Source organism: Pseudomonas sp. NC02 (genome assembly GCF_002874965.1).
Lineage (GTDB): Bacteria > Pseudomonadota > Gammaproteobacteria > Pseudomonadales > Pseudomonadaceae > Aquipseudomonas.
The window spans coordinates 3,820,086-4,279,066 of sequence record NZ_CP025624.1; the positions used below are offsets into that span (position 1 = coordinate 3,820,086).

The 458,981-nt window shown below is 61.7% G+C and carries 414 protein-coding genes, 2 pseudogenes and 3 riboswitches (1 of these 419 only partly in view); of the genes and pseudogenes, 170 read left to right on the forward strand and 246 right to left on the reverse strand.

From position 1 onward, the window contains the following. A protein-coding gene (locus tag C0058_RS18040; protein ID WP_102369240.1) for a hypothetical protein crosses the window boundary here: on the reverse strand, window positions 1-1,456 show its 5' portion. 575 nt of this gene lie to the left of the window's left edge; only the first 1,456 of its 2,031 coding nucleotides appear in the window; the start codon lies at window positions 1,454-1,456; its stop codon lies beyond the left edge, outside the window. Window positions 1,457-1,600: 144 nt separating this feature from the next. Beyond that, window positions 1,601-3,592: a hypothetical protein gene (locus C0058_RS18045; protein ID WP_102369241.1), complete on the reverse strand. Its 1,992-nt coding sequence runs from the start codon at window positions 3,590-3,592 to the stop codon at window positions 1,601-1,603. Between the two features lie 277 nt (window positions 3,593-3,869). Between C0058_RS18045 and C0058_RS18050 the strand changes: the two genes are divergently transcribed. From C0058_RS18050 to C0058_RS18070, 5 genes are all read left to right on the forward strand, one after another. Next, complete coding sequence (locus C0058_RS18050; RefSeq protein WP_003214073.1) at window positions 3,870-4,928, forward strand: LacI family DNA-binding transcriptional regulator; 1,059 nt, start codon at window positions 3,870-3,872, stop codon at window positions 4,926-4,928. A gap of 88 nt (window positions 4,929-5,016) precedes the next feature. Further along, window positions 5,017-5,799 carry a sugar phosphate isomerase/epimerase gene (locus C0058_RS18055; RefSeq protein WP_102369242.1) on the forward strand — a complete coding sequence of 261 codons (783 nt, stop codon included), beginning with the start codon at window positions 5,017-5,019 and terminating at the stop codon, window positions 5,797-5,799. Then, window positions 5,792-6,736 (forward strand): sugar kinase, encoded by a 945-nt coding sequence (locus C0058_RS18060; protein WP_102369243.1) that lies wholly within the window; start codon window positions 5,792-5,794, stop codon window positions 6,734-6,736. Before C0058_RS18055 ends, C0058_RS18060 begins: the two co-directional genes overlap by 8 nt. Window positions 6,737-6,791: 55 nt before the next feature. Beyond that, on the forward strand, window positions 6,792-8,087 hold the full coding sequence (locus C0058_RS18065) for an MFS transporter (RefSeq protein ID WP_102369244.1): 1,296 nt from the start codon (window positions 6,792-6,794) through the stop codon (window positions 8,085-8,087). Continuing rightward, on the forward strand, window positions 8,087-9,064 hold the full coding sequence (locus tag C0058_RS18070; protein WP_102369245.1) for a D-glycerate dehydrogenase: 978 nt from the start codon (window positions 8,087-8,089) through the stop codon (window positions 9,062-9,064). Before C0058_RS18065 ends, C0058_RS18070 begins: the two co-directional genes overlap by 1 nt. A 163-nt stretch (window positions 9,065-9,227) precedes the next feature. Here the strand turns inward: C0058_RS18070 and C0058_RS18080 are convergent, their stop codons facing one another. Next, on the reverse strand, window positions 9,228-10,853 hold the full coding sequence (locus C0058_RS18080) for a methyl-accepting chemotaxis protein (protein ID WP_102369247.1): 1,626 nt from the start codon (window positions 10,851-10,853) through the stop codon (window positions 9,228-9,230). A 234-nt stretch (window positions 10,854-11,087) separates the two neighbouring features. Here C0058_RS18080 and C0058_RS18085 point away from each other — a divergent pair, with 234 nt between their 5' ends. The 4 genes from C0058_RS18085 to C0058_RS32665 all read left to right on the forward strand — a co-directional run bounded on the left by C0058_RS18085 (window position 11,088) and on the right by C0058_RS32665 (window position 14,117). Continuing rightward, window positions 11,088-12,515: a nucleobase:cation symporter-2 family protein gene (locus C0058_RS18085; RefSeq protein ID WP_102369248.1), complete on the forward strand. Its 1,428-nt coding sequence runs from the start codon at window positions 11,088-11,090 to the stop codon at window positions 12,513-12,515. Between the two features lie 13 nt (window positions 12,516-12,528). Continuing rightward, the gene (locus C0058_RS18090; RefSeq protein ID WP_003214086.1) at window positions 12,529-12,990 is read left to right on the forward strand and encodes an LEA type 2 family protein; all 462 of its coding nucleotides are present in this window, start codon (window positions 12,529-12,531) and stop codon (window positions 12,988-12,990) included. Between the two features lie 4 nt (window positions 12,991-12,994). After that, on the forward strand, window positions 12,995-13,546 hold the full coding sequence (locus C0058_RS18095; RefSeq protein WP_087694381.1) for a GNAT family N-acetyltransferase: 552 nt from the start codon (window positions 12,995-12,997) through the stop codon (window positions 13,544-13,546). A gap of 325 nt (window positions 13,547-13,871) precedes the next feature. Continuing rightward, a complete protein-coding gene (locus tag C0058_RS32665) occupies window positions 13,872-14,117 on the forward strand; it encodes a hypothetical protein (protein ID WP_158660299.1) in 246 nt (81 codons plus the stop codon). Between the two features lie 255 nt (window positions 14,118-14,372). Here the strand turns inward: C0058_RS32665 and C0058_RS18110 are convergent, their stop codons facing one another. Then, a complete protein-coding gene (locus C0058_RS18110; RefSeq protein WP_102369249.1) occupies window positions 14,373-15,299 on the reverse strand; it encodes a carbon-nitrogen hydrolase family protein in 927 nt (308 codons plus the stop codon). Window positions 15,300-15,408: 109 nt separating this feature from the next. Then, window positions 15,409-16,293, reverse strand: coding sequence for a LysR family transcriptional regulator (locus tag C0058_RS18115; RefSeq protein ID WP_102369250.1), 885 nt, complete (start codon window positions 16,291-16,293; stop codon window positions 15,409-15,411). Between the two features lie 119 nt (window positions 16,294-16,412). Here C0058_RS18115 and C0058_RS18120 point away from each other — a divergent pair, with 119 nt between their 5' ends. The 3 genes from C0058_RS18120 (at window position 16,413) to C0058_RS18130 (ending at window position 20,130) form a co-directional block, all read left to right on the forward strand. After that, the gene (locus C0058_RS18120) at window positions 16,413-17,801 is read left to right on the forward strand and encodes a M20 family metallopeptidase (RefSeq protein WP_087694379.1); all 1,389 of its coding nucleotides are present in this window, start codon (window positions 16,413-16,415) and stop codon (window positions 17,799-17,801) included. Between the two features lie 66 nt (window positions 17,802-17,867). Beyond that, a complete protein-coding gene (locus C0058_RS18125) occupies window positions 17,868-19,157 on the forward strand; it encodes an MFS transporter (RefSeq protein WP_102369251.1) in 1,290 nt (429 codons plus the stop codon). A gap of 55 nt (window positions 19,158-19,212) precedes the next feature. Continuing rightward, window positions 19,213-20,130, forward strand: coding sequence for a LysR substrate-binding domain-containing protein (locus C0058_RS18130; RefSeq protein WP_087694394.1), 918 nt, complete (start codon window positions 19,213-19,215; stop codon window positions 20,128-20,130). On the opposite strand, the gene C0058_RS18135 is transcribed toward C0058_RS18130, so the two are convergent. Beyond that, window positions 20,105-20,356 carry a hypothetical protein gene (locus C0058_RS18135; RefSeq protein ID WP_003217960.1) on the reverse strand — a complete coding sequence of 84 codons (252 nt, stop codon included), beginning with the start codon at window positions 20,354-20,356 and terminating at the stop codon, window positions 20,105-20,107. The two genes, C0058_RS18130 and C0058_RS18135, sit on opposite strands and share 26 nt — an antisense overlap. 175 nt (window positions 20,357-20,531) lie before the next feature. On the opposite strand from C0058_RS18135, the gene C0058_RS18140 reads away from it, so the two are divergent. Beyond that, entirely contained in the window at window positions 20,532-20,852 is a 321-nt protein-coding gene (locus tag C0058_RS18140; protein ID WP_003217958.1) for a YqjD family protein, read from the forward strand. 40 nt (window positions 20,853-20,892) lie between these two features. Here C0058_RS18140 and C0058_RS18145 read toward each other — a convergent pair whose 3' ends face one another. Further along, window positions 20,893-21,930 carry an Ldh family oxidoreductase gene (locus C0058_RS18145; RefSeq protein ID WP_102369252.1) on the reverse strand — a complete coding sequence of 346 codons (1,038 nt, stop codon included), beginning with the start codon at window positions 21,928-21,930 and terminating at the stop codon, window positions 20,893-20,895. A 170-nt stretch (window positions 21,931-22,100) separates the two neighbouring features. On the opposite strand from C0058_RS18145, the gene C0058_RS18150 reads away from it, so the two are divergent. Then, window positions 22,101-27,215: a dermonecrotic toxin domain-containing protein gene (locus C0058_RS18150; protein WP_102369253.1), complete on the forward strand. Its 5,115-nt coding sequence runs from the start codon at window positions 22,101-22,103 to the stop codon at window positions 27,213-27,215. Between the two features lie 41 nt (window positions 27,216-27,256). Here C0058_RS18150 and C0058_RS18155 read toward each other — a convergent pair whose 3' ends face one another. Then, window positions 27,257-27,526 (reverse strand): PepSY domain-containing protein, encoded by a 270-nt coding sequence (locus C0058_RS18155; protein WP_087694375.1) that lies wholly within the window; start codon window positions 27,524-27,526, stop codon window positions 27,257-27,259. A 152-nt stretch (window positions 27,527-27,678) separates the two neighbouring features. On the opposite strand from C0058_RS18155, the gene C0058_RS18160 reads away from it, so the two are divergent. From C0058_RS18160 to C0058_RS18190, 7 genes are all read left to right on the forward strand, one after another. Beyond that, entirely contained in the window at window positions 27,679-28,674 is a 996-nt protein-coding gene (locus C0058_RS18160) for a FecR family protein (RefSeq protein WP_087694374.1), read from the forward strand. Window positions 28,675-28,991: 317 nt separating this feature from the next. After that, a complete protein-coding gene (locus tag C0058_RS18165; protein ID WP_003217947.1) occupies window positions 28,992-29,438 on the forward strand; it encodes a hypothetical protein in 447 nt (148 codons plus the stop codon). Between the two features lies 1 nt (window position 29,439). After that, on the forward strand, window positions 29,440-29,997 hold the full coding sequence (locus C0058_RS18170; RefSeq protein ID WP_102369254.1) for an adhesin: 558 nt from the start codon (window positions 29,440-29,442) through the stop codon (window positions 29,995-29,997). Between the two features lie 79 nt (window positions 29,998-30,076). After that, a complete protein-coding gene (locus C0058_RS18175; protein ID WP_008432027.1) occupies window positions 30,077-30,772 on the forward strand; it encodes a hypothetical protein in 696 nt (231 codons plus the stop codon). Between the two features lie 61 nt (window positions 30,773-30,833). Next, window positions 30,834-31,514, forward strand: coding sequence for a C39 family peptidase (locus C0058_RS18180; RefSeq protein ID WP_003217941.1), 681 nt, complete (start codon window positions 30,834-30,836; stop codon window positions 31,512-31,514). A gap of 37 nt (window positions 31,515-31,551) precedes the next feature. Further along, window positions 31,552-32,301, forward strand: a complete 750-nt coding sequence (locus tag C0058_RS18185; RefSeq protein WP_003217939.1) for a hypothetical protein — start codon at window positions 31,552-31,554, stop codon at window positions 32,299-32,301. Window positions 32,302-32,350: 49 nt separating this feature from the next. Further along, window positions 32,351-33,664 (forward strand): autotransporter domain-containing protein, encoded by a 1,314-nt coding sequence (locus C0058_RS18190; protein ID WP_043224814.1) that lies wholly within the window; start codon window positions 32,351-32,353, stop codon window positions 33,662-33,664. A gap of 65 nt (window positions 33,665-33,729) precedes the next feature. On the opposite strand, the gene C0058_RS18195 is transcribed toward C0058_RS18190, so the two are convergent. Further along, window positions 33,730-35,058, reverse strand: a complete 1,329-nt coding sequence (locus tag C0058_RS18195) for a sigma-54 dependent transcriptional regulator (RefSeq protein WP_102369255.1) — start codon at window positions 35,056-35,058, stop codon at window positions 33,730-33,732. A 343-nt stretch (window positions 35,059-35,401) separates the two neighbouring features. Here C0058_RS18195 and C0058_RS18200 point away from each other — a divergent pair, with 343 nt between their 5' ends. After that, entirely contained in the window at window positions 35,402-35,662 is a 261-nt protein-coding gene (locus tag C0058_RS18200) for a hypothetical protein (RefSeq protein WP_003217933.1), read from the forward strand. A gap of 137 nt (window positions 35,663-35,799) precedes the next feature. On the opposite strand, the gene C0058_RS18205 is transcribed toward C0058_RS18200, so the two are convergent. Genes C0058_RS18205 through gnd form a run of 3 tightly spaced genes read right to left on the reverse strand, consistent with a single transcriptional unit; the run spans window position 35,800 to window position 39,148 of the window. After that, window positions 35,800-36,624, reverse strand: coding sequence for an HAD family hydrolase (locus tag C0058_RS18205; protein WP_003217930.1), 825 nt, complete (start codon window positions 36,622-36,624; stop codon window positions 35,800-35,802). Further along, complete coding sequence (zwf, locus tag C0058_RS18210) at window positions 36,621-38,144, reverse strand: glucose-6-phosphate dehydrogenase (RefSeq protein WP_003217928.1); 1,524 nt, start codon at window positions 38,142-38,144, stop codon at window positions 36,621-36,623. The genes C0058_RS18205 and zwf overlap by 4 nt, the downstream gene beginning before the upstream one ends. Beyond that, complete coding sequence (gnd, locus tag C0058_RS18215) at window positions 38,141-39,148, reverse strand: phosphogluconate dehydrogenase (NAD(+)-dependent, decarboxylating) (protein ID WP_256579633.1); 1,008 nt, start codon at window positions 39,146-39,148, stop codon at window positions 38,141-38,143. The genes zwf and gnd overlap by 4 nt, the downstream gene beginning before the upstream one ends. A gap of 244 nt (window positions 39,149-39,392) precedes the next feature. Between gnd and C0058_RS32670 the strand changes: the two genes are divergently transcribed. The 4 genes from C0058_RS32670 (at window position 39,393) to C0058_RS18230 (ending at window position 44,234) form a co-directional block, all read left to right on the forward strand. Beyond that, a complete protein-coding gene (locus C0058_RS32670; RefSeq protein WP_158660300.1) occupies window positions 39,393-39,569 on the forward strand; it encodes a DUF6026 family protein in 177 nt (58 codons plus the stop codon). Window positions 39,570-39,723: 154 nt separating this feature from the next. Then, a complete protein-coding gene (locus C0058_RS18220; RefSeq protein ID WP_102369256.1) occupies window positions 39,724-41,463 on the forward strand; it encodes a phosphoethanolamine transferase CptA in 1,740 nt (579 codons plus the stop codon). A 155-nt stretch (window positions 41,464-41,618) separates the two neighbouring features. Continuing rightward, window positions 41,619-43,868, forward strand: coding sequence for a TonB-dependent siderophore receptor (locus C0058_RS18225; RefSeq protein ID WP_102369257.1), 2,250 nt, complete (start codon window positions 41,619-41,621; stop codon window positions 43,866-43,868). Window positions 43,869-44,018: 150 nt separating this feature from the next. Continuing rightward, window positions 44,019-44,234 (forward strand): hypothetical protein, encoded by a 216-nt coding sequence (locus C0058_RS18230; RefSeq protein ID WP_003217916.1) that lies wholly within the window; start codon window positions 44,019-44,021, stop codon window positions 44,232-44,234. Between the two features lie 98 nt (window positions 44,235-44,332). Here the strand turns inward: C0058_RS18230 and C0058_RS18235 are convergent, their stop codons facing one another. The 4 genes from C0058_RS18235 to C0058_RS18250 all read right to left on the reverse strand — a co-directional run bounded on the left by C0058_RS18235 (window position 44,333) and on the right by C0058_RS18250 (window position 47,182). Then, complete coding sequence (locus C0058_RS18235) at window positions 44,333-44,824, reverse strand: GNAT family N-acetyltransferase (protein ID WP_008432012.1); 492 nt, start codon at window positions 44,822-44,824, stop codon at window positions 44,333-44,335. 91 nt (window positions 44,825-44,915) lie between these two features. Then, window positions 44,916-46,049 (reverse strand): cell division protein ZapE, encoded by a 1,134-nt coding sequence (gene zapE, locus C0058_RS18240; RefSeq protein WP_102369258.1) that lies wholly within the window; start codon window positions 46,047-46,049, stop codon window positions 44,916-44,918. Between the two features lie 22 nt (window positions 46,050-46,071). After that, window positions 46,072-46,413: a nuclear transport factor 2 family protein gene (locus C0058_RS18245; RefSeq protein WP_008432007.1), complete on the reverse strand. Its 342-nt coding sequence runs from the start codon at window positions 46,411-46,413 to the stop codon at window positions 46,072-46,074. A 52-nt stretch (window positions 46,414-46,465) separates the two neighbouring features. Continuing rightward, the gene (locus tag C0058_RS18250) at window positions 46,466-47,182 is read right to left on the reverse strand and encodes a YafY family protein (protein WP_032898885.1); all 717 of its coding nucleotides are present in this window, start codon (window positions 47,180-47,182) and stop codon (window positions 46,466-46,468) included. Window positions 47,183-47,364: 182 nt separating this feature from the next. Between C0058_RS18250 and C0058_RS18255 the strand changes: the two genes are divergently transcribed. Next, window positions 47,365-48,420, forward strand: coding sequence for an aldo/keto reductase (locus C0058_RS18255; RefSeq protein ID WP_102369259.1), 1,056 nt, complete (start codon window positions 47,365-47,367; stop codon window positions 48,418-48,420). A 121-nt stretch (window positions 48,421-48,541) separates the two neighbouring features. Here the strand turns inward: C0058_RS18255 and pepN are convergent, their stop codons facing one another. From pepN to C0058_RS18285, 6 genes are read right to left on the reverse strand one after another with little or no spacing between them, the layout of a single operon-like run. Next, the gene (gene pepN / locus C0058_RS18260) at window positions 48,542-51,199 is read right to left on the reverse strand and encodes an aminopeptidase N (RefSeq protein ID WP_102369260.1); all 2,658 of its coding nucleotides are present in this window, start codon (window positions 51,197-51,199) and stop codon (window positions 48,542-48,544) included. 13 nt (window positions 51,200-51,212) lie between these two features. Then, complete coding sequence (locus C0058_RS18265; protein ID WP_003217902.1) at window positions 51,213-52,043, reverse strand: DUF2797 domain-containing protein; 831 nt, start codon at window positions 52,041-52,043, stop codon at window positions 51,213-51,215. Then, window positions 52,040-52,300 (reverse strand): YeaC family protein, encoded by a 261-nt coding sequence (locus C0058_RS18270; RefSeq protein WP_003217900.1) that lies wholly within the window; start codon window positions 52,298-52,300, stop codon window positions 52,040-52,042. Before C0058_RS18270 ends, C0058_RS18265 begins: the two co-directional genes overlap by 4 nt. Before the next feature lie 15 nt (window positions 52,301-52,315). Beyond that, window positions 52,316-53,191, reverse strand: coding sequence for a rhomboid family intramembrane serine protease (locus C0058_RS18275; protein ID WP_008431996.1), 876 nt, complete (start codon window positions 53,189-53,191; stop codon window positions 52,316-52,318). After that, window positions 53,188-54,162 (reverse strand): metallophosphoesterase, encoded by a 975-nt coding sequence (locus C0058_RS18280; RefSeq protein ID WP_161635726.1) that lies wholly within the window; start codon window positions 54,160-54,162, stop codon window positions 53,188-53,190. The genes C0058_RS18275 and C0058_RS18280 overlap by 4 nt, the downstream gene beginning before the upstream one ends. After that, window positions 54,159-55,049 (reverse strand): NAD(+) kinase, encoded by an 891-nt coding sequence (locus tag C0058_RS18285; RefSeq protein ID WP_003217892.1) that lies wholly within the window; start codon window positions 55,047-55,049, stop codon window positions 54,159-54,161. The genes C0058_RS18280 and C0058_RS18285 overlap by 4 nt, the downstream gene beginning before the upstream one ends. A gap of 143 nt (window positions 55,050-55,192) precedes the next feature. Here C0058_RS18285 and C0058_RS18290 point away from each other — a divergent pair, with 143 nt between their 5' ends. Then, complete coding sequence (locus C0058_RS18290; RefSeq protein ID WP_008431991.1) at window positions 55,193-56,179, forward strand: DUF1853 family protein; 987 nt, start codon at window positions 55,193-55,195, stop codon at window positions 56,177-56,179. On the opposite strand, the gene C0058_RS18295 is transcribed toward C0058_RS18290, so the two are convergent. The 5 genes from C0058_RS18295 to C0058_RS18315 all read right to left on the reverse strand — a co-directional run bounded on the left by C0058_RS18295 (window position 56,136) and on the right by C0058_RS18315 (window position 63,438). Beyond that, entirely contained in the window at window positions 56,136-56,738 is a 603-nt protein-coding gene (locus C0058_RS18295; protein ID WP_032898884.1) for a VWA domain-containing protein, read from the reverse strand. The two genes, C0058_RS18290 and C0058_RS18295, sit on opposite strands and share 44 nt — an antisense overlap. Window positions 56,739-56,791: 53 nt before the next feature. Further along, the gene (locus tag C0058_RS18300) at window positions 56,792-57,790 is read right to left on the reverse strand and encodes an ATP-binding protein (RefSeq protein WP_102369261.1); all 999 of its coding nucleotides are present in this window, start codon (window positions 57,788-57,790) and stop codon (window positions 56,792-56,794) included. Next, the gene (cobN, locus tag C0058_RS18305) at window positions 57,790-61,563 is read right to left on the reverse strand and encodes a cobaltochelatase subunit CobN (protein WP_102369262.1); all 3,774 of its coding nucleotides are present in this window, start codon (window positions 61,561-61,563) and stop codon (window positions 57,790-57,792) included. Before cobN ends, C0058_RS18300 begins: the two co-directional genes overlap by 1 nt. A gap of 3 nt (window positions 61,564-61,566) precedes the next feature. Continuing rightward, a complete protein-coding gene (gene cobW, locus C0058_RS18310; protein ID WP_003217887.1) occupies window positions 61,567-62,628 on the reverse strand; it encodes a cobalamin biosynthesis protein CobW in 1,062 nt (353 codons plus the stop codon). Between the two features lie 92 nt (window positions 62,629-62,720). Further along, window positions 62,721-62,923, reverse strand: a riboswitch (cobalamin riboswitch). Further along, a complete protein-coding gene (locus C0058_RS18315; protein ID WP_102369263.1) occupies window positions 62,920-63,438 on the reverse strand; it encodes a helix-turn-helix domain-containing protein in 519 nt (172 codons plus the stop codon). Its footprint overlaps the riboswitch before it by 4 nt. A 113-nt stretch (window positions 63,439-63,551) precedes the next feature. On the opposite strand from C0058_RS18315, the gene fabF reads away from it, so the two are divergent. The 5 genes from fabF to cobM all read left to right on the forward strand — a co-directional run bounded on the left by fabF (window position 63,552) and on the right by cobM (window position 67,287). Then, a complete protein-coding gene (gene fabF, locus C0058_RS18320) occupies window positions 63,552-64,820 on the forward strand; it encodes a beta-ketoacyl-ACP synthase II (RefSeq protein ID WP_087694357.1) in 1,269 nt (422 codons plus the stop codon). 36 nt (window positions 64,821-64,856) lie between these two features. Beyond that, window positions 64,857-65,073, forward strand: a riboswitch (cobalamin riboswitch). Window positions 65,074-65,169: 96 nt separating this feature from the next. Continuing rightward, window positions 65,170-65,358 (forward strand): CbtB-domain containing protein, encoded by a 189-nt coding sequence (locus C0058_RS18325; protein ID WP_003217883.1) that lies wholly within the window; start codon window positions 65,170-65,172, stop codon window positions 65,356-65,358. Between the two features lie 11 nt (window positions 65,359-65,369). Then, a complete protein-coding gene (locus C0058_RS18330; RefSeq protein ID WP_008431977.1) occupies window positions 65,370-66,068 on the forward strand; it encodes a CbtA family protein in 699 nt (232 codons plus the stop codon). Continuing rightward, window positions 66,065-66,457 carry a cobalamin biosynthesis protein gene (locus C0058_RS18335; RefSeq protein ID WP_003217881.1) on the forward strand — a complete coding sequence of 131 codons (393 nt, stop codon included), beginning with the start codon at window positions 66,065-66,067 and terminating at the stop codon, window positions 66,455-66,457. The genes C0058_RS18330 and C0058_RS18335 overlap by 4 nt, the downstream gene beginning before the upstream one ends. An 83-nt stretch (window positions 66,458-66,540) precedes the next feature. Beyond that, on the forward strand, window positions 66,541-67,287 hold the full coding sequence (gene cobM, locus C0058_RS18340; RefSeq protein WP_008431975.1) for a precorrin-4 C(11)-methyltransferase: 747 nt from the start codon (window positions 66,541-66,543) through the stop codon (window positions 67,285-67,287). A gap of 901 nt (window positions 67,288-68,188) precedes the next feature. Here the strand turns inward: cobM and nfuA are convergent. The 3 genes from nfuA to C0058_RS18360 all read right to left on the reverse strand — a co-directional run bounded on the left by nfuA (window position 68,189) and on the right by C0058_RS18360 (window position 72,228). Beyond that, on the reverse strand, window positions 68,189-68,773 hold the full coding sequence (gene nfuA, locus C0058_RS18350) for a Fe-S biogenesis protein NfuA (protein ID WP_003210817.1): 585 nt from the start codon (window positions 68,771-68,773) through the stop codon (window positions 68,189-68,191). 59 nt (window positions 68,774-68,832) lie between these two features. Further along, complete coding sequence (locus C0058_RS18355) at window positions 68,833-69,855, reverse strand: acyltransferase (RefSeq protein ID WP_003210814.1); 1,023 nt, start codon at window positions 69,853-69,855, stop codon at window positions 68,833-68,835. 81 nt (window positions 69,856-69,936) lie between these two features. Beyond that, on the reverse strand, window positions 69,937-72,228 hold the full coding sequence (locus C0058_RS18360) for a fatty acid cis/trans isomerase (protein ID WP_102369264.1): 2,292 nt from the start codon (window positions 72,226-72,228) through the stop codon (window positions 69,937-69,939). A 164-nt stretch (window positions 72,229-72,392) separates the two neighbouring features. On the opposite strand from C0058_RS18360, the gene metH reads away from it, so the two are divergent. After that, on the forward strand, window positions 72,393-76,103 hold the full coding sequence (gene metH, locus C0058_RS18365; protein WP_102369265.1) for a methionine synthase: 3,711 nt from the start codon (window positions 72,393-72,395) through the stop codon (window positions 76,101-76,103). Window positions 76,104-76,148: 45 nt separating this feature from the next. On the opposite strand, the gene C0058_RS18370 is transcribed toward metH, so the two are convergent. Both C0058_RS18370 and C0058_RS18375 read right to left on the reverse strand, forming a co-directional pair. Then, window positions 76,149-82,733, reverse strand: a complete 6,585-nt coding sequence (locus C0058_RS18370) for an NEL-type E3 ubiquitin ligase domain-containing protein (RefSeq protein WP_102369266.1) — start codon at window positions 82,731-82,733, stop codon at window positions 76,149-76,151. A 161-nt stretch (window positions 82,734-82,894) separates the two neighbouring features. Further along, window positions 82,895-89,527, reverse strand: a complete 6,633-nt coding sequence (locus tag C0058_RS18375) for an NEL-type E3 ubiquitin ligase domain-containing protein (protein WP_256579490.1) — start codon at window positions 89,525-89,527, stop codon at window positions 82,895-82,897. Window positions 89,528-89,668: 141 nt separating this feature from the next. Between C0058_RS18375 and C0058_RS18380 the strand changes: the two genes are divergently transcribed. Continuing rightward, the gene (locus tag C0058_RS18380; RefSeq protein WP_008432997.1) at window positions 89,669-89,884 is read left to right on the forward strand and encodes a DUF2970 domain-containing protein; all 216 of its coding nucleotides are present in this window, start codon (window positions 89,669-89,671) and stop codon (window positions 89,882-89,884) included. A 6-nt stretch (window positions 89,885-89,890) separates the two neighbouring features. Here C0058_RS18380 and C0058_RS18385 read toward each other — a convergent pair whose 3' ends face one another. After that, a complete protein-coding gene (locus C0058_RS18385; protein ID WP_102369267.1) occupies window positions 89,891-90,970 on the reverse strand; it encodes an ABC transporter substrate-binding protein in 1,080 nt (359 codons plus the stop codon). 449 nt (window positions 90,971-91,419) lie between these two features. Here C0058_RS18385 and C0058_RS18395 point away from each other — a divergent pair, with 449 nt between their 5' ends. Beyond that, complete coding sequence (locus C0058_RS18395) at window positions 91,420-93,078, forward strand: nitrite/sulfite reductase (RefSeq protein ID WP_003210800.1); 1,659 nt, start codon at window positions 91,420-91,422, stop codon at window positions 93,076-93,078. Then, window positions 93,062-93,556, forward strand: a complete 495-nt coding sequence (locus C0058_RS18400; protein WP_003210798.1) for a DUF934 domain-containing protein — start codon at window positions 93,062-93,064, stop codon at window positions 93,554-93,556. Before C0058_RS18395 ends, C0058_RS18400 begins: the two co-directional genes overlap by 17 nt. A 44-nt stretch (window positions 93,557-93,600) precedes the next feature. Here C0058_RS18400 and C0058_RS18405 read toward each other — a convergent pair whose 3' ends face one another. Continuing rightward, on the reverse strand, window positions 93,601-95,247 hold the full coding sequence (locus tag C0058_RS18405; protein WP_102369269.1) for a SulP family inorganic anion transporter: 1,647 nt from the start codon (window positions 95,245-95,247) through the stop codon (window positions 93,601-93,603). Window positions 95,248-95,327: 80 nt separating this feature from the next. Continuing rightward, window positions 95,328-96,605, reverse strand: coding sequence for a serine/threonine transporter (locus tag C0058_RS18410; RefSeq protein ID WP_102369270.1), 1,278 nt, complete (start codon window positions 96,603-96,605; stop codon window positions 95,328-95,330). Between the two features lie 252 nt (window positions 96,606-96,857). On the opposite strand from C0058_RS18410, the gene C0058_RS18415 reads away from it, so the two are divergent. The 3 genes from C0058_RS18415 to C0058_RS18425 all read left to right on the forward strand — a co-directional run bounded on the left by C0058_RS18415 (window position 96,858) and on the right by C0058_RS18425 (window position 98,641). Beyond that, a complete protein-coding gene (locus tag C0058_RS18415; protein WP_102369271.1) occupies window positions 96,858-97,241 on the forward strand; it encodes a tautomerase family protein in 384 nt (127 codons plus the stop codon). A 52-nt stretch (window positions 97,242-97,293) separates the two neighbouring features. Continuing rightward, on the forward strand, window positions 97,294-97,890 hold the full coding sequence (locus tag C0058_RS18420; protein WP_102369272.1) for a TetR/AcrR family transcriptional regulator: 597 nt from the start codon (window positions 97,294-97,296) through the stop codon (window positions 97,888-97,890). A gap of 214 nt (window positions 97,891-98,104) precedes the next feature. Further along, complete coding sequence (locus tag C0058_RS18425; RefSeq protein WP_102369273.1) at window positions 98,105-98,641, forward strand: cysteine hydrolase family protein; 537 nt, start codon at window positions 98,105-98,107, stop codon at window positions 98,639-98,641. 15 nt (window positions 98,642-98,656) lie between these two features. Here the strand turns inward: C0058_RS18425 and C0058_RS18430 are convergent, their stop codons facing one another. Next, entirely contained in the window at window positions 98,657-98,983 is a 327-nt protein-coding gene (locus tag C0058_RS18430; RefSeq protein ID WP_003210784.1) for a hypothetical protein, read from the reverse strand. After that, entirely contained in the window at window positions 98,980-99,465 is a 486-nt protein-coding gene (locus tag C0058_RS32675; protein ID WP_158660301.1) for a hypothetical protein, read from the reverse strand. The genes C0058_RS18430 and C0058_RS32675 overlap by 4 nt, the downstream gene beginning before the upstream one ends. A gap of 29 nt (window positions 99,466-99,494) precedes the next feature. Between C0058_RS32675 and C0058_RS18435 the strand changes: the two genes are divergently transcribed. The 6 genes from C0058_RS18435 to C0058_RS18460 all read left to right on the forward strand — a co-directional run bounded on the left by C0058_RS18435 (window position 99,495) and on the right by C0058_RS18460 (window position 106,355). Next, a complete protein-coding gene (locus C0058_RS18435) occupies window positions 99,495-100,445 on the forward strand; it encodes a 2-hydroxyacid dehydrogenase (protein ID WP_102369274.1) in 951 nt (316 codons plus the stop codon). Between the two features lie 90 nt (window positions 100,446-100,535). Further along, window positions 100,536-102,392 (forward strand): pilus assembly protein TadG-related protein, encoded by a 1,857-nt coding sequence (locus tag C0058_RS18440; protein ID WP_087692886.1) that lies wholly within the window; start codon window positions 100,536-100,538, stop codon window positions 102,390-102,392. A gap of 130 nt (window positions 102,393-102,522) precedes the next feature. After that, the gene (locus C0058_RS18445; protein WP_102369275.1) at window positions 102,523-103,590 is read left to right on the forward strand and encodes a phosphotransferase family protein; all 1,068 of its coding nucleotides are present in this window, start codon (window positions 102,523-102,525) and stop codon (window positions 103,588-103,590) included. A 19-nt stretch (window positions 103,591-103,609) separates the two neighbouring features. Beyond that, entirely contained in the window at window positions 103,610-104,377 is a 768-nt protein-coding gene (locus tag C0058_RS18450) for an SDR family oxidoreductase (RefSeq protein WP_003210776.1), read from the forward strand. A gap of 59 nt (window positions 104,378-104,436) precedes the next feature. Beyond that, window positions 104,437-105,870, forward strand: a complete 1,434-nt coding sequence (locus C0058_RS18455) for a PLP-dependent aminotransferase family protein (protein WP_102369276.1) — start codon at window positions 104,437-104,439, stop codon at window positions 105,868-105,870. A gap of 83 nt (window positions 105,871-105,953) precedes the next feature. Next, entirely contained in the window at window positions 105,954-106,355 is a 402-nt protein-coding gene (locus C0058_RS18460; RefSeq protein WP_003210770.1) for a cupin domain-containing protein, read from the forward strand. A 134-nt stretch (window positions 106,356-106,489) separates the two neighbouring features. Here C0058_RS18460 and C0058_RS18465 read toward each other — a convergent pair whose 3' ends face one another. Further along, entirely contained in the window at window positions 106,490-107,119 is a 630-nt protein-coding gene (locus C0058_RS18465) for a DNA-3-methyladenine glycosylase I (RefSeq protein WP_102369277.1), read from the reverse strand. A 232-nt stretch (window positions 107,120-107,351) separates the two neighbouring features. Between C0058_RS18465 and C0058_RS18470 the strand changes: the two genes are divergently transcribed. The 3 genes from C0058_RS18470 (at window position 107,352) to C0058_RS18480 (ending at window position 110,216) form a co-directional block, all read left to right on the forward strand. Next, window positions 107,352-108,662 carry a C4-dicarboxylate transporter DctA gene (locus C0058_RS18470; RefSeq protein WP_008433031.1) on the forward strand — a complete coding sequence of 437 codons (1,311 nt, stop codon included), beginning with the start codon at window positions 107,352-107,354 and terminating at the stop codon, window positions 108,660-108,662. A 145-nt stretch (window positions 108,663-108,807) separates the two neighbouring features. Beyond that, the gene (locus C0058_RS18475) at window positions 108,808-109,512 is read left to right on the forward strand and encodes a FadR/GntR family transcriptional regulator (protein WP_102369278.1); all 705 of its coding nucleotides are present in this window, start codon (window positions 108,808-108,810) and stop codon (window positions 109,510-109,512) included. A gap of 17 nt (window positions 109,513-109,529) precedes the next feature. Further along, window positions 109,530-110,216, forward strand: a complete 687-nt coding sequence (locus C0058_RS18480; protein WP_102369279.1) for a GntR family transcriptional regulator — start codon at window positions 109,530-109,532, stop codon at window positions 110,214-110,216. Between the two features lie 196 nt (window positions 110,217-110,412). Here C0058_RS18480 and C0058_RS18485 read toward each other — a convergent pair whose 3' ends face one another. Continuing rightward, complete coding sequence (locus C0058_RS18485; protein WP_003212956.1) at window positions 110,413-115,272, reverse strand: NAD-glutamate dehydrogenase; 4,860 nt, start codon at window positions 115,270-115,272, stop codon at window positions 110,413-110,415. 468 nt (window positions 115,273-115,740) lie between these two features. Between C0058_RS18485 and C0058_RS18490 the strand changes: the two genes are divergently transcribed. The 7 genes from C0058_RS18490 (at window position 115,741) to C0058_RS18520 (ending at window position 123,253) form a co-directional block, all read left to right on the forward strand. Then, the gene (locus tag C0058_RS18490) at window positions 115,741-116,097 is read left to right on the forward strand and encodes a hypothetical protein (RefSeq protein ID WP_003212949.1); all 357 of its coding nucleotides are present in this window, start codon (window positions 115,741-115,743) and stop codon (window positions 116,095-116,097) included. A gap of 310 nt (window positions 116,098-116,407) precedes the next feature. Next, window positions 116,408-117,367 (forward strand): MoxR family ATPase, encoded by a 960-nt coding sequence (locus C0058_RS18495; RefSeq protein ID WP_003218556.1) that lies wholly within the window; start codon window positions 116,408-116,410, stop codon window positions 117,365-117,367. Window positions 117,368-117,372: 5 nt separating this feature from the next. After that, window positions 117,373-118,305, forward strand: coding sequence for a DUF58 domain-containing protein (locus tag C0058_RS18500; RefSeq protein WP_003218540.1), 933 nt, complete (start codon window positions 117,373-117,375; stop codon window positions 118,303-118,305). Continuing rightward, entirely contained in the window at window positions 118,302-118,796 is a 495-nt protein-coding gene (locus tag C0058_RS18505; protein ID WP_003218539.1) for a DUF4381 domain-containing protein, read from the forward strand. Before C0058_RS18500 ends, C0058_RS18505 begins: the two co-directional genes overlap by 4 nt. Continuing rightward, window positions 118,789-119,877 (forward strand): VWA domain-containing protein, encoded by a 1,089-nt coding sequence (locus C0058_RS18510; protein WP_102369280.1) that lies wholly within the window; start codon window positions 118,789-118,791, stop codon window positions 119,875-119,877. Before C0058_RS18505 ends, C0058_RS18510 begins: the two co-directional genes overlap by 8 nt. Then, window positions 119,874-121,616, forward strand: a complete 1,743-nt coding sequence (locus C0058_RS18515; RefSeq protein WP_102369281.1) for a tetratricopeptide repeat protein — start codon at window positions 119,874-119,876, stop codon at window positions 121,614-121,616. The genes C0058_RS18510 and C0058_RS18515 overlap by 4 nt, the downstream gene beginning before the upstream one ends. Beyond that, window positions 121,613-123,253 carry a BatD family protein gene (locus C0058_RS18520; protein ID WP_087694059.1) on the forward strand — a complete coding sequence of 547 codons (1,641 nt, stop codon included), beginning with the start codon at window positions 121,613-121,615 and terminating at the stop codon, window positions 123,251-123,253. The genes C0058_RS18515 and C0058_RS18520 overlap by 4 nt, the downstream gene beginning before the upstream one ends. Window positions 123,254-123,393: 140 nt before the next feature. On the opposite strand, the gene C0058_RS18525 is transcribed toward C0058_RS18520, so the two are convergent. The 6 genes from C0058_RS18525 to C0058_RS18550 are packed head-to-tail and all read right to left on the reverse strand — an operon-like array spanning window position 123,394 to window position 129,320. Further along, a complete protein-coding gene (locus C0058_RS18525; RefSeq protein WP_003218534.1) occupies window positions 123,394-125,136 on the reverse strand; it encodes an ABC transporter substrate-binding protein in 1,743 nt (580 codons plus the stop codon). Window positions 125,137-125,171: 35 nt separating this feature from the next. Next, a complete protein-coding gene (locus tag C0058_RS18530) occupies window positions 125,172-125,444 on the reverse strand; it encodes a DUF2160 domain-containing protein (protein ID WP_003218532.1) in 273 nt (90 codons plus the stop codon). 10 nt (window positions 125,445-125,454) lie between these two features. Then, window positions 125,455-126,255, reverse strand: a complete 801-nt coding sequence (locus tag C0058_RS18535) for a carbohydrate ABC transporter permease (RefSeq protein WP_008433050.1) — start codon at window positions 126,253-126,255, stop codon at window positions 125,455-125,457. A 10-nt stretch (window positions 126,256-126,265) separates the two neighbouring features. Further along, complete coding sequence (locus C0058_RS18540) at window positions 126,266-127,132, reverse strand: carbohydrate ABC transporter permease (protein WP_003218527.1); 867 nt, start codon at window positions 127,130-127,132, stop codon at window positions 126,266-126,268. Continuing rightward, window positions 127,129-128,226, reverse strand: a complete 1,098-nt coding sequence (locus tag C0058_RS18545) for an ABC transporter ATP-binding protein (RefSeq protein ID WP_102369282.1) — start codon at window positions 128,224-128,226, stop codon at window positions 127,129-127,131. The genes C0058_RS18540 and C0058_RS18545 overlap by 4 nt, the downstream gene beginning before the upstream one ends. Further along, window positions 128,226-129,320, reverse strand: coding sequence for an ABC transporter ATP-binding protein (locus C0058_RS18550; RefSeq protein WP_003218524.1), 1,095 nt, complete (start codon window positions 129,318-129,320; stop codon window positions 128,226-128,228). Before C0058_RS18550 ends, C0058_RS18545 begins: the two co-directional genes overlap by 1 nt. Window positions 129,321-129,557: 237 nt before the next feature. Between C0058_RS18550 and C0058_RS18555 the strand changes: the two genes are divergently transcribed. After that, the gene (locus tag C0058_RS18555; RefSeq protein WP_003218521.1) at window positions 129,558-131,384 is read left to right on the forward strand and encodes a sigma-54-dependent Fis family transcriptional regulator; all 1,827 of its coding nucleotides are present in this window, start codon (window positions 129,558-129,560) and stop codon (window positions 131,382-131,384) included. A 134-nt stretch (window positions 131,385-131,518) separates the two neighbouring features. Here the strand turns inward: C0058_RS18555 and C0058_RS18560 are convergent, their stop codons facing one another. The 7 genes from C0058_RS18560 to C0058_RS18590 form a co-directional block, all read right to left on the reverse strand. After that, a complete protein-coding gene (locus tag C0058_RS18560) occupies window positions 131,519-133,051 on the reverse strand; it encodes a sodium:solute symporter (RefSeq protein WP_102369283.1) in 1,533 nt (510 codons plus the stop codon). Beyond that, window positions 133,048-133,302 carry a hypothetical protein gene (locus C0058_RS18565; protein ID WP_003218518.1) on the reverse strand — a complete coding sequence of 85 codons (255 nt, stop codon included), beginning with the start codon at window positions 133,300-133,302 and terminating at the stop codon, window positions 133,048-133,050. The genes C0058_RS18560 and C0058_RS18565 overlap by 4 nt, the downstream gene beginning before the upstream one ends. Before the next feature lie 130 nt (window positions 133,303-133,432). Further along, on the reverse strand, window positions 133,433-134,368 hold the full coding sequence (locus C0058_RS18570; RefSeq protein ID WP_102369284.1) for a choline kinase family protein: 936 nt from the start codon (window positions 134,366-134,368) through the stop codon (window positions 133,433-133,435). Beyond that, window positions 134,365-135,321, reverse strand: a complete 957-nt coding sequence (locus tag C0058_RS18575; RefSeq protein WP_102369285.1) for an aminoglycoside phosphotransferase family protein — start codon at window positions 135,319-135,321, stop codon at window positions 134,365-134,367. Before C0058_RS18575 ends, C0058_RS18570 begins: the two co-directional genes overlap by 4 nt. A gap of 8 nt (window positions 135,322-135,329) precedes the next feature. Further along, window positions 135,330-136,610 carry a M20 family metallo-hydrolase gene (locus C0058_RS18580; protein WP_102369286.1) on the reverse strand — a complete coding sequence of 427 codons (1,281 nt, stop codon included), beginning with the start codon at window positions 136,608-136,610 and terminating at the stop codon, window positions 135,330-135,332. After that, window positions 136,588-137,346, reverse strand: a complete 759-nt coding sequence (locus C0058_RS18585) for a DeoR/GlpR family DNA-binding transcription regulator (RefSeq protein WP_008433061.1) — start codon at window positions 137,344-137,346, stop codon at window positions 136,588-136,590. Before C0058_RS18585 ends, C0058_RS18580 begins: the two co-directional genes overlap by 23 nt. Before the next feature lie 212 nt (window positions 137,347-137,558). Continuing rightward, the gene (locus C0058_RS18590; RefSeq protein WP_102370280.1) at window positions 137,559-138,962 is read right to left on the reverse strand and encodes an amidase; all 1,404 of its coding nucleotides are present in this window, start codon (window positions 138,960-138,962) and stop codon (window positions 137,559-137,561) included. Window positions 138,963-139,327: 365 nt separating this feature from the next. On the opposite strand from C0058_RS18590, the gene C0058_RS18595 reads away from it, so the two are divergent. Further along, on the forward strand, window positions 139,328-143,977 hold the full coding sequence (locus tag C0058_RS18595) for an RHS repeat-associated core domain-containing protein (protein WP_102369287.1): 4,650 nt from the start codon (window positions 139,328-139,330) through the stop codon (window positions 143,975-143,977). Next, window positions 143,974-144,384, forward strand: a complete 411-nt coding sequence (locus tag C0058_RS18600) for a hypothetical protein (RefSeq protein WP_102369288.1) — start codon at window positions 143,974-143,976, stop codon at window positions 144,382-144,384. The genes C0058_RS18595 and C0058_RS18600 overlap by 4 nt, the downstream gene beginning before the upstream one ends. 88 nt (window positions 144,385-144,472) lie before the next feature. On the opposite strand, the gene C0058_RS18605 is transcribed toward C0058_RS18600, so the two are convergent. Beyond that, a complete protein-coding gene (locus C0058_RS18605; RefSeq protein WP_003214721.1) occupies window positions 144,473-144,910 on the reverse strand; it encodes a DUF3995 domain-containing protein in 438 nt (145 codons plus the stop codon). A 93-nt stretch (window positions 144,911-145,003) separates the two neighbouring features. Between C0058_RS18605 and C0058_RS18610 the strand changes: the two genes are divergently transcribed. Continuing rightward, window positions 145,004-145,393 carry a DUF2946 domain-containing protein gene (locus C0058_RS18610; protein ID WP_003214719.1) on the forward strand — a complete coding sequence of 130 codons (390 nt, stop codon included), beginning with the start codon at window positions 145,004-145,006 and terminating at the stop codon, window positions 145,391-145,393. 95 nt (window positions 145,394-145,488) lie between these two features. Further along, window positions 145,489-147,615 carry a TonB-dependent siderophore receptor gene (locus tag C0058_RS18615; RefSeq protein ID WP_102369289.1) on the forward strand — a complete coding sequence of 709 codons (2,127 nt, stop codon included), beginning with the start codon at window positions 145,489-145,491 and terminating at the stop codon, window positions 147,613-147,615. A gap of 156 nt (window positions 147,616-147,771) precedes the next feature. Here the strand turns inward: C0058_RS18615 and C0058_RS18620 are convergent, their stop codons facing one another. The 3 genes from C0058_RS18620 to C0058_RS18630 form a co-directional block, all read right to left on the reverse strand. Then, entirely contained in the window at window positions 147,772-148,788 is a 1,017-nt protein-coding gene (locus C0058_RS18620; protein ID WP_008437166.1) for an ABC transporter substrate-binding protein, read from the reverse strand. Between the two features lie 123 nt (window positions 148,789-148,911). Next, window positions 148,912-149,109 (reverse strand): hypothetical protein, encoded by a 198-nt coding sequence (locus C0058_RS18625; protein WP_008437165.1) that lies wholly within the window; start codon window positions 149,107-149,109, stop codon window positions 148,912-148,914. After that, the gene (locus C0058_RS18630; protein ID WP_003214715.1) at window positions 149,109-149,558 is read right to left on the reverse strand and encodes a hypothetical protein; all 450 of its coding nucleotides are present in this window, start codon (window positions 149,556-149,558) and stop codon (window positions 149,109-149,111) included. Before C0058_RS18630 ends, C0058_RS18625 begins: the two co-directional genes overlap by 1 nt. Before the next feature lie 415 nt (window positions 149,559-149,973). Here C0058_RS18630 and C0058_RS18635 point away from each other — a divergent pair, with 415 nt between their 5' ends. From C0058_RS18635 to C0058_RS18645, 3 genes are all read left to right on the forward strand, one after another. Next, window positions 149,974-150,228, forward strand: coding sequence for a hypothetical protein (locus C0058_RS18635; protein ID WP_083853233.1), 255 nt, complete (start codon window positions 149,974-149,976; stop codon window positions 150,226-150,228). A gap of 141 nt (window positions 150,229-150,369) precedes the next feature. Then, complete coding sequence (locus C0058_RS18640) at window positions 150,370-150,600, forward strand: hypothetical protein (RefSeq protein WP_003214713.1); 231 nt, start codon at window positions 150,370-150,372, stop codon at window positions 150,598-150,600. A gap of 83 nt (window positions 150,601-150,683) precedes the next feature. Continuing rightward, a complete protein-coding gene (locus C0058_RS18645) occupies window positions 150,684-150,920 on the forward strand; it encodes a DUF2789 domain-containing protein (protein WP_087694069.1) in 237 nt (78 codons plus the stop codon). A 4-nt stretch (window positions 150,921-150,924) separates the two neighbouring features. Here the strand turns inward: C0058_RS18645 and C0058_RS18650 are convergent, their stop codons facing one another. The 16 genes and pseudogenes from C0058_RS18650 to iolC all read right to left on the reverse strand — a co-directional run bounded on the left by C0058_RS18650 (window position 150,925) and on the right by iolC (window position 169,201). After that, window positions 150,925-151,128 carry a hypothetical protein gene (locus C0058_RS18650; protein WP_003214710.1) on the reverse strand — a complete coding sequence of 68 codons (204 nt, stop codon included), beginning with the start codon at window positions 151,126-151,128 and terminating at the stop codon, window positions 150,925-150,927. Window positions 151,129-151,252: 124 nt separating this feature from the next. Beyond that, the gene (locus C0058_RS18655; RefSeq protein WP_371318872.1) at window positions 151,253-152,923 is read right to left on the reverse strand and encodes a methyl-accepting chemotaxis protein; all 1,671 of its coding nucleotides are present in this window, start codon (window positions 152,921-152,923) and stop codon (window positions 151,253-151,255) included. Window positions 152,924-152,983: 60 nt separating this feature from the next. Continuing rightward, window positions 152,984-153,070, reverse strand: a pseudogene (locus C0058_RS33080) (outer membrane lipoprotein carrier protein LolA); the annotation flags it as partial. Window positions 153,071-153,092: 22 nt separating this feature from the next. Then, the gene (locus tag C0058_RS18660) at window positions 153,093-153,497 is read right to left on the reverse strand and encodes a TraR/DksA C4-type zinc finger protein (protein WP_003214706.1); all 405 of its coding nucleotides are present in this window, start codon (window positions 153,495-153,497) and stop codon (window positions 153,093-153,095) included. A gap of 402 nt (window positions 153,498-153,899) precedes the next feature. Then, window positions 153,900-154,937: an ABC transporter permease gene (locus C0058_RS18665; protein WP_003214704.1), complete on the reverse strand. Its 1,038-nt coding sequence runs from the start codon at window positions 154,935-154,937 to the stop codon at window positions 153,900-153,902. 59 nt (window positions 154,938-154,996) lie between these two features. Beyond that, window positions 154,997-156,550 carry a sugar ABC transporter ATP-binding protein gene (locus tag C0058_RS18670; protein WP_087694121.1) on the reverse strand — a complete coding sequence of 518 codons (1,554 nt, stop codon included), beginning with the start codon at window positions 156,548-156,550 and terminating at the stop codon, window positions 154,997-154,999. A gap of 63 nt (window positions 156,551-156,613) precedes the next feature. Next, window positions 156,614-157,549: a sugar ABC transporter substrate-binding protein gene (locus C0058_RS18675; protein ID WP_003214701.1), complete on the reverse strand. Its 936-nt coding sequence runs from the start codon at window positions 157,547-157,549 to the stop codon at window positions 156,614-156,616. Window positions 157,550-157,914: 365 nt separating this feature from the next. Then, entirely contained in the window at window positions 157,915-158,955 is a 1,041-nt protein-coding gene (locus C0058_RS18685) for a Gfo/Idh/MocA family oxidoreductase (protein ID WP_102369291.1), read from the reverse strand. Window positions 158,956-159,068: 113 nt separating this feature from the next. Then, window positions 159,069-159,929, reverse strand: a complete 861-nt coding sequence (locus tag C0058_RS18690) for a sugar phosphate isomerase/epimerase family protein (RefSeq protein ID WP_003214697.1) — start codon at window positions 159,927-159,929, stop codon at window positions 159,069-159,071. A gap of 160 nt (window positions 159,930-160,089) precedes the next feature. After that, on the reverse strand, window positions 160,090-161,100 hold the full coding sequence (locus tag C0058_RS18695) for a Gfo/Idh/MocA family protein (RefSeq protein ID WP_008437157.1): 1,011 nt from the start codon (window positions 161,098-161,100) through the stop codon (window positions 160,090-160,092). A gap of 19 nt (window positions 161,101-161,119) precedes the next feature. After that, window positions 161,120-163,051 carry a 3D-(3,5/4)-trihydroxycyclohexane-1,2-dione acylhydrolase (decyclizing) gene (gene iolD / locus C0058_RS18700; protein ID WP_102369292.1) on the reverse strand — a complete coding sequence of 644 codons (1,932 nt, stop codon included), beginning with the start codon at window positions 163,049-163,051 and terminating at the stop codon, window positions 161,120-161,122. Window positions 163,052-163,061: 10 nt separating this feature from the next. Continuing rightward, window positions 163,062-163,877 (reverse strand): TIM barrel protein, encoded by an 816-nt coding sequence (locus C0058_RS18705; protein ID WP_102369293.1) that lies wholly within the window; start codon window positions 163,875-163,877, stop codon window positions 163,062-163,064. A 29-nt stretch (window positions 163,878-163,906) separates the two neighbouring features. Continuing rightward, the gene (locus C0058_RS18710) at window positions 163,907-165,409 is read right to left on the reverse strand and encodes a CoA-acylating methylmalonate-semialdehyde dehydrogenase (protein WP_102369294.1); all 1,503 of its coding nucleotides are present in this window, start codon (window positions 165,407-165,409) and stop codon (window positions 163,907-163,909) included. Window positions 165,410-165,431: 22 nt separating this feature from the next. Further along, window positions 165,432-166,226 carry a 5-deoxy-glucuronate isomerase gene (iolB, locus tag C0058_RS18715; protein WP_003214687.1) on the reverse strand — a complete coding sequence of 265 codons (795 nt, stop codon included), beginning with the start codon at window positions 166,224-166,226 and terminating at the stop codon, window positions 165,432-165,434. After that, the gene (gene iolE, locus C0058_RS18720; protein ID WP_003214685.1) at window positions 166,223-167,116 is read right to left on the reverse strand and encodes a myo-inosose-2 dehydratase; all 894 of its coding nucleotides are present in this window, start codon (window positions 167,114-167,116) and stop codon (window positions 166,223-166,225) included. Before iolE ends, iolB begins: the two co-directional genes overlap by 4 nt. Window positions 167,117-167,263: 147 nt before the next feature. Continuing rightward, window positions 167,264-169,201: a 5-dehydro-2-deoxygluconokinase gene (gene iolC, locus C0058_RS18725; protein WP_102369295.1), complete on the reverse strand. Its 1,938-nt coding sequence runs from the start codon at window positions 169,199-169,201 to the stop codon at window positions 167,264-167,266. Window positions 169,202-169,504: 303 nt separating this feature from the next. Here iolC and C0058_RS18730 point away from each other — a divergent pair, with 303 nt between their 5' ends. Continuing rightward, window positions 169,505-170,401 carry a MurR/RpiR family transcriptional regulator gene (locus tag C0058_RS18730; protein WP_003214679.1) on the forward strand — a complete coding sequence of 299 codons (897 nt, stop codon included), beginning with the start codon at window positions 169,505-169,507 and terminating at the stop codon, window positions 170,399-170,401. A gap of 142 nt (window positions 170,402-170,543) precedes the next feature. Here C0058_RS18730 and C0058_RS18735 read toward each other — a convergent pair whose 3' ends face one another. The 12 genes from C0058_RS18735 to C0058_RS18785 form a co-directional block, all read right to left on the reverse strand. After that, window positions 170,544-172,247, reverse strand: a complete 1,704-nt coding sequence (locus tag C0058_RS18735) for an AMP-binding protein (RefSeq protein WP_102369296.1) — start codon at window positions 172,245-172,247, stop codon at window positions 170,544-170,546. Between the two features lie 31 nt (window positions 172,248-172,278). Continuing rightward, window positions 172,279-173,577, reverse strand: coding sequence for an acetyl-CoA C-acetyltransferase (locus tag C0058_RS18740; protein WP_102369297.1), 1,299 nt, complete (start codon window positions 173,575-173,577; stop codon window positions 172,279-172,281). Beyond that, window positions 173,574-174,464: a MaoC/PaaZ C-terminal domain-containing protein gene (locus C0058_RS18745; RefSeq protein WP_087694128.1), complete on the reverse strand. Its 891-nt coding sequence runs from the start codon at window positions 174,462-174,464 to the stop codon at window positions 173,574-173,576. The genes C0058_RS18740 and C0058_RS18745 overlap by 4 nt, the downstream gene beginning before the upstream one ends. Window positions 174,465-174,466: 2 nt before the next feature. Then, complete coding sequence (locus C0058_RS18750; RefSeq protein WP_102369298.1) at window positions 174,467-175,810, reverse strand: 3-oxoacyl-ACP reductase; 1,344 nt, start codon at window positions 175,808-175,810, stop codon at window positions 174,467-174,469. Between the two features lie 159 nt (window positions 175,811-175,969). Continuing rightward, window positions 175,970-178,507: an acyl-CoA dehydrogenase gene (locus tag C0058_RS18755; RefSeq protein ID WP_102369299.1), complete on the reverse strand. Its 2,538-nt coding sequence runs from the start codon at window positions 178,505-178,507 to the stop codon at window positions 175,970-175,972. Between the two features lie 262 nt (window positions 178,508-178,769). Continuing rightward, window positions 178,770-180,212 (reverse strand): outer membrane protein transport protein, encoded by a 1,443-nt coding sequence (locus C0058_RS18760; RefSeq protein ID WP_008437147.1) that lies wholly within the window; start codon window positions 180,210-180,212, stop codon window positions 178,770-178,772. A 107-nt stretch (window positions 180,213-180,319) separates the two neighbouring features. Next, window positions 180,320-180,814, reverse strand: coding sequence for a protein activator (locus tag C0058_RS32680; protein WP_146013732.1), 495 nt, complete (start codon window positions 180,812-180,814; stop codon window positions 180,320-180,322). 103 nt (window positions 180,815-180,917) lie between these two features. Beyond that, window positions 180,918-181,433, reverse strand: a complete 516-nt coding sequence (gene praB, locus C0058_RS18765) for an alkane oxidation protein activator PraB (RefSeq protein WP_087694131.1) — start codon at window positions 181,431-181,433, stop codon at window positions 180,918-180,920. A 148-nt stretch (window positions 181,434-181,581) separates the two neighbouring features. Further along, complete coding sequence (gene praB, locus C0058_RS18770) at window positions 181,582-182,097, reverse strand: alkane oxidation protein activator PraB (protein ID WP_008437145.1); 516 nt, start codon at window positions 182,095-182,097, stop codon at window positions 181,582-181,584. 131 nt (window positions 182,098-182,228) lie between these two features. Continuing rightward, complete coding sequence (gene praA / locus C0058_RS18775) at window positions 182,229-182,723, reverse strand: alkane oxidation protein activator PraA (RefSeq protein WP_102369300.1); 495 nt, start codon at window positions 182,721-182,723, stop codon at window positions 182,229-182,231. A 146-nt stretch (window positions 182,724-182,869) separates the two neighbouring features. Further along, on the reverse strand, window positions 182,870-184,150 hold the full coding sequence (locus C0058_RS18780; RefSeq protein WP_102369301.1) for an alkane 1-monooxygenase: 1,281 nt from the start codon (window positions 184,148-184,150) through the stop codon (window positions 182,870-182,872). Window positions 184,151-184,468: 318 nt separating this feature from the next. Beyond that, a complete protein-coding gene (locus C0058_RS18785; protein ID WP_102369302.1) occupies window positions 184,469-185,467 on the reverse strand; it encodes an alpha/beta fold hydrolase in 999 nt (332 codons plus the stop codon). A 303-nt stretch (window positions 185,468-185,770) separates the two neighbouring features. Between C0058_RS18785 and C0058_RS18790 the strand changes: the two genes are divergently transcribed. From C0058_RS18790 to C0058_RS18800, 3 genes are read left to right on the forward strand one after another with little or no spacing between them, the layout of a single operon-like run. After that, window positions 185,771-187,306 (forward strand): NAD(P)/FAD-dependent oxidoreductase, encoded by a 1,536-nt coding sequence (locus tag C0058_RS18790; protein WP_102369303.1) that lies wholly within the window; start codon window positions 185,771-185,773, stop codon window positions 187,304-187,306. Beyond that, on the forward strand, window positions 187,303-188,202 hold the full coding sequence (locus tag C0058_RS18795) for an SDR family oxidoreductase (RefSeq protein ID WP_003214652.1): 900 nt from the start codon (window positions 187,303-187,305) through the stop codon (window positions 188,200-188,202). Before C0058_RS18790 ends, C0058_RS18795 begins: the two co-directional genes overlap by 4 nt. Before the next feature lie 15 nt (window positions 188,203-188,217). Continuing rightward, window positions 188,218-189,060 carry a metal-dependent hydrolase gene (locus tag C0058_RS18800; protein WP_003214649.1) on the forward strand — a complete coding sequence of 281 codons (843 nt, stop codon included), beginning with the start codon at window positions 188,218-188,220 and terminating at the stop codon, window positions 189,058-189,060. 6 nt (window positions 189,061-189,066) lie between these two features. Here the strand turns inward: C0058_RS18800 and C0058_RS18805 are convergent, their stop codons facing one another. Both C0058_RS18805 and C0058_RS18810 read right to left on the reverse strand, forming a co-directional pair. Beyond that, window positions 189,067-189,705: a ribonuclease T2 gene (locus tag C0058_RS18805; protein WP_003214647.1), complete on the reverse strand. Its 639-nt coding sequence runs from the start codon at window positions 189,703-189,705 to the stop codon at window positions 189,067-189,069. 36 nt (window positions 189,706-189,741) lie between these two features. Further along, window positions 189,742-190,722, reverse strand: a complete 981-nt coding sequence (locus C0058_RS18810; RefSeq protein WP_102369304.1) for a Gfo/Idh/MocA family protein — start codon at window positions 190,720-190,722, stop codon at window positions 189,742-189,744. Between the two features lie 141 nt (window positions 190,723-190,863). On the opposite strand from C0058_RS18810, the gene C0058_RS18815 reads away from it, so the two are divergent. Further along, window positions 190,864-191,226 carry an NUDIX hydrolase gene (locus tag C0058_RS18815; RefSeq protein ID WP_102369305.1) on the forward strand — a complete coding sequence of 121 codons (363 nt, stop codon included), beginning with the start codon at window positions 190,864-190,866 and terminating at the stop codon, window positions 191,224-191,226. On the opposite strand, the gene C0058_RS18820 is transcribed toward C0058_RS18815, so the two are convergent. From C0058_RS18820 to C0058_RS18865, 9 genes are all read right to left on the reverse strand, one after another. Further along, a complete protein-coding gene (locus C0058_RS18820) occupies window positions 191,223-191,936 on the reverse strand; it encodes a transporter substrate-binding domain-containing protein (RefSeq protein WP_003214641.1) in 714 nt (237 codons plus the stop codon). The genes C0058_RS18815 and C0058_RS18820 overlap by 4 nt on opposite strands. Then, entirely contained in the window at window positions 191,929-194,580 is a 2,652-nt protein-coding gene (gene acnA / locus C0058_RS18825; RefSeq protein ID WP_102369306.1) for an aconitate hydratase AcnA, read from the reverse strand. Before acnA ends, C0058_RS18820 begins: the two co-directional genes overlap by 8 nt. Beyond that, window positions 194,577-195,770 carry an ornithine--oxo-acid transaminase gene (gene rocD, locus C0058_RS18830; RefSeq protein WP_087694138.1) on the reverse strand — a complete coding sequence of 398 codons (1,194 nt, stop codon included), beginning with the start codon at window positions 195,768-195,770 and terminating at the stop codon, window positions 194,577-194,579. The genes acnA and rocD overlap by 4 nt, the downstream gene beginning before the upstream one ends. A 166-nt stretch (window positions 195,771-195,936) precedes the next feature. Continuing rightward, window positions 195,937-197,055 carry a succinylglutamate desuccinylase/aspartoacylase family protein gene (locus C0058_RS18840; protein ID WP_102369307.1) on the reverse strand — a complete coding sequence of 373 codons (1,119 nt, stop codon included), beginning with the start codon at window positions 197,053-197,055 and terminating at the stop codon, window positions 195,937-195,939. Window positions 197,056-197,262: 207 nt separating this feature from the next. After that, window positions 197,263-198,516: an OprD family porin gene (locus C0058_RS18845; protein ID WP_008437109.1), complete on the reverse strand. Its 1,254-nt coding sequence runs from the start codon at window positions 198,514-198,516 to the stop codon at window positions 197,263-197,265. Window positions 198,517-198,628: 112 nt separating this feature from the next. Further along, complete coding sequence (locus tag C0058_RS18850) at window positions 198,629-200,272, reverse strand: ABC transporter ATP-binding protein (RefSeq protein WP_102369308.1); 1,644 nt, start codon at window positions 200,270-200,272, stop codon at window positions 198,629-198,631. Further along, window positions 200,269-201,147 (reverse strand): ABC transporter permease, encoded by an 879-nt coding sequence (locus C0058_RS18855; protein WP_168197512.1) that lies wholly within the window; start codon window positions 201,145-201,147, stop codon window positions 200,269-200,271. Before C0058_RS18855 ends, C0058_RS18850 begins: the two co-directional genes overlap by 4 nt. Then, complete coding sequence (locus C0058_RS18860; RefSeq protein ID WP_003208135.1) at window positions 201,144-202,085, reverse strand: ABC transporter permease; 942 nt, start codon at window positions 202,083-202,085, stop codon at window positions 201,144-201,146. The genes C0058_RS18855 and C0058_RS18860 overlap by 4 nt, the downstream gene beginning before the upstream one ends. Window positions 202,086-202,087: 2 nt before the next feature. Further along, window positions 202,088-203,647, reverse strand: coding sequence for an ABC transporter substrate-binding protein (locus C0058_RS18865; RefSeq protein ID WP_008437103.1), 1,560 nt, complete (start codon window positions 203,645-203,647; stop codon window positions 202,088-202,090). A gap of 389 nt (window positions 203,648-204,036) precedes the next feature. On the opposite strand from C0058_RS18865, the gene C0058_RS18870 reads away from it, so the two are divergent. Together C0058_RS18870 and C0058_RS18875 are read left to right on the forward strand one after the other, a co-directional pair. Further along, the gene (locus tag C0058_RS18870; protein WP_003208132.1) at window positions 204,037-204,951 is read left to right on the forward strand and encodes a LysR substrate-binding domain-containing protein; all 915 of its coding nucleotides are present in this window, start codon (window positions 204,037-204,039) and stop codon (window positions 204,949-204,951) included. Between the two features lie 25 nt (window positions 204,952-204,976). Next, window positions 204,977-206,407: a serine hydrolase gene (locus tag C0058_RS18875; RefSeq protein WP_102369310.1), complete on the forward strand. Its 1,431-nt coding sequence runs from the start codon at window positions 204,977-204,979 to the stop codon at window positions 206,405-206,407. On the opposite strand, the gene nadE is transcribed toward C0058_RS18875, so the two are convergent. Genes nadE through C0058_RS18890 form a run of 3 tightly spaced genes read right to left on the reverse strand, consistent with a single transcriptional unit; the run spans window position 206,387 to window position 209,025 of the window. Continuing rightward, window positions 206,387-207,202 carry an ammonia-dependent NAD(+) synthetase gene (gene nadE / locus C0058_RS18880; RefSeq protein WP_087694155.1) on the reverse strand — a complete coding sequence of 272 codons (816 nt, stop codon included), beginning with the start codon at window positions 207,200-207,202 and terminating at the stop codon, window positions 206,387-206,389. The genes C0058_RS18875 and nadE overlap by 21 nt on opposite strands. Window position 207,203: 1 nt before the next feature. Continuing rightward, window positions 207,204-208,430, reverse strand: a complete 1,227-nt coding sequence (pncB, locus tag C0058_RS18885; protein ID WP_003208126.1) for a nicotinate phosphoribosyltransferase — start codon at window positions 208,428-208,430, stop codon at window positions 207,204-207,206. A gap of 10 nt (window positions 208,431-208,440) precedes the next feature. After that, window positions 208,441-209,025 carry an isochorismatase family protein gene (locus tag C0058_RS18890; protein WP_371857025.1) on the reverse strand — a complete coding sequence of 195 codons (585 nt, stop codon included), beginning with the start codon at window positions 209,023-209,025 and terminating at the stop codon, window positions 208,441-208,443. A 210-nt stretch (window positions 209,026-209,235) separates the two neighbouring features. Here C0058_RS18890 and C0058_RS18895 point away from each other — a divergent pair, with 210 nt between their 5' ends. Continuing rightward, window positions 209,236-209,943, forward strand: a complete 708-nt coding sequence (locus C0058_RS18895; protein ID WP_008437074.1) for an NUDIX hydrolase — start codon at window positions 209,236-209,238, stop codon at window positions 209,941-209,943. A 162-nt stretch (window positions 209,944-210,105) separates the two neighbouring features. On the opposite strand, the gene C0058_RS18900 is transcribed toward C0058_RS18895, so the two are convergent. Next, entirely contained in the window at window positions 210,106-210,879 is a 774-nt protein-coding gene (locus tag C0058_RS18900) for an L-iditol 2-dehydrogenase (protein WP_003208119.1), read from the reverse strand. A gap of 22 nt (window positions 210,880-210,901) precedes the next feature. Next, window positions 210,902-212,161, reverse strand: a complete 1,260-nt coding sequence (locus C0058_RS18905) for a sugar ABC transporter substrate-binding protein (protein ID WP_371857026.1) — start codon at window positions 212,159-212,161, stop codon at window positions 210,902-210,904. 266 nt (window positions 212,162-212,427) lie between these two features. On the opposite strand from C0058_RS18905, the gene C0058_RS18910 reads away from it, so the two are divergent. Then, on the forward strand, window positions 212,428-213,375 hold the full coding sequence (locus C0058_RS18910; RefSeq protein ID WP_102369312.1) for an AraC family transcriptional regulator: 948 nt from the start codon (window positions 212,428-212,430) through the stop codon (window positions 213,373-213,375). Here C0058_RS18910 and C0058_RS18915 read toward each other — a convergent pair. Further along, a complete protein-coding gene (locus tag C0058_RS18915) occupies window positions 213,345-214,154 on the reverse strand; it encodes an aminoglycoside phosphotransferase family protein (RefSeq protein WP_008437070.1) in 810 nt (269 codons plus the stop codon). The genes C0058_RS18910 and C0058_RS18915 overlap by 31 nt on opposite strands. A 223-nt stretch (window positions 214,155-214,377) precedes the next feature. On the opposite strand from C0058_RS18915, the gene C0058_RS18920 reads away from it, so the two are divergent. Further along, window positions 214,378-215,334 carry a nucleoside-specific channel-forming protein Tsx gene (locus C0058_RS18920; protein WP_032899590.1) on the forward strand — a complete coding sequence of 319 codons (957 nt, stop codon included), beginning with the start codon at window positions 214,378-214,380 and terminating at the stop codon, window positions 215,332-215,334. A 20-nt stretch (window positions 215,335-215,354) separates the two neighbouring features. Continuing rightward, window positions 215,355-216,392 (forward strand): purine nucleoside permease, encoded by a 1,038-nt coding sequence (locus C0058_RS18925; RefSeq protein ID WP_102369313.1) that lies wholly within the window; start codon window positions 215,355-215,357, stop codon window positions 216,390-216,392. Window positions 216,393-216,534: 142 nt separating this feature from the next. On the opposite strand, the gene C0058_RS18930 is transcribed toward C0058_RS18925, so the two are convergent. The 3 genes from C0058_RS18930 to C0058_RS18940 form a co-directional block, all read right to left on the reverse strand. Next, window positions 216,535-217,494, reverse strand: coding sequence for a zinc-binding alcohol dehydrogenase family protein (locus C0058_RS18930; protein WP_102369314.1), 960 nt, complete (start codon window positions 217,492-217,494; stop codon window positions 216,535-216,537). 30 nt (window positions 217,495-217,524) lie between these two features. Further along, on the reverse strand, window positions 217,525-217,698 hold the full coding sequence (locus tag C0058_RS18935) for a DUF1427 family protein (RefSeq protein ID WP_003208108.1): 174 nt from the start codon (window positions 217,696-217,698) through the stop codon (window positions 217,525-217,527). 89 nt (window positions 217,699-217,787) lie between these two features. After that, window positions 217,788-218,552: a helix-turn-helix domain-containing protein gene (locus tag C0058_RS18940; RefSeq protein ID WP_102369315.1), complete on the reverse strand. Its 765-nt coding sequence runs from the start codon at window positions 218,550-218,552 to the stop codon at window positions 217,788-217,790. Between the two features lie 116 nt (window positions 218,553-218,668). On the opposite strand from C0058_RS18940, the gene C0058_RS18945 reads away from it, so the two are divergent. After that, entirely contained in the window at window positions 218,669-218,911 is a 243-nt protein-coding gene (locus C0058_RS18945; RefSeq protein WP_003208104.1) for a DUF6555 family protein, read from the forward strand. Window positions 218,912-219,028: 117 nt separating this feature from the next. Here C0058_RS18945 and C0058_RS18950 read toward each other — a convergent pair whose 3' ends face one another. The 3 genes from C0058_RS18950 to C0058_RS18960 all read right to left on the reverse strand — a co-directional run bounded on the left by C0058_RS18950 (window position 219,029) and on the right by C0058_RS18960 (window position 220,237). Continuing rightward, window positions 219,029-219,199 carry a metallothionein gene (locus C0058_RS18950; protein WP_008437063.1) on the reverse strand — a complete coding sequence of 57 codons (171 nt, stop codon included), beginning with the start codon at window positions 219,197-219,199 and terminating at the stop codon, window positions 219,029-219,031. A 92-nt stretch (window positions 219,200-219,291) separates the two neighbouring features. Continuing rightward, complete coding sequence (locus tag C0058_RS18955; protein WP_003208100.1) at window positions 219,292-219,747, reverse strand: DMT family transporter; 456 nt, start codon at window positions 219,745-219,747, stop codon at window positions 219,292-219,294. 4 nt (window positions 219,748-219,751) lie between these two features. Next, window positions 219,752-220,237 carry a DMT family transporter gene (locus C0058_RS18960; RefSeq protein WP_008437061.1) on the reverse strand — a complete coding sequence of 162 codons (486 nt, stop codon included), beginning with the start codon at window positions 220,235-220,237 and terminating at the stop codon, window positions 219,752-219,754. Window positions 220,238-220,355: 118 nt separating this feature from the next. On the opposite strand from C0058_RS18960, the gene C0058_RS18965 reads away from it, so the two are divergent. The 3 genes from C0058_RS18965 to C0058_RS18975 all read left to right on the forward strand — a co-directional run bounded on the left by C0058_RS18965 (window position 220,356) and on the right by C0058_RS18975 (window position 222,172). Beyond that, complete coding sequence (locus C0058_RS18965; RefSeq protein ID WP_023658922.1) at window positions 220,356-221,288, forward strand: LysR family transcriptional regulator; 933 nt, start codon at window positions 220,356-220,358, stop codon at window positions 221,286-221,288. A gap of 138 nt (window positions 221,289-221,426) precedes the next feature. Beyond that, window positions 221,427-221,798 (forward strand): type II toxin-antitoxin system Phd/YefM family antitoxin, encoded by a 372-nt coding sequence (locus C0058_RS33090; protein ID WP_256579492.1) that lies wholly within the window; start codon window positions 221,427-221,429, stop codon window positions 221,796-221,798. Next, window positions 221,795-222,172 carry a type II toxin-antitoxin system VapC family toxin gene (locus tag C0058_RS18975; RefSeq protein WP_003208092.1) on the forward strand — a complete coding sequence of 126 codons (378 nt, stop codon included), beginning with the start codon at window positions 221,795-221,797 and terminating at the stop codon, window positions 222,170-222,172. The genes C0058_RS33090 and C0058_RS18975 overlap by 4 nt, the downstream gene beginning before the upstream one ends. Window positions 222,173-222,182: 10 nt before the next feature. Here the strand turns inward: C0058_RS18975 and C0058_RS18980 are convergent, their stop codons facing one another. Together C0058_RS18980 and C0058_RS18985 are read right to left on the reverse strand one after the other, a co-directional pair. Beyond that, window positions 222,183-223,502: an Nramp family divalent metal transporter gene (locus C0058_RS18980; protein WP_087694160.1), complete on the reverse strand. Its 1,320-nt coding sequence runs from the start codon at window positions 223,500-223,502 to the stop codon at window positions 222,183-222,185. A gap of 41 nt (window positions 223,503-223,543) precedes the next feature. Then, entirely contained in the window at window positions 223,544-225,097 is a 1,554-nt protein-coding gene (locus C0058_RS18985) for a DUF726 domain-containing protein (protein ID WP_008437056.1), read from the reverse strand. Between the two features lie 181 nt (window positions 225,098-225,278). Between C0058_RS18985 and C0058_RS18990 the strand changes: the two genes are divergently transcribed. Continuing rightward, complete coding sequence (locus tag C0058_RS18990) at window positions 225,279-225,680, forward strand: RidA family protein (protein WP_003208087.1); 402 nt, start codon at window positions 225,279-225,281, stop codon at window positions 225,678-225,680. On the opposite strand, the gene C0058_RS18995 is transcribed toward C0058_RS18990, so the two are convergent. The 3 genes from C0058_RS18995 to C0058_RS19005 form a co-directional block, all read right to left on the reverse strand. Further along, window positions 225,670-226,566, reverse strand: coding sequence for a LysR family transcriptional regulator (locus C0058_RS18995; protein ID WP_256579493.1), 897 nt, complete (start codon window positions 226,564-226,566; stop codon window positions 225,670-225,672). The genes C0058_RS18990 and C0058_RS18995 overlap by 11 nt on opposite strands. A 118-nt stretch (window positions 226,567-226,684) precedes the next feature. Beyond that, a complete protein-coding gene (locus C0058_RS19000) occupies window positions 226,685-226,990 on the reverse strand; it encodes an XRE family transcriptional regulator (protein ID WP_003208085.1) in 306 nt (101 codons plus the stop codon). After that, window positions 226,983-227,348 (reverse strand): type II toxin-antitoxin system RelE/ParE family toxin, encoded by a 366-nt coding sequence (locus tag C0058_RS19005; RefSeq protein WP_102369316.1) that lies wholly within the window; start codon window positions 227,346-227,348, stop codon window positions 226,983-226,985. Before C0058_RS19005 ends, C0058_RS19000 begins: the two co-directional genes overlap by 8 nt. 359 nt (window positions 227,349-227,707) lie before the next feature. Here C0058_RS19005 and C0058_RS19010 point away from each other — a divergent pair, with 359 nt between their 5' ends. Both C0058_RS19010 and C0058_RS19015 read left to right on the forward strand, forming a co-directional pair. Then, window positions 227,708-229,516, forward strand: a complete 1,809-nt coding sequence (locus C0058_RS19010; protein ID WP_102369317.1) for a monovalent cation:proton antiporter-2 (CPA2) family protein — start codon at window positions 227,708-227,710, stop codon at window positions 229,514-229,516. 72 nt (window positions 229,517-229,588) lie between these two features. Continuing rightward, the gene (locus C0058_RS19015; protein ID WP_003208079.1) at window positions 229,589-230,167 is read left to right on the forward strand and encodes a hypothetical protein; all 579 of its coding nucleotides are present in this window, start codon (window positions 229,589-229,591) and stop codon (window positions 230,165-230,167) included. A 144-nt stretch (window positions 230,168-230,311) separates the two neighbouring features. Here the strand turns inward: C0058_RS19015 and C0058_RS19020 are convergent, their stop codons facing one another. From C0058_RS19020 to C0058_RS19030, 3 genes are read right to left on the reverse strand one after another with little or no spacing between them, the layout of a single operon-like run. Beyond that, on the reverse strand, window positions 230,312-231,031 hold the full coding sequence (locus C0058_RS19020; protein ID WP_102370283.1) for an alpha/beta hydrolase: 720 nt from the start codon (window positions 231,029-231,031) through the stop codon (window positions 230,312-230,314). A 12-nt stretch (window positions 231,032-231,043) separates the two neighbouring features. Then, on the reverse strand, window positions 231,044-231,799 hold the full coding sequence (cobF, locus tag C0058_RS19025) for a precorrin-6A synthase (deacetylating) (RefSeq protein WP_102369318.1): 756 nt from the start codon (window positions 231,797-231,799) through the stop codon (window positions 231,044-231,046). Between the two features lie 58 nt (window positions 231,800-231,857). Further along, complete coding sequence (locus C0058_RS19030; protein ID WP_102369319.1) at window positions 231,858-232,421, reverse strand: histidine phosphatase family protein; 564 nt, start codon at window positions 232,419-232,421, stop codon at window positions 231,858-231,860. Window positions 232,422-232,457: 36 nt separating this feature from the next. Beyond that, window positions 232,458-232,588: riboswitch (cobalamin riboswitch) on the forward strand. A 31-nt stretch (window positions 232,589-232,619) separates the two neighbouring features. Here C0058_RS19030 and C0058_RS19035 point away from each other — a divergent pair. Next, on the forward strand, window positions 232,620-232,832 hold the full coding sequence (locus tag C0058_RS19035; protein WP_003208073.1) for a CbtB domain-containing protein: 213 nt from the start codon (window positions 232,620-232,622) through the stop codon (window positions 232,830-232,832). A 15-nt stretch (window positions 232,833-232,847) separates the two neighbouring features. Continuing rightward, on the forward strand, window positions 232,848-233,576 hold the full coding sequence (locus tag C0058_RS19040; protein ID WP_032899583.1) for a CbtA family protein: 729 nt from the start codon (window positions 232,848-232,850) through the stop codon (window positions 233,574-233,576). A 40-nt stretch (window positions 233,577-233,616) separates the two neighbouring features. On the opposite strand, the gene C0058_RS19045 is transcribed toward C0058_RS19040, so the two are convergent. Continuing rightward, window positions 233,617-234,171 (reverse strand): DUF4865 family protein, encoded by a 555-nt coding sequence (locus C0058_RS19045; RefSeq protein ID WP_087694166.1) that lies wholly within the window; start codon window positions 234,169-234,171, stop codon window positions 233,617-233,619. Between the two features lie 92 nt (window positions 234,172-234,263). Here C0058_RS19045 and C0058_RS19050 point away from each other — a divergent pair, with 92 nt between their 5' ends. Beyond that, window positions 234,264-235,130 (forward strand): LysR family transcriptional regulator, encoded by an 867-nt coding sequence (locus tag C0058_RS19050; RefSeq protein WP_087694167.1) that lies wholly within the window; start codon window positions 234,264-234,266, stop codon window positions 235,128-235,130. Here the strand turns inward: C0058_RS19050 and C0058_RS19055 are convergent. Further along, window positions 235,108-237,201 carry an EAL domain-containing protein gene (locus tag C0058_RS19055; protein WP_102369320.1) on the reverse strand — a complete coding sequence of 698 codons (2,094 nt, stop codon included), beginning with the start codon at window positions 237,199-237,201 and terminating at the stop codon, window positions 235,108-235,110. The two genes, C0058_RS19050 and C0058_RS19055, sit on opposite strands and share 23 nt — an antisense overlap. 254 nt (window positions 237,202-237,455) lie before the next feature. Here C0058_RS19055 and C0058_RS19060 point away from each other — a divergent pair, with 254 nt between their 5' ends. Then, a complete protein-coding gene (locus C0058_RS19060; RefSeq protein ID WP_371857027.1) occupies window positions 237,456-238,751 on the forward strand; it encodes a serine hydrolase domain-containing protein in 1,296 nt (431 codons plus the stop codon). A gap of 27 nt (window positions 238,752-238,778) precedes the next feature. Further along, a complete protein-coding gene (locus tag C0058_RS19065) occupies window positions 238,779-239,108 on the forward strand; it encodes a DUF6388 family protein (RefSeq protein ID WP_087694170.1) in 330 nt (109 codons plus the stop codon). Here the strand turns inward: C0058_RS19065 and C0058_RS19070 are convergent. Genes C0058_RS19070 through tssA form a run of 16 tightly spaced genes read right to left on the reverse strand, consistent with a single transcriptional unit; the run spans window position 239,105 to window position 259,009 of the window. Continuing rightward, entirely contained in the window at window positions 239,105-239,983 is an 879-nt protein-coding gene (locus C0058_RS19070; protein ID WP_087694171.1) for a serine/threonine-protein kinase, read from the reverse strand. The genes C0058_RS19065 and C0058_RS19070 overlap by 4 nt on opposite strands. Further along, a complete protein-coding gene (locus C0058_RS19075) occupies window positions 239,971-240,708 on the reverse strand; it encodes a PP2C family serine/threonine-protein phosphatase (RefSeq protein WP_083853231.1) in 738 nt (245 codons plus the stop codon). Before C0058_RS19075 ends, C0058_RS19070 begins: the two co-directional genes overlap by 13 nt. Next, window positions 240,705-244,091, reverse strand: coding sequence for a type VI secretion system membrane subunit TssM (tssM, locus tag C0058_RS19080; protein ID WP_102369322.1), 3,387 nt, complete (start codon window positions 244,089-244,091; stop codon window positions 240,705-240,707). The genes C0058_RS19075 and tssM overlap by 4 nt, the downstream gene beginning before the upstream one ends. A gap of 15 nt (window positions 244,092-244,106) precedes the next feature. After that, entirely contained in the window at window positions 244,107-244,967 is an 861-nt protein-coding gene (gene icmH, locus C0058_RS19085; protein ID WP_102369323.1) for a type IVB secretion system protein IcmH/DotU, read from the reverse strand. A gap of 4 nt (window positions 244,968-244,971) precedes the next feature. Then, window positions 244,972-246,300, reverse strand: coding sequence for a type VI secretion system baseplate subunit TssK (tssK, locus tag C0058_RS19090; RefSeq protein ID WP_102369324.1), 1,329 nt, complete (start codon window positions 246,298-246,300; stop codon window positions 244,972-244,974). 1 nt (window position 246,301) lies between these two features. Continuing rightward, entirely contained in the window at window positions 246,302-246,784 is a 483-nt protein-coding gene (gene tssJ / locus C0058_RS19095) for a type VI secretion system lipoprotein TssJ (protein WP_023658927.1), read from the reverse strand. 5 nt (window positions 246,785-246,789) lie between these two features. Beyond that, a complete protein-coding gene (gene tagH / locus C0058_RS19100; RefSeq protein ID WP_102369325.1) occupies window positions 246,790-247,971 on the reverse strand; it encodes a type VI secretion system-associated FHA domain protein TagH in 1,182 nt (393 codons plus the stop codon). A gap of 18 nt (window positions 247,972-247,989) precedes the next feature. Further along, complete coding sequence (locus C0058_RS19105; RefSeq protein WP_003208049.1) at window positions 247,990-248,121, reverse strand: hypothetical protein; 132 nt, start codon at window positions 248,119-248,121, stop codon at window positions 247,990-247,992. 33 nt (window positions 248,122-248,154) lie between these two features. Then, entirely contained in the window at window positions 248,155-249,687 is a 1,533-nt protein-coding gene (locus C0058_RS19110) for a sigma-54-dependent Fis family transcriptional regulator (protein WP_102369326.1), read from the reverse strand. Then, entirely contained in the window at window positions 249,687-252,251 is a 2,565-nt protein-coding gene (tssH, locus tag C0058_RS19115; RefSeq protein WP_102369327.1) for a type VI secretion system ATPase TssH, read from the reverse strand. Before tssH ends, C0058_RS19110 begins: the two co-directional genes overlap by 1 nt. Before the next feature lie 12 nt (window positions 252,252-252,263). After that, a complete protein-coding gene (tssG, locus tag C0058_RS19120; protein ID WP_087694180.1) occupies window positions 252,264-253,271 on the reverse strand; it encodes a type VI secretion system baseplate subunit TssG in 1,008 nt (335 codons plus the stop codon). Then, window positions 253,235-255,010: a type VI secretion system baseplate subunit TssF gene (gene tssF, locus C0058_RS19125; protein WP_102369328.1), complete on the reverse strand. Its 1,776-nt coding sequence runs from the start codon at window positions 255,008-255,010 to the stop codon at window positions 253,235-253,237. The genes tssG and tssF overlap by 37 nt, the downstream gene beginning before the upstream one ends. Beyond that, window positions 255,000-255,425, reverse strand: coding sequence for a type VI secretion system baseplate subunit TssE (gene tssE / locus C0058_RS19130; protein ID WP_102369329.1), 426 nt, complete (start codon window positions 255,423-255,425; stop codon window positions 255,000-255,002). The genes tssF and tssE overlap by 11 nt, the downstream gene beginning before the upstream one ends. Further along, window positions 255,422-256,897 carry a type VI secretion system contractile sheath large subunit gene (gene tssC, locus C0058_RS19135; protein ID WP_102369330.1) on the reverse strand — a complete coding sequence of 492 codons (1,476 nt, stop codon included), beginning with the start codon at window positions 256,895-256,897 and terminating at the stop codon, window positions 255,422-255,424. Before tssC ends, tssE begins: the two co-directional genes overlap by 4 nt. A gap of 28 nt (window positions 256,898-256,925) precedes the next feature. Then, entirely contained in the window at window positions 256,926-257,423 is a 498-nt protein-coding gene (tssB, locus tag C0058_RS19140; protein WP_102369331.1) for a type VI secretion system contractile sheath small subunit, read from the reverse strand. Window positions 257,424-257,455: 32 nt separating this feature from the next. After that, complete coding sequence (tssA, locus tag C0058_RS19145; RefSeq protein ID WP_102369332.1) at window positions 257,456-259,009, reverse strand: type VI secretion system protein TssA; 1,554 nt, start codon at window positions 259,007-259,009, stop codon at window positions 257,456-257,458. Window positions 259,010-259,485: 476 nt separating this feature from the next. Here tssA and C0058_RS19150 point away from each other — a divergent pair, with 476 nt between their 5' ends. Further along, a complete protein-coding gene (locus C0058_RS19150; protein ID WP_003208034.1) occupies window positions 259,486-260,001 on the forward strand; it encodes an Hcp family type VI secretion system effector in 516 nt (171 codons plus the stop codon). Between the two features lie 55 nt (window positions 260,002-260,056). Here C0058_RS19150 and C0058_RS19155 read toward each other — a convergent pair whose 3' ends face one another. Next, window positions 260,057-260,878, reverse strand: coding sequence for an aldo/keto reductase (locus tag C0058_RS19155; RefSeq protein WP_003208032.1), 822 nt, complete (start codon window positions 260,876-260,878; stop codon window positions 260,057-260,059). Between the two features lie 108 nt (window positions 260,879-260,986). Here C0058_RS19155 and C0058_RS19160 point away from each other — a divergent pair, with 108 nt between their 5' ends. The 15 genes and pseudogenes from C0058_RS19160 to C0058_RS19230 form a co-directional block, all read left to right on the forward strand. Further along, complete coding sequence (locus C0058_RS19160) at window positions 260,987-261,481, forward strand: DUF1543 domain-containing protein (RefSeq protein WP_003208031.1); 495 nt, start codon at window positions 260,987-260,989, stop codon at window positions 261,479-261,481. 104 nt (window positions 261,482-261,585) lie between these two features. After that, a complete protein-coding gene (locus C0058_RS19165) occupies window positions 261,586-262,686 on the forward strand; it encodes a polyamine ABC transporter substrate-binding protein (RefSeq protein WP_102369333.1) in 1,101 nt (366 codons plus the stop codon). A gap of 25 nt (window positions 262,687-262,711) precedes the next feature. Further along, window positions 262,712-264,130, forward strand: a complete 1,419-nt coding sequence (locus C0058_RS19170) for an aminotransferase (RefSeq protein WP_102369334.1) — start codon at window positions 262,712-262,714, stop codon at window positions 264,128-264,130. Between the two features lie 56 nt (window positions 264,131-264,186). Beyond that, the gene (locus tag C0058_RS19175) at window positions 264,187-265,044 is read left to right on the forward strand and encodes a response regulator transcription factor (RefSeq protein ID WP_102370284.1); all 858 of its coding nucleotides are present in this window, start codon (window positions 264,187-264,189) and stop codon (window positions 265,042-265,044) included. A gap of 88 nt (window positions 265,045-265,132) precedes the next feature. Beyond that, complete coding sequence (locus tag C0058_RS19180; RefSeq protein ID WP_003208024.1) at window positions 265,133-265,414, forward strand: peptidylprolyl isomerase; 282 nt, start codon at window positions 265,133-265,135, stop codon at window positions 265,412-265,414. Between the two features lie 140 nt (window positions 265,415-265,554). Further along, window positions 265,555-267,414 carry an extracellular solute-binding protein gene (locus C0058_RS19185; RefSeq protein WP_003208022.1) on the forward strand — a complete coding sequence of 620 codons (1,860 nt, stop codon included), beginning with the start codon at window positions 265,555-265,557 and terminating at the stop codon, window positions 267,412-267,414. Next, complete coding sequence (locus tag C0058_RS19190) at window positions 267,414-268,475, forward strand: microcin C ABC transporter permease YejB (protein WP_102369335.1); 1,062 nt, start codon at window positions 267,414-267,416, stop codon at window positions 268,473-268,475. Before C0058_RS19185 ends, C0058_RS19190 begins: the two co-directional genes overlap by 1 nt. Further along, window positions 268,475-269,497, forward strand: coding sequence for an ABC transporter permease (locus C0058_RS19195; protein ID WP_003208019.1), 1,023 nt, complete (start codon window positions 268,475-268,477; stop codon window positions 269,495-269,497). The genes C0058_RS19190 and C0058_RS19195 overlap by 1 nt, the downstream gene beginning before the upstream one ends. Before the next feature lie 11 nt (window positions 269,498-269,508). After that, complete coding sequence (locus C0058_RS19200) at window positions 269,509-271,080, forward strand: ABC transporter ATP-binding protein (RefSeq protein ID WP_102369336.1); 1,572 nt, start codon at window positions 269,509-269,511, stop codon at window positions 271,078-271,080. Beyond that, window positions 271,077-272,474, forward strand: a complete 1,398-nt coding sequence (locus C0058_RS19205; RefSeq protein WP_003208015.1) for a sigma-54-dependent Fis family transcriptional regulator — start codon at window positions 271,077-271,079, stop codon at window positions 272,472-272,474. The genes C0058_RS19200 and C0058_RS19205 overlap by 4 nt, the downstream gene beginning before the upstream one ends. 296 nt (window positions 272,475-272,770) lie before the next feature. Next, window positions 272,771-274,162 carry a GntP family permease gene (locus C0058_RS19210; protein ID WP_102369337.1) on the forward strand — a complete coding sequence of 464 codons (1,392 nt, stop codon included), beginning with the start codon at window positions 272,771-272,773 and terminating at the stop codon, window positions 274,160-274,162. A gap of 7 nt (window positions 274,163-274,169) precedes the next feature. Continuing rightward, window positions 274,170-274,943 (forward strand): 3-hydroxybutyrate dehydrogenase, encoded by a 774-nt coding sequence (locus C0058_RS19215; RefSeq protein WP_102369338.1) that lies wholly within the window; start codon window positions 274,170-274,172, stop codon window positions 274,941-274,943. Between the two features lie 169 nt (window positions 274,944-275,112). After that, window positions 275,113-277,071: an acetoacetate--CoA ligase gene (locus C0058_RS19220; RefSeq protein WP_102369339.1), complete on the forward strand. Its 1,959-nt coding sequence runs from the start codon at window positions 275,113-275,115 to the stop codon at window positions 277,069-277,071. A gap of 135 nt (window positions 277,072-277,206) precedes the next feature. Continuing rightward, window positions 277,207-279,744: a PAS domain-containing protein gene (locus C0058_RS19225; protein ID WP_023658930.1), complete on the forward strand. Its 2,538-nt coding sequence runs from the start codon at window positions 277,207-277,209 to the stop codon at window positions 279,742-279,744. Window positions 279,745-279,771: 27 nt separating this feature from the next. Further along, a pseudogene (locus C0058_RS19230) lies at window positions 279,772-280,062 on the forward strand (peptidylprolyl isomerase); the annotation flags it as partial. Between the two features lie 116 nt (window positions 280,063-280,178). Here the strand turns inward: C0058_RS19230 and C0058_RS19235 are convergent. The 8 genes from C0058_RS19235 to C0058_RS19270 all read right to left on the reverse strand — a co-directional run bounded on the left by C0058_RS19235 (window position 280,179) and on the right by C0058_RS19270 (window position 286,799). Next, entirely contained in the window at window positions 280,179-281,087 is a 909-nt protein-coding gene (locus tag C0058_RS19235; protein ID WP_102369340.1) for a sugar kinase, read from the reverse strand. A gap of 129 nt (window positions 281,088-281,216) precedes the next feature. Continuing rightward, the gene (locus C0058_RS19240; RefSeq protein WP_102369341.1) at window positions 281,217-282,425 is read right to left on the reverse strand and encodes an amino acid deaminase; all 1,209 of its coding nucleotides are present in this window, start codon (window positions 282,423-282,425) and stop codon (window positions 281,217-281,219) included. 9 nt (window positions 282,426-282,434) lie between these two features. Next, window positions 282,435-283,199: an IclR family transcriptional regulator gene (locus tag C0058_RS19245; protein WP_003208002.1), complete on the reverse strand. Its 765-nt coding sequence runs from the start codon at window positions 283,197-283,199 to the stop codon at window positions 282,435-282,437. A gap of 169 nt (window positions 283,200-283,368) precedes the next feature. Continuing rightward, window positions 283,369-283,758: a RidA family protein gene (locus tag C0058_RS19250; RefSeq protein WP_003208000.1), complete on the reverse strand. Its 390-nt coding sequence runs from the start codon at window positions 283,756-283,758 to the stop codon at window positions 283,369-283,371. Between the two features lie 23 nt (window positions 283,759-283,781). Further along, window positions 283,782-284,567 carry an amino acid ABC transporter ATP-binding protein gene (locus C0058_RS19255; RefSeq protein ID WP_003207998.1) on the reverse strand — a complete coding sequence of 262 codons (786 nt, stop codon included), beginning with the start codon at window positions 284,565-284,567 and terminating at the stop codon, window positions 283,782-283,784. Next, on the reverse strand, window positions 284,564-285,226 hold the full coding sequence (locus tag C0058_RS19260) for an amino acid ABC transporter permease (RefSeq protein WP_003207996.1): 663 nt from the start codon (window positions 285,224-285,226) through the stop codon (window positions 284,564-284,566). Before C0058_RS19260 ends, C0058_RS19255 begins: the two co-directional genes overlap by 4 nt. A gap of 9 nt (window positions 285,227-285,235) precedes the next feature. Then, window positions 285,236-285,898, reverse strand: coding sequence for an amino acid ABC transporter permease (locus C0058_RS19265; protein WP_003207993.1), 663 nt, complete (start codon window positions 285,896-285,898; stop codon window positions 285,236-285,238). A 52-nt stretch (window positions 285,899-285,950) separates the two neighbouring features. Continuing rightward, window positions 285,951-286,799, reverse strand: a complete 849-nt coding sequence (locus C0058_RS19270) for a transporter substrate-binding domain-containing protein (protein WP_003207992.1) — start codon at window positions 286,797-286,799, stop codon at window positions 285,951-285,953. A gap of 335 nt (window positions 286,800-287,134) precedes the next feature. Between C0058_RS19270 and C0058_RS19275 the strand changes: the two genes are divergently transcribed. Then, window positions 287,135-287,371, forward strand: coding sequence for a hypothetical protein (locus tag C0058_RS19275; RefSeq protein WP_003207990.1), 237 nt, complete (start codon window positions 287,135-287,137; stop codon window positions 287,369-287,371). A gap of 147 nt (window positions 287,372-287,518) precedes the next feature. Beyond that, window positions 287,519-287,896: a co-chaperone YbbN gene (locus C0058_RS19280; RefSeq protein ID WP_102369342.1), complete on the forward strand. Its 378-nt coding sequence runs from the start codon at window positions 287,519-287,521 to the stop codon at window positions 287,894-287,896. On the opposite strand, the gene C0058_RS19285 is transcribed toward C0058_RS19280, so the two are convergent. The 8 genes from C0058_RS19285 to C0058_RS19320 all read right to left on the reverse strand — a co-directional run bounded on the left by C0058_RS19285 (window position 287,832) and on the right by C0058_RS19320 (window position 294,711). Then, window positions 287,832-288,674, reverse strand: a complete 843-nt coding sequence (locus C0058_RS19285) for a PhzF family phenazine biosynthesis protein (RefSeq protein ID WP_102369343.1) — start codon at window positions 288,672-288,674, stop codon at window positions 287,832-287,834. The genes C0058_RS19280 and C0058_RS19285 overlap by 65 nt on opposite strands. A gap of 79 nt (window positions 288,675-288,753) precedes the next feature. Further along, window positions 288,754-290,307 (reverse strand): TerC family protein, encoded by a 1,554-nt coding sequence (locus C0058_RS19290; protein WP_102369344.1) that lies wholly within the window; start codon window positions 290,305-290,307, stop codon window positions 288,754-288,756. 435 nt (window positions 290,308-290,742) lie between these two features. Next, window positions 290,743-291,213 carry a hypothetical protein gene (locus C0058_RS19295; protein WP_087694195.1) on the reverse strand — a complete coding sequence of 157 codons (471 nt, stop codon included), beginning with the start codon at window positions 291,211-291,213 and terminating at the stop codon, window positions 290,743-290,745. Window positions 291,214-291,231: 18 nt separating this feature from the next. Next, a complete protein-coding gene (locus C0058_RS19300) occupies window positions 291,232-291,660 on the reverse strand; it encodes a hypothetical protein (RefSeq protein ID WP_087694196.1) in 429 nt (142 codons plus the stop codon). Then, window positions 291,657-291,860: a toxin-antitoxin system YwqK family antitoxin gene (locus tag C0058_RS19305; protein ID WP_371132908.1), complete on the reverse strand. Its 204-nt coding sequence runs from the start codon at window positions 291,858-291,860 to the stop codon at window positions 291,657-291,659. The genes C0058_RS19300 and C0058_RS19305 overlap by 4 nt, the downstream gene beginning before the upstream one ends. Window positions 291,861-292,052: 192 nt before the next feature. Next, window positions 292,053-292,421: a lysozyme inhibitor LprI family protein gene (locus C0058_RS19310; protein WP_102369345.1), complete on the reverse strand. Its 369-nt coding sequence runs from the start codon at window positions 292,419-292,421 to the stop codon at window positions 292,053-292,055. A 12-nt stretch (window positions 292,422-292,433) separates the two neighbouring features. Beyond that, on the reverse strand, window positions 292,434-293,624 hold the full coding sequence (locus C0058_RS19315) for a sugar transporter (RefSeq protein WP_008436945.1): 1,191 nt from the start codon (window positions 293,622-293,624) through the stop codon (window positions 292,434-292,436). 88 nt (window positions 293,625-293,712) lie between these two features. Beyond that, window positions 293,713-294,711, reverse strand: a complete 999-nt coding sequence (locus C0058_RS19320; RefSeq protein ID WP_087694198.1) for a bile acid:sodium symporter family protein — start codon at window positions 294,709-294,711, stop codon at window positions 293,713-293,715. Window positions 294,712-294,796: 85 nt separating this feature from the next. Between C0058_RS19320 and C0058_RS19325 the strand changes: the two genes are divergently transcribed. Beyond that, window positions 294,797-295,585 (forward strand): helix-turn-helix domain-containing protein, encoded by a 789-nt coding sequence (locus C0058_RS19325; protein WP_003207977.1) that lies wholly within the window; start codon window positions 294,797-294,799, stop codon window positions 295,583-295,585. Between the two features lie 98 nt (window positions 295,586-295,683). On the opposite strand, the gene C0058_RS19330 is transcribed toward C0058_RS19325, so the two are convergent. From C0058_RS19330 to C0058_RS19360, 7 genes are all read right to left on the reverse strand, one after another. Next, window positions 295,684-296,919 carry a Zn-dependent hydrolase gene (locus C0058_RS19330; protein WP_102369346.1) on the reverse strand — a complete coding sequence of 412 codons (1,236 nt, stop codon included), beginning with the start codon at window positions 296,917-296,919 and terminating at the stop codon, window positions 295,684-295,686. After that, window positions 296,916-297,407 carry an L-2-amino-thiazoline-4-carboxylic acid hydrolase gene (locus C0058_RS19335; protein ID WP_010173377.1) on the reverse strand — a complete coding sequence of 164 codons (492 nt, stop codon included), beginning with the start codon at window positions 297,405-297,407 and terminating at the stop codon, window positions 296,916-296,918. The genes C0058_RS19330 and C0058_RS19335 overlap by 4 nt, the downstream gene beginning before the upstream one ends. Before the next feature lie 114 nt (window positions 297,408-297,521). Then, complete coding sequence (locus C0058_RS19340; RefSeq protein ID WP_102369347.1) at window positions 297,522-298,661, reverse strand: branched-chain amino acid ABC transporter substrate-binding protein; 1,140 nt, start codon at window positions 298,659-298,661, stop codon at window positions 297,522-297,524. A gap of 66 nt (window positions 298,662-298,727) precedes the next feature. Beyond that, window positions 298,728-299,444: an ABC transporter ATP-binding protein gene (locus C0058_RS19345; protein WP_008436935.1), complete on the reverse strand. Its 717-nt coding sequence runs from the start codon at window positions 299,442-299,444 to the stop codon at window positions 298,728-298,730. Continuing rightward, the gene (locus tag C0058_RS19350; protein WP_102369348.1) at window positions 299,437-300,210 is read right to left on the reverse strand and encodes an ABC transporter ATP-binding protein; all 774 of its coding nucleotides are present in this window, start codon (window positions 300,208-300,210) and stop codon (window positions 299,437-299,439) included. Before C0058_RS19350 ends, C0058_RS19345 begins: the two co-directional genes overlap by 8 nt. After that, complete coding sequence (locus C0058_RS19355; protein WP_102369349.1) at window positions 300,207-301,292, reverse strand: ABC transporter ATP-binding protein; 1,086 nt, start codon at window positions 301,290-301,292, stop codon at window positions 300,207-300,209. Before C0058_RS19355 ends, C0058_RS19350 begins: the two co-directional genes overlap by 4 nt. Then, window positions 301,289-302,236 (reverse strand): branched-chain amino acid ABC transporter permease, encoded by a 948-nt coding sequence (locus C0058_RS19360; protein WP_008436930.1) that lies wholly within the window; start codon window positions 302,234-302,236, stop codon window positions 301,289-301,291. The genes C0058_RS19355 and C0058_RS19360 overlap by 4 nt, the downstream gene beginning before the upstream one ends. A 172-nt stretch (window positions 302,237-302,408) precedes the next feature. Between C0058_RS19360 and C0058_RS19365 the strand changes: the two genes are divergently transcribed. Next, window positions 302,409-303,308: a LysR substrate-binding domain-containing protein gene (locus tag C0058_RS19365; protein WP_102369350.1), complete on the forward strand. Its 900-nt coding sequence runs from the start codon at window positions 302,409-302,411 to the stop codon at window positions 303,306-303,308. A 137-nt stretch (window positions 303,309-303,445) separates the two neighbouring features. On the opposite strand, the gene C0058_RS19370 is transcribed toward C0058_RS19365, so the two are convergent. Further along, window positions 303,446-304,447 (reverse strand): ABC transporter substrate-binding protein, encoded by a 1,002-nt coding sequence (locus C0058_RS19370; protein WP_102369351.1) that lies wholly within the window; start codon window positions 304,445-304,447, stop codon window positions 303,446-303,448. Between the two features lie 157 nt (window positions 304,448-304,604). Here C0058_RS19370 and C0058_RS19375 point away from each other — a divergent pair, with 157 nt between their 5' ends. Continuing rightward, a complete protein-coding gene (locus C0058_RS19375; RefSeq protein ID WP_102369352.1) occupies window positions 304,605-305,501 on the forward strand; it encodes a LysR family transcriptional regulator in 897 nt (298 codons plus the stop codon). Here the strand turns inward: C0058_RS19375 and C0058_RS19380 are convergent, their stop codons facing one another. Further along, complete coding sequence (locus C0058_RS19380) at window positions 305,502-305,894, reverse strand: RidA family protein (protein WP_102369353.1); 393 nt, start codon at window positions 305,892-305,894, stop codon at window positions 305,502-305,504. Window positions 305,895-306,042: 148 nt separating this feature from the next. On the opposite strand from C0058_RS19380, the gene C0058_RS19385 reads away from it, so the two are divergent. Further along, window positions 306,043-306,474, forward strand: a complete 432-nt coding sequence (locus C0058_RS19385; RefSeq protein WP_087694212.1) for a hypothetical protein — start codon at window positions 306,043-306,045, stop codon at window positions 306,472-306,474. 16 nt (window positions 306,475-306,490) lie between these two features. Here C0058_RS19385 and C0058_RS19390 read toward each other — a convergent pair whose 3' ends face one another. Continuing rightward, window positions 306,491-306,889, reverse strand: coding sequence for a VOC family protein (locus C0058_RS19390; protein WP_102369354.1), 399 nt, complete (start codon window positions 306,887-306,889; stop codon window positions 306,491-306,493). 16 nt (window positions 306,890-306,905) lie between these two features. Then, window positions 306,906-307,649: an SDR family NAD(P)-dependent oxidoreductase gene (locus C0058_RS19395; RefSeq protein WP_102369355.1), complete on the reverse strand. Its 744-nt coding sequence runs from the start codon at window positions 307,647-307,649 to the stop codon at window positions 306,906-306,908. Window positions 307,650-307,788: 139 nt separating this feature from the next. On the opposite strand from C0058_RS19395, the gene C0058_RS19400 reads away from it, so the two are divergent. Beyond that, window positions 307,789-308,685, forward strand: coding sequence for an AraC family transcriptional regulator (locus C0058_RS19400; protein WP_174717787.1), 897 nt, complete (start codon window positions 307,789-307,791; stop codon window positions 308,683-308,685). 50 nt (window positions 308,686-308,735) lie between these two features. Next, entirely contained in the window at window positions 308,736-310,052 is a 1,317-nt protein-coding gene (gene potE / locus C0058_RS19405; protein ID WP_102369356.1) for a putrescine-ornithine antiporter, read from the forward strand. 656 nt (window positions 310,053-310,708) lie between these two features. Here the strand turns inward: potE and C0058_RS19410 are convergent. The 11 genes from C0058_RS19410 to C0058_RS19465 all read right to left on the reverse strand — a co-directional run bounded on the left by C0058_RS19410 (window position 310,709) and on the right by C0058_RS19465 (window position 321,791). Further along, window positions 310,709-311,686 carry a LysR family transcriptional regulator gene (locus C0058_RS19410; protein ID WP_003211527.1) on the reverse strand — a complete coding sequence of 326 codons (978 nt, stop codon included), beginning with the start codon at window positions 311,684-311,686 and terminating at the stop codon, window positions 310,709-310,711. A 51-nt stretch (window positions 311,687-311,737) separates the two neighbouring features. Next, window positions 311,738-312,673: a peptidylprolyl isomerase gene (locus C0058_RS19415; protein ID WP_102369357.1), complete on the reverse strand. Its 936-nt coding sequence runs from the start codon at window positions 312,671-312,673 to the stop codon at window positions 311,738-311,740. Continuing rightward, window positions 312,670-313,158: a YbjN domain-containing protein gene (locus C0058_RS19420; protein ID WP_008430320.1), complete on the reverse strand. Its 489-nt coding sequence runs from the start codon at window positions 313,156-313,158 to the stop codon at window positions 312,670-312,672. Before C0058_RS19420 ends, C0058_RS19415 begins: the two co-directional genes overlap by 4 nt. 20 nt (window positions 313,159-313,178) lie before the next feature. After that, the gene (locus C0058_RS19425; protein ID WP_008430322.1) at window positions 313,179-313,805 is read right to left on the reverse strand and encodes a hypothetical protein; all 627 of its coding nucleotides are present in this window, start codon (window positions 313,803-313,805) and stop codon (window positions 313,179-313,181) included. A 17-nt stretch (window positions 313,806-313,822) separates the two neighbouring features. Then, window positions 313,823-315,520 (reverse strand): putative porin, encoded by a 1,698-nt coding sequence (locus C0058_RS19430; RefSeq protein ID WP_102369358.1) that lies wholly within the window; start codon window positions 315,518-315,520, stop codon window positions 313,823-313,825. Between the two features lie 41 nt (window positions 315,521-315,561). Then, window positions 315,562-316,269, reverse strand: coding sequence for an energy transducer TonB (locus C0058_RS19435; protein ID WP_102369359.1), 708 nt, complete (start codon window positions 316,267-316,269; stop codon window positions 315,562-315,564). Between the two features lie 3 nt (window positions 316,270-316,272). Further along, a complete protein-coding gene (locus C0058_RS19440) occupies window positions 316,273-316,698 on the reverse strand; it encodes a biopolymer transporter ExbD (RefSeq protein WP_003211540.1) in 426 nt (141 codons plus the stop codon). 11 nt (window positions 316,699-316,709) lie between these two features. Further along, a complete protein-coding gene (locus C0058_RS19445; RefSeq protein WP_008430331.1) occupies window positions 316,710-318,509 on the reverse strand; it encodes a DUF2341 domain-containing protein in 1,800 nt (599 codons plus the stop codon). Between the two features lie 24 nt (window positions 318,510-318,533). Further along, window positions 318,534-320,132 (reverse strand): ShlB/FhaC/HecB family hemolysin secretion/activation protein, encoded by a 1,599-nt coding sequence (locus C0058_RS19450; protein ID WP_102369360.1) that lies wholly within the window; start codon window positions 320,130-320,132, stop codon window positions 318,534-318,536. 60 nt (window positions 320,133-320,192) lie between these two features. Beyond that, window positions 320,193-320,786 carry a transposase gene (locus C0058_RS19455; protein WP_087694077.1) on the reverse strand — a complete coding sequence of 198 codons (594 nt, stop codon included), beginning with the start codon at window positions 320,784-320,786 and terminating at the stop codon, window positions 320,193-320,195. A gap of 519 nt (window positions 320,787-321,305) precedes the next feature. Further along, window positions 321,306-321,791, reverse strand: a complete 486-nt coding sequence (locus C0058_RS19465; protein ID WP_023658935.1) for an Lrp/AsnC family transcriptional regulator — start codon at window positions 321,789-321,791, stop codon at window positions 321,306-321,308. 138 nt (window positions 321,792-321,929) lie between these two features. Between C0058_RS19465 and C0058_RS19470 the strand changes: the two genes are divergently transcribed. The 4 genes from C0058_RS19470 to dkgB all read left to right on the forward strand — a co-directional run bounded on the left by C0058_RS19470 (window position 321,930) and on the right by dkgB (window position 328,261). Next, entirely contained in the window at window positions 321,930-323,756 is a 1,827-nt protein-coding gene (locus C0058_RS19470; RefSeq protein WP_102369362.1) for a tyrosinase family protein, read from the forward strand. Beyond that, window positions 323,753-325,489, forward strand: coding sequence for a hypothetical protein (locus C0058_RS19475; protein WP_102369363.1), 1,737 nt, complete (start codon window positions 323,753-323,755; stop codon window positions 325,487-325,489). Before C0058_RS19470 ends, C0058_RS19475 begins: the two co-directional genes overlap by 4 nt. A gap of 65 nt (window positions 325,490-325,554) precedes the next feature. After that, window positions 325,555-327,165, forward strand: a complete 1,611-nt coding sequence (locus C0058_RS19480; RefSeq protein WP_102369364.1) for a hypothetical protein — start codon at window positions 325,555-325,557, stop codon at window positions 327,163-327,165. A gap of 292 nt (window positions 327,166-327,457) precedes the next feature. Then, complete coding sequence (gene dkgB, locus C0058_RS19485; protein WP_102369365.1) at window positions 327,458-328,261, forward strand: 2,5-didehydrogluconate reductase DkgB; 804 nt, start codon at window positions 327,458-327,460, stop codon at window positions 328,259-328,261. On the opposite strand, the gene C0058_RS19490 is transcribed toward dkgB, so the two are convergent. The 6 genes from C0058_RS19490 to C0058_RS19520 all read right to left on the reverse strand — a co-directional run bounded on the left by C0058_RS19490 (window position 328,258) and on the right by C0058_RS19520 (window position 335,639). Further along, the gene (locus C0058_RS19490; protein WP_003211555.1) at window positions 328,258-328,689 is read right to left on the reverse strand and encodes a hypothetical protein; all 432 of its coding nucleotides are present in this window, start codon (window positions 328,687-328,689) and stop codon (window positions 328,258-328,260) included. The two genes, dkgB and C0058_RS19490, sit on opposite strands and share 4 nt — an antisense overlap. 135 nt (window positions 328,690-328,824) lie before the next feature. Beyond that, window positions 328,825-332,460, reverse strand: coding sequence for a transporter substrate-binding domain-containing protein (locus C0058_RS19495; protein ID WP_102369366.1), 3,636 nt, complete (start codon window positions 332,458-332,460; stop codon window positions 328,825-328,827). Between the two features lies 1 nt (window position 332,461). Further along, window positions 332,462-333,088, reverse strand: a complete 627-nt coding sequence (locus C0058_RS19500) for a response regulator transcription factor (protein ID WP_003211560.1) — start codon at window positions 333,086-333,088, stop codon at window positions 332,462-332,464. 293 nt (window positions 333,089-333,381) lie between these two features. After that, a complete protein-coding gene (locus tag C0058_RS19505; RefSeq protein WP_003211562.1) occupies window positions 333,382-334,098 on the reverse strand; it encodes an MgtC/SapB family protein in 717 nt (238 codons plus the stop codon). 584 nt (window positions 334,099-334,682) lie between these two features. Continuing rightward, complete coding sequence (locus C0058_RS19515; protein ID WP_102369368.1) at window positions 334,683-335,285, reverse strand: GNAT family N-acetyltransferase; 603 nt, start codon at window positions 335,283-335,285, stop codon at window positions 334,683-334,685. Window positions 335,286-335,297: 12 nt separating this feature from the next. Then, the gene (locus C0058_RS19520) at window positions 335,298-335,639 is read right to left on the reverse strand and encodes an FKBP-type peptidyl-prolyl cis-trans isomerase (protein ID WP_003211564.1); all 342 of its coding nucleotides are present in this window, start codon (window positions 335,637-335,639) and stop codon (window positions 335,298-335,300) included. A 234-nt stretch (window positions 335,640-335,873) separates the two neighbouring features. Here C0058_RS19520 and C0058_RS19525 point away from each other — a divergent pair, with 234 nt between their 5' ends. The 3 genes from C0058_RS19525 (at window position 335,874) to C0058_RS19535 (ending at window position 340,038) form a co-directional block, all read left to right on the forward strand. Continuing rightward, window positions 335,874-337,838: an FAD-dependent oxidoreductase gene (locus C0058_RS19525; protein ID WP_102369369.1), complete on the forward strand. Its 1,965-nt coding sequence runs from the start codon at window positions 335,874-335,876 to the stop codon at window positions 337,836-337,838. 134 nt (window positions 337,839-337,972) lie between these two features. Beyond that, on the forward strand, window positions 337,973-338,860 hold the full coding sequence (locus tag C0058_RS19530) for a nitrilase family protein (RefSeq protein WP_032899456.1): 888 nt from the start codon (window positions 337,973-337,975) through the stop codon (window positions 338,858-338,860). Between the two features lie 14 nt (window positions 338,861-338,874). Continuing rightward, a complete protein-coding gene (locus C0058_RS19535) occupies window positions 338,875-340,038 on the forward strand; it encodes a hypothetical protein (protein WP_032899458.1) in 1,164 nt (387 codons plus the stop codon). A 39-nt stretch (window positions 340,039-340,077) separates the two neighbouring features. Here the strand turns inward: C0058_RS19535 and C0058_RS19540 are convergent, their stop codons facing one another. The 8 genes from C0058_RS19540 to C0058_RS19575 form a co-directional block, all read right to left on the reverse strand. Further along, window positions 340,078-340,698 carry a hypothetical protein gene (locus C0058_RS19540; RefSeq protein WP_023658938.1) on the reverse strand — a complete coding sequence of 207 codons (621 nt, stop codon included), beginning with the start codon at window positions 340,696-340,698 and terminating at the stop codon, window positions 340,078-340,080. 232 nt (window positions 340,699-340,930) lie between these two features. Continuing rightward, entirely contained in the window at window positions 340,931-341,386 is a 456-nt protein-coding gene (locus tag C0058_RS19545) for a RidA family protein (RefSeq protein WP_102369370.1), read from the reverse strand. Continuing rightward, window positions 341,383-342,267 carry a PhzF family phenazine biosynthesis protein gene (locus C0058_RS19550; protein WP_102369371.1) on the reverse strand — a complete coding sequence of 295 codons (885 nt, stop codon included), beginning with the start codon at window positions 342,265-342,267 and terminating at the stop codon, window positions 341,383-341,385. The genes C0058_RS19545 and C0058_RS19550 overlap by 4 nt, the downstream gene beginning before the upstream one ends. Further along, a complete protein-coding gene (locus C0058_RS19555; RefSeq protein WP_102369372.1) occupies window positions 342,264-343,304 on the reverse strand; it encodes an ABC transporter substrate-binding protein in 1,041 nt (346 codons plus the stop codon). Before C0058_RS19555 ends, C0058_RS19550 begins: the two co-directional genes overlap by 4 nt. A gap of 25 nt (window positions 343,305-343,329) precedes the next feature. Further along, complete coding sequence (locus tag C0058_RS19560; RefSeq protein WP_008435867.1) at window positions 343,330-344,094, reverse strand: ABC transporter permease; 765 nt, start codon at window positions 344,092-344,094, stop codon at window positions 343,330-343,332. After that, window positions 344,091-344,909, reverse strand: a complete 819-nt coding sequence (locus tag C0058_RS19565; RefSeq protein WP_003211576.1) for an ABC transporter ATP-binding protein — start codon at window positions 344,907-344,909, stop codon at window positions 344,091-344,093. Before C0058_RS19565 ends, C0058_RS19560 begins: the two co-directional genes overlap by 4 nt. 133 nt (window positions 344,910-345,042) lie before the next feature. Then, the gene (locus C0058_RS19570) at window positions 345,043-345,846 is read right to left on the reverse strand and encodes an AraC family transcriptional regulator (RefSeq protein WP_003211578.1); all 804 of its coding nucleotides are present in this window, start codon (window positions 345,844-345,846) and stop codon (window positions 345,043-345,045) included. A 193-nt stretch (window positions 345,847-346,039) separates the two neighbouring features. Further along, window positions 346,040-347,008 (reverse strand): hypothetical protein, encoded by a 969-nt coding sequence (locus tag C0058_RS19575; RefSeq protein ID WP_102369373.1) that lies wholly within the window; start codon window positions 347,006-347,008, stop codon window positions 346,040-346,042. A gap of 175 nt (window positions 347,009-347,183) precedes the next feature. Here C0058_RS19575 and C0058_RS19580 point away from each other — a divergent pair, with 175 nt between their 5' ends. The 3 genes from C0058_RS19580 to C0058_RS19590 all read left to right on the forward strand — a co-directional run bounded on the left by C0058_RS19580 (window position 347,184) and on the right by C0058_RS19590 (window position 349,345). After that, window positions 347,184-348,680 carry a PAS domain S-box protein gene (locus C0058_RS19580; protein ID WP_003211582.1) on the forward strand — a complete coding sequence of 499 codons (1,497 nt, stop codon included), beginning with the start codon at window positions 347,184-347,186 and terminating at the stop codon, window positions 348,678-348,680. Between the two features lie 132 nt (window positions 348,681-348,812). After that, window positions 348,813-349,064, forward strand: a complete 252-nt coding sequence (locus C0058_RS19585; protein ID WP_003211583.1) for a CsbD family protein — start codon at window positions 348,813-348,815, stop codon at window positions 349,062-349,064. An 11-nt stretch (window positions 349,065-349,075) separates the two neighbouring features. After that, on the forward strand, window positions 349,076-349,345 hold the full coding sequence (locus C0058_RS19590; RefSeq protein ID WP_003211585.1) for a DUF1652 domain-containing protein: 270 nt from the start codon (window positions 349,076-349,078) through the stop codon (window positions 349,343-349,345). Window positions 349,346-349,435: 90 nt separating this feature from the next. Here the strand turns inward: C0058_RS19590 and C0058_RS19600 are convergent, their stop codons facing one another. Then, entirely contained in the window at window positions 349,436-350,629 is a 1,194-nt protein-coding gene (locus C0058_RS19600; protein WP_102369374.1) for an MFS transporter, read from the reverse strand. Window positions 350,630-350,782: 153 nt separating this feature from the next. Further along, window positions 350,783-351,091 (reverse strand): RcnB family protein, encoded by a 309-nt coding sequence (locus C0058_RS19605; protein ID WP_003211589.1) that lies wholly within the window; start codon window positions 351,089-351,091, stop codon window positions 350,783-350,785. A 160-nt stretch (window positions 351,092-351,251) separates the two neighbouring features. On the opposite strand from C0058_RS19605, the gene C0058_RS19610 reads away from it, so the two are divergent. Next, complete coding sequence (locus tag C0058_RS19610) at window positions 351,252-351,602, forward strand: LemA family protein (protein ID WP_003211591.1); 351 nt, start codon at window positions 351,252-351,254, stop codon at window positions 351,600-351,602. Between the two features lie 11 nt (window positions 351,603-351,613). On the opposite strand, the gene C0058_RS19615 is transcribed toward C0058_RS19610, so the two are convergent. Then, window positions 351,614-351,997, reverse strand: a complete 384-nt coding sequence (locus C0058_RS19615) for a DUF4440 domain-containing protein (RefSeq protein ID WP_102369375.1) — start codon at window positions 351,995-351,997, stop codon at window positions 351,614-351,616. Between the two features lie 66 nt (window positions 351,998-352,063). Here C0058_RS19615 and C0058_RS19620 point away from each other — a divergent pair, with 66 nt between their 5' ends. The 4 genes from C0058_RS19620 (at window position 352,064) to C0058_RS19635 (ending at window position 357,137) form a co-directional block, all read left to right on the forward strand. Next, window positions 352,064-352,621, forward strand: coding sequence for a helix-turn-helix domain-containing protein (locus C0058_RS19620; protein WP_003211595.1), 558 nt, complete (start codon window positions 352,064-352,066; stop codon window positions 352,619-352,621). Window positions 352,622-352,632: 11 nt separating this feature from the next. Beyond that, window positions 352,633-353,979 (forward strand): glutamine synthetase family protein, encoded by a 1,347-nt coding sequence (locus C0058_RS19625; RefSeq protein ID WP_087694088.1) that lies wholly within the window; start codon window positions 352,633-352,635, stop codon window positions 353,977-353,979. Window positions 353,980-354,029: 50 nt separating this feature from the next. Beyond that, the gene (locus tag C0058_RS19630; protein ID WP_008435876.1) at window positions 354,030-355,127 is read left to right on the forward strand and encodes a DNA alkylation repair protein; all 1,098 of its coding nucleotides are present in this window, start codon (window positions 354,030-354,032) and stop codon (window positions 355,125-355,127) included. A 150-nt stretch (window positions 355,128-355,277) separates the two neighbouring features. Beyond that, window positions 355,278-357,137 carry a DUF3857 domain-containing transglutaminase family protein gene (locus C0058_RS19635; protein WP_008435877.1) on the forward strand — a complete coding sequence of 620 codons (1,860 nt, stop codon included), beginning with the start codon at window positions 355,278-355,280 and terminating at the stop codon, window positions 357,135-357,137. Here the strand turns inward: C0058_RS19635 and C0058_RS19640 are convergent. Then, a complete protein-coding gene (locus tag C0058_RS19640; RefSeq protein ID WP_003211603.1) occupies window positions 357,134-358,024 on the reverse strand; it encodes a LysR family transcriptional regulator in 891 nt (296 codons plus the stop codon). The genes C0058_RS19635 and C0058_RS19640 overlap by 4 nt on opposite strands. Window positions 358,025-358,153: 129 nt before the next feature. Here C0058_RS19640 and C0058_RS19645 point away from each other — a divergent pair, with 129 nt between their 5' ends. From C0058_RS19645 to C0058_RS19675, 6 genes are all read left to right on the forward strand, one after another. Then, window positions 358,154-359,797: a GMC family oxidoreductase gene (locus tag C0058_RS19645; RefSeq protein ID WP_102369376.1), complete on the forward strand. Its 1,644-nt coding sequence runs from the start codon at window positions 358,154-358,156 to the stop codon at window positions 359,795-359,797. 158 nt (window positions 359,798-359,955) lie between these two features. Further along, window positions 359,956-361,578, forward strand: a complete 1,623-nt coding sequence (locus C0058_RS19650; protein WP_008435879.1) for an MFS transporter — start codon at window positions 359,956-359,958, stop codon at window positions 361,576-361,578. Window positions 361,579-361,813: 235 nt separating this feature from the next. Continuing rightward, entirely contained in the window at window positions 361,814-363,763 is a 1,950-nt protein-coding gene (locus C0058_RS19660; protein ID WP_102369378.1) for a DNA topoisomerase III, read from the forward strand. 135 nt (window positions 363,764-363,898) lie between these two features. Beyond that, a complete protein-coding gene (locus C0058_RS19665; RefSeq protein WP_003211614.1) occupies window positions 363,899-364,339 on the forward strand; it encodes a CBS domain-containing protein in 441 nt (146 codons plus the stop codon). Between the two features lie 14 nt (window positions 364,340-364,353). Continuing rightward, window positions 364,354-365,202 carry an NAD-dependent protein deacetylase gene (locus tag C0058_RS19670; protein ID WP_102369379.1) on the forward strand — a complete coding sequence of 283 codons (849 nt, stop codon included), beginning with the start codon at window positions 364,354-364,356 and terminating at the stop codon, window positions 365,200-365,202. A gap of 626 nt (window positions 365,203-365,828) precedes the next feature. After that, window positions 365,829-366,158, forward strand: a complete 330-nt coding sequence (locus tag C0058_RS19675) for a hypothetical protein (RefSeq protein WP_102369380.1) — start codon at window positions 365,829-365,831, stop codon at window positions 366,156-366,158. Window positions 366,159-366,222: 64 nt separating this feature from the next. On the opposite strand, the gene C0058_RS19680 is transcribed toward C0058_RS19675, so the two are convergent. Further along, on the reverse strand, window positions 366,223-367,131 hold the full coding sequence (locus C0058_RS19680; protein ID WP_102369381.1) for a LysR family transcriptional regulator: 909 nt from the start codon (window positions 367,129-367,131) through the stop codon (window positions 366,223-366,225). A 133-nt stretch (window positions 367,132-367,264) separates the two neighbouring features. On the opposite strand from C0058_RS19680, the gene C0058_RS19685 reads away from it, so the two are divergent. The 3 genes from C0058_RS19685 to C0058_RS19695 are packed head-to-tail and all read left to right on the forward strand — an operon-like array spanning window position 367,265 to window position 369,847. Beyond that, window positions 367,265-367,963, forward strand: a complete 699-nt coding sequence (locus C0058_RS19685; RefSeq protein ID WP_008435892.1) for a CoA transferase subunit A — start codon at window positions 367,265-367,267, stop codon at window positions 367,961-367,963. Window positions 367,964-367,994: 31 nt separating this feature from the next. After that, window positions 367,995-368,654 (forward strand): CoA transferase subunit B, encoded by a 660-nt coding sequence (locus C0058_RS19690; protein ID WP_003211625.1) that lies wholly within the window; start codon window positions 367,995-367,997, stop codon window positions 368,652-368,654. 11 nt (window positions 368,655-368,665) lie between these two features. Then, the gene (locus C0058_RS19695; RefSeq protein ID WP_003211627.1) at window positions 368,666-369,847 is read left to right on the forward strand and encodes an acetyl-CoA C-acetyltransferase; all 1,182 of its coding nucleotides are present in this window, start codon (window positions 368,666-368,668) and stop codon (window positions 369,845-369,847) included. A gap of 60 nt (window positions 369,848-369,907) precedes the next feature. Here the strand turns inward: C0058_RS19695 and C0058_RS19700 are convergent, their stop codons facing one another. Then, window positions 369,908-370,327 (reverse strand): PaaI family thioesterase, encoded by a 420-nt coding sequence (locus C0058_RS19700; protein ID WP_003211628.1) that lies wholly within the window; start codon window positions 370,325-370,327, stop codon window positions 369,908-369,910. 93 nt (window positions 370,328-370,420) lie between these two features. Then, entirely contained in the window at window positions 370,421-371,506 is a 1,086-nt protein-coding gene (locus C0058_RS19705) for a DUF1615 domain-containing protein (protein WP_102369382.1), read from the reverse strand. Between the two features lie 146 nt (window positions 371,507-371,652). Here C0058_RS19705 and C0058_RS19710 point away from each other — a divergent pair, with 146 nt between their 5' ends. Beyond that, window positions 371,653-372,267 (forward strand): LysE family translocator, encoded by a 615-nt coding sequence (locus C0058_RS19710; protein ID WP_102369383.1) that lies wholly within the window; start codon window positions 371,653-371,655, stop codon window positions 372,265-372,267. Between the two features lie 124 nt (window positions 372,268-372,391). Here the strand turns inward: C0058_RS19710 and hemB are convergent, their stop codons facing one another. From hemB to C0058_RS19725, 3 genes are all read right to left on the reverse strand, one after another. After that, window positions 372,392-373,366 (reverse strand): porphobilinogen synthase, encoded by a 975-nt coding sequence (gene hemB, locus C0058_RS19715; RefSeq protein ID WP_102369384.1) that lies wholly within the window; start codon window positions 373,364-373,366, stop codon window positions 372,392-372,394. 123 nt (window positions 373,367-373,489) lie between these two features. After that, window positions 373,490-374,332 carry a PhzF family phenazine biosynthesis protein gene (locus C0058_RS19720; RefSeq protein ID WP_102369385.1) on the reverse strand — a complete coding sequence of 281 codons (843 nt, stop codon included), beginning with the start codon at window positions 374,330-374,332 and terminating at the stop codon, window positions 373,490-373,492. Between the two features lie 8 nt (window positions 374,333-374,340). Then, complete coding sequence (locus C0058_RS19725) at window positions 374,341-375,039, reverse strand: glutathione S-transferase N-terminal domain-containing protein (protein ID WP_087694098.1); 699 nt, start codon at window positions 375,037-375,039, stop codon at window positions 374,341-374,343. Between the two features lie 217 nt (window positions 375,040-375,256). On the opposite strand from C0058_RS19725, the gene C0058_RS19730 reads away from it, so the two are divergent. Together C0058_RS19730 and C0058_RS19735 are read left to right on the forward strand one after the other, a co-directional pair. Beyond that, on the forward strand, window positions 375,257-375,958 hold the full coding sequence (locus C0058_RS19730; protein ID WP_008435916.1) for a hypothetical protein: 702 nt from the start codon (window positions 375,257-375,259) through the stop codon (window positions 375,956-375,958). A gap of 211 nt (window positions 375,959-376,169) precedes the next feature. Then, window positions 376,170-377,225, forward strand: a complete 1,056-nt coding sequence (locus C0058_RS19735) for a permease (protein ID WP_003211251.1) — start codon at window positions 376,170-376,172, stop codon at window positions 377,223-377,225. A 65-nt stretch (window positions 377,226-377,290) separates the two neighbouring features. Here C0058_RS19735 and mnmH read toward each other — a convergent pair whose 3' ends face one another. The 4 genes from mnmH to C0058_RS19755 all read right to left on the reverse strand — a co-directional run bounded on the left by mnmH (window position 377,291) and on the right by C0058_RS19755 (window position 380,551). Then, window positions 377,291-378,394, reverse strand: coding sequence for a tRNA 2-selenouridine(34) synthase MnmH (mnmH, locus tag C0058_RS19740; protein ID WP_102369386.1), 1,104 nt, complete (start codon window positions 378,392-378,394; stop codon window positions 377,291-377,293). Then, window positions 378,394-379,428 (reverse strand): selenide, water dikinase SelD, encoded by a 1,035-nt coding sequence (gene selD, locus C0058_RS19745; RefSeq protein WP_003211248.1) that lies wholly within the window; start codon window positions 379,426-379,428, stop codon window positions 378,394-378,396. The genes mnmH and selD overlap by 1 nt, the downstream gene beginning before the upstream one ends. 84 nt (window positions 379,429-379,512) lie before the next feature. Beyond that, a complete protein-coding gene (locus C0058_RS19750; RefSeq protein ID WP_003211245.1) occupies window positions 379,513-380,259 on the reverse strand; it encodes a TerC family protein in 747 nt (248 codons plus the stop codon). A 28-nt stretch (window positions 380,260-380,287) separates the two neighbouring features. Beyond that, the gene (locus C0058_RS19755) at window positions 380,288-380,551 is read right to left on the reverse strand and encodes a hypothetical protein (RefSeq protein WP_023658942.1); all 264 of its coding nucleotides are present in this window, start codon (window positions 380,549-380,551) and stop codon (window positions 380,288-380,290) included. Between the two features lie 134 nt (window positions 380,552-380,685). On the opposite strand from C0058_RS19755, the gene nhaR reads away from it, so the two are divergent. Continuing rightward, complete coding sequence (gene nhaR / locus C0058_RS19760; RefSeq protein ID WP_003211241.1) at window positions 380,686-381,588, forward strand: transcriptional activator NhaR; 903 nt, start codon at window positions 380,686-380,688, stop codon at window positions 381,586-381,588. Between the two features lie 4 nt (window positions 381,589-381,592). Here the strand turns inward: nhaR and C0058_RS19765 are convergent, their stop codons facing one another. Beyond that, complete coding sequence (locus C0058_RS19765; RefSeq protein WP_102369387.1) at window positions 381,593-382,747, reverse strand: MFS transporter; 1,155 nt, start codon at window positions 382,745-382,747, stop codon at window positions 381,593-381,595. A gap of 214 nt (window positions 382,748-382,961) precedes the next feature. On the opposite strand from C0058_RS19765, the gene sstT reads away from it, so the two are divergent. After that, window positions 382,962-384,182 (forward strand): serine/threonine transporter SstT, encoded by a 1,221-nt coding sequence (gene sstT / locus C0058_RS19775; RefSeq protein WP_003211235.1) that lies wholly within the window; start codon window positions 382,962-382,964, stop codon window positions 384,180-384,182. A gap of 69 nt (window positions 384,183-384,251) precedes the next feature. Here sstT and C0058_RS19780 read toward each other — a convergent pair whose 3' ends face one another. After that, entirely contained in the window at window positions 384,252-384,761 is a 510-nt protein-coding gene (locus C0058_RS19780; RefSeq protein ID WP_003211233.1) for a DUF1993 family protein, read from the reverse strand. 126 nt (window positions 384,762-384,887) lie between these two features. On the opposite strand from C0058_RS19780, the gene C0058_RS19785 reads away from it, so the two are divergent. Next, window positions 384,888-385,535 (forward strand): YceH family protein, encoded by a 648-nt coding sequence (locus tag C0058_RS19785; RefSeq protein WP_003211232.1) that lies wholly within the window; start codon window positions 384,888-384,890, stop codon window positions 385,533-385,535. 201 nt (window positions 385,536-385,736) lie between these two features. Here the strand turns inward: C0058_RS19785 and C0058_RS19790 are convergent, their stop codons facing one another. Further along, a complete protein-coding gene (locus tag C0058_RS19790) occupies window positions 385,737-386,555 on the reverse strand; it encodes a shikimate 5-dehydrogenase (protein ID WP_003211230.1) in 819 nt (272 codons plus the stop codon). Window positions 386,556-386,796: 241 nt separating this feature from the next. Here C0058_RS19790 and C0058_RS19795 point away from each other — a divergent pair, with 241 nt between their 5' ends. The 3 genes from C0058_RS19795 to C0058_RS19805 all read left to right on the forward strand — a co-directional run bounded on the left by C0058_RS19795 (window position 386,797) and on the right by C0058_RS19805 (window position 387,860). Next, window positions 386,797-387,150 carry a hypothetical protein gene (locus C0058_RS19795; RefSeq protein WP_008435927.1) on the forward strand — a complete coding sequence of 118 codons (354 nt, stop codon included), beginning with the start codon at window positions 386,797-386,799 and terminating at the stop codon, window positions 387,148-387,150. A gap of 232 nt (window positions 387,151-387,382) precedes the next feature. After that, entirely contained in the window at window positions 387,383-387,577 is a 195-nt protein-coding gene (locus C0058_RS19800) for a hypothetical protein (RefSeq protein WP_003211226.1), read from the forward strand. Window positions 387,578-387,680: 103 nt separating this feature from the next. Next, window positions 387,681-387,860: a hypothetical protein gene (locus C0058_RS19805; RefSeq protein WP_003211225.1), complete on the forward strand. Its 180-nt coding sequence runs from the start codon at window positions 387,681-387,683 to the stop codon at window positions 387,858-387,860. Here the strand turns inward: C0058_RS19805 and C0058_RS19810 are convergent. After that, window positions 387,857-388,918, reverse strand: a complete 1,062-nt coding sequence (locus C0058_RS19810; RefSeq protein ID WP_003211223.1) for an AI-2E family transporter — start codon at window positions 388,916-388,918, stop codon at window positions 387,857-387,859. The two genes, C0058_RS19805 and C0058_RS19810, sit on opposite strands and share 4 nt — an antisense overlap. Before the next feature lie 149 nt (window positions 388,919-389,067). Between C0058_RS19810 and yegQ the strand changes: the two genes are divergently transcribed. From yegQ to C0058_RS19830, 4 genes are all read left to right on the forward strand, one after another. Beyond that, window positions 389,068-390,387: a tRNA 5-hydroxyuridine modification protein YegQ gene (gene yegQ / locus C0058_RS19815; RefSeq protein WP_102369389.1), complete on the forward strand. Its 1,320-nt coding sequence runs from the start codon at window positions 389,068-389,070 to the stop codon at window positions 390,385-390,387. A gap of 227 nt (window positions 390,388-390,614) precedes the next feature. Further along, window positions 390,615-391,856, forward strand: coding sequence for an exonuclease SbcCD subunit D C-terminal domain-containing protein (locus C0058_RS19820; RefSeq protein WP_102369390.1), 1,242 nt, complete (start codon window positions 390,615-390,617; stop codon window positions 391,854-391,856). Next, window positions 391,853-395,491, forward strand: a complete 3,639-nt coding sequence (locus tag C0058_RS19825; protein WP_102369391.1) for an AAA family ATPase — start codon at window positions 391,853-391,855, stop codon at window positions 395,489-395,491. The genes C0058_RS19820 and C0058_RS19825 overlap by 4 nt, the downstream gene beginning before the upstream one ends. Beyond that, window positions 395,488-396,081 carry a glutathione S-transferase gene (locus C0058_RS19830; RefSeq protein WP_102369392.1) on the forward strand — a complete coding sequence of 198 codons (594 nt, stop codon included), beginning with the start codon at window positions 395,488-395,490 and terminating at the stop codon, window positions 396,079-396,081. The genes C0058_RS19825 and C0058_RS19830 overlap by 4 nt, the downstream gene beginning before the upstream one ends. Before the next feature lie 131 nt (window positions 396,082-396,212). Here the strand turns inward: C0058_RS19830 and C0058_RS19835 are convergent, their stop codons facing one another. The 5 genes from C0058_RS19835 to C0058_RS19855 form a co-directional block, all read right to left on the reverse strand. After that, window positions 396,213-396,392, reverse strand: a complete 180-nt coding sequence (locus C0058_RS19835; protein WP_003211212.1) for a hypothetical protein — start codon at window positions 396,390-396,392, stop codon at window positions 396,213-396,215. A gap of 156 nt (window positions 396,393-396,548) precedes the next feature. Continuing rightward, complete coding sequence (locus C0058_RS19840; RefSeq protein WP_008435939.1) at window positions 396,549-397,724, reverse strand: lactonase family protein; 1,176 nt, start codon at window positions 397,722-397,724, stop codon at window positions 396,549-396,551. Then, window positions 397,711-398,007, reverse strand: coding sequence for a DUF5629 family protein (locus tag C0058_RS19845; RefSeq protein ID WP_102369393.1), 297 nt, complete (start codon window positions 398,005-398,007; stop codon window positions 397,711-397,713). Before C0058_RS19845 ends, C0058_RS19840 begins: the two co-directional genes overlap by 14 nt. A gap of 118 nt (window positions 398,008-398,125) precedes the next feature. Beyond that, on the reverse strand, window positions 398,126-400,501 hold the full coding sequence (locus C0058_RS19850) for an RND family transporter (RefSeq protein ID WP_003211205.1): 2,376 nt from the start codon (window positions 400,499-400,501) through the stop codon (window positions 398,126-398,128). 15 nt (window positions 400,502-400,516) lie between these two features. Continuing rightward, a complete protein-coding gene (locus C0058_RS19855; protein WP_003211203.1) occupies window positions 400,517-401,557 on the reverse strand; it encodes a YCF48-related protein in 1,041 nt (346 codons plus the stop codon). Window positions 401,558-401,985: 428 nt separating this feature from the next. Between C0058_RS19855 and C0058_RS19860 the strand changes: the two genes are divergently transcribed. After that, entirely contained in the window at window positions 401,986-403,101 is a 1,116-nt protein-coding gene (locus C0058_RS19860) for a Gfo/Idh/MocA family protein (RefSeq protein WP_102369394.1), read from the forward strand. 102 nt (window positions 403,102-403,203) lie between these two features. Here the strand turns inward: C0058_RS19860 and C0058_RS19865 are convergent, their stop codons facing one another. The 5 genes from C0058_RS19865 to C0058_RS19885 form a co-directional block, all read right to left on the reverse strand. After that, the gene (locus C0058_RS19865) at window positions 403,204-406,317 is read right to left on the reverse strand and encodes an efflux RND transporter permease subunit (RefSeq protein WP_102369395.1); all 3,114 of its coding nucleotides are present in this window, start codon (window positions 406,315-406,317) and stop codon (window positions 403,204-403,206) included. After that, window positions 406,314-407,585, reverse strand: a complete 1,272-nt coding sequence (locus C0058_RS19870; RefSeq protein ID WP_102369396.1) for an efflux RND transporter periplasmic adaptor subunit — start codon at window positions 407,583-407,585, stop codon at window positions 406,314-406,316. The genes C0058_RS19865 and C0058_RS19870 overlap by 4 nt, the downstream gene beginning before the upstream one ends. Further along, window positions 407,578-408,816 carry a TolC family protein gene (locus C0058_RS19875; RefSeq protein ID WP_102369397.1) on the reverse strand — a complete coding sequence of 413 codons (1,239 nt, stop codon included), beginning with the start codon at window positions 408,814-408,816 and terminating at the stop codon, window positions 407,578-407,580. The genes C0058_RS19870 and C0058_RS19875 overlap by 8 nt, the downstream gene beginning before the upstream one ends. A gap of 96 nt (window positions 408,817-408,912) precedes the next feature. Further along, window positions 408,913-409,257, reverse strand: a complete 345-nt coding sequence (locus C0058_RS19880; RefSeq protein ID WP_102369398.1) for a hypothetical protein — start codon at window positions 409,255-409,257, stop codon at window positions 408,913-408,915. Window positions 409,258-409,554: 297 nt separating this feature from the next. After that, the gene (locus tag C0058_RS19885; RefSeq protein WP_003219728.1) at window positions 409,555-410,460 is read right to left on the reverse strand and encodes a hypothetical protein; all 906 of its coding nucleotides are present in this window, start codon (window positions 410,458-410,460) and stop codon (window positions 409,555-409,557) included. Between the two features lie 368 nt (window positions 410,461-410,828). On the opposite strand from C0058_RS19885, the gene C0058_RS19890 reads away from it, so the two are divergent. Both C0058_RS19890 and C0058_RS19895 read left to right on the forward strand, forming a co-directional pair. Further along, entirely contained in the window at window positions 410,829-411,512 is a 684-nt protein-coding gene (locus C0058_RS19890) for a response regulator transcription factor (protein ID WP_003219726.1), read from the forward strand. After that, window positions 411,490-412,887, forward strand: a complete 1,398-nt coding sequence (locus C0058_RS19895) for a cell wall metabolism sensor histidine kinase WalK (protein ID WP_102369399.1) — start codon at window positions 411,490-411,492, stop codon at window positions 412,885-412,887. Before C0058_RS19890 ends, C0058_RS19895 begins: the two co-directional genes overlap by 23 nt. Window positions 412,888-413,013: 126 nt before the next feature. Here C0058_RS19895 and C0058_RS19900 read toward each other — a convergent pair whose 3' ends face one another. The 3 genes from C0058_RS19900 to C0058_RS19910 are packed head-to-tail and all read right to left on the reverse strand — an operon-like array spanning window position 413,014 to window position 415,278. Further along, window positions 413,014-413,430, reverse strand: coding sequence for an SRPBCC family protein (locus tag C0058_RS19900; RefSeq protein ID WP_102369400.1), 417 nt, complete (start codon window positions 413,428-413,430; stop codon window positions 413,014-413,016). A gap of 29 nt (window positions 413,431-413,459) precedes the next feature. After that, window positions 413,460-414,257, reverse strand: a complete 798-nt coding sequence (locus C0058_RS19905) for an SDR family NAD(P)-dependent oxidoreductase (protein ID WP_003219722.1) — start codon at window positions 414,255-414,257, stop codon at window positions 413,460-413,462. A 16-nt stretch (window positions 414,258-414,273) separates the two neighbouring features. After that, the gene (locus tag C0058_RS19910) at window positions 414,274-415,278 is read right to left on the reverse strand and encodes an aldo/keto reductase (protein WP_102369401.1); all 1,005 of its coding nucleotides are present in this window, start codon (window positions 415,276-415,278) and stop codon (window positions 414,274-414,276) included. A 118-nt stretch (window positions 415,279-415,396) separates the two neighbouring features. Here C0058_RS19910 and C0058_RS19915 point away from each other — a divergent pair, with 118 nt between their 5' ends. Continuing rightward, the gene (locus C0058_RS19915; protein ID WP_102369402.1) at window positions 415,397-416,362 is read left to right on the forward strand and encodes a LysR substrate-binding domain-containing protein; all 966 of its coding nucleotides are present in this window, start codon (window positions 415,397-415,399) and stop codon (window positions 416,360-416,362) included. A 154-nt stretch (window positions 416,363-416,516) separates the two neighbouring features. Here the strand turns inward: C0058_RS19915 and C0058_RS19920 are convergent, their stop codons facing one another. The 4 genes from C0058_RS19920 to C0058_RS19935 are packed head-to-tail and all read right to left on the reverse strand — an operon-like array spanning window position 416,517 to window position 418,367. Further along, the gene (locus C0058_RS19920) at window positions 416,517-416,993 is read right to left on the reverse strand and encodes a periplasmic heavy metal sensor (RefSeq protein ID WP_008435977.1); all 477 of its coding nucleotides are present in this window, start codon (window positions 416,991-416,993) and stop codon (window positions 416,517-416,519) included. Continuing rightward, entirely contained in the window at window positions 416,990-417,421 is a 432-nt protein-coding gene (locus C0058_RS19925) for a hypothetical protein (RefSeq protein WP_003219715.1), read from the reverse strand. Before C0058_RS19925 ends, C0058_RS19920 begins: the two co-directional genes overlap by 4 nt. Continuing rightward, the gene (locus C0058_RS19930; protein ID WP_087694119.1) at window positions 417,418-417,999 is read right to left on the reverse strand and encodes an RNA polymerase sigma factor; all 582 of its coding nucleotides are present in this window, start codon (window positions 417,997-417,999) and stop codon (window positions 417,418-417,420) included. Before C0058_RS19930 ends, C0058_RS19925 begins: the two co-directional genes overlap by 4 nt. A gap of 47 nt (window positions 418,000-418,046) precedes the next feature. Continuing rightward, a complete protein-coding gene (locus tag C0058_RS19935; protein ID WP_003219711.1) occupies window positions 418,047-418,367 on the reverse strand; it encodes a YXWGXW repeat-containing protein in 321 nt (106 codons plus the stop codon). A 270-nt stretch (window positions 418,368-418,637) separates the two neighbouring features. Here C0058_RS19935 and C0058_RS32815 point away from each other — a divergent pair, with 270 nt between their 5' ends. Further along, a complete protein-coding gene (locus C0058_RS32815; protein WP_166742173.1) occupies window positions 418,638-418,781 on the forward strand; it encodes a hypothetical protein in 144 nt (47 codons plus the stop codon). Between the two features lie 4 nt (window positions 418,782-418,785). Here the strand turns inward: C0058_RS32815 and C0058_RS19945 are convergent, their stop codons facing one another. Further along, window positions 418,786-419,034 carry a DUF1652 domain-containing protein gene (locus tag C0058_RS19945; RefSeq protein ID WP_008435982.1) on the reverse strand — a complete coding sequence of 83 codons (249 nt, stop codon included), beginning with the start codon at window positions 419,032-419,034 and terminating at the stop codon, window positions 418,786-418,788. A 244-nt stretch (window positions 419,035-419,278) separates the two neighbouring features. Here C0058_RS19945 and C0058_RS19950 point away from each other — a divergent pair, with 244 nt between their 5' ends. Continuing rightward, a complete protein-coding gene (locus tag C0058_RS19950; RefSeq protein WP_102369404.1) occupies window positions 419,279-420,223 on the forward strand; it encodes a sensor domain-containing diguanylate cyclase in 945 nt (314 codons plus the stop codon). A 287-nt stretch (window positions 420,224-420,510) separates the two neighbouring features. Here the strand turns inward: C0058_RS19950 and C0058_RS19955 are convergent, their stop codons facing one another. The 4 genes from C0058_RS19955 to C0058_RS19970 form a co-directional block, all read right to left on the reverse strand. After that, entirely contained in the window at window positions 420,511-420,771 is a 261-nt protein-coding gene (locus C0058_RS19955; protein WP_003219703.1) for a hypothetical protein, read from the reverse strand. A gap of 4 nt (window positions 420,772-420,775) precedes the next feature. Beyond that, entirely contained in the window at window positions 420,776-421,222 is a 447-nt protein-coding gene (locus tag C0058_RS19960) for a GNAT family N-acetyltransferase (RefSeq protein ID WP_003219700.1), read from the reverse strand. A gap of 91 nt (window positions 421,223-421,313) precedes the next feature. After that, on the reverse strand, window positions 421,314-422,213 hold the full coding sequence (locus C0058_RS19965) for an AraC family transcriptional regulator (RefSeq protein WP_087693025.1): 900 nt from the start codon (window positions 422,211-422,213) through the stop codon (window positions 421,314-421,316). Window positions 422,214-422,249: 36 nt separating this feature from the next. Then, entirely contained in the window at window positions 422,250-422,945 is a 696-nt protein-coding gene (locus tag C0058_RS19970) for a fumarylacetoacetate hydrolase family protein (RefSeq protein WP_102369405.1), read from the reverse strand. Window positions 422,946-423,117: 172 nt separating this feature from the next. On the opposite strand from C0058_RS19970, the gene C0058_RS19975 reads away from it, so the two are divergent. Next, a complete protein-coding gene (locus tag C0058_RS19975; RefSeq protein WP_003219697.1) occupies window positions 423,118-423,669 on the forward strand; it encodes a DUF4262 domain-containing protein in 552 nt (183 codons plus the stop codon). Window positions 423,670-423,672: 3 nt separating this feature from the next. On the opposite strand, the gene C0058_RS19980 is transcribed toward C0058_RS19975, so the two are convergent. After that, window positions 423,673-424,002, reverse strand: a complete 330-nt coding sequence (locus C0058_RS19980; protein ID WP_174717799.1) for a hypothetical protein — start codon at window positions 424,000-424,002, stop codon at window positions 423,673-423,675. Between the two features lie 213 nt (window positions 424,003-424,215). Here C0058_RS19980 and C0058_RS19985 point away from each other — a divergent pair, with 213 nt between their 5' ends. After that, window positions 424,216-424,761 (forward strand): hypothetical protein, encoded by a 546-nt coding sequence (locus C0058_RS19985; RefSeq protein ID WP_102369406.1) that lies wholly within the window; start codon window positions 424,216-424,218, stop codon window positions 424,759-424,761. A gap of 62 nt (window positions 424,762-424,823) precedes the next feature. Here C0058_RS19985 and C0058_RS19990 read toward each other — a convergent pair whose 3' ends face one another. The 3 genes from C0058_RS19990 to C0058_RS20000 all read right to left on the reverse strand — a co-directional run bounded on the left by C0058_RS19990 (window position 424,824) and on the right by C0058_RS20000 (window position 426,414). Next, complete coding sequence (locus tag C0058_RS19990) at window positions 424,824-425,462, reverse strand: hypothetical protein (RefSeq protein ID WP_102369407.1); 639 nt, start codon at window positions 425,460-425,462, stop codon at window positions 424,824-424,826. 117 nt (window positions 425,463-425,579) lie between these two features. Continuing rightward, entirely contained in the window at window positions 425,580-425,900 is a 321-nt protein-coding gene (locus C0058_RS19995) for a multidrug efflux SMR transporter (RefSeq protein ID WP_087693029.1), read from the reverse strand. A 67-nt stretch (window positions 425,901-425,967) separates the two neighbouring features. Beyond that, on the reverse strand, window positions 425,968-426,414 hold the full coding sequence (locus tag C0058_RS20000) for a carboxymuconolactone decarboxylase family protein (RefSeq protein ID WP_029615984.1): 447 nt from the start codon (window positions 426,412-426,414) through the stop codon (window positions 425,968-425,970). 195 nt (window positions 426,415-426,609) lie between these two features. Between C0058_RS20000 and C0058_RS20005 the strand changes: the two genes are divergently transcribed. The 3 genes from C0058_RS20005 (at window position 426,610) to C0058_RS20015 (ending at window position 429,319) form a co-directional block, all read left to right on the forward strand. Beyond that, window positions 426,610-427,212, forward strand: a complete 603-nt coding sequence (locus C0058_RS20005) for an FMN-dependent NADH-azoreductase (protein WP_102369408.1) — start codon at window positions 426,610-426,612, stop codon at window positions 427,210-427,212. A 17-nt stretch (window positions 427,213-427,229) separates the two neighbouring features. Continuing rightward, a complete protein-coding gene (locus C0058_RS20010) occupies window positions 427,230-428,642 on the forward strand; it encodes a PLP-dependent aminotransferase family protein (RefSeq protein ID WP_102369409.1) in 1,413 nt (470 codons plus the stop codon). A 77-nt stretch (window positions 428,643-428,719) separates the two neighbouring features. Continuing rightward, complete coding sequence (locus C0058_RS20015) at window positions 428,720-429,319, forward strand: TIGR00730 family Rossman fold protein (RefSeq protein WP_168197513.1); 600 nt, start codon at window positions 428,720-428,722, stop codon at window positions 429,317-429,319. 55 nt (window positions 429,320-429,374) lie between these two features. Here the strand turns inward: C0058_RS20015 and C0058_RS20020 are convergent, their stop codons facing one another. The 3 genes from C0058_RS20020 to C0058_RS20030 all read right to left on the reverse strand — a co-directional run bounded on the left by C0058_RS20020 (window position 429,375) and on the right by C0058_RS20030 (window position 433,440). Continuing rightward, window positions 429,375-431,864 carry a TonB-dependent siderophore receptor gene (locus tag C0058_RS20020; protein ID WP_102369411.1) on the reverse strand — a complete coding sequence of 830 codons (2,490 nt, stop codon included), beginning with the start codon at window positions 431,862-431,864 and terminating at the stop codon, window positions 429,375-429,377. An 89-nt stretch (window positions 431,865-431,953) separates the two neighbouring features. Beyond that, entirely contained in the window at window positions 431,954-432,898 is a 945-nt protein-coding gene (locus tag C0058_RS20025; protein WP_102369412.1) for a FecR family protein, read from the reverse strand. Further along, window positions 432,895-433,440, reverse strand: coding sequence for a sigma-70 family RNA polymerase sigma factor (locus C0058_RS20030; RefSeq protein ID WP_003219688.1), 546 nt, complete (start codon window positions 433,438-433,440; stop codon window positions 432,895-432,897). Before C0058_RS20030 ends, C0058_RS20025 begins: the two co-directional genes overlap by 4 nt. Window positions 433,441-433,614: 174 nt before the next feature. Here C0058_RS20030 and C0058_RS20035 point away from each other — a divergent pair, with 174 nt between their 5' ends. Then, entirely contained in the window at window positions 433,615-433,926 is a 312-nt protein-coding gene (locus C0058_RS20035) for a hypothetical protein (RefSeq protein ID WP_008435994.1), read from the forward strand. Window positions 433,927-433,977: 51 nt separating this feature from the next. Here C0058_RS20035 and C0058_RS20040 read toward each other — a convergent pair whose 3' ends face one another. Beyond that, window positions 433,978-436,125 carry a TonB-dependent receptor domain-containing protein gene (locus C0058_RS20040; RefSeq protein WP_102369413.1) on the reverse strand — a complete coding sequence of 716 codons (2,148 nt, stop codon included), beginning with the start codon at window positions 436,123-436,125 and terminating at the stop codon, window positions 433,978-433,980. Between the two features lie 216 nt (window positions 436,126-436,341). Between C0058_RS20040 and C0058_RS32820 the strand changes: the two genes are divergently transcribed. Genes C0058_RS32820 through C0058_RS32900 form a run of 3 tightly spaced genes read left to right on the forward strand, consistent with a single transcriptional unit; the run spans window position 436,342 to window position 437,725 of the window. Further along, window positions 436,342-436,500, forward strand: a complete 159-nt coding sequence (locus tag C0058_RS32820) for a hypothetical protein (RefSeq protein ID WP_003219684.1) — start codon at window positions 436,342-436,344, stop codon at window positions 436,498-436,500. A gap of 4 nt (window positions 436,501-436,504) precedes the next feature. Further along, window positions 436,505-437,143 (forward strand): helix-turn-helix domain-containing protein, encoded by a 639-nt coding sequence (locus C0058_RS20045; RefSeq protein ID WP_008436005.1) that lies wholly within the window; start codon window positions 436,505-436,507, stop codon window positions 437,141-437,143. A 60-nt stretch (window positions 437,144-437,203) separates the two neighbouring features. After that, window positions 437,204-437,725, forward strand: a complete 522-nt coding sequence (locus tag C0058_RS32900) for a hypothetical protein (protein ID WP_043225000.1) — start codon at window positions 437,204-437,206, stop codon at window positions 437,723-437,725. Window positions 437,726-437,987: 262 nt separating this feature from the next. Here the strand turns inward: C0058_RS32900 and C0058_RS20055 are convergent, their stop codons facing one another. Further along, window positions 437,988-439,316 carry an LLM class flavin-dependent oxidoreductase gene (locus C0058_RS20055; RefSeq protein WP_102369414.1) on the reverse strand — a complete coding sequence of 443 codons (1,329 nt, stop codon included), beginning with the start codon at window positions 439,314-439,316 and terminating at the stop codon, window positions 437,988-437,990. Window positions 439,317-439,390: 74 nt separating this feature from the next. Further along, window positions 439,391-439,915: a MarR family winged helix-turn-helix transcriptional regulator gene (locus tag C0058_RS20060; protein WP_003219677.1), complete on the reverse strand. Its 525-nt coding sequence runs from the start codon at window positions 439,913-439,915 to the stop codon at window positions 439,391-439,393. A gap of 120 nt (window positions 439,916-440,035) precedes the next feature. Between C0058_RS20060 and C0058_RS20065 the strand changes: the two genes are divergently transcribed. Next, on the forward strand, window positions 440,036-440,836 hold the full coding sequence (locus C0058_RS20065) for an SDR family oxidoreductase (protein WP_102369415.1): 801 nt from the start codon (window positions 440,036-440,038) through the stop codon (window positions 440,834-440,836). Window positions 440,837-440,850: 14 nt separating this feature from the next. Here C0058_RS20065 and C0058_RS20070 read toward each other — a convergent pair whose 3' ends face one another. Both C0058_RS20070 and C0058_RS20075 read right to left on the reverse strand, forming a co-directional pair. Continuing rightward, window positions 440,851-441,105, reverse strand: a complete 255-nt coding sequence (locus tag C0058_RS20070) for a hypothetical protein (protein WP_102369416.1) — start codon at window positions 441,103-441,105, stop codon at window positions 440,851-440,853. A gap of 86 nt (window positions 441,106-441,191) precedes the next feature. Then, entirely contained in the window at window positions 441,192-441,497 is a 306-nt protein-coding gene (locus C0058_RS20075) for a putative quinol monooxygenase (RefSeq protein WP_003219672.1), read from the reverse strand. A 152-nt stretch (window positions 441,498-441,649) separates the two neighbouring features. On the opposite strand from C0058_RS20075, the gene C0058_RS20080 reads away from it, so the two are divergent. Further along, window positions 441,650-443,365 carry an amidase gene (locus C0058_RS20080; protein ID WP_102369417.1) on the forward strand — a complete coding sequence of 572 codons (1,716 nt, stop codon included), beginning with the start codon at window positions 441,650-441,652 and terminating at the stop codon, window positions 443,363-443,365. Here C0058_RS20080 and C0058_RS20085 read toward each other — a convergent pair. The 3 genes from C0058_RS20085 to C0058_RS20095 all read right to left on the reverse strand — a co-directional run bounded on the left by C0058_RS20085 (window position 443,356) and on the right by C0058_RS20095 (window position 447,187). Continuing rightward, window positions 443,356-443,631, reverse strand: coding sequence for a hypothetical protein (locus tag C0058_RS20085; RefSeq protein ID WP_008436022.1), 276 nt, complete (start codon window positions 443,629-443,631; stop codon window positions 443,356-443,358). The genes C0058_RS20080 and C0058_RS20085 overlap by 10 nt on opposite strands. Window positions 443,632-443,770: 139 nt before the next feature. Next, entirely contained in the window at window positions 443,771-445,921 is a 2,151-nt protein-coding gene (locus C0058_RS20090; RefSeq protein WP_102369418.1) for a phosphocholine-specific phospholipase C, read from the reverse strand. Window positions 445,922-445,975: 54 nt separating this feature from the next. After that, window positions 445,976-447,187 (reverse strand): DNA-binding transcriptional regulator, encoded by a 1,212-nt coding sequence (locus C0058_RS20095; protein WP_003219663.1) that lies wholly within the window; start codon window positions 447,185-447,187, stop codon window positions 445,976-445,978. Window positions 447,188-447,340: 153 nt separating this feature from the next. Between C0058_RS20095 and xylA the strand changes: the two genes are divergently transcribed. The 5 genes from xylA to C0058_RS20120 all read left to right on the forward strand — a co-directional run bounded on the left by xylA (window position 447,341) and on the right by C0058_RS20120 (window position 452,752). Next, window positions 447,341-448,657: a xylose isomerase gene (xylA, locus tag C0058_RS20100; protein ID WP_102369419.1), complete on the forward strand. Its 1,317-nt coding sequence runs from the start codon at window positions 447,341-447,343 to the stop codon at window positions 448,655-448,657. Between the two features lie 57 nt (window positions 448,658-448,714). Then, entirely contained in the window at window positions 448,715-449,716 is a 1,002-nt protein-coding gene (xylF, locus tag C0058_RS20105; RefSeq protein WP_003219660.1) for a D-xylose ABC transporter substrate-binding protein, read from the forward strand. 68 nt (window positions 449,717-449,784) lie between these two features. Continuing rightward, complete coding sequence (xylG, locus tag C0058_RS20110; protein ID WP_102369420.1) at window positions 449,785-451,344, forward strand: D-xylose ABC transporter ATP-binding protein; 1,560 nt, start codon at window positions 449,785-449,787, stop codon at window positions 451,342-451,344. Then, window positions 451,345-452,481 carry a sugar ABC transporter permease gene (locus tag C0058_RS20115; RefSeq protein ID WP_003219656.1) on the forward strand — a complete coding sequence of 379 codons (1,137 nt, stop codon included), beginning with the start codon at window positions 451,345-451,347 and terminating at the stop codon, window positions 452,479-452,481. Between the two features lie 91 nt (window positions 452,482-452,572). Continuing rightward, the gene (locus C0058_RS20120; RefSeq protein WP_032899468.1) at window positions 452,573-452,752 is read left to right on the forward strand and encodes a hypothetical protein; all 180 of its coding nucleotides are present in this window, start codon (window positions 452,573-452,575) and stop codon (window positions 452,750-452,752) included. A 41-nt stretch (window positions 452,753-452,793) separates the two neighbouring features. On the opposite strand, the gene C0058_RS20125 is transcribed toward C0058_RS20120, so the two are convergent. The 5 genes from C0058_RS20125 to C0058_RS20145 form a co-directional block, all read right to left on the reverse strand. Further along, entirely contained in the window at window positions 452,794-454,380 is a 1,587-nt protein-coding gene (locus C0058_RS20125) for a GMC family oxidoreductase (RefSeq protein ID WP_102369421.1), read from the reverse strand. A 49-nt stretch (window positions 454,381-454,429) separates the two neighbouring features. Beyond that, window positions 454,430-455,311: a sugar phosphate isomerase/epimerase gene (locus tag C0058_RS20130; protein ID WP_102369422.1), complete on the reverse strand. Its 882-nt coding sequence runs from the start codon at window positions 455,309-455,311 to the stop codon at window positions 454,430-454,432. Further along, window positions 455,295-456,335, reverse strand: a complete 1,041-nt coding sequence (locus C0058_RS20135; protein ID WP_102369423.1) for a glycoside hydrolase family 3 N-terminal domain-containing protein — start codon at window positions 456,333-456,335, stop codon at window positions 455,295-455,297. The genes C0058_RS20130 and C0058_RS20135 overlap by 17 nt, the downstream gene beginning before the upstream one ends. Beyond that, window positions 456,322-457,353 carry a glycoside hydrolase family 3 N-terminal domain-containing protein gene (locus C0058_RS20140; RefSeq protein ID WP_102369424.1) on the reverse strand — a complete coding sequence of 344 codons (1,032 nt, stop codon included), beginning with the start codon at window positions 457,351-457,353 and terminating at the stop codon, window positions 456,322-456,324. Before C0058_RS20140 ends, C0058_RS20135 begins: the two co-directional genes overlap by 14 nt. Window positions 457,354-457,417: 64 nt before the next feature. Beyond that, window positions 457,418-458,584 carry a Gfo/Idh/MocA family protein gene (locus C0058_RS20145; protein ID WP_102369425.1) on the reverse strand — a complete coding sequence of 389 codons (1,167 nt, stop codon included), beginning with the start codon at window positions 458,582-458,584 and terminating at the stop codon, window positions 457,418-457,420. Window positions 458,585-458,981 lie beyond the last annotated feature (397 nt).

Below are 458,981 nucleotides of genomic sequence, written 5' to 3' on the forward strand. Positions count from 1 at the left end.
AGCTCCACGGGATTGAGAGCGGAATCACCTGGCCAGCCGAGGCGCCGGTCACCGGTTGGGTAGCAACGAGTTCGCCCGAATAGTAAAGGCGGATCGTAAAGTCGCTGGCATCCGGTGTGGGTGCCGTACTCCATAACGTTACCCGAGCAATTGCAGGCCGGTTGGCGTGGTCGCGCTCCAGTTCGTCGTCGGGGCCCTCGGTACCGGTTGCGTCCACCCCGTTCACGACTACGGGCAGCAGGTCATCGTTGATCGGGTCCGGGCCAATGGGAGTGGGGCCGACAACAAACAGGTCCAGGTTGACGGTGGTGGTCGGTGTCGCCGGGTTGTTGACAGACCGCCGCCGCACCACATAGGAAACCGTCAACGGCAATAGCCCTCGAGTGGCGCCATACAGGATTTCCAGCACCCTGTACGGAACGTAAACCTCCGCCGGGAAACGGCTGTTGCCCAGTGGCTGGGCCTCCAAGGGAACGGTGGTGATGCTTGTCCTCAATGTGACGAGGAATTCATCTCCATCGACGCCGCGCAGAAAGTTCGTATATTCAGGAATACGCACGATCATGCCGCCGTCCAGCGCAACGTCTGCCCGATCAATCAATACATCGCCGGGGGGTGAGGTTCGGTCAACCAGGGGGGCCAGCAGGTTCTCGGGCGCTGGAAACAGGCCCACGTCCATCTCGTAGGCAGTCGAAAGCCGCGCCCAATTCCCTGCCGCGTCGAACAACTCATACCGCAAATTGCGCAGGCCATCCGGATTGGCGTCAACCACGGATAATGGCAATGGAAAGCTCAGGTCCGCAGGCAGATTCCAGCGTGGCGAAGGATCGGGCGGGTTGGGTGCATAGGGCGTATCGGAGCCATTATAGTAAAGATACGCCCAATCGCCGTCTGCCCGACCATGCGCCACATAATCCGGGATCGTAAACATTGCAGACTCATTGGGCTTGCTTTCAAAGTAGTCGCGGTCGGCAGGTGTCGGCAGGTCGGCAGGCGGAATCGGCGCCGGCGGTGCATCGGGGGAAATGGCATACGGTGGTGTCAGGTCAACGACAACGGTCTGCGGATCTGATTCGGAATAGTTGTCAACGCCACGTACTTCAATTCCGTACTTGATTTGGTACCGCCCCGCGGGCCGCCGACCTTGAGCAATGTTCACCACTGTCTCAGGCCCTGGGGCAGCAACGGTGAACCTATAAATGGGCTCGCCCCACTCGGTGTCATCGAAATTTTTCCACCAAACACTGACAAGATCGTCAAGAAACGGATGGGTATCGGCGTCAGGCCATAGTGGAATAGAGAAATTCAAATTCTCACGCAGGTTGTACTCCCGTGAAAGCAATCCAGGGTAGCCAGGCACCTCACCTTCAAGAATACCATCAGGCAAGGCGTCAGTCGTATTGGCACTTCGATTCTTTGCATAGTTACGGATAAAGTCGAGCGTGTCCTTTTTCATTACGTGTCTCCAGATATTAAGACGAATTACATCTCACCCACACTTCCCTACCATTGACGTAGCCGTTCGCGTCGCGAGACAAAGCGCTTGCACGCCTATCACACGCCGACTATTCCCTGCACAACAACAAATACACCCAGTCCTTTAATCTTTGACCAACGTTGCCTTTCCATCACTAGTGCAACTAATGACATCCCCGGGTTTACAAAACCCACCCGTTGGAAAGGTCAGGTCGACACGGATATGTCCGCTCCCCTTGACGTCTGGCCGGGAGTCACCCACCTTGCCCAGGTTGCGCCACACTTCGAAACTGGCCACAGCTGAACCGTATTCGCGCATAGGCTCCAAGGTCCGGTCGAACGGTTCCACCACAACTTTAATACCGTTATCAATATGGGGTTGCAGCACTTGGATGGTTTCTTCGTATTCAGTGCCAGCAATAGGATCAACCCAGTTATTACGCGCATAGCCTTGCCAGTGAAAACGCACCTCGTCGTTAAGTTGCAGGCCGATATTGCCCGGAATCAACCAATGCACGCCATATAAAGGCGAAGGCGAAGAACAACAGGTCACATACTCGCTAGTCAGGGTGTGCTGAACTTGCGGAGGAGTAAAATCAATCAGCGCCGTCACATCGACATACACAAAAGTTGGCGGCGACTGTTGTTCGTTGACCCCATTACTGGTGAGGTAATGGACCGGCAGACGTGGATTGACCGTCCCCTCGATCAGATTCCAGGGAATATCGGTAAACCACACCAACTGCCCTCCTACCTCCCCCAACTGCACGGGATGGCTGGCCACCGGGCCAACACCGTTCCAGAACAGACTGAGCAATTGACCCGCAACCGGATCTGCAAACAAAGGAACATATGCCTGGGCAGCCAGCCCACGATCCAGATGATTGAGCTGATTGGGAGTCTTGGAGCCGCGCCCTATCACCGTGACGCTGGCCAGGGTCGGGTTAAGCAATGCGGGCGCATTGGGATGGTCCTGGCCGGCAATCGTCAGGTCGACATTGAACCGTTCCGATAAGGAACGAAATGGAGGCAGGGCTCCGCGAATGATTTCGTAGCGCACCACCGCCGCTTCGGGAACCAGTACAGGCGCAGGCCCCCTGAGGGTCAGCCATGGAATTTCCACATCACAAGGGAAGCTCAGTATCGGCTGCGGGACTGTCGGACGGGCATTCCAATAGGCGATTACCTGGTCCCCCGGCGCCCAATCGTCGTAGGCGGGGTCAATGCGCATGAACACGCCACGACGTGCATCATCGCGCTTGATCAGGCTGTCGTCGTATGCCGGTGGCCGAATTTGCGGACGCGGCAAGTTGCTCGGCAACGGCGTCAGTGCCAGCTGAAACAGCAGTCCGGCACTCTGGCTGCTGAAATTGCCTGCCTCGTCAAAAATGCGGTAGAAAATATAGGCGTCACCGTTGTTCAACCTGCGAAAAATATCGGGGTCCACGTAAGCAACCAGCGGGTCTGAGGCTAACGCGATCACGTACTCGGCGTCCGCCGCGCTTAGCGGCGGGTTATCCCGGTTGGACAGGTAGAATTCAATCCGGTCCCTGTCCGCGCGCACGGTGTAGAACGGAATATTGAACGCCACCGGCACGTTATCGAGCAGGTATTGCTCATCGACGTTCGGGGTCGGGGCAACTACAAAATCCACAGTATCCAGAGGGTTCAGTAACTCAGGCGAGTCCAGATCGATGGTGAGTGTTCTCCTGGGATTCAGCACACTGACGCCGCCAAAGGAGTCCTGAACCGTGTAGTAGAGTTGCGCGGTGCCGGAGCCCTCATCAGTCAATCGTGACAGGGGCACCTCCAGTGAGATCACCGCTGGCAAAGGGGGTGGCGGGCCAAACACCTGCCGCGAATCAACCACCTCATCGACACCCGCCCACACCCAGCGGAGGCGCACGATGTGCGGCTCATCCAGCAGCGGCTCGGGTCGCGGGTTCCACATCGGAATGTTGACCTGCAGCGGGCCCTGCAGGCGCGAGCGCGGGATCACGCCCCGGGGGTCACCACTGTCGACGCCGGGTATGTCCATCGGGTCCAGCAACACAGTGCCCCCGTCGTCCGCGCCCAAGGGTTTGATCAGGTAAGTGGATTCAGAGACGTCAGACATGGGTTTAATCCTCAACACGGTGGACAGTGGCCTGCCGGCAGGCGGCGTGTGTATACCAAGTGGCGTTGAGAGAATTAAGCGCCCGATTCCTCCGGCCGGATACTGTCAGAATTAACAGGTAGCCCCCTCCATTCGTCGCTTTTTGCTCGGCCTTGCTGCCAGGGCGGTTACTGAGCAGCGCTTGACGAAATTTCCTACTTGGTGTTTCCTGAAACCGGTTTCAGCAATTGGTTTCGCCTTGGAACCCAGATAAATCCAATAAGAAAGGCCCGCCGCCGTGACTACTTTTTCCGCCGCCCAACGCAGCCGCGTGACCATGCTGGACGTCGCCGAGCGCGCCGGTGTGTCCAAGGCCAGCGTGTCGCGCTTTATCGGCGACGACCGTGCCCTGCTCTCCGATGCCATCGCCCTGCGCATCGAGCAGGCCATCGATGAGCTGGGCTATCGCCCCAACCAGATGGCCCGCGGCCTGAAACGCGGGCGCACCCGCCTGATCGGCATGCTGGTAGCCGATATCCGCAACCCCTATTCGATTGCCGTAATGCATGGCGTGGAAACCGCCTGCCGCCAGCACGGCTACAGCCTGGTGGTGTGCAACACCGACCGCGATGACGAGCAGGAGCGCCAGCACCTGGCGGCCCTGCGTGCCTACAACATCGAAGGGCTGATCGTGAATACCCTCGGCCATCACCTGGACCAATTGCTGGAACTGCAACGGGAAATGCCCCTGGTGCTGGTGGACCGCAAGGTCGAACCGCTGCACAGCGACCTGGTAGGGCTGGACAACCCGGTGGCGGTGCGCATGGCCGTGGAGCATCTGGAACAACAAGGCTATCGCGACCTGCTGTTGGTGACTGAAGCCACCGACGGCACCAGCTCGCGGCTTGAGCGCCTGGACAGTTTCAAGGCGGAGATGACCAACCGTCCGACGTTGACCGGCGCCGTACTCGAGTTGGACGGCGAACTGGAACAGCGTCTGCAAAAGTTTCTAGGCAAATCCGGCCCCAAGGCGTTGTTCTGCGCCAACGGAATCGCGGCACTGGCGTGTACCCGTGCGTTGAAAAATCTAGGCTGCGACCTGTTTGATGACGTGGGCCTGATCGCCCTGGATGACCTCGACTGGTACCCGCTGGTGGGCAACGGCATCACCGCCCTCGCCCAGCCCACCGAGGCCATCGGCGCCAGTGCGTTTGACTGTTTACTCAAGCGCTTGCGCGGCGATAGCCAGCCCCCACGCACCCTGGACTTCTTGCCACAACTGATTATCCGGGGCTCGACCCAATCCCTTGTGGGAGCTGGCTTGCCTGCGATAACGGTTTCTCCGGCGAAGCAGTAGGCGGCTGACCGCCGCCATCGCAGGCAAGCCAGCTCCCACACGTTTATTTTGCGAATAAAAATGAAACCGGTTTCAGAGGTCCACAACAATGCATAAATACCCCGTCTCCATCAGCCTTTCCAGTTACGGCGCCGACCTGGTCCGCCAGCAAGGCCAGTTGAGTTTCGTCGAGGTGCTGGCTGCCGCCGGCGCGCAACGCATCGAATGGCGCGAAGAGCTGCTGACCACCGAACAACCCCATGAGCTGGCGCAAGCTGCAGCCGATCAAGGCCTGGAGTGCGTGTTCTCATCGCCCCTGGAACTCTGGGTGGCCGGTCGCTCGCAGCCCAATGCCGAACTGGCCGCCACCCTCAACCGCGCCCAGGCATTCGGCGCCCGCTGGCTGAAAGTCTCCCTGGGCTATTTCACCGACACCAACGACCTCGACAGTTTGAGCGCCCTGCTCAACCGGCATCCGGTCAAGCTGCTGGTGGAAAACGACCAGACCCTGCACGGCGGGCGCATCGAGCCGATGCAGCGCTTTTTCAACGAAGTCGAGCGGTTCGCGGTGCCGGTGAAAATGACCTTCGATATCGGCAACTGGCAATGGCAAGACCAATCGGCGACCACCGCTGCACGCCTGCTGGGCCGCCACGTGGATTACCTGCACTGCAAGGCCGTGGCCCGCCGCGCCGACGGCAAGCTGGTGGCCCTGCCGCCGGGCGCCGCCGACCTGCATCTGTGGGAACAACTGCTCAAGCACATGACTCAAGGTATTACCCGGGCCGTGGAATTTCCGCTGCAAGGCAATGACCTGGTGCAGGTCACCGCCCAGCAGGTCGCCGCCCTCGCCGTCCTCGGCCAGCCCCGCGTGGAGAACGCACATGTCTGAGATCGATATCCTGTCGTTTGGTGAAACCATGGCGATGTTTGTCGCCGAACAGACCGGCGACCTGGCCCAGGTTGCCCAGTTTCACAAGCGCATTGCCGGCGCCGACAGCAACGTCGCCATCGGCCTGTCACGCCTGGGCTTCAACGTCGCATGGCTGAGCCGCGTGGGTGCCGATTCCCTCGGGCGCTTCGTGGTGGACACCTTGCAGAACGAAGGCCTGGACTGCACTCAGGTGGCGGTGGACCCGCTGCACCCCACGGGCTTTCAACTCAAGTCCCGCGAGGAAGCCGGCGATGATCCGCAGGTGGAGTACTTCCGCCGTGGCTCGGCCGCCAGCCATTTGTCGGTCGAGGCGATCAAGCCTGAGCTGTTGCAAGCCCGGCACCTGCACGCCACCGGCATTCCGCCGGCGCTGTCGGACGCCACCCGCGACCTGTCGCGCCAGTTGATGACGCAAATGCGCGAGGCCGGGCGCAGCGTGTCCTTCGACCCGAACCTGCGCCCGTCCCTGTGGGCGAACGAGCAACGCATGATCAGCGAAATCAACGCCCTCGCCTGCCTGGCGGACTGGGTGTTGCCGGGCTTGAGCGAAGGCCGCTTGCTCACCGGTTTTGAAGACCCGGCCGACATCGCCGCGTTTTACCTGGACCAGGGCGTGGAAGCCGTGGCCATCAAGCTCGGGCCCCACGGCGCGTATTACCGCACCCAGCTGGACCAGGGGTTTGTCGCCGCCGTGCCAGTGGCCAAGGTGGTCGACACGGTCGGCGCCGGCGATGGATTTGCCGTGGGCATGATCAGCGCGCTCCTGGAAAACCTGAGCTTCAGCGAAGCCGTGCAGCGCGGCAACTGGATCGGCAGCCGCGCGGTGCAGAGCCGTGGCGACATGGAAGGCTTGCCGTTCAGGACCGATCTGCCCCACACCCAGAAAGCCGGTTAATCAGCATCACCGAGTTACCTGTTGCCACAACTACAACAAGCTCAGGAGCAACCTTATGGACCCGTTGAAACTCGCCACCCGCCGTTGGTGGTACATCATGCCCATCGTGTTTATCACCTACAGCCTGGCGTACCTGGACCGCGCCAACTACGGCTTTGCCGCCGCCTCCGGGATGGCCGAAGACCTGATGATCACCCCGGGCATGTCGTCATTGCTCGGCGCGCTGTTCTTCCTCGGCTACTTTTTCTTCCAGGTGCCCGGTGCGATCTACGCGCAGAAACGCAGCGTGAAGAAGCTGATTTTCGTCAGCCTGATCCTGTGGGGCGGCCTGGCCACCCTGACCGGCATGGTGTCCAACGCCTACATGCTGATCGTGATCCGCTTCATGCTCGGGGTGGTCGAAGCCGCCGTGATGCCGGCGATGCTGGTGTACCTGTGCCACTGGTTCACCCGCGCGGAACGCTCGCGAGCCAACACCTTCCTGATCCTCGGCAACCCGGTGACCATGATGTGGATGTCGGTGGTCTCGGGCTACCTGGTGCAGCATTTCAGCTGGCGCTGGATGTTTATCATCGAAGGTTTGCCGGCGGTGCTGTGGGCGTTTATCTGGTGGAAGCTGGCGGATGAAAAACCCGCAGACGCCAAATGGCTGAGCGCCCAGCATAAAAAAGACCTGGAAACAGCCCTCGCCGAAGAACAAGTGGGCATCAAGGCGGTAAAGAACTACGCCGAGGCCTTTCGCTCACCCAAGGTGATCATCCTGGCGCTGCAGTTTTTCTGCTGGAGCATTGGCGTGTATGGCTTCGTGCTGTGGCTGCCGTCGATCCTCAAGGCCGGCCTGAAAATGGACATGGTCGAGGCCGGCTGGCTGTCGGCGCTGCCGTACCTGGCGGCGGTGATCGGCATGCTGGCGGTGTCCTGGGGCTCGGACAAACTGCAAAAACGTAAACGTTTTGTGTGGCCACCGTTGCTGATCGCCTCCATCGCGTTTTATGCGTCCTACGTGCTCGGCGCCGAACACTTCTGGTGGTCGTACACCCTGCTGGTGATCGCCGGGGCCTGTATGTACGCGCCGTACGGGCCGTTTTTCGCAATCGTCCCCGAGATCCTTCCGGCCAACGTCGCCGGCGGCGCCATGGCGCTGATCAACAGCATGGGCGCCCTCGGTTCGTTCGGCGGTTCGTACCTGGTGGGCTACCTCAACAGCAGCACCGGATCGCCCGGCGCCTCGTACTTGCTGATGAGTGGTGCGCTGCTGGTGTCGGTGGTGTTGACGATCTTTCTCAAGCCCGGCGCCAGCGACCGCGAGCGCGCCCCGCTGCACTCCCTTGAATTGAAGGTAAAGACCTGATGAAAAAGTCTGTCGTGCTCTACAAGAAACTCTCTGCACCGCTGATGGCCCGCCTGCATGAACAGGCCGAGGTCACGCTTATTGAATCGCTGGATGAAAGCGGCCTGGCCAAACTGCGTGAAGCCTTGCCGACGGCCCAGGGGTTGCTGGGTGCCAGCCTGCGCCTGGATGCCAAACTGCTGGATCTGGCGCCAAACCTTGAGGCCGTGGCCAGCGTGTCGGTCGGTGTCGACAACTACGACATCGACTACCTGACCGGGCGCGGCATCCTGCTCAGCAATACCCCCGACGTGCTGACCGAAACCACCGCCGATACCGGCTTCGCCCTGATCCTGGCGACCGCCCGGCGAGTGGTGGAGCTGTCCAATATGGTGCGCGCCGGCAACTGGAACCAGAACATCGGCCCGCTGCATTTCGGCAGCGATGTACACGGCAAGACGCTTGGCATTATCGGCATGGGCCGAATTGGCGAAGCCTTGGCCCAGCGTGGGCACTTCGGGTTCGGCATGCCGGTGATCTACCACAGCCACTCGCCAAAACCTGCAGTGGAGCAACGTTTTGACGCGCAATACCGCAGCCTGCCGGACCTGCTCCGGGAAGCCGACTTTGTGTGCCTGACCTTGCCGCTGACGGCTGAAACCGAAGGTTTGATTGGCGCTGAAGAGTTCGCACTGATGGGCCCGGAGACGATCTTTATCAACATCTCCCGAGGCAAGGTGGTGGACGAGCCGGCGCTGATTGAGGCGTTGCAACAGCGCACGATTCGTGCGGCGGGGCTGGATGTGTTTGTGCGGGAGCCACTGCAGCATGACTCGCCGTTGTTGCGTTTGAACAATGTGGTGGCGACGCCGCATATCGGTTCAGCGACTCATGAGACGCGGGAGGCGATGGCCAAGTGTGCGGTGGACAATCTGCTGGCGGCGCTGGCGGGTGAGAAGCCGAAGAACCTGGTGAATCCGGCGGCCTGGAAACACTGATTCCTGAAACACCACAGCACCCAATGTGGGAGCGGCGGTGCGACGATTCGACTTGCTCGCGAAGGCGGTGTGTCAGCCACCGAATGCATCAACTGATACACCGCTTTCGCGAGCAAGTCGAATCGTCGCACCGCCGCTCCCACATTTTTGATCGCATTTCAGATTAAATGACGAACCTGGCCACCATCCCGTTCAAATCCACTGCCAGGCGCGACAGTTCGTGACTGGCGGCTGAGGTCTGATTGGCACCCGCCGCCGACTGCGTCGCCAGGTCGCGGATGTTCACCAGGTTGCGATCCACTTCGCGGGACACCTGAGCCTGTTCTTCCGACGCACTGGCGATCACCAGGTTGCGCTCGTTGATCAGGCTGATGGACTGGGTGATCTGCTCCAGGGCCACACCGGCAGCCCGCGCCATTTCCAGGGTGCTTTGGGTGCGCTGGTTGCTCTGCTGCATGGACTGCACCGCTTCACCCGTACCGCTCTGGATGCCGGCGACCATTTTCTCGATTTCCTGGGTCGACTGCGCCGTGCGATGGGCCAGGGCCCGCACTTCGTCCGCCACCACCGCAAAACCACGCCCGGCTTCACCGGCACGCGCCGCTTCAATCGCCGCGTTGAGTGCCAGCAGGTTGGTCTGCTCGGCAATCGCGCGAATCACATCCAGTACCTTGCCAATATCACGGCCCTGGGTGGCCAGGCCTTCGATCAGCACCGAGGTGTTTTGCACGTCTTGGGTCATGGTCTGGATCGCGCCGACGGTTTCCACCACTCGGTCGCGCCCTTCCCGCGCAGCCTGGTTAGACTGGCTGGAGGCCTCGGAGGTGGACACCGCGTTGCGCGCCACTTCTTCCACGGCGGCCGTCATTTCGTTGACCGCGGTGGCGGCCTGGTCGATTTCGTTGTTTTGCTGTTGCAGGCCTTTGGAGGCTTCTTCGGTGACGGCGCTGAGCTCTTCAGCGGCGGAGGCCAACTGCGTGGCTGAGCCGGCGATGTGCTGGATGGTCTGGCGCAGGTTGTTCTGCATCGCGGCCAAGGCGCCGAGCAGGCGGGCCGGTTCGTCCTTGCCGTCGACTTCGATGGGTTTGCTCAGGTTGCCGCCGGCGATGGACTCGGCAGCACTGACCGCCTTTTGCAGCGGAGCGACAATGCTGCGGGTCAGCAGCCAGGCCAGCAACACCGTCATCAAGGCTGCCAGCACGGCGACGATGATGATCCCGGTCACAGCCTGAGAATAACTGCCTTCGGCGGCGACGTTGGCCTGATCGGCCCCGGCGCTGTTGATGGCGATCAGTTTATTCAACTGCTCGCCCATCAGGTCGGTGCCGTCCTTGATCCGGGTATTGATCAGGGTACGCATCTCCTCGACCTTGTTTTGCTGCGACAGCGACATCATCTCGGCCTGGGCGGTCAGGTAGCTGTCGAGGGTCGCGGAAAAGGCTTTGTAGACGCTGGCCTCTTCGCCCTCGGCAGGCAAGGCCGAATAGGCGGCCTGGGCCACCTTGACCTTGTCCACCAGAATGGCCGAGCGCTCCTTGGCGTCCTGCACGGCGGCCGGCTCGCGGTTGATCAGAATGCGGAAGGACAGGATGCGCAGGCGCAACACGTTTTCGGTAATGTTGCCAAGGTACTTTACGCTGGGTAACTGGTTGGTTCCCATGTCGACCGAGGCCTGGCGGATCAGCGTCATGCGGTTGACCGCAAACACCCCCAGGATAACCACAAGCAACGCAATGAACGCAAAACCAAGGAAAGCTCGGGGGGCAATATTCAGGTTACGGAGGGACATAGGTGCGCTCTCAGAAGTAGTGGCTGCGCGCGTCCCTGCCGCGACACGGTCAGTCAGCGTCAACGCGCTGCTCTGACCTTACGGCGCCACTGTTTTAATAGGTATGTGGTGCCTACAACGTTATCGGCCGGCTTGAGGATTTAATGGGGGATGTTTCGAAATATTTTTTCACACTTCTGACAACTGGCACTTTCTGGCATCCTGCGCCTCCTTTTTCCTACCCGGGCCCGTATTTTGTCTGACACTCAAACCCCTCGCCCCCGTTATAAATCCGACCTGATCTACGGCCTCGAGGACCGTCCGCACTTCAGCGCGGCGATATTTGCCGCCCTGCAGCACGTGCTGGCCAGCTTTGTCGGGATCATCACCCCGACGCTGATCGTCGGCGGCGTGCTGGGCCTGGAAAGCGAAGTGCCGTACCTGGTCAGCATGGCGTTGTTTGTGTCCGGGCTCGGCACCTTTGTGCAGGCCCGCAAGTTCGGCCCGGTGGGTTCGGGCCTGCTGTGCCTGCAAGGCACCAGTTTTTCGTTTATCAGCGTGATCCTCAGTGCCGGCTTCATGGTCAAGGCCCGGGGCGGCGGCACCGATGAGATCCTGTCGACGATCTTCGGCATCTGCTTTTTCGCGGCGTTTATCGAAGTGGTGCTCAGCCAGTTCATCGGCAAGCTGCGCAAGCTGATCACCCCGGTGGTCACCGGCACCATCATTACCTTGATGGGTTTGTCGCTGATCAAGGTGGCCGTCACCGACATGGCCGGCGGTTATGGCGCCAGTGACCTGGGCGCCGCCGGCAACATGGGCCTGGCGGCCCTGGTGCTGCTGACCATCGTGGTGCTCAACCGCTTCAACAACCCGTTCCTGCGCCTGGGTTCGATCGTGATCGGCCTGACCCTGGGTTTTGTGGTGGCCTGGTGGATGGGCCGCGTCGACCTGGGCGCCCTGCCCCAGTTGCCACTGATCAGCGTACCGGTGCCGTTCAAGTACGGTTTTTCGTTCGACTGGGTGGCGTTTATCCCGGTGGCGGTGATCTTCCTGATTTCGCCACTGGAAGCCGCCGGTGACCTGACCGCCAACTCGATGATCTCGCAACAGCCGGTCAAGGGTCCGCTGTACATCAAGCGCATCAAGTCCGGCCTGCTGGCCGACGGCCTCAACTCGGTGATGGCGGCCACCTTCAACAGCTTGCCGATGGTGACCTTCGCCCAGAACAACGGGGTGATCCAGTTGACCGGCGTGGCCAGCCGTTATGTGGCGTACTTCATTGCCGGGCTGCTGGTGCTGCTGGGGCTGTTCCCGATGATCGGCGCGGTGTTGCAACTGATGCCCAAGCCGGTACTCGGTGGCGCCACGCTGATCATGTTCGGCACCGTGGCCGTGGCCGGGATCAAGATCCTCGCCGAAGCCGGGCTGCACCGGCGCAATGTGCTGATCGTGGCGATCTCCCTGGGCATGGGCCTGGGTGTGGCGGCAGTGCCGGAAGTACTGCGCGAGCTGCCCAAGGCACTGCACAACATCTTCGAGTCGCCAATCACCGTGGGGGCGTTCTGCGCTATCGTGCTGAACATCTTCCTGCCTGAGGAGTTCATAGAGTTGGAAGAAGATGAATTTGATCCGGAAGCCTCCACCCTCAAAGTGATGCAGGACCCGGACGTCACGAAATAGGAGAACCCGTTTTATGCGCAAGCTCATGGTTTTGTCACTGCTGCTACTCACCCTGAGCGCGTGCGCGCTGTTTCCCAATCGCGACCCGGTGAACATCAACGTGGTGGGCATCGAGCCGCTGCAGAGCCAGGACCTGGAAGTGCGTTTCGCGGTGAAGCTGCGGATACAAAATCCGAATGAAACCGCCATCGACTACAGCGGCGTGGCCCTGGACCTGGAGGTCAATGGCCGGCCGCTGGCGTCCGGGGTGAGTGACCAGGGTGGCTCGATCCCACGCTTTTCGGAGACGGTGCTGACGGTGCCGGTGAGCGTTTCGGCGTTTTCCGTGTTGCGCCAGACCCTTGGCTTGAGCCAGACCCAGAGTTTGAATAACCTGCCGTACGTGTTGCGCGGGAAACTCGCAGGTGGCCTGTTTGGCACCATGCGTTTTGTGGATCGCGGGACCCTGGACTTTCCCAACACTGCCACTTGGTAACGACATGGATGCGCAACCTACGCTGTATACCGAACGGCTGATCCTGCGGCCGTTGACGCTGGAGGATGCCGAGGGTGTCCAGCAGCAATTTCCGCATTGGGAAGTGGTGCGTTACCTGAATGCCCTGGTGCCCTGGCCGTACCCGGCGGATGGTGCGCGCAGCTATCTGGAGCAGGTTGCATTGCCGGCGATGGCCCGGGGTGAGGAGTGGCATTGGTCGATCCGCCTGAAAAGCGCGCCTGGGGTGTTGATTGGTAATGTCAGCCTGATGGATGAGGTGGACAACAACCGCGGCTTTTGGCTGGCGCCGCAGTGGCAGGGCCAGGGGTTGATGGCCGAGGCCAGTGCGGCGGTGACTGAGTATTGGTTTGAGGTGCTGGAGCGGCCTGTGATGCGGGTGCCCAAAGCGGCGCCGAACGTGGCGTCTCGCAGGATTTCCGAGCGGACGGGGATGCGGTTGGTCAGGACCGATGAGGGGCAGTTTGTCGCTGGGAGTTTGCCCAAGGATATCTGGGAGATTACCCGGGAGGAATGGCTGGGGAGTCGGCGGGGCTGAGGTGGGTTTTGGGTGTATATCCGTTATTTGGGTAACGGCTGATATGGGTTCCGCTCTTACAGCGGCTCACTTTTGAAAAGCGCAAAAGTAAGCAAAACGCTCTTGCCCCACCACTCGGCACCTCGCTAATGCTCGGTGTGCCCTCACTCCGGCTTTGGACCGTGGGCCGCCGTCATGGGCCATCCTTGGCCCAGGACGGCTAACCCGGCGTCCTGCCGGGTTACCCACGCTCCAAAGCCTGCGTTCGGCCAGCGTGGTTTAACGGGGCGCCCAAGATCAAGATCAAAAGCAGATCAAAAGCACAGCGGCCTCCCGGCCGGCTTGAGTGTTAAAAGCAAAAGCAAAAACCAGAGCGAAAACAGATCTGCTTTTCTGTGGGAGCGGGCTTGCTCGCGAAAAACCTGAGAGCGCCGCGTTGAATCAGGATGCCAGCGTCATCGTTAACGACCTTCGCGAGCAAGCCCGCTCCCACATTTGGACCGTGCCCGCTTTAGCTTTTGATTTGCTCTTCAACACTCAAGCCGGCCGGGAGGCCGCTGTGCTTTTGCTTTTGCTTTTGATTTTGATCTGACTGCCCCAATAAGCCCGAGGCCGAACGCAGGTATTGCGGAGCGGGTAAACCGGCAGGACGCCGGTTTAGCCGCGCCGGGCCATGGATGGCCCGTCGCGGCGGCCCGCGGAGCAATGCCGGAGTGAGGGAACACCGAGCCTAGGCGAGGTGCCGACAGGCGGGGCAGAGCCCTTTGCTTACTTTGGGGCTTTTCCAAAGTGAGCCGCTGTAAGAGCGGAACCATAAGCCGCCGTTACCGAAGAAACGGATATGTACTCAGTCAACAATAAACCGCACCCCCGCCCTAACCCGCTCATCCACGGTCAATTCGAAAATATCCGGCCGGGCATAATGCCCAACCACATCATAGTCATACCGCGCCCGCACCAAATCATCCGTATCAATCCGCGCCACCAGCAACCCCGCCCCACCGAGCAATGGCCCGGCAAGAACGTCCCCCATGGGCCCGACAATCACACTGCCCCCCGCGATCAGAGGCCGATCCACCGGCCAGTTCGCCACCTCCACGCCCAACGCCTGGGGTGACGCCTGCACCTGACACGCACTCACCACAAAACACCGCCCCTCATGGGCAATATGCCGCATGCTCACCTGCCACATTTCCCGCTCATCCACCGTCGGCGCGCACCACACTTCCACACCCTTGGCGTACATCGCGGTGCGCAACAACGGCATCATGTTCTCCCAGCACACGGCGCCGCCGATGCGCCCTACCGCGGCATCAACCACCGGCAACGTCGAACCATCACCCTTGCCCCAGATCAGCCGCTCAGTGCCGGTAGGCATCAATTTGCGATGCCTGGCCACCAACCCGCCCACCGGCTCGAAATACAGCACCGTGCAATACAACGTGCTGCCACTGCGCTCAATCACACCCAACACCAGGCTCGCCCCGGTGCGCGCCGACAAGCCGGCCAGCGCTTCGGTCTCCACACCCGGCACATCAATCGCATTGGCAAAATACCGCGCAAAGGCCTCGCGCCCTTCAGGCAGGCGATACCCCAGCTGGGTGCCGAAGCCTTCACCTTTGGGATAACCCCCGAGCAACGCTTCCGCCATCACCACCAGTTGCGCACCGCTGCGCAGGATTTCGTCCTCGTAGGACAGGATCTGTTCCAGGGTCTCAGCCTTGCCACCCGGCAAGGAACCGATTTGCAGCGCAGCCACGGTAGAAACAGGCATCACGATCACTCCGTATCAATGGGGGTTGCCCATTCTCCGGCCAGCGGCAATCATGAATAAAGCCCGCTTCGCTGCTAACTGATATGAGCCATATGAATATCATCATCCATCAGTCAGCGTCCTTCAGGAATCCGACAAGACTCTCGATAAACCGCTCCAGCGCCGCCGGCAAAGCACGCTTGGGCATGGTCAGGACTTGAATTGCCCGGTCTGAAAACTGCGGGTTCGACAGCGCAGCCGAGGTCAGCTCGTCGCTCCCATTCGCCCGATGACTGATCGCCCCACCAAACGCGATGGTGTCCGTGTTGCGAACGAATTCATGGATGGCGCCCGAATAATTGCAGGTCATTACGTGATTGAACGTCAGCCCTTCCATCTGGCAAACCAGGTCGAACAATTGCCGCTGGGTAGAGCCTTTTGGCGTCAGCGCCAACGGGTAAGCGGACAGCGATCGAAGGGACAGTTGCCTGACCGCCGCCAGTGGATGCCCCACCCGCATCACCGCGCGGATCGGCGAGCGACTGGAATGCCGCACTTCAACCCCTTCGACAGGCTCGGTACTGAATACCAACCCCACATCGGCTTCGCCGCGTCTCACTTTATCCGCGCATTCGTGAGGCGACATCACTTCCAGCACATACTGGAAAACGGGATTTTGCTGATAATGCCGGATCAGCACCTGAGGCAGGAAATAACGGGACAGCCCCTCGGTGGACACCAGCCGAACCACTTTCGCGCCCGGATAATCGCCCGCCCGTAGCTCCGAGAGCAGGCTTTGCTCCTCCAGCAAGGCACGCCGTGCGTGATCGGCCAAGGCATTGCCGGCCGCTGTGGGCTGCATGCCCCTTGGCCGGCGCTCGAACAATGGAACCCCGATGGTTTCTTCCAACAGGGAGATCTGGCGACTGACCGCACTGGGCGCGATGTGCAAGCGTTCGCCGGCAGCAGCCAGTGATCCTGTATCGAATACGGCCAGGAAATAACGATAATCCACAGTTTGATTCCTTTACCCAGGGATCTATTTATTAGAAGGCAAACGTCAAAAAACAGCAATATACACACCGATGCATGACTTCTATATTGGATTGAACCTCAGCCCGCACCGGAACTGCCATGTCCAAGCAACAAGCGCTCGCGAATGTTCGCCAGTACCTGGCCGAAGGCCATTTTGAAGCCGATCTGCGTCGCAGGATTGCCATTCGCAGCGAAAGCCAGAACCCCGGCCAGGCGCACGAACTGACGCGGTACCTGCAACAGGAAATACAACCAGCGCTGATCGCAATGGGTTTTGAATGCCAGATGCTCGATAACCCGTCGGGCGCCGGCCCGTTGCTGTTCGCCTCACGCCACGAAGGGGCTGATTTGCCTACGGTATTAACGTATGGACATGGCGACGTAGTGCTCGGGTATGACGAGCAATGGCGCGAGGGCCTCAGCCCTTGGGCGTTGAGCGTGGAAGGTGATCGTTGGTATGGCCGAGGCACCGCGGACAACAAGGGCCAGCACAGCGTCAACCTGACTGCCCTCGAGCACGTCATCAAGCAACGTGAGGGGCGCTTGGGCTTTAACGTCAAAGTGCTGTTCGAAACCGGCGAAGAATGCGGTTCTCCCGGGCTGCGGGAGATTTGCACTCTGCACCGGGAGCTGTTGCAAGCCGATGTGTTCATCGCCTCCGACGGGCCGCGCTTGAACGACAGTCGCCCGACAATATTCCTCGGTTCCAGAGGTTCCGCGTTGTTTTCCCTGGAAGTCAACGCACGCGACAAGGGCCTTCACTCCGGTAACTGGGGCGGTGTGATGTCCAACCCCGCCGTAGTATTGGCCAATGCGCTAGCCAGCCTGGTGGACAAGGACGGTCGTATTCGCTGCCGAACGCTGGTGCCTGACGCCATACCCGACTCCGTACGCGAAGCCATCCGCGACTTGGACATCCATCCGCGCTCCCTGGGCCGGGAACTGGATGTTGATTGGGGCGAGCCTGGCCTGACCCTGGGTGAACGACTCTTCGGCTGGAACACGGTGGAGATCCTTGCGTTTATCGCAGGCAATCCGACCAAACCGGTCAACGCCATTCCACCCCGCGCCACCGCGCATTGCCAGTTGCGATTTGTGGTCGGCACTGACTGGCAGAATCTGCAAAAGCTGCTGCGCCAACACCTGGATGCCGAGGGGTTTCAACAGGTCGATATCGTGATTGACCGTTGCACACCGGCCAGTCGCCTGGACCCTGACAACCCTTGGGTACGCTTCGCCAAACAGTCGATCGCCGATGCCACCCACCGGCCCGTTGCCGTGTTACCGAACCTTGCAGGCACCCTGCCCAACGATATTTTCGCGGACATATTGGGTTTGCCCACCTTGTGGATACCGCACTCCTACCCCGGGTGTTCACAACATGCGCCGGATGAGCATCTGTTGGGCTCGGTAGTCCTCGAAGGGCTGCAAATCATGACCTCGCTGTTCTGGGACCTGGGTCACCTCGCCCCCTTCAAACCACAATAAAAAATCGGGGTCCGCCGACCCTTTTTATCTGCCGCTCACCCCCCTATAAAATCAGGAGCGTCAAGAATGACAGCGTTATCGTCCCCCACCGTTTCACCCACGATCGCAAAGGCCACGCCCCTCTGGAAACCCATTGGCGCGGCCTTGATCGGTAATACGCTTGAATGGTTCGACCTGTCGGTGTACGCCTATTTTGCGCTGACCATCAGCAAGGTATTTTTCCCGGCCGCCGACCCGGCCGTGTCGCTGTTCCTGGCCTTCGCGACCTTCGGCCTTTCATTTCTTATCCGGCCACTGGGCGCTGCCGTGCTCGGTTCCTATGCCGACCGGCAGGGACGCAAGAAGGCGTTGACGCTGTCCATCATGCTGATGCTGATAGGGACGGCGATGATTGCCGTGATGCCCAGCTATGCAACTATCGGGATTATTGCGCCGATCGGTATTCTGTTCGCCCGCCTGCTCCAGGGTTTCTCCGCCGGTGGTGAGTTCGGCAGCTCCACCGCGTTCATGATGGAGCATGCACCGCAGAAGACCCGTAACTTTGTCGCGAGCCTGCAGTTTGCAAGCCAGGGCTTTGGCGTGGTCATCGCCTCATTGTTCGGCTACTTCCTGACCATCAGCCTGAATGATCAACAGATGTTCGACTGGGGTTGGCGCGTGCCGTTTTTCTTCGGGCTGATCCTCGCCCCGGTGGGCCTGTACATCCGCCGCACGGTGGATGAGTCGCCCGATTTCAAGGAAAGCCAGCCGGGCTCACGGCCGTTGCGGGAAGTGCTGCTCTCGCAGAAGACCTTGTTGCTGGTGGCGATGGGCGTGCTGATCGTGTCGACGGCGTCCAACTTCATGATCAAGTACATGCCGTCTTATGCCTCGACCACCTTGGACATTCCCCAGTCCACAGGCTTCCTGGCCACGCTGACGGGCGGGATCATCCTGACCGTGGTGACGCCGGTTGTAGGGTTCATCACCGGTTATGTCAGCCGGATCAAAATCATGTTGTGGGCCTCGAGCATCTACATCCTCGTAATCTTTCCGGCATTCGCCTGGCTCAACAGAGTACCGAGCGCCACCTCGTTGTTGCTGGTGGTGTCGATGATGGCGTTGATCAAGGCCGTCTACTTCGCCCCACTGGCATCACTTATGGCCGATGTATTTCCCGTACGCACCCGGGTGACCGGCATGTCACTCAGCTACAACCTGGCCGTGACGATATTCGGTGGCTTTGCACCGGTGATTGCAACCGGGTTGATCGCGCTGACCGGCTCGCAGCTGGCGCCGAGCTTTTACCTGATAGCGGCGGCTGCCCTCAGCATTGGCGCGCTCGTGGTGGCAAAGAGAACATTGCGCCTGGTGTAGCACCTGGCGGGACGTTATATATTCAGGGCATATCCAGTCACATGATATGAGCCTGATGAATATCGCCAACGTCGATCTCAACCTGCTGAAAACCTTCGAGGCCCTGCACGACGAATCCAGTGCCAGCCGTGCCGCCCTGCGTCTTGGCGTCACGCAGTCGGCGATCAGTGCAGCCCTGCGCCGCTTGCGCGATGTGTACGGCGATCAGTTGTTCGTGCGTACCGGCCGGGGCCTGGCGCCCACCTTGCGGGCCAATCAGTTGAAGCCGGTGATCAGCGAAGCCCTGGATCGCTGCCGCCAGAGCCTGGCGATGGTGGATCCCCTGGGCAATCACTATCAGGGCCGTTCGGTGGTGGTGGGGTTATCGGATGATTTCGAAATCGCCTACGGCCGGCGGCTGATTGAAGAGATTGCCCGGCGTGCGCCAAAGCTGCGGTTGATGTTCCGCCAGACCCACAGCCAGATCGTTGCCGACGCCCTGCTCGACCGCAGCCTGGACCTGGCAATCACCGCCGGCGGGTTTGCCGAGCGCCGGTTGAGCCGGCAGGTATTGGGGGAAGGCCATTACGCGTGCCTGGTGGACCCCGACAGCCTGGCGCCGGGACAACAGGCCATCGACCTCGACGAGTTCGTCAGGCGCGAGCATGTGCTGGTGTCATCCGGCGGGTTTATCGGGATCACCGACGAGGGCCTGGCCGCGCAGGGGCTGAGCCGCCACGTAGGTGCCTCGACCACACACTTCGCGGCGCTGCCGTTCCTGCTCAAGGGCAGCCAGGCGGTGGCGACCATCCCCGGCCATGCGGCCCAGGCCATCGCGCAGATGACCGGACTGAGGGAGCTGCCTTGCCCGCTGGCGCTGCCGCGTTACCCGGTGGAGCTGGGCTGGCGCACCCAGGCGCAACTGGATCCGTTGCTGCTCAAGGTGCGCGAGGCAATCGAGGCTTGTTTTACTTCGCCGCCATCAGGCGATTGACTTCACTGCGCACCATGTTCGAGAACTCCGGCGGTGACATGCCGTCCAGTTCTGCACGCACCCATTCGGCCCATTTGCCCTTGCGCTTGGCGCGTTCGCCAAACAGGCGGGCGGCCTCGCCCTTGGCCTTGCCCAGGTTGCTTTGCCAGAGGTCGTAGAGACGGGACTTTTCATCTTCCAGCGCGGCGCGCTCGGCGAGGGGCTTGTTGGCCAGATTGAAGCTCATGTTGAATTACCTGCTGCACAAATAGGTGACATCTTACACTGTAGGTTGAAATTTCCTGGCCTGGATTTCTCCTAAGCTGACCACAGGAAAAAAACTGCAACTTTTGCCCGCTTCAAACACTCCATTCTTCATCAAGCGCATTCGTTGCCACATTCACCCGCAAGGAGTTAACCCAATGGCTCGCAAATCTGCCGCCCAAGCCGTCGAAGACCAAATCAAGGACCAAGCCTTCAGTGAGCTGACCGCACTGATCGAAGAATCGGACAAGCTGCTCAAAAGCAGCGCGTCACTGGTGGGGGAAGAAGGTGAAACCCTGCGTGAACAGGTCGCCATCAAGCTCAAGCAGGCGCTGGACTCGGTGTCCAACGTGCGCGAGCGCAGCAAGCCGGTGGTGGATGCCACCGAAACCTATATCGGTGGCCACCCATGGCAGACCGTGGCGATTTCCGCCGGGTTTGGCCTGGTAGTCGGCCTGTTGCTGGGCCGCCGCAACTGATCTGATGCAACGGCTGCGCCCTCCCCGGGCGCAGCTCGCTTCAGGCCTGTGCCAACACCCGCAACCGACTCAATTCCTGCGTTTCGATCTCGATCCCGCCTGCCTGCGACTTCGCCCGTGTGCGATGGCGCCGATCCCCCGGCAAACGCCGCAACCCTGCCGCATGCATCTGTCGCACCAGCTCCTGGCTGCGCTCGGCGAAGCTCTGCCCGGCGGTCTTGCTCGGGTCGATCACGATCAGCAGTTGGCCGGTCCATGGGGTGCGGGCGCCGGGGTGATCGGACCAGTTGAACTCAAACGAGAAGTTACCGCCCGTGAGGGCCGCGGCCAGCAGCTCGACCATCATCGACAGGGCCGACCCCTTGTGCCCGCCAAACGGCAGCAGTGCGCCGCCTTCGAGGATCGCCTTGGGGTCCTGGGTCGGCTGGCCGAGGCTGTCCACGCCCATGCCCGGCGGCAGGCGCTCGCCCTTGCGCGCGGCAATCTGCACGTCGCCATGGGCGATAGCGCTGGTGGCCAGGTCAAACACGATCGGCAGGCCATCGGCGCGGGGCGCGGCGAAGGCAATGGGGTTGGTGCCGAACAGCGGGCGGTCGGCGCCGTGGGGCACCACGCAGGTCATGCTGTTGACCACGCTCAAGGCCACCAGGCCTTCTTCGGCGAAGGGCTCGACATCCGGCCAAAGCGCCGCGAAGTGGTGGGAGTTATGGATCGCCAGCAAGGCAATCCCGGCACTGCGGGCCTTTTCCACCAACAACGGGCGGGCGGCTTGCAGTGCGGGCTGGGCGAAGCCGTTGCCGGCATCCACCCGCACAAATCCGCTGGCCACATCCTCGACCACCGGCACCGCCTTGCCGTTGACCCAGCCACTGGCCAGGGTCGAGACGTAACCGGGGATACGGAATACACCGTGGCTGTGGGCACCGTCGCGCTCGGCGCTGGCGCAGTTCTCGGCCAGCACCTGGGCCACATCGGCCGACGTACCGTGGCGGACAAACACCTGGCGCAGCAGGTCGGTCAATTGCGCATAACTGAGTCGCTCTGATGAAGACTCGACATCCAAAGGCGATGCAGACATCTGAAGCTCCCGTTTAATTATTGGAATGGGCGACAGCGTACAAGAATCGGTCCGTCGATTAGACAGGGTTTGCCCCATGGCTGTCGACAGGGAGCGCCAGACATATCTAGCCCCTCGTGGCGCCAGGCCTGGATAGGTTGCAGGCACGCAACTCTTCAAGGATCAGGATGATGAGCCACACCCCTCTCCCGTATTTTTTCCCCGAAGCCATGCGCGTGGGCTGGAGGGCGCTGGACCGTGAGCGCCAGCTGAACATCGACAGCAGGGACATCGAGTTTCTCGGCAAGGTGTTTTTTGCCAGCGATGCAGGCCGTCGCCAACAGTCGCCGCCAATGATCGCGCAGCGCATCTGGTTGAATAAAAGCACTGCCAATGCCGTCGAACTGGCCGGCAGCTTCATGATGAGTTCAACCAGCGCCTACCCACATGCCTGGCTCTACACCCCGTACGGCGGCCTGGAAAAATTCGACAGCCCCGCCCACTTGCTGACAGCACTGACCGAGCGCTTGAAAACCCCGGACAGCGCCACGCAACTGCTGTACTTCCTGCCCTTGCAGCAACAACCATCGCCGCTACTCGACAACCGACTGGTGCTGACACCGGAGGCCATGCTCGGCGACGTATTGGGTGAACAGGAAAAAACCCTCAGGCGCTATCAGGAGAATAATCGCCAGGCGCTGCTGGCGGCGTTGAAACAGTTGCCCGCCCTCGGCGCCCTGCTTTCAAAACTGCTCGAAAGCGTCTGCCGCCCACTGTTCCCCGGGCTCAGCCCCGGCGAAGCCCACGTGAGTTTTTTCGCCAAAGAGCCCGTTGGGCACACGGTGCCTCGCTGGCTCGACTCGCTGCAACTCAATGACGCGGTGCTGTTGTACTACCGTGAACAAGCCTGGCCCGCCGGGCAAACCCGGGAGTTTTTCCACCCCAAGCGGCCTGCCGACGCCAAGGCCCGCGACACGCAGCGTTGGGAAACCGCGATCAAACAAGCCGCCGGCCAACTGATCCCGTTCCTGCACAGTGCACTGGAGACGTTCTGGAACAGCGAGATCGCACCGGGCGTGTCGCGTCGGGCCTGGTTCGCCCGGGCCATGGCCGCCAATGCGCAACTGGATCTGCTGTTCAAGCGCCAGCAATCCATCATCAGTCCGGAGCAAAGCCGCGCATTGGCAGCGCTGTACTCTTCCCGGGGTAACGAGGCCCCCCCGAACAGCCAGACGCTGCGCGTCGAGAACGTACAGATCTGGGAGCAGCCGAGCAACGCCGTCGAGTTGGCCAGCACCTTGATGATCGGCAATTCGCAGACCTTTCTCTACACCCCCGAGAAGGGCCTGCAGGTGCTCGGGACCTACGACGACCTGATGGACACCCTCAAGGCCATGGTCAAGGCGCCAGGCTATGAAGACGACCTCTACAACCTGATGTCCCTGGAGGAGCGGGCGCTGTTTGTAGGGTTCAAGACGCCGCAGTTTTCCGGTACTCCCATCGCCGGCAATCTGTTTGAGCAGGTGCTCGAAACCATCATCGGCAAGCAGCAACAGAACCTACGCTACGCACTCGACCTGTACCGACGCACCCGCGCCGGCATTGACCCCTCTGCCTTGCTCGACTACGCGCTGGATGTGCGGTACATGATCGACAGCCACCTCCCGGGCCTGGATACCGCGGGACGCTGGACGCCTCATTCGGTACTGGCCGACCCGACTCGCCCGGTGTCGCTGGCCGCCGAACGTGCCGCCCTGCTGCAAAAGCAGATGACCGATATCCAGGACACGCTGGCAACCCAGGTGCGAGCGCAACCCACATTGGCCAACACCGTCAATCAGGCGCTCACCGCCGAGTTCAACCGCCGCGGCTTGGCTGGCCACGATCCCGGCAAGATCTACGTCAATCGCTACGCCGCCAGCGCAAGCGCGACACCCGCCACTGCGCCCCTGGAAAGCCAGAGCCTGCGCAGTTACTTTCTTGCGCGCCTGATACACAAGCGCGGGCCGATTCCGCAAACGCCGCACTATGGCCTTTACGCCAGCCAGGGCGATGGGGCTGTCACACCGCTGGGCGGCCTGGACATAGCGCAAGCCAACGCGGCGCTCGATGCCGCACTGGTCAAGTTTCATCACTCCAACATTGCCGATATTCCCCGCGAATACCTGGAACAGCTCAAGGCGCCGATGGCCCATGCCATGGCGGTGGCGATCCAGGGCGAAGCCAGGCTCAGGCGCCTCAACAACAGCCTGGACGCGCGTGATGAGGCGATCGTGCAAACGGTGTTTGATCTTCAACACCCTGATCGCCGCCGGCGCCAGGGCCTGGGTGGATTCATCCCGGATGCCTATGCGTTGACCGTCGAACCTGAGGGCCTGACGCAACGGGTGCCCCTGGCGCATTGCTTGATGCTCACCGAACGCGGCGGCCTGGCCCCGTCCCACTCAGGCCGGGCCGTGCTGTGGACGCCGGCGCGCGGCCTGGAGAGTTTCGCCAACGTCAGCCAATTGCAGACAGAACTGCAACGACGACTGGCCGCCCCGGACCTTCGCAGGCAGCTACTGGCCAATCTCGACCCGCGCTATCTCAAACCGCACCAGGCCTGCGCACTCGGTCAGTTCATGCTGATCAACGGCGCAGTCGCACAGCACTGCCAGCAGTCCTGGATTGATCATTACAGGGCACAACGGGCTCACTGCCTCACCCTGACGCTCTCAGGGGACGCCTTGCTGAAGCGTCTCGGGGGGCTGGAAAAGGCCTTGCCGGCCAACGACCTGAGCCATGCCTCACAAATCGCCCAGACCTTCATGGCACAACAATCACTGCCCGCCTGGCTGGGGATGGCGTCTGTCAGCCAACAGCGTCGCCATGTCGAAATCCTTGAGCAATACCGCCACAGCCTCACGGACGACAAGGACTACCTTGACGATTTCCTGCCGCTGCCAGCGTATCTCGGCAGCAAGCTCATCGACTTGTTGCAGCCCTATGACGTGCGCCCGCAAGACGTCTACATCCTGCCCAAGCTGGTATTGGCCGGCCAGCGGCAGAACCTGGTGGACTACGCCCTCAATCACGTCAGCCAGCAAGCTGCTGCATTCGATGTCGAGTCCACAGCCGCCGGCCTGACACCTGCTGTGGTGCGCCAGATCCTCGCGCGCCTGCCCCTCAAGCAGGACCACCAGGCTTGCCTAGTCGAAAAACTCACCCCGGGCAAGCCGGGCGCAGACGTGCGGGAGCGCCGGTTTATTCGGCAACTGCCCTGGCAACTGTTGCAAAATGCCCACGCGCTGAGGCTGCAGGAACTGTTATCACCCGCGGGCCTGAGCCTGGTCGAACAGGTCCTCGACATGCCGGACGCGCTCGCCCGCGCAGCGGTCGAGGGCGCGACCTCGACAGTGCGTCCGCTGGAGTTGATCGCCACGGCGGGGGCCCGGTCCATCAAGGCCCTTGGGGTCTACTTGATCAGTGCCGTCGAAAGCACTCCGCTGGTGATGTATGCGCCCTATGGGCCGCAACAGGCGTTCCAGGAGTTCGACAACGAGGCCGATTTGATTCGCCGGCTCAACCTGCCCGGCCCCTTGCAGGACTGGGTGATCGGTCGCCTGCCAGAGGCTGAGCAAGCCACGTATAGACACCTCTGGGCCAGCACGGTCGGGGGAACCTCGGAAATCACCCTGGGGGCCAATCCGATCAAGGGCCACGCGCTCAAGCAGTTGTACCGCGACAACATCGGATTGATCTCGAACCTGTTTGAACAGCAATCCCAGGCCAACGGCCGGTCAGCCTGGGACACCCTCAAAGCCTTGTTCAGCAGCGGACTGCAGCACGCGCAGGCGTTGCTGCCGGGCAAACTGATGGTGCCGCTGGTGATCTGGCAAAGCTACAAACTGTTCCAGGCCTCTGCCGAAGACTTGCAGCAACACCGCTGGCGCGAGGCGCTGCAAACCTTCATCGGCGGTGTCGCGCAAATGGCTTCGATCCGCGCATTGATGGATGAACCCTCGACACCAGGCCCCGCCCCCGCGCAACCCGCGCCGACGCAAACGGCCAGTGCCTGGCACGACATCGACGTCACCGCCCGGGCCCGAACCCGGCTGCAAGCGTACGAAACCTGCGACATCAGCCTGGAGGGCCTGACGGCAGGCAACACGGGCGTCTACACAGCGACGGACAACCGGCATTACCTGCCGTGCGCAGGCAAGGTCTACCGCGCCAGGCAGGTCGAAGGCCATTGGCGGCTTTTCAGTGCACGGTCCAAAGGACCGTTTGTGCGCCTGGATGCCAACCGCAAATGGACCCTGGACCCGGGCGCATCGGTTCGCCGCCACGGCCCCGGATGGAGTGCAATGATGGACCGCCGTGAGGTGCGGACAGCCGTGGACCAGGTGATGAACGTCGAGGCCCGCGGCCTGGCCGAGATTCGGCGTGTGTCGCCCTCCAGGGCCCAGGCGATCGTCGAGGCACTGGACCTGGCAACCTTCTACCTGCACAACTGCCAGCAGAACCTGAAGCTGCTCGACCACCAGTATCCGCCCGTGACCCGGGTGCATCGCTTCATCAACCGCTTCTTCGGCATCCCGATAGACGCCGACACCGGCCCGGCCAAATTTCCGCCAATCCTCGCGCAAAAACTCATGGACACGGTGACCGCCCTCCTCGATGAGGCGCTGGAGCCGACACTCTACTCGCTCAATTCCCGGCGTTTCGTCTCCGGTGCGCATATTGCCGAACCCGAACGGCACTGGGCGTTTACCATCGACGGCGACCCGGATCGACGCATCTACCTCACTGAAAACTTCTTCAACCCGCCTACGGCCGATTTCGAAGGGCGCCTGATCAATCACTTCGACCAAAGAGCCCATGCCCGCGCGACCACCTTGATTCATGAGTTGACTCATATCGTGAGCAATACCGCCGACGTCGCCTACCTCAATTCCACATCACCTTTTTCCGACCTGATTGAAGTACAGACCCAAGCCGGTCGCGATCTTCAGGACTGGCTGCGCAACGTGCAGGAGAATGCGTACTCGATCAACACGCCAGTGGGGCAGTTGTTCAAATCATCGGACGCGTGGGGGGCTACCGGGTCTGATCTGGGGACCGACCCGGAAGATGACTACATCAAGCAGCAGATTCTTGCCACGACCGGAGGCGTGGACTTGAGCAATGCGCGGGGAATTTTCAAAACCAACCTGACGCGGCGGTTCAACACACAGATGGATAACGCCGACTCACTGACCTTGCTGATCACCACCCTGGGGCGCCAGTTGGACCCCGTGCCTTCGATTGCCGAAGCCACACCGTAACAGACAGGGTGCGGACCGAACGCCCGCACCCGTCAGTTCATTCAGTCTTTCTGATCGCGCAACACATTGCCCGACTCACCGTCGATGCGGAACTCATAGACCACGCCATCGGCCTTGCGCCCCTCACCTTCCCAGTAGCCATCGTTATCTGCTTCGATCTTGTAGATCTCGACGTAGCCGGCCTTGCCCTTGGCGGTCTCGATGGCTTTCTCAATGGTGATCCAGCCTGCGCCCGGTTTGTCCGCCAGGGCGGCTCCAGCACTGAGCAAGGCGGTGGTTGCGACAACGGCGGCTAAGGTTTTCTTAAGCATTTTCGTGCTCCATTAGGGAATGAGTGTTACCTGTCCTGAATTTTTTAGGGCCCTGCAGACGAGAATTAGTTCCAATTGATGTGCATTCGCCATGATGGCTGTTCTCGCCGTCCTGCTGTGGAGGTTAGAATGTCGGAAATCAGGATGAGTTAATGACAGATAAGTCCCTATCAGAAGCCGAATACGACGCCATCACCGATGCCGCTGCGCACTGGTGCATGCGTCTGCACGCTGGCGATTGCACGACGGCGGAGCGTCAGGCCTTCGAGCAGTGGCACGATGCGCATCCACTGCATGCCTTCGAATACGCCGCGATGCTGGAAATCTGGGACGTTGCCGATCACTTGCCCCGCAGCGAGCCGGCCCCCGTCGTGGCGCGACGACAACCTCGCAGCCGTTTGAGGAACTACGCGGTAGCGGCGGCGATATGCCTGGTGGCCTTGCCACTGGCGGCCTTTACCGGCTGGGAAGCGGGCTGGCTGCCCAGTTCGTACAACCATTACGAAGCTGAAAACAGCTTGCGCCAGGTCACCCTTGACGACGGCAGCCAGGTTGAACTGAACCTGGGCACCGAACTGGTCTACAGCAATTTCAAGGATCAGCGTCGGGTTACCCTGAAAAAAGGCGAGGCGTTTTTCAAGGTCAGCCATGACGCGCAACATCCGTTTATCGTCCACGCCGGGGACGGCCAGGTTCGAGTGACCGGCACTCAGTTCAATGTCTGGAAATACGAAGACCATGTGCGGGTCATGCTGCTGCAAGGCTCGGTGCTGGTGAGCAGCGACGACGCCCACAGCGGCCTGCGCCTGTCACCCGGGATGCAGGCCAGCTACAACCGTGGCGATGCCAGCCCCCAGGCCCAGCCAATTGCCCCGGGCGACACGGCCCTGGCCTGGCGTGAAGGCAAGCTGATCCTCGACAACCTGGCCCTGGCCGACGCATTGCCGTTGATCAACCGCTACCTGAGCAAACCGGTGATGCTGGCCGACGCCGGCACCGGCGCGATCCGCATTGGTGGCATCTACAACATCAACGAGGTGTCCAACCTCGTCCCCTCCCTGCCCAAGGTCCTGCCGGTCTACCTGACCCAGAACCAGGACGGCAACCCTGTACTCAATTCGATTCCGCGCAAGACCCCAAAGAGCTGAGCCAGGGTCATGGGCTGCGCCCTCCTCCCGGATCCCGCCTGCGTCAAATCGTCCATTTTTGAAACACTTGCACCGGCTGAGCTGACAGCCGGCTGCGGAGTGCCGGGTTTACGGCGCGCAGTGTTTCATCCCTGAGACACCTGCCAGGCGGGCTGGACAGGGGCCTGTCGTCTCACAATTGAAACACATCCCCTGCGCGTTCTTTCTCCCGCGCTCATAACCCCATGAATGTCATCACAAATTCAAAAGCGGCACAGCTCCTGCTCTCTTCCTGACAGCGCTGTTTAGGGTCAGCGCCAAGAATAAGGAATGCCGTCGTGAAGACACTTAATCCAGGCTCATTGAGCCTTCTGCTGATCAGCTGTGTACTGAGTACCAGCGTGAGCCTCCCGGTGCTCGCGGCAGGCGACGGTGTGATCGTGATTCAGCGCACCGTCCAGGGCCACATGGCTGGCCGCACCGCTGGCGTCGATCCCAACCCGGTCACCGTCAATGCCAATTCTTCTCCACAGATCCTGCGGGCCACCAGCGAGCTGAGCGACAACGACTACGCCAACATCAGCAGCGGCTCCAGCATCACTCGCGCCATCCTGCCTGGCGGCAACCTTCCCGGCTTGACCAACAACGGGGGTGGCGTAGGCCTTGGTGGCGGCGCAGCGGCCGGCCATGGTGGCGGCTCCAGCCTCTCGGGGCAGATCAACGGCTCAATCTCCCGCGGCATGGCGCCTTTGAACAATATCGGCAGCCTGATGGGAGGCCAGTGAGATGAACCATTCCTGGTTGTTCCTGGCGATCCTGGGCTGCTCGGCGGCCATGGCTGACAACAGCGCAGTGATCGACAACTCCGGCAAGCAATACAACGGCATCGTCTCGATCAACCAGGCGGCCGGCAGTCAGCAACAACAGCTCAACAGCCGCGCGATTTCGGCGGGCAGCAACTCCCAGGCGGGCGGCGCCCTCAGCCAGACCATCGGCGGCGCACCGGCCGATCGCTCCCAGAACGCCAGGGTGGCGATCCAGGGCAGCTCTTTCAGCAATGGCAGCGGTGTACTGGGCGTCAACCAGTCGGCCGGGGCCAGCAACCAGATGATCAATGCGGTGCGGATCAGCGTGAATGCTGGCCCGCAAAGCATCGACGACAGCGTCATGTCGCAACAGAACGTGGCGCTGTCACCAAACTCAGGGTTCACCTCTACCACTGGCAGCCGCCAGGTCGTCACAAGCGACCAGGCCTTCACCGGCAGCCGTGGAGTGGTACAGGTGAATCAGAGTGCCGGGGTGGGGAACCGCATGGCTAACGCCCTGAACGTACAGATCCAATGATTCATTGGAGCTCGAAGCTGGACCGTACCAACACTTAACCAACTAATTAGAAGCAAGGGGAAATACCATGAAAACTACAATGGCTCTTAAACCACTGGCCTTCGCTCTCGCTGCAATCATGGCTGCCGCCGCACATGCCAACCCACCTACTCATCAGCCTACCGCTGCAGTAGCCGCCGTTTCCGATGCGCAATCGAGCAACCACAATGGCGTGCTCAACCTGGGCACCCAGAACAACGCGTCGGCCAACAACTCGTTGAACGGCAGCAGCGGCAACGCCCAGGCCAACATCGCAGCCGGTGATGGCAACCAACAAGACAACCAGACCGCCATTGCGGCCGGTGATGCAGATGCCGTGTTTGCCCAAGCTACCATTACCCAAGACAACCGCAACAACGTCTCGGTGCAAGTGGCTACCCACAACAACGCTTCGCTCAACAACTCGGCCAACGGCAGCTCCGGCAACCTGGGTGTGAGCGTTGCCGCGGGTAACTTCAACCAACAGAAAAACCAACTGGCAATTGCTTCTGCCAGTGGTGCCGCCGCCGCTGCCTCGAGCAACACCACTCAAACCAGCGTCGACAACACCTTCCTCAATACCGTGGCCACTCAGTCTGGCCCATGGGGCAGCCACACTTACCTGCCTGTCGTGAACAACGCCAGCGCCAACAACTCGCTTAATGGCTCTTCGGGCAACCTGGGCGCCAACATTGCTGCAGGCGTGGGCAATCAGCAGGGCAACACCACTGTGATTTCCTCCGGCGTACGTTTCTGATGCAACAGGGCCTTGGCGACAAGGCCCCTTTTTATTCCAGTGTCCTCCAGGCCATTCGATCATGCGGATCATCGCCCTCACCCTCCTGTTATTGCTCACCGGCCCGACTTGGGCGGGGCAAATGGCGATTGCTGCCATGCCCGGCGGTGGCGTGATCTTCAAGAAGGTCGAGAGCATCCGTGAACGCAAGTTCGCCAACCTGGTGGAACAGAAAACCGATTTCAGCTGCGGTGCCGCCGCCCTGGCCACCATCCTGCGCCAGGCCTACTGGATGGATGTGGATGAAGACCACATCATCAAGGGCATGCTGGTCAACGCCGATCAGGACCTGGTGCGTACCCAGGGCTTTTCGATGTTGGACATGAAGCGCTACCTGGAAAGCATCGGGATGCGCGCCCGGGGTTACCGGATCAATGCAGACACCCTGCTCACGGTGAAGATCCCGGTGGTGGTGTTGCTGGAGATTCGCGGCTACAAGCACTTCGTGGTGATGCAGCGCGCCGACAAGGACTGGGTGTACATCGGCGACCCGGTACTGGGCCATAAACGCTATGCCCGCGACGACTTCGTCAAAGGCTGGAATGGCATCGTCTTCGCGGTATTGGGCGAAGGTTATGACAAGACCAACGTGCTGCTCGACCCGCCCACCCCACTGACGGCGAAAAACAGAATCAATGAGTTCAGTCCGGTGCGGGACAGTGAATTGATGGACTTCGGTTTTATCCAGAGCGACTTCTTCTAGAAGCGCAATAAGGGGCAGGACGCTCCAGGAGCAAACGATGAACACTTACCGTTGGCTGACGGTCATGTGCCTGGCAGCCTCAATGCCCGCTTATGCGTCATCGGTGTTCAAACCGATTGAAATAAAGGACTCGGAACTGGCTGACCTGCGTGGTCGCTACGTGATGCCGGGGCGGATCATCAGTTTTGGCATCGTGATGAGCAGTACCTGGACCAATGCCGCCGGCGACAGCGTGACCGGCTCGGCCAGCATGAACGTCAACGCGTCGACCGTCACCCCGCAGTTTTATGTGCAGGTAACCGACAGCCCCACCAAAGTCTCGCCCAACCAGCCGAATGGCACCGGCACGGTGGTCGGTGGTGCCGGCCTGGGCAGCGGCCAGGGCGTGACCCAAAGCGTGCGCGCCGCCGGCGATGGCAACACCGCCAGCAATAACGTGAATATCAATGTGAACCAGAATGGCTTGTCGCCGGCCAATGTCGTCCAGTCCGGACAAGCCCTGGTGGCTGGCCAGTCGGTCACCGGCAGCACGGGTGCCGGCCAGGTCACGGTGTCGGCCGCCAATGGCGGGCTGCAAATGGCGATCCTGGCCAACAACAATCAGGGCAATTCGTTGCAGCAGATCGGCGCCGGGAATGTCCTGCAAGGCACGGTTTTGCAGGGTAACAGCAACTTCGTCAGCAACATGACCCAACTCAATGTGGTGCTGGGCAACAACGGTTTGAACAATTTGGGGCAGAACCTCAACCTGAATCAGCTCAGGGGCCTACGCCCTAACGGTTATTGAACTACGCTGTGCCTCGACACTTGCGCATTAGAAAGGGACGGCTTATTCCATGCATCGATCGCTATCGTTACGTGCCGTAATTTGTTTAAGCACGCTCCTGCCCGCATCCATGTTGTATGCCGCGCCGGACACCGACATAGACACATTGAAAAAGGAATTGCTGGAGCTCAAGCAACGCTACGAAGTGCAGCAAAAAGCACTGGCAGTGCTGGAGCAACGGGTACGCCAGGTGGAAGAACAACCGGTGGCGCCGCCGCCCAAACGCCTGGCCAAATCCCCGGCAGACTTCCAGAAAGGCGGCACCACGGTGGCCGGCAACACGCCGGGAGTCGGCGCGGCTGCGGCCTCGGGCGGTGCAGCCGGTGGCGCGTCCTACGGCCAGTCCCTCAAGGATGATTCGGCCCCGGCGCAGAGCGTGAGCAACTTGTATAACGAGGCCAGCGGGTTCTTTGGCAACGGCAAGTTCAGCTTTGAAACCGGCGTCACCTATTCCCGCTACGATGCCCGCCAGTTGACCCTCAACGGCTTCCTGGCGCTGGACTCGATCTTCCTCGGCAACATCAACCTGGACCGGATCAAGTCGGATAACTGGACCGTCGACCTCACGGGCCGCTACAACCTCGACAACCGCTGGCAGTTCGATATAAACGTGCCGGTGGTGTACCGCGAGTCGACCTATCAGTCCGGTGGTGCCAACGGTGGCAGCGGCACCGCGACCTCGGAACAATCGGTCACGCGTGACCCGACTATCGGCGACGTCAACTTCGGGATTGCCTACAAATTCCTCGACGAGAGCGTCAACCTGCCGGATGCCGTGGTGTCGGTGCGGGTCAAGGCGCCCACCGGCGAAGATCCGTTTGGGATCAAGCTGGTCCAGTCATCCAGCAACACCAACCTCTTCGTGCCGGAAAGCCTGCCCACCGGCAACGGTGTGTGGTCGATCACGCCGGGTATCTCGCTGGTCAAGACCTTCGACCCGGCGGTATTGTTTGGCTCGCTGTCGTACACCCACAACTTCGAAGACTCGTTCAGCGATATCAGCTCCCAGGTCGGCCAGAAGACCCCGGGGAAAGTGCAGTTGGGCGACAGCTTCCAGATCGGCGCTGGCGTGGCGTTTGCGCTGAACGAGAAGATGAGTATGTCGTTCTCGGTGTCCGACCTGGTGCAACGCAAGAGCAAGCTCAAGCCGGATGGCGGCGACTGGCAGTCGGTGGTTTCCAGCGATGCCAACGCGGGTTACTTCAACGTGGGCATGACGATTGCGGCAAGCGACAACCTGACCATCGTGCCGAACCTGGCCATCGGGATCACGCCGGATGCGCCTTCGTTCAGCTTCAGCCTGAAGTTCCCGTACTACTTTTAAGGCGTGACAACGGGAAAAGCCCCGCAACGATAAGGGTCGTTGCGGGGCTTTTCGGTTTACCCGCCCTAGCGGATCTGGTGTTTGTGCAGCAACCGGTAGAACGTCGGCCGGGAAACCCCCAGCACACGCGCCGCGACACTCAGGTTGTCGCTGTGCCGGTTGAGCACATCGCACAGTGCCTGGCGTTCGGCACGGTGCTTGTAATCCTCCAGTGTAGCCATCGGCAGCGCGATTGCCTGCTGGCTCTGCAATCCCAGATCAACGGCTTCGATTTGCCGCCCTTCCGCCAGTACCAGGCCTCGCCGCACGCGGTTGGCCAACTCGCGCACATTGCCCGGCCAACCGTGCTCGCCCATGGCCACCAGTGCGTCTTCACTGAAGCTGCGGGGACGGCGGCCGGTTTCCTGGCTGTAGAAGTGTGAAAAATGGTTGGCCAGCATCGCCACGTCACCGTGGCGCTCGCGCAACGGCGCGGTGACCACTTGCAGGACGTTGAGCCGGTAATACAAGTCTTCGCGAAAAGTACCCTTTGCCACCGCGGCTTCCAGGTCGACGTGGGTGGCCGCCAACACGCGTACATCCACCGCAATCGGCTGGCTGCCGCCGACTCGCTCGATCTGTTTTTCCTGGAGAAAACGCAGCAGGTTGGCTTGCAGCTCCATGGGCAAGTCGCCGATTTCATCGAGAAACAAGGTGCCGCCGTGCGCCGCCTCGATCCGCCCCACCTTGCGCTGATGGGCGCCGGTGAAGGCGCCCTTCTCATGGCCGAACAGTTCGGACTGGATCAGGTGTTCGGGAATCGCCCCGCAATTGATCGCCACAAACGGCTTGGCATGGCGCTGGGATTGGCGATGCAAGGTACGCGCGACCAATTCCTTGCCGGTGCCGCTGTCGCCACGGATCAACACCGGGGACTCAGTGGGCGCCAGCTTGGCGAGCAGCTTGCGCAGTTCCCGGATGGGACGGCTGTCCCCCAGCAACTCGTGTTCCGGCTGGCCCGCAGGCGCGTTGTTGCCCTTGCCCCGCAGGCGCGCCATGCCGAAGGCGCGGCCCAGGGTGACCTGCACCCGTGACACATCAAACGGCAAGGTATGGAAGTCGAAGAACCACTCACAGACAAAATCGCCGACATTCTGCAGGCGCAGCACTTCCTGGTTAAGCACCGCAATCCACTCGGTGCCGCTGCGGCTGATCAGTTCCTTGACCGCTTCGGGTCGCTCCAGGTGAAACGGCTGCAGGCGCAACAAACCCACGTCACAGGAGCGCTCACCCACCGACTCGAGGGCGCAGCTGTCCACGTCCCACCCCGCTGCGCGCAAACCGGGCAATAGCCGGTGGCAGTCATCACAGGGATCGACCACAAGCAGGCGGCGCGGGGCAGGTGTAACAACCATGACTATTCCTTGGCGTCAAAATCGTTAAAGTTATTTAAAAACAGCCATTTGCAAAGTCTGTTGGTAACCCTAGCAAGATCTTGACGCGGCCTTTGTACCGATTCGCTATAAGTTGCGAACGAACCGGGTCTTTTGCGTCAGTCGGGTGCGGTCAATTGCCGCGGCGTAACTTTCATGAGGCTTTCAAAATAGCCCCTTACATGACTTTAATCAGGGAAAGTTAAAAAATCTTCTTCTAACATGTGACCCGCACCCGGTGATCGTGCATCAGTACAAGTAACCAGTCGTTAGGCACGCCCAACCAACGGCTTCCACTTGAATGGGCATTTAGAGAGAAGACCCCATGAACGCCCCGCTCCGCATCAACGAAGCTCTTTTGATCGCAGACCGCGCCTTCCAGCCCTTTCAATGTGTGGCCTGGCACGACGGCAACGGCGCCCTGAGCCTGAGCGTCATCGACCGCACCAATACCCGCATCGGTAGCAAGCAGCTGTCTTCCAGCACTTATACCGACCCGGCACAGCTTGAGAACTTGCTGTTGCAGGCCCGTGCCGAACTCGACAAAGATGGCTACCAGTTGCAATCCTGGGCAATGCCCAAGTAACTGAAGCGTGCGTGAGACGGCACCCGAAAGTGTGCCGCCCGGCTGCGCAATATATTGACCCGCACTAACTCAAGTGGACAGTCAGCCATGCAAGTTGCAACTTTGCATAGCTGACTACTTATTAGTGTGGTTACCGATCAATAGGCCGAGAGAATAAACCGCTCGATGGCTTCCGCCGCACCGTCATCGACATTGCTGCCGGTCACGACGCTGGCCTGGCGCTTGACCACCTCTTCTGCCTGGCCCATGGCAATCGACAACCCCGCCACATGAAACATCGCCGGGTCATTGCCGCCATCACCGATGGCGGCTGTCTGTTGCAGTGGCACACCGAGGTGCGCCGCAAGGGTTCTCAACGCTTCACCCTTGTTGGCCTTCATGGCGGTGACATCCAGGAACACCGGCTGCGAACGCGACACCTGGGCCAATCCCTCGACCCTGGGCTGCAACTGCGCCTCAAGCTCCATCAGCAGCTGGGTATTGGTACTGGCCGCAACAATCTTGTCGACCCGATCCAGATACGGCTCGAAGCTCTCCACCACGATCGCCCCATAGCCCAGGCCGTGCTCCTCGCGAACCGCCATCGGTCCGCCGGGATCGCGACGCAGCCAGTCGCCGTCGGCAAACAGCCAGACTTCAACGTCCGGCTGCGGCGTAAACAAGGCCAACGCCACCAGCGCCGCTTCTGCCGGCAAGTGATGCGCCACCAGAATACTGCCGTCGGGATTGACCAGCGTGCCGCCGTTGAAGCCGGCAATCGGCACATCGATGCCCAGCGCTTCGACCTGCTGACGCATGGCCTTGGGCGGTCGCCCGCTGGCCAGGCTGAAAAACACCCCGGCCGCGCGCAAGGCGCGAACCGTATCAATGGTGCGCTGGCTGAGGCTGTGATCCGGATGCAGCAACGTGCCATCCATATCACTCAACACAAAACGGATGGGTTGACTCGGCAAGTCACTCATCCGAGGCTGTGCCAGGTACGGCCATCGCGGGCCAGCAAAGCATCAGCCGCCGCCGGGCCGTCCTCACCCGCCTTGTAAGCCTGGATGCCGTCATCCTGCTTCCACGCATCGAGAAAAGGCTGCACCGCACGCCAGCCGTTCTCGATGTTGTCGGCGCGCTGGAACAAGGTCTGGTCGCCGGTCATGCAGTCGTAGATCAGGGTTTCGTAACCTGTCGACGGCTGCATCTCGAAGAAGTCCTTGTAGGCAAACCCCAGTTCCACGTTGGCCATGTCCAGGGTCGGCCCGGGCTTTTTCGCCAGCAGGTCGAACCACATGCCTTCATTCGGCTGGATCTGGATCTTCAGGTACGTCGGCTTGAGTTCATCGACCTCGGTATCACGGAACTGCGCGTAAGGCGCCGGCTTGAAGCAGATGATGATCTCGGTGTCGCGGATGCTCATGCGCTTGCCGGTGCGCAGGTAAAACGGCACGCCCACCCAACGCCAGTTGTCGATCAACACCTTGAGGGCAACGAAGGTCTCGGTGCTGCTGTCTGGCGCAACGTTGGCCTCTTCGCGGTAACCCGGCAGCTGCTTGCCGCCGACTTCACCCGAGGTGTACTGGCCACGCACCGAGTTGGCCCGTGCGTCTTCCAGCGACCAGGGCCGGATGGCCCCGATCACCTTGGCCTTCTCGCCCCGCACTGCGTCGGCGCCAAAGGCAGCCGGCGGTTCCATGGCGACCATCGCCAGCAACTGGAACAGGTGATTGGGCACCATGTCCCGCAGGGTGCCGGTGTGTTCGAAGAAACTGCCACGGGTTTCCACGCCGACGGTTTCGGCGGCGGTGATTTGTACGTGGTCAATGTAGTGGTTGTTCCAGAACGCCTCGAACAGCACATTGGAAAAACGGCTGATGAGGATGTTCTGGACGGTTTCCTTGCCCAGGTAATGGTCGATGCGGTAGATCTGCTTTTCGCTCATCACCTTGAGCAGGCAGGCGTTCAGCGCTTCGGCGGTGGCGAGGTCGGAGCCGAACGGCTTTTCGATCACCACCCGGCGGAACGCCTCTGGGGTTTCTTCCAGCAAGCCGGCCGCGCCGAGGCGCTGCACCACTTCGGCGAAGAAACGCGGCGCAGTGGCGAGGTAAAACACCGCGTTGCCAGTACCGCTGTCGGCAATCTTCTTGCCGATATCGGCGTAGGTGCCGTCGTCGAGGAAATCACCCTCGACGTAGCTGATGCCTTTGGCCAACTGTTCCCACAATGCAGGGTCCAGGGCGTTCTCGGCATTGCCCTTGACCTTGCTGGCGGCCTCGGTGCGAATGAAGTCCTCGAGCTTCTTAGCGAAATCGGCGTCGCTGATGGCGTTGTGATCAACGCCGACAATGCGCAAGCCATCGCCCAGCAGCCCGTCGCGACTGAGGTTGTACAGCGCCGGCATCAGCAGGCGCTTGACCAGGTCACCGTGGGCACCAAACAGAAACAGTGTGGTGGGCGGAGCGGGTTCGGCCTTGGGTTTCTTGCCGTTGGCGGTCATTTTTTGGGAGTCTCCACATGGCCGCCAAAGCCGAAGCGCATGGCAGAAAGCATTTTGTCACCGTAGGTACTTTGCTGGCGGGAGCGGAAGCGTGCGAACAGCGAGTTCGACAGCACCGGAACCGGTACCGATTGTTCCATGGCGGCCTCGATGGTCCAGCGGCCTTCGCCACTGTCGGCGACCGAGCCGGAATACCCGTCGAGCTTCGGATCGGTGGCCAGGGCGTCGGCGGTCAGGTCCAGCAGCCAGGACGACACCACGCTGCCGCGGCGCCAGACTTCGGCGATATCGGCAACATTCAGGTCGAAGCGCTGGTCTTGCGGCAGGTTCTCCGAATTCTTGGTCTTGAGGATGTCGAAACCTTCGGCGAAGGCCTGCATCATCCCGTACTCGATGCCGTTGTGGATCATCTTGACGAAGTGCCCGGAACCGGCAGGCCCTGCGTGGATATAGCCGCGCTCGGCACGGCTGTCCGCTGCGGCGGAACGGTCCTTGGTACGCGGGATGGTGCCCAGGCCCGGTGCCAGGCTTTCGAAGATCGGGTCCAGCAGCTTAACGGTCTCGGCGTCGCCGCCGATCATCATGCAGTAGCCGCGCTCCAGGCCCCAGACGCCGCCGGAGGTGCCGACGTCGACATAGTGCAGGCCTTTTTCCGACAGGGCCTTGGCCCGACGGATGTCATCCTTATAGAAGGTGTTGCCGCCGTCGATGATCACATCACCGTCTTCAAGCAGTTGGCTTAGTTCTTCAATGGTGTTCTCGGTCGGGTCGCCTGCCGGCAGCATCACCCAGATCGCCCGGGGCTTTTGCAGCCCGGCCACCAGGCCTGCCAGGTCAGCAACGCCCGTGGCGCCCTCGCCTGCCAGACCTTTTACGAATGCTTCATTGCGGTCGTAAACCACGGTGGTATGCCCATTGAGCATCAGGCGCCGCGCAATGTTGCCACCCATGCGGCCTAGTCCAATAATCCCCAGTTGCATGTGCTGATGCTCCTTACTACGAATAAATGTGTGTCACAGTTTATAGCGCAATGAGGCTAATGAGGGTTAGTCCAGAGCGGATTGGCATAGTTTCATGACAAAAAGTGGCCATCCTTTCGCCTTCAGTGGGCTAAAAGTCACAACGACCATCAAAAATAAAAAAGTTCCCTTCGTTAAAAAAAGAATTCAGAATTGCCCCGACTGTTGCCGAGAGCCTCGATTCAAGCGCTCTGGCACCGCGATAGACCGGCTATTTGCGAGGTAAGCAATGAGCACTGCACACATGACCCGTCCGCCACAGACCCTCTACGTCACCATTCGCCGCGATGAATTGCGCCAGTTGAAAAACGAGCGCGACCAACTGCAGCAGGAAGTCATGCGTCTGCGCTCGCACCTGCAGGGCCAGCTCAATCAGCCGTCCGGCACCCAGCCCGTACTTTGCTGAACGTGGGCTGAACGAACCGTTCAGGAATAACTCACGAAGTTTTCACATCCCCCTCCCGATACTCCCGCCGAATAGGGCCGCGCTACGTGCGCAGGCCCTCTGTTTGCGTGCATCCCTGCGCGTTGACACTGAAATTATCGGGTTGGAGCGCTGGATGGCGATGTTCAAACGCAGCACTACGTCTGCGAAAGGTTTTGATTGGGCCGGCCTCGGCTGGATGTTTCTGTTCTTCTGGTATTTCTCGGGCATTACCCAACTGCTGATCCAACTGACCGGCACCTCCGGCTTCAGTGGTTTCCGCCAGGCATTCTTCATGAGCGCCCTGTGGCTGGCGCCGATGCTGTTGTTCCCGCGTCGCGCGCGCCTGGTGGCGGGGTTGATTGGCGTGGTGCTGTGGGCCTGTTCCATGGCCAGCCTGGGTTATTTCTTCATCTACCAGCAGGAATTCTCTCAAAGCGTCATCTTCATCATGTTCGAGTCGAACATCTCTGAAGCCGGCGAATACGCCACCCAATACTTTGCCTGGTGGATCGTGCTGGCGTTCATTGCCCACACCGCCATGGCCGTTTTCCTGTGGACCCGCGTACGCCCGGTTTACCTGCCACGTGGCCAGGCCATGCTGGCGGCTGCCGCAATCGTGATTGCCATCGTCGGCTACCCGCTGGTCAAGCAGATCGCCAAGAGCGAGACCATGGAACTGGCCATCGACCGCTTCGAAACCCGTATCGAGCCGGCAGTGCCATGGCAGATGATCGTCGCCTACCGCCGCTACACCGAACAACTGGATAACATGCAAGGCATGCTGACCAGCGCCAGCAAGATCCCGCCCCTGACCAACCTCAAGGACAGCATGGCCGGCCAGCCGTCGACCCTGGTGCTGGTGATCGGTGAGTCCACCAACCGCCAGCGCATGAGCCTGTATGGCTACCCGCGCAACACCACGCCGGAACTGGACAAGCTGCGGGACCAACTGGCGGTGTTCGACAACGTCATTACCCCGCGCCCGTACACCATCGAGGCGCTGCAACAGGTGCTGACCTTCGCCGACGAAGAAAACCCGGACCTGTACCTCAAGACCCCCTCCATCGTCAGCGTGATGAAGCAGGCCGGCTACAAGACCTTCTGGATCACCAACCAGCAGACCATGACCAAGCGCAACACCATGCTCACGACCTTCTCCGAACAGGCCGACGAGCAGGTGTACCTGAACAACAACCGCAACCAGAATGCGCGCCAGTATGACGGCGACGTGCTGGAGCCTTTTGCCAAGGCCATGTCCGACACCGCCGAACGCAAATTCATCGTGGTGCACCTGCTGGGTACCCACATGAGCTACCAGTACCGCTACCCGCCGACCTTCGACAAGTTCACCGACCGCCAGGGCGTGCCTGAGGGGGTCAGCGACGCACAGTTGCCGACCTACAACAGCTACGACAATGCGGTGCTTTACAACGATTTCGTGGTGTCGAGCCTGATCAAGGACTACGCCAAGACCGATCCGAACGGTTTCCTGCTGTACCTTTCCGACCACGGCGAAGACGTGTTCGATTCGGCCGGCCACAACACCCTGGGCCGCAACGAAGGCAAGCCGACAGCACCGATGTACACCATTCCGTTCATGGCCTACGCATCACCCAAGTGGCGTGAAAGCCATGACTGGAGTTTTGCCGGTGACTTGCAGCGCCCTTACACCAGCTCGCAGCTGATCCATACCTGGGCCGACATGGCCGGGTTGAGCTTCGACGAACTGGACCACAGCAAGAGCCTGGTCAGTGACAGCTTCAAGCCTCGGCCACGGCTGATTGGCGACCCGTATGCACGCCAGCAAAAACCGCTGATTGATTTCAGCCTGATCAAGCCCAAGCCAGACGCCGCCAGCGTGGTCGTCAAGTAGCTTGAATCGCCCGGGTTTCATCCGCGCAATGCGGTGAAACCCGATTTGGCTGCAACGTTAAGATAATAATTATTCTCGTTTAGCGCTAAAGTTCCCCGCCTCCTTTCGTCTTTGAGCCAATGGCATTTTTCATAGACGACAAGGAGTTCGCCGCGATGTTCGCGCCTATTACCCGTTACATGACCTTGACCCTGGGCCTCTTCAGCGTGGTGCTGAGCCCGGACCTGCTGGCCGAAAACGACCCCGACCAGGAATCCCAAGCGCCGGCCAAAGCCCTGGAACTGGGCAGCACCAGCATCACCGCCGAAGGCCTTGGCGCCAACACCGAACACACCGGTGCCTACACCACAGGCTCAATGGGCACCGCCACCCGGCTGAACCTGTCCATCAAGGAAACCCCGCAGTCGGTCTCGGTGATCACCCGCCAGCAGATGGACGACTTCAACCTCAACACCCTGACCGAAGTGATGCGCCAGACCACCGGCGTGGTGGTGCAGCACCTGGACTCCGACCGGGTCGGCTATTCATCGCGCGGCTACGGCATCACCAACTTCCAGATTGACGGCATGCTCAACACCTTCGGCCGCATGAAGTCCGATGCCGACACCATCATCTACGACCGGGTCGAAGTGGTCCGCGGCGCCACCGGCCTGACCACCGGCGCCGGCGACCCCTCGGCCACGGTCAACATGGTGCGCAAACGCCCGACCGCACAGTGGCAGGCCAAGACAGGCGTCAGTGGCGGCTCCCACGACAATTACTACAGCTACCTGGACGTTGGCGGCCCCCTGGCATTTGACGGGCGCCTGCGCGGCCGTACGGTGCTTGCCTACCGGGACAGCCAGTCCTACCGCGACAACTACGCGCTGCAACGGGAAGTCGGCTACGGCATCCTCGAAGGCGACCTGACCGACGACACGGTGCTGGCGGTGGGCTTCGATTACCAGAACAAGCATGTGCAGGGCACCGCGTGGGGCACCTTGCCCTACTGGAACAGCGACGGCAGCAAAGCCAGGCTGCCCCGCTCCGCCAACATCGCGGCCCACTGGAGTTCCTGGCCGCTGAAAGATGAAACCACCTTCGCTACCCTCGACCACCGCCTGGCGGGTGACTGGCACCTGAAGGCCGCCTATACCCACCGTGAAAGCGACACCGACGGCAAGGTCTATTACGGCGGCTCAGGCTTCCCGAATGCCGACCGCAGCGGCATGACCGCCTGGACCAGCCACATGCTCGGCACCTCGAAAATGGACGTGGTCGACTTGAACCTGTCCGGGTCCTATGCCCTGCTGGGTCGTGAGCACGAATTGATGGTGGGTTACGGCGAGTCCGAGCAGCGTGACGCTTCGCCACACCTGCGCAGCGGTGCGGTGCCGAAGGACTACACCAGCATCGACGATTGGAAACACATGGGCGGGATCGGCAAATTCCCCGACACCAACACCGGCCTCAAGGGCGAACAAGGCAGCACCCGCCAAAAGGCCGGCTACCTGGCCACCCGCCTGAGCCTGACCGATCGCCTGCATGCGGTATTGGGCAGCCGCTACGGCAGCTGGGAGATCGAGAGCACCACCTACAACTACAACAGGGACACTGACCAGTTCCTCGGTACGTCAAAATCCAGCCAGACCCACAACGACATGTGGACACCCTACGCCGGCCTGCTCTACGACCTGACCCCGGAGTACACCGTCTACGCCAGCTACACCGATATCTTCAACCCGCAGGAAGAACGCACCGCCGGCAAGCAATACCTGGAGCCGGTGGTAGGCAGCAACTATGAAGTGGGCATCAAGGGCAGCCTGCTGGAAGAGCGCCTGAACCTGGCGGCCGCGTACTTCTGGAGCAAACAGGACAACGTCGCGGAACTGGACAGTTTGACCCCACCGGATCCGGAGACCGGTGAGCAGTTCTTCACATCCGGCGGCAAAGGCAACAAGGTTCAGGGTTTCGAGGTAGAGGTGTCCGGAGAGGTGCGCCCCGACTGGAACCTGACCGCCGGATACACCTACACCCACTCCCTGAACGGGGACAAGCAGCGCAATAACACCCACCTGCCGCTGAACCTGCTGCGCGTGTCCACGGCCTACCGCCTGCCCGGCGAATGGCACGCGCTGACGGTCGGCGGCGCGGTGAATTGGCAAAGCGACTTCTACGACTTCGCCTATCGCCCGGTTGGCCGGGACACCAATGGAGCCCTGATCAGGGAGCGCACCCGGATCACCCAGCAGGCCTATACCGTGGTCAACCTGATGTCGCGCTATGAGTTCGATGACCACTTGTCGGCGTCACTTAATATCAACAACCTATTTGATAAAAAATATTACGAGCGCGTCGGCTTCTATAACGGCGTGTATTGGGGAGACCCGCGCTCTATCAGCGTTGCACTGGACTGGAAGCTCTGAATTCATCGCTGCTAAAGATTGGAAGTTAACGAAATCGTTAACTTTCGGTCAGCGCGAGGTTAACCCTTACTTAATATCATTGGCCCACAGTCTCCCCATCCCGCCGCTGATGACAACGCGCGGACCCAACACACTTACTGAGACACTGCCATGAAATTTTCGACTGTTATCCTTGCCGGCCTGATGACCATGACTTCCGTAGCCGCCTTTGCAGAAGGCGGCTCAGAGCGTTCGAAGGAGTTCTACAACAACTTCACCTTCGTTCAGGAACAGACTCACGGTGCTGCCCAGCAAACCGCAATGGCTGACGGCAAGACCGAAAAGCCGGCAACGGCCGACCAAACTACCAACACACCGAACAGCTGATTTACCCGCAATACCTGTGCTATTCCGCTCTGATAGCCAAGGTCAATTTGGCGCCACTTGCTGGCGCCTTTTTTTGCCTTTAATTAAATAAACATTAATTAAAGCGGCTTGCTCCAGAACAACATCCGGCCATGTTGCGGATCAAATACCGAATCATCAAACCCAAACTTTCGATACGCCGACTGCGCCACGGCGTTGCCTTCAAGCACCTCGAGGGTGATCTTGCAGCAACCGCGCTGGCGAGCAATTTCCTCGACCTTTTGCAGCATCTTCTGACTCAGCCCCAGGCCACGGAATTGATCCATCACCACCACGTCGTGCACGTTGACCAGCGGGCGGCAGGCAAAGGTGGAAAACCCTTCAAAGCAGTTCACCAGGCCGGCGGGCGTACCGCCGACAAAGGCCAGCACACTGAACGCGTGGGCACGCTTGGCCAGCTCTGCCGGCAGTTGCTGCAAGCGGTCGGCCGGCAGGCTGTGGCCACCGCCCATGGGGTCTTCGGCGTAATGATTGAGCACCAGGCCAATGGCCTCGGCGTGTACCGGATTGGTGTAGCTGGCTTGCAGCACCAGGATGTCTGCGCTGTCCATTTCCTTCCTCGTTGACGGTGCGACAGGGACTCGGTCCCCATAAAAGGGCTCGATTGTAAGCGTGGTGCAGGCATTAGATGAAGGAGATTAACTACATTTGCCCGCGTGAAAGCGCGCCAGGCTCGCCAAACCGTGCCAGTTGCATCTCCTGCAGGCGGCTCAGGGTGCGGCGAAATGGAAACTCCAGGTAACCCTCGGTGTAGAGGCTTTCCAGCGGCACCCGGGCCTCGATGTACAGCGGCACCTTGCGGTCGTAGCACTCGTCCACCAGCGCGATGAAACGCCGGACGCTGTCGTCATGCACCGACAGTTCCGGCAGTTCCCGGTCCCCGGCGTCCACCCGTTCGGCAGCGTCTTCGGTGCCACGGGCGATTCGTCCCGGGCGCTTTTGCGCGCTGAGGTTGGGCACCTCGCCGAGCAAAATGGCCTTGAACCGATCACACAGCAGCATGAAATCCATCGCCGCCAACGGCTGTTCACACAGATCGGCGTAGCGACACCACAGCACGGTTTCACCGGACTGCACTGCCACGATGGAACGGTAGCCGACCGCAACCGGGTCGCTGCTCACTGCCTGTCCGGCGCTCAACTGGCGAAACACCTCGGCCAACGCGTCGTGCTGGTCGACCCAGTAACGCTGCAGTGCGGTGCCCGGGTGCAGACGATGATCCTCCCCGCCATCGACTGCCACCACTCGCATATGCTGTTTGATCGCTTCGATTCCCGGCAGGAAACGATCCCGGTTGAAACCGTCGGCGTACAGCTGGTCCGGTGGCTGGTTGGACGTGCAGACCATCACCACGCCTTCCTCGAACATCACCTGGAACAGCCGTCCGAGGATAATGGCGTCACCAATGTCGTTGACGAACAACTCATCGAAACACAGCACCCGCACTTCCCGGCTCAGTTCGCGGGCCAGGGCCTGCAAGGGATCGTGGGTGCCCGTGAGCTGGAATGAACGCTGGTGCACCCAGCCCATGAAGTGATGAAAATGCTGGCGCCGCGCTGGCACTCCCAGGCTTTGGTAGAACTGGTCCATCAGCCAGGTCTTGCCCCGGCCGACCGGGCCCCACAGGTACACCCCGGTGATGGGCCCATGGCCGTGGTGCAAGGCCTGATGGCAGTCCTGCAGGGCTTGCACCGCCTCGCGCTGGGCGTCGTCGGGGACAAAACCCTGTTCGGTGATGGCGTGCTGATAGGCGGCAAGTGGCGAGTCGAAAGTCATGCCCGGCAGTATGCCATGACGGCTACAGGGAAATATCCAATCGGGCAATCTTGCCGTGTTCATTGAGGCGGAAGGTATAGCGCAGCTCCAGCGGGCTGCCGGGAAAGCTGCCGGTGATCAGGTTGCTGACCAGCACCTTGCCCGTGCGGTGCTGCACATTCAGCACCTGGACCCTGGGCTGGTAACGGCGCCCGGTGTCTTCCATCCAGCGGGCGATGGCGGCTGTACCTACCCGGTGCTCGCCTTCGTCGAACACGTTGGCATCTTCGGCGAAACAGTCGGCCACCAGCGAGGTGTCGCCGGCATTCGCCGCAGCAATGTAGGTTGCAATAGCCGGGGCCAGTTCAGGGGTGGGTTGGGACATGGTGACAGCTCCTTTTTAGTGATTTATGGAGCCATGCTAAAGCAGCGTTGTGTCAGTTCTTGTCAGGAGTGAACGGCCCGGATTCGTTCTGTTCCATCAGCTTGCGCCAGCCCCGCAGCCAGTCGCTGCGGCGCCCCGGATAACGTTCTCCTTGCAGGCGCGCGGCGGCCACTCGGTCGGTGCGGAAGGTGCGATAGGCCCCACGCAATTCACACCACGCGACGATCACCCGCACTTCGTTGAGAAAACCCAGGGCCAGGGGCCAGATCAGGCGCTGGCTGGCGGTCTGGCTGGCATCGGCGTAGTCGATGTGCAGCTTGGCCTGGCCGCGAATGGCCTCGCGGAACACATTCAACGGCACGCGGTTTTCCGGGTAGCCGAAGCCTGGCGGGCCCGGCAGCACCGTCGGATTGCGCAAGGCTTCCTGGGCAGCCGGGTCAAGCACGTCGGCGATCTTTGCAAGCGCATTGGCCGCCGCCTGGCTCAGTACGTCATCACCGCGCTGGTCGACATACCGCAAGCCCAGCACGATGGCTTCGGTCTCGTCGGCATTGAGCATCAGCGGCGGCAGAAACAGGCCCGCACGCAGCACATAGCCCACGCCCGCCTCGCCGTAGATCGGTGCGCCCAACGCGGTCAGTTCGGCGATATCGCGGTACAGCGTGCGCTCGGAAATCTCCAGTTCTGCCGCCAGCACGGCGGCCGTCACCGGGCGCTTTTTGCCCCGCAGGACTTGCAACAAGGTCAACAAACGACTGGTACGCGACACGTTGATCATGCTCGAAAAAGAAAGGTGGTGCAGCTTAGCAGAGGCCTCCGTCAGAAAGTGTCAGGAGCAGGCCCCCTTCCCTTCAGCCGCCAAAAAAGCCCCTTGACGAAATATATGACTAGCATCATATTTAATAGATGTTGCGAAACATTTAAACCAACCACAGCGTCAGGAGTTTCGGTATGCGCAATAAAGTCTTTGGCCGTCGCAGCGGCCTGCGGGTTTCAGAGCTGGCCCTGGGTACCGCCAATTTCGGCACAGGCTGGGGCCACGGCGCCGAGCGCGAAGAGTCCAAGCGAATCTACGACGGCTATCTGGAGGCCGGCGGAAACTTCCTCGATACCGCCAACGGCTACCAGTTCGGCCAATCGGAAGTACTGCTCGGCGAGTTCATTGCCTCGGAACGCGACCGCCTGGTGATCGCCAGCAAATACACCCTGCGCACCCAGCCTCAAGACGAAGGCACCCTCAAGCTTGGCAACAACCGCAAGAACATGGTGCGCGCCGTCGAAGAAAGCCTGAAACGCTTGAACACCGACCACATCGACCTGTTCTGGGCGCATATCAGCGACAACGTCACGCCGATGGAAGAGATCCTGCGGGGTTTTGATGACCTGGTGCGTGCCGGCAAGATCCACTACGCCGGGCTGTCCAACTTCCCCGCCTGGCGCATTGCCCGCGCCGACCTGCTCGCTGAAGTGCGCGGCTTTGCACCCCTGGTAGCGATCCAGACCGAATACAGCCTGGCCGAACGCACCGCTGACCGCGAGCTGCTGCCCATGGCCGAGGCCCTGGGCCTGGCCGCGACTTTATGGTCACCGCTGGGGGGTGGTTTTCTGACCGGGAAGTACCGCAACAGCCAGGACGATACCCGCGCCAGCAAGCTGGGGATTTTGGTCCACGCTGAAAAAAGCGCACGGGAAACCGCAGTGCTCGACACCCTGCTGGCGGTTGCCGGTGAACTGGACGCCACGCCGACTCACATCGCCATCGCCTGGCTGCGGGAAAAGGCCCGTCGTTCTACCACCGCGCTGATCCCGATCCTGGGGCCGCGTACCCGCGAACAACTGGACGGCACCCTGGGTGCGTTGAGTGTGCAACTCTCGGCTGAGCAAGTGGCCCGCCTGGATGCTGCCAGCGCGATACCGCTGGGCGTGCCCCACGAGATGATCGCGGAGCGCTTCCCACGTTATACGGACGATGATGCACAAGACCTGCGCTGGCCGCCGGTTATCTAAGACCCGTTGTGGCGAGGGAGCTTGCTCCCGCTGGGCTGCGTAGCGGCCCCAAAATCTTGGGAGCGCTGCGCACTCCAGCGGGAGCAAGCTCCCTCGCCACAGATGCAGTACTCAGCCTCAGTTAAGCGAGGCTTTTGCTCACCACTTCAAACACATCGCTGGACAGCTCGCCCGAAGCGCGAATCCGCTCCAGCTCGCCTTTCATCAGCGCCTGCCGCGCGCTGTCGTACTTGCGCCAGCGGGTCAACGGCGCCAATTGCCGCGAAGCAATCTGGGGGTTGAAGCCATTCAACTGGATCACCAGGTCCGCCAGGAACCGATAGCCCGAACCATCCGCCGCGTGGAAGTTGATCAGGTTCTGCCCGGCAAACGCGCCCACCAGTGCCCGCACCTTGTTCGGGTTCTTGATGTTGAACGCAGGGTGCTGCATCAACGTCTTGACCCGCTCCAGCGCGCCCGGCAAACCATTGCCCGCCTGCACGCTGAACCACTGGTCCATGACCAGCGGGTTGTCCTTGAAGTTCTCGGCAAACACCGCCAGCGCCTTGGCTTTCTCTTCTTCGAACGGCGAGTTGACCAGCACCGCCAGGGCCGTCAGGCGCTCGGTCATGTTGTCGCACGCGTCGAACTGTTCAAGGGTCGCCGCCAGCACTTCCGGCTTGCCGCTGAGCATCAGGTACGACAGCGCAATGTTCTGCAAGGCGCGACGGGCAAAGTGTTCCGCCTCGGCCACGTACGGGGTTTTCTTCGACAGGTCGCGATTGGCCTGGTAACGCAGCCACAGGCCCTCGAACAGGTTGTCGGCCAACTGCTTGCGAGCAAACTCGCGGGCCGCGTGGATGGCGTCGACATCCGCCACGTCGCTGATTTCGGTCAGGTAGGCTTCGCTCGGCAGCGAGAGCATCTCGGCGACCATCGCCTGGTCCAGGCTTTCGTCGCTCAATACGCTGCGCAGTGCAGTGATCAGGCGTTGATCCAGCACCAGCGCCTTGCCCTGCTGATGTTGGGCGATCAGCTCCTGCAACACCTGCACCGACAGCTGCTGGCCGGCGTCCCAGCGATTGAAGCCATCGCTGTCGTGCTGCATCAGGAACATCAGTTGGTCGCGGTTATACGGGAAGCTCAGCTTCACCGGCGCCGAGAAGCCGCGCAGCAGCGACGGCAGCGGGTGCTCGGCGATGTCGACAAAGGTGAAGGTCTGTTCGGCTTCGGTCACCGAGATCACGCGGGACGTGGCGCCGGCAGCGGTTTCACCGGCCAGGCGCAAGGCGATGCCCGCGCCCTTCCCGTCCAGCAGGCCCAGCTCAACCGGAATCACGAACGGCAGTTTTTCCACCTTGTCCGGGGTTTCCGGGCAGCTTTGACGGAAGGTCAGGCTGTAGGTTTTAGCCACCGGGTCGTAGGACTCGCTCACCGCCAGGCGTGGCGTACCGGCCTGGCTGTACCAGCGCTTGAACTGGGTCAGGTCAGCGCCGTTGGCGTCTTCCATGGCCTTGATGAAGTCATCGCAGGTCACAGCCTGGCCGTCGTGGCGTTCGAAGTACAGGTCGCTGCCTTTGCGGAACCCTTCGGCGCCGAGCAAGGTTTGGATCATACGGACGACTTCCGAGCCCTTTTCGTACACGGTCAGGGTGTAGAAGTTGGAGATCTCGATAAAGCCGTCCGGACGTACCGCGTGGGCCATGGGACCGGCATCTTCGGCGAACTGGTGAGTGCGCAGATAAGCCACGTCCTGGATGCGCTTGACGGTGGCCGAATTCATGTCGGCAGAGAACTGCGAATCACGGAACACCGTGAAGCCTTCCTTCAGCGACAGCTGGAACCAGTCGCGGCAAGTCACGCGGTTGCCCGACCAGTTGTGGAAGTATTCGTGGGCAACGATCGCCTCGACTCGCTGGTGCGCGGCGTCGGTGGCGGTTTCGGCACGGGCCAGCACGGCGCTGGAGTTGAAGATGTTGAGGCCCTTGTTTTCCATGGCGCCCATGTTGAAGTCGTTGACCGCGACGATCATGAAGATGTCGAGATCGTACTCACGGCCATAGACTTCCTCGTCCCAGCGCATGGATTTCTTCAGGCTGTTCATGGCGTGCTGGCACTTGTCGATGTTTTCCGGCTCGACATAGATACGCAGCGCCACGGTGCGCTCGGTCATGGTGGTGAAGGTGTCTTCGACACACCACAAATCACCGGCCACCAGTGCAAACAGGTACGCCGGCTTCTTGAACGGATCTTCCCAGGTCGCCCAGTGCCGGCCGTCTTCGCCAGGGCCGGAAGCAATCGGGTTGCCGTTGGACAGCAACACCGGGTAGCTGTGTTGCTCGGCGATCACCGTGGTGGTGAACACGCTCATCACGTCCGGACGGTCGAGGTAATAGGTGATCTTGCGGAAACCCTCGGCCTCGCACTGGGTGCAGAACATGCCGCCGGATTTGTACAGGCCTTCCAGGGCGGTATTGGTTTCCGGGTGGATCTTCACCGTGGTGTCGAGGGTGAAGGTCGCGCTGGTGGGGTGCACGGTCAGGTGGCTGTCGCTCAACTGGTAGTCGGCGTCGGTCAGTTCCTGGTCGGCCAGGTTCACCGACAGCAGCTCCAGCTGCTGCCCGTCCAGCACCAGCGGCGGCAAGCCGGCGCCGCGCTCGGGGTTGCGGCGCATCACCAGCTGCGCGTGGACCAGGCTATGGTCCTCGAACAACTCGAAGGTCAGGTGCGTCTCGTCGATCAGGTAGTCCGGCGCCTGATAGTCCTTCAGGTAAATCATCTTCGGCTGTTCGGTGCGCATGTCTGTCGTCCTTCTACTGATGCACGGCGAGCTGGTAGGCCGTGTATTTACGAATATTGATCACGCCGGTATCGAAGATCAGGTATTGGCCCTTGATCCCCATCAGCGTGCCTTCGGCAATCGGGTTCTTGTCCAGGTTGAAGCTGACGATCTTGGTCGGATACTGCTCGATCGGGTAGCGGATTTCGATCGGTTCGATGTCGGTCACCGGTTGGATGGCCTGCAGGCCAAAGCGTTCCTGCAAACCGAGCATGCCTTCGGCACAGCTGGCGAACAGTTCGTCACGCACCTGCGCAAGGTCGACGGCCTGCGCGTCGCCCTTGAGCAGCGCGCGCCAGTTGGTCTTGTCGGCCACCTGGCTGCGGAACAGGTCCTCGACGAAGCCCGACTGCTGGCGCGTGGCAACGCGCATGATCGGCAGCGCCTGGCTGGCGCCCTGGTCGAGCCAGCGGGTCGGCAGCTGGCTGGCGCGGGTGATGCCGACCTTGATCCCCGACGAGTTCGCCAGGTACACCACGTGGTCGGTCATGCAGAATTTTTCACCCCAGGCCGGATCGCGGCAGGTGCCGGCGTCGTAATGGCAGCGCTCGGGGCTCATGATGCACAGGTCGCACTGGGCCAGTTTGGTCATGCACGGGTAGCAGTAACCCTGGCTGAAACTGGTCTTGGTCTTGCGACCGCAATGGGTGCAATGGATCGCACCGAGGTATTCCAGGCGCACGGTAGTGCCGATCAATGGATTGACCGGCACCTCGGTGTCGCCCAGGCGAAACGCGTATTGAACGGTCGGCTCACCCAGCTGCGCCGACATCTTGCTGACTGCACCACGGCCAATCTCAATCAATGGATGGCATCCGACTTGAACAGGATGTTCGGCACCGGCGCCGACTTGGAGGCGCATTCCTGCGGGCCCATGTAGCCGGTGCGCTGGTCTTCCGGCAGGTTCTGCAGCTCCCAGGCGATCACCGCCTGCAACGACAATTCACGCTGCTCGGCGGTGAGCTTGCGGCCATCGGACCATTTGCCGATTTCCACGGCGAGCTTGAGGCTCTCGTAGATGTCCGGGGTGATGTTTTCGATCATTTCGACAAAAGAGGACATAAGACTCTTCCTTAACTAAATAGGAGACATTTTGCGGCGGCTGTACAAGCCACCCAACAAACCGGTCAGGCAACCCATCACCAGGCCACCCACGTGGGCCGCGTTGGCGATTTCGCCGAAGCCGATCATCGAGACCAGGCCCGACAGGCACAGCACCAGCCACACCAGCATCATCACCAACACCCCGCGAGGCAGGCGATACACCGGATTCGGCGACACCCACTGATAGATCCAGCAATGCCCGAGCAAGCCATACAGCACGCCGGACAACCCGCCAAACAGGCCGGGACCACCAAAATAGTATTGAGCGTAGTTCGACACCAGGCTGAACAGCAGGGTCAGGCCCAGCAGGTTGATACTGCCCTGGCGCAACTCGATGCGTCGCCCCAGTTCCCAGTACCACATGCCATTCATGGCCAGGTGCAGGATGCCGAAGTGGATCAACATCGGCGTGACGAGGCGCCACCACTGTCCCGACGCCAGGCTGTCGGTCAATGGCGTGAAACGGATGTACTCGCCTGCCACGCTGAACGGCAGGAACGTCAGCCAGCTCATGGCTTGCAGGTTATCCCCCAGCAACGTAACGGCGCCGACGATGATGCTCAGCAGCAACACCAACGCGGTCACCGGGCTGTGGCGAAGCTGCTGGGCAAACCCGGGACGCCTGGTCGACGTCGCCTGCTCGGGAATGTCCAGTTGCTGGTCCGGGTCACCGGCCGGAAAGCGCTGGTACAGGACCTTCACGTCTTCACTGATGGAGTCAGGCACCCACAGCACCTGCTCCCCGGCTTCTTCGCTGACGCGATGGGGCACTTGCATGCGTTGCAGAAGCTTGACGAAACCACTCAAATCCACCGCCAGCGGCAGGCGTAATACAGCAACGGTACTCATGAAATAACCTCAGGGCGCTCGACATCGACCCAAACAAATTTACGCGGGTCCAGGCGGGTTTCCTGATCCAGCCGGTACGCCACCAGCTTGCCGTACAGCACCGCGCTGTAGTCCAGGCAGGCCAGGTTCGGGCGGATCGGCGCCGGTTTGCCGCTGCGCCAGTAGTGGCCGACGAACAGCAATGGCTCGTCGACGCCGTAGCGCAGCAGGGAATTCTTTTCAGTGGACGACAGCGGCGTGGCGGCCACAGGTTCCGGCAGCGCATCGGGCTGGAACACGATATCGCCGTAGGTCTTCGGGTCGTCTTCCCAGAACTTGGTACGGAAGAACGAGCGCGTCAGGCCGTCGCCGCCGGTCAGGGTCAAGCCGTCCGGCAGGCGCATGTCGGTACCGCGCAACAGGCGGTCGAAGGCATTGCTGGCGAAACTGCCGGGCACGGCGGCGGCTTGCAGGAAGTGTTCGTCGATGCAGCCATCCGGGAAATGCGCGCGCAGGGGCTCGATAAAGCCGTTGTCCCAGCAAGCGTGCACTACGCGGAATCGCCCGGCGTCGACAAACAGCGGCATGTCATAGAACCAGCCGAGGAAATCGTGCCAGTCTGCCGGGTGCTGTTCGAACTGGGTCAGGGTCTCGTGGATCAACCGCGCGTGGCGTGGCGTGTGCTCGCGCACAAACTGCTTGCCGCTGCCTGGGGCGGCGGGCGTGCTCCAGCCCAGCGCGTTGAACTCATGGTTGCCCATGATGCACAGTGCCTGGCCGGCCTCGGTCATGTCGTGGACGATATGCAGCGCCTCGCGAATGCGCGGGCCACGGTCGATGATATCGCCGAGGAACACGGCCATTCGCGACGGATGCCGCCAGGTACCGCCCTGCTTGTGGTAACCCAATCGGTCGAGCAAGTGCTCAAGGGTATGAGCGCAACCGTGCACGTCACCAATCAGGTCGTAGCTACGCGCGGGATCGAGCATCAGTCGCCTCCACCCCCCAAGCGGCTGCCCCAGCCCAGCTTGGTCCGGCACACTTCGTAGTAGTTGTGGTCCAGCGGGTGGATCAACCGCAACTTCTGTGCCTTTTTGCTCACGGTGATGGTGTCACCGGGGGCGCAGGTGAAATGGTTCTGCCCGTCGCAGGAGACTTGCGGGTAGATCTGCATGTCTTTTGACACCACGATTTTCAGCTCACTGTTGCCATCGACCACGATAGGCCTGCTGGACAACATATGGGGATACATCGGCACGATCACAATGGCATCCAGCTTGGGATGCATGATCGGCCCACCGGCCGACAGCGCGTAGGCCGTGGACCCGGTCGGCGTGGCGACGATCAGGCCGTCGGCCTTCTGGCTGCACACGAACTGGCCGTCGATGTACAACTCGAACTCGATCATCCGCGTCGACTTGCCGGGGTGCAGCACCACATCGTTGAGGGCGTCGCCCTGGCCGATGGCTTCGCCGTGGCGGCGCACTTCGGCTTGCAGCAGGAAGCGGTTTTCCACCAGGTAATGGCCGTCCAGCACCTTGGCCACTTCGACTTCCAGCTCGTCGGGGCGAATATCGGTGAGGAACCCCAGGCTTCCACGGTTGATCCCCAGCACCGGCACGTTATGCCGCGCCAGCGCCCGGGCGGCGCCCAGCAGGCTGCCGTCGCCGCCCACCACGATCACCATGTCGCAGACTTCACCGAGCATCTTGCGCGACGAGGTCTGCAGGCCATGGCCCGGGAGGATTTCAGCGATGGTGTCTTCGAGGATCACGTGCAGGTGGCGCTCGAGCAGAAACTTTTTCAGTCGGCGGACGGTGTCCAGCACCTGGGTACTGCCCAGGCGACCGATAATGCCGATATTGCGAAATTGCTCCATGGGGCTCCTGCGGGGTTCGGGTTCTGCAAAAAAGAACGATTATGGGCGAAAGCCGGCGTTACACAAAATCCTTTGTCGCCGCAAACCCCAGACGACAACGGTTCTCAGCCCCCTTCCCGGCTGTAAAAGGCTATGCTCGGACCATGACCCTGTTCCCTGATTTGCAGCACCTGCCCCGCCAACTGCGTCACCCCGAGGTGCGCGATCTCGCGTGGGTGATGCTCGCCCCGCCGATGCTCGCGCAAACGCCGTGGCCACAACGCCACCCGCTGACCGGCAGCGACTGGGTGCAGGCCCCGCATTTGCTGGAGCAGTGGCTGCGCCAGCTGGACCAGGACAGCAGTGCCTTGCTGCATTGGCTGAGCCAGGCACGCACCCGCCGGCTGGGGTTGTATTACGAACGGCTGTGGCAATTCGCCGTGCAGCATGCGCCGGGCGTGGAGCTGCTGGCGGCCAACCTGCCGATCCGCCAGGCCGGGCATACCCTGGGCGAGCTGGACATGCTGCTGCGCGACCGTGACGGTGTGCATCATCTGGAACTGGCGATCAAACTCTACCTCGGGCCCCAGGACGGTAATGGCCGGGACACCGCGCAATGGCTCGGCCCCGGCTGTCATGACCGGCTCGACCGCAAGCTGGCGCACCTGGCCCAGCACCAACTGCCGATTTCCGCCCGGCCGGAGAGCCGCGAAGTCCTGGCCGCGCTCGATATCCAGGCTTTTGATGCCCATCTGTGGCTGGGCGGGTATCTGCTCTACCCATGGCCGGGCATGGCGCAGGCCCCCCAGGGCGCGCATCCCCAACACCTGAATGGCCGCTGGCTGCATCAGCGCGATTGGTCGAGGTTTATCGAGCAAAGCCCGGCAGGACGCTGGCAACCGCTGCCCCGCCACGCATGGCTGGCGCCGGCGCACTACCCGGCAGACGAAGCCTGGGACGCGGCCCGGATGCAGCACTGGCTAACCGAACTGGACCCCATGGCGCCCGCGCAGTTGCTGGTGCGCCTGGTGGAAAACAGCGAAGGCGAATGGGAAGAAGCCGAACGGTTGTTTCTGGTGGCGGATCTTTGGCCGAACGTGCCGGCGCTTACAGGTTATCGATATGCCGATAGTCAATCTGTAACCCCATAGCCAGCTGCTTTGAACGGCCCAACCGAATCGGGCCGCGCTCGATGTCCACCAGCAAACCCGGGCAGTCCAGCGGCGGCAAACCCGCCACATCCTTCAGCCGCCCATCGGTGATCACCAGCAACCGCTGCTGCTCCACCGGGTAACGCTTGCGACGAGCCGCCAACCAGTGCCCCGCTTCGTTCAGCGCTGCCAACAATGGCGTGCCACCGCCTGCACCGAGGCCATCAAGCCAATGACCAAGCCCTTTTGCCGCCTTTAATCCCTGCACCTGCCACTTTGGCGATTGCCCGCTCGCGGTGAGCAACGCCATGCGCGCCCGCTGTCGATAGGCATCGTCGAACAGTTGGGCCAGTAATCCCTTGGCATCGCTAAGCGCCTGATGCCGCCGGGTGGAGGCCGAAGCATCGACAATCACCAGCCACAGCTCATGGGGCGTACGGCTACGCAGTTGATACAGCAAATCTTCGCGGCGTTGCGGCCGCCCGCCGAGCAAGGTACCCGGCCAGTTGATCGAACCTTCGGCCGCGCTGCGCGCCTGGCCTCGCCGGCCCTTGTTCAGTCGACCCGCCTTGGGCCGTGCATCCGCCCCCGCGTCAGGTTTGGGGCGGATGCCTAGGGCTTTTTTGGCCAGGTGGGCACATCACGGCGAGCACCTATCGGCAAGGCGGGTGCGGGCATGTCGCCCCATTGGCCCTGGCCTTCAGGTGCATCATTGGGCTTGGGTGATTGACCGCCAGCGGGCGGCGTTGCAGGCGGGGATTGCTCCTGACGACGATGGCGCAGGGCAAATTCCGCGACCGCTTCGATATCTTCTTCGCTGATAGCCGTCGCGCCCCGCCAGGCCGTATGGGCACGTGCGCCACGCAGCCAGACCAGGTCGGCGCGCAAGCCATCGACGCCGGCGGCAAAGCAGCGCTCGGTAATCTGCGCCAGCGCCTGGTCATCCAACGGGATGCTATCCAGCAATGCGCGGGCCCGGGTGCAACGCTCACGCAACGCGGCCTGCCGGTCGGCCCATTGCCCGCAGAAACCCTGAGGGTCGCTGTCGAAATCCAGGCGGCGACGGATGATCTGCCCGCGTTCGGCCGGCTGGGTGTGCCCGCTCAGCGCCACGTTGAAACCAAACCGGTCGAGCAATTGCGGGCGCAGCTCGCCCTCTTCCGGGTTCATGGTGCCGATCAGTACAAAACGCGCCGAATGCCGGTGGGAAATCCCGTCGCGCTCGATCAGGTTGGTGCCGCTGGCGGCCACGTCCAGCAGCAGGTCCACCAGGTGGTCGGGCAGCAGGTTGACTTCATCGACATAGAGCACGCCGCCGTCGGCCTTGGCCAGCACGCCGGGGGAAAACTGTGCGCGGCCCTCACTGAGTGCCGCGTCCAGATCGAGTGTGCCCACCAGCCGCTCCTCGGTGGCGCCCAACGGCAGCGTGACGAACTGGCCGCTGGCGAGCAGGTCCGCCAGGCCACGGGCCAGGGTGGACTTGGCCATGCCGCGCGGGCCTTCGATCAGCACACCGCCGATTTTCGGGTCGATGGCGGTCAGGCACAGGGCCAGTTTCAAGTCGTCGGCGCCGACCACGGCGGACAGCGGGAAATGTGGAATGTCGGTCATCAACTGCCTTCTTCTATATCCAACAACAGGTTTTCCAACGCCTCGCGGTACGCCCCAGGCTCCTGCCACATGCCGCGTTGCTGGGCTTCGAGCATGCGTTCGGTCATGTCCCGCAGGGCATCCGGGTTGTGCTGCTGCACAAAGGCGCGGGTGTCCGGGTCCAGCAAGTAGGCATCCGCCAGCAACGCGTATTGATGATCGTCGATCAACGCCGTCGTAGCGTCGAACGCGAACAGATTATCCACGGTGGCCGCCATCTCGAACGCGCCTTTATAGCCGTGGCGCTTCACCCCTTCGATCCACTTCGGGTTGGCCGCCCGGGCACGAATCACCCGGTTCAACTCTTCCTTCAACGTGCGGATCTTCGGCAGGTCCGGCTGACTGTGGTCACCATGATAGCTGGCAGCCTTGTCGCCGCTCAGGGTTTCCACGGCGGCGAGCATGCCGCCCTGGAATTGGTAGTAATCATTGGAGTCCAGCAGGTCATGCTCGCGGTTGTCCTGGTTTTGCAACACCGCCTGCACCTGGCTCAAACGCTGGGCAAACTGTTCGCGGGCGGCGGTGCCTTCGTCGGAGCCGCCATAGGCGTAGCCGCCCCAGTTCAGGTAAACCTCCGCCAGGTCTTCGCGGCTCTGCCACAAGCGCCCATCAATCGCGCCCTGCACGCCGGCACCATAGGCACCGGGCTTGGCACCGAAGATCCGCCAACCAGCCTGCTTCGCCGCCGCGTCCTCGTCCAGGCCCGACAGGCGCAAGGCCTCGCGCTCACTGCGCACCTTGGCCGCCAGAGGGTTCAGGTCGTCGGGTTCGTCCAGCGCCGCCACGGCTTGCACCGCCGCATCGAACAGGCGGATCAGGTTGGCGAATGCATCGCGGAAGAATCCCGACACGCGCAAGGTCACATCCACCCGTGGCCGGTCCAGCAGGCTGATGGGCAGGATTTCAAAGTCATCCACCCGCTGGCTGCCCGTGGCCCACACCGGGCGCACGCCCATCAGCGCCATGGCCTGGGCAATGTCGTCGCCGCCGGTGCGCATGGTGGCAGTGCCCCACACCGACAGGCCGAGTTGGCGCAAGTGGTCGCCATGGTCTTGCAGGTGACGCTCAAGGATCAGGTTCGCCGACTGGAAGCCGATGCGCCAGGCAGTGGTGGTGGGCAGGTTGCGCACATCCACCGAGAAAAAGTTGCGACCGGTGGGCAACACGTCCAGGCGGCCCCGGCTCGGCGCGCCGCTGGGCCCGGCCGGGACGAAGCGCCCGTTCAAGGCATCCAGCAACCCGCGCATTTCCGCCGGGCCGCAGGCATCCAGGCGTGGCGCGACGACGATGCGCAAGCTCTCGATCACCGCCTTGACGTCTTCCCAGCCGGGCTCTTCAAGCTGCTCCACGGCACCTTCCAGCGCCTGCTCGATCAAGCGCGCGGCATACAGCTCCAGGCGTTCACGGGTGTCGCCGGCGGTGCGCCACAACTGCGCGTCGATCTTCTGCAACACCACTGGCCGGCGCCCCGTCCACGGCTCGGCCAGGGCGCAGTCCAGCGGATCGAAGCCCAGGTCGAAGGCCTTGGCCAATACCCGCAGCAGGCTCGATTGCGGCCCGCGCCCATCGCCACGCGGAATACGCAACAACGCCAGCAAGGTGTCGATGCGCAAGCGGCCCTCGGGTGACTCGCCGAAAATGTGCAGGCCATCGCGAATCTGCGACTCCTTCAAGTCACACAGGTAGGTGTCCAGGCGCGGCAGCCAGATCGCCGCATCGGCGTCGCTGTCGAGGTTTTCGTCCAGGGCCAGTTCCTGGTCGATGCGGGTTTCGCGCACCAGCTTGAGGATGTCCTTTTGCAGCTCGCGGGCACGCCGTGGGTCGAGCAGTTGTGCCTCGTAATACTCGTCGGCCAGCAACTCCAGGTCGCGCAGCGGCCCATAGGTTTCGGCGCGGGTCAGCGGCGGCATCAGGTGGTCGATGATCACGGCCTGGGTGCGGCGCTTGGCCTGGGCGCCCTCGCCCGGGTCATTGACGATAAACGGGTAGATATTCGGCAGCGGCCCCAGTAGTGCGTCGGGCCAGCAGTTCTCGGAAAGCCCGACGCCCTTGCCCGGCAGCCATTCCAGGTTGCCGTGCTTGCCAACGTGGATCACGCCGTGGGCGCCGTAGGTGTGGCGCAACCAGAAGTAGAACGCCAGGTAACCGTGGGGCGGCACCAGGTCCGGGTCGTGATAGACCGCACTCGCGTCCACCTGGTAACCCCGGGCCGGCTGGATGCCGACGAAGGTCAGGCTCAAACGCAGGCCCGCGATCATCATGCGCCCGTCGCGGAACATCGGATCGCTATGAGGTGTACCCCAGCGTGCCAACACGGCCTGGCGATTGGACTCGGGCAAGCGGTTGAACATAGCCTCGTAGTCATCCAGCGCCAGGCTCTGATGACACGGACGCAAGTCGAGGCTGTCCAGGTCGTTGCTGACGCCGCCCAAGAGCGCCTGGATCAGTGCCGTTCCGCTTTCCGGCAGCTCGTCCGGCAGCGGATAACCTTGGATTTTGAGTGCCCGCAGGATATTCAGCGCGGCGGCTGGGGTGTCTAGACCCACGCCGTTGCCGATACGTCCGTCCCGGGTCGGGTAGTTGGCGAGGATCAGCGCGATACGCTTTTCGCCATTCGGCACGCGCGCCAGTTCGACCCAGCGCCGCGCCAGTTCGGCGACAAAGTCCATGCGCTCCGGCTGTGCGCGATAGCACACCACATCCGACTGGCTGCGCTCACTGCGCCAGGCCAGGTCCTTGAAGCTGATGGGCCGGCTGATGATGCGCCCGTCCAGTTCCGGCAACGCGATGTGCATCGCCAGGTCACGTGGGCCGAGGCCTTGCTCGCTGGCCTGCCAGCCGGGCTCGTTGTCCTGGGCGCAAATCGCCTGGATCACCGGAATATTGCGGCGAAACGGCCGCAGGTGCGGCGCTTCGGGGCTGGACTGGGCAAAACCGGTGGTGTTCAGAATCACCGAGGCGTGCACCTCGTCCAGCAAATCCTCGACCACGGTCAGGCAGCCGGGCTCTTTCAAACTGGCCACCGCCATCGGCAGCGGGTTGAGACCCGCGGCCTGCAAGCGCTGGCAAAAAACATCGATAAAGCCGGTGTTGGCCGCCTGCAAATGGGAGCGGTAGAACAGCACCGCCGCCACGGGAAAATCAGCTTGCCAGTCAGCCTGCCAATCGTTGAGGCGGGCATTGGCTTTATGCGGGTGATAAATCGCCGTGCGTGGCAGGGTTTGCGGCTCGCTCCAGGCGTAATCGCGGCCAAGGTAGCCGGCGGCCAGGCAACGATAGAAATCCAGCGCATTCCCCAAACCACCCTGGCGCAGGAAGTGCCAGAGCCGGTCACGCTCCTCGGCGCCCACGGTGCTGAGGCCACTGAGTTCCGGGTCCGGGCGATCATCCCCCGGCACCAGGATCAGCTGCACGCCGCGCTCGGCCAACTCCACCAGGCGCTCGATACCGTAGCGCCAATAACCGATGCCGCCGTGCAGCGAAATCAGGATGACCTTGGCGTGGCGCAGCACCTCATCCACATACAGGTCGACCGAAGCATGGTTCTGCACCTGCATCGGGTTGGCCAGGCGCAGGCTCGGGTAATCCTCGGGCAACTGCTGGGCCGCTTCGGCCAGCAGCGCCAGGCTGGAATCACCGCTGCACAGGATCACCAGCTCGGCGGGGGTTTGCCCAAGGTCGGCGATGTTGTCATCCGAAACGAAACCGCCGGGCTGGGTCCTGAGCAGATGCATGGTTTAAACGCTGAGGGCAGCGCGCAGTTGCGCTTCGAGCAAGGCGGCGTCGAGTTCCTGGCCGATCAGCACCAGGTGCGTGGCGCGCGGCTCATCGGCGCGCCAGGCGCGGTCGAAGTGCTTGTCGAAACGCGTGCCCACGCCCTGGATCAGCAGGCGCATCGGTTTGTTCGGGATCGCCGCGAAGCCCTTGACCCGCAGGATGCCGTGCTTGACCACCAGTTGGGTCAGGGCGTCCAGCAGCAGGCTTTCGTCGGCCTGGGGCAGTTCGATGGAGATGGAGTCGAAGGCATCGTGGTCGTGGTCGTCTTCACCTTCGTGGTGATGATCGTGATGGCTGTGGCGGCCATCGATGTGTTCTTCCGAGCCCGCGCCCAGGCCGATCAATACGTCCAGCGGCAGGCGACCGCTGCTGGCTTCGATGATTTTTACCGCCGGCGGCAGTTCTTCTGCCACTTCCAGGCGCACACGGGCCAGGTCTTCAGGGCTGATCAGGTCGGACTTGTTGAGGATCACCAGGTCGGCGCTGGCCAGTTGGTCAGCGAACAGCTCGTGCAGGGGGGATTCGTGGTCCAGGTTCGGGTCGAGCTTGCGCTGGGCGTCAACCTGGTCCGGGAAGGCGGCGAACGTGCCGGCGGCCACGGCCGGGCTGTCGACCACGGTGATCACGGCGTCAACGGTGCAGGCGCTGCGGATTTCCGGCCACTGGAACGCCTGGACCAAGGGTTTTGGCAGGGCCAGGCCCGAGGTTTCGATGAGGATATGGTCGAGGTCGCCGCGACGGGCCACCAGTTCGCGCATCACCGGGAAGAACTCTTCCTGGACCGTGCAGCACAGGCAGCCATTGGCCAATTCGTAGACGCGGCCGTTCGCCTCTTCTTCGGTACAGCCGATGGAGCATTGCTTGAGGATTTCACCGTCAATGCCCAGCTCGCCGAACTCGTTGACGATCACCGCGATGCGGCGCCCCTGGGCGTTATCCAGCATGTGGCGCAGCAAGGTGGTCTTGCCCGAGCCGAGGAAGCCGGTAACGATGGTGACGGGGAGTTTGGCCAGTGTTTTCATCGGATGCCCTTTGGGGCGGGCATACGGGACGAGTGGCCCTGCGCGGGTGCGCAGGAGCAGAATTCGCCACCGGATCACCCCGCCCGGTTGAAGTAGAAAATCGGTTGCGAGGCAGGTCTCCTGGCTTGGGGCTTGCCGGCGGTGATGCCGGCGCTGGCTGCGCCTTCCCGCCTTGTTCAGGCAGTGGCGTGGCAGTCAGATAAACCCTTTACAGTTGCGGGGGCAGCCGCGGCATTGACCGCGTTCCCTTCTTAGCTTCGGCCTGGGCCGAAGAACCTCGAAGGTGCAAGGCTACGCAGTGCGCGGGGACGGGTCAATGTCCGAGCGTTTGGCGCGAAGCAGCGCCAGGCGCTCCAGCATGCCTTCGCTCGCCGCCGGCCCGGCCTGGACGCTGCATTGCTCGACGGACACGCGTGCACCGTCGGCGTCCACCACCGCCACTTCCACCGGGCGCCGGGTTTTCCGGTCGACCAATTGCAGGCTTTCACCTTCGTTGGCGAAATGGCGGTTGCCCCAGCCGATGAACGCCATGATCACCACCCGGAAATCCTCGCCAACCGGCGTCGGTACGTACTCGAAACGGGGCGGCCGCTCGCTGTATTGCCGGCGCTCCAGCAGCCCCGCCTCGACCAGGCTGTTGAGCCGGCGGGTGAGCATATTCGGAGCGATTCCCAGGCTCTGGGAAAACTCGTCAAAACGCCGCAAACCTTGCAGCGCGTCGCGCATGATCAGGATGCTCCACCACTCGCCTACCCGTTCCACTCCACGGGCTACCGGGCATTCGGCATTCACCAGCGACTTACGTTGCATTGCAGTTCCTCTGTGGGGCGGCTACGGAAATTTCAGCTATCGGATGTTACTTTCATAATGATAGTTTCGTCCATGCATTGCTACCAACCTGAAATTTGCGGAGCTAAGCGATCATGAGTAAGCGAATTGTTGTGACCGGCATGGGTGCAGTGACACCGCTGGCAACCGGCGTGGAACAGACCTGGAAGCGCCTGCTGGCCGGTGAATCCGGGATTCGCAGGCTACCCGAGGCATTGATCGGCGACCTGGCAATCAGCATCGGCGGCCAAGTGTTGGACCGCATCCAGGACCCTGAAGCCGGCTTTGACCCGGACACTGTCATCCCGGCCAAGGAACAACGCAAGATGGACCGGTTCATCGTGTTTGCCCTGGCCGCCGCGCAAGAGGCCCTGGCCCAGGCAGGCTGGAGTCCGCAGACGCCATCGCAGCAGGAACGTACGGCGACAATCATCGCCTCCGGCGTGGGTGGTTTTCCCGCGATTGCCGAGGCCGTTCGTACGGCTGACAGCAAAGGGCCTCGCCGCCTGTCGCCGTTCACGATCCCGTCATTCCTCGGCAACATGGCGGCCGGGCACGTGTCGATCCAGCATCAACTGAAAGGTCCGCTGGGCTCCCCCGTCACTGCCTGCGCCGCCGGCGTACAGGCGATTGGTGATGCTGCGCGAATGATCCGTGCCGGCGAAATCGACATCGCCGTGTGTGGCGGCGCCGAAGCCTGTATCCACCGAGTCAGCCTCGGCGGTTTTGCTGCGGCGCGTGCGCTGTCCAGCGATTACAACGACACGCCGGCATTGGCTTCCCGCCCGTTTGATCAAGGCCGCGACGGGTTTGTGATGGGCGAAGGTGCCGGGCTGTTGGTGATCGAGGAACTGGAGCATGCATTGGCTCGTGGGGCGACGCCTATCGCAGAGCTGGTGGGCTACGGCACCAGCGCCGACGCCTATCACATGACCTCGGGCCCGGAAGATGGCTCGGGTGCACGCAGGGCAATGGAACTGGCGATCGCGCAGGCAGGGATCAGCGCCGCACAGATCCAGCATTTGAACGCCCATGCCACGTCGACCCCCGTAGGCGACAACGGCGAACTGGCAGCGATCAATACGCTGTTCGGTGCAAATGCCAGCGTCGCGATCAGCGCCACCAAGTCGGCGACCGGCCATCTGTTGGGCGCCGCGGGCGGGATCGAGGCGATCTTCACCGTGCTCGCCCTGCGCGACCAGATTGCCCCGGCGACCCTCAACCTGGATAACCCGGACCCCGCCGCCGATGGGCTGGATATGGTCCGGGGCCAAGCTCGGTCGTTGCCGATTGAATACGCGATTTCCAATGGGTTTGGATTCGGCGGCGTGAATGCCAGCGTGCTGTTCAAACGCTGGCAATAACCCGGCGATTTGACGCCCATCGCCCGCCCATGCTCTCCTACACATCTTGTTTCGGGTGCCCTTCACAGGGTGAAACGGGAAACCGGTGAGTCATGTTCCTTTACTCAAGGGCGTGACGAGTCCGGTGCTGCCCCCGCAACGGTAAGCGAGTGAAGCATCAAAACCACTGTGCCTCTACGGCATGGGAAGGTGATGCTTTCAAGGCCCAGGCCCCTCGCAAGCCCGGAGACCGGCCCGAAAAAATCAGATAACAAACCCGCGGTGGGCGGGCGCTGTTCAGAACCCTGCGTGCCTGGCTCGCGGGGTTTTCATGCGCTCGTGTCACCCTGAAACCCTGAAGGGACGCGCCATGTCGATCATCAGCAGCACCGCCTCTACCGCCAGCACCACCGCCACCCTTAGCCAACGCCTGACTGCCGCCATCGGCGCGTCGATCCTCGGCGCGTGCCTGGTGTATTTCGCCGGTTTCTCGCACATCGAAGCGGTGCACAACGCCGCCCACGATACCCGCCACAGCGCTGCGTTCCCGTGCCACTGAGACCTGCCGACATGATCAAGCGTATTGCCCAAACCGCAGGTTTCACCGGCCTCCTGGCCGCCTTGCTGCTGACCTTGCTGCAAAGCTTCTGGGTTGCCCCGCTGATCCTGCAGGCGGAAACCTTCGAAAACGCCCCGGCCGCGACCGAAGTGCATGAACATGCCGAAGCCACGGCCCACACCCACGACGCTGAAGCCTGGGAGCCGGAAGATGGCTGGCAGCGTGTGCTGTCGACTACGGGCGGTAACCTGGTGGTCGCCGTAGGTTTTGCCCTGATGCTTGCCGGCCTGTACACCCTGCGTGCACCGACCCGTACGGCCCAAGGCCTGCTATGGGGCCTGGCCGGTTACGCCACCTTTGTGTTGGCGCCGACCCTGGGCTTGCCGCCTGAATTGCCGGGGACTGCGGCGGCAGACCTGGCGCAACGGCAAATCTGGTGGATCGGCACTGCCGCCTCTACCGCTGCCGGTATCGCGCTGATCGTGTTCGGTCGTAACTGGCTGCTGAAAATCCTGGGCGTGGCGATCCTGGCTGTGCCCCATGTGATTGGCGCACCACAGCCGGAAGTCCACTCGATGCTGGCGCCGGAGGCTCTGGAAGCTCAATTCAAGATCGCCTCGCAGTTGACCAACGTTGCCTTCTGGCTGGCGCTGGGCTTGATCAGTGCCTGGCTGTTTCGCCGTAACCGTGATGGTCAGTATTCGGCATGATCCTGGCGGTTGGCCTGGGGTGTCAGCGGGGTTGTTCTGTCGACATCCTGCGTGAACTGTTCAACGCCGCCCTCGCCGAGGGTGGCATTGAGCGTCAGCGCATCACTGCGTTGGCCAGTCTTGATCGCAAGCGGGATGAGCCGGGGTTGCTGGCACTGGCTCAGGTTCTGGATTTGCCGTTGGTATTTTTCAGTGCGGAGCAATTGGCGCCCTATGAAGATCGACTGAGCCATAAGTCCGAGACGGTTTTTGCTCATACCGGCTGCTACGGCATTGCTGAAAGTGCCGCCCTGGCCCTGGCAGAACAGCTGTCTCAAAGCCCTGCCACCCTGCTGATCACCCGCAAAAAAACCGCCCAGGCCACCTTTGCATTGGCTTGCGCCGGCTGAATTCCCGATAATCGTCAGCTTTGATCATGAGCAATCTTCATCTGGAGGGCTGCTCGCGTGCTTTTTTTCACAGGAATGAATCCATGACTGTCTTTTTCATCGGCGCAGGCCCAGGCGATCCGGAATTGATCACGGTCAAGGGGCAGCGGCTGATTCGCAGTTGCCCGGTGATCATCTATGCCGGTTCGCTGGTGCCGGCGGCGGTGCTTGAGGGGCATCAGGCGGAGTTGGTGGTCAACAGTGCGGAGCTGCATCTGGAGCAGATCATTGGGCTGATCAAGACGGCCCATGAGAAAGGCCAGGATGTGGCGCGGGTGCATTCCGGGGATCCGAGTTTGTACGGGGCGATTGGGGAGCAGATTCGGCTTTTGCGGGAGCTTGGGATTGGGTTTCAGATCATTCCCGGAGTGACGGCGGTGGCGGCGTGTGCGGCGTTGTTGGAGGCTGAGCTGACGTTGCCGGACATTGCGCAGAGTGTGATTTTGACGCGGTATGCGGATAAGACGGCGATGCCTGAGGGTGAGGTGTTCAGTAGCCTGGCGCAGCATGGGACGACCATGGCGATTCACCTGGGGGTGAATCATCTGGAGAAGATCGTGGCTGAGTTGGTGCCTCACTATGGGGAGGATTGTCCGATTGCGGTGGTGCATCGGGCGACCTGGCCGGATCAGGATTGGGCCATTGGTACGCTGGCGGATATTGCCGGGAAGGTGGCAGCCAAGGGGTTTCGGCGTACGGCGTTGATTCTGGTGGGTCGGGTTTTGGCCAGTGACAGTTTTGGTGAGTCGTCGTTGTATCGCGCGGGGCACGCGCATTTGTATCGGCCCTGAGGGGGGATGGGGTACATATCCGTTATTTAGGTAACGGCGGCTTATGGTTCCGCTCTTACAGCGGCTCACTTTTGAACAGCGCAAAAGTAAGCAAAACGCTCTTGCCCCACCACTCGGCACCTCGCCTAGGCTCGGTGTGCCCTCACTCCGGCTTTGGACCGTGGGCCGCCGTCATGGGCCATCCTTGGCCCAGGACGGCTAACCTGGCGTCCTGCCAGGTTACCCACGCTCCAAAGCCTGCGTTCGGCCAGCGTGGTTTAACGGGGCGCCCAAGATCAAGATCAAAAGCAGATCAAGAGCACAGCGGCCTACCGGCCGGCTTGAGTGTTGAAGAGCAAAAGCCAAATCAAAAGCTAAAGCGGGCACGGTCCAAATGTGGGAGCGGGCTTGCTCGCGAAGGTCGTTAACGATGACGCGGGCATTCTGAATGAACGCGGCGCTCTCAGGTTTTTCGCGAGCAAGCCCGCTCCCACAGAAAAGCAGATCTGCTTTCGCTCTGGTCTTTGCTTTTAACACTCAAGCCGGCCGGTAGGCCGCTGTGTTCTTGCTTTTGATTTTGATCTGCGGGCCCCGTCAACCACGATGGCCGCAAGTAGGCACGGTGGAGCGGGTAAATCGGCAGGGATGCCGATTTAGCCGCGCCGGGCCATGGATGGCCCGTCGCGGCGGCCCGCGGAGCCGGGCCGGAGTGCGGGCATGCCGAGCCTAGGCGAGGCACCGAGTGGTGGGGCAAAGACCTTTTGGTTACTTTTGGGGCGTTTGCCAAAAGTGACCCGCTGTAAGAGCGGAACCATAAGCGGCCGTTACCGCAGCAACGGATATGTACACAACATACCTAACCCAAACCATAAAAAAACGGCGCTCACGGGGCGCCGTTTTTCACATCCGCAGCGAACACCTTTTAGTAGTAGGCGTTTTCTTTCTGCGTATGGTCAGTCACATCCCGCACACCCTTGAGCTCCGGAACCCGCTCAAGCAGCGTACGCTCAATACCCTCACGCAAGGTCACGTCCGCCTGGCCGCAGCCCTGGCAACCGCCACCAAACTTCAACACAGCAATACCATCATCAACCACGTCAATCAGACTCACCTGACCACCGTGGCTGGCCAACCCAGGGTTAATCTCGGTCTGCAGGTAATAGTTGATGCGCTCGTTAATCGGGCTATCCGCATTAACATTCGGCACCTTGGCGTTCGGCGCCTTGATGGTCAGTTGGCCGCCCATGCGATCCGTGGCGTAATCAACCACCGCATCGTCAAGGAACGCTTCACTGAACGCATCGATATACGCGGTGAAGCTTTTCAGCCCCAATGCCGTATCTTCAGGTTTTTCTTCTCCCGGCTTGCAGTAGGCAATGCACGTCTCAGCGTACTGGGTGCCGGGCTGGGTGATAAAGACGCGGATGCCAATGCCCGGGGTGTTCTGCTTCGACAGCAGATCAGCCAGGTAATCGTGGGCGGCGTCGGTAATGGTTATGGCGGTCATGGAAACTCCTCGCAGGCTTGCCGGCAGTTTACGCCAAATTATTACCGAGGTACAAAGTCCTAGTATTTTTGTCGGGAAAGAACCAACCGTTCGTCGCCATCGAACCAGCCTTTGAGCCGACGATAACTGCCCTTTTCCAGCCAGTGGTAGCTGGCCAGCGACCCAAGGGCGATCAGCACCACGCACACGCCGAGCATCACGTAGGCGTTAACCCCATAACGCTGGGCGACAAAACCACCCGCCGACAGCACCAGCACGTGCATCAGATAGACCGAGTAGGAACAATCCCCCATCACCTTGAGCAGCCGGCTGCGCTCGAAATAGCGTTCCATCGAGATACAGGCCACCACCAGCACCGCACTCGGCAAGCCCCAGGTCAGGGCCCGCGGCGATGCCGGCCAGTGATAGATCGCCAGCAATGCCCCCGCAATCCCCAGCAATGGAAGCCACAGCCCGGGGCGAATCCAGCCCTTGCGGTAGAGCATGCCGATGCCTATCCCCAGCAGGAACTCATACACAATGTCCGAACGATAGAATTCGCTGATCCAGCCGAAAGAAGTCCACGCCTGGCACACCGCGAACAACAACGCGCCCACCACCAGCACCCGCCACTGCCGGCGAAACAGCAACGCCCAGGCAAACAGCACGTAGAAGAGCATCTCGTAGTTCAGGGTCCAGCCGACATTCAAGGTCGGATACACCCCATAACCACCGGGATTTTCCGAAGGTATGAACAGCAAGGACATCAACACATGGGCCGCATCGACGCTCTGGTCCGGCAACACCGGCCGCGCAAACACCACCAGCAGCGCCATCAACAGCGTGTAGAACCAGTAGGCCGGGACGATTCGCAGCAGGCGATACAGCAGGAATCGCCAGGGCGGCAGCTGTTTGTTCTCGGTGGAGAGGAAGATCACCAGGCCGCTGATCACAAAAAACACATCCACGCCCGCCGCACCTTTGTCGACAAACAGGTGGCCCAGCGCCGAATCGGCCTTAAAGCCAAAGAAAATCTGCATGAAGTGATGACCCACCACGGTCCAGGCCGCCAGGGCGCGCAGTGCCTGTACTGAAATCAACATCGTCGACCCACTCTCCCAACCCTCGACACCGGTTATTCAGGTGCCTATGGCTTGGGACAGCCGTCGACGGTCAAAGGTCGATCAAAGATTCTCGTAGCGGTTCATGTCCAGCACGCCCTCTTCCACCGGCGTGGTTTCGCGGATGTACTGCGACAGGTCGTGGAAGTACTGCCAGAACTGCGGGTGACTGCGGCGGATGCCCCAGCGATCGACAATCTTCTCGAAGCGATTGGCGTCCTTGGCATTCTCCATGGCAGCGACAAACTCCGGCACTTGCTGCGCCGGAATGTTGAACATGAAGTTCGGGTAGCTGCTCAGCACCCCGGGATAGATGGTCACGGTGTCCAGGCCCGGCTGATAGCGATAAGCCTCACCGAGCATAAAGGCCACGTTGCTGTGGGCGCGGTTGCGCAACAGGCTGTACATCTCACGTTTGCCGCTGCGGGTTTCGATGCGCAGCATGGTCGCTTCCGGCAACAGGTCGATCACCTTGAGCCCCGCCGCCGGGCGGTTGGTCAGGCGGCTCAGGGCCTGTTCGGCGTCCTGCAACGCAGGGTCAATGCCCGGACGCGAGCAATAGGCGCTGACGCAACGGTTGATCGGGTCCGGGCTGGCGTTCAGGTCGCCGTAGCGGGCCAGCAACTGGTTGGCGAAGTCGCGCTTGGGGTCCTTTTCATCGAGCTTGAGGCCCGTGGGCTTGTCATCGTCGATGGCTTCATAGTCCAGCCACAGCTTGACCTTGCCGCTGTTCTGGTACCAATCGTCAAGGAAGTCATCCCGCGAGTCCGCCGGCATCAGGCGCAGGAAGTTCTGCTCGGCACCGTTGCGGATCAGGTCGAAATACAGGCGCGTCTGGGCCTGATGGGAAACGTTGCCGAACACATCGAAATTCACCGCCAACTGGTAGTAGGTGCGCTCCAGCAGCGGATAGTCGAACAGCCACAGGGTTTGCGGCACTTCGCCAATCAAGCCCTTGGTCACCGAGGCGCTGTCGAAGTGACGGAAGATGCTCAACAAGGCGTTGTCGTTGCCCGCCCACAGGCTCGACCAGCTCGGCGGCGGCAGGTCGGCATAGCTGTCCCGGCGCAACGCTTCGTACTCGTTGCGCTTGTCGCGGTATTTGAGCCAGAGGCTGAGCACGCTGCCCACATCGTCAATCTGCCCCGGCATCGCCAGCAACGGCGTGGCCTGGCCGCGGTAGCGGGCATCGGTGATATACAGGTCGTGGTCGGGGTCCTGGAACAGGGTCCAGAAGTTGTCGCGGATCACGTCCGTGGCGATCTGGCCCCGGCATACCGGCCCGCGAATAAAGGTGCGCACGAAGTATTCGGCGTTATCCAGCATGAACTGGTAGCGCGCCTTGGCCGGAATCGCCTCGAAGGTCTCGAACGGGTTTGCGCGCCGGCCCGGCCCGTAGCCCGGCAAGGCTTGCACCTGCCAGTCATCGGTATAGAACAGCGACTTGATCCAGGCCATCTTCTCGGCGCTGAACGGATAGGTGATGTGAGTCTTGTGCACGATCACCCCCTGCACCGGCCACAGGCGGTAGTACACCTGGGTGCCCGGGTCGTCGTTGGGGCGGCGGGTGTTGATCAGGTCGATCGGCTGCCCGCTCGGGGTGCGCGAGCGTACCCACTGGAAGAAATGCCCCGGCTCGCCGCCTTCAAAGTAGATGTGGGCAAGGAACAGGTGCTCGAACAACCAGCGCGCCACCAGGCTTTCCCGGGCCCCGGGCTGGTTGAACAGGTTTTCCCATTGCTGCACTTGCAAGGCTTCCTTGGCACTCGGGGCCAGGCCTTGTTCGTCGATCGGTGCGCCGGAGGCCAGCCAGCGTTGCAGGGTCTGGTACTGCTGGTCGGTCAGGCCGGTGACGGCCAGGGGCATGCCTTCCTTCGGGTGGTTACCTGCGTAGGCGTTGAACTCCCCCGGCATCGGGCAGGTGTTTTCGCGGCTCAGGCCCAGCACGATGTCGTCGGGCAGCTTGGCGTTGGGCGCAAGCGGCGCGTTATGCCCCAGCTCCAGCATGCGGGCCATCAGTGCGGCCTGGCTGCCCTGGGCGTCGAGTACCGAGTAGAAATCCTTTTGCTGCCAGGCGGCTTTGCCGAAGGCGTCATAGAACAAACGGGTGGGCTGGCTGGCCTGGCTGCGCTCGCCGTCGTACACCGGCACCTTGGTCGCGCCACGTGCGGCGCCTTCGGCACTGCCCAGGTTGAGCTGGCAGGCCGAGTCGTAGCAGGCGTGGCAGGCCACGCATTTCTCGGTGAAGATCGGCTGGATGTCACGGGTATAAGAGATCGCCGGGGCGGGACCTTCTGCCTGTGCGGTAAGGGCGAACAGCGCAAACGCGGCGCTGACGATGAGGCGAAGTGACATGTTTCCGGTCCCGATTCAATGCGTGCAGTGAAAAACCCGTCGATTCTACCGATGTAACGCCCCCGCCAACATGAGCGATATTCATGCAAACCCAGCACATGCTCTAAAAGCGCACAGGTTTGTTATGATCTTCGCCCTCCGTAATACCTGACCAGAGTAGTCCCATGCCCGATCGTAGCGCTCGTCTGCAAGCCCTCCACCAAGCCCTCAAGGAACGCATCCTGATCCTCGACGGCGGCATGGGCACGATGATCCAGAGCTATAAACTGGAAGAGCAGGACTACCGTGGCAAACGCTTCGCCGACTGGCCGAGCGACGTCAAGGGCAATAACGACCTGCTGGTGATCACCCGTCCGGACGTGATCGGCGGCATCGAAAAAGCCTACCTGGATGCCGGCGCCGACATCCTGGAAACCAACACCTTCAACGCCACGCGCATTTCCATGGCCGACTACGGCATGGAAGACCTCGCCTACGAACTAAACGTAGAAGGCGCGCGCCTGGCGCGCAAGATCGCCGACGCCAAGACCCTGGAAAACCCGGCCAAGCCGCGCTTCGTCGCCGGCGTGCTCGGTCCGACCAGCCGTACCTGCTCGCTGTCGCCCGACGTAAACAACCCCGGCTACCGCAACGTGACCTTCGATGAGCTGGTGGAAAACTACACCGAAGCCACCAAAGGCCTGATCGAAGGCGGCGCCGACCTGATCCTGATCGAAACCATTTTCGACACCCTCAACGCCAAGGCCGCGATCTTCGCCGTACAGGGCGTGTTCGAAGAATTGAACGTCGAACTGCCGATCATGATCTCCGGCACCATCACCGACGCCTCCGGCCGCACCCTGTCGGGCCAGACCACCGAAGCCTTCTGGAACTCGGTCAGCCACGCCAAGCCGCTGTCCGTGGGCCTGAACTGCGCACTGGGGGCGAGCGAGCTGCGTCCGTACCTGGAAGAGCTGTCGAACAAGGCCAACACCCACGTTTCCGCGCACCCGAACGCCGGCCTGCCCAACGAATTCGGCGAGTACGACGAACTGCCGTCGGAAACCGCCAAGGTCATCGAGGAATTCGCCCAGAGCGGCTTCCTGAACATCGTCGGTGGTTGCTGCGGTACCACCCCGGGCCATATTGAAGCCATCGCCAAGGCCGTGGCCGGTTACGCACCGCGCCCGATCCCGGACATTCCGAAGGCCTGCCGCCTGTCGGGCCTGGAACCGTTCACCATTGATCGCAACTCGTTGTTCGTCAACGTCGGCGAGCGCACCAACATCACCGGTTCCGCCCGCTTCGCCCGCTTGATCCGTGAAGACAACTACACCGAAGCCCTGGAAGTCGCCCTGCAGCAGGTGGAAGCCGGCGCCCAGGTGATCGACATCAACATGGACGAAGGCATGCTGGATTCGAAGAAGGCCATGGTGACCTTCCTCAACCTGATTGCCGGCGAGCCGGACATCTCCCGCGTGCCGATCATGATCGACTCCTCCAAGTGGGAAGTGATCGAGGCCGGCCTGAAGTGCATACAGGGCAAGGGCATCGTCAACTCCATCAGCATGAAGGAAGGCGTGGAACAGTTCATTCACCACGCCAGGCTGTGCAAGCGCTACGGCGCGGCGGTAGTGGTGATGGCGTTCGACGAAGCCGGCCAGGCCGACACCGAAGCGCGCAAGAAAGAAATCTGCAAGCGCTCCTACGACATCCTGGTGAATGAAGTCGGCTTCCCGCCGGAAGACATCATCTTCGACCCGAACATCTTCGCGGTCGCCACCGGTATCGAGGAACACAACAACTACGCCGTCGATTTCATCAACGCCTGTGCCTACATCCGCGACGAGCTGCCGTATGCGCTGACCTCGGGCGGCGTGTCCAACGTGTCGTTCTCGTTCCGTGGCAACAACCCGGTGCGTGAAGCGATCCACTCGGTGTTCCTGCTGTATGCGATCCGCAACGGCCTGACGATGGGTATCGTCAACGCCGGCCAGCTGGAGATCTACGACCAGATCCCGGCCGAGCTGCGTGACGCGGTGGAAGACGTGGTGCTCAACCGCACCCCGGAAGGCACCGACGCCCTCCTCGCCATTGCCGACAAGTACAAGGGCGACGGCAGCGTCAAGGAAGCCGAGACCGAAGAATGGCGTGGCTGGGAAGTCAACAAGCGCCTGGAACACGCGCTGGTCAAGGGCATCACCACCCACATTGTCGAAGACACCGAAGAATCCCGGCAGTCGTTCGCGCGCCCGATCGAAGTGATCGAAGGCCCGCTGATGTCCGGCATGAACATCGTCGGCGACCTGTTCGGCGCCGGCAAAATGTTCCTGCCCCAGGTGGTGAAGTCCGCCCGGGTGATGAAGCAGGCCGTGGCCCACTTGATCCCGTTCATCGAGCTGGAAAAAGGCGACAAGCCGGAAGCCAAGGGCAAGATCCTGATGGCCACGGTGAAGGGCGACGTGCACGACATCGGCAAGAACATCGTCGGCGTGGTGCTGGGTTGCAACGGCTATGACATCGTCGACCTGGGCGTGATGGTCCCGGCCGAGAAAATCCTGCAGGTGGCCAAGGAACAGAAGTGCGACATCATCGGCCTGTCCGGGCTGATCACCCCGTCCCTGGACGAGATGGTGCACGTCGCCCGCGAGATGCAGCGCCAGGATTTCCACCTGCCGCTGATGATCGGTGGCGCCACCACTTCCAAGGCCCACACGGCCGTGAAGATCGAGCCCAAATACAGCAACGACGCGGTGATCTACGTCACCGACGCCTCCCGCGCCGTGGGCGTGGCGACGCAGTTGCTGTCCAAGGAATTGAAGCCGGCGTTCGTCGAGAAAACCCGCCTGGAATACATCGATGTGCGCGAGCGTACGTCCAACCGCAGCGCGCGCACCGAGCGCCTGAGCTACCCGGCCGCCATCGCCAAGAAGCCGCAATTCGACTGGAGCAGCTACACGCCGGTCAAGCCGACGTTTACCGGTGCCCGCGTGTTGGACAATATCGACCTCAACGTCCTGGCCGAGTACATCGACTGGACACCGTTCTTCATCTCCTGGGACCTGGCCGGCAAGTTCCCGCGCATCCTCACCGATGAAGTGGTGGGTGAAGCGGCGACGGCGCTGTACGCCGACGCACAGGAAATGCTCAAGAAGCTGATCGACGGAAAACTCATCAGCGCCCGCGCGGTGTTCGGTTTCTGGCCGACCAACCAGGTGCAGGACGATGACCTGGAAGTCTACGGCGACGATGGTCAGCCGATTGCCAGGCTGCACCACCTGCGCCAGCAGATCATCAAGACCGACGGCAAGCCGAACTTCTCCCTGGCCGACTTCGTCGCGCCCAAGGACAGCGGCGTAACCGACTACATCGGTGGCTTTATCACCACCGCTGGCATCGGCGCTGAAGAAGTGGCGAAGGCCTACCAGGACGCCGGCGACGACTACAACTCGATCATGGTCAAGGCCCTGGCCGACCGCCTGGCCGAAGCCTGCGCCGAATGGCTGCACCAGCAAGTACGTAAGGAACACTGGGGCTACGCCAAGGACGAAGTGCTGGATAACGACGCGCTGATCAAGGAGCTGTACAGCGGCATCCGCCCTGCCCCGGGTTACCCGGCGTGCCCGGATCACACCGAGAAAGCCCAGTTGTTCCAACTGCTGGACCCTGAAGCCCGCGAGATGCACGCGGGTCGCAGCGGCGTGTTCCTGACCGAGCACTACGCGATGTTCCCGGCAGCAGCCGTCAGCGGCTGGTACTTCGCTCACCCGCAGGCGCAGTACTTTGCGGTGGGCAAGATCGACAAGGACCAGGTCGCCAGCTACACCGCCCGCAAGGAGCAGGACCTGAGCGTGACCGAACGCTGGCTGGCGCCGAACCTGGGTTACGACAACTAAGTCGTGATGCGCTGACCCGGGCGTCCAGCCGGCTGGGCGCCCGGGTCAGATCCCCAGGTCCCTCCTCGCCCGCCCCGAAAGCCTGAGCGCCAGTGCCTGTTGCTCGGCAAGGTTTTCGGTGTCCAAGGCTGCGACTTCGCTCAAGTATTGGGCGCTGAGGTCCGGGTGAAGCTCCTCGAGGGCATCTACCTTGACCTGATGCGCCTGGGCCAACACCGAAAACTCTTCCGGGTACAGCTTCTGCAAGTAGCTGACCCAGTACGGGCGTTTGACCAGCTCTTGCATAAACACCGGGGTGCTCTCTCTGGCCATAATGGCGGTATACGCCTGATCGATATTGGCCTGGGTGACCCGGGACAGGTTGCGGTACAGCATGGTGGACGGTTGGTGAGGCAGATCCAGGCGCTCGGCCAGGCCGATGCGGTAGGCCAGGCGAATTTCCGCCGGGTCGATGCCAGGGCTGCGGTTGATCGCTTCGCCAGCAATGCGCTCCGCTTCATCGAGACGGATCATGCGCCGGGCCAGGTTGAACAGCGTGGTGCCTTCCTGCCCGGGCGCAAGGGCCCTCAGGGCCTTGAACTCATACACGCTGACTTCAAGATCACTGAACAGGAGGATCCAGCCGTCACCACAGGTAGCCCTTACCCGCATCGCCTGGGCCTGGCCAAATAGTTGTTCGCGCAAGTGCGGGTATTGCTCCGCCGCCTCAAGCACCGCCCACACCCGGCGAGTCAGGTCGGCGCGGTCGTGCAAGAAATCCTGGGCGTTCTTCAACTGGGAAATGATGTAGAAAAAATCCTCGCTGTTTTCGGCCTGCTTGAGCACGCTCCATACCCGGTGGCGGGCCGAATCGGCGGCAATACCCGAGAACCATTGGGCCTTTTGTTGTTCCGGGGTCAAGAGTTCAGGGTGGATGTCCGACCCGGAGCTGCTATCGGTACTGTGGTACCCCTCCAGTGCGTCTTCCAGTTCCTCGGCGGAAAATCCCAGGCCACAATCGGTCTGCTGCTGGTAGACGCGCAAGCGTGCAAGATCTTCCTCAAACAGCAGGTTATCGGACAGGTCCGTGCCCCACATCAGAGCGCTGTGCTGGGGCAGCAACGCGTCTTCAGGGATGGTTTCGATACGGTTGCTGCGCAGGTCCAGGTGGCGCAACTGCGCAGCCTGGAGGACACCCTGCGGCCACGCCAGAAGGTTATTGCCACGCAGTTCCAATGACTGCAATTGAGGCAGGCTGCTGATGTCCAAAGAATCGAGGACGTTCTCACTCAGGTCCAGGCGCTCCAGCGCGGTCAGCCGATTGAGCTGGCCCTGCAGCTCGCTGCGATAGCGCAGTTCGTTATGGCTCAGGCGCAGCTCGGTGAGTATCGAGCATTCGCCGACGGCGTCGGGCAGGCTCATCAGGCCATTATTGTTGAGAGTCAGGGTACGCAGCTTGGGAAACGCCCGCAGGAACGCATTGGAGCCCTGCTCAGTAAGCTTGACTGCGTTGAGGTTCAACACCCTCACATGGGCCAACGGCTCGGGTAACGCCGGCAGGTCACCCAGATACAGGTCGTTCAATTGAAGGACCTCGCGCCCGTCGCCCGGCGCAACCTCGGGGTGCGCCCGCAACGTATGGCGCCAGCTGTCGATGAGCCTGTCGGCCGCGCGACGACGGTCCACCGCGCTGACCCAGCCGCCCCCCTGGCGATAACCGCGAATATCGATCCAGTCGTTTAACACCCGCACCATACCCCGGTAGCCCGTGCGCCACCGAACCAGGCATGCCTCGACCTCCAGTGCACCCAGGCCACTGGCAAGCAGTTCGTCAATGCGCCGTACTGCATCGCGCGTGGACAACGCCGGGTCTATTTGTTGCAGACGCTGCGCAGGTGTCTGCCGAACTTCACTGTTGGGCACCTCTACCTCCAGCGCGAGGAGCAGATCGGGACTGTCCGTGACCTCCAGGGGAAAGTATTCCGGATCGCCCCCCGTTCTGCCCTCCGCCAGCCCTTCGCGGGGAATGCCCAAGGGTTTATCCAGGTAAAAGCTCGGGCCAAAAACCGGCAGCATGGCCGGTGCGACGTTCAACGGATTGTCCTGGTAGGTACGCAGGGCAAAACGCTGTATGTCGGCACAAGCCGGCAAGGTCAGGCGACAGCCACGCACGTTGCTGCTGAGCATCAGCAGGTCATGGCCGGTCAGTGCAGCCTGGGGGATCGTGGTAATAGCGCTGTAGCTCAGATCCACTTGACGCAGTTCGGGCAATGCCAGCCAACCTGTCGGCCAGCCGGTGGTCGCGGTGTGGCTCAGGTTCAGGCTGCGCAGCTGGTTGAGCCCGCTGACATCCAGGGTACCCACACGGTTGTAATCCAGGTTCAACCCTCGAAGCGTGACCAGGGCGCTGAGGCGCTGCTGTATCGCCTCAGTGATCGTCAACTGGTTGTGCGCCAGGTCCAGCTGTTTGAGAGACCTCAACTGCGTCAGGGACGCCGGCAGGTCCATCAGGTTGCTGCGGCTCAGGTCCAGGCCGTGGATTTGGGTGAACTGGGGGAGGAAATCGTTCAATGCCGCCACTGAAACCCGGGTGCCTGCGAGGTTCAAGCGCTGCACGTGGGCAAAAGCTGCGGCCGGCATCAGCGGCAAATCCCCCAGTACCGTACCCGACAGGTCCAGCATGACCCCCTCGGAGGCGGCTGGCGAAGAAGGCCCGGCCACCTCACGGGGGGAGGCAAAACGTCGGTCGAGGCCATCGCGCCAGTAAGCCATGAGCTTGTCTGCCGCACGTTGACGATTGAGCGGGTCCACCGGTCGCCGGTCGACCTCCACTTCCCTGCCCTGCCACTCTTCCAGCGCCTGCTGCAAGGTTGCATGTTCATCCAGCAAGGCGTGCACACGGGTCAACTTGGCGTCACTGGTCAACCGATGGCGCCGCAGGTACGCCAAGGCACTGGGCGCAAACGCCGGGTCGCTGTCTTTCAGGCGTCGCAACGCGCCTTCACAATAAGCGTCCACCATCAGCACTTCATCCACCAAATGCCCCGGGTGGTTTTTCACGTGCTGATACACCGGCATGAACGCACGCCGCTCAAACGCTGCCCAGTTGAGGGTAAGGCCACGCCACAGGCGCTCGTGGCCCTCAAGCATTGCCGCCGGCATGGTATTTATCCCGGTCGCCAACAGGTCGAGCGTCTCCAGTTTGTCCAACGTCAGAACACCTACCGGCCACTCTTTCAGGGCGCCCGCCACCCGCAAGGCAAGCAGCTGTTTCAAGCCGCTGACATCCAATGCCTCCAGCGCGCCCGTCAGGGCCAACCGGCGCAACTGGCTTAACGTGTTAAGGCGTTGCAAAAAGACCGGCGAGTAGGTCAGGCCCCAGCCGTCGATCGACAACTCTTCAAGCTTGGGAAACAGCCCAAGGCCCGTGGCAATCGCTTCGACATGGGCGGGCTCGGTGAACACATTCAGGACTTCGGCGTTGGGGAACTGCTGCGCAAGCCTGACGCCCTGCGTGTCCGCCAAGGTTTCACCGCTTACACCCAACCCTCGCACATGGGAAAAATCAGCATCCAGCGCCGGCAAGTTACCGGCCTTGCCCAGTGACAGATAGGCATGGGGTTTCAAGCCCCGGTACGCGCCTTCGCGCCAGCAATTGATCAGGGTGTCGGCCGTATGTTGTGCCCCCGCCTGAGCACTGTTTTGCGTCACCCACTGATCCAGGGTCATGCGTAACCGGGTCAGTTCGCGCTCGCGGTTGCCTATCAACTCATAGATCTGTGGAGGACGCTGGCCGGCCTGCAACAGGCTTTGCACAAACAGCTGGGCCGCCTCATCGCTGAGGTTGGGGTAAACATCGCGAACCCTGGCCGCCAGGGCGGCATTGGGTGCCTGGGCCGTACCCCGGCCGCTCAGGGCATAACCTAATGACCCGCTCGCCTGACGCAACGCCGGGCGAGCCATGGGCGCGCGTATCTTCAGCACGGCGGCCATTTCGAGGCGGTGTGCCGTGGCATACCGCGCCAGGGCTTGCTGCAAATCGACATCCGCGCTGGCCAGCGGCAAACCCAGTGACTGGCGCAGGGTTACGGGCAAGGCATGGACGATTGATGGGTAGAAATTACGACTCCCGGGGACCGGACTGTTAAGAGGAGCCCCCTGCAGGTCGCACGCCAGGAATGTCTCGCCTTTTTTGACCAGGTAACGGCGCACTGCCGCGTCTTCAGGCCCAACCTCAGCCAGCAAGCGCCCACTGGGGTTGTCGGCGCGCAGTTCCAGGCGCAGCGTGGGAGACCAGCCCGGCAGTTGCTGCAAGCAATGCAACGCCAGCCGGTCACTGTCCAGGCTGGCGAGCGCCGGCAGGTACAAGCCGGTCAACGCACTGCTCAGGCGACGTTGCTGTAGCGCACGCCGCGCCAGGTTATCCAGGCGCGGCGCAACACCGGTTCGGCCGAGTATCTGCAGGCGTTCCTTATCGCTGGCCGTACTGATAATTTCGTTGATCGCGCCTCGGGACAAAGAAGCAAAGCGGCGCTGCAACACTGCGCCCTCGGGGGACAGGAGTACAGCCTGTGGCGGCGCGCCGCGAAACAACTGCAACGTATCGGCCAGCACGGCAGGCATCGGCAAACCATCTATGTGGACCTTGCGCAACAGGTCATCACTGATGCCGCTGATGTCGCCAAGGGCGCTCAACGTTGCATCGCTGATTCCCTGGGTTTCATGACCCAGGCGCCTCAGCAAGGTCAGGCGGTCCCATTCCAGTGGGCGTTCATGGGTATGGCGCCAGGCACCCGCCTGGTTGTGTTCAAGGATCGGCTGGTACGCGGCGGGATTGTTCGGATGCTGGATCCGCCATTTTCGAGTCCGCGCATCAAAAGCCTTTTCATAAAGGCTTTCACCCAGGCGCACATACATTTTGCCGTCCTGCGCGTACTGACCCTGGGCATTGGGCTTGAGTGATGCATCCAGAACGGTATGACTGCGGTAGGCCGCAAGGTCAGGTTTCCACAGGCGCCTTTCGCCGTTCGGCAACTTCACCGGCACCAGCCCATCGACCCATTTCGACACCTGGATAGCGGGCGCCCGGCCAGCGAGGGCTGCCGCCCCGCCCAGGGTGGCCATGAACCCGAGATTCAGCGCCACCGACTCCAGGTGCTCCCACGCCGCATCCATATCGCCCTCCTGCCAGGATTCGATGCCGTGATAGACCTCCAGGCCCAACTGAATCGCCGTGACCGCCAACAACAGCTCCCCCAGGCCGGGCACCATGAATGCGGCCACATTCAATGTGTTCAAGCCCATGCTCAACCAGTGTGCATGGCGTGCCTGTGCGGCCTTTCGGTCAGCCTCCGCAGTGGGCACCGCCAGGGTTCTGGCATTGTCCTTGAGGCGCTGTACATGGCTCTCGTAGAGCGCGCCGAACAACTCCCCCTCGATCAACCGTTCTCGCCGGTTCAAGTTGATTTGCTCGTCGTAGACCTGCTCCTTGTAGCCTCGCGGGTTCCAGGTGAAGGTGTAGAGTTTTTCCTTGAGGCGCTCAAGGAACTGCGGCGCCTGTTGCTGAGGTACCAGGCTGGCAAACAACTGCTGATAGGCAGGTGAGCGCAGGTTCACCGCCAGTTCCTTGTCGAACGCCTGCATAGACGGGTATTCCTTGAGCGGGCACTGCGGCGCGCCCGGAATCCAGGCCACCACCCGCGTATCAGGCGCCACGGGAAGCAGCCCGCTCACACCTGCCCCAGGAAACAAGGGCGGGATCACGGACCGGGTCGGTGCGACACCCGGCCCGATCAGCAGCACCTCCCCCAGCTCGCAGCCCAGGATCGACAGTTGACCGAAACGTACGACCTCGCCATCCAGCAGCGGTCGCGAAGTACCTGCCAGCACTTCACGCAACATGAGAAACACCGCCGGACCGATGTCGCCCTGCGCCCATGCGGCATACAGGCGTACCGTCAGCAGGTCTTTTTGCGCGCGAATCATCTGCTCCCGCACCACGGCCCGAGTGGCAGCGGCATCGAACACCTGCGCCAGATGGGCCTGGTATTGCTGCCCCAGGTCCAGGGTGCGGCACAGGGTGGAAAAGGTTTGTGGAGTCATCGACAGGGTTTCGCTGTAGCGATAACGCGCCGCACGCGAGCCATCCGCCCGCGCCTCGCCGTAGTACTCGGTCAGCAGCGCACCTTCCGGCGCCAGGGCGCTGGTCTGTTCGAGGGCGATATCGGTGAAGTCTTCATCGCCCTCGAAGTTCAGCAGCGCTGCCTGCAACAACGAATGCTGCTGCGGGGCCTGGCGATACCGCAGGTAATGCAGCTGGTTTTTGTTGACGTCCGGGGCCTCGCCCATCGCCTCGCGCAACGCCGCTTCCAGCTTGGGCTGGGCGAATTCGACAATGCCTTGCAGCGCGCCAAGGCCCTTGGCCAAGGCTTCGCGGGACTGACGGCTGGCCTTGCGACTGTCATCGAGTGCCTTGTTCAATGCGGGCGAGAGCGGAACCTTGGTGGCAGGCCGCTCCCTGCCGGGCAACAGTCCATGTTTGAGCCGGCGCACATCGACGGCGGCCATGTGGGCGACCCACGCGGGCAGGCGTTCCGTGATCAGGGCGGTGTGCAAGCTTTCGTCCGCGAGGGCGTTAGGTGGAGTAGACATGTGCGGCTTCCTGAGAACGCTTTAGGGAGGCCCAGTACAGCGAACAGGCGAGCGCCTTCGCAGGTAGATAATTGTTTTTGTGCACCTTGGCGCCGAACCTGGGTTACGACCACTGAGGCGCGGCAGGCCCGTTTCCGGACCTGCCGCCGGGGCACAGGCTGTTATAGCCTCAGTGCTGCTCTCTCCCGCCCGGACAGGCGAATCAGCAGGGCCTGGCGTTGCTCAGTCCTTTGCTTGGCCAATACCACGGCTTCTGCCTCGTACTGCGCGCCAAACGCCGGATAGCGATCCTCCAGGGCTTCAGCCTCGCGGGCCTGGGTCTGGGCCAGCGTCGTAAAGTCAGCTGCGTATTGCTTCTGCACGTAGTCGACCCAGTACTGGCGCGTGACCAGATCGGCCGTGAACGCCTCGGTCGCCTCCCGGGCGATGATGCTGGCGTAGGCCTGGTCGATATCGGCCTGTTTCACTTGGGAAAGGTTGCGGTACAGCATGCCGGACGGCTGGCGCGGCAACTCCAGGCGTTGGGCCAGGCCGATGCGGTAGGCCAGGCGAATTTCCGCCGGGTCAACACTGGGCTTTAGGCTGACCACGCGGCTGGCGGTGGCTTCAGTCTGTTCCAGGCGGATCATGCTTCTGGCCAGCTTGAACAGCGCCGCGCCTTCTTTTCCGGGTTCCACGGTTTCCAGGGCCTTGAACTCATAGACACTGACTTCAAGGTCGCTGAACAGCAGGATCCAACCGTCACCGCAAGTCGCGTTGATCCGCATGCCGCGAGCCTTGCCGAACAGTTGCTCGCGCAACGCCGGACGTTGCTCGGCGGCCTCCAGCACCTCCCATACCCGGCGCGTCAACTCAGGGCGGTCGGTGATGAAGTCCTGGGCGTTTTTCAGCTGGGAAATGATGTAGAAGAAATCCTCACTGTCGTCAGCGCTCTTGAGCGACTCCCAGACTGCGTGTTTGCTGGAGTCGGCCGCCACGCCAGCAAACCACTGGGCCTTCTGTGCTGCGGGCGTCAGCAGCTCCGGATGCAGCTCACCGCTCAGATCCGCTTCCTCGTGACTGGTACTGAGGAGGAAGCCATCGAGCTCGCGATCAATTTGCTCCCGGGTATAGCCCAGGCCGAACCCCGTTTCCTCGAGGAAGTCGCTCAGGCGCTCGAACACGCGTTCTTCCAGCCCGTTGTCCGTCAGGTTGGTGTTGCTCATCAGGAGGTTGTGGCGAGGTAACAGGGCATCGTCCGGGATGGTCTCGATCTGGTTATTGCTGAGGTCGAGGGTGCGCAGTCGCGGCAGTTCCAATGCCCCGGCCGGCCATTCCTCCAGGACGTTGTTGTGCAGGTCCAGGTTTGTCAGCCCGCGCAGGCCGCTGACATCCAGGCTGGCCAGGGTGTTTTCGCCAAGGTCGAGCCATTCCAGCGCACTTAACGGGCCGAGCAGTGCCTGTAGCTCCACAGCGTCGCGCAAATCATTGTAGGTGGCTTCGAGATGAGTCAGCGCCGTGTATTGGTTGATCACCTCGGGCAGGTGCGCCAGGCCATTCTTGTTGAGCACAAGCCGGCGCAGGTGGGGGAAACTGCCCAGGAACCCATTGGACCCCTGCTCCGTCAGCTTCACCTCGGTGAGGTCGAGCACGCTGACGTGGCTCATTGAAGCCGGCAACGTCGGCAGGTCGCCCAGATACAACCCGGACAGGTCCAGTACCTCGCGCCCGTCCACCGGCGGCACCTCGGGCCGGGCACGCAGGTTGTGGCGCCAGCTTTCAAGGAGCCGGCCGGCGGCACGACGACGGTCGAGGGCACTGACCCAGCCGCCCCCCTCGCGATAACCCTCGATGTCGATCCAACTGTTCAACACCCGGCTCAAGCGTTGATGCTCGGCGCGCAACTGCACCAGGCGTGTGTCGACGCCGGTGGCGCCCAGGCCGGCGGCCAGCCATTCATCAATGCGCGCCACCGCCTGGGCACTGCTCAAGGCAGGATCCAGTTGTTGCAGGCGCGCCGCCGGAGTGAGGCGTGCTTGCGCGTCGACGTTCTCGACGTGCAGGGGCAACAGCAACTGGCCGGGGTCGTCGGTGACCCTGACCGGGAAATACTCCGGATCGCCGCCGGTCCGGCCGATGCGCAGCTGTTCCTGGGGAATGCCCAGCGGCTTGTGCAGGTAGATTTCCGGCCCCACCAACGGCAGTAATTCCACATCAAGGCCCAATGGATTTTCCCGCAGGGTGCGTTGCGCAAAGGCCAGGATGTCGGCGCAGGCCCGGGCAGTCAGTCGGCAACCCCGCAGGTTGCTCTTGAGCATCAGCGTGTCGTGGCCGGTGAGCGCCTGGGCGGGCACCCGGGTGATAGCGCTGTGGCTCAGGTCCAGGCTTTCCAGGACTGGCAAGTCCAGGACACCCTCAGGCCATTCGGTGATTCCAGTGCGGCTGAGGTTCAAGTGGCGCAAGGCGTTGAGGCCACGCAGATCCAGGCTCGCGACACGGTTGTATTGCAAGTCCAGGGTTTCAAGAGCCGTCAGGCGGCTCAAGCGTTGCTGGATGGACGGGATGATGCTCAGTTGGTTGTGGGAAAGATCCAACTGGCGCAGGGCGGTGAAGTTGTCCAGGGCCGACGGCAGCTGTGCCAGGTTGCTGGCACTGAGGTTCAAGTCTTCAATGGCGTTGAATGCGCCGAGAAAGTCATTCAGCGCCTCAATCGAAACCCGGGTGCCGCTCAGGTTGACCTGTTTGACATGGGCGAACGCGGCCGCCGGCAACCCGGGCAAGTCGCCCAGCACGCCCCCCGACAGGTTCAGTGTGGCGGTCGGCAGGTTGGAGCGCGCCGACATGCCCGACGGCGCAAGCCGCGGCCCCAGGCCTTCACGCCAACTGTCCAGGAGCCGCTCGGCGGCGCGCTGGCGGTAAAAGACATCCACCTGCCGGCGGTCAACCCGCAACTCCCTGGCCGCCCACTCCTCCAGGTCCCGGCTCAGGGCGAGCTGTTCGTCGAGTACCTGGTGAGTGCGAGCCAGTATCTGTTCAGTGGTCAGACCCTGCTGCCGGAACTGAGAGACAACGTCTATGCCAAACCCCCAGTGCACATTTTTCAAGCGGTCCATCACGCCTTCACAGTAACCCTGCACCAGGGCTTGCTCATTGAGCAGGTGAGCCGGATTGCCCCGCACATGTTCATACACCGCCATGAATTCCCGGCGGTCAAACGCGGCCCACCGCAGGTTCAGGCCGCGCCACAATCGTTCATGCCCGATGAGCATCGACGGGGGTACCGAACGGATGTTTGTTCGCCACAGGTCGAGCCTCTCAAGGTGCTCAAGTGACGTCACCCCCTGTGGCCACTCCTGCACCGAGCCCTCCATGCGCAACGAGCGCAGGTGCGTGAGGGGGCTGACGTCCAGGTTTTGCGAAAGCCCCGCGACGGACAGGTTGCGCAAGCGCTCCATTGCCCCCAGGCGTTGAATGAAGGGGACCGAATAGGCCACGTCCCGACCATTCAACGTCAGTTGGTTGAGATCGACGAAGCGGTTCAGCCCGTCGACCAGTCCGGTGCCCGGCGTTGCGTCAAAAAACACCTCAAGGTGTCGCACCCGGGAAAACTGATCGGCCAGGCGCACGCCCTGATCACCCAACAAAAGCTCGGCATGTGCGCTCAGCGCCTGCACATGGGAAAAGTCTGCACTCAGGCGCGGAAGGTCCGTCACGCTGCCCAACGACAGAATGCTCTGGGGCGGCCGCTCGCGGTAAATGCCCTGGCGCCAGCAACCGATGATGTCAGCCGCTACCCGTTGTTGCTGGCTGGCCCCGCCCGCCTGCCCGGCAGCAGCGGCGGTCCATTGATCAAGTTCTGCCTGCAACAGGTCGAACTCACGCTGGCGGTTTCCCAATAGGGTGAAGATCTGTTGGACGCTTTCACCGGCCTGCAATCGGCTCAGGACAAAATCGCTGGCCTGCCCGGCGTTGAGGTTCGGATAGAGCGCCTGCACCCTCGCCGTCAGCGATACATCCACTCCAAAGCCTTTGCCCCGACCGCTCAACGGGTAACCCAGGACGCCCCCCGCCCCCGTCAACACGGGTCGCGAACGCGGTGCGCGCAGGCCGAGCACATTGGACATTTGGCTACGGCGGCGGGTGGCATAACTGGCCACCGCCTGTTGCAGTTCCCGGTCCAGGGTCGCCACGGGCATGTCCAGGCCAGGTCGGGCCGCAGCGGGGATCGCATGCACGACGGACTGGAAGAAATTACGCCGCCCGGTGGTCCGGCTGTTCAGCGCGACACCGCGCTCGTCGTAGGCCTGGAAGGCTTCGCCCTGCTTGACCAGGTATCTGCGCAGCGGCGCATCTTGCGGGCCAATGCTGTTCAGTAACGGTCCTTCGACAGCCTGAAAGCGCACTTCCAGGCGCAGATTGGTGGGCCAGCCCGGCAAGTGTTGCAGGCAATGCAGGGCCAGGCGGTCAGTGTCGGCACCGGCGTCGGCCTGACGATGCAGCCCCGCCAGGGCACGGCTCAGGCGGCCTTGTTGGACTGCGCGGCGAGCGGCATTGTCCAGGCGCGCCGAGGCTCCACGCTGACTGCGCAGTTGCAAGCGCTCCTGTTCGCTGGCGGTATCAAGAATTTCCTGGATGGCTCGCCTCGACAATCCAGGGAAGCGCCGTTGCAGCACCGCCTCTTCGCCAGCCAGCGGCGCCGTATCCGCCACTGGCTGGCTGCGGAACTGCTCCAGGGTATCGGCCAGCACGGCGGGCAGCGGCCTGCCTTCGATATACGCCTTGCGCAACACGTCATCCTGGACCCCACTGATATCCCCAATAATGCCCAGTGTCGTATCAGAGAATTCTTCAGTGGCGGGCCCCAGTCGTCGCAACAGGGTCAGGCGGTCCCATTTGAAGGGCTGCTCATGCACATGCCGCCAGGCACCGGCGTTGTTGTGTTCAAGGATCGGTTGGTAAGCCTCGGGATTTTCCGGGTGTTTGATCCGCCACTTGCGGATTCGGCTGTCGAAGACCTTTTCATGCAGGTTTTCGCCGATACGCACATAAATCTTGCCGCCTGTCTCGTACTGGCCCCGGGCATTGGGCTTGACAGCCGGGGCCAGCACCACCTCGCTGCGGTACGGCGCCAGGTCCGGTTTCCACAGCCGAGCCTCACCACTGGGCAGTTTGACCGGTACCAGGCCATCCACCCAGCGGGACACCTGGATTTTCGGCGCGCGACCGGCCAGGGCCGTCGAACCGCCGAGGGCGGCCATGAAGGCCATGTTCAGCGCCACCGACTCCAGATGTCCCCAGGCGGCATCCATGTCCCCTTCCTTCCACGCCTCGATGCCATGGTAGACCTCCAGGCCCAGCTGCACAGCCGTAACCGCCAGCATCACCTCCCCCAGGCCGGGCACGACAAAGGCCGCCACGTTCAGCACATTCAAGCCAATACTCAGCCAATGTTCGTGGCGTTCCTGGGCAGCCTTGCGATCCGCCTCGGCGGTGGGTACGGCGAGCGTTCTGGCGTTATCTTTCAGGCGTTGCAGGTGGTTGTCATAGAGTGCTCCGAACAGCTCGCCACTGATCAGGCTTTCGCGGCGCGCCAGGTTGATGTTCGGGTCGTAGATCTGCTCCATGTAGCCTCTGGAATTCCACTCGAAGGTAAAGAGCTTGGTCTTCAGTCGTTGCAGGAAAGCCGGGGCTTCGTCTTGCGGCACCAGGCTGGCAAACAGCCGCTGATACTCCGGGGAGCGCAGGTTGATCGCCAGTTCCGCCTCGAACGCCTTTATCGACGGGTATTCCTTGAGCGGGTACAACGGCGCACCGGGGATCCACGCCACCAGCCGCTGGTCGGCCGCGGCCGGCACCAGCAACTCCCCTAGCGAGGCGCCGGGCACCAGCACAGTGCCCCAGCCCAACGGCTGCCGGGCATCTGCCATCGCGCCGACGCCCGGCCCGATCAGTACGACTTCACCCACCTTGCAGCCGAGAATCGCCAATTGGCTGCAGGCAACGGGCTTGCCATCCAACTGCGGCCGTTCGGTACCGGCCAGCAAGGCGTTGAGCATGGCATAGGCACTGTCGCTGACTTCGTTCTTCATCCGCGCCGTGTGCAGCCTGACGGCCAGCAGTTTCTTGTGCGCGTCGATCATTTGCTCGCGCACCACGGCCTTGGTGCCCGCCTCCTCGAACACTTGTTGCAAATGCGCCTGGTATTGCCGGCCCAGGTCCAGCGTGCGGCAGAGCGCAGCAAACTGGTCCGGGGTGACGGCGAGCTTTTCGCGGTAGCGATAGCGGGCCCGGCGTGAATGGTCGTTCAGAATTTCGCCGTAGTACTCGGTGAACAACGCCCCTTCGGGGGCCAGCGCGCTGGTTTGCTCAAGGGCGATATCGGCAAAGTCTTCATTGCCTTCAAAGTTGAGCAATGCCGCCTGCAACAGCGAATGCTGTTGCGGCACCTGACGGTAACGCAGGTAGTGCAACTGGTGCTTGTGGACGTCCGGTACCTCACCGAACCGTTTGCGCCAGGCGTCTTCCAGCAGCGGCTGGGCGAACTCGGTGATGCCCTTGAGGCCGTCGAGAGTCTTGGCCAGCCGCTCGTGGGCGCGGCGACTGGCCAACTGGCTATCGGCGAATGCCTGGCGCAACCCCTGGGGCGCGTTACTGAGCCAGGCAGGTGGTGCATCCTCGGGGACGCGCCCGGGCAGCAGGCCCGGCTTCAAGCGTCGGATGTCCGCAGCCGCGCTGCGGGCAATCCAGCCGGGCAAGCTGTTCTTGATCAATGCGGTGTGTAGCCCCTGCTCTGTCGGGGCGGGTAAGGTTGGCATGCGCTCGTTCCTGATGACTCTGTTAAGGAGTCCCAGTACAGCGAACGGGCCAACCGCCAGGGCGGTAGATAGCTACAGCCGGTGTTTTGCGGGAACTTGGCTATCCTCATCCATGGGTTTGATCCCTACCGCGAGGCCTTTATGGACGATTCCAACAACAAGCCACCGACTTTCTGGCAGATGCTTCACAGCGTGATGGCAGCCGCCTTCGGGGTGCAAAGCGGGAAGAATCGCGCCCGCGACTTTACCCATGGCAAGCCCAGCCACTTTGTCATCCTGGGTATTGTGTTTACCGCCGTGTTTGCCCTGACCCTGTTTGGCATCGTCAAGCTGGTGCTGCACCTGGCCGGTGTTTGAAGCCGGTCAATGCATCAGCAGTTGCAGGCTGAACGGGTAGCGATAGGTGGCTGGCTTGCCCTGGGCTGACAGTGCTCGAAAGTCGACGCCGTAGTCCTCGCGCCCCTGCATCTCTAAAAGGCGCGTGGCGTGTGGCGGATCAATCAATCGAAAGAGCCCAAGCTTGCGCTCACGCCCACCGTACTGCGCCATGCCCAGGCCACGGGCATCGTCATGCAGCACCACCATCGCCCAGCCGCCAAGGGTGAAATGCCCGGCCACCAGCACACTCAGGCGCCCGTCAAGGCGCGCCTGCAACACTTCGGGCGAACTGTTGACCGCGCTGAACAACACGTCCCTGCCCGGCGTGCGCCCGCTGCCTTTGAGTGCATCCATTGCCCCCAGCGCCATTTCATCGCTGGCCGCCCACACCAGCGCGGTCTGCGGGTAGCGTTTGAATAACTGCGTGGCCTGGTCGAAAGCGCGCTGGCGACTCCACTCGCCATACACCAACTGGCGCAGGCGCACCTGCGGATGATCCGCCAGGGCGCGCTGCAAGCCTTGCTCGCGCAGTTGCGCGGCGGGAGTGGTCTTGGCCCCGGAGAACGCGATCAGGTCGAGGGTCTGGCCGGGGGCGACAGGCCCATGCAGGCGCAACAACTGGGTGAGCATCAAGTAGCCCGCCTGTTCGTCGTCGGCGACCATGCTGCCGATCCAGTCAGGGTATTTGCCGGCGTCCAGCAGTTGAGTCTGGTCCGCGGTCAGCGCGTTGTTGACGATCAGCAGCTTGACCCCGCTGCCCTGGGCCAGGCGCAAGATCTGCGGGGCAATGTACTGCTCGTTGACCAGCACCAGGTAGTCCGGGCGCTCGGCGCCTTGCAGGGCTTCACGGGCCTGCAACAGCGTGGTCTCGGGGTTGCGCTCGGAATAGCGCACACGCAAATCCAGGCCGAGGTCCCTGGCGGCGGCCTGCATGAATTGCGCGTAGCTGACCCAGAAGGTCTCGGTCGAATTGCCAGGGTTGAGAAACACCACCGACGTCGCCTGGGCGATGGCCCAGAACGGCATGCTCAGCACCAGCAAGCACTTGCAGAGAACCTTCAACATCGTTGCCTGAGCCCTTCGGAATGACGGCCCATGATAATGGCATCAGGCCGGTCAATCTCGGCTAATTGCCGATTGTCGACAACAAGGCTCGATAACGCCCTTTTATTGATGGCTGACCCAGAACACGGCAGTGGAAACCACCAGGATAATCAAGAACAGAATGGCCCACGCATCGACACTGCTGTCACTTTTGCGCGCTTTGGTCGGATTGCTCATAGCATCGCCTCTTGTCGGTTTTATAGGTGATTGCACAAAGACACGAGCACAGTAAAGTTCATGATTGCCCGCATGACAAATGTGGGTATCGCGATAACCGTTCTCATTAGGCCATTTGGTTATTTGCATATACTCAAACATCACTTTTGCGCATAAACGCAAACTGGTATCGTGCGCCGGCTCCGTTGGGAGTGCGCGGCCGTGCGCGCAGATTTGCCGAGAACAGGACCTATATGTACGTATACGACGAATACGATCAGCGCATCATCGAGGACCGCGTCAAGCAGTTCCGTGATCAGACCCGACGCTATCTGGCAGGTGAACTGAGCGAAGAAGAGTTCCGCCCTCTGCGCCTGCAAAATGGCCTTTATGTTCAGCGCTTTGCGCCGATGCTGCGGGTTGCCGTGCCTTATGGCCAACTGACTTCCCGTCAGACGCGCATGATGGCCAAGATTGCCCGCGACTTCGACAAGGGCTATGCCCACATCAGTACTCGCCAGAACGTTCAGTTCAACTGGCCGGCCCTGGAAGACGTGCCGGACATCCTGGCTGAATTGGCCACCGTGCAGATGCACGCCATTCAGACCAGCGGTAACTGCCTGCGCAACGTGACCACCGACCAGTTCGCCGGCGTTGCCGCTGACGAGCTGATCGACCCCCGCCCATGGTGTGAAATCGTCCGTCAATGGACCACCTTCCACCCGGAATTCGCCTACCTGCCACGCAAGTTCAAGATCGCCATCAATGGCTCGACCTCGGACCGCGCCGCCATCGAAGTGCACGATATCGGCCTGGAGCCGGTGCACAACGCGGCGGGCGAGTTGGGCTTCCGTGTGCTCGTAGGCGGTGGCCTCGGTCGTACGCCGGTAGTGGGTGCCTTCATCAACGAATTCCTGCCGTGGCAGGACCTGTTGAGCTACCTCGACGCGATCCTGCGGGTCTACAACCGCTACGGCCGTCGTGACAACAAGTACAAGGCCCGGATCAAGATCCTGGTAAAAGCGCTGACCCCCGAGGTGTTCGCCCAGAAAGTCGACGCCGAGATGGAACACCTGCGCGGCGGCCAGACCACCCTGACCGACGCCGAAGTGCACCGCGTTGCCAAACACTTCGTCGACCCGGACTACAAGGCCCTGAGCAATCAGGACGCCGCGTTGGCCGAGCTCGATGCGCAGCACCCGGGGTTCGCCCGCTGGCGCACCCGCAACACCCTGGCCCACAAAAAGCCGGGCTATGTGGCCGTGACCCTGTCGCTGAAACCTACCGGTGTTGCACCGGGTGACATCACCGACAAGCAACTGGACGGCGTCGCCGACCTGGCCGAGCGCTACAGCTTCGGCCAACTGCGCACCTCCCACGAGCAGAACATCATCCTCGCCGATGTTGAACAGTCTCAACTGTTCACCCTGTGGGGCGAGCTGCGCGAGCAGGGTTTTGCCACGCCGAACATCGGCTTGCTGACCGACATCATCTGCTGCCCGGGCGGCGACTTCTGCTCCCTGGCCAACGCCAAGTCGATCCCGATTGCCGAATCGATCCAGCGCCGTTTCGACGACCTGGACTACCTGTTCGACATCGGCGAGCTGGACCTGAACATCTCCGGTTGCATGAACGCCTGTGGTCACCACCACGTCGGCCACATCGGCATCCTGGGCGTGGACAAGAAAGGCGAAGAATTCTACCAAGTGTCCCTGGGTGGCAGCGCCAGCCGCGATGCGAGCCTGGGCAAGATCCTCGGCCCGTCCTTCGCCCAGGAAGCCATGCCTGACGTGATCGGCAAGCTGATCGACGTGTACGTTGAACAGCGCACCGAAGATGAGCGTTTCATCGACACTTACCAGCGCATCGGCATTGACCTGTTCAAGGAGCGCGTCTATGCAGCGAATCATTAAGAACAACGAAGTCCTCGACGAAACCTGGCACCTGCTGCCCAAGGACGCGAGCTTCGATGGCATCTCCAACTGCGACGACCTGATCGTGCCACTGGCCCTGTGGCGCGAGCACGCTCACGCCCTCAAGGCCCGCGACGGCGGCCTGGGTGTGTGGCTGGACGCCGATGAAGAAGCCGAAGAGATCGGTGATGACGTGGAGCACTTCCAGGTCATCGCCCTGAACTTCCCGGCCTTCACCGACGGTCGCAACTACTCCAACGCCCGCCTGCTGCGTGACCGTTATGGTTACAAGGGCGAGCTGCGGGCGATTGGCGATGTGCTGCGCGACCAGTTGTTCTACCTGCGCCGCTGCGGGTTCGATGCCTTCGCCTTGCGCGCGGACAAAGACCCGTATGAAGCGCTGGAAAGCCTCAAGGATTTCTCGGTGACGTACCAGGCCGCGACGGATGAACCGTTGCCGTTGTTCCGCCGCCGGTAAGCTCGCGTCAATAAAAAGCCCCGACCAGTCGGGGCTTTTTGCATTCAGGCGGTGGGTTGCAACGCGAGTTGCACTGCACCATCGACACTCAACCCGCTGATCAGCACCTGGGGCGCACACGCCTCAGGCAGCGTCTGCAACACCTCCTGCGCCTCATGCCGTACGCGGGCCAGCACCAGGCATTTGCCCTCCCCTCGCACCTGTACGAAAAAAGCCTGCAACGCCTCGATGCTGGTGCCGTCCAGGTCGGGGGATTCTTCCAGGCTGAGCACGATGGTGTGCAGCGGTAACGTGGAATGTCGCATCAGGCTCAACACGGCCCCCAGCACTCGCTCGGCATTCGCGAAGAACAGCGCTTCACTGGGCCGCACGATCAGCACGCCGGGGATCTGTTCGGCGCTCGGGTGATGGAGCAGCTCGACAAAATCATGCCCACCGTCAATGCGCCCCAACTCGCGCACGTCCGCCGACGACATCTGGCGCAACATCAACACCACGCTGATCCCGACCGCCACCAATAACCCATCCAGCACCCCCAGCACCAACACCGCCGCCACCGCGCAAATCACCAGCAACCGGTCGCGCCGCCAGGAGAAATAGCGGCCCAGGGGCTGCAGGCTCAAGCCACGGCCCAAGGCGTAAATGACGATGGCGGCAAGCACCGGCTCCGGCGTCAATGCCACCAGCGGCAGCACCGTCAGCACGATCGCCAACACCACCAGCGCCGCCACGACTCCCGCCAGCCGCGAGTTGGCGCCCGCCGCCTCATTGGCCGATGTCGCCGAATACCCGGCGCCAGTGGGCATGCCCTGGAACAGCCCGGACAGCAGGTTGGCGGCCCCCAGCGCCAGCAGGTCACGGTTGGATGACACGCGATCACCATGCTTGAGGGCGAAGGAGCTGATGGAGCCGTAGGACTCGGCGTAAAGAATCATCACCATGGCAAACGCCAACTCTCCCAGGCGCAGCCAGTCGGCGAACGGCAATACCGGCAAATGCGCCAGTTCCAGACGCAGGTCGATGACGCCGATCAACGCCACGCCATGGGCCTGCAGATCCAGCCACTGGCCGGCGGCAATCCCGAGGATCACCACCAGCAACCCGCCCGGCAGGCGCCGAACTCGTGCGCATAGCCAGAGCAGCAGCAACGCGACGCCCGCGACGGCAGCGGCGGCCCAGTTCCAGCGCGGCAGTTGCTCCAGGAGCTGGGGCAGGAAGCGAATCAGGTTGTTGTCGGTCAGGTGCACGCCCACCACGCTGGCCAACTGCTTGAGGATGATCGTCAGCGCCAGGCCAAAGGCAAAGCCACGCAACACCGGCTTGGCGATAAACGAGGTCAGCCCGCCCAGCTTGAGCATCCCGGCCAACAGGAAAAACGCCCCCGTCACCAGTACCAGGCCCATTGCCAGGCTCAGCCTGAGTGCCGGGTCATCCCCCGCCAGCGTTGCCGTGGCCGCCGCCAGCACCGCTGCCGAGGACGATGTGGCAGAGACAATCGCGAAGCGGCTGGTGCCAAACAGGCCGTAGCACAACAATCCGGCAAACAAGGCGATCACGCCCGCCTGGGGCGGCAACGCGGCGATGCTGGAATAGGCCACGGCCTCGGGCAGCAACAGGCCGGCGATGGACAGGCCGGCCAGCAAGTCTTGTGCACGGTTCGGCGTGGTGTCGCTCTCAGGCTTGGTGTTCAATCCCTAATTCCCTGGCAAAAAAAACGGCCAATCCGCTCTCTGCGAATTGGCCGTGATCATTGCACTGAAACCGGGTGCTGTCAGGACACCAGCGAATAAATCAGCGCGGTAATCGCCACCAGGCCCACCGCCGTGACGAACACGTTGGACGCCTGGCCACGGTACTTGGCCATCGCCGGTACCTTGCGGATCGCGTACATCGGCATCAGGAACAGGATCGACGCAATGATCGGCCCGCCCAGGGTCTCGATCATGCCGAGGATGCTAGGGTTGAGGGTCGCGACGATCCAGCACACCACCAGCATGAAGGCAGCCGTCATGCGGTCCAGGGTCTTGGCAGCCGGGCGACGGCCGCTTTTGAGCACCAGGCCCTTGAGGCCTTCACTGGCGCCGATGTAATGGCCCAGGAACGACTTGGCAATCGCCACAAACGCGATCAGCGGCGCGGCGAACTCGATGGTCGGGTTGCTGAAGTGGTTCGCCAGGTAGGACAGGATCGACAGGTTCTGCGCCTTGGCTTCGGCCAGTTGCGCCGGCGACAGGGTCAGTACGCAACTGAACACGAAGAACAGCACCATCACCACCATCAGGATGTGTGCCCGGGACAGGATCTGCGAGCTGCGTTCCTCGGCGTGTTCGCCGTACTGGCGCTTCTGGTCCACCGCAAAGGCCGAGATGATCGGCGAATGGTTGAACGAGAACACCATCACCGGAATCGCCAGCCACAGCGTGTGCAGCAGCGCCGACGGGGCAGGGATGGTGCTGGCGGTGCTGAGGATGCCGCCGTTCCAGTGCGGCACCAGGTACACGGCGAGGAACAGCAAGGCGACGATAAACGGATACACCATCAGGCTCATGGCCTTGACGATCACCTGCTCGCCACACCGCACCACGGCCAGCAGGCCGAGGATCAGCACGAGTGACAGGATCGCCCGCGGTGGTGGCGCGATGTGCAGTTGATGCTCCATGAAGCTGCCGACGGTGTTGGTCAGCGCCACGCTATAGATCAGCAGGATCGGGAAGATCGCGAAGAAGTACAGCAAGGTGATCGCGGCGCCGGCCTTGAGGCCGAAATGTTCTTCGACCACGTCGGTGATGTCCGAGCCTTCACGGCCCGAGAGCACAAAGCGGGTCAGGCCACGGTGCGCGAAAAACGTCATCGGGAATGCCAGCAGCGCGAGGATCACCAGCGGCCAGAAACCGCCAAGGCCCGCGTTGATCGGCAGGAACAAGGTGCCGGCGCCGATGGCCGTACCGAACAGGCCGAGCATCCAGGTGGTGTCCTGACGGCTCCAGCTTGTGAGGGTTGCAGGTGTCGTTGCGTAGCGTTCGTCGACGCTATTGGCCTGATCATTCATCCGTTCGGATCTCCGCATTCACTCAGTCGAGACGAGTCAGAAAAACCTGACAGGCAGCGCCACGACCGAAACAGGGGCGCGATTGTCCGGGATTCGCTTGAAGAAGCAAAGACTTAGCTGAGGAATGGTTGTGCGGTGCAGAGGATTGAAGGCGATTTTGGCAGCGTCAATTTTACATTTCATAAGAAATCTATTTTATAAATTCATCACGTCATGTATTTTTAAAGCACGCCCCTCACTGGACTACCTGCCATGCCAATCGTGCGCATCGACCTTCGGAAAAACCCCGACGTCACCTACGCCAAGCGCGTCGGCGTATTGATCTACAACGCCATGCACACGGCCATCGGCGTGCCTGAACACGACAACTTCCAGATCCTCACCGAGCACGATGAACACCACTTCATCTATGACCCGGAGTACCTGGGCATCCAGCGCACCGACAACCTGGTGATCATCCAGATCACTCTGAATGAAGGCCGCAGTACCGAGCAGAAAAAGCTGCTGTACAAAACCATTGCCGAGAGCTTGCACCGTGAACTGGCGGTGCGCCTGGAAGATGTGTTTATCAGCCTGGTGGAGGTCAAGAAGGAAAACTGGTCGTTCGGCAACGGGATTGCGCAGTACGCCAGCTAAACGTTTTATGATGCCGCCCATCCCTGCCACCACCTGATCCAGAGAGCCCTCGATGCCACGCGTGTCCCGCAAACAAGCCGAACTCAACCGCGAAATCATCGTCGAGGCCGCCACGCGGCTGTTTCGTGAACGGGGCATCCATGGCATCAGCGTGTCGGACGTGATGGCCGCCGCCGGGCTGACCCATGGCGGTTTCTACGGGCACTTCGAGTCCCGTGAGGCGCTGGCCACGGAAGCCTGCAACCGGGCGTTCGAACAGTCGAGCGAGCGCTGGCAGGCCAGGGTCGAGCAGAGCCCTGATCCCGAGGCTGCGCGCCTGGCGTTGATTGATCCGTATCTGTCGGCGGCCAATCGTGACAACCCCGGGGACAGTTGCCCGGTTGCGGCTTTTGCCGGGGAGATGTGCCATGAAGCCGCCGACAGCGCGTTGCAACGCAGCTTTATCCGGGGCTTTGAAGCGTCCATGGGCATCCTGGCCGCTACCCAGGCCACCGGAACCCCCGAAGGTGACCGGCAGGCCGCCATTGCCCAGTACGCGACGATGGTCGGCGCCCTCACCCTGGCCCGTGCGACCAAAGGCAACGGCCTGTCTGATGAATTCCTCGCTGCCGCCAGGAATCTCCTGATCCCGGAAAAAAACCTCGGCTGACGCGTTGACAGCCAAACGCCAGCGCCAGCATGATCGGCCCATGAACCTTATTCAGCTGGCCCTCACCCGCACCACCACGACCGCTTCCGGCGGGTCGTGTGGTAGCGGTGAGTGGCGCGCAACCTAAGCCACCCGGATTTACCCAAGGCCCCGCCAGCAATGGACGGGGCCTTTTTATTGCTCCGCCCATTCGGCAACCACAAGGAGCAGTACCATGCCTGACATCAAGCGCCCCGCCCTGCTGATCATCGACATGCAGGTCGGCCTGTACGACGGCCCGGAAAAACCCTATGAACGCGAGCGCGTACTCGACAACATCAACCAGCTGATTCAGCGCGCCCGACACGCTGGCGTGCCGGTTTTCGCTGTACGTCACACCGGCCCTGCGGGTTCGCCCATCGAGGTGGGCAGCCCGTTTTGGCAACTATGGCCAGCACTGGAGGTTGATGAAGCTCGCGACACGGTTTTCAATAAAACCCGGCCCAGCTGTTTTCTCGGCACCGAGCTGTCGCAGCAACTGGCGGCGGCACAGGTGAATGAACTGGTGATCGTCGGGATGAAAACCCAGTACTGCATCGACACGACGTGCCGAGTGGCCGTGGAGCTGGGGTTCTCGGTGCTGCTGCCGGAGGATGCCCATACTTGCATGGACACTCCGGCGTTATCGGCCGCATCGATTATCGAGCACCATAACGCAACCTTGGCCGGGGCATTTGTGCAGCGTGTGAAAGCTGACGATATCTGCTTCTAAAGCCTGGAGCTTTACCTAAGCCGAGGTTCTCAATACGTTGCGCAGTTCGCCATTGATCGCGCTCTGCGCAACAGCCAGTTGCTCCACCAGATCACCGGCTGCGTGCGCCGTTAACGCAATCACTGGGCGGTCCCAGTCGTAATTTCTTATTACATTGATGCGGAACCCACCATGGGTATCGAAGGAGGGGTACCAGCCGACATCCAATATAAGCCCACCGGCGTATTCAACCTGAAGCATGTCCTCTTTCAACAGGTGAACCTGACTCTCCATCGCACCATCCTGCAAGATGGAGAGATCATCATGGGTGACGTTTCCGTCAATAAAGCCTAGTGAGATCAACTTGTTAACCTCCTGAATTCCTGCGCGGAAATCGGATGACCATGTATGACGCCCGCGCTTGACTCAATTCGAACCCAGTAACTGGGCTTGCCATCACTGGCACCTATGACTTGCGGATACTCCCTGAGTTTCCAGGGTTTTGCATGAGTGCTTGGCACTCCATTTTTATAGGCTTCTCGCTCAAGCTTTTCAATATTTATACCGGGCTTGTATTTGGCCGGGCCGTATCGGGTGCTGCTGACAATATCTTCCCAAGCTAGGTTTTTTGATGGGCTGTGCTTGTAGCCATAAGGGGTCCACTCGACGATTTCGGGGGTGGCAGGAACATGCATCCATGACGTCTCTGCTAAGGAAAGTCGTCGAAGTCTGCTGCAGTAAAAAGGCCTGGGACGAGCGGTCTGGAAAATCAGATTAGGCTGGTGAGAAATGAAATTTTTCTGCGGTAAAGAAACGATCGGGACTACAAATCCCGCATAATCCAAGCCTCTAATCCTTCAGGAAGAACCTTCCGATGCCCGTCACCGTTCTGGTCCTGGTTGAAACCATCAACGACTACCTGCCGATCATCGAAGGCAATGGCTTTCACGTGATTCTTGCGCCCACCCCGGCCGAACGCACCAAGGCCATCAAGACCCACGGCGGGCAGGTCCAGGCGGTGCTGACCCGTGGCCCGCTGGGCCTGTACGCCGAGGAAATCGCCGCGCTGCCGCTGCTTGAGATCATCTGCGTGATCGGCGCCGGGTATGAACACGTGGACCTGCAAGCCGCCAGCAACCGTGGAATCGTGGTCACCAATGGCGCGGGGGTGAATGCGCCGTCGGTGGCCGACCACGCCATGGCGTTGTTGCTGTGCCTGGTGCGGGACATTCCCCGGGCGGACGCAGCAGTACGGCGCAGCGAATGGCCCAAGATAATGCGCCCTTCCCTGGCCGGCAAACAGTTGGGCATTCTCGGCCTGGGCGCCGTGGGCCTGGAAATCGCCAAGCGGGCCGCCCTGGGTTTTGGCATGGAGGTGAGTTATCACAACCGCCAGCCCCGCGAAGATGTGGACTACACCTACTGCGCCACCGCCGTGGAACTGGCGCGGGCCTCGGACTTCCTGATCCTGGCCACCCCGGGCGGCGCCAGCACGCGACATTTGATCGACCGCCAGGCCCTCGACGCACTGGGGCCCAACGGTTTCCTGGTGAACATCGGCCGTGGCAGCGTGGTAGTCACCGCCGACCTGATTACCGCCCTGGAGCAACGGCGCATCGGCGGCGCGGCACTGGACGTGTTCGACGATGAACCCAACGTGCCCGACGCGCTCAAGCGCCTCAGCAATACCGTGCTCACGCCCCACGTCGCCGGCCTGTCGCCGGAAGCCGCCCATGACACCGTGCAGCGCGTGGCGGACAACCTGCTGGAATACTTTGCCGGCCGCCCTGTGCTGACGCCCGTGGCACTGCCTCCGCGAAAATAATGGCCAATAGCCATAAATCCTCCAAAACCTGACTACACTGCCTGAGGGGATACTCAGGATGCCGGTACTGGACCGGCGAAGGAACGCAGGATGGTTTGCCAAGGACCCGGCTCGGCCCGCCAACGCGGCGCAATAGGACTGATGGGTGCGATGACCCTGGGGATCGCACTGTTGTTCCTGTTGCTGGTGGTCGACAGCGGCCGGCTGTACCTGGAAAAGCGCAAGCTGCAACGGGTTGCCGACACCGCGGCGCTGGAAGTGGTCACCCGCGGCGGCGCCTGCGTGACGCCGAATACCAACGCCGCGCAATTCGCGATCCAAAGCGCAGCCCGCAATGATTTCCCGCTCAACGCAGACCGTACCCTGGCGACCACCTGTGGCACCCTGGTCACCGGGGCTGACTTCATGCGCGCCTTCAGCCCCAATCCCTCAAGGTCCGATGCGATCCAGGTCATCGCCACCCACCGCGTCGTCACCAGTATCGCCAACCGCCTGTTCATGCTGCTCTCCACCGGCCCTTTCGAGCCGACCATCCGGTTGCAGGCAGTGGCCGTGGCCGCCGTGCCCGCGCCACCGGTGGCCGTACTGACCATCCGCAGCACCTTGCTGACCGTGGACAGCACCAAGTCCGCCGCACTCAATGCGTTGATCGGCGGACTGCTGGGGGGCAAATTGCAACTCGACGCGGTGGGCTGGAAGGGCCTGATCAATACCGATATCAACCTGCTCAGTTACCTGGACGCGCTGGCGATTCAATTGAAGGTCAGCGCCGGCAACTACGACGAGTTGCTCAAGACCGACGCCAGCGTCGGCGATCTGATCCAGGCCGCGATAGATGTACTCAAGCTGGGGGGCGATGCGGTCAAGGTGGTGATCAATAACCTGGAAGCGATCAAGCTGATTGCGCCCGGCACCAAGATCCTGCACCTGGGCGACCTGCTGACCATCCAGAACGGCACCGACAAGAGCGCCCTGGACGTCAACCTGCAACTGTTCAACCTGATCCAGGGGTTTGTGCAACTGTCGAACAAGTACAACGCGGTCGCGGTGGAGTTGCCGGTGGATGTGCTGGGACTGCTGAATATCACGGTCAAGACCAAGGTCATTGAACCGGCGCAGGTTTCCGCCATAGGTAACCCCAAGCTGATCGCCACCCAGCCGATCTACGTCAGGACCGCGCAAGTCAGGACGTTGATCTCGGTGAAACTGCCGGCAATCGGCGCGGTGAACGATTTACTGGGCGGGGTAACGGCGCTGGTGGGCCTCTTGTTAGGCAGCTCCTTTGACCCCAAAATCGGCCAGCAAATCGATGTAGCACTGGAAGCCGCCAGCGGCAGCAGCACGGTCACCGGATATCGCTGCAACGGGCCTGCGGACAAAGCCTTGTCGGTGCTCGGTACCACCTCGGCGGTTAGGCTGATGGTGGGCCAGATCGACCCAAAAAACCTGTTTTCCTCCACAGCACCACTGAACGTTGACGAATTCCCATTACTCGACCTTGGGGTGAAGACCTGTAGCAACGGTGTCTGCGATCCCCGGCAACCGTATGGCGTGGGTGGCATCAGCCTGAAGATCGACAGCAGCGTGGCCAAGACCGTCCGGAACCACACTTACCTGTCGCCGCCCGAGTTGAAAAGCCCCCCGGATTACTTCAGTTTCAGTTCCAACAACGTGGTGGGCAGCTTGAGCAACACCCTCAATGGCATCCAGTTGATCAACCATCCACCGACACAGGGCGGACTGATTGGGCTGGTGCTGAACCTGGTGGTCGGCCTGATCACCGGCGTACTGAATCTGCTCAGCGGCATCATCTCCGGACTGCTCAGCCCGCTCCTCGACCCGCTGGTCAATAACCTGCTCGCCGGCCTGGGCATCGACCTGGCAAAAGTCGAAATCGGTGCCAACCTGTCCTGCAACCCCGGCGGGCGCGCAGTTCTGGTGATCTGAGCACATCAAGCCCGCTGATCATCGGCCAACACGCTAACCTATTAAGCCGCCCCAACCTTGTGGCTTGGCGGCCGCGCGCATTAGATTAGCCAATAGTCCAAGGCCTTAAGAATAAGCAGAAGGGATAAGCATGGCGCTTAATGACCAATCGACCCAGATTCGCCCCGGCGAAGAACTTGATGCCAGCCTCATCGATCCCTACCTCAAGGCCCATATCCCGGGCTTGAGCGGCAGCGTCAAAATCAGCCAGTTCCCCGGGGGTGCCTCCAACCTGACGTACCTGCTGGAATACCCCGGCCAGGAATTCGTGCTGCGCCGCCCGCCCTTTGGCCACAAGGCCAAGTCCGCCCACGACATGGGCCGCGAATACCGGATTCTCAACCAGCTCAAGGACGGTTTCCCGTATTGCCCCAAGGCCTACGTGCACTGCACCGACGAGTCGGTGATCGGCGCCGAGTTCTACGTGATGGAGCGGGTCAACGGGATCATCCTGCGCTCGGACCTGCCGCCGGAACTGGGCCTGGACGCGGCGAAAACCGAAGCCTTGTGCAAAAGCTTTATCGACAAGTTCGTCGAGCTGCACCAGGTCGACTACAGCGCCTGCGGCCTGGCCGACCTGGGCAAGCCCGAAGGTTACGTGGAGCGGCAGATTCGCGGCTGGAGCGACCGCTACGAAAAAGCCCTGACCCCCGACGCCCCCAGCTGGGAAGCGGTACGTGCCTGGCTCAACGACAAGATGCCGACCGACCACCCCACCTCGAGCATCGTCCACAACGACTACCGCTTCGACAACGTGATCCTCGACCCGCATAACCCGATGCAGATCATCGGCGTGCTGGACTGGGAACTGACCACCCTCGGCGACCCGCTGATGGACCTGGGCAACACCCTCGCCTACTGGATCGAAGCGGCCGACCCGGCCCCGGTGCAACTGATGCGCCGCCAGCCGAGCAACGCCCCCGGAATGCTTACCCGCCGCCAGTTCGTCGACTACTACGCCGAACGCTCCGGGATCCAGATCGACAATTTCGACTTCTACTACACCTACGGCCTGTTCCGCCTGGCCGGCATCGTGCAGCAGATCTACTACCGCTTCTTCCATGGCCAGACCCAGGACAATCGCTTTGCACAGTTCATTCACATGAACAAGCTGCTTGAGCAGATGAGCCTGAATGTCATCAAACAGTCTTCCCTCTGACCCTCTTCAAGGAAAAACCATGTCCAAGACCCAACTGTTCGACCTCGACGGCAAGATCGCTTTCGTTTCCGGCGCCAGCCGCGGTATCGGTGAGGCCATCGCCAAGTTGCTGGCCCAGCAAGGCGCCCACGTGATCGTGTCGAGCCGCAAGATCGACGGCTGCCAGCACGTGGCCGACGCGATCATCGCCGACGGCGGCAAGGCCACGGCAATTGCCTGCCATATCGGCGAAATGGAACAGATCACCAACGTGTTCGCCGCGATCCGCGAACAGTTCGGCCGCCTGGACATCCTGGTCAACAACGCCGCCACCAACCCGCAGTTCTGCAACGTGCTGGACACCGACCTGGGCGCATTCCAGAAGACCGTCGACGTGAACATCCGCGGCTACTTCTTCATGTCGGTGGAAGCCGGCAAGCTGATGCGCGAGAACGGTGGCGGCAGCATCATCAACGTGGCCTCGATCAACGGGATTTCGCCGGGCGTATTCCAGGGCATCTACTCGGTGACCAAGGCCGCGGTGATCAACATGACCAAAGTCTTCGCCAAGGAATGCGCGCCGTTCGGCATTCGTTGCAACGCACTGCTGCCGGGCCTGACCGACACCAAGTTCGCCTCGGCACTGGTGAAGAACGACTCGATCCTGAAAATGGCCCTGGCGCAGATCCCCCTCAAGCGCGTGGCCGACCCGAGCGAGATGGCCGGCGCGGTGCTGTACCTGGCCAGCGACGCGTCGAGCTACACTACCGGTGTATCGCTGAATGTAGACGGTGGTTTCCTGTCCTGATTCGGCTGGCGGGTGACTTGCGGTAATCTTGCGGGTGATTGCTTGCCTCTGGATGAAACATGGAACTGCACGTCGTTATCAAGGGCCGCAAGGACCTGGCCGAACAGCTTTACCAGCAATTGCGCGCGGCCATTGAGTCGGGACAACTGGTGGCCGGGGCGCAATTGCCTCCCAGCCGCTTGCTGGCCCTGCAACTGGGCGTGTCGCGCAAGACAGTCTCAGACACCTACGCGGCGCTGACCTACGAAGGGTTGTTGGTCGGCAGGATCGGCCGTGGCACGTTCGTCAACGCCTGGGCCACGCGCCGCGAACACCTGCAAAGTGCCGCCGACCTTGCCTGCGCCGCCAACCTGGCCAAGTGGCAGGCCCTTCCCGCGCCCATGGGTCACCCCAACCGTGAAACCCGCCCGAGCCGGGACTTTATCGGCGGTGCCACCGCCCGCAGCCAGTTCCCTCAGGATGAATGGCGGCGCTGCACCCTCGATGCCTTGCGCCGTATCTCACAGGACAGCGGCTTCTACAGCCGGCCGGAAGGCTTGCCGGCCCTGCGCAGTGCAATCGCCGGGCATATCGCATTTTCCCGTGGGGTCAGGTGCAGCGAAGACGACATCGTAGTCACCAACGGCGCCCAGCAGGCGCTTGACCTGATCGCCCGCGTGGTGCTGGAACCGGGCACCGTCGTCGCCATGGAAGACCCCGGCTACACCCCGGTGCGACTGATGTTCGACGCCATGGGGGCGACCGTGGTGGGCGTGCCGGTGGACGAACACGGCCTGCGGGTCGACTTGATTCCCGACGGCGCGCGGCTGATCTACGTGACACCGTCCCATCAGTTCCCCCTGGGCATGCCCATGAGCGTGCCGCGCCGTGAGGCGTTGCTGGCACGTGCGCTGGCGTTGGGCGCCATCGTGATCGAGGATGACTACGACAGCGAATTCCGCTACGAGGGCCGCCCCACCGACTCCCTGCAAAGCATGGACACCCGCGGCGTGGTCGCCTACGTCGGGACCTTCTCGAAAACCCTGCTGCCGGAGTTGCGCCTGGGCTACACGGTGTTGCCGCCGGCGATTTTCGGCGCGGTGCTCAAGGCCAAGCAACTCACCGACCAGCACAGCTCCACCCTGCCGCAATGGGCCCTGGCCAAGTTCATCAGCGAAGGCTACCTGCTCAAGCACATTCGGCGCTGCCATGGGGTATATGCCGGGCGCCGGGAACGGATTCTGCAGCGCCTGGCGGGGGACCTCTCGCCGTGGTTCGACGTGGTGCCCACCGTGGCCGGGTTCCATCTGGCCGCACTGTGCAAGGTGCCGGTGAATATTCCGCAGCTCACCCAATTGGCACGGGAGGCTGACGTGGGGCTCTATCCGCTGAGCGTGTTTTTCCACGACACACCGGTACGCGAGGGACTGAAGATCGGGTTTGGCGCGATCGAAACCCTGGACATTGACCCGGCGCTGGACGTGGTGCGGGATATCCTGCGACAGATTGGCTGAGGGAATTTCCGCCGGATTGGCTATTGGTCAAATCCGGATCGGGGCCTAGGGTGAACGGGTCTCGACTCACTCGGAGCCTCACCATGAAAGTACTGCTCGGCACCACCCTGCTGCTGGCCTCGTTAAGCGCCTTTGCCCACGACCCGGTGTACAACCAGGAAAAGATCAACGTGTTGCAGGAACACGCCCTGGCCAACGTCCCCGGCAAGAAAACCGTGATGCTCACCGTGGACTACGCCCCGGGCCAGGCCACCGTGCCCCATAGCCACACCGGCACGGCCGTGGCCTATGTGCTGGAAGGTGCAATCACCTCGCGGGTCAACGATGAAAAGGCGATCACCTACAAGGTCGGCCAGTCGTTCTATGAACCTGCCGGCTCGCGGCACTTTGAATCCAGCAATGCCAGCCAGACCCAACCGGCGAAACTGCTGGTAGTGATGGTGATGGATGACAAGGCCGACGTGCTCACGCCGCTGCCCCACTAACCCGCGCCACCGCACCCTCCTGTGGGAGCTGGCTTGCCGGCGATGGCGGTGCATCAGACACAGTTGTGTTTGCTGATCCACCGCCATCGCCGGCAAGCCAGCTCCCACAGTTTTAACCGCGCACAGTCAGTGGCTCAGGGTCGTTTGAAGTGGTGGCGCAGATGTTCGATTCGAGGCCGGCAGATACAGCCTTCAAGGTGGTCGTTGACCATGCCCATCGCCTGCATGAACGCATACATCGTGGTCGGGCCCACATAGCTCCAGCCACGTTTCTTCAGGGCCTTGGACAAACGTGTTGACGCGACTGACGTGGGGTTGGCCGTCCAGTACGCCATGTCCACCACCGCCGGGCGCTCATCGGCGGCCGGTTCAAACGACCACAGCCACGCCGCCAGCGAACCGGTCTCATCCACCAGCTCACAGGCGCGCCGGGCGTTGTTGATGGTGGACACGATCTTGGCGCGATTGCGCACGATACCCGGGTCGGCCATCAATCGCTCGATGTCCTGCTCGGTGTACTGCGCCACCCGGCGAAAATCAAAGCCCTCGAACGCCCGCCGAAACGCCTCGCGCTTGCGCAGGACGGTGATCCACGCCATGCCCGCCTGAAAACCTTCCAGGCAAATCTTCTCGTACAGCGCAATGTCATCGGCCACCGGCACGCCCCATTCGTGGTCGTGGTAATCCGGGTACTCCGGCGCCGCCGTGCGCCACGTACAGCTGGTGACGCCCGCCGCGTCCGTGATCAATCCTGGAATATCCATAACTCACCCTGTGAACCAAGCCCGGGATGATAAGCGAAAAAAATTCCGGGCCGCCAACCGCTCAAGTACGAACCTTGCGGACCAACTGGTCAGACCGGGACCTGCCATCCGCGTAATATTTACTTGCGACTTGAAAAAAACCGAGCGTAGACTGGCCCCGCACTGGACATACCGGTCAGACCACAACAATTAAGCCCTGGACCCACCAGGGCACCGAATAGAGATCCTTCCCATGCTCAGATGGTGCTCGCGTTCGATTTTCCTGCAAGTCGTGATTGGCCTGGTGATCGGCATAATCTGCGGCCTCGCCCTCCCTGAATTCTCCTCGCAACTCAAACCCCTGGGTGACGGCTTCATCAAGCTGATCAAAATGCTGATTGGCCTGATCGTCTTCTGCGTGGTGGTCAGCGGTATTTCCGGTGCCGGCGACTTGAAGAAAGTCGGGCGCATCGGCCTCAAGTCGGTGATCTACTTCGAAGCACTGACCACCGTGGCCCTGGTGATCGGCCTGATCATGGCCTTCAGCACCGGGATCGGCACCGGCGCCAATATCCACCTGGAGCAACTGTCGTCTGCCGGCCTGAATGAACTGGCAGACCGTGGCCAACACATCAAGGGTACCAGCCAGTTCCTGATGGACCTGATCCCCAACTCGGTGATCGGCGCTTTCGCGGACAACAACGTGCTGCAAGTGCTGTTGTTCTCGGTGTTGTTCGGCAGCGCACTGAACCTGGTGGGCGAAGCCGCTTCCGGCATCTCTCGGTTGATCAACGAGCTGAGCCACGTGATCTTCCGCATCATGGGCATGATCGTGCGCCTGGCGCCCATCGGCGTGTTCGGCGCCATCGCCTTCACCACCAGCACCTACGGCCTGGATTCCCTGCAACACCTGGGCAGCCTGGTGGGCCTGTTCTACCTTACGTGCTTCCTGTTCGTCGCGGTGATTCTGGGGCTGGTGATGCGCCTGTCGGGCCTGCGGATGATGCCGCTGCTCAAGTACCTGCGGGAAGAACTGTTGATCGTGATGGGCACCGCGTCCTCCGATGCCGTGTTGCCACAGATCATGCGTAAACTGGAACACCTTGGCATTGGCAGCTCCACCGTGGGCCTGGTGATTCCGACCGGGTACTCGTTCAACCTCGACGGTTTCTCGATCTACCTGACCCTGGCCATCGTGTTTATCGCCAATGCCACCGGCACACCGCTGTCGATGACCGACCTGCTGACCATCCTGCTGGTGTCGCTGATCACCTCCAAGGGCGCCCACGGGATTCCGGGTTCGGCACTGGTGATTCTGGCGGCGACACTCACCGCAATCCCGGCGATTCCGGTGGTGGGCCTGGTGCTGGTGCTGGCGGTGGACTGGTTCATGGGCATTGGCCGGGCGCTGACCAACCTGATCGGCAACTGCGTCGCCACCGTGGCCATCGCCCGCTGGGAAAAAGACATCGATATCCAGCGCGCCAACAAGGTGCTGGACGGTCAACAAGGGTATGCCTTCCAGGCCAAGAAACCGGTGCTGCCCGCCCACCAAGAGTTCTGATGAGACAGACTCACCCCCTGTGGCGAGGGAGCTTGCTCCCGCTGGGGCGCGAAGCGGCCCCAAAAAATGGGCCTGCTGCGCAGTCCAGCGGGAGCAAGCTCTCTCGCCACACCAAGCAGACAGTTCAATTTAAAGGGAGCCACACGTGATCACCTCGTCAACCGTCGTCAATTCAGTGGTAGAAAAACTGCGCGCCGCCCTGGCGAGGGGTCAGTGGCGGCGCGGCGAGATGCTGCCCGGCCAGCGTGAACTGGCCGAGCAAATGGGCATCAGCCGCCCGAGCCTGCGCGAAGCGGTGATCGTGCTGGAAACCCTCGGCCTGGTGCGCTCCATGCCCGGCAAGGGCGTGGTGGTGCTGGAAACCACCCTCAACGAATCCCAGGCCCAGGACAGCGGCGTGGCCGACGCCAGCCTCGAAGACATCCTGCAACTGCGCTACACCCTCGAGCCCTTTATCGTAGGTTTAGTGGCGCAATCCATCAGCAGCAAGGAAGTCGGGCAACTGCGCCTGACCCTGATGGACATGCGCGAAGCCCTCGACGCCGGCGACAGCGAAGCCGGGATGAACGCCTACATCGCGTTCCACGAAGAACTGTTCGCCCTGACCTCCAACCCGATCTTCCAGAACGTGGTGCAACAAACCAGCAACGCCCTCAAGCAAAGCGCCCAGGTACTGCGCAACTCCCCCGAACACCTGGCGGAACGCTTGCAGGAAAACGACGCCGTGGTGCGGGCGATCCGCAACAAGAACAGCGCCCTGGCCAGCGCCGAAATGCGCCGGCATATCCTGCAGGAAGGCTTGCGCATGGGCATTCGCTTGAACATCCCGGATGACCATCTGGGTAGCTGACTTCCAGGAGACCGCGCATGACCGCTCACGCCCTGCACACCCCTTTCCCCTTTACGCCGTTGCGCCTGGTGGGCAAGCCGAAACTCTCGGTGGACGACATCTACCCGGCACTGTTCGACGCCATTCTCGAGCAACGCATCGCCCCCGCCAGCCGTTTTACCGAGGAGAGCCTCGGGCAAAGTTTTGGCGTCAGCCGCAGCGTGATTCGCCGGGTGCTGGCGCGGCTGTCGCACCAGCAAGTGATCATCCTGCGGCCCAACCACCGCGCCCAGGTGGCGGCACCGGATGCACAACAGACCCAGCAGATTCTCGAGGCAAGGCGCCTGACGGAAATCACCGTGGTGCAGTTGGCGTGTGCCCAGGCGAAACCGGCGCAGATCCGCCAACTGCGGGAGTTGATCGCACGGGAGCGCGACTGCATCGAGCGTGACGAACGTGGCCCGGCGATTCGCCTTTCCGGGGAATTTCACCTGCAATTGGCGGCAATTGCGGGCAACGCGCCGCTGGCACAGTTTCTCAACAGCCTGGTGCCGCTGACCTCATTGGCGATTGCGCAGTTTGAGGCCAAGGCTTGCACGTATTGCGCATGGCAGGAACATAGGGCGATTGTGGATGCGGTGGAGCATGGCGATGCCGGCAAAGCCGTCAACTTGATGACCCGGCATCTGGATCATCTGGAAGCCAAGCTACTACGCAGCAATTGATCACACTGTTTTAACCTGTGGCGAGGGAGCTTGCTCCCGCTGGGACGCGCAGCGGCCCCAAAAACGGGACTGCTGCGCAGCCCAACGGGAGCAAGCTCCCTCGCCACAAGTTGAGATAACACGCCGATAATCAAATGCAAAAAAGCCCGATATCTTTCGATACCGGGCTTTTGGTTTTACCGCTCAATCAAGCCAGTTACAGCACCGATTGACCGCTCATCGCCAGGTCCAGCAACTCACGGTTGGCTACCGCGTACATGGCGTAGTCCGTGCCGACTGCAGCACGAATCTCCACCATCATGGTGCGCCAGCGATCAGCCATGTCCTGGTGCTGCTCAAGCCACAGGGCCACGCGGGCTTCCATGTCTTCTGGCGCATCGGCCATTTGCAGTACGGAAATGGTGATCGCCCGTTGCTGCCAATCCACGTCATCGCGGAAGGCTTCGCGGGCCTGGGCCTGCCAGTTGTTGCCCACGGGCAGGCTGCTGATCTGCTGCAGGTACCACGGCAAGTCCAGGGCGCTGCCGACGGCGAAGTAAGCCTTCGCGACGTCTGCCGCACTTTGGCCTGTCACGTCGGCGGCTTCGATGATTGGCAGCAGGGTGTACAGGTGGGTAGTGCCTGCAACCATGCGCGCCAACAACTCCGGCACACCGGCTTCGACGTAAGCCTGGTAACGGTTCTGCCAACCTTCGCGGGTCGGGCCTTCCAGCAGTTCGTCGAGCTTGAGGCCCAGCGCGGCAAGGTGTGGACCGAAGTGCGCAACATCACGCCCCGCATCCTGTTCGTTGCGACGGCTGCGCAGGAACCAGCGCGTGGCACGGCGGCCCAGGCGCATCAGCTCGTCCATCAGCTCCAGTTGCACGTCGGCCGAGACCTGGTGGTCCAGGGCTTCGATCTGACGGAACCAGTGCGGGAGGTGGAAGATGTCTCGCACGATCACGTAGGCGCCCGCCACGTTCGCCGGGCTCATGCCGGTGGACTCTTTGAGTCGCTGAACGAAGGTGATGCCCATGTGGTTGACCAGGTCGTTGGCGATCTGGGTGCTGACGATCTCGCGCTTCAGACGGTGGCGACGCATGGCTTCGGAGAACTTCGCCACCAGGCTCGGCGGGAAAGCGGTCTCCATGTCACGGGTCAGGTAGTCGTCATCCGGCACCAGGGATTTGAGCAACGCTTCCTTGAGGTCGATCTTGCTGTACGAGATCAGTACCGACAGCTCCGGACGGGTCAGGCCCTTGCCCGCAGCGGCGCGCTCGTTGAGCTGCTCCTCGGTCGGCAGGTACTCGATGGCGCGGTCCAGCTTGCCACGGCCTTCCAGGTCGCTCATCAGGCGCTTGTACTCGGCCACGCGCTCGAAGGCTTTGCGGGCAGCCAGGGACAGGGCCTGGGTTTGCTTGTAGTTGTTACCCAACACCAGGCTGCCGACTTCGTCGGTCATGCTCGCCAGCAACTGGTTGCGCTGCTTGTCGGTCATGTCACCGGCCTGCACCACTTCGTTGAGCAGGATCTTGATGTTCACTTCGTGGTCGGAGCAATCCACACCACCGGCGTTGTCGATGAAGTCGGTGTTGGAACCGCCGCCATTGAGGCCGAATTCCACACGACCCAGCTGGGTCATGCCGAGGTTACCACCCTCGCCCACCACCTTGCAGCGCAGCTCGTTGCCATTGACGCGCAGGGCGTCGTTGGCCTTGTCGCCCACATCGGCGTGGCTCTCGGTGCTGGCCTTGACGTAAGTACCGATACCGCCGTTCCACAACAGGTCCACCGGTGCCTTGAGCAAGGCATTCAGCAGTTCGGTCGGGGTCAGCTTGTCGGCCTGGATGTCGAAGCGTTCTTTCATCTGTGGCGAGATGGCAATGCTCTTCGCGCTGCGCGAGAAGATACCGCCGCCTTCGGACATGATGCTGGTGTCGTAGTCGGTCCAGGCCGAGCGCGGCAGGTCGAACAGGCGCTGACGTTCAGCGAAACTGTTGGCCGGGTTCGGGTTTGGATCGATGAAGATGTGCAGGTGGTTGAAGGCCGCGACCAGTTGCAGCTTGTCTGACATCAACAGGCCGTTGCCGAACACGTCGCCGGCCATGTCGCCCACGCCCACCACGGTGATGCTGTCTTGCTGGACGTTGATGCCGCGCTCACGGAAGTGACGCTGCACCCCCACCCACGCGCCCTTGGCGGTGATGCCCATTTTCTTGTGGTCGTAACCGGCAGAACCACCGGAAGCGAACGCATCACCCAGCCAGAAGCCGTAGTCGATGGCGATGCCGTTGGCGATGTCGGAGAAGGTCGCAGTGCCCTTGTCCGCTGCTACTACCAGGTACGGGTCATCGTTGTCGTGGCGCACCACGTTCAACGGTGGCACCAGGGCGCCGTCTTTCAGGTTGTCGGTAATGTCCAGCAAGCCCGAAATGAAGATGCGGTAGCAGGCGATGCCCTCGGCCGCGATCTCGTCCCGGCTGCCGCCCAACGGCAGGCGACGCGGCAGGAAACCGCCCTTGGCGCCCACCGGCACGATCACCGAGTTCTTCACTTGCTGGGCTTTTACCAGGCCCAGCACTTCAGTGCGGAAGTCTTCTTCACGGTCGGACCAACGCAGGCCGCCGCGAGCGACGTTGCCAAAGCGCAGGTGCACGCCTTCAACCCGAGGCGAGTAGACGAAGATTTCAAACTTCGGCACCGGCTTGGGCAGCTCAGGAATCGCGTGCGGGTTGAACTTGAAGCTGAAGTACGACTTGTTCTGGCCGTTGGCGTCAGCCTGGTAGAAGTTGGTCCGCAGGGTGGCCTTGATCAGGTCCAGGTAGCGACGCAGGATGCGGTCTTCGTTGAGCACCTGAACGTCGTCCAGGGCCGTGAGGATCGCTTGTTCCAGGCGTTGCTGCTTGTCTTCGAGGTCTTCGGCGGTGAGCTTGCGCGCCAGGTAGAAACGGGTCTTGAACAACCGGGTCAACTCGCGGGCGATGTCGGTGTGGTTGTTCAGGGTACTGGCGATGTAACCCAGGTCGAAGCCCAGGCGAATCTGCTTCAGGTAACGGGCGTAGGCACGCAGCAGCGCCACGTCGCGCCATGGCAGGCCGGCCGTCAGCACCAGACGGTTGAACGCATCGTTTTCGGCATCGCCGTGCACGATATGCACGAATGCGTCCTGCAGGGTGTCGTTCAATTGCTGGATATCGAGGTTCACGCCTTCGGCGGCGATGAACGCGAAATCGTGAATCCAGAACTCGCGGCCATTGGCATGACGCAGGCGGTACGGGAATTCACCCAGGACACGCAGGCCGAGGTTTTCCAGGATCGGCAGCACATCGGACAGCGCCAGCGGCGTATCGGCGTGATACAGCTTGCAATGCAGTTCGCGCTGGCCGGAAACCTGGCCCAGCGGCTGGTAGAAACTCATCACCAGCGGGTTGGCTTCGGTCAGGCTGAGCAAATGCTGCATGTCGACCACGGCCGAATGCGCGGCGAAACGCTCGCGGTAGCCGGCCGGGAAACCTTTCGGAAAATCCGCCAGCACGTTGGTGCCGTGGGCTTCGCCGAAGCTTTCCACCACCAGGCTGGAGTAGTCGTCCTGCCAGCTGCGGCAGGCCTGCACCACTTCTTTTTCCAGTTGCAGCGGGTCGATGTCCAGGCGGTTCTTCGGGTCTACCCGCAGGATCAACTGCACGCGAGCCAGTACGGACTCCGAGAAGAACGTCCAGAACTCGCAGTCCGAGGCTTTCAGGCGATCCATCAGCACTTGCTGGATCTTCTGGCGCACTTCGGTGGAATAGATGTCCCGCGGCACGTAGGCCAGGCAGTAGCAGAAACGGCCGTACGGGTCTTTGCGCAGGAACACGCGGATCTTGTTGCGTTCCTGGATCTGCACGATCGACATCACGGTGCTGAACAGCTCGTCCACCGGGGTCTGGAACAGGTCATCACGGGGCAGCACCTCGACCACCTGGGCCAGTTCCTTGCCCAAGTGCGCCTTGGCCTGGAAGCCCGAGCGACGCTCGATTTCCGTCACCTTGCGACGGATGTAAGGAATCACCCGCACGCTTTCGCCGTACACCGAGGAGGTGTAGAGGCCCATGAAGCGGCATTCCTTGATGACCTTGCCGTCGGCGTCGATCTGGCGGATCGACACGTAGTCCGGGTAGGCCGGGCGGTGCACGCGGCTTGGGTGTGCAGCCTTGGCGAACGACAGCACGGCCGGCTCACGCAGATAGTTCACCGCGTAGTCTTCGATGCGCAGCTCGTCGGCCGTCAGGCCCGGGCGCAGCAGTTTGGTCAGACCGAGGAACGAGTTGGCGTCATATTCGATATGACCGCCGTCCGCCTCGTCACGTACCACAAACTCTTCATAGCCGAGGAAGGTGAAGTGGTTGCCCACCAGCCATTCCAGGAAGCTCTTGATCTCGGCTTTTTCTTCGCCGTCGATCACGTATGGGCTGGCGTCGATACCGGCCAGCAGTTCCTGGACCTTGGCTTTCATCGGTTCGAAATCGGCGACGGCAACGCGCACTTCGCCCAGTACCTGCTCAAGTTCCTTGCTCAGGACACTCAGCTCGGCGGCGTTGGCGCAGCGGTCGATTTCCAGGTACATCAGCGATTCTTGCTGAACGTCTTCGCCCTGGGTGCCTTTGGGCAGGATTTCCAGCAGTTCGCCCTTCTTGCCACGACGCACGCTGAGTACGGTGGTTTGCAGGGTGTGGATGCTGTAGCCACGGCGGTTCAGCTCGGTACGCACCGAGTCCACCAGGAATGGCAGGTCGTGGTGCAGCACTTCGACCGCGGTGTGGGTCGATTGCCAGCCATGACGTTCGTAATCGGGGTTGTAGACCCGCACTTGCGGTTGGTTGTGATCAAAGCGCTCAAGCAGGCGCCAGGCAGACAGGGTGCAACCGGCCAGGTCGGACAAGCGACGCTGGGTCAGTTCATCCAGGGAAATGATGCCGAAGAATTGTTCAGCGAACAGCGCCACTTGTGGCAGTGCCTGTTCACTGATGTGCTGCGCCAGTGCCGCTTGCAGTTGGTGCTGGAAGTCGGCTTTGCTGGCTGCGGTGAAGAACGCCATCTGTGGTACTCCGCTTGGGCTTGTTATTGATGGAAGCGTCGCGTGTTATCCCCTTGCGGGGAGACCGTCAGCTCTGTTCGCGGTCTACAGTAACGAATTCAGAGTGACAGGTGGGTGAAGCTGGACAAGACAATGAGGTCACATTCAACTTCCATAAGATGCGCACCTTGCCAGGTGACGGTACGACGGGCAGGTCAGACTCCTGGCGAGGCACATCCGTTGCGCAGCTTAACGAGTGTAGGAAGCAAGCTGCTTGCGACGCTGCGACATATTCGGTCATCGGCACGCTGCCGGCGGGTTGCGACTTGGGCAACCGGGTGTTTTCGGAGAAATCCCGGGGCGCCGAGTACCGGAAATGACTGATATTGCCCGCCAGGTCATGCCACAAGGTCTGACACACGATGCAGCACAAAATTCGCCGCAATGGCACAATTGCCCTGCTTCGCCCTCCCCCAGACAGGATTAACCATGCCATTGCAACTCACCACCGCCCACCTGATCGTCAACCCGTGCGATGACGAAGAAGACAACATGGCCATGCTCTGCTGCCACGGCGACAAGGGCGAGATGTTCATGGTGACCCGTTATCCGGACGAGGACGAGGTGGAAGTCACCTGGGATTACGAGCCGTCGACCCTGGACGGGCTGAAGATCACCCTGAGTGCCACGACACTGTTGGTGGAGATTGGCGCGGCGGATGCCGATGCATTGGGCGGCCACGATCAATTGGCAATCACCCACGGCACCGCCGAGTCGGATCTGGCCGAAGTGGAGGAAACCCTGCAGAACATTCTCAAGGGCACCGGGACCTATATCCGGGCCTAGTTGCCAAATCCGCACAATGTGGCGAGGGAGCTTGCTCCCGCTGGGCTGCGAAGCGGCCCCAATCCAGCCAACTGCGTTCTGCCTGGAAAAACTCGGCAGCCTTGCTGGGGCTGCTGCGCAACCCAGCGGGAGCAAGCTCCCTCGCCACAAAGGCAGGCGCCTATCGGAAAAAACCTCAGACATTTCCCACATTTCCCGAAAAATACCCCCCGCGCCGTTAGTCTCCACCCCCTCCGATGCATTAAAGTAACGCCCCCAGGCCTGGCATTTTTCGCAATGCCCAGTCTCACCTCTCCAGGAACCGTCATCGATGGAACATCGTGAAGCGCTGCTTGCGCTGCGAACCTTTCTTTCAACGCAGATTCTCGGCCAGGAAAAACTCATCGAGCGCTTGCTCATTGCCCTGCTCGCCGATGGCCACATGCTGGTTGAAGGCGCTCCCGGGCTGGCCAAGACCAAGGCCATCAAGGAGCTTGCCGAAGGGATCGAGGCACAGTTCCATCGCATCCAGTTCACCCCCGACCTGCTGCCCGCCGACATCACCGGCACCGAGATCTATCGCCCGGAAACCGGCAGTTTCGTGTTCCAGCAAGGCCCGATCTTCCACAACCTGGTGCTGGCGGACGAAATCAACCGTGCCCCGGCCAAGGTGCAGTCGGCATTGCTCGAAGCCATGGCCGAGCGCCAGGTCAGCGTGGGGCGCAGCACTTACGAGTTGTCGCCATTGTTCCTGGTGATGGCCACGCAAAACCCGATCGAGCAGGAAGGCACCTACCCGCTGCCTGAAGCCCAGCTCGACCGTTTCCTGATGCACGTGAAAATCGGCTTCCCGGACGCCGCCGTCGAGCGCCGCATCCTGCAGCAGGCCCGTGGCGAAGCCCTCAACGGTGAAACCAAGCCCGAGCGACGCGTCAGCCAGCAGGCGATCTTCGCCGCGCGCAAGGAAATCCTCGGCCTGTACATGGCCGATGCGGTGGAGGAATACCTGGTGCAACTGGTCATGGCCACTCGCACCCCGGCCAAGTTCGATCCGGAAATGGCCGAATGGATTGCCTATGGCGCCAGCCCTCGTGGCTCGATTGCCCTGGACCGCTGCGCCCGGGCCCACGCCTGGCTGGCCGGCCGCGATTTCGTCAGCCCGGAAGACATCCAGGCGGTGCTGTTCGACGTGCTGCGCCACCGCATCATTCTGTCGTTCGAGGCCGAAGCGGCCGGCATCGACCAGGACCGCGTGGTGCAACGCATTCTCGACGTCGTTGCCGTCGCTTGACGCCTATGAACGCTGGCGATGGAACCCGTGTCACCCTGAGCGAATTGATCGAGATGCGTCATCGCGTGCGGGAAGTGCAGTTGTTTTCCACGCCGAGCCAGCGCAGCCCGCTGATCGGCCTGCACCACTCGAAACTGCGCGGGCGCGGGGTCGACTTCGACCAGGTGCGGGTGTATCAGGCCGGCGACGATGTGCGCACCATCGACTGGCGCGTCACTGCACGCACCCAGGAGCCACACACCAAGCTGTTTCATGAAGAGCGCGAGCGGCCGATCTTCATCATGGTGGAGCAAAGCTGCCGCTTGTTTTTCGGCTCGGGGCAGATGTTCAAGTCGGTGCTGGCGGCTCAGGCGGCGAGCCTGATCGGCTGGGCGGCGCTGGGCCATAACGACCGGGTCGGCGGGCTGGTGTTCGGTGACAGCGAGCACTACGAAATCAAACCCCGGCGCAGCAAGCAAAGCCTGCTGCAATTGCTCAACCGGTTGGTACGGGTCAACCAGAGCCTCAACACCGAACGCCGCCCCGAAGCCGACGCCCTCGGCATGGCCTTGCGCCGAGCCCGGGAAGTATTGCGCCCGGGCAGCCTGGTGATTGTGATCTGTGACGAGCGCGCCCTGACCGAAGGCGCCGAGCAACAGCTGAGCCTGCTGTCACGGCATTGCGACCTGCTGCTGTTGCCGGTTTCCGACCCGCTGGACCACGCCCTGCCCGCCGCCGGCCTGCTGCGCTTCGCCGAGCGCGGCGCACAGCTGGAGCTGGACACCCTGAATTTTGATCTGCGCCAGGCCTACAAGGCCCAGGCCGAAGCCCGCAGCGCACGCTGGGAACTGCTCGCGCAAAAGCTGCGGGTGCTGTTGATGCCCTTGAGTACCCAGGGTGAAATGGTCGAGCAACTGCGCGAATACCTGAACCCGCAACGCCCGGTTAAAAAGCAATGAGCAGCCTCGACCAACTGCAACCCCTGATCGCCCCGCCAGTGATCGGCTTCTGGCCGCCGGCGCCGGGTTGGTGGCTGTTGCTGCTGATCATCCCGTTGGCGGGCTGGGGCCTGTGGTGGCTGCGCCGTTTCCTGCCAGCCAAGCGCCCATTGGCCCGTGCCGAACAACCCCTGGACCCGCTGCGCATCGCCGCCCTCGCCGAACTGGCGCTGATGCCCAAACCCTACGACGGCGCACCGGCCGGTGCCTGGCTGCAACAGCTCAACGGCCTGCTCAAGCGCCTGTGCCGCAACGACTACCCCTACAGCCAGAGCCACACCCTCAACGGCCGCAAGTGGCTGGCGTTCCTCGACAACCGTTGCCCCGCTGCCGGCCTGACCCGCTGGATGGTTCTGGTGGAAGGCGCCTACAAGCCCGAATGCAAACTCGACGACAAGGCCATCGCTGGCCTGACCCAAGCGGTCGACACCTGGATTCGCAAACATGTTTGAGTTCGCCTGGCCGTGGATCTTTGCCCTGTTGCCATTGCCCTGGTTGCTGCGCCTCATCCTGCCGGTGGCCGACAGCGGCGAGCCGGCGCTGAAAGTCAGTTTCCTCAGCGACCTCGAAGGCCTGGCCCGCCGCCGCGCGCGGGTCAACCTGCCGGGCTGGCGCCAGCAAGCACCGTTCGTATTCCTGTGGCTGCTGCTGTTGGCCGCCGCCGCCCGCCCGGAGTGGCTGGGCGAGCCGCTGCCGATTGCCGCCAGCGGCCGCGATTTGCTGGTGGCGGTGGACGTTTCCGGCTCGATGGACTTTCCCGACATGCAATGGCAGGACGAGGACGTCAGCCGCCTGAGCCTGGTCAAGCACCTGCTGGGAGATTTCCTGGAGGGCCGCGAAGGTGATCGCGTGGGATTGATCCTGTTCGGCAGCCAGGCCTATCTGCAAGCGCCGCTGACCTTTGACCGGCGCACCGTGCGCACCTGGCTGGATGAGGCGCGGATTGGCATCGCCGGTAAAAACACCGCGATTGGCGACGCCATCGGCCTGGCCCTCAAGCGCCTGCGCCAGCGTCCGGCGCAAAGCCGGGTGCTGATCCTGGTCACCGACGGCGCCAACAATGCCGGCGAAATCGACCCGCTGACCGCCGCCCGCCTGGCCGCCGAAGAAGGGGTGAAAATCTACCCGATCGGCATCGGCGCAGACCCCGAGCAAACCGGCTCCCTGGGCATCCTCGGCGTCAACCCGAGCCTCGACCTCGACGAACCGGCCCTCAAGGCCATCGCCGAGGCCACCGGCGGCCGCTACTTCCGCGCCCGCGACGGCAACGAACTGCTGAAGATCAAGGAAACCCTCGACCAGCTCGAACCCGTGGCCCAGCAACCCACCCAGGCCCGCCCCGCCCAGGCGCTGTACAGCGCGCCGCTGGCGTTGGCGCTGATCCTCAGCATGCTGCTGGTGATCCAGGAACGCTGGCCGGATAACGCCCTGCAACGCCTGTTCAGCAAACTCTCAAGCAAGGGCCGTTTCCTGCAACCCAATCCTGAATGGCGTGAACGCCTCAAACGCTTGCGTTTGCGGAGGCGTCGATGATCGCCCTGTGGCCGCACTGGTTCCGTCCCTGGTGGCTGTTGCTGCTGCCGCTGCTCGGCTGGTTGCTGTGGCAGTTGTGGCACCGCCAGAAACGCGCCGGGCGCTGGCAGATGATTCTGCCGCCGGCCTTCCACGCCGCGTTGCTCAGTGGCGGCAATGGTCGGGAGAGCAAATCGCCGTGGGTGGTGCTCGGCATCGCCTGGCTGCTGGCCGTGCTGGCGTTGCTGGGGCCGAGCTGGGAACGCGTCGAACAGTCCAGCCAGAAGCCCGCCGACCCGCTGGTGGTGCTGCTGGAACTGACCCCGGAAATGCTCGCCACCGACAGCCCGCCCAGCCGCCTCGAACAGGCACGGCGCAAGCTGTTCGACCTGCTTCAGGCCCGCAGCGATGCGCAGACTGCCATCGTGGTCTACGCCGGCAGCGCGCACACGCTGGTGCCGCTGTCCGACGACCTGGCCACCAGCCATAACCTGCTCGAAGCCCTGCGCCCCTCGATCATGCCCGAGCCCGGCCACCGCGCAGACCTGGCGGTGGAAAAAGCCCTGAGCCTGCTCAAGCATGGCGGCCTCGGCCAGGGCCGACTGCTGCTGATCGGATCGTCCCTGTCCAAGCAGGAGCGCCAGGGGATCCGCCTGCAGCTGCAAGGCAACCAGGCGCCGAGCCTGTCGATCCTCGGCATTGGCAGCCGCGAAGGCACGCCGGTGACCCAGGAAAGCGGCGAGTTCCTCAAGGACGCCCAGGGCGCGATCCTCGTGCCGCGCCTGGACAGCCCGACCCTCAAGGCCTTCGCCAGCGAAATGGGCGGCCTCTACCGCCAGGCACGCCTGGACGACAAGGACCTGCGCCACCTCGGGATGCTGGACGGCCCGCAAAGCCTGCGCAATGACGGCCAACTGCTGCACCTCGACACCTGGGCCGACCAGGGTTACTGGCTGCTCTTACCGCTATTGCTGCTGGCCGCCTGCGCCGGGCGCCGTGGCTGGCTGTTCTTCCTGCCGTTGCTGCTGTTGGGCGCGCCGCAGCCCAGCTATGCCTTCGACTTCCAGGACCTGTGGCTGCGCCCCGACCAACAGGGCCAACTGCTGCTGAAGAAAAAACGCCCAGCCGAAGCAGCCGGACATTTCGAAGACCCGCAATGGCAAGGCGTCGCACTGTATGAAGCGGGCAACTATGCCGAAGCCGCCAAGCGGTTTGCCGAAGGCAGCGACGCCTACTCCCACTACAATCGGGGCAATGCCCTGGCCAAAAGCGGCGAGCTGGAAGCGGCGATCGATGCCTACGAACAAGCCCTCGAAGCCCAGCCAGACTTGCAGCCGGCGCTGAAGAACAAGGCGCTGGTGGAAAGCCTGATGCAACAGGAACCGGAAAAAACCGAGCCGGCCAAGCCTGCAAAAAACGAGGATGACGAAACCACCCAACCCGGCCAGACTGCGCAACCGGGCGCCAGCAGCCAGACCGCCACCGGTGGCGAGCAGACGTCCCAAGGCCAGGGCCAGCCCGGCGCGACCGACACGCAAACCGGGGCCACGCCCCACGCTGGCAGCAACGAGGTACCCGGCAGCGAGTTGGGTGATGAACAAACCACCACCCCGCCCCTGCGCCCGGTCGACGGCACGCTTGAAGGCGAGCAGCGCCAGGCCCTGGAACAATGGCTGCGGCAGATCCCGGACAACCCCGGCGAGCTGCTGCGACGCAAATTCTGGTACGAACAGCAACAACATCAGGACAAGACTCGATGAACCGCTGCACCGCCTTTCTTCTCACCCTCGCGTTGTGGGCCAGCCAGGCCCAGGCCGCCGGCCTGGTGGCCAGTGTCGACCGCAGCCGCATCAATTCCGGGGAGACGGTGGAACTGACGGTGGAATCCAACGACGTCACGCTGTTCGGCAAACCGGACCTGGCGCCGCTGGACCCGCTGTTTGAAGTGAGCGGCACGCGCCAGATCAACCAGCTCACCACCCTGGGTGGCGATAACCACGCCACCACCCGCTGGATCATCACCCTGCTGCCCAAGGAGAACGGCACCGTGGTGATTCCACCGTTACAGATCGGCGAACTCAAGACCCAGCCGATTACCCTGCAAGTGGTGGAAACCGTCAGCCAGAACACCGAGGCCCAACTGGCTCCCGTGTTCATCGAAACCAACCTCGACCAGGACAGCGTCTACGTCCAGGCCCAGGCGTTGCTGACCGTGCGCGTCTACCACTCGGTGTCGCTGTATGACGACAGCAGCCTCACGCCGTTGCAGATCGCCGATACGCGCATCGAGCAGTTGGGCGAGTCGCGCACCTACGAGAAAGTCATCAACGGCATCCGCCACGGTGTGATCGAAACCCGCTATGCCATCTACCCGCAGCACAGCGGCACGCTGACCATTCCGACGCAGACGTTCAGCGCCACCCTGGTAGAGCCACGGCCCGCCCAGGACAACAACCCCCAGGGTTCCAAGCCCGGCAAGCTGATTCACGTCAGTTCGCCGGAGCTGTCGTTGACGGTCAAGGCCAAGCCTGCGCTGTACCCGGCGGATGCTCCCTGGCTGCCGGCCCGCAGCCTGACCCTCACGGAAAGCTGGAACCCCGAGCCCGATCACGTACAGGTGGGCGACTCCCTGACCCGCAGCCTGACCTTGAAAGCCGAAGGCCTGGCCGGCGCGCAACTGCCACCGCTGGCACTGAGCGACATCCCCGGCCTGCGCCGCTACCCGGACCAGCCGGTGCTGAGCAACCAGAACAACGACCGTGGCCTGATCGGCAGCCGTGAAGACCGCGAAGCGCTGGTGCCCAACCGCGTTGGCGCGCTTGAACTGCCGGCGGTGGACGTGGTGTGGTGGAACACCCACGAAGACCATCTGGAACGCACCAGCCTGCCGGCGCGCACCCTGCAGGTGGCGACCAACCCGAGCCTGATCGTGGACACGCCGGCCAGCCCGACCGTGATCACCGCGCCGGACAACGACAGCCTGTGGATCTGGCAACTGACCAGCCTGATCCTGGCCTGCACCACCCTGCTGGGCTTCGGTTTGTGGTGGCGTGCACGCTGGCAGCCGGCGATTTTGCGTGCCGCGCAAACCGGCCCGAGCCCGCGTACCTTGCTGGACGACCTCAAGCGGGCGAGCCAGGCGAATGACCCGCAGGCTACGCGTCAGGCGCTGGATGCCTGGGCGCGACAGCAGCCGGAGACCCTGGCGGATATGGCGGCGCGGTTTGTGCCGTTGTCGGATGCGCTGGATGGGTTGAACGGCGCGCTGTACAGCGAGAGTGGGCAGTATTGGCAGGGAGAGGAATTGTGGCGGGCGGTGAAGGCGATTCCGATGGCGGAGCGCGAGCAGGACCCTGCAGGGGATAGCACCAGCTTGCCGCCGCTGTATCCCAAATAGCCCCCCTTGCAGAAACACCGCAAACCCAATGTGGGAGCGGGCTTGCTCGCGAAAGCGGTCTGTCAGTCACATATCTGCTGACTGATCTACCGCCTTCGCGAGCAAGCCCGCTCCCACATTTTTGATCTGCGGCGTCTGGGTTACTTGCGCGCCGCCTCCCACGACTTCAGCAACTCGTTATAACTGACCGTCTCACCCTGCGGCTTCTCATTCGCCAGCTTCGGTTTCGGCGCACCCGGCTGGTCAAACCAGTATTGCGCATCCCGTTCTTCGTTCATTTTCGGCCCGCAAATCGGCTGCACCTTGGAGCGTTCCAGGCGCGTCATGATCGCGTCCTGATCCTTGGCCAACCCGTCCAGCGCCTGCTGCGGCGTCTTCTCTCCGCTGGCCGCCTCCGAAATATGGCTCCACCACAATTGCGCCAACCGTGGATAGTCCGGCACGTTGGTGCCGGTCGGGGTCCACTCCACCCGGGCCGGGCTGCGGTAGAACTCCACCAACCCACCGAGTTTCGGCGCCAGGTCGGTCATGGCCTGGGAGTTGATGTCAGACTCACGAATCGGCGTCAGGCCAACGATGGTTTTCTTCAGCGACACGGTTTTCGAGGTCACGAACTGCGCGTACAGCCAGGCCGCCAGTTTCTGCTTCTCGGGCGTCGACTTGAGGAAGGTCCAGGAACCTACGTCCTGATAGCCCTTCTTCATGCCCTTTTCCCAGTAAGGCCCGACGGGCGATGGCGCCATGCGCCATTTCGGCGTGCCGTCGGCGTTGACCACCGGCAGGCCCGGCTTGGTCATGTCGGCGGTAAACGCGGTGTACCAGAAGATCTGCTGGGCGATGTTGCCCTGGGACGGCACCGGACCGGATTCGGAGAAGGTCATGCCCGCCGCTTCCGGTGGTGCATAGGCTTTCATCCAGTCCACGTATTTCTGCGTGGCATACACCGCCGCCGGGCCGTTGGTGTCGCCACCACGGGTGACGCTGGAGCCCACCGGGTGGCAATCCTCCACGCGAATGCCCCATTCGTCCACCGGCAAACCGTTGGGCAGGCCCTTGTCGCCGCCACCGGCCATGGAGAACCAGGCATCGGTGAAGCGCCAGCCCAGGGACGGGTCTTTCTTGCCGTAGTCCATGTGCCCGTAGACGCGCTTGCCGTCGATTTCCTTGACGTCTTCGCTGAAGAATTTGGCGATGTCTTCGTAGGCCGACCAGTTCACCGGCACGCCGAGTTCATAGCCGTACTTCTCCTTGAACTTGGCTTTCAGGTCTGCCCGTTCGAACCAATCGGCGCGGAACCAGTACAGGTTGGCGAACTGTTGGTCGGGCAGTTGGTAGATCTTGCCGTCGGGCGCAGTGGTGAACGAAATACCGATGAAGTCCTTGATGTCCAGGGTGGGTGAAGTGAAGTTCTTGCCTTCGTTGGCCATCAGGTCGGTGATGGATTCTGTCTTGCCATAGCGAAAGTGCGTACCGATCAAGTCGGAATCGTTGACCCAGCCGTCATAGATATTCTTGTCGGACTGCATCTGGGTTTGCAGCTTTTCCACCACGTCGCCTTCCTGCAGCAAGTCGTGGGTCAGCTTGATCCCGGTGATTTCGCTGAAGGCCTTGGCCAGCACCTTGGATTCATACTCGTGGGTGGTGAGGGTTTCCGACACCACGTTGATCTTCATCCCACGAAACGGCTCCGCGGCCTTGATAAACCACTTCAGCTCTTCAAGCTGCTGGGCTTCGGTGAGGGTCGACGGTTTGAACTCACTGCCGATCCATTTTTTCGCAGCGTCTTCATAAGCATCCGCCCAGGCCGCAGCACTGAGCCCGCTGAGCGCCAGCACGGCCGCCAATGAAATGCTATGTCGCAGCTTATTGTTTTTATCGAACATAGAGACCTCCTGGTTTTGGGGTTCAAAAGGGGCAGCTAGCCCCAACGCATCACAGACAACAGCCACACCAGAGACAGCGCGGACGCCACCCAGATGCTCCAGCCGGTTACGCCGATCACCAACAAATGCAGGTAGGCGCTGCCGAGAAGACCGATAAACAAACGATCACCACGGGTGGTGCTGATCGGTAAAAAGCCGCGCCGGGGGATACTCGGCGAGCGCAATTCCCAGGTCGTCATGCCCACCAGCAGCAGGCCGATCGCGGCAAAGAACAGTGCGGTCGGGGTGGTCCAGGCCATCCATTCCATCATCGACTCCTCAGACCCGGCCCAGGGCAAAGCCCTTGGCCACATGGTTGCGAACAAACCAGATCACCAGCATGCCCGGCAAAATGGTCAACACCCCCGCCGCCGCCAGCACGCCCCAGTCGATGCCGGAGGCCGAAACCGTACGGGTCATCACTGCGGCGATGGGTTTGGCGTTCACCGACGTCAGCGTGCGTGCCAGCAGGAGCTCGACCCAGGAAAACATGAAACAGAAAAACGCCGTGACGCCGATCCCCGAGCCAATCAGCGGGATGAAGATCTTCACGAAAAACTTGGGGAAGCTGTACCCGTCGATGTAGGCCGTTTCGTCGATTTCCTTGGGCACGCCCGACATGAAACCTTCGAGAATCCACACCGCCAGCGGCACGTTGAACAGGCAATGGGCCAAGGCCACCGCGATATGCGTATCGAACAAGCCAATGGACGAATACAGCTGGAAGAACGGCAGCAAAAACACCGCCGGCGGCGCCATGCGGTTGGTCAGCAACCAGAAGAACAAGTGCTTGTCGCCGAGGAAGCGGTAGCGCGAGAACGCGTAGGCCGCCGGCAGCGCCACGCTCAGGGAAATCACGGTGTTGAGGCTGACGTAGTACAGCGAGTTGAGGTAGCCGGTGTACCAGCTCGGGTCGGTGAAGATCACCTTGTAGTTGGCGAAGGTGAAGTCCTGCGGAAACAGGGTCAGGCCGCCGAGGATTTCGGTGTTGCTCTTGAAGGACATGTTCAGCAGCCAGTAGATCGGCACCAGCAGGAACAGGATGTAGACCAGCAGCGGGATTACCTTGCGCTTGCTCATGTTGGCGGCCTCAGCGGTTGGCGTCGGAGTGGGTCATGGCGGTGTAGAACAGCCAGGACACCAACAGGATGATCAGGAAGTACACCAGCGAAAACGCCGCCGCCGGGCCCAGGTCGAATTGGCCTACGGCCATCTGGGTAAGCGTCTGGCTGAGGAAGGTGGTGGCGTTCCCTGGCCCGCCGCCCGTCAGCACAAACGGTTCGGTGTAGATCATGAAACTGTCCATGAAGCGCAGCATCACCGCGATCAACAGCACGCTCTTCAGTTTTGGCAACTGGATATGTCGGAACACCGCCCAGCTGGACGCCCGATCAATCCGCGCCGCCTGGTAGTACACATCCGGGATCGCCCGCAGCCCCGAGAAACACAGCAGCGCCACCAGGGACGTCCAGTGCCACACGTCCATCACCAGCACCGTGACCCAGGCGTCCATGGTGTTGGCGGCGTAGTTGTAGCTGATGCCCATCGCATTGAGCGTGGAACCCATCAGGCCAATGTCGGCACGGCCAAAGATCTGCCAGATGGTGCCGACCACGTTCCACGGAATCAGCAGCGGAATCGCCATTACGATCAACACCAGCGACGACCATCGGCCCTTGGTGGGCATCGTCAGGGCAATCGCGATGCCCAGCGGAATCTCGATCAACAGCACACACGCCGAGTAGATGAACTGACGCAGCAGCGAGTCATGCAGGCGCGGGTCCAGCAGCACCTGTTTGTACCAGTCGGCGCCGACGAAGTAGCGGCTGGATTGGTCGAAGATGTCCTGCACCGAGTAGTTGACCACGGTCATCATCGGGATCACCGCGCTGAAGGCCACCAGCAGGAACACCGGCAATACCAGCCACCAGGCCTTGTTGTTCTGCACCTTGTTCATGGCTGCACCTCCAGCAAGTAGTCATCGGCATACACCATCAGCCACTGCCCCGGAAAGCTGATGGACGCCTGGCCCTCGGGCACCGGTTTGTCTTCGGCCAGGCGCACTTTCAACGGTGCACCATCGAGGTTGAGGGTCATGATCTTGTAGGTGCCGAGGTCTTCCACATGGGTGACTTGCGCCTGTAGCGCGTCGGGATTGTGCTCATCCCACACATGGATAAATTCCGGGCGGATGCCGACCTGCAGCCTTTTGTAAGGCGTTTCGCCAATGCGCTGCTGCAACGCCTCGGGCAACGCCAGATGTGTCCCGGCAAAGCGCACACCGCCCGCCTCTGCCTGCACCTCAATCAGATTCATCCCAGGGCTGCCGATGAAATAGCCGACAAAGGTGTGGCTGGGCCGCTCGAACAACTCCCGGGGCGTGCCGAACTGCACGATCTGCCCGCCATACATCACCGCGATCTTGTCGGCGAAGGTCGAGGCTTCCAGTTGGTCGTGGGTCACGTAGACCATGGTGATGTTGAACTGCTCGTGGATCTGCTTGAGCTTGCGCCGCAGCTTCCATTTCAGGTGCGGGTCGATCACCGTCAGCGGTTCGTCGAACAGGATCGCCGACACGTCATCCCGCACCAGGCCGCGGCCCATGGAGACTTTCTGCTTTTCATCGGCAGTGAGGTTGCGGGCCTTTTTGTCCAGCAGGTTTTGCAGGTCGAGCACCTCGGCAATTTCCTGCACCTTGCTGTGAATTTTCGCCTCGGCCATGCCCTGGTTTCGCAGGGGAAAAGCCAGGTTATCGAACACGGTCATGGTGTCGTACACCACCGGAAACTGGAACACCTGGGCGATGTTGCGTTTTTCCGGGGTCAGTTCGTTGACCACCTTGGCGTCGAACAGCACCTGGCCTTCGGATGGGCTGAGCAGGCCGGAGATGATGTTGAGCAAGGTCGACTTGCCGCAGCCCGACGGCCCCAGCAACGCGTAGGCGCCGCCCTGCTCCCAGACGTGGTTCATCTCGCGAATCGCGTAGTCCTCGGGGCCGTTTGGCTTTGAGCTGTAGCTGTGGGCCAGGTTCTGCAAATGGATCTCGGCCATCAGGCAACCCTCGCGACACGTCGGCCCGGAGCCTGGACCAGACGTCCCTGACCATCGAACACAAACAGTTTGTGGGTAGGGATATAGATGCGGATCGGCGCGTCGACGTCGTACTCATGCACGCCGGGCAAATGCAGCACCAGCAAGAAGTGTTCGCTGCGCACATGCAGGAAGGTTTCCGAGCCACTGATCTCGGCGACTTCCACGGTCACTGCCAGCTCCAGGTCATCGTCGTTGCTCGGCACCAGGCTGATATGGCTGGGACGCACGCCAAAGCGAAACTCGCCCTCACCGATGGGCCGCAGGTCGACGTTCAGCGGGAAGTGCACGAAGTTGGCGAAGCTCACTTCATTGCCACTGATGCGCCCGGGCATCAGGTTGATCGGCGGCTCGGAAAACAGCTCGGCCGCCAGCACGGTTTGCGGCTGGTGATAGACCTCGGCGGCCTTGCCGCTCTGGATCACCCGGCCCTCGTGGAGAATCGTGGTGGTACCGCCCAGGGCCAGGGCTTCGTTGGGTTCGGTGGTGGCGTAGATGGCGATGGTGTGACGCGCCTTGAACAGCTCGCGCATTTCCTGGCGCAGTTCTTCGCGCAGTTTGTAGTCCAGGTTCACCAGGGGCTCATCGAACAGAATCAGCTCGGCATCCTTGACCAGCGCCCGGGCCATGGCGGTGCGTTGCTGCTGGCCGCCGGAGAGTTCCAGGGGGTGACGCTGGAGGAATTTCTCGATGCGCAGCATTTTCGCGGTTTCGAGGACTTTGCTCTGGATCTGCTCGGCAGAGACTCCGGCCTGGCGCAGCGGCGAGGCGATGTTCTCGAACACGGTCATGGTCGGGTAGTTGATGAACTGCTGATAGACCATCGACACATTGCGCAGGCGCACCGGCTTCTGGGTGACGTCCACGCCATTCATCAGGATGCGCCCGCTGTCAGGCTTGTCCAGGCCGGCCATCAGGCGCATCAGGCTGGTCTTGCCGGAGAGCGTGCGGCCCAGCAATACATTGAAGGAACCGGCTTCGAAACGCAGGTTGGCGTCGTCGATCCAGGTTTGGCCTTCGACAACGCGAGTGACGTGCTCCAGGGTCAATGACATGACACGACCTTTTTATTATTGGAATGGTTCTGGCAGGAGCACAGAGCGAGTTCCGTGCCAACAACCCAAACCTCAGGCCGGTCAACGAGTTAGGCAAAACAGCGATTCGCCTCTGAACAGAAATGAACAGGTCAGGCTGAACAACTGAACAATCGGCGGGTTGACAATGAACAGTTCTGAACAACACTGAACGGGCCTTCCGCACCCCAGAACAACAATAAAGCAAGGGTCACCGCCATGAGCACACCGCTGGCGCACGATGCCATCATCCAGGACTCCTGGCGCCGCTGCCGGGCCTATGGCCTGGATCACCAGAGCACACCGAGCTTCGACCAACTGCCCGCAGACGGCGTCAGTCAGTTGCTGGAAAGCCAGCATTCCCTTGTGCAGACCACCCACCAGGAAGTGCTGCCCTACTACGAAAACATCCTCAGCAACTCCAACTGCCTGATCATGCTTGCCGACAACCAGGGCCAGGTGCTGACTTCGTGGGGCACCCAACGCTTTATCGACCCCAAGCTGGCCCGTGGTTTCAGCGCCGGCGCCAGCTGGATGGAGCGCTCCAGCGGCACCAACGCCATCGGCACCGCCCTGGCCTGTGCCCAGGCAGTGCATATCGAACATGACGAACACTTCCTCAAGGCCAACCGTTTCATGACCGGCTCGGCAGCGCCGATCTTCGATGCGCAGCGGGAAATCATCGCGGTGCTGGATGTGTCCAGCGACAGCTACCTGCCGCCCTCCCACACCCTCGGCATGGTCAAGATGATGAGCCAGACCGTCGAGAACCGGCTGATCCTCAACCTGTTTCGCGGTGAGCATTTCCAGCTGACGTTCAATACCGGGTTGAACAATCTCGACAGCCAATGGGCCGGGCTGCTGATTTTTGATGAAAGCGGCCAGGTACTGTCGGCCAATCGCCGGGCCGACAACCTGCTGGGCATCAGCCTGTCGCGGGTGTTGATCGACAGCCTGTTCAAGGTCTCGTTGCTGGAACTGCTCAACCAGCCCGAAGGCCTGCCCTTCTCGCTGCAAGCCGCCGGACGCAACCGTTTCCAGTGCCTGCTGAAACGGCCGAAACAGGCGCCAGTGCAGGCTCGCGTGTTTGTGGAAACGAAAAAGCCCCGCGAACCTGGCCCCACGGCCATCAGTCTCAAGACCCTGCACTTCGGCGATGCCCGCGTGGAAAAGGCCGTGCGTCAGGCCGAGCGCCTGCTGGAAAAGGATATTCCGTTGCTGATCCACGGTGAAACAGGTGTCGGCAAGGAAGTGTTCGTCAAAGCCCTGCACCAGGCCAGCTCTCGCAGCCAACAAGCGTTTATCGCGGTCAACTGCGCAGCGATCCCCGCCGAACTGGTGGAGTCGGAACTGTTCGGCTATGAAAAAGGCGCATTCACCGGCGCCAACCAGAAAGGCAGCATCGGGCTGATCCGCAAGGCAGACAAAGGCACGCTGTTCCTCGACGAGATCGGCGACATGCCCCTGCCGACCCAGGCCCGGCTGTTGCGGGTATTGCAGGAACGCTGTGTGCAGCCTGTAGGCAGCAGCGAGTTGTACCCGGTGGATTTGCGGATCATCTCCGCCACCAACCGCTCGCTGCGCGAACAGGTACAGCTCGGGCGTTTTCGCGAAGACCTGTATTACCGCATCGGTGGCCTGACCCTGGAGCTGCCGCCGCTACGGGAGCGCACGGATAAACAGGCGTTGTTCAAGCAGCTGTGGCAACAGCATCGCGAGCCGACGCAGTGGGCCGGGTTGAGTAACGAGGTGCTGGCCTTGTTTGAACAGCATCCGTGGCCGGGGAACCTGCGCCAAGTGAGCAGCGTGTTGCAGGTGGCGCTGGCCATGGCGGAAGAGCAGCCGATTCGGGTGGAACATTTGCCGGATGATTTTTTTGTGGATTTGAATGGGGTGGTGCCGGTGTGTGATGCAGTGGATGACAGTCTGGACCTGAATGAGCGACTGAAGGCGGTGGGCGGGAATATCTCTCACCTGGCCAGAGAGCTTGGCGTCAGCCGCAATACCCTCTACAAACGCCTGCGACAAAACGGGAATTCTGTGTAGAAACACAATCAAAAATGTGGGAGCGGGCTTGCTCGCGAATGCGGTATATCAGTCGCTGATGCTTTAACTGACAGTCTGCATTCGCGAGCAAGCCCGCTCCCACATTGGAACTACATTGGGTTAGAGAAGTGGGTTCAGTTCAGGACCGGCGTTGCCCCCATTGGCACTTTGCGCCCTGGCGCCGCCATCTCAAACAACTGCTCCACCCGAACACTCTCCTGCGCACTCGGCTTGATCGCCAATGCACACGCCACAAAAATCCCCGCATTGACCACCAGCCCCACAATCCCGCTGGTCAACGACCCCAGCCCAGGAATGTCGTCCGGGTACATCGTCGTCAGCACAATCGCCACTACAATCCCCGCCAGCATCCCGGCAATCGCGCCTTCCTTGTTGCCGCGGCGGCTGAAAATGCCGAAGAACAGCGGCACCGCCAATTGGATAATCCCCTGGTAGGAAATCTGCGCCAGCAATTGCAGTCGCGCGTAATCAAAGGTCAGGTATGCCAGCACCGAGGCGGCAACGATAAACACCACCATCCCGGACTTGGCCAGCAGCGTCAGTTGCCGGTCGGTACGCGGGGTGTTCCAGGTGGCAAGGTCGTTGGCGAACTGGGTGCCGCAGACCTGCACGCAGCCGTCGACGTGGCCGATGCTCGCCGCCAGTACGATGACGATAGCCAGCGCCAGCATCCACGGCCCGCCGATGTCGAACAGCGAGAGGAACCAACCTTGTTGCGGGTGCGCGATGACGTTCGAGTCCTGGCTGATGGCCGCGGCAAACAGCATCAGAATCCCGTAGAAACCACCCACCAACAGGATCGTGTACAGCGTGCCTTTCTTCACCGCCTTGACGCCGCTGGCGGTGTAGATGCGCTGGAAGCTCATGGGCCAGCACATCGAGCCGATCACGCCGGTAAAGATCAGGCTGAACATGTACAGCGGGCCGTAACCGGTGCCGCTGGCGCCGGGAATCAGCAACATTTTCGCCGGCAGGTGCGACAGGTTGGAGAACGACGCCTGGTCGCCGAACAGCAGGAACACACACAGCGCCGCACACACGACATAGGCGATCAGGCCCTGGAACATGTCGGTCATGATCAGCCCGCGCATGCCCATGCTCACGGTCCAGTACTGGCGCACCAGCACCACCACCACGCCGGCGACCAGGCAGGTGGTGACGCCCCAGCGGCCGAAGCTGGCGAACTGGAACAACATCGCCAACGCCTGGATGCCCATCACCACCCACGGGAATACCGAGATGATGCCGATGATCGAGGCCACGCGCTTGACCACCGGGCTGTTGAAGCGCATGCCGAGCAAGTCCGGCTGGGTGCGCAGGTTGAAACGCTGGCCCCAGGTCCACGCGCGGCGGGCCATCAGGTACATTGCCGTCACGCCAAGGGTGGCGTAGACCATGCCGTAGAAGCCCAGGGCGCCGCCGATGGTCAGGGCGAAAAACGCGGTAAAGGTCGAGCCCGGCCACCACGAGTTGGTGTAACACATGGCGATGTACCACGGCCCATAGGAGCGCCCGCCTACGGCGTAATCGGAAAAACTCGTGCTCTCGCGGTTGGTGGCGTACAGCACGGCGATCATCCCGGCCAGGAACAGGCCGATGACGCCGAAGGTGATAAAGAGGTTGGCATCGCTGGCGGTGCTGATCATTGCGCATCTCCCTCTTCGGGTATTTCGCCGGCCTTCAATTCGGCGACGTACAACGCCCACAGGCCCAGGCCTGCGAGGACGGCAATGGCGATCCAGTAGAAGATCGGCAACGGTATGCCCAGTACCAACGCGGTACTGCCGCTCACGCTCAAATAGAACGGCGGGAATAAGGCGAGCATCAGCAACAGGAAAAAGTACACGCCGAAGAGTTGGCTTTTCAGGCGTCCGGGTGGTGCGCTATCAGATTTCATGAGTCGGGTGCTCCTTGAATTTGTGGATCGTTTTTTTGTGTGATCAAACAAAAATCAAGCAGTGAAAACGCAGGCACCAATCAGCGCCCAAGTGACTTCATTCAATGCATTATTGTTGTCTGGCGCAGGCTCAAGCCTGTCTTAGCCAGGTTTCCCATTGCGAATCGTTGATGCTGCTGCGGGCACGCATGTGCTTCCAGGTGCCGTATTTGTAGAAGTCGAAATCCAGCTGCGACACCGCGTGCTGCACCATCGCCCAGGTCGACCATTTGATGTCCGCCAGGGCCTTGTGCAACTTGATGCGCGCGAGGTTCTGCGGGGTGACCTGGCCGAAGTAATCCTCGATCAGGGCCAGTTCCATTTCATCAGTGAAAAACATCTCGCCGAACCACAGCGCCAGTTCGTAATGCCGGTCGTTGTTGGAGGCGTATTCGAAGTCCACCAGACGAATTTGCCGACGGTCGTTGAGCATGAAATTACCCGCCAGGGTGTCATTCATGCAGGGAGCCAGGTCGATGCCGGAAGCTTGCAGCACGCCCCGGGCGCGGTCGCATTGGCGGCGCAGCCAGGCGTCGTCGGCGGGCTTGCAGCCGTTGAGCTGCTCCACCTGCCGCTGGTGCTCGGCAATCATGTCGAACACGGTCTTGGTCTGCACCAGTGGCGGCTGGTCGTTGAACGCCTTGAGGGCGTGCAGCGCGTTGTGGCGCACGTCGCGGTCGAGGAAGTCGTGGTTGGAGGAGGCGCGCCAGCCCTCCATGAACTCGAAGACTTCCACGCCGAACTCTTCAAGGAATGCGAACACCGGCGCGCCATAGCCGGTTTGCGCCGCCTTGAGGCTGGCGTCGTGGGCCGTGCGGCGGTCAATGAACATCTCGGTGCCCACGCCCGGCACCTTGAAGAAATACGCAGTGTCGATCCCGGCCACTTCCACCCGCCAGTTGGTGTTGGAAATCCCGCCGCTGACCGGTTCATAACGAATGCCGGTGCCGCCCCAACTGGCAACCCCGCGCACCGCCGCTTCCAGCTGACACTCTTGTGGCGTACACGCCTCACCTAACGCTTTCATGCCTGCCCCTCCTGTACCTGACGTAGCCAACCTTCAAACCGCGGGTCTTGCAGACTTTGGCGGCAGCGCAACAGCGTCCACTGCCCGACCTTGGAAAACTCCAGCGGCCGCGCCGAGGTAGCGCCGACCCACAGGCCCCAGAGCGTCCAGTACCAATCGTTGACCAAGGCGTACAAGCGGCAGCGCGCATAGTCGCTTTCACGGCACTCGCCGGCCCAGGCATGGATGCCTTCGCGCCAGTCGTTTTCGAAGACGTACAACTCGTTAAGGCTGATCGCCACGTCGTACCAGGGATCACCACTGCCGGCGTAATCGAAGTCGATCAGTTGCAGGGCGCCGTCCGGGCCGATCATCACGTTGCTCGCTACGCCGTCGCCGTGCAGCGGCACCGAGTCGCTGGCGTTCAGTTGCAGCGAGGTCCAGGCCAGGTCAATGCAGGTGCTGATCCAGGCGTGGTCGATGGGCAAGGCCACGCTGTAGCGCACGCATAATTCGCGCAGGTGCTGGATGTCTTGCAGCGGCGAGCGGGCGAAGCCCGGCGAGGTGCCTTGGTGCAATTGTTTCTTCAGGGCCCAGAGCGCTTGCAGGCGCCGGGGCTGCATCAATTCGTCGAGGCGGGCCCAACGCCACTCGCTGGTGGGCAACGCATCCAGCAGCAACACGCCGGCCGTGGCATCCACCAGGCGCACACCCGGCGTCACGTCGCAATCAGCTGCCAGTTGGGTGGCGCGGGCAGTGCGTTCAATGTCGATCAGCGCGCGCATGTCGTCATGCAAGACTTTGGCGTAACACTGGCCCCACGGTGCGCTGACGGTAAAACCGGCCCACTCGGTGGCCAGGCGTACCGGCGAGGCAATCCCGGCGGTGCCCTCTTCGACCACCACATGGGCGGACAAGCCGGCGGCCTCCAGGGCGCCCAGCAGCCGTGACTTTGCTTGCAAACGACTCGACATGGCAGACCTCAGCGGTAGGCGTTGGGGGTGGAACAGGCGCGGTGCAGCAACGCGGTCAGCATGTGCAGGCCGTTGCGCATGTCCTGTTCGCTGGTGAATTCCGCTTCGTTGTGGGACACGCCATTGCTGCTCGGGATAAACAGCAGGCACACCGGGTAATGCCGGCTCAGGCTGATGGCGTCGTGGCCTGACACGGTGACGCTATTGCCGATGGGCAAGCGCAGTTGCTGGCCGACCCCGTAGGCCAGCTCGGCAAAACCGTGATGCAGGTGGCTCGGCTCACGCAGGGCGCGGCTTTCGATGCTGTAGTCAGTCGACGTGGCGCTGGCGGTGGCCTTGAGGCTGGCGTCCAGGCGCGCACCGGCTGCGGCCAGTAATTCGGTGTCGGGCGAGCGGTACTCGACATGCAACGTCACGCTGGAAGGCACCACGTTGGGGGAATTGGGATAGATCTCCAGGCGCCCCACCGAGCTGTGCAGCAGCACGCCGTGCAGGTCGGCCTCCGCCCGCACCGCAGTGATCGCGTGGGCGGCGGCCAGCAAGGCGTCCTTGCGCGCGGCCATGGGCGTAGGGCCGGTGTGGTTCTGTTCACCGATGAACCGAATCCGTTGCTTGAGGGCGGCCCAGGTGTCGCGCACCACACCGATGGCCAGCCCGTCGCGCTCAAGGCCATCACCTTGTTCGACGTGGATTTCCACATAACCGGCGACGTCCAGCTCGACGCGGCCCTCCCCCAGATAACCAATCTGCTGCAGCGCATGCTTGAGGCTGATGCCATCGCCATCGCGGCAGGCCCAGGCGTCCTGCAGGGCCAAGTCACCGGTGAACACGCTGCTGCCGATCAGGCTGGGCTGGAAACGCGCGCCCTCCTCGTTGGTCCAGTTCACCACCGCCAGGTTGCACGCCGGCGTTTCGCCGCGCTCGCGCAGTTGGCGAGCCAGGCTGGCCACCGCGACTGCGCCGGCCAGCACGCCATAGACCCCATCGAAACGCCCGGCACTCGGCTGGCTGTCGAGATGCGAGCCACACAGCACGTAGGGCGCTTCTGGATTAAAGGTGATCAAACCGAACATGTTACCCACTGCATCCACACGCACGTCAAAACCGCGTTCAGTCAGCCAGGCCGCGAACAGGTCGCGCACGGCGCCGTCTTCAGCCGAGGCGGCGAGGCGATGCAGCCCACCGGCCTTGGTCGCGCCGATGACCGAGGTGTCGCGGAACAGCGCCTCGAAGGTTTCAAGGTCCTGTTCACTGGGCACCAGCAACTCAGGGGTAAAGGATATCGACATGGGCTTGCTCCAGGCGGGTCGCAAAGTCGTTGGACGGCGCACGATTGGTGACCAGGGTCGTGATGGCGCTGAACGGCAGCGTATTGATAAAGGTGCGGTGGCCGAACTTGGCGTCATCGGCCAGGATCACGCTGCGCAGGCTGTGTTTGGTCAGTTCCCGGCGCAGCAGCGCCTCGGGCTCCTGGTAGTCCATGAACCCCAGCTCCAGGTCGACAGCGCCGATGCCCATGAAGGCAATGTCGTAGTGGAACTGTCGGACGAATTCCAGGGTGTGGGCGCCAATCAGCGCGTTGTCGTTGCGGCGCACATCGCCGGGCACCACCAGCACCTGGTTGGCGCTTTGCTCGGTGATCAGGCGGGCGATGTCCAGGGAGTTGGTGATGATGCGCAACTGGCTGAACGCGGTCAGTTGCTGGGCCAGGGCCAGGGTCGAGGTGCCGGTGTCGAGGAACAGCACCATGCCTTCGCTCACCAGCTTCGCTGCACACACCGCGATACGCGTCTTGGCCTGGGGCTTGATGCGGCTGCGCACCTGCAGCGGCTGTTCTTCGTTGAGCCGCGGCAGGATCGCGCCGCCGTGGATGCGCCGCAGCTTGCCGGCTTCTTCCAGGTACTTGAAGTCGCGGCGGATGGTTTCTTCGGAGACGAACAGCGCCTGCGCCAGGTCCGACGCCTTGACGCGCTGGTGTTGGGTGAGCAGGAGCATGATTTCGTCGAGACGTGGCTGGTTGAGCATAAAAGAGGTATTCCAGGGCAGGTTCAGGCGGCCGGTATTGCGCGCCCCACGGCGAAACGCGGCGCGAGCCGGTCCAGCGGGGAGCATAGAACGTAATACAGCCATGGACAGGGTCACGGGTACCTCTCACTCATCAGGGTGTGAAAGGGCAGGACAACACAAAGCGTTTATCACGGGCGGGCTTCTTTTGAGCCCACTCCGGGTTCAATCAATCAGGGCATCAGCATCGGGGGGAGGTGCTGATCCCAGGGGGCGATGGCTTCGACGGCCGCGCAGAATTGCAGCACCTGGGCGTCGGCAAAACGTGGGCCGATCACCTGCAGGCCAATCGGCAAACCGCTCGGGCTGAAGCCGCAGGGCAGGCTGGCAGCGGGGTTGCCGGTGATATTGAACGGATAGGTAAACGGCGTCCAGCGCGCCCAGGGCACCGCGCCCTCCTCGCCCGGCCAGCCGTCGGGGGCAACCCGGTCGGCGGCGAACGGCAGGATCGGCATCGTCGGCATCAGCAGTACGTCGTAGTCATTAAACAGCGCGTGTACCTGATTGGCGAACAGTGCACGTTGCTGCACAGCCTTGAGGTAGGCCGCCAGATCGTAATCGGCGGAGCGCTTGATCAGCGCAGCGAAACCCGGGTCCAGTTGGTCGAGGCGATCGGCCAGGGATTTGCCATAGGCGATCCCGCGCCCGCCGACCCACAGGGTTTCGAAGGTGGCCAGCGGGTCTTGCCAGTCCAGGTTCAGGGTGGTGACGGTGACCGGCAGCTCATCCGCAAGGTAATGCACCGCCGCTTCGACGGTGGCGGCGATGACCGGGTCCACCGGCGTATCGAACAAGGTCGGGCAATACGCCACACGCACGGGGCCCAGCGGTTGGTCGCAGCGCGCCAGGTAGGACTCGGTGGGCGCGGGCAAGGCCTGGTGATCCAGCGGATCGGGCCCGGAGAGGATATCGAAGAGCAACGCGCTGTCGCGCACGGTACGGGTGATCGGGCCGGCGTGGCTGAGCATTTCAGTGGCGGACCAGGGCCAGGTGGGGATGCGCCCCAGAGAGCCTTTAAGAGCGAATGCACCGCAAAAGGCGCCGGGAATGCGCACCGAACCGCCGCCGTCGGAACCCAGCGTGGCCGGGACCATGCGTGCTGCCACCGCAATGGCCGAGCCGGAACTGGATCCTCCGCTGGTGAGCTGGGGGTTCCAGGGGTTGCGGCCATTGCCGAAAACCCGGGAGGTGCTGGCGCCGGTCCAGCCGAATTCGGTGGTGGCGGTCTTGCCGAGGATGATCGCGCCGGCCTCCTTGAGGCGGCGGATGATCGGGGCGTCCTGGGTGGGGACGTTGTCCAGGCCGGTCAGCGAACCGCGGGTGGTGCGCAGATTGGCGGTGGAGAACAGGTCTTTGATGCCGAAGGGGATGCCGTGGAGCGGGCCACGAAATTGGTTGGCCTGCGCTTCTGCGGTCAGGATTTCAGCCTGCTCCCGCGCGGATTCGGTGTAGACGTCGCCGAAGGCATTCAGTGTGGGATTGTGGGTTTTGATGGCTTCGAGGCTTTGCTCGACCAGTTGCACAGGGGTCAGTGTGCCTTGGCGGATGCTTTCGGCTGCGTGCAGGACGCTGGGCATGTGGGTCAGTGAGGTATCAGTCTTCATTGAGCATCCTGGGACATCTGCGAAATGATCCAGCGGGTACGTCAATAGACGCCAAGGGAATGGAAGCTGTCAAGTTGGATTTGTTGCGTATGTGGGTTTTGTGGGATTTATTTTTGTCGGAGATTTGGCTTACGAAAACGGGCCGGTTTAGCCGAGGATTTGGCGAAACCTCCTATCAGTAGCAGTGGATAGCTCTGACTTCTTTCTCTTACAAACCTCTGCAAAGTCCCTCGCCTGATCACACAGCGCGAGGGAACGCCGATGTTTTTTTCGATTAATGCCCTGCCCGATGGGGCTGCCTCTTGAATCCCGCCCTAGGCAGGTTGGCCCTGGCTCCCATGGATGTGGAGACGAAGGACGTTGAAGCGGTCTTTCGTAATTTCAGGGAGTGCCTTAACTCGTTTGACGATTGGGCTGAGAGCTTCTGGAGCTTTTCGTCGCTGGAAGTCGAGCAGGTGTTCAAGGTTGGGGATGAGGTCGCGCTGGTCGCGCCTGTTTCCTCTAAAGCCCCCAGTACCACCGTTGCAATGTGCAAACCCAATGGTGCGCTGACCCTGGTGCATATGTTTGAGAGCAAGCGGTTTGTGCCGATCGGCAACACGCCGGTCATGCTCCAGGCCATCGCCGAGGACGGCAGCCTGATCGGTCCCCCCATTCATAAAACCATCGGCCCCAGCGGCATCCTCGAAATCACCGACTGCACGCGCGACCAGCAGTATCAGGTCAGCTTCTACCCCGATGTTTCCAAGGATCACGTCAAGGCGCTCTACGCCTCCTATCAGTCGGTGATCAGCTCACTGGAAAGCAGCTTGCGCAGTGAATGGACGAGCACCTTCGAAGAGCAGTGGAAACAGTACTCAAACGCCAGCGCCCTCGACCGTCGCAAGTTGATGGACGTCGCGTTTGTGCGAGGGATTACGAACACGCTGTACAGCCTTTGGGACGGTATTCCAAACCTGTACGACTGGCTGGCGGACATCAAACCCAATAGCGAAAAGTTGCTGCAGTACCTCTCCCAAGGCGAGCTTGAAGAGCTGTTGAAGCTCAGCAATGAGGCCATTGCCAACGGTCTTCTGGTGCTGAGCGATGAACCGCTGTTGTTCATCTATTTGTCGGCGATGGTCAGTTGGGCGCAATTGCTTCCGCCGCCGGAGATGAACGAGCTGCTGGGGGAAATGACTTCCGAGGTACTGCTCAACCTGCTGTTGCTGTTGGCCACCGGCGGCATGGGTGTGGCGGTGCGTTTGGGCCCGCAGGTGCTGGGCAAGGTCAGGTCCGGCCGGGCACGGGTGTTACTCGAGCAGATGGCCAAGTTGGGCGAGGCACCACGGCTGGACTGGCACCCCAGTGTGCTTAAGCCGGTGTCGCTTAAAAATGATCCAGTGTCGATCAAGGCAGCGGCCGTGCCGTTGAAGGCCGGTGTAAACGAGGTTTCGAATCCGGCAGCGCTGGTCCGAAAGCCTAAAGCAGCGCGCACGGCGCTGGTGAAGCAAGAACATGTGGATGATGCCCCGGCTTCGGCGAAAAACCCCAATGGGGATGCTTCGGTCTGTTCGGCGAATACCTATACCAATGGCTGCCCGGTTTCGATGGTTACTGGTGAGGAACTGCTGACCCTCACAGACGGCTCGTTGGAGGGTGTCCTGCCATTTGCCTGGACGCGGTTGTATCGCAGCAGTGCCGTGGAAGTGGATTGCGGGTTGGGGTTTGGCTGGAGTCATGCGCTGGCGCAGCGCTTGGTGGTGAGCGGCGAATCGGTGGTGTGGACCGATCACGAGAACCGCAGCACCACGTTTCCCCTGCCCTCTGCTGCACGGCCGGCGATCACCAATAGCCTGGCGGAAGCGGCGATTTATCTGGGCTCGTTGCCCGATGAACTGGTGCTGGCCCAGGCGTCGCTTTTCTACCACTTCCGTGACGGTGTGCTGACGGCGATCAGCGACGCTTACGACAACCGGCTGCGCATTGCCCGCGATTATTCCGGGCGGATTCAGCGGATCGATAACCATGTTGGTCAGGCATTGCTGCTGCGGTATGAGCGCGGCCATATCGTTGCAATCGACTATCAGGTGCACCGGGAACTCGGCTGGGTCACCGAACAGAACGTTGTTGCCTACAGGTATGACGACGCTTGGCGATTGATTGAAGCGACCAACGCTGTCGGCGAAAGCGAGCGTTATCGGTACGACGATCAGCAGGTGATCCTGGAGCGGGAACTGGCCGGTGGGGCGAGTTTCTTCTGGGAGTGGGAACGGTCCGGCAAGGCGGCAAGGTGCGTCCGGCACTGGGCCAGTTTTTCGCAGATGGACACGCGGTATGTGTGGGACGACAACGGCACGGTCACCGTGCACAACGCCGATGGCAGCCAGGAAGTCTACGTACACGACCAGCGCGCACGGCTGGTGCAGCGGATCGATCCGGACGGCGCGCAGCACTTCAAATCCTACGACGAAAAAGGCCGGCTGACGGTCGAGCAGAATCCGCTGGGAGCGGTGACGGCCTATCAGTACGACGAAGCCGGTCGGTTGATTGCGCTGTTTCCCGGGGACGATACGCCGACGTCCTACGAGCATGACAACGGGTTCGTACGGGTTGTGCGCCGTGGTGACGCGGTGTGGAAATACCAGCGTAACGATCAAGGCGATATCACTCGCAAGACTGATCCGGATGGCAATTACACCGAATACACCTACACCCAACACGGAAAGCTCACGGGTGTTTGGTATCCGGATAACAGCAGCCAACGCTTTATCTGGAACGAACGCGGCCAGCTCATTGAAGAAAAACTGGCGAATGGCGGTGTGCGGCGTTATCGCTATGACGAGCTGGGGCGGCAGGTGGCTTGCGAGGATGAGCATGGTGCGCTGACCCAGTATCAGTGGGACGCCGTAGGTCGTTTGCTGAAAGTGATTCAGCCTGACGGGGCCACACGCGAATTCAGCTACAACCCGTACGGAAAAATCACTGCTGAGCGCGACGAGTTGGGCCGCGTCACCCGCTACGAATACGCCGATGGTCTGCACCTGATCAGCCGCCGGATTAATCCGGACGGCACGCAGCTTAAATACCGTTATGACAATGTTCGGCTGTTACTGACCGAGATTGAAAACGAGGTCGGCGAAACCTATCGGCTCGACTATCACGCCAACGGCCTGATCCAGCAGGAAACCGGATTTGATGGGCGCCGCACCGCCTATGCCTACGACCTCGCCGGGCATCTGCTGGAAAAGACCGAATACGGCGATGACGGCAGTCAGTTGGTTACCGGTTATGCGCGCGATGCTGCCGGTCGCCTCGTAAGAAAAACCCTGCCTGACGGCAGCATTGTCGATTACACCTACGACCGCCTCGGCAATCTCCTCAGCGTCGACGACGGCCACTGGCCGCTGCATTACGAATACGACCTGCAAAACCGCCTCACCGCCGAACACCAGGGCTGGGGCACGTTGCGCTATGGATACGACGAATGCGGCCAACTCGAAAAACTACGCCTTCCGGATAACAACCGCCTCACCTTTCACCACGACAAAGGCGGCGACCTCGCCACCGTCGAACTCAACGGTAACCTGCTCACCTCGCACCTGTTCAAATCCGGCCGCGAACACCAACGCCAGCAGGGCCAACTCCTCAGCCACTACCACTATGACGACCAGGGCCGCCTGCACGCCCACGCGATCACCCAACAGGAACAACGCTACCAGCGCCGCCAATACAACTACGACAAACGCGGCAACCTCACCCGCATCCTCGACACTCGAAAAGGTCAGCACGACTACCACTACGACCCACTCGACCGCCTGACCCGCGCCAACCACTCGCACGATCTGCAGGAACGCTTCGTCCACGACCCGGCGGGCAACCTGCTGATGCAAGACCGCGTCGGTCCGAGCGTCGTCAAAGGCAACCGCCTGTTGATGCAAGGCGACCGTCATTACGACTACGACGCCTTCGGCAACCTCCTGCGCGAACGCCGGGGTCGGGCTCAGCAACTGGTCACTGAATACCGCTACGACCGCCAGCACCGACTGATCAGCGTCACCCAGCCGGACGGCACCGAAGCCACATATCGCTACGACCCGTTTGGACGGCGTATCGCCAAAACCCTCAACGGTCAGACCACCGAGTTCTTCTGGCAAGGCGAAACATTAATCGCCGAACACAGCACTGATAACCACCAAAGCTATATCTACGAACCCAACAGCTTCCGCCCGTTAGCACTGCTGAAAGGCTACGGCCCGGAAGACGTAAAGCCCTTCCACTACCAACTCGACCACCTCGGTACCCCGCAAGAACTCACCGCATCCGATGGCGAAATAGTGTGGTCAGCGCACTACCGCGCCTACGGCCAAATCGCGAAGCTGGACGTCAACACCGTTACCAACCCGCTGCGCTTCCAGGGCCAATACTTCGACCCGGAAAGCGGGCTGCACTACAACCGACATCGCTACTATAATCCGGATATTGGTCGTTATCTGACGCCCGACCCCGTGAAGCTGCCGGGTGGGCTGAACGGCTACCAATATGTGCCCAACCCGACGGGATGGGTTGACCCGCTTGGATTGAACACCTGCCCGGGTGGCGATGGATGTAAGCCGAAAGCCGTTGATAACGATCCTGCTAGAAAAGTAAAAGCCGATGAAGGTGTACCTTCGGCGCCAGTTATTAGAGGAGTTGATGCGGAAAGCTTGAATCGAACGCATAGTATCGAGGGGAAAAGATCAACCAAGCGAGTCGACGAAATCTCCCTCAGCATGCGGAGCAAGGGTTACGACACAAATGAGCCTATCGACGTGGTCGAGGTGAACGGGCAGCGCTATATTATCGACGGGCACCACCGAGCCTCAGCGGCAAGACGGACAAATACGCCAGTCACCATAAAATTGATAGAGAACCTAAATAGCCATAAGGGAACGCTCAAAAGTAAAGATGACGTAATAAACGCTTCGAATGCTGTTGGACTTGATAGGTTAGAAAGGCCGAGACGATGAAAAAGAACAACCTGGAGAATTTGATCCACGAATATCTATATCAGGTGAAAAGAGCGACTGATTTACTTGAGCGCACATTCGGAACAAAAAACATACTCCAGCTATGGCGCAGCAAAGAAATCCCGCAACGCGGGAGGATCACTGACAACATCTCCTACGAACTACACGGAATTGGCTGCAGAGTCGATTTTTCCGGAGTATGTATCGATTTCGACTATGGCCCAGACGAAAGAGTGGACGGCTTCGACCCGTGGCGGCTTTACATTTACGCATGCGAAGTACCACACCGGTACAAAAAGTACACCAACCAGAACACTCTCAAACTAGAATTCAATAATTATGTAGCGCAAGGAAAAGCACAAAAAATCACTGACTCCATGTCCAACCTATACTTCCTGAATCCTTGACCCTGCTCACCCCCTGACCAGCTGTCGCCAGGCGAACATTCGAGTTTACCCAGCGTAAAACTCACTCTTTCGCGGTAAACACTCCCCCTCAACTCCACGCCACCACCAACAACCCCGCCCCCAACACCAAACACAGCGGCGAGTAAAAAAATGTATCCAGCCGCGCAAACCGCGACCCGCCGACCTTCTTGAAAAAACCCACCAGCTCTGAATCCCCAATCGCCCGGGCAAACATCACCAGTGCTACTGCACTAATCCCCCACTGCAACGCATGGTTGGACACCGGCTCGAAATACAGCCCGGCCCGCAAACACACCAACACCGCAATCGCCACCAACCCCACACCCACCAGCAACGTTCCCAGTGCCGACGGCTTGAACGCCGGTCGCGGCCCGCTGGCGAATTCACCCGGCAGCTGCGGAATAGCCGCCGTCACACCCAATTTGCCGCCGGCCGCCCAGTACAAATGCACCAGGCTGATAAAGCCAAAAACCCCGACGATCCATCGCGCGACTAAAAAGCTCATGGCTGGATATCCTTGGAAAAGTCCGAGAGAGGATAGCCCTCTTGAGATTTTTTGCAGGCAATTCGTCGGCGGCTGATGGTAAAGTGCCGCCCCATGAAACTCGCCCGTACCGACCGCTCGCTCATTGCCTGGATGCTCTACTGCTGCGTCCTGTTCAATGTGTTCGCCTGCAGCATCGGCCACGGGCAAATGGTCGGGATGCAGCTCAACGGCATCGGCGGCCAGTTCTGTACGGTGGACCCGCGCACCCAGGCGCCGGCGCCTTACAAGTCCACCGATGAATCCCTGCCCACGCTCTCGAAAGCCTTCGGTTGCCCGCTGTGCTCCACCGGCGGCATGGGCCCGGCACTCAACTCCAGCCTCAACGTGGCGGTGCTTCCGCAACCCCATGCGCCGCCGCCCGCCATCGTTGCCAGTGCCGACATCCCTGCCCGCTTCACCTGGCCTGCGGCTAATCCGCGCGCCCCGCCCGCCTTCGCCTGATACCTGCACTTTTCTGATTGGCCCACGCGGCTGCCTCCCCCGGGAGTGCGGACGGCACTGGGTTGTTTTCAAGCCAAGTTTTTCAGGATTCAACCATGAAACATTTACCCCTTTTGGCGGGCCTGTTTGGCTGCCTGCCTGTCAGCACCTGGGCGATTGAGCTGGCACCGACCACCATTGATGGCGAGCAAACCGGTGATGCCGGCCTGGCCCTGGATCAGTCCAGTGGCATGGCCTCGCGCCTGGGGCTGAGCGTGCGGGAAACCCCGGCGTCCATCAGCATTGCCAACCGCAATGACATCGAGCGCCGAGGCGCCAAGACCTTCCAGGACGCGGCCAATACCCTGCCCGGGGTCAACGCCAGCGCGCCGCCGGGGTTTGGCGGTTTCATTTCCTATCGAGGGTTTACCAGCAGCCAGATTACCCAGATGTTCAATGGCGTCGCGGTGTCCGGCGGCCTGGCTCGCCCCGTGGATGCGTGGATTTATGACCGGGTCGAACTGGTGGGCGGGCCCTCCTCGCTGATCAACGGCGCCGGCTCCGTCGGTGGTTCGCTGAACTACGTGACCAAGCTGGCCACCCGTGAGGAACAGGCCGCCGAAGGTCAACTCACCTATGGCAGCTACGACACCGCCGGAATGGCCTTCGGCCTGAACCACGCCCTGACCGAGCCGGGCGCCGAGGTCCAGCATTACGCGCGCCTGGACGTAAGCCGCAACACCAACCACACCTATATCGATCGCCAACAGCGCGATGCCTGGAGCGTGGCGTTTTCCCTGCTGAGTGATTTCACCCCGAACCTGTCCCACACCCTGGCCCTGGAATATCAGGACGAACACGAGGACAGCCCCTACTGGGGCACACCGGTGCTCAACCCGAAGTCGGGCGAGTTGAAGATCGACAAACACAACCGCTTCAACAACTACAACGTGGCCGACGGTCGTTATGAGCAACGCACGATCTGGGTGCGCTCGATCATCGACTACCGGATCAATGACAGCACCACGCTGAAAAATACCCTCTATCACCTCGACAGCCAGCGCGACTATCGCAACCTGGAAACCTACCAGTACAACGCTGATAACAGCGCAGTGAATCGCTCGACGGCCTATCAGGTACGGCACCAGGGTGAGCAGAACGGCAACCAGTTCGAGCTGCGCCATGACGACACGTTCTTCGGCTTGAGCACCACGTGGTCGGGCGGCTTCGAGTACAGGGTCAACAGCACCACCAACAATCCGTTGAATGTGGCAGGCAACAGTACGGTGGATCCGAACAACTATGATCCCGGGCATTTCTATGACATCCCGGGCACCAAGCCCGGTTTCGATCCGGACAAGACCAACGCCGTCACCACCAAGGCATTGTTCCTCGAGAACCGCCTGGGCCTGACCGACAAGCTGTCGTTGCTCACCGGCCTGCGCTACGACGCGATTGACCTTGAAGTCACCAACCACCGGGATATCACCGCCAGCAATCCGCGGCATGTCAAACGCAGTTGGGAGCCGGTGACCGGGCGGATTGGCCTGACGTATCAGTTCATCCCGCAAGCCAATGTCTACGTGCAATACAGCACCGCCGCCGAACAGCCGAGCAGCACCACCCAGGTGTTCGATGTGTCCACCGGCAAGCAATGGGAAGTGGGCAGCAAGTTCGATTACCTCGACGGTCGCGGCTCCGCCACGGTGGCCGCCTACCGGATCGAGCGCAAGGACTTCGCCGTCACCGACCCGCTGGACCCGACCAATAGCATTCCGGTGGGCGCGCAGACGTCCAAGGGTATCGAGCTGGCCAGTTCGTTGCGGGTCACGCCCAAGCTATTGCTGGAGGGCAACTATGCGTGGGTCGATGCCGAATACGAGGACTTCAACGAGAAAACCGCCAGCGGTGCCGTGGTGTCGCGCAAGGGCAATACGCCGACCAATGTGCCCAGGCAGGTGGGTAATCTGTGGCTGACCTATGACTTTGCGGAGGATTGGCAGGGAGGTGTGGATGCGCGGTATGTGGCGTCGGTGTACGCCGATAACGCCAACACCCTGACGGTGCCGGCCTATACCTTGTTCGGGACGTTTTTGACTTACAAGGTGGATCAACACACCTCCGTGACGGGCCGGGTGCGCAACCTGACCAATGAGGTGTATGCCGAGTTTGCCCATGTGTCGCCGGCGTATTACCTGGGGTCGCCGAGGACGTTTGAGCTGGCGGTGCAGACGAAGTTCTAAAGCGCAGCAAGTTTCAAGGCAAGAATGAGGTCAGTGTGGGAGCGGGCTTGCTCGCGAAAGCGGTGAGTCAGTCAATACAAATGTTGGCTGAAAAACCGCTTTCGCGAGCAAGCCCGCTCCCACATTTTTGATCGCAATCGGGCTGTTATATCGGTGTTACTTCAGGCTGGCTTCGACCTTCTGCGCCACATCCTCAGTCAGCCACGCCTTCCAGACTTCCGGATGATCCTTGAGAAATGCCTGGGCGACCTCTCGCGGCTGGCTGTGCTTCTCGCTCATTTCGGCCAGCGCCTTGTTCAGCGGCTCGATCGGAAAGTCGACCTTGGCAAAGAACTCGGCGATCTGCGGATGCTCCTTCTGGAACGGCGTGGACACTCCGATGCTCAGCTTGGAGGCCAGGGAACGTGTAGGTTTCGGGTCAGGATTGTCTGCATCGGTCAGCGTTTTCCACGCCTCGGCATCAAATGGTGGCTCTTCCAGCTGGATCAGCTTGTAGCGCCCCATCAACGGTGTAGGCGACCAGTAATAGAACAGCACCGGCTTGCCCCGACGGATCGAGGAAGCAATCTCGGCATCCAGCGCAGCACCCGAACCACTGCGGAAATTCACATAGCTGTCGTCAAGCCCATAGGCCTTGAGCTTTTGCTTGTTGACCACTTCCGAGGTCCAGCCAATCGGGCTGTTGAGGAAACGGCCCTTGCTCGGTGCTTCCGGGTCCTTGAACACGTCCTTGTAGCGCGCCAGATCCTTCACGCTGCGCAGGTCCGGCGCGAGGGGCTTGATGCCTTTGGCCGGGTCGCCCTTGACCACGTACTCCGGCACCCACCAGCCTTCAGTGGCGCCCTTGACGATATCCCCAAGACCCACCACTTTGCCTTCGGCCTCGGCCTTGACCCACACCGGGCTGCGGCCGGCCCACTCTTCGCCGATCACCTGGATGTCGTTTTTCGCCAGGGCGGTTTCCAGGGTGATGGTGGTGCCGGGCAAGGTGTCGGTGGGCAAGTCATAGCCCTTTTCGACAATCACCCGCAGCACCTCGGTGATCAGGCTGCCGCTTTCCCAGTTCAGGTCGGCAAAATGAATCGGCGCCTGGGCCGCTGATACCGGCAGCGACGCCACCGACAGACTCAGGGTCGTCAGTGAGGCTGCCAACAGTGCTCGAATTCCTTTCATGCTTTGCACCTCATGCCTTACAGCAATCGCGAATGGCTTTGCTGTAACACCGCGAAGCCTCTGAATACTTAAGTCAACTCAACTGTAGTAGAGGTTCCGGGGAACATGGCAGGTTGCCGGTTTTTACGCAGGATTGTTCAGCCGCTGCAACTCGCGGCGCACCATGCTGGCGAATTCGGCGGGCTTGAGTTCATACAGTTGGCCGGCGACCCAGCTCAACCAGGCGCCCTGCAACTCGGCCTTGCGGGCAAACAATTGAGCCGCCGTGGCTTGGGCATCGAGCAGGTGCTGCTCGTGGAACTGCGCCCTACCCTGGCTCATTACTCGCTGGCCTTGAAGGTCACGAGTTCACCCTTGCGCCATTTGGCGGCCTTGCCGGTGACGGCCTTCAGGGTCTTGGTCAGGCCTTCTACCAATTGCTCATTGGCGGCAAACACCAGCATCACGCTGTGGCCTTCCTTGAACACAATGCCCTGGCCTTCGGCCGAGGACACAAAGGCGTAATCGCCCAGGCCATACACCGTCAACTTGATATCGCGAAACTTCAGTTCGAACTTGCCGCCTTCGCGGCTGGGCAATACAGCGGCCCGGAAATGATCACCGACCTTGAGTTCCAGGCGCGGCTTGTCGTCCACCACCAATGCCGCTTCGGTATCGATCTCGGCGATGTAGATACCTTCAGGTGTCTGCTCAGTGACGTAGACGAAACGGGATTGAAACTGCTTGACCAACTTTGCGCGCAAATCACCCAGCACGAATAACGCGTGCATATCCAGATTACTGACTGCCAAGGAAACGCCCCCACATCAAAAGGGTGCTGTCCGCCCAAGCGGGCAGCACAAAAAAACGGCCGGAAACGGCACGATCACACAACAAATCCACTGATAAAAACTGAAGAAGATCACGCTGCCAGGCCATGAGACTAGTACAGGCGTGCCCGACGCACCTTACGCAGGTCGCCAGGCGTTGCAGGAAATCACAGGTTTAACGACCAGAGAATACTGGCCGACCCACTTCAGACAATAACCCTTTAAAAAATGCAGTTTCCGACATCCAACACAGAAACTAATGCTTTGGATGGAACCGGACGCCGGACACTGACGACAATACTAAAACAGCAACACGGGTCAAAACCACTCGAAATACTGCAAGCGGGTACGCAATGTCGATCGACAGGAGCTGATTATGCAACGACCTCAACCGATTGCCACACCTTCGAACACAGGTTCATCTTTTATCGATGACGGGCAATTCTACTCCCTATACACCCACGACAGTTGCCTGCATTCGGCGCTCTATCGGGTCGTCCCCGCCGGGAGAAACTTTTTCCATATCCTTGAAGTGCCCAGTGGGCGGATCAAAGGTTTTCGCAGCGGCCATAGCCAGGCCTGCGAACTGGCCCGACAGCTGGAAGCCATCCTGCAAGCGCCGCACGGCTGAGGCGCGGCTGGCGTTTCGTCATCTGGTTGACTTTACTGCGCCGCCAGCGCGTAACAACTGCCATACTGGTCCGTCCATTGAGATTTGTGCCCTTGCGGTTCAGGTTTCATCAGCGCAATTACCTCCAAGGGAAGGCTATACGTGACGGAATTTGATATTGGCGAATTTTTCATCCATGGCGAAGCCAGGGAAGTAGACGGTGAGTTCCAGGCCGTGATTGTGATGCGGGCCAAGGCTCCCCTGACCACCGTGACGACTCACCAGGTAGAAAAGGACCGCTGGTTCAAAACCGTAGACGCTGCCAACACGGCTGCCAAGGAAGCCGCAAAAGCCCTTAAGGCCGCCGTTGATTCCGGCGCGCTGACCTCCTGATTACCCGGCGCGACAATCCGATCGAACTCTGTCCCGCAACAACCCTCCCATGCATACGATGATCAGCCCGCATGGAGAACGATATGGAAGCGCAGACCTACACCCTCGAAGACCTGTTTGAACAACTTGGACTGGAATCGTCCCCCGAGGCGATTGACGCCTTTATCGGCAAACACACCCTGCCCAATGACGTAAAGCTGATTGACGCGGATTTCTGGTCACCGCAACAAGCCCAATTTCTTAAAGATGAACTGCGTGAAGACGCAGTCTGGGCAATTGCGGTCGATGAGCTGAACCAGCGCCTGCACCAGCAACCCTGAGCCTTCAATGCAGGCTGTCTGACTGCTCCAGGTGCAACAGCGCCTCCCAGGCAGCCCTGCACTCTTCAGCCTCATCGCGGCTGGCGAACGCCGTGCCGCGCTGCTCGCCATTGAGCAACACTACCCAACAGGCCTTTTGCCCCAGTGCACGCAGGGTGGGCGGTACGCCACTGCCAATCATCACAGCCACGTCGACTTTGGTTTGCATGGAGCGCCTCCGGAAAATTAGTTAGCTGGCTAACAATGTTTGCCATGCTACGGTTTTCTTCCAGTTGGAAAAAGCTATCCCCGGAATAGCTCCCTTGCATAACCTGCAACAATCCCCCGCTGAATCAGCGCCCCTCGGGTTTGTAGCCCAGGCGCAAGCCACCCCAATGCCGGCCATTGACCGTGATCGGCACCGACAGATCGTGCATCAACTCCCCGGTATCGCGAGTGTAGGTCTGCAACAACACCGCCTGCTGGTGGCTGCCGCAGCGGATTCCCGTGCGGTCTTCAAACTTGCGCTTGGTACGATTTTGTACCGCGTCCACTTGGGCATCGCCGGTCAGCGCTTGGGAGAACACCTTGTTGTGGGTTGGCACATAACCCTGTGGCGTGCAGGCGATGGCGAATACCAGGCCCTCATGCCGGGGCAGCAGGGCCTCCTGGATGGCCGGCAGCACCTGGTCGGTGTAGCCGTCAAAACGCGTGTGGTACTTGCTTGGCCGCGTGTTGGGAATGGCGGTGTAGCTGCGGTCGAACAGGTCATCGAGGCTGATGCGGTTTTGCAGGACGTCGGCTTCAAACTGCGCGGCGATGCGGCTCGCGCCTTCGCGGGCCAGGTCATAGATGCGCTGGTGGTAGTCGTCCAGGCCGACCTCGGCAAGGCGCTCGCTGATGGTTTCAGCCTGGCCTTCCATTTGTACGGCGGCGGCGGCCAACTGTTGGGTCTGCTGGTCGCTGACGGTCAAATCGCTGCGCATCTGCTCCACCGCATGGAACAAGCTGTCGAGTTGGGCGCGGTTGGTGTCGGTGCCCTGAGCGATTTCATTGACCTGGCCTTCGACATCCGCTGCCAGGCTGGCGATGCTGTCCAGTTGCTCGCCGGCGTGCTCCACCTGCTCTACACCGGATTGCAGATCCGCCGACAATTGCCGGATCTGCTCCACCACCTGGGCGGTACGCTGCTGGATATCCGCCACCATCACCCCGACTTCATCGGTCGCCGTGGCGGTTCGCCCAGCCAGGCCACGCACCTCGTCGGCGACCACCGCAAACCCGCGACCATGCTCACCGGCCCGCGCGGCTTCAATCGCCGCGTTCAAGGCCAGCAGGTTGGTCTGGCTGGCGATCGACTGGATCACCAGGGTGACGCGCTGGATTTCTTCGCTGCGCTGGCTCAAGGCCTCGATCAATTGACGGCTGTCGTTGGCGCGCTGGCTGAGCTGGTGCATGCGGGTGATGGACTGCGCCAGCACCTCGCGCCCTTCGGTACTGCGCTGATGGGCCTGGCTGGCCGCGCCGAGGGCCTGGCGGCTCAGTTGCGAGGTGACCTGCTCGGTGCCGATCATCACTTCGGCACTGCTGACGATCTGCTTCGCCGCGCCCAATTGAGATTGCAGCCTGGCCGCCAGTTGCTTGACCGAATAGGCCACGCCGGCAGCAGACAGTGCGTTATGGCTGGTGGTGTAGGACAGGTCGCGGGTCAGCTCGCCGATTGCATCGGTGGCTTCGGCCGGTGCGGCATTGTGGGTGCGATGTTTCAGGCGGGGCAGCCAGATCAGCAGCAGGGCCACCGGCAGGCACAGGTAAATCGAGAGTTGGGCGAACGCCAGGCCCAACAGCAACAGCACCAGGGCGGTACTTTGCAGGAGCGGCGTCAACCAGCCGGGCAACTGTCGCGCCACCACGGGTGGTGACACTGCTGCGCCCATGAGAGATCCGTCTCCAGCCATGTTCGTTACCCCGCTGCTTGTCGTTATTGTGACTGCATTAGACGCCACTATGTGGCCATTATCCATGGGCCTTTAGTGGGGGGCTTGCAGCAGATCAATAGACAGCGGTAATACGGGCGAAATCTATGTAGGAGCGAGCTTGCTCGCGAAGAACCTGAGAGCACCGTTGGGTATCAGGTTTCCCGCGTTATCGTGAACGACCTTCGCGAGCAAGCTCGCTCCTACACGGGGGGCATCAGGCTTGACGCTGGTGCTTGTCGATTTGCTCGTGGCGCTCTTGCGCTTCGATGCAGTACTTGGTGGTCGGGCTGATCAGCAGGCGCTTGAGGCCGATAGGCTCGCCGCTGTCATCGCACCAGCCGAAGGAGTCTTCCTTGATACGGCCCAGGGCCTGCTCAAGTTGCGGCAGCATGCGCTGGTCGCGGTCGATGGCGTTCACCAGCCAGGTGCGCTCTTCTTCGACAGAAGCAGCGTCGGCCGGGTCTGCCGGGGTGTCCAGGCTTTCAATGGCGATGCGGTTCTGCTCGATGCGCTCGTGGTGTTCCACTTTCATGTCCTGCAACAACTTCTCGAAAAAAGCGTGCTGCTCGGCATTCATGTAGTCATCCGCCGGCATGGCCAGCAACTTTTCCTTTGTCATTGATTTCTCTATAAAAAATACGTGCATTAAGGCGAATAAGGGAGCGTTCCGGCCGACCTCTGCAGGTCTCGGAAAGGCGCCGTCCATTTCAAGCGCCACCCGGCACTCAATTTACGAGGGGCGGCAGTCTAAGGCCGACTTGAGGGCTCAGCAACTGAAATGACAGGCATTTTTTCCAAGATAACCCGCAAAGGCACCAGGACGGGCTCGGCGAATGGTCATCGGAGTGCGTTTATAGCAAGAAATTCAGTGTTGTGGAGCTATATAGAAGACAAACGGTTAAATGTGGGAGCGGGCTTGCTCGCGAAGGCAGTGTGTCAGTCACTGAATGTTTAACTGATACACCGTCTTCGCGAGCAAGCCCGCTCCCACATTTTGACCGATGCGGCCTTGAGGACCGTGTCAGCGCTTGAGTTTGCGCTTGTTGCGATATTGGTCGATCACCACCGCCACCACGATGATCAGGCCCTTGATGATGTCTTGGATGTACGCATCCACGCCGACGAAGGTAAACCCGCTGGCCATCACGCCGAGAATCAACGCGCCGATCACGGTGCCGGTGATGCGCCCTACCCCGCCCGCCAGGCTGGTACCGCCGATCACCGCAGCGGCAATCGCGTCCAGCTCATAGGACATGCCCATGCCCGCCTGCCCGGTGGCCGCCCGTGCCGACGCCACTACACCGGCCAGGCCTGCCAGCAGGCCGGCGATGCTGTAGACGATGATCAGGTGGCGCTTGACGTTGATGCCCGAGGTGCGCGCCGCCTGCATGTTGCCGCCGATGGCGTAGGTGTACTTGCCGTACTTGGTGTAGCGCAGGGCGATATGGAAGATCACCGCCACCACCAGGAAGATCACCACCGGCATCGCGCCGTGGCCGATGGCCGTGTAGGAGTCCGAGAGCATGCTCACCGGCTGGCCTTCGGTGTAGTAACGCGCCAGGCCACGGGCCGAGACCATCATGCCGAGGGTCGCAATAAACGGTGGAATCCCGGTGACCGCAATGATACTGCCGTTGATCGCCCCCGCCAGCAGCCCCACGCCCAGGCCCATCGCCACCGGTATCCACACCGGCAGGTCAGTCAATGACGGAAACACCGCACGGGAAAAGTCGGAAGTCTGCGCCAGGCTGGCGGCGATCATCGCCGACAACGCCAGCACCGAGCCCGAGGACAAATCGATACCGGTGGTGATGATCACCTGGGTCACGCCAATCGCCAGCAGGCCGATGATCGACACTTGCAGGATCATCAATACAAGGCGCTGGGAGTTCATCAGGAAGCTCTGGTCGCGCACGATCCAGCCGAACAACTCAAACACCAGGCCGATGCCAATCAGCACCAGCAGGATGCTCAGCTCGGTGGGCATGCGTCGACGGTGCTTGACCGGCGCCGCAGCGGGCTTCTTTTCCTCGGGTTTGCTTTCCAGTATCGCGTTCATAACCACTCACCTTTTTTATCGCGTTGCGCCGGCCACAACGGGCCGGCGCCGTCTGTTCGTTAGTGGACCGCCGTCATACCGGAAGCCAGTTGCATGACTTTTTCCTGGGTCGCATCCGCGCGGTCCAGGGTGCCCATCAGGTCGCCTTCGTGCATCACCATCACCCGGTCGCTCATGCCCAGCACCTCGGGCAGCTCCGAGGAAATCATGATCACCGCCATGCCTTCGCTGGCCAGGTAGGAAATCAACCGGTAGATCTCGGCCTTGGCGCCCACGTCGATACCGCGGGTGGGTTCGTCGAGGATCAGCAGCCGTGGGTTGGTCATCAGCCAGCGGGCCAACAGGGCTTTTTGCTGGTTGCCACCGGACAAGGTGTCGATGCATTGCTCCAGCGACGGGGTTTTCACCCGCAGCTTGGTGCACATGTCTTCACACAGGGCACGCAGGGCTTTTTGCTGGATAAAACCATTGCCGGAGTAATGCGGCAGCACAGCCATCTCCATGTTTTCCAGCACCGACAGGCAGGGGAACAGGCCGCTGAGCTTGCGGTCTTCGGTCAGCAGCGCGAAGCCCTTCTCGATGGCCATGTGCGGGTCGGTGATGCGCACGGTCTTGCCGTCCAACTGGATCTCGCCGCCGGAGCTTGGGGTGATGCCGAAAATGGTTTCGGCCACATTGGTCCGCCCGGAGCCCATCAGCCCGGCGATACCGAGAATTTCCCCGGCATGCAGGTCGAACGACACGCCCTGGAATACCCCATCCAGGCGCAGGTCGCGCACCGACAGCAGCAGATTGCCGATGGGCTTGTCACGCACCGGGAACAGCTGGCTCAGCTCACGCCCCACCATCATCGAGATCAGGCTGTCGCTGTCCATGCTGTCGGCCCGTTGCAGGCCGATATAGGCGCCATCGCGGAACACCGCCACTTCATCGGCGATGGCGAATACTTCGTTCATTTTATGGGTGATGTAGATGATGCCTTTGCCCTGGGACTTGAGGTCGGCAATGATCGAGAACAGGTGGGCCACTTCCTTGTCGGTAATGGCGGAGGTCGGTTCATCCATGATCAGGATGTCGGAGTCATAGGACACCGCCTTGGCAATCTCGACCATCTGCCGCTCGGCAATGCTCAGGTTGCCGACGTGTTCCTCCGGGTCGAGGTTGATCCGCAGCCGCTCCAGCAATTGCGCGGTGCAGCGGTGCATTTCCCGGTGGTTGACCATGTGCAGGCCGTTGAGCTGTTCGCGACCGATCCAGATGTTCTCGGCGATGCTCATGTGCGGCATCAGGTTGAGTTCCTGGTGGATCATCGCGATCCCGGCCTTCTGCGCTGCCAGCGGTGTTTCGAATTTGATCGGCTTGCCACGCAAGCGGATTTCACCGGCGTCGGGCTGATAGATGCCGGCGATGATCTTCATCAGTGTCGACTTGCCCGCGCCGTTCTCGCCCATCAGCGCCAGCACCGAGCCGGGGCGCACCCGCAGCTGCACATCGGCCAGGGCCACGACGCCGGGAAAGCCTTTGCTGATGTTGGAGATCTCCAGCAGATAGGGTTCTTCCAGTACCAAGGGCTGGATACCGGGAGGCTGGGAAGCAGTCGCTTGAGCAAACATATCGGGTACTCCGTCAGCAGGGCCGCCGTGGCTGCCCTGCCGGTTTATTGTTGTTATTAAGGGCTACTTGAAGTCTTTGACGTTGTCCGGGGTGATCAGCTTGAACGGGATCACCACGTTCTGCTCGACCGGCTCGTGCCTGGCCATCTTGCGCGCCGCTTCCACCGAACCCACGGCCTGGCCATTGGCGTCCTGGAACGCCGACGCGGCCATGTCGCCCTTGGTAATCGCGTTCAAACCGTCCGGTGTGCCATCCACCCCGGCGATCAACACGGTGCCCGGCTTGGTGCCCGCCGACTTCAACGCCATGGACGCACCGATGGCCATCTCGTCGTTGTTGGCCAGCACCGCGTTGAATTCACGGCCTTGGGTCAGCCAGTCGTTGACCAGGGTCATGCCCTTGTCACGCAGCCAGATGCCGGTCTGTTCCTGCTCGATGGTGATGCCTGGGTATTTGGCCAGGACTTCCTTCACCCCCTTGGTGCGGTTGGTGGTGGAGTTGTTCGCCAGGTCACCCAGCAGGATCACGATCTTGCCCTTGCCGCCGAGCTTTTCGGCGATGTACTGCATTTGCAGACGGCCCGCCTCGACGTCATTGGAGGTCACGGCCACGATGCCTTTGGGCAGATCCGTCTGGTCGGGACGACGGTTGACGTACACCAGCGGAATGCCCGCCGCGAGGGCCGCTTTACTGATATTGGCGGTAGACGCCGTGTCGACCGGGTTGACGATGATGGCGTCGACTTTCTGGCTGATAAAGTTCTCGACCTGGCTCAGTTGCTTGACCACATCGGCGCGGGCGTCTTCGAACTGCAGCTGCACGCCGTCACCCTTGGGGTAGGACTTGGCTTGCTTGTCCATGTCTTCACGCAGGTAAGTCAGGAAGGTGTCATCGAACGCCGACATGCTCACGCCCACCTTGATATCGGCCGCCGTGGCGAAACCACTGGCGAGCATCATGGACAGGGCCAGCGCGGTAAAACGGATCGGGGTCTTCATGAACGGTCTGTCTCCAATTTCTTGTTGGTTTTGTGGACGTTGCGTTTTTCAGAGCGAAGCGGTCGGCAGTCGAACGATCGGCGCCCCCGGAATGCAGCACACCAGGGAACCCTTGCTTTCGACGCACAGGACATTCAGGAGGGAAAAGTAAAACGGCCGGGCGCGGGGCAGACCGCGTGGCTGGAGGGCAGGACGTAAAACTCGCAGTACAGCGTTGAAGATTTTCATCTGACGGTACCTGGTTGTTTTGATCTTGTTTTTGTCGAGTCGCCCGAATCGAGTCCGAACGTACTTTATGCAACCTGGAATGACTTTATTGGAAAATAATTTCCATATCAACCTGTTTTAGAATTTTATTCTATTTTTCATCCATGAGGCTCCATAGCCGCCATTTCCACTACCTGCTGGCGCTCTGAACTCAGGCGCGCGGCGTCCAGTACGCGGGTGGTTGCCAGCGCATCCAGGACGTTCACCGGCAACTCGCCGTGGCCTTCCACCGCGCTTTGCAGCTGACTGTAGAACTGATTCCAACGGCCCTTTTCCGACGGCACCCGCTCACGATCCGGCCCCTGCTCGAACCAGCCCCAGCGTCGATGTTCTTCAGCGCCCCAGTGCTCGCCTTCGGTTTTCGGGGTCTTGCCGGCCAGCAGCGCCTCTTCCTGGCCGTCCAGCCCTTCGATGGTGTAGCAACCGGCCGTGCCATTCACCCGAAACCGCGGGGCCTGGCTGTTTTGCAGGGCGCTGCCCCACAGGTGTGAAATCACCCCGTTGGCGTGGGTCAGCGATACAAAGAAGCCGTGGTCCACGCTCCGCTCATCGGCGGTATAGTGCAACTGCGCGAACACCCGGTCCACCGGGCCGAACAGTTGCATGGCCTGGTCCACCAGATGGCTGCCCAGGTCCCGCAGGAAGCCGCCGCCGCTGGCATTGCCCACCGAGCCCGGGTTGTAGCGCTCCACCCGGGATTCAAAGCGGGTGACGGAGCCCAGGGCTCCGGCGTCGATCAGCTTGCGCAGGGTCAGGAAGTCCGAATCCCAGCGCCGGTTCTGGTAGACGCTGAGCAGCACGCCCTGGCGCTCGGCGGCGGTGATCAAGGCCTGGGCCTGTTCGGCATTGCTGGCAAAGGGTTTGTCGCTGACCACCGCCACACCGTGTTCGATGGCCTCCAGCACCAGGGCCGGACGGCCCTTGAGGGTGGTGGAGATCACCAGCACGTCGACACCGGCCTCGGTGATCTGCCCGATACTGTCGAAGGCCTTCACTCCGGGGTGATCCGTCGCCAGTTGCTGGCGACGTTCGGGTGACCGTGTCACCACGCCGACAAAGGTCGCCCCCGGCAGGCTGGCTATCAGGGGTGCATGAAATACACGGCCGCCTTTGCCGTATCCAACCAGTCCGATTCGCATACAAATACTCCTTGGTTAATTGTGGCGAGGGAGCTTGCTCCCGCTCGACTGCGTAGCAGTCGCAAGCTTTTCGGGGCAGCAAGCTCCCTCGCCACAGGGCACGCCACAACGGTCTAACAGCACAACTCGCGGGTCACCCGCTCCAGCATCATCCGGTTGGACTCATCCGGCCGGTCTTCCCAGGCAAACACCGACACCGTGGCAATGCCGTCGAACTTGATTTCCCGCAGAGTGCCGAAAAACGCCTCCCAGTTCACCTCGCCCTGGCCGATGTCCAGGTGCTGGTGCACGGTGGCGGTGACGCCCGGCGGGTTGACGATGTAGCGCAGGTTGGACGAAGCGCGGTGGTTGTAAGTGTCGGCAATGATCAAGTGGCTGAGCTTGGAGCCTGCGTACTTGAGCATCGAGGCGATATCGCCCTTGCCGTCGTCATAGAAGAAGGTGTGCGGCGCGGCGTAGAGGTAGTTGATCCAGTCGCGGTCGAGGCCGCGAATGATGTCCACCGACTCGTTGTTGCGCTCGCAGAAGTCGTACGGATGCGCCTGGATATCCAGCTTGATGCCTTCGCGCTCGAACTCCGGCATCAGCTCGTCCATGGAGCGCATGAACTGGTTTTCGCACACCAACGGATTGTCGGACTGGCCGGTGAATTCGGTGTTGACCAGCTCGCAGTCCATTTCCACGGCGATCTGGATCGCGCGCTTCCAGTTGCGCACGGCGGCAACCCGCAGGCCTTCGTCGGCGGCGGCCCAGTGGTACATGGGCAGCAGGGATGAGAGTTGCACGCCGGCGTCGCTCAGGGCCTTGCGAAATTCCTTGATGCGCGCGCGGTCGACCCGGGGGGCCTTGTAGAACGGCAGGAAGTCTTCCCGGGGCGAGAGTTCGATGTGCTGGTAGCCGAGCTCGGCGGCCTTGTCGACCATTTGGCCGAGGGGCAGGTGGCGGTACATGTAGGGGTCTAATGCGATGCGCATGCTTGAGATCTCCCGAATCTGAGGTAGGAACTCGGTCAAATGTGGGAGCGGGCTTGCTCGCGAATGCGGTGGGTCAGTCGATGCAAATGTTGACTGAAAGGCCGCATTCGCGAGCAAGCCCGCTCCCACACTGACTGCGTTACATCAGTGAGGATTGTGGTTAGCCGTAGAAATGCGGACGCGGTGGCAGGCCCACTTTCACAATCTGCCCACTGTTCTGCGCCTCAATGCACGCATCCGCCGCCACCGCCGCGGCAAAACCATCCCACGCCGACGGCCCCCCCACTTGCCCTGCCCTCACACCGTCGATAAACGCCTGCAGCTCAACGTCATACGCCGCGATGAACCGGTCTTTCCAATCCATAAGGATCGCGTTCGACAGCTTGGCCCCGCTGCGCATCTGCACCTGGGACGGCTCCGGCAATTTCGCAATGCCAGTCTCCCCCACCACTTCGCACTGGATGTCGTAGCCGTACTGGCAGTTCACAAACACTTCCACATCGATGCGCGTGCCCTTGGCGGTTTCCAGCAGCACGATCTGCGGGTCACGCAAGTGCGCCAGCGCCTTGCTCGATTTACGCGGGAACACCACCTGCACCGACACGTAGTCATCGGCCAGCAACCAGCGCAACACATCCAGCTCGTGGATCAGGGTGTCGGTGATCGCCATGTCGGTCTTGTAGTTCTCACCCACCCTCGGGTTGCGGTGGGCACAGTGCAGCATCAGCGGCTCGCCGATCTGGCCGCTGTCGATCACGGCTTTCAAGGCGCGATAGCCTTGGTCATACGGACGCATGAAACCCACCTGCACCAGGCGCTTGCCGTGGGCCACTTCGGCCTCGACGATCTTGCGGCAGCCTTCGGCAGTCACCGCCAGCGGCTTCTCGCAGAACACGGGTTTGCCGGCCGCAATCGCCGCCAACACAAATTCTTCGTGGCTCGGGCCCCATGAGGTCACCAGGATCGCCTCGACCTGCGGCGAATTGATCAGCGCGTGGCCGTCCGGGTACACCTCGGCGGTGAGTTTCAGGTCAGCGACGACCTTGGCCGCCTGCTCAAGGTTGATGTCGGTCACGGCCACCACCTGGCTGTTGAGCAAGGTCTGGCTGCAGCGACGAATGTGATCCTGGCCGATGGCGCCAGTACCGATAACACCCAACTTCAAAGACATGAAAACACTCCTCTTGTTATTAGTACTGCCGGGCCTTGGCCAGGCGTTCATTGAGTTGTTTGGCCACCGCATCGGTGCGCGCGCTGGTGGACACCTGCGCCACACCGACGCGCCACCACGACAGGTATTTGTGGATCATGGTTTTCGGCAGGACCTTGATATCAATCAGCGTCGACACGGTTTGCGTGCGCGCATCGGCCAGCGCCGCCTGCAACTGCTCCACGGTGTTGACCTTGTAGGTCTTGCAACCATAGGCCGCCGCACTCATGGCGAAGTCCACCGGCACAAAACCGCCGTCGAGCTTGCCGGTCTCGGGGTTGCGGAAGCGGAACTCGGTGCCGAAGCTGTCCATGCCGTGTTCCATCTGCAAATTGTTGATGCAGCCGAAGGTCATGTTGTCCAGCAGCACCACGTTGATCTTGCGCCGCTCCTGGATCGAGGTGGCCAGCTCCGAGTGCAGCATCATGTACGAGCCGTCGCCCACCAGTGCGTACACCTCGCGCTCGGGCTCGGCCAGCTTCACGCCCAACGCGGCGTTGACCTCATAGCCCATGCACGAATAACCGTATTCGACGTGGTAGGTGTTGACGCCCTTGCTGCGCCAGCTGCGCTGCAAGTCACCGGGCAGGCTGCCGGCGGCGGCGACGATGATTGCGTCGTCGGCCAGGGCTTCGTTGAGCACACCGAGTACGCGGCTCTGGGTCAGGCAGGAGCCGGTCAGCTCGATAAACTCACGCAGCACCGCCGGGTCCATGTGGTCGTTGATTTCAGGGACGAAGTTTTCAGTCTGGTATTCCGCCTGGTAGATCCGGTCGACTTCGACGTCCAATTGCGCCTTGGCATCCCGTGGCTGATCCCCCCAGCTGGAACGGTAGTCGCCCAAGGCTTCAGCCAGTGCTTCCAGGCCAACCTTGGCATCCGCCAGCAACTGCACGCCATCGAGTTTCAGTGCATCGCACGGGCTGATATTCAGGTTGAGAAACTGCACCTCAGGATGCTTGAACAGTGACTTCGACGACGTGGTGAAATCGGTATAGCGCGTGCCGATACCAATGATCAGATCCGCCTCGGGTGCCAGCAGGTTCGCCGCCAGGCAGCCGGTTTCACCAAGACCGCCGAGGTTCATTGGATGGCTTGAAACCACCGCACTCTTGCCCGCCTGGGTTTCCGCGAAAGGAATGTCGAAGCGTTCGGCAAAGGCTTGCAGCGCGGCATTCGCCCCGGAGTATTTGACCCCGCCGCCACACACGATCAGCGGTTTGCGCTTGCCCTTGAACGCCGCCACGGCATCCCCCAGCATCGCTTCGGTCGCCGGGCGACGGTCGATACGGTGCACGCGTTTTTGCAGGAAGTAATCCGGGTAATCCCAGGCTTCGCCCTGTACATCCTGCGGCAGGGCCAGGGTCACGGCGCCGGTTTCCGCCGGGTCGGTGAGCACGCGCATAGCGTGAATCGCCGCCGTCATCAGCTGTTCCGGGCGGTTGATGCGGTCCCAGTATTTGCTGACCGCACGAAACGCGTCGTTGGTGCTGATGCTCAAGTCGTGGAACTGTTCGATTTGTTGCAGTACCGGATCGGGCTGGCGACTGGCGTAGACATCACCGGGCAACAGCAGCAACGGAATCCGGTTGGCGGTCGCGGTCGCCGCGGCGGTCAACATATTCGCCGCACCCGGCCCCACCGAGGAGGAGCACGCGTAGATCTTGCGGCGCAAGTGCTGCTTGGCAAAACCAATCGCCGCGTGGGCCATGCCCTGTTCGTTGCGGCCCTGATGCACCACCAGGTCGCCGCTGTCCTGCTCCAGGGCCTGGCCCAGGCCCAGCACATTGCCGTGGCCAAAAATCGTGAAGATGCCGGCGACAAACTTGCTCTGCACACCGTCGACTTCGATGTACTGGTTATCCAGAAACTTCACCAGGGCCTGGGCCATGGTCAATCGGGTTGTGGTCATGGGGTGCTCCTTATCGTTTCTGCAGGTGGGCGATGCTCGCCCCCAATGCCTGCTTGATATCGGCCAGGCCGTGCACGCTTTCGGCGAACGGTTCGAACGACAGGTGGCCGCTGTAGCCGGTGCTGAGCAGCGTGTCGATCTGCGCGGCATTGCCGAGGATGTCAGCCTCGCCCACCAGCACGCGGTGGCCGTCGCGGATCGAGTTCAGCGGTGCGTCGGCATCTTCCACACCGGAGATATGCACCAGCCCAGTCAGTTCGGGGAAGAACTCATGTTCACTGGCCAGGTGGTGGTGGAAGGTGTCGTGCACCACGCGAAACACATCCAGACCGCCGATGGCCTTGATCGCATCCACTGCCACGCGCTTGCGGCGCAGGGAGCATTCTTCAAACCCCAGGGGTTCGACAAAACCGAGAATCCCGTATTCCCGCAGGATCGGCGCCAGTTCACTCAAGGCGGTGCGCAAACCGGCCGCGCGCTGGGCTTCGTTGCGCGAGTCGGCGCGGTCGTTCAACGGGCACATCACCAACGCCTGCGCGCCGCATTCGCGGGCATAGGCAGCCAGCTTGATGGCCTGGGCACGGCGTTCGTCATTCCACACATCGAAGGGGTACAGCGCGTTGATCGACAGCACCGTGATGCCATGCACCGCGCACAATTCGCGCACGCGGCTGGCAGGGGTGCCGTCTTCAATCTCGATGCCCTTGAGGTCGTTGCGGATCTCGATGGCGTCGCATTTCAGGGTCACCGCCAGCTGGATAAAATCGGGCAGGGAAAGGCTGGGGGCGACCATGCGGTTCAGGGCAAAACGTAGAGGCGACTTCATTATTGTTGTGCTCCACACTCGAAAAAATTTTACTTGGCAGTTGGCATGCTGAATTCAGGGCCCTTGGCGATGCTGTCGGGCCAGCGTTGCATGACGCTCTTGTAGCGGCTGTAGAAACGAATGCCTTCTTCGCCATAGGCGTGGTGGTCGCCGAACAGCGAGCGCTTCCAGCCACCGAACGAATGCCAGGCCATCGGCACCGGAATCGGCACGTTGATGCCGATCATCCCGACCTTGATGGTGCGGGCAAAGGCACGGGCAATGCCGCCGTCGCTGGTAAAGCACGACACGCCGTTGCCGAACTCATGGGCGTTGATCAAAGCCACGGCGCTGGCAAAATCCGCCACCCGTACGATGCCCAGCACCGGCCCGAAAATCTCTTGCTGGTAGATGCTCATTTCGGTGGTGACGTTATCGAACAAGGTTGCACCGACGAAGAAACCACCCTCCGCGCCCGGCACCTTGAAGCCACGACCGTCGACGATCAGCTTCGCGCCCTGGGCCACGCCCTGGTCGATAAACCCTTCGACCTTGGCCTTGTGTTCGGCGGTAACCAGCGGGCCCATCTCGCTGTCTTTTTGCATACCGTTGCCGATCTTCAACTGGTCGATACGCGGCAGCAGTTTTTCGATCAGCCTGTCGCCGACATCGCCCACCACCACGGCAATCGAGATCGCCATGCAGCGCTCGCCGGCCGAGCCGTAAGCCGCGCCGATCAAGGCGTCAGCCGCCTGATCCAGGTCGGCGTCGGGCATCACGATCATATGGTTCTTCGCCCCGCCCAATGCCTGCACACGCTTGCCGCGCTGGGTGGCCTGCTGGTGGATGTACTCGGCAATCGGGGTGGAACCGACGAACGAAATCGCCTCGATATCCGGGTGCTGCAACAGGCCGTCTACCGCGCTCTTGTCACCCTGCACCACGTTGAACACACCGTCGGGCAGACCGGCTTCGGTCAGCAGGCGGGCCATCAGCAAACTGGCGGACGGGTCGCGCTCCGACGGCTTGAGGATGAAGCAGTTACCGGTGGCCAGCGCCAACGGGATCATCCACAGCGGCACCATCACCGGGAAGTTGAACGGGGTGATGCCGGCGCACACGCCCAGTGGCTGACGCAGGTTCCAGTTGTCGATGCCGCCGCCGATGTTGTCGCTGAAATCGGTTTTCAACAGGTTTGGCGCACCGCAGGCGAACTCGACGATCTCGATACCACGGGTGACTTCGCCCTTGGCGTCGGAGAACACTTTGCCGTGTTCGCGGCTGATGATTTCAGCCAGCTCATCGTGGTGCCGGTCGAGCAATTCCTTGAATTTGAACAGCACCCGCGAACGGCGCAGGGATGATTGCTCGGACCACGCCGGGAAGGCTTTCAGCGCCGACGCCACGGCCTCATCGACGGTCTTCTGGCTGGCCAGCCCGACGCGGGCCTGGACTTCGCCGGTGGCCGGGTTGAACACATTGCTGAAACGCTCACTGGCGCTGTCGTGCACCTGGCCGTTGATGTAATGGCCGATTACCGGGGCGTTGCTCATTATTGTTCTCCGTCGAAAGTGCTTAAAGATCCAGCAGCCAGCTGTGCTGCGGGTCGTTATGGAAATGCCAGGCGCGCTTGGGGCCGGCCATCACGTTCAGGTAGTAGGACTCGTAGCCATACGGCACGCTGACGGGGTGATACCCCTTGGGCACCACCACCAGGTCGCTGTTTTCCACGGCCATGGCCTGGTCGATGCTGCGGTCGTCGGTGTAGACCCGCTGGAACACAAAGCCCTGGGGCGGGTTGATCTGGTGGTAGTAGGTTTCTTCGAGAAAGCTCTGGTGCGGCAGATCGTCGGTGTCGTGCTTGTGGGGCGGGTAGCTCGACGAGTGACCGGACGGCGTGCGCACTTCCACCACCAGCAGCGAATGGGCAGGCTCGCTGTCGGGCAGGATGTCGCACACATAGCGGGTATTGGCGCCCTTGCCGCGTACGCTGCGCTTGCATTGCTCGGGGCGGATCAGGCGTGGTGCCAGGCCGGCGTCAGTCGAGCCGGGAGCGGCGCAGACGGCAATTTGCACGTCGCTCAGCGCAGTGACCTGAGCGTCGGTGCCTGGCGGCAAATAAGCGGCAAAGGGCGACTTGTCTTCGAACACCGAGTGGCGATCACCGAGGTTTTCCCAGTTGAAGCCTTCGCCCTGAATCGTCACCCGGCCGCTGAGCAGCACCAGGCACAGTTCCTTGTCGCCGGCGGTGACTGGCAAGGTTTCACCCAGGCTCAGGCGGTAGGCGGCGAAGCCCACGTATTCCAGGCGCCCTTCTTCCAGCGCCACCATGGTTTGCCCGCGCTTGCTGCTTTTGACCAACAGGCTCATTGTCCAGTCCTCTCGCTCAACAGTGCGCGCAGGGTGTCGTAACCCTTCTTCGCATAGATGTAGCTCGGCGCCACGGCAGGATCCTGCTCGGCTTCCACTACCAGCCAACCCTGGTAATTGGCGGCCAGCAGCACGTCCAGCAGTGCGGCGAAGTCGATATCGCCGTCGCCGGGCACGGTGAAGGTGCCGTTGACGATGCAGTCCGGGAAGCTCCACATCTGGTTGCGCGCCAGTTGCACCACCGGCTTGCGCACATCCTTGAAGTGCACGTGGCAGATGCGGGCGATGTGTTTGCGCAGCACCTCGATAGGCTCTCCGCCGCCCATGTAGCAGTGGCCCGAATCAAACAGCAGGCCGACTTCCGGGCCGGTGCGGCGCATCAGTTGGTCGATGTCTTCCGGGGATTCGACGTAGGCGCCCATATGGTGGTGGTACGCCAGGCGCACGCCCTGGGACAGGGTGAAACGCGCCAGTTCGGTGAGTTTGTCGGCGTATTCCTGCCAGGCCTGTTCGCTGTGAAAACGCGGGCGTTCGATCAGGCGCACCGGCGAACCCTGGATCGAATCGGCGACTTCTCCATACACCAACACGTTGGCGCCGTTTTCACGCAGCAGTTCGACGTGGCTGGCGATGGCTTCGATTTCTTCCGCCACCGAGCGCCGGGCCAGGCGACTGGAGTACCAGCCGGAGACCAGCGCCAGGTCGTAGGGGCGCAATACATCGCCGACGCCTTTGGCGTCCTTGGGGAATTTGCCGTTGAGTTCAAAGCCTTCGTAGCCGATGTCCTTGCCTTCGCTGAGGGCCGTGCTCAACGGCGTTTCACCGCCCAGGGCCGGCAGGTCGTCGTTGCTCCAGGAGATCGGGTTGATGCCAATTCGGATAGCGGGCATGGCTGCACCTATTATTGTTTTTTCAGAGTTGCCTGAGATCTGCTTTATGTGAGAGCTGGCTTGCCTGGGATGCGCGCGACTCGGTCCAACAGGTGTACCGAGGTGATGCCATCGCAGGCAAGCCAGCTCCCACATTTGATTGCGTGTTTAGCTTCGAGAACTGCGCCAAGCATTAATCAACTGCTCAAAGATGCACTGCACCTGCTCAATCAAGGTTTGATCGTCAATCTCCCCCGCCAGCCAGGCGCGGCTTGGCTCCTGGAAGATCGTGCGGCCCACGGCGAAACCGCGGCAGGTCTGGCTCTGGCTGGCTTGCTGGAAGCCATCGGCCAGGCATTCGGCGGAAGCGTTCAGGCCCAGCAGCACCACGCCCCGGCAATAGGGATCGCGTTCCTGGATCAGTTCGTCGAGCTTTTTCCAGTCTGCGGCCGACTGCGCCTCGATCTTCCACCACGCCGGGTAGATGCCCAGGTTGTACAGGCGCTTGAGGCTGCGATAGAGCACGTCGGGATAGGTGGACGGGTGATCCTTGGGGGGCACGACTTCCAGCAGCAGCTCATGGCCGCTGACCAGGGACGCCTGATACAGGGCCTTGAGTTGCGCTTCCTGTTCCAGGCGCAGCAATGGCTCGTCATCGGGGTGAAATTGCACCAGGCACTTGATGATCTGCTCCCGGGGCCAGGCAATCAGGTTGCTGCCCACCGAGCGCCCGTGTTCAAAGGCCAGCGGCCGTGAGTTCTGGACTTCCACCGGGCGGGCGATCCACCAGCCGCGACCGCTGGCGGCGTTCAGCGCGTCCTGGCCGAAGCGTTGGTCGGCCAGAATCCCGACGTCAGCCTCGACGCCCTGCTCCGCCAGTTTGCTTTCAACCCGTTCCACGGCCTGGATAAACAGTTGCTTGAGGGCGCTGATGCGCGCCGGGTCCTGGCCGCCTTTTTGGGCCAGTTCCACCAACTGCCAGCGGTGGTCGAAGGCAAATACAAACAGCTGCTTCCAGACCTTGCGCGGCACGCTGACCTGGTGCAGGCGTTGCAGCACTGCGTCCTGGTCCGGGCGGGTAATCGGCACCGGGCTGTTGAACAGGTAATCGAGTTCGGCGCGGGTCGGCATGGCCGGCGCGCAGGCATGGCGCGACACCACCAGGCCGCCGCAGGCATTCGCCAACTGGCTGCAGCGCTCGTCGCTGGCGTCTTCAAGCCAGCCGCTGAGGAAGCCGGACATGAAGGCATCGCCGGCGCCCAGCACGTTGAGTACTTCCACCCGTACCCCGGGGTAGATCGCGCCGTCTTCAAGGCGGGCCGGGATATCGCCGTGGATCACCGTGCAGCCCTGGGGGCCAAGCTTGACCACCAGGGTGGCCGAGGTCAGGCCACGCACCGTGCGCAATGCCGTGAGCAAATCTTCACTGCCACCGGCAATCAGGAATTCTTCTTCGGTGCCGACGATCAGGTCAAAACGCGGGAGGATTTTCTGCACGTGCTGGCTGACATTCTGGTCGGCCACAAACCGGGTTTCGCCATCGGCCTTGCCGGCCAGGCCCCAGAGCACCGGGCGGTAGTCGATGTCGAGCACGCGTTTGACGTTGTGCTTCTCGGCGTAGTCCAGGGCCTGGATGCTGGCCTTGTACACGCCGTCGGTGGAGAAGTGGGTACCGGTGATCAGCAGCGCCTTGCTGGAAGCAATGAACGCTTCACTGATGTCTTCGGCACGCAGGGCCATGTCGGCGCAGTTCTCGCGGTAGAACACCAGCGGGAAGGTTTCGCGGTCCTTGAGGCCCAGCAGCACCAGGGCGGTGAGGCGTTCCGGGTCGACCTTGATGCCGCTGACGTCACAGCCTTCGCGGGCCAGGGACTCCAGCAGGAAACGCCCCATGTGGTCGTCCCCTACCCGGCTCAACATCGCCGACTTGAGCCCCAGCCGCGCGGTGCCGAACGCGATGTTGGCGGAGGAACCGCCGAGGTACTTGGCGAAGCTCGAGACATCCTCCAGCCGTGCACCCACTTGTTGTGCGTAAAGGTCGACGCCCAGGCGTCCCAGGCAAATCAGATCCAATTGACGCCCACTGGCAAAACGAGTCTGGCCCATGCTGGCTCCTGTTATTTTTATCAGCCTGCGTATGCCGTCGCGGTGGCGGCATACGCTCTTGGTGCAAGCAGACTAGAACGTCTGGTGACGCCAATCAATATTTATTCTATAAATATTTTTTGTGGAATATATTTTCCAATACACCATCATCGGTATGTCCCAGCCGCAGTGCATCGTTTCAGCTGCACCGTGGGGCGGGATGCCGAGGTATTTTTTTGCGCCTACCCTGTAGACTTGCGCACATCGACTTATTGTCAGGGGCGCCTCGACGCGCCCTATAAGAACAAGCCAGAAGGATTCCCTATGTCCCAGAGCGCCCCGGAAGACGCACTCGCCAGCCCGCCGCTGAACGCCGAGCGGTTGTTGCAGCTGATCACCGATGAATACGAGAGCCTGCCGCGCCAGCTCAAGCGCATCGCCAGCTACATGAGCCAGCAGAGCGACCGGATCATGGTCGACCGCATCAGCGACATCGCCCGTGAATGCGAAGTGCACCCGTCGGCCATCGTGCGGTTTTCCCAGCGTTTCGGGTTCAGTGGTTTCAGTGAAATGCAGGCGCTGTTCCGCGAGGCCTACACCCACAAGACCACGCCGGTGCAGAACTACCAGCAACGCATCCGCAGCATGATCGCCAACAAGTCGCAGAAAGCCAGCGGCGGCGACCTGGCGCGTGAGTGCGTGAATGCCACCCTCTCCGGGATCGAGCGCCTGGGGCTGGAACTGGATGACGCAGCCTTCGACAAGGCCGTGGACCTGGTGGTGAATGCCGACAATATCTACGTGGTGGGCGTGCGCCGCTCGTTCGCCGTGGCGGACTACCTGGTGTACAACCTGCAGCACACCAACAAGCGCATCCATCTGGTATCGGGGTTGGGCGGCAGCTATCGTGAGCAGATGCGCAGTGTGCGGGCCAACGACCTGGTGATTGCCATCAGCTTTACGCCCTACGGCAAGGAAACCCAGCACTGCCTGCGGATTGCCCAGCACCATCAGGCCAAGACCCTGATCATTACCGACAGCAACCTGTCGCCCCTGGCCAAGCGGGCGAGCACGGTGTTGCTGGTGAATGAGGGCTCGTCGTTTGCGTTCAGATCACTGAGTGCGACGCTGTGCCTGTGCCAGGCGTTGTTTATTGCCGTGGCGTATCGGCTGGAATTGAAGGTCGATGAGATTCATGAGCAGGTGGGATTCGACGACTGACTGCGACCGTTCAGCCACCAAAGATCAAATGTGGGAGCGGGCTTGCTCGCGAATGCGGTCTGTTAGTCAACATCTCCATCGACTGTTCCGCCGCATTCGCGAGCAAGCCCGCTCCCACATTTTTGACCGCGTTCACTCAGGCTTAGCGCAGTGCCCGGCGCAACACCTTGCCCACCGTCGTCTTGGGCAACTCTTCAGTACGAAACTCGACAAACCGCGGCACCTTGTACCCCGTCAAATATTCCCGGCAATGCGCCAGAATCTGCTCCTGGGTCAAGCTTGGGTCCTTGCGCACCACGATGATTTTGACCCGCTCGCCGGTCACCCCATCCTCAACCCCGATCGCCGCCACTTCCGCCACGCCCGGATGCAACGCCACCACGTCTTCGATCTCGTTGGGGTACACGTTGAACCCGGACACCAGGATCATGTCTTTCTTGCGGTCCACCAGGCGGATGAAGCCCTGCTCATTCATCACCCCGATGTCCCCGGTAGACAGCCACCCTTCGGCATCCAGCACCTCGGCGGTTTCCGCCGGGCGTTTCCAATAACCCTGCATCACCTGCGGGCCGCGTACTTGCAGTTCGCCCTGCTCGCCCAGTTCCGCCAACTCACCGTCCTCACGAATGAACCGCACCCAGGTCGACGGCAACGGCACGCCGATACTGCCGGTGAATTCCATCTCGCGCATGCGTGAGATGTCGATGGGGCTGATGCTCACCACCGGCGAACATTCAGTGAGGCCGTAGCCTTCGATGATCGGCAAGCCGGTGACTTCCTTCCAGCGCTTGGCCACAGCGGTATGGGTGGCCATGCCGCCGGCGATCACCATGCGCAAATCGGAAAAATCCCGGGCGCAGAATTCCTTGTTTTCCAGCAGGCCGTTGAACAGCGTATTCACCCCGGCAATCCCGTTGAAACGCTCCTTGCGCAGGATCATCTGCACCCGCTTCACATCCCGTGGGTTGGCGATCAGGATGTTGCGCCCGCCCAGGCACATGAACATCAGGCAGTTCACCGTCAGGGAAAAGATGTGGTACAGCGGCAGCAGGGTGACGTTGGTTTCCTGCTGGTTCTGATCGAGCTGATCACCGACCCACGCCTTGGCCTGCAACAGGTTGGCGATGATATTGCGATGGCTGAGCATGACGCCCTTGGCATCGCCGGTAGTGCCGCCGGTGTATTGCAGGAAGGCCAGGTCTTCGCGGTTCATCGGCACGGCGAGATGGGTTTGCCCGCGTCCCTGTTTCAACACCTGGTTGAAACGCACGGCCCCCGGCAGGTTGAAACGCGGCACCTGCTTCTGCACGCTGCGCAGGATGAAGTTCATCGCCGCGCCCTTGAAGGTGCCGAGCAGGTCACCGATGGCCGCGATCACCACACGTTTGACGGTACTGGCGGCCACCACTTTCTCCAGGGTGTGGGCAAAGTTTTCGAAGATCACCAGGGTCTCTGCGCCACTGTCCTTGAGCAAATGCTGCAGCTCCCGGGCGGTGTACAGCGGGTTGACGTTGACCACCACCGCACCCGCGAGAATCGTGCCCAGCAGGCAGATCGGGTACTGCAAGCAGTTGGGCATCATCAGCGCCACCCGGTCGCCCTTCTTCACACCCTGGTCTTGCAGCCACGCAGCAAAGGCGATGCCCTGCACCTCCCAGTCGGCGTAGGTCATTTCGGTGCCGATGCTGACGTAGGCCACGCGGTCGCGGAATTTGTGCAGGTGCTCCAGGAACACCTCGCGCAACGACGGGTAATCCTCGATGCCGGCGTCGATGTCTGCCGGTACGCCGGGCAGGTAAGCGTTCAACCAGAGGCGTTCGGTCTGTTCCAGGCTTACAGCGTTCATGGCAGTCTCCTTGTTGTTTTTATGGTGGGAACTACTTTTCGACGATAGCGGTAATGCCCAACCCACCCGCCGCGCAGATCGAAATCAGGCCGCGGCCGCCGCCACGCTGGTGGATCGCCTTGGCCAGTGCCGCGAGTTGCCGGCCACCGGTGGCGGCGAAGGGGTGGCCGCAGCCGAGGGAGCCGCCGTTGACGTTCATCTTGCTGCGGTCGATGCTGCCCAGCGGCGCGTCGAGGCCCAGGCGGTCGCGGCAGTAATCCGGGTCTTCCCAGGCCTTGAGGGTGCACAGCACCTGAGCGGCGAAGGCTTCGTGAATCTCGAACAGATCGAAGTCGGCGAACGTCAGGCCTTCGCGCTTGAGCATGCGTGGCACGGCGTAGGCCGGCGCCATCAGCAGGCCTTCGGTGCCGTCGACGAAATTCACCGCAGCGGTTTCACCGGTTCGCAGGTACGCCAATACGGGCAAGCCGCGCTCGGCGGCCCATTCCTCGCTGGCCAGCAGCACCACCGACGCGCCGTCAGTCAGGGGCGTGGAGTTGCCGGCGGTGAGCGTGCCGTTCTGGCGGTCGTAGGCCGGTGACAGGCCGGCAAGTTTCTCCAGGCTGGCGTCGGCCCGCAGGTTGTTGTCCCGGGCCAGGCCGCGATACGGGCTGATCAAATCATCGAAGAAACCCTGCTTGTACGCCGCATCCAGCCGCTGGTGGCTGGTGAGGGTCAACTCGTCCTGGGCCAGGCGCTTGATCTGCCAGCGCTTGGCCATTTCCTCGCAGTGTTCACCCATGGACAAGCCGGTGCGCGGCTCGCCATTGCGCGGCAGCAGCGGCTTGAAAAACATCGACGGGCGCACCCCCATCAAGGCCTTCAACCTGGCGCCGGTGCCCTTGGCGCGGTTGGCTGAAAGCAAGGTGCGGCGCAGGGACTCGTTGATGCCGATGGGCGCGTCGGAGGTGGTGTCGGAACCACCGGCAACGCCCACTTCGATCTGCCCAAGGGCGATCTTGTTCGCCACCAGCAACGCCGCTTCCAGGCCGGTGCCGCAGGCTTGTTGCAGGTCGTAGGCCGGGGTTTCGGGAGACAGTGTGGTAGACAGCAGGCTTTCCCGGGCCAGGTTGAAATCCCGGGAATGCTTGATCACCGCACCCGCGGCAAACTCGCCCAGGCGCAGGCCGTGAAGGTTGTAGCGGTCCACCAGGCCTTGCAGGGCGGCGACCAGCAGATCCTGGTTGCTGTCATGGGCGTACACAGTGTTGGAGCGGGCGAACGGGATACGGTTGCCGCCGATAATCGCCACGCGGCGCGTCGGGGCCGGGTTGAAACTGTAGTCACTCATCGATCGGTCTCATTCCAGATAAACAGCCCACGCATATGGGGTTTGTCACCGGCGAAATTGCGCACTTCAAACTCACGGCGCGGGCCGGTTGGCGGAACGTTCCACAGCGCCACCTGGCCGGGCAGGAAGATCGGCAGCTTGAAGTCGCAATGGGCCTCGGCCTGGTCCAGTCCGCCGGGGGGTTGCTGGGCGGCCAGGGCGCGGCCAAGGGTCCACATGCCGTGGGCGATGGCCCGGCGAAAGCCGAAGAGTTTGGCGCCAATCACCGAGGTGTGAATCGGATTGAAATCCCCCGAGACCCTGGCGAAACGCCGCCCCAGATCCGCCGGCAGCACCCAGCGTTGAGTGCGCAGCAAACCTTCTTCCTGCAAGGGCAACGCGTCGTCCCACGGCTCGCCAACCGGCGCGTTTACGTCACGGCGCAGGTACAGGCTGTCGCTCTCCCATATCAGGGCGCCCGCGCTGTAGCCACGGGTGGCGATGCTCAGGGCCTGGCCTTTCGGATGGGCGACCCAGCGTTCGCAATACACCTCCAGGCGCAAGGCCTGGCCCGCCTCCAGCCGTCGATGCTGGCGGATGCGATTGGCCAAATGCACCATGCCGCTGGCCGGGTACGGGAAACTCGGGCGGGTCAGCAGCATCAGGTGCAAGGGGAACGCCAGCACATGGGGATAGGACAGCGGCACGCCTTGCTCATGGCGGAAACCACAGGCCCGACCGTAAGCCGCGATCCCTTGGGCAGACAGCTCGACGGCCGAACGCACCAGGCGTTCTTTCGGCAACGTCGGCTCGCCTTCCAGCTTCGGTTTGCGCAGCCCCAATACCCCGTCCAGCAACAGCCGCGACCGCGAGGGCGGCGGGTCAATAATCTGCGTCACATAGTCCATGCTCAGGCTCCCAACAGGCTTTGGCCGCAGACCCGCACCACCTGGCCATTGACCCCGCCGGATGCCGGATGCGCCAGCCAGGCGATGGTTTCTGCCACGTCGATGGGTTGCCCGCCCTGGGACATCGAGTTCATCCGCCGCCCCGCTTCGCGAATCATCAGCGGGATCTTCGCGGTCATCTGGGTTTCGATAAAGCCCGGTGCCACGGCATTCACCGTCACTTGCTGCGCCGCCGCCTGCGGGGCCAGGCCTTGTACCAGTCCGATCACCCCGGCCTTGGAGGTGGCGTAGTTGCTTTGCCCGAGGTTGCCGGCGATACCGGAAATTGATGAGACACACACGATCCGCCCGCCCGGATTCAGGCCCTGGCTTTCCAGCAGCGCCGTGCTCAGGTGCAACGGTGCTTCCAGGTTGACCGCCAGTACGCTGCGCCACGCGGTCTCAGTCATCTTGGCGATGGTCTTGTCACGGGTAATCCCGGCGTTGTGCACCACCACGTCGAATGCACCGTGTTGGCTGACATGGGCGTGCAACTGCTGCGCGGCATCGGTGGCGGTGATGTCCAGCGCCAGTGCGGTGCCTGCGACACTGCCGGCCGCCTTTTGCAGCGAATCCTGGGCCTGGGGCACATCCACGCAGACCACATGGGCTCCATCGCGGGCCAGCACCTGGGCGATTGCCAGGCCGATGCCACGGGAGGCGCCGGTGACCAGGGCACGGCGGCCGCCGAGGGGTTTGTCCCAGTTGATTTCGGTTGGGCTATCGACGGGTTTTTCGAGGCGCACCACCTGCCCCGAAACATAGGCCGAGCGCCGCGACAGGAAGAACCGCAGGCTGCTTTCCAGCCCGTCCTCGGCACCCGGTGCGACGTAGATCAACTGCACGGTGATCGCCCGGCGCAACTCCTTGGCCAACGAACGCACCAGGCCCTCAAGGGCACGCTGGGCAATGGCCTGGGGCAGGTCCTTGCACAACTCCGGCGCGGTGCCGAGCACCACCACCCGGGCGTGCTGCCCAAGGCGCCTGGCGTTGGCGTGGAAGAATTCGTAGAGCTCGTCCAACTGCTTGAGGTCGGCGATGTCGCTGGCGTCGAACACCGCGCCCTGGACCTTGACCGTGGAGGGTGCCTTGAGGGTCGCAGCGGTGGCGGTCACTGTGTCGGTGGCGGTGAAGATGCGCTGGATTTGCGCCCCCAGGCGCCCTACCCCCGCGACGATTACCGGGTTGGCCAGGCCTTGCTGGCCGCTGCGGTGACGTTGCAATGCCAGGGGTTGGGGCAGCCCGGCAGTGCGGGCCAGCCAGGCTCCCCAGGGGGAATTGACGAAAGAAAGGTAGCTGTCACTCATGGATAAACTCACTCACAACACGGTGTTGCCATGGAAACCCGATCCTTGTAGGAGCTGGCTTGCCTGCGATTGCGGTGTGTCAGCCAACACATCTGGCACTGAACCAACGCTATCGCAGGCAAGCCAGCTCCTACAGGGGTCGTGCTCCTCCAGTTCCAGTCAGTTGACCGGTGCGTTTTCGCCTTGGTTGGCGCGGCGTCTTGCGCTCGGTTTGGCGGCCAGTTCCAGCGCCTGCTGGCGCTGTTGCAAGGCTTCCAGCAAACCGAAGTCCTGCGGGAAGTCGTCCACCTGGATCGCGTGATCGCCATATTCCACATAGCGCGCGAGCAAGCTGTCGTCTTCCTCGCTGATCAGGTCCAGCGCCCGCGCCTTGACTCGCCACGGAGTAAACGCCGCACTGGAAATCGGCATTGGCTCGATCAGGCCTTGCTTGATCGCCCCCTTGAGCCGCGCCTCGATCAGCTCCACTTGCGGCAACAGGCGCAAGGCCAGCTCGCCGTAAGCCAGCTTGTCGATTTCCGGCCGAGGAATGTAGGAATTACCCAGCAAGCGGTCGCGGGTTTCCCCCGGCACCTGCACCAGTTCCGCCACTTGGGCCAACAGGCGATCCGACGGTTTGCGCTGTGGAATACCGAACGGGAACGTCAAGCCACGCACCACCGCCGCCGCGGCTTTCGACGGGTAGTTGTCGAGCACTTCGGCCAGGGCCTCATGGGCGCGCAGCAACGCGTCCTGGGCCGCCCAATGCACCAGCGGCAAATCTGCCTGTGGCCGGCCATCATCCTCAAAACGCTTGAGCACGCAGGACAGGATGTACAGCTGGGACAGAATGTCCCCCAGCCGCCCGGTGATGCTTTCCTTGCGCTTGAGGGCACCGCCCAGCACGCCCATGGAAATGTCCGAGATCAACGCCAACACCACCGACAGCCGATTGGCCTGGCGGTAGTAGGACGCCAGCGCCGGATCGGTCTTGCCCGGCACGGAAATCAGCCGTCCGCCCGTCAGCGAATACACTGCGGCACGCACGGTATTGGCCAGCACGAAGCTCAGGTGACCGAACATTGCGCTGTCGAAATCTACCAGGGCCTTGCGCCGGTCCGTATTGCGCGCCGCTTCCATCTCGCGGAACACATACGGATGGCAGCGGATCAGGCCCTGGCCGTAGATGATCAGGCAGCGAGTCATGATGTTCGCGCCTTCCACCGTGATGGCGATGGGGCTTTGCTGGTAGGCCCGGCCGAGGAAGTTGTTGGGCCCCATGCAGATGCCCTTGCCGGCCACGATGTCCATGCCGTCGTTGACGATGATGCGTGCCCGCTCGGTAACGTGATACTTGGCGATGGCCGAGATCACCGAGGGTTTTTCACCGGCATCCAATGACGCTACCGAGACCTTGCGCACCGCGTCGCAGGCATACAAATGCCCGGCCATGCGCGCCAGGGGCGCCTGCACGCCTTCGAACTTGCCGATGGGCAGGCCGAATTGCTTGCGCATCGCCGCATAAGCGGTGGTGCCGCGCACAGCCACCTTGCCCAGGCCGACGTTGGCCGACGGCAGGGAAATCGCCCGGCCAGCCGCCAGGCATTCCATCAGCATGCGCCAGCCGTTGCCGACTTGCTCGCGGCCGCCGATCACCCATTCCAGCGGGATAAACACATCCTTGCCGGTGGTCGGGCCGTTCTGGAATACCGCGTTGAGTGGCCAGTGACGCCGGCCGCTGTTCACCCCCGGATGGGTGGTGGGGATCAACGCGCAGGTGATGCCCAGGGAACCCGGCTGGCCGAGCAGACCGTCCGGGTCTTCGGCGCGGAAGGCCAGGCCGAGCACCGTGGCGATTGGGCCGAGGGTGATGTAGCGCTTGTCCCAGGTCACACGGAAACCCAGTACTTCCTCGCCTTCGTGCACGCCCTTGCAGACGATGCCCAGGTCTGGAATCGCGCCGGCGTCGGAGCCGGCATACGGGCTGGTCAGGGCGAAGCACGGGATGTCTTCGCCACGGGCCAGGCGTGGCAGGTAGTAGTTGCGCTGGGCGTCGGTGCCGTAATGCAGCAGCAGTTCGGCCGGGCCCAGGGAGTTGGGTACCATCACCGAAATCGCCGCCGCCGAGCAGCGGGTCGAGAGCTTCATCACCACTTGCGAATGCGCATAGTGGGAGAAGCCTTTGCCGCCGTACTGCTTGGGAATGATCATGCCGAGGAAGCCGGCATCCTTGGTGTACTGCCAGCCTTCGGGGGACATGTCTTGCCAGACCTGGGTGGTTTCCCAGTCGTTGGACATGTCGCACAGGGTCTCCACTTCGTTGTCGAGGAAAGCCTGTTCTTCAGCGCTGAGGCTGGCCGGTGCGGCTTGCAGCAGGCGTTCCCAGCGCGGTTTGCCGCTGAACAGCTCGGCGTCCCACCACACGGTTCCGGACTCGATGGCAGCACGCTCGGTGTCGGACATCGCCGGCATGATGCCGCGAAAAAGGCCCAGGGCCTTGCTGGTCAACAGGGTGCGGCGCAGGGGTTTGATCGTCAGCAGCAGCGCGGGCAACACCACCAGCACCGCCACGACGCCGGCGCCGAAACCGGCGACTGCGTTGAACAGGTAACCGGCCGCCAGCCAGACCAGGCCGGCACCCAGCCAGAGGGTGGCAGCGGCTTGTCGATACGCCAGGGCAATCGCTGCTGCGAGTCCCGCCAATAACCAGATAACCATGGGGATACCTCTACTCAATTCAGGGTACGGCCAACGCCCGGGCAGATCGGAATGACCTGTGACGTAAAGCCACACTACAAACTTGAAAAGATAAATTCAAATTTTGTTTTGAAATTTTTATTTAATGCTTGGGCGAAAAAATCAAGGGCTGAGCAAGTCAGCCTGATGGATCAAAGGGAGCACGTGAGAAATGCCGGAAGAGCAGCAAGATGCGCTTGCTGCCCTCCTTTATCGGCTAGTCAATTCACTTCACTGCACGCGATCAGAACGCGTAAGTCGCTGATAAGCTGACCACCTCCCCTTTGCTGTCGACCTTGCCATCCAGGCGTGCGCCGCCGAGACGATCGACGTTCTGCGTCTTCAACTTGACCTCTTCCACAAACTGCCGGGAGTACGCACCGTCCAGGGTCAGCCCCGGAATAGCTCTTACGGCGTAGCTCAGCCCCAGGGAAGCAAACCAGCGGTCACCGTCAGGAATACGTGGGTCACGTGTGGAGTTACGGGTTGGAGTCTGGTCATTGGCGACACCGGCACGCACGGTCCAGTCGTCGGTGAGTTTGTAGTCACCGCCCACCGACAGCATCCAGACGTCACGGTACTTGTAGGGAATCGACACGATGGTGCTGCCGTCGGACTTCAGGGTCAGGTCCTTGAACGAAGACCATTGCGTCCACATGGCGCTGACACCCAGGGTGAAGCGGTCATTGAACACGTGCACCCAATCAATCGCGGCATTGGCCGGAATATCCAGCTGGGTTGAGGCGTTGGCGCCATCCGGGTAAAGATGCAGGCCCGGGTACGCCTGCTCTACCAGGGTTTTGCCGAAAGCAGGGTTGATATCGGTCATCAGGCTTCTGGAGCCGTCATCGGCATAGATATTGTAGTTACCCTCCAGCTTGTTCTTGATCTTGGCGTGGTAGTTCAGGCCAACAGTATCCTGCAGCGTTGGCTTCCAGACCACGCCGGCAAACCAGCCGACAGAGGTGTTATCTACCTTGACCCGCATCAAGGCATGCCCAACCCCCGAAGGAAAGGGTGCACCGCCCAATCCTGGCGACAAGGCCGCCGCTGCCAGCAGGTCGACGTTCTGGCTGACGAAGCCACTACTGTGCTGCACGATGGCGCCACCACCAATGGAGAACTGGTCGTTGACCTTGAACGACAGCGAGCCCGTCACACCCACCGTTTCGATCTTGGTGTCGACGGCGAAGTCGCGACCCTTCCAGTCCGGGTCCCAGGTACTTTTCATGCCTTGAGGGACAACAGCGCTAAAGCCGAGCGCAAAACGGTCATTGAGCGGAATCACCGCAAAGCCGGTAGGCAGCCAAGCGGTGAAGCCTGCTTCGCCGCCGTTGCCTGTGCGCGGGGTTGAGGTAGGTATACCTGTCAACGGATCAATGACGCTGGAACTGCTCGGATCTCCCTTGTAGTCGTAAGCACTGCCCTTGTACTTGATATTGACGCGGGCGTAGTCGACGGTTTGCTGCACGATAGTGTGATCAATAAATGCCATGGCAGCCGGGTTGTTGTACGCAGCTGAAGGGTCATCCTTGAACAGCGAACCACCACCAAAGGCACGGCCCCAGCCCTGCGCGCCATAGGTCGGGGTAGCAAAACCACCTGCCTGCGCCGGAGCGGTAATCATCAGCCCCCCCAGCAATGCGAGCCCCAATACAGCCTGCACCTGTTGTTTTTTATTATTCATGCGGCACTCCTTATTGTTATCAAACTGAGCCTGCTCGAGCCGGCTCGTCTTGCTGCTTCGTTTGCCCGTTCAGGGGCATATTTCAACCTTTGACCTGATGATCAAGTTCAAGGACTAATCGTGAGGACTGGCGAAGGCTTGAAACTGAATGCCGTGATTCGGCAGCTGTCGCCTACGGTGTGAGGGCTAAGGAGGCTAAAGGTGTTATCAGCAGCACTCCATTGCGTGGTCAACGTACTTGGAGACGCGCACGTGTCGGAGAAGAACTTCTCGGCGAAACCTGAAAGTGTTGCGGTGCTGGCATTCGTCGGTACGAGGGTCCACGGCAGATTAAGCGGCCCGGAAACTCCGCACAGTGCGTTGCCCGTAAAAGTGGCACCGGTGATGGTCGCACTTGAACCGTCGGAAGCGACCTTTCCGGTCAGCGCGACAGTGCAAGGGACGGGTGTCCATACCAAAAGTTTTACTGCGGTAGAGATCGAGCCAGTGGCAGTAAATGCGGCGCCCGCCTGGGCAAACGATGCCGCGTGGGTCATTGAGGATGTGAATGCCAGGCCAAGCAGCAGCGCAGTTAGAGAAATACGTGTGGTAAGGCTTTGCATTGTCTTAGTCCCCAGACTTTTTATTGTTATCCACCGGCTCCGCCGGCATCAGTTACATGGCCAGACACCTCGCCTGAGGCGCAAGCCGATCAAAATTCGTTTATCAAGGATTTATCATCAGGTATGGCATTGCGAAGCGCATCGACACAACTTCACAGCTACCGGGAAGTACCTGATTGATTGCATAAAGATTTAAGCCATCGGTGTTATTGAAGAGAGAAACGCTAATAGTTGCAGGACCGCAGTTAGTACCAGGAATGATTGGCGGAAGGCTCGCCACAGTGAAACTGACATTAGATAATGCGCCGAAAGCACTGGCTGTTGGACTCAATACCCATGGCAAGTTACTGACACGATACATGGCACACAGGGCGTTGCTGCCGGCGATATAAACACTGGTCAGACTTGCCGTGGAACCATCGTGGGATACCCGCCCAACAAACTGGATATTACACGTTACAGGTGTCCTCATCGAAGACGGCGACTTCAGCGTCAGGGTGCCGTTAACGGTGGTAAATGATTGGTCGGCAGGAATGAAAGACGCCGCGTTGGCCATCGAAGCCGCACAAATGCACATTGCAACAGCAGTAGCACCCACGAACGTTTTCAAGCTTTCCATGTTTTTCCACCTGTCTGGTGACGTATTCACCAAGCGCAATGAACGGTGTTGTCAGCCGATCCGTTGGCTGTCCATCCCTGAACAAGCGCCTCTCGCGAGGCGCCTGCCTTCCATCGGGGTGATCAACCCTTTTTACGGAGTACGCCTATCAAGGAATTACCACGGCACCCGGTGCGGTGAGGCTCAGCGACACCACGGTGCAACTGCCGGTCAGCGTCTGGTTGGTTGCAGTGATCGTGCTGGAAGCTGGGCTGGCAGTTGACGCCAGGCCCACGGCAATAGTGGTCGGGCCGCAGTTGGTGGCAGGAATGATTGGCGGTGCACCTGCGATGGTGTAGCCAACGTTGGTCACGGTACCCGCAGTAACGGAGGTAGCCGATAGTTTCCATGGCAGGTTAGTCATCTTGGGCAATGCGCACAGGCTGTTGGAACCCGATACGGTGGCGCTATTGATATTGGCAGTACCATCGGCGTTAACAACACCCTGGAAAAGAATGTTGCAAGTCACTGGCTGCTGAAACGACGACGGCGATTTGACCGTAATGCTGCCGTTAGCGGTGATGCTTGCACCAATAGGGCTGAAAGACGCCGCACTGGCCATCGAAGCAGCACCCATGCAAACAGTCAAAGCAGTCAAAGACACGAGGGTTTTCAAGCTTTTCATTATTTTTCCTCACATGTTATGGCGAGTCATTTCGCCAGGGGTAATGGCCATGATCGAGAGGTCACGGTGAATCTGCAGAACTTCCCTTTCCAGCCAAATTTCAATTCAATTACCGCTACAACATCCCACTGTTACTCAATAACTTTGAAACTCGGCGGCATCTTGATCGACACCGTCTTGATCTTGCAGTCTTCGCCGATAGGCACATTCGACGCTTCCAGCTTGCCGGTGGCGTTATCCCAGGTTCCATCGGCAGTAGAAGGCCCGCACTTACCGCCCAAACCAAAGGCATGCACATCCACGGCGATCTTCGACATCGAGCCGCTCCTGGTATCTTTAGCCACCAATACCCACGGCAAGTTGATGGCTTCGACCCGGCTGCACTTGAGGCCGCCGTCGAACTCAACTTTGTCGACATTTACTGACGACCCATCCGCCGCCACTTTGCCGGCGACCTTGATGGTGCAATCCGCGCTGATCAGCGCGCCTTTGGAAAAGCTGATGGGGCCCTGGGCAGTAAACGCGCTGCCGGCAGGTTCGATACGGGCGGCCTGGGCCTGGTGGTAAACGATCAGGCCCAGCGCGGCCAATACAATGTGCGTGGTGAACTTGGCAGGGGTTTGCATGGTGTACGTCCTTCCCTTCATTTTATTTTTGTTCGGGTCAAACAACTGTCTTGCAACTAAGCCGTACTCGAAACCGGTAAAGCCTGGGCGATGAAAACCTGCGCGATGCACAGATCCCGAGTACGCCCTACAACTGACTGCTTTCGTTAGAAGGGTCTGGTGGTGTTGCTGTACTTCTCCAGGTACTTCAAACGCTGTGAAGGTTGAAGATTGGTCAGGGTAATATCCCCGGCGTAATGATTAAGTACCCGGTGATCCATGCGTCGTCGCCACAAGTACGGTACATACGCCCAGACAATCATGCTGGCATAACCGTATGGGAGTTGCGGCGATTCATCAAAATGACGCAGTGACTGATAACTTCTGGTTGGGTTGGCGTGATGGTCGGAGTGCCGCTGCAGTTGGAACAGAAAGATATTGGTGACAATCCGATTACTGTTCCAGGAATGGCGTGGCGAGCAACGTTCATAACGACCGTTGGGCAACTTCTGGCGTTTCAGGCCGTAGTGCTCGACATAGTTCACCACTTCCAGCAGCGAGAAACCGTAGATGCCCTGGATGATCAGGAATGGAATCACTGCCGCGCCCAGCCAGGCAATCATCGCGCCCCACAACACCACACTGTACATCCAGGCGCTGAGTACGGCGTTCTTCCAGTGCCAGGCCGGCAGGCCGAGTTTGCGCAGGCGTTCACGCTCCAGGTTCCACGCCGAGCGGGCGCTGAACCATACCGAGCGCGGCAGGAAGGCCCAGAAGCTCTCCCCCAACCGCGAACTGGCCGGGTCTTCCGGGGTGGCGACGCGCACGTGGTGGCCACGGTTGTGTTCGGTGTAGAAGTGCCCGTAGAAGGTCGGTGCCAGGGTGATCTTGGCCAGCACGACTTCCAGCAGGCGCGGCTTGTGCCCCAGCTCATGGGCGGTGTTGATGGCAATGCCGGTGGCAGCGCCAGTGGACATCGCCATGCCCAGGTAGGTGAACCAGCTCACCTGGCCATGCAGCTCGGTGCGCGCGGTGATGAACGCGGCGGTTTTCGCCAGCCAGCTCGACGGGTCCAGGGTGGCGGTGGCATGCAACAGGCCGCCATTGATAATCCAGTCGATACCGCCTGCGGCCAGCCACCCGGTGACCACCAGGGATGAGATGACAAACAGCACGCCGGTGTAGACGATCCAGCGGTAGTAGCTTTGGGATTCGAGGTTGCTGACGGCGGACTCGGGCGGGTTACTGACGTCTTCACCCAGCAGGCCGTCGATCAGCGGGATCAGGCCGAAGATCACCAGCACACCGACCCACCACAGTTGTTGCACGCCGGTAGTGATGGCCAGGGCACCAGAGAGAATTGGGGTTGCCAGGGGCATGATGCCGAGCCACCACAGGTGGCGCTTGCCGTCGGTCCAGACGTTCGGGGCAGCCAGGGTCTGATTCATGGCAGCCTCCGCACGACGCAGGTAGGCAGGGAGCAAAAATCAACACTGGACAGGTACACGGAGCGGTGACTGCCCCGAGAATTCAACCATGCGATAAAAGGCGTTTTTTTCATTATTTTATTCGCTCTTAGGCATTTCAAAAATTGTTTCAAATTAGACATTGAAATAATTTTTTTAAATAAATAGCGCGGAATCGTTAGGTCGTCAACTAGTTTCTTGAACCCTTTTGAACGTGACCGGGCAGTCTCTTTTTCAGCCGTTTGGTCAGGCGTCTAGAGCAAGCATTGACGAGTTCGAACCGCGAGTTCAGTCGCACAATTATTTACTCGCCAACGCAAACGGCGTGTGCAACACCGTGGCGCTTTCCGGCGGCCGGACGCGCTTGGCTATCTGCTCGACCACCGCCGCGACACGCTCGGTGGCCGTGATCGGCAACATATGCCCGCGCCCTTCCACCAGCTGCAGCTTCAGGCCCGGCACCAGGCTGGCCAGGGCCTGCCCGTGTTTGCGGAAATCCAGCACCTTGTCCTGCGCGCCATAAATCAGCCCGATCGGCAACGTCAGCTGCGGGTAGCGCTTGACCATGTCCGGCAGGAAATCGTTGACCAGGTTGATCTCGGTGGAGGCGGCATAGAAGTTCTCGGGCCGCATGCCCAACAAGCCGCCGCCACGGGTGGCGAAGTCTTCCGGGGCCGGGTCGGGGGCAAACACGCCCTTGACCACCGAGCCTTTGGTCAGCAATCCGATCGGCATGGTCAGGGTGTGCGACATAAAGCGTCGCAGCCATCCCGGGCGTATCGCCAACGACATAAACACCAGCGGCAGCAGGCGCTGGGGATGGGTCAGGGGCGCCACCAGGATCAATCCGGACACCGCGTGGGGATGGTCCAGGGCCAGGGCCAGGGAAATCGCCCCGCCGAGGGAATGCCCCAGCACCAGCGGCTTATCCAGGTCAAGCGTCTGGATAAAGCTGGCGACTTGCCGGGCCTGGCCAGGCAGGTCCGCGGCCGTGCCGGCATGCCGGGTGGAATAACCCGACCCCGGACGATCCACGGTGATCACTCGAAAGTGCTCACGCAATTGGGCAGACAAGGCGTACGTCAAGTTGCGACTGCTGCCCATCAGCCCGTGGATCATCACCAGCGGTGGGCCCTTGCCCTCGTCTACATAATGAAAGCGCTCGCCGTTGATCTCCAGAAAGCGCCCGTTGATCGGAACAGCAGCCTCTATACGCCGTGTCATCCGGGCACTGAAGGCCCACAACACTACGCTTAACCCTACACACACACCCGCAGCGACAACCCACTCGACAGCCATAGCTCGGTCCTCTGCATCCCTGCGTTGCTGGCGGCCCGACCGGTATTGGTCAAGGCCTCAGCCATCGTCCACCCTGGACCTTAACTGTGTGCGTACAAGCTCTCGTCCGTCGGATAAGTCGCACATGAGGAACTGGGTCGTAGCCTAGACGATATTTTCAGGTAGATTATTTAAAATCTTTTTTAAAATAAATAATTCAATTTTCCTTTGCAATGGTGTTCTATCTAAAAAGCCAAAACAAAAACAAGGAGCACATCCGATGTCGACACCCGTAAGGCGCCACCGGCCCACGAGGGACAGCCTATGAATGCCCATGACACCATCGACATCGCCATCATCGGTTCCGGATTTGCCGGGCTGTGCATGGCGATCAAACTCAAGGAAGCCGGGTTCCACGACTTCTTTATTGCCGAACAGGCCGATGCTCTCGGCGGCACCTGGCGGGACAACCACTACCCCGGTTGCGCCTGCGACGTGCAATCCCATGTCTATTCGTTTTCCTTTGCGCCCAACCCGGACTGGACCCGGCAATTTGCGCCACAGGCGGAGATTCGCGCCTACCTGGAGCAGTGCGCCCGGCGCTTCGAACTGGCGCCGTTCCTGCGCTTTGGCATGGGCCTGGAGAAGGCGGTATTTGATGAGGGGCAACAGCGCTGGAGCCTGAGCTTCAGCAATGGCCGCCAGGTGAGTGCGCGGGTGCTGGTGTCGGGAATGGGCGGCCTGTCGCGCCCGGCACTGCCGGATATTCCGGGCCTGGACAGCTTCAAGGGCAAGCGCTTCCACTCCCAGCAGTGGGACCACGAGTATTCATTGAAGGGCAAGCGCGTGGCGGTGATCGGCACCGGCGCCAGTGCCATTCAGTTCGTGCCGCAGATTGCGCCGCAGGTGGCCCACCTGGACCTGTTCCAGCGCACCCCGCCGTGGATCATGCCCAAGCCCGACCGGCCGATTTCACGCTTCGAGCGCTGGGCCTTCAAGCACCTGCCGTTCACCCAGCGCCTGGTACGCGGCGCGTTCTATTGGGCACTGGAAGGTCGCGTGGTGGGCTTTGCCCTGCACCCGCGCCTGATGAAAATGGTGCAGAAAATCGCCGTGCGCCACCTGCACAAACAAGTGGCCCGCCCTTCCCTGCGCAAGACCCTGACGCCGGACTACACCATCGGCTGCAAGCGCGTGCTGATTTCCAACGACTACTACCCGGCCCTGTCCCGCAGCAATGTGCAGGTGGTAACCGACAACGTGCTGCGCATCGAGGCCGACGGAGTGATCACCGCCGACGGCATCAAGCACCCGGCCGACTGCCTCATCTTCGGCACCGGCTTCCAGGCCACCGATCCGCTGCCCCGCAACTGCATCATCGGGCGCCACGGCATCGACCTGATGGACACCTGGCAAGACGGCGCCCACGCCTACCTGGGCACCACGGTGCCGGGTTATCCGAACCTGTTCCTGATCGTCGGCCCCAACACCGGGCTGGGGCATAACTCGATGATTCTGATGATCGAGGCCCAGGTCACCTACATCCTCGATGCCCTGCAGCAAATGCAGCGTCATCGCATCGCCACGGTTGACGTCAAGCCGGCGGTGGAACTGGCCTACAACGCCAGGCTGCAGGAAAAACTCAACGGCACCATCTGGTCCACCGGCGGCTGCAAGAGCTGGTACCTGGACCCACGCACCGGCAAGAACACCACGCTGTGGCCCGGCTCCACCTGGCGTTTCAAGCAGGTCACCCGGCATTTCGCCCTCAAGGACTACGTCGCCAGCCTGGTGCCGATACCGTCCACCGCGCGCCCGGCCGCAACGCCCCACACCACCGCAGAAGGGAGCCTGTCATGAAGTCATTCAACGGCCGCGTGGCGGCCATTACCGGCGCCGCTTCCGGCATGGGCCGCGCCTTGGCCCTGGCGTTGGCGCGTGAAGGCTGCCACCTGGCGCTGGCGGATAAAAACAGCCAGGGCCTGGAGCAGACCGTCGCACTGATCAAGGCCCAGGTGCTTGCACCGGTGCTGGTCACCTCGCAGGTGCTGGACGTTTCCGAGCGCCAGGCCGTGGAAGACTGGGCCGCCCGATGCGCCGCCGAACATGGCCAGATCAACCTGATCTTCAACAACGCCGGCGTCGCGCTGTCGAGCACCGTCGAAGGCGTGGACTACACCGACCTGGAATGGATCGTCGGGATCAACTTCTGGGGCGTGGTGTACGGCACCAAGGCCTTTTTGCCGTACCTCAAGGCCAGCGGCGATGGGCATGTGGTCAACACTTCCAGCGTGTTCGGCCTGTTCGCCCAGCCGGGCATGAGCGGCTACAACGCCACCAAGTTCGCCGTGCGTGGTTTTACCGAGTCCTTGCGCCAGGAACTCGACCTGCAGAAAAGCGGGGTCTCGGCCACCTGCGTGCACCCTGGCGGGATCCGCACCGACATCTGTCGCAGCAGCCGGATCGACGCCAACATGACCGGCTTCCTGATTCACAGCGAACAGCAGGCCCGGGCCGACTTCGAAAAGCTGTTCATCACCGACGCCGACCAGGCCGCCAAAGTGATCCTGCAAGGCGTACGCAAAAACAAACGCCGCGTGCTGATTGGCCGCGACGCCTATTTTCTGGACCTGCTCGCGCGCTGCCTGCCTGCCGCCTATCAAGCGCTGGTGGTGTTGGCCAGCAAACGCATGGCGCCCAAGCAACGCAATGCGCCCTCGCCCGTCCTTGAAACCAACGAAGAGCACCGTCTCTGAACTGGAGTACCGACCATGCTGCCGATTCGCCGCGACCTCCGTTTTGCCCTGCCGGCCGAACGCATCAAGGACTGGCATGAACAAGGCCCGTTCATTACCCACTTTTTCAACGCACTGTCGTTGCTGTTTCCCCAGGGCGAACTGTTCTTCATGGACAGCGTGCGTCACTACCGCCAGCGCATCGAAGACCCGGAGCTGAAGAAAGAAATCCAGGGCTTCATCGGCCAGGAAGCCATGCACAGCCGCGAGCACGTGGCCTACAACGACCTGCTGCAAGCCGCAGGGCTGCCGGCGAATACCCTCGACCGTCGGCTGAAGATGATCCTCGACGCGCAAAAGAAATACCTGCCCGCCTCCTTCAACCTGGCGGTGACCATTGCCCTGGAGCACTACACCGCGATGCTCGCGGAAATCCTCCTCAGCGACCCGTCGCGGTTCGGGGATTCGGTCAAGGGTTACCAGCAGATGTGGTACTGGCATGCCCTGGAAGAAACCGAGCACAAGGCGGTGGCGTTTGATGTGTGGAACAGCGTGATCAAGCCCGGGCCCAAGCGTTATCTGCTGCGCACTTCCACCATGCTCATCACCACGGGGCTGTTCTGGCTGACGATCCTGGACTTTCACCTGCGCCTGTTGTTTGCCGACCGGCGTTCGGGCGGGCATTTGAAGGGCTTCTGGCGGATGCTCAAGTTTCTGTACGGACCCAAGGGCGTGTTCCCGCGCATGGCGCTGCCCTGGTTGCATTACTTCAAGCCCGGGTTCCATCCCTGGGACCACGACAACCGGGCACGCCTGGCGGGCATTGACCGCCTGGTGGAGGAGATCGAGCAGGCCCATAAAGGTTATGGGCCCGCCTGAGTCCGCTTAGCGCTGGGTCGGGATCCGAATATCGCCATCCCGGCACTGGCTCTTGACGCTGCGCGGGCAGCCGGCAAACGCCAGGTCCTTGGTCAGGCACACCCGCACCTCGGTCAGCACGGCACCCTTGCAGATCACCGCAAGGCCATGGTTGCCCATGGCCGGGTTGCTCTCGCGAAACAGCGCTTCGATGTCCCGCGCGCCCAGGCCGCTTCGGACATTGAAGGGCTCAAGCTGCTGCGGGATCTTGACCACGCTGAGCGCTGCATCGGTCTTGTCCAGGTAAGCCGAAGCCTCAAGGCCGCTGCAGGTGCCGTGCTTGGCCCATTCATGCCTGAGCAGTTTGGGCGACGGGAACAGCGTCCTGCCCCGGGCGAAGTCTGCATCCGACAAGCGCGACTGCGGCTCACACGACGCCGGCCAGCCGCCCTTCGCGTACTGCGGCCACAGCCCATGCAGGACAAACCCGTAGCCCTTGCCCGAACACTGCTGGTCGTCCGGGTGCGTCAGGCAGAAGGTCGGCGACCAGGACAGCGACAACACATAAAAGTCAAACTCCCCGGCCTGCCCCTGGGCCCGCGGCGCTGCTGTCGCGGCCCCGGCCAACGCCAGGCAAAGCACAATCCAGGCTGCTTTCATTTTCATCCGTTCATTCCTTAAAAAGACAAAATCAAAGCACCGCTAGACCGCCAGGTTGGGGTTACGTTGTAGCACCCGGTCCATGACCCGGTCGGTCTTCAACGCCTCGATCGCCAGTGCCGGGTGTTTGCTCTCGCCACGAATATGCGCATTCATCCCCAGCACGTGATGCCACTGGATATGTGCATGGTTGGGCACCTCCAGCACCTCGCTGGTCTCGCCCTCAAGCCGCAACGGCGCCTCATCGAACACCGAAAACGTGATGCGGCCCTTGCTGCCGATCATCTCCACCCGGTCTTCGCGCCGGTCGGCGACAAAGTTCCAGCAGCCCATGCCCAGCGCGCCCGAGGCGAACGTCCAGCAGGCGGTGACGGCATCTTCGGCGGCGTAGCGCCCGGCCTGGCGCGCGGTAAACCCGGCCACATCGACGATATCCCCGACCAGGTACTGGAACAGGTCAAAACCGTGGCTGGCCAGGTCGGCAAAATACCCGCCGCCGGCAATCGCCGGGTCGGTGCGCCAGTTGGCACTGCTGGCATCGTCTTCCGAAGGCGGCTTGCACAGGGTCCAGGTCAGATGACGCAATTCGCCGATGCGCCCGTCCTGCAGCCAGTCCCGCACCTGCTGGAAGCGTGGCAGGGAACGCCGGTAATAGGAGACAAACAGGTGCAGCCCGGCCTGTTCGAAGGTGCGTTGCATCAGCGCGCTTTGCTCGGCATTCAGGGACATGGGCTTCTCGACGCAGCAATGCTTGCCGGCAGCGGCCACCATCAGGCTGTATTCGAGGTGGCTGTCGGGCGGTGTGGCGATGTAGACCGCCTCCACTTCCGGGTCGTCGATCAGCGCCTGGGCGTCAGTGTAGAAACGGGCAATGCCGTGGCGTGCCGCATAATCGCGCACGGCCTCCTCGCGCCGCCCCATCACGGCCACCAGCGCAGAACCTGGCGCTTTGTAGAAGGCGGGTCCACTCTTGAGTTCAGTGACATCGCCACAGCCGATCATGCCCCAGCGTACGGTGTTCATCTGCATCTCCTTCAGGTGAGTTTTTTTCGATGGGGCAGTATCGGTGTTTTCCGGCCCCCTCTCCACCCTGCCGGATAAAGACTGAGCATGACAATTGCATTACACTTTTATGACAATCATCCAGCTGCGGGGGCACAGACGATGAAAATAAGGGCCACGGTGATTTGCGAGCACGACGGGCACATCCTGTTCGTGCGTAAAGCCCGCTCGAAATGGGCATTGCCCGGCGGCAAGGTCGAGCGCGATGAGCGGCCAGTGGGCGCGGCCGCGCGGGAGCTGGAAGAGGAAACCGGGCTGAACGTGGACGGTTTGCTGTTATTGCAGGAGTTGAAGGCCAGCGACACCCTGCACCATGTGTTCGAGGCGTCGGTGGTGAATATCGAAGATGCCCGGCCCCTGAGTGAAATCAAGGAATGCCAGTGGCATCCCTACAGTCGCCTGGATGACCTGGACACCACCCAGGCCACCCAGAAAATCGTCAAATCCTTCCTGCGCCGTCTCTAAGGCGCCGCCAGTTCCGGGCTTTGCCCGCTGCACAACAACGCCTGTCTTACCAGACCATTGGCTTTCTGCCGTTCGACAAAGGATTTGACGAACGCGGCAGCGGCTGCGTGCGCTACCGGTACCGCGACCGCCTGGCTAATGCTCATGAAGTCATCCTCCAGCAGGCGCCAGCGCTCATCCAGCCGGGTTCGCAGGTAATCCCGAACCCCGGCCGCGGCGTTCAGGCCTTGCTCGATAAACAGGTCTACGGCACCCGCCGAGGTCGGCGCGCGTACCAGTTCGGCATGCTGCACCGTGCGGCTCAGGTACAGGTCATACGCGGCACCCTGGCCGACGGCGATGCGTTGGCCCGGAGCATCGAGTTGGGTCACGCTGCCCAGGGGTGAATCCACCGCCACCAGGTACGTACCCTTGATGATCACGTAGGGCGCGCTGAAGGCGATTTCCTGCTCGCGCACCGGTTCGATGGCCAGGAATGCCACGCGCCAGCGGTCATCGCCCAGCGCGGCGAAGACCTTGCCCGCCGCATCAAAAGTGATCAACTCAAGGTCGACCGCCAACTCATCGGCCAGGGCCCTGGCCAGCGCCACCGACACGCCCTGGGGCTGGCCGTCCTCGCCACGCTGGGCCAGCACCGGGTTGCCAAAGTTGATGGCAGCCCTGAGCACACCCTCGGGGGCCAGTTGTTGCAGTACCTGCGGGTCAATCATTACGCGCTCCTAGAACAGTTCTTTGCACGGTCTTGCGAATGACGAAGGGCAAGACGCCGCCGTGTTCAAGGTAACCAACCTCCTGCAACGAGTCGAGGCGCAAGGTCAGGGGGGTACGCGTGGTCTCACCGGTGGCGCGGTCAATCTGCAAGGTGATCGGGTTGTCGCCGACCTGCAACGCGTCCAGGCCGAGGAAGCTCAGGGACTCACTGCCGTCGAGGTTCAAGTCCTGCACCGATGCGCCTTCATCGAACACCAGCGGCAACACGCCCATGCCGATCAGGTTACTGCGATGGATTCGCTCGATACTGCGGGCCACCACCACCTTGATCCCCAGCAGGGTCAGGACTTTAGCTGCCCAGTCGCGGCTGGAGCCGGCACCGTAGTTGATCCCGGCGAACAACACGGTGGGTGTACCGGCGTAGCTCTGCGCGGCGAGGTACAGCGGCAGGTAGTCGCTGCGGTCGGCATTCCAGGCCCAGACACCCTGGCGCGGGGGCTGGTCGCAGGACAGCAGATTGTTCAGGCGCGGGTTGGTAAACGCGCCGCGCACCATCACTTCGTGGTTGCTGCGCCGGGTCGAATACTGGTTGAGGTCCGCCAGCGCTTCACCGCGCTCCCGCAGCCAGTGCCCGGCCAGGCTGTCGGCCGGAATCGTGCCAGCCGGGGAGATATGGTCGGTGGTGACGTTATCCCCCAGCACCACCAAAGCCCGGGCGTTGCTGATGGCCAAGGACGCGGCCGGCACCGGCGTTACCCCGGCAAGGTACTGCGGGCGGCGCAGGTAAGTGGAGGCCGGGTGCCAGGCAAACTGCACGCTGGCGTCGGCTTCCAGCGCCTGCCAATGGTGAGTGCCTTGCCACAGCAGTGCCTGGCGCTGGTGAAACAGCGCCGGGCGCACCACCGCCGCCACTTGCGCGGCCACCTCGGCTTCGCTGGGCATCAACTCATGCAGGAACACCGGCTGGCCGTGGGCATCCATCGCCAGCGGCTGGGCCGACAGGTCGGTGTCGATGCTGCCGGCAATCGCATAGGCCACGCACAACGCGGGCGAAGCAAGGTAGCCGGCAGGGACTTTCGGGTTGACCCGGCCTTCGAAATTGCGGTTGCCCGAGAGCACCACCACGCCTTTCAAGCCCTGCTCGGCGAAGGTCTCGACATGGCGTTCGAGGCTGCCGGAATTACCGATGCAGGTCATGCAGCCAAAGCCCGCCAGGTCGAAACCCAGCGCGGCGAAATCCTCCAGCAAGCCGGCGGCTTCCAGGTAATCGGCCACCACCCGTGAGCCTGGCGACAGCGACGTCTTGACCCACGGTTTGCGCGTCAGCCCACGGGCGCGGGCGTTGCGGGCGAAGAGCCCGGCCTGGATCATCTGCGCCGGGTTGGCGGTGTTGGTGCAACTGGTGATGGCCGACATCACCACCGCGCCATGGGTGATCGGCACCTGGAATGACGGCTCGAAGAAATCCTGCTTTTGCGCGCATACATGCTGATGAAACGACGCCCCGGCCTGGGCCAGGGACTGGCGCTGATGGGGCTGATGCGGGCCGGCGACACTCGGTTCAACCTGCGCCAGATCCAGCTCGATCAACTCATCGAACACCGGCTCGGGATCGTCGTCCCGGCGCCACAGAGATTGCGCCGACATGTAGGCCGAGACCTTGTTGATCAAGGCCTGCGGGCGCGCACTCAGGGTCAGGTACGCCAGCGTCTCGTCATCAAACGGGAAAAACACCACGGTCGCACCGTATTCCGGCGCCATGTTCGCCACGGTGCCCCGCGCCGCCCAACTCAGGGACGCCAGGCCCGGTCCGGTGAACTCGACAAACTTGCCGACCATGCTGCGCCGGCGCAGCAGTTCAGTCACCGTCAGTGCCAGGTCAGTGGCCGTCACGCCGTCGCGCAACGCATTGGTGACGCGAATGCCCACCACCTGCGGATAAGGAATCGGCACCGGTTCGCCGAGCATCGCCGCCTGCCCTTCCAGCCCGCCAACGCCCCAGCCCAGCACGCCGATGGCATTGATCATCGGCGTGTGGCTGTCGGTGGCGACCATGCAGTCGGGGTGCAACAGCACGTGGCCGTTGCGCGGCGCGCTTTCCCACACCACCTGGGCGATGGACTCCATGTTCATCTGGTGGATGATCCCGGTGCCCGGCGGGATCACCTTGAAATTATCCAGGCTGGCCTGGGCCCACTTGATAAAACGGTAGCGCTCGCTGTTGCGGCGAAAATCGATGTCCAGGTTGGCATCCACCGCGCCCGCCTCGGCGTAGTGCTCGACGATCACCGAATGGTCGATGGTCAGCACCGCCGGGATCGAGGGGTTCACCGCCCGTGGATCACCGCCCAGTTCGGCCACCACATCGCGCATGCCGGCGAAATCCGCCAGGGCCGGCAGGCACGTGGTGTCGTGGAACATCAGCCGGTTGGGCTGGAACGGCACCTCGCAATCCGGCCCTTCGCCGATGGCCCGCGCCACTACCTGTGGCAACGAAGCCGGGGCGCAGCGGGCAATGTTTTCCAGGAGAATGCGCACGGAATACGGCAGGCGCTGCAGTTGCGTCGGGGTCAGCAACTGGTGCAGGTCGATCCAGGCAAAGCGCTGGCCGTCGATGTCGAGGTGACTGAGATACTCACTCATAGCTGTTTGAATACCCGCTCGATACGCTCAAGGCCCCAGTCCAGTTCTTCGCGGGTAATGGACAACGGCGGTGCGATGCGCAGTACGTTTTCGTGGGTTTCCTTGGTCAGCAGCCCTTCGGCCAGCAGCGCTTCGCAGATGGGCCGCGCATCGCGGTCCAGTTCCACGCCGACCCACAAGCCACGCCCGCGAATCTCGCGGATGGCCGGCGAGTGCATGGCCTTCAGGCGCTCCACCAGGTAATGGCCCAGTTGCGCGCTGTTATCGATCAAGCCCTCCTCTTCCAGCACCTTCAACGCTTCCAGGCCAATGGCCGCCGCCAACGGGTTGCCGCCGAAGGTCGAGCCGTGGCTGCCGGCGTCGAACAGGTCCATGATCGAATGATCAGCGACGAACGCCGACACCGGCATGATCCCGCCGCCCAGGGCTTTGCCGAGGATCAATGCATCGGGGCGAATGCCTTCGTGCTGGAAGGCGAACCACTTGCCGGTACGGCCCAGGCCGGACTGGATCTCATCGAGGATCAGCAAGGTGTTGGTCTGGTCGCACAGCTGGCGCAGTTCCCGCAGGAAACCTGCGGGCGGCACGCGAATGCCGGCCTCGCCCTGGATCGGCTCGATCAGCACCGCGCAGGTGTCGGCGGTAATGGCCTGGCGGAAACTCTCGATGTCACCGAAGCGCGCCTCGGTGAAACCGTTGCAGAATGGGCCGAAGTCGGCCTTGTAGTCCGCCTCCGACGAGAAGCCGACGATGGTCGAGGTGCGGCCGTGGAAATTGTTGTCGGCCACCACGATGTTGGCCTGATTGGCCGGGATGCCCTTGATCCGGTAGCCCCAGCGTCGCGCCGCCTTGATCGCGGTTTCCACAGCTTCGGCGCCACTGTTCATCGGCAGGGCCGAGTCGAAGCCCGTGATGCGGCACAAGGTCTTGAGGAAGTTGCCCAAGGGTTCGCTGTAGAACGCCCGGGACACCACGCTGATCTTGTCGATCTGCGCCACGGCGGCGGCGCGGATGCGCGGGTGGACATGGCCGTGGCTGACGGCGGAATAGGCCGACATCATGTCCAGATAGCGCTTGTCATCATCGCCAATGGCCCAGACGCCCTCGCCCTTGACGATCACCACCGGCAAGGGGGAATAGTTGTGGGCGCAGAATTGGTTTTCGAGGGTGATTGCCGGGTTGGGGTGCATGGTGGGGATGTCCTGCCGAATAAATAATGAATGAACAACAAAGACCCAATGTGGGAGCGGGCTTGCTCGCGAATGCGGAGGGTCAGCCAACATCTCCGGCGACTGACCCTCCGCATTCGCGAGCAAGCCCGCTCCCACATTTTGACCGTATTCCATAGCTGGCAAATCAGGCGCTGAGTAGCTTGCCGCTGCGAATCGGCGTGGCACCGGACACCCGGCCCAGCGGATCCCCCGGCTTCACAAAGCGCACGTCGCGGCGCATGTACAACACGCCGGTGTTGTGGCTGCAAACCGTGGTGGCCTGCCCACTGTGGGGATCAACGATATCGAACAACGCCTGCCCGGCCTCGATGCGACTGCCCACCGCCGCCCGGTGTACCAGCACCCCGGCGCACGGCGCATAAAACTGTTCGCTGCCGGCCAACGGCGTCGCCGGGTTACGCAGGGCCGGCAATGGCCGTGGCGTGCCTTCAACCGCGCCCAGGTGGGTCAGGTAATCAATGATCGCCGTGGCGTCATGTTCTGCCAGTTCATAGGACACATCCCGCTGGCCACGATGCTCGACGGTCACCGCCACGCTGCTGTCCGGAATCGGAAACCGATCGCCAAACCGCTCACGCAGGTTGACCCACAGCAGGTACAGCGCCTCATCGAACGAGTTGGCCTGGGAATCGGTGGCCAGCAACGAGGCTTCAGAGCCGATGTAGCGCGCCAGCGGCTCCACGGTCGCCCACACTGCCTCGCCGGTGTACACATGCATCGCCGCTTCGCGGGAGCAGTGCAGGTCCAGCACGATGTCGGCATCGTGGGCCAGCAGCATCAGGGTGCGTTGCAGCGATTGGAATTCGTCCAGCGGCGCCGCGTCCAGCAGACATTCGCCCCAGGCCTGGCGGATCAGTTGGCGGTTGGCGTCGATGTCCTGGCCCAGCAGGTGCTCGATTTTGTCGGCGATTGCCTGGTACGGCACCGGAAAGCCCCGGTTGTAATTACGCCCGCTGCCCAGTTCGAAACGCCCACTGGGCGCGCCCATGATGTATTGGCTCAGCCCGGTGGGGTTGGCCACGGCCACCAGCACGATTTGCGCATTCAGCCGGTTGGCATTTTCCAGTTCTACCAATTGCCGGCGCAGGTGCGCGGCCACCAGCAGCGCCGGAGTTTCGTCGGCATGCAGCGCCGCCTGGATATAGATTTTTCGACTTGCACCCATTGCACCGTAATGCTCACTGTCCACGTGCCTGTGGGTGCCTTGTGTCGCTTGCAGCAAGGGGTGTGATTTAAGTTTCATAAACCGGAAATCTCGATATTCGAGTGATGAACGCTGAAGAAATATTAACGAGCCGGCGTGATCGTCTGTAAGGGCGGCCCACACTATCTTGATCTGGTAATCCGATCAGTGTGGGAGCTGGCTTGCCTGCGATGGCGGTGGGTCAGCCAGCCTATTCCGTGACTGACCCACCGCCATCGCGGGCAAGCCCGCTCCCACAGTGGGTGGTTACCAGAGCGCCAGGGTGTAACCCAGCATCACGCGGTTCTCGTTAACGTCGTTGAAGTAGTTGCCTTTGCTCAGCGCATTGCGCCAGCGCATCGACACGCCCTTGAAGGGCCCGTTCTGCACCACGTAGCCCAGGTCCAGGTCGCGCTCCCACTCGCGGCCTTCGCGGTTGAAGCCGAGCACTTCAGCCGAATCACCCTTGGCGTACTTGATCCCAAACAACAGGCCGGGCAAGCCGAGATCGGCGAAGTTGTAGTCGTAGCGGGCGTGCCAGGCTCGCTCCCTGGTTTGGGTGAAGTTGCTGAACTGGTACTCGGTGAACAGGTAGGTGATGGAGCCGTCCAGGTAGGTAAACGGCGTGGTGCCGTATTGCTGCTGGAAGCCGCCGCCGATGCTGTGACCGCCGTACTGGTAGGTCAGGCGGCTGCTCAAGGCGCTGTTGTCGACCTTGCCCGCCAGGCCCGCGCCGTCCTTGTCCGACTTGAAGTAGCGCACGTCGGTTTTCAGCGTGCCCGGCCCCAGGCCGAAGTTGTTCTTGAAGCCCACGTATTGCTGCTGGTAGATGCTGTCCAGCGCCGCGAAGTGGTAGCTGAGCAAGGTGTTTGGGGTCAGCGAGTAGTCGCCACCAGCAAAGCGGAACTGGTCGCTCAGGGCGGTGCTCTTGTAGACCTTGCTCACCGTGGTCAGCTTCATGTCTTCGTAGTTGGTGGAGTCACGGTCCTTGGCCTGGTCGATCTGCCCGAGGGTGATTTTCAGGTTGCTGATATCGTTGGACACCAGCTGGGTGCCGCTGAAGGACTGCGGAAACAGACGGCTGGTGTTGGGTTGCAGGATCGGAAGGTCCGGCACCAGGTAGCCCACACGCAGCTCGCTTTTGGCGAAGCGGGCCTTGGCGGTCACCCCAAGCTTGGAGTACTCGTCGGAGACATTCTTGTCGCTGTCACGCTGCAGCAAACCGGTGCCGGACAGCCCCGGGCTGGAGTCGAGTTTCACCCCCAGCATGCCGGTCAGGTCCAGGCCGAAGCCCACGGTGCCTTCGGTGAAACCGGACTTGATACCGAGGATAAAACCTTGGGCCCACTCGGCACGCATCGACTGGGAAGCGGCCTCGCGGTAGTCACGGTTGAAGTAGTAGTTCTTCAAGTCCAGCGTACCGCTGCTGTCCTTGATGAAGTCTGCATGGGCCAGTGACGGGACCAGCCCGCTGCTGACAACGCCGACGCCGGTGATGAGTTGAGTCAGGGATTTTTTCATTTTTTTAGCTCCTGGCAGTGGGGTGGGGGTTGGTGTTTTTATTGTTCTTCGGGCATGGCTTCGCCGTTCGCGCAAATCGGCGATTTGCGCGGCGGGTGACGTCAGTCCTGGGTTACAGCGCTAGCGGTACGGGGCCCTGGCGGATGCGGTAGCCACCGTTTTCAAGTTTCTCCAAGGGGCTGGCGGCGGCCAGCAGCTTGCGGGTGTAGGGGTGCTGCGGGCGGTCGAAGATCTCGTCGCGGGCACCCATTTCCACCACCCTGCCCTCGCTCATCACCGCCACCCGGTGGGCGATGCGTTCCACCGCTGCCAGGTCGTGGGAGATGAACAGGCAGGCAAAGCCGTACTGCGCCTGCAGGCGTTCGAACAGCTCGAGGATCTGCTTCTGGATGGTCATGTCCAACGCCGAGATCGGCTCATCGGCAATCACCAGTCGCGGGTGCCGCACCAGCGCCCGGCCAATGGCCACGCGTTGACGCTGGCCACCGGACAACTGGTGCGGGAAGCGGTCGACAAACTGTTCCGCCAGGCCGATGTCCACCAGGGTTTTCGCCACCCGCTCACGACGCTGCGCGGGCGTCATGCCGGGCACATGGCGCAGGGGTTCGGCGAGGATGTCGCCAATCTTCATGCGCGGGTCGAGGGACGAATACGGGTCCTGGAAAATCATCTGGCATTGCAGGCGATGGTCACGGTTGCCAGCCTTGAGAATGTCCACGCCCTCAAACTCGATGGCACCGGAACACGGGCTGTTCAGGCCGACAATCGCCCGGCCGAGGGTGGTCTTGCCCGAGCCGCTGCCGCCCACCAGCGCCAGGGTTTCCCCCGGGGCGATGGACAGGTTGGCCGCATGCACCACCCGCTTGAACTGACTGCGGCCCCACAGGCTGCGCGGCCCCGGGTGCTCGATGCACACGTCCTTGACCGTCAGCAACGGCCGGTCCGCCTTGGGCAGGGCTGCCAGGGTGCCGCGCCGCGGCAGGGCCTCGAGCAGTTGCCGGGTGTACTCGGCCTTGGGCGCCAGCAGGATCTGCTCGATGGTGCCCTGCTCCACCGCGCGGCCTTCGCGCATCACCACCACTTTGTCGGCGTAGCGCGCCACCAGCGACAGGTCGTGGCTGATAAACAGGATCGCCGTGCCCTGCTCGCGGGTAAGGTCGAGCATCAGTTTCAACACGTCCAGTTGCGCCAGGCAATCCAGGGCCGTGGTGGGCTCGTCGGCAATCAGCAAGGCCGGGCGCAGCAGCATCACCGAGGCGAGCATGATGCGCTGGCGCATGCCGCCGGAGAACTCGTGGGGAAACGCCGCCAGGCAACGCTCGGCGTCCTTGATGCCGATATGCCCGAGCATCTCCAGGCTGCGCTCGCGGATCTGCGCATCGCTCAGCCTGGTGTGCAGGCGCAGGCCCTCGGCCATTTGCTCGCCGATGCTCATGGACGGGTTGAGGGACACCATGGGTTCCTGGAACACCATGCCGATCTTCGCCCCACGCAACTGGCGCAGTTGCTCAGGCGCAAGGCTGCCCAGGTCATGGCCCTGGAAACGCACCTGGCCGCTGCATTGTGCAAGCGGCGGTGGCAACAGGCCGATGGCGGCGCGGGCGGCCATGGTCTTGCCGCTGCCGGACTCGCCCACCAGCGCCACGATTTCGCCGGGGGCGATGGTGAAGCTCAGGTCGTTGACCGCCAGCGGGCCGTTGGCCCCCACGCGGATTTTCAGCTGGTCGACTGCCAGAAGGATGTCAGTCATGGTCATTTACTCATCCGCGGGTCGAGACGATCGCGCAAGGCATCGCCACACAGGTTGAACGCCAGCAACGCCATGGCGATGCAGACACCGGGAAACAGCCCCAGCCAGCTGGCCGTGGCGATATACGGCCGGCTGGCGGCGAGCATGTTGCCCCAGGTGGCGGCCGGCGGCGGGACGCCCAGGCCGAGGAAGCTCAGGGAGCTTTCCGCCAGGATCGCCCAGCCGAACATGCTGGTGGCCAGCACGCACACCGGCGCCACGCAGTTCGGCGCGATGTGCCGCAGCATGGTGTACAGCTCGGAGTTACCGATAACCCGCGAGGCTTCGACAAACTCTTTCTCGCGCAACGACAACACCGTGCCGCGCACCACCCGCACCACCGACGGTGTGTAGGCCAGGCTCAAGGCAAACACGATGCCGTACAGGCTCGGGCCGATGATCGCCATCAAGCCCAGGGCCAGCAGGATCCCGGGAAACGCCAGCAACGCATCGTTGACCATCATCAAGCCCCGGTCGACCCAGCCCCGCAGGAACCCGGCCAGCAGGCCCAGTACCGTGCCGGCGGTGATCGCCAGCGTCACCGTCAACACACTCACCCACAGGCTGGTGTGCGCGCCGATCATCAGGCGGCTCAGCACGTCGCGACCGTACTCGTCAGTGCCCAGCCAGTGCGCGGCGGTGGGCGCCTGCAAGCGCGCCAGCAGGTTCAAGGCCAACGGGTCATGGGGCGTCCAGACCAGGCCCAGCAAGGCCATGATCAACAACAAGGCCAGCAGCAGCGCACCGATCAGCGCGTTCAGCGGCGGCACACGCCAGGCCCTGGGGGCACGCGCCGGTGCCGGCAACAGCACCTCGGGTGCGACAGGTAGAGGCTTATTCATAACTTAACCCTGGGGTCGAAGAGCGGGTACAGCAGGTCCACCAACAGGTTGACCAGCACATAAACAAAGGTCACCAGCAGCAGGCAGCCTTGCAGCACGGGGTAGTCCCGGGCGTAGATGGCGTCGACCATCAGCCGGCCGATACCTGGCAGGGTGAACACGGTTTCGAGCACCGCGATGCCGCTGAGCAGGTTGCCGAGGATCAGGCCGATCAGGGTCAGGGTCGGTGCAAACGAGTTGCGCAGCGCATGGCGCCACAACACCGCCCGCTCCGACAAACCCTTGGCACGGGCATGGGTGATGTATTCCAGGCGCAGCACTTCAATTGCACTGGCCCGGGCCATGCGGGTGATCGCGCCGAGTTCCACCAACGTCAGCGTGACAATCGGCAGCACGATAAAACTCAAGGCCTGCCACGGCGATTGGCCGAACGACACGTAACCCACCACCGGCAGCCAGCCGAGCTTGATGCCGAACGCGTAGAGCAACAGCAGGCCCAGCCAGAAACTCGGGATCGACAGCAACAGGGTCGCGGTGGAGACCACGCCAAAGTCCAGGGAACTGTTCTGTTTCCACGCCGAGAGCAAGCCCGCCGGTACCGCAATCAACGCCGCGAGCAACACCGAGACCAGCACGATCCCGGCACTCACCTGGAAGCGGTCAAGGATCAGCGGCAACACCGCTTCATTGGTGGTGATGGAATGCCCGAGGTCGCCGCTGAGCACCGCCTTGAGCCAGATCACAAACTGCAGCGGCAGCGGCTGGTCCAGGCCCAGGGACGCACGGGCGACCTCCAGGCTGTGGGCATCGGCCATGTCGCCGAGCATCAGCAGCGCCGGATCACCGGGCACCAGGCGGATGATCGCGAACACCATCAGCGAGATCAGCAGCAAGGTCGGGATCGACATCGCCAGCCGTTGAAAGATGAAACGCAACATCCTCAGTTACTCCCGGTCGCAGGGACGCTGACGGTCCACAGGCGCGGCTTGGACACCGGCCAGGTGCGCAGGCCTTTGACGTAATCACGGCTGGCGGCGATGGCGTTGCCGTTGTACATCGGGATCATCGGCACGTCCTTGAGCATCTGCTGATGCAGTTGGTCGAACAGCGCCTGGCGCTTGCTGATATCGCCTTCGCGCTGGGCTTCACGCAGCCATTCCTGGGCCTGGGGGTTGTCCCAGACCTTGCGCGCTTCCTTGTCCTTGTCGCCGGTCATCGAGTCGAAACTCAGGGCCGGGTCAAGGCGTTCGGAATACGGGAACGCCATCATCTGGTAGTTGCCGGTCTGGTAGCGCTCCAGCTGGGTGCCCCACTCCAGGGTTTCCAGTTCCAGGTTGATGCCGCTGGCCTTGGCCATGGCTTGCACGAACACGCCCATGTCAAAGATCGCGGCGTAGCGCTTGTTGACGATCAGTTTGATTGGCTGGCCTTTATAGCCGGCTTCCCGCAGCAGTTGGGCGGTCTTGGCCGGGTCGAAATCGAAGCCCTGGTTCTCGATTGCCTGGTGGTAGTGGCTGCCACTGGCGACCATCGAATTGTTGGCCTGGGAACGGCCACCGGTCAGGGCGGCGACGATTTGTGCGGAGTCCAGCGAATGGGCGATGGCCTGGCGCAGGCGCACATCTTTGAGCAAGGGGTCGCGGGTCTGGAACAGCAACGCGTTGACCGACATGGTGCCGCTGGAGGTGACCTTGATGCCGGGGTTGGCAGCCAGTTCGGTGGCGTCCAGCGGCGTGACGTCAATCAGCAGGTCGACGTTCTTCGACAGCAAGGCCGCCTTGGCCGCCGCCGGGTCCGGGATCACCAGCAGGCGCACGCGGTCGAGGGTTGTGTTTTTATTGCCGGTGTAGCCATCCGGCTCTTTCTCGTCCCGCGGGGTGTAGTTGGCGTTGCGCAGCAGGTCGATGTATTGGCCGGGCTTCCACTCGCCCAGGCGGAACGGGCCGGTGCCGATGGGGGCTTTCCACTGGCCATCGACCACCGAGTCGGGGTGCAGGATGCCGCTGCCACCGCATTCCGGCAGCGCGGTGCTGGTGAGGAACAGGCCGTTGGGCTTGTCCAGGGTAAACACCACGGTGAGTGGGTCCGGGGCGCTCATGTCGACGATTTTCGCGCCGCCATGGCCGTCGAACTCAGGGGCGCAGCGCCATTGGGTTTTCGGGTCGAGGTAGTGTTTCCAGGTCCACAGCACTTCGGCGGAGGTCAGTGGCGCACCGTTCTGGAACTTGACCCCGTTGCGCAGGTGGAAGGTGTAGCGCAGGCCGTCGTCGGACACCTGCACGTCCTTGGCCAGCAGCGGGCCGACGGTGGCATCTTCACGGAAGGCCACCAGTCCTTCGGTAATGTGCAAGATGACGGCGTCGGAATTGGTGTCACGGTTGACGCCTGGCTCGGTGCTGCGAATGTCGGCGTTCAACGCGACTTTCAATAGATTCTCGGCGTGGGCAGTGCCCACCAGCGCGGCGGACAAGGCGCCAGCCAGGAATAAAGTCTTGTTCATGATAAATGCACCTTGAATGATCCTTACGCTTGGGTTCGGACGCTGGCAGGACCCAAAAAGAGGCACGGCCGAACACCTGAATAGTTGTTGTTGTTTTAGTCGCTGATTACGGTTTGCGAATGTTCCTGGACCGATCTTATTCGCCCCCCAATCAACTTGAGAAGAACGCTCCGAGTGATCGGGCTCGGTTTATCCGATCATCAACCGTCCGTGGGTTGCCCTGGCCTTACCGTACCGAGAAATCAGGGCCTTGAGCTGGAAAAGATGGGGTTTTCCTGATCAAAAATAATGATCGCGATCATCCAGACCGATCTGTGCTCACCTATAGTCATCAGATAAGCTGGCTGGCATTCAATGGTTTAAATGCAGCACTGAGCGAGCCCACCGTCATGACCCTCACCCATCTTCGCGCGTTCTGCTCCGTGGTTGAAAAAGGCAGCTTCCGCTCGGCCGCACGCCAGTTGGATGTGGCCCAAAGCACATTGACCCAGTCAATCCAGACCCTCGAAAAGGAACTCGGGGTGGTGCTGCTGCAACGCTCCAACCAAGGCATCAACCTGACCCCGGCCGGCGAGGTGTTCCTGGCCCGTGCCCGTTCCATCACTCTCGACTGCGAACGCGCCCTGCTCGACCTGCAACCCTGGAAAGGCGAGCCCGAAGGCCATATCGCCCTGGGCGTCACCTCCGAACCCTTGGCCGAATTGCTGCTGCCGGTACTAAGCAACTTCACCCAGCGCTTCCCGCGCATGCAGGTGCACGTGGCCAGCGGCACCACCAAGGGCCTGGTGGAAAAAGTCCGCGATGGCCGCCTGGATTTCGTCTTGTGCCCGCTGGCGCCCAACGTGGCCGATATCGACCTGGCCATCGACCGCCTCTACAGCTCAAACGCCGGCATCATTGCGCGCAAGGGCCACCCGCAGGCCCACGCAAAATCCGTGCAAGCCCTCACCGACTGCCAGTGGATCAGCGTACGCCCGGCCGGCGTAGTGGGCGGCGCGGAGAACCGCTTGATCGAGCTGTTCCGTACCCAGGGCCTGGCGCCACCAAAGATTGCGATCACCACTGATTCGTTGCTGGAAACCCTGCACATCGTATCGGAAACCGATTACCTGACCATCGAACCGCGCATGCTGCCGGGGATGAAGCTGTTCTCCAGCGCCCTGACCACCATCGCCATCGAAGAACCGCTGGCGACCCGCGATGTATGCCTGATCAGCCGCCGTTCGTCGCCGCTCACCAGCGTCAGCCAGGAACTGACCAGCATGCTGATTTCCTATTCGCGGCTGGTGCACCGCAGCCGTTGATTTCCCTCCCCCTACGAGCCTGTTTATGCCCATGTCCTACGATGGTTTGTCCCGCGCCAGCGCCAGCAGCGTCGGCGTTGATCCCGAGCACCTGATTGCCTTTCTCGATGAAGTGAAAGCGGCCGGCCTCGACCTGCAAGGCCTGATGCTGCACCGCCACGGCCACGTGGTCGCCGAAGGCTGGAGCTGGCCGGTGGACCCCAACGAGCCGCGGGTATTGCACTCGGTGGCCAAGAGCTTCACCGCCTGCGCCATTGGCCTGGCCGTGGATGAAGGCTTGCTGAAACTGGATGACCGGCTGGTGGCGTTCTTTGCGGAGTGTGTGCCGGTGGATGCCGACCCGCGCCTGGCGGACATGACCGTAGAACACCTGCTGACCATGCGCACCGGCCACGCCACCAATACCTCGGGGTCAGTGTGGCGGGGGATCGAGACCAGCTGGATTGCCGAGTTCTTCAAGATCCCGCTGGCCTATGCACCGGGCACCACCTACGTCTATACGAGTGCGGCCAGCTACATGCTCTCGGCGCTGATCAACAAGGTCACCGGGCAAACCTTGCACGCGTACCTCAAGCCCCGGCTGTTTGTACCGCTGGAGATCCATAATGAAAGCTGGGACATCGGCCCCGATGGCGTGAATCCCGGCGGCAATGGCTTGAAGGCGCCGACCTCGGCCATGCTCAAGCTGGGTGTGCTGCATGCACAAGGCGGCGTGTGGGATGGCAAGCAGGTTCTACCGGCGGCCTGGGTTGCAGCGGCCACCCGACCACAAGGCGGGCCGGACAGCCGCTACGGTTATCACTGGATGATGAAACCGGCACACGCCTTCAGCGCTGTCGGGGTGTTTGTGCAGATGGCGATGGTGTTCCGCGAGTACGGTGCAACGCTGGTGGTGATCGGCGGGATGAAGAATTCGGCGGAGCTGATTCCGTTTGTCGAGCGGCATTTTCCGGCGGCGTTTGGCGATGATTGCACGGTCAAAGCCGAAGCGGATGCACGGTTGCAGCAACGTCTGGCGAGCATGGCACAGCGGCCTGAGTTGCTTTCAGCGTGTGCAGGGCCGAGAGATTTCACGGGCGTGTATCAGGTAGAGCCCAACGGGCTGGATGTGCAGCAATTGGCGTTCGCCGTCGAAGGCAATGTACTGCGCTTCCAACTGACCGACAGCAAGGCGACTCATGCCCTAGAGGTGGGGATTGATCACTGGATCGCCGGCACCACCAACATGCCGGGCCGGGCGTTGCACCACGGTTATGAATTCAAGGATGCGCAGATCGTTGCCGGCGCGCGCTGGCTGGATACCAGGACGCTGGAGATGACCTGGATCTACCCGCAAACCGCGTTTCGCGATCGGGTGGTGTGCGGGTTTGACGGTGACCGCGTGAGCGTGGCGCGTACGGTCAACGTCAACAGTGCCGGGAAGGAGCAGGAAGTCTTAGTCGGGAACAGCCGGTAATGCTCGCTTGTGGGCGGTCTTGAGGTAGGCGCTCTCGACAATCGCCCTCACCCGCTCACTCACTGCCTCGCCCATCAGGTAGCGGTCGATCTCGTCATAGCTGCAGCCATACGCCAACTCATCCGGCTTGCCCGGTGCCAGTTCTTCCAGGTCGGCAGTCGGTGCCTTGGCCACCAACTGCCGTGGCCCGCCAAGGGCGCTGGCCAGCAGGCGCACCTGGGTCTTGGTCAGCCCTGAGAGCGGCGCCAGGTCGCAGGCGCCGTCACCGAACTTGGTGAAAAACCCCATCAGCGCCTCCGCGCCATGGTCGGTGCCCACCACCAGGCCGTTGTGCAGGTTCGCCACGGCGTACTGCGCCATCATCCGCGCCCGGGCCTTGACGTTGCCCTTGATAAAGTCGATGCGTTCAGCGCTGGCTTGCGCGGCAGACAGGCTGCCCATCAGCCCGTCGACGCAGGCGGCGATGTTCAGCGTCTCGATACGGTCCGGTGCGATAAAGTCCAGGGAAGCCTGGGCGTCGCGCTCGTCCGCCTGGGTTTTATAGGGCAGGCGCATGGCAATAAACCGCGCCTCGTAGCCTTCGTTGCGCAGTTGTTCCACTGCCAGTTGGCACAGGCGCCCGGCGGTCAGTGAGTCGACACCGCCGCTGATGCCCAGCACCAGCGCATGGCAGCCGGACTGGCGCAAGGTGCCCTTGATGAAGTCGATGCGCCGTTGCAGCTCAGCGCCCTCGCCCCCCTTGCCGAGCAGCCGGTTGATCTTCAGTTCTTGTGCGATACGTGCCTGAGTGTCCATGTCACACCCCCAGTTGCGGATTGACGTTGCCGACGTTAAACACCTGCGCCGCATACTGCAGGAACGAGGCGTCTTCGCAGACGTTCTTGATCGGGTCATCGGAGAATTTCACCACCGGCTCGCCGTGCACCCGCACCAGTTTCATCACGATGCTCAGCGGCTCTACTCCGTCGACATCACAGGCCAGGCTGGTGCCCATGCCAAAGCCGAACTTGGCCTTGCCCCGCACGTGCCGCAGGATCGGCAGGCATTTCTCGAAATTCAGGCCATCGGAGAACATCAGGTCCTTGGTCATCGGGTCGATGCCCAGCTCCTTGTAGCGAGCCAACACCTTGTCGGCCCAGACGATCGGGTCACCGGAGTCCTGGCGCAAACCGTCGTACAGCTTGGCAAAGTACAGGTCGAAATCCTTGAGGAAAAAGTCGGTGCTGATGCAGTCGGTCAGGGCGATACCCAAGCGCCCACGGTATTCGCGCACCCAGTTTTCCAGCGCCGCATTCTGGCTTTCCCGCAGCCGCCCCAGTTGCTGGTGCACCATCAGCCACTGGTGGGCCATGGTGCCGATCAGCGGCAGGTCGAATTCGTAGGCCAGGTGCGCATTGCTGGTGCCGATGAACTGGCCGGGAAAGTCGCGGCGCATGATGTCGACCACTTCACGCTGGGCCTTGAACGACAACCGCCGGCGGGTGGAGAAGTCCGAGACACGCAGGTCGGCCAGTTCGTCGCGGGTGAGGTTTTTCTCCAGCCAGTCGAATTTCTGGTAGAGCTTGCGGGTGACGTCTTCGAGGCTGACGTCGGGGTATTTGTCGCGGTTGCGCAGCTCGCTGACCAGGGCCAATACCGGCTGTTCGAACATGATGCAGTGCAGCATCGGGCCGACCACGCGGACGTTCAGTTGGCCGTCGATTTCACTGACGTGGATATACCGCAGGTTGAAGCGGAACAGCCCCAGGAAGCGCTCGAAATCCGGGGTCAAGTACTCACGGCGCTGGTTGAACAGAAAGCGCAGCTCGCCTTCGCGCATGCTGAGGCCGGCGAGTTTTTCCAGCTCCACCCGCAGCTCGGGAATCAGGTGCCCCAGTTTCTCTCTGGAGCGGACGATGAACTGGTATTCCACATCGACATTCGGGTGCTGGTGCAACACGGCCTGCATCATGGTGAAGGTGTAGTAGTCGGTGTCCAGCAGGCCCTGGATCACAGCGTTTTCGTAGTCGTATGCACTTTCCATGAGGTACTCCTTAACGCGCGGCCATCGCGGCCAGTTCTTCCCGATTGCGGGTAATTACAATGCCCGCTTGTTGCAGATGGCTGACCGCCTGCACACCGCCCTCCTCGCTGATGCCACGGCATGCCGGCAGGTGCAGGATCACCTCGAAACCGGCCTTGAGCAGTTGCAAGGCGGTGGTCTTGACGCAGTAGTCCAGGGCCAGGCCACCGACAATCACACGCTGGATGCCTTGGGCATTGAGGTATTCGATGACGCCGGTGGAGAGTTTGTCGTGGAGGTCGTGATAGCAGGCGCCGTAGGGATGCAGGTCGGGTTCGACGCCCTTCCAGATGAAGTAGTCGTAGTCATAGGGCGTGGGCAATTCGTCCAACAGGGTGAAGCCTTCAGTGCCGGGCACACAGTGGGCGACCCAGGTGACATCGGCATGTACCAGCCCGGTGGGTTGCAGCATCTCGCTGTGCTGTTGCACCACCCAGGGCGCGTGCGGGGTATGGGCGTCCTTGCTGCCGACACGGCGCGCGGCGAGGCTGGCCATGTAATTGAGCTCGGCGCCGATCTGGTCACCACCAGCGACCGGCAATTCGTTGGGGCACAGCGGTGTGAAGCTCTACTGGGCGTCAACGTCGAATGAGGCGATAGCGTTCTTAGAGACGGTCATGGTCGTGTTCTCCTGTGGCCTGGATATAAAAGTACACGTCATGTACTTTCATGGCAAGAAACATTTTGTTATCTATCCTGGATCAAGTACACGACATACCCGTTTGATCCGTTAGACTGTGCCCCACCGCTGCCCACAGGACCCGACATGCCAGACCACGCCCCAACCCTTAGCGCCTACCTGCACACCGTGGACTTGTGCGTGCTGTTCTATTGCCGTGCATCCGGGGAACTGAAGATATTGCTCAACCAGCGCGACGCCGAGCCCTTCGCCGGGCACTGGGCCTTGCCCGGTGTAGTGGTGAATGGCGGCGTGCAAGATCTGAGCCTGCAGGATGCCGTGGAGCGGTTGCGGGCCAGTGACAAGGTTGGGTTGCCGCTGGCCTGGTATGAGCAAGTGGGGACGGTGGGCGATGCGTTTCGCGATCCGCGCTGCTGGTCGTCGTCGACCTATTACCTGGCGATCGTGGCTGATGAGGTGGAGCTGGGGGGGCACCAAAAGTGGTGCTCTGTTGATGCAGTGGCGACTGGCGGGGTCAAGCTGCCCTTCGATCACAACGCGATTGTGGCAGCGGTACAGGAAAGGCTGTTTTCCAAGTCGCTGTACAGCAGCTTGCCATTGATGTTTTTGGGCAATGAGTTCAGTGCGCCGGAGGCGACTACGATCTTTTCGCTGGTATTGGCGCGGCCGGTGCTGAAGACCAGTATTCGCCAGCGGTTGCTGAAGTTGACCGAGGCCGGTTTTTTGCGGGAGACGGGGCGCAAGAAGCATGGCGAGGGCGGACGGCCGCAGGCGACAGTGGAGAATCTGAAGCCTGGGGCGGTGTACTTCTTTGATCGCAGCTTTGCCGAATAAGACCAAGCCCCCTTCCCGGGGCAATGAAGATCAACTGTGGGAGCGGGCTTGCTCGCGAATGCGGAGTGTCAGTCGCCGGCTAGATTGACTGATACAACGCTTTCGCGAGCAAGCCCGCTCCCACAGTTTTGATCTGCGATGGTTCGAGGAGCTGCGTCCCGCTCAATTCATCCAGTTGCCGCCGTCGACGTTGTAGGTCTGGGCAACCACGTAGTCGGCCTCTTTGGACGCGAGGAAAACCGCCATTCCGGTCAAATCCTCGGCAGTCCCCATCCGCCCAAACGGTACCTCTGCTCCTACGCGCTTTTTCTTCTCGCCCAGCGGCAGCCCTTCGTGCTTGGCAAACATCGCGTCCACCCCGTCCCAATGCTCGCCGTCCACCACTCCCGGCGCGATGGCGTTCACGTTGATGCCCTGCTTGATCAGATTCAGCCCCGCCGATTGCGTGAGGCTGATCACCGCCGCCTTGGTCGCGCAGTACACCGCCACCAGAGGCTCACCCCGGCGCCCGGCCTGGCTGGCCATGTTGATGATCTTGCCGCCATGCCCCTGCTTGATCATCTGCCGGGCCGCCGCCTGCAAGGTGAACAACGTACCGGCGACGTTGATCGAGAACAACCGGTCGAAGCTCTCGCGGGTGATGTCGGTGATGGGCGCCAGGTCGAACAAGGCGGCGTTGTTGATCAGGATGTCGAGCTTGCCGGCCTGCGCCACCACGGCGGCAATCGCGGCATCGATGGACGCCTGGTCGGTGACATCCATCGCCACCGCGTAGGCTTTCGGGCCCAGCTCCGTGGCGGTGGCCCGCGCCCGCTCCAGGTTGATGTCGGCGATGGCGACGGTCGCGCCTTCGTTGATGTAGGCCTGGGCAAACGCCCGGCCAATGCCCCGCGCGCTGCCGGTGACCAGCGCACTTTTACCTTCCAGTCGTTTCATCAATGCAGTGTCCCTGAGGTGATTATTTCGGGTAGCCGGCGCGTTTCATTTCACGCTCGGTGGTGGACTGCGCCTCGGCCAGTGCCTTGTCGACCGTCATGCCGCCGGTGAGCGCTGCCGAAAACAGCTTGCCCACCGAGGTGCCGATGGCCTGGAACTCGGGGATCGTCACGTATTGGATGCCCACGTACGGCACGGGTTTGGCCGACGGGTGCGCGGGGTCGGCGTGTTGCATCATCTGCAAGGTCACCTTGGCGAACGGCGCTGCGGCCAGGTACGCCGCGTTGTAGGTGGACTGGCGCGTGCCCGGCGGTACGTTGGTGATGCCGTCCTTATCCGCTACCAGCTGGATGTATTCCTTGGAGGTGGCCCAGGTGATAAAGGCTCTGGCGGCGTCCTTGTGCTTGGAGGTGGCCGGGATCGCCAGGGACCAGGCGTACAGCCACGACGAACCCTTGTCGGTGACCTCGGTGGGTGCGGCGGCAAAACCCACGCTGTCGGCGACTTTGCTTTGGGTTTTGTCGGTGGTGAACGAGCCGGCAACGCTGGCGTCGACCCAGATCGCGCATTTGCCGCTGTTGAACAGCGCCAGGGTTTCGTTGAAACCGTTGCTGGAGACGCCCGGCGGGCCATAGTTTTTCAGGGTGTTGACGTAGAAGTTCGCCGCCGCCGTCCACTCGGGACTGGTCAGCTCGGGTTTCCATTGTTCGTCGAACCAGCGCGCACCAAAGGCGTTGGCCATGGTGCTCAGCAACGCGATGTTTTCACCCCAGCCGGCCTTGCCCCGCAGGCACATGCCGTATTGGTCCTTGGCGGGCTGGTTGAGCTTGGCGGCGAACTCGCCCAGCTGGGTCCAGGTCGGATGCTCGGGCATCGCCAGGCCGGCCTGCTTGAACAGGTCGGTGCGGTAATAAGTGACGGTGCTTTCGCCATAGAACGGCAACGCGTAGAGGGTGTTGTTCACCGACAGGCCCTGGCGTACCGCGGGGAAGATGTCTTCCACGTCGTAGTCGGCGGGCAGCGGCGTGATCGGTTCCAGCCAGTGCTTGGCGCCCCACAACGGGGTTTCGTAGGTGCCGATGGTCAGCACATCGAATTGGCCGCCCTGGGTCGCGATGTCGGTGGTGAGGCGTTGGCGCAGGACGTTTTCTTCGAGCACCACCCAGTTTAGTTTCACCTCGGGGTGCTGCTCTTCGAACACCTTGGACAGGCGCTGCATGCGGATCATGTCGCTGTTGTTGACCGTGGCGATGGTCACGGTTTCGGCAGCATGGGTGGCCATCGCGAGCGTGAGGCCGGAGAGCAGGAACAGCGCTTTCGGAAGCTTGAACATGGCGGTTTCCACTTATTGTTTTTGTTGTTGACGGCCCGATTACAGCAGCTTGCCCAAGGCCGGACAAACGACTGGCGGATGCCCGGCTGATACTTTTTTTAACCGCATCGCCAAGATCAAAAAAGTATCAGTGGCGGGCAAAAACCGGGGTAGCGGCTACTTGGACAAAGGGCGTATTTTGGTGCCATTCCAAAAAGCCCAGAAGGGCCAAGCCCGTGCCTGCAAGCCGATCCGCCCTTTTCGAGCAGCGCCCCGCCGAGCTGGAAGTGATTCTGGCCGAGCCCGAGCATGGCTTTCGCTGGTACGAACATGACTATCCGTTCGAGCTGGCCCGCTGGAACCATCACCCCGAATTCGAAATCCACCTGATCCGCCACGGCAGCGGCAAGCTCGTGGCGGGCGACTATATCGGTGCGTTTGGCGCCGGCCATGTCGCACTGATCGGCCCCGACCTGCCCCACGACTGGATCGGCGACCTGGCCCCCGGCGAGTACCTGACGGGGCGCGATGTGGTGTTGCAGTTCGACGGCGCCGCACTGCTGGCCCTGCGCACCACGCTGCCCGAGCTGGGCGACCTGCAAGGCCTGTTTGACCGGGCCCGGCGCGGCCTGGAATTCACCGGCGAGACGGCACTGAAGGCCGCGCAACTGCTGGAATCCATCGGCCCTGCTCAGGGGCTCGCGCGCCTGATTCTGTTCATCCAGTTACTGCATACCTTGGGGCAGGCGCCCTCCGGGGAAGCCCATTGCCTGGCCAGTGCCTGCTACACGCCAAGCCTGGATGCCCGCAGCTCGGAGCGTATCCACAAGGCCTTCGAATACCTGATGACGGAATTGACCGGCGACCTGCGGCTGTCGGTGATCGCCCAACGGCTGGACATGAGCGAACCGGGCTTCTCGCGTTTTTTCAAGCGCGTCACCGGCCACGGCTTTATCGACCTGATGCGCAAGTTCCGGGTGCAGCGCGCCTGCCGCCTGTTGCTGCAAAGCGAGATGTCAGTGGCCGATATCTGCTTTGAAGTGGGCTACGCCAACCTCTCCAACTTCAACCGGCACTTTCGCATCGAGATGAACCAGACGCCCAGCGAATATCGCCGGGAAACCGCGATGTACCTGTTTAACCGCAATGGCGATCAGGCGCTGCCGTTTACCAAGGCGCATTGAGCCAGGCGTGCCACTTCCAGCTCCCCATCGGCGCGGTGTCGCTGGTCATCCTCCAGAAACCACGCCGCCGACAAACCGGCGTGCGCCACCACCCATTGCAACAGGCGCTGGCGCTCCAGGCCCGCAGCCCCGGCGATGATCTCGACCTGGCGTGTAAATCGCGCCGGATCGGTGCAAGTGGGCAAATCCGGATTGCAGATCAAATTCGCGTAGTCATAGCCACGCTCGCCGGCCACCCGCTTGGGATCAATCGCCAGCCAGCCCCGGGGGCCGAAATCGAGGATGTTGTCGTGGTGCACATCACCGTGCAGCACCACCGGTTCCTGAGGTGACGCCAGCAGGCTGCGCGCCGTGGCGGCACACTCGCGTATCCGCCCGCCTTTACCCTCAGCGGCGAGCCACAGGGAGCGGAACCAGAGCTCCAATGAGTGCAAGCCCGCCGGTGGCGACGGGCGCGGCGCATGCAACAACGCCACGGTGGCGCAGGCAATGCGGCTGGCTTCATCGTCCTGGCCGTTGAGGGCCATGTGCATCAGCGAACCCGGGCCGGTTGCGCGCTCCATCACCACGGCATCGCCGTCATGGAAAAACACGCGGGCGGCGCCCTTGCCGGCCCACCAAGTCATCAACTCGCCGCCGAGCTTTTCCTCGGGCTCGCGGGCGATCTTGAGCATCGCCGGCTGCCCGTCCCAGCGCACCGGCAGCAGGTCGCTGCCGGGGGTGATGATGGCGTCACCCTCGGGTGTCAGGTTCCAGCGTTTCAAATAGTGATCGAACATCGGCGACTCCCAGTGCGAGGTCCTGCAGGATGCCACACACGCCTTTACCCGGTCCGTTACGTTTCTGACCAAAAGGCCGACTATTTCCCACTTTTCTCAATTCCTTCATGCAATTGACACAAATTGGTACAACCTGTGCAAACGTTTGCGGAACGAACTTGGCAACCAGGTTCACCTCAACCCGAAGAATCGGGCCCCAACCGCGTACGAACAGGGATTTTCAATGCAACCCACTTCCAGACGATCCGCGTCGGCTACCCCTTTTGCTGTTTCCCTGCTACTGGCTGCCGTTACGGGAGTACTCAGCGGACCCATTTTGGCGCAGGAAAAACCCACCGATGACTCAGCACAGGGCGAAGCCCTGGCCCCGGAAGCCAGCCCGTCGAAAAAAGGCGTGTACCTGTCGGACTGGTTCAACCAGGACCTGACGGTGATCGGCAGCAAAGACATCAGCTTCGGCCCCAAACCCGCCGATGACGTGTACCTGGAGTACGAATACTTCGGCCGCAAGGGCCCGTTCGAACTGTATGGCTACGTCGATATCCCGAAGATCTTCGGGATCGGCAACAGCAATGACAAAGGCGCGTGGGACCACGGCTCGCCGGTGTTCATGGAGCACGAACCGCGCATCTCCATCGACTACCTGGCCGGTCGCAGCCTGGCCATCGGCCCGTTCAAGGAATGGTATGTGGCGTTTGACTGGATCTACGACCACGGCAGCAACAAGGACAACCGTGCCAACACCTTGTACAGCGGCCTGGGCACCGACATCGAGACCCACTCGCGGGTCAACCTGTCGGCCAACTTCTATGGCCGTTACCAGTGGGAAAACTACGGCGCCAGCAACGAATACTCATGGGACGGCTACCGTGCACAGATGAAATACATCGTGCCCATCGGCAGCTTCGACAATGGTGCGTCGCTGACCTATATCGGCTTCACCAACTACGATTTCGGCTCGGATCTGCACAAAGACAACCCCGCGCGCACCGCCAACTCCCTGGTTGCAACAAACGTGCTGTTGTATTCGTTCACTCACCTGCGTTTCACCCTGGTAGGCCGTTACTTCCACAACGGCGGCAACTGGGAAGACGGCAGCGAGCTGAACTTTGGCGACGGTAATTTCCGCGCCCGCTCCAACGGCTGGGGTTACTACGCCGGTGTGGGCTATCAATTCTGAGTGTGAACAAGGAGCAGTAGATGAAGACCTTTACCCGCCTTTCAATCGCCATCGGCCTGGCCGCCGGGGCGCTGTTGCCGCACGTCGTGCTGGCTGATGCCCCGGCCCCGATCAAGCCCAAGGTGATGCTGATCACCATGTTCGCCCCCGAAGCGCAGAACTGGATCGACCGCCTGGAACTCAAGCAGGAAGTTCGCGTGCCGGGCCTGTCGGCCGAGTATCCAGTGATCCGCTGCAATACCCAGGACGTGTGCCTGCTGGTCACCGGCATGGGCCAGACCAACGCTGCCGCCTCGACCCTGGCGCTGGCGTTGTCGCCCAAGTTCGACCTGCGCCAGAGCTACTTCCTGATCGCCGGGATCGCCGGGATCAACCCGCACCATGGCACCATCGGCACCGCCGCGTGGGCCCATTACCTGGTGGAATTCGGAACCCAATGGGAACTGGATTCACGGGACGCGCCGAAGGACTGGCCGACCGGCTATATCGGCATCAATACCAAGGGGCCGAACGAGAAGCCGCCGCTGGACTACAAGACCGAAGTGTTCGAGCTCAATCCCAAGCTGCAAGCCAAGGCGTTTGCGCTGTCGCAAAAAGTCGAGCTCAGTGAAAGCAAGGAGTCCACGGCCTGGCGCAAACACTATCCGTACGCGCCGGCCAATCAGCCGCCGCAGGTCACCCAGTGCGACACCCTGGCGGGCAATACCTGGTTCTCCGGGACGCGCCTGAGTGAGCGCGCCGAGGTCTGGACCAAATTGCTGACGGACAATAAAGGCGTGTACTGCACCACCCAGCAGGAAGACAACTCCACCTATGAAGCGTTGCTGCGGGCCAGCCGTGAAGGGTTGGTGGATATCAATCGCCTGGCGGTGGTGCGGGCCGGTTCCGACTTTGATCGGCCGTACCCGGGCTACAGCGAAGTGGACAACCTGCTGAAGTATGCGGACCAGGGCGGATTTGTGCCGGCGCTGGAGAACCTGTATCGCACCGGTAATCCGCTGGTGCAGGCAATTCTGAAGAACTGGTCGGCGTGGGAAAAAGGCGTTCCCGAAGCCTGAACAAAGATCAAATGTGGGAGCGGGCTTACTCGCGAAAGCGGTGGATCAGTGCCGAATGTATTGGCTGACACACCGTATTCGCGAGCAAGCCCGCTCCCACACAAGCCCGTTCCCACACAAGCCCGCGCCCACAATAAGCGGGTCAGGGCAGGAAGATAATCTTGTCGGCACTGCCCTGGTTCACTTGCTCAAAGCACTTCACACCGTCGGCCAGCGACACTTCCCGCAAACCGGTCGGCAGCGGCAACAAGTCCTCATCGAAGAACCGCCCGAACTGCTCCAGCATCACGGCGCATTGCTCGCAGTTGTAGAGCAGCGAATTGATCCCCACCACCGAACCACCCTTGCGATACAACGCCAGGGCCGGCAGTTGCACGTGCCCGTCCACCGGCGCGGCGATGATCGCGATACGGCCAAAAGGCGCCAGCGCCGCCACCGCTGCCGGCAACCAGAAGCCGGTGGTGTCAAAGATCACATCGGCGCCCGTACCGAACAGCGCATTGACCTGCCCTCCCAGCGCTTCCGGCTGGCCCAGTAACAGCCCCTCGAAACCCTGCTCGCGCAAGGCCTCGACCTGTTCCGGCCGACGCACGGCCCCGAGCACCTGGGCCCCACGAATCTTCGCCAGGGCCAACGCCGCGCTGCCTACAGCCCCATTGGCACCAATCACCAATAAGCGAGTGCCTTTGCCGACACCGCTGCGCTCAAGGGCATCCCACGCCGTGGTGTACGGTACGCCGAGACTGGCGGCCTGGGCAAAGCTCAGATGGCTGGGCTTGTGCGCCACGCCCTTGGCCGACACGGTGAGGTACTGGGCGTGGGAACCGTCAGCGAAAAAACCCAGGTCGCGACCGGTGCCCCAGACTTCCTGGCCGACCAGTTCCTGTGGGCCTTCCACCACCACCCCGGCAAAATCACGGCCGGGAATGCGTGGCAACGTGGTGTAGGGGAAACGCCCGAGCACGTTCTTCACGTCGCTGGGGTTCAGCCCGGCAGCCTTGATCTGCACCAGGACTTCACCGGCCGCCGGCACCGGCGTGGCGACATCAACGTAAGCAAGGGCAGCGAGATCGCCGGTGGCGGAAAATTGCAGTGCTTTCATGACCAATATCCATCGAGGTTAAAAAGGGTTTCAGGAGAACCAGGCGCTGACCATTTGCCGGCCCATGGGCCAGAGCTTCTCGCCCATCAGCATGCCCATCAGCCCGATCAGGGCGATGGCAGGAGGCGCAGGCGAGCGAAAGTCCAGGGCACCGTAAATCACGCCGACCAACAGGCCGATGGCCAAGGAAATCAGGTAATTCATGGAACACTCCGCAGCAAGGGTTGATGCGGTCAGTGTAGGGGGGCTGAAACCGAAGCATCGGCCAAGTACTTCAGGATTTCGGCCAAGCCTCAGACGGGATACTGCGACGGCGCCATCCCCAGTTCACGGCGAAACATGTCGCTGAAACTGCTCGGCGAATAACCCAGGGAACGGGCGATCGCGCTGACCGACTGGCCCTGGATCAACTCGGCCACGGCGGTGGCCAACTGCACCTGGCGGCGCCACTCGGCAAAGCCCATGCCCAGGCTGTTCTGGAACAGCCGGGCCAGGGTGCGTACGCTGGCGCCGGCGGCTTCGGCGTGCTGTTCAAAGGGAATGTCCAGGGACGGTGACGCCATCACCGCCTGGCAGGCGCTGGTCAGGCGTCGGTCGGCGCCCACGGGCAAGGCAATGCGGATCGGCGAGCGCCGGGCCCGTTGCAGTTCCAGCAGGGCCAGGCCGACCACGGCCTCGTAGTAGGCCTGGTCCCCCTTGTCGCCCTGCTCCACCAGCGCCACGATCAGTTCGCGCAGCAGCCCGCCGACCTCGATCACTTGCACCTGGCTGTCCAGGGTCGCTGCCAGCGCCGGGCGCAGGTAAATGTTGCGCATCTGCAAGTCCGACACCACGCGAATCCCATGCTCGACACCCGGCGGCAGCCACACCGCGCGCTGGGGCGGCACCACCAGCGCTTCCCGGGGTGTCTCGACCCACATCACGCCGCTCATGGCATACAGCAACTGGCCCCAATCGTGTTGATGGGGCTCGACATACAACCCACGCGGGTAGGTGCGCGCCAAGGGTTGCACGGGGACGGCGTGATCACTGAGGTCGGGAGGCGCGGCAAGGGCCATGGAAGACACATCGTTCAAGTATGGAGCGCCATGATAAGACGTGAACCGGATGATCCGAGTGAATTTTTACCACCTGCGCAGGGTCACTTAAAGACACAAGGAGGGTTTACGGATCCATGACTAACGCAAAACTTTTCGTGATCGACTACACGCTGCATGGCCAGCCCAAGTCATTCATCATCCGCCTGGAAAAACTCGACAACGCCGAAGCCTGGCATTGGGCGAGCTGCGACGCCGGCGTAGGCCGCATCGGGCGCTTTGCCCGTGAGCAGGTGAAGAAGACGAGCCAGCCCCAGGCCGAGAAATTCGGCATCGAAAACGTGCAATGGCGCCGCTCGGATGCGCGCCCCAGCGCGTGAAACTGTAGGAGCGAGCTTGCTCGCGAAGGTCGTTAACGATGACGCGGGGCACCTGGTGCTCCGCGTCGCTCTCGGGTGTTTCGCGAGCAAGCTCGCTCCTACAGGAGGCAGCCAGCGTTAGCCGTGCGCCGACTTGGCACACTCGCACCCGGTCGCCGAAGCACAAGGCTCGCCATGGGCATGATGCTCGGCGCAGCCTTGGCAGCAATAGCCCTTGCCATCCTTCATCACCGCGTTTTTCCCCAACTGGCAGTTGCAGTGGGGGCAGGCACATGTTTTCTCTTGCATGGTCAGACTCCTTTTTCGTGGTCGTCCAGATGCGGCGAACGCCGACACCTCAAGCAATGACTATAGGCAACGATTCAAGGTTCATAGGCCCGTCAGTCAGCCCGACGAGCGTTGCTGCGGTACATGAACACCAGGGCCAGCGCGAGGCACAGCATCGCCACGATGCGGCTGCCGGACAGTTCGATCGCCGGGTTGCCGAGCCAGCCGAAGTTATCGATCAGCATGCCCATGCCCAACTGCCCGACAATCACCGCCACCGTCGCCACTGCCGTACCGACAATCGGGACCGCGCCGACCATCACCATCATGTACACCACCCCGAACAACGCCCCGGTCAGTTGCCACTTCGGCACGTCCAGCAGGCTGACCGCGTGGGCGGGCTCAAAGAACAGAATCAGCAATCCGGTACTGATCGCGCCCACGACAAAGGTCAGCAGGCTGCTGCGCAATACGCCCACCGCCTGCCCGAGGCGGCCATTGATGGCGGCCTGCACACTCAATACCGCACCGGCGGCCACTACCAATACCAACAACAGAATCAGGTTCATCGCCTTAACCTCGCGCAATCAAAACAAGTGCTACCACGATCAACGCCAATGCAATCCAGCGCTCCACGTTGACCCGCTTGCGGGCAGTGCCAAACCAGCCGAAGTGGTCGATCAGCACGCTCTTGCCTACCTGGCCCGACAAGATCGCAATCATGGTCATCGCGATGCCGATATGTGGCGTAGCCAGGGTCAACACCACCACGTACATCGGCCCCAGGAAGCCACCGATCAATTGCCAGCGCGGCAGGTCGGTCAACGCCGGGCCCTTTTGCGGGCCGCTGAACAGCAACAGCAGGAACAGGATCGCCGAGCCGACGCCGAAGATGCTCAAGGTCGCCCACAAGTGGCCGACCTGCACACCCAGCGGGCCCAGCAAGCCGGCCTCCACCGACAAGCCCATGCCGGCGAAGATCACCAGCGGCAATAGCAACAACCGAAGAAACGTCTTGGGCTTGGCCTGAGCCACACCCGCCACTGAAGAAGCCTGCATACATCACCTGCGCGTTAGAGAGAGGAACAATGGCGCGTATTATCCGGTGGCACTGCTGTGCGATAAATGGGAGCATGCCGACAACACCTTTGCGCAATACGCACAGCATGGAGTGATGATGCAGGGTTTGAACGAACTGAGCTTCAAGGCGCTTCGCCTGTTTGTCGCGGTATTGGACTACGGCAGCTTCTCCGAAGTCGCACGCCGCGAAGGCCTGGCGCCCTCCTCCATTTCCCGGCAGGTGCAGTTGATGGAGCAGGCCCTGGGCCAACAGTTGCTGTACCGCCATACCCGTGCGGTCAGCCCTACCGAAGCCGGTCGCCTGCTGGGCCGGCATGCGCGATTGATGCTGGAGCAACTGGAAGCCGCCGGCCAGGCGTTGCAGGAACAGGAAAGCGAACCCAGCGGCCTGGTGCGCATCAATGCGCCGATGGTGTTTGGCCAACGCCACCTCTCGCCGTGGCTTGGGGAGCTGTGTCGGCGTTACCCGAAGCTGCAACTGGATATCCAGCAAACCGACACCTACGTCGACCCGTTGCAAGACGGCACAGACCTGCTGTTTCGCATCGGTGTGCTGAACGATTCCGGCATGCAGGCGCGAATCTTCGCCCCCCAGCGCTTTCGTCTCGCTGCCAGCCCCGGCTATCTGGAGCGTTTCGGTACGCCCCGGCATCCGGACGAACTGGTGAACCACCAGTGCCTGGCCTACAAGGGCGTCACCGGCCAGCAGCGCTGGTTCTTCCGCCGCGACCAGGGCGACTGGACGTCCTACAGCGTCAAGGGCCCGATCACCGGCAACCACGCCGACACCCTGACCCACGCTGCCGAACAAGGCCTGGGGCTGGTGGTGTTCCCGTCATGGTTGATCGGTGAAGGCCTGCGCGCCGGCACGCTGCAGGCGGTGCTCAGCGACTATGAAGTGGCGACGACCCTGGAGCCGCAACAGATTGCTGCGCTGTGGCCGGGTAGCCGGCGGCTGTCGTTGAAGGTGCGGACCGTGATTGATTACTTCGTCGAGTGTTTTGGGGCAGTGCCTTACTGGGACCGTTGAGCAACTGTGGGAAACTATTCGGCCCGCACTGTCGGGAAAAATCCCCCTCCAAGTAAGTCCGATCTGATTTTCCACAACACGGGTCAAAAACCGCTTGCACTCGGGCAGACTTCGAGGAATTCCTTCAGGAGAGACGTCATGGATGCCAGTCATTACCCGTTCGGAAACCTGCAATCGTCCCCGCAAAAATCACCCTCCGCCAGCAGTCGGTTGATCTTTGCCTGCTTACGAAATTTTGGCTATATTTGGCCAAAACCTCGAGAAGACCAAATGATTACCGTACCGTTGGGTGAAGCAAAAAATAATTTATCAAAACTGGTCGATGATGCCGCCGCCGGCCAAATCATCACCATAGCCAAGCATGGGCGGGCGATGGCTCGCCTTGTTCCTGTCGGGAAACCGACAGGCCGGCGAATCGGCGCGATGAAGGGCAAACTGGTGGTGCCGGATGACTTCGATGCGCCATTGCCAGACGTCATGCTGGATGCGTTTGAGGGAAACCACCCATGAGAATACTGCTGGATACCCACATCCTGCTTTGGGCCCTGAGCGATGATCCAAAACTGCCAGCGAAGGCCAGAAAGCTGATCGAGAACGCGGCTGAAATTTACGTCAGTGCCGCCACATTCTGGGAGCTGGCGATAAAGGTCGGGCTCGGGAAGCTCAACGTAAACCTGGACGAAATTCGCGAATACTGCCTGGAAAGCGGCTACGTGGAACTGCCCATCACCTCGGAGCACGCCATCGCGGTCAAGGACCTTGAACACCATCACAGGGACCCGTTTGATCGGCTCATCATTGCAACGGCTATCATTGAGCCGATGAAGTTAGTGACAGCCGACCCGATGGTGGCGAAATACACATCATTGGCCGTTTTGACTTAATTCACTTCGCTCAAAACAACCACTGCCCGATCAGCCAGGCATTCGCCCCGCTGATCACCACAAACAAGCTCCAGGCCAGCAGCCGCGTAGGCAAGCTGTTGACGAACGGCCCCATCAGGCGCTTGTCACCCGTCATGCGGATCAGCGGAAACAACGCAAACGGCAACTGCAGGCTCAACACCACCTGGCTGAGGATCAGCAGCTTGCCGATGGCATCATCCCCCATCAGCCACACCCCGAGGAACGCCGGGATCAGCGCCAGGCCACGGGTGATCAGGCGTCGCTGCCAGCAGGGAATGCGCAGGTTGAGGTAGCCTTCCATGATCACTTGCCCGGCAATGGTGCCGGTGAACGTGGAGCTCTGGCCCGAAGCCAACAGCGCAACACCGAACAGCACGCTGGCGAACGCGCCACCCACCAGCGGGTCGAGCAAGTGATAGGCGTCCTGGATTTCCACCACATCAGTGTGGCCGGTCTGGTGGAACGCAGCGGCGGCCAGTATCAGGATTGCCGCGTTGACCAGCAGTGCCAGGGACAGGGAACCGATGGTATCGATACGCGCCAATTTCACCGCGTCCTGGCGGCTGGCCAGGTCCTTGCCGACCAGCCGGGTTTGCACGATGGAGCTGTGCAGGTAGAGGTTATGGGGCATCACCGTGGCCCCCAGTATGCCAATGGCCAGGTACAACGGTGCGGCATCACTGATGGCGGACAACGACGGGGTGAAACCACGAAACACGTCGGGCCAGTAAGGCTTGATCAGCACCAGCTCGATGAAGAAACACACGCCGATAGTCGCCACCAGTGCCAGCATGATCGCTTCCAGCCGGCGGAAGCCTCGATTTTGCAGGGCCAGGATCAGCAAGGTATCGAAGGCAGTGATGACAATCCCGGTGGTCAGTGACACGCCCAGCAACAGGTGAAACGCCAGGGCGCAGCCGAGGACTTCGGCGAGGTCGGTGGCGATGATCGAGATTTCCGCAAGGATCCACTGCACGAACGACGAGCGCCGGCTGTAGCGCTCGCGGCTCAGTTGCGCCAGGTCCTTGCCGGTGGCGATACCCAGCCGTGAGCACAGGCACTGCACCGCCATCCCCGCCAGGCTCGCCAGCAGCACCACGAACAACAGGTTGTAGCCGTAGCGCGAACCGGCCTCGATGGCGGTGGCCCAGTTGCCCGGGTCCATATAGCCGATGGAAATCAGCAAGCCAGGGCCGGCAAACATCAGCGCACGTTTGAAAAACGAGGCACGGGGATCAACGACGATGGAGCCGGCGACTTCCGGCGGGCAGAACGGGGCGGTAGCGATTTTGGGCAGGCTGAATTTCACGCGGGGTACCAGGCTTTCACACAAGACGTGAACGCAGCTTATCAGTCAGACGCAACGGTACGCATCACCGTCTCCCGGGGCAGATCAAATGCCTCTACCACCTGGACCACCAGATCCATCTCCTGGTTCAGTGCTTCACGCTCCAGGCGCTCGCGAATCACCCCGATCACCAGCACCGCCAGGGTGGTGATGGAATACGCGGGGCCGGAAAACGCCCGCACGCCGGTCACCAGCAGCATCGCCGCCGCGAGCGCCTGCCCCACCACCGGAATGGCCGTGGCCGCGCCCCGGCGCAGGATAAACCCGGTCAACCCGGCCAGCGCGGTCCCGCTGAGGGCAGTGGTGGCTGAGCGCCCGACATCGAAACGATTGAAAAAACCCTGTTCCTTTTGTGCCGCAGCCTTCAACTCTGCCTCGAACACTTGGCGATCAGCCTGGCTGAGCTTGTCCTTGTATTGCTCGATCAGCCGTTCGGCAACCTGCAGTTCCAGATCAGCAAGGGCCACTTTCTCGATCGGTTGATCAAACTTGATACCCACCCGCTGCGCCACGTCCTGGGCGATTTCGCGATAGCTCACGCCATGACCACGGGCCAGGTTCATAAAGGTGTCGCCGCCCATGCGCTGCAACTCGATGGCCAGCTTCAAGGGCTCGCGCACGGTGGCGTCGATAGAGGCACTGCGCTTTTGCGCCATCAGCTCGGCGAAAAACTGCAACTCCTCCGGCCGCGCCTGCACCAGCAGCGGGAACAGCTCGACATCCTCTTCCGCAAAGCGCACTTCGCTGCTGCGTTGATCGGCGCGGATCATGCCCCGGCGTTCCTGCAGCAGGTCGGTGTACTGCACCACCGTCTTCAGTTGCGGCCAATACGCGGCGTGGTCGAACGTGGCCAGGTGCACGTTGGCGACCTTGGCCTTGAGCGCCGGTGTCAGCGGGATCGCATAACGACCGATGCAGCGCTCGGTGTCCGGCTTGAGCGCCAGCGCCCAATCCTTGCTCGAGTGGCAGTTGATCACCCGACCGCTGAGCGGCGCCGAGACCAGGTCCCAGGGGCTGGAGGTACAAATCGCACCGCCCATCAGCAGCAGGTTGTTCAGCGGCAACTCACGGGCCACCTCAGGGCTGGCCAGCAGGCTCTTGACCAGGATCCGCGCGCCCAGGGAGTGGCCGATCAGGTTGATCTGCCGCACCTTGATCGACTCGCCATGGAGGTAGTTGGCCAATTCGGGCAGCAGGCTTTTGGCGACCTCATCCACCCGCGCCTCGACGCTTTTGTAGTGGTCGAGGAAATAGGCAATCGCCTTGCCCACCCCGATGGTTGCGGCACCCAGGCTGCCGCCACCCAACATCGAGGTAATCACATCCTTGAACGGCGCAAACAGGTTTTCCAGGAAATGCCCTGCCGGCCAGAACAGCATCAGGTTGGTGGAGCCTTCGATGGTTGCCAGTTGCCGGGAGAAACTACCCAGTTGTTGCTGGTTGAAGAACGCCGAATAACCATGCACGTAGAGATTGAGCACATCCCCCTGGGGCTCGCCACACAACACAAACGTGGGCTTGCGGGTGCGGTGCATTTCATCCCACTGGTGTTGCATGTGACGGTGACTCCTGGCGACGACGGAGGGCGATAGTAACAAAGGGCGGGCTACGGGAATGTGAAAAACTGATACTCGGACTATCCATATCGCTGCACAGTGATGACAAAAAACGCGGATTTTGTTCGCAGATTCAGTCCATTAACCTTTGTCGGGTCAACCACTGAAACCGAGGAACACCATGAGCAAGCCCGAGTTTTTCATCACACCCGGTTACGGCGACATTGCACGCGAAACCCTGCATTACACCCAGGCGGTCAAAATCGGCAACCGCGTCGAAACCTCGGGCCAGGGCGGCTGGGATGACGAGTTCCAGATTCCCGAATCCCTCACCGACGAGATCGCCCTGGCCTTTCAAAACCTCGAACGCACCCTGGCGGCAGCCGGCGCCGGCTGGGAGCATGTGGTACACGTCAATTCCTACCACGTGGGAGGTTTCCCGCCGGAGGTGAACGAGCAGATGGTCAAGTGGTACCGCCATTACATGCCCAATCACGCCCCCATCTGGACTGAGCTGGGAGTAGAAGCCCTGGGGCTGCCGGCAATGCGCATTGAAATCCGCGTGACAGCGATTATTGCCTGACGCCGAACCGCTCGATCACCCAGTCGATAAACACCTTCAGCCGGGCGTTCTGATGGCGATTGGGTGGATAGATGACGTGCAACGGCGTGGCGGGCCGGGTCCAGTCTTCGAGTACCGGGACTAACTGGCCTGCCTCGACGTAGTAGTCAACGATGGTCTTGAAATGCTGCCCGACGCCCAGGCCGGCGAGCAGCATTTCCTTGAGGCCGTTGCCTTCGTTGGTGGAAAACGCGCAGTTGCCTACCTCATACCGAGTCGCGCCCTTCTCGAAAATCAACGGCTCCGGCTTACCCGACCCGGCAAAGAAATACCCCGCCTTGAGGTGGTTCTTCTCGAGGTCCTCGGGAGACACGGGAGTACCCATGCGCTCCAGGTAGCCGGGGGCCGCGCAAGTGACGTACTCGAGGTCGACAACCTTGCGGGCGATCATTGCCATGTCATCGAGCTTGCCAGCGCGCAGCACGCAATCCACACCCTCCCCCACGATATTCACGGCGCGGTCGCTGATGCCCAGGGCGATGGTGATCTCAGGGTACTCACGATGAAAATCCACCAGCGCCGGGATCAGCAGGCAATTGGCAAAGGACGCCGGCGCATCCACTTTCAGGTGGCCGCCGGGCTTGAGCTTCTGCCCGCGCAGGGCATTGTCCAGTTCATCGAGTTCCGCCACCAGGCACAGCGCGTGGCTGTAGTACTCCAACCCCTCCGGCGTCGCCGCCAGCGCACGGGTGGTGCGATGCATCAACTTGACGCCAAGGTGCTTCTCCAGGTCCGTGATGAGTTTACTGACGGTGGAACGCGGCAGTGCCAACTGGTCGGACGCGCGGCTGAAGGAGCCGGTTTCGACGACACGGACGAAGGCACGCATGGCGAGGAGTTGGTTCACGTTGATGTCCGATGAGGGCAAGAATGGCGAGTATTGTCCATTAAGCTGCACAATGACGACAGGCATTCAGCGAACAAAAAAGCCCGGCGCATGGCCGGGCTTTGACGGAGCGGATGACTCAGTGGGCAAAGTTCTCGATCTTTACCTGGCCATCAGGAAACGTAGCGACAATCTCCAGTTCTCCTCCCATGGCGCGGATATAGTTACGCAGCGTGCTGATATACATGTCGGTACGCCGCTCCATTTTGGACACTGCCGCCTGATTGATATTCAGCGCCTTGGCCAGCGTATCCTGGCTCATCTGTTGCGCCTTGCGCAGTTCATGCAGGGGCATTTCTTTCAGGTGTTGCTGGAAGATGCGCTCTGCATCGGCCCGGGCTTGCGGTGTCATGCGAGCCTGCAGCTCACTGAATTTTTTAGCCATGGTGACGGCCCTCTTTAAGCAGTGTTTCCAAATGTTCGTCATACAACTTCTCAGCCAGCGGGACGTATTCGTCATACCACCGGCCTCGACCGGTTTTATCCCCGCCAATCAGCAACAAGGCACACCGGCGCGGATCAAATGCATACAGGACGCGGTAAGGCCGCCCGGCATGTTGCACCCGCAACTCTCGCAGGCAGCCATGCCTGGAGCCCTTGATGTCACTGCTGTGGGGGAAGCCAAGGCCTGGCCCCAGAAGGCCCAGTAAATCCACACTGGCCGATACTGAGGATTGCTCCTTTGCATCCAGACCCCCCCACCAGATTCCAAACTCGTCCGTGTATTCAACGTCCCAACCCATGCAAATATGCCATCCATGGAATATAAACTCAAGGGCATAACTGTAGGAGTTCCTGGCGTGTACAGGCTTCCGTCTGTCCCGGAAAAGTGTTTGTAGATTATTCCCGCACAATGCTCAGACCATAAAAAACCACCCTTTCGCGCGGCTGAAGACACGACCATAGCGCCGGCACCACGGATGATCCCGACCGCCACGTGCATAAAACTCATTGAAATAAATGGTATTAATAGTTTGGAGAGTGCCGCGAAAGAACCGGACGACATCCAATGAACCCGGAGGCGAAGGCCTTGGGACCTGCAAAGCAAGCTCGCTCCTACAGGAAAACCTGTTGATTCAGCAAAACGATCCCGGAGTCCCCAATGCCCCATGAAGGCAACCTGTTACAAGCGGCCGTTGTATTCCTGCTCGCTGCCGTCCTGACCGTGCCCCTGGCCAAGCGCCTGCAACTGGGTGCCGTGCTGGGTTACTTGCTGGCCGGGGTGATCATCGGCCCATCGGTGCTGGGCCTGGTGGGCAACCCGCAAAGCGTCAGTCAGTTTTCCGAACTTGGGGTGGTGTTGCTGCTGTTCATCATTGGCCTGGAGTTGTCACCGAAGCGTCTGTGGGTGATGCGCAAGGCAGTGTTCGGTGTAGGCCTGGCGCAGGTGTTGCTGACGGGCACCGTGATCGGCGTGGTCGCGCTGTTCGTGTTTGGCCAATCATGGAACAGCGCGATTGTGCTGGGCCTTGGCCTGGCGCTCTCCTCCACCGCGTTTGGCCTGCAAAGCCTCGCCGAGCGCAAGGAACTCAACCAGCCCCACGGGCGACTGGCCTTTGCGATTCTGTTGTTCCAGGACATCGCCGCCATCCCGTTGATCGCCATGGTGCCGCTGCTCGCGGGCAGCGATCATCCCGCCACCACCTCCCAGGGCCTGCGACACGGCCTGGAAGTACTGGGCAGCATCGCCGTGGTGATCATCGGCGGGCGCTATCTGTTGCGGCCGGTGTTTCGCATCGTCGCCAAGACCGGCCTGCGGGAGGTCTCCACCGCCACCGCGTTGCTGGTGGTGATCGGCACCGCATGGCTGATGGAGCTGGTGGGCGTGTCCATGGCCCTCGGCGCCTTCCTCGCCGGGTTGCTGCTGGCAGACTCCGAATACCGGCATGAGCTGGAATCGCAGATCGAACCGTTCAAGGGCCTGCTGCTGGGTCTGTTTTTTATCAGCGTGGGCATGGGCGCCAATATCAGCCTGCTGTTCAGCGCGCCGGTGATCGTGCTGGGGCTGACCCTGCTGCTGATCGCCATCAAGTTGCCGCTGCTGTTTTGCGTGGGTCGCCTGGCAGGCGGCCTGAACCCTGAAAGCGCGCTGCGCCTGGGCGTGGTGCTGGCAGCCGGTGGTGAGTTCGCATTCGTGGTGTTCAAGATCGGCCGCGACCAAGGCCTGTTCGAGCCGCACCTCTACGACATCCTGGTGTTGACCATCACCCTGTCCATGGCCGTGACGCCATTGCTGCTGTTGCTCTGCCCGAAGCTGTTCAAGCCCAAGGCCAAGCCGGTGGAAGTGCCCGAGGAATACCGTGCCATCGAAAGCGATGCGCCACGGGTGGTGATCGCCGGGATGGGCCGCATGGGGCAGATCGTGGCGCGGATCCTGCGGGCACAGAACATCTCGTTCATTGCCCTCGACACCTCGGTGGAAACCATCGAACTGACCCGCAGTTTCGGCGGCATGCCGGTGTTCTACGGCGACCCGCAGCGCCCGGAAATCCTTCACGCAGCGAAAGTCGACCAGGCCGAGTTTTTCGTGATCGCCATGGACGACCCCGAGATCAACATCAAGACCGCCGAGCTGGTGCGCAGCCTCTACCCGCACATGAAGATCATCGCCCGCGCCCGTAACCGCCAGCATGTGCACCGCCTGGTGGACCTCGACGCGTCACCGGTGCGCGAGACGTTTTACTCCAGCCTGGAAATGAGCCGCCGCACCCTGGCGGGCCTTGGCTTGACCCAGGCCCAGGCCGACGCGCGCATCAGCCGCTTCAAAAACCATGACCTGCAATTGCTGGCGGCCCAACACGCCGTGTATGACGACGCGGCCAAGGTGATGCAGTCTGCCCAGGAAGCCCGGACGGAACTGGCACGGCTGTTTGAGATGGACCGGATCGAGGAAGAGTCCGACAAGGTGTAGGGATGGAGATGAACGATCTTGCGAATTTTCTGACAGAATACGGCGCAATTTCGTTCATCCCTGGAGAGCTTCATGGCCACCCTCAGCAAGACCGCAGCCCTCTTGGCCCTCGCGCTGGCCGCCGGGTTCGGCGCCAGCCAAGTCCTCGCCGCCAGCAAGCCAGCGGCGCAGAAGACCGCCACCCAGACCATCTCCACCCTGGATGGCAAGTTCAGCTTCAACCTGCCCAAGTCCTACCTGGCCGACCCACTGCCGGCCGGTGATGCCGAGCACGGCACCGCAGGCGCCAGCGGCACGATGTACAGTGACCAGGCCACCAAAAGCGTGATCTTCGTCGTCGAAAAACCGAGTGTCGCCGGCCTGATCAAGGACAACGACCCGCAGTTCCTCGACGGTGCCGTGGCGGATTTCGTCAAGGAACAAAGCGCCGCCCTGCCGGACTTCAAGAAAGGCGCCGAGAAGAAACTCACCGTGAAAGGCCTGGCCCTGCGCCAGGTCGACAGCACCGCGACCATGGGCGGTGGCAAGACACTGAGTTCCACCTTCCTGACGGGCTCCGGCAGCCACCAATTGGTGGTGCAGGCCATTTCCCGGGCGGATGATGAAGCCGGTCATGCACTGTTGGTGAAGCAGATTATCGGCGGTAAATAACCCGATTTACCTGACAATGAAAATCTAATGTGGGAGCTGGCTTGCTCGCGAAAGCGGTGTTTCAGTCAACACATGTATTAACTGACCCACCGCTTTCGCGAGCAAGCCCGCTCCCACATTTTGACCGCGTCCACATCGCCGGACTCAGTGCAGGCTCTTTTCCAGCCACTGCTTCAAGTCCAGCAACTCCGCCTCACCGACGGTATGAATCATCCCCGGGTAGCCGTGGAATTCCGGGGTGAGGCCAATCCCCTGCAATACCTCGTTGGCCCGCGTTGCCGAGTAGTACGGCAGCGCCTGGTCCAGCGTCCCGTGACCGATGAAAATCGCCAGCTTGCCCAGTGGCGCATCCGGCTTGAGTTCGGCCTTGAGTACCGGCAGCAGGCTGCCGCTCAACGCCGCAATCCCGCGCAGGGTTTCGGGATGTCTTAACCCGACTTCATACGACATGATCGCACCCTGGCTGAACCCCACCAGAAACACCCGCTCAGGTTGGGTGTGGTACTTGGTGGTGGCCTGGGCGACGAAGGCTTCGATCAGCTTGGCGCTGCTCTGCAGGTCGGCGGTCTCGCCATCAAAATCGCCATCGCCCGGCTTCTTGCGAAACCAGCGATAACCACCGCCCTCCACCGGCATCGGTGCCCGTGCAGACAGGTAGGTCCAGGTCGACGGCAAGCGGTCCTTGAGCCCGAACAGGTCGGCCTCGTCACTGCCATAACCGTGCAGGAAGATCACCAGCGGCTCGTTGCGGGCATCACTTTGAGTCTGTTCCAGATAAGGCAGCGGCAGGTCTGTGTGCAATACGTCTTCGGCCTGTGCGGCGCCGGTAAACAGCGCTACCGTCAGGGCAATCAGTTTGAGCATGAGCATCAACCTCTAGGGTTTGCGCAACAAATAGGTATCCATGATCCAGCCATTGGCCTGGCGCGCCGCCTTGCGCACACGTTCAATCTCTTCGGCAACCTCGGCCACTTTGCCGCTGATCAGGATTTCATCCGGTGTGCCCAGATAGGCGCCCCAGTAGATATCCAGGTCCTGATCGGCCACGGTGCGGTAGGAATCTTCGGCATCGAGCATGACAACCAGGGTGTCGGCATCACTCGCCTGCCCCGCCGCCAACCGGCGCCCGGTGGTGATTTCGATGGAGAGACCGATGCGGTTCAGCGGCACTTTGTGCTGCGCCGCCAACGCCTGGACGCTGGTGATCCCGGGGATCACTTCAAATTCGAATTCGCAGCTGCCGCTGGCGAGGATCGCCTGCAGGATACGAATGGTGCTGTCGTACAGTGCGGGGTCGCCCCAGGCCAGGAATGCGCCCACTTCGCCGTCGGCCATTTCTTCATTGATCATCCGTTCGAAGGTCTGCTGCTTGTCGCGGTTCAGGTCCTTCACGGCGGTGGTGTAGTCGATATCACCGCGCACCCGCTCGGGGCAATCGGCCTCGACAAAGCGGTAGGCGTGATCGGTGATGTAGGTCTCGCAGATTTCCCGGCGCAGGTCGATCAGCTTGTCCTTGCTCTGGCCCTTGTCCATCAGGAAAAACACGTCGGTGCGGTTGAGCGCCTTGACCGCCTGCATCGTGATGTAGTCAGGGTTGCCGGCGCCAATGCCGATGATCAGGATGCGTTTCATGGGAAAGTCTTCATGGGGGGTCTCGGTGCGGGGAACGGATTTTGCCATGTTCGGGACGTCAGGCGTGAGTTTCCAGGCGCAGGCGCCAACGGCCATTGAAGCGTAACTCGGTGGATGACAGCGGTTCCACGTCGATCAGGTTGAACATGGCGGGTGGGCATTGCATGACATGCAGCAGCGCTGCGCGGATCACAAATGGATGCGTCACCGCCACGACATGCCCCGGGGATTGCTCAAGGGACTGCAACCACTGCCCTATCCGCTCACACAGTTGCACTACCGACTCGCCGCCGTGGGGCGCCGAGGTGCTGTCGGTCAACCAGGCCTGAAGCGCTTCGGGTTCGGCCTGCTGAACCCCCTCGATCGCCAACCCTTGCCAGCGGCCAAAATCACAATCGCGCAGGGCTGTTTCAACCAAAGCATCGTCGGCAAACAGCGCCGCCGTCTGCCGGGTCCGCGCCTCCGGGCCGCACAGCACCAGGGGTGCACGCTTGAAGCGTTGCCCCTGGGAAAGCGCCGCCTGCTGCCAGTCCATCTCCACCGACTCATCCAGCGCAAAGCGTGCCTGTTTCTGGGCACGGGTGCTGGCGTGGGCAACAAGGGTCAAACGGGTGGCCTGCATGACAAATCGCTCTGGTTTTAAGGTGCAGTCAGCGTAGACTTGCAAAGTTGTTTCAACATGTTTCAACCATTCTGCAACAGGAAGCCGGTTCAATGCCGGCGCGGTCGCGCCACTGTATTCGGCCTTTTAGCCGTAAGCCAGACCCTGTTTCAGCCAACTCGCTATCCATTTCGGGACGCGTCATCCCTGGAGGTTCTCATGGCTTATACCGCTGCAACTGGCTCCGACGTTTCAATACCGTCCATTCCCCTGGGCGAAATCCTGCCCTGGGCGATCTTCGGCGGCCTGCTGCTATTGCTCGCGATTTACTTCGTCGGCGCCGAGCAAGGCGCGACGGCCGTGTTCAAAGGCATGTACGTGCATGAGTTTGTGCATGACGGTCGCCACCTGCTGGGTTTCCCCTGCCATTGATTGGAGCGTGACGACATGACAGGGCATTTACTCGTTCGCGGGATGCTGGTGGGCCTGCTCGCCGGCATCTTGGCCTTCGGCTTCGCCAAGACCTTTGGTGAGCCGCAGATCGACAAGGCCATCGCCTTCGAAGATCAGATGGCACAGATGCACGGCGATGCGCCGGAAGAAGAACTGGTGAGCCGCGAAGTACAAAGTACCTTCGGCCTGTTCACCGGCGTGGTGGTGTACAGCGTCTCCCTGGGTGGCATTTTCGCCTTGGTGTTCGCCTACTCCCTGGGCCGCATCGGCAAGGTCGGCCCCCGTGGCTTGGCAGCGCTGCTGGCATTGGCGGCGTTTGTGACGATCATCGTGGTGCCGGGGCTGAAGTATCCGGCCAACCCGCCATCGGTGGGCGACCCGGCCACCATCGCGCAACGCACCAAGCTGTTCTTCCTGATGCTGCTGGTGTCGGTGGCGGCTGCGGTGATTGCGATCAACGCGGCGCGCAAGCTGATTGCCAGCCGTGGCCTATGGGCAGGCGCGATCCTCGGTGTGGCGCTGTACATCGTGATCGTGTCGGTGGCCGGCAGCTTGTTCCCGACCATCAACGAAGTGCCGGAACAGTTCTCGGCAGTGTTGCTGTGGAAATTCCGGGTGGCCTCCCTGGGGATTCAACTGGTGCTGTGGACCACCCTGGGCCTGGTGTTCGGCGCCGTGGCCGAGCGCAAGCTGAGCCAGCCTCAGGCGCGTCTCAATTCCTGACGGTACAGGTAGCCGCCGACGCATCGGCGGCTACCGGCATTCACACCCCGGGCCGCGCCAGGTAGAACACCTCGTAGCCATTGCCCGGATGGTTCACATCCAGCGCCTTGGCCGACAAGGTAATTCGCACCAGCTTCCACGCCTGCACATCCAGCGCCAGAAACACCGCGAAGTTATCGCTGCTGTCCGCGAGCTGCTGGTTGCGGGCCTTTTCTGCGGCGAGGATTTGCCCGCGGTCCGCCCCCGGCGCCAGCGCCCACTCCTCCCGATACAGGCTCAAGGCGTCTTGCGCCGGACCTCGCTGCACGTCCAGCGGTAACCAGGACTCAATGTGCGGCTGGCCAAAACTGTCGAGGACCTTCTGGAAGCGCTCGCCGAGCAAGAAATCCGCAGCCTGCAAAGGATCCGACCACAGATAAACCGACGAATACAGGTTACCCACCCCCGGCCCCTGCCCTCGCTCCTGGGCGATAAACGCCTTGAACAGCAAACCCTCGGCATGATCCCACAACGGCCCCAGGCGAGCGGCCCGCTCACGGATGACACCCATGTCGTAATCGGCTGGCAAGCGGTGTGAATACTGTTTGGCAAACATCATGGCGCTCCTGTTCAGATGAGTGCCCAGCTTGCGCAGCGCCCATGATTTCCGCAAGATATCACCGGATATAGGTGTGATAAGGAACTGAAATGACCGACGCACTCAAGCCGCTGGATATCGACACCGTGCACGCCTTTGTCCTGGTCGCCGATTTCGCCAGCTTCACCCGCGCGGCCCAGGCACTGGACACCTCGCAGGCAGCCATCAGCCTCAAGCTCAAGCGCCTGGAAGAACGCCTCGGTTATCGCCTGCTGGTTCGTACACCGCGGCATGTGCGGCTGTCGCCCCAGGGCGAGCAGTTCATCGTCGCCGCCCGCGCATTGCTCAATGCCCACGAACGGGCGTTGGGTGACATGGGCAATGGCGCCCCCCGACGGTTGGTGATCGGCATCAGCGACCACGTGGCCGGGCCGGACCTGCCACTGTGGCTCAGCCGCCTGGCCGCCTATGACCCGCTGGTGATCCTGGAGGTGCGGATCGCTTCGTCCCGCGACCTGGTGGCGGCGTTCGACCGCAACGAACTGGACGCGGTGATCGTGCGCAACGAAGGCGATCGCCAAGACGGTGAGGTATTGGTGGTGGAGCGCTTTGGCTGGTTCGCCGCGCCTACCTGGCAGCACACGCCCGGCACGCCCCTGCGCATGGCAACAATGGCCTCGCCCTGCGGCGTGCGACACCTGGCGGTGCGCGCGCTGGATGAGGCGCGGATTGACTGGACCGAAGTGTTTGTCGGCGGCGGCGTAATGGCGGTAGGTGCGGCAGTCAGCGCCGGCCTGGGTGTGGCGGCGCTGGCCCGGCGAGTGGCGCCGGCGGGCGCCGTAGACGTCAGCGAACAGTACGGATTACCGGCATTGCCCGTCAGTGAAATCGTGCTGCATAGCCGAATCAGCGACGGCCGCTCCCGCGAGACATTGCGGGCGTTGAGCGCAACCTTCAGAGGGGTTCTGGAGCGTTAGATTGCATCTGGGTATACCGCCCGCGCACGAACCGCTCCAGTTCATCGCCCGGCAGCGCCTTGCTGAAATACCAGCCCTGGATGATCAGCTCCGAGCCCGACTGCAAAAACGCCAGTTGCTCGGCGGTTTCCACGCCCTCCACCACCACCCCGAGGTTCAACGCCTCACAGAACCGCAGCATCCCGGTCAACACCTGGGCGCCCTTTGGATCATGCTGGGCGACCACGAAACTGCGATCGATCTTGATGAAATCTACGGGGAACTGGTGCAGGTAACTCAGCGCTGAAAATCCGGTGCCGAAGTCGTCGATATACACCTTGGCACCAATCGCCTGGAGCTTCTCGATCATCTGCCGCGTGCCCTGGATATCGCCCACCAGCGCATCCTCAGTGATCTCCACCGAAACCTGCCCGTGGGCCTGGGCCAGTATTTCCACCAGCCGATCACCATACGCCGGGGTAGTCAGCGTGGCGCTGGAGATATTGATCGTCATCGGCAAGGTAAACCCGACCTTCTGCCACTTCTGGTACTGGCGCACAGCCTGGGATGCCACCCACACATCCACGTCGGGCATCAACCTGGCATGGGCCAGCCATTGCAGGAACTCCCAGGGTGAATGCACCGTACCTTCGGCGTCCCGGGCCCGCATCAACGCTTCGCAACCGGTGCATAGCCCGGTCCGGGTGGAAATCTGCGGCTGGAATTCGAGGTAGAACTCGTAGTCGCTGATCTGCTGGATATGGCTCAACTCGCTGACCTGGCGCGCCTGGGCCTTGTGGGACGCCATCACCGGGTCCAGCTCCAGCAAGCGGCCTTTTTCTTCCAGGCCGCGAAAGGTCATGTCCAGCGACTTCAAATACACCGTGCCGCCCTCCGTGGCCTGGCGGTTGATCGCGCGCACATAGGGCGCATAGATCAGCATGCCTACCCCCAGCAACACCACCTGCAGCAACACTGCCGCAAGATCGCCGTGGGTGCTCAGGTAGGCGTTGAGCAACACCGGCGCAGTAAATGGCACGCTCACCACCGCAGGCGACACCCAGCCAATCTGCACCACCATCAACGCCAGTATCACGTTGAACGCCGGCACCACCAGAAAGGGAATGAACAGCCGCGGGTTAAGAATGATCGGCAAGCCAAACAACAGCACTTCACTGACATTGAACAACGACAACGGCAGGCTCGCCATCGCCACCAGTCGCATGGACCGGCTTTTGGAAAACAGCAGGATCGCCAGCAGCAGGCACAGGGCACCACCCGAACCGCCGATAAACGCGAAACTGCCCAGCAAGCCGCCATTCAGTAGATATTTGACCGGCTCGCCCGCGGCCACCGCCGCATTATTGAGCCCGACCGCCTGGTCCAGCACATCAAAAAACGGCTGCATGGCGTAGACCCCATGGATCCCGAAAAACCACAGCAGCGAATTCATCAGGGTCACAAACAGGCCGCTGCCATAGGGCGTCTCCAGTGCATCGAGCACCTGCGGCCCCTGAAGCTGTGCCACCTGCGGAATCTGCAACAGCAACGACAGCACGAGCACCAGCCCGAGCGCCGTGATCGCCCCCGGCACCACCATATTGAGGGTGCCCTTGAGGTTGTGCCCCACCAGGTCTTCGTTGATCAACCGCGTCCAGCGACGCCGATGCAGCCAGGCGATGGCGGGCACATTGATCAGCGGTGAGGCGATGGCGATGAACAACACGAAGGTCGCCGAGGCTCGGGGAAAATCCCGCAGCACAAACGTGGCGATCACTACATGGGCCAGGCACAGGAACGCTACCGGAAGTTGCGGCAGGCGGTGCTGGATCGCGAGCATGTAACCGATGGAGGCTGCCACCAGCAGCGGGATCACCGAGCTGATCTGGTTGTGCAACCCCGCCAGGAAGGCCACCACCTGAGGGTCGAAACCCAGCACTCGGGCGCATTCGGACAGGACCAGGAAACCGGCCGATACCAGCAGGCACGGCAGGATCCACAACAGCCCCTCGCGTATGGCCCGCAACGACTCGGTACTGGCGAGGGCCGCCAGCCGCTGGGTGAAGAAAAGCTTGAACAGCGTTTGCGCCATCACCTGTCCCTCGGTCCCTGATGCCAGGGTCGCAAAATAACACCTGGCTGTCGCCTTATCACGGGGTAACGCTACACGCCCTGACACCGCAAGCGAAAGGCTTTTGCCGCCCCTGGCGCATTTATTCAGAATCACCGCAGGGGCTTGCTGCTTGTCGATTGGCTCGGGTTGGCCCATCCTTTGGCGCACTGGTTGTCGTAAAAAACGACGCCCCCCTCGAACGGACTCGACTGATGCTGCGATTCACTCCCCTCATGGCCTGTGCGCTGCTTGGGCTGACCAGCCCGTTGGCCGGCGCCGCCACCCCGACCTTCGCCGATGCCCAGGCCAGCGACCCGGCCAGGCTGCAATGGATGGTCGGCGCACCGCCGCCGGCCGACCGCACCGTACGCTTTGAAGACGGCAGCTATTTCCGCTTCCCGGCGATGCGCTGGAGTGTCGCCAACTTTCGCCAATTGATGCCCACGGTTAACGTCTCCCGCGGGCTCGGCGCACCGCTGGCATTGCCACGCAAACTCGACCCGGCACTCGACGCAATCCCCGTGCAGCCAGTGGGTGCAGCCCAGCCGCTGACCTGGCGCCAGGCCCTGGACGCCACCTACACCGATGGCATCGTGGTGATGCATCGCGGCACGGTGGTTTATGAGCGTTATTTCGGGGTGCTCAAGGAGGATGGGCAACACGCGGCCATGTCGGTCACCAAATCGGTGATCGGTACCCTGGGCGCGATGCTGGTGGCCGATGGCACCCTGGACCCACAGAAAAAGATCGTCGACTACGTGCCCGAACTCGGCGGTTCGGCCTTTGGCAGCGCCACCTTGCGCCAGGTGCTGGACATGACCACCGCCCTGGACTACAGCGAAGATTATGCCGACCCCAACGCCGAAGTCTGGGCCCACGCCCAGGCCGGCAACCCGCTGCCCAAACCCAAGGACTACACCGGGCCGCGCAGCTACTACGAGTTCCTGCAAACGGTTAAGCAGCGCGGCGAACACGGGCGTGCCTTCGGCTACAAGACCGTCAATACCGACGTACTCGGCTGGGTGATTGCCCGCGCGACCGGGCGCAATGTCGCGCAACTGCTCAGCGAACGCATCTGGAGTCGGCTTGGCGCCGAACAGGACGCCTACTTCACCGTTGACTCCATCGGCACACCCTTCGCCGGTGGCGGCCTGAACACCGGGCTGCGGGACCTGGCCCGGTTTGCCGAGATGCTGCGCAACGGCGGGCGCTTCAATGGCCAGCAGATCGTGCCCGAAAACGTGGTGACGGATATTCGCCAGGGCGGCGACAAGCAGGCGTTCGCCCAGGCCGGCTACGCTCAATTGAAGGGCTGGAGCTATCGCAACATGTGGTGGGTAACCCACAATCCCGACGGTGCCTTCATGGCGCGTGGGGTGCATGGCCAGAGCACCTACATCGACCCCAAGGCCGAAATGGTGATTGTTCGCTATGCCTCCCACCCGGTGGCCGGCAACGCCGCCAATGATGGGGTGACCTTGCCCGCCTATGCAGCCATGGCGGCTTTTTTAATGTCCAAGCCAGACTGACCGTCTCTCTTACCGTGGAGTAAACCTTTGTCCCAACCCGGCGAAAACCACCAGCTAGCCCTGGACCGATTCTTGAGTGAACACCCGGCCCTGGCCGCGGAATTGAATACATTGAACCCCCTGGCGGCCCAGGCCAAAGGGGAAACCATGGAGCAGTACCGCGCCGAGCGCCTGCATGAAGCCTTCGAGGCAGAAGCGGAGCAACAGGGCTTGTTCGCCTGGGAACTGACGCTGAAATTGACGGCGCATTCCCCGGCGGAGTTCGAGGCGCAACGCCTTGAGGTGCACAAGGAGGTGGCGCAAATGGCAGGCCTGAGTTGGTTCGAGTATTGCCAGCTGCACGACTTGCCCGTCTAGAACCAGCGGCCCAGGCCCTTCCTGCGATCAGCGAGCACCGCGCGTAATTCATCAAGAGTAACGGCCCTGCGTTCAGGGTCAGCCGTCAACGCCGTACGCAATACAGGCCAGCAATGGCGAGGCAGTTGCCTGGGCCGGGCCGGCCTGTCACTGGCGTGGCGTCGGCCTTGTGCCAACTCGTACAATACACAGGCCACTGCATACAGGTCGGCGCTGGCCGACAGTGCTCCGCCAGCCAGCAACTCCGGCGCGGCGTACGCGGGCGTCCAGGCATTGAAGCGGCTGCGACTCAAGCCTGGAGAACCTGCCGGGGCCTGTCCGCAAGCCTCGCCCAGACCGAAATCGAACAAGCGCAACCCGCCGTCTCCCACCATGACATTGGCGGGTTTCACATCCCCGTGCAGCACACCCTGCTGATGGCTATGGCGCAACGCGTCGAGCAATTGCACGGCGATGCCTTGCAGCGCTTGCCAGGGTAAACCGCCGGGGCACTCCAGCAGCAACCGGTCCAGGGTCATGCCCTGGAGCAGTTCCATGGTAAAGAATGCGATCTGGCCGGGAGCATCCACTTCAAATGAATACACACGCACCACCTGCTCATGCCGCAGGCTGCGGGTCAGGGCAAACTCGTTGTACAGCAACACGTGGGCATCCGCAGACTCGCGGATGGCTTCGCCCAACACCTTGATCGCGACACTGGAACAGGGTTCGCCAAACTGTTCGTGCAGCAGGTCCCGCGCACGATAGACCACGCCCATGCCGCCTGCGCCCAACACGCGCTCGATCAGGTACCGCCCGGCCAGCAACTCGGGGGCTCCGTCGCGCGGTGGGTTTATCGGGGCCTTGGCAAAGGCAAAGTGGGTCAGGTCGCGCATGACTGCACCACCACAGCGGTCAGGTTGTCGCCGGCCGTGCCGCGCAAGACACCTGCAAACAGCTGGTCCAGGACACGTTGCGGGTTTCCCTGGCTCAAGGCCTGGCCCAACTCAGAGTGGCTAAGCGCCTGGTACAGGCCGTCGCTACACAACAGAAACACATCCCCTGCCAAGGTACCGAGTTCCAGGACCTGCGGGCTCAGTGGTGCCCGCGAGCCGATGGCCCGGGTCAAGGCCCGTGCGTCTGGATGGGCCCTGGCCTGTTCCGGGCTCACCTGCTGGTCAATCAATTGCTCACACAGCGAATGGTCTCGCGACAGCTGGTACAGCGTCTGCCCGCGCCACAGATAGCAACGACTGTCACCGGCCCAGACACACGCAGCGCGATCGCCCTGAAGCAACAACGCCACGACCGTGCTTCCCATGATGGCCTCGGCGCCATGGGAGGCCAGCGTCAATTCATCGCCCAGCCGCCGGTTGAGCCATTGCAGGCAACGACAGGTCGCCTCGACGCGTTCATCCAGGCTGCCCTGGCCGGGCAATGACGCCAGGCCATCGACCACCAGCTGGCTGGCGATGTCCCCCGCCTGATGCCCGCCCATCCCGTCCGCCACGGCCCAGCAGCCCGTCCCGGGGCAATCGAGAAAGGCATCCTCGTTGCGTAAACGGACCTTTCCACGGTCTGTGCGACCGGCGCTGTGCCAGCGGTCGCGAGGTTGGCTCACAACTGCTCCGGCAGGCGAAAAGTTCGCCACTGCGCCATCTGAAATGGATTGGGGGTGCGTCGGCTGGTCAGCAGGTAGTTGGCGCGCAAGCCTGCCAGGTCAGCCTTGAGGATCAGCTCATCCTGCCCGCTGGAGGGTTCGTTCTGCATCAAGTCGAACAAGCGAAACAGGGACCAGGCCCCGGTATTTTTTTCGAGCCCCAACGCCCGCTCGCTGCCCCGCTCCAGCACCAGGCTGCTGCGACCATTCTCAGCCTCGGCTGGCCATTGCATCGCCATGGGGACAATCGGCCCGTGCCGGTACTCCATCTGCTGACCACCCAAACGCAAGACCGCGCGACTCACCGACGGGTCCAGGCTATAGGGCGCGAGCGTGAAACGAACCTGCAAGTCCCCCGGCTCATCCGCAAAAAAACCGCGCCTGATCACCTGCACCTTCGCCTGCTGGTCGAGCAACGCCCGAGACATCGGCAAGCTGCGCCCATCCAGGCTACGCAGCCTGTAGCGCCCGGAATCACCGCTGACGAAAGGCTTCAGATAGCTGTCAAAGAATCGCGCCATGATCCCCTCAGGCTTGAAAAACTCCTGGAAGTCGTTGAGGGAAACGTCGCTGCTGGCGTGGGCATTGAACGGGAAACGCAGCTTGATCGCCCTGCTGTAGAAACCATATACCTCGCTCTGATAACGCTGGTTCACATGCCGATAAGCCTGGTCGAGCAGGCGGCGCCAATGCTCGTCGGCCAGGCTTTCGAACCAGCCCGCCAGCGGCAGCGGCAAACGCGCGGCCACGTTGCGCAGGTTACTCAGCGCATCCTGTTGCCCCTGGATCCGCCGCTTGACCATCTCGAACGCGACCGGCTCCGGCGCGCCTTCGCGATTCAAGCTCGCCAACTGCAGGTGCAAGTCGTTGAGCGCCTGTAACACGCCGGTCAACTCGACTCCCGGGTTCTCATGGTTGTCCAGCAACTGGTGCAAGGGCTCGAAGCGGCGCTGCATGGCTCGCCGTGCGCTGTCGGGCAAGGCATTGACCAGCCCGGCGGCGGTCGGCAACCGCTCTGCCGCAGGTCCAGGCAGCTTGGCAGCCAGCTCGTCGAGGCGCTCACTGGCCGACGGCAGGCGCGTGTGGTCACGAACCTGCTGCAACAACTGCAACAACGGCGACTGGGCCGACGTCAAGCTGGCGAGCTGTTCGGCGCCTTGCCTGGAGTTTTCAGTTTCACGCAGGCCAACCTGCCCAAGCGCCTCGCTCCAGGCATCGGCATACTCGCTGAAGTAGCGTTGTTCAAGCTCCACCATCAACCGTTGCAAATCCATGGCGCTCAGGTCGGCGCCCTCTCCCAGCACCCAGTTGTCCTGGACGATGGTGTTCACCAGCCGCGCGCCCTGCGCTTCAAAATGCCGCTGGTACGTGCGGGTATAAAACCCCGGAATGGAACGCTCGCCCCCCTCAAACACCCGCCCGTGTGCAAGGCGCAACGGTTCAAGGCCGCGAGCTTGTTCGCGCAGCACCCGGTACACCACGTCAACCAGCGATTCGCCGCGCAACACGTGGCGCGCGCGGGCCACCAGCTCGTCATCGAGCGGCTGCACGAACGGCTGCTCAAGCAAGCGCGCGAAATGTTCATTCAACCGGTTTTGCACGGAGGGCTCACCGGCAAACCGTACAGACCAATGCCCCGCCACCCGCTCACGCAGCCAGCCGACATCCCGCCGCTCCCGCAGGTTGAGCATCAGGTACGCCCGGAGGTTATCCAGCAGCCGTTCACGATCTTCCAGGCTGCCGCGAACCTGTTCCTGTAGCATCTCGCTGACCTGGGACAGCAACAGCCGCCCCAAGGCACGCTCGTAGGCCTGCTCCAGCACCGGACGGCTGATACTGCCCTGATACAACCCCATCCGCTCAACCAGCCTGGCTTCGCCCGGCAAGGGGAAAATCCGCGTGGCCGCCAGGCGGCTGTCCAGCAGCGGCAGGAGTGCCTGGGTAGCGTCTGACCCAGGCTGCACGGGTGCGGGCTGTCGTGCCAGCGCCTGCAGTTGCTCCAGACGTTGATGATTGGAGGAGTAACTGTGGGTCCACAGCAAGCCCGCCGCCACGACGACCACTAGCGCGCCCAGGGCCAGCCCCCCCTGGTGCTGGCGGATTCGACGGCGCTCCTGGCTATCGAGGTCCGCCAGGTCGGCTTGCGCCAGAATCACCCGGCTGAACAAGCCCTGGATAAAGTACGCACGTGGTTCAAGTGCCTGTGGGCCACCGTCGGCGCTGGTCAAGTAGAAACCACGAAAGCCGTTGGTGTGCTGATAACGCGGGCCGCAAAAAGCAACGTCGATATAGAGGCTCAGGCGCTCGCCAATCCGGGCCGCCTGATGGGGGAAGTCGAGCATCCGTCCGCGCAGATCACTGTTGCGTTCCTGGTGCAGGCGCTGCACAAGCTCACCGCTCAAGCGCTGCAGCAGTGCTTCAAACGCCTGTCGTACCTGGGCAATGCCAATACCCGCTTTGCCTGGGACGATAGATTCGCCCAACACCGCATCACTGCCTTCGCCCAACGGCCGCTCGAAGAACTCCGCAAACCCCGGCAGGCGGTCGGCCTGGGTCACCACCAGGTAGATCGGCACCTCCACATGCAACGTCTGGCGGATCTCCAGCAACCGACTCTGGACTGCCCGCGCCTCATTCTCCAGCTCACGCTCGCTGCCATGGAGTAATGTGTCCGTGGACAGCGCCACCACCACACCGTTGAGCGGGCGTGTCCGGCGCCGCACCTTGAGCAGCTCCAGCAGCGTCGACCAACCCGCGCCATCGACCTGGCTGTCAGGCTGGGTAAGGTAGCGGCCGGCGACGTCGAGCAACACGCCGTCCTCGGCGAAATGCCAGTTACAGTCCCGCGTGGCACCGCCCTGCGTCGCTACCGACGCGCCCTGATCCTGGAGCAACTGCAAGCCACTGGCGGCCAACATCCGGGACTTGCCACTGCCTTCCTTGCCGATCAGCAAATACCAGGGCAATGCATTACGCCAACGCGGGCTGCGCTCACCATAAATCCGGGAGTGTTTCAGGGTGTACAAAGCGTCCTTGAAGCGACCGCGCAGGTGCCGCTGCTCGTTTTCAACCTGGCCTTTGCGCGGGCGTGGTTCGCCGTCATCGACGGTTGATTGCCGAGCCATACTGCGCCAATTGGCATACACCATCGCCAGGCCCCACAACAAAAACAGCCCGCTGATTGTCAGCAAGCGCGATGCCGCCGCTTGCCAGAATCGATAGTCGTCGACAGCCAGCAGTGGCCCGAAGAACCACACGGCCATTGCGACCGCGAGCACCAGCAGCAGGCTCCAGACCCAAACCCTGCCCAGCACGGCGCCCGCGCTCCTGAAGAATGCGTTCATGCGTTGCTCCCTGCGTTAGAGCGGCGCCCGGAACATATCCGGCGCCACGAGTTGATACGGTTGCAACACCGCTTCACGCTGCTGGCCCAGCACCCAGGCAAATCCTGCATACAGGCTCAACAGGCTGGCGGCGACAAACACTGCAATCCAGGTGAGCGACACGACCCTCAGCCGTTTCCGGCGCGGCTGTTCCGGCCTGGGCGACGGCGCGCACGCCGCAGGCGTATCACCCCGCACATGCCGGATCTGCCGATACAGCGCGTCCCGAACCTGTTCAAGCTGCAACAACCCACGCTCCATGACCCGGTACTTGCCCTCAAACCCGAGGGACAGGCACAGGTACATCAACTCCAGCATCGCCAGGTGCTTGAAGGGGTCCCTCGACATGCGCTCAAGCAACTGGAAAAACTTCTCGCCGCCGAAGGTTTCGTTGTGAAAACTGCTCAGCAGGCTCATCTTCGACCAATCGCTCTGGCTGCCCCATGAGGTGGTGACCACTGCCTCGTCGATCACGCTGCACAGCACATACCGCGCCGCCATGACCTCGCTGCCTTGGGCCCCGTCATGCCGGGCCCGCGTCTCGAACAGCGTGACTGCAGCCGAGAGTCGTTCATTCAGGGCGCGCAGGCTTTCCTCAGCGGTACTGCGCTTGAGGCGGACCACCTCGGACAACAGCTCCCAGGCAGGCGCCACCAAACTGTTCAGGCCAATGTCGAAATGCTCCGCGCCCTGCAAGCGGGCCGCGTAGATCATCCGGTCTTCCAGTTGTTCGAAACGCGGCGGCGATGCGAAGTCGGTCATCGGTCCCTGCGCCGGTCCGCGTCCCTGTCGATCAAGCAGGACGGTTTTCTCGTCCTGCGGGTATTCCCTGTCCATGGTCTCAGTTCCTGATGGCCCAGAATTTCAGTTCCAGTTCGGCAAATTCACCGCTGACGTGGAAGGCAAATCCTCCCGACTGCTTCAACTGCTCAATGTCCCGGGCACCGAGTTCAAGCATGAAATAGGTGTTGGCGGCATGAAACGGTATCTGCCGGGGAGCCACCGGCAGCGGCTTGACCTTGATGCCCGCCAACTGCAGGTTGACCAACTCGCGAATCCGCTCCACAGGGCCGACCTTGAGGTGCGCCGGCAGCCGGTGACGAAGCTCCTCGGCGTCACAATGGGCGCTGGCGGCCAGAATGAAGGTCGCCGAACCCAGCAGGTTGAGATCGCTCACCGGGCACACCAGCACCCCGTACTGGCGAAGCTGCAGCGCCAGCTCAATGGCATGCTGCTCAAGCACCATCGACAGCAGGCTGCGAATCGGCTCCATCAATCCACGAAAGCTGGCGCCCTGGTCGCTGTGCCGGTAATGCCCCTCGAAGTGCGCACGCTTGCTGTCGCTGGCAAACGTCGCGAGTTCACCCAGGATCGACAGCAATGTTCGATACAGCGTTTCAGGGCTGACCTGGCTCAGGCCCAGGTAGTGACGCAAGACCAGTTCGGTGCGATTGATCAATTGCAACATCAGGAAGTCGCCAACCTCCGCGCCGGCGGCGGTACCGTTGGCGCGAATCCGCTCGGCGATGGCATCCCCCCGGTAAGCGAGCAGGCTGATCACTTCCTTGAGGCAAGACAGCAGGTAGCCGGAGCCATGCAGGTGAATGAAGCTCGGGATAAAATCGGGGTCCAGGCTGACGCCCTCCTCGGTGCAACTGAGCACCTGGGCAACCTTGAGCTTCACGTAATGCGGGTCGCTGTGTTGCTCCCCCAGCAACAGGCGAAAATCCAGCTGCCCGCAATTGACCTGACGACGAGCTTCTTCCCCGGCGTTGGAGTCGCTGACGTCTACCGCAAGAGTCTTGTAGCGCGCCAACACATCAATCTGCTCGGGTCGACGGGCTTCAACACAGTTACCTGTGGCCAGCGGCAAGGCCAGGTAGATCGACTGCTTCCCGGTATTTTCCGGAACCTCCAGCACCAGCGACTCCATCGCGCCGCCCAGCTCGAACAGGCTGCCATCCGGCAATATGCCGCTGGCCTGGCTGATAACGACCTTGCCCATATTGAGGTATTGCACATCGATTTCCAGGGCCAGGAAGCCCCAGGCGTGACGGCACAACAGCTGGGTGCGGCGCGTGAGTTGCTGATCGTGGTACCGATCGTTTTGCTGGAAATGCTGAGGGCGCAGCAACATGCCTTCCTGCCAGATGACTTTTTGGCTGTACATGTCAGTCGCCCGCCTTCGCGGGTTGCGGGTTGACCAACCGAATGCCGGCCTGATCAAGGATCAGTTCAGCGCCGGTCAATCGCTGCGCGGTCACCGGCAACACATAGCGCCATTGCGAGTGAGGCAAATCACGGTACGCCGCCAGCACACCGACATAACGACTGCCTGGCTCGAGGCTGAGTTTGAGCGTGGAGTGATCGCCGGGGCGCAACTCCAGCTCTTCGAGGTTCACCAGGTCCTTGGGCAACGTGTGCTCGGCATGAGCATAAAGGCTGAAAAAGTCCGCATTTTCAAAAGCCACGGGGTGTCGAAGCTCCATCAGGTGCACCACGATCGGCGACGGGCGACCATGGAGATCAGGGTTGACCCGTTCGCTGGCGGTCAGTGTCAGGTCCAGCTTGGTCAACTTCGAAAAGGGCGATAGGGAGCAACCACCCAGCAAACCCATTACAGCGCACAACAATGCAACGGTGACTCGGGACATGAAGATCATCCTGGATAACGGTGAAGGGTTGAGATCAGACGAATCTGTTCCTCGTACGCCTTGGCGAAGTCGCTGCCCAGCAGGCGCTCGCTCAAGTGCTCGTCCTCGATCAGTGCCTGGTAATGGCGCTGATACGCGCGCCAGCGGGCGCCACACCGGGGGATCAGCGGCGGCCTTGCCTGGCGTTCGAAGCACAGCAGCAAATGGCCGGGCGCAAAGGCTGCCAGAGCGCCGCGTACTGCCGCGCGGCAGGCCGCCAGCAAGGCCACCTCGTGAGCCTGCATGTCGCGGTACGCCCGCATGACAAGCATCTCGGCGGAAACCTGCCCCAGCTGCCCGACACCCAGCAGCGACCCCAAGGCCGCACTGGCGTCTGCGCTGTCTCTAAGTGGGTTGGGGCTTTGGAGCGGCGTCTGGGTGAGTGCCAGTTTCAGCTCTTGCCTGAGCTCGTTACGGGTGCCCAGGCTCTGTTGCAACCCTTCAGTCATTTGCCGGAGCAAGCTCGCGGCCTTGATCGCCAGGACTTCTCTTGCCGACTCATCGAGGTCGCCCAGATCAATACCGAGTGCCTGCGCAAACCCCAACCAGAATGGCCCTGAGCCGTGACCTGGAACGGGCGATTGCGGACTTGGGGCGACCTGGCGCGCAGGCTTCACAAGCTCGGGAACCGTCAGGTGATCCCGGTCCGCCGCCGCGTGGTCCGTCCAGCGCAATGTCTCGTAGGTGGTCATGTTCAGGGCCGCCAGCTCTTGCGACCCGTCCTCGCGCTGCAGTTCGCTGGCCATTGCCCGCAGTGGGTCCAGCTCAAGGAATGCATCATCGGGAATCAGCCTGTGTAATCCGTCCTGGCCCTGTCCCAGCGGTGGGCTGACCAGTCGTGCGCGAATACTCAGCGGCCCCAGCTGAAATACCGCGCCGTCATCTATCGGTTGCTGCTGCCCCTCATGCAGACGCTCACTGCGGCCTGCCAGGCGGGTTCCATTGCTGCTGATATCCGTCAGGAAATACCGGCCGTCACGATAACTGATCACCGCGTGACGACCGGAAACCTGGCGACTGGTGTCAGGCAGGGTCCAGTCGCAACCGGCCCCCCGGCCGATGACGCCCCCCACACCGTCAAAGACTTTGCGCAGCGCCGGCGCGGACTCTGCTGGCCCCGCAGGGCACACCTCAAACACTAGCTGCATGGCAGGACTCCTCCGCGCTCACAGGCCACGACCGGTGGACCGTGGATCACCCAGCGGACGGTAGTCATCGTCGTCAAAGACATGATTGGTGTTACAGCCACTCAGCAAAAACAACACAAGCACCAGGGCTTGCCACTGACTAACAGGCATCAGGTATCTCCCGGAATTGAAAGGGTGTGCCATTCAGCACTCTCCCTGGACTTCGCCAAACGGAATGTCCAGGCGTGCAAGGCGGTACAACAACGTGCGCCGGGCGAGGCCCAGTTCACGGGCGGTGCGGGTTCGATTGCCACGGTTCTTGCGCAGGCAGTCGATCAGCACTACCCGCTCGACTCGCTCCATGCGCTGGCGCAGCGTTGCGTCGACAGCGGGCGCGGACAGGGTTGATGGCAGCGATAAATGCGCAGGCAGGATCACCTCGTCGTCGCACAGCAGCACCGCCCGCTCCACCATGCATTTGAGCTCACGAACGTTGCCGGGAAAGTGGTGGCTGGACAGTTGATCCAGGGCCGCACTCGACCAGCCCACCGTGGCTCGCCCCAACAGTGCACAGGCCTTGTCGGCGAAATGCCGGGCCAGTTGCAGCACGTCCCCGTCCCGCTGGCGCAGCGCCGGCAACTCGATAGGAAACTGCGCCAGCCGGTAATAAAGGTCCTCGCGAAAGCTTCCTTCAGCCACCATGCTGGTGAGGTCCCGGTGTGTCGCCGCGACGATTCGCACGTCGACCTTGTGGGACGTGTTGGCACCCAACGGCCGAATCTCGCCCTCCTGCAGGACCCGCAACAACTTGGCCTGCAGTGACAGCGGCATATCACCGATTTCGTCGAGCAGCAGCGTGCCGCCGTGGGCGGTGTCAAACAGGCCGGCGTGGTCTCTTTCGGCCCCGGTGAACGCGCCTTTGCGGTAACCGAACAACTCACTTTCGAGCAAGCCTTCGGGAAACGCTGCGCAGTTTTGCACCACAAATGCCTTGCTGCTGCGCGGGCCGGCAGCATGAATGGCCCGGGCGACCACCTCTTTACCGGTGCCGGTCTCGCCCCGGAGCAGCACGGTGTAGGGGCTATGCACCACCTTGCCGATCAGGCGGCACGTCTCGTCCATGGCCGTGCTGTTTCCGATCAAGCCGTAGGCGCTGGTGCTGCGGGTGCTGCGAACCACCTTCAACGCACCGGGAGCCCGGCGCATTCGCCGCAACAGGGCCAACTGGCTCAAGACAAAACTGCCCAATTGGCCCAGGGACGCACCGTAGCCAGCCAGCTCCGTCGCTCGCAGGCTGGCACACAACACCATCCCGGATACCTGCTTGCTCGGCCCCGGTAACGGCACGCACAGGAGTGATTGCCAGGACGCCGCGCCCGCTGGCAGAAACCCCGTGTCATACACACTGCTGCCTGCCTCGGTGAGGTTGAACACGCGGTTCTGTTGCAGCACGTACTGCAACAGTTGCTCGTTCCGCAAATCCGCGCCCGAGCTCACAACCGCCCCTGGCGGCGACAGGCCCGGCAAATACTGGGCAGCCAGTTCGAGGCGGCCGGTGGCCTGGTCGAGCAAGTACAACTGGCCAAGCTCGCAGCCGCTCAATTGCGCGGCGCCTGCCGCAAAGTCATCGGCCAATGTCGATTCGTCACTATTGATGCCCAACCGGGTAAACCATCCCAACAAGGCAGCGGCGTAGTCCAGCGGGCTTGGCAACTGGGTAAACGGATTGTCCGCCATCAGCTGAACTCACAGATTACGGTGCCGTTGGCATCCAGCCTGGCATGGACGAACTGCAGGGACTTGCCAACGGCCATCGCACCCAGCAGGCGATCCACCACCTGCGGCAACAGGTTTTCCTCGATCCATTGGTCGACAAACCGCGCGCCACTCCCACTGCGGCTACAGTGCTCGGCCATGTGTGCGACAAGATCCCCTGCGTGACTGAATGCGAGCTTGCGCTGAAGCAGACGCTGGCCCAGGCGCTGAAGTTTGTGTTCAATCAGTTGGTGCAGCACCGCGCCTGCCACCGGGTAATACGGCACGACTCGCATACGGGCCAGCAGCGCCGGCTTGAAATGAGCTGTCAGTACCGGCCGGATCGCGGCGTGCAGTACTTCGACAGCCGGTCGTTGACTGTCGGCGCACAGCCCGGTGACAAGATCGCTGCCCAGGTTGGAAGTCATCAGGATCAGGGTATTGCGAAAGTCGATTTCACGTCCTTCTCCATCATTGGCTACCCCTTTGTCGAACACCTGGTAAAACAGGTTCAGGACATCCGGATCGGCCTTTTCCACCTCATCGAGCAGCACCACTGAATAGGGCTTTTGCCGCACCGCCTCAGTCAGCACCCCGCCCTCCCCGTAACCGACATAACCCGGTGGTGCGCCGATCAGCCGGGACAGTGAGTGTTTCTCCTGGTATTCAGACATGTTGATCGTGGTGACAAAGCGCTCGCCGCCATACAACAGGTCGGCCAGGGCGTGGGCTGTTTCAGTTTTGCCGACACCACTGGGGCCCACCAACAGAAATACCCCCACGGGGGCATCAGGCCTGTTCACGCCGGCCGCGACAGCCCGCAGGCAACGGTCCAGGACCTGCACGGCACCTTCCTGGCCGAGGATGCGACCACGCAGATCATCCGCAAAGTTCAGGACCTTCGCGCTGTGTTCGCGGGCAAGCTGCTCCAGGGGAATACCCGTCCAGGCGCTGATAACCTGTGCCACCAACCGTGGGCATACTTCGAAGCTGACCAATCGCTGTTCGTGCTGTATGGCCTGCAACGCCTGATGGTTCTGGGCCAGGAGCGAAGCGAGAGCCTCAGTGCTTTCGCCAAGGTTACCGGCGTCGGCCAGTTGCTGGCGCAGCGAGAGTACCTTCTCGGCCAGTTCGCGCTGGTGGGTCCAGCGTTGTTCAAGCTGGAACCGTGCGACTTCTACTTCTTCCAGTCTCCGGGTGAGGTGCTGCAGCACCTGTTCATCGATGGCCAACCCCGCGTCGGCATCCCTGCGCACGGCACGTTGCTGGCGCGTGCCCTCGGCCAGTTCGGCGCGCAACTGCTGCAGTTCGTCCGGCGCCGTGACCAGGCTGATCCGCACCCGGGCACAAGCGGTGTCCAGCACGTCCACAGCCTTGTCCGGCAACTGGCGGCCGGCCAGGTAGCGGGCACTCAGCTGCGCGGCGGCGACCACGGCGTCATCGCGCACGTAGACTCCGTGGCTGGCCTCATACACCGGGACCAACCCACGCAAAATCGTCACGGCATCGTCAACCGTCGGCTCGTGCACCTGCACCGGCTGAAAACGCCGCGCCAACGCCGGGTCTTTCTCGAAGTACTTCTTGTACTCCGACCAGGTCGTCGCGGCGATGGTACGCAACTCACCTCGTGCCAGCGCTGGCTTGAGCAGGTTGGCGGCATCGGAGCTGCCGGCCGAGCCGCCTGCGCCGACCAGGGTATGGGCCTCATCGATGAACAGGATGACCGGTTGCGGCGAGGCGTTGACCTCATCGATCAAGCCTTTGAGGCGGCGCTCGAACTCACCCTTGATACTGGCACCGGCTTGCAGCAGGCCCATGTCCAGGGTCAGCAGGCGCACCTTCCTGAGCACCTCTGGCACTTGCGCGCTGACGATCCGCAGGGCCAGGCCCTCGACTATCGCGGTTTTCCCGACACCCGCCTCGCCCACCAGAATGGGGTTGTTCTTGCGCCGCCGCGCGAGCGTATCGATCATTTGCCGGACTTCGTTATCGCGACAGAGCACGGGGTCGAGTTTCCCGTCCCGGGCCTGGCGAGTCAGGTCATGGGTAAAGCGCTCCAGCAAGGAACTCCCCGCCTCAGCTGGAGCCGCCTGCGCGTTTTCACTCAAGAGAAATCCGAGCACACGCGGTGCATCAAGCGTGCTCATCACCGCCTGGTAACGGCTGCCAGCGTGCTGCATCGGGTTGCGCAACAAGGCGAGCAGCAAGGCGCCATGGTCCACTTCCCGTCGGCCCAGCTCCAGATGGGCAACCAGCAACGCCTGCTGCAGCCATTGCACCAGGGCGGGCGAAAACACCGGATTGCGGGACGCGCTCTGGTCGACCCGAGGTTGCAGCACGGCCTGCAATTCCCCGGCATCCACGCCCGCATCCTGCAGCGCTCGCATAAGAACACCCTCGGGATGCTCCAGGAGCGTCAGCAGCAAGTCTTCCACCAGGACCTCGCCGCCGCCCCGGGTGACACAACGCTCGGCGCTGCGTTCCAGGTCGCGCCGTGTGGACGCCGTCAATGCCTGGATAAGTTGTTGCAGATCCACATTCATCATATCCATCAATCCCTAATGATTTTTACTGGCCAGGATGACCACGCCGTCTGCCCGCTCATGCCCCAGCCAACTGGTCCAGCCCAGGCGGCAGACGTTGTGCTCGCCAAGGTGCAACGGCCGGACCTCGCCCGCCGCCAACACCAGTCGCACGTCGTATTCCAAGGGGTCCCGGGCGGCAAAACGCACCAGCGCACACAGCGGCTCGTAACCCGCCCCGGTGGGCAAAAACTCGTGAAAACGCTGCCAGTCGAGTGCCAATACATGAACCCTGAACATGCCACTGCGGTCGATAAGGCACTCCCCCAGCACCAGGTCCGAACCCAACGAGCTATAGGCGCGACCAAGGTCATTGCGCTGCTCATGGTCGATCACTACCCTGCGCTCGACCCACTGCTCGATGACCAGCCGGTTGTGCTTGAAGTAATAACGCAGCACGGTCTCGATCAGCGCGGCGGAGTGCACGCGCAGGCTCAGCAGCCCCAGGTAGGGCAACAGGCGTTTCCAGTTCAGTTGAGCCGCGCTGCGAATCGCGCTGCCACCCAGGCCCACCCATGCAAACATCTGCTCGGAAAAGGGATCGCGGGCGCCCGTTTGAAAACTCGCCTGATAACGATATTTTCGCCAGATCGGCACTATCAGCCGGTGCAGGCGATGGTGAAAAAGATCAAGAAATTCCCGCGTCGGATTACCGCCCGCTACCTCGGCAAAGGCTTGCTCGCCATAGAACGCCGGCAGCGGTGACCCTGTACCAAACAGGCCCAGCACATTGAGGCGAAGCCGTGCCCGCAAATGGCCGTGCTCGACAAAAAACTCCACACGATCAATGTCGTTGCCGGGAAAGCCAAAGCCTGGGTTGGCCTGGAACTCCAATTGATCGTAGAGCGCATCCTCGTCCAGCGAGGGATGCGCCTCGCGCAGGCGCTCGATAATCTGCGCGACCGCCTGAAACACCGAGTACTCGCGAATCACTCGGGACAGTGCGGTTAAAGCAGGGGCTGCTGGCCCATCCGGGGTGGCCATAGGTACACGTCTCCTTGTGTGCTGATGACTCGCAGTTCGTGGTACGAGTTGAGGCTGGCGTAAAGCGCGAAGAACTCGTTGAGCACCGAGGCAAAGACGAACACGTCGCCCTCCCCCAGGTAGCCTTCAGGATCGATGGTGAGATCAACCCGCAAGCCGCGAAATGGCAGGCCTCGGTGCAGCCGGTCTACGGGCTGGTGACTGATCGAACGGAGGGCGCCCAGCCTTCGCCTGCTGACCTTTTCCACCTGGCGGTCGTGATAACGCGGCAGGTCGTAGGTTTCGAGGATCACCCTCAAGGCGTTGATATCGGTCAATGACAGATAGTTGAGCGACATATTGCTGATCAGTCGCCACAGGAAGTCGCTGTCCAGGGGTGGCGCAAAGCTGGGGGTTGCCGCGGTGATGTTGCGAAACGAGAGAAACTCGGGCGTCTGTTCGCACGCCTGATTGATATCGCCCACCTGCAGCAGGCGTGGCAGGTTGTGGTTGGTGCAGGTCAGTTCAATCGACAGGGTTTCCTGTTCATGCACTGGACACCGGTCGAAACTCAGCCAGGTATCCAGGCCGGCATGTTGCAGGGATGGCCGCTGGCGAACGCCATAGCTGGGCGCGGCGCTGCCAAAATCGTGCTCAAACGATTCGAACGGAACATATTCCTGGTACCCGAGGCCTCCCGGCCGCCATCCCGTGACCTTGTCGACGGAAAATACACCGCAGTTCCCCCTGGCGTATTCGCCAGGCAACAACAGGTATTCGTCCTGCTTGCCGTCCAGGCGAATCGGTACGCCGTCGTGCTTGAACAGATTGACGATGGGCGTGCAGTACAGCTTCACGTTGTCCAGGGTAGGCGCCATTCGCTCAATACCGCGACCACGCATGTCGAAGCGTAACGTCACGCCATGTACCTGCTTGAGTACGTCAATAGGCAACCTGCTCAGCGCGCCAAGGCCACTCACATCGACAAACAGGTATTTGTCGGGAAAGGCGAAGTACTCCTGCAAATGGCGATAGCCACGAAAGGTATTCAACGGATAAGGGATCAGTGCCTCATCCTCGGAAAAGCCCACAGGACTGATATCGTTGCTGGACAGACGCAATGAAACAGGCTCGCCGTCGGCGCCGATGACCGGCAGCCCGTCGCGCCCGAAAGGCTGCAACTCGAACCCGTCCAGGTGACGCAAAAGCCCCAGGTAAAGCGCCTGGCTGACGGGCTGCTCCCCCGCGAGATGCAAACGCAGGCAGTTCAGTTCCAGCTCACTGAAGTTGCCCTCGGCCGTCATCTCCAGACGCAGGCAGAGCAAAGCGCCCTCGCCCTGTACCGAGTACTCCATGGCGGCCAGTTGCAGCGGCAAGACCTGCGTCGGGTAACAGGTACGAAAACGGCAGCGTTCACCGTCGATCGCAATGCTTTCCACCGGTGTATCCCGCTCGACCCTGATGGCCGGCCCTGTGCGCTTGAGCGGATCAAACTGCAGCATGCTGAACGACGGCAGCGGCCGCATATAGTTGGGCCACAGCAGATGCATCAACGAGTGACTCAACTCCGGCAATTGATCATCAAGCTTCTGCCGCAGGCGACCGGTGAGGAATGCAAAACCCTCAAGCAACCGTTCTACGTCCGGATCCTGGCCAGCGTCCCCAAGAAACGGCGCGAGTGCCGGGTTGCGCTCGCAGAACCGTCGCCCCAACTGTCGCAGTGCGCTCAGCTCGCCCTGGTAGTAGCGGTTAAACGACATCCGGTTTGACCTCGACCCGTGCGCCGTGAGCCAGGCTGGCGCAAAAGGCGACCGCTTGCGTCATGCCATTGACTTCCATGGCCCCCTCGATGGAAAAAGCCAGCACCATCGGGTCACGGTCCTGAGGCAATGCCTTGACACGGACATCCTTCAGACGGGGTTCGTAGGCCTGGATAAAGCGCTCAATCAGGAACCGAGCCTGGCTCAACGCGTCATGCAGGCTGAGGCGCATGTCATTCAGATCAGGTAACCCGTAATCAGGTAGCGTCTGGACACTGCCCGCACGGGTGCTGAGCATTTTCGCCAGATGACCCGCCACGGATTCCACGACGCAACCTTGCGGGCTGCGCCCCACGCCGGACTCCAGGCGCTCGAAAAGGCTGCGGTTTTGGCTAATCACGTGGCGGCGGCTCATTCTTTATCGAGCTTGCCGACGAGCGACAGAGTGAAGTCTGCCCCCATGTACTTGAAGTGCGGGCGAACGCTCAGGTTGACGCGATACCAGCCAGGCTCCCCGTCGACATCACTGACAACAATGCGCGCAGCCCGAAGCGGGCGCCGTCCACGCACTTCAGTGCTGGGGTTGCCCTGGTCGGCTACGTATTGGCGAATCCATTTGTTGAGTTCCAGCTCAAGGTCGGTGCGCTCCTTCCACGACCCCAGCTGTTCACGCTGCAGGACCTTGAGATAGTGGGCCAGGCGATTGACGATCATCATGTACGGCAATTGGGTACCGAGACGGTAATTCAGCTCGGCAGCCTTGCCTTCGGCACTGATTCCAAAAGACTTGGGTTTTTGCACCGAACTGGCGGAAAAGAACGCTGCATTGTCACTGCCCTTGCGCATGGTCAGGGCAATGAAGCCCTCTTGCGCCAGCTCGTATTCGCGTCGGTCGGATACCAGCACCTCGGTAGGAATCTTGGTTTCGATCTCGCCCATGCTGTGAAAGTGATGCAGCGGCAAGTCCTCAATTGCACCACCACTCTGCGGGCCGATAATGTTCGGGCACCAGCGATACCGGGCGAAACTGTCCGTCAAGCGGGTAGCAAAGGCATAGGCCGTATTACCCCACAGATAGTGTTCGTGGCTGCTGGCCACATGTTCCTGGTAGGCGAACGTCTTGACCGGACAATCAACGGGATCGTACGGCGTACGCAATAGAAAGCGCGGTACGGTGAGGCCGATGTAGCGGGCATCTTCGCTCTGGCGAAAACTCTGCCATTTGGCAAACTGCGGCCCTTCAAAATGGTCCTTCAGGTCCTTGAGGTCAGGCAGGCCGGTAAAGCTCTCCAGGCCGAAGAAACCAGGGCCGGCCGCCGCAATGAACGGTGCATGGGCCATGCAGGCCACGCTGGAAACATACTGCATCAGCCTGACATCGGGAGCACTGGGGGAAAGGAAATAATTGGCGATGATTGCCCCTACGGGCTGGCCGCCGAACTGACCGTATTCGGCACTGTAGATGTGCTTGTAGAGTCCGGACTGAGTCACCTCCGGTGAGTCCTCGAAGTCATCCAGCAGATCCTGGCGGGAGACGCTGAGCAGTTCGATCTTGATGTTTTCACGAAAATTGGTGCGATCAACCAGCAACTGCAGGCCACGCCAGGAAGACTCCAGTGCCTGGAAGTCGGGATGGTGCAGGATTTCATCCATTTGCTGGCTGAGCCTTGCGTCAATCTCGGCAATCATCCGGTCAACCAGGCGCTTCTTGACCGGCTCGCCCTTGTTTTGCGGTTTGATCAGCTCCTCGATAAATGCCGAGACTCCGCGCTTTGCAATACTGTAGGCCTCGTCGTCGGCACTGAGGCGGGTCTGGGCAATGATGTTGTCGAGAATGCTGTACTCATCCGTGATGGGCGCATGCGACGGGCTTTGGCTGGTAGTCATGGTGTCAGTGTCCTTTTAACTGAGAGAGTCATACGGCGGAGCTGTCCAGCCCCAATTCAGCCAATACCCGCTTGCGCGAATCGTCATCGGCGAGGGCATTTTCAATGGCCTTTCGAAAGCTCGGCGTGTTGCCCAGCGGCCCCTTGAGCGCCACAAGTGCATCGCGCAGGTCCATGAGCCTTTTCAGCTCGGGTATCTGCTCAACCAGCTGTGCAGGATTGAAGTCCTTCATCGAATTGATCCTGACCCGGATCGCCAACTCGTCAGGTTCGGCTGAATCCTGCAGCCGGTTGGGGACGCTCAAGGCCAGGCCCAAGGCCTGCTTGGCCAGCACCTCGTCGAGGCTGTTCTTGTCGATGCCGACGGGCTTGCGGTCTTCGAGCTTGCGCAGGTCTTCACGCTGGGTGAAGTCACCAAGCACCAGCAATTTCAACGGCAGCTCGACCTCTTCCTGCGCAGTGCCGACGGCGGGTTTGAACGTGATATTGATGCGTTCCCTGGGGGCTACCGAACCTTCTTTCGCCATGGTGTTTCTCCTTTTTCGGGGGGCTCGAAAGCCTATTCAAGTACCGCTTCGAGATCGAAGTGGCACAGCCTGCGATGGACATCTTCCTTGCGCTCACGCACGGAATGGCTCTGGGGCAATACGTCACAGCAGCCATGCAAGAGCTGCAGCACTTCAACCGCCAACTCGGGCTCCCAGCGCTGCAGGCCTGATTGCTGCAGCTCGTGGTCCAGGTGATCGAGCTGGACTTTGGCCAGGTCATGCTTGCCTGCCAGCAAACACAACCTGGCCAGGCCAAGCCGCCAATGAAACCGGGCACGATCACCTGTTGCGGTTTGCATGCCCTGCTTGAGGGACCGCACAGCCACCTTGAACCCGTCCTTGCGCAGCACGGGCATGACGTCGTGCAACGCTTTGTCCCAAGGCGCAGCCGGGGCATCAGGTGCCGACCTGAGTGGGACCGGGGCTTGCAAATGGCGGGCAACCTGGGTGTTGATCCAGCCACGGGTGACGTCGTCGGCGAAGGGTGTTCCGTCGTGGAAGCGCAGCTGTGCAAGCCCCGGCAAGCGCTGGAGCAACAGCGCGAAGTGCACTTCCAGCTCGGTCATGGCCAGGTCGGCCTGGAGTGCCTGCAGGCACTCCCACACCCGGTACAAGCCGTCGAACCAGAAAGGTGCTCCGGCCAGGCTGCCCTCAAGCTCCAGCAGCAGGTCGGTATGCTGCCCTTGGGCAAAGCGCTCCTGATACCGCTTGAGCTTGTCGGGCGCCGGCCCGCGCAAAGGCGTTACCTGTTCGCTGTCACAGTCCGGAAGACTGGTGATCGTCAGCCAGGTCAACGTTCGGTTCAGACGCAGTGCGCGCAGGTCAGTGGCATTCTGGCGCTGCCACCAGGCCGACAAGGGCCGGGCATGTTCCTGCAGCGTGCGCAGCAGCTTGTGGGCGTCCTTTTCGTTTTCCACAATGGGCTCGGGCGCCATCAACTGAGTCGCGACCTGTCTGATATGGGCGATCACCCCTGTGCTACCGCCTGCTGGAGGTTCGCTTTCGGTGGACTGTTGCAATCGGTCCGACAGCTGCCTGCGAACCGGCAGTAACAGTGGCGCATCTTCGAGAAGGTGTTCGGTCCACAACTCGTCCAGCCGCGCCAGGTGTTCGAGCATGCAGTGGAACAAGGGCCGCTGATCCTTGAGCGAAACAGGTTGTGCAAGCACCTGCTCGAGGCGCGGGACCAGCCAGCCAAAGGCGGCACTGCGGGTACGCAGCTTGCCCGGATAAACGACCGCCCAATGATGCTCACAGAGGTAGCGCAGCAATCCGAGGCCTGCGAGTAGCCCGGGGAAGGACTCGCGCTGATGCAAGGCCCAGGTCAACCAGACAGCGACCCGCAAGTCCTTGGACTGGTGGCGTAACAGCGCCTCGCTTTTTTCCACGACCCATTGCCAGTCAGGCTGACTGTTTCCGTGAATGGAGTGCGCCTTGCCCAGTTCAGTTTCAAGCGCCTCATACTCGGTCGAAAAACGCATATCGGCCCCCGCATAACTCGTTTTCGAGTTGGGTGCCTGCGCAAGTTCGAGGTAATAATCGGAAAGCCTGTCTGAGTAAACCATTATGGGCCGCACTTTACTTTCCTGAACATGTTCAGTGAACTAATGGCCATTCAAGCGCACATCAGGACATTGATTAAAGTTTGCCTTCCCTACGAGAAGAGCACGAACCTTATCCATGCAAAAAGCATTGTTCAAGCCACCAAATAGCAGTTAAGGAGTTTCCTACAAGAATAGAAAAATCGCCGACGCGCAAGAATTTGCGCAGCCAAGGCGCCAGGCATCATCATGAATGAGGTGAACTCTGCGAATAACACCGCCCATCAACATGAGCAACTAACTGCACACCCCTGCGCAAACAAATACAACTAAATCGAATTAGAACCTTTAATGCAGCTCAAAATAAAAACCGATAAAACCTTAACCCCCTGCTTTCATTGACGCTCGAACTTTCCGGCACGCTTCTTGATATCGAGCATTACCCGGCTGGCAAGTCCGTCGGCCGGGACGACCTCATTTATCAGGCAAGGAAAACCGTCATGCCAACACCCGCGTATCTATCCATCACCGGCACCAAGCAAGGCTTGATCACGGCAGGCACGTTCACCCAGGACTCGGTCGGCAACATTTACCAGGAAGGCCATGAAGACCAGATCCTGGTGGAGGCATTCCAGCATCAGGTGATCATTCCCCGTGACCCGCAATCCGGCCAGCCCACCGGCCAGCGTGTGCACAAGCCCCTGATGATCAGCAAGGTATTCGATAAATCGTCGCCATTGCTGTTCAGCGCATTGACCTCCGGGGAAATGGTCAAGTGCCGCCTTGAGTGGTACCGAACCTCTTCAGCCGGAACCCAGGAACACTACTTCACCATCGAGTTGGAAGACGCGATCCTGGTGGACATCCAGTCACGGATGCCCAATTGCCAGGACCCGAACAACGCACACTTCACGCACCTGGAGGATGTGTATTTCACTTACCGGAAAATCGTCTGGACCCATGAGGTCTCCGGTACCTCTGGCTCTGATGACTGGCGCAGCCCGGTAGCCGGCTAAGCAGCCACCGAAACAGAAACGGCATCGCCATGGACGGCACCGTTTCTGTCGGCCACTAGACCATCGCCAAAGGATGCTTGCGCTTCGGCGCCCCAAAAACCCGGTCAATCGCGTCCAGGTCGTGCTCATCAAGCACCAGCTTCGCCGCTGCGGCATTGAGCCGGACATGCTCTGGCGTAACAGCCTTGGGAATCGCGATCACACCGTCCTGGCGCAAGACCCAGGCCAGGGAAACCTGGGCGGGTGTGACCTCGTGGCGACGGGCAATTTGCTTGAGGGTCGGGCTGGCCAACAGCTCGCCACCCTGGGCGATGGGACAGTAGGCCATCAAGGGTAAATTGTGTTGCTGCCACCATGGCAGCAGGTCGAACTCGATGCCGCGTTCCTCGATGTTGTAGAGCACCTGATTGGTGGCACAGGCCGGGGAAGCCAGCTCCTGCAGGTCTGCCACATCAAAGTTGGACACACCCCAACGACCGATCTTGCCTGCCTCACGCAAGCGCTCGAAGGCTTCTACCGTTTCTTCAAGGGGGTATTGCCCACGCCAATGCAACAGATACAGATCAATGTAGTCGGTGCCCAGGCGCTGGAGGCTGGCCTCACATGCACGTGGAATGCCCTTGTGGCTGGCATTGTGCGGGTACACCTTGCTGACCAGGAACACCTGGTCGCGCTTGCCGCGAATCGCCTCGCCGACGACTTCTTCGGCACCGCCTTCGCCATACATTTCAGCGGTATCGATCAGGGTCATGCCCTCATCGATACCCAGTTGCAACGCGGCCACTTCGGCGCTGCGCTTGCCGGGATCCTCGCCCATGCGCCAGGTCCCCTGGCCGATGACAGGGACGGGTACGCCGGCCAGATCAATGGTGCGCATGACAACCTCCTGATGAATTTGCGAATTAACAGTGTGGCACCGACTGGACAAAAGGGTTCAATCGAAGGAAGGTGGCCCTTTCCATCCCAGCCATAGAAAGGGCCTGCAATGCTGTTTGTGGTCATGTTGGGGGGTAAGCACCCCCGGGCGAAAATCGAAGTGCATGATGTGGTGTTCGCCGTCGCCGACACCCTGGAAGCCGCCTACCCGCAACTGCGCGAGGGCTGGTTTGGCAGCCAGAAAGGTGTGCATATCGACTCCTGGATGACGGTGGATGGCGTTGACGGCTGGAAAGTCCAGCTCAGCCACCTGGCGCCGAACGCCGGGGCGCCGCGCCTGTACTTCATCAACCTGGGCGGGTATGAATCGAACGTCTTTGGAGAGGCACACCACTACCTGCTGGTGGTTGCGCGCACGGCCAGGGAGGCGGCAGCCCAAGGCAAACAGCAGATGCTCACGCACTGGACGCAATCCCACACCGACGGCGTACTGGATATCGACGACTGCCTGCCCATCGACCTGGTAGACGGGCGCTACATCCACCTGGAACCCGGCGTACACCGCCCGGTCATCACGCGAAACGACTACATCGTACTGCCCTGACCGCCTCCTACCCGAACGGGGTATGGCGCCCCACCCGCCACCTGCCTGAAAGTGCAATCAGCCCCTCGGCCTGACAACAAGCACAACATCAAGGTGGGTTCGCCATGCATAAAGCCGTTATCGCCCTGTTCAGCGCTGTATTGCTTGCATCAACGTCCGTCAGCCAGGCCGCTGACGACCCGGGCAACACCTTGCGCATCTACAACTGGGCCGATTACATCGGGGAACACACCCTCGCCGACTTCGAGAAAGCCACCGGCATCAAGGTGATCTACGACACCTACGATTCCTACGAGACCGTGCAGGGCAAGCTGCTGTCCGGGCGCTCGGGTTATGACCTGGTGGTGCTCAATGCGTCACTGGTACCGCTGCTGATCAAGGCCAAGGCCTTCCAGCCCCTCAACAAAGCGCTGCTGCCGGACTGGAACAACCTCGACCCGCAAGTGCTGAAAAGCCTGGAAACCCATGATCCGGGCGTGACCTATTCCGCGCCTTACACCTGGGGCAGCAATGGCGTGACCTACAACATCGACAAGATCAAGGAACGCATGCCGGATGCGCCCATCGGCTCCCTGGCGATGATCTTCGACCCCAAGATCGTTTCGCGCTTTGCCGACTGCGGCATCACCTTCATGGACTCCCCCACCGACATGATCCCGCTGGCCCTGACCTACCTCGGCCTGGACCCCAACAGCGTGGCGCCCAAAGACCTCAAGGCCGCTCAGGACGTGCTGATGGCCGTGCGCCCGTACATCCGCAAATTCGACTCCAGCGGCTTTATCAACGGCCTGGCCAATGGCGAGCTGTGCATGGCCACCACCTGGTCCGGCGACTACGCCACGTCCCAGGCCCGGGCGGCGGAAGCCGGGGCCAAGGTCAACCTGAGTTACTTCATCCCCAGGGAAGGCTCGCTGATCTGGTTCGACAACTTCTACATCCCGGCCGACGCGCCCCATGTGGCGAATGCCCACAAGTTCATCGAGTTCCTCCTGCAACCCGAGGTTATCGCCGGCGTCAGCAACACCATTCACTACGCCAACAGCAACCTGGCCTCCAAGCCCTTTGTAAATGCCGATATACGCGACAACCCGGCCATCTACCCGGACTCGGCGACGATGCAACGCTTGTTCACCCAGAAAAGCCAGTCCCAAGCCGCCGTGCGCCTGATCACCCGTACCTGGAATGCCGTGAAGACCGGCAAGTGAAACCCAGCCATTGAAGGTAAACGCCATGACCCTGCCAAATCCTGACTTTTTCGCCCAGTTCGACCACGACCAACTGGACGCCGCCGACAAGGCCCATTACATGCACGGTTTTCATATGTTCGACGAACACCGTGAACAAGGCTCACTGAATATCGCGGCGGGTGACGGCGCCTACATCTACGACACCGCCGGCAACCGCTACCTGGATGCGGTCGGCGGCATGTGGTGTACGAATATCGGCCTGGGCCGCGAGGAAATGGCAGACGCCATCGCCAACCAGGTTCGCCAGCTGGCGTACTCCAACCCGTTCTGCGACATGGCCAACGTCACCGCTATCGAACTGTGCGCCAAGCTTGCCAGCCTGGCTCCCGGCGATCTTGATCATGTGTTCCTGACCACCGGCGGTTCCACGGCTGTCGATACCGCCTATCGTCTGGTGCAGTTCTATCAGAACAGTCGCGGCAAGCATGAGAAGAAACACATCATCTCGCGCTTCAGTGCGTATCACGGCTCGACGTTCCTCACGATGTCCATCGGCAACAAGGCCGCCGACCGCGCGCCGGAATTCGATTTCATGAGCGACTTGTTCCACCACATTTCGTGCCCCAACTACTACCGGGCGCCGCAGGGCATGAGCGAGGCGCAGTTCCTCGATTTCCTGGTGGATGAGTTCGAAGACAAGATCCTGACCATCGGCGCCGACAAAGTGGCCGCGTTCTTTGCCGAACCGATCATGGGCTCGGGCGGCGTGATCATTCCGCCCAAGGGTTACCACCGCCGCATGTGGGAAGTCTGCCAACGTTATGACCTGCTCTACGTGGCGGATGAAGTGGTGACGTCCTTCGGCCGGCTGGGAAAATTCTTCGCCTCCCAGGAAGTGTTCGACATGCAACCGGACATCATCACCACCGCCAAGGGCCTGACGTCCGGCTACCTGCCGTTGGGCGCGTGTATTTTCTCGGACCGCATCTGGCAAGTGATCGGCGAGCCGGGCAAGGGCCGCTGCTTTACCCACGGGTTCACCTACAGCGGCCACCCGGTGAGTTGCGTGGCGGCGCTGAAGAACATCGAGATCATCGAGCGGGAAAACCTGCTGGCCCATGTCGAAGACGTCGGCGTGTACCTCGAACAGCGCCTGCAAACCCTGGCCAATCTGCCGCTGGTGGGCGACGTGCGCTGCCAGCGGCTGATGGCCTGCATTGAGTTCGTCGCCGACAAGCACACCAAGGCGCTGCTGCCGGACGCGGTGAACATCGGCGAGAAGATCCACCTGCGGGCCCAGGCCAAAGGCTTGCTGGTGCGTCCCATTGGCCACCTGAATGTGATGTCGCCGCCGCTGATCATCACCCATGCCCAGGTGGATCAAGTGGTGGAAATCCTGCGCCAGTGCATCCTCGACACCGCCGAAGAGCTGCGCCAGAGCGGTGAGTATCAAGGCCGATGAGCCTGGGCGCCCCGGTGCTTTTGCCGGGGCCCTGGCCGGCGGGTAGACTGGCCGGCATGAACGAGCATGCCGATCACTGCCCTGCCCCGTCCTTCCAGGTGCTTGACGCCTGGAATGGTGCGTTGGCCCACGCCTTCGCCAGCGTCGACGAAGCGTCATTTCTCGAACACCTGGCCTGCGCCCTCAGTGCGCTGACCCCTATCGAATCGATGATGATCAGCCTGGAGCGCCAGGGTCAGGCGCCACACTTGCTCTACCAGCAAGGCATCCCCCGGCCGCACTACGAAGAGATCATCAACCGTTACTTCTCCCGGGGCTACCTGCTGGACCCGTTCTGTCTCGCGGTAGACAAGGGCCTGGCCGAAGGTTTCTACCACCTGGCGCAGATCGCCCCGGACGATTTCTTCAACAGCGAGTACTACAAAACCTACTACCTGCGCAGCGGCGGCGCCCAGGAGAGCTACTACATCGTCGACCTGTGCCCCAACAGCAAGATTTCGTTGTGCATGTTCCAGGGGCTGAGTGCCGGCCAGTTCAGCGACGAACAACTGGCACTGCAACGAACCGCCCAACCCATCGTGCGCGAACTGCTGCGCCGCTTCGGCACCACGGGCGGGCTGTGCAAGGTGATCAGCGACGAGGCCTTCACCCAGACCCAGGTGCATCAGCAGATTGAAGCGGCGTTCATGCATTTTGGCAGCGGCGTATTGACCGTGCGCGAACGGGAAATCGCCCACCTGATATTACGCGGGCACTCGGTGAAATCCACCGCGCAGGTGCTGGGCATTTCCCCGGAAACCGTGCGCATGCACCGCAAGCATTTGTATACCAAGCTTGAAATCAACTCCCAGGCGGAGCTGTTTGCGCTGTTTATCGATTGGCTGACCCACAGCGGCGTAATGGCCCGATCCTGAACCGTCCATGCAACCCGGGGGAACTTTGCCAGGAAATAACCACCTGAATCCGGTACGCTCAGCATTTTTACCCAAGGAGATACCCCTCATGGCCAAAGCCACCGCCCGTCACATCCTCGTTGCCACCGAAGACAAGTGCAACGAACTGAAAGCGCAAATCGAAGGCGGCGCCGACTTCGCCGAAGTTGCCAAAGCCAACTCGTCCTGCCCGTCCAGCCGTCAAGGCGGCGACCTGGGTTCGTTCGGCCCGGGCCAAATGGTCAAGGAATTCGACACCGTCGTATTCAGCGCCCCGGTCAACACCGTGCAAGGCCCAGTGAAAACCCAGTTCGGTTATCACCTGCTGGAAGTAACCAGCCGTCAGGACTGATCCAGTCCGCGCTAATGTTTAAAACAACGGCCCACCCTTTGGTGGGCCGTTGTGCATCTGTGACAGTGTGATGACTGGCGAGGCGTACGCGCATAGCGTACAAATCCCTTTACCTCTTCACCCGGCGCCCAAGGCTGATAATGCGAGTCGCTTTTTCTACCCTGTTTTGCTCCACCCTGGCCCTGTTGCTGGCCAGCACCGCCGTGATCGCCGCGCCGCAATCGGCATTGACCGTGTACGGCGAGCCGGCCAAATACCAACCCGGCTTCACCCATTTCGACTACGCCAACCCCAATGCCCCCAAGGGCGGCAGCCTGCGGCGTTCGGCGATCGAAATCGGGCGCTACGACCATGTACTGCCTTATGGCGACAAAGGCATCGGGGTCAGCCAGGTCGATGGCTGGCTGTATTCGCCGCTGGCCCTGCGTTCGCTGGACGAGCCCTACACGGTCTACGGCCTGGTGGCGGAAAAGATGGAGCGGTCAGATGACGGTCTGTCCCTGCGTTTCTACCTGAACCCCAAGGCGCGTTTCGCCGATGGCCAACCGATCACCGCCGAAGACGTGCGTTACTCCTTTGACCTGCTGATGACCCAGGGCAGCCTGCGCTACCGCACGCTGTTCGCCGACGTCAAACACGTCGAAGTCGAAGGCCCGCGCCAGGTGCGCTTCGATTTCGCAAGCAATGAAAACCGCACCCTGCCCCTGGATGTCGCGACCCTGCCGGTGTTCCCCGAGCATTGGTGGAAGACCCGCAACTTCGCCGACGGCGGCGGCTACGAGATTCCCCTCGGCAGCGGCCCCTACACCATCAGCAAGGTGGATGCCGGCAACACCATCACGTTCAAGCGTGACCCGAACTGGTGGGGCAAGGACCTGCCCATCAGCCGCGGCCTGTACAACTTCGATCACCTGAGCCTGGAATACTTCGGCGACACCGAAGTCGCGCGCCAGGTCCTGCGGGGCGGTGCCTACGACTTCAACCGCGAATTCTCCGCCACCGGCTACTCCATCGGCTACAACGGCCCGGCCCTCGATGATGGCCGCCTGCAACGCGCGCACCTGGCCAAGGAGGCACCGCAGCCGGCCCAGGGCTACGTGTTCAACGTGCAAAAACCGATGTTCAAGGACCGCCGCGTGCGCCAGGCCCTGGCCATGCTGTGGGACTTCGAGTGGGCCAACCGGCAGATGATGCGCAACATGTACATCCGCCAGCAGAGCTTCTTCTCCAACAGCCCGCTGGCGGCGACCCAACTGCCGGATGCCCAGGAACTGGCGATTCTGGAACCTTTGCGCGGGCAGATTCCCGACGAAGTCTTCACCCAGGTGTTCAAGGCCCCCACCACCGACGGTACCGGGATGATCCGCGACAAGCAGCTGCAAGCCCTGGCCCTGCTGGAACAGGCCGGCTGGAAGCCCGACGGTGACAAGCTGGTGAATGCCGAGGGCGAGCCGCTGGAGTTCACCTTCCTCAACGCCCAGAACGGCCTTGAGCGCCTGTTGTTGCCGTACAAGCGCAACCTGGCGCAGATCGGCATCACCCTCAACATCCGCCGCATTGACTCCTCGCAATACGTCAACCGCCTGATGGCCCGCGACTACGACATGATCGTCACCGGCTTCCCGGTTACCACTTCGCCGGGGATGGAGCTGTACAACTACTTCGGTTCGGCCGCCGCGTTTGATACCGGCGCCAACAACTACATGGTGCTGAAAGACCCGGCCGTCGACAGCCTGATCAACGGCCTGGTCAAGGCTGATACCCAGTCGCTGATGCTCAGTTACGCCCACGCCCTGGACCGCGTGCTGCAATGGAATTACCTGTGGATCCCCAACTACTACCCGCCGGGCACCTCCGCCGCGTGGTGGAACCGCTTCGGCCGCCCGGCCGTGGAAGCCAAGACCGATGAGGCCCTGGAAACCTGGTGGGAAATCAGCCCCACACCGCTCACTAACGAGCAGATGAAAGCCGAACTGACCAAACGCCCGGGAGCCCGCTGATGTTTGCCTATATCGTGCGGCGCTTGCTGCTGATCATTCCCACCCTGGTGATTATCCTGCTGGTGAATTTCGTTATCGTGCAGGCCGCGCCCGGCGGGCCGGTGGAACAGGCCATCGCCCACCTGCAAGGCATCGGTGGCGGTGGCGTCGGCGGCTCGTCTGCCGAAAGCCTCAGCAGCGGCTCCCGGGCCAGCCGTGGCCTGGACCCGAAACTGATCAAGGACATCGAAAAACAATACGGCTTCGACAAGCCCGCGCCGGAACGCCTGTGGCTGATGCTCAAGAGCTACGCCCAGCTGGACTTCGGCAACAGTTTCTTCCGTGGCAAAAGCGTGACCGACCTGATCCTCGAAAAGATGCCGGTGACCATTTCCCTCGGCCTGTGGGCCACCTTGATCACCTACCTGGTGTCGATCCCGCTGGGGATTCGCAAGGCGGTGCGCCATGGCAGCAGTTTTGATGTGTGGAGCAGCACCGCGATCGTGATTGGCTATGCGATGCCGGCGTTCCTGTTTGCGATGTTCCTGATCGTGGTGTTCGCCGGCGGCACCTCGTTGAACTGGTTCCCCGTACGCGGGCTGGTCTCGGAAGACTTCGACCAGTTGAGCACCGTCGGCAAGATCGCCGATTACTTCTGGCACCTGGTACTGCCGGTCAGCGCCCTGGTGATCGGCGGCTTCGCCACCTTGACCATCCTCACGAAAAACTCGTTCCTCAATGAAATCACCCGCCAGTACGTGGTCACCGCCCGGGCCAAAGGCTTGAGTGAACGCCGGGTGCTTTACGGGCATGTGTTTCGCAATGCCATGCTGCTGGTGATCTCGGGGATTCCCCAGGCATTTATCGCGGTGTTCTTTGCCGGCTCGCTGCTGATCGAGGTGATCTTCTCCCTCGACGGCCTCGGTCGCATGAGCTACGAAGCTGCAGTTTCACGGGATTATCCGGTGGTGTTCGGTTCGTTGTTTATCTTCACGCTGTTTGGCCTTTTGATAAAACTCATCGGTGACCTCTGCTACACCCTGGTGGACCCGCGTATCGACTTCGCCGCGAGGAACGCCTGATGCTCAAGCTCTCTCCCGTGGCCCGTCGGCGCTTTGAACGCTTCAAGAAAAACCGCCGCGGCTGGTGGTCGCTGTGGCTGTTTATCGGCCTGTTTATCCTGACCCTCGGCGGCGAGTTGATCGCCAATGACAAACCCCTGGTGCTCAGCTACCAGAACGAGCTGTATTTCCCGGTGTTCAAGCGCTACACCGAGCAGGAGTTCGGCGGGCAACTGCCGTTCCAGGCGGATTACCGCAGTGAATACGTGCAGAACCTGATCAAGAAGGACGGCGGCTGGATGCTGTTCCCGCCAATCCCGTTCAGCGACGACACCCCCAACTATGAACTGACCCGCCCTGCCCCCAGCCCGCCTTCCAGCGTGAACTGGCTGGGCACCGATGACCAATCCCGCGACGTGCTGGCGCGGGTGATCTTCGGCGCCCGGGTGTCGATCCTGTTTGCCCTGGCCCTCACCGCCATCAGCGCCGCCATCGGCATCGCCGCCGGTGCCTTGCAGGGATATTACGGCGGCTGGGTCGACTTGCTCGGGCAACGAATATTGGAAGTGTGGTCCGGGCTGCCGGTGCTGTATCTGTTGATCATCCTGTCAGGCTTTGTCGAACCGAATTTCTGGTGGCTGCTGGGGATCATGGCGCTGTTTTCCTGGCTGGCCCTGGTGGACGTGGTGCGCGCCGAGTTCCTGCGGGGGCGCAACCTGGAGTACGTCAAGGCCGCGCGGGCGTTGGGCCTGGGGGACGGCAAGATCATCCGCCGGCATATCCTGCCGAATGCGATGACCGCCACCCTGAGCTACTTGCCGTTCATTTTGACCGGGGCGATTTCTACCCTGAGCGCCCTGGATTTCCTCGGTTTCGGCATGCCCGCCGGCAGCGCGTCATTGGGTGAGCTGATCGCCCAGGGCAAGCAGAACCTGCAAGCGCCGTGGCTGGGACTGACCGCGTTTTTCACCCTGGCGCTGATCCTGTCGTTGCTGGTGTTTATCGGCGAGGCGTTGCGTGACGCCTTCGACCCACGCTCATGAAGGCCGTTGAGATGACTGAAAACCTGATCGAGATTCGCGACCTGAGTGTCGCCTTCAACGGCCAGACGGTGGTGCGCAAGCTGTGCCTGGACGTGCGCCCCGGCGAGTGCCTGGCGCTGGTGGGCGAGTCGGGTTCGGGCAAATCGGTGACCGCCCATTCGATCCTGCAACTGCTGCCCGAAGCCGGCACCGAAACCACCGGTTCGGTGCGCTATCGCGGCCAGGAACTGCTCGGCGCCACGCCCGCCACCCTGCAAAAACTGCGGGGCAACCGGATTGCGATGATCTTCCAGGAGCCGATGACGTCCCTGAATCCGCTGCACAGCATCGAGAAGCAGATCGGCGAAACCCTGCTGTTGCACAAGGGCCTGGGCGGCAAACAGGCCCAGGCGCGGATCCTCGAATTGCTCGAACTGGTGGGCATCCAGAAGCCCCGGGAACGCCTCAAGGCCTACCCCCACCAACTCTCCGGCGGCCAGCGCCAGCGGGTGATGATCGCCATGGCCCTGGCCTGTGAGCCAGAACTGCTGATTGCCGATGAGCCGACGACTGCACTGGATGTGACGGTGCAGCGCAAGATCCTGCTGCTGCTCAAGTCACTGCAACAACGCCTGGGCATGTCGCTGCTGCTGATCAGCCACGACCTCAACCTGGTGCGCAGCATTGCCCAGCGGGTGTGCGTGATGAAGGCCGGGGAGATTGTCGAACAGGCGGATTGCGAAACCCTGTTCTGCGCCCCGCAGCACCCTTACAGCCGCCTGCTGCTGGATGCTGAACCGGCAGGCATCGTCTTGAATCACGAGGCGCGGGAGACGGTGTTGCAGGTGGATAACCTGAGTGTGCAGTTCCCGCTGGGCGGCGGGCTGTTCCGGCGCAAGCAGTACCTGCAAGCGGTGGACGGCATCAGCCTGGAGGTACAGCGCGGCAAGACACTGGGGATTGTCGGCGAGTCCGGCTCGGGCAAATCCACCCTGGGCCAGGCGATTCTGCGGCTGCTGGATTCCAGCGGCACGATTCGCTTCCAGGGCGAGGCCCTCGACGGCCTGACACAAAAGCAGATGCAACCGTGGCGCAAGCAGATGCAGGTGGTGTTCCAGGACCCGTTCGGCAGCCTCAGCCCGCGGATGTCGGTGGCGCAGATCATCAGCGAAGGCCTGGAAGTGCATGCGCCGTGCAGCCTCAAGGACCGCGAAGCCCAAGTGATTCGCGTGCTGGAAGACGTGGGCCTGGACCCTGCCAGCCGCCATCGCTACCCCCATGAATTCTCCGGCGGCCAGCGCCAGCGCATCGCCATCGCCCGTGCGCTAGTGCTCAAGCCGGCGCTGATCCTGCTGGACGAACCCACCTCGGCGCTGGACCGTACCGTGCAGAAACAGGTGGTCGCCCTGCTGCTTGAGCTGCAGGAAAAGTACGGCCTGACGTACCTGTTTATCAGCCATGACCTGGCGGTGGTGCGGGCCCTGGCCCACGACATGATCGTGATCAAGGACGGCAAGGTGGTGGAACGCGGGCCCAGCGATGAAGTGTTTGCCGCGCCTCAACACCCTTACACCCGGGAACTCCTCGCGGCGGCGCACCCATGAGCACCACTGGCAGCCTCAAGGATTACCAATACGTTCGCGGCCTGGCGATCCAGTCGCTGTTCGAGATCATCGAGCAGTCCAGCGAAGGCACGGTGATTGTCGACGGTGACGCGAACATCGTCTGGATGAACGAGCGCTACGCCAAGCGCTTCGGCCTGAAAAGCGCCGACGAAGCCATCGGGCAACCCTGCGAGCAGGTGATTTCCAACAGCCTGTTGCGCCAGGTGGTGCGTAACGACCAGCCGATATTGCTGGATATCCAGGACACGCCCAAAGGCCCGCTGGTGGTGATGCGCCTGCCGATCCATGACGACGCCGGCAAGGTGATCGGCGCCATCGGGTTTGCGTTGTTTGATGAGCTGCGCAACCTGTCGCCGCTGATCGAGCGTTACCTGAGCATGCAGCAGGAACTGGCTTCCACTCGGTCGCTGCTGAGGTCGCGGCAGAGTAAATACAACTTCGCGCACTTTATCGGCACCAGCGCGGCCAGCCTGGAAGTCAAACGTCGGGCGCGGCGCAGTGCGAGCGCGGAGTCGCCAGTGTTGCTGCTGGGGGAAACCGGGACCGGCAAGGAGCTGCTGGCCCAGGCGATTCACGGTGCATCGCCTCGCGCCCATAAAGCTTTCGTCAGCATCAACAGCGCAGCCATCCCGCATGATTTGCTGGAGGCGGAATTCTTCGGCACCGCGCCCGGCGCATTTACCGGTGCCGACCGCAAGGGCCGCCCCGGCAAGTTGCAGATTGCCCAGGGCGGCACGCTGTTTCTCGATGAGATCGGCGACATGCCGCTACCACTGCAAAGCAAATTGCTGCGGGTGTTGCAGGAGAAAGAGTTCGAGCCGGTGGGCTCCAACGAGATGATCCACAGCGATGTGCGGGTAATTGCGGCCACGTCCATGGACCTGGAAGCGGCAATCAAGCGCGGGGAGTTTCGGGCGGACCTGTATTACCGGCTGAATGTGCTGCCGATCCAGGTGCCGCCGTTGCGCGCGCGGCTGGATGATTTGCCGGCGTTGAGCGAGGCGATTCTGGAGGAGTTGCGCAGCCAGCATGAGCTGGACCGCGAGGCCTTGGCGTTATTGGCGCAGCATGCGTGGCCGGGGAATATCCGCGAGCTGCGCAATGTGCTGGAGCGGGCGGCACTGTTGAGTGATGACCTGGTGCTGGATGCCAGTGAAATTCGCGCAGCAATTGGTACATTCAGCCCGGTTGAGCAGAGTTCGGTAGAGACCGTTGAGGGCGAGAGTTTCAGCGCGGCCCGGGAGCGGTTTGATCGGCAGGTGATTGGGGCGGCGTTGAAGCACTGTGAGGGGAATGTGGTGGAGGCGGCGAAGCGGCTGGGGCTGGGTCGGTCGACCTTGTACAAGAAAATGGTTGCCTTGGGCATCGCCTAGTCTCCAAAAAGAGACACAATTCCAAATACAGAGAAAATCCAATGTGGGAGCGGGCTTGCTCGCGAATGCGGTGTGTCAGTGCCTGAATTACTGCCTGATACACCGCATTCGCGAGCAAGCCCGCTCCCACATTTGATCTCCAACAGTCTCAAATTCGGGACAAAACTTGAGAACACTCTCACAGATCAAGAATTTCTCTATATATTTCAACAGGTTAACAACTTGGCACACATCTCGCTAAAGCCCCTCCCCACCGCCTCACCCCCACAAAAATAACAATCAGATGGAGACACACCATGAGTGTGATCATTGCCCTAGCGGCCCTGGCGCTGCTGATGCTGGCCGCCTACCGTGGCTACAGCGTCATCCTGTTCGCCCCCATCGCCGCCCTCGGCGCCGTGCTGCTCACCGACCCTTCCGCCGTCGCTCCCGCGTTCACCGGGGTGTTCATGGAGAAAATGGTCGGCTTCCTCAAGCTGTATTTTCCGGTGTTCCTGCTCGGCGCGGTGTTCGGCAAGCTGATTGAAATCTCTGGCTTCTCGCGCTCCATCGTCGCCGCCGCGATTCAGTTGCTCGGCACCCGCCAGGCGATGCTGGTGATCGTGCTGGTGTGCGCCCTGCTGACCTACGGCGGCGTGTCGCTGTTCGTGGTGGTGTTCGCGGTGTACCCGTTTGCGGCCGAGATGTTCCGCCAGAGCAATATCCCCAAGCGCTTGCTGCCGGCGACCATCGCCCTCGGCGCGTTCTCGTTCACCATGGACGCCCTGCCCGGCACGCCGCAGATCCAGAACATCATCCCCAGCACCTTCTTCAACACCACCGCCTGGGCCGCGCCGTGGCTGGGGCTGATCGGCACGATCTTCGTGTTCTGCGCCGGCATGCTGTACCTGGCCCGCCAGCGCAACAAGGCCCAGCGCGCCGGTGAAGGCTATGGGACCGAGCTGCGCAACGAGCCGGAAACCGCCGAAGACATCAAGCTGCCCAATCCTTGGATCGCGCTGTCGCCGCTGTTGCTGGTGGGCATCATGAACCTGCTGTTCACCCACTGGATTCCGCTGTGGTACGGCAAGACCCACACCCTCAGCCTGCCGGGCATGAGCGCGCCGGTGCAGACCGAAGTCGCCAAGCTCACGGCAATCTGGGCGGTGCAGGCGGCGTTGCTGGTGGGGATTATCGTGGTACTGGTGTTCGGCTTCTCGGCGATTCGCAGCAAGCTCGCCGAAGGCAGCAAGAGCGCGGTCAGCGGTGCACTGCTGGCGGCGATGAACACCGCTTCGGAATACGGTTTTGGTGCGGTGATCGCCTCGCTGCCGGGCTTCCTGGTGCTGGCGGACTGGCTCAAGGGCATTCCCAACCCACTGGTCAACGAAGCGATTACCGTGACCCTGCTGGCCGGCATCACCGGTTCCGCCTCGGGCGGCATGAGCATCGCGCTGGCGGCCATGTCGGAGAGCTTTATTTCAGCGGCCCATGCGGCCAATATCCCCCTTGAAGTACTGCACCGGGTCGCGGCCATGGCCAGCGGCGGCATGGACACCCTGCCCCACAACGGCGCCGTGATCACGCTGCTGGCGGTCACCGGGCTGACCCACCGCGAAGCCTATAAAGATATTTTCGGCATCACGATCATCAAGACCCTCGCGGTGTTCGTGGTGATTGGTACTTTCTACGCCACCGGCATTGTGTGAGGTTGATATGACGACATTGAACGGCAAGACCGCCCTGGTCACCGGCTCCACCAGCGGCATCGGCCTGGGCATCGCCCTGAGCCTGGCCAAGGCCGGCGCCAACCTGATCCTCAACGGCTTCGGCGATGCCAGCGCGGTGATCGCCCAGGTGCAGGCCTTCGGCGGCAAGGTCGGGCATCATCCGGCCGACGTCAGCGACCCGGCGCAGATCGCCGAGATGATCGCCTACGCCGAGCGCGAGTTTGGCGGCATCGACATTCTGGTGAACAACGCCGGGATCCAGCATGTGGCGCCGGTGGACGAATTCCCGGTGGCGCGCTGGGATTCGATCATTGCGATCAACCTGTCGTCGGTGTTCCACAGCACGCGTTTGAGCCTGCCGGGCATGAAAGCCAAGGGTTGGGGGCGGATCGTCAATATCGCCTCGGTGCATGGGCTGGTGGGTTCGGTGGGCAAGGCGGCTTACGTCGCTGCCAAGCACGGGGTGATCGGGCTGACCAAGGTGGTGGGCCTGGAAACCGCCCAGAGTAATGTCACCTGCAATGCCATCTGCCCGGGCTGGGTGCTGACGCCGCTGGTGCAGAAGCAGATTGATGACCGCATTGCCAGCGGGGTTGACCCGCAGCAGGCGCAGCAGGATTTGCTGGCGGAGAAGCAGCCGTCGCTGGAGTTCGTGACACCGCCGCAATTGGGGGAGCTGGTGCTGTTCCTGTGCAGCGAAGCCGGCAGCCAGGTGCGGGGCGCGGCGTGGAATATCGACGGTGGCTGGCTGGCCCAGTAAACGACGATTCCCAAGACACCGCAGCTCAAATGTGGGAGCGGGCTTGCTCGCGAATGCGGTGTATCAGTTAACACATCTGGAACTGACCCACCGCATTCGCGAGCAAGCCCGCTCCCACATTTTGATCGGTGTCGTTAGATAGATCAGATAATAAAAAAGAGATTTCCTTATGTCCGAAATACTCTGGCAACCCTCCCCCGAACGCATCCACAACACCCGGATGGACCAGTTCCGGCGCTTCATCAATGATCGCCATGCCTTGCAGATCAGCGACTACCCGGCCCTGCACCAGTGGAGCATCGACCAGCGCCCGGACTTCTGGCAGTCGATTGTCGAGTTTTTTGAGGTGCAGTTCCGCACGCCGCCCAGCGCGGTGCTGATCGAAGACGCCGAGATGCCCAGCGCCCAGTGGTTTCCCGGTGCTACCCTGAACTTTGCCGAACACCTGCTGCGCCGCCGCGACGATCACCCCGCCGTGGTCGCGATCAGCGAAGACGGCCAGCGCGAGCAATTGACCTACGCCGAACTGGCCCGCCATGTCGCCGGCCTGCAGCGCAGCCTGCGGGCGGCCGGCGTGGGCGTGGGGGACCGGGTGGCCGCGTGCATGCCCAACACCTGGCAAACCCTGGTGGGCATGCTCGCCACCACCAGCCTCGGCGCCATCTGGTCGTGCTCCTCGCCGGACTTCGGCACCCAGGGCGTGATCGACCGCTTCGGCCAGATCGAACCCAAGGTGCTGATCACCTGCGCCGGTTACCGCTACGCCGGCAAGGTCATCGACCAAAGCAGAAGGCTCAATGAAATAGTCGAACGGCTGTCGTCCCTGCAACAATTGATCATCGTGCCGTATGCCCGCCCGCAAGCCCGGCCCGAGGAGTATCAGACCCGGGCCCACGTCGCACTCTGGGACGACTTTTACACCCCCGGCGGCGAGCCCGATTTCGTCGCCGTGCCCTTCAATCAGCCGCTGTACATCCTCTATTCCAGCGGCACCACCGGCGTGCCCAAGTGCATCATCCACGGCACCGGCGGCGTATTGCTCACCCACCTCAAGGAACACGGCCTGCACGCCGACCTGTCGCGGGACGACTGCCTGTTCTACTACACCACCTGCGGCTGGATGATGTGGAACTGGCTGGTGTCGGTACTGGCCATCGGCGCCACGGCGGTGCTGTATGACGGCTCGCCGTTTCACCCCGGGCCGGAACGCCTGATGGACCTGATCGACCAGGAAAAAATCAGCGTGTTCGGCACCAGCCCCAAGTTCCTTGCCACCCTGGAGAAGGCCGGGCTGCAACCGCGGCTGAGCCATGACCTGGGCAGCCTCAAGGGCCTGATTTCTACCGGCTCGCCGCTGTCACCCCAGAGCTACGACTACGTGTACCGCGAGATCAAGCCCGAGCTGTGCCTGTCGTCGATGTCGGGTGGCACCGACATCGTGTCCTGCTTCGTGATCGGCAACCCGGTGCTGCCGGTGCGCCGTGGCGAGATGCAGTGCAAGAGCCTGGCAATGGCTATCGAAGTGTGGGACGACCAGGGCCACCCGCTGGTGGGCGAAAAAGGCGAACTGGTGTGCACCCGGCACTTCCCCGCAATGCCTATCGGTCTGTGGAATGACCCGCACCAGGAAAAACTGCGGGCCTCGTATTTCAGCCAGTTCCCCGGCGTGTGGGCCCAGGGCGACTACGCCGAACAGCGGCCCAATGGCAGCCTGCTGATCCATGGCCGCTCGGATGCGGTGCTCAACCCCGGAGGGGTGCGCATCGGCACCGCGGAGATCTACCGCCAGGTGGAAAAAGTGCCTCAGGTCCTGGAAAGCCTGGCCATCGGCCAACGCTGGCAGGATGACGTGCGGGTGGTGCTGTTTGTGCGCCTCAACGATGGCATCGAACTGGACGACGGCCTGGAGCAGCAGATCCGCCAGGTGATCCGCGCCAACACCACGCCGCGCCACGTGCCGGCGAAGATCCTCGCGGTGACGGATATCCCGCGCACCATCAGCGGCAAGATCGTCGAGCTGGCGGTGCGCAACGTGGTGCATGGCGAGGCGGTCAAGAACACCGACGCACTGGCCAACCCCGAGGCGCTGGAGCAATTTCGTGATCGCCCGGAGCTGGCAGAAAGATGAAACGTTTTAGCCTTTAAGCACTCATTTGAAGACAAACCCCTCAAGCATGCTATTTTTCGAGGGTGGAAAGCCGGCCCCGGGTCGCGGGATAATCGGCTTTTGTCATTCTTCAAGCGTTACGCGCAGGGCATTTACATGAACGTATCACCCACCGGCAGCGAGGCCGCAGCACTGATTGCGCGGCTGGACTGGGCACGAAGCCCCCTCGGTGACGCCATTGATTGGCCGCAAAGTCTCCGTACAGCCGTCGACATCGTGATCCATTCACCGATGCCGATGCTGTTGCTGTGGGGCGCCGAACTCACCCAGATCTACAACGATGGCTTCGCGATGCTGGCGGGCAACAAGCATCCGGCAGCCTTCGGCCAACCGGCTGACCTGATCTGGCCTGAGCTCAAGCCGTTTACCGACCCGATCTACAGCGCCGTCCTCATGGGCCAGGTGCGCACCTTCACCGAGCAGCGTTTCGTCCTGCAGCGCAACGACCGCGACACCGAGATCTGGCTCGACCTGACCTACAGCCCGATCCGCGACGAACGTGGCGAGGTCGCCGGGATCCTGATTACCGCCATCGAAACCAACGAGCGCCGGCGCATCGCCCTGGAACTGCAGCAGCGCACCGAGAACAGCCTCAAGGCCCAGCGCAACACCGAGCAACGCCTGCAGCTGGCCCTGGCCGCCACCGATGCCGTGGGCACCTGGGACTGGGATATCGGCGAAGACCGCTTTATCGCCGACGCCCATTTCGCCCAACTGCACGGTGTTGACCCGTGCGACGCCGACCTGCTGCCCATCAGCGACTACCTGCAAGGCGTGCACCCCGAAGACCGTGGCATGGTGGCCCGCAGCATCAAGCACTGCATCACCCACGGCACCGAGTACGCCGAGGAATACCGCCTGCAGCGCGCCGACGGCGAAGTGCGCTGGGTGTTTGCCCGGGGCCGCTGCTACAAGGACCACCATGGCCGACCGGCGCGTTTTCTCGGCGCCGCCCTCGACCTGACCGAACGCAAGCACACCGAACAGGCCCTGCGCCAAAGCCAGACCGAGCTGCAACTGATCATCAACGCCATGCCGGTGTTGATCGGTTATGTCGACCACGAGCAGCGTTTTCGCCTGAACAACAGTGCCTATCTGGAATGGTACGGCATGACCCCGCAGGAGTTGTACGGCAAGAGCATCCGCGAAGTCGTGGGCGACGAAATCTATGCCGGGCGCGTCGACAAGATCGAGGCGGCGCTCAAGGGCAAGGCCTGCAGTTTCGTTACCGTCACCCCGCACCATGACGGGCGGCCACGCCACGCGCTGATGAAGTACCTGCCGCGTTTCAGCGCTGACGGTTCAGTCAACGGTTTCTATATTTTTGTGATCGACGAGACCGAGCGCAAACTGACCGAAGAGGCCCTGCGCCACCTCAACGAAAACCTCGAAGAGCGCGTCAGCCAGCGCACCCAGGCCCTGGCCGAAGCCAACCAGCGCCTGCAAAACGAGATGTTCGAGCGCGAGCGTGCCGAAGACGCCCTGCGCCATGCCCAGAAGATGGAAGCGGTCGGCCAGCTCACCGGCGGCATCGCCCATGACTTCAACAACATGCTCACCGGGATCATCGGCAGCCTGGACCTGATGCAACGCTATATCGCCGCCGGGCGCAGCGACGAGATCGGCCGTTTCACCGACGCCGCCGTATCCTCGGCTCATCGCGCCGCTGCGCTGACCCATCGCCTGCTGGCCTTCTCCCGCCGCCAATCCCTGGACCGCAAGCCGGTCGACCCGAATCAATTGGTGGCGTCCCTGGAAGACCTGTTCCGCCGCACCAAGGGCGCGCACATCGAACTCAAGGTGCAACTGGGCACCGACGTGTGGCCAGTGAACACCGACGCCAGCCAGCTGGAAAACGCCCTGCTCAACCTGGTGATCAACGCCCGCGATGCGATGCCCGACGGTGGGCAATTGTGCATCGAGACCGCCAACAGCTACCTCGACGGCACCGACATCACCACCCTGGAACCGGTCAAGGCCGGCGACTATGTGATGCTCGGCGTGAGCGACAACGGCGCCGGCATGACCGCGAAAATCCTCGCCAAGGCCTTCGACCCGTTCTTCACCACCAAGCCCATCGGCCAGGGTACCGGCCTTGGGCTGTCGATGATCTATGGGTTTGCACAGCAATCCGGCGGCCACGTGACCATCCAAAGCGAACCGGGCCAGGGCACCTGCGTGCGCCTGTACCTGCCGCGCCTGCATGGCACGGCACTGGAGCGGACCACGCCCGCTACCCAGGGCGAAGCCCCGGTGGCGCTGGAAGGCGAAGCCGTGGTGGTGGTCGAGGACGACCCGGCAGTGCGGATGCTGGTGGTGAATGTGCTGGATGAACTGGGCTACACCGCACACCAGGCGGCGGATGCACGGGCGGCGCTGCCGTTGCTGGAGTCCGACTTGCGCGTGGATTTGCTGGTGACTGATGTGGGCTTGCCGGGGATGAACGGCAGGCAACTGGCGGAAATCGCCCGGCAACACCGGCCGGACCTGAAGGTGCTGTTCATGACCGGTTACGCCGAGAAAGCCGCCGAGCGCCAGGGGTTCCTGGAGGAAGGCATGGACATGGTGGCCAAGCCGTTTTCGATTGACCTGCTGGCCAACAAAATCCGCAGCATGATCAGCTCAGAGGCCTGACTTCAGGCATAATCGCGCGCCGTTTCACATCAGGACCGATCAATGAAAGCCCAAGCCCGTCACATTCTGGTGAAAACCAGTGAGGAAGCCGAACAGCTCAAGCAGCGTATTGCCAAGGGCGAAGCGTTTGATGTGTTGGCCAAGAAGTACTCCACCTGCCCTTCCGCCAAGCGCGGCGGTGATTTGGGTGAAGTGCGGCCGGGGCAGATGGTGGGGGTGATTGATGCGGTGATCTTCAAGAAGCCCGTGAAGGTGGTTCATGGGCCGATCAAGAGCAAGTTCGGGTATCACCTGGTGCAAGTGTTTTACCGCGATTGATGGCTGATCGTTCCCACGCTCCGCGTGGGAATGCCTCACCTGACGCTCTGCGTCCGCTCTTGGGACGCAGAGCGTCCCTGGCTGCATTCCCACGCGGAGCGTGGGAACGATCAGCGTTAGTCTCGGGGAATAAGTGCACCCGGCACCTGAATCACCCGGCTCGCCAGCCGATGCCCGGCCAGTGCTGCATCCTGCGGCGAGCCGCCCTTGAGCCGACTGGCCAGGTACGCCGCACTGAACGAATCCCCCGCCGCCGTAGTGTCGACCACCTTCTCCACCACCAGCGCCGGCACCTCGAACCGCTCATCCTCCCAGCGAATCAAACACGCATCCGCCCCGCGCTTGAGCACCACCTCGGCAATCGTCGGGTACGCCGCAAACACCTGCTCGCTGTCTTCATAGCCGAACAACGCCCGCTCGTCATCCTCGGTCAGCAAGGCGATATCCACCTCGGCCAACACCGCGTGATACGCCGCGCGTGCGGCGTCCACGCTGGCCCACAGGCGTGGCCGGTAGTTGTTGTCGAACACCACCTTGCCGCCGCGCTTGCGGGTTTCGACCAGGGTTTCCAGCAGGCGCGCACGGCCCACTTCGCCCAGCACCGCCAGGGTGATGCCGCTGAAATACACCACGTCATACCCCGGCAACGCGGCCAGAATCGGTTCGGCCGCCGCTGTGGTGAAGCAGTCGCGTACCGCCGCTTCGTTGCGCCAGTAGAGGAATTTGCGCTCGCCCTTGGCGTCGGTCTGGATGCAGTACAAACCCGGCAGGCGCCCGGGCAAGCGCTGGACCATACCCAGGCCCAGGCCTTCCTCAGCCCAGTGCTTGCACATGGCATCGCTGAAGCTGTCATCGCCCAGGGCGGTGACGTAGTCGACGGTGCTCGGTTCACCCAGTTCGCGGCGCAGGTAGACGGCGGCGTTCAGGGTGTCGCCGCCGAAGCTTTGTTGCAGGCTGCCGTCGGCGCGGTGTTGCAGTTCGATCATGCATTCGCCGATCAGGGCGATGCGGGGTTTTGTGTTCATGCCTGGGGTCTCTCGATGTACTGGAGGGCCTCTTCGCGAGCAAGCCCGTTCCCACATTTGAATGCATTTCAACTGAAGGAACTCGGTCGAATGTGGGAGCGGGCTTGCTCGCGAAAGGCGCGACTCGGTCTAGAAGCAGGTATGCAGGCTTTCGATCACCTGCAATTGCTCATCCACCAGATTACCCACTTGCCACTTGTCGAAGGTCAGGCACGGGTGGGATGTGCCGAAGGAGATGATGTCGCCAATGCGCAGCTCAACCCCCGGTGCGACGACCATGAACGCATGCTGGTCCATCACGGCGGTGACCTTGCACGCGGTCACGTCATCACCCTCGGCTGGCAGCACGCCAGCCTTGTAGCGCTTGAGCGGCACCGGCAGGCCGGCGTCGTAGGCGACGTCGCGCTTGCCCAGGGCGATCACCGCAAAGCCCGGCTCCGGCAGCGACTGCACATGGGCCCAGACTTCCAGCGCCGGGCGCAGGCCTTCGTTGAGGTCGCTGCGACGATCCAGTACGCAGCACTGCGCGTCTTTGTAGATGCCGTGGTCGTGAGCCACGTAGCTGCCCGGGCGCAATACGCTGAGGAAGCGGCCAGCGGCGTTCTGGGCTTCGAAGGATTCGGCAATCAGGTCGTACCAGGCCGAACCCGAGGCGGTAATGATGGGCTTGGCCAGGTCGAAGGCGCCGCTGTTTTGCAGGTCGACGGCCAGGCGTACCAGGGAGGCGGCGAATTCGCGGATGCCACTGATGGCGTGCTCGCCATGGATCACCCCTTCGTAGCCTTCGATGCCGGTGAGGGCCAGCGCAGGCTGGGCCTTGATCGCCTTGGCCAGGTCGAGCACCTGTTGTTCGGTGCGGCAACCGCAACGCCCGCCGACCACGCCGTATTCGATCATCACGTTCAAGCGCAGGCCACGGGCGGCGAAGAACAGGCCCAGGTCGGCGACGTTGTCCGGGTGGTCGACCATGCAGTGGAAGTCGAATTCGGGGTCGGCCAGCAGGTCGGCGATCAGCGCCATGTTCGGCGCGCCCACCAGTTGGTTGGCCATCAACACCCGGCGAACCCCACCGGCATACGCGGCGCGGGTCTGCACGGCGTTGGCCAGGGTGATGCCCCAGGCGCCCTGCTCGATCTGCCGCTGGAACAGCGCGGGCATCATGCTGGTCTTGCCGTGAGGCGCCAATTGCGCACCGCTGTTGCTGACGAAATCCTGCATCCAGCGGATGTTGTGTTCCAGGGCGTCGCGGTGCAACACCAGGGCCGGCAGGCTGACGTCACGGACCAGATGTGCACCGACGGCGGCGGCGCCTTTTTCAACGGCATTGAAGGCAGACATAAGGGTTTCCTATTCGTTGATGCGACGGGCCAGGTTGTTCGCACTGTCGATCAGCACCCGGCGGTAGTCGTTGTAGTTTTTGATCGCATCGGCCCGTGGGGCGACGATGCACAGGGTCGCAATGCTGATGCCTTGGGCGTCCCGAACCGGGGCGGCAAAGCAGTGGGTAAAGGTGTCGGCGACACTGTCGAAGGAGAAGAATCCGTCGAGGGTGGCCTGACGGATTTGCCCGAGGAAGGTTTCCAGAGGCAGGCGCTGACCGTCCGGGAGGATGAAGTCGTCGTAGTCGATCAGGTCGATGATTTGCTGGTCGCTCAGGTGGCCCAGCAGCAGGCGGCCGGAGGCGGTCCAGGGGATCGGCGCGTTCTCGCCGATGTCTGAGGAAATGCGGAAATGCCGCTCGCCTTCGCGCATCAGGGCCACGGTGTATTTGCGACCATTGAGCAGGCACATCTGGGCGGTTTCGTGGGTTTGGCTGACGATTTCCTGCAGGGCGTGGTCGGCTTCGCGGGTCAGGTCGAAATGGCGCAGGTGGGCCTGGCCGAGGAAGTACAGCTGACGGCCGAGGTAGACGTGACCGTCCTTGCCGACGGTTTCGAGGATGCGCCGTTCCAGCAGCGAAGCCACCAGTTCGTAGACCGTGGATTTGGGGCTGCCGATGCCGCTGGCGATGTCATTCGGGCGCAGGGGCTGGCCGATTTCCTTGAGGAAATCGAGGATATCGAACGCCCGGTCGAGGCCTTTGGCGCGGCGTTTGATGGTGTCTTCGGTCATGGCAGTCGTCGGTCCCGTTTGAAGATGTAGCTATCAACACAGATCCCCTGTGGGAGCGGGCTTGCTCGCGAAAGCGGTGTGTCAGTGAATACATCTACAACTGATCCACCGCTTTCGCGAGCAAGCCCGCTCCCACATTGGGTCTCCTGTGGTCTCAAGAGACGGGCATTTAGCCTTTTTTCTTGTAGGCCACGCAATCGATCTCAACCTTGCAATCGACCATCATGTTCGCCTGCACACACGCCCGCGCCGGAGCATGTTCCGGGTTGAAGTATTCGCCGAAGACTTTGTTGAAGCTCCAGAAGTCCCGTGGGTCTTCCAGCCATACACCGACGCGCACCACGTCTTCCAGGGCGTAGCCGGCTTCTTCGAGAATCGCCACCACGTTGCGCATGGTCTGGTGGGTCTGCTCGACGATCCCGCCCGTGATGATTTCACCGTCCACCGCCGGCACCTGGCCCGACACGTACAACCAGCCATCTGCTTCCACCGCGCGGGCGAAAGGACGAGGCTGGCCGCCGCCTGCAGTGGCGCCGGTGCCGTAACGAGTAATGCTCATAATGGATCTCCTGAAGTGATGATTTAAAAACGAATGTTCTTGAGAAATTCCGCGAGTCGCGGCGATTGCGGGCGTTCGAAAATGTCCTTCGGCGGCCCTTGTTCTTCAATGCGGCCCTGGTTCATGAAGACGATCTTGTCCGAGACCTCATAGGCAAAGCGCATTTCGTGGGTGACCAGCAACATGGTCATGCCCTCTTCCGCCAAACCCTTGATCACGCTGAGCACTTCGCCCACCAGTTCCGGGTCCAGGGCCGAGGTGACTTCGTCGAACAGCATCAGGCTCGGGTTCATCGCAATCGCCCGGGCAATCGCCACGCGCTGTTGCTGGCCGCCCGACAATTGGCCCGGGAAGTGATTGCGGCGCTCCAGCAGGCCGACACGGTCCAGCCATTTTTCCGCCAGTGCAACCGCTTCGTCCTTGCCCATCTTCTTGACCTTGAGCAGGCCCAGGGTGACGTTCTGCAAGGCGGTCAGGTGCGGGAACAGGTTGAACTGCTGGAACGCCATGCCGGTCATCGCGCGGTGCTGGGAGATCACCCGCTCCGGGTGGCGCACGCGCTTGCCGCCGACCTCGCTGTAGCCGATGGATTCACCGTCGAGGGTGATCTGGCCGCCCTGGAATTCTTCCAGCAGGTTGACGCAGCGCAGCAGCGTGGTCTTGCCCGAGCCGCTGGAGCCGATCAACGTCACGACGTTGCCGCGCTGCATGCTCAGGTCGACGCCCTTGAGCACTTCCACCGGGCCGTACTGTTTACGCAGGCCGCGAATGTTCAGCAGTGGCTGGCTTTCTTTTGAGAGTTGGTTCATGGCAACGCCACCCGCTTTTCAATGTAACGCCCCAACAATTCGATGGCGTAGTTGATGACAAAAAACATAAAGCCTGCAAACAGGTAGAACTCCAGGGTCATGAACGTCCGGGCGATGACCTGTTGGGTGCTGAGGAGCAGCTCGGCCACACCGATCACCGACAGCAAGGTGGAAGCCTTGACGATTTCGGTGGACGAGTTGACCCAGGTCGGCAGGATCTGCCGCAGCGCCTGGGGTAACAGCACGTAGCCCAGGGATTGATAGAAGGTCAGGCCGATGGCCTTGCCCGCTTCCAGTTGCCCCTTGGGAATGGCCTGCAATGCACCGCGCACGATTTCCGAAACGTGAGAGCCGCAGAACAGCGTCAGGCCCACGGCACCGGCCTGGAACGCAGTGATCTGCCAGCCAAGCGCCGGCAGCATGTAGAAGCACGCCAATACCAGCACAAATACCGGCGTACCGCGGATCAGGTCGACGTACAGGCGAAACGGTGCGCGCATCCAGAATTTGCCGTAGGTCAGTACCAAGCCGGCGACGATGCCGATCAGGGTGCCGAAGATAATGGCCAGGGCCGAGCAGTAGACGCTGGTCTGGAACCCCGCCCAGAGGGTTTCCCGGGCGATCCACAACTCATGCAGCCAGCTGGGGGATTCGTACATGGGCGCTCCTTAGCGGCGAATTGCCAAACGCTGTTCCAGGTAACGGAGCAGCATGGCAATGAGGTAACAGGCAGCCACGTAGAGCGCGGTCGTGACCATCCAGGTTTCAATCACCCGGTAGCTTTCGACGTTGATCTTGCGGGCGTAATAGGTCAGCTCCGGCACCGCGATGGCGGCCGCGAGGGAGGTGTCCTTGAACAGCGAAATGAAATTGTTCGACAGCGCCGGCAGCACGTTGCGCAGCATCACCGGCACGGTGATGTACGCGCGGATACGCCATTCGCCCAGGCCAATGGCCAGGCCCGCTTCACGCAACCCCTTGGGAATGTTCAGCAGGCCTGCGCGAAAGACCTCGGTGAGGTAGGCACCGGCGTACAACGACAGGGTGATGATGAACGAAGGGATCTTGTCCAGCCGGATACCCAGGCTGGGCAAGGCGAAGTAGATCAACAGGATCAGCACCAGGATCGGGGTGTTGCGGATCACCGTCACATACACCGAGGCCACGATGCGCAGCGCACGGTGTTTGGACAGCATCGCAAACGCCATCAACAGGCCGATCACGCAACCGATGGCGATGGACAGCAGTGCCAGTTCAAGGCCGAGGCCGAGCCCCGCCAGCAAGCTGGGGAAATCGCGCCACACAGCGGCAAAGTTCAACTGATAGTTCATGGTCGGCAGTACCTGATTGGGGCGCCGTCAGCGACGCCCCAGGGTTTACGAATTACTTGAACTCAACCGGGAAACCGATCGCAGGCTCCGGCAGGTCCACACCGAACCATTGCTTGAACGAGGCCTTGTACATTGGGAATTCCACACCGGTCATGGCTTCATGCAGGGCGGTGTTGACGAAGTTCAGCCAGTCCTGGTCGCCACGCTTGACGGCGCACGCATAGGTTTGCGGGCTCCAGGCGTAGCTCGGGCTGCGGTAGCGGCCCGGGTTTTGCACCATCAGGTACTTGACCGAGGACTGGTCGGTGGCAGCGGTGTCGGCACGCCCGGAGTTCACGGCCTGGTACATCAGGTCGACGCTGTCGTACTGGTCGACCTTGGCTTTGGGCAATGCCTGGTGCACCAGCTCTTCGGCGTAGACGTTTTGCAGCACGGCCACGGTGACGCTGTCGCCGGCGGCCTGCAGGTCTTCGATTTCCTTGTACTTGCTGTTGGCCGGCAGCAGCAGGCCCACACCTTCGCGGTAGTACGGCAGGGTGAAGGCCACCTGCTGCGCACGGCTTGCCGTGACGGTGATGAACTGGCAGCTCATGTCGACCTTGTCGGTCAACAGGTTGGGAATGCGGGCATCGGAAGACTGCACCACGTATTCGACTTTGCTCGGGTCATTGAACAGACCCTTGGCCACGATGTGGCCGATGTCGATGTCAAAACCCTGCAACTTGCCATCCGCTCCCTGGAAGTGCCACGGCGCATTGGTACTGCCTGTACCCACGATCAGGTGCCCACGCTTGAGCACTGTATCGAGCTTGCTGTCCGCCGCCTGCACTACGCTGGCGAGGGAAGCCGATGCGGCGAAGAGAAAAACACACGCTTTGAACACGGAAGGTCGGTGATGCATGACAAGCACTCCAGGGATTGTGTATTCCGCTATACCGGAACTTAGTATGTAACAACGGAATAGATAGCAGAAAGTGTGCCACACGCAGTAACAGAAAAATATTGCGGGATTAATTTCTTTTTAAATCAAATGGATAGATTTTTATCAGCGATAAGGCACTGGGTCAGCCGCTGCAATCAGATTGCTACCGTTGGCTACACACCGGGGTGACAGGCCACATTTGGGTGCGGGGGCGGGTCGTTACCGTGCACGAAAGCGGTGCGGTGGCCGGATGGAAGAATTCCGTGGCTGGGCTAGTCTTGGCAGATGATCGACCCTCCAAGGAACGCGTTCAGATGAAGATCAGTCTTGTCCTTATGTTGTTGTCGCTGGCGTTTGCCACCCAGGTGTTCGCCAAGGATGACCGGCGCGAATGCAAGGCCGAGCTGGTCAGGCTGAAGGCGGCGTTCAGTACGAACTACACCACGCAGAATCATCATGGGTATCGTCGGGCCAAGGATGCCAAGGATCAGGGTGACTATAAGCAGTGCGTGGGGTTGGCGAAGAAGGCTCGGGAGCGGGCGGAGCGCTGAAGGCTTTGGGCTGCTGCGCAGCCCAGCGGGAGCAAGCTCCCTCGCCACAATGGGCCAGTTGGAGGTGGGTACCTGTTAGTTTTGACAGTAGACGGTTTTGATCGCCGGGATTAGCGTGGGCCAGGCCTTTCGCTCAAGGAGATCATCATGGGAATTGCAACGGCGGTGATTGCCGATGCCGAGCAGTATCAGCAGTTGCTCAAGACGCATAGAACGGTGTTCATGCTGTTTGTTTCGCAGCACTGCCCGGCCTGCGGGGAAGCCGGGCCACTGTTTGAACGGATTGCCGGGAAATACGCCAGTTCCGTGAAGAGCCTGGTGCTCGACACTGCCCGAACCCCTAGGCATCCCGAGGTTACCGGCACGCCTACCCTGCTGGTTTTCCAGAATGGCAAGATGATCAATAAGCTGGAGGGGTTCGACGAAAAAACGCTGAGGGAGACGTTCGCCAGGACCAGAATCAGTCCTCCAACATCAACCGCGCCGTACCCGAAACCCGAATCGAGGCACCCTTTTCATCGGTGATCTGCGCCTGCAAGCGCGAACGGCTGCCCATGTCCTCGCCTTGAATGATGTCGATGCGCCCGTTGTGCGGCCAGCCCAGGTCCCGCAGGTAGCCGGCAAAGGCAGCGGTCGCGGCACCCGTGGCCGGGTCTTCGTACACGCCGCCCACCGCAAACGGGTTGCGGGTGTGGAACAGCGTCGGGCTTTCGGCAAACACCAGCACCACGGTGCCCAAACCGGCGTCGGTCATGTAGCGGCGACCGGCTTCCAGTTCATAGTGCATCTGGCTGAGTTTGGCGCGGCTGGCGAGCGCCAGCACCAGGTGGGAAATGCCGGCATGGATGATCGCTGGCGGAATGCTCGTGTCCAGGTCATTGCGGGTGTAACCGAACAAGGTCAGGCCCGCGTCCACCAGGGCATCGTTGGCCGGTGCGCTGCGGGTTGGCGGGGATTGCAGCGCGGCCTCGATCAGGTCGCCTTCGCTGCGGCCGCTGACGGAAATATCGCCGTTGTTCAAGGTCAGGTGGAATTCGCCATCGCCCAGCGCCAGGCTCAAGGCCGCACCGAGGGCGATGGTGGCGTGCCCGCAAAACGCAACTTCGGACTCCGGCGCGAAGTACCGCACGCGCCAGCCGTCATCCTGCGGGCAGGCAAATACGGTTTCCGAAAACCCGACTTCGTGGGCGATACGCTGCATTTCTACAGCTTCCGGCAGGCTGTCACCGATCCAAACACCTGCAGGGTTACCGCCCTGGTTGCCGTCACAGAATGCAGAAATCTTAAGCACGTCCAAAGTCATTCGGGTAACCCTTCCTTAACGGTTCAGTGAGCGGCGATGCTATCCAAAGGCCAGCCCAGCGTCGAATGAAATTCACCCGTTAAAGAGGGGCCAGCAACACCTGCGTGACCCGCCGCTCCTCCACCGCCGCCACGGTCAGGCGCCAGCCTTCATGTTCCAGGCTGTCACCGACCACCGGCAGTCGATCCAGCAGGCTCATCACCAGCCCGGCCAGGGTCTGGTAATCCTCCGTCGCCACAGCCTTGAAGCCGGTGCGCTGGCGGATCAGGTTGAGGTTCAAGGCGCCATTGACGCGAAAACCACCCTCCTCCTCGACGATATCCGGGCCTTCGACCTCACTCGCATCCGGCAACTCACCGGCGATGGACTCGAGGATGTCGGTCATGCTCAACACCCCGATAAAGTCGCCAAATTCGTTGATCACGAAGGCAATGTGAGTCGACTCCTGACGCATCTGCTCCAAGGCATTGAGAATCGAAAAACTCTCCAGCAAGTTGACCGCCCGGCGCGCCAGGTGCTCCAGGTTCGGCTCGTTACCGGCCAGGTATTCCTTGAGCAACTCCTTCTTGTGCACAAAGCCCAATGGCTCGTCGACATTACCGTCGCGGATCAAGGGCAGACGCGAGTAAGACGAATGCATCAGTTTCAGGCGGATAGTGTCGGGATCGTCCGAGAGATCTATAGAGTCCACCTTCGCCCGAGGCGTCATCAGCGTACGGATCGGGCGTTCAGCCAGTTGCAGCACGCCACTGATCATCACCCGCTCGCGCCGGTCGAACAGCGGCCCGCCGTTGGCATCGGGGTTATCCAGCAGGTCGGCGACCTCTTCACCCACCTCCTCCACTGCCAGATTACGCCCGCCGAGCAAACGCATCACCGCGTGGGCCGTACGCTCACGCCTCGGCAGCGTGCCCTGGGCCGACTTCTTGCGGCGCGACCGGGCGATCTGGTTGAACAGCTCGATCAGGATCGAGAAGCCGATGGCCGCGTACAGATAGCCTTTGGGAATGTGGAAGCCCAGGCCTTCGGCCGTCAGGGCAAAACCGATCATCATCAGGAAGCCCAGGCACAGCATGATCACCGTCGGGTGGGCGTTGACGAAACGGGTCAGCGGCTTGCTGGCAATGATCATCAGGCCGATGGAAATGATCACCGCGATCATCATCACCGCCAGCTCATCCACCATGCCCACGGCGGTAATCACCGCATCGAGAGAGAACACCGCATCCAGCACCACAATCTGCGCAACGATCGGCCAGAACATCGCATAGGCCACGTTGCCAGTGCGCTGAGCCACATGCCCCTCAAGGCGCTCATGCAATTCCATGGTGGCCTTGAACAACAGGAACACACCACCAAACAGCATGATCAAGTCACGGCCCGAGAAACTCTTGTCGAACACCTCGAACAGCGGTTGGGTCAGGGTCACCAACCAGGAAATACTTGCCAACAGGCCCAGACGCATCAGCAACGCCAGGGACAAACCGATCAGACGCGCACGGTCACGCTGCTCCGGCGGCAGCTTGTCCGCCAGGATCGCGATAAACACCAGGTTGTCGATGCCCAGCACCAGCTCCAGCACAATCAAAGTCAACAGGCCGAGCCAGGCCGTTGGATCCGCTAACCATTCCATTTTTCAGTATCTCTTCAAGTTTTTCAGAATGCCGGGCACGGCAACGCACGGTCGAGGGACCGGGTAAGGGTAGGCAATCGGAAGACGGGATGCCTGGCCTGGAGGCAGGCGATCAGCGGGAACAGCGACAGTGCATGTCTTGAGGAAAGACGACTGGGAGGCTCCGAGAGGGTGTTCATGCAGGTCCTGTTGTGGGAAAGGGACTTGAATCGTACAGGCGAAACGGGAATTTCCTACAATCTAAAATTATTACAAGATCTGTAGGATCAAGCATTCTGATATTAGGGAGAATGTCGTGAGCCAACAATTTTTCACTATGGTTGGGACAGCCCATAACAAATTTTGAGCATTTGATCGTTCCCACGCTCTGCGTGGGAATGCATACCGTGACGCTCCGCGTCACCCTCTCGCCGGACTTCAGCCAGGCTCGTAGCATCAAGCTTTATCGTCGGGCAGATCAACACGATCTTGCTGCTCTTCACTGATCAGGTATTCAAGAAACGCGGTATACGTCGGCCATGAATCCGGCGCAGTCAACAAGGCCTCCCTACCCAGGCGGCACACATCCACGTCATCACACCAAATCACCCGACCGCCTCCGCCCGAGCAATCCATCACGATCAAACTGGCCGGCGGCTGGGCTAATACCAAAAACTGCCGCGCAAGCCCGGCACGCTCTCGAAGACTTCTGGTTTCGTCCAGGACATTCGGCGCAGGCGCCCACCCTATTGCGTGCAAGGGCAAAACGTAGATTCCAGAGCCATCGAAGAACTCGGCAGCCTCACGAAAATCATCCGCAAGCTCCAGGCCAAGGTGGCTCTGCACCTCATCAAGAAACCCAGGCTCAACGGCGCGCGCGCCATTCAAAAGCAAACATTGCTGCCGGATCATTGCCAACGTGGACATCAACACCCGCCCTCGCGTCTAGAGATTTGCCCGCGTGCCAAGAAAGCGCAGATAGCGCCCATCCTCGTTGTCAAAGATCTCGGCCCCTGCGCCCATGTATGCCCGCATCAATTCATCGGCGGCCTGATCATCGTGGCCCTGATCCAGCAAAACCTGCCCCAGGCGCAGATGTAAAAACGGATTTCCGAGACCGCCCGGACAGGTCATCGCATAGTCCAAGGCATCCCGGGCTGAGCCTTTGAATCCGGATAAAAAGCATGCATCAGCGATGGCAGCCAATACCCAGGTGGAGGCTTCCCAATCATTTTTCGGCTCGGGGATCAAGATCCAGGCCTTGTTGTATTGCTCGATGGCCTCTTCATAACGGCCGTCATCGGCCAATTGATCACCTGCACTGCATAACGACTGGATCTCTTCGTGCAGCGACGCTGCAAGCTCAGTGGTCATGAGGACTCCTCCAGAGATCCATCTGCATCCCAGAACGACCACAGCCCAACTTCCTGGCCACGCTCATAAACGCCCTGCGCCGCCACCTGTCCATTGTCGTGGTAGTCCCGCCAGTCGCCGTGTTCGGCGCCATCCACGTAATTCCCCTCGGAAGCCAGGTTGCCGTTTGGGTGGTAGGCGCGAAAAAGCCCATGTCGAATCCATTGCGTGCCGTCCTCGGACAGGTAACGCGAATACCTGAATCGAACCTCACCGGTCTCGTAGGGAATTTCCGCTATGTGTAACGCGTTTGGTTTTTCGTCCATGGCAAACCTGCTGCGGTGTGTTGATGTGCTTTCAGACTCTGTTGAGAAAACTGACTTTAGCCGGCGTTGTACCTTTATGCCCGTTATTCAGAACGGCCCCTTCGTCATCACCCGCTCATCAATAAAGCTACGCAACATCGCAATACGCTCCGTATAGGCTTTGCTCAGGCAACTGACTTGGGCGCCACAGGTATGCCGCTGCTTGAGCCAAGCTGCCTGGTCATCCATCAGCGAACCGCGCCCTCCCATGGCCATGAAGTGCCGGTTGAGGTCATAGAGCAGCGCCATGGTCACGTCCTGATCATTCAGGGAGCGCGTGGCACAGATGGTTTTCTCGTCAGGCGCCTTCGCCCGGTCACAGTCAAAACTGGCCGCCAGGCTTGCAGGGCTGAGCCACAACACGGAAAACCCGGCGAGCACTGCGAATACCGCCGGTTTAATCAAACGAACTGCCATGAAAATTACCTCCTACAGAGGGCTACGCGCCACACCCTGCCCAAACCGATAAATCGCCAGGCAATACCCAATCAACGCCACCGCTGCCAGCAACCCGCCCGCCGCGCCGATCCAGGCAAAACCAAAGTGGCTGCCCACCCAACTGCCCATCAACGCCCCACCGCCAATACCGATGTTGTAGATCCCGGAAAACATCGCCATCGCCACATCCGTGGCATCCGGCGCCAGCACCAGTACCTTCGATTGCAACGCCAGGCCAAAACCCATGATGGCCATGCCCCAGAACACACTCAGGGTCACCAGGTACGACACCTCGCCACTCAACGGCAGCAACAACGCCAGGCACAGCGCCAGGATGGTCACCGCGCTGATCAGGAAACGATGGGGGCTAAAGCGATGCACCAGGCTGAACAACAACGAACCAATAATTCCCGCGCCGCCAAACACCAGCAGGATCAGGGTCACCGTATTGCCACTCATACCGGCAACACCTTCAACAAACGGCTCAACATAACTGTAGGCAGTGAACTGCGCCGTCACCACCATCGCCGTCAGCACATACAACGCCACCAGCGCCGGGCGCTTGAACAACAGCGGCAAGCTGCGCAGCGAACCGGAGTTCTGGCTCGGCAGCAGCGGCAAGGTGCGCGCCAGCCAGAACACCAGCCCGGCGGCAAACGCGCCGATCACCAGGAAGGTGGTGCGCCAGCCCATGGCTTCGCCCAGCAAGCGGCCCAGCGGAATACCCAGAACCATCGCCAGGGAAGTACCGGTAGCCAGCAACCCAAGGGCCTGCACCTGCTTGCCCTCCGGCGCCAAACGCACCGCGAGGGAGGCAGTAATCGACCAGAACAACGCATGGGACAGGGCAATGCCGACCCGACTGAGCATCAGGATGCCAAAGCTGGTGGCCACGCTGGACAGGATATGGCTGGCGATAAACATGCCGAACAGCACGATCAGCAGCTTGCGCCGCTCGACGTTACGGGTCAGCAGCATCACCGGCAGCGAGGTCAGGGACACGATCCACGCATAGATGGTCAGCATCAGGCCGACGCTGGCGATGGGCATGTCGAAGCTCGCGCCGATGGCACTCAGCAGGCCGACCGGTACAAATTCGGTGGTATTGAAAACGAAAGCGGCCAACGCGAGAGCGAAGACCGGTTGCCAGTTAGCTTGAGGTGTTGCGGCGGAAATGCTCATTGACAGGTCGTCGTACTCGTTTGCGCGCAGATCAAGCCGGCCCGATGCCGGGCCTTGAGCCGCGCGCAAAAAATAGTAACACGACGATTCAGGGATCGACTTGCCCCATCAGCTCGGGAATCGACTCAGGACGCTTGGCATAGCGCTGGGCCAGCGCCGCGCAGACCATCAACTGGATCTGGTGAAACAGCATCAGCGGCAAGATCAGCACCCCCATGCTCGCCCCGGCAAACAACACCTGGGCCATCGGCACACCGGTGGCCAGGCTTTTCTTCGAGCCGCAGAACAGAATGGTGATCCGGTCTTCCTGGCTGAAGCCAAAAGCCTTGCCCAGCACCGTGGACGCCACCAGCACCAGCGCCAGCAACACACAGCACGCCACCACCAGGCCACCCAGCTCCCACAACGGAATTTGGTGCCAGATGCCCTCGTTGACCGCTTCGCTGAAGGCGCCGTAGACCACCAGCAAAATCGAGCCCTGGTCGACGAACTTCAGCCAGGATTTGTTACGCCCTACCCACTCGCCGATCCAGCGACGGGCGATCTGCCCGGCGATGAACGGTAGCAACAATTGAACACTGATTTTCAGGATCGCATCGACGGTGGAGCCGCCATCGCCATGCACATTCAGCAGCAACGTCACCAGCAATGGCGTCAGGAAGATCCCGAACAGGCTCGACGCCGCCGCGCTGCAAATCGCCGCCGGGATATTGCCCCGGGCCAGGGAGGTAAAGGCAATCGCCGACTGCACGGTGGCGGGCAACGCACACAAATAGAGCATGCCCATGTACAGGTCTTTACCGATCAGCGGCGACAACACCGGCTTGAGCGCCAGGCCCAGCAACGGAAACAGCACGAAGGTCAGGCTGAACACCAGCAGGTGCAGGCGCCAATGACCCGCACCGGCAACAATGGCCTGGCGCGACAGTTTCGCGCCGTGCAGGAAAAACAGCAGCGCGATGGCCAGGTTGGTCACCCAGCCAAAGGCCACGGCGGTCTGGCCGCTGGCGGGCAGCAGGGACGCGAGGATCACCGTGGCCACCAGGGTCAGGGTGAAGTTGTCAGGTAAAAAGCGTGGGCGGGTCATAGGCCAATCTTCCAGGGGTTGCCAAGAGCATCGTCGCGACTCTAACGTAACGGCTTGTTACCGACTAACGCCAATGAGCCAGTAAATGCCGCCAAAAGGACATGACAAAACCGTGCGCCGCAGCGTGCCCGGGCTTTCCAGCCTGCCCAGGCCGGTGTATGGCCGCACCGAATCGCTGCCCAACCGCGCGCTGACCCGCCGCCATAGTCACCCGTGGGTGCAGTTGTCCTACGCAATATCCGGGGTGCTGGAGATCCAGACCAGCGTAGGACGCTTCGTCGCGCCACCCCAGCGGGCCGTGTGGATACCGGCCGGCATGCCACACCGGGTGTTCAGTTCGCCCCATACCGAGATGCGCAGCCTGTACCTCGATTGCAGCGTCACCGCCTGGGCGGCCGACCGCTGCCAGGTGCTGGCGGTGAGCAGCCTGTTGCGCGAGTTGATTCGCAGCTTCAGCGAATTGCCGGTGGAATACGCCGAGGATGGCCCGGATGGACGGCTGGCCCAAGTGGTGCTGGACCAACTGGCCGCAGCGCCCCAGGTCGACCTGATGTTGCCGCTGCCGGCCGACAGCCGCTTGCGCCAGATTTACCGCAGCCTGAACCTGCACCCGGAGCAGCAAACCACTCTGGGGCAGTGGAGCCAGAAGCTGGCGGTCAGCGAGAAAACCCTCAGCCGGCTGTTCCTGAGCGACACCGGCCTGACCTTCCGTGCGTGGCGCCAGCGCCTGCGATTGTTGAGCGCCCTGCCCGCCCTGGAACAAGGCGAACGCGTGACCGATGTGGCGCTGGCCTGCGGCTACGAATCCACCTCGGCCTTCATCAACGCCTTCCGCCAGCAGTTCGACGCCACACCGGGCGAGTTCTTCCGCTGATCATCAGACAAAGAAGCTCCAGAGCGAAAACTGGATTTCCTATGGGAACTCGCCCCCCCTGTGGAAACTCGGTCCCCTGTTGAACAGTTAAATCTCGCTCACTCCCCCGCCTTGGCCAACACCGCCTGCAACAACACATCCGCCCCCGCCGTCGACCACTGCGGATAAATCTCCTCCGCCTCGTTATGGCTCAGCCCATCCACACACGGCACAAAAATCATCGCCGTCGGCGCCACCCGGTTCAGGTAGCAGGCATCATGCCCGGCCCCGGAAATCATGTCGCGATGGCTATACCCCAACGCTTGCGCCGATGCCCGCACCACCTCCACACACTCAGGGTCGAAGGCAATCGGCGCGTACTGGAAAATCTGCTTCACGCTGTGCTGCAAACCAATCCCCTCGGCGATCCGCGCCACTGCCGCCTGCAACTGCTGATCCTGATACCCCAGCACGGCTTCGTCCGGATGCCGAAACTCCACACTGAAAAACACCCGCCCCGGCACCACGTTGCGTGAATTGGGGAGGATATTCGCCATGCCCACCGTCGCCCGCCCTTCGGCGCCCTGCTCCAGGCCAATCTGATTGACTGCCTCCACCACCCGGGCAAATCCGAGCAATGCATCGAGCCGGTGATCCATCGGCGTCGTCCCGGCATGAGCGCTGCGCCCGCTCAGTTCCACTTCATACCAGCGCTGGCCCTGGGCGCCGGTGACCACACCGATGGTCAGGCCCTGTGCCTCAAGAATCGGCCCCTGTTCGATATGCAGCTCAAACGCCGCATGCACCGCCTGGCCACCCACCGGATGCGCACCGGCATAGCCAATCTGCTGCAACGCCTGGCCGATGGTGATCCCGGCCTTGTCTTCCCGGGACAGGCCGTACTCCAGGTCAAACACCCCGGCATACACCCCCGAGGAAATCATCGCCGGCGCAAACCGCGAGCCTTCTTCGTTGGTCCAGTTCACCACTTCGATTGGCCGCTCGGTCTCGATCCCCAGGTCATTCAAGGTGCGCAGCACCTCCAGCCCGGCCAGCACGCCGTAGATACCGTCGTACTTGCCGCCCGCCGGCTGGGAATCGCCATGGGAACCGGTCAGCACCGGGGCCAGGTGATCCTGGCGCCCGGCGCGACGGGCAAAGATATTGCCCATGGCATCCACCCGAATGCTGCAACCGGCCGCCTCGCACCATTGCACAAACAGGTCGCGACCGCGGCGGTCCTCATCCGTGAGGGCCAGGCGCGAGACGCCGCCCTTTTCGGTGCCGCCGATCTGCGCCATTTCCATCAGCGAGCCCCACAGGCGCTCGCCATTGACCCGCGCCAAGTCGTTCATGAACGCGGCTCCTGGGGTTTGGCCCGGTAGCGGAAGTCACAGTGATGGGCACCGCCCATGATGGTCTGGGTGCGGGTCAGCTTGATGTCCGGGTTGTAGCCGACGATAAACAGTTCGTCGCGGTTGCAGGACAGCAGGTGACCGATCTCGCCCAGGCCCATCTCGTGATACATCTCGGCATAGCGGCAGCGCTTCACGTCATAGTCGTAGTGCTCGGCGTCGCTGGCGATGATCTCGACCTTCAGCGCATCGTCCTTTTCCCAGAGCACTTGCAGCTCGACAAAGCTCTTGAGGTCGGCGCCCTGCTCTTCCAGCTCGGCAAAGTGCTTGCCGGCCTGGATCGCTGCATTGCCCACCGCCTCGCCAATCACCGCCGCCGCAAAGTCCTTGCCCTGCTCGCGCACCAGGATCTCGTAGATCGGCTTGATGATTTCGGCTTCGATCCGCCGCCGGGCCAGGATGCCCAGTTCACCTTCCAGCTTGCTCATTGTGTGCCTCCGTAAACCTGTAGGAGCGAGCTTGCTCGCGAAGATATTCCAGGCGCATCGCTGCGTTGACTGTACATTTTTCGCGAGCAAGCTCGCTCCTACAGGGGTGGGTTGTTACTTGCCGCCCGCCACACTGACTGGCTGCCACTGATTACTTTTGACCTCATACACGGTGAACGACGGCTTCTTCAGGTTGCCCTCGGCATCAAACGCAATGGTCCCGGTCACGCCCTGATAGCTGATGGCGCGCAGCACCGGCAGGTACTTTTGCGGGTCCACCGAGTCGGCCTTCTCGATCGCCGCCACCAACACCCCGACACCGTCATAGGCAAACGGCGCGTGCAGTTCGATCGGCGCCTTGTAGCGATCCTTGTAAGCCTGCTCGAACGCCTTGCCACCCGGCATCTGCGCCACCGCCAGGCCCGGCTCCAGGGCAATCACGCCCTCGCCTTCGTTCTGCGCCAGTTGCAGGAAGGTCTGGCTGACAAACCCACCGGCCCCCATCAGCGGTGCCTTGATGCCCAGTTGCTTGATACGCCTGGCCAAAGGCGCGGCCTGGGAATCGACGCCACCAAAGAAAATCAGGTCCGGGTTCTGGCTGCGGATATTGGTCAGCACTGCGCTGAAATCGATGGTCTTGTCGTCGACGTATTCACGAGACACCACCTTGGCGCCACCGGCCTCGATGGATTTGACGAACTGGTCGGCCAGGCCCTGGCCGAATGCGGTGCGGTCGTCGATCACCGCAATGCGCCGGGCCTTGAGGGTGTTCAAAGCATAGTCGCCGGCCACCTGGCCGCCATCGTCGTCATGGCCCATGATCCGGAAGCTGGTGTCGAAGCCCTGCTGGGTATACGCGTGCCCGGTAGCAACCGGGGCGACTTGCGCGATACCTGCATCGTGATAAACCCGCGCCGCCGGAATGCTGGTGCCGGTGTTCCAGTGGCCGACCACGCCCACCACGCCTTCGTCCACCAGGCGCTGGGCCACGGTGACGGCGGTGCGCGGGTCGGACTGGTCGTCCTCGGACAGCAGCTTGAAGGTCACCGCCTCACCGTTGATTTTCGGGTGCTTGGCGTTGGCCGCGTCGATGGCCAGTTGCGCGCCGTTTTCCAGGTCCTTGCCGATCCGCGCCGACGGGCCGGTCAACGGCCCGGCCAGGCCGATCAATACGGTCTGGTCGGCCTGGGCCATGGCACTCGCCAGGCTGCTCAAGGCCAGGCCGATCACTAGGGTGTGCTTGAAAGTCTTCATCAGTGGTTCCTGTTTCTTTACGGGCTGGTCGGAACACGCCGGGCGTCCGGTAGCGTCAGGGTTGATTCATTCACCGAGGTAGGCACTGCGCACCTCGGGGTGGTCGAGCAATTCATGGGACGGGCCAGTGAGGCTGATGCGCCCGGTGTCCATCACATAGGCACGGTCGGTGACCTGCAGCGCGAGCCGGGCGTTCTGCTCCACCAGCAGCAGGGTCATGCCCTGGCGGCACACGTCGTCGATCACCTGGAAAATCTTCTCCACCATGATCGGCGCCAGGCCCATGGACGGTTCGTCCAGCACCAGCAAGCGCGGCTTGGAGAGCAGCGCCCGGGCCAGCGCGAGCATCTGTTGCTCGCCACCGGAGAGCAGGCCGGCGGACTGCTGCAGGCGCTCCTCCAGACGCGGGAAGTGCTCGAACAACTGGCGGATCTCGCGGTTCACCTGCTCGGTGTCACGACGCAGGAAGGCTCCGGCCTGGAGGTTTTCCAGGACGCTCATGCGCGCAAAGATCCCGCGCCCTTCCGGTACCATCGCAATGCCCTGGCGCAGCAATTGGTCCGGCGCCTGGCCGAGGATCGAACGCCCGGCGAAGTGAATCTGCCCCGCCGCTGCCGGCAGCAATCCGGTCAGGGCCTTGAGGCTGGAGGTCTTGCCGGCACCGTTGGCGCCGATCAACGTCACTCGCTCGCCTTCGCCGATGTGTAAATCCAGGGACTTGACCGCTTCGATGGCGCCGTAGCGCACCTGCAAGCCGTCGACTTTCAATAAAGGTTCAGACATGGGCGCTGGCTCCCAGATAGGCCTGGATCACCGCCGGGTCGCGGCGCACCTCGGCAGGCGCGCCCACCGCGATCACCTGGCCGTAATCGAGCACGCTGATGCGGTCGCACACCCCCATCACCAGCTTCACGTCATGCTCGATCAGCAGCAGCGTGTGGCCGTCGTCGCGGATCTTTTCCAGCAGGCCGCGCAGTTGCACTTTCTCGGCAGCGTTCATCCCGGCGGCCGGCTCGTCGAGGGCCAGCAAACGTGGTTCAGTGGCCAGGGCCCGGGCGATTTCCAGGCGGCGTTGGTGGCCGTAGGACAGGCTGTCGGCGCGGTAATTGGCGAACCCCGCCAGCCCGACATACGCCAACAGGCGATGGGCATGGGCGCGGGTTTGCGCTTCTTCTTCCCGGGCTCGACGATGGCGACTCAAGGCGGCCCACACGCCATTGCGGGTGCGCACATGGCGGCCGACCATGACGTTTTCCAACGCGCTCATGGTGTTGAACAGGCGGATATTCTGGAAGGTCCGGGCGATGCCGGCCTGGGCCACCTGGTGCACGCTGGCCGGCTTGTAGTCCTCGCCGTCGAGCTGGAAGCGCCCGGAGTCCGGGGTATACAGGCCGGTCATCACGTTGAAGAAGGTGGTTTTGCCGGCGCCATTGGGGCCGATCAAGCCATAGATCTCCCCAGGCTGGATGCTCAGGCTCACGTCGGTGAGCGCCGCCACGCCGCCGAAGCGCTTGTTCACCTGGTCAATCTGCAACAGCGGCTGATTCATCGCGCCACTCCTTTTGGCCACAGGCCTGCCGGTCGATAGAGCATCGCCAGGATCAGCGCGAGCCCGTAGAACAACTGACGAATGATTTCCGGGTCCACCAGCACCTGGCCAAACAGCGCCTGCTGCAACGGGCCCATGCTCGCGCGCAAGGCTTCGGGCAACGCCGCCAGCAATACGCAGCCGAGAATCACCCCCGGGATATGGCCCATGCCGCCGAGCACCACCATCGCCAGCACCGCGATGGACTCATTGAGAGTGAAGGACTCCGGCGAGACAAAGCCCTGGAACGAGGCGAACAACGCCCCGCTCACGCCGCCAAACCCGGCACCGATGGCAAACGCCAGCAGCTTCAAGCGCAAGGTGTTGACGCCCATGGCCTGGGCCGCTTCCTCATCTTCACGAATCGCCACCCAGGCCCGCCCGATGCGCGAACGCTCCAGGCGAATGCAGGCAAACAGGATCAGCACCACCAGCGCGGCGAACAGGTAGTAGTACAGATAGACCGAAGGCAGGCGCAGGCCGAACAGCTCCTGGGTGCGCCCGAGGTTGATCCCCAGCAGGTTGACCGGGTCGACCTGGGAAATACCTTTGGGCCCGTTGGTGATGTTCACCGGGCGATCCAGATTGCGCAGCAGGATGCGGATGATTTCACCAAAGCCCAGGGTCACGATGGCCAGGTAATCGCCGCGCAGGCGCAAGGTCGGTGCGCCCAACAACACGCCAAAGCCCGCCGCCAGCAACGCGGCCAAGGGCAGGATCAACCAGATCGAGGTGTGCATGCCCGCCGGCAACAACGCAAGTAGCGCCGGGAATTGCTGCAACAGATGCGGCGAGGACAGCAACGCGGCGAGGTACGCGCCCACTGCGTAGAACGCGATAAAACCCATGTCCAGCAGCCCGGCGTAACCCACGACGATGTTCAGGCCCAGGGCCAGCATGATGTACAGCAAGGCGAAATCGAGGGTGCGCACCCAGGTATTGCCACCGGCATGCCCGACAATCCAAGGCGCCAGCACCAGCGCCACGGCGAACAATACAAGGCCAAAGCTGGCGCGCTGGCGGGAGGTATTCAGGACACTCATGCGCGGGTCGCCAGTCGTTCGCCCAACAGCCCCGAAGGACGAAACACCAGCACCGCGATCAACACGATAAAGGCAAACACATCCTGGTAATTGCTGCCGAACACACCCTGGGTGGCAGCGCCCAGGTAGCCGGTACCCAGGGCCTCGATCAACCCCAGCAGCAGGCCGCCAAGCATCGCGCCCTTGAGGTTGCCGATGCCGCCCAATACGGCTGCGGTGAACGCCTTGATGCCCGGCAGGAAACCCATGTAGAAATGCGCGCTGCCGTAGTTGCTCGCCATCATGATTCCGGCCAATGCCGCCAGGGCGCCGCCAATGGCAAAGGTCAGCACGATGATGCGATTCGGGTTGATGCCCATCAGGCTCGCCACCTGCGGGTTCTCGGCCACGGCGCGCATGGCCCGACCAAAGCGTGTGCGTTCCACCAACACCAGCAGCGCGACCATTACCGACAGTGCGACGGCAATGGTGGTCAGGGCGGTAGCGTTGGTGATCGCCGGATGCGCCGAAGCTCCCGCGAGCACTTCAATCGGTTCCAGCGGCAGCAGTTGCGGGAACATCTGCGGGTTACGCGTCCACACCAGCATGGCGACGGTTTGCAGCAACAACGACACCCCGATGCCGCTGATCAATGGCGCCAGGCGCGGCGCATTGCGCAGGCGCCGGTAAGCGACCCGCTCAATCAGCACCGCGAGTACCGCGCAGAACGCCATGGCAATCACAGTGGCTGCCAGCAGCACCAGCACCGGCGGCATCGCCGGCCATGTCACCTGCAACAGGCGAATCACCGAGAGGCCCACCAAAGCGCCAATCATCAACACATCGCCATGGGCAAAGTTGATGATCCGCAAAATGCCGTAGACCATGGTGTAACCCAAGGCCACTAGCGCGTAGAGACTGCCCGTCATCAAACCATTGAGCAGTTGCTGGATAAACGCATCCATGGAAACCATCGACCTCACTACTGACGAGGGCGGCACACTAAGCATCTATTCTGTTTTTATCAAATATCAGATATTCATATGGTTATGTCAAACGCATAAAGCGCTATAACCGCCATAAATGCGGCATTTATGGCTCTTTATTTGCCATCTCACTTAGTATTTAATTCAACACATGAATAATTTAGAACAGTTAGCCAATGACCCGCCGTTGCGTGCCGTGCGCACCTTCGAAGCGTTTGCCCGCCATGGCGGAGTGAATTCCGCTGCCCGCGAGCTGGACGTGTCGCCCTCCGCCGTCAGCCATCAACTGCACCTGCTGGAAAGCTTTCTGCAGCAAGCGCTGACCTTGCGCCAGGGCCGCAACCTGGTGCTCACCGAAGAAGGCCGCGAGTACTACCGCGCAATTCGCTCGGCCTTCGCCGTACTGCGCAGCGCCACCGAACACGTGCGGGAAAAAAGCGCCACACGCCAGGTCACCATCAGCCTGATCCCGCTGTTCGGCATCAACCTGTTCATCCCGCGCCTGGCACAGTTCCTCAAGGACCACCCGGCGCTGGACATCAACGTCACCTACGCCAACCACCGCAGCTACCCCAGCGACGCTGCCGATTTATCGATCCGCTTCGGCACCGGGCACTGGCCGGGGTACCACAGCGAGCCGCTGATTTCCGGGGCGGTGACGCCGTATTGCAGCCGCGCATTCCTGGAGCAACACGGGCCGATCGACACACCTGAGGCGCTGAGTGAATTACCGCTGTTGCACGACGAAGAGCGCGGCACCTGGAGCCAATGGTTCCAGGCCGCCGACGTGCATCACGGGACCGCGTTGAATGGTTTGCTGCTGGAGGATGGTCAGTTGGCGCTGACGGCCACGCTGACCGGATTGGGCTGCTCACTGCTGCGCGCGCGACTGGTGGCGCCGCATGTGGCAAATGGGGAGTTGGTGAAGCTGTTTGATCTACAGGTCGATGATGGCCGCCAGTACTACCTGTGCCGGCGGGCCAACAGCGAGTTGTCGAGCGAGGGGAATCACTTGTACGACTGGATCAAGAACAACCTTGCGGGAACCTGAAAACACCGCAGATCCAATGTGGGAGCGGGCTTGCTCGCGAATGCGGTGGTTCAGCCAGCACATGTATCGACTGACCCACCGCATTCGCGAGCAAGCCCGCTCCCACATTTTTGTGTGCGTTTCAATTCAGAATGGAGTCAGCTGCCGTTCCCGCCATGCGCCTCTTCAAAGAAGTAATCCTTCCAGCTCCCCGCCTTGTTCTTCAACACGCCCAACTCCTGCAATTTCTCGGCATAGATATAGGTACGCTGCGGCACGATGGTGAAGTCGATTTCCGGGTCCTGGACAATCTTCTCCACCAGCGCCAGCGGTAGCTTCGACTGCTCTACACGAATGTAAGCCTGGGCAGCTGCCGGCCTGTCGGCCTTGATGATTTTCTCGGCCTCGGCCAACGCGTCATAGAACGCCTTGTAGGTCTTGGGGTTCTCGTCGTGGAATTTCTCGGTGGTGTACAGCACATTGAACGTCGCCGGGCCGCCGAGAATGTCGTAGGAACTCAGCACCTTGTGCACCTTGGGATTCAACAACTCCTGATACTGGAACGGCGGGCTGGAAAAATGCGCGTTGATCTCCGAACCGCCGGCAATCAACGCGGCGGTCGCGTCCGGGTGCGCCAGGCTGATGGAGATATCATCGAACTTCTTGTAGTTGTCGTTCCCGAACTGCTTGGCGGTTTCAATCTGCAAGGTACGCGACTGAAAACCCACACCGGCGGCCGGTACGGCGATGCGGTCTTTTTCGCTGAAGTCCTTGAGGGTCTTCACATCCGGGTTATTGGTCAGCAGGTAGTTGGGCATCGAGCCCAGCGAGGCGATGGCCTTGACGTTCTGCTTGCCCTTGGTGCGGTCCCACAGCGTCAGCATCGGCGGCACACCTGCCGACACCACGTCCAGCGCGCCGGCCAGCAGCGACTCGTTCATCGCGGTGGCGCCGGAGATACTGTTCCACTCCACCTTGATGTCCAGGCCCTGCTCCTTGCCGTGTTTCTCGATCAGGTTCTGGTCACGAACCACGTCGAGGATCAAGTAGCCGATGCCGAATTGCTGGGCGATGCTGATCTTGCCTTCGGCGTGTGCACCAAGGCTGAGGAGCGCACTGGCTGCTGCCAGGAGCGTCAGGGTGGGTCGTTTTATTATCATGAGAACGCTGCCGCGAGGTTGAGAAGGGTTGCGAGCGTAGCGGCCCACGTACAGTGCGAAAAAGAATATCGCGATCTATGGATATACGAAAAACACTGCCCTCCGGCGCTGCTATATTGCGCGCCTGTGCCTGATGTCATCCCCGGAGCCACTCTGCATGCTGCGCACCAACCTCAACGAGATGCTGATCTTCATGGCGGTGGTCGATGGCGCCAGCTTCGTCGCCGGTGGGCAGGCGATGGGCCTGACGCGCTCGGCCGCCGGCAAAGCCGTGGCGCGCCTGGAGGACAGCCTTGGTGTGCGCCTGTTGAACCGCACCACCCGCACCTTGAGCCTCACCGACGAAGGCCGCGCGCTGTATGACCAGGGTCTGGAGATCCTCGCCGCAGTGGACAACGCCCAAAGCCGCATCGGCCAGCCCACCGGGGTACCGCGCGGTTTATTGCGGCTTACGCTGCCCGATGCGTTCGGGCGCAAGGTGTTGCTGCCGTTGTTGAAGAAATACCTGCACGCGTGGCCCGAGGTGCAGGTGGAAGTCAGTTTCAGCGACCGCACCGCCGATATCGTCGAGGACGGCTTCGACCTGGCCATCCGCATCGGCAGCGCCAACACCGACCGCCAGTTGGTGTCCCGGGTGGTCGCTCGTTATCAGGCGCTGCTGTGCGCCGCACCGGACTATCTCGCCGAGCGCGGCATACCCCGCGACATGGACGCCCTCGCCCACCACGACTGCCTGTATTTCAGCAGCCGCACGCGCAAGCAAAGCTGGCGCTTTCGCGAATCGGACGGCACCTGGGTCAAGGCGTACGGGCGCAACCGCCTGCGCCTGGACAGCGGCGAAGCACTGCGCGACGCTGCCGTGTCCGGGCTGGGCATCGCCTTGCTGCCGGACTTCGTGGTGGCCGAGGACCTGGCTGCCGGGCGCCTAGTGCCCGTGTTGCCCAACCTGGACGCGGGAGACGTGGAGATTCTGGCGATGTACCCGAGCAAACGCTTCCTGGAGCCTCGGGTACGGCGCTTTATCGACCTGATGGTGGATGAGCTGGCGGGCTGATCAGTCGGCGTGGGCAATCACCTTGATCTCGACGACCTGTGCATCGGACGCCAGGTAATTCACGCCGACCAGGGTCGCGGCCGGGCGATGCTCACCGATGTATTCTTTCCACACATTGACCACCGCTTCAAAATCGCGCTTGGCATGCACCAGGAAGAAATCCACAGCGGCAATGTTCGAGCGGCCAACGCCGAAGCCGGCCAGTACATGGTCGAGGTTCTCCAGTGTCTGGCGGGTCTGGGCGGCGGCATCACCGTCAACGAACTCACCTTCCAGGGTGTGAGAAAACTGCCCGGCAATATAGATCGTGCCATTGACGCGGTAGCCCTGGCTGACGCTGTTGCCCTCTTCCCATGAAACGCCGTGGTTGTAGATCGTGGATTTGCTGCTCATGTCGGTTTCCTTGGGCGATGATTTAAGGAAACTGTAACAAGGGCATTGGCGAATGGACGTCCCCACTGAGGCGACCAAAAACTACCCGCCCACGCCCTTCGGCTGGTATCGTGCCGCCCTTGAAAAAACCGCTGCGAGGAAATGGACCTTGAACACTGACGAAAAAATGACCGGGGACCTGTTCGAGGTGGATAAGCGCCTGTCACTCAAGCCCGTGGTGGACTTCAACAACTACCTGCGCAGTGCCTTCGGCGATGGCCCCTGCACCTGCATCCGCTGCGTCGCCAGCGAGGGCAGCGAGGCCGGCTACGAGTTTCAGCACACCTTCGATTTCGACGGCAAAAAAAACCACCGTCGCTTCGCCTCCACCGCCGGCAGCGACGTGCTGTTGATACTGAAGAAAGCCTGGTTGTCTTACACCAAGGCCGAGCTGCCGTTGAGCGGCGCGCTGGCGCTGGACACGGTGAAGGAATTTGTCGAGCCGCAGCTGCACAAGCGCGTGGCGCCGCTGTTCCTGGCCAGTGGGTTGGTCAAGGATGTGGAAGGTGAGTTGCGGATGCAGCCGCAGGCCGCGGGCTGATCATCGACGGCTACCGCTAGATGTGCTGCCAGTTCTTGTAGACAAATTCCAGGCTGTAGCCGTCGGGATCCAGCACGTTGGCCGCGTAGTAGTTCGGGTCATAGTGCAATCGTGCCCCAGGGGTTCCATTGTCGACGGCGCCCGCGTTCATCGCCGCCAGGTAAGCCGCATCGACCTCGACCCGGCTGCCGGCGACGAATCCCACATGCACCGCCCTGCCCCCGACCGCGCCCTCGCGCAACCAGAAGAAGATCCGCCCGTTCGCGCCGAACCCCTTGAGGTCCGGGTGGCCCGGCGGACCGTCCTTGCCGTCGTAGTCGTGGCGCGTGGTGATGCCCAGCGGCGCAAGTGCAGCACGGTAGAAATCAATCGAGCGTTGTATGTCGCTGACCGACAAAAACAGATGATCCAGCATAGTTCAGCCTCGCTTTTCAGATGAGGTAACCGCCCGCGACCTCGATCGTCTGGGCATTGATCCAGCGGCCTTCGTCAGACAGCAACATAGCGATCACACGCGCCACGTCCTCTGGCTCCCCAACCCGACCAAGGGCGGTTTGTGCAGCCAGCAGCGCTTCGAACTCATCATTGAGCCCGCCGCCCAGTTCGGTACGGATGGCTCCCGGAGAGACGGCATTTGCACGAATCTGCCGCTCGCCAAACTCCTTGGCCATGTAACGGGTGAGTACATCCAGCGCGCCCTTGAAGGCTGCGTAAGGTGCTACGCCAGCGGTGGCGACGCGAGTTGTCGCGCTGGTCAGGTTGACGATGCAGGCGTGGGCTTGCAGCAGCGGTAACAGGGCTTGAGTCAGGAAAAACGGCCCTTTGAGGTGCACATTCAGCAGGCCGTCGAACTGAGCCTCGGTGACCGATTCCAGGGGATTGAACAGTCCATAACCGGCGTTATTCACCAGGCCATTCAACCCACTCACACCCCAGGTGGCCGATAACGCCTGCTTTACCGCCTCGCCAAAACCTTGGAAGGAACTGATGTCGGCCACGTCCAATGGCAGCGCGACCGCCTTGCCGCCCGACGATACGATTCGCTGCACAACCGCCTGGGCGGCCTCTGGATGACTGTTGTAGGTCAGGATCACGCCCATGCCTTGCCGGGCACACAGTTCTGCGGTGCTGGCGCCAATGCCACGGCTGCCGCCGGTAATGAGGATAACGCCCATGTGTGGCTCCACTGCTTGCTCAAATGAGTCACCACAGTAGGCTTGCGCGCCTGCGCCGACGCAGCCGTTCCTGCTCGAAACCTGCCTGTTTCTGCTTTTTGCTTGCACAGGGCACACCTGGGCGCTCAGCATGCCCGGCATGAACACACAACTGATCGAACTGCGTACCCTGGCCGCCAAGGCTGAAAACCGTCGCACTGAAACCGGCATCCCGCGAGTGGCCATGGTCCAGGGCGCGATTCCCGAGCACATGCTGGCCGCGGTGTACGACCCGATGATCAACCTGATCCTGCAGGGCAGCAAATCCATGACGGTGGGTGATCGCACGCTGCGATACGACCCGGCGACCTATTTCGTGATGTCCATCGAACTGCCCGCCGTGGGCACCGTGCACCCGGCGGTGACCGGCGAACCCTACCTGGCGGTCAGCCTGACCCTCGACCCGACGGTACTCGCGACGCTGCTGAGCGACTTGCCCAAACCTGCCGGGCGCTACGACCACGATGCGGGTTTTTCGGTGGCCGCCGTCACCCCCGAACTGATGGACGCCTGGCTGCGCATGCTGCGGCTGATGGGCAACCCTGAGGCGATCACAGCCCTCGCACCGGTATACGAGCGCGAGATCCTCTACCGCGTATTGCAAGGCCCCCACGGCTGGATGCTGCGTGAAATCGCCGCGCCGGACACCGCCATGGCCCGGGTGAGCCAGGCCATCCAGTGGATCCGCCGAGACTTCGCCGAACCGATCCGGGTCGAAGCCCTGGCACAGAAAGCCGCAATGAGCGTGTCGGCCTTTCACCGCCACTTCAAGGCCGTCACCAACCTGAGCCCGTTGCAGTACCAGAAGCGCGTGCGCCTGCTACAGGCGCGCACGCTGATGGTGGGCGGCGCCAGGAACGTCACCAGCGCCGCCTTCGAAGTCGGCTATGAAAGCGCCACTCAGTTCAGCCGCGATTACGCCCGGGTGTTCGGCCTGCCGCCGGCTCGCGATGCCGCGCGAATCCTCGGAGAAAACCGGAGCCCGAAGGCACGCTGACTACAACGTGCTAGCCTGCCATCGCACGCCCCCACGACAAGGAGTTGCCGATGGCCGAGCCAAGCAAAAAGATGAGCCTGATGGGCCTGACCACCCTGGTGGCGATCAACATGATGGGCTCGGGCATCATCATGCTCCCCGCCAGCATGGCGCAGTTGGGCGCGATCTCGCTGCTGTCGTGGCTGATCACCGCCGTGGGCTCGATGGCGATCGCGTACTGCTTTGCCCAGTGCGGCCTCTTCTGCACCCGCACGGGCGGCATGTCGGCCTACACCGAAGAGGCCCACGGCAAGTCCGGGTTCTTCCTCTGTTCGTTCCTGTATTTCCTGTCGCTGATCATCGCCAACGTGGCGATTGCGATTTCGGCGGTGGGCTACCTGTCGTCCTTCATCCCGTGGCTGGGCAGCGGCCCCATCCCCTTGTTCATCGGCACCCTCGGGCTGATCTGGCTGACCACCGTGGCCAACTTCGGCGGGCCGCGCCTGACCGGGCGGATCGGCGTGATCACGGTGTGGGGCGTGATCATTCCCGTGGCGGGCTTGAGCGTGATCGGCTGGTTCTATTTCAAGACGGAGGTGTTCAGCGATGCCTGGAACCCCAACCAACTGCAACTGTGGGATGCGATTGGCGCGAGTATCCCGCTGACCCTCTGGGCCTTCCTCGGCATGGAGTCCGCTGCCCAGGGCTATGACGCGGTGGAAGACCCCAAGCGCACCGTGCCGCTGGCCTGCCTGCTGGGCACCCTCGGCGCGGCACTGGTGTATGTGCTGTCGACCACAGTGATTCAGGGCATCGTGCCCAACGCTGAACTGGCCGAGTCTTCTGCGCCGTTTGCCCTGGTGTATGCGCAGATCTTCACGCCGCTGGTGGGCGACATCATCATGGCGCTGGCGGTGGTGGCGTGTATTGGTTCGCTGTTGGGCTGGCAATTCACCTTGGCGCAAACGGCCAAGATGTCGGCGGACCAGCGTCTGTTTCCGCGCTTCTTCAGCCGGGTCAGCCGCGCCCACGCGCCGGTGTTGGGGCTGATTGCCTGCGCGGCGTTGCAGAGCTTGATTGCCTTGTCGACCATCTCGCCCACAGCCAGTGCGCAGTTCGGCAAGTTGGTGAACCTGGCGGTGGTGACCAATTTGATTCCTTACGTCACCGCGCTGACCGGGCTGCTGGTGATGATGCACAAAGCGCGGGTGGCGGCGGTGGTGTATGCGCGCAATACCACGGTGTTGCTGATTGCCGTGGGGTATTCGCTGTATGCGATTTACGCGTGTGGTGAGGAGGCGGTGTTTGGTGCGACGCTGGTATTGGCGTTTGGGTATCTGTTGTATGGTTTTTTGGCGCGGCGGTTTATCACGGCCAGTGGCGGGTGAATATCCGTTATTTTGGTGATGGCTTGTATCGGTTCCGCTCTTACAGCGGCTCACTTTTGAACAGCGCAAAAGTAAACAAAACGCTCTTGCCCCACCACTCGGCTCCTCGCTTAGGCTCGGAGTGCCCAAGATCAAGATCAAAAGCAGATCAAGAGCACAGCGGCCTACCGGCCGGCTTGAGTGTTGAAGAGCAAAATCAAAAGCTAAAGCGGGCACGGTCCACTGTAGGAGCTGGCTTGCCGGCGATGGCATCAACTGGGTGTACCTGATGTACCGAGGTGTCTGCATCGCAGGCAAGCCAGCTCCTACAGAAAAACAGAACCACCCCCACCCGTAGCAGCTGTCGAGCGCCAGCGAGGCTGCGTGCTTTTGATCTTGATCTGCGGGCCCCATTAACCACGATGGCCGCAAGTAGGCACGGTGGAGCGGGTAAATCGGCAAGGATGCCGATTTAGCCGCGCCGGGCCATGGATGGCCCGTCGCGGCGGCCCGCGGAGCCTTGCCGGAGTGCGGGCATGCCGAGCCTAAGCGAGGCACCGAGTGGTGGGGCAAAGCGTTTTTTGGTTACTTTTTTAGGCGTTTGTAAAAAAGTGACCCGCTGTAAGAGCGGAACCATAAGTAGCCGTTACCGAAGGAACGGATATGTACTCAATCAATCAATCAAACCACTCCCCCCGCTCAAGAAACGTATTCCGAATCATCTCCACCACCCACCCCACCTCCAGCGGATGCCGCACATCAGCACTCACCCCCATCCAGACCTGCCGCTGCATCCCCTCCAGAAATACCCCATCCAACGCCGTCAACCCACGATCAAAACAACTCATATACCGCGGCAACAACCCAATACACGCACTGCACCGAATCATCTCCAGCATCAGCGGATACGCTTCCACCCGCACTACCCCCGCCAGCCGCTGCTCCACCAGGCTATTCCACGGCCGCAGCGCCTCCACCTGCCGGTCCGGCTGCCACTGCACCAACATATAATCCGCAAGGTCTTCAATGCTGTCCGGCCGCACCGCCAACCGCGAATACCGCTTGGCAATATGCGGCGAATAATCCAACCGCGCCAACACCTCTGGCGCCCCAATGGCAAAACTCGGCCCCGCCCCCGGCGAATCCATCCCCGACAACCACACCACCACATCCGCATCCAGCGCCTGCAACCCCAACTCGCTGTCGATGGAAATGATCTCCAGCCGCACACTCGCATTGCGCCGCAACAGGGCAATCAGGTCCCGCCCCAGAATGTCATGCAGGATCGACTCGGCAACCGCCAGCCGAATCAACGGCTGCTCCAGCACCGGCAAGCGTCGCTCATGCGCCAGGGCAATCAACTGCGCCTGCAACTGCTGCCCTTCACGACTCAGGGCCAGGACATTGCCCTGATAGCTGAACAGCGAACGCCGCAGTTGCTCTTCCAGCTGCGCCAGGCGCTTGCGCAACTGCGTGGCCTTGATATTGAGGCTGCGAGCCGCCTGCATGAAACACCCACAGCGGGCGCTGATCAGGAAATACTGCGCCACCTCGGGCTCGATGGCGGCCGCCAGGGCCAGCCAGGCCTCGCGGGATTCGGTCGACGCACGATAAGGCGCGACGCCGTGGGGTACAGCCGGTTCAACAAATACCATGGGAGACTCCCTGTCTTGTGGGTACTGTGCATCCAATGCGGTGATACGGTTTTACTCCAGTACCTTATTCAGCTCGGCGCCATCGATACTCAAGGTCGCGGTATTGAGCATGCCTTCCAGGTAGGCCTTGGCAATCTGCTCCTGGCGTTGCGCACGCAAGGCCTCGGTCAAGCGGCCACGCAGTTCATCCAGCGTGGCGGTGCGCGCCGGTTGTTGCCCAGTGAGTTTGAGCACGTGAAAACCCGCCGCACTCTGCACCGGCTCCGACACCCCGCCCGTCTTGAGCCGCGCCACCACACCGCGCATTTCAGGCACCAGTTGCTGCAATGGCTGCATCCCGGAATCGCCACCGCGCCGGGCGCTGTCGGGGTCCTGGGAATACTGGCTGGCCAGGGCGGCAAACTCGCCCGGCGAGGCCTGCGCCTTGCGGCTCAACTCCTGGGCCTGGCGGCGCACATTGTCGACGGTTTGCGGGTCGCTCACGGCCAGGAAAATCTGGCTGACCTGGTACAACGGCGGCGTCACCCATTGTGCCTTGCCGCTGTCATAGGCTTGCTGCAGTTCGGCGGCGCTGGGGTAATCCGTCGGCACCTGGCTGACCGACAACATGTAGTCGCGAAACACGATCTGCTCGGTGGCGGCGCGGGTCTGTTGCTCCACCTCCGGGCGCTGCCGCCAGCCCTGGGCATCGGCCTGTTCAAGCACGGCCTTTTGCGCCAGGCGCGAACGCAGCCAGGTTTCCAGGGCGCCACGGTTGCCACGCAACTGCTCGCGGGTTTCCACCGGCAAGGCGGCCAACACCGACTTGAGTTCGGCGAGGTCGATCTGCTGGTTGCCCAGGCGCGCCACCGCCGGGCCGCCCTTCACGGCCAGCGGTGCAGGCTGCTGGGCTGCGACCGGGTCACTGCCCGGCCGCAGGCTCAACCCCACCGCGACCGCCAGCACCACCAGGGCGCCAGCGCCGACCACCAGGGTTGGTTTCTTCACAGGGCAGGCGCCTCTTCACGGGCATCGACGGCAGGCGCGGCGTCGGCCTGGGCTTGAAGCTGGGCGGCTTGCTGGCTGTATTCACGCAGGTAGACGATGAATTCCTGCAGCAGGCGATCCCACAATTCCAGCTGATTGCGCAAGTACGGCGCACCCACGCCGGCGGCCACCACGTCCATCTCCATCAGCAGGAACTCACCCTGCAACGACAACCGCGCAAAACGTCGGGAAGCGTTCCAGACCTGGGCCAGCCCCTCGGGCAATTCGCCCTGCACCCGCAGCGCGCAGCTGTAGGTGAAGTCCACGTAGCTGCCCTGCTCTGCCGCCGGGTTGCCGAAACGCACGGCGAAGCCGATGCCCTGGCTTGCGCTGAGCAATTGCACGATGCCGTTCTGCTCGGTCTGGTTGACCCGGTAGCCGGCTTCCTGCAGCAGCTCGGTCAAGGCTTGCGGGGTCACGCTGGTGATCAGTTGTACGTCGCTCATAGGGGTCTCTTCCTTGTCGATCAATGATTAGTGACGGTCTGTGGAGCATCGAACCGATTAAGGTAAAGGCCGTCACCAAAACCCTGGGCGAGTTCCTCGAACTTGACCCGGGTGCTGCTGGCGAACGGTTGGCGGATGCTCATCACGTCGGCCACGTCGATTTTTTCGTAGGCCGTCAGCAACTGCTGGGCCACGTCGTACATCTGTTGATTCTTGACTGAACATTGCTGCACTTGTGTGTCACGTTCCGTGAGTTGCGCCTGCAAGCGTGCGCGCTCGGTTTCTTTGCCCCGGGCGATTACCAGCAAGTCTTCATAGGCTTTCTTGAACTTGCCCACCTGCTCATTGCTCGCGGCCACCTGGGCCTGGGCCTGGCTGTGCAGACTCTGTTGCTGGCCCACCAGTTGCTCGGCCACGCCACGGGTCTTTTCCAGTTCGGCGGTCAGTTGCTTGACCTGCGCCTGGGCCTGCTTGGCCTGGGTTTCGGCGGCGATGCGTGCGGCACTGGCCTGGGCCTGCTCGCTTTGCAGCGCCTGCAACTGCTGGGTGGTGCTGCGCAGCTGAGTGCGCAGGCGCTCCTCCATGCCTTCAGCCGAAGCGCCGGTGGTGACGAGCAGTAGAAGCAGGCCGCAAATTCGCGTGTTCATGAGCTTTCTCCGGCGCATCAGAAGCGCGTGTTGAGTTCCAGTTGCATGACATCCACTTCAAACGGCGCGCCATACACTTCGGAGGCGCTGAGCCAACGGGCACTGGCGTAGATGTTCTTGTCGAGGCCGTAGTTGGCACCGATGAAATAGCCCTTGGCGTTGGTGCCGCCGAGGTGGAACGAGGAGTCGTTGAAGCCGTCCGGCAAGGCATCCGGCTGGATGTATTTGTAGCCGGCCAGCACGTTCCAATCGCCCTTCTTGCGCATCTCCAGCGCACTGCCGAGGGTGAACTGCACCAGCAGCGCATTGCCGCCACTTTCAAACTGGCCGTCGCTGTTGAGGTTGTTGACGATCTGGCCTTCGCTGCGCTTGAGCATCTCGCCCTTGTCGTAGGCCAGGTTGTGGATGAAGTTGGTCTGGCTGCGCAGCTTGAGGTCTTCCGGCAGCTCGCTGTCCCAGGCCAGGTTGAGGTCCAGCACGTTGAACTTGGACGCCAGGCCGACGAATTGCGGTTGCGGGGTCAGGCCAGGCGTTGCCGGGTTGGGGGTGATGTCTCGCAGCAGGAACACGCTGTTGCCCTTCTGCATGAAGGCCAGGCGCGTGCCATCGGTATCGCACGCCGGCTGGCCGGCCCACGGCGAGCAAGGGCTGGAGCGTTCGCCCTGGATATCGCCGAAGTGGTAGTAGGCCATCGAGCCCTTCAGGCTGTTGCTGCGGTTGATCTTCCAGTCGGCGCCGATCTGCCCGCCGAACAGCCATTTGTTTTCGCTCTCGTCCTTGTCGAAGCCGTTGGTGGTGGCGGTGTCGGGGCTGTATTCCACCGGGAACGCGCCGAGGGTGCCGAACAGGCCCCAGTCGCTGTTGAGCTTGTGGTTGAAGATCGCCGCCACACCGTCGAAGTTGAGGTCGCCGGAATACATCATGTCGGTGGAATAGAACGGGTTGGCAAAACGTCCGGCGGTCAGGGTCATGTAGTCGGTGGTCTTCCAGGTGAGGTAGCCCTGGTCGAGCCAGATGTCTTTCTTGCCGAAGCCGCCGCCCAGGGTCTGGGTGGTGGACACCGGGTTGTTGTCGTTGCCGGTGCCGAGGCGGATGCCGGCGGTCCATTCCGGCGAGATCACGGCTTTCATGCCCAGGCGGGCGCGCAGGCGGAACAGGTTCTCGCGGTCTTCGCGGGTGTTGAGCAGCGGCGGCAATTTGGTGTTGGTGTTCTTGTTCACGTCGTAGGGGCCGCTGTCGTTGAGCTTGGCGTAATCGACGATTTCATTGCTGTTGTTGCCCGAGAAATAGCGCGACTCATCCCGCAGGCGAATATCGCCGTCGAAGCTGATGCGCGAGACCCACTCCGGGAACGTGTTGGGCTGGGCCCAGTTTTCCTGCTTGGCGGTGGCCATGACCTCGGCCTTGACCTGGTCGCGAATCTGGTCGCGCACCGCGGCCGGCACGTACTGCACCCGCACATCGCCGGGGGCCGCAGTTGGACCTGCCGCTACTGCCGTGGCGGTGCTGGCCTGACGTGCCTGCTGAGCCTCTTTTTCAGCCTGGGCGATCAGCCCGTCGGCCTGTTCCTGCTTGAGCACACCTTGCTGCACCAGCAGGCGGATCAGGTTGATCGTGGCGTTTTCCGAAGGCGCGGCGGCGGCCGTCGCCTGGCCGACCAGGGTCGCGATGACCATGCCGACCGCCAGGGTCAATCGATTCAGGTGGGAAATCATCTGCACACAACTCCTGTAGAAAACTGCAAAAAAGGGTTCGATCAATCCGGGCGCCGGCCCTTGAGGGACAGGCGTACCGGCAGGGTCATTGAGGCGGGTGTGCGTTCCTTCAGCCGCGGTGTGGCACGCAATGCGGCCAGCACCTGGGCGTCGGTGTCGGCGTCGCCGCTGGACTTGGCGAGCTCCACGCGCGTCACCTCGCCGTCTGCGCTCAGCCACAGGTCGGCCTGCACCGTGTAGGCCTTCTTGCGCAGCTCCGGGTCTTCCCGCAGCAGGCGCTGGAACACCCCGGCCAGGTACTGCTTGAACGTCCCGGTACCGAGCCCGCCACCACCGGAACCGGCCATGCCGCCGCCCTTGCCGGCACCGATGTTGAAACCGTCGGTACCGGACTGCGCGTCGCCGTCGATCTGCATCGGGTTGGCCAGGTCGTCCGCCGGTGAAGGCGGTGCTTCCTCCTCGGGCTTGACCTCGTCCGGGGTCGGCGTGGGCTCCGGCTCGGGGACTTTCTCCTGCACCTCGGGCTCCGGTTCCTTGGGTTTTTCCGGCGGCGGTGGTGGCGGTGGCGGCAACGGAATAATCGTCGGCACCTTGGGCGCTTCACGGCGCACGCCACTCATGTCATTGGCCCACTGCCAGAGAAACCAGGCAGCCACGGCGCCCAGCAGCAGGCCAATGCCCCACTTCAGCGGGCGCAATGGCGGCTTGTTCTTGAGGGGCGTCGGCGTGATCGGCATCTGTGCGGTCATGACTCAGCCCTGGCTCGGTTTGCCGGTGACCAGCCCGACCTGGGACAGCTCCAGGCGACGCAGCAGGTCGAGCACTTCGATGACCTTCTGGTACTGCACCATGGCGTCGCCGCGCACGATCACCGGGAAGTCCGGGTTCAGCGCTTTCTCGATGCGCAGGCGCTCTTCGAGTTCAGGCAAGGTCACCGGGTAAGCGTCGAGAAACACCTGGCCGCCATCGTTCACCGAGATGGCCTTGGTCTTGGCCTCGGACAGCGATACCGAAGCACTGGCCTTGGGCAGGTGGATCTGGATCCCCGAGACCTGGGCGGTGGCGGTGAGGATAAACATCACCAACACCACCATCAGCACGTCCACCAGGGGCGTGATGTTGATGCTGTCGACGGGTGCGTCATCGTCATCGTCGTGGGAGGCATTCACGGAAGCCATGCTGATTCTCCTCAGGCCGGGACGTGGGCGTGGTGGTCGCGACGGTGCGCCGCTTCACTGTGCTGGCTCTCGCCGTGCATCTCCGCCAGGCGGGTGATGAACTCGTCGACGAACACGCGCATGTCGGCGCTGACTTCCTTGTTGCGGGTAATCAGGCGGTTGTAGCCAAACAGCGCGGGGATCGCGACAAACAGGCCCATGGCCGTGGCCAGCAAGGCCGCCGCCATACCCGGGGCGATGGCGTTGATGTTCACGTCGCCGGCCATCGCCGTGCCGAGGAACACCACCATGATCCCCAGCACGGTGCCGAGCAGGCCGATATACGGGCCACCGGCAATCGCGTTGGAGAGGGTCGACAGCTTGGCGCCGAGCTGCTGGTTTTCCCGGGTACGCACGCCGTCCATGGAGCAGCGGATGGCTTCGATGGTGGCTGCCGAGACCGACGAGGTGTCGGCGCCCTGGGCGCGGCGAGTGCGGATTTCCTTGACCGCGACCCGGTACAGTCGCCACAGCGAGGAATGGGTCAGGCGCTCGGCCAGCAACGCGTCGTCGTAGTACATCTCCAGGCGCGTACCGATCTGTGCGAATTGCTCGCGGAAGATATCGTTGGCAGCACTCACGCGACTGACCTGGCGGTTCTTGCGGAGCATGATGAACCACGACTGGAACATCATCCCCACCAGCACCAGGATGATCACCCAGGCATCCACCGGCACCGCCTTGAGCAGGAACCCCAGGCTGCCGAAGCCGAAGCCCGACTGTTCTTCATCCACGCCATAGGCCACCAGTTTCGACTCGGCGCCCTGGGCCGTGGCATCGGCCAGCAACAGGGCTGCCGGGCGCGCGACCTTGGACAAGCGCAGTTCGTCCATGGCCCCGGTAAACGGCAGGTGCCCGCCGGCGGCTTCCGGCAAATCGGCACCGATGGCCAGTGGCGAATTGAACGCCGGCATCGCCACTGCGAGGGTCGCGGTCTCACGGCCGTTGACGTACAGCGAGACCTTGTCGCCCTCGGCGGTGAACGCCAGGTGCTGCCATTGGCCGGGGTTCAGCGGCTGGGTCGAGACGGCGCGCTGGCCGTCGATTTCAATAAACGGCATGCCCTGGTTCAAGCCCAGCAACAGGCTGTGGGCGCCCTCGCGACGGGCCACCACCACTTGCTCGCCGCTGGCCTGGTCGACCCGCAACCAGGCGCTGAAAGTGAAGGCGCCGCCCGCTGCGTGTTGCAGCGACGGGCTGGCTGGCAGCAGCAACGGCTGGCCACTGAACTGCAAGGCCCGGCCGATCACGCCGTCGATGCTCGCACCGGTGGCGTTTACGGCAGTGTTGCCGTAGGCCGTGGTGTCCCGGGGCGGCGTGCCGTTGGCGCCGTCGAAGTGATAGAGCGCGGTGTAGTTCGGGTCGAAGGTCAACTGGCCGTTGGCAGTGGCCGGCGCCTTCTGGTTGCCGTAGTACATCCACAGGTCCTGGCGCTGGCCGCCTTCGACCTTGGGCACATCGACCCAGATCAGCGCCATGCCCATCAGCGGGTCGAAGCTTTCGATCTGGTGGTTGAACACGGTCTTGTCATCGGCGCTGACAAAGCGCAGGTCGGCGCCGTCGTCCTTGACCCCGTCAAAGCTGAAGTTGCCGGTGTGCAGGCGCACCAGCAGCGCGGTGCGGCCCAGGGCCTGGCTGATGGCTGCGCCCTGGGAGGTGGTGTCCACCGTGATCTGTTTACGGTAGTGCCAATCGTCCTGCCACCAGGCATGGGCGGTGGCCGGGAGCGCGAAGCCCAGGCAGATCAACAGGCTCAGAAATAGGCGTTGCATGTCAGGAGTCTCCGAAAAAAGGGGTCAGAAAGTCGCCTGCACACTGAAGTGCAGTCGCGAGTCCTGTTTCTGGGTATTTGGGCCTTCAAGCAGCGGGTAGCCCCAATCCAGGCTGCCGGACAACCACTTGCTCAAACTGGCGCGGGTGCCGAGGCCGACACTGGCCAGGCTGTATTCGTCTTCCTGCTCGGGCAGCGGGTCATGCAGGCGCAGGCGTGCGCCTTCGGCAAACGCGTAGAAGCGCCACTCCTGCACGTAGCTGCCGAGAAACTTGGCCAGGGACGGCGTGCGCAGCTCCTGGGACAACAGGTAGCCTTCGTCGCCGGTGCGCTCGGCGGCGAGATACCCGCGTACCGACGTAGCGCCGCCAGCGGAATATTGCTCGTTGGACACCAGCGGCCCCGAGGCCAGCTGGAAGCCGGCCTTGGACGCCGACTGCCAGTCGTTGCCGAAGGTGTAGGTGTAATTCAGGTCACCCTTGAGCACCGCAAAACTCGGGCTGGCCTTGTCACGCTTGTACTGGAACTCCTCGGCGTCGCTGCCGTAGCCGAAGAACGCGCGGGTACCCACCACCAGGCTCAAGCCCAGCCCCAATTGCGACTGCTCGGTGTAGCGGTAGCCGTTGTAGCCGAAGGTCAGCGGTGCGTACTTGAGCGGGATATCGTCCGTGCTGCCGCCAAACTTCATCTGCTCCTTGAAGTCCTTGAAGTCGACCCCGGCAGAGAACGAATTGGCCCAATTGCCACTGGCCGGCAGGCTGTAGATCGCCGACACGCCGTAGGAATGGCCCTTGCCCAACACGTTGCTGCCGCCGATGGTGGCGATGTTGCTGTCGGACTGATAACCGGAGAACTGCAGGCTCCAGCGATCAGTCAGCGGCGCGGTGTAGGAGCCCGACCAGACCTTGGCGTTGTCGCTGTCCTGGGGTGCGGTGAAGTACGTCAGGGAAATGCTGTGGCCCAGTTGCCAGAGGTTGTCGTAACCCAAGGTCACGACGCTGCGCAGCTCCTTGGTGTCGGCGCTGTAGTCGTTGTTCAGGCCGAGGCTGGCGTGCCAGGGGTTCTGGTCTTCCACCTGCAGGTCGACGTCCATGGTGCCGGGGCGTTGGCCTTCGCGGACCAGCGGCGTGACCTGCCGCCCGGCGCTGCGATTGAGGCCGGCGAGTTGGGTTTGCACGCTGGTGAAATCCGGAACCGCGCCCTCCTTCAAGCCGGGTACTTCGTCGCGGATTTCCACCGGCGAATAGTGCTTGGCGCCGACCACGCGGACGCGCCCGACCTTGGTTTCGCTGACCTGCAGGTAGACGATTCCGTCATCGACCTTCTGCTCCGGCAGTTCGACGAACACCGACTGATAGCCGCGTGCCTGATAGATCTTCTGCAAGGCATCCCGGGCGCCTTCGATGTCGGCGAGGGTCTTTTGCGGGCCGAGAAACGGGTACACCGCCTCTTCGATCGCACGAGCGTCGAGCACGGTGTTGCCGCGCACGAAGTACTCGTTGACGTCCACCAGCCGTGCCGGAGGCTCGGGCTGGGTGCCCTGCTCTTCGGCCTGTAGCGGTTGCGCCAGTGCACCCAGCGTCAGCCAGCACAGCGCCAGCGTTGATTTGAACAGATGCTGCACACCGCCCCCCTGGTTTACTCGAGATGATTGCCGTCGCCGTTTGCCCGGCGTTTGGCCAGTTCAATTGCTGGATATCGAGGTGTTGCCGTGCCGTGCGAGCCAGGTGTGCAGCAGGGCGAAGTTCAGGGAGAACTCCGGCATGTGCAGCAAGGCGCCACAGAACACTTCACCAATGATTTTCTGGATCAACTGCACCGCCTGCGGGTTGTTCAGGAACGTGGCGATGTCGCGTTGCAGGAGGTTGATGCCCCAGACTTTCTGGTTCAGGTCGAGGCCGACGAACCAGCGGAACAGCAGGTTGTAGTTGAGTTGTTCGTGCAGTTGCTGTTCGTTGGGGACTGAGTACAGGAGTTGCAGCAGCAGGATCTGCAAGACGGTCTGGGGGGCGATCTGGGTGCCGGGTTGGGCCTGGAGCAGGTCGCGGTGGAGGTCGAGGATGTCGTCGATCTGCGGGCGCAACAAGACCAATGAATGGCCTGCGGGGATGTAGCTGGAGACTTCCTTGAGCGCGCCTTGCCAGTCGTCCTGGGAGACGATCCATACCCACGGTGCGCCATAGCGGTAGACCGAGACCGGTTTTTTGCGTGCGGCTTCGACGATCTTTGACAGGCGCTGGTCGAGCTCCTGCATGCCGACTTTCGAGTAACGTTCCATAGTTCCCATTCGCCCCACTCCTGGCATCCTGCTTGCGGCTCTGACGTCGCCTTTTTTGGCGGTGTTGAGCGCGTTACATAGCCAAGACGGGGGTCGCTGGGGACTACCGAACTTTTGTCATAAAAGCTTCTTTTTTGGGGCGGGGTGAGGTGGGCATATCCGTTGCTGCGGTCAGGGCTGGTATTGGTTCCGCTCTTACAGCGGCTCACTTTTGGAGTGTTGTGAAGCAAAATCAAAAGTCAAAGCGGGCACGGTTCAAATGTGGGAGCTGGCTTGCCTGCGATGGCATCGCCTCGGTGTATCTGAAAAACCGAGTTGTCTGCATCGCAGGCAAGCCAGCTCCCACAGAAAAGCAGAACCACGGAGTGCGGGCATGCCGAGCCTAGGCGAGGCATCGAGTGGTGGGGCAAAGACCTTTTGGTTACTTTTGGCTGGGCCGGCATTCCGGGCGTTTGCCAAAAGTGACCTGCTGTAAGAGCGGAACCATAAGCGGCCGTTACCGAAGAAACGGATATGTACTCAAACCAAAGACCCCGGCAACGGCAGTTCATAAGACTTCTTAACCGTCCGCACCACCAAAGTAGACGAATAAGTACGAATCGGAATATCCCGATAAATCTCTAAAAACCGATAGATATAATCAGTGTACTCAGTGGCATCCCGAAACTTCGCCACCATCACAAAATCAAACTCCCCGGTCAGCAGATAACAGTCCTGAATCTCCGGATGACTCGCCAGGATATGCTGCATCTTGCGGTCGATATCATTGCTGTCCCTATCAAGCTTGATCAGGAAGAACGCCGTAACCTGAATCCCAAGCTTGCGCTCATCCAGCACCGCCACCTTGGCCTTGATGATCCCGACACTCTCCAACCGCCTGATACGCCGGTAACAACTGGTTGAAGACAGCCCGACACTGTCACTCAACAACTCCAGACTCTGACTGCAATCCCTTTGCAATTTCCCCAGAATCTTCAAATCCATGGCATCTGTCATTTTTTCCATATCTTCCTTGAAAAAACTGCAATGAATCCACCGTAAACACCCACCAATTTGCACAAATCCTGCGCGGTGGCGCACTAACATCAATCCAGCTTAGCAGCCCAGCCAAATCAGGCACCGGGGCCGCATGAGAGGGATCTTATGATAGTCGCGAAACCGACATGGGCCACCGATATCCACGGCCTATTCAGCGCCCCCTACTGGATCCCCCAAGAGCAACGCGCCGCCGTCGCCGCCTCCTGGGTGGGCTGCATGAACGCCTACTTCGTATTCCTCGAAGACCCCGCCTCCGTCAAGACCTGGTCCGAAACCATCTACCAGCACCTGGCCTCCCGTAGCATGCCGCTGACCCTCGATCAGCAGCAGTTCTGGCCCATCGACGCGCTGGAAACCTTCAGGCTGTGGGTCAACCAGGGCTGGCGCCTCACTCCCGCCTCACCGTTCGACGAGGCAGAACGCATCCCCCCACCCGACCTGCCTCACCCGGTCAAACGCGTGCGCCAGGACATTCGCGCACTGACACAGGAACAACTGAACCTGTACCGCTCACGCCTCGATGACGTAATGCAGGTGGCCAACGCCGACAGCGGCTCCCCTTGGCAGCGTTACGCCTATATCCACACCAACTGGTGCCTGCATTACCAGGAAGCGTTTGCCCTGTGGCACCGGGCCTATCTGCTGTACCTGGAAGCGCTGATCGACTGCCCCATTCCCTACTGGGACTGGATGGCCGAAGACGCCAGTGTCGACGGCAGCCCCCAGGCCGGCTTGCCCCAGGCGTTTCTCGATGAAACCTACGTGCACCCGCACACCGGCGAGGTTCGCCCTAATCCGTTGCGCTACGCCGCTGCCAAGGACGGCTGTTCGAAGGTCTGTGAAAAGGCCAGCATCCCGGGTGTGGACTGCCGCTTCGTGCAACGCAATCCGCTGTTCTACACCCGGGGCGAAACGCAGCGCGTCGAACGCACCCAGTTGTACGGCATGAGCCGGATTTTCCAGCAACAGGTGGTCGATGCCCTGAAGTTCAACACCTTCAGCCAGCCCCAGGGCGTGCCAGGTTATCCCTGGGCGAACATCCCGGTGTTTGATCCCCCCCAGGAAGATGACCTGTACCCCAACCGTGCGCTGAATTTCGACGGGCTCTACGAGCAGCCCCACGACAACTATCACGGCTGGATCGGCGGCGACATGGCTGACAACGCCTACACCGCGTTCGACCCGGTGTTCAGCTCCTACCACGCCAATATCGACCGGATGCTGGAGGTCTGGATCCGCGCCCACCCGGCAGCGCAGTACACCACCCAGTGCCTGCTCCAGCCGTTTGCCGGCAGCGAGGCCGACGATGTCACCTTCACCAGTGCCGACGCCTGGCGCTACACCACCCTGGGGGACATGGCCCAGGACAGTCGGCATATCGGCTATGACTACGGTGTGCCCGTCGCACCGCCCTTTGGCACCCGCCGCCCGGCCGCAAAAGCCTGCTGCCAGCAAAGTTCGACGCCGATGCAAGCGCAGGAACAAACCGCAAGCCTGGGCCCGTGGGTGGTGTTCGACCATGTGCGCTGCACCCACGACACCTACCTGATCGACGTATTCCTCAACCAGCCCGACGCCACGCCGCAGCAGGTGAGCGCCGACAATCCGCACTATGTCGGGCGCTTCAGTCGCATCGGCATGGGCCTGGTGGATGACAAGGGCCGCTGCATCACCCATGGCGTGTCACGCGCGCTGAATGCCGCGCGCACTGCTGCCGCATTGAACCTTCGCCCCACTGACACCACGCAGTTATCCGTGGTGGTGACCCATCTCGATAGTGCCCGGGTGTTGACGCCGCAAGAGTACGCGCCGCTGCCTGGCTTTATCGCCCAACTGGTGTGGGACGACCCGCGCCAAACCGTCGCCGGCCCTGCTCCCAGTGCCGGTTGCTGCTCCGTTTCCACCACAACAACACCTGGAGAATCGACATGAGCACACCCTTCAAACAATTCACCTCTCCCGCCGGGCAAGCTCCCAAGGACTACAACAAGCTGGGCCTGGAAAACCAGTTGCCGCAGTTTGAAACCGACTGGAACAACGACCTCACCGGCTGGACCCAGTCCGCGATCATCGGCAACCCGTGGTCGGGCCTCAATGACGCGCCGCGCTCGGGCTATTACAACCCACTGGTGGAAGGCTACGGCCCCACCACGCCGCCGGCGATTACCTGGGCGCCCTTCCCCAATCGGCTGTGGACGTTTTTCTACAACAACGGCACGGCGGTGATTCCACAGTTGGGCGGCAAGGCCATGTCCATGCAACAGTTGATGGAGCTGACCGACAACGGCCAGATTACGATCAACAACACCCTGTACATGCTCTACGACCCGAACAAGCAAGGCACCCTGCTGCAACTCCCCGTCACTCGCTGCCCGAGCATCGACTGGCAAGGCAAGTACAAGGATTTCTCGCCTTCGGGCCCCCGTGGCTGGCTTGACGAATATTGCGAGTGGTCCATAGTGCGCGATGCCGACGGCAACATGCGCAAGATCACCTTCACTTGCGAAAACCCGGCGTATTTCCTGGCCATGTGGCGCATCGATCCGACTGCTGTACTGGGGCTGTATCGCGACTACATCGACCCGCAGGTGCAACTCGAAGACCTGTACCTGCGCTACACCGCCGACTGCCCGACCGGTAAGGCCGGCGACCCGGTCATCGACCCCACCACCGGTCAACCGGCCTACGACACCGTCAACAAATGGAACGCCGGCACCGCCTGTGTGCCAGGCCAATACGGCGGTGCGATGCACCTGACCTCCGGCCCCAACACCCTGAGCGCCGAGGTGTACCTGGCTGCCGCGGCGACCATCCTGCGGCCATTGAGCAGCAGCCAGAATTCCCAGGCGTTGATCTGCTGCGCGCAATACGGGCAGAACTACCGCAACTCCGATCCGCATATCGGTTTCTCGGCCAACAGCGTGGCAGTGAATAACCGGCTCTCCCTGACCAACCCCATCGGCCTGTACCTGCAACAACCCACCGACTTCTCGGCGTGGAAAGGCCCCCAGGGCCAGGACGTCAGCCAGTACTGGAAAATCACCCGTGGCACCGCCAAGTCCGCCGCCAACGGCTCCGACCAGATTCTGCAAGCGGTGTTTGAAGTGCCGGTCAGCGCCGGGTTTTCGATCAACGACATCACCATCAGCGGCCAGCCGATCGACTACGTGTGGGTGATTGCCCAGCAGTTGCTGGTGGGCCTGAGTGTGACAACCACGCCCATCAGCCCGACGCCGGATTCCTGCCCGTGCGTGACGGACCGGGTCAACGGTGTGCAACCCTGGCCGGTACAGCTGTTGCCGCTGGACCTGTTCTACGGGCAGTCACCCACCGACCTGCCGGCCTGGCTGGCACCCGGCACCAGCGGGCAGTTTGCCCTGGTGGTGCAAGGCGCCGACCTCAAGACCACCGCCGAGACGGCGCGGGTGCAATTCTCCAATCCCGGGGTGACGGCGCAGGTCACAAAGTTCCTGCCGGATGCCTCGGCCATCCCCGGGCAAACCAACTCCGGTGGCACCCAGGGCTACCTGCTGACCATCACCGTAAGCCCCACTGCCGCACCGGGGCTGGTGACAGTGCGCGCCCTCAACCCGGGCGAAGCCGATAACCCCAGCGCGGCGGAACACCCATGGGAATCCGGATTGGCGCTGGTGCCTGGCGCCTGACTGATACAGCCCATCAGCCGCACCCACCCAGGGTGCGGCTTTACCTGCTTGCAAGGAGCGCGATGATGTCCAGGTTACGCTTGAGTGTTTTATCGCTGCTGACCAGTGTGGTGCTGAGCCTGTTCGCCATGCAGGCCGCCTACGCATCCCCCACTTCCGACGCCGACGCTTGCGTGCAGCAACAGTTGGTGTTCAACCCGAAAAGCGGCGGCTTCCTGCCGATCAACAACTTCAACGCCACCGGCCAGAGCTTCATGAATTGCTTTGGCTGGCAGTTGTTCATTGCCCTGAACTGGCCGGTGAATCCCGGTTGGCCAGCCACACCTACCCTCGCGGGTGAGCCGGACATGAACAGTACCCTGGCGCAATTCGGCGTACCGACTGCCTCCGGGCAGCCGATGAGCGTGGCGCCGGTATGGGCCAGCTACAAGGACGCCAACGATATCTTCCTGCCCGGCGCGCCCGCGCCCACCGGCTGGGGCGTGCAAACCTTGGTGCCGTCCAACTGCAGCACCCAGGGCAGCCTCAGGGCGATGTCGGTGGGGGCGCGCAAGTTCATGACCGCCACCTCCGAAAGCGCGATCAACGCGCGGCATGGGTTTCACCTGTCCAGCGGCACCCTGGCCTCGATTCCGGACCCGATCATGGAAGCCTCCGGCGGCTGGCTGACAGACCAGTCGCAGAACCTGGTGTTTTTTGAACGCAAGGTGGGCAAGGCCGAGTTCGACTACATCGTCAGCAAAGGGCTGTACGACGCGGCCAACCAGCTGAAAGTCGCGCAGAACCTCGACAACCAGAACCCCGGCGGGCTGTCCTTGCCCATCGGTGAACCCATGCGCTCGCTGCCGCCCAACCCGGTGCCGCAGGAGCAACTGGGAGCTCTGGAGGTCAAGGCAGCATGGCGAATCCTCACCGGCAAACCCGAGCTCTACGGACGTTACCTGACCACCGTCGCCTGGCTCAAAAACCCGGCCACCTTGCAGTGCACCCAGCAGGTGGTGGGCCTGGTGGGCCTGCATATCATCAACAAGACCCAGGCCTCGCCCAACTTCATCTGGACCACCTTCGAGCAAGTGGACAACGTGCCGGAACCCAACCAGGTGCCGCCACAACAAACGCCGCCCGACAGCTTTGCCTTCAACAACCCGAACTGCGGCACCGGCCCCGAATGCACGCCGAACGTGGCGCGTATCCAGTGCAAGCAGCAGCATCCGGACCGCGACTGCACCGAGCCGTTTCCACGGGACCAACCCGTGCAGACCACCCGGGAACATCCGCTGCCCACTGAACTGCAGGCGCTTAACGGCGCGGTGCAGGCCAATTTCGCCCAGCAGAGCCAGGGCAAGTCGGTGTTCCAGTACTACAAACTGATCAACGTACTCTGGACCCTCACCCCCAACCCGCCCACCCAGCCGGAACCGGGTGTCAGTGCGCAAGTGCCGCTGTCCTACGGGCCGTTTATCAGCCAGGGCAACGTACCGGTGGCCAACACCACCCTGGAGACCTACGTCCAGGGCGATAACTGCAATGCCTGTCACCAGTACGCGACCATCGCCGGCAGCTCGACCCTGGCCTCGGACTTTTCGTTCCTGTTCAACAGTGCCGATTCGGCCAGCAAGAAAAGCCTGGTCAAGCGCGTAAAAGCCTTCCAGACCCTCAAGGACGGTTCACCCTGAACTCGACTGTTCAGACCGCTGCTCAAGGTTTCTCGGTGCTGTAAGGCCTTGAGCATTTGGTCCTTGCGCTAGCCCCTGCTGGTTAAAAGAGGCGCCCCTTATCAAGTAACGCCCGAAATGTCCGACAGCCCCCGCATCTACCCGGTAAGACCGCTCTCGAGGGATATCCTGTGGCCACCCGCCGGCCACTCATGACTTTTGGTAAAGAGTCCTTTTCGGATTCAGCGGTTTTTCCGAAGGAACGAGAGGCCGATACTCGACTCCATTGTTCACACCACTTCAGGAGTCACTCATGTCCATTCCCGCATTCGGCCTCGGCACGTTCCGCCTGCAAGGCCAGGTCGTCATCGACTCCGTCAGCACCGGCCTGGAGCTGGGCTATCGCGTCATCGACACCGCACAAATCTACGAAAACGAAGCCGACGTCGGCCAGGCCATCGCCGACAGCGGCATCCCACGGGACGAGCTGTTCATCACCAGCAAGATCTGGATCGCCAACTTCGCCGAAGGCCAGCTGATTCCTAGCCTCAAGGAAAGCCTGCGCAAACTCCAGACCGACTACCTGGACCTGACCCTGATCCACTGGCCATCGCCGGAAGACCAGGTACCGGTCGCCGAGTTCATGGGCCAGTTGCTGGAAGCCAAGCGCCAGGGCCTGACCCGTCAGATCGGTATTTCCAACTTCACCGTCGACCTGATGAAGCAGGCAATTGCCGCCGTCGGTGCCGAGCACATCGCGACCAACCAGGTGGAACTGCACCCGTACCTGCAAAACCGCACCGTGGCGGAGTTTGCCAAGGCCCATGGCATCCAGATCACTTCCTACATGACCCTGGCCTACGGCGAAGTGCTGAAGGACCCAGTGATCCAGCAGATCGCCGAACGTCATCAGGCAACCCCGGCGCAAGTGACCCTGGCGTGGGCCATGCAACTGGGCTACGCGGTGATCCCGTCCTCGACCAAGCGCGCCAACCTGGCCAGCAACCTCAAGGCTCTGGACCTGACCCTGAGTGACGCTGACATGGCGCATATCGCCGCCCTGGAGCGTGGCCATCGGCTGACCAGCCCCAAAGGCATCGCGCCGAACTGGGACTAAGCCGCAGGGCTGCCGGACAACTCCCGCAGCCACGGCAACACCCGCAACCCGTCGGTGGCTGACGGCGGGTCGATGATGTCCATGAAGTGTTCAAGGTTGATGCTGTCCGGCGTACCCGGCAGGCGCACCAGCAGGGTTGGTGCGGCGGCCGGCGTGCCCAGTTCGCGGATATCGTAGACCAGCACATGGCGAATCTGCGGGTGCTGTTCCTGGAAGGCCAGCACCCCGCCGTCGCTGTCTGCCAGCCCGGCGTTGATGATCAGCACATCGAACGGCCTGGCCGGAATCGCCGTGAGGATCCGCACTTCTTCGAAGGTCTGCACCGGAACGATGCGGTAATAGCCCAATTGGTTGAGCATTTTTTCGATGTACAGTCGTTGCAGATGCTGTTCATCGGCGATCAGGAGGGTCAGTGCTTTGTTTGGCATGGCGAACACCTGAGCAAGAAGCGCTCGTGAAGGACTGGACGCACTATTTTCCAGACATATTCCGAAGACTAAATAAGGCTTGTTCCACCTTCACGTAGGAGTTGTCCCAAACAGCTCAATACCCCTCCGCACCGGTCAAGTCTGATTGCAATACCCCGACAGCGCGTGGTGCAGGTGCGAGAGCGCTTCATCCATGCCATCGACGGCACTGGCCAATTCGTCGCGGGCCTGACGTTCACAAACGCTTTCCAATACCTCGCAGCAAACCATCAGTGCATGGGCCTTGACCATCTTTGCCCCGCCCTTGGTGCGATGGGCCAGGTCATGCAGGCCGGCAAAGTCTGCCTTGCGTTGCAGGTTCACCAGCTGCCCATGGTCTGCCTCGAGGCTGTCGAGCAAGGGCGCCAGCAGCTCCTTCACCGCGTCGATATCCCCGCCGGTCAGTTTCTCAAGGTGGCTCAAGTCAAAGCCTGCCGCCAGCTCATCCGTGGTGCCGGGCGCCACCGAAGGTGTGGCCGTGCGCCGCGCCAGGGCCGCATGCAAATCCTCAAGCCCGGTGGGTTTGAACAGGCAGCCATCCATGCCCGCCTGCCGGCAGCGCTCGGCTTCCTCGGGCTGGGCGTTGGCGGTAAACCCCAGCAACAGGCACGGCGCCAGGCCACGCTCGCCCTCAAGGGTGCGGATATCCCGCGCCAACTCATAACCGTCCTTGAACGGCATATTGCAGTCGGTAATCACCCCGTCAAAATGCCCGGACAGCCACAACTCAAGCCCCTCGACACCATCTTCGGCGGTGGTGATCCGGTGTCCCAGGAAGCTCAGTTGCCGGGCCAGCAGCAGCCGGTTGGCCGGGTAGTCATCCACCACCAGAATGTTCAGCGCGTGGGCCGGCGGAGTTTCCACGGCAACCGGTACGGGCGGCATCAGCGTGCTGTCGGCGACTGCCAGCTCCAGGGTGACATCCACCCGAGTGCCCTGCCCCAGCAGGCTGCTCAATTGCAATTGCCCCCCCATCATCTCGCACAGGTTGCGGCTGATGACCAGGCCCAGGCCCGAACCGCTGCGCGCCGATTGCGCAGTGTTGCTGCCCTGGATAAACGGGTTGAACAGGCGCTTCTGGTCTTCGACACTGATGCCGATGCCGGTGTCTTCCACCCACAGCCTGAGGTTCAAGTAGCCGCTGGCAATCGCCGACGAGCCGGACGCGCCAAGCCGCACCCGGCCGTGAGGGGTGAACTTGATCGCGTTGCTCAAAAGGTTCGACACCACTTGCTTGAAGCGCATCGGGTCCACCAGCACGTACCGATCAATCAGCGGGTCGAGCTCCACCTGCAGTACCAGGCCCCTGGCCCGCGCCAGCCCCTCGAAAACCCGCGCCACCGACGCCAGCAACTCGTGCAGGTTGGAAGGCTCGAGGGTCAGGGACAGGTGGCCCGATTCTATACGCGCGATATCGAGGATATCGCCGATCAATTCCAGCATGCCCCGTGACGCATCGGCGGCCACCTCCAGCGCATCGCGGTCGGCCCGGTTTTGCTCGGCGGCTTTCAGGGCCAGTTCGATCATGCCGATCACGGCGTTCATGGGCGTGCGGATTTCATGGCTCATGGTCGCGAGAAACGTGGTCTTGGCGCGGTTGGCCGCGTCGGCATCCTCCTTGGCCTCCTGCAACTGGCCGAGCAGTTGCTGCCTTTCGCTGACATCAACCCAGCCGGCGATCATGCCCACCACCTGCTCATTACCGTCGCGGTACGGCAGCATCCAGTGGTAGATGGTCAGGACCGCACCGCCCGGCACCTTGAGCACGCGGTCCTGGATCTGTGGCTCGCCCCGCTCCATCAAGCGCAGGTAATCCTGATGAAAAGACTCGGCCTGGGGGCGATTGCCGGTGTCGGTCTCGACCACGGTTTTACCGGTCACGTCCTCCAGCTTGAAACCGAACACATCAAGGTAAGCGCTATTGCATGCCATCAGCCGGCCCAGGCGATCACGCACATAAATCGGATGGGGCGTGCCGTCGATCAGCACGCCCATAAAGCGCATCTGATCACTCAGCGCCCGTTCGGCCTCGACGCGCTTGCGTATCAGCTGACGCAGATAAATCGCCCAGCCGAGGGTGATCAGCAATAGCAGCGCCGCCAGGCTGAAACCTTGAATAATCGCATTGCGGTGCCGCGCCCAGTAGCTGTCTTCAACCAATACCTCGCTACGCCAGTGGCCAGCCAATTCGTCCATTTCCTGGGGCGTAATACTCAGCAGCGCCTTGTCGAGGATCGAATACAACTCCAGTTGGCTGCGGTTGACGCCAAAGGCTATACGGGCCGGCTCGGACCCGACCGTGCTGGTGATCCGCAACCGGTCACGGTACTCGCGGGCAATCATGTAGCGGGCGCTGATCAAGGTATTGACGGCGGCATCGGCACCGCCATCGGCCACCAGCTCCATGCCGTGCTCGGGGTTCTCGACGTCCACGAACTTGATGCTCGGATAGTCCTGGGCGATGCCCTCCCGCAGGCTATTGCTGCCAATCAGCGCCAGGCGCTTGCCGGCCATGTCTTCCAGGGTAAGGGGGCTGCCGGCATCAATGCGACTGACCAACACAAACGGATTGGTCAGGTAAGGCCGGGTAATGCGTACCTTGTCCGTGCGCTCGACGCTGGGGGTGACCACCGCGATCATGTCTGCACCACCGGTGTTGACCCTGTCGATTTGCCGGAGCATCGAGGTGCCGGGAATGAAGTCAAACTTCAATCCCGTGCGCAAGCTGATGCGGGCCAGCACCTCGGCGCTCAACCCTTCGAACGCGCCCTGCTTGTCGATAAATGAAACCGGCAGAAACTTGTCGAGTACAGCGACCTTGATCCTCGGGTTCTTGTCCAGCCAACGCTGTTCACTGGCACTCAAGCGCAGCCGGTCCGCCCCCAGGAACCCCAGGTTGCCGGCACTCCAGCGCCGAAGGATTTCCATCTGCTCGCTGACCGGGATCACCGCCAGTGCCGCATTGATGATCGACAGCAAGCGCGCGTTGTCCCGGGAAAATGCAAACGCGAAGGGATTGACCTCAAGTGACGAGAAATCGGCCATGCGGACGTTGTTCAGGTGGTTCCTGTTGATCAGGTAGTTGGTGCTGATTGCATCGCCGAGGTAAACATCTGCATGGCCGAACGCAACCGCTCCGATGGCCTCGAAGGTTGAAGGGAACAGCTGGATCCGGGCATTGGGGTAAAACGCCTGCACCGCGTCAGGCTGCATGTAGTGATAAAACATCGCCACACGTTTATCGGCCAGGTCGCTGCTCAGGCCCTGGCTGTCACCCGTGCGGGTGACCAGGGTCGGTTGATCCATGGCATAGGAGCGCGAGAGTACCAGCTGCGGGTCTGCTGCCTCGTAGCCGTTGGCAGATCCCACAAAATCCACCTCGCCACGCTTGAGCGCGGTGATGACTTCATCGCGATTGTCGTAGCGGCGCACTTCTATCGTGATGTTCAGCGCATCGGCGATCAGCGACGCGTAATCCGCCGTAATCCCCTCGAGTTCATCGCTGGTGCTCAACTCGAATGGTGCGTAGTCGGGCCCAGAGATCCCCATCAACAACCGGCGCCGTTCGCGCAGCCAGCTCCACTGCGTTTCATGCAGCCGTACGGCGGGCGTTTCAATGACGGAATGCCCCAACAGATACAGGGTGCGCGGCTCGCCAAGCGCCAGGCCTTGTGTGCAGAGCGCGCCCAGCAGCACACTTGCGCTGAGCCACAAGACCCGAAAGTTGATCATTTCAGATCAGATGATTGCGCTGGGCGAACTTGGACAAATGCACCACCGACGACATCCGCAGCTTCTCCTTCAGTCGGGTTTTATAAGTGCTGATGGTCTTGTGGCTGAGCAACATGTCCTCGGCAATTTCCTTGTTACCCAACCCCAGCGCCAGCTTCTGCAGTACGGTCAGCTCGCGGTCGGAAAGCTCTGCCACCAGGTCCTGCTCGGTGGATTGCAAATCGTCGCGGCGCACCGAGCTGGTGGGCAGGCTCGGAAAGCAGCTGTAGTTGGACATTACGGCCTTGATCGCTTTTTGCAGCTCATCCAGCTCGCCGGTCTTGGCGACAAACCCCATCGCGCCTGCACGCATGCAGCGGGTGGAAAAAAACACCGCCAGGTAGGACGTCAGCACCAGGATCTTGCACGGCAGGCCCAGCGCCTTGATCCGGCTGATCACCTCCAGGCCACCCAGCTTCGGCATCGCCAGGTCGAGGATGATCAGTTCGGGGCGTTCCTCCCGGGCAATCTGCATGGCATCGGCGCCGTTGCCGGCCTCGAAGATCGTGTCGAAGCCTTCCTGCTTCAGCAGATAGCGGACGGTTGCGCGGATAAATGGATGGTCATCCACGATTAAAGCTTTGCTCATAAGGCTCCCCTGGGAGGATTCAGTACCGTTACACATCACACGGGACCTATCTACCTGTGAGAAATGACAGTTCCGACGAACGGAACTGAACAGTCCTACAAGCAGCAGTCGGGTCCCTCCATTTGAACAGCGCATAACCCTAGGTAGGCGGCACCTGCGTGCCTGGCTAGTCGCAAGCGCGCAACCTTACCAATGGAACGGCGTAACAACTGAAGGGATAGTCCCAGCTGTATGTAGGACTTTTCCTCACCATAAGCATAGTAAAGAGCCGGTCCCGGGGGCGCCAAGGCGGCCTAGTCGGTGGTACTCGGACTCCAGAACGCTTGCACCACGAGGGCTGAAGTGGAAATACGGGCCACCAGCGCATCCAGTTCGTCACCGTCTACCGAGGTCACGGCCAGCGTCGCCTCGATTTCCACCTCTTCAGGACCAAAGGGACGTACGTCCACATCACTGGCCGGGTAGTTGCAGCGAGCAAGTTCGGCTTCGAGCAACGCCAATACCGCCTTCTGCTGGGTACGCCGGGCCACCACATACAGAATGTTGGTCACCTCGGCCGACACCACGTCCAGTGGCTGGCGGTTGATGTTATTGACGATCGGGCGCAGCAGCGTGTTGGCCGCCAGCACAAACAGCGTACCGAGCAGCGCTTCGAGGATCAGGTCGGCACCGGCACAGGCACCCACCGCCGCCGACGCCCAGAGCGTGGCCGCAGTATTCAGGCCGCGCACGTTGCCTTCTTCACGCATGATCACACCGGCACCGAGAAAACCGATGCCCGAGACCACATAGGCCACGACCCGCACCGCCCCTTCGGCGCCGCCCAGGCGGTTGGCCATGTCGACGAAAATCGCCGCTCCCACCGCCACCAGCACGTTGGTGCGCAGCCCCGCCGTGCGCTGGCGGTACTGACGCTCAAACCCGATCAGGCCACCGAGAATGAAGGCCGCGGTGAGGCTGACCAGCGTGTCGATCAGCGAGTTGAGGTTGATGTTGTTGATTGCTTGCATAGGCGTCTTCCCTATTCATTACCAGCCAAACTTACGCGAGGAAACCTTCGGCCAGGTACGACCATCCTGGGCCGTGATTGAGTCACGGGCACGACAGGACAGGCCCGCCCGTCGCAAACGACAGGCGCGTCCGCAGTACCGCGATGCAAGGCATCACGTACTGTTAAGCGTCGATGAGAGGGGAATTCGGAATCGGGCCAGGACTGGCCGCCATCGAAATGCCGCTTCTCGCTTCTGGGCGAGACAACGGCATCGGAAAAATGCGCGTTATCTTGCCAAGTATGTGCCGGTTATCGAGACCGGCCGACGACTGTCACTCGAACAAGTACCCACTGAGGGTCTCCGCTATTGATGAAAACGCGCGAAGCTTACGCTCCGAATTAATGAGAGTAAACCGTAGGAAAATTTACCCGATGGGTTTGGGCAGGTTCTTCAGGGAGGGTTCAGGTACGCACCACTGCGCAGCTCTCCCCTCCGTAGCAGCTGTCGAGCCCAAGCGAGGCTGCGTCGGCCACACTGCGATCATCAAGCCAGACACTCCAACCAGTCGCGCCGAACGCAGCCTCTCCCAGGCTCGACAGCTGCTACGCAGAAGACGGTCGATCACGCTCCACCAGCGCCAAATACTCATTGATCGCCCCACCCGCCAACGCCTTCACCTGAATGGAAACCCGATTCACCTGCCGCCCCATCTCGATGCCATCCCGAGTCCGCACCTGAACATACCCAAGCCGGGGCCAGAACCGCTCAGCCTTGACGTTCCCCACCACCACCGTCAACCGCAACCAGCGTGCGCCCAGGCTCACTACCCAATCCTGGAAATCGGCATGCAACTGCCGCGCAAAACCGCTGCCATGCAACGGCGTGGCCACCAACAGCAACCCGATATGCCAAACCCCGACCGCCAACAGATCTGACGCCACATTCACCACCGCAACCAACTGCCCTTCGGCATTGCGGTAGCCAATCCAATACATCCGCGTGTAGCTCCAGGTACCAGGCAGTTGAAGAGTCAACTCATCTCGCGCCTCCGTGGGTGAGGCTGGCTCACCGTTGACCGCGAGAAAATATTCCGGGGCTGCTTCGAAAAAGCGCTGCAACTCGGCTTCATCCTCAAGGGTCAGCTCAACCACCCGAATGCCCGCTATCGAACTGCGCGGCAACTCCCCTGCTTCAACAACATCCATGTTCACCGCCCCTCAATCATCCCGCGTCAGTACTTCCAGCAACTCAATCTCAAACCGCAAATTACTGTTGGGCGTGATATGCGCCCCCATCGAGCGCTCGCCGTAGGCCAGGTGCGCCGGCACGAACAACGTGCGAATGCCGCCAACTTTCATGCCCATCAGCCCCTGGTCCCAGCCCTTGATGACGCGACCGGTGCCGATCACGCACTGAAACGGCTTGCCGCGTTCCCATGAGGAGTCGAACACCGTGCCGTCTTCCAGAGTGCCGGTGTATTGCGTGGTGATCAGGGCGCCTTTGACCACGGTTTTGCCGTCGCCGAGGCGGATGTCGGTGATTTCCAGTTCGGTGCTCATTTTTTCTCGTTTTGTGTAATGCGCGGATCGCGCCAAATGGGCGTTTTCCCAGAGTCAAACGCATTTGGCAAGCCCACATACCTCGTTTTCTCCAATAGCCTGCCAGTTCGAATGCACCAACCTACAAAAAATCACGAAAACGTACGTAAAAAAAATACAAACCACCTATTTATCTTCTTCGATACAACGAGCAGCCTAACTATCCAGAAACATAGAACATCAAGGATGACTTGTATGACCATAGGATCAGACTTCAACTACCCGGCTGATATTGCTGCCCGCGCTTCCAGAGAAAAGAGATCTACCAGAAATAAATGGCGGGGCCGTTTTCCTGGCCCACCAGACTTATGCTTCGATTATCGAGCCTTAGTGGAGCAAAAAGGCGGAATTGCAAAGACGCCTCATTTGGACCACAAAATATGTATCATCGGGGCAGGCATCACAGGCCTTACTGCAGCAAGAGAACTGTATCGCTGCGGCTTTAAAGACATATCCCTGATCGAGAAATCCAAAAGAATCGGAGGCAGACACCTTACCGTTCTTGGTGGACAGCGCTCCAACAATACAGGACGACCGCCCTTTGAAATGGGCGCGATGCGTATGCCCTTTTTTAATCGATCTGATGAAAACCCCACTGAAGGCCGATCCATGATGGCCTATTACACCAAAGCGTTTGATCTTGTTCATTCAAACTTCCCAAATCCGGGAAGCCCGTGGGTCACATCAACCGGGATCTACTTACGCGAAGGGAGTATAGATAATAGTAGTCAGCCCACCATGCTGATCTGGAAAAACAAAGATGGTATAACGCCTCCACCTGGCGAGACCCTGAGTGCAGTGTCTGCAAAATGGCAAAACTTTGCGAACCGTATGACTCAGAAAGTTGCGGAATTATACGGAAGCGAGCAATGGGAATTATTTTGGGCCAGAGTAGTTGAAAAGTACGAAAGTATCTCGTTTAGGGATTTAGTGAAAATGCCGGTTATTGAGTCTTGGCACAAGGAACGCCCCGGTGACTTCGGTGGCATGGGCATGACGACGCAAGAGTCGGCTGTGTTCTATGCAATTGGAATAGGCGATGGCAGTTGGGGAGCATTTTATGACATTTGCTCGCTTTATCCCCTGCGGACTGCGATTTTTGGTTTCAGCAGTCACCTCCAGCTAATTCATGGCCGGGTCAAACTGGATGGCGAGGCAGTCGACTCGCCGCACCTGAGAAGTCCGGCCGTTTTTGACTCTCGGGGACTAGAGTTTAATAAGCCCAGCTACAAAGGTCTCGGGGCCTTGGCAGAATGTCTGCTCTTTATGAGTACTCCTGAAATAAGCGACTCCGTGTATGACCTCAGCCTCAAGAAGACGGATGGATTACTGACTGACTCTCCAGTAAAAAAACTGGAAAAGCTGAGAAATGGGAAAACGCGCGTTTATTATCATTGGAATGCTAGTAACCCCAAAAAAACTGAAGTCTGCCATGCCGACTTCGACTCGGTCATCATCACGCTCCCCTCCTGGATAATCGAAACACAAATACTGCTTGAGGGTTTCGATGAAGAGATGCTCCCTTACGACACGATAAATGCCTATAAAACTGCTCACTGGGAAACCAGCTGCAAAGTGTACGCCCCGTTAAAAAAAACCTTCCTGTCCAAAAACACGAAGATCCCGCAAGCCATCGTTACCGACAGTTTCATACATGATGTATATACCTATCGCTATAACGAGCATCACACCTACGACTGCATACTCTTGAGCTACACCTGGGAAGATGACGCAACAAAATTATCTTCACTAAGTGACAAAGAGTTAATAACCAAGTGCATAGAAGAGCTGGATAGAATCCTGGTTAAATCCACTAACATCCAAGAAAAAATCTCTCCATACATCGGCCACGAGCAGGCCATCGTGCAACGCTGGATGAATGACCAAAACTCATTGGGATGCGCAAAACTGTACAGACCAGGGACCTACTATGAGGCTGTCAGCTTAATGAAATACAATAAGGACTACTCATTCAAGTCTGGACTTTACCTCTGCGGCGAATCTTTTTCAGTAGATGCCGGATGGACAGAGCCTTGTTTCAGGGGCGCAATAGATACCGTCATAAATATCTGCAATAGAACTGGCGCCCTCTTCAATGGAGGATTCTCAATGCAAGACTATCCAGAATACAAAACAGAGTATTCACCTCCAGCAAAATAAACACACCATGCAAAAGCCTTGGCAGAAGCAAACTACATTGCTATCGGACGCGTCCGACTTTCATTTAAACATCAGGTCGCCTCTTATAAACATCCAGCCACTTCTGGCTGAATAAAAATAAGAGGTCACCCGCAATGAGCGATCCAACAAGTCCTGTTCGCATAGCTGTCGTACAGTTTGATCCCCAGGTCGGAATGGAAAACCGGGAGCGCAACCTGCGTCATAGCCTTGAGCTGGCGACGGAAGCAGTGAGCGGCGGTGCCAATCTGATCGTGCTGCCAGAGCTCTCTAACTGTGGCTATTTCTTCTCCAGCCGTCAGGACGCGTTTGATCATGCCGAGGCCATTCCGGGTGGGCCAAGTGTGCAGGCCTGGACAGATTTTGCCTGTAAACATCAGGTGTACCTGGTGGCAGGCCTCAGCGAAATTTCCGCTATGCAGCTGTTCAATACGGCTGTATTGCTGGGGCCGGATGGCTTTATTGGCAAGTACCGCAAGGCCCATCTGTGGAACCTGGAGAAGCTCTGGTTCACTCCCGGCGATACAGGATTCCCCGTTTTCGAAACACCCATAGGCCGTATTGGCCTGTTGATCTGCTGGGACATTTGGTTTCCCGAGGTGCCACGCATCCTCAGCCAGCAAGGCGCCGATATTATTTGCAGCCTCAACAACTGGGTGTGGACCCCGCCGCCGTTGTTCGACGACGCGGGGAAGTGCATGGCGTCGTATCTCACGATGACCGCCGCCCACGTCAATAACGTGTTTATCGCTGCCGCCAGTCGTATCGGCGAGGAGCGCGATGCGCGTTACCTGGGATGTTCGCTGATTGCCGGTACCAATGGATGGCCCATCGGTACGGTGGCGTCGGCGAATCGGCAGGAGATCCTTTTCGCCGATGTCGATCTCACCAGTGCCCGCAGCGCGCCTATCTGGAACAGTCTTAACGACTTGCAGCGGGACCGGCGTGCTGATCTTTACGACCAGATGCTCGGGTACACCCAGCACCCTGCCCTGCCACGCTGATCGGAGGGTGCATCATGGAAAGCCTCTTTGAAAAGCCGCGTGCAGGGCGCTCCCGGGCCGATAACACCGTCATAGTTCTGGGTCTTGCCATTGCTTTGCTGATCCTATGGATAGCCCTTATTTACCCTTGGCCGGGATATGCCGATATGGTGACCAGCCTTCCACATCCCAGTGCGTGGCTGCGCTGGGTGTTGGGGGATATCAGCGAGGTCGCGTTCTACAAACACGAACTGGCGTCACTGGGCCTGCTGGGCGGTGCGTATCTGGCGTGGTGGGCCAGCCGCACGGGCAAGTCCTGGCAGGGCTTTGCTATCTCGTACGGCACAGGGCTGTGGCCGTGGCTGATAACCAGCTCCTTACTCGGCTTGCTGCTAAGCAACGCGTTATGGGGCTGGACGGTGACCGCTGACACTTGGCAACCGACGTTTGCAGCGTTTGTTTCACTGCCGGCGGCAATGGTGCTGATGTTCGGAGGTGGCTGGAAAGTGACGCTCAACGGCGCCGTACTGGGAGGTTTACTGGTCACGCCGATGTGTTTGTTGATCGTTAATTACGTCTGCATACCGCTGGGCTTGCCGGTGGTGATCGGAAATGTGCTTGGGATGGCGGTTGGCAGTGTGATTGCCTTTGTATTGTGCCGTCACGTGCCGGTCCTGGTACGAAGCGATTACACAGCGCCGCAAAGGCCCGCCCCGCTGAAGCCACCGACTTATGGTGTGGTGTGGAGCGTGCGGAGGGTATTGGCTGACTTTTCCGAAGCGCCGTTCTTCGGCAATGAGCTGGCCAGCCTTGGCTTGCTGGCGGGTGTGTTACTGGCTTACGCGCTGAACCCGATGAGCCCGGCCTATGGATCCGGCCTGATACTGCACCTGATCGGCGCGCAAGCGCTGACATCAGCGCTGGGCGTGGTGATCTGGCGACATCAGTGGATAAAACGAGGCTGGTATCCCACGTATGTCCCGCTGGTATCGGTAGTCCCGGCAGCCGTATTGACCCATGGCGGCAGCTGGATGGTGATGGGGTCCAGTGCGTTGCTCGGCGCGCTGATGGCGCCGCCACTGGCCTGCGCGATTGCAGGACGGTTACCACCGCACTTTCATCCTTATATCGGCAACGTAATCTCAATGGCGCTGAGCACGTTGGCGGTAGTGCCATTGGTGGGATGGTTAGCCGTTTAGCTCCGCTCTCCTACGCCGGGCAAAGGACTGCCCGAGCACTTAAAGCCAATGCCAGAACCGGCTCCAGAACCCACGCCCCAGATCATTCTTGCAGCCCGCATATTGCGCCGCATACATCTGCGAACGCGCCTGCACCTTCCCCGCCACCGGCATCAGCCAGGCTTTGCTCGCGTAGGTACGCTGCCGGTAACCGCCCCAGCCTTCGTGGTAATTCAGGTACTGGCCGTAGGCATCGTATTTGTATACGCCGTTAATGGTGTAGGTCTTGTCCATGTACCAGCCGACAAAGTCGATGGCGTCGTCAAAGTCCTGCCGGCTGGCGCCGTAGCGTCCGGTGCTTTTCTGGTAGTCGCTCCACACTTCGTCCTTGGCCTGGGCGTAGCCGGAGGCCGTAGACACACGACCCCAGGGGATGATCCACAGCAGGTACTTGCGTGGGGTCTTGGCGTCCTGCCGGAAGCCCGATTCCTGATACATGATCGCGAACGGCACCTGGATCGGCACGCCCCAGCGCGCCTGGGTCACCTTGGCGGCATCGTACCAATCGTCTTTTTCGCGGAAGATGCCGCAGATGTCGTTGGGGGTGCGGGGTGGCGAGGTGCCGCATCCCGCCAATAAGGCGGTGAGCAGCAACAGCCCTGCGGTTTTTCCTGCGTTCAAAAGCTCACCGTCTCGTCGTGAGAATAAAAGGCGGGCAGTTTACTCGTTCGCCGGGGTTCCTGCAGAGGTGAAAGCAACACGAATCCTGTGGCGAGGGAGCTTGCTCCCGCTGGAGCGCGAAGCGCTCCCGGACCGGTTGACGCGGTATGCCTGAGGCACTGTGATCATCGGTTTTGGGGCGGCTGCGCAGCCCAGCGGGAGCAAGCTCCCTCACCACATTTTGGTGGGTGGCTCAGGCAGTGACGACCGCCGTCAGTTCCAGTTCCAGCAGGCCGTTGCTGGGTAATCCCGCCACGCCCACCGCCGAACGCGCATGCCGGCCGTGCTCGCCAAACAGCTCAATCAACAGTTGCGAGGCGCCGTCGACAACCTTGGAGAAGCCCTGGAAACCTTCCCCGCCAAACACAAACCCGCGAACGAACAGGATGCGCTCGACGTTCTCCAGCCCTACCGCCTGGTCCAGCACGCTCAAGGCCCGCAGCACACAGGTCTGCCCTGCTTCGTTGACCAACTCCGGAGAGGTCTGGTCCGTCACTGGCCCGGTAATCACGCTGTCACCCTGCCGACAAACCTGCCCGCTGACATACGCCACGCCTCCATGAATCGTCACCGGCACGTAGTCCCCCTTGGGGCTAGGCGCTTCGGGTAACTCCAGCCCGAGGGCTTGCAGTTTTTCGCGCACGCTCATGCCGGTTCCTCGACAAATTCCACATGCCCACCCAGCCAGCAACCTTGCACCTGCCCCGCTTCATCCCGGCGAAACCGCAGGGAGATTTGCGAAGGTCGGCCCATGGCCCGGCCCTGGCGGATGTGCACCGGGCGATCATCTGCCGTCACCAGGCCATTCTCCAACAAGCCAAACGCCAACGCGGCAGCCGCGATGCCGGTGGCGGCGTCTTCCGGGTAACCCGAGGACTTGGGAAACTGCCGCGCATCAAACTGTCGCCCTTCCAGATCCGATGGCGCATAGGGGTACAAACCGGTGGAGCCGATGCGCTCGCACAGTTGCTGCATCCGCCGGTAATCCGGTTTCAGGCTATCCAGTACCGCCACGCTTTTCAGCGCGATCAGGGTTTTCACCCGGCTGGTGCAAGCGTTCTGGATCGGCAGCGGTGCCAGTTCGTTGGAAGTGATGCCGAGCACCGACAGAATCTCGGCCTCGACTTCGGCATCGTTCAACGCCTCGACCTGGCCCTTGGGCTGGCTGATTTCCACCTGGATATCCGGGGTGCCCGCAGCGGTGATCCGCGCATTCACCGGACCGCTCAGGGTCGATAACGTCAGGCGGTCCTTGTGCAGCATGCCCAAGCGATCCAGCAGCCACACCGCTCCCACGGTGGCGTGGCCGCACATTTCCATCTCGTGGTTGGGCACCCAGAAGCGCAAGGCAAAATCGAACTCGCTGCCAACCGGTGCGGCGAACACAAAGCCGCACTCATGGCCATAGTCGCGGGCGACCTGCTGCATGTCGGCATCGCTCATGCCATCGGCGACGGCCACGGTTGGCGCGGGGTTGCCGCCACGGGCGGTGGCGGGAAAAACATTGACCAGGTGAACCTCGGGCGTCATTTCGCCTCTCCCTGAAGGGTGGAAACAGTCGGCGCCACGGCGTCGACGATGGAGTTGGTGTAGACCTGCTGCGGGTCGAGTTCGACCGGGTCGCTCTCCACAGCGTTCATGAAGCGGATGTTTTTCTCAACGCCGTCTTTCTCGATGCGCGGCGTGGCCGGGTAGGACGGTAGCGAAGCGGTCCAGGCAGCATTGAAGATGGCGGCGTCGGTGTGGGCGAAATACGGGCGCACCGACTCGCGAGCCTTGTCCGGGTCGCTGGCAATCAGGTGTTCGGCACGCCACAGGGCGCGGACCATTTTTTCGGCCGTGACCTTGTTGCTGGCCAGCCAGTCTTCACGGGCAATCATCGCAGTGAAGAGGAAGCCGTCCAGGGGTTTGTATTCGCCCTTGGCCAGGTCCATCAACACAAAGCCGCCTTGCTTCTCGGCGGTGGTGATGGTGGGCGGCGACAGCGAGAAGCCGTTGATGCTGCCTTGGGAAAACGCCGCGAGCATGTTTGGCGCGCCGCCGATGGGCATGATGGTGAAGTCTTTGTCCGGGTTGAGCCCCGCATCCTTGGCCAGGTAGCGCACCAGCATGTCGGTGGTGCTGCCAGGGCCGGTGACGCCGATCTTCAAGCCCTTGAGGGCCTGGGCACGGGCGGCCAGGGATGAGGTGGCCGACACGCCGGCCTTTTGCGCCGAGGCACCGTCGATCACCACGGTGCTGCCGAACTGGGTCTGCACGGCGGCGAACGCCTGGACATTCTGGCCTTTGGTGCGGGCGCGCACCGCGACGGCGGGCAGGCCGACGTAAGCATCCGCATCACGCCCCAGCACGGCGGTGAGTGCTGCCGAGCCGCCTTTCTGGAATACGATGACGTCCACATTCAGGCCTTCATCGGCGAAGTAGCCTTGCTTCTGCGCGACGTAGATCGGCACATAGAGGAAGCCTTCGCTGGGGAACGCCAGGGTGACTTTGGTCAGGTCCCGGGCCTGCGCGGCGGGCAGGCATGAGGCGAGTAAAACGCTGGCGATGAACAGTGGTTTGAACATGATCAAGCTCCGCAAAAATAAGGGGTTAAACCGCAACTTCACGTTCCGCTTCGTTGGCCTTCCACGGCATCAACTTGCGTTCTGCCAGCTTCACCGCCGTGTTCAGGATCAGCGCGAGGGCGATGATGCCCACCAGTGCGGCAAATACACCGGCGGTATCGAACTGCGAGGCTGCATCTGAGAGCAGGTAGCCCAGGCCCCGGTTGGCGGCGATGATCTCGCCCACCAGCGCGCCGATCAGCGCATAGGGCACCGACAGGCGCAGGCCGGTGAATACCCAGGTGAAAGCGGACGGGATGACCACCATGGTCAACAGGTCGCGCTCCTTGGCGCCCATCAGGCGCAGGATGGTCAGTTGCTCGCGGGACACGTTGCGCACGCCGCTGTAGGTGTTGAGGAACACCAGGAAGAACACCACGGCCGCGGTCAGGATGACTTTCATCGGCAAGCCGATGCCGAACCAGAGGATGAACAGTGGCGCCAGCGCGACTTTCGGCAAGCTGTAGAAGGCGGTCAGGAACGGGTCGAGAATATCCGCCAGCAGCTTGGCGCGGCCCAGCACCAAACCGGCGATCAAGCCTGCGAGGGAGCCGAAGAAGAAGCCCAGCACGGCTTCCAGGGTGGTGATGCCGGCGTGGTAGAAGAACACCCCGTTCATGAGGATTTTCCACAGGCTTTGCGCCACCGCCGAAGGCCGGCTGATGAAAAATTCCACGCCGAACCAGCGGGACACACACTCCCAGAACACCAGCAGGAAAATCAGGAACAGCAAGCGATAGACCTGGATCATACGACCTCCAGCGAGTGAGCCAATGAGGCGGGATCGGCAGCACCGGCGACGTCGGGCGCCAAGCGTTTCCAGAGGGCGGCGCAGAGTTCCACGTAGCGTGGGTCGGAGCGCAATTGCACCAGGTTGCGTTCACCGCCCAGGGGAATATCGAGCACATGATCGATGGTGCCCGGGCGACCGGCGAACACCACGCAGCGGTCCGCCAGCGCGATGGCTTCATCGACATCGTGGGTGACGAACAGCACGGTCTTGTTGAGCTTGCGGCACAGGCGCAAGAGTTCGGTCTGCAGGGTCAGGCGCATCTGCGCATCAAGGGCGCCGAAGGGTTCGTCCATCAGCAGGGTTTCCGGGTCGCTGGCCATCAAGCGCGCCATGGCCGCGCGTTTGCGCATGCCGCCGGAAAGCTGGTTGGGGTAGCTTTCGCCAAAACCGGTGAGGCCCACCAGCGCCATCAGCTCCTCGACGCGACTGTCGATCCGGGCCTTGGGCATGCGGCGGATTTGCAGCGGCACGGCGATGTTGCCGGCCACGGTGCGCCACGGCAGCAAGTGGTCGGCCTGGGTCATGTAGCCGACACGGGTGTTGACGCCCTTGACCTCGGCGCCGTCGTAATGCACCTGGCCCTCCGTGGGGCCGAAGAGCCCTGCGGTCATGTTGAGCAAGGTGGACTTGCCGCACCCCGAAGGTCCGACCAGGGTGATGATTTCGCCCCGCTGAACTTCAAGCGATACGTTGCGCACGGCCACAAACTGGCGGCCTTCGACTTTGAAGCTTTTTTGCACCCCTGCGAAGCTGATAAAGGGTTTTGCACTCACCGCCCCTCCTCGTCCGGTAGGCCGGACTTGTTTGTTGTTGACGGGGTGAGGATGAACGGATGACGGATTTGCGGCGCACGGGATCGGGCCGGATCATGCGCGGGATCGGGACATCAAAAACGTTGAGGCGGTATCAGCCGCGGCGCCACTCATCCGGCGATACGCCCAGCACCCGGCGAAACACATGGGCCAGGTGTGACGGTGACTCATAGCCGACGTTATTGGCGATCTCCAGCACCGACATGCGGGTGTGCCGCAACAACGTCTGCGCGCGCTCCAGGCGCAGGCGCTGGACGTACGCCAGCACCGTCTCGCCGGTGTGCAGCGCGAACAGCCGGGTCAGATGGCGGCGCGACATGTGAAACGTCTCGGCGATTTCATCCAGCCCCGGCGCATGTTCGAGGTTGCCTTCCACGTACGCCTTGACGTCACGCACCAGCATGGCGCCGTGGCGCTCGGTAGATGAGCGTTGCAGGCTCGGCTGGCTGAGGGAAATCGCCAGGCATTCGAGCAGCAGCAAGTGATCGGCCTGGGCCACCTGGCGGCGGCGGTCGATGTACAGGTCGGGTTGGCTGAAGGCTTTTTTTGCCAGGAGCAGATGGTGCAACGGCGCGGAGGTTTGCCAGATGCCCAGGGTGGGCACGCGCAGCAAGCGGTTGGCGTCACCGGACAGGTCACGCAAGGCGTAGTGCATGTAGTCGGGGTCGACGTAGAACGCCACGTGGCCCTGGCTGGCGGTGAGTGACGAGGAGGAATGGCTGGATTGCGGCGGCACCAGTACGAACTGGCGGTCGATCACCGAGGTGGTGCGCCCGCTTTCTTCATCCTTGAAACGCAACAGGCCGTGCTCGGGCACCATCAGCATGAATTCGTCGTGGGCATGGGCCCCGGTTTCATAGGCGCCGTTGGAGTTGAAGACGCTGTAGATGTCGCGCATCGCCAGGCACTGCCAGTGGATGTTGGAGTGCTGACACTAGCATGTTTGGTGCCAGCGAAGCATTGTGGCGAGGGAGCTTGCTCCCGCTGGACCGGGCTGGCGCTCCAGTGCGTAGCGCGCCCCTCTTTTTGGGGCCGCTTCGCAGCCCAGCGGGAGCAAGCTCCCTCGCCACATAGATCACCTCAGGTCATGATCAGGCCAACGGTACACGACGGGTGGAAATCGCCAGGCGACCCACACCGAAGCTCAACGCTGCGCCCAGCAGCAACATCAACAAGGTGCTCCACGCAGCACGGGACAGTTGCTTGGCCGCGACTTCACCGGCTTCACGGGCTTTCTGTTCAGCCTGTTGCTTCAGTTCGTCGACCTTCTGCACGGCCTGCTGGTAGGCCTGGGCGTAGTTGTCGACAATCTGGGTGGCCTCAGCCTGGCTCTTGCCGGTACGGGCCGCAACAATGTTGACCAGTGCCTGCTTGTCCGCCGCGTTCAACGCCGGCTCACCGGAAGCCTTGACCCGCTCGAACCACTGCTTCAATTCATCACCAGCCTGGGCTGGGTTGGTCGCGGCATCGTTGGCCGACTGCTTGCCGTCCGCAGCCGCCTGATCGGCTTTTTGCTCAACGTTGGCCGGGTCCAGTTCAGGTTTGCCGCTCTGCTTGAGCAGTGTGTCGAGCTGACCTTGCAGGCTGTTCCAGTCCAGCTTGATGCCCTGCTCATTCAGTTGCTGCTTGACGCTGTCGCTGATACCCGGCGCCACGGCGGCGATCCCGCTGCCGGCAGCCGACAGGCCCTTGCCGACGACATTGCCCGCCGCTCCCACAACGCTGGTGGCCAGCGCGGCCAGCAGCCAGGTGGTGAGCAAGGTGGTGATGGTCCAGCTCAGCACGCCGTGCAGGCCGCCGCGATCCGGCGCGGTGCGCCCGGCCACGAATGCACCGGCACCGATTGCCAGCAGCGTCGAGACAAACAGCCAGATCCCGGCACCGGTGCCGAAACCGCTCAGCGGGTTACCCGCGGCCATCGGGTCTACCGCACTGGCGCCAATCGCGGTGCCGAGTACGCTCAATACCAGATAGGTCACCAGGGCAATTGCACTACCGGCCAATACCGAGCCCCAGGACACACGAAACAGCGAATGGTTGGTTTCATAGACAGTGGTCATGTTAAATCCTTTGAACAGTGGGTAGGTGGCCAGTTTGGCGAGGCACCTGCCCTGCGGTCTCGACACAATTGCACTAGGCGTACTGGTGCATTCGCACCCCGCGCCGGGCACTTTCTCTGCACTATCCTGAGCCTCAGGTGTCGTACTTCCCATGCGACTTACCCCAGGAGAAACCATGAGCCAGGCCGTCCTCGCCAAAGAAACCAACCGCCGCCAACTGCAGCAGATCATCTCCGGCTTGTCCGATGGGGTGATCCTCGCCGAGGCCGACCAGACCATACTCTGGGCCAATGAAGCCGCGCTGCTGATGCATGGCGTGGATAAAGTCGAAGACCTGGGTGCCAACACCAAGGAATACGCCGCGCGCTTTGCCTTGCGGTATCGCAACAACCACCCGTTGGTGCTGGAGAATTATCCTCTGAGCCGGGTGGCAGACGGTGAAGAGTTCAGCGATGTGGTGGTGGAAGTCACCCCCACCGGCGACGAGGAAAAAGTCTGGGTGCATCGCCTGCGCAGCCTGGTGCTCGACGACGCGTCGGGCGAGCCGGAATTGCTGGTGTTGATCCTGAGCGACGCCACCGAATGGGCCAGCGCCGAACAGCGCTTCGAAAAGACCTTCAATGCCAACCCGGCGCCGGCGGTGATTTGCCGCCTGAGCGACCTGCGCTACATCAAGGTCAACCAGGGCTTCCTGGAGATGACCGGCTACAACCGCGACCAGGTGATCGGCCACTCGGTGTATGAACTGGACGTGCTGGAACAGGCCGAAAACAAGGACCTGGCCGTCAAGCGCCTGGGCGAAGGCGCGACCATTCCACAGATGCAAGCCGAACTGAAACTGCCCGAAGGCGGCAGCAAACTGGTGATCGTGGCCGGCCAGCCGCTGGACATGAATGAGGAAGACTGCATGCTGTTTTCCTTCACCGACCTGGAGCCTCGCCGCAAGGCCGAAACCGCCCTGCGTCAGAGCGAGGAACGCTTCGCCAAGTCGTTCCGCCTGACGCCGGTGCCGACCCTGGTGTGCAACGCCGCCAACCGCCAGGTGGTGGATATCAACGAAGCCTTCATGACCATCACCGGCTATACCAGTGAAGAACTGATCGGCAAATCCATCGAAGACATCGACTTTATCGACAGCCCCCAGGCCTGCACGCAACTGTTCACCACCCTGGAAAAAGCCGGCAACCTCGACGGCCTCGACCTGAAGATTCGCAAGAAAGGCAATGAGCTGATCGACTGTGTGCTGTCTGCCGACACCGTCAGTATCCAGGATGTGCCCTGCTACCTGCTGGTGCTGATGAACATCACCGAACGCAAGCGCTCCGAGCTGGAACTGGTGGCCGCGATCGAGGAAGTGATGCAGGACGCCTCATGGTTCAGCCAGACGCTGATTGAAAAACTGGCCAACGCCAAGAGCGTCAACAGCCCCAATGTACCGAACATTTCCTTTACCGACCTGACCGCCCGCGAGCGCGACGTACTGGGGTTGATTTGCGAAGGCCTGGCCGACAAGGAAATCGCTTCGCGCCTGAAACTGGCACCCAACACCGTGCGTAACCATGTGGCCACGGTGTACTCCAAACTGGGGGTGCATAGCCGTAGTGCAGCCATCGTGTGGGCCCGTGAGCGCGGGCTGTTTGCCGGTGAGTTGCGGGTTAAAAAGCCGAAATAGAGTGCAAATGCACTAGTGCGACCGGTGCAAATTCGCCTTATTGCGCGGGGGTGCACTGCTTAACCTTGAAGGGTGGGCACAGGGCTTCGGGTCCTGTGCCGTTGAGATGTCATGCCCTTTAAGGAATCCATCATGAAAAGCGAACAAGTCAAAGGCGCCGTCGAAAAAGTGGCCGGCAAGGCTCAAGGTTTTCTGGGTGATCTGACCGGTGACGAACGTCTCCAGGCCGAAGGTGTAGCTCGCCAGGCCGCTGGCCAGTTGCAGCAAACCTACGGTGACGCGCTGGACACCGTCGGCGATTTCGCCAAGCAAAAACCCCTGGCAACGGTTGCGATCGTCGCCGGTGTCGGCCTGCTGCTGGGCCTGTTGCTGCGTCGTCGCTGAGGAGAACCCTGATGTTTACGCTCTCCCAACTGCGCAACTGCATCGAAGAGGCCCTGTCGCCCCTGACCTGCGAATTCACCCTGTGCCGTGACGCGTCGTTGACGCTCAAGGTCTTCGACGCCGAAAGCGGCCGGGTGGATTTGGTGGTCACCGGGATCAGCGTCAACAAGCTGCAGACCCCGCAGGAAGTGGAAAAGATGGTCGACGAGTTGCGGTACGAATTGCAGAGCAACACCGTCGGTAAACTCAGGCTGGATGACCTGCCGCTGCGCCCTTTGTAGGAGCGGGCTTGCTCGCGAAAAACGCCCAGGCACCGCGTTCATTCAGGCGTGGCGCGTTATCGTTAACGACCTTCGCGAGCAAGCGTGCTCCTACAGTATGTCGCGGGCTTTCAACGACGCCCCGATAAAATAGAACACCCCTCCCCCGACAATGAACGCTGCCAACATGTAGAACATGTAGTGGGCCGGCAGGTTGGCCAGCACCAGCCCGCACAGCACCGGCCCCAGGGCAGCACCGAGGTTGGAGAGGTTTTGCGCCCCGTAGTACATGCCCCGCAGGTTGTCCGGGGCGATGCGGTCGATGAACATGTACTCGGCCGGAAACACCACGATTTCGCCCACGGTGAAAATCGCCATCGCCAGGATCCACCACCACACGTTGCTCGCCAGGGCAAAGCCAATCACCCCCAGCATGAACATGCCCAGGCCGAAGATCAGCCACTGGCTCAGGTAGCGGTGGGAAATGCGCCGGCCAATCGCGTATTGCAGGGCAATCACCAACACCGCGTTGGTGGTGAGTACCGCGCTGATGATGGTGTAGGTGTATTCGGCGGTAGTGGTGGTCACCAGGTACTGCGACAGGTACGCGGTGAACTGGCCGAACACCACGGCACTGAGCAGGCCGCCGACGGTGAAGCACACCAGTCGGTGATCCCGCAGCAATACACGCCCCACCGCGAGGAACGACACCGGCTTTTGCGTGGTGTCTACCGTGGCCAGCGTGCGGTCGCCCCAACGCCAGTACAGCAGGAAAAAACCGAAGCCCAGGACCGCCGACAGGATAAACGGCAAGCTGATATCGAGCTTGGCCACCATCGCGCCAAAAAACGGCCCTACGGCATAGCCGATATTGGTCAGGGTGTACTTGATGGAAAACGCTTCGCTGCGCTCATCTTCCGGCAACAGGCTGGCAAACCCGGACTTGATCGCGATGTCGATCACCGCGTACGCCAGGTTGATCAGGATCAGGCAGCTGTAGAACGACCAGATTTCCCGGGCCAGCACCGTGCCGATAAACCCCAGGGCAAACACCACACTCAAGCTGAGCAATAGCCTGTAGCTGTTGATGCGGTCTACCAGGAAACCGCCGTAGACACTCAGCAGCGAGCCGACGATCAGCGAGCTGCCGATCACCAGGCCGACCTGGCTGATGTCGAGGGCAAAGTGGTTGGTGAGGTAGATCACCAGGTACGGAAAGGTGATGGCTTTGGCCAGGGTGAGGATCAGCGTGGCCGACAACAACAGGTTCACGGTACGCGGGTAATTTCTTATTGTGGCAAGCATCCTGCTCTCATTCCGGTCAAGGTAAAGGGACCATTGCGGCCCGCAGCGGACGTACCTTAACGCAAAACAAGAAGAAAAAAATGCTGGTTTATGCATTTATGCAAAAATCAAATCCAGCGGGATGAAGCGCGATCACCCATCCCGCCGAACGCTTTATTTTTTAACGGGGGTGATGTCGAGAATCGTGCCGTTGGTGGTTTTGAGCAATACGTACTTGTCGTTCACTCGAGCCCACTGGCTGTCTTCTTCCGGCTGCTTCAGGCCACGTTTCTTCCAGTCGGCAATGGCCGACTCCTTACGCATCAGAATGTCTGGCGCACGGTCTCCCGTCTTGAGGTCGCGGGTATTGATATTCGAAGGCTGCACGGTTTTTTGCGGGGTATCTGCGGCCTGGACGGTGAGACTCGCGGCAGAGAGGCTCGCGGCAACCAGCAGGCAGGCAACAAGGGATTTGGACTTCATGGGCACTTCCTTCAATGAATGACGCGTAAAGATTCCGACCGCAGCGGCGTGGAATCATTCAGCGCCGTGATGGAAGCGGCAGATGGATGGGCGGCCAGCGACCGGGCCGGCGATTAATCAGATAAGATTGGTTCCTTTTTCCAGCCGCTCAGGAATTCCAATGACTGGTACCCACGTCATCATCATTTTCGTGACCGTTGTCACCTTGCTCGCGCTCTACGTGTTCGGCACCTACAGGGAACTGGTGGCCCTGCTTGATCGCTGCAAAAAAGCCTTCGGCCAATTCAAGGAGGCCGAACAACAATTGGCGGCGGCGCAAAATGCCTCGTCACCCAGCGCAGAAATCGCCAGCCTGGAAAGCCGTGTCGCGTTCACCCGCCAGCTCTTCCACGACTCGGTCAACAACTACAACACCTACAAGCACAAGTCGCCGACCTCGGTGGTGGCCGAGCTGCTCGGGCATCGTGATGATGTCAGCCTGTCGGGGTTCGAGGCCAAGCGTACGGTCTGACCTGCCGGCGCTTACACAGGTGCACGCTGACGTGTTGGCGTGCCCTGATGAAACACCATCTGCCACTGCCCGCCGCTTTCGCGCCACACCGAACTGCGCAATGACTCCCCCGCCGCATTTGCATCCGTCGCCGCGCGCTGGCAGCGATACGTCACCAACGCCACGCCTTCGGCCAGCACCTTCATTGCAAAGTCACTGATGCTACGGACTGAAAACACCTCATCCTGCAGCCCTTCGATCACCTCGGCCTTGCTGCCCCATACATTGCCACTGGCACCAAATTCGACGAAGTCATCCGCCAGCAGCACCGACAACCGCGCCGCATCTGTACGGGTGGTGCATTGGTGCAGCTCCTGTTCCAGGCGGCGTAAATGCTCTGCCAACTCCATACCCATTGCCCTCGTGAAATTAATCCTGTAATTTTTCATGAAATTTCCTGATAAGAATTTCACGAAGCGCCCATGGACAAGCAAGAAGAACTCGACGCCCTGGCGATCCTGATCCACGACCTGCGCAAGCACAAGAAGCTCACCCTGGCGCAACTGGCGCAAAAGATCGAGCGTTCCGTGGGTTTCCTGTCCCAGGTTGAACGCGGCCTGTCGCGCCCGACCGTGGCCGACCTCACAGCCATCAGCCACGCGCTCGGTGTGCCCACCACCTATTTCTACAGCCTGTCCAAACCCAAGGCGGTGGACTGGGTCACCCGCCCCAACGAACGGCGCACGGTGTATTACGCCAATGGCATCACCGACATCCTGGTGTCGCCGAGCATGCACGGCGCGTTCTCGATCCTCGACAGCCTGCTGGCCCCCGGTGCCAACAGCGGCGAACAAACCATGAGCGACCGTGCCGAACAGGCCGGTTACGTGCTGGAGGGCGAGTTGACGCTGTGGGTCGAGGGCGAGCCGGACTCGGTCACCCTGGGCCCCGGCGACAGCTTCCACCTGGCCAGTTTTGCCCACTGCCGCTACGGCAACCTGACCGACCTGCCAGCCCGCGTGCTGTGGGTCTACAACTAGGAGCAACACCCGTGAAAAGCCATGCTTCCACGCTTTTGGCCGAAGTCCGGACCTTTCGCCAGAACCATCCCGATGTGCGCTACGTCGACCTGATTGCCCTGGACATTCCCGGGCATTTCTACGGCAAGCGCTACCCGGTGGAGATGCTGGAAAAGGTCGCCGCCGGCAGCCCGTTGAAACTGCCGCAGAACGCGGTGCTGCTGGGTGCCCAGGGCGGCCTGTTCAAGATCGGCGACTATTGCTTCCACGACGGCGACCCGGACGCCAACCGCCGCCTGGTGCCCGGCACCCTCAAGCCGGTGAGCTGGGAGGCGCAGCCGCTGGGGCAGATGTTGATTACCTCCGACGGCACCGAAGCGCCCATCGAATTCGAACCCCGGGAAGTACTGGCCAAGGTGCTGGAACGCCTGCAGCGCAAAGGCATTCACCCGGTGGTCGCGTTCGAGCTGGAGTTCTACCTGTTCGACAAAAAGCTCAGCGACGGCCTGCCGCAATTTGCCCGCGACCCGCTGAGTGATGACGCGGACGACCAGCCCAACTTGCACATCGAGCGCCTGTCACGCTTTGCGCCGGTGTTGGACGATATGGTCGAGACGGCCAAGGCCCAGGGCATCGACATCACGGTGATCACCGCCGAACTCGGCCCCGGCCAGTTCGAAATCAATTTCGGCCACCTGGAAGACGGCCTGCGCGCCGCCGACTGGGCCGCCCTGTTCTGCCGCAGCACCCGTGGCGTGGCCCTCAAGCACGGCTATCGCGCCAGCTTCATGGCCAAGCCTTACCTGCAACACCCCGGCAGCGGCATGCATGTGCACGTCAGCCTGTACGATGCGGCAGGCAATAACCTGCTGGCGGCCCACCAGCAGCAACCGTTGCGCCACGCGGTGGCAGGTTGCCTGGAACTGCTGCCGCACTGCATGCCGATCTTCTCGCCCAACCACAACGCCTTCCGCCGCCTTGGTGGCACGGTCAACGCGGCAACCCGCGCGTGCTGGGGCTTTGAAGACCGTGACGCGTGCGTGCGAATTCCTGAATCCGACCCGCGCAACCTGCGCATCGAACATCGCCTGGCGAGTGCCGATGCCAACCCGTATCTGGTATTGGCGGCGATTCTGGTGGGGCTTGAGCATGGTCTTGAAGCAGCGAAGGAGCCCATCGCCCCGCTGAACGAAGACCGCAACAGCGGCGCGGACTTCCCCGTGGAAATGCTGGAGGCGGTGCGCGCCATGCAGCATCAGCCGACGTTGCGCGAAGGCCTAGGCGCGGAGTTTGTCGACGTGTATTGCGAAAACAAACGCCAGGACCACCTGGCATTCCAGCAGGAAATTCATGCGCGGGAATATCGCTGGTATCTCTAGGCACTGATGGTTAGCCTCGTGGGCATCTCTGGCTAACCGCGGACTTGCCCATGACCGACCAAAGCGCCCCGGCCCTGAAGGAAATCTTCAACGCCGAACGCCTGCAACACATCGCCAGCGAAATGACCGCGGTGTACCCGGCGTTCGACGCCAAGGGTTTTCTCAAACACGCCAAGGCCGGGTTGGCAGACCTGTCGGTGATGCAGCGCATGGCGCGGGTCAGTGAAAGCCTCAACGCTGTGATCCCGCTGGATTATCCGCAAACCCTGAAGTTGCTGTATGCCCTGGCCCCTCGGCTGAACAGCGCCTTTGTCAGCCTGTTCCTGCCCCACTACGTTGCCAGCTACGGCGGCGATGATTTCAAGCGCTCCATGGCTGCCCTCAAGTACTTCACCACCTTCGGCTCCGCCGAGTTTGCCGTGCGGCATTTTCTGCTGAAGGATTTCAAGCGCACCCTGGCGGTGATGCAACAGTGGTCGCTGGACGACAACGAACACGTACGACGCCTCGCCAGCGAAGGTTCACGGCCACGGCTGCCATGGTCGTTTCGCCTGGCCGAGGTGCAGGCCGATCCGAACCTGTGCGCTTCGATCCTCGACAATCTCAAGGCCGACAGCAGCCTCTACGTGCGCAAGTCGGTGGCCAACCACCTCAACGACATCACCAAGGACCATCCGGATTGGGTGCTGGGCCTGATCGAAGGCTGGTCCCTGGATAACCCCCACACCGCGTGGATCGCCCGCCACGCGCTGCGCAGCCTGATCAAGCAAGGCAACACCCGGGCGCTGACGATCATGGGCGCCGGGGCCAGGGCCGAAGTGAAGATCCATCAACTCAAGGTCGAGCCGGCGGCGATCAAGTTGGGGGAGCGGATCAACCTGTCCTTCAGCCTGGAGTCCACTGCCGATTCGTCGCAAAAGCTGGTGGTCGACTACGCCATCGACTATGTGAAAAGCGCCGGTCACAGCGCGTCCAAGGTGTTCAAGCTCAAGGCATTTACCCTGGGTGCCGGAGAACATCACGCCATCAGCCGTGGCCAACATATCCGTGAATTGACCACGCGCAAGCACTATCCCGGCAAGCATGCGGTTCACGTGCTGGTGAACGGTGAGCGGCTGGGAAGCGTCGAGTTTGAACTCGCAAAATAATCCTTAAAACATTAACGAAGGCTCTAGATCGGGCCTTACAGCGTAATTAATTGTCGGACAATGCTAGGCATTCGTGTTGCGATCCATTATCATCCGGCGCCTTCTCGGTACCCCTAGGGTACTTGTGTCAATGTTCCACCTGAGGCGCCCATGCTCCGTTTTTCGTTTTACCGTCCCCTGATCTGCATCAGCTGGGGGCTTGCCAGTCACAGCGCGCTTGCCGCCCTGCAACCAATGGCCGAAGCCCCACTGGCCAGCGACACCGAGCTGCATTGCCACTTCAACCGCGACGCCAGCGTCGACTGCACTACCCGCTTTCACTACACCATCCTCAAGCCAAGCGGCCGCGAAATGCTCTCGCGGATCGACTTCAGCTACCAGGAAGAAGACGGCTTCGAACTGATCAAGGCCGAGTCCACCCAGCCCGGCGGCAAACCTGTGCCCCTGGACCCGACGCAAATCGACACCCGCACCGCCCCCAACCCGGACCAGGGTTTCTCCCGGGAAAAACAGACCTCGCTGGCGTTTCCCAACCTGCGGGTCGGCACGCAAATCCGCTACACGGTGCGCGAACATCACCCGGCCAAACCGCTGATGACCGAGTTCTACTACGCCTTGCAGTTCGGCCCCAACGCCGCACGGCGCGACCACTTCAAGGCACGCTTCACCGCCGAGCGGCCGATCGAGTGGCGCAGCGAATTGATGGAGGGTTTCAGCATTACGCCATCGGCCAATCGCAAGACCCTGGACGTGGTGCAAAAGGCCCCGACCTACCTCAGCTACATCAACGAATCCGCCAACGCCTACATACGCCACGCCCCGCGTATCGAAGTCGGCAGCTCCCTGGATCGCCAGCAGTACTTCGGCGGCTTTGCCGAACGCTACAACCAGATCCTCGGCGCCAAGCTGCCGCCCCAGGGCGCCGCCGCCGTGGCCGCCGTTCGCGGCTTGCCACCGGCACAACAGGTGGCCGGCCTGATGCAGCACATCAACGACCACTATCGTTACTTGGGCGACTGGCGCGCCTCGGATCGCGGCTATGTGCCCTTCAGCCTGGCGGAGATCGAGCAGCACGGCTACGGCGACTGCAAAGACCTTTCGACGCTGCTGGCCGCCATGCTCAAGGCCAGCGGGATCAAGGCCGAACCGGCCTGGGTCAGCCGCGGCGATGTGGTTAACCCGCTGCTGATTCCCGGTACCGGCGCGCCGAACCACGCCATCGTCCGCGCCGAAGTCGATGGCCAGGTGTGGTGGCTGGACCCGACCAACCCGATCTTCGCCCCCGGCCAGACCCTGCCCGACATCCAGGACCGCTGGGTGCTGGTGACCAACGCCGAGGGCCAGGTACGTGAAGAACACATCCCGCTGCAACCCGCCGCCCCCACGTTGATCCTCGACAAACAGGAGCGCTTCGACGCCCAGGGCACCGCCCGGGTCTCGGCCACCGTTGATTTTCGCGGCATGCCGCTGATGCAACTGAGCGTCGCCGACCGCCAGCAAGGCGCCACCGCCAGCGACCAGAACATCTGCGACAACTTCGGCAAACAGATCACCGACTGCCAGGTCGAGCGCCCCGCCACCGCCTTCCTGATCCCGGCCAGCTACAAGGTCAGCGCCACCCTGACGGACATGCGGCCCCTGGAACCGCTGGGCAACGACCACGTCTACAACGATGCCTTGCTGCAAGAGAAATGGGACGGTCTGCTCAACTACCGCCGCAATGGGCAACTGGCCGACTTGTACATAGGCAACCCCGAGACGCTGGATTACACCATCACACTGTCGGGTGGGCAGATCGACAAGGACATCAAGGCTTGCCAGGTACGCTCGCCGTGGTACGACCTGGACCTGACGGGTGAGCGCGTCAAGGGCGACTGGCGTTATCACTACGTCCTGACGCAGAAAATACGCTGGCTGACCCACGATGAAATTGTCAGCGCACCGTTTGAAAAGATGATCAAGGAGATCCGTGCCTGTGGTGAGCAGGTGCATCAGGTGGTGAAGCTCTAACCCTCCCCCAGCAAAACCCCTTGCTCCCGCGCGCAGAGTTCCACCAGGTAATCCCACAACACCCGCAACCTTACCGACTTGTGCAACTCGCGCCGGGAGCTGATCCAATAGCTGCGCTGGATGCTCTCCGCCGGCAGCAGCGGCACCAGGTCCGGGTCGCTCGCCGCCATGAAGCACGGCAATACGGCAATTCCCAACCCCGAGCGCGCCGCCTGGTGCTGGGCGATCACGCTGGTGCTGTGGAACACCACTTTGGGGTTGCGGCAGAAACTGCTGAGGAATTTCAGTTCCTGGCTGAACAGTAAATCGTCGACGTAATCGATCCAGGCGTGCACCGCCAGGTCCTCGCGTTTTTCAATCGGCGGTGTGCGGTCCAGGTAGCTGCGGCTGGCGTAGAGCGCCAGGCGGTAGTCGGTGAGTTTGCGGGTCACCAGTTGGTCGACGCTGGGGCGTTCGAGGTGGATGCTGATTTCCGCTTCGCGGTTGAGGATGCTGACAAACCGTGGCACTGCCAGCAGTTCCACTTCCAGGCCCGGGTAGCGTTCGAACAGGCCGCCCATGCGACTGGCCAGGAACATCACGCCCAAACCCTCGGCCACCCCCAGGCGGATCTTGCCCAGGGGCGCGGCGGAATGGGTCAGTTCTTCTTCGGCCAGCAGCGCCACGTTTTCCATGGCTTCGGCATGTTTGAGCAGGGCTTCGCCGGAGGGCGTGAGTTCGTAACCCTGGGCGTGCTGCACGAACAGCGCAGTGCCCAGGCTTTTCTCGATGGCCTCGATGTGCCGGGCCACGGTGGCGTGGGTGGTTTTCAGGCGTTGCGCCGCCGTGAGCAAGCGTCCGCTACGCTGTAACTCAAGAAAGAACCGCAGATCATTCCAGTCGAACATGCCTTCCCCTTCTTCCCCTGAACAGCAGCGTTGTCTAAAAACGCACAGCAGCTGGGTAAAAACTAACATTTTTAAGACGAAAACTAACAACTAGGATGGGACCAATAAGAAAAACAAGCGAGGTCACAGATGCATTCTGCAGCTGCTGAATACGATTACGTGGTGGTAGGCGCCGGCCCGGCGGGCTGCCTGCTGGCCAATCGACTGTCTGCCAACCCTGCCCATCGCGTGTTGCTGCTTGAAGCAGGCGGTCGCGATAACTACCCCTGGATCCATATTCCCGTCGGCTACCTGTTCTGCATCGGCAACCCGCGCACCGACTGGTGCTTCAAGACCGAAGCCCAGGAAGGCCTGCAAGGCCGTGCGCTGAGCTACCCGCGCGGCAAGGTGCTGGGCGGGTGCTCGTCCATCAACGGCATGATCTACATGCGCGGCCAGGCCCGGGATTACGACGGCTGGGCCGAGGACAATCCCGGTTGGGCGTGGAAGGATGTGCTGCCGCTGTTCAAGCAGAGCGAAAACCATTTTGCCGGTGCCTCGCAATTTCACAGTGACGGCGGTGAATGGCGGGTTGAGCAACAGCGCCTGCACTGGCCGATCCTCGATGCGTTTCGTGACGCGGCGCAGCAAAGCGGTATCGACAGCATCAGCGACTTCAACCAGGGCGACAACGAAGGCTGTGGCTATTTCCAGGTCAATCAGAAATCCGGCGTGCGCTGGAATGCGGCCAAGGCGTTTCTCAAGCCGATCCGCCAGCGGCCCAACCTGACGGTGATGACCGAGGTTGAAGTCGACCGCGTACTCCTGGAGAACGGCCGTGCGGCGGCGGTGGTTGCTCGCCAGAATGGCCAGCCAGTCACGTGGCGGGCGCGCAAGGAAATCATCCTGTGCGCCGGCTCCGTCGGTTCGCCCGGCATCCTGCAACGCTCCGGTATCGGCCCCTCCAGCGTGCTCAAGCCTTTGGGCATCGATGTGCTGCACGAGTTACCCGGCGTGGGCGGCAACCTGCAGGATCACCTGCAACTGCGCCTGATCTACAAGCTGGAAAACGCCCGCACCCTGAACCAGATCGCCGGCACCGTGTGGGGCAAGATGGGCATGGGCCTGCGCTACCTGTATGACCGCAGCGGCCCGCTGTCCATGGCCCCCAGCCAGCTTGGCGCGTTCGCCCGTTCCGGGCCGGAGCAGACGTCGGCCAACCTCGAATACCACGTGCAACCGCTGTCCCTGGAGCGCTTTGGCGAACCACTGCACGGGTTCCCGGCCTTCACCGCTTCGGTGTGCGACTTGCGCCCGCAAAGCCGTGGCCGCATCGACATTCGCTCGGCCAACCCGGCAGACGCACCGCTGATCCGCCCCAACTACCTCAGCCATCCGGAAGACCTGCGGGTGGCCGCCGACGCCATTCGCCTGACCCGACGCATCGTCTCGGCGCCGGCCCTGAAGCAATTCAACCCGGTGGAGTACCTGCCCGGCACAGAACTGCAGACGGACGAACAGCTGCAGGAAGCCGCCGCCCGCATTGGCACCACGATTTTCCATCCAGTGGGCACCTGCCGCATGGGCAGCGACAAGGACGCGGTGGTCGACGCCCAACTGCGAGTGCACGGGGTTCCCGGCCTGCGCATCGCCGACGCGTCGGTCATGCCCCGCATCACTTCAGGCAACACCTGCTCACCGACGCTGATGATCGCGGAAAAAGCCGCGCAGCTTATCCTTTCGCCGAACACAAGGAGCCTCGCCCCGGAGAAAGAACTGACCTTACCGGCTTGACCTGCAGGAGCCCGGCTTGCCGGCGGTGGCGTTTTCAAGTGTTGTGCACAGCTTGAGAGCGCCATCGCCGGCAAGCCGGGCTCCTACAGGGGAATAGCGGCGCCGATGTGGCGCCGACAGTGGAACAACAATAAATAATCACTGTGAGGGCTACCCAAATGTCAGAACACGCTCAACCCCTGGGCTCCGCCACCAAGGCGCGAGACAGCAACGACACACAGAAAGTCATCTTCGCCTCCTCCCTCGGGACGGTGTTCGAGTGGTATGACTTCTTCCTCTATGGCGCACTCGCGGCGGTAATCAGCAAGCAGTTCTTTGCCGGGGTCAACGACACCACGGCGTTTATCTTTGCCCTGATGGCCTTCGCCGCCGGCTTTGTGGTGCGCCCGTTCGGCGCGCTGGTGTTCGGTCGGCTGGGTGACATGATCGGGCGCAAGTACACCTTCCTCGCCACCATCATCCTGATGGGCCTGGCGACTTTCTGCGTCGGCCTGCTGCCGACCTATTCGAGCATCGGTATTGCCGCACCGATCATCCTCGTCGCGCTGCGCATGCTCCAGGGCCTGGCGCTGGGCGGCGAGTACGGCGGCGCAGCCACCTATGTGGCCGAGCACGCCCCGGCGGGCAAACGCGGCTTCCACACCAGCTGGATTCAATCCACCGCGACCCTCGGTCTGTTGCTGTCGTTGCTGGTGGTGCTGGCGTGCCGTTACTTCACCGGCGACCAATTCGAAGTGTGGGGCTGGCGCCTGCCGTTCCTGCTGTCGATCGTGCTGCTGGGTATCTCCACCTGGATCCGCATGAGCCTGCACGAGTCGCCGGCGTTCCTGAAAATGAAAGAGGAAGGCAAGGCCAGCAAGTCGCCGATCCGCGAGTCGTTCGGCAAATGGGAAAACCTCAAGATCGTGCTGATTGCGCTGTTCAGCATCAACGCCGGCCAGGCAGTGACGTTCTATGCCGCGCAGTTTTATGTGCTGTTCTTCCTCACACAGTTTTTGAAGATGGATCCGGCACTGGCCAACATGCTGCTGATCATCAGCGTGGTGATTGGTGCGCCGTTCTTCATCTTCTTCGGCTGGCTTTCGGACAAGCTGGGACGCAAGCCGGTGTTGATGGTCGGCCTGCTGCTGGCCACCGCGCTGTACTTCCCGATCTTCAAGGGCCTGGCGCACTACACCAACCCGGCGATGGACCACGCCAGCCGCCAGTCGCCGATCACCGTATTGGCAGACCCGGCCACCTGCACCTTCCAGTTCGACCCGGTGGGCAAGGCGCGTTTTGACAGCCCCTGCGACAAGGTCAAGACCTTCCTGGTGAAACAGGGCCTGCCGTACGAAAGCGCGGCCGCCCCGGCGGGCAGCGCGGTGCAGGTGAGCGTGGGTGATGTGCGTATCGACGGTTACGACGAAGCCGCCCTGAAAGGCGCGGTGACCCTGGCGGGTTATCCGCAATCGGCTGATGTGGCCCAGGTCAACAAAACCATGGTGGTGGTGCTGATCGTCGCGCTGATCCTGATCGCCGCCATGTGCTACGGCCCGCTGGCAGCGCTGATGGTGGAGCTGTTCCCGACACGCATCCGCTACACCTCGCTGTCGCTGCCATACCACATCGGGAATGGCTGGTTTGGTGGCTTCCTGCCGACGGTGTCGTTTGCGCTGGTGGTGTACACCGGGGATATTTTCTATGGGCTGTGGTACCCGGTGGTCATTACCGGGGTGAGCCTGATCGTGGGGCTGATTTGCCTGAAAGAAACCAAGAACGTCGATATCGACAATAACTAAACGTCGATCCGGCCGACGCTGGAGTTTCAGTGTGGGAGCGGGCTTGCTCGCGAAAGCGGGGTGTCAGTCGCCGGATAGGTTGACTGATACACCGCGTTCGCGAGCAAACCCGCTCCCACATTGGGTTTAGCACCAGACACACAAATTGCTGTATATCCATCCAGATAAAAGTTGCCCAATTCTGATTTATTGCCCATCCTGCTCCCCATTCAATTGCGTAGCGAATGTGGTGACCATGCGGCTGTTCCTCTGTGAAAAACCGTCCCAGGCCAAGGATATCGCCGCCGTGCTCGGCGCGACCCGGCGTGGCGACGGTTGCTGGCTGGGCTCAGGCGTGACGGTGACCTGGTGCATCGGCCACCTGCTGGAAACCGCCCCGCCCGACAGCTACGACGCCAAGTACAAGCGCTGGGTGCTGGCCGACCTGCCGATCATCCCCGAAAAGTGGAAGATGCTGGTCAAGCCCAAGACCGCCAGCCAGTTCAAGGCGGTCAAGCGTCTGCTGGGGGAAGCCCAGGAATTGGTGATCGCCACCGATGCCGACCGTGAGGGCGAGATGATCGCCCGTGAGCTGGTGGAGCATTGCCGTTATCGCGGCCCCATCCAGCGGCTATGGCTCTCGGCGCTCGACGACGCGTCGATCCGCAAGGCCCTGGCCTCGTTGAAGCCCGGTGCTGAAACCTTCAGCCTCTACCATTCGGCCCTTGGCCGCTCCCGTGCCGACTGGCTGATCGGGATGAACATGAGCCGCCTGTTTACCCTGCTGGGCCAACAGTCCGGTTATCAGGGCGTGTTGCCGGTTGGGCGTGTGCAAACCCCGACCCTGCGCCTGGTGGTAGACCGGGACCGCAGCATTGCCGACTTTGTACCCGTCGCTTATTGGGCCATCGATGTGGATCTGCTCCACGACGACATCACCTTTACGGCGCAGTGGCGCGCAACAGAAGACGCCTGTGACGATCAGGGCCGCTGCCTCAATCCGCAGCTTGCCCGGGACGCCGCCAATGCCATGAGCAACGCCGCCAGTGCGCGGCTGGTCAAACTGCGTACCGAGCGCATGCGCGACGTCGCGCCCCTGCCCTTCGACCTCGGCACCCTGCAGGAAATCTGCTCGAAAAAGCTTGGCCTCGGCGCCCAGGAAACCCTGGATGTTGCCCAGTCGCTCTACGAAACCCACAAGGTCATCACTTACCCACGCAGCGATTGCGGCTACCTGCCCCTTAGCCAGCACGGCGACGCTCCGAAAATCCTCGCGGCGCTGGGGCGGGCCGATCCGGCGGTGAATGAATTGATGCCACACATCGATCCGAAGCGACGCTCCCGAGCCTGGAACGACGCCAAGGTCAGCGCTCACCACGGCATCATTCCCACCGGCGCCGGCAAGGATGTCGGGCAATTGACGGGCAAGCATCGCGCCGTCTACACCCTGATTCGCGCCCGCTATCTCGCGCAGTTCCTGCCCAACCACGAGTACGACCGTACCCAGGCAGATTTCGATTGTGCCGGTGAAGCCTTGCGGGCTGTCGGTAAAGTCATCGTCGAGCCTGGCTGGAAACGCGCATTGCCGGAAGCATTGGCGCCGGCCAAGGGCCGTGAAGCACCTGCGCCGCAGTCCTTGCCAACACTGGTTCAGGGGCAGGACTACGCCGTGGCCAAGGTCAACCTCAAGGACCTGTGGACCCAGCCACCCAAACCCTTCACCGAAGGCGACCTGATCAAGGCGATGAAAAACGTCGCCAAGCTGGTGGAAGACCCGCTGCTCAAGCAAAAGCTAAAGGACACCACCGGGATCGGCACCGAAGCCACCCGCGCCGGGATCATCCAGGGCCTGCTGGACCGCGGCTACCTGGTGAAAAACGGCAAGGCGCTGTCGGCAACACCCGCCGCTTTCAGCCTGATTGATGCAGTGCCACGGGCAATTGCCGACCCCGGTACCACCGCTATCTGGGAGCAGGCACTGGACATGGTACAAAGCGGCGAGATGAGCCTGGAAGAGTTCGTCGCCAAACAGGCGGCATGGATGAGCAAACAGGTGACCCGCTGCACTGGCATGCGCCTGACCATCAGCGGCCCGGCCAGCCCGGCCGGCCGTGGCGCCACACCGTGGAAAAACAAACGCAAACCGGCCAAGCGCAAGACGGCCACCAGCCCGAAGCGGGCGGCGAAACCGGCAAACAAAGGCTGAGAAGCACTAAGAAATCGCGACAATGACGTTTTTCGACGGGATGTATGCCGCTTTGGACCTTGCCCTGCTGCAGGCCATCCAGGATTCTGTAGGGCCTGCTAACCTCCCAACAATAACAACACCGGAGTGGCCTCCATGAAAACCGTTGCCCAAGTGCTGAAGTCCAAAGACCAGCATAACCATCAAGTCCACACCATCCCCCACGACCATACGGTATTTGAGGCCTTGATCGTGATGGCTTCGAAAAACGTCGGGGCCTTGCCAGTGCTCCAGGACGGCAAGGTGGTGGGCATCATCAGTGAACGAGACTATGCCCGTAAGGTCATCCTCCATGGATTGTCTTCGGTGACGACCAAAGCCCACGAGATCATGAATTCACCGGTGATCACCGTCGACACTCACCAGACTGTCGAGACGTGCATGACGATCATGACTGACCGACATCTGCGGCACCTGCCTGTGGTGGAGAACGGCGAGCTCCTTGGCCTGCTGTCCATCGGCGACCTGGTCAAGGAAGCGATTGCCGAACAGGCCGACCTGATCAAACAGCTGGAGCAGTACATTCGCGGCGAATAATCATTGGGGACCCCATGCTCGATACCCTGCAACATCAAGTCGATAACCAGCTCGACAACCTGCACCGGGCCATGGCCGAACGGCGCTTCCTGGTGCTGACCGGTGCGGGTATCAGCACCTCTTCGGGGATTCCCGATTATCGCGACAGCGAAGGCGTGCGCCGGGGCAAGGCGCCGATGATGTACCAGGAGTTCCTGGCAACCCCGCAGGCGCGCCGCCGCTACTGGGCGCGGGCGATGCTCGGCTGGCCGAGGGTGCGTGTCGCGCAGCCGAACGCGGCGCATATCGCCCTGGCCACTCTGCAGCAACGTCAGCGCATTGCCGGGCTGATCACCCAGAACGTCGACACCCTGCACGATCAGGCTGGCAGCCATGATGTGATCGAACTCCACGGCAGCCTGCACCGGGTGCTGTGCCTGGATTGCCAGCAGACCAGCGAGCGGGATCTGATCCAGCGCCAGATGGAAGCGGAGAATCCGTACCTGGCGGGTGTGGATGCCGTTCAAGCCCCCGACGGTGACACCCTGCTGGACCCGGCCTTTGAAGGACGTTTTCAGGTGCCCCGCTGCCCCCACTGCGGCGGGCAACGGTTGAAACCGGACGTGGTGTTTTTCGGTGAGAACGTCGCCCAGGGCACGGCAGCCAAGGCGATGGCGGCGGTGGATGACGCAGAAGGATTGCTAGTGGTGGGTTCGTCGCTGATGGCGTATTCAGCGTTTCGGTTGTGCAAGGCGATGGTCGAGCAAGGCAAGCCCGTGATTGCCATCAATCTGGGCAAGACACGGGGCGATGAGTTGCTGCAACTCAAGATCGAAGCCTCCTGCGAACGTTTGTTGCCGTTGCTGGCAGAACGCCTGGGATAGCCCAATCCTGCTTTTCTGTGGCGAGGGAGCTTGCTCCCGCTGGGCTGCGCAGCAGCCCCAAAACCGACAACCGAATGATTCCTGAAGAACCGCAGTCAGCCTGGTGGGGGCGCTTCGCACCCCAGCGGGAGCAAGCTCCCTCGCCACAAAAAGCCCCCGGATCCCGCGACCTGCCCGCACGAAAAATGACGCCCAAGTCACGTTTTCCGCTCACACCCCCGCCCTGCAAGGATTTATGTAGTGCTCAAAAATAATCACTACATAATCGTTGACGTAACCGTTTTGTAATTGCATGATTCAAGCGTCTCCCGGATCGGGAGCGTTGGTAACACGCGTTTTGAACAAGCTCGTCTGACCGCCGAGCTGTTTTTTCCGGATGTGCACTGCCCACAAGGCAGATTGATGAAGCTGACCGGCCCGAAAGGATCGGTACAAGGAGCTCAAACGCTGCTTGTCTTCGTTATGAAACCATTGCGTAGCAGGTCATCAGCAAGACTACATGCATCGGTTCAAGACCCTGCCCGTATTCGGCAGACAGTCGCTGACGCCCGGTTTTCTGAGCCGGAGACAACTTAGTAGTTTTAACGGATCAACTAGAGATCGCCAACTGGTCAAGGGGCTTACACATGAATCTGAACAACCAACCAACTATCGATGAATTGGCTGAGATGTTCGCAGCGCAGAAAGACACGCTCGACGACCATATCCTCTGGATTGGTAAATCGGGCCAGGTCCATATTGACTGCCTGGCGCCCCACACCGTGGAAGAAGAGTTCGACAGGAATAACCGTGAACTGGCAGCGCGCCTGAAGATGTACCGCCGCGGCCAGGGTTATGTCGGCAAGAAAGCCGCCGCCGATCGCAACTTTATCGAGCAGGTCTTCCATACACTTAATACCGAGTGGCAGAACCTTAAAGGCCATTCGCACGTTAAGGTGATCGACAGATACTGCTGATAACTACGCACTTATCACTTAAGCCTGCTCGCTTAAAACGAGCAGGCTTTTTTATGGCCGACGGTTATTGCAACAACGCCGGGAAACGCCCCTTCCCCGCTTCATCGCAAAAAATATCAAACATGGCCTGGGCCGCCGCTGAAAGTTCGTGGCCGGGCTTGGTCAGTACACCAATCGGCCGTTCGATCACCGGATCGCTCAAGGTGATGCAATGGGCGCCTGCCTCCTGCATTTGGCGTGCACACAACGCCGGCACTGCACTCACGCCCAAGCCACTGGCAACCATCTTGCCCACCGTCGCCAGTTGATGGCTCTCCAGGGCTACGGGCAGCTTCAGGTCCAGCGCCTTCAAGTGTTCTTCAAGCATCACTCGTACCGTGGACGGGCGCTGCAAGGTGATGAAGGGTTGTTCCAGCAGGGTGTGCCAGGCGATATCGGCGCGGCGTGCCAATGGCGAGTCACCGGGCACCACCGCCACAAAGCGGTCCACATACAGCGGGGTGAACACCAGCGATGAGCTTTCCGACGGTTCAAACGCCACGCCCAACTCCACTTGGCGATCGCGGACCATTTCCAGCACCTGCTCGTTGATCACGTCATTCACCGTTACGTTGACCTGGGGATAGCGCGCGCGAAAAATCTTCAGGATCGGTGGCAGCAGGTTTCCGGCAAACGACGGCATCGCCGCCACCGTTACCCGCCCGCGCTGCAGGGTGAAACGCTGGCGCAACTCATCCTCGGCATTGTCCCAGTCGGCGATCAAGCGCCGGGCCAGGGGCAGCAGGGATTCGCCTTCAGGGGTCAGCGCGACATTGCGCGTATTGCGGCTGAACAGGCGCCCGCCCAGGCCTTCTTCCAGGCCTTTGATGGTCAGGCTCAAGGCCGACTGGGAAAGATGCAAACGCTCACAGGCGGCCGCAAAGCTCAAGGTCTGGGCCACGGCAAGAAAGGCGCGCATCTGTTTAACTGTCATCAAGCTTCTCCCGATGGCTGAGGACTATGCTGTTTTTTAAATCAATCAACCTTAAAAAACAACTTAACAAATCAATCCGTCGGCGCAACACTCGGTTCATATGGCTGGCCCACAAACAATAAAAGAGGTGCATATGGCAGGTTTTGATAAACGCGTAGCGTCCTATGAAGAGGCGCTGGCAGGCCTGGAAGATGGCATGACGGTACTTGCCGGTGGTTTTGGCCTGTGCGGCATCCCGGAAAACCTCATTGCCGAAATCAAGCGCAAGGGCACCCGCAACCTGACCGTGGTCTCCAACAACTGCGGCGTCGACGGCTTCGGCCTGGGCCTGCTGCTGGAAGGCAAGCAGATCAGCAAGGTCTTCGCGTCCTACGTCGGTGAAAACGCCCTGTTCGAGAAGCAACTGCTCAGCGGCGAAATCGAAGTGGTCCTGACGCCCCAAGGCACCCTCGCCGAAAAACTGCGCGCAGGCGGTGCCGGCATCCCGGCCTTCTTCACCGCCACCGGTGTCGGCACGCCAGTCGCTGAAGGCAAGGAAACCCGCGAGTTCAACGGTCGCCCGTACCTGATGGAAGAATCCATCACCGGCGACTTCGCCATCGTCAAAGGCTGGAAAGCCGACCACTTCGGTAATGTGATCTATCGCCATACCGCCCAGAACTTCAACCCGCTGGCCGCCACCGCCGGCAGGATCACCGTGGTCGAAGTCGAAGAAATCGTCGAACCGGGCGAGCTGGACCCGGCGCATATCCACACCCCAGGGATCTACGTCGACCGGATCATTTGCGGCACCTTCGAGAAGCGCATCGAACAGCGCACCCTCCGCAAATAATCCACCAGCCCAGATAATAAGGAGACAAAAAATGGCTCTTACCCGCGAACAAATGGCTCAACGCGTCGCCCGCGAAATGCAGGACGGTTTCTACGTCAACCTCGGCATCGGCATTCCGACCCTGGTGGCCAACTACATCCCAGAAGGCATGGAGGTCATGCTGCAGTCGGAAAACGGCCTGCTGGGCATGGGTCCGTTTCCTACTGAAGAAACCATCGATGCCGACATGATCAACGCCGGCAAACAGACCGTCACCGCGCGCATTGGCGCGTCGATCTTCTCCTCGGCCGAATCCTTCGCGATGATTCGCGGCGGCCACGTCGACCTGACCGTGCTCGGCGCGTTTGAGGTCGATGTACAAGGCAACATCGCCTCGTGGATGATCCCCGGCAAGCTGGTCAAGGGCATGGGCGGCGCGATGGACCTGGTGGCCGGTGCCGAGAACATCATCGTGATCATGACCCACGCGTCCAAGGACGGTGAGTCCAAGTTGCTGAGCCAATGCAGCCTGCCGCTGACCGGCGCCAACTGCATCAAGCGCGTGCTGACGGACCTGGCCTACCTGGAAATCGAAAATGGCGCTTTTGTCCTCAAGGAACGCGCACCTGGCGTCAGTGTTGAAGAGATCGTCAGCAAGACAGCCGGTAAACTGATCGTCCCGGACCACGTTCCAGAAATGCACTTCCAGTGAGGACAGATTCCATGCAAGACGTCGTGATTGTTGCTGCCACCCGCACCGCCGTGGGCAGCTTCCAAGGTTCGCTGGCAAGCATCCCGGCCCCGGAGCTGGGGGCTGCGGTGATTCGTCGCCTGCTGGAGCAGACCGGCATCGACCCGGCACTCGTGGATGAAGTGATCCTTGGCCAGGTGCTCACCGCCGGCAGCGGCCAGAACCCGGCCCGCCAGGCCTCGATCCTCGCCGGCCTGCCCCACGCCGTGCCGGCGCTGACCCTGAACAAGGTCTGCGGCTCGGGACTCAAGGCCCTGCACCTGGGCGCACAAGCGATCCGTTGCGGCGATGCCGAGGTAATCATCGCCGGCGGCATGGAGAACATGAGCCTGGCCCCGTACGTATTGCCGGCCGCCCGCACCGGCCTGCGCATGGGCCATGCGAAGATGATCGACAGCATGATCACAGACGGTCTGTGGGATGCGTTCAACGACTACCACATGGGCATCACCGCCGAGAACCTGGTGGACAAGTACGGCATCAGCCGTGAGGCCCAGGACGCCTTCGCCGCCGCCTCCCAGCAAAAAGCCACAGCGGCCATTGAAGCCGGGCGTTTCAGCGATGAGATCACGCCGATCCTGATTCCCCAGCGCAAGGGCGACCCGGTGGCCTTCGCCGTGGACGAACAGCCACGGGCGGGCACCACCGCCGAATCCCTGGCCAAGCTCAAGCCGGCCTTCAAGAAAGACGGCACCGTCACCGCCGGCAACGCATCCAGCCTCAACGACGGCGCGGCTGCCGTGCTGCTGATGAGCGCGGACAAAGCCAAGGCCCTGGGCCTGCCGGTACTGGCACGCATCGCCAGCTACGCCAACGCCGGCGTCGATCCCGCGATCATGGGCATTGGCCCGGTATCGGCCACCCGCCGCTGCCTGGACAAGGCCGGCTGGAGCCTGGGCGACCTGGACCTGATCGAAGCCAACGAAGCCTTTGCCGCGCAGTCACTGGCGGTGGGCAAAGAGCTGGAATGGGACGCGGCCAAGGTCAACGTCAACGGCGGCGCGATTGCCATCGGCCACCCGATTGGCGCGTCAGGCTGCCGTGTGCTGGTGACCCTGCTGCATGAAATGATCAAGCGTGACGCCAAGAAAGGCCTGGCCACCCTGTGCATCGGTGGCGGGCAAGGTGTAGCCCTGGCCCTTGAACGCAGCTGATTTCAAAGAGCAACATGGAAAAGGCCCGGTTCCACGAAAACCGGGCCTTTTCTTTATCGGTCAGTCCCGCGCCTGGGGCACCGCAAACACCGCATTTGCCCGCACCACCACCTTCTCCCCGACCTGCACGCTGACCGTGGCAAACGCCATCTGCCGCCCGCGCTTGTGATGCTCCAGACGCACCTCGACCCACTCCCCTACCTGCACCGCGCCGAGATAGTCCAGGGTCATGCTCGCCGTGATCAACGGCAGCGGCGGCTCGCTGGAAAACGCCATGGCGTAGCCCATGCCCACATCCGCCAGGGTGGCCAGCACGCCACCGTGCACGGTGCCGCGTCCGTTGGCGTGGCGGTTGTCGGCGCGCAGGCCGATTTCCAGCTGCAAGCCTTCACCTCGGCTATACACCGGGCCAAGCAGGTCCAGGAGTGGGCTGCTGCGACGCAGCGGGGTAAAGCCTTCGGGGATGGCATGGGCAGTCATGTCAGGTTCTTCCTTGGGGACAAGGCTGGAGGTGTATCCCACCGCAGCCATCCGGACCATCAACATCAGCCCGGTAAATCCCCGGTGATAAGCCTAACGCTTCATGCAGCGCTGATAACGCTCATCCACGCGCTTGGCAAACCAGGCCGTGGTGAGTTTGCGGGTGATCTTCGGGCTTTTCAGCACGATGCCCGGCAGGATCGCCCGCGGCACCGGTTTGCCGGCGGCCTTGTCGGCCAGGGCGAACACCCGCTGGTACAGGGTAGTGTCTTCAAAATCCAGGCGCTCGCCCTGCTCCAGCTGGCTGCGGATGCTCGGGTTGCGCATGTCCAGCGCCTTGCCCAGAGAGCGCACTGCCAGCTCCGTGGTGCCCGGCAGGAACGAGCCGTAGTTGATCAGGTCGCCATCCAACGCCAGATTGGCGCCCGAGACTCGGCTGACCGCTGCCTGGAATGCGGCGTTGCGGCTGGCGTACCAACCGGCATTGAAATCGGCGAAGCGGTACAGCATCTGGTCGTAGTGCACCGGGTAACCCAGCAAATGGGTGATACCAAAGTACATGCCGCCTCGGCGAGTAAACACTTCCCGGCGGATGCTGCCATCCACGGTGTAGGGATAATCCCGGGCCTGCTTCTGTGCGAAGTCGATGCTGACCTGCATCGGGCCTGCGGTATGCACCGGGTTGAAGCCGCCAAACAGCGTATTGCCCAAGGGCACGACACTGATGAAGTCGTCAAAGATTCCACTCAAATCCCGCTCGGTGCGCGCAGCGTTCAAGCGCTCGGCGTAGGACTTGCCGGTGGGCGAGCGCAGTTGCAGTGCCGTGCGCACCAATACCGCCGGCACATGGACTTTAGCGGCGCGCCGCAGGATCTCGTCCTGGGCGATCTTGCCCATGTTCGGTACCGGCGGGTCGACCTGATAGGTGGACTCCTGCTCGGTCACGGCCAATACCGCGCAGATGTTCTCCGTACCGGGGTAGATTTTCTGCGTGTTGAAGGCGGTGTAGATGTCCTGGGCCCAGCCGCCACGATCCGGCACGCTGGCCGGCATCAGCCGCACGATCTGCGCTTTCACCTCGGCTTCGCTGCGCTCCGGCAGTTGCTGGGTGCGCTGGCTGGAGCAGCCGGCCAGTACCAATAAGGTGGTAAGGCACAGGATGAGGCGAGATGAACGCATGGGGCTTCCTTGGGCGACAATGGGCCAGTCTTGGCAGATATCGACCGGTAAGTCTAACCGGGGTTCGCCGACCTGCTGCTCTCGCCAAAAAAACCAGGACGTGAAAGGATCAGGCACCCGTCGTTCCTACAAGGAGTTTGAATGCCATGCTTAGCCTGAACTTCCTGATCACCTGCCTGATCGTCGTGCTCATTCCCGGCACCGGCGTGATCTTCACCGTGTCCACCGGACTGACCGCCGGCAAGCGCGCCAGTGTGTTCGCCGCGCTGGGCTGCACCGCCGGGATCGTCCCGCACTTGTTGGCCTCCGTGCTTGGGCTGTCCGCCCTGCTGCATACCAGCGCCCTGGCGTTCGAAGCCCTCAAGTATGCCGGCGCCGCCTACTTGCTGTACCTCGCCTATGCCACCTGGCGGGACCGCTCGGCCTTTGCCATGAACGACGCACCGACGATTTCCAGCGCCCACAGCCTGATGGTGCGAGGCCTGTTGCTGAATATTCTGAACCCCAAGCTGACGATTTTCTTCCTGGCGTTCCTGCCGCAATTCGTCACCCCGGGCGCGGGCGCACCGGCCCTGCAAATGCTGTTGCTGAGCAGTGTATTCATGGCGATGACGTTTGCGGTGTTTGTGATTTATGGCCTGCTGGCCAATGTGTTCCGCCGCGCGGTGATCGAATCGCCACGTGTACAGAACTGGCTGCGCCGCAGTTTTGCAGCGGCGTTTGCGGGGTTGGGGCTGAACCTGGCGTTTGCCCAGCGCTAAGTTGCAAGCAGCCGCGAACAGCCTTCTGTGGCGAGGGAGCTTGCTCCCGCTGGACTGCGCAGCAGGCCCATTTTCAGGGCCGCTGCGCGCCCCAGCGGGAGCAAGCTCCCTCGCCACAGGTTACTTAGATCCCGGCGAGTGCCAGGTCCATCGCGAAGTAGGTGAAGATCAAGTCCGCACCGGCGCGCTTGATCGAGCCCAGGGTTTCCCGCACTACGCGGGCTTCGTCGATCGCGCCCGCCTGGGCGCCGAACTTGATCATCGCGTACTCGCCGCTGACCTGATACGCCGCCACCGGCAAACGCGAGGCTTCGCGGATGTCGCGGATGATGTCCAGGTACGCGCCGGCCGGCTTGACCATCAGCGCGTCCGCACCTTCTTGCTCATCCAGCAACGATTCGCGCACCGCTTCGCGGCGGTTCATCGGATTCATCTGGTAGCTCTTGCGATCGCCCTTCAGCGCGCTGCCGCCGGCTTCGCGGAACGGGCCGTAGAGGGCCGAGGCGAACTTGGTGGAATAGGCCATGATCGGGATATGGCTGAAGCCTGCTTCATCCAGGGCCCGGCGAATGGCCTGGACCTGCCCGTCCATCGCGGCAGACGGGGCGATCACATCGGCACCGGCACGAGCGGCAGCCACAGCTTGCTTGCCAAGGTTGACCAGGGTGCGGTCGTTGTCGACTTCGGCGCCGTGCATCACGCCGCAATGGCCGTGGTCGGTGTACTCGCAGAAGCATGTGTCGGACATCACGATCATTTCCGGCACCGCATCCTTGATGATCGAGGACATGCGCGACACCAGGCCACGCTCTTGCCAGGTGTCACTGCCCGAGGTGTCCAGGTGGTGGGACACACCGAAGGTCATCACCGACTTGATCCCGGCTTTCGCATAGCGTTCGATCTCGCCGGCCAGCTTCGACTCGGGAATGCGCTGCACCCCGGGCATGCTGGTGATCGGCACGAAGTCGTCGATTTCTTCTTCAACGAAGATCGGCAGCACCAGGTCATTGAGGGTGAATTCGCTTTCCTGGAACAGGCCACGCAACTCCGGGGAGCGGCGCAGGCGGCGTGGACGGGCTTCGGGGAACTGGCTGGACATTGATGCTCCTGAAAAAAGGCAGGCCAAAAATCTTTGGGGCGAAAGCTTATGCCTCGTGCACCGCAGAGCACAAACGCCAAGTGCGGAACAGTTTATTGCAGGCTTGGTAACAATTGCATTGATCTAGAGCTGTAGACGGCCTTCAATGCAAACGGCAACCGCGCCTCCGATCCATATTTTCTCGCCGCTGTGTTCAACGCGGATTCGCCCGGCGCGGCCCATGGCGGTGCCCTGGCTGACCACATAGCAACTGGGCGCCAAACCCTCGCCCAGCAACCACTGGGCGACACCGGCGTTCAGGCTGCCGGTGGCCGGATCTTCCGGAGCGCCGTCGCCGGCAATAAAGGCCCGCACCTCAAACTGCGCCTCATCGCCATCCCGCTCGGGGTTCCACGGGGCGATCACGCCCACGGCCAAGCCTTGCAACTGCGAATAGTCAGGCCGCAGTGCCAGTACCTGCTCGCGATCCGCCAGCATCACCGCCAGCCAGCCCGCGCCGTTATCCACCCACTGGCTGCGCAAAATCGCACCGGGCTCAAGGTCCAGGGCCCGACGCACGCGCTCGACCAATTCAGCTTCCAGCGGGCCGGAACGCAGCAACGGAGGCGCGATAAACGCCAGTTCATCGCCCTGGCGGCGGATGCGCACCAGGCCGATCTCACACTCCTGGATGATCTCCTCCCCAGCGGGTTGGCCACCGGCCAGCAACCAGGCATGGCAACTGCCCAGGGTCGGATGGCCGGCAAACGGCAACTCCTTGAGGGTCGTGAAGATCCTTACGCGGTAGTCCGCTCGTGGATCACGGGGCTTGAGCAGGAAGGTGGTTTCGCTGAGGTTGGTCCAGTTGGCGAAATCCGCCATCTGCTGGTCGCTCAGGCTGTCGGCGCCCAGTACCACGGCCAACGGGTTGCCCTTGACGGCCACGCTGCTGAAAACGTCCAGTTGTTTGAAGTCGAAAGAAGCCATGCCGGTCCTTATGCTGGGATGTTCAAGCCACGGATCACCGCCGGCCGGGCGACGAACCCGTCCAGGGCCCGCAGTACGTTCGGGAAGTCGGTAATACCCACCAGGTCGCCAGACTCATAGAAGCCGATCAGGTTGCGAACCCACGGGAAGGTGGCGATATCGGCGATGCTGTACTCGTCACCCATGATCCAGGTGCGGCCCAACAGGCGCTTTTCCAGCACGTCCAGCAAGCGGCGCGACTCGGCGACGTAGCGGTCGCGCGGGCGTTTGTCCTCGTAGGCCGCGCCGGCGAATTTGTTGAAGAACCCCACCTGGCCGAACATCGGCCCGATACCGGCCATCTGGAACATCAGCCACTGGATCGTCTCGTAACGCATCGCCGGGTCTTCGGGAAGCAATTCACCGCTCTTCTCGGCGAGATAGATCAGGATCGCGCCCGACTCGAACAGCCCCAGCGCCTGGCCGCTCGGGCCATTGGGGTCGATGATCGCCGGGATCTTGTTGTTGGGGTTCAGCGACAGGAACTCGCTGGAAAGCTGGTCCTGGGTCTCGAAACTGACCTTGTGCGCCTCGTAGGGCAGGCCGATTTCCTCGAGCATGATCGACACCTTGACCCCGTTGGGCGTGGGCAACGAATACAGCTGCAGACGCTCGGGATGCCGGGCCGGCCATTTGGCGGTGATGGGGAAGTCTGAAAGTGAGTTCATCATGGGACTCCTGATAAAAGTAGGAGAGTAGTGGTTCGGTGCCTATCGTGCATCCGTCTTAATTCAGCAACATCGGCGGGTTAATCTCCTGCACACGGCAAGGATGCCGCCCCATCTCCCCCGCGAAACGAACCAAACTGCCTTGGGGAACTCTTAAAGAGCGCCCGATGGCTGGGCTTGCTTGCCCTGAATCCCTGCACCGAGACTTAGAACCATCATGACCTACAAGCCTCTGTGCCTTGCGAAACGCTTCAAACGCTACTCTTACATCCTGCTGCCGGTATTGCTGGTGAGCGCCGCGGTCGGCCTTAGCCTGGAATCGCGGGTCAGCCGCGCCCAGCCGGTCGACGGCGTGCAAACCCTGGTGTTCCTGCGCCATGGCGAGAAACCTGCCGGGGGCCTCGGCCAACTCAACTGCCAGGGGCTTAACCGTGCGATGAACCTGGCCACCGTGCTGCCGGAAAAATTCGGCAAGGCCAACTACGTGTTCGCACCCAACCCGACCCGCAATGTCGAGGAAGGCGAGAAAGACAACTCCTACAGCTACATCCGCCCGTTGATGACCATCAGCCCCAGCGCGATCAAGCTCGGGTTGCCGGTCAACATCAAGTTCTCGGCCAATGACACCAGCGCCCTCGCTGACGAACTGGTGGAAGACAAATACCACAACGCCGTCATCTACACTGCCTGGTCCCATGGGTATCTGCCGGACTTGATCAACAAGGTGGCAAGCGAGGCCGTCGGTGAAAAACATGTGATTACCGACGATTGGTCCGGCAGCGATTTCGATAGCTTGTATGTGTTGACCCTGACCTGGCATAACGGCAAGGCCTCGCTGCTCAGCCGCAACTACAAGCAAGGCCTGGACAATGGCCAGCAGACTTGCCCGGACGCAACGCAAGTCAGCGCCGATATCTGACCGCCCCCGAAGACCCGAGGCGTGGGAGCTTGCTGTGGCGAGGGAGCTTGCTCCCGCTGGGCTGCGAAGCGGCCCCAAAATTCTGGGAGCGCTTCGCACTCCAGCGGGAGCAAGCTCCCTCGCCACAGCAAGCTCCCTCGCCACAGTGCTTCGGAGGCGGCCTTGTACAGCGTATGATGTTGCGCTATTGACTCACCTGCGGATCATCTACATGTCCAACCTCTCCTCCACCCAGCCTGCCCGGGGCTGGTCCTTCTGGTGGAAACCAGCGCTGTTCCTGCTGGTGGCCTGCGTCGGCCTCTACTACGTGAAATGGTCGCCCTACTACGCCAAGGCGTTTATCGCGGCAGACAACCACAGCATCGGCGCCTCGATTCTCAACGACCAGCAAAGCGCGCCACTGGCCGCCGCGCTGGCCTATGCCCAGGTGTATTTCCTGGCGATCTGGAAAGCTGCCGTATTGGCGGTCATTCTCGGCTCATTGCTGCAGGTGCTGATCCCACGGGACTGGCTGCTGCGCCTGTTTGGCCGTGCCGGGCTGGGATCTACCCTGCGTGGCGGGCTGTTCGCCCTGCCGGGGATGATGTGCAGTTGCTGCGCCGCTCCGGTGGCGGCCGGTATGCGTCGGCAGAAAGTCTCGGTCGGCGCGGCGCTGGCGTTCTGGATTGCCAACCCGGTGCTGAACCCGGCGACACTGGTGTTCATGGGCTTTGTGCTGGGCTGGGGCTTTACCGCGCTGCGGTTGGTGGCCGGGATCGTGCTGGTGGTGGGTGTTTCGCTGGTGGCGCAACGCATCGCGCGGCCGGAGCAGGTACCGGAAGCCGCGCTCGACGCCGTGGCCCAGGCCAGCCATGCCGAAACCGAACCGTTCCTGACCCGCTGGCTGCGCACCCTGTGGCAGCTGTTCTGGAGCACGATTCCGGTGTACATCCTGGCGGTGCTGATCCTTGGCGCGGCGCGGGTCTGGCTGTTTCCCCACGTTGACGGCGCCATGGCCAACAGCCTGGTGTGGCTGGTGCCTCTGGCGATTGTCGGCACGTTGTTCGTGATCCCGACCGCCGCCGAAATTCCGATTGTGCAGACCATGATGACCCTCGGCATGGGTACCGGCCCGGCCGTGGCGTTGCTGATGACCCTGCCGAGCGTGAGCCTGCCGTCGCTGCTGATGCTGCGCAAGGATTTCGATGCGCGGGTGCTGGTGACCGTGGCCGGGCTGACGATGCTGATGGGGGTGGTGTGTGGGCTGATCGGGGCGTTTATCCTGTAGTGATCGAGTGAATTCGAGGGCCTCTTCGCGGGCTTGCTCGCGAAGGGGCCGGCAAACTCAATCAATCACGTACGCCGAGCGAGCCTGTCCCGGAAATACTCCACCACCGCCGCTTGCTCTCCCGCAAACTCGATGCGTGCGCCTTTGCTTTCCCGCTGGAACGCATACATCGGGTCGTAGTACTCACGCAGCAGCCCTTCAATCCAGCCGCGGTGCAAATCCACCGCGCCGCTGCTGGCTTGTTCTGCCAATGCTTCCTGCATGATCGCGTGCAACCGCGCAAACCGCTCGCCGCCCAGGCGCTTGTGGATATTGGCCAGGCTCTGGGTCAGGCGCTCGGCAAACAGTTCCTGGCCAGTGTCGCCAAACACCGCGACAAACTCGGCGCAGAGGTCCACCACATAATCCTTCAGGATGCGCTCCACCCGGCCTTCAACGCTGTCTTCCAGCCAGACCATCGGGAAGCCCTGCATGCCCTTGTGCAGGGGCAACGGCAGCGCGCAACTGCCGATCATGCGGCTCTCATCCTCGACCACAAACTGCTTGATACCGGCGGCGCGCTTTTTCAGCAGGTCCACCGCCAGGCGGTTTTCGAAGTCGATGTTGGAAGGTTGCGCCGTGGCGCGTTTGCCGAAGCTGGAACCGCGATGGTTGGCGTGGCCTTCCAGGTCCAGGGCGTTGTTCAACTGGCCGAGCACTTCGGTCTTGCCGGTACCGGTCATGCCGCCCAACAGTACGAAGTCGCATTGCGCGGTGGCGCTTTCAACCGTGTCGAGCAGGAAAGTCCGCATGGCCTTGTAGCCACCGCCCACTCGCGGATAGTCGATACCCGCCTCGGTTTTCAACCATTGCTGGGCAATCTGCGAACGCATCCCGCCGCGAAAGCAGTACAGCAGACCATCCGGATTGGCCTGGGCAAAACGCGCCCAGTGTTCGATACGTTCGGCCTTGATCGCCCCGGACACCAGTTCGTGCCCGAGAACAATGGCCGCCTGCTGGCCTTGCTGCTTGTAACAGGTGCCCACCCGTTCGCGTTCGTCGTCGGTCATCAACGGCAGGTTGACCACCCCGGGAAACGCGCCCTTGATGAACTCGATCGGCGCGCGGGTATCCATCATCGGCCGGTCGTTGAGAAAGATATCGCGGTAATCGGTGATGTCGATGGGCATCAGAACACCTCTACCGCGTTGGTCTGTCGCTCAACCAGTTCGCCGATCGGCTCAAGGTTCAGGCCCAGCTCCGCCGCCACGGCGAGGAATTCGGCATTGCCTTCGGGGGTGACCGCCACCAGCAGCCCGCCGCTGGTTTGCGGGTCGCACAGCACGCGTTTGTGCAGTTCGTTCAGGCGCCCCAGCTTGCTGGCGTAGCTGTCGAAATTGCGCAAGGTGCCGCCGGGGACGCAGCCCTGTTCCAGGTAGTACTCAACCCCGGGCAGGCGTGGGACTTTTTCGTATTCGATGCGGGCAGTTAATTGGCTGCCGTCAGCCATTTCCACCAGGTGGCCCAACAGGCCGAAACCGGTGACGTCGGTCATGGCCGTGACACCGGCCAGCTTGCCAAAACGACTGCCGGGTTTGTTGAGGGTGCACATCCAGTCACGGGCCAGGCCCACGTCGGCCTCGCGCAGCTTGCCCTTCTTCTCGGCCGTGGTGAGGATGCCGATGCCCAGGGGTTTGGTCAGGTACAGCTGGCAACCGGCGGTGGCGGTGTCGTTGCGCTTCATGTGGCGCTTTTCCACCAGCCCGGTGACGGCCAGGCCGAAGATCGGCTCGGGGGCGTCGATGGAGTGGCCGCCGGCCAGGGGAATCCCGGCAGCGTCACACACGGAACGGCCGCCGCGAATCACTTCCCGGGCAATCTCCGGAGCCAGCACGTTGACCGGCCAGCCGAGAATCGCGATGGCCATCAACGGATCGCCGCCCATCGCATAGATATCGCTGATGGCATTGGTGGCGGCAATGCGGCCGAAGTCGAAGGGGTCATCGACGATCGGCATGAAAAAGTCGGTGGTGGACACCACGCCGCGCTCCTCGTCGATGGCGTACACCGCCGCGTCATCGCGCGAAGCGTTGCCTACCCAGAGCTTGGGGTCGAGGTTCTGTGCGCCACTGCCGGCGAGGATCACTTCCAGTACCTGAGGTGAGATCTTGCAACCGCAACCAGCACCGTGGCTGTATTGGGTCAGGCGAATCGGCTCGTTCATGGGTATCCCTCAAGGCGTCAAGTGGGCGGATTCTAGCAGACAGCAAAAGGCCGACTGCATGCAGTCGGCCTTTATGTTCAGCCCTTAGTGTTTGGCAGCAAGCCGTTTATGCCGGTTGCGTCGCATCATGTTCAGGCATTCGATAGCCGCCGAGAACGCCATGGCCGCATACACATAGCCTTTTGGCACATGGGCGCCGAAACCTTCGGCGATCAGCGTCATACCGATCATGATGAGGAAGCCCAGGGCCAACATCACAATGGTCGGGTTGTCGTTGATGAACTTGGCCAGCGGCTCGGCCGCCACCAGCATCACGATCACCGAGACCACCACGGCAATGATCATGATCGGCAAGTGCTCGGTCATGCCCACGGCGGTGATGATGCTGTCGATGGAAAACACCATGTCCAGCAGCAGGATCTGGCCAATCGCCGAGGCGAAGCCCAGGGTCACGCTCGGCGCGCCGGTGTCCACATGCTCCTTCTCGGGGTCCATGCTGTGATGGATCTCGGTGGTGGCCTTCCACACCAGGAACAGGCCACCGGCGATCAGGATCATGTCTTTCCAGGAGAACGACTGCCCCAGGATGTCGATGACCGGCTCGGTCAGCTGCACGATAAAGGCGATGGTGCTCAACAGGCCCAGACGCAGGATCAATGCCATGCTGATGCCGATGCGGCGGGCCTTGGCCCGGTGCTTCACCGGCAACTTGTTGGTGAGAATCGAGATAAAGATCAGGTTATCGATCCCCAGCACGATCTCCATGACGATCAGGGTGGCCAGTGCGATCCACGCGGTCGGGCTGGCGGCCAGTTGTAAAAGGTATTCCATAGGTCATTCCTGGTGTTGTGTGCGGGTATCAGGTTTCTTGGGAGGTGGACTCAGGCTTGCTGTCTTCCTGTTCCGGCTTGTCCGGCTTGCCTTGCGGCGGTGCGATCAAGCCCTTGGTCGCGTCACTCAACGCCTGTTCGGCGGCCTGGTGGGTGTCGTCAATCACTTGCTTGGCCGACTCGGTGGCCTTGCCCAGCAGTTGTTGCGCGCTTTTTTCCGCTTGGTCACAGCCACTGAGCATGACTAATGAAAGCCCAAGTAACGCCGTTGCGCCCAGGGAATTGAGTTTCATGATGCGTTCCTCGTTAGAACCTTCGGGTCCAAGTAGTGGTCCCTCGATAGCGACGCATTCTATGCAGGGGAACACTTCAGGAAAATTCGTATTTTTTTCGTTTATACTTCGGTTTTCACGAAGTATTGGCCGCCATGCTCAATTACCGACAACTGCACTACTTCTGGGTCGTCGCCAAGACCGGCAGCATCGTGCGCGCCTGCGAGCAACTGAACCTCACGCCGCAGACCATCAGCGGGCAGATCAGCCTGCTGGAACAGACCTTTGGCGTGGCATTGTTCCAGAAGGTCGGGCGCCAGCTGGAGCTGACCGAAGCCGGGCGCCAGGCGCTGCCCTATGCCGAGCAGATGTTCCAGCTGGGCAATGAGCTTGAAGCGATGTTGCGCACCCAGCCCAATGAGCAGCAGATCCTGTTCCGGGTTGGCGTCGCGGATGTGGTGCCCAAGTCCATCGTCTATCGGTTGATTGCGCCAACCATGGAGTTGAGCGAGCCGATCCGCATCACCTGCCGTGAAGACAAACTCGAACGCTTGCTGGCGGACCTGGCGATCCAGCGCCTGGACCTGGTGATCTCCGACAGCCCGATGCCGCCGCACCTGGACATCAAGGGCTACAGCCAGAAGCTCGGGGAATGCGGCATCAGTTTCTTCGCAACCCAGGCATTGGCTGACCAGCATCGCGGCGATTTCCCACAATGCCTGCAGGGTGCGCCGCTGTTGATTCCGGGGGCGGAGACGGTGGTGCGCAGCCGTTTGCTGCGCTGGTTTGCCGAGCAGCAGATCCAGCCTCGGATTGTCGGGGAATTTGACGACAGTGCGTTGATGCAGGCCTTTGGCCAATCCGGCAGCGGGATTTTCATCGCGCCGAGCGTGATTGCCGACGAGGTGGAACGCCAGTATGGCGTGGCGCTGATCGGCCAGACGGATGCGGTGACCGAATCGTTTTATGCAATCTCGGTGGAGCGCAAGGTCAAGCACCCCGGCATCGTGGCGATTACCGAAGGTGCCAGACGGGAGCTGTTCACTTCCCTGCCCTGAAGGCTCAGGCGCAGACGGCGCGGGTCTTGGCGGTCATCAGCCACAGCGCCAGCAGGATCGACAACAGGATAAAGCCCGCCGCGGCAAACCCGAGGCTGCCCAGGCCCAGGGTGTCGATCACGTGCCCGCCCACCAGCGCCCCCAGGCCAATCCCCAGGTTGGCCCCGGCAATGTTCAACGAGGCGGCAAACGCCGGCGCATGGGGTGCGGCCTTCATCAGTCGCACATGGCTGACCAGAAACAATGCCGCCTGGGTCACGCCCCATACCGCCATCGCCGCCGCCAACCCGATCGTGGAATGGATGGCGGGCACCAGCGCCACCATGCCGGCGATCATGAAACCGCAGAACACCATCGACGCAATCAGCGGATGACGGTCGACCATGCGCCCGCCCAAAGAGTTGCCGATCAGGCCGACCGCGCCAAAGCCCATGAGGCACCAGCCCACTACCGTGCCGTCAAAACCCGCCAGGCGTTCGAGAATGTCTGCCAGGTAGGTGTAGGCGGTGAACATCCCGCTGAACACCAGGATCGACAGCAGGATATGGCCCTGCATCAGCGGGCTGCGCAAGATCTTGAACTGCGAGCGCAGGCTGACCTGGTCGTTCTTTGCCCGGGTCCTCGGCAGGTAGATAAACAGCAGCAGGGCCTTGGCGAACGCCACCACCGCAAGAATGCCAAAGGCGGTGCGCCAGCCGAACATATCGGAAATCAGCGTGCCCACCGGGATCCCGAAGACCGTGGCACACACGATGCCGAAGCCGATTTTTTCAATCGCGCGGCCGGCGAAGTCCGGCCCGACAATGTCCACCGCTGTTTCGCTGGCCAGGGCCCAGAACACCGGCAGCCCCAGTGCCGGGATCAACCGGGCCAGGGACATGACCCAGATATTCGAGGCCATCGCCGCCAGTGTGTTGGCCAGGCCGAACATGATCAGGATCGTGATAAACAGCCGCTTGCGCTCGAACCGGGCGAAATATGCGGTGAGGAACGGGCCAAACGCCGCCACGGTGAAGGCGAACAACGTCACCAGCAAACCGGCCTGGGACACGCTTACATCGAGGTCCCGGGCGATGGAAGGCAACAGGCCGACGATGATGAACTCTGTGGTCAGCACGGTAAAACCGGCTGCCGACAACAGCAGGATCGGAAACAGCATCAAAAACTCCAGAAAACAACGACATCAACGACAGCCCGGAGGGCCCGCTGATAGAGAAGAAATAAGAGGATGGGCAATGTTAACAGAATGTGTCCCATCGTGGTGACGGAACGCCGCACCCGGATTAGACGTTTCCTACAGATGTTAGACTTCGCCCCTGCCAGATTCATGCTGCCTAGCTGCATCTATTAAAAAAACCAGAGACAACCTCTTTATGACTGCTGCCCCTTCCCTCTTTCAACGCCTGATGTCTATCAGCCTGGTCACCCAAATTGTCATCGGCCTGATCGCCGGTATCCTGTTGGCCCTGCTGTTGCCCGACGTCGCACAAGCCACCGGGTTTATTGGCAAGGTCTTTGTCTCGGCGCTCAAGGCCGTCGCGCCCATCCTGGTATTTGTGCTGGTAATGGCCTCGATTGCCAGCCACAAGCACGGCCAGGAAACCCATATCCGCCCGATCCTGTTCCTGTACCTGCTGGGCACGTTCGCTGCCGCCGTGGTCGCGGTGATCGCCAGCACACTGTTCCCCTCCTCGCTGGTGCTGGCCACCCACGATGTGGCCGTGAGCCCTCCCGGCGGTATCGGTGATGTGTTGCAAAGCCTGTTGCTGAGCGTGGTGGACAACCCGGTCAGCGCCCTGATGAACGCCAATTTCATCGGTATCCTGGCGTGGGCCATCGGCATGGGCATCGCCATTCGCCATGCCAGCGACACCACCCGCACCGTACTGGGCGACCTGTCCAACGGCGTCACGCTGATCGTGCGCATGGTGATCCGCTTCGCGCCCCTGGGGATTTTCGGCCTGGTGGCCTCGACCCTCGCCACGTCCGGCTTCGGCGCCCTGCTGGGCTACGCACACCTGCTGCTGGTGTTGATCGGCTGCATGCTGTTCGTCGCGCTGGTGATCAACCCGGCCATCGTGTTCTGGAAGCTGCGCCGCAACCCTTACCCGCTGGTGCTGATGTGCCTGCGGGAAAGCGGGATCACCGCGTTTTTCACCCGCAGTTCGGCGGCCAACATTCCGGTCAACCTGGCGTTGAGCAAGCGCCTGGGCCTGCATGAAGACACCTACTCGGTGTCGATCCCGCTGGGCGCCACCATCAATATGGCCGGCGCTGCCATCACCATCACCGTGCTGACCCTGGCCGCCGTGCACACCCTGGGCATTGCCGTGGACATCCCCACCGCCGTGCTGCTCAGCGTGGTCGCGGCGGTGTGTGCCTGCGGCGCGTCGGGGGTTGCCGGGGGCTCGCTGCTGTTGATCCCGCTGGCGTGCAGCCTGTTCGGCATTCCCAGCGAAATCGCCATGCAGGTGGTGGCCGTGGGCTTCATCATCGGCGTGTTGCAGGACTCGGCGGAGACCGCACTGAACTCGTCCACCGATGTGTTGTTCACCGCTGCCGCATGCCTGGGCAAGGAAGAACAAGCCGCGTAGACCTTGCGCGCACAAAAAAAGCCCGGGGCAGTTCGTGAATGAACCGCCCCGGGCTTTTTATTACAAGGCTTAGAACGCGCCCATGTAGTCGCGCTTGCCCACTTCCACGCCGTTGTGACGCAGCAAGGCGTAAGCGGTGGTGACGTGGAAGAAGAACTGCGGCAGGCCGTAGCTCAGCAGGTACGACTGGCCGCTGAAGCGCTTCTCTTTCGGGGTGCCAGGGCGAGTGATGATCTCGATGCCCTCTTTACCGTCGACCTGGGCCGGGGTGATGGTGTCGATAAACGCCAGGACCTTGGCGATCAGCGCTTGCAGGTCGGCGAAGGTAACTTCTGTATCGTCGTATTTCGGAACTTCGATTTCAGCCAGGCGGGCAGAAACGCCTTTGGCGAAGTCGACGGCGATCTGCACCTGGCGCACCAGCGGGAACATGTCCGGGTACAGGCGTGCCTGCAGGAAGGCGTTCGGGTCGATGTTCTTGGCGGTGGCGTGGGCCTCGGCCTTGTTCAGCACATCGCTCAAGGCGTTGAGCATTTGCTTGAAGACCGGGAGGGAAGCGGCGTACAGGGAAATAGTCATGACAGTCTCGACAGTTGTGGCAGGGTTTGAAACAGCCGCGATTATAGACATGCCGGCCACCGGCGCCGCTTGTCTTTTATTTTTTCAGGATTAGGCTAGTGAGCTCACTGCATTAGGGAAAGCGCGATGACCACCGAGCACGACACCACTTCCGAAGAGCCGCGCCTGAACAGCACGGAAATCCGCATCCTTGGCTGCCTGATCGAAAAACAGGCCACCAGCCCCGAAACCTACCCGTTGACCCTCAACGCGCTGGTGATCGCCTGTAACCAGAAAACCAGCCGCGAACCGGTGATGAACCTCAGCCAGGGCCAGGTTGGCCAGAGCCTGCGTGCCCTGGAAGGCCGCGGGTTTACCCGGCTGGTGATGGGCAGCCGCGCCGACCGCTGGGAGCATCGGGTGGACAAGGCGCTGGAGCTGGTGCCGGCCCAGGTGATTCTCAGCGGGTTGCTGTTCCTGCGGGGGCCGCAGACGGTCAACGAACTGCTGACCCGCAGCGGGCGCATGCATGACTTTGAAGACGCCGAGCAGGTGGTGCATCAACTGGAACGCCTGATTGCCCGTGGGCTGGCGTTGTTGGTGCCGCGTCAGTCGGGGCAGCGGGAAGATCGGTACATGCACGCCCTGGGCGACCCGGCGGACATTGAAGCGATCCTGGCGGCACGTGGGAATCCGGTGGAGCGTGGTGCGGGAAGTGGGGTTTCCCTGGAGCGTATCGAAGAGCTGGAAGCGCGGATTGCGGCGCTGGAAGAGCGCCTTTCGCGGCTCGAATAATGTTTGTGGTGAGTGGGCTTCTGTGGTGATGGAGCTCGCTGTGGTGATGGAGCTTTTGTGGCGAGGGAGCTTGCTCCCGCTGGAGTGCGTAGCGCTCCCATTTTCTTGGGGCTGCTGCGCAACCCAGCGGGAGCAAGCTCCCTCGCCACAAAAGCTCACCCTCCACAGCAAGCTCACTCTCCACACCGCCAGCGGTGATGCTCAGCTCCGGGCAAACGCCACCGCCGCCTGAAACTGCTCATCCGTCGGCCGCACGCCGGTGTACAGCACGAACTGCTCCAACGCCTGGATGGCGATCACTTCCAAACCGGTGATCACTCGTTTGCCCTGGGCCCGTCCACGCAGGATCAGTGGGGTTTCCGAGGGAATCGCCACCACATCGAAGACCGTCTCGGCCGCATCAACCGCGTCAGCTTCAAACGCCAACTGATCCGCTTCCGCCCCTCCGGTCATGCCAATCGGCGTCACGTTGACCAGCATCTGCGGGCGCAAGGCACCCAACTGCGCCTGCCACTCATACCCCAGGCTCTGGGCCAGCGCCCGGCCCGCTTCTTCATTGCGCGCCACGATCACGCCCTTGGCGTAGCCGCCATCGCGCAAGGCACTGGCCACCGCCTTGGCCATGCCGCCGCTGCCGCGCAGGGCGAAGGTCGAGTCCTTGGGCACCTGGTGCTTGTGCAGCAGTTGCTCGATGGCGATGTAATCGGTGTTGTAGGCCTTCAAATGCCCGTCGGTGTTGACGATGGTATTGATTGACGCAATGGCCCGCGCCGAATCGTCCAGCTCATCCACCAGGGCAATACAGGCTTCCTTGAACGGCATCGACACGCCACAACCCCGAATGCCCAAGGCCCGAATGCCACCGACGGCGCCCGGCAGGTCCTGGCTACTGAAGGCCTTGTAGTAGAAATTCAACCCCAACTGCTCATACAGGTGGTTATGAAAGCGCAGGCCAAAGTTCCCTGGGCGCGCCGACAGTGACATGCACAGTTGGGTGTCCTTGTTGGGGTTCATCTGCATCGGTAACTCCTTGAAGCCATTCCAGAGGCGGTTTCGGATAGACGGAATACCCGCGCCGGCGGGTTCTCATGGATCATACGCACTGTGCCCGGCCACTTGTGTAAGCCAACCGATACAGACCTTACACAACCTTTACCTATCGGCTGTGCTGTTTTTTAGAAATACGCTGTCTTAAAAGTATCCCCGCGACAATCCTTGAGTCGATTGATTGCAGACCATGAGCGCAGGGGCTAACCGAGGAATGACCATGATTCGTAAACTCCCCAAGATCGCCTTGCTGATCGGCGCACTCGCTATGGCAGGACAGGCCTCCGCCCACGGTGGTGGTTGGGGTGCTCCGCTCGCACTGGGAGCCGTTGTTGGTGCAGTGGTAGGCGGCTCGATCGTCGCCAGTCAATCGCGGCCGGTCTACGTGCAACAACCGGTGTATGTCCAGCCGCAGCCGGTGTATGCCGCTCCGCCGCCGGTCTACTACGCACCGCCACCGCCTGTGTATGTGCAACAACAGGTTTATTACCGCCCGGCGCCGGTCTACTACGGCCCACCGCGCGGCTACTACGGCCCTCCACACGGCTATTACGGTCGCGGCTGGTAAGCCTCAACTGATACACCTGAACAGGCTCCGCCCTAAAAGCGGGGCCTTTTTTTGGCCTGCAGGTCTGAATAAATCTCGCCAAGGTCGTTATAAGGACAATGGCTGTGGCCAAATCCCACATCATTGATCTCAATAGGCGCTTGCCCGAACGGGGCTTGCGCTGTCATGTTTGTGTCTCAAAAGGCTTCCACTATCAACACTGTCCGACCAATAACAACAAGGACGATTGCCCATGCCCACGCAAAACCCACATCGCACCGCCGGCCTATGCACCTCGAGCAAGGTCTATAGCGTACTGACGGAGCTCAAGGCCCTGGAAGGCCATCGCAACGCCAAGTTCCTGTCCTTGCTGACGGAAAACCTGGTGCGCAAGGGCCTGCTCAGTGAACAGGAAGTGGTGCATATGCTCGACCAGGTGGTCGACTGACTGAGGGTCGCTCGATAACAGTGATGTCGACTATCGAGCAGGTTGATTTTCCCTGAAGGCCCGCGCACCGTAATGTCACCTCCATAGCGTATCGGAGGTCATCATGCCCACTATTCAAATCATGTCTGTCATCGGCAGTGCCGTTCCCGCCTCTCTCCGGGAGCTGGGTCTACTCGCCTGCTGGTACCTGGTACGCGATGGCGAAGCCATCAGCGGCCCACTCACTTCACTACCGGCCGCCCAGGCCCTGTCGGTCAAAATGGCGCATTGCTTTCATGCCTAAGGCAGTTGCACCCGCGGTTTGGTTTCCACAAACAGCGCCCAGCTGGACATGAACAACGCAGCAATCAGTGGCCCAATGACAAAGCCGTTCAAGCCAAAGATCGACAGGCCGCCCAAGGTTGAGATAAGGATCAGGTAATCCGGCATGCGGGTGTCCTTGCCCACCAGGATGGGCCTTAGCACATTGTCCACCAGCCCGATCACAAATACCCCGAACAACCCGAGCACCACGCCCTGCCAGATCGACCCGCTCAGCAGGAAGTACGCCGCCACCGGCCCCCACACGATCCCCGCGCCCACCGCCGGCAGCAGCGACAGAAACGCCATCAACACCGCCCAGAGCAACGCGCTGGGAATGTCCAGGAACCAGAAGATCAAACCACCCAACGCGCCTTGCGTGACCGCTACCAGCACGTTGCCTTTCACCGTGGCACGCACCACCCGGTTGAACTTCAATTGCAGGCGACGCTTCTGCGGTTCGGCCAGCGGCACCGCGGTGCGCACTTTGCGCACCAGCTCGGGGCCATCGCGCAGCAGGAAGTACAGCAAGTACAGCATGATGAAAAAACTCACCAGGAAATCAAACGTGCCCTGGCCGAAGCTGAACGCCTGGGTCGCAAAAAACTGGCTGCCCTGCATCGCACTCTTGACGATCTTCTCCCGCAGGCCTTCCAGGTTGCCCATGCCGAAGCGGTCCAGCAGATGCTGGAAATACGGTGGCAGGAAGTTCTTGAACTGCTCGATATACCCGGCAACGTCGAGCTTGCCGCTCTCGACGTTCTTGTAAAGCGTCGCGCCCTCCTGCACCAGCAAGGCACTGGTGATGATCACCGGCAGAATCGCGATTATCAGGCACACCGTCAGGGTTGCCAGGGATGTGAGATTGCGGTTCCAGCCAAAACGTTGCTGGAAGCGCCGTTGCATCGGCGCAAAGATGATCCCCAGGATCACCGCCCAGAACACCGCGCCGTAGAACGGCAGCAAAATCCAGATAAACGCGATGGTCACCAGGGCGAGCAGTAACAGCAGGGTTTTGAATTGCAGATTGGTTTGGTTCATGTCCGGTCCATGTCTAAAACACCAGGCGCTCATGTGCGCCTTGATGTTTAGTCCACTGCAAATCCCGCGAGTGCCCTACTTATTAGACCTGGATCAATAAACTGCGCACCCGGCCCGGCTACCCTGCCGCCCTTTTGCGACCCGAACCCATGCCTCCCGTTATCGCCCCCGAACTGCTCGCCCCCGCCGGCACCCTGAAAAACATGCGTTATGCCTTTGCCTACGGTGCCGATGCCGTCTACGCCGGGCAACCGCGCTACAGCCTGCGGGTGCGCAATAACGAGTTCGACCACGCCAACCTCGCCCTCGGCATCCAGGAAGCCCAGGCCCAGGGCAAGCGGTTCTATGTGGTGGTCAACATCGCGCCTCACAACGCCAAGCTGAAAACCTTCCTCAAGGACCTTGCCCCGGTGATCGCCATGGGCCCGGATGCGCTGATCATGTCCGACCCGGGCCTGATCATGCTGGTGCGCCGGCACTTCCCGCACATGCCGATCCACCTGTCGGTGCAGGCCAATACGGTGAACTGGGCCAGCGTCGAATTCTGGCAGGCGCAGGGCATCTGCCGAATCATCCTGTCCCGGGAGTTGTCGCTGGAGGAAATCGACGAGATTCGCCAGCAAGTCCCCGCCATGGAGCTGGAAGTATTTGTGCACGGCGCGCTGTGCATGGCCTATTCCGGGCGCTGCCTGCTGTCGGGCTACATGAACAAGCGGGATGCCAACCAGGGCACCTGCACCAACGCCTGCCGCTGGAAATACCAGGCGACGCCTGCGGTGGAAAACGCCGCCGGCGACATCGTGCAGCACTATGCGCCCGAGCCGACCCTGGGCCTCGGTGCGCCCACCGACCAGGTGTTCCTGCTGCAGGAGGCCAATCGCCCCGACGAACAGATGCCCGCCTTCGAAGATGAACACGGCACCTACATCATGAACGCCAAGGACCTGCGGGCGGTGCAGCACGTCGAGCGGCTGACGCGCATGGGCGTGCACTCGTTGAAGATCGAAGGCCGCACCAAATCCCACTTTTACTGCGCCCGCACCACCCAGGTATATCGCCAGGCGATTGATGACGCGGTGGCCGGGCGCGACTTTGACCGGGGCTTGATGACCAACCTCGAATCCCTGGCCCAGCGCGGCTACACCGAGGGTTTCCTGCGCCGGCACGTGCACGATGAGTATCAGAACTATCAGAACGGCAGCTCGGTGTCCGAACGCCAGCAGTTCGTCGGAGAACTGACCGGTGAACGGCGCGGCGAGCTGGCCGAGGTCAAGGTCAAGAACCGTTTTGCCGTGGGCAATCACCTGGAACTGATGACCCCGGCGGGGAATTTCCACTTTAACCTGGGCTCATTGCACAACGCCAAGGGCGAGGCCATCGCGGTGGCGCCGGGTGACGGGCATACGGTGTATTTGCAGATCCCGGCGGAGATGGACCTGCGTTTCGGCCTTTTGATGCGCGACGTTTAACTTCGCCAGACACCTCAATAAGTGTGAGACAGCTTGCTGTGGTGAGGGAGCTTGCTCCCTCACCACAGCAAGCTCCCCCACCACAGCACTCTCCTTCACCACAGCAAGCTCCCCCACCACAAAAAGCAGGGCGTACGCGCAATAGGTTCATTTGCAAAGTAGAATTGGCGGTTCTGCGTACCGCCACCTTGTCTTGAGCGGTCACCCTCTTTTTTACGGAGATCGCCTTGCGTCTGTTTCATACCTCCGACTGGCACCTTGGGCAAAACCTGCACGGCCAGGAACGCGACTTCGAACACGCCTGCTTCCTCGACTGGCTGCTGGGCCAGTTGGGCCTGCATCGCCCTGACGTGCTGTTGATCGCCGGCGATATTTTCGACACGGTCAACCCGCCACTCAAGGCCCAGGAGCGGCTGTACGACTTCATCATCAGCGCCCATGAGCAAAACCCTGCACTGACCATCGTGATGATCGCCGGCAACCACGACTCCGGCTCGCGCATCGAACTGCCGGCGCCGTTGATGCGCCGCCTGCGCACCCACGCCCTGGGCCGGGTGCTGTGGCTGGATGACGGACAACTGGATGTCGAACGCCTGCTGATTCCATTGCCCGGTGCCGACGGTGAAATTGCCGGCTGGTGCCTGGCATTGCCGTTCCTGCGCCCGGCCGAAGTGACCGGCGCACAACTGGGGGACGATTACCTGCGGGGCATCGGCCAGGTTCACGAGTGGCTGATTGCTGCCGCCAACGCCAAGCGCCAGCCGGGCCAGGCACTGGTTGCCATCAGCCATGCGCACATGGCCGGCGGCTCGGTGTCGGAAGACTCCGAGCGCAGCCTGATCATCGGCAATGCCGAAGCGCTGCCGGCCAGCCTGTTCGATGCCACCGTCAGCTATGTGGCCCTCGGCCATTTGCATAAACCCCAGCGGGTGAATGGCGAGGAGCGGATTCGCTACTGCGGCTCACCGATTCCGCTGTCATTCTCGGAAATCGGCTACCAGCACCAGATCCTCGACGTGCAACTGGACGGCGAAACCCTGGTCAGCGTCGAATCCCGCCTGATCCCGCGCTCGGTCAACCTGCAACGCCTGGAAGCCGCGCCCCTGGCCGACATCCTCAAGCAACTGGCCGACCTGCCCGACATCGACCTGCTGGCCGAAACCCAGCGCCAACCGTGGCTGGAAGTGCGGGTGCGCCTCGACGAACCGCAGCCCGACCTGCGCCAGCAGGTGGAAAACGCCCTGCAAGGCAAGGCCGTGCGCCTGGTGCGCATCGCCGCTGAATACGCAGGCAACGGAGGCCGTGAAGACAGCCAGGAAGACCGCCTGATCGAACTCGACCAACTCACGCCCCAGGAATTGTTCAGCCGCGCCTGGCAGGAAAGCTACGGCAGTGAAATGGACGAACAGACCCTGAAGGACTTCGCCGTGCTGCTCCAGGAAGTGCAACAGGAGGGCGAACAGCCATGAAGATCCTCGCCATTCGCCTGAAAAACCTCGCCTCTTTGGCGGGTCCGTTTGAAATCGACTTTACCGCCGAGCCCCTGGCCAGCGCCGGGCTGTTCGCGATTACCGGGCCCACCGGCGCCGGCAAAAGTACCTTGCTCGATGCGCTGTGCCTGGCGCTGTTTGGCGCCGTGCCGCGCCTGGGCGATACCGGCCAGGCAAAAATGCCGGATGCCGACACCGATATTTCCATCGGTGACCCACGCACCCTGATTCGCCGGGGCACTGGCGGCGGTTATGCCGAAGTGGATTTTGTCGGCGTCAGTGGCCGTCGCTACCGCGCCCGCTGGGAAGCCAACCGCGCCCGGGACAAGGCCAGCGGCAAGCTGCAAGCCAGCCGGCAAAGCCTGATCGACCTGGACAGCGAGCAACTGCTGGCCAGCCAGAAAATCGAATACAAGACCCAGCTGGAATTGGCCCTGGGCCTGAACTTCGAGCAGTTCACCCGCGCCGTGTTGCTCGCGCAAAGTGAGTTCAGCGCGTTCCTCAAGGCCAACGACAACGAGCGCAGCGAACTGCTGGAAAAGCTCACCGACACGGCGCTCTACACCCAACTCGGTCGCCGCGCCTTCGACAAAGCCAAGGACGCCCGGGACGCCCACAAACACCTGCAGGACCAGGCCACCGGCGTCACCCCGCTGGCCCCCGAGGCCCGCGCCGAACTCGACGAGCAACTGGCCGCCGCACAGCAACAGCTCAAGACCCAGCAGGCGCAACTCAAGCAACTCGAGTTGCAGCACACCTGGCTGAAGGAACTGCGGGAGTGGCAGGAGCGCCAACAAAGTGCGGTCGAGCAACTGCAACAGGCCCAGCAACACTGGGCAAGCCAGGGCCCGCAGCGCCTGGACCTCAGCCGCCTGGAACAACTGGCGCCGCAACGTCACCACTTCGCCCGCCAGGCCGAACTGACCACGCAGTTGCAGCCCCTTGCCGCGCAAATCCAGCAGCACCTTGAGCAACAAACCGCGTTGCACACCCGCCAGACCCAACTGCAACAGCAACAGGCCGACGTGCAAGCCGCCCTCGCCCAGGCCCTCAAGCAGCAAGCCGACGCTGTGCCCTTGCTGCGCCAGGCCTTCGAGGAGCAAACCACCCTCGCCCACTTGACCCGTGAGCTGGCCAAACGCAGCGAAGAGAAGCAGCTGGGTGAAGCTGCCTGCGTGGAAGGCCAGGCGACGTTGACCGGCTTGCTCGACAAGCAGAAAGTTGTCGCCGAGCGCCTGCACCGGCTGGCCGCAGAGCTTGAACGCAGCGCCGCCCTCGCGCCGTTGAGTGAGGCCTGGAGCGCCTACCGCGACCGCTTGCAACAGCTGATGCTGATCGGCAATCGCCTCAATAAAGGCCAGGCCGAACTGCCACAACTGGAAGAGCGCGCCACCCGTCTCGGTGAAAAATGGACCGAGCAACGCGAAGCCCTTGACCTGCTGTACCACGAAGCCGGCGCCGAACCCCATGCAGTGGCCGAACAGATCCAGTTGCTCGGCAGCCTGCTCCAGGACAACCGCAAGCAACATCGCGCGTTTGAAGACCTGGCGCGGCTGTGGAACAGCCATCAGCAACTCGACAGCCAGAGCCAGGCCCTGACGCAAAAGCAGACCCTCGCCCAGCAACAACGCGAACTGTTGAACCAGAGCGGCTTGCAGGCCAAGGCCGAGCTGGCCGTCGCCGAACAAACCCTGACCGTCACCAAGCAACTGCTGGAGCGCCAGCGCCTGGCCCGCAGTGCCAGCGTCGAGGAATTGCGCGGCCAGCTTCAGGATGAGCAGCCGTGCCCGGTGTGCGGCAGCGTCGAGCACCCGTATCACCAGCCCGAAGCCATGCTGCAAAGCCTGACCCGCCACGACGAAAGCGAAGAAGCCAACGCGCAGCAAGCCGTGGATGTGCTCAAGGAAAAACTCACTGACCTGCGTGGCGAAGTGGGCGGCCTGATCGCCCAGCAAAAGGAATTCCTGCAACAACAGGAGCAACTCGCCAGCCAGTTGCAGGCCTTGCTGCCAAGCCTTGAAGCCCATCCGCTGTCCGCCTCGCTGTTCAACCAGGACGCGGCCAAGCGTGATGCCTGGCTCGCCCAGCAACTGAGCCAGCTCAGCCAGAGCCTCACCCAGGACGAGCAACGCCAGGGCGCCCTGCTCAACCTGCAACAGAACGCCGGGCGTTTGCAGCAACAACTGCAAGCCGCCCAGGACGCCAGCCAACAGGCGCGCCAGTTACTGATCGACCAGCAACGGGAACTGTCCAACGACCGCGAACGCCTGGACGAAGAACTCAACGCCTTCGCCAGCCTGCTGCCCACCGAGACCCTCGAAGGCCTGCGCAGCGAGCCGGCGGCGACCTTCATGTTGCTCGACCAGCAGGTCAGCCAGCGCCTGGAACAGCTCGACAACCAAAAGGAAGAATTGGCCGAGCAGCTACAGCGCCAGCAAGCCATCGAGAAAGAGCAGGACCGCCAGCAACATCGCCAGCAGCAGCTGGAGACTTTGCACAAACAGCTCGCCGAACAGAGCGCCCTGCAACACGCGGCCGAGGAAAAACTCGCCGGCCTGCTGGGCGAAAACCCCAGCGCCGAGCACTGGCAACAGCAGCTGGACCAGGCCGTCGAGCAGGCTCGCCAGCATGAGAGCGAGGCCAACCAGCAGTTGCAGGACACCCGCAACCAGTTGATCCAACTGGCCGCCGACCTCAAGTCGCTGCAAGAGCGCCAACAATCCCTGGACACCGAGCACCTGGCCCTCAGCACGCGCCTGAACGACTGGCGCGCGTTGCACCCGGAACTCGATGACGAAGGCCTGGCGCGCCTGGTGGCCTTCGATGAGCCGCAGGTGGCCGAGCTACGCCAGCAACTGCAACACAGCGAAAAAGCCATCGAGCAGGCCAAGGTGTTGCTGCAAGAGCGCGAACAGCGGCTCAAGGATCACCAGGCGCTGCACAACGGCAACCTCGACGCCGAGCAACTGGACAGCGCCCTGGCCGAACTCAATGCCGCGCTGATCATTGGCGAAAAACACTGCGCCGAACTGCGCGCCCAACAGGCCGACGACCAGCGCCGCCAGGATGCCAACCAGGCCTTGGCGGCCGAGATCGCCAAGGCCTACGAAGAATGGCAACGCTGGGCACGCCTGAATGCGCTGATCGGTTCGGCCACCGGCGATACCTTCCGCAAGATCGCCCAGGCCTACAACCTCGACCTGCTGGTGCACCACGCCAACGTACAACTGCGCCAACTGGTACGCCGCTACCGCCTCAAACGCGGCGGCAGCATGCTCGGCCTGCTGGTACTCGACACGGAGATGGGCGACGAACTGCGTTCGGTGCACTCGTTGTCCGGCGGCGAGACGTTCCTGGTGTCGCTGGCGCTGGCTTTGGGCCTGGCGTCGATGGCGTCGAGCACGTTGAAGATCGAGTCGCTGTTTATCGACGAAGGCTTCGGCAGTCTCGACCCCGAGTCGCTGCAACTGGCGATGGACGCCCTCGACGGCTTGCAGGCCCAGGGCCGCAAGGTGGCGGTGATTTCCCATGTGCAGGAAATGCACGAGCGGATTCCGGTGCAGATTCAGGTCAAGCGCCAGGGCAATGGCTTGAGCACCCTGGAGGTCAAGTGAGCGAGGCCGTGTTGTATTCGTTCCGCCGTTGCCCCTATGCGATGCGGGCGCGGATGGCCTTGCGGTATTCAGGGGTGGCGGTGCAGATCATCGAGGTCAGCCTCAAGGCCAAGCCGGCTGAGATGCTCGCGTTGTCACCCAAAGGCACGGTGCCGGTGCTGAGCGTGGATGGCCGGGTGATCGATGAAAGCCTGGCGATCATGCGCTGGGCACTGGCACAGAACGATCCTGAGGGTTGGTTGCTTGGGGATGATCGGGCGACGCAGGCGCTGATTGAAGAGAATGATCAGGGCTTCAAACATCAATTGAATCGATACAAGTATGCCGAGCGCTATCCGGAGCAGCCGATGGAGCATTATCGGGCCGAGGGTGAGGTGTTTCTGATGAAGCTGGAGGGGTTGCTGGCGGAGCAGGAGTATTTGCTGGCCGGGCATTTGAGCCTGGCGGATGTGGCACTTGCACCGTTTGTGCGGCAGTTTGCCCATGTGGATCGGGAGTGGTTTGCCCGGGCGCCCTATCCGCGGTTGCAGGACTGGTTGCAACGCTTCCTGGAATCGCCGTTGTTCATCGCCGTGATGGCAAAAACCTGAGACTGTCGCAGGACAAAATGTGGGAGCGGGCTTGCTCGCGAAGGCGGTGTATCAGTCAGCCCATGTATAGACTGACCCGGCGCTTTCGCGAGCAAGCCCGCTCCCACATTTGATCTTCATCAGCTTCAAGATCAGTTCTGGATTTTGTGGTCCAGCGCTGCATAGAAGTTGGCGCTTTGTTGCAGGTATTTCTGGGTGTAGGCGCTGGTGCTGGTTTTTTTGCTGCTGATTTCAACACTGGCGCTGGCTGGCAACGCTACGGTGGCGGAAACAGCGGAAGCGGCGATGATCGAGAAAAGATTGAAGTTCATGTCGGTAACCCTTGTGTTCGGTTGGCTTGGTGGCCTGTGTTGGCCTTGGAACCAAACTTACGCCCGAGGGGTTAGCCTTAGAAATTCATTGAAACACTAGCCGCTATTAATAGTATTAATACAACAAGTCAGGCCCCGCACTGCGGGGCCTGTGGCTTATTGCCGCACCAGGAACTTGAGGTCGCTGGGGGCATCAATCGCCAGTTTCTGCACGGTTTTGCCCAAAAGACCGGTCTTGGGATCGCGCTCGACGACCACAATCTCGTTGCTCTTCTGGTTGGCGATCAGCAGGAACTTGCCGCTGGGGTCCAGGGCGAACTCCCGGGGATGGTCGCCTTCCACCGATCGGCGCTGGATCTCTTTGAGCTGCGCAGTGGCCGGGTCGATGGCAAACACCAACATCTGGTTGGCGGTGCCACGGTTGCTCACGTAGAGGAACTTGCCGTCGCTTGAGGTGTGCAGTGCAGCACCGGCCTTGTCGGACACCGGCTGGCCATCCGCGAAGTTGACCAGTTGCTTCTGGGTCAGCTTGCCATCGTTGTAGTCGAACACCGCCACTTGCGCGCTCATCTCGGTGGTCAGCCAGGCGTGCTTGCCGTCTGCGGTGAACAGCAGGTGCCGCGGGCCGCTGCCCGGTGGCAATTGCACAAACGCAGGGTCGGCCGGGGTCAGCGGCAGTTCATGGTTGGCCTTGGGGTCGTAGTGGTAGGCAAAGATCTTGTCCGCCCCCAGGTCCTGGACAAACACGTATTTGCCGTCCGGCGAAGACACCACCGAATGCACGTGGTTGGACGCCTGGCGCTCCGGGTTGACCCGGCTGGCCGGGTGCCCGCTCAACTGCACCGGCGGCGACAGCTTGCCTTCGGTGTCTAGCGGCAGCACCGCGAGGCTGCCGCCCGGATCTTCCAGCACCGAATAGTTGGCCACGAACAGGTAGCGCCCGTCACTGGCCAGGCTGGAATGGGTCGGCTCGTTGCCCAGGCTCTGCACCTGGTTGATCAGGGTCAGTTGATGGTTCTTCGGGTCGATGCTGTAGCTGCTGACGCGCCCCACCGGGTCTTTTTGGCCCGGGCCGTTTTCGTTGACCACAAACAGGTGCTTCTGGTCCTTGGACAGGGTCAGCCACGACGGGTTGGCCGCCTTGGCGGCGAGCACCGGCTGGCCGCTGAACTGCCCGGTACGGCTGTCGAACTGCAAACGGTAGATACCTTCGCTGGTGCCGGCGGTGTAGCTGCCAACGAGCAATTCATAGGTGTCCACCGGCGCGGCCTGGACCGACATCGCGCCTACGCTGCCGGCCATCAGCAGGGGCCAGAATTTACGCATCATCATCCGCTTCATCCTCGTCATTATTGTTGCCGGTGACGCCGCTCATGCAGACCAGGCGGTGTTCGCCCGAGTCACCGGTAAGGGTCCAGCTTTGCAGGGTTTGATCAAAGGTCGCCGCCTTGACTTGCTCCAGGGTGAAACTCCAGCGCTTCTCGGCGCGACCGTCCATGCAGATGATCAATAACGTCTGGTCATCCAGGCTGAAATCGAAGCTGTGCAGGCCATCGATTTCGACCATCTGGCAGTCTTCAAAAGCGTCGGGCAAGGTAGCGGTGTCGGCAGTCATAACCATCAATCATCAAGAGGAAAGACCTCATGATAGGTCAAATCGTTGCATCGGCCTAAGCCCGCGCAATGCAAAACGCCGTGGCACAGGCCACGGCGTTTTGGCAAACAGCGTTGGATCAGTGGGCGAACAACGAATTGCCCTTCTGCCCCGCCAGCTTCTCGGGCTTGATCAGGAAGCGTGCCAGCGCCGGCAGCAGCCACAACGCGCCGAACATGTTCCACAGCAGCATGAAGGTCAGCATCAGCCCCATGTCGGCCTGGAACTTGATGGCCGAGAAGATCCAGGTGCATACGCCGATTGCCAGGCACAGGCCGGTGAATAGCACGGCTTTACCGGTGGACTTGAGCGTCTGGTAATAGGCTTCCTGCAACGGCAGGCCGGCCCGCAGGAAACTCTCCAGGCGGCTGTAGATGTAGATGCCATAGTCCACGCCAATCCCCACCCCCAGCGCCACCACCGGCAAGGTCGCGACCTTGACGCCGATGCCCATGAACGCCATCAGCGCGTTGCCCAGCACCGAGGTCAGCACCAGCGGCAGCACGATGCACAGGGTCGCCGCCCACGAGCGGAAGGTGATCATGCACATGGTGGCCACGCACAGGTACACCAGGATCAGGATGGTCAGCTCGGACTCCTTGATCACCTCGTTGGTGGCCGCCTCGATCCCGGCGTTACCGGCGGCGAGGATGAATTCCAGGCCGTCCTTGTTGTTCTCTTTCGCGAAGTCCTGCACCGCATGCACCGCGCGGTCGAGGGTTTCGGCCTTGTGGTCGTTGAGGAACACCAGCACCGGCGCCAGCGAACAGTTGTTGTTATACAGGCCATCGGCACGGGCAATGGAGTTGTTCAGCACGTCCGGGTTGCGCGACAGGGTTTCCCATTTCAGGTTGCCCTCGTTCATGCCCTTGATCATCTGTTTGGACACGGTGACCAGCGAGATGGCCGACTGCACGCCTTCGGTGTTCTGCATCTTCCACATCAACTGGTCGATGGGCGCCATGGCTTCATACCGCGAGCAGCCTTCGGGCGGAGTCTTGACCATCACCACCAGCACGTCGGAGCTGGTGGAGTAGTTGTTGATGATGAAATTGTTGTCCTTGTTGTAGCGCGAGTCCGGGCGCAGCTCCGGCGCGCCCTGGTCGAGGTCACCGATCTTCAGGTTCTGGCTGTACCAGAGGCCGCCACCGAAGGCGATCAGCGCCAGGGCTATCGACACCGGCGCGACCTTGGGGCTGGCGAACTTAGACAGCAGGCGCCAGAACGGGTGTTCGCGGTGCGCATCCTTCTTGCTCTTGGCGATGGCGCGCTTGCTGATGCCGACATAGGAGATCGCCACCGGCAGCAGGATCAGGTTGGTGAACACGATGACCGCCACCCCCACCGAAGCACCGATTGCCAGCTCGCGGATCACGCCGATATCGATGATCAAGAGGGTGATAAAACCGACCGCATCGGCGAGGATCGCGATCATGCCCGGCAGGAACAGCTGGCGGAAGGTACGCCGGGCCGCGGTCAGGGCGTTGTCGGCATCACTGGATTGCAGGGCGATGCCGTTGATCTTCTGTACGCCGTGGGAAATACCGATGGCGAAGATCAGGAACGGCACGAGCATCGAGTAGGGATCCAGCCCGAAACCCAGGGCATGCATCAGCCCGAGCTGCCAGATCACCGCCACCAGCGTGGTGCTCAACACCGCGACGGTACTGCGCAGGCAGTTGGTAAACCACAGCAGCAGCACCAGGGTGATGACGAAGGCGATACCGAAGAACATCACCACCATCACCAGGCCGTCGATCAGGTCGCCGACCTTCTTGGCAAAACCGACAATGTGGATCTTGACGTTGGGGTTCTGCGCTTCGAACTTGTCGCGGATCTTGTCTTCGAGCTCATGGGAGAACTTGCGGTAGTCCAGGGCCAGCAGCTTGCCCTGGTCCTGTGGGTCCGGATAGGACTCCAGCAGCGGAATGTCGACGATGCTCGACTTGAAGTCGTTGGCCACCAACCGCCCGACCTGCCCGGACTTCAGCACGTTGTTGCGCAACTGGTCGAGGCTTTCCGGCGAGCCGTTGTAGCTCTGCGGGATCACTTCACCGCCGGCAAAGCCTTCTTCGGTAACTTCGGTCCAGCGCACGCTGGGGCTCCACAGGGACTTGAGGCCGGAGCGGTCGACGCCGGAGATGTAGAACACCTCGTCGTTGATCTGGCGCAGGGTCTCCATGTACTCCTTCGTGAAGATGTCACCGTCCTTGGCCTCCACCGAAATGCGCACCGTGTTGCCCAGGTTCGCCAGGTCATTGCGGTGCTCCATCATCCTCTCGATGAAGGGGTGCTGGAGGGGGATCATTTTTTCGAAGCTGGTGGACGGGCGAATCAACGTCGCCTGCCAGAACAGGAAAATACTCACCAGCAGGCAGATCGTGATGACTGCCGGGCGGTTATTGAAAATCAGGCGCTCGAGAAACGTGGCCTTGTCGTTGTGATGACTGCTCATGGTGTCCCCGCCTTCTTATTGTTTTGTCGGCTCGGCGCCGGTTGGACTGGCCACGCGAACGCCGCCCTGCCCCGCCAGAATCAAGTTGCCGTTGCCCGCCGCGGTGACCGCCGACAGCGAAATGCGGTCCGGGCGATTGAATACGCTGAAGGTCAGGCCGTCGTCGTGGCTGACCACCACGCTGCCACCATTGCCCACTACCACGATGGAACCGTCGTCCAGCAGGGTCGCCCCCGACAAACCGAACTCCAGCGCGCCACGAGTGGCGTTCAGCTCCACCGGCTCCCAGGTGCTGCCAAAATCCGTGGAGCGGAACAGGTTGCCACGCAGGCCGTAGGCCAACAGCGTCTGCGCCTGGGCGGTGCCGATCACGCCGAACAGCGAGCCCTCGTAGGGGCCTTCGAGTTTTTCCCACGTTTGCCCCTCGTCATGGGAGCGGAACATGCTGCCCTGCTCACCGACGATAAACAGCCCGGCGTCTTTCACCTGGGCGATGGCGTTGAGGTGGTATTGGTCTTCGTTGTCGAGGCGGTCGCTGACGTCGTCCCAGGTCTTGCCCCCGTCGGTGGTTTCGATCAGCGCACCGTAGGCACCCACGGCAAAGCCGTTGCTGGCGTCCTTGAACCAGACGTCGAGCAGCGGTGCTTCGCGCTTGAGGTCCTGGAATTGTTGGGTCCAGGTCACGCCGCCGTCGGTGGTGGCGAGGATCTGTGCGTCATGGCCCACCGCCCAGCCGTGTTGGTCGTCGGCGAAAAACACGGCGGTCAGCAGTTGCCGGGTGGGGACTTTGGCTTGAGTCCAGGTGGCGCCCTGGTCGTCGGAATAGAGGATGTGCCCGCGATCACCGACCGCGACCAGGCGCTTGCCTGCGTGGACCACGTCGATCATCAGGCTTTTGGCGGCCTTGGGGGAGTCAATGGCGAACACCGCGGCGGCGGTGGTTTCTGTGGCGGCATGGGCCGGTGTCGACAACGCGACAACCCCCAGCAACGAGAGCGCTGTGGCCAGCAATGCGACCCTGCGCGTGGCCTTCGGGCGGAAAAACACCACACCCATGACAGGCTCACTCATAGACCTTTCTCCCATTTATTATTGTTAGGTCGTCTTGCCGTGGGGAGCCCTGAAACCTGCAATCTAGAGCGCCTTGGGCAAGCTGGGCCATCCTAGCGGGCTTTGGAATCGTCTGACAATCGGCGCTACGTTATGTTTTGTTAACTGGAGGGGTTTGGGTCGGTGCTGAATGTAGTGCTATCAGCGGCGGTGATCCGTGGAGGGGGGCTGTTGGGGTGAGGGGGCTTGCTTCCGCTGGAGTGCGCAGCGCTCCTACGCTTTTTGGGGCCGCTGCGCAGCCCAGCGGGAGCAAGCTCCCTCGCCACGGGATGAATGGAGAGCCCTGGAATGAATTTTTATTCTATGTGTTGAGTTTTGGGAATATTTATTCCATAAATAGGCTTCTCAATACAATAATTCGAAGGAACCCGGCTATGCGCGAACTCGGAATCGGCCTGATTGGTACAGGCTTTATGGGGCGTGCCCACGCCTTGGCGTTCAATAACGCGCGGGCGGTGTTCGAGCTGCCGGTGAAGCTCACGCTGGCCGCCCTGGCCGATGCCGATACCGAGCGCGCAATACGCTGCGCCAATGACTGGGGGTTTGCCCAGGCCCATGGCGACTGGCAGCAGTTGATTGACGATCCCAAGGTGGATGTTGTCGCCATCACTACTCCCAACCATTTGCACTACCCCATGGCCATGGCTGCACTGGCGGCAGGCAAGGCGGTGTATTGCGAGAAGCCGCTGGCGGTGAGCCTGGAGCAGGCGGCCGCGATGCGTGATGCGGCGAGCAAGGCCGGGGTGGTGACGCGGGTGGGTTACAACTATCAGCACAACCCGATGATTGGTTTGGCCCGGCAGTTGATCGCCCGCGGTGAGTTGGGGGAGATCATCAGTTTTCAGGGGGAGTTCAGCGAGGATTTCATGGCGGATTCGGCGTCGCCGTGGTCGTGGCGCTGTGAGGTGGGACATGCCGGCGGTGCGTTGGCGGATCTGGGCAGCCATTTACTGTCCATGGCGCGCTATTTGGTGGGGGATGTGGTGAGTGTGTGTGCCGATACGCAAACGGTGCACGGGCAGCGGCCTGCCACCGCCGGAAGTGAGACGCTGCGGGAGATTGCGGTGGATGACCAGGTGCATGCGTTGTTGCGGTTTGCCAATGGGGCACGGGGGACGGTGAGCAGTAGCTGGCTGAAGCATGGGTATAAGAATCACCTGAGCTTTGAGATCAGTGGCACGCGGGGCACGTTGTTGTTTGATCAGGAACGGTTGAATGAATTGCAGCTGTTTCGGGTTGGGCAGGAGGGATTTCAGCGGGTGTTGGCGGGGCCTTCGTTGCCAGGGTATGCGGCGTTCAGTCCGGCGCCGGGGCATCAGTTGGGGTACAACGAGTTGAAGACGCTGGAGGTGCATGAGTTGGTGATGGCGTTGGCCGGCAAGGGCAGTGACGGGACGGATTTCGCGGCGGCTTGGGAGGTTGAGCGGTTGGCCACGGCGATTCGGGTGGCGGCCAAGGAGGAGCGGTGGGTCAGGCTGAATGAGGTCTAAATGTGGGAGCGGGCTTGCTCGCGAACGCGGTGGGTCAGCCACGGCATCTGGCGACTGACACACCGCTTTCGCGAGCAAGCCCGCTCCCACATTTGATTGTCGTTAGCTTTTGGATTTGCGCATTAGCCTATATGCCGCCGGGATGACGAAGAGGGAGAGCAAGGGCGCTGTGAGCATGCCGCCAATCATGGGCGCGGCAATCCGGCTCATGACTTCGCTGCCGGTGCCGCCGCCTAAAAGGATCGGCAGCAAGCCGGCGATGATTACGGCCACGGTCATCGCCTTGGGCCGTACGCGTAATACGGCACCTTCGGTGATGGCTTCCAGCAGGGCCTGGTCCCCTCCTCCCTGGCGTTCGGCCCAGGCGTTTTTCAAATACAGCAGCATGATCACGCCAAACTCCGCCGACACCCCCGCCAACGCGATAAATCCAACACCCGTCGCCACCGACAGGTTGAAGCCCAGCCAGTACAGCAACCACACCCCACCCGTCAGCGCGAACGGCAACGTGGCGAGGATCAGCAGCGCCTCATCCACCCGCCGGAACGTCAGGTACAGCAGCACGAAGATGATCAGCAAGGTCGCCGGCACCACCAGTTTCAGGCGCGCATTGGCCCGCTCCAGGAACTCGAACTGCCCCGAGTAGCTGAGGCTCATGCCCGGTTGCAGTTGCACGTTCTGGTTGATCGCCTCGCGCAAGTCCTTCACCACCGACGCCAGGTCGCGATCACGCACGTCAATGTACACCCAGCCGGAAGGCCGGGCGTTTTCGCTCTTGAGCATCGGCGGGCCTTCGCTGACCTTGATCCTGGCCACGGTGCCCAGGGTGATCTGGCTGCCTGACGGCGTATAGATCGGCAGGTTGCTCATCGCGCTCACCGAGTCGCGCCATTCTTTCGGGTAGCGCAGGTTGATGGGAAACCGCGCCAAGCCTTCGACGGTCTCGCCGATGTTTTCCCCGCCAATCGCCCCGGAGACAATGGACTGCACATCGGTGATGTTCAGGCCATAACGCGCGGCGGCCGGGCGGTCGATATCCACGTCGATGTAGCGCCCGCCCGTCAGGCGTTCCGCCAGCGCCGAGCTGACGCCGGGCACCGTCTTGGCGACCTTTTCCACGGCCTGGGTCACGGCGTCGATGTCCATCAGGCTGGAACCCGCGACCTTCACGCCGATCGGGCTTTTGACCCCGGTGGCGAGCATGTCGATACGGTTGCGGATTGGCGGAATCCAGATGTTGGTCAGCCCCGGCACCTGCACCACCCGGTCGAGTTCCTTCACCAGTTTTTCCGGAGTCATGCCGGGGCGCCATTGGTCTCGCGGCTTGAACTCGATGGTGGTTTCGAACATTTCCAGCGGCGCCGGGTCGGTGGCCGTTTCTGCGCGGCCGGCCTTGCCGAACACGTGGGCGACTTCCGGCACGCTCTTGATCAAGCGGTCTGTACGTTGCAGCAATGCGCCGGCAGTTTGCGTCGACAAACCAGGCAACGCCGACGGCATATACAACAGGTCACCCTCATCCAGCGGCGGCAGGAATTCACCGCCCAGGTGCGACACCGGCCATAGCGCACTGGCGACCATCAGCAGCGCGACCAGCAAGGTCATGCGCGGCCAGCGCAACACCGCGTCGAGGGCCGGTTGGTAGAGTTTGATCAGGCCGCGATTCAGCGGGTTGCGTTGCTCATCGGGAATACGCCCGCGAATCCAGTAGCCCATCAGCACCGGGATCAGGGTCACCGACAACCCCGCCGCAGCGGCCATGGCATAGGTCTTGGTGTAGGCCAGCGGCCCGAACAAGCGGCCTTCCTGGGCTTGCAGGGTGAACACCGGGATAAACGACAAGGTGATGATCAGCAGGCAGAAAAACAACGCCGGCCCCACCTCCACTGCCGCATCGGTGATGACCTTCCAATGCGCCTCCCCCTTCAATTCCTGGTTCGGATGCGCGTGGTGCCAGGCTTCGATTTTCTTGTGGGCATTCTCGATCATCACCACCGCGCCATCGACCATCGCGCCGATGGCAATCGCAATCCCGCCCAGGGACATGATGTTCGCGTTGATGCCCTGGAAGCGCATGACGATAAAGGCAATCAACACCCCCACCGGCAACGAAATGATCGCCACCAGCGAGGAGCGCAGGTGCCACAGGAAGATCCCGCACACCAGCGCCACCACCAGGAACTCTTCGAGCAGCTTGTGGCTGAGGTTGTCCACGGCGCGATCGATGAGTTTGCTGCGATCGTAGGTGGTGACGATTTCCACCCCGGGCGGCAGGCTGGTTTGCAGTTGCTCCAGCTTGGTCTTGACCGCCGCGATGGCCTCGCGGGCGTTCTTGCCGCTGCGCAGGATCACCACGCCGCCCACCGCCTCGCCTTCGCCATCCAGTTCACTGATGCCCCGGCGCATGTCCGGGCCCAGCTGGATCGTCGCCACATCCCCAAGGGTCACCGGCACGTTGTGGGTGTCGAGCCGCAGGGGAATGCCGCGAAAGTCCTCCAGGGTTTTCAGGTAGCCGGACGCACGCACCATGTATTCCGACTCACCCATGTTCAGCACCGAACCGCCGGTTTCCTGGTTGGCCTTGCCGATGGCTTCCACCACCTGGGCCTGGGTAATGCCGCGACTGGCCAGGGCCAGCGGGTCGATCTGCACCTGGTACTGCTTGACCTGGCCGCCGATGGTCGCCACTTCGGCGACATTGGGCAGGGTCTTGAGCTCGAACTTGAGGAACCAGTCCTGCAACGAGCGCAGTTGCGCCAGGTCGTGTTTGCCGGTGCGGTCCACCAGCGCGTACTGGTAGATCCAGCCGACACCGGTGGCATCCGGGCCCAGCGCCGGCTTGGCCGACGCCGGCAAACGCGCCTGCAACTGGCTCAGGTATTCCAGCACCCGCGAGCGCGCCCAATACAGGTCGGTGCCCTCGTCGAACAGCACGTAGACGTAGCTGTCGCCGAAGAACGAAAAGCCACGCACGGTCTTCGCCCCCGGCACCGAGAGCATGGTGGTGGTCATCGGGTAAGTGACCTGGTTCTCGACAATCTGCGGGGCCTGGCCCGGGTACGGCGTGCGGATGATCACCTGCACATCCGACAGGTCCGGCAAGGCGTCCACCGGGGTGTTCTGGATCGCCCACAAACCCCAGGCCGTCACGAATAAAGTCGCCAACAACACCAAAAAGCGGTTGGCCACCGACCAGCGAATCAACAGGGCGATCATGGCCGGGCTCCCGGTTGCATGCTCATGCCGTCCATGGCCCCCTCATCTGAAAAACCGCCGGACGATTGAGTGGTAATTCCCTTCAAACTTGCTTCGGAGTCCAGCAGAAATTGACCGGAGGCCACCACCTGCTGGCCTTCCTGCAGGCCGGCGAGGATGACGGTGTTGTCCTGGTTTTCTGCACCTACCTGGACTTCTACCGGGCGATATCGCCCGCCCTCCTCGGCCACCATCACCAGCTCGCGTTTGCCGGTGCGAATCAACGCCTCGCTCGGCAGCAACAGCACCGATTGGCCGCTGGATTGGGCCAGGCGCACCTGGGCGGTCATACCGGGGCGCAACATACCGTCAGGGTTGGGCAGTTCGACCCGAACCTGCACGGTGCGGCTGTCCATGGCAGTTGCCGGCAGAATCGCGGCTACGGTGCCTTTGACGACTTGTCCCGGCAACCCGACAAAACGGCTCTCGACCGTTTGCCCAACGGCCAGCGCGGCGCCCTGGGCTTCAGGCACGGCGACCTGCAGCCACACGGTGCCCAGGCCATTGACCCGCGCCAGGGTTTGGCCCGCCGCGACGGTCATGCCTTCGCGTACGTCGAGGGTTTGCAACGCGCCGCCCAGCGGGGTGGTGATGGTCATCACCGATTGCGCTCGGCCGCTGCGCTCCATCTGCGTGATCAGCCCGGCGGGCATGCCACTCAGGCGCAGGCGCTGGCGGGCGGCAGCCAACAAACCTGGATCGCTGTGTCGCAGAGCAAGGAACTCTTCCTGAGCGGCGGCCCATTCGGGCACCAGAATGTCCGCCAGGGGCGCCTGGGCCTTGAGCACATCCCCCGGCGCACGGGCGTAAACCCGCTCGACAAATCCGGCAGCGCGCGCCTGCACCACCGCCACATCGCGGTCGTTGAAGGCGAGGATTCCCGACAGCTCAAGACTCGACGCCAGCACCCCACGGCTGACGCTCGCCAGGCGCACGCCGATGTTCTGGGTCAGGCTGGGGTCGATCTGAATCGCCGCACTCTCCTCGGCGCCACCGGCGTAGCGCGGCACCAGTTGCATGTCCATGAAGGGCGACTTGCCCGGCTTGTCGAATTTTTGCTGCGGGTACATCGGGTCGTACCAGTACAGCGCCTTTTTCTCGTCCGGCGCCTGCATCGTCCCGGCCATGGCCGGCTGTGCCTCGCGTGTCTGCGCCAGCCAATAGCCGCCACCCAGACCCAGCAGCAGGACGCCGCCCAACAGGGCCATATTCACGATTCGGTTATTCATTGGCGGGTTCCCCGTAAGCGAAATACAGCTGGGCGCCGGTCAGGGCACGCTGCTCAATGGCGTCAATCTGTTTGAAGCGCGCCTCGACCCACTCGCGGCGGGCGCTGACCACGCTCATCAGGTCGCCCTTGCCCGCGCGATACCCCGCCAGGCTCAGCGACAATTTCTCCTCGGCCAGCGGCACCAGGCTGTCCTGGCTGCGCTGCACGGCGCGGTCCAGGCGCTGGTAGTTGGCCAGGTCGTCTTCGAGTTCCTGGGTATGTTCACGGGTCTTGGCTTCGCGTTCGGCGTCCAGTTGGTCGAGTTCGGCCTGCTTGGCGGCGATACCGGGGTCCTGCCGGCGACCGGGGAAGATCGGCAAATCGAAGGTGAATTGCAGGCTGACCATGTCCCCGTACTCACGGCCTCGGTGCTGGTAGTCCACTTCCCAACTCCAGTCCGAAGTCTTTTGCGCCTTGGCCTCGTTCAGCCGGGCTTCGGCCTCGCGGGTGCGCGGTGCAAAGGCTTGCAGAACCGGGTGCTGGTGCAGGTTGTGGGTGAAGCCGGTGGTGTCGATTTTCCAGTTCGGCAATTGCCCGCTGGGGGCTTCGCTGGCGGCCGGGCCGATCCAGCGCTTGAGGGCCGCCCGGGCCTGGGCGCGTTGCTGGATCAGCTCATCCTCGCGCTCGGCCAGGTCAGCCGCTTCCTGCTTCGGGATCACGACGTCGGAAGGCTGCCCGCGACCGCCGGCCAGTTGCGCACGCACGGTGTCTTGCAGCAGGCGATTCTGCTGATAGAAGTCCTTGAACAGTGCCTCTTTGCGCTCCACCGCATAGGCGCGAATCCACGCCTGGGCGGTGGCCTGACGCACATTCAAGCGCTCGATCCGGCCTTCGGCGGCAGCCGTGTCCACGCTGGCCGACGCCAACTCAACCCGTGCCTTGCGCTTGTCGCGGCTGGGCACTTGTTGCTGGATGCCGATCATTTGTTCGGTCATGTCATCGCCATACAGCGTGCCGCGATTGGGCCCGCCAATGGGGAAATTTTGCAGGCCTACTACCAGTTTCGGGTCCGGCAGTTCGCCGGCCGGAATCGCCGCCTGGGTCGCGGCCTGCAATTTGGAGGATTCAGCCGTCAGCGACGGCGCGTTGTTTTGCGCCAGGCGCAAGGCCTCATCCAGGGTCAGCGCAGACGCCAGCGTCGGCCACGCCAGCACGCCCATCACCAGGGCACGCACGCATAGGAAATTCATCTTGAAGTGTCCTGTTCTGTTGCGCTGCGCACCGCTTTACGCGGCCCACAGCAAGGCCGTCCCGGTTCAGGGACGAGTCTTCAGGTGCAACAGGATTCAGCTACGGGGCGGGCGCCAGACGCCGGACGGCGTGCGGTCGGGAATGAAGTCGGAAGAGACGCTGACAACTAGCGCATTGGAAGCAGTCACCGGGGCCTTGAGCACCGGCATCGACAATTGCAGCATGCCGCCGGTCTTGCACTCCTGGCCGGGCTTGCAGCTTTTGCCGTGGTCGGCAGCTGCGCCGTCCTGGCAACAGTCAGGGGCCATGTCGCTCATCATCTGCATGTCGGACATCTGCATCGGGCACGGCTCGGTGCTCGACGGCACACCCGCCATCCCGGTCAGAGGAAGCGCAAGACTCAACAGCAGGACCAGGAAAAAACGCAGATAGCGGCTCATGGGACGGGAGCTTAGCCAAAAGGCGGTTAAGCAACAATTAACAAAATCCGGAGATTTCGCCTTCGCCCGGAATGCAGCAACGACACAAAACAAAATGTGGGAGCGGGCTTGCTCGCGAAAACGGTGTATCAGCCAATCCATATGTGACTGATACACCGCTTTCGCGAGCAAGCCCGCTCCCACATGGGGACCGAGCAAGCCTGAGGATCAGTGCATGAAGATCGCGATCAGGATAATGACCGGGATAGGCACACCGAGGAAAAACAGCAGTAATGAGCGCATGACGTTCTCCTTGAATTAACGAACGGAAGTGGTGTGGGGAGTGGTTTCCAGATACACCACGGCATCCCGGCGACGACCACCAAAGGTTGCAGCGAGGCTGGCAAAAAACGCACCGATCAACAGCGCCACGAAGGTCCACAGCGACGTGTAGGCAGCCACTTTTGCAGCCGTGTCGGCAGCCTGCTTGGCTTTCAACTTGGCGTCATCCAGGGCTTTTTGAGCCTGGCCATAGACCTGGTCAACACGCGCCTCGGCATCGGCCTGGCTGAGGTTGGTCCGCTGGCTGATCAACTGTGCAAGGTACGCACGGTCTTCAGGTGCCAGCTGACCATTGTTGCTCACGGTACGAGCGAAGATGCGAGCGACCACACCATGCACCGCGTCATCACTGACGGCGGCCGGGCGATCATCACGGAACAGGCTGTCGACGTAGTAGCCAAAGTCTTCGCCCTTGGAGGCAGCGCCAGCCACCTGGCTCATGCCACTGACGGCACCCGAGGCCACACTGGCACCGGCCTTCACACCACCGCTGACCACACTGCTGACCGAACCGACGATCAGCACCGCCGTCACCAGTGTCGCCACGGCCCAGGCCAGGAAGCCATGGGCGGTGTCGCGAAAGTACACCTCATCGCCGTGCATATTGGCCCATTTCACCCGCAGGCGACCGGCGATGTAACCGCCCATCCCCGACGCGATGATTTGCGTAACCGCCAGCCAGACAATGGTAGAAATGCCAAGCCCTTTGGCGCTGATGCCACTGTCGGCCCACGGCGACACCGCCGAAAAGCCCAGGCCGAAGCCCAGCAGTACCAGAATCAAGGACAGCGCAGCCGCGGCAGCGGCCCCGGCAAAGATCGCGCCCCAGGAAACCCCGGAGAGCGTGCTCGACTCTTGCAGCGTGGATGAGGATGTAATCATTGTTGTTTTGCTCCAGGCATGAAAAATAGTGTTACAAGTCTCAAAAGGGACAGTGCAGGCGACGTGCCAGAAGCTCGAAAATTAAAACTTCATATATTTCAACAACTTAATTAAGTTGAACTAATTCGAACCATGCAACTTGCAAGAAATGGCCCGGAGCGGCGGGCGTATTGCATTCCTCGTAGGAAATAACCCGTACGCCCCCCATGGCATGCAAAAAATCCTACACACACAGCGTTCGTTCAGATTCAGCGGGTTATGGTGAATTGTGTCGTTTGTGCCTACATAAATTTTTATTTAGGAAGCGGGCTATCATTTCTTGGCAAAATGCCCGCACTTCAGTGTGAATCGCTCACCAGGTAATCCTTATGACCCGCATTTTGACCATCGAGGACGACGCCGTAACGGCCCGCGAGATCGTTGCCGAGCTGAGTAGCCATGGACTGGACGTAGACTGGGTAGACAATGGCCGCGAAGGCCTGGTCCGTGCCGTCAGCGGTGATTACGACCTGATCACCCTCGACCGCATGCTCCCGGAACTGGATGGCCTGGCCATCGTCACCACCCTGCGCACCATCGGCGTATCCACGCCGATCCTGATGATCAGCGCCCTCTCCGATGTGGATGAACGGGTGCGTGGCCTGCGGGCCGGTGGTGATGACTACCTGACCAAACCGTTCGCCTCCGACGAAATGGCCGCCCGCGTCGAAGTGCTGCTGCGGCGCAAAAGCACGGTCAAGGAGTTTGAAACTGCCTTGCGCGTGGCGGATCTGGAACTGAACCTGATCAGCCGTGAAGCCAGCCGCGCCGAACAGCCCCTGAGCCTGTTGCCGACCGAATACAAACTGCTGGAATTCCTGATGCGCAACACCGGGCAAATCCTCTCGCGGATGATGATCTTCGAGGAAGTCTGGGGTTATCACTTCGACCCGGGCACCAACCTGATCGACGTGCACATCGGTCGCCTGCGCAAAAAAATCGACCCGCCGGGCCTCACGCCGCTGATCCGCACGGTACGAGGTTCCGGGTATGTCATTGCTGAACCCCTCTAAAGGCTGGCGCTCTTCCAGCAGCCGGCTGCTGGCGCTCTACAGTTCGTTGTTCGTGGCCTGGAGCTGCATCCTCATGGGCGTGCTGTACTACGAGGTGTCCGGTTACCTGGGCGACCTCTCGCGCCACTCCCTGATGCAGCGCCAGCACCTGTTCCAGCGGTTTGACGGCGAAGAGCTGGTGGAAGCCCTGACCACCAGCATGACCTTCGACATGAAGGGCGTTGACGCCTACGGCCTGTTCGACAATCAGTTCAACCCCATCAGCGGCCCGATCCGCGTGATACCGCCCGACCTGCCAATGGACGGGCACATCCATGCCCTGGCCAACTGCATCGACTCCGACGACCCGAAACTGCCGCGCGACAGCTGCGACGCCGTAGCCACCCACACCGAAGACGGCCGCTGGCTGATCCTGGTGCGGGCCAACGGCTCGCTGTTCGGCGTGACGCGGATCATCCTGCACGCCTTGCTGTGGGGGATCACCCTGACGATCATTCCCGGCGCGGCCGGCTGGCACCTGCTCAGGCGGCGCCCGTTGCGGCGGATTCGCGGGATCCAGGCGAGTGCCGAAGCCATCGTGGCCGGCGACCTGACCCACCGTTTGCCATTGTCCGACCGACGCGACGAACTGGACATGCTGGCAGCCATCGTCAACGCGATGCTCGACCGTATCGAGAAGCTGATGAACGAGGTCAAGGGCGTGTGCGACAACATCGCCCACGACCTGCGCACCCCGCTCACGCGCCTGCGGGCGCAGCTGTACCGAATCCAGCAACAGGCTGATGAAGACGCGCCCCACGCCCTGCAACTGGACGCGGCCATCGCCGAGACCGACACCTTGATGGCGCGTTTTCGCGGCCTGCTGCGGATTTCCGAACTGGAAGACCATCAGCGCCGCTCGGGCTTTCTGGTGCTTGATCCCCTGCCCTTGCTGCAGGAACTCCACGACTTCTACCTGCCCCTGGCAGAAGAAGGCGAGATGGAACTGCTGCTGCAAGTGCCGGCCTCGTTACCGTGGATCACCGGCGATCGCGCCTTGCTGTTCGAAGCCCTGGCCAACCTGCTGAGCAACTCGATCAAATTCACCCCGCCGGGCGGCGAAGTGATCCTGCGAGGCGTGAACGATGCCGGCAGCACCCGCATCGAAGTGCTCGACTCCGGGCCCGGGATTCCGGCGGCGGAACGTGCGGCAGTGTTCCAGCGTTTTTATCGAGTGGACGAAGGCAATCAACAGCAAGGCGGGTTTGGGTTGGGGCTGTCGATTGTGGCGGCGATCATCAACCTGCACGGTTTCAAACTGGAAGTCGGCAGCAGCGAACGAGGCGGCGCGAAGCTGATCCTCGAATGCCGCCAACAACTGATGCCCGAAGCCTGAAGCCTGAAGAACACCACAAAACCAATGTGGGAGCGGGCTTGCTCGCGAATGCGGAGTGTCAGTCAACCCATCTGGCACTGATCCACCGCATTCGCGAGCAAGCCCGCTCCCACATTTGATCTTCATTCAGCCCGGAAAATTACCGCGCAACGCATCCAGCCCGCCGCTGTAGACACCGCTGAACAACTCCTCCACCGCCGCATCCGTCACACCGGCCACCGGAGTAAACACGCCCGACCAGGTCACCTTCGCGGAGCTGTCACCCAGCGCCTCAACCTTCAACGTCGCCAGATACTCACTCACCGGAAACGGCGACTCGCTGATCGAATAACTGTAGGTACGCGCTGCATCATCAAAGCGTTGCAACCGTTCCACCACCACCCCGCCATCCGCCGTTTGCAGGTGGCGCACGCGCCCGCCTTCACTCGGCTCGCTCTTGACGATAAAGGGCAGCCAGTCCGGCAGCGAATTGAAGCCGCCGACCAATTGCCAAACCTGTTCGGCCGAAACCGGGATTTCAATAACAGCAGATGCTTTTGCCACGATTAACACTCCAAACCATTCAAGAAAAATCAGATCGCCATGCTGTCGACAACACCGCCGTCGACCCGCAACGCGGCACCGGTGGTGGCAGAGGACAACGGTGAAGCAATGTACGCCACCAGATTCGCCACTTCATCCACATTCGCTGCGCGCTGGATGATCGACGTCGGCCGCGCATTGCGCACAAACACATCGGCCTCGTCCCGCGCACTGCGCCCGGACTTGGCCACGGCGTCCTTGAGCATGTGCTCCAGGCCATCGGTAAAGGTCGGCCCCGGCAGGATCGCATTGACCGTCACCCCGGTGCCCGCCAGGCGTTTGGCCAAGCCATGGGACACCGCCAGGTTGGCGCTTTTGGTCACGCCGTAATTGATCATGTCAGCCGGCGTTGCCACCCCGGATTCCGACGACACAAAGATCACCCGGCCCCAGCCCTGCTCGACCATGCCCGGCGTGTAATGCCGCGACAAACGCACACCGGAGATCACGTTGACCTCGTAGAAACGCGTCCACTCGCTGTCGGGAGCGTCAAAAAAATCGACGTCGTTGAAGATCCCGAGGTTGTTCACCAGGATGTCGGCGCGCGGCTCGGCGGCGAACAGCTTTTCAGCGCCCTCGGCCGTACCGAGGTCCGCCACCAGCCCACGCAGATCCGCGCCGGGCACGGCCTGGCGAATGGTCGCCAGCGCCTCGTCGACCTTGCCCGATTCACGGCCGATCACCACCACCGTAGCGCCGGATTGCGCCAGCGCCTGGCTGATGCCCAGGCCTATGCCGGCGGTGCTGCCACTGACGATTGCGACCTTGCCACTGATATCAATTTTCATGTTCGCGTTCCTGTGGTTAGAGCGGCAACGGTGCACGGGCCGAAATCAATCGTGCCTCGCGCAGGGCCTGCCAAAAGGCTGCGGGAATCTTCTCTGACAACGCCGCGACGTCTTCAGCAATGCGCCCCGGACGACTGGCACCCGGAATCACTGCGGCCACTGCCGGGTGAGCCAGGGAGAATTGCAGTGCAGCGGCTTTCACACTCACGCCATGGGCCGCGGCAATCGCCTTGATCTGCTCGACCTTGCTGATGATCGCCGGGCTGGCTTTCTGGTACTCAAAATGTGCGCCGCCCGCCAGGATCCCGGAGCTGTAAGGGCCACCGACCACGATCTCGACGTTCTGCGCCTGGGCTGCATCCATCAAGCGCTGCAAGGCGCGTTCATGGTCGAGCAAGGTGTAGCGACCGGCAAGCAGGAAACCGTCGGGCTGGGCTTCGGCCAGGTCCAGGGTCAACTCGCAAGGCTCGACCCGATTGACGCCCAGGCCCCAGGCCTTGATCACGCCTTCTTCACGCAGGCGGGTCAGCACCTTGAAAGCACCGGTGCGCGCCTGATTGAAGTAGTCCAGCCATTGATCGCCGTAGAAATCCTGGGCGATGTCGTGAATCCACACGATGTCGAGGCGGTAGGTTTGCAGGCGGTTGAGGCTGTCTTCGATGGAGCGCAGGGTGGCATCGGCGCTGTAGTCGTTGACCATCTTGTTCGGCCGGCCATGTTCAAACACGCCGCTTTTCTCGCCGAGGTCGCGGGCGCTTTCTTCCACTTCATCCAGGATCACCCGGCCGACCTTGGTGCTGAGCACATAGTCGTCACGGTTGTACTTGGACAGGGCCTGGCCCAGGCGGATTTCCGAGAGGCCCGAGCCGTAGAACGGTGCGGTGTCGAAGTAACGCACGCCCTGGTTCCAGGCTGCTTCAACGGTGGCTTGCGCCTCCTCTTCAGGAATCGCACGGAACATGTTGCCCAAGGGGGCGGTGCCAAAACCCAGCACGCCGGGCAGTTTGTCTTTCAAGCTCATGGGGTAAATCCTCAAGATTGTTCAAGGTCGCTGTGTTGACCGTTGAGCAGATCGTAGATTGCAGAGATCGGACCGTCCAAGACATACTGCGACCAACTTGAGTCCCTTAAGGTCTGACATGATCGACTTCCGCCAATTGCGCTACTTCGTTGTAGTCGCTGAAGAAGAACACGTGGGGCGTGCTGCCGAACGGTTGCACATCTCCCAATCGCCCCTGAGCCGGCAGATTGCCCAATTGGAAGAACGCTTGGGCCTGACCCTGTTCGAGCGCAGCCAACAGCGCATCCGCCTGACCCGCGACGGCCAGACGTTCCTCGCCGAAACCAAGGCGCTGCTGACCCACGCCAACCGCCTGGAGTCATTGGGCCGGCGATTGGGTAAAGGCGAAGAAGGCGGACTGTGCATCGGCTACATCGAAAACGCCATGCACGCGGGGGTGCTGCCCAACGGCCTGAAGGTACTGCGTGACGCGCGGCCCAACGTGCATATCGCCCTGTACAACCTGCCCTCCATCGAGCAACTGGAAGGCCTGCGCCAACGCAGCCTGGATATCGCTCTGGTGGGTGAACCACCGGCGGCGGATGACCCGGACCTGATTGCATTGCAAGTGTTGGACGATCCGATGCTGCTGGCGCTGCCCGAGCAGCATCCGCTGGCCAGCGTCAGCGAGTTGCTGCCTGAGCATCTGGCCGAGCAGCAATGGATTGGCGTGCAGCGCAAAGCGGGTGCAAACCCGGCGGATGACTTTGTTGCGGCGTGCATTCGGGCAGGGTTTACCCCGCAGATTCCGATGGAGGCCAGCGAGCCGTTTACCGCGTTGGGATTGGTGGCGTCGGGGCTAGGTATCGCGATGGTGCAAAAGGGCTTGAGCCGCAATGCACCGCCGGGCGTTGTGCTGCGAGAACTGCCGTGGCTGACCTACACCACGCCGCTGTGGGCGGCGTGGCATCGGATCAACTTGCGGCCGCTGGTGGAGACGTTCAGGAAAGTCCTGACAGAGCCCCTATCACCTGTGGGAGCCGGGCTTACCCGCGATGCAGGCACCTCGGTCTGTCAGTCAGACCCAGGCGATGCCATCCGGTGATTAATGCTCGTTCCCACGCTCTGCGTGGGAACGCATACCGTGACGCTCCGCGTCACCACTGCGCAAGACTTGAACCTTGCATCGCCAATTGGACGCAGAGCGTCCGGGGCGGCATTCCCACGCAGAGCGTGGGAACGATCATCCGTCGCTCGTCTCAGTTACTTCTGGCGACCTTGCCCTTCGCCTGCCCCTTCATATACAACGCCTCCACCAACCGCTGGCGCTCATCCCGGGGCAAGGTGCTGGCGAACTGCGCCAGGGTGTTGTCCACCAGCGCCCTGAGCGCCATGTCCGCCTCCCGGGCCTTGCCCAAATCCGTCACCAACGCCTCACGGTCGAGAGTCGGCGCCTCCAGTTGCTTGATCACGTCCAGCCGCGCCTCGCGCCCGGCAAGTACCAGCGGCTGGCTGTCGGCGCGGTTCTGGCGCAACAACTGGCGCAGTTCCTTGCGCCGTTCCGGCGGCAGCTTGACCATCGCCTGGCGCAGGCCATGCTGGTTCACCACCGCCTCGGCGGGCTTGGTATTCGCCAACCAATGGTACAAGCCACCGCCGACACCGCCGATCAAAAACACGTTGAACAACACCGACACAACCAGCAGCGGCTTCAGGTACTTGGGTGACGGGGTCATTGCTCGCTTTCCTCGGCGTTGACGGTGAAGACGACTTCGGCGTCGCCCTGGTCGAAGACACTCGGCAGTACTTCAGGGCCAAGCATGGGCAACGGCACGCTCAACGACGCCACCAGGATTCCGGCGGCGACCCCGGCGATGCCCACGCCAACAAAACCGGCCGGCGACAGCCAGCCGGCGTAGCGCGCCCAGAAGGACTGGCGCTGGGGAAACGATTGGCGAATCTGCCGCGCCAGCGCCGGGTCGACGGGTGCCAGTTGATAGCCGTCCAGCTGGCCGTCGAGCCATCGCGCCTGATGCAGCACCTCAAGGAGGCTGGCATCGCCTGCATCCAGCAGGGCCTGGGCCTCGGCCTGTTCGGCGCGCGGCCAACGGTGCAAGTGGCCGCCGTAAGCCTCGGCCAATTGGGCAAATCGTTCAGGCGTCATGGTTTTCCCCTTCCTGGGCGGGCGGGCCCGGGTGTGTCGTCAAGGTAACTGCGCAGGTTGCGCCGGGCCCGTGACAGCAAGCTCTCCAGTGCCTCGACGCTGATGTTCATCAGCGCCGCGGCGTCGATATTCGACAGCTCTTGGTAATACTGCAACACAATCGCCTCACGCTGGCGATCAGGCAGCGACGCTAACGCCGCCGCCATGTGCTCACTGCGGGCGGCCGCTTCCAGCTGTTCATCGGGCGCAGGCGCTGTGTCGACCACCTCGCTCATCGCCTCCTCATCGTGCAGCGGGCGCTCCTTGCGCCGACGCAAATGGTCGTGGCACAGGTTGAGTGCCACGCGGTGCAGCCAGGTGTCGAAACGCGCTTCGCCACTGCGCCAGCTTGCAGCCTGGCGCCAGATACGCAGAAAGCTTTCCTGGGCCACGTCCCTGGCCTCGTCGGCATCCCCGAGGATCCGACTGGCGAGCGCGAGCAAACGCGGCAGTTTGCGCGTCACCATTTCGTTGATGGCCGCCGGTTCGTTGTTACCGATGCGGGCCAACAGCTCAACGTCCGGATCAGTGTCTTTCAATAGGGCAAGTCTCGGTCCGGTGGCTAAGGGTCAGGTTGACGGAATGCTCAGCGGATCCAGTGCCCTTCTCTCCAGTACCAGTTGGGGCCGCGCGACTCCCAGTGGCCAGGTTCCCAACGGGCGTTGCGCATCACCGGCTGCCAGTGGCCCGGTACCCAGGCATAACCGCGCCCTTCGTAGCGCCAGTGCCCGCGATCCCACACATAGCCAGGGCGTTCGACGGGAACGGCCTCGACGCGCATCGGCGGTGGCGCTTCGCGGATGATCACTTCGGTCTGGGCAAAGGTCGGCGTGCTGACCAGGGCGGCCAGTGCCAGCGGGATCAACAGGGCATAACGTAATTTGGCCAGCGGTCGTGCAAGTCTCATGACAACTCCTTCATCGGCGATCGCCAGTGATCGCAGTTGTAGGGTTGAACGGCAGGTGTCCGAAAATCCGTCGCAACAAAAAGAACTTTTTATCGCGACCGCTCAGGACGGCAGGCAGGGCCAGTATTGCCCAGGGTTTGCGGGGAGTTGATGAAATTGTTGAAAGGTCGCGACGGATTTATCCATGTGGCCGCGTTCAAGGGTTAACCGTTGGTAATCGACAGGCGCGTTCTGTTGGTTGGCGACGCCCATCACCTTGAGGAAATCACCATGTCTCGTCGAATTTCACTGCTGGTTGCCGCCGTCCTGCTCATGAACCTTGGCGGCTGCGTGTTCCTGCCGGGGCACCGCGAGCATTGCTGCTGGCGCGGTTACGGGGTAGTGACTACCCCGACGGCACAAGCGATCTCCTGATCCGCTAACTGACCGCTGCAAACCCCCTGCGCCCGGCCTTGATCTCGGTGCGCAGTTCGCCAATCAGGTTTGAGATGGAACGGATGCTGTCCAGACCCTGGGGCGACACACGGGGCAGCAGCAGGTCGACGCGCCCGGAGGCCGGGTCGAAGATGTTGATGCGCAGCGAACCGTCGCTGTTCAATGAGCAGTCACAGGCGAGGGGCAGGAAGCCCGACTCCATGATGTGGCGAAACTCGGCGATCGAAATCATGCGGGCACCCTTCCCTGTACGGGGCTCGGAGGACGTGATCCGTCTAGGGTAGATGAGCTTTTTCAAACTGCCCGGGAATTAATTCAAAAGTGATACTTGGTGCGCATTTCGGCTAAAACCGCTGGCCGGCTGACGCCAAAAAAACCACACCGACACCCTCTTATCCGATGCCGCGCGAAGGGCTTGCTTCCTGGCGATGATGGCAAGATGCTCTGGTTTTTTTCCGACACCGAGAGCACTCCGCATGAACATCGAACCTTTGATCGAACCCGACAGTGCTGTGTACAAGACGTTGCTGGAATCGACCAAGGCCATCCCCTGGCGCATCGACTGGCCGACCATGACTTTCAGCTACATCGGCCCGCAGATCGAGGCGCTGCTGGGCTGGACGCCGCAGAGCTGGGCCACCGTCGATGACTGGGTGGAACGCATGCACCCGGACGACCGCGAGTATGTGGTCAACTTCTGCGTCTCCCAGTCCCGCGCCGGGGTCGATCATGAAGCCGATTACCGGGCGCTGACCGCCAGCGGCGAGTACGTGTGGATTCGCGACGTGGTGCACGTGGAGCGCAAGGACGGCGAGGTGCAGGCGCTGATCGGCTTCATGTTCGACATCAGCGAGCGCAAGAAGACCGAAGAACACCTGATTCGCCTGCAGAAGCAGCTGGAGGAGTATTCGTTCCAGGACGGCCTCACCGGCATCGCCAACCGGCGCATGTTCGACACCGTGCTGGCGCGGGAATGGACCAGCGCCCAGCGCAGCCAATTGCCGCTGTCGTTGATCCTGTTGGATATCGACTATTTCAAGCAGTACAACGACCTCTACGGGCATATCAAGGGCGACGAATGCCTGCGCCAGGTGGCACGCACGCTGTCGCAGGCGGCCAACCGGCCACGGGACTTCATTGCGCGCATCGGCGGCGAGGAATTTGTGTGGTTGTTGCCGGAAACCGATGCCGAGTCGGCACGGCGCGTGGCCGAACGCTGCCTGCATTTGATTCGCCAGCAGCAGATCGCGCATGAGCACTCGGCGGTGTCGGACCTGCTGACACTGAGCCTGGGCGTAGGCACTTGCACGGTAACGCCGGGCGGCGCGGCGCTGGCCTTTGTCGAAGCCGTCGACAAGTTGCTGTACCAGGCCAAGCGCAATGGGCGGATGCGCGCAGAGTTTGCCGACGTAGAGGATTGATACAACGCTCAAATCGCGGGCAAAAAAAATCCCAAGTAGCTGATGGAAACTTGGGATTTAAAAATGCATAAACCGTGGGAGGTGAACGCCCGGCTATATTACCCAGCGGGAAAACTTGTAACAAGATAATTTTCAACCTTTCGTCGGATTAAAACAGCGCTAAGTCATTCAATAACCACACTTTTTTAATGGATCCGATTATTGGAAATGCCACTTTTTGGTGCAATAACAGCGCATCGTTAAACAAACTTCGCTGTTTAATTCCGCGATAAAAATAAGGTTATTGATTAAAAGTGCGTGGGCTTCTTCAAATAGTGCTGATACAGGTGTTTGCACGGATCCACCAACACAAGTTCGTCCTGGGGCGTGGCGCGCGAAACACTGGCTGCCTGACGGCATAACGCCAGGCGCTCCGCCGCCTCTTCCCGCTGCCGGTCGACCTGGGCATTGAGCCGAACGAAATAGGTCCCCAACAACACCGCGACACATAGAACCCCGACGCCAAAATAGCGCAAGGCGTTGGATTGAGGGGGTTCCAGCTCACTCATACACTCATTGCACCTTGTGTTTCTGATAGCGAACATCGTCGCCCTCGGCCGTGTCGACCACTGCCCAGCCAAGCCGCTGGTAAAAACCGTTGGCACGGATCTGATCCCGCCCATCCGTGATCAGGAAGAGCGTGTCGTGGTGCTCGAACAGCGCGGCCTCGGCCACTGCCATCAATTGGCGGCCCAACCCAAGGTTCTCGTGAGACGGCAATACAAACAGGGCGAACACCTCGCCTTCGGCAAGATCAACCATTGCAAACGCGACAGGCCTGCCGTCCAGTTCGGCAAGCCATACGCAAGGCGCCTCGCGCATGCTGTCGGCGACGACTTGCGGGGTAATGCCCAGCTCAGCCATCTGCTCGCGGCTTAAGTGGTTCTGCACCACGGCGGTGCGAATGTCGAAAATGGCATTGATATCGCCCGGAGTTGCCAACCGTATAACCGAACCCATGTGCACCGCCTCCCGATGAGACGCTCAATTGTATGTAAATTGAAACACATCGGTTGTGGTGGATTTGTAAAACAGTCAGCCGGATTGCGCGTTAATCCTGCTCACGCCGCCTGAACTGCCCCGGCGCCAGCCCGTGGGCCTTGCGGAAACACCGGGAAAAATACGCCTCGTCGGTAAACCCGCAACGGTGCGCAATCGCGCCGATCATCTGCGGGCTGTTGAGCAGCAGCGTGCGCGCCAGTTGCATGCGCCGGTCGAGCACCAACTGGGAGAAGGGTTTGCCGGTTTCCTTGCGCAACAGGTGGGTCAGGTAGTTGGGCGACAGGAACGCCGCCGCCGCGGCATCCGTCAGGTTCAGCGACGGCTCGTGCAAATGCTCGCGGATGTAGCCTTGCACCCGGGCCAGGGCATCCTTGCGCCCACGCCGGGTGGCGTTGTTGGCGGCGAACGCCTGGAGCGGTTCGGCGTACTGTTGGCACACCAGCCCGATCAACTGGAACAGGTAACCCTTGAGCCGCTCCCGGGCGCCGAAGCTGCGGTGGGCGTCCAGGCTACGCATGTGTTCCAGCCAGGTTTTGACTTCTTCGAAGGCCGCGTCGTCGAGGATGAAGTCCAACTGCTCCTGGAAGCGGAACGGCGACAGCTCCGGCGCCTGGCCGATGGGGATGTCTTCCAGGTCCAGCGGGTCGCAGGTCAGTTGCGGCAGGAAAAAACCCTGGCTGAAATTGATCAGCATGAAGTCGCCGTCGTCGGGATGGGGAATCACGTGCAGGCGATGGGGCAGGATAAAGGCCAGGGCCTTTTTCGGGAACGGGCGCACCGCACCGCCGATGTGCTGCACGGTGTCGCCGCCCAGGTTGATCTGGATCTGGAAATATTCGTGGCGATGGGGACTGGTCAGCGCCGCCCTGCCCCGCTTGTCGCGGATGTAGAAGTCGGAGCGGTCGCTGCGTTGTTCCATGCCATAGGTGGTGATGCGGGTGCCGGGCATACGCGTTTCTCGGGGGGCCTGGGCACCACTGTAGCGTCAACCCTGGCCGAGGGTGAAGCTCAGCTCGGCCAGGCCGTCGATGCCGGCGGTCACCACATCGCCCGGTTGCAAGGCGCCGACGCCCGCCGGGGTGCCGGTAAAGATCAAGTCGCCGGCTTTCAGCGCCACGGATTTGGACGCGTGGCTGATCACCTCACTGACCGACCAGATCTGGTCTGCCAGATCGCCCACTTGACGTTGCTCGCCATTCACCTTGAGCCAGATTCGCCCAGTGCCCGGGTGGCCGACGGCACTCACCGGCCGCAGCGGAGTGCAAGGTGCCGACTCATCAAAGGCCTTGGCCCATTCCCACGGCCGCGACAGCTTTTTCGCCTGGGCCTGGAGGTCGCGGCGGGTCAGGTCGATGCCCAAGCCGTAACCCCAGATATGCGCAAACGCATCTTCCGGGGCGATGTCCACGCCGCCCTTGCCGATGGCCACCACCAACTCGACTTCATGGTGCAGATCGGCGGTCAGCGGCGGATAGGCGATCACGCCCTCGGCGGGCACCACGGCATCAGCTGGCTTCATGAAAAAGAACGGCGGCTCGCGGTCGGGGTCGTGGCCCATTTCGCGGGCATGTTCGCTGTAGTTGCGCCCGACACAGAACACCCGGCGCAGCGGGAAGCGGGCGTCGTCGCCGTGGATGGCAAGGGACGGGGTTTCGTTGGGGGTGATGACGTAGCGGGTCATGGCATGTGCCTCTTCGATTACCTGGGGCCAGTATGCGGACGGGCTCCGGGGCGAAGTTGGACAGGCTTACGCAGATTTTGTACTGGGCGGTGCATCGGTCACTTTGCCGAGCGAACCCAACACTGCTAGCCTCATCGCGCTTTCAACCCCTGATCCCGCAGAAAGGACTCTGATGAACATCATTCGCGCCGTCGCCCTCTTCGCCGCCTCATTGTTCTCGATGAACACTTCAGCCAAGGCCCCGCTTCCGGGATTCCAGTTGCCCAAGGCAGATTCGGAATATGACGAGAAGGTGTTGGCGGATATCAAGAAGATCGGCTGGCACCATGTGCATGTGCGGGCTGAAGACGGTGAGCCTTCGTTCGCCTACTCCCTGGGGTTCTACGCCAACTTCGGCCAACCGGAAATCATCGTATTCGGGCTGCCCCCGCAGATTGCCCAGCAGTTGCTGAACATCGCCGCGATCCGCTTTGCCGGTGCAAAAGCCGCCTATGAAACCTACAAGCCCTATGACGATATTGCCGAAGGCATGCGCATCGCCTTCATTCCTGTAGACCGCAGGCACTACCGCGAGTACCTCGGTTATGCCGGCTGGTTCTACGCCTCGATCAAAGCTGATTTCCCTGCGTTGCAAATGGTCTGGCCGGACAAACAAGGGCGCTTTCCGTGGGAGCCCAACTACGACCAGTCGTTCTCAAGGCTCCAATTGCTGCTGGATAAATAAGGGTTATTTACGCGCCAGCTTGTAGCGCAAACAGTCCTGATAAAAACTCTGGCGAATCACTTCGGGCTTGACCCGCGAACGGCTGTCGTAGGTCTGCTCGGTGATGCCCATGGCCATCATGTGCATCCAGGGTTTCTTGAACTGGTAGGTCTTCAGCTTCTGCCGCGCGGCGTACAGCGAGACGCCCGACAGCTTCAATTCCTGGGCCCGGGCGGCGGTGCCTGCACCCCAGCTGCACATGTACTTGTCGTTGTCCCGCAGCTCCCGTGCCTCAACCGAAACCGCCCCACCCGCCACGGCACAGGCGATCAGCATGATTCCCACATTGCGCATTTGCATCCCGCCTAACCACCTGAAAATAAAAGTGATTTTGGCGAGGATTTTGTTACAAAGGGGCCAGCAAATTGCCTTATCGGTGAATTTTCCGACCTGAAACCGAACCGAGTAACAGCGTTGCCATTCAGGCATTTTGCCACTATTGATTGCCGATAGCCCATTGCCTGACGATAATCGCGGCGCTCTCCCACACTCACGCAAGGAAACGCCGTGAAAAAGCTTCTACTGTTGACCCCATTGCTCGCGCTGCTGTTGCAAGGCTGCGGCGTCACCATGACGCAATACGAGCCGAACTTCGATAACGTCCAGGTCCTCAAGCAGGCAGCGCCGCTGCAACCCGTCAGCAATACCCAGGTGACGGCCGCATCGGGCGAAGGCTCGTTGTCTGTACGTGCCAACCCGATCCGCTCGCCCAGTGGCAGCATCCCGGCGCATATCCAGGCTGCGATCACCCAGGAACTGCAACTGGCAGGCCTGCTGAACCCGCAAGCAGAACGTCATCTGCAAGTGCTGGTGGTGAAGAATTCGCTGTCGGCAGGCATGGGCTCCGGCAACGGCACGCTGGCCGCGCGGTTTACCCTGCTCAAGGGCAATGACGTGGTGTACGACGCGACCAAGGAAGTGAATCACACCTGGCCCAGTTCGTTCTTCGGGTTCATTGCGATCCCGAATGCCGCCAACGCCTACAACCCGATGGTGCGGGATTTGCTCAAGTCGCTGTACAGCGACCCGTTGTTCATCAAGGCGCTTAAGTAAGGCCTGGGCTGCGAGGATCGGCCACCCTGCCCTCGCAGCTGTTTCAAACGTTCAGTTAGGTGTCACGCTCGTGGCACGTCGGCATCCAGTGCCGAATACTTCAGGTTATTGCCGTCGACCATTTGCTTGAGCAGGGCATTGACTTGGCGGGTGAAGGTATCGGTCACCGCGTCTTTCGGCGTGTTGGCCATCAACGGGATGAACCAGATGCCCATCCAGGTATTGATCGAGTCGTGGTTGGAGCCGGTGCTCAGTGCCTGGCCTTGTGCGTCCACCGATTCCAGCTTCATGGTGTACTGATCAGTCCCCAGCGCCGGAATGATGGTGAAGGTAAAGCCGCTGATAAAGGCCAATACCAGTTGGCCGCCACCCGGTGGATGGTTGTAGACCTTCAGGCGCAGGCTGTAATCGCCTGGCTGCTTCTGGAATTCATCCAGGGTCACGCGACCAAACAGGCCGGAGTCAGTCAGGACTTTCTGCAGCTGTGGCTTGAGCATGTCACGCGCTTGTGGGACTTCGGCCGCGGCGGCATTTGTCGGCTCGCCCTGGTAGAACTTGAAGTCTACGTAGACGTTCGGTTTGTTGGCGTAGCTGGCCTTCGACGGCAGCGTGACAGGTGCGACTTCGTCCTTCGTGAAGCTGGCGCAGCCGCCCATCGACAACGTGATCAGGGCCAACCCCAGCATTTTTCCAATGTGCATTACGACTTCCTTAGTGAATGGAGCGTCTCCATGGCCGGAGTTGCTGGGGGCGGATGATAAAGAGTGGGTGGGAATGTTAAAAGGCCATCTCCGAGAAATACCCGCTCGCAGGCAGCACTAGTTGGCGGAGACCAGTTTCAGGCCGATCACGCCGGCCAGGATCAGCACGATGCACAAAACCCGCAATGGCGCGGTGGAATCGCCCAGCAATGCCATGCCGAGGATCGCGGTGCCCGCTGCGCCGATTCCAGTCCAGACCGCGTAGGCGCTGCCCACCGGCAGGGTGCGCAGTGCCATCGACAGCAGGATCACGCTGGAAACGCCGGTCACGACGGTGAGCAATCCGGGGGTGAATCGGGTGAAACCGTCCGAGGCCTTCATCGCGAACGCGAAGGCGATTTCGAGGATGCCGGCCAAGCCGAGCAGTAGCCATGCCATGGGATGAGCCCTCAGGAAATACAGTGAGTGTGTGGCGAGCAGCCCCGCCACACCGAATCAGCGTTGGCTATGCCTTGGCAGCCGCCGCTGGCGTGGTACGGAAGGTGATGCCCAGTCGGTTGAAGGCATTCATCAAGGCGATGCCGTAGGTCAGGTCAGCCAGTTCCTTGTCGCTGAACTCGGCGGCCGCTGCCGCATAGTCGGCGTCCGAAACATCACTGGCGGTCACGGCTTCGGCAAAGGCCAGCGCCACGCGCTCACGCTGGGTGAAGACTGCGCCAGCGTCGTGCCACACTGGCACCAGCACCAGCTTGTCCACGGCCAGGCCTTGCTTGAGCAGGTCCCGCGAGTGCATGTCGATGCAAAAGGCGCAGCCGTTGACTTGCGAAACCCGCAGGTAGACCAGGTCGATCAGCTCCTTGGACAGGCCGCTGTTTTGCAGGTAGACGTAAACCCCGCCGAACGCCTTGTAACCTTCAGGGGAAGCTTTGGAGTAGTCGAGACGCGTTGTCATGGTGAAATCCTGTAGCGGTTGGATGAAGCCGCCATCTTGCGGCGCCATGGCCTACCCCAAAAGATCCATGATCTGGCTTGAACACCAGACCATGAATGCGCGGACATGGCCTACTCTGAATCTTGATTCTTGGCTCTTTGGCCTGGGTCATGAGGTTCGTAGACTGAAGGCCATCCATCCAGGAAGCAGCGCACCATGAATATCCTCCATGTCAGTGCCAGCCCTCGCGGGCCAGCGTCAGAAAGCAACGCCCTCTCCCTCAAGATCATTGAATGCCTGCGCCAGCGGCATCCAGACGCCGAGGTGATCCAGCGCGGCATTGCCGCAAATGCCCTGGCACCGGTGGACGAGCCTTATGCAACGTCCCAGCAGTCCCTCGTGGACGTCTCGTCCGAGGGGTCGATGGCCCAGTCCGAGCGGCTTGTTCAGGAACTGGAGCTGGCCGACATTGTGGTGATCGCCACCCCCATGCATAACTACTCGGTGCCCGCGGCCCTCAAGCTATGGCTCGATCACATCGCACGGGTGCGCCGCACCTTCGATATCTCGGCCCAGGGCAAGATCGGCCTGTTGCAGGACCGGCCAGTGTTCGTCGCCATCGCCTCAGGCGGGCGGTTTTCCGGGGAGCGCGCGCACCAGCCGGACTTCCTGACGCCGTACCTGAAAACCATACTGGGCATGATCGGCCTGCATGACGTGACCTTCTTCACCGTCGAAGGCACCGCTTCCCGCCCGGAAACTCTGGCCCAGACGCGCCGCCAGACCGACCAGGCGCTGCACGATTACTTCGCCACCTGAACAGGACCCGCCGCCGGATGAGCACTTCGATCAAGGCCTTTTCACCGCTGGACGCCGGCGCCGCGGAGCCGATTTACCGGCAACTTTACTGGCGGTTCCGCAGCGCGATTGCCGACGGTTTGCTCAAGCCGGGCGAACGCATACCCGCAGCCCGGGCCCTGGCCAAGGAGCTGGGGTTGGCCAGGGGCACCATCGATACGGCTTATTCGCTGCTGGCAGCCGAGGGCTATATCCAGGCCCGAGGCCAGGCCGGCACGGTGGTGGCTGAAGGGATCAAGGCCAGCCTGCCGGAGCGCCCCATGACGGCCAGCGACCACAATGCCGTTCGGCACAAGGCCGCCGTGTTGCCGTTTCAAATGGGGCTGCCGGCGCTGGATGCGTTCCCTCGCAAGATCTGGTCGAAAATCGCCGCCCGCTGCGTGCGGGCCACCCAGGTCGCCGACATGGCCAACCCGTGCGTGTTCGGCCTGCACTCGCTGCGCACGGCGATTGCCAGCTACTTGCAGGTCGCCCGGGGCATCCACTGTTCGCCGGCGCAGGTCTTCGTCACCTCGGGCTATCGCAATACGCTGGGGCTGATCGCCCACGCACTGCTGGAACCGGGCGATCGGGTGCTGGTGGAAGACCCAGGCTACTTGTTCACCCGACCGTTGCTGGATTACCTGAATATCAAGGCCATACCGGTGCCAGTGGACCCGGATGGCATGCAGGTATCCCAGGCCGTGCAACAGGGCAAAGGCGCCCGCGCCGCAGTGGTCACGCCGGCCCATCAAAGCCCGCTGTGTGTCTCGCTGGCCTTGCCCAGGCGCCTGGAGCTGCTGGATTGGGCGAGTCGCCAGCAGGCCTGGATCATCGAGGACGACTACGACGGCGAATACCGCTACGTGAGCCGCCCGCTGCCGGCCCTCAAGAGCCTGGACCGCGACGGCCGAGTGCTGTACGCCGGAACCTTCAGCAAGGTGTTGTTCCCCGGCATCCGCCTGGCCTATCTGGTGGTGCCGGCAGCTCAAGTGGAACGCTTCGAACATGTCAGCCAGACCTTCCTCGGGGGCTGCCCGGAGTTGACCCAGGCGATCGTCGCAACGTTTATGACCGAGGGGCATTTTGCGCGGCATATCCAGCGCATGCGCAAACTCTACGGTGAGCGTCGGGAGGCCACCGCCAGGGGCTTGCGCAAGGCCTTGGGCGAGCATATTTCGATTGACGCCCAGCCGGGCGGGATGCACTTGATCCTGCGCCTCAATGCACAACAGTCAGACCGCCTGTGCGTGGAACGCCTGGCGCAGGCCGGCATTTATGCCGAAGCCTTGAGCGACTGGAATATTCAAGGCCAGACCGGCCCCGGCCTGCTGCTGGGCTTTGCCAATATCGAGTCCGAGGCCATCGCCGAAGCCCTTGGAAAACGCATCCTGGACGCACTCATGGCCTGATCCGCCAGCCGGTTCTTGGCTCTTTTGCCCACCGGCGAGTGGCGCCATGCTGGACAGCCTGTCCTCACCCGCCTGGAATGCCCATGCCCACTCCCCTGCGCAGCCTCGCAGTTTTCTGCGGTACCAATTTCGGCTTCAACCCGCGCTATGCGGATGGCGCCCAAGCCCTCGGCCGGGAAATCGCCCGGCGCGGCATACGCCTGGTCTACGGCGGCACCCACAAGGGCTTGATGGGCGTGGTGGCGGACGCTGCGCTGGCTGAAGGTGGCGAAGTCATCGGCGTGATCACCGAGTTACTGCATGAACGCGGCCATTCCCACGCCGGGCTTACCCACCATGAAGTGACCCAAGACATGCGCAGCCGCAAGACACGCATGAGCGACTGCGCCGACGGTTTCATTGCCTTGCCCGGCGGGCTGGGTACCCTGGAGGAGTTGTTCGAGGCGGCCACGCTGACCCAGGTCGGCGAACACCACAAGGGCGTGGCGTGCCTGAATACGGCGGGGTTCTTCAACCCGGTGCGCGCCCTGCTCGATCACGCTGTGCAGGAGGGCTTCATGAAGGTCGAACACAGCCGGATGCTGATGTTCAACGCAGACCCCGGCGCCCTGATTGATGCCCTGGAGCAGTGGCAGGCGCCGGTGGTTTCCAAGCTGATTGAGCCGGTGGCGAACTAACGTTTTTCGGCCTTGGCGATGCTGCTCCCGAATCCTTTCGCCAAGGCCTTTTTATTTACCACTGATAGGTCGCACTGGCCTGCACGGTACGCTGCGAGCCATACCAGCACCACGAGTAGGAATAGCAGGACGCGACGTACTCTTTATTCGCCAGGTTGGTGGCGTTCACTGCCAGGCGCAGGTTGTCACCCTGACGATTGATGTGCGGAATGTCGTAGTGCACCGCTGCATCGAACAAGGTGTAGCCCGGCACCTTCAGGGTGTTGGCGGTATCGCCCCAGGAAGAACCGACATAGCGCGCACCGGCGCCTACGCCGAAGCCCTTCAGCGTGCCGTCGTGCAGGGTATAATCCGCCCAGGCCGACGCGGTATGACGCGGAACGGCGTAGGTGGTGGTGCCCTCGGCCGCAATGGCCGGACCGACACCGATGTCGCTGATGGGCGCATAACGCACGGTGTTGTTGGATTTGCTGATGCGGTTATCCAGGTAGGCATAGGCCGCAGTGATATCCAGGTTGTCGTTCAGGCTGGCCTTGCCTTCCAGTTCAAACCCGCGGGATTGCACTTCACCGTCCTGAATCTGGCAACGCGAGCCGTTGCACAGGTGGGAAGCGTCCGGGTCCAGCGTCGGTACGTTGGTCTGGCGCAGGTCGAAAATGGCAGCCGTGATGAAGCTGTTGCTGCCCGGCGGCTGGTACTTGATGCCGATTTCCGTCTGCTTGCCCTCGGTCGGCTGGAACGTCGAACCGCCGTAGCCCGTGCCGGATTGCGGCTGGAAGGATTCCGAGTAGCTGACATACGGCGCCAGGCCGTTATCGAACAGGTAGACCAGGCCCAGGCGGCCGGTGAAGGCCTTGCTGTCCTGGGACGACTTGGTCTTTTTCTGGGTCGTCATCGCCAGGGTACTGTTGTCGGTGCTGGCCCAGTCATAACGCCCGCCCATCAACAGCACCCATTTGTCCCACTTCATCTGCTCTTGCAGGTACACCCCCGTTTGCTCGCTGCGCGAGGTGGCGTCGCTGGTGTAGGCCGGCACCGGCACGGCCGCGCCGTAGACCGGGTCGAAAATATCCAGCGTAGGCCCTGCCGTGTACACGCCGTTGCCCGACTTGGTGTCAGTGCTGGTGTTCTGGTAATCGGCGCCCATCAGCACGGTGTGCTGCAACGGGCCGGTGTCGAATTTGGCCTGCAACTGGTTGTCGAGGGCATAGGCGTCGATGTTCACGTCGCTGGCAGTGGTCGAGCGGCGGATGGTGCGGTAATCGCTCTCCAGGTAGTTGCTGTAGAGGCTGCGGTATTGCCCTTCGCTGCGCAGGTAGCGCGCATTCTGGCGCACAGTCCAGACATCGTTGAAGTGATGTTCGAAGGCGTAGCCGATGGAGTAATACTCGCGGTCGCTCTTCTCGAAGCTTTTCTCGCCGTCGTAGAAATCCACGTCGATCTTGCGCCCCGTCGGGCTGTGCAGCACCGAGCCCCAGGCTGGCATCGAGCCGTAGGACGCGCCCTTGGGGTCCTTCTGGAAGTGCCCGAGCAAGGTCAGCGAGGTATTCTCGTCCGGTCGCCAGGTGAAGGCGCTGGACAGGGACTGGCGACGGGTTTCGGTGTGCTCGATCTGCCCGTCGGCATCGTCGAACAGGCCGGCAACGCGGTAGGAATACACGCCTTGATCGTCCAGCGGGCCACTCAAGTCAAAGGTCGTGCGCTTCTTGTTGAAGGTCCCGTACTCGACCCCGACTTCATGGAACGGTGTGTCCAGCGGGCGCTTGCTGACCATGTTGATCACACCGCTGGGCGTGCCCTGCCCGTACAGCACCGACGCCGGCCCGCGCAGCACTTCGACGCGCTCCAGGTCGAAGGCGTCTTTTTGCGGCAGGGCATCCCGGCTCGAGGGCATACGGAGGCCGTCGAGGTAGGTCGCCGGGGTGAAGCCACGGATGGTCAACTGGTCGAGGCGCGAGGCGGTGGAGCCACGGGTTTCCGGGATCACGGCAGCGCTATAGCGCAGGATCTGGTTGAGGCTCTCGGCGTTCTGCGCGCGCATCTGGTCTTTGGTGACCACTGAGATCGACTGCGGGGTTTCGATCAGTGCGGTGTCGGTCTTGGTGCCCGACAGGCTGCGGGTGGCCACGTAGCCAGACACCGGGCCGGTGGGGCTTTCCGACGGGTACGCGCCGCTGATGGTGGTGGCCTGCAACTCCATGGCGCCATCGGTGTGCGGGATGGCTTCGAGACGGTAGCGGTCGTCGGCGATCTTCAGGGCTTGCAGGCCGCTGCCGGCCAACACTTGGGCCAGGGCGGCGTCGGTATTGTATTGCCCGTTCAGGCCATTGCTGCGTTTGCCGCGGGTCAGGCTCGAATCAAAGGCCAATACCAGGCCCGCCTGTTCGGCGAGGCTGTTGAGGGCCTGGCTCAGGTCACCGGCGGGAATGGAGAACGCAGCGCTTTCAGCCGCGTAGGACGCTTGAACGGTCAGCAGGGGTACGGCGGCAAACGCCATCGCCACTGAAAGGGTCAATGGCTGTAAAGGACGAGCAAGGCGCGACATGAGAAGTCCTGGGAAATGGGGGTTCTATTAGTCATGACGGCCATGTCGGAAAATCGGGTATGAATGAGAGCAGTTTTTATTCAGACTTTTTACCGAGGCTTGATCACCACCACCAAATCGGTGAAGTACTCGACCTTGATCGGCAGGTTATCCGCCAGTGACGCCAGGGCCGCGCCGGTGTCGTCGAGCTTGAATACCCCGGACACGCGCATCCCTTGCAGCGCCTGCGGATCAAAGCGCACCAGCCCATGGCGGTAACCGGCGAGGGTTTGCAGGACCTCGCTCAGGGGTTGGTCGTCGACCTTGAGCAAACCACGGGTCCAGGCGTCCGGGTCGGCGTTGCCGATGGGTTGTGGGGTGCCGGCACGGCCGTCCTGGAGCGTGGACTTCTGCCCCGCCGGCACGTTCACGTCGCCCGCAACGGTGCCTTTGACGGCCACGGTGGACTCGATCACGGTGACCACGGTCGCGCCATCCTCGGCCTTGCGCACCAGGAACCGCGTGCCCAACGCCGTGGCCGTGCCCTGGTCGGTGTGCACCACGAACGGCCGTTGCGCGTCCTTGGCCACCTCGACCCACATCTCGCCCTGCAACAGTTCGATCACCCGTTGGTGGCCGTCAAACTTCACGTCCAGTGCCGAGTTGCTGTTGAGCTGTACCTGGCTGCCATCGGTCAGTGCCACCTGGCGCCGTTCGCCCACGCTGGTGCGTTGGTCGGCCATCCACACCGGCAGGCGCTCTATCCCGGCCCAGCCGCACAGCAACACACCCAACAGCGCGACGGCCTGGGTGCTACGGGCGGCAAACCTTGTTTTCTGTGGGGCAAATGCACGGTTCAGGGCCATGCGCGCCGGCGCGGCGGGCAACTCGTCGAGGCTGCCCCACAGGCTGCGCATGCGCTCGATGGCGACGGCATGCCGTGGATCGGCCTGGCACCATTTCTCGAAGGCCGCGCGGTCGGCCTCGGTCACGTGGTCGTCGTGCAACAACGTCAGCCAGCGGGCGGCTTCACTGATGATCTGCTCGGAACTCACGACAGCGGGTCCGCCCCGTGCAGGGTGTGATAGCAATGCACCAACGCACTGGAGATGTAGTTCTTCACGGTGCTGGAAGACACCTGCAGTTGTTCGGCGATTTCGCTGTAGGTCAGCCCGTCGAGGCGACTGAGCAGGAATGCCTCGCGGGCCTTGGCGGGCAGGCCGATGAGCATTTCGGCAATGCGTTCCAGGGCCTGCAGTGCCACATGAATCGCCGCCGGGTCCGGCATGCCGGCATCTTCGCTCTGGATCGCCAGGGCTTCCATGTAGGCCTTTTCGATGCGCCGCCGACGCGCGCCATCGATCATCAAGCGCCCCGCCGTGGTGGCCAGGAAGGCGCGGGGTTCCTTGATGGTATGGGGGTCGGCCAGCAGCAGGATGCGGATAAACGCGTCGTGGGCCAGGTCGGCGGCATGTTGCGAGCAGCCGAGTTTCTTGCGCAGCCAACCGTGCAACCAGGAATGATGGTCGCTGTAGAGGGTGGTGATGGTCTGCTGGCGACGGGCTATATCACCATCAGCTACAGGAAAGTCATGCATGCGCAAAAATTTCTCAAACAAGAAAGATTACCAATTGCGCGAACGATGACAGTAAAACGAAGGGGGAGCAAGGATGGAGTGATGGGTTGCAACGAATCTGCGACTTGCTGTGCGCACCTTGAAAGCGACCAGTGCGCACGCGACACTTCTGCGACTCATACAAGGACATCACGCATGACAACCTTCGCCAACACGGTCTCCACCCGCGAGGCCTATCAACTGCTCAAGGACGTGGCATTAGAGGTTCGAACGCTGAAACCCGTCAGCTCCAGCGACGAGCAAATGGTTGTCGACATCGACGGCTGGCAGGTCACGCTGTCAACCTGCGGGACGGCTATGGAGTGCTGCCTGCGCTGTATTGCACCGGATAACAGGCAAGGTTCACTGGACACCTGGCAACGTTACGGCACCAATCCGCTCGATCTGATGAGCCTGTGGGAGCGAACGCAGCTGCAGCGCCTGGTGCATGCAGCCTTCGTTCGCTGAACGTACGCTTTGCCCGCAATCACCCACTGCCAACATCAAACACTTTACGGATTAACGCCAGCTCCAGGAAACCCCGGTGTAAACCCCCATGCCATCCCCCGGCGTCGACCGCGCCACGTCCAGCCCCTTGTCGTCATAACCCGGCGTGACCGTGTTCGCGTAACGCCGGTTGGTCAGGTTGCGCAGGTCGACCCAGGCTTGCCAGTCGTGCTTCGGCGCGTCGTACCCGAGCGTCGCGCCGAGCAGTGTGTAGGCCGCCGCGTAGTAGGAGTTGGCGTAGTCCACCGCGACCCGCGATGAATGTTCGCCATTGAGGCTGGTGTAGAAACCGCTCGGGTGGCTGTAGCGCAATTGCGCCTGGTAGTAGTGCCTGGGGATGCCGGGCAAGGTGTTGTCGCCGAAGCGGTCGTCGTTGCGGTAGTGGAAGTCGCTGTAGGTGTAGGCCTGGCGCAGGGCGAGCTGGCCCGTGCGGCCACCGTCCCACAGCGGGCTGATCAGGCTCAGCTCCAGGCCTTGGTGCACGGTTGGGCTGGCGTTGGATTCGGCGATTATTGCGGACGTGGTGGACGTCGCGGCCTGGGTTTCGACGCTGAGCAGTTCGTGGCGCACCTCGGAGCGGTACAGCGCCAGGTCCCACTGGCCGAACCACGCTTCACCGCGACCGCCGACTTCCAGGGTGGTGGCGGTCTGGTTTTTCAGCTTCACCCCTTCACGTTGCAAACCGCTGGCCGGGCCGCTGCCCACGGGGAAGTACTTGTTGGAACCCCAGATCATCGACCACGCATGGGGCGGTTCCACCGAGCGACTCAGGTTGCCGTACACCTGCAATTGGGGGCTGAAGTCGTAGCGCAGGCCAACCCTTGGCGCGTAATCCCAATCGTGCTGGCTGACGGGTGTGTGGGTCTGCGGGTAGCTGACTTCGGTTTCACGACGGGTGTAGATTGCCGCCAGCCCGGTGGTCAGCCACAGGTCCGGCAGCAGTTCCAGGTCATTGCCGATATGCAGCACGCTGTCAGAACCCAGGTAGCTGTAGTCGCGGGTCCTGGTGCCGGGCGCGTAGCCCGCCGTATTGCCGATGGGGATCCGCACGAACTCCGAGCCGCCGTTGTTCGGCATCGCCTGGGTGGTGCGCAGGCCGAGGGTGGTCTTGCTGTCACGCCCGAACAATGTGTCCTGGCGGATGTAATTCAGGGTGCCGCTGACGTCGGTGTAGGCAACCTTGAGACGGTTGGTGCCCTCGCGCAGGTCCATCGGATAATCGTGATACGCCAGCCCGACCTCGACCCGGGCGTTGTCGTCCAGGTGCAGGGTGGTTTTGTTGGCGATCCAGGTCGAGCCCGGTTGCGTGCGTTTCGAGTCTCGCGCCACGTTGAGGCTGGCGGCGGCGCGCGGGTCGTGGCTGATCTGGTCGCGGGTCAGTTTGCCGGGGGAATCGTTGTCGGTTTCGCGGTAGCGAAAGTAGAAGCGGGTTTCCAGGTCGGGGTTGAAGCGGTAGCCGAAGTTGGCCGCGATGCCCTTGCCGCTGCCGGCGCTGTGGTCCTGGAAACCGTCGTATTGCGAGTCGGTGAGGCTGATGTAGTAGTCGGCATCCCCCAGCACCTGGCCCGAGCTGATCTCTCGCTGGCCGTAGCCATGGCTGCCTGCTTCGTAGCGTACTTGCAGCCTGGGCGCGTCGTAGCCGGTGTGGGTCACGTAATTGACTGCCCCACCCAGGGCCAATGCGCCCTGGTCAAAACCGTTGGCGCCACGCAGCACTTCAACGCGGCTGAGCCACAACGGGTCCTTGAGTTCGTAGGGCGTGCCACCCGGGCCGGTCAGTGGCAGGCCGTCGAAGGTTTCATACAGGCCGGAAGCGTGGGCGCCTGGGCCCCGGTTGATACCCGAGCCACGGATCGAAAGCTTCACCCCTTCGTTGTTTGCCGCCTTGGCATAAACACCGGCCTGGTACTTGAATACGTCCTCGTTGGTGCTCACCCGCCCCTGATCGACGCTGCCCATGTCGATGTAGTTGGTAGCGCCGGGAACGCTCTTGAGCTGGACCTCGGCCAGTTCGTCGGCGCTGAGTTCGGCGCTGCTGACTTCGACGGGTGCCAGTTGCAATGTGTCGTCGGCCTGGGAAACCGGGCTGAAGCTCAGGGCGGCGCCAAAGCCCAGCAAGGGCCAGGCTTTTCGGGAGGTGAACGGAAACGCGGGGGGCATGGGGGTAAATCCTTGGAATTCGTTTTTGCGACGGGCTCGGTCCGGCACAAGGTCTGTGGTGGGAAGCCCGTGAAGCGCGGCGGGTCACCATTGATGAACGCACAGGCCCCCATCGGCGTTAAGTCCAAAATAGAATTACCAAATGCAAACTCAGTATTTATGGAAATAAGCGGCACCGATTACTGTAGAGCCATTGAGTCCCCAGAGATTTACGTCATGCAAACATCCGCCACCGTCATCGATTTCACCCTCCACCGCAAACGCCGCCAGGCTCGCGCAGCGGCTGAACTGATGTGGGCGATGTATGCGGCACGGGCCGGGGTCGCGCTGTTTACCGCACACGTCACCACGTCCAGCGATACCCGCCGGGCGTGAGGCGATGAATTTCCTGCACGCGATACCCGAAGTGCCCGACCTCCCCACCAAACCCAAGGACTGCAACAGCGGCGACGATGACGCCATCGGCCAGTGCGTCGCGCAGAACCTGCAGCGCCTGCGCAGTAAACGCTACCTGTCGCTGGATGCCCTGGCGCGCAACTGCGGCGTAAGCCGGGCGATGCTCGCGCAGATCGAGTCCGGGCGCAGCGTGCCGTCGATCAAGGTGCTGTGCAAGATCGCCAAAGGCTTGAAAGTGTCGGTGGCGGCGTTCCTGGAGAACCGTGCGTTCGAAGGGGTTGAACTGCTGCCGGCGCAACAAAGCAAACGCCTGGTGAGTGCCGATGGCAGCTTCATCAGCCGGGCGCTGTTTCCCTACGATATGGCGCGCCAGTCGGAGTTCTACGAGATACGCCTGAAGGCCCTCGGCGAGGAGATTTCAGAAGGTCACGGGCCCGGCATCCAGGAAAACCTGGTGGTGGCCCAGGGCGTGCTGGAAGTCAGCGTCAACGAGGAACGCTACCTGCTGTCCACCGGTGATTCGATCCTGTTCTACGCCGACCAGCCCCACCGCTACCGCAACCCCGCAGACAGTGAGGCGGTGGCGTTCCTGGTGATCACCTACCCGGAACGCCTGGACTGAAACGCAAAAAGCCCCGGCACACGCCGGGGCTTTTTGATTTCACGCCAAACCAATCAGCAGGTGCAGCACATCATCGGCATGCCGTTGCAGCTCATCATCATCGGCATGGCGCAGTCGTTCATCATCTTCATCATCAGCATGCAGCAGTTGTTCATCATGTCCATGCTCATGCCAGGCATCGGCATCATCTTGCAGGTCATGCAGTCGGCTTCCATCTTGCATTCCATGACGCACTTCATCATCGGCATAGGCATGCCCATCGGCATCATCATCGGCATGTTCATGGTCGACATGCTGTTCATCATCGCCATGCCGTCTTCAGACATGCACATCATCGACATGTTGGCGCACTGCATCATCATCGGCATGCCGCAGTTCATCATCATCGCCATCATTTCGGCGTTGTTCTTGAACATCGCCATGTCCATGCCCGCGGCCGGCTTCATGGTGCACATCATGGCCTCGTCGGTCATCTTGCAGGTCATGGTTGCCATCATCATCGGCATGCCCATCATCGGCATCATCGGCATCGCGTTGTTCATTGGCATCTGCATGGCGTTCATCATCTTCGAAACTCCGTAATCGACAGGAAATGAGTAAGTTCTGGGGCCGATTCTAGAGAGGCCGCACAACGGCGCAAGACGCTGACCCAGCAGCAGGAATAGACGCTGCATGGGGATTTCCCGGGGCGCGGCAGCCGATAATTCCGCGATGACAGATGAATTGGCGTGATCACGCCGGCCGGCTCCGCTATCAGGGCCAAACCGGCGCGATGGATATGCGATTGGGGAATGGCCCCCAATCAGAAGGAAATAAACGATCTAACCACGGTAGAAATACCCGCTCATTCGGCGAAGAAGCGGTTCGCCGGACGCGGCAGCCCGAGGTTTTCCCGCAGGGTAGAGCCTTCGTACTCGCGCCGGAAGATCCCGCGCCCCTGCAACTCGGGCACCACCCTGGCCACAAAGTCATCGAGCCCGCCCGGCAGCCACGGGAACATGATGTTGAAGCCATCGCTGCCCTCTTCTTCCAGCCACTGCTGCATCTCATCGGCAATACTGTGGGCGGTGCCGACAAACGAGAGACCTGCATAACCGCCAAGACGCTGGGCCAATTGGCGCACCGTCAACTGTTCGCGATCAGCCAGCGCCAGTACCCGTTCGCGGGAGCTCTGGCTGGCGTTGGTTTGGGGAATCGCCGGGAGGTATTGGTCGGGATCAAACTTCGTCGCGTCGGTACCCAGCGCGATCGACAGCGAGGCAATCGCACTTTCGTAATGCACCAGGCTGTCGAGATGCGCACGAATCCGCCGCGCATCTTCCAGCGTATCGCCGACCACCACAAACGCCCCGGGCAAGATCTTCAGATGGTCGGGATGCCGCCCCACCGCCAGCATCCGGCGCTTGATATCGGCATAGAATTTACGCCCCTCCTCAAGCGTGCCGGGCGCCACGAAGATCACCTCGGCGGTTTCTGCCGCCAATTGCCGGCCGGGCTCCGAGGCGCCGGCCTGCACGATCACCGGCCAGCCCTGCACCGGGCGGGCAATGTGCAGCGGGCCGCGCACATTGAGGTAGCGGCCCTGGTGATTGAGGGTGTGCAGCTTGTCGGGGTCGAAGTACACACCGCTGTCGGCATCGCGGATGAAGGCATCATCGGCCCAACTGTCCCAGAGCCCGGTGACCACATCGTAGAACTCCCGCGCACGGGCGTAGCGCTCGTCGTGGGCATAGGCCTGCTCCAGGCCGAAATTCTGCGCCGCATCCGGGTTGGCAGTGGTGACGATATTCCAGCCGGCGCGGCCGTTGCTCAGGTGATCCAGGGACGCGAAGCGCCGGGCAATGTGGAACGGTTCGTCGTAGGTGGTCGAGGCCGTGGCTACCAGGCCGATGTACTCGGTGGCTTGGCTCAGGGCCGACAATAAGGTGAACGGTTCGAAGGAGGTGGCGGTGTGGCTGCGCTTCAACGCGTCGATAGGCATGTTGAGCAGGGCCAGGTGGTCGGCCATGAAGAACGCATCGAAACGCGCTTTCTCCAGGGTTTGGGCAAACTGCTTGAGGTGCGTGAAGTTGAAGTTGGCGTCACGGTAAGCGCCGGGATAGCGCCAGGCGCCGGTGTGGATGCTGACCGGACGCATGAACGCGCCCAGCTTCAGTTGGCGTTGAGTGGTCATGGAAAGCCCCTGATCGAGAGGGGCCCAGCATCGGATGGGCGAACGGCGTCTGTCTAATAACCAAAGGATCTGACTTATGCCTGCGCGGATCGGCTGTTGTAGTCCGCCAGAAATTCTTCGGAGGCGACATGGTCTGCCATGCCCCGCAGCTGCGCGGCCGAATCATGCCCCAACACCTCCTCTACCCGGTTATTGGCCGCCGCCCAGTACACCAGCGCCTCACTGAACAGCGCTTCGCCCTTGGGCGTGAGCACGCAGCGTTTGGTGCGCTTGTCCAGGGCATCCGGGCGCAGCTCGACAATCCCGTCGCGCACCAGCGGCTTCATCGCATGGGTCAGCGCCGACATCAGGATCGCCAGGCGTCCGGCCAGCTCCTGCAACGTCGGCCCTGCCTGCTCATCCACCGCCGCCCACCGGGCGATTTCACCCAGCAAGCCGACCTGCGTAGCCTTCAGGCCAATCGGCGCCAGCGCTTCGTCATACAGTTGGCCCAGCCGCCGGGCGGCACGGCGCAGTGCGTTGTTGGTGCATGCCACGTCACCCAGCAGGCTCAAAAGGTCGGCACGGGCATCAGGCTTGTCAGTCTTGTGTGTTGGCATTTTCAGATCCTCCATGCCGGTAGAATGATTGAGTACTAAACCATTGACAAGGACAAACGCCAAGCCTATAACTTGAGCCCTCAACAATATTGGTTGAGTACTCATCTATTGGAGCCGTTCATGTCGATCCCTGCTTCCACAAAAATTGCCCTGATCACGGGTGCTTCTTCAGGTATTGGCGCCGTGTATGCCGACCGATTGGCAGCCCGCGGCTACGACTTGATCCTGGTCGCCCGTCGTGAAGACCGCCTCGAAGCCCTGGCGGCGAAGATCACTCAAGCCTATGGGCGCCAGGTCCAGACCATCGGCGCCGACCTGGTAAACCCCGCGGACCTGGCCCGTGTTGAAAGCCTGCTCGCCGGCAACCCGGCGATCCAGGTGCTGGTGAATAACGCCGGCCTGGCCCGCCTGCATCCGCTGGCTCAATCCTCGGTCGAGGATTCCACGACCCAGATCGCCCTGAACATCACCGCCCTCACCCGCCTGACCCACGCGGCGCTGCCGGGCATGCTGGTGCGCAATGAAGGTTTGATCATCAACGTGGCATCGGTGTTGGGCGTGCACTCGCTGCCGGTCAGCTCGGTGTACAGCGGCACCAAGAGCTATGTCCTGGCATTCAGCCGTGGCTTGCAATCGGAACTGGCGGAAACCGGGGTGAAGGTGCAGATCGTGTTGCCGGCAGCCACCGCTACCGAGATCTGGGACGCGTCGGGCATTCCGCTTTCCGCCCTGGAACAGGAGTCGGTCATGACCACCGAAAACCTGGTGGACGCGGCACTGGCCGGGCTGGATCAGGGTGAGACGATCACCTGGCCGTCGGTGGCCGATGGTTCGTTGTGGGAGACCTATGATGCGGCGCGTGGTGCGTTGTTTGCGGCCACGCAAACAGGCAAGCCGGCGCCCCGGTATGGGATCGTCTGAGGCGCCAGCCGGCTTTATTGAATACCGATGGAAATGCGCCGCACAGTCTGCTCCTCACGGGGCAGGCTGATGTCGCCTTCGTAGGTACACTCGCGGCCGGTGCAGCTGTTTTCCACGGTCACCGGCGCAAGGCTTTTGACCGGAAAGCGCGGCTTGGGCTCAGCCTGCGGCGTGAGCGGTACAACGCTGAGGACAGGTGCCTCGTAGGTCAGGTCCAGGCTGGACGCATGGGCCTGGGTGGCCAGAACGGCGAGCAGTGCGCTCGCCATGACAGTCCTTGTAAACAACATCGAAATCTTTCCGGGCAGCAAAAAATGAAGGGGCAATGATAACCCCTTGAGCTGCCGGGTTGAAGTCAACGTGCCTGGACGGCAGGTTCCAGCACCAATACGTTGGAGGGGCCCGCACGGAATGTCGGGTTGTGCTTCGCGGCTTCCAGCATGTGCGGCGCTGCGTGGTGATCCTTGAGCGCCGCCTTTGAAGCCCACGTCTCGATCAACACAAAACTGTCGCTGTTGCCCTCGACCGGATGCAGGTCGTACTGGATGCAACCGGCTTCGGCCCGGACCAGCGGAGCGAGCCCGGCAAAGGCCGCCAACTGGTCCGCACCCCGGCCAGGCTGGGTATTGATGATGACGACAAGCCGCACTTCATCGGACATAAACAGCACCGTTATCGATAAGGAAATTGAGGCGCCACAGTAAGGGATGCCATTCTCTGGCGCTATGAAAAATCTATCAGTAAGCTACTTTCACTGATTGGATTGAGTCAGCACTCAAGCCCTCCCCCTTTTCTGCACCCGGCGATAACCACGTGATCGAAGTAACCGAAGTTTCCATTGCCCAGCTGCGCACTGCGCTCGAATCCGGCCAGACCACGGCGGTTGAACTGGTCGAGGCTTACCTCGCCAGGATCGACGCCTACGACGCCCCCACGACTGCCACCGCGCTCAACGCGGTGGTGGTGCGCAACCCGCAAGCGCTGGAGGAAGCCCGGGCATCCGACGCACGCCGGACCAGCGGCACAACCCTGGGCCCGTTCGACGGCATTCCCTACACGGCCAAAGACAGCTACCTGGTCAAGGGCCTCACCGCCGCTTCCGGCAGCCCGGCTTTCGCGAACCTGGTTGCCTACCGCGATGCGTTCACCATCGAGCGACTGCGGGCAACAGGCGCCATTTGCCTGGGCAAGACCAACATGCCGCCGATGGCCAACGGCGGCATGCAGCGCGGCGTATATGGCCGGGCCGAGAGCCCGTACAACGCCGACTACCTCACCGCACCGTTCGCCTCGGGCTCCTCCAACGGCGCCGGCACGGCCACTGCGGCGAGCTTCGCGGCGTTTGGCCTGGCGGAAGAAACCTGGTCCAGCGGGCGCGGCCCGGCGTCCAACAATGGCCTGTGTGCCTACACCCCGTCCCGTGGCGTGATCTCGGTGCGCGGCAACTGGCCGCTGACCCCGACCATGGACGTGGTCGTGCCTTACGCCCGGACCATGGCCGACCTGCTTGAAGTGCTCGACGTCGTGGTCGCAGAAGACCCCGACACACGCGGCGACCTGTGGCGGATGCAACCCTGGGTGCCAATCCCCGGCGTCGCCTCGGTACGCCCGCAGTCCTACGCAGACCTGGCCGCGACCGGCGATGCACTCGCTGGCAAACGCTTCGGCGTGCCGCGCATGTACATCAATGCCGACCCCGAGGCAGGCACCAGCGACGCCCCGGGAATCGGCGGCCCTACTGGCCAGCCAATCAAAACCCGGGCCTCGGTGATCGAGCTTTGGGAAGCTGCGCGCAAGGCACTTGAAGCCGCCGGCGCAGAAGTGGTCGAGGTGGATTTCCCGCTGGTCTCCAATTGCGAAGGCGATCGCCCGGGCGCACCGAAAGTGTTTACCCGAGGCCTGGTCTCCAAGGAATTCCTCCACGATGAATTGTGGGAACTGTCGGCCTGGGCGTTCGATGATTTCCTGCGGGCCAACGGCGACCCTGCGCTGAACCGCCTGGCGGATGTCGACGGCCCGAAGATCTTCCCCCACGACCCCGGCACCCTGCCCAACCGCGAAGACGACCTGGCCGCCGGCATGGACGAATACGTGCGCATGGCCGAGCGCGGCATCACGCCGTGGGACAGGATCAGCACCGTGCCCGACGGCCTGCGCGGCCTGGAACAGACACGACGCATCGACCTTGAAGACTGGATGGATAACCTGGGGCTGGATGCGGTGATTTTTCCGACAGTCGCCGACGTAGGTCCGGCGGATGCGGATGTGAATCCCGCGTCGGCGGATATCGCCTGGAGCAACGGAGTGTGGGTCGCCAACGGCAACCTCGCCATCCGCCATTTGGGCGTGCCGACAGTGACGGTGCCCATGGGCGTCATGGCCGACATCGGCATGCCGGTGGGGCTGACATTTGCCGGCCGGGCGTATGACGATTCGGCGCTGCTGCGATTGGCATCGGCCTATGAGTCGACGGGCAGCAAGCGCCTGGTGCCGCCGCGCACGCCGGCGCTGGTGGCTCGTCAGGACTGATTGATTTCGCTGCTGATCTTGCGCATCAACCGATCGGCTTCCGACCCGGGTTCAAATCGAAAGCCACGCATCTCATCGAGGAGCAGGCAATCGCTGATGGCCTCCCAAAGTTGCTCCTGGGTCGGCTTGTTGCGCAACAGTATGTATGAAAGCAGCAGGCGTTCGATGGGAACGCCTCGAATACAGGCCGTTTCAATGATTGCCAGCAGGATAAAGCGCAGTCGAACTTCCCGCTCCGTGGGCCAAACCGTTTTTCGCTTACCCAATGCCGGGCCTCAGTGTCAGGAAAAGCGTGAGGCTATGGCCCAGAGGGGTGGCGTTTCAAGCGCTGCATGGGGAGAAAGCCCTGCTCCTACACAAAACAGGGAAAAAGCCCACGAAATCACCCCGCAGATCAACAGCCTTTCACACACGCTTGCCCATCAACGGATCACTGATGCTATGCGCCCCCGTCTCGATCCGCCCCGCCACCCGCCGAACCCAACCATGCTCGTCACGTAGCTTGAAGTCATACCAGCCTCCATTGGGCTGGCAGGAGAACGTGCGTTGCACGGTACTGCCGCCCGCAATCTCCAGCAGCCACGGCCCCTGCTTGGTGTAAGGGCAACGCTCGATGGTGATTGAGGCCGCACGCTTGCCGGGGTTGACCAGGGTCAGCAGCAAGGTGTCACCGTGATACGCCAGGGATAACTCCGGCTCGCGACGCTGCAGGTGCCCCTTGAACGAACGGTGGAACCCATTCGGCCCCAACAGCCAGAGCTTGTAGGCGCCCGCCACTTGCCAGGTGTCACTGAGGTGTTTGCCGGCTTCCACCGTGTAGCGGCGCGGTACCTCGTCCAGGTGCAGGCGGTCGTAGACGTGGAAGACCACGCCCTGTTCGCCATTGTTGAAGAAGTCCAGGCTCACCGAACTGGCGCGACGGTCAACCGAGCCTTCAACGTTCAACTGGTACGGCAGCGCCCGGGATGGCCGCGCCATTCGCGCCTGGAACGGCGCCTGTTGCTGGCCCACCGTCGGCAGGGCAACCTGGGGCAGTTGCTCCTGGCGTTGACGCAGGGAGTCGGCGGCCTGGCGGCTGATGGTGTGCAGCGGCGGCAGGGTCTCGGTGTTGGGGTTGACGAAGTTGAAGGCCGAGGTGAGGTCGCCGCACACCGCCCGGCGCCAGGCGCTGATATTGGGTTCGCGCACGTGGAAACGCTTCTCCAGAAATTGCAGCACGGAGGTGTGATCAAACGCCTGGGAATTGACCCAGCCACCACGGCTCCACGGCGACAGCACCAGCATTGGCACTCGCGGCCCGGGCCCGTACACCCCGCCGTCCGGCGCGGGTTGCTGGCTAGAGCCGGGCGGTGCCGGGTGGGTAAAAATCTCGCTGTCGAACTTCACCGTGGACTTGCCGGCAAAGCTGCCATCCAGGCGTTTGGACGGGGCTGACGGCGACGGCACGTGGTCGAAGAAACCGTCGTTTTCATCGTAGTTGACCAGCAGCACCGTCTTGCTCCACACGTCCGGGTTGGCGGTCAGTGCCTTGAGGATTTCCTGGGTGAACCAGCCGCCTTGCACCGGGCTGGAAGGCCCGGGGTGTTCGGAGTAATCGGCCGGCGCCACCAGCCAGCTCACCTGTGGCAGGCGCCCGTCGTTCACGTCCTTGCGAAAGCCCTGGATGATCGATTCCAGGTCGCTGCCGCTGACCGCCGGCAGGGTGTTGCCATTGCCTTTGTACAACGGCACGCGGGCGTTCAATTGATCGCTGTAGGGCACAAAATCCTTGAAGTCTTTCGGTGGCACGGCGGGGTTGCCGGCCGCGACGCTGGCCGCACGAAACTGGCGAAACCCGGCCAAGGGGTTGTCGCCAAAGTTATCCGGCAGGTACTGGTAAACCTTCCAGCTCACACCCGCTTCTTCCAGGCGCTCGGGATAGGTTTTCCAGGTGTAGCCCACGCCCACCGCGCCGGGGCCGTCCCATTCGTTGACCACCGCCGCCACATTCGCACCGGTCGGGCCGTTGGTGCCGGTCCAGTGGAACAGCCGATTGGGATTGGTACCTGCGTGTACCGAACAGTGGTAGGCGTCGCACAGGGTAAAGGTGTTGGCCAGGGCGAACTGGAACGGCACTTCCTGCTCACGGTAGTAACCCATCGAGGTGGGTGTCTTGAACGTTGGCCAGGCGTTCATCCGGCCGCTGCTCCAGGCGGCGTGCTCGTCGACCCAGGAATGCGGCGTGCCGCTGACCCGCTGCGCGTTGCCACGGGAGCTGTCCAGGTGATAGGGCAGGATCCGCCGCCCAACGCCCTGCTGCTCCCACACCCGGTGCCCGCCCGGCAGTGGAATAGTGAAGCGGTCACTGAACCCGCGCACACCCGGCAAGGTGCCGAAGTAGTGATCGAAGGAGCGGTTTTCCTGCATCAGGATCACCACATGTTCGACGTCCATGAGGGTGCCGGTGCGGTTGTTGGCGGGGATCGCCAGGGCCTGGCGAATGGAGTCGGGCAACAGGGTGTAGGCGGATCCGATGGCAGCTGCTTGCAACAACGTTCTGCGTGTAAGAGTCGGCATAAGACGATTCAATCCCTTGAAGTTCTGGAGCGAGGCTCAGGACAAAATAGGGACTCAAGGCGACAAAGAAATGACATCGCTCGAATCGCGCTCGACCTGCCCCACCTGGTACTCCCTCGGCGTACACCCGAACTCGCGCTTGAACACCGTGTGCAGGTACTGGGCGGATTTGAACCCGCAGTCATAGGCAATATCCGCAATCGCGGCCCTGGTATTTTCCAGGCTGGAAACCGCAGCCGCGAGTTTGAAGCGCAGGATTTCATCGTGGACGCTGCGGTTCAGTTCACTGCGAAAATGCGCTTCCAGGGACGACCGCGACACGCCGACGTAGTTGGCGACCTGGGCGGTCTTGATGCCCTGGCAGGCGTACTGGCGAATGAAATGCAGCGCTTGCATCACGTAGGGATGGCCGAGGGGTTGGTGCAGGCTTGAGGTCTGCACGTTGACCGCTTCCGGCGGCACCAGGATCTGGCTGCCTGCCGAAGGCATGCCGTGCAGCATCTGGTGCAGCAGGCGCGCGGCGGTGCGGCCCATTTTTTCAGTGCCCTGGATCACCGAGCTCAGCGGCACGCGGGTCAGGGTGCGGGTCAAGGGGTCGTTGTCGATGCCGATCAGTGCCACTTGCTCCGGCACCGGGATGCCGGCGGTGAGGCAGGCCTGCAGCAACTGGCGGGCACGGGCGTCGCTGACCGCGATGATGCCGATGGGTTTGGGCAGGCTGTGCAACCAGGCAATTTGTTGCTCCACCGCCGAGTCCCACAGCGGCGCGCTGGTGCCGAGCCCGCGATACACCTCCACAGGCAAGCCATCGCGCTCCAGCAGGCGGCGGAAGGCTTTTTCGCGCTCCTGGGCCCAACGGTTGATATCGGCTTCAGGCAGGCTGAAACAGGCAAAGCGCGTCAGCCCGGCTTCGATCAGGTGTTCATAGGCCAGCTTGATCAAAGCAAAATTGTCAGTGGCCACGTACGGAGTATGCCGTGGGTAAGCCCGCTCATCCTCATAAGACCCGCCCACCGCCACCACCGGCACATGCACACCCGCCAACGCGGGGCCCATCGCCGGGTCGTCGAAGTCGGCAATGATCCCATCGCCATGCCAGCGCTCGATACCCTTGAGCCGGCAGACGAAGTCCTCTTCCAGGAACAGATCCCACGACACCCGCGTACTGCTCAGGTAGTTGCCGATCCCGGTGATGATGCCGCGATCATAGATCTTGTTGCCATTGAACAGCAGGGCAATCCGGTGCACAGGCGGGACAGTTTTCACAGGGGCGGCTCCATGCGATATGTCGCGCCACTATGCGCGCAAAACCACTCAAAATCGAACCCCGCTCTGGTGATTTTCATAATCGGTTGGCCGGGGGCCGTTGCTAGTATCGAGGCAAGGTTAACGTGCACTCATAACAACAAGGATCTGGCGATGCCCTACTTTCCCGCGGTCGAAAAAATCCTCTATGAAGGCCCCGATAGCGACTCTCCCCTGGCCTTCCGGCACTACGATGCAAACAAGCTGATCCTCGGCAAACCGATGCGCGAGCACCTGCGGATGGCCGCGTGTTACTGGCACAACTTCGTCTGGCCCGGCAGTGACATGTTCGGCTCCGGCACCTTCCAGCGGCCCTGGCAGCAACCAGGGGAAGCCCTGCAAGTGGCACGCGGCAAGGCCGAAGCGGCGTTCGAGTTTTTCTCCAAGCTGGGCATCGACTACTACAGCTTCCACGACACCGACGTGGCCCCCGAAGGCGCAAGCCTGGCGGAGTACCGCGACAACTTTGCGCGGATGGTCGACCAGCTCGAAGGCCATCAGGAACAGACCGGTATCCGGCTGCTGTGGGGCACTGCCAACTGCTTCAGCAACCCGCGCTTTGCCGCCGGCGCCGCCAGTAACCCGAACCCGGAAGTGTTTGCCTATGCGGCGGCCCAGGTATTCAGCGCGATGAATGCCACCCACCGTCTCAAGGGCTCCAGCTATGTGTTGTGGGGCGGCCGCGAAGGCTACGAGACCCTGCTCAATACCGACCTCAAGCGCGAGCGCGAGCAACTCGGGCGGTTCATGCGCATGGTGGTCGAGCACAAATACAAGATCGGCTTCACCGGCGAGCTGTTTATCGAGCCCAAGCCACAGGAGCCCACCAAGCACCAATACGACTACGACAGCGCCACCGTGTTTGGCTTCCTGCATCAGTTCGGCCTGGAGAAAGAGATCAAGGTCAACATCGAGGCCAACCATGCCACCCTCGCCGGCCACAGCTTTCACCATGAGATCGCCACCGCCGCGTCCCTGGGCATTTTCGGCAGCATCGACGCCAACCGTGGCGACCCGCAGAACGGCTGGGACACCGACCAGTTCCCCAACAGCGTCGAGGAGCTGACCCTGGTCACCTACGAGGTACTCAAGGCCGGTGGCTTCAAGGGAGGTGGCTACAACTTCGACTCCAAGGTACGCCGCCAAAGCCTCGACGAAGTGGACCTGTTCCATGGCCACGTGGCCGCAATGGACGTGCTGGCGCTGTCCCTGGAACGTGCCGCCGCCATGGTGCAGAACGACGCCCTCGAACAGTTCAAGGCCCAGCGGTATGCCGGCTGGGACCAATCCTTCGGGCGTGCCGTGCTTGGCGGCGACTTCAGCCTGGCGTCGCTGGCCGAGCATGCCTTCAGCCACCATCTGAACCCACAAGCCGTGAGTGGCCGCCAGGAGATGCTCGAAGGCGTAGTGAATCGCTTTATCTACCCATGACCGCTACGCTCCAGGTCCAGCAGTGCGTCTAAACAACAATAAAAGGGACTCACCATCATGAAACACCTGAAAACCGTCTTGCTCACCAGCGTTCTGGCACTGCTTTCCAATTCGGTCATGGCCGACGCGGCCCATCCGAAAATCGGCTTTTCCATCGACGACCTGCGCCTTGAACGCTGGGCCCGCGACCGCGATTATTTCACCGCCGCCGCCGAGCAGTTGGGCGCCAAGGTCTATGTGCAATCGGCAGACGCCAACGAACAGCGGCAGATCTCGCAGATTGAAAACCTGATCTCCCGGGGCGTCGACGTGATTGTGATCGTGCCGTTCAATGCCACGGTGCTGAACAACGTGGTGGCCGAGGCCAAGAAAGCCGGGGTGAAAGTGCTGTCCTACGACCGGCTGATTTTGAATGCCGATATCGACGCCTACATCTCCTTCGATAACGAAAAGGTCGGCGAGATGCAGGCCCAGGGCGTGTTGAACGCGCAGCCTAAAGGCAATTACTTCCTGCTGGGCGGCGCACCTACCGACAACAACGCGAAGATCCTGCGCCAGGGCCAGATGAAGGTGCTGCAGCCTTCGATCGACAAGGGCGACATCAAGATTGTCGGCCAGCAATGGGTCAAGGAATGGAACCCCACCGAAGCCCTGAGCATTGTCGAAAACGCCCTGACCGCCAACAGCAATAAGATCGACGGCATCGTCGCCTCCAACGACGCCACCGCCGGCGGCGCGATCCAGGCCCTGGCGGCACAAAAACTCGCGGGCAAGGTGCCGGTCTCGGGCCAGGATGCCGACCTCGCCGCGATCAAGCGCGTGATCGCCGGCACCCAGACCATGACCGTCTACAAGCCCCTGAAGCTGCTGGCGTCCGAGGCGGCCAAGCTCTCGGTGCAACTGGTGCGTGACGAGAAACCGGCCTACAACTCGCAGTACGACAACGGCAGCAAACAGGTGTCGAGCATCCTGCTCAAGCCGACCGCGTTGACCAAGGACAACGTCAACGTGCTGGAAGAAGACGGGTTCTACACCAAAGCGCAAATCGCCGGGCAGTAAGCGTACGGCTCACTGCAGGGGCGGTTTGAGGCCGCTCCTGCCTTTTCGCTGTGGAATGAGTGCCCGCCATGTCCGACTACCTGCTGGAAATGAACAACATCGTCAAGACCTTCGGCGGCGTCAAAGCCCTGAATGGCATCGACATCAAGGTAAAACCCGGGGAATGCGTAGGGTTGTGCGGCGAGAACGGCGCCGGCAAATCGACCCTGATGAAAGTGCTGTCGGCGGTGTATCCCCACGGCACCTGGGACGGCGAAATCCTTTGGGACGGCCAGCCGTTGCGCGCCCACTCCATCGCCGAAACCGAAGCCTGCGGCATCGTGATCATCCATCAGGAACTGACCCTGGTACCCGACCTCTCGGTGGCCGAAAACATCTTCATGGGCCACGAGCTGACACTGCCCGGCGGGCGCATGAACTACCCCGCCATGATGCACCGTGCCGAAGCCCTGATGCGCGAGCTGAAAGTGCCGGACATGAACGTCGCCCTGCCCGTTTCGCAATACGGCGGCGGCTACCAGCAACTGGTGGAAATCGCCAAGGCCCTGAACAAGCAGGCGCGCCTGCTGATCCTCGACGAACCCTCCTCGGCGCTGACCCGCTCGGAAATCGAGGTGCTGCTGGACATCATCCGTGGGCTCAAGGCCAAGGGCGTCGCCTGCGTGTACATCTCCCACAAGCTCGATGAGGTCTCGGCCATCTGCGACACCATCGCGGTGATCCGCGACGGCAAACACATCGCGACCACGGCCATGGCCGAGATGGACGTGTCGCGCATCATCACGCAGATGGTCGGCCGTGAGATGAGCAACCTCTACCCCACCGAACCCCATGCGGTCGGCGAGGTGCTGTTCGAGGCGCGCAACATCACCTGCCACGACGTCGATAATCCGAGCCGCAAGCGGGTGGACAATGTCTCGTTCAGCCTGCGCCGTGGCGAAATCCTCGGCATCGCCGGGCTGGTGGGCGCCGGCCGCACGGAACTGGTGTCGGCGCTGTTCGGCAGCTACCCCGGGCGCTACCAAGGCGAGGTATGGCTGGATGGCAAACCGATTGATACACGCACGCCGCTGAAGTCGATTCGCGCCGGGCTGTGCATGGTCCCGGAAGACCGCAAGCGCCAGGGCATCGTCCCGGACCTGGGCGTTGGGCAAAACATCACCCTGGCGGTGCTGGACCGTTTCTCGCACCTGACGCGCATCGATGCCGAGGCGGAACTGGGCAGCATCGAGCAGGAAATCAAGCGCATGCACCTGAAGACGGCAAACCCGTTCCTGCCGATCACCAGCCTCTCCGGCGGCAACCAGCAGAAGGCCGTACTGGCCAAGATGCTCCTGACCAAACCCCGGGTGCTGATCCTCGACGAACCGACCCGTGGCGTGGACGTGGGCGCCAAATATGAGATCTACAAATTGATGGGCGCGCTGGCGGCCGAAGGCGTGTCGATCATCATGGTGTCCTCGGAGCTGGCCGAGGTGCTGGGGGTCTCCGACCGGGTGCTGGTGATCGGCGAGGGCCAGTTGCGCGGCGACTTCATCAACCAGGGCCTGACCCAGGAACAGGTGCTCGCCGCCGCCCTCAGCCAACCGAACGGGCATGACAATAATAATGATCGGAAGTCCGCGTAAATGAACCAGGTCAAACAGCTCTTCACCCGCTACAAAATGCTCGCCCTGTTGATCGCCGTGGTGCTGATCTGGGTGTTTTTCAGCTGGCAGACCGAAGGCGGTTTCCTGACCCCGCGCAACCTGTCGAACCTGCTGCGGCAGATGTCCATTACCGGCATCCTGGCCTGCGGCATGGTGCTGGTGATCATCAGCGGCGAGATCGACCTGTCGGTGGGCTCGATGCTCGGTTTGCTCGGCGGCGTCGCGGCGATCCTGGATGTGGTTTATCACATTCCCCTGCCGCTGAACCTGGCCATCGTCGCCCTCTGTGGCTTGCTGATTGGCCTGGGCAACGGCTACATGACCGCGTACCTGCGCATCCCCTCCTTCATCGTCGGCCTGGGCGGCATGCTCGCGTTTCGCGGGGTGCTGCTGGGCATTACCGGCGGCACCACGATTGCACCGGTTTCGCCACAACTGGTGTACATCGGCCAGGGTTACCTGCCGACGGTGGTCGGGGTGATTCTCGGCGTGCTGCTGTTCGGGCTGGCGATATTCCTGACCTGGCGCCAACGCCACAACCGCGCCCTGCACGGCTTGGCGCTGCCGTCGATGCTGCGCGACAGCGTGCGCGTGGTGTTGATCGGTTTCGTGCTGGCCGGCTTCGTCTACACCCTCAACAGCTACGACGGCATTCCCGTGCCGGTGCTGCTGCTTCTGGTGCTGCTGGGGGTGTTCAGCTACGTCACCAGCCAGACCGTCTTTGGCCGGCGCATCTACTCGGTGGGCAGCAACATGGAAGCCACACGCCTGTCGGGAATCAACGTGCAGGCGGTCAAACTGTGGATCTTCGGGATCATGGGCGTGATGTGCGCCCTCGCCGGGCTGGTCAACACCGCGCGCCTGGCGGCCGGTTCACCCTCGGCGGGCAACATGGGCGAACTGGATGCTATCGCGGCGTGCTTTATCGGCGGTACATCGATGCGCGGCGGTTCGGGCACGGTGTACGGCGCCCTGCTCGGCGCACTGGTGATCAGCAGCCTGGACAACGGCATGTCGATGCTCGACGTGGACAGCTACTGGCAGATGATCGTCAAGGGCAGCATCCTGGTGCTGGCGGTGTGGGTGGATGTGAGTACACGGACGGGGCGTCGCTGAGGTTGGGGCAATGGCATGGAGCTTGCTCTTGACCAGCAGGCGGCCGATATCGGCCTCGACTTGAGCAGAAACGACCCACGAGGCACATGCCATGCACAGTTTGTTCTTTGCAACCGCTCAGATGATCAACGGCCGCGTACAGTCCGTTGATTCCATGGACAAACATCCGGACCCTAGGGCAATGCCCCTTGAACTGCAGGCAAAGCTTGGCATCGCCCTTGGGCTGCTGGCCCTCGGCAGCTGTTTCGCGCTGTGGTTGATCGGCGCCTGAGCCTGCCCCAAAAAGAGGCTGGTGTTACCGCCCGGGCAACTCTATCGGGCGGTCCGGATCATGTCGGCAGCTTTTTCGCCGATCATGATGCACACCGAGTTGGGGTTGCCTGAAATCAGGGTCGGCATGATCGACGCATCGGCCACCCGCAGCCCTTCGATGCCATGCACCTTGAGGTCCGGCCCCACCACTGCCCGCTCATCCACACCCATGCGACAGGTGCCGGATGGATGCAGTGCGGCGTGGGCTTCCTGATGGCAAAACCGCTTCATCGCTTCGCGCGAGCGCACGGTGGGTTCCGGTACATGCCGACGAGCCACGTAGGGTTTGAAGGCCGCCTGGGCCATGATCTGTTCGCCCACCAGGCAACCGTCCACCAGGCTTTCAATGTCGTACGGATCGGAAAAGTAGTTGGGCACGATGCGCGGCGGGGACATCGGGTCGGCGGAGTAAAGCTCCACATAGCCCCTGGACCTTGGCCGTATCTGCCCCAGGTTCAACGTGCAGCCATTGCCGCCGGGCACCGAATCCACACCCTCTTCGATGCCCGCGCCCACCACCATGAAATACTGGATATCCGGGTGCACCGCCGTCTTGTCGCCCCACCAGAACGCCCCGCCTTCAATCAGGTTGGACGCCGCCGGGCCTTGCCGGAACAACGCGTACTGCAACCCCGCCATAAGCTTCCACCAGGGTTTTTTGTACTTGTCGTAGCTGTGGGGGCCGGTCAGCTCATACACCAGTGAAATTTCGATATGGTCCTGCAGGTTCTGCCCCACACCGGGCAAATCCTGAACCACTTTGATCCAGTGTTTTTCCAGCTGCTCAGCGGGCCCGATCCCCGACAACATCAGCAACCGGGGTGAGTTGATGGCGCCGCAGGACAGGATGATTTCCTTGTCGGCGTGCATCACCTGGCGCACGCCCTTCTCCAGGTATTCGATGCCGACGGCCTTGTTGCCCTGCATCAGGATACGCAGCACCCGGCAGCCGGTCTTCACCGTCAGGTTCTTGCGCGACTTGGCCGGCGCCAGGTAGGCCACGGCGGCACTGCTGCGAAAGCCGTTTTTGGCGGTGATCTGGTACAGCCCGCAGCCCTCGGGCTGGCCCGAGTTGAAATCTTCGTTATAGGGCAATCCAAACTGCTGGCAGGCCCGCAGCCAGACTTTGGTCAAGGGGTGGATATTGATCGGGTCCGACACCCCCAACGGCCCGCCGACACCGTGCACCTCGTTGCAGAACCGCTCGTTGTCCTCGGCCTTTTTGAAGTACGGCAACACGTCTTTATACGACCACCCGGCGGCGCCCTGTTCGGCCCAACCGTCGTAGTCGGCGGGTACGCCACGGATATAAATCATCGCATTCACCGAGCTGCCGCCCCCGAGCACGCTGGCCTGGACCATGGTCGGCGTTTCGCTGCGGTGCTGGTCCTCGGTCGGCTCCCACGCATAACGCTTGAGCAGCGGGCCCTGGGCGGTCTTGTAGTAGGCGCCGGGAATATGGATGTAAGGGCTGCGATCCCGCGGGCCTTCCTCGAACAGCACCACCGACGCTCCCGCATCCTCACTCAGGCGCGATGCGACTGTGCAGCCCGTGGAGCCGCCCCCGATTACGATGAAATCCACCATGACAACCTCAGATCTTTTTAGTATTCAGCCAGTGTCGAAACGCGCGTTATCAACCGACCAGGCCGGTTAACAGCGTCTTCAATTGTTGGGCGACGGCGTAGCTGTTCTGCTGCTGCTGTTTTTTGCAGAACAACTCACAACTCCACCACCCGGCGTAACCGGTGGCCTTTACCGCGGCGGTCCACTCGACCAGATCGAGCACGCCGCTGCCGGTGGGCACATCGCGCAGCACTTCCTCATTCGGGATACCGCCTTCGAAGGCCAGTGAGTCGCAGATATGCACGCCGTAGATCACGTCCTTGTCGAGCCGGGCGACGTCCGCAGGGGTCACGCCGCTGGTAAAGCAATGCCAATAGTCGATCACCATCTTCACGTTGCTGCGCCCGGTGCGTTCGATCAGCTGCAGTTGGTGATCCAGGGTGTTGAGTGGCGTCCAGGACAAGGCTTCGAGGTAGAGCAGCAGACCGTATTGCCTGGCCACATCGGCCAACTCCGCCAGGTTGCTTGCCGTGCGGGCGTATTGTTCGGCCTGATCCAGGCCCAGCAAGCCTGAGTAATGCAGGCTCTTGCCGGTCGCCTGAAAATCAATCACCGCCTGTACATTGATCGGACCGGTGAGGACTTGAACGCCTTTGGCGCCCACCAGATTGGCCAGCTCAAATAGCCGCCGGGCTTCTTTGAACAGGTCGTCACGCTCGTCACCCTGACGTTCGATATCCCGCAGGTAGCCGATGCCGGTGACAGGCACGTCGTTGAGCAGTGCTTGAAGCTCTGACTCGGTATAGCCGGCCTGCAGATACGCCTCCAGCTTGCCGCTGTTGATCTCCAGCGCGTCAAAACCCAGCGTCCGGGCGATGTCGATATCCATCGCCAGGGTCGAGTGTTTCGCAACGGTGGAATGCAGGGCGAGGACGTTATTTTGGGTTGCCATATGGCGCTCCTACGGTTGAACAGCGATCAGCCAAGGCACCAACGGCCAACGCCGCGGCGTCCAGCCGCGCTTGGGGCAAGAGGCCCTCGGCGACGGCGGCGACAATCGCCCGAACGATCTGCGGCACGTGGGGCATAGCCTTTGCGGAAATCAGTAATAAGTCGGCCCCGGCATTCAGCGCGGCCACTGCGACCTCGCCGAGGGACATCTGGCCGATGGTTGAGCGGTGATCGAGGTCGATGGTCATCACCAGCCCCTTGAAGCCCAACTCCTGGCGCAACACGCCGATCAATTCAGGCGACACCGAGGCTGCCGTGGGCGGTGTGCATGCGGCGAATATCGCCGGGCCCATCATCACCGCATCGGCGCCAGCGTCGATCCCGGCCTGAAACCCGGGCCAGAAGGCCCGCAGTTGCTGCATGGACTCGCTGACCACCGCCGTTTCAGTCGACGGCTGCTGAAACAGCACCGGGTGCCCGGGGAAGTGCTTCAGGGTGCTGGCCATCCCGGCCCGCCGCACGCCGCGCACATACGCACCGACCATCGCCGCCGTCTGGTGAACATCGCCCGACAGCGTGCGCCCCGCCAGCCACACATTACGGCCGCCGACCACATCCGCCGTCGGCGACAGCAGCAGGTTGACCCCGGTCGCCCGCGCGGCGGTGGCGACCTTGAAGCACGCCTGCTCCAGCGCCGCACAATCCATCGCCCGGGCCACATCGGGCTCCGGCAGCGCCGGGGTCACCCCTTGCAAGCGGTGCACGGCGGAGATGTCGGCATCGGCTGCCAGCAGCAGCGGCCCACCCAGTTCGGTGGCCGTGCCGGTAAAACGCTGCCAGATGTCCAGGGTTTCGGCTTGCAGGCGCCTGGCGCTCATTTTTCCGCTGACGTATTCCTCTCCCGTCTCGCCAAACAACAGGCTGCGCCCGCCATTGCCGAGGAACCGACGCACGTCATCCGTCATCTGCACGTCCAGCAATACCGGGAACAGTACGCCGTAGGCCTTGCGGTCATTCGCGCTCATGGCTGGTTTCCTGGGTGGCGATTGCCAGTTGACGGACCTTGGCAGCGGCGTCCAACAGAACCTGGCGGTCCAGGGTGCCTTCGTGGACGGCGGCGACAATCGCCTCGGCGATGCTGTCCAGGCCTGACTCGCTGGACACCAGCAACAGGTGCGCACCGGCCACCAGGGAGGCTACGGCGGTATCGGGGATGGTGTTGCCGCGCAGGATCGACACGGCGTCCAGGTCATCGGAAATGATCAGGCCTTCGAAGCCCAGGGTGTCACGCAGTACGCCGATGACCTTCGACGAGGTGGACGCCGACTGCTGCGCATCAATCGCAGGAAATACCGCCGGGCCAGGCATGACGGCTTTTACGCCGGTGGCGATGACCTGCTTGAATACTTCAAGATTGTCATGCAGCAATTCCAGCGGCCCCGGCACGGTGGCTTCGGCAATGGCCGGATCGTGCTCGGTGACGTAGTGCCCGGGAAAGTGCTTGGCAGTGGCGATCACACCCGCGCGCTGCACCCCGCGGATAAACGCGCAGGACACTCGGCTGACTTCCACTGGATCCGCGCCCAGGTGCCGGTTGTGCAGCCATGGATTGACGCCGGTGACCACGTCCACGATGGGCGCCAGGAACAGATTCACACCCAGCCCGCGGGCCGCGGCGGCCATCTCGAAGCAACGTTGCTCGAGGTCCTCGGCGCCGAGGTCCTGGAGCTGCGCCCGGGTAGCGACCGCCGGGACCAGTTGGTGCAGGCGTTCGATTCCGCCGAGTTCCTGGTCTACCGCGATCAGCACCGCAGAGCCCGCCAGCGCCGTGGCTTCCTTGACGATACTGATGAAATCGGCTTTGGACTCGCCCGCCTTGCGCGCCGGGCTCATGCCTCGGCCCACGTATTCATCCCGGGTTTCCCCAAGCAACAGGGACACACCACCACGGCTCAGGTAACGGCGCACATTGTCGTCCAGGTGCAAATCCCCGAATGCGGGAAGCAGTACCGAATACGCGGCGCGATGCAGTTCGCTTGACATTGTTTTTCCTCAACAGCGTTTGGGTGAGTCGTTGGATGCGCAGCGGTGCCACGCATGAAATCAATTACCGCGGGAAAGGCACCCAGGCCCGCTGCTGGTGGGATTCGAGGCTGGCCTGGGACAACAACACCCCGCGCACGCCTTCGTGAATATCCGGCAACGGGACGCTGGTCGCTGTGCGCCATTGCGCCCCGGCATCCAGGGCCTCGGCGAAGTCGGCGTACAGCACGGCCAGCGCTTCCAGATAACCTTCGGTATTGCCCGCCGGCAAGCTGGTGAACGTCAGCGTCTGCGGCCTGTTGTCGGACTGGCCTCGCCGATAGATGCGGTCTGCACCGTCAGTGGGCGTGAACAACAGGGTTTCCGGTGACTCCTGGCACCATTCGACCGAAGCCAGGCTGCCGACGACCTTGAAGCGCAAGCCGTTGCGATGCCCGGGCGCGGCGAAACTGGCCCACAACAATCCATCCACGCCGCCGTCGAATTCCAGTTGCACCACGCAGGTATCGTCCAGGCCCCAACCCGGCACCACGCTGGTCAACTTGGCGTTGAGCTGGGTGCAGCGCTGCCCGGACAGAAACTCCAACAGGTTGAAGGCATGGGTGCCGACGTCTCCCAGCGCGCCGGTGGGGCCGGCCTTTTGCGGGTCACCGCGCCACGCCAGGCTATTGCTCAAGCCGGACACGCCGGGGGCCAGCCACTCCAGCAGGTATTCGACGTACAGGAAGCGCAGCTCACCCAGCTCGCCGGCCTGGATTCGACTGCGGGCGTCCCTGACCATCGGGTAGCCCTGATAGGTGTAGGTCAGCGCAAAAAATGTCCCGTGGCGCTCGGCAAGGTTCGCCAGCTCCCGGGCTTCGTCAGGGTGGTTGACCAGGGGCTTGTCGCAGATCACCGGGATGCCCGCCTCCAGGAACAACCGGCACGGTTCGAAGTGCAAGTGGTTGGGCGTCACGATAACCACCGCCTCGATCGGGTCGGGGCGGCGAGACTCGGCGGCCGCCATGTCCTCGAACGACAAGTAGATACGTTCGGGTTCAATAGTGAGCGCTGCGCCCGCCTCGCGGCATTTATCCGCGTCGGCAGAGAAAGCGCCGGCAACGATATCGAAGCGATTACACAGGCGCATCGCTGCGCGGTGGTAACTGGCGAAGTAAGCGCCCTGCCCGCCGCCGACCATGCCGACCTTGAGTCGCCTCTTTCCGGGAATGTCGCCGGTCAACCTTGCCATCGCCCAATCCTCCGCAAAAAGCATTGGCCCGAGTATCAGGGGTGACCGGTGTTTCCACCATTTCGCACCCTTGGCGATACCTGACGCGGACTGAAGCACTCCTGCGCAGCACGGGGTGTTACCCGTCGCTATCGAATGTGTTACTGGGCGGACCGCCACCGTCACGATTGACCCGTGAAAACCACAACGCACTGGCGCCGAACCTTCAGTAAAAGCGCTTACAATCTGACGCATTCAGTTATGCTCAAACTTCATGTTTGAACTTAAACAAACGGCATGAAAGATGCTTTGGTAATGATCGGAAGTTTCAAACGCTTAAACGGTTATTACGGTTATGCCCAAGGTTATTCGATAACTGCGCTATAACTTTAATAACTGGCGCCTTAACCCAGCCAAG

Coding starts and splice junctions, on each gene's coding strand:
- C0058_RS18045 (WP_102369241.1), bottom strand. CDS start 3,592: ATGTCTGACGTCTCTGAATCCACTTACCTGATCAAACCCTTGGGCGCG.
- C0058_RS18055 (WP_102369242.1), top strand. CDS start 5,017: ATGCATAAATACCCCGTCTCCATCAGCCTTTCCAGTTACGGCGCCGAC.
- C0058_RS18060 (WP_102369243.1), top strand. CDS start 5,792: ATGTCTGAGATCGATATCCTGTCGTTTGGTGAAACCATGGCGATGTTT.
- C0058_RS18065 (WP_102369244.1), top strand. CDS start 6,792: ATGGACCCGTTGAAACTCGCCACCCGCCGTTGGTGGTACATCATGCCC.
- C0058_RS18070 (WP_102369245.1), top strand. CDS start 8,087: ATGAAAAAGTCTGTCGTGCTCTACAAGAAACTCTCTGCACCGCTGATG.
- C0058_RS18080 (WP_102369247.1), bottom strand. CDS start 10,853: ATGTCCCTCCGTAACCTGAATATTGCCCCCCGAGCTTTCCTTGGTTTT.
- C0058_RS18090 (WP_003214086.1), top strand. CDS start 12,529: ATGCGCAAGCTCATGGTTTTGTCACTGCTGCTACTCACCCTGAGCGCG.
- C0058_RS18095 (WP_087694381.1), top strand. CDS start 12,995: ATGGATGCGCAACCTACGCTGTATACCGAACGGCTGATCCTGCGGCCG.
- C0058_RS18110 (WP_102369249.1), bottom strand. CDS start 15,299: ATGCCTGTTTCTACCGTGGCTGCGCTGCAAATCGGTTCCTTGCCGGGT.
- C0058_RS18120 (WP_087694379.1), top strand. CDS start 16,413: ATGTCCAAGCAACAAGCGCTCGCGAATGTTCGCCAGTACCTGGCCGAA.
- C0058_RS18125 (WP_102369251.1), top strand. CDS start 17,868: ATGACAGCGTTATCGTCCCCCACCGTTTCACCCACGATCGCAAAGGCC.
- C0058_RS18130 (WP_087694394.1), top strand. CDS start 19,213: ATGAATATCGCCAACGTCGATCTCAACCTGCTGAAAACCTTCGAGGCC.
- C0058_RS18135 (WP_003217960.1), bottom strand. CDS start 20,356: ATGAGCTTCAATCTGGCCAACAAGCCCCTCGCCGAGCGCGCCGCGCTG.
- C0058_RS18140 (WP_003217958.1), top strand. CDS start 20,532: ATGGCTCGCAAATCTGCCGCCCAAGCCGTCGAAGACCAAATCAAGGAC.
- C0058_RS18145 (WP_102369252.1), bottom strand. CDS start 21,930: ATGTCTGCATCGCCTTTGGATGTCGAGTCTTCATCAGAGCGACTCAGT.
- C0058_RS18150 (WP_102369253.1), top strand. CDS start 22,101: ATGAGCCACACCCCTCTCCCGTATTTTTTCCCCGAAGCCATGCGCGTG.
- C0058_RS18155 (WP_087694375.1), bottom strand. CDS start 27,526: ATGCTTAAGAAAACCTTAGCCGCCGTTGTCGCAACCACCGCCTTGCTC.
- C0058_RS18160 (WP_087694374.1), top strand. CDS start 27,679: ATGACAGATAAGTCCCTATCAGAAGCCGAATACGACGCCATCACCGAT.
- C0058_RS18170 (WP_102369254.1), top strand. CDS start 29,440: ATGAACCATTCCTGGTTGTTCCTGGCGATCCTGGGCTGCTCGGCGGCC.
- C0058_RS18175 (WP_008432027.1), top strand. CDS start 30,077: ATGGCTCTTAAACCACTGGCCTTCGCTCTCGCTGCAATCATGGCTGCC.
- C0058_RS18180 (WP_003217941.1), top strand. CDS start 30,834: ATGCGGATCATCGCCCTCACCCTCCTGTTATTGCTCACCGGCCCGACT.
- C0058_RS18185 (WP_003217939.1), top strand. CDS start 31,552: ATGAACACTTACCGTTGGCTGACGGTCATGTGCCTGGCAGCCTCAATG.
- C0058_RS18190 (WP_043224814.1), top strand. CDS start 32,351: ATGCATCGATCGCTATCGTTACGTGCCGTAATTTGTTTAAGCACGCTC.
- C0058_RS18195 (WP_102369255.1), bottom strand. CDS start 35,058: ATGGTTGTTACACCTGCCCCGCGCCGCCTGCTTGTGGTCGATCCCTGT.
- C0058_RS18200 (WP_003217933.1), top strand. CDS start 35,402: ATGAACGCCCCGCTCCGCATCAACGAAGCTCTTTTGATCGCAGACCGC.
- C0058_RS18205 (WP_003217930.1), bottom strand. CDS start 36,624: ATGAGTGACTTGCCGAGTCAACCCATCCGTTTTGTGTTGAGTGATATG.
- zwf (WP_003217928.1), bottom strand. CDS start 38,144: ATGACCGCCAACGGCAAGAAACCCAAGGCCGAACCCGCTCCGCCCACC.
- C0058_RS32670 (WP_158660300.1), top strand. CDS start 39,393: ATGAGCACTGCACACATGACCCGTCCGCCACAGACCCTCTACGTCACC.
- C0058_RS18220 (WP_102369256.1), top strand. CDS start 39,724: ATGGCGATGTTCAAACGCAGCACTACGTCTGCGAAAGGTTTTGATTGG.
- C0058_RS18225 (WP_102369257.1), top strand. CDS start 41,619: ATGTTCGCGCCTATTACCCGTTACATGACCTTGACCCTGGGCCTCTTC.
- C0058_RS18230 (WP_003217916.1), top strand. CDS start 44,019: ATGAAATTTTCGACTGTTATCCTTGCCGGCCTGATGACCATGACTTCC.
- C0058_RS18235 (WP_008432012.1), bottom strand. CDS start 44,824: ATGGACAGCGCAGACATCCTGGTGCTGCAAGCCAGCTACACCAATCCG.
- zapE (WP_102369258.1), bottom strand. CDS start 46,049: ATGACTTTCGACTCGCCACTTGCCGCCTATCAGCACGCCATCACCGAA.
- C0058_RS18245 (WP_008432007.1), bottom strand. CDS start 46,413: ATGTCCCAACCCACCCCTGAACTGGCCCCGGCTATTGCAACCTACATT.
- C0058_RS18255 (WP_102369259.1), top strand. CDS start 47,365: ATGCGCAATAAAGTCTTTGGCCGTCGCAGCGGCCTGCGGGTTTCAGAG.
- pepN (WP_102369260.1), bottom strand. CDS start 51,199: ATGCGCACCGAACAGCCGAAGATGATTTACCTGAAGGACTATCAGGCG.
- C0058_RS18270 (WP_003217900.1), bottom strand. CDS start 52,300: ATGTCCTCTTTTGTCGAAATGATCGAAAACATCACCCCGGACATCTAC.
- C0058_RS18275 (WP_008431996.1), bottom strand. CDS start 53,191: ATGAGTACCGTTGCTGTATTACGCCTGCCGCTGGCGGTGGATTTGAGT.
- C0058_RS18285 (WP_003217892.1), bottom strand. CDS start 55,049: ATGGAGCAATTTCGCAATATCGGCATTATCGGTCGCCTGGGCAGTACC.
- C0058_RS18290 (WP_008431991.1), top strand. CDS start 55,193: ATGACCCTGTTCCCTGATTTGCAGCACCTGCCCCGCCAACTGCGTCAC.
- C0058_RS18300 (WP_102369261.1), bottom strand. CDS start 57,790: ATGACCGACATTCCACATTTCCCGCTGTCCGCCGTGGTCGGCGCCGAC.
- cobN (WP_102369262.1), bottom strand. CDS start 61,563: ATGCATCTGCTCAGGACCCAGCCCGGCGGTTTCGTTTCGGATGACAAC.
- cobW (WP_003217887.1), bottom strand. CDS start 62,628: ATGAAAACACTGGCCAAACTCCCCGTCACCATCGTTACCGGCTTCCTC.
- C0058_RS18315 (WP_102369263.1), bottom strand. CDS start 63,438: ATGCAACGTAAGTCGCTGGTGAATGCCGAATGCCCGGTAGCCCGTGGA.
- fabF (WP_087694357.1), top strand. CDS start 63,552: ATGAGTAAGCGAATTGTTGTGACCGGCATGGGTGCAGTGACACCGCTG.
- C0058_RS18325 (WP_003217883.1), top strand. CDS start 65,170: ATGTCGATCATCAGCAGCACCGCCTCTACCGCCAGCACCACCGCCACC.
- C0058_RS18330 (WP_008431977.1), top strand. CDS start 65,370: ATGATCAAGCGTATTGCCCAAACCGCAGGTTTCACCGGCCTCCTGGCC.
- C0058_RS18335 (WP_003217881.1), top strand. CDS start 66,065: ATGATCCTGGCGGTTGGCCTGGGGTGTCAGCGGGGTTGTTCTGTCGAC.
- cobM (WP_008431975.1), top strand. CDS start 66,541: ATGACTGTCTTTTTCATCGGCGCAGGCCCAGGCGATCCGGAATTGATC.
- nfuA (WP_003210817.1), bottom strand. CDS start 68,773: ATGACCGCCATAACCATTACCGACGCCGCCCACGATTACCTGGCTGAT.
- C0058_RS18355 (WP_003210814.1), bottom strand. CDS start 69,855: ATGTTGATTTCAGTACAGGCACTGCGCGCCCTGGCGGCCTGGACCGTG.
- C0058_RS18360 (WP_102369264.1), bottom strand. CDS start 72,228: ATGTCACTTCGCCTCATCGTCAGCGCCGCGTTTGCGCTGTTCGCCCTT.
- metH (WP_102369265.1), top strand. CDS start 72,393: ATGCCCGATCGTAGCGCTCGTCTGCAAGCCCTCCACCAAGCCCTCAAG.
- C0058_RS18370 (WP_102369266.1), bottom strand. CDS start 82,733: ATGTCTACTCCACCTAACGCCCTCGCGGACGAAAGCTTGCACACCGCC.
- C0058_RS18375 (WP_256579490.1), bottom strand. CDS start 89,527: ATGCCAACCTTACCCGCCCCGACAGAGCAGGGGCTACACACCGCATTG.
- C0058_RS18380 (WP_008432997.1), top strand. CDS start 89,669: ATGGACGATTCCAACAACAAGCCACCGACTTTCTGGCAGATGCTTCAC.
- C0058_RS18385 (WP_102369267.1), bottom strand. CDS start 90,970: ATGTTGAAGGTTCTCTGCAAGTGCTTGCTGGTGCTGAGCATGCCGTTC.
- C0058_RS18395 (WP_003210800.1), top strand. CDS start 91,420: ATGTACGTATACGACGAATACGATCAGCGCATCATCGAGGACCGCGTC.
- C0058_RS18400 (WP_003210798.1), top strand. CDS start 93,062: ATGCAGCGAATCATTAAGAACAACGAAGTCCTCGACGAAACCTGGCAC.
- C0058_RS18410 (WP_102369270.1), bottom strand. CDS start 96,605: ATGAATGATCAGGCCAATAGCGTCGACGAACGCTACGCAACGACACCT.
- C0058_RS18415 (WP_102369271.1), top strand. CDS start 96,858: ATGCCAATCGTGCGCATCGACCTTCGGAAAAACCCCGACGTCACCTAC.
- C0058_RS18420 (WP_102369272.1), top strand. CDS start 97,294: ATGCCACGCGTGTCCCGCAAACAAGCCGAACTCAACCGCGAAATCATC.
- C0058_RS18425 (WP_102369273.1), top strand. CDS start 98,105: ATGCCTGACATCAAGCGCCCCGCCCTGCTGATCATCGACATGCAGGTC.
- C0058_RS18435 (WP_102369274.1), top strand. CDS start 99,495: ATGCCCGTCACCGTTCTGGTCCTGGTTGAAACCATCAACGACTACCTG.
- C0058_RS18440 (WP_087692886.1), top strand. CDS start 100,536: ATGGTTTGCCAAGGACCCGGCTCGGCCCGCCAACGCGGCGCAATAGGA.
- C0058_RS18445 (WP_102369275.1), top strand. CDS start 102,523: ATGGCGCTTAATGACCAATCGACCCAGATTCGCCCCGGCGAAGAACTT.
- C0058_RS18450 (WP_003210776.1), top strand. CDS start 103,610: ATGTCCAAGACCCAACTGTTCGACCTCGACGGCAAGATCGCTTTCGTT.
- C0058_RS18455 (WP_102369276.1), top strand. CDS start 104,437: ATGGAACTGCACGTCGTTATCAAGGGCCGCAAGGACCTGGCCGAACAG.
- C0058_RS18460 (WP_003210770.1), top strand. CDS start 105,954: ATGAAAGTACTGCTCGGCACCACCCTGCTGCTGGCCTCGTTAAGCGCC.
- C0058_RS18465 (WP_102369277.1), bottom strand. CDS start 107,119: ATGGATATTCCAGGATTGATCACGGACGCGGCGGGCGTCACCAGCTGT.
- C0058_RS18470 (WP_008433031.1), top strand. CDS start 107,352: ATGCTCAGATGGTGCTCGCGTTCGATTTTCCTGCAAGTCGTGATTGGC.
- C0058_RS18480 (WP_102369279.1), top strand. CDS start 109,530: ATGACCGCTCACGCCCTGCACACCCCTTTCCCCTTTACGCCGTTGCGC.
- C0058_RS18485 (WP_003212956.1), bottom strand. CDS start 115,272: ATGGCGTTCTTCACCGCAGCCAGCAAAGCCGACTTCCAGCACCAACTG.
- C0058_RS18490 (WP_003212949.1), top strand. CDS start 115,741: ATGCCATTGCAACTCACCACCGCCCACCTGATCGTCAACCCGTGCGAT.
- C0058_RS18495 (WP_003218556.1), top strand. CDS start 116,408: ATGGAACATCGTGAAGCGCTGCTTGCGCTGCGAACCTTTCTTTCAACG.
- C0058_RS18500 (WP_003218540.1), top strand. CDS start 117,373: ATGAACGCTGGCGATGGAACCCGTGTCACCCTGAGCGAATTGATCGAG.
- C0058_RS18505 (WP_003218539.1), top strand. CDS start 118,302: ATGAGCAGCCTCGACCAACTGCAACCCCTGATCGCCCCGCCAGTGATC.
- C0058_RS18510 (WP_102369280.1), top strand. CDS start 118,789: ATGTTTGAGTTCGCCTGGCCGTGGATCTTTGCCCTGTTGCCATTGCCC.
- C0058_RS18515 (WP_102369281.1), top strand. CDS start 119,874: ATGATCGCCCTGTGGCCGCACTGGTTCCGTCCCTGGTGGCTGTTGCTG.
- C0058_RS18520 (WP_087694059.1), top strand. CDS start 121,613: ATGAACCGCTGCACCGCCTTTCTTCTCACCCTCGCGTTGTGGGCCAGC.
- C0058_RS18525 (WP_003218534.1), bottom strand. CDS start 125,136: ATGTTCGATAAAAACAATAAGCTGCGACATAGCATTTCATTGGCGGCC.
- C0058_RS18530 (WP_003218532.1), bottom strand. CDS start 125,444: ATGGAATGGATGGCCTGGACCACCCCGACCGCACTGTTCTTTGCCGCG.
- C0058_RS18535 (WP_008433050.1), bottom strand. CDS start 126,255: ATGAGCAAGCGCAAGGTAATCCCGCTGCTGGTCTACATCCTGTTCCTG.
- C0058_RS18540 (WP_003218527.1), bottom strand. CDS start 127,132: ATGAACAAGGTGCAGAACAACAAGGCCTGGTGGCTGGTATTGCCGGTG.
- C0058_RS18545 (WP_102369282.1), bottom strand. CDS start 128,226: ATGGCCGAGATCCATTTGCAGAACCTGGCCCACAGCTACAGCTCAAAG.
- C0058_RS18550 (WP_003218524.1), bottom strand. CDS start 129,320: ATGTCATTGACCCTGGAGCACGTCACTCGCGTTGTCGAAGGCCAAACC.
- C0058_RS18555 (WP_003218521.1), top strand. CDS start 129,558: ATGAGCACACCGCTGGCGCACGATGCCATCATCCAGGACTCCTGGCGC.
- C0058_RS18560 (WP_102369283.1), bottom strand. CDS start 133,051: ATGATCAGCACCGCCAGCGATGCCAACCTCTTTATCACCTTCGGCGTC.
- C0058_RS18565 (WP_003218518.1), bottom strand. CDS start 133,302: ATGAAATCTGATAGCGCACCACCCGGACGCCTGAAAAGCCAACTCTTC.
- C0058_RS18570 (WP_102369284.1), bottom strand. CDS start 134,368: ATGAAAGCGTTAGGTGAGGCGTGTACGCCACAAGAGTGTCAGCTGGAA.
- C0058_RS18575 (WP_102369285.1), bottom strand. CDS start 135,321: ATGTCGAGTCGTTTGCAAGCAAAGTCACGGCTGCTGGGCGCCCTGGAG.
- C0058_RS18580 (WP_102369286.1), bottom strand. CDS start 136,610: ATGTCGATATCCTTTACCCCTGAGTTGCTGGTGCCCAGTGAACAGGAC.
- C0058_RS18585 (WP_008433061.1), bottom strand. CDS start 137,346: ATGCTCAACCAGCCACGTCTCGACGAAATCATGCTCCTGCTCACCCAA.
- C0058_RS18590 (WP_102370280.1), bottom strand. CDS start 138,962: ATGCCCAGCGTCCTGCACGCAGCCGAAAGCATCCGCCAAGGCACACTG.
- C0058_RS18595 (WP_102369287.1), top strand. CDS start 139,328: ATGGATGTGGAGACGAAGGACGTTGAAGCGGTCTTTCGTAATTTCAGG.
- C0058_RS18600 (WP_102369288.1), top strand. CDS start 143,974: ATGAAAAAGAACAACCTGGAGAATTTGATCCACGAATATCTATATCAG.
- C0058_RS18605 (WP_003214721.1), bottom strand. CDS start 144,910: ATGAGCTTTTTAGTCGCGCGATGGATCGTCGGGGTTTTTGGCTTTATC.
- C0058_RS18610 (WP_003214719.1), top strand. CDS start 145,004: ATGAAACTCGCCCGTACCGACCGCTCGCTCATTGCCTGGATGCTCTAC.
- C0058_RS18615 (WP_102369289.1), top strand. CDS start 145,489: ATGAAACATTTACCCCTTTTGGCGGGCCTGTTTGGCTGCCTGCCTGTC.
- C0058_RS18620 (WP_008437166.1), bottom strand. CDS start 148,788: ATGAAAGGAATTCGAGCACTGTTGGCAGCCTCACTGACGACCCTGAGT.
- C0058_RS18625 (WP_008437165.1), bottom strand. CDS start 149,109: ATGAGCCAGGGTAGGGCGCAGTTCCACGAGCAGCACCTGCTCGATGCC.
- C0058_RS18630 (WP_003214715.1), bottom strand. CDS start 149,558: ATGCACGCGTTATTCGTGCTGGGTGATTTGCGCGCAAAGTTGGTCAAG.
- C0058_RS18635 (WP_083853233.1), top strand. CDS start 149,974: ATGCAACGACCTCAACCGATTGCCACACCTTCGAACACAGGTTCATCT.
- C0058_RS18645 (WP_087694069.1), top strand. CDS start 150,684: ATGGAAGCGCAGACCTACACCCTCGAAGACCTGTTTGAACAACTTGGA.
- C0058_RS18650 (WP_003214710.1), bottom strand. CDS start 151,128: ATGCAAACCAAAGTCGACGTGGCTGTGATGATTGGCAGTGGCGTACCG.
- C0058_RS18655 (WP_371318872.1), bottom strand. CDS start 152,923: ATGGATAATGGCCACATAGTGGCGTCTAATGCAGTCACAATAACGACA.
- C0058_RS18660 (WP_003214706.1), bottom strand. CDS start 153,497: ATGACAAAGGAAAAGTTGCTGGCCATGCCGGCGGATGACTACATGAAT.
- C0058_RS18665 (WP_003214704.1), bottom strand. CDS start 154,937: ATGAACGCGATACTGGAAAGCAAACCCGAGGAAAAGAAGCCCGCTGCG.
- C0058_RS18670 (WP_087694121.1), bottom strand. CDS start 156,550: ATGTTTGCTCAAGCGACTGCTTCCCAGCCTCCCGGTATCCAGCCCTTG.
- C0058_RS18675 (WP_003214701.1), bottom strand. CDS start 157,549: ATGAAGACCCCGATCCGTTTTACCGCGCTGGCCCTGTCCATGATGCTC.
- C0058_RS18685 (WP_102369291.1), bottom strand. CDS start 158,955: ATGCGAATCGGACTGGTTGGATACGGCAAAGGCGGCCGTGTATTTCAT.
- C0058_RS18690 (WP_003214697.1), bottom strand. CDS start 159,929: ATGCGCATCGCATTAGACCCCTACATGTACCGCCACCTGCCCCTCGGC.
- C0058_RS18695 (WP_008437157.1), bottom strand. CDS start 161,100: ATGTCTTTGAAGTTGGGTGTTATCGGTACTGGCGCCATCGGCCAGGAT.
- iolD (WP_102369292.1), bottom strand. CDS start 163,051: ATGACCACAACCCGATTGACCATGGCCCAGGCCCTGGTGAAGTTTCTG.
- C0058_RS18705 (WP_102369293.1), bottom strand. CDS start 163,877: ATGAAGTCGCCTCTACGTTTTGCCCTGAACCGCATGGTCGCCCCCAGC.
- C0058_RS18710 (WP_102369294.1), bottom strand. CDS start 165,409: ATGAGCAACGCCCCGGTAATCGGCCATTACATCAACGGCCAGGTGCAC.
- iolB (WP_003214687.1), bottom strand. CDS start 166,226: ATGAGCCTGTTGGTCAAAAGCAGCAAGCGCGGGCAAACCATGGTGGCG.
- iolE (WP_003214685.1), bottom strand. CDS start 167,116: ATGCCCGCTATCCGAATTGGCATCAACCCGATCTCCTGGAGCAACGAC.
- iolC (WP_102369295.1), bottom strand. CDS start 169,201: ATGGGCCAGACTCGTTTTGCCAGTGGGCGTCAATTGGATCTGATTTGC.
- C0058_RS18730 (WP_003214679.1), top strand. CDS start 169,505: ATGTCCCAGAGCGCCCCGGAAGACGCACTCGCCAGCCCGCCGCTGAAC.
- C0058_RS18735 (WP_102369296.1), bottom strand. CDS start 172,247: ATGAACGCTGTAAGCCTGGAACAGACCGAACGCCTCTGGTTGAACGCT.
- C0058_RS18740 (WP_102369297.1), bottom strand. CDS start 173,577: ATGAGTGACTACAGTTTCAACCCGGCCCCGACGCGCCGCGTGGCGATT.
- C0058_RS18745 (WP_087694128.1), bottom strand. CDS start 174,464: ATGGACTATGTGACGCAGATTATTGACCCGCCGCCCTCGCGGTCGCGG.
- C0058_RS18750 (WP_102369298.1), bottom strand. CDS start 175,810: ATGAGTGACAGCTACCTTTCTTTCGTCAATTCCCCCTGGGGAGCCTGG.
- C0058_RS18755 (WP_102369299.1), bottom strand. CDS start 178,507: ATGGTTATCTGGTTATTGGCGGGACTCGCAGCAGCGATTGCCCTGGCG.
- C0058_RS18760 (WP_008437147.1), bottom strand. CDS start 180,212: ATGAATAATAAAAAACAACAGGTGCAGGCTGTATTGGGGCTCGCATTG.
- C0058_RS32680 (WP_146013732.1), bottom strand. CDS start 180,814: ATGCAAAGCCTTACCACACGTATTTCTCTAACTGCGCTGCTGCTTGGC.
- praB (WP_087694131.1), bottom strand. CDS start 181,433: ATGGAAAGCTTGAAAACGTTCGTGGGTGCTACTGCTGTTGCAATGTGC.
- praB (WP_008437145.1), bottom strand. CDS start 182,097: ATGAAAAGCTTGAAAACCCTCGTGTCTTTGACTGCTTTGACTGTTTGC.
- praA (WP_102369300.1), bottom strand. CDS start 182,723: ATGCAAACCCCTGCCAAGTTCACCACGCACATTGTATTGGCCGCGCTG.
- C0058_RS18780 (WP_102369301.1), bottom strand. CDS start 184,150: ATGAATCAGACCCTGGCTGCCCCGAACGTCTGGACCGACGGCAAGCGC.
- C0058_RS18785 (WP_102369302.1), bottom strand. CDS start 185,467: ATGGCTGTCGAGTGGGTTGTCGCTGCGGGTGTGTGTGTAGGGTTAAGC.
- C0058_RS18790 (WP_102369303.1), top strand. CDS start 185,771: ATGAATGCCCATGACACCATCGACATCGCCATCATCGGTTCCGGATTT.
- C0058_RS18795 (WP_003214652.1), top strand. CDS start 187,303: ATGAAGTCATTCAACGGCCGCGTGGCGGCCATTACCGGCGCCGCTTCC.
- C0058_RS18800 (WP_003214649.1), top strand. CDS start 188,218: ATGCTGCCGATTCGCCGCGACCTCCGTTTTGCCCTGCCGGCCGAACGC.
- C0058_RS18805 (WP_003214647.1), bottom strand. CDS start 189,705: ATGAAAATGAAAGCAGCCTGGATTGTGCTTTGCCTGGCGTTGGCCGGG.
- C0058_RS18810 (WP_102369304.1), bottom strand. CDS start 190,722: ATGAACACCGTACGCTGGGGCATGATCGGCTGTGGCGATGTCACTGAA.
- C0058_RS18815 (WP_102369305.1), top strand. CDS start 190,864: ATGAAAATAAGGGCCACGGTGATTTGCGAGCACGACGGGCACATCCTG.
- C0058_RS18820 (WP_003214641.1), bottom strand. CDS start 191,936: ATGATTGACCCGCAGGTACTGCAACAACTGGCCCCCGAGGGTGTGCTC.
- acnA (WP_102369306.1), bottom strand. CDS start 194,580: ATGAGTGAGTATCTCAGTCACCTCGACATCGACGGCCAGCGCTTTGCC.
- rocD (WP_087694138.1), bottom strand. CDS start 195,770: ATGCACCCCAACCCGGCAATCACCCTCGAAAACCAATTCTGCGCCCAC.
- C0058_RS18840 (WP_102369307.1), bottom strand. CDS start 197,055: ATGAAACTTAAATCACACCCCTTGCTGCAAGCGACACAAGGCACCCAC.
- C0058_RS18845 (WP_008437109.1), bottom strand. CDS start 198,516: ATGAAAAAATCCCTGACTCAACTCATCACCGGCGTCGGCGTTGTCAGC.
- C0058_RS18850 (WP_102369308.1), bottom strand. CDS start 200,272: ATGACCATGACTGACATCCTTCTGGCAGTCGACCAGCTGAAAATCCGC.
- C0058_RS18855 (WP_168197512.1), bottom strand. CDS start 201,147: ATGAATAAGCCTCTACCTGTCGCACCCGAGGTGCTGTTGCCGGCACCG.
- C0058_RS18860 (WP_003208135.1), bottom strand. CDS start 202,085: ATGTTGCGTTTCATCTTTCAACGGCTGGCGATGTCGATCCCGACCTTG.
- C0058_RS18865 (WP_008437103.1), bottom strand. CDS start 203,647: ATGAACAAGACTTTATTCCTGGCTGGCGCCTTGTCCGCCGCGCTGGTG.
- C0058_RS18870 (WP_003208132.1), top strand. CDS start 204,037: ATGACCCTCACCCATCTTCGCGCGTTCTGCTCCGTGGTTGAAAAAGGC.
- C0058_RS18875 (WP_102369310.1), top strand. CDS start 204,977: ATGCCCATGTCCTACGATGGTTTGTCCCGCGCCAGCGCCAGCAGCGTC.
- nadE (WP_087694155.1), bottom strand. CDS start 207,202: ATGGACACTCAGGCACGTATCGCACAAGAACTGAAGATCAACCGGCTG.
- pncB (WP_003208126.1), bottom strand. CDS start 208,430: ATGGAAAGTGCATACGACTACGAAAACGCTGTGATCCAGGGCCTGCTG.
- C0058_RS18895 (WP_008437074.1), top strand. CDS start 209,236: ATGCCAGACCACGCCCCAACCCTTAGCGCCTACCTGCACACCGTGGAC.
- C0058_RS18900 (WP_003208119.1), bottom strand. CDS start 210,879: ATGAAACGACTGGAAGGTAAAAGTGCGCTGGTCACCGGCAGCGCGCGG.
- C0058_RS18905 (WP_371857026.1), bottom strand. CDS start 212,161: ATGGCCACCCATGCTGCCGAAACCGTGACCATCGCCACGGTCAACAAC.
- C0058_RS18915 (WP_008437070.1), bottom strand. CDS start 214,154: ATGTTCGATCACTATTTGAAACGCTGGAACCTGACACCCGAGGGTGAC.
- C0058_RS18920 (WP_032899590.1), top strand. CDS start 214,378: ATGCAACCCACTTCCAGACGATCCGCGTCGGCTACCCCTTTTGCTGTT.
- C0058_RS18925 (WP_102369313.1), top strand. CDS start 215,355: ATGAAGACCTTTACCCGCCTTTCAATCGCCATCGGCCTGGCCGCCGGG.
- C0058_RS18930 (WP_102369314.1), bottom strand. CDS start 217,494: ATGAAAGCACTGCAATTTTCCGCCACCGGCGATCTCGCTGCCCTTGCT.
- C0058_RS18935 (WP_003208108.1), bottom strand. CDS start 217,698: ATGAATTACCTGATTTCCTTGGCCATCGGCCTGTTGGTCGGCGTGATT.
- C0058_RS18940 (WP_102369315.1), bottom strand. CDS start 218,552: ATGGCCCTTGCCGCGCCTCCCGACCTCAGTGATCACGCCGTCCCCGTG.
- C0058_RS18945 (WP_003208104.1), top strand. CDS start 218,669: ATGACTAACGCAAAACTTTTCGTGATCGACTACACGCTGCATGGCCAG.
- C0058_RS18950 (WP_008437063.1), bottom strand. CDS start 219,199: ATGCAAGAGAAAACATGTGCCTGCCCCCACTGCAACTGCCAGTTGGGG.
- C0058_RS18955 (WP_003208100.1), bottom strand. CDS start 219,747: ATGAACCTGATTCTGTTGTTGGTATTGGTAGTGGCCGCCGGTGCGGTA.
- C0058_RS18960 (WP_008437061.1), bottom strand. CDS start 220,237: ATGCAGGCTTCTTCAGTGGCGGGTGTGGCTCAGGCCAAGCCCAAGACG.
- C0058_RS18965 (WP_023658922.1), top strand. CDS start 220,356: ATGCAGGGTTTGAACGAACTGAGCTTCAAGGCGCTTCGCCTGTTTGTC.
- C0058_RS33090 (WP_256579492.1), top strand. CDS start 221,427: ATGGATGCCAGTCATTACCCGTTCGGAAACCTGCAATCGTCCCCGCAA.
- C0058_RS18975 (WP_003208092.1), top strand. CDS start 221,795: ATGAGAATACTGCTGGATACCCACATCCTGCTTTGGGCCCTGAGCGAT.
- C0058_RS18985 (WP_008437056.1), bottom strand. CDS start 225,097: ATGCAACACCAGTGGGATGAAATGCACCGCACCCGCAAGCCCACGTTT.
- C0058_RS18990 (WP_003208087.1), top strand. CDS start 225,279: ATGAGCAAGCCCGAGTTTTTCATCACACCCGGTTACGGCGACATTGCA.
- C0058_RS19000 (WP_003208085.1), bottom strand. CDS start 226,990: ATGGCTAAAAAATTCAGTGAGCTGCAGGCTCGCATGACACCGCAAGCC.
- C0058_RS19005 (WP_102369316.1), bottom strand. CDS start 227,348: ATGGGTTGGGACGTTGAATACACGGACGAGTTTGGAATCTGGTGGGGG.
- C0058_RS19010 (WP_102369317.1), top strand. CDS start 227,708: ATGCCCCATGAAGGCAACCTGTTACAAGCGGCCGTTGTATTCCTGCTC.
- C0058_RS19015 (WP_003208079.1), top strand. CDS start 229,589: ATGGCCACCCTCAGCAAGACCGCAGCCCTCTTGGCCCTCGCGCTGGCC.
- C0058_RS19020 (WP_102370283.1), bottom strand. CDS start 231,031: ATGCTCAAACTGATTGCCCTGACGGTAGCGCTGTTTACCGGCGCCGCA.
- cobF (WP_102369318.1), bottom strand. CDS start 231,799: ATGAAACGCATCCTGATCATCGGCATTGGCGCCGGCAACCCTGACTAC.
- C0058_RS19030 (WP_102369319.1), bottom strand. CDS start 232,421: ATGCAGGCCACCCGTTTGACCCTTGTTGCCCACGCCAGCACCCGTGCC.
- C0058_RS19035 (WP_003208073.1), top strand. CDS start 232,620: ATGGCTTATACCGCTGCAACTGGCTCCGACGTTTCAATACCGTCCATT.
- C0058_RS19040 (WP_032899583.1), top strand. CDS start 232,848: ATGACAGGGCATTTACTCGTTCGCGGGATGCTGGTGGGCCTGCTCGCC.
- C0058_RS19045 (WP_087694166.1), bottom strand. CDS start 234,171: ATGTTTGCCAAACAGTATTCACACCGCTTGCCAGCCGATTACGACATG.
- C0058_RS19050 (WP_087694167.1), top strand. CDS start 234,264: ATGACCGACGCACTCAAGCCGCTGGATATCGACACCGTGCACGCCTTT.
- C0058_RS19055 (WP_102369320.1), bottom strand. CDS start 237,201: ATGGCGCAAACGCTGTTCAAGCTTTTCTTCACCCAGCGGCTGGCGGCC.
- C0058_RS19060 (WP_371857027.1), top strand. CDS start 237,456: ATGGCCTGTGCGCTGCTTGGGCTGACCAGCCCGTTGGCCGGCGCCGCC.
- C0058_RS19070 (WP_087694171.1), bottom strand. CDS start 239,983: ATGCGCGACCTGACCCACTTTGCCTTTGCCAAGGCCCCGATAAACCCA.
- tssM (WP_102369322.1), bottom strand. CDS start 244,091: ATGAACGCATTCTTCAGGAGCGCGGGCGCCGTGCTGGGCAGGGTTTGG.
- icmH (WP_102369323.1), bottom strand. CDS start 244,967: ATGGACAGGGAATACCCGCAGGACGAGAAAACCGTCCTGCTTGATCGA.
- tssK (WP_102369324.1), bottom strand. CDS start 246,300: ATGTACAGCCAAAAAGTCATCTGGCAGGAAGGCATGTTGCTGCGCCCT.
- tssJ (WP_023658927.1), bottom strand. CDS start 246,784: ATGTCCCGAGTCACCGTTGCATTGTTGTGCGCTGTAATGGGTTTGCTG.
- tagH (WP_102369325.1), bottom strand. CDS start 247,971: ATGCAGCTAGTGTTTGAGGTGTGCCCTGCGGGGCCAGCAGAGTCCGCG.
- C0058_RS19105 (WP_003208049.1), bottom strand. CDS start 248,121: ATGCCTGTTAGTCAGTGGCAAGCCCTGGTGCTTGTGTTGTTTTTGCTG.
- C0058_RS19110 (WP_102369326.1), bottom strand. CDS start 249,687: ATGGCGGACAATCCGTTTACCCAGTTGCCAAGCCCGCTGGACTACGCC.
- tssH (WP_102369327.1), bottom strand. CDS start 252,251: ATGATGAATGTGGATCTGCAACAACTTATCCAGGCATTGACGGCGTCC.
- tssG (WP_087694180.1), bottom strand. CDS start 253,271: ATGGCCACCCCGGATGGGCCAGCAGCCCCTGCTTTAACCGCACTGTCC.
- tssF (WP_102369328.1), bottom strand. CDS start 255,010: ATGTCGTTTAACCGCTACTACCAGGGCGAGCTGAGCGCACTGCGACAG.
- tssE (WP_102369329.1), bottom strand. CDS start 255,425: ATGAGCCGCCGCCACGTGATTAGCCAAAACCGCAGCCTTTTCGAGCGC.
- tssC (WP_102369330.1), bottom strand. CDS start 256,897: ATGACTACCAGCCAAAGCCCGTCGCATGCGCCCATCACGGATGAGTAC.
- tssB (WP_102369331.1), bottom strand. CDS start 257,423: ATGGCGAAAGAAGGTTCGGTAGCCCCCAGGGAACGCATCAATATCACG.
- tssA (WP_102369332.1), bottom strand. CDS start 259,009: ATGGTTTACTCAGACAGGCTTTCCGATTATTACCTCGAACTTGCGCAG.
- C0058_RS19150 (WP_003208034.1), top strand. CDS start 259,486: ATGCCAACACCCGCGTATCTATCCATCACCGGCACCAAGCAAGGCTTG.
- C0058_RS19155 (WP_003208032.1), bottom strand. CDS start 260,878: ATGCGCACCATTGATCTGGCCGGCGTACCCGTCCCTGTCATCGGCCAG.
- C0058_RS19160 (WP_003208031.1), top strand. CDS start 260,987: ATGCTGTTTGTGGTCATGTTGGGGGGTAAGCACCCCCGGGCGAAAATC.
- C0058_RS19165 (WP_102369333.1), top strand. CDS start 261,586: ATGCATAAAGCCGTTATCGCCCTGTTCAGCGCTGTATTGCTTGCATCA.
- C0058_RS19170 (WP_102369334.1), top strand. CDS start 262,712: ATGACCCTGCCAAATCCTGACTTTTTCGCCCAGTTCGACCACGACCAA.
- C0058_RS19175 (WP_102370284.1), top strand. CDS start 264,187: ATGAACGAGCATGCCGATCACTGCCCTGCCCCGTCCTTCCAGGTGCTT.
- C0058_RS19180 (WP_003208024.1), top strand. CDS start 265,133: ATGGCCAAAGCCACCGCCCGTCACATCCTCGTTGCCACCGAAGACAAG.
- C0058_RS19185 (WP_003208022.1), top strand. CDS start 265,555: ATGCGAGTCGCTTTTTCTACCCTGTTTTGCTCCACCCTGGCCCTGTTG.
- C0058_RS19190 (WP_102369335.1), top strand. CDS start 267,414: ATGTTTGCCTATATCGTGCGGCGCTTGCTGCTGATCATTCCCACCCTG.
- C0058_RS19195 (WP_003208019.1), top strand. CDS start 268,475: ATGCTCAAGCTCTCTCCCGTGGCCCGTCGGCGCTTTGAACGCTTCAAG.
- C0058_RS19200 (WP_102369336.1), top strand. CDS start 269,509: ATGACTGAAAACCTGATCGAGATTCGCGACCTGAGTGTCGCCTTCAAC.
- C0058_RS19205 (WP_003208015.1), top strand. CDS start 271,077: ATGAGCACCACTGGCAGCCTCAAGGATTACCAATACGTTCGCGGCCTG.
- C0058_RS19210 (WP_102369337.1), top strand. CDS start 272,771: ATGAGTGTGATCATTGCCCTAGCGGCCCTGGCGCTGCTGATGCTGGCC.
- C0058_RS19215 (WP_102369338.1), top strand. CDS start 274,170: ATGACGACATTGAACGGCAAGACCGCCCTGGTCACCGGCTCCACCAGC.
- C0058_RS19220 (WP_102369339.1), top strand. CDS start 275,113: ATGTCCGAAATACTCTGGCAACCCTCCCCCGAACGCATCCACAACACC.
- C0058_RS19225 (WP_023658930.1), top strand. CDS start 277,207: ATGAACGTATCACCCACCGGCAGCGAGGCCGCAGCACTGATTGCGCGG.
- C0058_RS19235 (WP_102369340.1), bottom strand. CDS start 281,087: ATGAACACAAAACCCCGCATCGCCCTGATCGGCGAATGCATGATCGAA.
- C0058_RS19240 (WP_102369341.1), bottom strand. CDS start 282,425: ATGTCTGCCTTCAATGCCGTTGAAAAAGGCGCCGCCGCCGTCGGTGCA.
- C0058_RS19245 (WP_003208002.1), bottom strand. CDS start 283,199: ATGACCGAAGACACCATCAAACGCCGCGCCAAAGGCCTCGACCGGGCG.
- C0058_RS19250 (WP_003208000.1), bottom strand. CDS start 283,758: ATGAGCATTACTCGTTACGGCACCGGCGCCACTGCAGGCGGCGGCCAG.
- C0058_RS19255 (WP_003207998.1), bottom strand. CDS start 284,567: ATGAACCAACTCTCAAAAGAAAGCCAGCCACTGCTGAACATTCGCGGC.
- C0058_RS19260 (WP_003207996.1), bottom strand. CDS start 285,226: ATGTACGAATCCCCCAGCTGGCTGCATGAGTTGTGGATCGCCCGGGAA.
- C0058_RS19265 (WP_003207993.1), bottom strand. CDS start 285,898: ATGAACTATCAGTTGAACTTTGCCGCTGTGTGGCGCGATTTCCCCAGC.
- C0058_RS19270 (WP_003207992.1), bottom strand. CDS start 286,799: ATGCATCACCGACCTTCCGTGTTCAAAGCGTGTGTTTTTCTCTTCGCC.
- C0058_RS19275 (WP_003207990.1), top strand. CDS start 287,135: ATGAAGATCAGTCTTGTCCTTATGTTGTTGTCGCTGGCGTTTGCCACC.
- C0058_RS19280 (WP_102369342.1), top strand. CDS start 287,519: ATGGGAATTGCAACGGCGGTGATTGCCGATGCCGAGCAGTATCAGCAG.
- C0058_RS19285 (WP_102369343.1), bottom strand. CDS start 288,674: ATGACTTTGGACGTGCTTAAGATTTCTGCATTCTGTGACGGCAACCAG.
- C0058_RS19290 (WP_102369344.1), bottom strand. CDS start 290,307: ATGGAATGGTTAGCGGATCCAACGGCCTGGCTCGGCCTGTTGACTTTG.
- C0058_RS19295 (WP_087694195.1), bottom strand. CDS start 291,213: ATGTCCACGTTGGCAATGATCCGGCAGCAATGTTTGCTTTTGAATGGC.
- C0058_RS19300 (WP_087694196.1), bottom strand. CDS start 291,660: ATGACCACTGAGCTTGCAGCGTCGCTGCACGAAGAGATCCAGTCGTTA.
- C0058_RS19310 (WP_102369345.1), bottom strand. CDS start 292,421: ATGGCAGTTCGTTTGATTAAACCGGCGGTATTCGCAGTGCTCGCCGGG.
- C0058_RS19315 (WP_008436945.1), bottom strand. CDS start 293,624: ATGAGCATTTCCGCCGCAACACCTCAAGCTAACTGGCAACCGGTCTTC.
- C0058_RS19320 (WP_087694198.1), bottom strand. CDS start 294,711: ATGACCCGCCCACGCTTTTTACCTGACAACTTCACCCTGACCCTGGTG.
- C0058_RS19325 (WP_003207977.1), top strand. CDS start 294,797: ATGCCGCCAAAAGGACATGACAAAACCGTGCGCCGCAGCGTGCCCGGG.
- C0058_RS19330 (WP_102369346.1), bottom strand. CDS start 296,919: ATGAACGACTTGGCGCGGGTCAATGGCGAGCGCCTGTGGGGCTCGCTG.
- C0058_RS19335 (WP_010173377.1), bottom strand. CDS start 297,407: ATGAGCAAGCTGGAAGGTGAACTGGGCATCCTGGCCCGGCGGCGGATC.
- C0058_RS19340 (WP_102369347.1), bottom strand. CDS start 298,661: ATGAAGACTTTCAAGCACACCCTAGTGATCGGCCTGGCCTTGAGCAGC.
- C0058_RS19345 (WP_008436935.1), bottom strand. CDS start 299,444: ATGTCTGAACCTTTATTGAAAGTCGACGGCTTGCAGGTGCGCTACGGC.
- C0058_RS19350 (WP_102369348.1), bottom strand. CDS start 300,210: ATGAATCAGCCGCTGTTGCAGATTGACCAGGTGAACAAGCGCTTCGGC.
- C0058_RS19355 (WP_102369349.1), bottom strand. CDS start 301,292: ATGAGTGTCCTGAATACCTCCCGCCAGCGCGCCAGCTTTGGCCTTGTA.
- C0058_RS19360 (WP_008436930.1), bottom strand. CDS start 302,236: ATGGATGCGTTTATCCAGCAACTGCTCAATGGTTTGATGACGGGCAGT.
- C0058_RS19365 (WP_102369350.1), top strand. CDS start 302,409: ATGAATAATTTAGAACAGTTAGCCAATGACCCGCCGTTGCGTGCCGTG.
- C0058_RS19370 (WP_102369351.1), bottom strand. CDS start 304,447: ATGATAATAAAACGACCCACCCTGACGCTCCTGGCAGCAGCCAGTGCG.
- C0058_RS19375 (WP_102369352.1), top strand. CDS start 304,605: ATGCTGCGCACCAACCTCAACGAGATGCTGATCTTCATGGCGGTGGTC.
- C0058_RS19380 (WP_102369353.1), bottom strand. CDS start 305,894: ATGAGCAGCAAATCCACGATCTACAACCACGGCGTTTCATGGGAAGAG.
- C0058_RS19390 (WP_102369354.1), bottom strand. CDS start 306,889: ATGCTGGATCATCTGTTTTTGTCGGTCAGCGACATACAACGCTCGATT.
- C0058_RS19395 (WP_102369355.1), bottom strand. CDS start 307,649: ATGGGCGTTATCCTCATTACCGGCGGCAGCCGTGGCATTGGCGCCAGC.
- C0058_RS19400 (WP_174717787.1), top strand. CDS start 307,789: ATGAACACACAACTGATCGAACTGCGTACCCTGGCCGCCAAGGCTGAA.
- potE (WP_102369356.1), top strand. CDS start 308,736: ATGGCCGAGCCAAGCAAAAAGATGAGCCTGATGGGCCTGACCACCCTG.
- C0058_RS19410 (WP_003211527.1), bottom strand. CDS start 311,686: ATGGTATTTGTTGAACCGGCTGTACCCCACGGCGTCGCGCCTTATCGT.
- C0058_RS19420 (WP_008430320.1), bottom strand. CDS start 313,158: ATGAGCGACGTACAACTGATCACCAGCGTGACCCCGCAAGCCTTGACC.
- C0058_RS19425 (WP_008430322.1), bottom strand. CDS start 313,805: ATGAACACGCGAATTTGCGGCCTGCTTCTACTGCTCGTCACCACCGGC.
- C0058_RS19430 (WP_102369358.1), bottom strand. CDS start 315,520: ATGATTTCCCACCTGAATCGATTGACCCTGGCGGTCGGCATGGTCATC.
- C0058_RS19435 (WP_102369359.1), bottom strand. CDS start 316,269: ATGACCGCACAGATGCCGATCACGCCGACGCCCCTCAAGAACAAGCCG.
- C0058_RS19440 (WP_003211540.1), bottom strand. CDS start 316,698: ATGGCTTCCGTGAATGCCTCCCACGACGATGACGATGACGCACCCGTC.
- C0058_RS19445 (WP_008430331.1), bottom strand. CDS start 318,509: ATGCAACGCCTATTTCTGAGCCTGTTGATCTGCCTGGGCTTCGCGCTC.
- C0058_RS19455 (WP_087694077.1), bottom strand. CDS start 320,786: ATGGAACGTTACTCGAAAGTCGGCATGCAGGAGCTCGACCAGCGCCTG.
- C0058_RS19465 (WP_023658935.1), bottom strand. CDS start 321,791: ATGGAAAAAATGACAGATGCCATGGATTTGAAGATTCTGGGGAAATTG.
- C0058_RS19470 (WP_102369362.1), top strand. CDS start 321,930: ATGATAGTCGCGAAACCGACATGGGCCACCGATATCCACGGCCTATTC.
- C0058_RS19475 (WP_102369363.1), top strand. CDS start 323,753: ATGAGCACACCCTTCAAACAATTCACCTCTCCCGCCGGGCAAGCTCCC.
- C0058_RS19480 (WP_102369364.1), top strand. CDS start 325,555: ATGTCCAGGTTACGCTTGAGTGTTTTATCGCTGCTGACCAGTGTGGTG.
- dkgB (WP_102369365.1), top strand. CDS start 327,458: ATGTCCATTCCCGCATTCGGCCTCGGCACGTTCCGCCTGCAAGGCCAG.
- C0058_RS19490 (WP_003211555.1), bottom strand. CDS start 328,689: ATGCCAAACAAAGCACTGACCCTCCTGATCGCCGATGAACAGCATCTG.
- C0058_RS19495 (WP_102369366.1), bottom strand. CDS start 332,460: ATGATCAACTTTCGGGTCTTGTGGCTCAGCGCAAGTGTGCTGCTGGGC.
- C0058_RS19500 (WP_003211560.1), bottom strand. CDS start 333,088: ATGAGCAAAGCTTTAATCGTGGATGACCATCCATTTATCCGCGCAACC.
- C0058_RS19505 (WP_003211562.1), bottom strand. CDS start 334,098: ATGCAAGCAATCAACAACATCAACCTCAACTCGCTGATCGACACGCTG.
- C0058_RS19515 (WP_102369368.1), bottom strand. CDS start 335,285: ATGGATGTTGTTGAAGCAGGGGAGTTGCCGCGCAGTTCGATAGCGGGC.
- C0058_RS19520 (WP_003211564.1), bottom strand. CDS start 335,639: ATGAGCACCGAACTGGAAATCACCGACATCCGCCTCGGCGACGGCAAA.
- C0058_RS19525 (WP_102369369.1), top strand. CDS start 335,874: ATGACCATAGGATCAGACTTCAACTACCCGGCTGATATTGCTGCCCGC.
- C0058_RS19530 (WP_032899456.1), top strand. CDS start 337,973: ATGAGCGATCCAACAAGTCCTGTTCGCATAGCTGTCGTACAGTTTGAT.
- C0058_RS19535 (WP_032899458.1), top strand. CDS start 338,875: ATGGAAAGCCTCTTTGAAAAGCCGCGTGCAGGGCGCTCCCGGGCCGAT.
- C0058_RS19545 (WP_102369370.1), bottom strand. CDS start 341,386: ATGAGCGTGCGCGAAAAACTGCAAGCCCTCGGGCTGGAGTTACCCGAA.
- C0058_RS19550 (WP_102369371.1), bottom strand. CDS start 342,267: ATGACGCCCGAGGTTCACCTGGTCAATGTTTTTCCCGCCACCGCCCGT.
- C0058_RS19555 (WP_102369372.1), bottom strand. CDS start 343,304: ATGTTCAAACCACTGTTCATCGCCAGCGTTTTACTCGCCTCATGCCTG.
- C0058_RS19560 (WP_008435867.1), bottom strand. CDS start 344,094: ATGATCCAGGTCTATCGCTTGCTGTTCCTGATTTTCCTGCTGGTGTTC.
- C0058_RS19570 (WP_003211578.1), bottom strand. CDS start 345,846: ATGCGCGACATCTACAGCGTCTTCAACTCCAACGGCGCCTATGAAACC.
- C0058_RS19575 (WP_102369373.1), bottom strand. CDS start 347,008: ATGACCACTGTCTATGAAACCAACCATTCGCTGTTTCGTGTGTCCTGG.
- C0058_RS19580 (WP_003211582.1), top strand. CDS start 347,184: ATGAGCCAGGCCGTCCTCGCCAAAGAAACCAACCGCCGCCAACTGCAG.
- C0058_RS19585 (WP_003211583.1), top strand. CDS start 348,813: ATGAAAAGCGAACAAGTCAAAGGCGCCGTCGAAAAAGTGGCCGGCAAG.
- C0058_RS19590 (WP_003211585.1), top strand. CDS start 349,076: ATGTTTACGCTCTCCCAACTGCGCAACTGCATCGAAGAGGCCCTGTCG.
- C0058_RS19600 (WP_102369374.1), bottom strand. CDS start 350,629: ATGCTTGCCACAATAAGAAATTACCCGCGTACCGTGAACCTGTTGTTG.
- C0058_RS19605 (WP_003211589.1), bottom strand. CDS start 351,091: ATGAAGTCCAAATCCCTTGTTGCCTGCCTGCTGGTTGCCGCGAGCCTC.
- C0058_RS19610 (WP_003211591.1), top strand. CDS start 351,252: ATGACTGGTACCCACGTCATCATCATTTTCGTGACCGTTGTCACCTTG.
- C0058_RS19615 (WP_102369375.1), bottom strand. CDS start 351,997: ATGGGTATGGAGTTGGCAGAGCATTTACGCCGCCTGGAACAGGAGCTG.
- C0058_RS19620 (WP_003211595.1), top strand. CDS start 352,064: ATGGACAAGCAAGAAGAACTCGACGCCCTGGCGATCCTGATCCACGAC.
- C0058_RS19630 (WP_008435876.1), top strand. CDS start 354,030: ATGACCGACCAAAGCGCCCCGGCCCTGAAGGAAATCTTCAACGCCGAA.
- C0058_RS19635 (WP_008435877.1), top strand. CDS start 355,278: ATGCTCCGTTTTTCGTTTTACCGTCCCCTGATCTGCATCAGCTGGGGG.
- C0058_RS19640 (WP_003211603.1), bottom strand. CDS start 358,024: ATGTTCGACTGGAATGATCTGCGGTTCTTTCTTGAGTTACAGCGTAGC.
- C0058_RS19645 (WP_102369376.1), top strand. CDS start 358,154: ATGCATTCTGCAGCTGCTGAATACGATTACGTGGTGGTAGGCGCCGGC.
- C0058_RS19650 (WP_008435879.1), top strand. CDS start 359,956: ATGTCAGAACACGCTCAACCCCTGGGCTCCGCCACCAAGGCGCGAGAC.
- C0058_RS19660 (WP_102369378.1), top strand. CDS start 361,814: ATGCGGCTGTTCCTCTGTGAAAAACCGTCCCAGGCCAAGGATATCGCC.
- C0058_RS19665 (WP_003211614.1), top strand. CDS start 363,899: ATGAAAACCGTTGCCCAAGTGCTGAAGTCCAAAGACCAGCATAACCAT.
- C0058_RS19670 (WP_102369379.1), top strand. CDS start 364,354: ATGCTCGATACCCTGCAACATCAAGTCGATAACCAGCTCGACAACCTG.
- C0058_RS19675 (WP_102369380.1), top strand. CDS start 365,829: ATGAATCTGAACAACCAACCAACTATCGATGAATTGGCTGAGATGTTC.
- C0058_RS19680 (WP_102369381.1), bottom strand. CDS start 367,131: ATGACAGTTAAACAGATGCGCGCCTTTCTTGCCGTGGCCCAGACCTTG.
- C0058_RS19685 (WP_008435892.1), top strand. CDS start 367,265: ATGGCAGGTTTTGATAAACGCGTAGCGTCCTATGAAGAGGCGCTGGCA.
- C0058_RS19690 (WP_003211625.1), top strand. CDS start 367,995: ATGGCTCTTACCCGCGAACAAATGGCTCAACGCGTCGCCCGCGAAATG.
- C0058_RS19695 (WP_003211627.1), top strand. CDS start 368,666: ATGCAAGACGTCGTGATTGTTGCTGCCACCCGCACCGCCGTGGGCAGC.
- C0058_RS19700 (WP_003211628.1), bottom strand. CDS start 370,327: ATGACTGCCCATGCCATCCCCGAAGGCTTTACCCCGCTGCGTCGCAGC.
- C0058_RS19705 (WP_102369382.1), bottom strand. CDS start 371,506: ATGCGTTCATCTCGCCTCATCCTGTGCCTTACCACCTTATTGGTACTG.
- C0058_RS19710 (WP_102369383.1), top strand. CDS start 371,653: ATGCTTAGCCTGAACTTCCTGATCACCTGCCTGATCGTCGTGCTCATT.
- hemB (WP_102369384.1), bottom strand. CDS start 373,366: ATGTCCAGCCAGTTCCCCGAAGCCCGTCCACGCCGCCTGCGCCGCTCC.
- C0058_RS19720 (WP_102369385.1), bottom strand. CDS start 374,332: ATGGCTTCTTTCGACTTCAAACAACTGGACGTTTTCAGCAGCGTGGCC.
- C0058_RS19725 (WP_087694098.1), bottom strand. CDS start 375,039: ATGAACTCACTTTCAGACTTCCCCATCACCGCCAAATGGCCGGCCCGG.
- C0058_RS19730 (WP_008435916.1), top strand. CDS start 375,257: ATGACCTACAAGCCTCTGTGCCTTGCGAAACGCTTCAAACGCTACTCT.
- C0058_RS19735 (WP_003211251.1), top strand. CDS start 376,170: ATGTCCAACCTCTCCTCCACCCAGCCTGCCCGGGGCTGGTCCTTCTGG.
- mnmH (WP_102369386.1), bottom strand. CDS start 378,394: ATGCCCATCGACATCACCGATTACCGCGATATCTTTCTCAACGACCGG.
- selD (WP_003211248.1), bottom strand. CDS start 379,428: ATGAACGAGCCGATTCGCCTGACCCAATACAGCCACGGTGCTGGTTGC.
- C0058_RS19750 (WP_003211245.1), bottom strand. CDS start 380,259: ATGGAATACCTTTTACAACTGGCCGCCAGCCCGACCGCGTGGATCGCA.
- C0058_RS19755 (WP_023658942.1), bottom strand. CDS start 380,551: ATGAAACTCAATTCCCTGGGCGCAACGGCGTTACTTGGGCTTTCATTA.
- nhaR (WP_003211241.1), top strand. CDS start 380,686: ATGCTCAATTACCGACAACTGCACTACTTCTGGGTCGTCGCCAAGACC.
- C0058_RS19765 (WP_102369387.1), bottom strand. CDS start 382,747: ATGCTGTTTCCGATCCTGCTGTTGTCGGCAGCCGGTTTTACCGTGCTG.
- sstT (WP_003211235.1), top strand. CDS start 382,962: ATGACTGCTGCCCCTTCCCTCTTTCAACGCCTGATGTCTATCAGCCTG.
- C0058_RS19780 (WP_003211233.1), bottom strand. CDS start 384,761: ATGACTATTTCCCTGTACGCCGCTTCCCTCCCGGTCTTCAAGCAAATG.
- C0058_RS19785 (WP_003211232.1), top strand. CDS start 384,888: ATGACCACCGAGCACGACACCACTTCCGAAGAGCCGCGCCTGAACAGC.
- C0058_RS19790 (WP_003211230.1), bottom strand. CDS start 386,555: ATGCAGATGAACCCCAACAAGGACACCCAACTGTGCATGTCACTGTCG.
- C0058_RS19795 (WP_008435927.1), top strand. CDS start 386,797: ATGACCATGATTCGTAAACTCCCCAAGATCGCCTTGCTGATCGGCGCA.
- C0058_RS19800 (WP_003211226.1), top strand. CDS start 387,383: ATGCCCACGCAAAACCCACATCGCACCGCCGGCCTATGCACCTCGAGC.
- C0058_RS19805 (WP_003211225.1), top strand. CDS start 387,681: ATGCCCACTATTCAAATCATGTCTGTCATCGGCAGTGCCGTTCCCGCC.
- C0058_RS19810 (WP_003211223.1), bottom strand. CDS start 388,918: ATGAACCAAACCAATCTGCAATTCAAAACCCTGCTGTTACTGCTCGCC.
- yegQ (WP_102369389.1), top strand. CDS start 389,068: ATGCCTCCCGTTATCGCCCCCGAACTGCTCGCCCCCGCCGGCACCCTG.
- C0058_RS19825 (WP_102369391.1), top strand. CDS start 391,853: ATGAAGATCCTCGCCATTCGCCTGAAAAACCTCGCCTCTTTGGCGGGT.
- C0058_RS19835 (WP_003211212.1), bottom strand. CDS start 396,392: ATGAACTTCAATCTTTTCTCGATCATCGCCGCTTCCGCTGTTTCCGCC.
- C0058_RS19840 (WP_008435939.1), bottom strand. CDS start 397,724: ATGATGATGCGTAAATTCTGGCCCCTGCTGATGGCCGGCAGCGTAGGC.
- C0058_RS19845 (WP_102369393.1), bottom strand. CDS start 398,007: ATGACTGCCGACACCGCTACCTTGCCCGACGCTTTTGAAGACTGCCAG.
- C0058_RS19850 (WP_003211205.1), bottom strand. CDS start 400,501: ATGAGCAGTCATCACAACGACAAGGCCACGTTTCTCGAGCGCCTGATT.
- C0058_RS19855 (WP_003211203.1), bottom strand. CDS start 401,557: ATGGGTGTGGTGTTTTTCCGCCCGAAGGCCACGCGCAGGGTCGCATTG.
- C0058_RS19860 (WP_102369394.1), top strand. CDS start 401,986: ATGCGCGAACTCGGAATCGGCCTGATTGGTACAGGCTTTATGGGGCGT.
- C0058_RS19865 (WP_102369395.1), bottom strand. CDS start 406,317: ATGATCGCCCTGTTGATTCGCTGGTCGGTGGCCAACCGCTTTTTGGTG.
- C0058_RS19870 (WP_102369396.1), bottom strand. CDS start 407,585: ATGAATAACCGAATCGTGAATATGGCCCTGTTGGGCGGCGTCCTGCTG.
- C0058_RS19875 (WP_102369397.1), bottom strand. CDS start 408,816: ATGAATTTCCTATGCGTGCGTGCCCTGGTGATGGGCGTGCTGGCGTGG.
- C0058_RS19880 (WP_102369398.1), bottom strand. CDS start 409,257: ATGAGCCGCTATCTGCGTTTTTTCCTGGTCCTGCTGTTGAGTCTTGCG.
- C0058_RS19885 (WP_003219728.1), bottom strand. CDS start 410,460: ATGATTACATCCTCATCCACGCTGCAAGAGTCGAGCACGCTCTCCGGG.
- C0058_RS19890 (WP_003219726.1), top strand. CDS start 410,829: ATGACCCGCATTTTGACCATCGAGGACGACGCCGTAACGGCCCGCGAG.
- C0058_RS19895 (WP_102369399.1), top strand. CDS start 411,490: ATGTCATTGCTGAACCCCTCTAAAGGCTGGCGCTCTTCCAGCAGCCGG.
- C0058_RS19905 (WP_003219722.1), bottom strand. CDS start 414,257: ATGAAAATTGATATCAGTGGCAAGGTCGCAATCGTCAGTGGCAGCACC.
- C0058_RS19910 (WP_102369401.1), bottom strand. CDS start 415,278: ATGAGCTTGAAAGACAAACTGCCCGGCGTGCTGGGTTTTGGCACCGCC.
- C0058_RS19915 (WP_102369402.1), top strand. CDS start 415,397: ATGATCGACTTCCGCCAATTGCGCTACTTCGTTGTAGTCGCTGAAGAA.
- C0058_RS19920 (WP_008435977.1), bottom strand. CDS start 416,993: ATGACCCCGTCACCCAAGTACCTGAAGCCGCTGCTGGTTGTGTCGGTG.
- C0058_RS19925 (WP_003219715.1), bottom strand. CDS start 417,421: ATGACGCCTGAACGATTTGCCCAATTGGCCGAGGCTTACGGCGGCCAC.
- C0058_RS19935 (WP_003219711.1), bottom strand. CDS start 418,367: ATGAGACTTGCACGACCGCTGGCCAAATTACGTTATGCCCTGTTGATC.
- C0058_RS32815 (WP_166742173.1), top strand. CDS start 418,638: ATGTCTCGTCGAATTTCACTGCTGGTTGCCGCCGTCCTGCTCATGAAC.
- C0058_RS19945 (WP_008435982.1), bottom strand. CDS start 419,034: ATGATTTCGATCGCCGAGTTTCGCCACATCATGGAGTCGGGCTTCCTG.
- C0058_RS19950 (WP_102369404.1), top strand. CDS start 419,279: ATGAACATCGAACCTTTGATCGAACCCGACAGTGCTGTGTACAAGACG.
- C0058_RS19955 (WP_003219703.1), bottom strand. CDS start 420,771: ATGAGTGAGCTGGAACCCCCTCAATCCAACGCCTTGCGCTATTTTGGC.
- C0058_RS19960 (WP_003219700.1), bottom strand. CDS start 421,222: ATGGGTTCGGTTATACGGTTGGCAACTCCGGGCGATATCAATGCCATT.
- C0058_RS19965 (WP_087693025.1), bottom strand. CDS start 422,213: ATGCCCGGCACCCGCATCACCACCTATGGCATGGAACAACGCAGCGAC.
- C0058_RS19970 (WP_102369405.1), bottom strand. CDS start 422,945: ATGACCCGCTACGTCATCACCCCCAACGAAACCCCGTCCCTTGCCATC.
- C0058_RS19975 (WP_003219697.1), top strand. CDS start 423,118: ATGAACATCATTCGCGCCGTCGCCCTCTTCGCCGCCTCATTGTTCTCG.
- C0058_RS19980 (WP_174717799.1), bottom strand. CDS start 424,002: ATGCGCAATGTGGGAATCATGCTGATCGCCTGTGCCGTGGCGGGTGGG.
- C0058_RS19990 (WP_102369407.1), bottom strand. CDS start 425,462: ATGCACATTGGAAAAATGCTGGGGTTGGCCCTGATCACGTTGTCGATG.
- C0058_RS19995 (WP_087693029.1), bottom strand. CDS start 425,900: ATGGCATGGCTACTGCTCGGCTTGGCCGGCATCCTCGAAATCGCCTTC.
- C0058_RS20000 (WP_029615984.1), bottom strand. CDS start 426,414: ATGACAACGCGTCTCGACTACTCCAAAGCTTCCCCTGAAGGTTACAAG.
- C0058_RS20005 (WP_102369408.1), top strand. CDS start 426,610: ATGAATATCCTCCATGTCAGTGCCAGCCCTCGCGGGCCAGCGTCAGAA.
- C0058_RS20010 (WP_102369409.1), top strand. CDS start 427,230: ATGAGCACTTCGATCAAGGCCTTTTCACCGCTGGACGCCGGCGCCGCG.
- C0058_RS20015 (WP_168197513.1), top strand. CDS start 428,720: ATGCCCATGCCCACTCCCCTGCGCAGCCTCGCAGTTTTCTGCGGTACC.
- C0058_RS20020 (WP_102369411.1), bottom strand. CDS start 431,864: ATGTCGCGCCTTGCTCGTCCTTTACAGCCATTGACCCTTTCAGTGGCG.
- C0058_RS20030 (WP_003219688.1), bottom strand. CDS start 433,440: ATGCATGACTTTCCTGTAGCTGATGGTGATATAGCCCGTCGCCAGCAG.
- C0058_RS20035 (WP_008435994.1), top strand. CDS start 433,615: ATGACAACCTTCGCCAACACGGTCTCCACCCGCGAGGCCTATCAACTG.
- C0058_RS20040 (WP_102369413.1), bottom strand. CDS start 436,125: ATGCCCCCCGCGTTTCCGTTCACCTCCCGAAAAGCCTGGCCCTTGCTG.
- C0058_RS32820 (WP_003219684.1), top strand. CDS start 436,342: ATGCAAACATCCGCCACCGTCATCGATTTCACCCTCCACCGCAAACGC.
- C0058_RS20045 (WP_008436005.1), top strand. CDS start 436,505: ATGAATTTCCTGCACGCGATACCCGAAGTGCCCGACCTCCCCACCAAA.
- C0058_RS20055 (WP_102369414.1), bottom strand. CDS start 439,316: ATGACCACTCAACGCCAACTGAAGCTGGGCGCGTTCATGCGTCCGGTC.
- C0058_RS20060 (WP_003219677.1), bottom strand. CDS start 439,915: ATGCCAACACACAAGACTGACAAGCCTGATGCCCGTGCCGACCTTTTG.
- C0058_RS20065 (WP_102369415.1), top strand. CDS start 440,036: ATGTCGATCCCTGCTTCCACAAAAATTGCCCTGATCACGGGTGCTTCT.
- C0058_RS20070 (WP_102369416.1), bottom strand. CDS start 441,105: ATGGCGAGCGCACTGCTCGCCGTTCTGGCCACCCAGGCCCATGCGTCC.
- C0058_RS20075 (WP_003219672.1), bottom strand. CDS start 441,497: ATGTCCGATGAAGTGCGGCTTGTCGTCATCATCAATACCCAGCCTGGC.
- C0058_RS20090 (WP_102369418.1), bottom strand. CDS start 445,921: ATGCCGACTCTTACACGCAGAACGTTGTTGCAAGCAGCTGCCATCGGA.
- xylA (WP_102369419.1), top strand. CDS start 447,341: ATGCCCTACTTTCCCGCGGTCGAAAAAATCCTCTATGAAGGCCCCGAT.
- xylF (WP_003219660.1), top strand. CDS start 448,715: ATGAAACACCTGAAAACCGTCTTGCTCACCAGCGTTCTGGCACTGCTT.
- xylG (WP_102369420.1), top strand. CDS start 449,785: ATGTCCGACTACCTGCTGGAAATGAACAACATCGTCAAGACCTTCGGC.
- C0058_RS20115 (WP_003219656.1), top strand. CDS start 451,345: ATGAACCAGGTCAAACAGCTCTTCACCCGCTACAAAATGCTCGCCCTG.
- C0058_RS20120 (WP_032899468.1), top strand. CDS start 452,573: ATGCACAGTTTGTTCTTTGCAACCGCTCAGATGATCAACGGCCGCGTA.
- C0058_RS20125 (WP_102369421.1), bottom strand. CDS start 454,380: ATGGTGGATTTCATCGTAATCGGGGGCGGCTCCACGGGCTGCACAGTC.
- C0058_RS20130 (WP_102369422.1), bottom strand. CDS start 455,311: ATGGCAACCCAAAATAACGTCCTCGCCCTGCATTCCACCGTTGCGAAA.
- C0058_RS20135 (WP_102369423.1), bottom strand. CDS start 456,335: ATGAGCGCGAATGACCGCAAGGCCTACGGCGTACTGTTCCCGGTATTG.
- C0058_RS20140 (WP_102369424.1), bottom strand. CDS start 457,353: ATGTCAAGCGAACTGCATCGCGCCGCGTATTCGGTACTGCTTCCCGCA.
- C0058_RS20145 (WP_102369425.1), bottom strand. CDS start 458,584: ATGGCAAGGTTGACCGGCGACATTCCCGGAAAGAGGCGACTCAAGGTC.